Source organism: Sinorhizobium sp. NG07B (assembly GCF_002532005.1).
GTDB lineage: Bacteria > Pseudomonadota > Alphaproteobacteria > Rhizobiales > Rhizobiaceae > Sinorhizobium > Sinorhizobium fredii_C.
Map to the genome: position 1 here is coordinate 1,640,993 of NZ_NWTD01000001.1, position 374,266 is coordinate 2,015,258.

General features: G+C 61.8%; 373 protein-coding genes, 14 tRNA genes and 5 pseudogenes (1 of these 392 only partly in view). 159 read left to right on the forward strand and 233 right to left on the reverse strand.

The window, feature by feature from the left end; genetic code table 11:
• A protein-coding gene (locus CO664_RS07850; RefSeq protein ID WP_097538331.1) for an anhydro-N-acetylmuramic acid kinase crosses the window boundary here: on the reverse strand, positions 1 to 335 show its beginning. The gene continues 829 nt to the left of window position 1, outside the view; the window shows 335 of its 1,164 coding nt (coding positions 1-335); its start codon is at positions 333 to 335; the stop codon falls past the left edge of the window.
• A gap of 128 nt (positions 336 to 463) precedes the next feature.
• Here CO664_RS07850 and tyrS point away from each other — a divergent pair, with 128 nt between their 5' ends.
• The gene (gene tyrS, locus CO664_RS07855) at positions 464 to 1,717 is read left to right on the forward strand and encodes a tyrosine--tRNA ligase (protein WP_097524806.1); all 1,254 of its coding nucleotides are present in this window, start codon (positions 464 to 466) and stop codon (positions 1,715 to 1,717) included.
• Between the two features lie 50 nt (positions 1,718 to 1,767).
• Here tyrS and CO664_RS07860 read toward each other — a convergent pair whose 3' ends face one another.
• A complete protein-coding gene (locus tag CO664_RS07860; protein WP_097538332.1) occupies positions 1,768 to 5,154 on the reverse strand; it encodes an AsmA-like C-terminal region-containing protein in 3,387 nt (1,128 codons plus the stop codon).
• Positions 5,155 to 5,504: 350 nt separating this feature from the next.
• Between CO664_RS07860 and CO664_RS07865 the strand changes: the two genes are divergently transcribed.
• The 5 genes from CO664_RS07865 to CO664_RS07885 all read left to right on the forward strand — a co-directional run bounded on the left by CO664_RS07865 (position 5,505) and on the right by CO664_RS07885 (position 10,359).
• Positions 5,505 to 5,981, forward strand: coding sequence for a peroxiredoxin (locus CO664_RS07865; protein WP_097524804.1), 477 nt, complete (start codon positions 5,505 to 5,507; stop codon positions 5,979 to 5,981).
• A 4-nt stretch (positions 5,982 to 5,985) separates the two neighbouring features.
• A complete protein-coding gene (locus CO664_RS07870) occupies positions 5,986 to 6,813 on the forward strand; it encodes a ferritin-like domain-containing protein (protein WP_097538333.1) in 828 nt (275 codons plus the stop codon).
• Positions 6,814 to 6,992: 179 nt separating this feature from the next.
• Positions 6,993 to 8,240, forward strand: a complete 1,248-nt coding sequence (locus CO664_RS07875; protein ID WP_234820122.1) for a M23 family metallopeptidase — start codon at positions 6,993 to 6,995, stop codon at positions 8,238 to 8,240.
• A 195-nt stretch (positions 8,241 to 8,435) separates the two neighbouring features.
• Positions 8,436 to 9,941 (forward strand): DEAD/DEAH box helicase, encoded by a 1,506-nt coding sequence (locus CO664_RS07880; RefSeq protein WP_037422097.1) that lies wholly within the window; start codon positions 8,436 to 8,438, stop codon positions 9,939 to 9,941.
• 10 nt (positions 9,942 to 9,951) lie between these two features.
• Positions 9,952 to 10,359 carry an NUDIX domain-containing protein gene (locus CO664_RS07885; protein ID WP_037422094.1) on the forward strand — a complete coding sequence of 136 codons (408 nt, stop codon included), beginning with the start codon at positions 9,952 to 9,954 and terminating at the stop codon, positions 10,357 to 10,359.
• Positions 10,360 to 10,375: 16 nt separating this feature from the next.
• Here CO664_RS07885 and CO664_RS07890 read toward each other — a convergent pair whose 3' ends face one another.
• The 7 genes from CO664_RS07890 to CO664_RS07920 form a co-directional block, all read right to left on the reverse strand.
• Positions 10,376 to 10,693 (reverse strand): TfoX/Sxy family protein, encoded by a 318-nt coding sequence (locus tag CO664_RS07890; RefSeq protein ID WP_037422091.1) that lies wholly within the window; start codon positions 10,691 to 10,693, stop codon positions 10,376 to 10,378.
• 3 nt (positions 10,694 to 10,696) lie between these two features.
• Entirely contained in the window at positions 10,697 to 12,313 is a 1,617-nt protein-coding gene (locus CO664_RS07895) for a molybdopterin-binding/glycosyltransferase family 2 protein (RefSeq protein ID WP_097538335.1), read from the reverse strand.
• Positions 12,310 to 13,014, reverse strand: a complete 705-nt coding sequence (locus CO664_RS07900) for an XdhC family protein (RefSeq protein WP_097524800.1) — start codon at positions 13,012 to 13,014, stop codon at positions 12,310 to 12,312. Before CO664_RS07900 ends, CO664_RS07895 begins: the two co-directional genes overlap by 4 nt.
• 4 nt (positions 13,015 to 13,018) lie before the next feature.
• A complete protein-coding gene (locus CO664_RS07905) occupies positions 13,019 to 13,351 on the reverse strand; it encodes an XdhC family protein (protein WP_037422080.1) in 333 nt (110 codons plus the stop codon).
• Positions 13,352 to 13,422: 71 nt separating this feature from the next.
• The gene (locus tag CO664_RS07910) at positions 13,423 to 14,691 is read right to left on the reverse strand and encodes a VWA domain-containing protein (protein WP_097538336.1); all 1,269 of its coding nucleotides are present in this window, start codon (positions 14,689 to 14,691) and stop codon (positions 13,423 to 13,425) included.
• 4 nt (positions 14,692 to 14,695) lie between these two features.
• A complete protein-coding gene (locus CO664_RS07915) occupies positions 14,696 to 15,625 on the reverse strand; it encodes a MoxR family ATPase (RefSeq protein ID WP_097538337.1) in 930 nt (309 codons plus the stop codon).
• Positions 15,626 to 15,648: 23 nt separating this feature from the next.
• A complete protein-coding gene (locus CO664_RS07920) occupies positions 15,649 to 16,176 on the reverse strand; it encodes a flavin reductase family protein (RefSeq protein WP_037422072.1) in 528 nt (175 codons plus the stop codon).
• A gap of 160 nt (positions 16,177 to 16,336) precedes the next feature.
• Here CO664_RS07920 and CO664_RS07925 point away from each other — a divergent pair, with 160 nt between their 5' ends.
• From CO664_RS07925 to CO664_RS07955, 7 genes are all read left to right on the forward strand, one after another.
• A complete protein-coding gene (locus CO664_RS07925; protein WP_097538338.1) occupies positions 16,337 to 17,425 on the forward strand; it encodes a branched-chain amino acid ABC transporter substrate-binding protein in 1,089 nt (362 codons plus the stop codon).
• The gene (locus CO664_RS07930; RefSeq protein WP_176536513.1) at positions 17,422 to 18,432 is read left to right on the forward strand and encodes a P1 family peptidase; all 1,011 of its coding nucleotides are present in this window, start codon (positions 17,422 to 17,424) and stop codon (positions 18,430 to 18,432) included. Before CO664_RS07925 ends, CO664_RS07930 begins: the two co-directional genes overlap by 4 nt.
• A 73-nt stretch (positions 18,433 to 18,505) precedes the next feature.
• Complete coding sequence (gene rpe, locus CO664_RS07935; RefSeq protein ID WP_097538340.1) at positions 18,506 to 19,183, forward strand: ribulose-phosphate 3-epimerase; 678 nt, start codon at positions 18,506 to 18,508, stop codon at positions 19,181 to 19,183.
• 2 nt (positions 19,184 to 19,185) lie between these two features.
• On the forward strand, positions 19,186 to 19,923 hold the full coding sequence (locus tag CO664_RS07940; protein ID WP_234820163.1) for a DUF2259 domain-containing protein: 738 nt from the start codon (positions 19,186 to 19,188) through the stop codon (positions 19,921 to 19,923).
• Positions 19,920 to 20,459 carry a hypothetical protein gene (locus CO664_RS07945; RefSeq protein ID WP_176536514.1) on the forward strand — a complete coding sequence of 180 codons (540 nt, stop codon included), beginning with the start codon at positions 19,920 to 19,922 and terminating at the stop codon, positions 20,457 to 20,459. The genes CO664_RS07940 and CO664_RS07945 overlap by 4 nt, the downstream gene beginning before the upstream one ends.
• Positions 20,460 to 20,528: 69 nt before the next feature.
• Positions 20,529 to 21,836 (forward strand): adenylosuccinate lyase, encoded by a 1,308-nt coding sequence (purB, locus tag CO664_RS07950; RefSeq protein ID WP_037422058.1) that lies wholly within the window; start codon positions 20,529 to 20,531, stop codon positions 21,834 to 21,836.
• Positions 21,837 to 21,969: 133 nt separating this feature from the next.
• Positions 21,970 to 22,275: a PilZ domain-containing protein gene (locus tag CO664_RS07955; RefSeq protein WP_037422275.1), complete on the forward strand. Its 306-nt coding sequence runs from the start codon at positions 21,970 to 21,972 to the stop codon at positions 22,273 to 22,275.
• Positions 22,276 to 22,314: 39 nt separating this feature from the next.
• Here the strand turns inward: CO664_RS07955 and CO664_RS07960 are convergent, their stop codons facing one another.
• Complete coding sequence (locus tag CO664_RS07960; protein WP_037422056.1) at positions 22,315 to 23,124, reverse strand: DUF2189 domain-containing protein; 810 nt, start codon at positions 23,122 to 23,124, stop codon at positions 22,315 to 22,317.
• Positions 23,125 to 23,284: 160 nt separating this feature from the next.
• Between CO664_RS07960 and CO664_RS07965 the strand changes: the two genes are divergently transcribed.
• Complete coding sequence (locus tag CO664_RS07965; RefSeq protein ID WP_097538616.1) at positions 23,285 to 23,839, forward strand: alpha/beta hydrolase; 555 nt, start codon at positions 23,285 to 23,287, stop codon at positions 23,837 to 23,839.
• Between the two features lie 22 nt (positions 23,840 to 23,861).
• Here CO664_RS07965 and CO664_RS07970 read toward each other — a convergent pair whose 3' ends face one another.
• The 5 genes from CO664_RS07970 to CO664_RS07990 are packed head-to-tail and all read right to left on the reverse strand — an operon-like array spanning position 23,862 to position 29,113.
• Positions 23,862 to 24,668 carry an ABC transporter ATP-binding protein gene (locus CO664_RS07970; protein ID WP_097538342.1) on the reverse strand — a complete coding sequence of 269 codons (807 nt, stop codon included), beginning with the start codon at positions 24,666 to 24,668 and terminating at the stop codon, positions 23,862 to 23,864.
• Between the two features lie 8 nt (positions 24,669 to 24,676).
• Positions 24,677 to 25,714, reverse strand: coding sequence for an iron ABC transporter permease (locus CO664_RS07975; protein WP_097538343.1), 1,038 nt, complete (start codon positions 25,712 to 25,714; stop codon positions 24,677 to 24,679).
• A complete protein-coding gene (locus tag CO664_RS07980) occupies positions 25,711 to 26,721 on the reverse strand; it encodes an iron ABC transporter permease (protein ID WP_097538344.1) in 1,011 nt (336 codons plus the stop codon). Before CO664_RS07980 ends, CO664_RS07975 begins: the two co-directional genes overlap by 4 nt.
• Entirely contained in the window at positions 26,718 to 28,076 is a 1,359-nt protein-coding gene (locus CO664_RS07985) for an MATE family efflux transporter (protein ID WP_097538345.1), read from the reverse strand. The genes CO664_RS07980 and CO664_RS07985 overlap by 4 nt, the downstream gene beginning before the upstream one ends.
• Before the next feature lie 38 nt (positions 28,077 to 28,114).
• Entirely contained in the window at positions 28,115 to 29,113 is a 999-nt protein-coding gene (locus CO664_RS07990) for an ABC transporter substrate-binding protein (protein ID WP_097538346.1), read from the reverse strand.
• A 229-nt stretch (positions 29,114 to 29,342) separates the two neighbouring features.
• On the opposite strand from CO664_RS07990, the gene CO664_RS07995 reads away from it, so the two are divergent.
• Positions 29,343 to 30,236, forward strand: a complete 894-nt coding sequence (locus CO664_RS07995) for a LysR substrate-binding domain-containing protein (protein WP_097538347.1) — start codon at positions 29,343 to 29,345, stop codon at positions 30,234 to 30,236.
• A 68-nt stretch (positions 30,237 to 30,304) separates the two neighbouring features.
• Here CO664_RS07995 and CO664_RS08000 read toward each other — a convergent pair whose 3' ends face one another.
• Complete coding sequence (locus CO664_RS08000) at positions 30,305 to 31,591, reverse strand: ABC transporter substrate-binding protein (protein ID WP_037422039.1); 1,287 nt, start codon at positions 31,589 to 31,591, stop codon at positions 30,305 to 30,307.
• Between the two features lie 143 nt (positions 31,592 to 31,734).
• Here CO664_RS08000 and CO664_RS08005 point away from each other — a divergent pair, with 143 nt between their 5' ends.
• From CO664_RS08005 to lexA, 7 genes are all read left to right on the forward strand, one after another.
• Positions 31,735 to 32,763 (forward strand): LacI family DNA-binding transcriptional regulator, encoded by a 1,029-nt coding sequence (locus CO664_RS08005; protein ID WP_097538348.1) that lies wholly within the window; start codon positions 31,735 to 31,737, stop codon positions 32,761 to 32,763.
• Positions 32,760 to 34,613 carry a DUF2264 domain-containing protein gene (locus tag CO664_RS08010; RefSeq protein WP_097538349.1) on the forward strand — a complete coding sequence of 618 codons (1,854 nt, stop codon included), beginning with the start codon at positions 32,760 to 32,762 and terminating at the stop codon, positions 34,611 to 34,613. The genes CO664_RS08005 and CO664_RS08010 overlap by 4 nt, the downstream gene beginning before the upstream one ends.
• Positions 34,610 to 35,620 carry a hydroxyacid dehydrogenase gene (locus tag CO664_RS08015; protein ID WP_097538350.1) on the forward strand — a complete coding sequence of 337 codons (1,011 nt, stop codon included), beginning with the start codon at positions 34,610 to 34,612 and terminating at the stop codon, positions 35,618 to 35,620. Before CO664_RS08010 ends, CO664_RS08015 begins: the two co-directional genes overlap by 4 nt.
• Entirely contained in the window at positions 35,617 to 36,387 is a 771-nt protein-coding gene (locus tag CO664_RS08020) for a sugar phosphate isomerase/epimerase (RefSeq protein WP_037422027.1), read from the forward strand. Before CO664_RS08015 ends, CO664_RS08020 begins: the two co-directional genes overlap by 4 nt.
• Positions 36,388 to 36,474: 87 nt before the next feature.
• A tRNA-Ala gene (locus CO664_RS08025) sits at positions 36,475 to 36,550 on the forward strand.
• A gap of 312 nt (positions 36,551 to 36,862) precedes the next feature.
• Entirely contained in the window at positions 36,863 to 37,030 is a 168-nt protein-coding gene (locus tag CO664_RS30630) for a hypothetical protein (RefSeq protein WP_086022770.1), read from the forward strand.
• 234 nt (positions 37,031 to 37,264) lie between these two features.
• A complete protein-coding gene (gene lexA, locus CO664_RS08035) occupies positions 37,265 to 37,975 on the forward strand; it encodes a transcriptional repressor LexA (RefSeq protein WP_037422267.1) in 711 nt (236 codons plus the stop codon).
• A 438-nt stretch (positions 37,976 to 38,413) separates the two neighbouring features.
• Here the strand turns inward: lexA and ligD (CO664_RS08040) are convergent, their stop codons facing one another.
• Positions 38,414 to 39,388 (reverse strand): non-homologous end-joining DNA ligase, encoded by a 975-nt coding sequence (gene ligD / locus CO664_RS08040; protein WP_097538351.1) that lies wholly within the window; start codon positions 39,386 to 39,388, stop codon positions 38,414 to 38,416.
• Positions 39,389 to 39,420: 32 nt separating this feature from the next.
• Positions 39,421 to 39,780 (reverse strand): hypothetical protein, encoded by a 360-nt coding sequence (locus CO664_RS08045; protein ID WP_337441818.1) that lies wholly within the window; start codon positions 39,778 to 39,780, stop codon positions 39,421 to 39,423.
• Between the two features lie 199 nt (positions 39,781 to 39,979).
• Between CO664_RS08045 and CO664_RS08050 the strand changes: the two genes are divergently transcribed.
• The 5 genes from CO664_RS08050 (at position 39,980) to CO664_RS08075 (ending at position 45,702) form a co-directional block, all read left to right on the forward strand.
• Positions 39,980 to 40,210 (forward strand): hypothetical protein, encoded by a 231-nt coding sequence (locus CO664_RS08050; RefSeq protein WP_097538352.1) that lies wholly within the window; start codon positions 39,980 to 39,982, stop codon positions 40,208 to 40,210.
• Positions 40,207 to 40,419, forward strand: coding sequence for a hypothetical protein (locus CO664_RS08055; protein ID WP_103451137.1), 213 nt, complete (start codon positions 40,207 to 40,209; stop codon positions 40,417 to 40,419). Before CO664_RS08050 ends, CO664_RS08055 begins: the two co-directional genes overlap by 4 nt.
• 497 nt (positions 40,420 to 40,916) lie before the next feature.
• Entirely contained in the window at positions 40,917 to 44,252 is a 3,336-nt protein-coding gene (locus tag CO664_RS08065) for a hypothetical protein (protein ID WP_141471681.1), read from the forward strand.
• An 11-nt stretch (positions 44,253 to 44,263) separates the two neighbouring features.
• Entirely contained in the window at positions 44,264 to 45,082 is an 819-nt protein-coding gene (locus tag CO664_RS08070) for a polysaccharide pyruvyl transferase family protein (RefSeq protein ID WP_097538355.1), read from the forward strand.
• 20 nt (positions 45,083 to 45,102) lie between these two features.
• Positions 45,103 to 45,702 (forward strand): acyltransferase, encoded by a 600-nt coding sequence (locus CO664_RS08075; protein WP_097538356.1) that lies wholly within the window; start codon positions 45,103 to 45,105, stop codon positions 45,700 to 45,702.
• A gap of 9 nt (positions 45,703 to 45,711) precedes the next feature.
• Here CO664_RS08075 and CO664_RS08080 read toward each other — a convergent pair whose 3' ends face one another.
• The 6 genes from CO664_RS08080 to CO664_RS08105 form a co-directional block, all read right to left on the reverse strand.
• Complete coding sequence (locus tag CO664_RS08080; RefSeq protein WP_097538357.1) at positions 45,712 to 45,993, reverse strand: hypothetical protein; 282 nt, start codon at positions 45,991 to 45,993, stop codon at positions 45,712 to 45,714.
• Complete coding sequence (locus CO664_RS08085; protein ID WP_097538358.1) at positions 45,990 to 46,376, reverse strand: hypothetical protein; 387 nt, start codon at positions 46,374 to 46,376, stop codon at positions 45,990 to 45,992. Before CO664_RS08085 ends, CO664_RS08080 begins: the two co-directional genes overlap by 4 nt.
• A complete protein-coding gene (locus CO664_RS08090; RefSeq protein ID WP_097538359.1) occupies positions 46,376 to 47,302 on the reverse strand; it encodes a peptidoglycan-binding protein in 927 nt (308 codons plus the stop codon). Before CO664_RS08090 ends, CO664_RS08085 begins: the two co-directional genes overlap by 1 nt.
• A gap of 71 nt (positions 47,303 to 47,373) precedes the next feature.
• Positions 47,374 to 48,183 carry a 6-hydroxymethylpterin diphosphokinase MptE-like protein gene (locus tag CO664_RS08095; protein WP_158254908.1) on the reverse strand — a complete coding sequence of 270 codons (810 nt, stop codon included), beginning with the start codon at positions 48,181 to 48,183 and terminating at the stop codon, positions 47,374 to 47,376.
• A 108-nt stretch (positions 48,184 to 48,291) separates the two neighbouring features.
• Entirely contained in the window at positions 48,292 to 49,974 is a 1,683-nt protein-coding gene (locus CO664_RS08100) for a calcium-binding protein (protein WP_141471683.1), read from the reverse strand.
• 227 nt (positions 49,975 to 50,201) lie between these two features.
• Entirely contained in the window at positions 50,202 to 50,423 is a 222-nt protein-coding gene (locus CO664_RS08105) for a hypothetical protein (protein ID WP_097538362.1), read from the reverse strand.
• Between the two features lie 92 nt (positions 50,424 to 50,515).
• On the opposite strand from CO664_RS08105, the gene CO664_RS08110 reads away from it, so the two are divergent.
• A complete protein-coding gene (locus tag CO664_RS08110; RefSeq protein WP_097538363.1) occupies positions 50,516 to 51,283 on the forward strand; it encodes an alpha/beta hydrolase in 768 nt (255 codons plus the stop codon).
• Here the strand turns inward: CO664_RS08110 and CO664_RS08115 are convergent.
• The 6 genes from CO664_RS08115 to CO664_RS08140 all read right to left on the reverse strand — a co-directional run bounded on the left by CO664_RS08115 (position 51,270) and on the right by CO664_RS08140 (position 60,523).
• Positions 51,270 to 53,651, reverse strand: a complete 2,382-nt coding sequence (locus CO664_RS08115; protein ID WP_097538364.1) for a hypothetical protein — start codon at positions 53,649 to 53,651, stop codon at positions 51,270 to 51,272. The two genes, CO664_RS08110 and CO664_RS08115, sit on opposite strands and share 14 nt — an antisense overlap.
• A 67-nt stretch (positions 53,652 to 53,718) precedes the next feature.
• Entirely contained in the window at positions 53,719 to 55,887 is a 2,169-nt protein-coding gene (locus CO664_RS08120; RefSeq protein ID WP_234820167.1) for a hypothetical protein, read from the reverse strand.
• A gap of 41 nt (positions 55,888 to 55,928) precedes the next feature.
• Positions 55,929 to 56,342 carry a hypothetical protein gene (locus CO664_RS08125; protein WP_097538365.1) on the reverse strand — a complete coding sequence of 138 codons (414 nt, stop codon included), beginning with the start codon at positions 56,340 to 56,342 and terminating at the stop codon, positions 55,929 to 55,931.
• Between the two features lie 7 nt (positions 56,343 to 56,349).
• Complete coding sequence (locus tag CO664_RS08130) at positions 56,350 to 56,952, reverse strand: hypothetical protein (RefSeq protein WP_097538366.1); 603 nt, start codon at positions 56,950 to 56,952, stop codon at positions 56,350 to 56,352.
• Complete coding sequence (locus CO664_RS08135) at positions 56,952 to 57,716, reverse strand: hypothetical protein (RefSeq protein WP_097538367.1); 765 nt, start codon at positions 57,714 to 57,716, stop codon at positions 56,952 to 56,954. Before CO664_RS08135 ends, CO664_RS08130 begins: the two co-directional genes overlap by 1 nt.
• 2 nt (positions 57,717 to 57,718) lie before the next feature.
• Entirely contained in the window at positions 57,719 to 60,523 is a 2,805-nt protein-coding gene (locus CO664_RS08140) for a phage tail length tape measure family protein (protein WP_097538368.1), read from the reverse strand.
• A gap of 83 nt (positions 60,524 to 60,606) precedes the next feature.
• On the opposite strand from CO664_RS08140, the gene CO664_RS30635 reads away from it, so the two are divergent.
• Positions 60,607 to 60,756, forward strand: coding sequence for a hypothetical protein (locus CO664_RS30635; protein ID WP_158254909.1), 150 nt, complete (start codon positions 60,607 to 60,609; stop codon positions 60,754 to 60,756).
• A gap of 10 nt (positions 60,757 to 60,766) precedes the next feature.
• On the opposite strand, the gene CO664_RS31560 is transcribed toward CO664_RS30635, so the two are convergent.
• The 7 genes from CO664_RS31560 to CO664_RS30640 all read right to left on the reverse strand — a co-directional run bounded on the left by CO664_RS31560 (position 60,767) and on the right by CO664_RS30640 (position 64,632).
• Positions 60,767 to 60,895: a hypothetical protein gene (locus CO664_RS31560; protein ID WP_272939088.1), complete on the reverse strand. Its 129-nt coding sequence runs from the start codon at positions 60,893 to 60,895 to the stop codon at positions 60,767 to 60,769.
• A 197-nt stretch (positions 60,896 to 61,092) separates the two neighbouring features.
• Positions 61,093 to 61,527, reverse strand: coding sequence for a hypothetical protein (locus tag CO664_RS08145; RefSeq protein WP_097538369.1), 435 nt, complete (start codon positions 61,525 to 61,527; stop codon positions 61,093 to 61,095).
• Between the two features lie 8 nt (positions 61,528 to 61,535).
• Entirely contained in the window at positions 61,536 to 62,267 is a 732-nt protein-coding gene (locus CO664_RS08150; protein ID WP_097538370.1) for a hypothetical protein, read from the reverse strand.
• Between the two features lie 57 nt (positions 62,268 to 62,324).
• Positions 62,325 to 62,756, reverse strand: a complete 432-nt coding sequence (locus CO664_RS08155; RefSeq protein WP_097538371.1) for a phage tail terminator-like protein — start codon at positions 62,754 to 62,756, stop codon at positions 62,325 to 62,327.
• A 189-nt stretch (positions 62,757 to 62,945) separates the two neighbouring features.
• Positions 62,946 to 63,410: a hypothetical protein gene (locus CO664_RS08165; protein WP_097538373.1), complete on the reverse strand. Its 465-nt coding sequence runs from the start codon at positions 63,408 to 63,410 to the stop codon at positions 62,946 to 62,948.
• Entirely contained in the window at positions 63,410 to 64,462 is a 1,053-nt protein-coding gene (locus tag CO664_RS08170) for a phage minor head protein (protein ID WP_097538374.1), read from the reverse strand. The genes CO664_RS08165 and CO664_RS08170 overlap by 1 nt, the downstream gene beginning before the upstream one ends.
• On the reverse strand, positions 64,462 to 64,632 hold the full coding sequence (locus CO664_RS30640; protein WP_176536515.1) for a hypothetical protein: 171 nt from the start codon (positions 64,630 to 64,632) through the stop codon (positions 64,462 to 64,464). The genes CO664_RS08170 and CO664_RS30640 overlap by 1 nt, the downstream gene beginning before the upstream one ends.
• 74 nt (positions 64,633 to 64,706) lie before the next feature.
• Here CO664_RS30640 and CO664_RS31665 point away from each other — a divergent pair, with 74 nt between their 5' ends.
• Complete coding sequence (locus CO664_RS31665; protein WP_097538375.1) at positions 64,707 to 64,919, forward strand: hypothetical protein; 213 nt, start codon at positions 64,707 to 64,709, stop codon at positions 64,917 to 64,919.
• Here the strand turns inward: CO664_RS31665 and CO664_RS08180 are convergent.
• Complete coding sequence (locus tag CO664_RS08180) at positions 64,916 to 65,281, reverse strand: hypothetical protein (RefSeq protein WP_097538376.1); 366 nt, start codon at positions 65,279 to 65,281, stop codon at positions 64,916 to 64,918. The genes CO664_RS31665 and CO664_RS08180 overlap by 4 nt on opposite strands.
• A gap of 80 nt (positions 65,282 to 65,361) precedes the next feature.
• On the opposite strand from CO664_RS08180, the gene CO664_RS31670 reads away from it, so the two are divergent.
• A complete protein-coding gene (locus CO664_RS31670; protein ID WP_097538377.1) occupies positions 65,362 to 65,523 on the forward strand; it encodes a Thivi_2564 family membrane protein in 162 nt (53 codons plus the stop codon).
• 28 nt (positions 65,524 to 65,551) lie between these two features.
• Here the strand turns inward: CO664_RS31670 and CO664_RS08190 are convergent, their stop codons facing one another.
• Complete coding sequence (locus tag CO664_RS08190) at positions 65,552 to 66,046, reverse strand: DnaT-like ssDNA-binding protein (RefSeq protein ID WP_097538378.1); 495 nt, start codon at positions 66,044 to 66,046, stop codon at positions 65,552 to 65,554.
• Between the two features lie 76 nt (positions 66,047 to 66,122).
• Here CO664_RS08190 and CO664_RS08195 point away from each other — a divergent pair, with 76 nt between their 5' ends.
• Positions 66,123 to 66,533 (forward strand): hypothetical protein, encoded by a 411-nt coding sequence (locus tag CO664_RS08195; protein ID WP_097538619.1) that lies wholly within the window; start codon positions 66,123 to 66,125, stop codon positions 66,531 to 66,533.
• Between the two features lie 30 nt (positions 66,534 to 66,563).
• On the opposite strand, the gene CO664_RS08200 is transcribed toward CO664_RS08195, so the two are convergent.
• Genes CO664_RS08200 through CO664_RS08215 form a run of 4 tightly spaced genes read right to left on the reverse strand, consistent with a single transcriptional unit; the run spans position 66,564 to position 69,307 of the window.
• On the reverse strand, positions 66,564 to 66,743 hold the full coding sequence (locus CO664_RS08200; RefSeq protein ID WP_097538379.1) for a hypothetical protein: 180 nt from the start codon (positions 66,741 to 66,743) through the stop codon (positions 66,564 to 66,566).
• Between the two features lie 12 nt (positions 66,744 to 66,755).
• Positions 66,756 to 67,709, reverse strand: coding sequence for a major capsid family protein (locus CO664_RS08205; RefSeq protein WP_097538380.1), 954 nt, complete (start codon positions 67,707 to 67,709; stop codon positions 66,756 to 66,758).
• Between the two features lie 15 nt (positions 67,710 to 67,724).
• On the reverse strand, positions 67,725 to 68,162 hold the full coding sequence (locus CO664_RS08210; RefSeq protein ID WP_097538381.1) for a DUF2190 family protein: 438 nt from the start codon (positions 68,160 to 68,162) through the stop codon (positions 67,725 to 67,727).
• Positions 68,162 to 69,307: a DUF2213 domain-containing protein gene (locus tag CO664_RS08215; RefSeq protein ID WP_097538382.1), complete on the reverse strand. Its 1,146-nt coding sequence runs from the start codon at positions 69,305 to 69,307 to the stop codon at positions 68,162 to 68,164. Before CO664_RS08215 ends, CO664_RS08210 begins: the two co-directional genes overlap by 1 nt.
• 29 nt (positions 69,308 to 69,336) lie before the next feature.
• Here CO664_RS08215 and CO664_RS08220 point away from each other — a divergent pair, with 29 nt between their 5' ends.
• Both CO664_RS08220 and CO664_RS30145 read left to right on the forward strand, forming a co-directional pair.
• On the forward strand, positions 69,337 to 69,537 hold the full coding sequence (locus CO664_RS08220) for a hypothetical protein (RefSeq protein ID WP_097538383.1): 201 nt from the start codon (positions 69,337 to 69,339) through the stop codon (positions 69,535 to 69,537).
• Positions 69,538 to 69,694: 157 nt separating this feature from the next.
• A complete protein-coding gene (locus CO664_RS30145; RefSeq protein WP_141471685.1) occupies positions 69,695 to 70,381 on the forward strand; it encodes a hypothetical protein in 687 nt (228 codons plus the stop codon).
• Positions 70,382 to 70,391: 10 nt separating this feature from the next.
• Here the strand turns inward: CO664_RS30145 and CO664_RS08230 are convergent, their stop codons facing one another.
• The 4 genes from CO664_RS08230 to CO664_RS08250 form a co-directional block, all read right to left on the reverse strand.
• Entirely contained in the window at positions 70,392 to 71,738 is a 1,347-nt protein-coding gene (locus tag CO664_RS08230) for a phage portal protein (protein WP_097538385.1), read from the reverse strand.
• A 419-nt stretch (positions 71,739 to 72,157) separates the two neighbouring features.
• On the reverse strand, positions 72,158 to 73,555 hold the full coding sequence (gene terL / locus CO664_RS08240; RefSeq protein ID WP_097538387.1) for a phage terminase large subunit: 1,398 nt from the start codon (positions 73,553 to 73,555) through the stop codon (positions 72,158 to 72,160).
• Positions 73,542 to 74,006, reverse strand: coding sequence for a DUF2280 domain-containing protein (locus tag CO664_RS08245; protein WP_097538388.1), 465 nt, complete (start codon positions 74,004 to 74,006; stop codon positions 73,542 to 73,544). The genes terL and CO664_RS08245 overlap by 14 nt, the downstream gene beginning before the upstream one ends.
• A 251-nt stretch (positions 74,007 to 74,257) precedes the next feature.
• On the reverse strand, positions 74,258 to 74,887 hold the full coding sequence (locus tag CO664_RS08250; RefSeq protein WP_097538389.1) for a putative metallopeptidase: 630 nt from the start codon (positions 74,885 to 74,887) through the stop codon (positions 74,258 to 74,260).
• Between the two features lie 55 nt (positions 74,888 to 74,942).
• On the opposite strand from CO664_RS08250, the gene CO664_RS08255 reads away from it, so the two are divergent.
• Positions 74,943 to 75,629, forward strand: a complete 687-nt coding sequence (locus tag CO664_RS08255; RefSeq protein WP_141471687.1) for a hypothetical protein — start codon at positions 74,943 to 74,945, stop codon at positions 75,627 to 75,629.
• A gap of 373 nt (positions 75,630 to 76,002) precedes the next feature.
• Here the strand turns inward: CO664_RS08255 and CO664_RS08265 are convergent.
• Positions 76,003 to 76,077, reverse strand: a tRNA-Met gene (locus tag CO664_RS08265).
• A gap of 158 nt (positions 76,078 to 76,235) precedes the next feature.
• On the opposite strand from CO664_RS08265, the gene CO664_RS08270 reads away from it, so the two are divergent.
• Complete coding sequence (locus CO664_RS08270) at positions 76,236 to 76,847, forward strand: hypothetical protein (RefSeq protein ID WP_097538391.1); 612 nt, start codon at positions 76,236 to 76,238, stop codon at positions 76,845 to 76,847.
• A gap of 175 nt (positions 76,848 to 77,022) precedes the next feature.
• On the opposite strand, the gene CO664_RS08275 is transcribed toward CO664_RS08270, so the two are convergent.
• Genes CO664_RS08275 through CO664_RS08295 form a run of 5 tightly spaced genes read right to left on the reverse strand, consistent with a single transcriptional unit; the run spans position 77,023 to position 79,797 of the window.
• Positions 77,023 to 77,646: a transcription termination/antitermination NusG family protein gene (locus CO664_RS08275; RefSeq protein WP_097538392.1), complete on the reverse strand. Its 624-nt coding sequence runs from the start codon at positions 77,644 to 77,646 to the stop codon at positions 77,023 to 77,025.
• A 2-nt stretch (positions 77,647 to 77,648) separates the two neighbouring features.
• Entirely contained in the window at positions 77,649 to 78,059 is a 411-nt protein-coding gene (locus CO664_RS08280) for a GcrA family cell cycle regulator (protein ID WP_097538393.1), read from the reverse strand.
• Positions 78,056 to 78,832 carry a hypothetical protein gene (locus CO664_RS08285; protein ID WP_097538394.1) on the reverse strand — a complete coding sequence of 259 codons (777 nt, stop codon included), beginning with the start codon at positions 78,830 to 78,832 and terminating at the stop codon, positions 78,056 to 78,058. The genes CO664_RS08280 and CO664_RS08285 overlap by 4 nt, the downstream gene beginning before the upstream one ends.
• On the reverse strand, positions 78,774 to 79,580 hold the full coding sequence (locus CO664_RS08290; protein WP_097538395.1) for a YdaU family protein: 807 nt from the start codon (positions 79,578 to 79,580) through the stop codon (positions 78,774 to 78,776). The genes CO664_RS08285 and CO664_RS08290 overlap by 59 nt, the downstream gene beginning before the upstream one ends.
• A 1-nt stretch (position 79,581) precedes the next feature.
• Entirely contained in the window at positions 79,582 to 79,797 is a 216-nt protein-coding gene (locus CO664_RS08295) for a hypothetical protein (protein ID WP_097538396.1), read from the reverse strand.
• Between the two features lie 68 nt (positions 79,798 to 79,865).
• Between CO664_RS08295 and CO664_RS31675 the strand changes: the two are divergent.
• Positions 79,866 to 80,047: pseudogene (locus CO664_RS31675) on the forward strand (hypothetical protein).
• 23 nt (positions 80,048 to 80,070) lie between these two features.
• On the opposite strand, the gene CO664_RS08305 reads toward CO664_RS31675, so the two are convergent.
• Both CO664_RS08305 and CO664_RS08310 read right to left on the reverse strand, forming a co-directional pair.
• Positions 80,071 to 80,262 carry a hypothetical protein gene (locus CO664_RS08305; protein WP_097538397.1) on the reverse strand — a complete coding sequence of 64 codons (192 nt, stop codon included), beginning with the start codon at positions 80,260 to 80,262 and terminating at the stop codon, positions 80,071 to 80,073.
• Positions 80,263 to 80,312: 50 nt separating this feature from the next.
• Positions 80,313 to 80,771, reverse strand: a complete 459-nt coding sequence (locus tag CO664_RS08310; RefSeq protein ID WP_234820126.1) for a hypothetical protein — start codon at positions 80,769 to 80,771, stop codon at positions 80,313 to 80,315.
• Here CO664_RS08310 and CO664_RS31145 point away from each other — a divergent pair.
• Positions 80,758 to 81,012: a hypothetical protein gene (locus tag CO664_RS31145; protein ID WP_097538398.1), complete on the forward strand. Its 255-nt coding sequence runs from the start codon at positions 80,758 to 80,760 to the stop codon at positions 81,010 to 81,012. The two genes, CO664_RS08310 and CO664_RS31145, sit on opposite strands and share 14 nt — an antisense overlap.
• A 25-nt stretch (positions 81,013 to 81,037) precedes the next feature.
• Here the strand turns inward: CO664_RS31145 and CO664_RS31565 are convergent, their stop codons facing one another.
• The 4 genes from CO664_RS31565 to CO664_RS08335 form a co-directional block, all read right to left on the reverse strand.
• The gene (locus CO664_RS31565; protein ID WP_272939089.1) at positions 81,038 to 81,169 is read right to left on the reverse strand and encodes a hypothetical protein; all 132 of its coding nucleotides are present in this window, start codon (positions 81,167 to 81,169) and stop codon (positions 81,038 to 81,040) included.
• 143 nt (positions 81,170 to 81,312) lie between these two features.
• Positions 81,313 to 81,678, reverse strand: a complete 366-nt coding sequence (locus CO664_RS08325) for a hypothetical protein (protein WP_097538400.1) — start codon at positions 81,676 to 81,678, stop codon at positions 81,313 to 81,315.
• The gene (locus tag CO664_RS08330) at positions 81,679 to 82,461 is read right to left on the reverse strand and encodes a GapR family DNA-binding domain-containing protein (RefSeq protein WP_097538401.1); all 783 of its coding nucleotides are present in this window, start codon (positions 82,459 to 82,461) and stop codon (positions 81,679 to 81,681) included.
• On the reverse strand, positions 82,458 to 82,664 hold the full coding sequence (locus tag CO664_RS08335) for a Cro/CI family transcriptional regulator (protein WP_097538402.1): 207 nt from the start codon (positions 82,662 to 82,664) through the stop codon (positions 82,458 to 82,460). Before CO664_RS08335 ends, CO664_RS08330 begins: the two co-directional genes overlap by 4 nt.
• A 67-nt stretch (positions 82,665 to 82,731) precedes the next feature.
• Here CO664_RS08335 and CO664_RS08340 point away from each other — a divergent pair, with 67 nt between their 5' ends.
• On the forward strand, positions 82,732 to 83,451 hold the full coding sequence (locus CO664_RS08340) for a helix-turn-helix transcriptional regulator (protein ID WP_245426446.1): 720 nt from the start codon (positions 82,732 to 82,734) through the stop codon (positions 83,449 to 83,451).
• A gap of 52 nt (positions 83,452 to 83,503) precedes the next feature.
• Positions 83,504 to 84,370 (forward strand): three-Cys-motif partner protein TcmP, encoded by an 867-nt coding sequence (locus CO664_RS08345; RefSeq protein WP_097538403.1) that lies wholly within the window; start codon positions 83,504 to 83,506, stop codon positions 84,368 to 84,370.
• On the opposite strand, the gene CO664_RS08350 is transcribed toward CO664_RS08345, so the two are convergent.
• Positions 84,360 to 85,112, reverse strand: a complete 753-nt coding sequence (locus CO664_RS08350; RefSeq protein WP_097538404.1) for a DUF5131 family protein — start codon at positions 85,110 to 85,112, stop codon at positions 84,360 to 84,362. The two genes, CO664_RS08345 and CO664_RS08350, sit on opposite strands and share 11 nt — an antisense overlap.
• Before the next feature lie 188 nt (positions 85,113 to 85,300).
• Here CO664_RS08350 and CO664_RS08355 point away from each other — a divergent pair, with 188 nt between their 5' ends.
• The 14 genes from CO664_RS08355 to CO664_RS08420 all read left to right on the forward strand — a co-directional run bounded on the left by CO664_RS08355 (position 85,301) and on the right by CO664_RS08420 (position 91,523).
• Positions 85,301 to 85,528, forward strand: a complete 228-nt coding sequence (locus tag CO664_RS08355; RefSeq protein ID WP_097538405.1) for a hypothetical protein — start codon at positions 85,301 to 85,303, stop codon at positions 85,526 to 85,528.
• Positions 85,525 to 85,791: a hypothetical protein gene (locus CO664_RS08360; protein WP_097538406.1), complete on the forward strand. Its 267-nt coding sequence runs from the start codon at positions 85,525 to 85,527 to the stop codon at positions 85,789 to 85,791. Before CO664_RS08355 ends, CO664_RS08360 begins: the two co-directional genes overlap by 4 nt.
• Positions 85,791 to 86,003 carry a hypothetical protein gene (locus CO664_RS08365; RefSeq protein ID WP_097538407.1) on the forward strand — a complete coding sequence of 71 codons (213 nt, stop codon included), beginning with the start codon at positions 85,791 to 85,793 and terminating at the stop codon, positions 86,001 to 86,003. Before CO664_RS08360 ends, CO664_RS08365 begins: the two co-directional genes overlap by 1 nt.
• A gap of 4 nt (positions 86,004 to 86,007) precedes the next feature.
• Positions 86,008 to 86,538: a siphovirus Gp157 family protein gene (locus CO664_RS08370; RefSeq protein WP_097538622.1), complete on the forward strand. Its 531-nt coding sequence runs from the start codon at positions 86,008 to 86,010 to the stop codon at positions 86,536 to 86,538.
• A 2-nt stretch (positions 86,539 to 86,540) separates the two neighbouring features.
• Entirely contained in the window at positions 86,541 to 87,500 is a 960-nt protein-coding gene (gene bet / locus CO664_RS08375) for a phage recombination protein Bet (protein WP_097538408.1), read from the forward strand.
• 2 nt (positions 87,501 to 87,502) lie between these two features.
• Positions 87,503 to 88,024 (forward strand): hypothetical protein, encoded by a 522-nt coding sequence (locus CO664_RS08380; RefSeq protein WP_097538409.1) that lies wholly within the window; start codon positions 87,503 to 87,505, stop codon positions 88,022 to 88,024.
• Positions 88,021 to 88,362, forward strand: coding sequence for a hypothetical protein (locus CO664_RS08385; protein ID WP_234820131.1), 342 nt, complete (start codon positions 88,021 to 88,023; stop codon positions 88,360 to 88,362). Before CO664_RS08380 ends, CO664_RS08385 begins: the two co-directional genes overlap by 4 nt.
• Complete coding sequence (locus CO664_RS08390; protein ID WP_097538410.1) at positions 88,359 to 88,724, forward strand: hypothetical protein; 366 nt, start codon at positions 88,359 to 88,361, stop codon at positions 88,722 to 88,724. The genes CO664_RS08385 and CO664_RS08390 overlap by 4 nt, the downstream gene beginning before the upstream one ends.
• On the forward strand, positions 88,724 to 89,143 hold the full coding sequence (locus tag CO664_RS08395; protein WP_097538411.1) for a DUF968 domain-containing protein: 420 nt from the start codon (positions 88,724 to 88,726) through the stop codon (positions 89,141 to 89,143). Before CO664_RS08390 ends, CO664_RS08395 begins: the two co-directional genes overlap by 1 nt.
• Positions 89,140 to 89,652 (forward strand): DUF1643 domain-containing protein, encoded by a 513-nt coding sequence (locus CO664_RS08400; RefSeq protein ID WP_097538412.1) that lies wholly within the window; start codon positions 89,140 to 89,142, stop codon positions 89,650 to 89,652. The genes CO664_RS08395 and CO664_RS08400 overlap by 4 nt, the downstream gene beginning before the upstream one ends.
• Entirely contained in the window at positions 89,649 to 89,882 is a 234-nt protein-coding gene (locus tag CO664_RS08405) for a hypothetical protein (RefSeq protein WP_097538413.1), read from the forward strand. Before CO664_RS08400 ends, CO664_RS08405 begins: the two co-directional genes overlap by 4 nt.
• A 1-nt stretch (position 89,883) precedes the next feature.
• A complete protein-coding gene (locus tag CO664_RS08410) occupies positions 89,884 to 90,129 on the forward strand; it encodes a hypothetical protein (protein WP_097538414.1) in 246 nt (81 codons plus the stop codon).
• Positions 90,129 to 91,415 carry a hypothetical protein gene (locus CO664_RS08415; protein ID WP_097538415.1) on the forward strand — a complete coding sequence of 429 codons (1,287 nt, stop codon included), beginning with the start codon at positions 90,129 to 90,131 and terminating at the stop codon, positions 91,413 to 91,415. Before CO664_RS08410 ends, CO664_RS08415 begins: the two co-directional genes overlap by 1 nt.
• 34 nt (positions 91,416 to 91,449) lie before the next feature.
• Positions 91,450 to 91,523: transfer RNA gene (locus tag CO664_RS08420), tRNA-Cys, on the forward strand.
• Between the two features lie 218 nt (positions 91,524 to 91,741).
• Here the strand turns inward: CO664_RS08420 and CO664_RS08425 are convergent.
• The gene (locus CO664_RS08425) at positions 91,742 to 92,530 is read right to left on the reverse strand and encodes a YrbL family protein (protein WP_037422025.1); all 789 of its coding nucleotides are present in this window, start codon (positions 92,528 to 92,530) and stop codon (positions 91,742 to 91,744) included.
• A gap of 200 nt (positions 92,531 to 92,730) precedes the next feature.
• Positions 92,731 to 93,018: a hypothetical protein gene (locus tag CO664_RS08430; RefSeq protein WP_037422022.1), complete on the reverse strand. Its 288-nt coding sequence runs from the start codon at positions 93,016 to 93,018 to the stop codon at positions 92,731 to 92,733.
• A gap of 141 nt (positions 93,019 to 93,159) precedes the next feature.
• On the opposite strand from CO664_RS08430, the gene CO664_RS08435 reads away from it, so the two are divergent.
• The 3 genes and pseudogenes from CO664_RS08435 to CO664_RS08445 all read left to right on the forward strand — a co-directional run bounded on the left by CO664_RS08435 (position 93,160) and on the right by CO664_RS08445 (position 93,996).
• A tRNA-Asn gene (locus tag CO664_RS08435) sits at positions 93,160 to 93,234 on the forward strand.
• An 83-nt stretch (positions 93,235 to 93,317) separates the two neighbouring features.
• Positions 93,318 to 93,674: an SMR family transporter gene (locus CO664_RS08440; RefSeq protein WP_037421890.1), complete on the forward strand. Its 357-nt coding sequence runs from the start codon at positions 93,318 to 93,320 to the stop codon at positions 93,672 to 93,674.
• A pseudogene (locus tag CO664_RS08445) lies at positions 93,671 to 93,996 on the forward strand (SMR family transporter). The gene CO664_RS08440 and the pseudogene CO664_RS08445 overlap by 4 nt, the downstream one beginning before the upstream one ends.
• Here CO664_RS08445 and CO664_RS08450 read toward each other — a convergent pair.
• Positions 93,984 to 94,829 carry an SDR family NAD(P)-dependent oxidoreductase gene (locus CO664_RS08450; RefSeq protein ID WP_234820140.1) on the reverse strand — a complete coding sequence of 282 codons (846 nt, stop codon included), beginning with the start codon at positions 94,827 to 94,829 and terminating at the stop codon, positions 93,984 to 93,986. The pseudogene CO664_RS08445 and the gene CO664_RS08450 sit on opposite strands and share 13 nt — an antisense overlap.
• 311 nt (positions 94,830 to 95,140) lie before the next feature.
• On the opposite strand from CO664_RS08450, the gene CO664_RS08460 reads away from it, so the two are divergent.
• The 5 genes from CO664_RS08460 to CO664_RS08480 all read left to right on the forward strand — a co-directional run bounded on the left by CO664_RS08460 (position 95,141) and on the right by CO664_RS08480 (position 98,940).
• Positions 95,141 to 96,181, forward strand: a complete 1,041-nt coding sequence (locus tag CO664_RS08460) for a cysteine synthase A (RefSeq protein WP_097524780.1) — start codon at positions 95,141 to 95,143, stop codon at positions 96,179 to 96,181.
• A gap of 7 nt (positions 96,182 to 96,188) precedes the next feature.
• Positions 96,189 to 96,938: an alanyl-tRNA editing protein gene (locus CO664_RS08465; RefSeq protein ID WP_097538416.1), complete on the forward strand. Its 750-nt coding sequence runs from the start codon at positions 96,189 to 96,191 to the stop codon at positions 96,936 to 96,938.
• Between the two features lie 20 nt (positions 96,939 to 96,958).
• The gene (gene sseA / locus CO664_RS08470; RefSeq protein WP_097538417.1) at positions 96,959 to 97,822 is read left to right on the forward strand and encodes a 3-mercaptopyruvate sulfurtransferase; all 864 of its coding nucleotides are present in this window, start codon (positions 96,959 to 96,961) and stop codon (positions 97,820 to 97,822) included.
• A gap of 5 nt (positions 97,823 to 97,827) precedes the next feature.
• Positions 97,828 to 98,391: a GNAT family N-acetyltransferase gene (locus CO664_RS08475; protein WP_097538418.1), complete on the forward strand. Its 564-nt coding sequence runs from the start codon at positions 97,828 to 97,830 to the stop codon at positions 98,389 to 98,391.
• A gap of 81 nt (positions 98,392 to 98,472) precedes the next feature.
• Positions 98,473 to 98,940 carry a DUF1203 domain-containing protein gene (locus CO664_RS08480; RefSeq protein WP_097538419.1) on the forward strand — a complete coding sequence of 156 codons (468 nt, stop codon included), beginning with the start codon at positions 98,473 to 98,475 and terminating at the stop codon, positions 98,938 to 98,940.
• Positions 98,941 to 98,986: 46 nt separating this feature from the next.
• Here the strand turns inward: CO664_RS08480 and ald are convergent, their stop codons facing one another.
• Positions 98,987 to 100,105, reverse strand: a complete 1,119-nt coding sequence (gene ald / locus CO664_RS08485; protein ID WP_037421870.1) for an alanine dehydrogenase — start codon at positions 100,103 to 100,105, stop codon at positions 98,987 to 98,989.
• Between the two features lie 156 nt (positions 100,106 to 100,261).
• Between ald and CO664_RS08490 the strand changes: the two genes are divergently transcribed.
• On the forward strand, positions 100,262 to 100,723 hold the full coding sequence (locus tag CO664_RS08490) for an Lrp/AsnC family transcriptional regulator (RefSeq protein ID WP_037421867.1): 462 nt from the start codon (positions 100,262 to 100,264) through the stop codon (positions 100,721 to 100,723).
• 12 nt (positions 100,724 to 100,735) lie between these two features.
• On the opposite strand, the gene CO664_RS08495 is transcribed toward CO664_RS08490, so the two are convergent.
• On the reverse strand, positions 100,736 to 101,983 hold the full coding sequence (locus CO664_RS08495) for a GGDEF domain-containing protein (protein ID WP_176536516.1): 1,248 nt from the start codon (positions 101,981 to 101,983) through the stop codon (positions 100,736 to 100,738).
• A 223-nt stretch (positions 101,984 to 102,206) separates the two neighbouring features.
• On the opposite strand from CO664_RS08495, the gene CO664_RS08500 reads away from it, so the two are divergent.
• The gene (locus CO664_RS08500; protein ID WP_097538420.1) at positions 102,207 to 104,189 is read left to right on the forward strand and encodes a bifunctional 2',3'-cyclic-nucleotide 2'-phosphodiesterase/3'-nucleotidase; all 1,983 of its coding nucleotides are present in this window, start codon (positions 102,207 to 102,209) and stop codon (positions 104,187 to 104,189) included.
• A gap of 127 nt (positions 104,190 to 104,316) precedes the next feature.
• Here the strand turns inward: CO664_RS08500 and CO664_RS08505 are convergent, their stop codons facing one another.
• On the reverse strand, positions 104,317 to 104,637 hold the full coding sequence (locus CO664_RS08505; RefSeq protein WP_097538421.1) for an HlyU family transcriptional regulator: 321 nt from the start codon (positions 104,635 to 104,637) through the stop codon (positions 104,317 to 104,319).
• 77 nt (positions 104,638 to 104,714) lie between these two features.
• Positions 104,715 to 105,962 carry a threonine ammonia-lyase gene (gene ilvA, locus CO664_RS08510; RefSeq protein WP_097538422.1) on the reverse strand — a complete coding sequence of 416 codons (1,248 nt, stop codon included), beginning with the start codon at positions 105,960 to 105,962 and terminating at the stop codon, positions 104,715 to 104,717.
• Positions 105,963 to 106,176: 214 nt separating this feature from the next.
• On the opposite strand from ilvA, the gene CO664_RS08515 reads away from it, so the two are divergent.
• Entirely contained in the window at positions 106,177 to 106,767 is a 591-nt protein-coding gene (locus CO664_RS08515; RefSeq protein ID WP_037421856.1) for a hypothetical protein, read from the forward strand.
• Positions 106,768 to 106,792: 25 nt separating this feature from the next.
• Here the strand turns inward: CO664_RS08515 and CO664_RS08520 are convergent.
• Positions 106,793 to 106,878: transfer RNA gene (locus tag CO664_RS08520), tRNA-Leu, on the reverse strand.
• Between the two features lie 200 nt (positions 106,879 to 107,078).
• On the opposite strand from CO664_RS08520, the gene CO664_RS08525 reads away from it, so the two are divergent.
• Together CO664_RS08525 and CO664_RS30645 are read left to right on the forward strand one after the other, a co-directional pair.
• Positions 107,079 to 107,336, forward strand: a complete 258-nt coding sequence (locus tag CO664_RS08525; protein WP_162109143.1) for a hypothetical protein — start codon at positions 107,079 to 107,081, stop codon at positions 107,334 to 107,336.
• Positions 107,333 to 107,509, forward strand: coding sequence for a hypothetical protein (locus CO664_RS30645; RefSeq protein WP_176536517.1), 177 nt, complete (start codon positions 107,333 to 107,335; stop codon positions 107,507 to 107,509). Before CO664_RS08525 ends, CO664_RS30645 begins: the two co-directional genes overlap by 4 nt.
• Before the next feature lie 175 nt (positions 107,510 to 107,684).
• Here CO664_RS30645 and CO664_RS08530 read toward each other — a convergent pair whose 3' ends face one another.
• The 3 genes from CO664_RS08530 to CO664_RS30650 form a co-directional block, all read right to left on the reverse strand.
• On the reverse strand, positions 107,685 to 107,903 hold the full coding sequence (locus tag CO664_RS08530) for a hypothetical protein (RefSeq protein WP_037383614.1): 219 nt from the start codon (positions 107,901 to 107,903) through the stop codon (positions 107,685 to 107,687).
• 75 nt (positions 107,904 to 107,978) lie between these two features.
• Entirely contained in the window at positions 107,979 to 108,221 is a 243-nt protein-coding gene (locus CO664_RS08535) for a DUF2188 domain-containing protein (RefSeq protein ID WP_037421853.1), read from the reverse strand.
• Between the two features lie 254 nt (positions 108,222 to 108,475).
• Positions 108,476 to 108,619 (reverse strand): hypothetical protein, encoded by a 144-nt coding sequence (locus CO664_RS30650; protein WP_158254910.1) that lies wholly within the window; start codon positions 108,617 to 108,619, stop codon positions 108,476 to 108,478.
• A 71-nt stretch (positions 108,620 to 108,690) separates the two neighbouring features.
• On the opposite strand from CO664_RS30650, the gene CO664_RS08540 reads away from it, so the two are divergent.
• Both CO664_RS08540 and gpt read left to right on the forward strand, forming a co-directional pair.
• The gene (locus CO664_RS08540) at positions 108,691 to 109,446 is read left to right on the forward strand and encodes a competence/damage-inducible protein A (protein WP_097538423.1); all 756 of its coding nucleotides are present in this window, start codon (positions 108,691 to 108,693) and stop codon (positions 109,444 to 109,446) included.
• Positions 109,447 to 109,584: 138 nt separating this feature from the next.
• Positions 109,585 to 110,082, forward strand: coding sequence for a xanthine phosphoribosyltransferase (gpt, locus tag CO664_RS08545; RefSeq protein ID WP_037421847.1), 498 nt, complete (start codon positions 109,585 to 109,587; stop codon positions 110,080 to 110,082).
• A gap of 13 nt (positions 110,083 to 110,095) precedes the next feature.
• Here the strand turns inward: gpt and CO664_RS08550 are convergent, their stop codons facing one another.
• Positions 110,096 to 111,571 carry an NAD(P)H-hydrate dehydratase gene (locus CO664_RS08550; RefSeq protein ID WP_097538424.1) on the reverse strand — a complete coding sequence of 492 codons (1,476 nt, stop codon included), beginning with the start codon at positions 111,569 to 111,571 and terminating at the stop codon, positions 110,096 to 110,098.
• A 342-nt stretch (positions 111,572 to 111,913) separates the two neighbouring features.
• On the opposite strand from CO664_RS08550, the gene CO664_RS08555 reads away from it, so the two are divergent.
• The 3 genes from CO664_RS08555 to hspQ all read left to right on the forward strand — a co-directional run bounded on the left by CO664_RS08555 (position 111,914) and on the right by hspQ (position 114,268).
• Positions 111,914 to 112,252 (forward strand): P-II family nitrogen regulator, encoded by a 339-nt coding sequence (locus CO664_RS08555; RefSeq protein WP_011975544.1) that lies wholly within the window; start codon positions 111,914 to 111,916, stop codon positions 112,250 to 112,252.
• 92 nt (positions 112,253 to 112,344) lie between these two features.
• On the forward strand, positions 112,345 to 113,754 hold the full coding sequence (gene glnA, locus CO664_RS08560) for a type I glutamate--ammonia ligase (RefSeq protein ID WP_037421841.1): 1,410 nt from the start codon (positions 112,345 to 112,347) through the stop codon (positions 113,752 to 113,754).
• 184 nt (positions 113,755 to 113,938) lie between these two features.
• Positions 113,939 to 114,268 (forward strand): heat shock protein HspQ, encoded by a 330-nt coding sequence (hspQ, locus tag CO664_RS08565; RefSeq protein ID WP_037421838.1) that lies wholly within the window; start codon positions 113,939 to 113,941, stop codon positions 114,266 to 114,268.
• 153 nt (positions 114,269 to 114,421) lie between these two features.
• On the opposite strand, the gene CO664_RS08570 is transcribed toward hspQ, so the two are convergent.
• Positions 114,422 to 115,045, reverse strand: coding sequence for an invasion associated locus B family protein (locus tag CO664_RS08570; RefSeq protein ID WP_097538425.1), 624 nt, complete (start codon positions 115,043 to 115,045; stop codon positions 114,422 to 114,424).
• 322 nt (positions 115,046 to 115,367) lie between these two features.
• Here CO664_RS08570 and CO664_RS08575 point away from each other — a divergent pair, with 322 nt between their 5' ends.
• Positions 115,368 to 117,182 (forward strand): extracellular solute-binding protein, encoded by a 1,815-nt coding sequence (locus CO664_RS08575; protein ID WP_097538426.1) that lies wholly within the window; start codon positions 115,368 to 115,370, stop codon positions 117,180 to 117,182.
• 172 nt (positions 117,183 to 117,354) lie between these two features.
• On the forward strand, positions 117,355 to 118,020 hold the full coding sequence (locus CO664_RS08580; protein ID WP_097538427.1) for a DsbA family protein: 666 nt from the start codon (positions 117,355 to 117,357) through the stop codon (positions 118,018 to 118,020).
• 39 nt (positions 118,021 to 118,059) lie between these two features.
• Here CO664_RS08580 and mfd read toward each other — a convergent pair whose 3' ends face one another.
• Positions 118,060 to 121,584, reverse strand: a complete 3,525-nt coding sequence (gene mfd / locus CO664_RS08585; RefSeq protein WP_234820142.1) for a transcription-repair coupling factor — start codon at positions 121,582 to 121,584, stop codon at positions 118,060 to 118,062.
• Entirely contained in the window at positions 121,581 to 121,886 is a 306-nt protein-coding gene (locus CO664_RS08590; RefSeq protein ID WP_037421826.1) for a succinate dehydrogenase assembly factor 2, read from the reverse strand. The genes mfd and CO664_RS08590 overlap by 4 nt, the downstream gene beginning before the upstream one ends.
• A gap of 117 nt (positions 121,887 to 122,003) precedes the next feature.
• Here CO664_RS08590 and recG point away from each other — a divergent pair, with 117 nt between their 5' ends.
• Positions 122,004 to 124,109, forward strand: coding sequence for an ATP-dependent DNA helicase RecG (recG, locus tag CO664_RS08595; RefSeq protein ID WP_097538625.1), 2,106 nt, complete (start codon positions 122,004 to 122,006; stop codon positions 124,107 to 124,109).
• A gap of 35 nt (positions 124,110 to 124,144) precedes the next feature.
• On the opposite strand, the gene CO664_RS08600 is transcribed toward recG, so the two are convergent.
• From CO664_RS08600 to CO664_RS08620, 5 genes are all read right to left on the reverse strand, one after another.
• The gene (locus tag CO664_RS08600; RefSeq protein ID WP_037421823.1) at positions 124,145 to 124,837 is read right to left on the reverse strand and encodes a DUF502 domain-containing protein; all 693 of its coding nucleotides are present in this window, start codon (positions 124,835 to 124,837) and stop codon (positions 124,145 to 124,147) included.
• Between the two features lie 19 nt (positions 124,838 to 124,856).
• Positions 124,857 to 125,354, reverse strand: a complete 498-nt coding sequence (locus tag CO664_RS08605; RefSeq protein ID WP_097538428.1) for an N-acetyltransferase — start codon at positions 125,352 to 125,354, stop codon at positions 124,857 to 124,859.
• Positions 125,351 to 127,177 (reverse strand): glutamine--fructose-6-phosphate transaminase (isomerizing), encoded by a 1,827-nt coding sequence (gene glmS, locus CO664_RS08610; protein WP_097538429.1) that lies wholly within the window; start codon positions 127,175 to 127,177, stop codon positions 125,351 to 125,353. The genes CO664_RS08605 and glmS overlap by 4 nt, the downstream gene beginning before the upstream one ends.
• A gap of 145 nt (positions 127,178 to 127,322) precedes the next feature.
• Positions 127,323 to 128,693: a bifunctional UDP-N-acetylglucosamine diphosphorylase/glucosamine-1-phosphate N-acetyltransferase GlmU gene (gene glmU, locus CO664_RS08615; protein ID WP_097538430.1), complete on the reverse strand. Its 1,371-nt coding sequence runs from the start codon at positions 128,691 to 128,693 to the stop codon at positions 127,323 to 127,325.
• Between the two features lie 191 nt (positions 128,694 to 128,884).
• The gene (locus tag CO664_RS08620) at positions 128,885 to 130,531 is read right to left on the reverse strand and encodes a Na/Pi cotransporter family protein (protein WP_097538431.1); all 1,647 of its coding nucleotides are present in this window, start codon (positions 130,529 to 130,531) and stop codon (positions 128,885 to 128,887) included.
• A 366-nt stretch (positions 130,532 to 130,897) separates the two neighbouring features.
• Between CO664_RS08620 and CO664_RS08630 the strand changes: the two genes are divergently transcribed.
• From CO664_RS08630 to glp, 5 genes are read left to right on the forward strand one after another with little or no spacing between them, the layout of a single operon-like run.
• Entirely contained in the window at positions 130,898 to 132,790 is a 1,893-nt protein-coding gene (locus tag CO664_RS08630; protein WP_097538432.1) for a peptidylprolyl isomerase, read from the forward strand.
• An 18-nt stretch (positions 132,791 to 132,808) separates the two neighbouring features.
• Positions 132,809 to 133,822, forward strand: coding sequence for an anthranilate phosphoribosyltransferase (gene trpD, locus CO664_RS08635; RefSeq protein WP_097538433.1), 1,014 nt, complete (start codon positions 132,809 to 132,811; stop codon positions 133,820 to 133,822).
• 9 nt (positions 133,823 to 133,831) lie between these two features.
• A complete protein-coding gene (gene trpC, locus CO664_RS08640) occupies positions 133,832 to 134,647 on the forward strand; it encodes an indole-3-glycerol phosphate synthase TrpC (RefSeq protein WP_097538434.1) in 816 nt (271 codons plus the stop codon).
• Complete coding sequence (moaC, locus tag CO664_RS08645) at positions 134,647 to 135,141, forward strand: cyclic pyranopterin monophosphate synthase MoaC (RefSeq protein ID WP_097538435.1); 495 nt, start codon at positions 134,647 to 134,649, stop codon at positions 135,139 to 135,141. Before trpC ends, moaC begins: the two co-directional genes overlap by 1 nt.
• A complete protein-coding gene (gene glp / locus CO664_RS08650; RefSeq protein WP_097538436.1) occupies positions 135,141 to 136,361 on the forward strand; it encodes a gephyrin-like molybdotransferase Glp in 1,221 nt (406 codons plus the stop codon). Before moaC ends, glp begins: the two co-directional genes overlap by 1 nt.
• Positions 136,362 to 136,390: 29 nt before the next feature.
• On the opposite strand, the gene CO664_RS08655 is transcribed toward glp, so the two are convergent.
• The 8 genes from CO664_RS08655 to pcsA all read right to left on the reverse strand — a co-directional run bounded on the left by CO664_RS08655 (position 136,391) and on the right by pcsA (position 145,390).
• On the reverse strand, positions 136,391 to 137,686 hold the full coding sequence (locus tag CO664_RS08655; RefSeq protein WP_097524763.1) for a hemolysin family protein: 1,296 nt from the start codon (positions 137,684 to 137,686) through the stop codon (positions 136,391 to 136,393).
• A gap of 242 nt (positions 137,687 to 137,928) precedes the next feature.
• Positions 137,929 to 138,681, reverse strand: coding sequence for a FadR/GntR family transcriptional regulator (locus tag CO664_RS08660; RefSeq protein ID WP_037421797.1), 753 nt, complete (start codon positions 138,679 to 138,681; stop codon positions 137,929 to 137,931).
• A 256-nt stretch (positions 138,682 to 138,937) separates the two neighbouring features.
• Positions 138,938 to 140,008 carry a BMP family ABC transporter substrate-binding protein gene (locus CO664_RS08665; RefSeq protein WP_037422198.1) on the reverse strand — a complete coding sequence of 357 codons (1,071 nt, stop codon included), beginning with the start codon at positions 140,006 to 140,008 and terminating at the stop codon, positions 138,938 to 138,940.
• A 44-nt stretch (positions 140,009 to 140,052) separates the two neighbouring features.
• Positions 140,053 to 140,973 carry an ABC transporter permease gene (locus CO664_RS08670; RefSeq protein ID WP_037421794.1) on the reverse strand — a complete coding sequence of 307 codons (921 nt, stop codon included), beginning with the start codon at positions 140,971 to 140,973 and terminating at the stop codon, positions 140,053 to 140,055.
• Positions 140,973 to 142,067 (reverse strand): ABC transporter permease, encoded by a 1,095-nt coding sequence (locus CO664_RS08675; RefSeq protein ID WP_097538438.1) that lies wholly within the window; start codon positions 142,065 to 142,067, stop codon positions 140,973 to 140,975. The genes CO664_RS08670 and CO664_RS08675 overlap by 1 nt, the downstream gene beginning before the upstream one ends.
• Entirely contained in the window at positions 142,057 to 143,631 is a 1,575-nt protein-coding gene (locus CO664_RS08680; RefSeq protein ID WP_097538439.1) for an ABC transporter ATP-binding protein, read from the reverse strand. The genes CO664_RS08675 and CO664_RS08680 overlap by 11 nt, the downstream gene beginning before the upstream one ends.
• Before the next feature lie 46 nt (positions 143,632 to 143,677).
• Positions 143,678 to 144,655 carry a quinone oxidoreductase gene (locus CO664_RS08685; protein ID WP_097538440.1) on the reverse strand — a complete coding sequence of 326 codons (978 nt, stop codon included), beginning with the start codon at positions 144,653 to 144,655 and terminating at the stop codon, positions 143,678 to 143,680.
• 9 nt (positions 144,656 to 144,664) lie between these two features.
• Positions 144,665 to 145,390 (reverse strand): phosphatidylcholine synthase, encoded by a 726-nt coding sequence (gene pcsA / locus CO664_RS08690; protein ID WP_097538441.1) that lies wholly within the window; start codon positions 145,388 to 145,390, stop codon positions 144,665 to 144,667.
• A gap of 274 nt (positions 145,391 to 145,664) precedes the next feature.
• Here pcsA and CO664_RS08695 point away from each other — a divergent pair, with 274 nt between their 5' ends.
• Positions 145,665 to 146,876, forward strand: a complete 1,212-nt coding sequence (locus CO664_RS08695) for a UbiH/UbiF family hydroxylase (RefSeq protein WP_097538442.1) — start codon at positions 145,665 to 145,667, stop codon at positions 146,874 to 146,876.
• Here the strand turns inward: CO664_RS08695 and CO664_RS08700 are convergent.
• The gene (locus CO664_RS08700) at positions 146,844 to 147,806 is read right to left on the reverse strand and encodes an AEC family transporter (RefSeq protein ID WP_097538443.1); all 963 of its coding nucleotides are present in this window, start codon (positions 147,804 to 147,806) and stop codon (positions 146,844 to 146,846) included. The genes CO664_RS08695 and CO664_RS08700 overlap by 33 nt on opposite strands.
• A 29-nt stretch (positions 147,807 to 147,835) precedes the next feature.
• A complete protein-coding gene (locus CO664_RS08705; RefSeq protein ID WP_097538444.1) occupies positions 147,836 to 148,582 on the reverse strand; it encodes a cytochrome c biogenesis CcdA family protein in 747 nt (248 codons plus the stop codon).
• A 218-nt stretch (positions 148,583 to 148,800) separates the two neighbouring features.
• Here CO664_RS08705 and CO664_RS08710 point away from each other — a divergent pair.
• Positions 148,801 to 148,876, forward strand: a tRNA-Lys gene (locus CO664_RS08710).
• Between the two features lie 483 nt (positions 148,877 to 149,359).
• On the opposite strand, the gene CO664_RS08715 is transcribed toward CO664_RS08710, so the two are convergent.
• Complete coding sequence (locus CO664_RS08715; RefSeq protein WP_037421717.1) at positions 149,360 to 149,578, reverse strand: hypothetical protein; 219 nt, start codon at positions 149,576 to 149,578, stop codon at positions 149,360 to 149,362.
• Between the two features lie 828 nt (positions 149,579 to 150,406).
• Here CO664_RS08715 and CO664_RS08725 point away from each other — a divergent pair.
• Together CO664_RS08725 and CO664_RS08730 are read left to right on the forward strand one after the other, a co-directional pair.
• Positions 150,407 to 150,814, forward strand: coding sequence for a DUF1236 domain-containing protein (locus tag CO664_RS08725; RefSeq protein ID WP_037421708.1), 408 nt, complete (start codon positions 150,407 to 150,409; stop codon positions 150,812 to 150,814).
• 226 nt (positions 150,815 to 151,040) lie between these two features.
• A complete protein-coding gene (locus CO664_RS08730) occupies positions 151,041 to 151,346 on the forward strand; it encodes a hypothetical protein (protein WP_037421705.1) in 306 nt (101 codons plus the stop codon).
• A 117-nt stretch (positions 151,347 to 151,463) separates the two neighbouring features.
• Here CO664_RS08730 and CO664_RS08735 read toward each other — a convergent pair whose 3' ends face one another.
• Positions 151,464 to 152,480 carry a GlxA family transcriptional regulator gene (locus tag CO664_RS08735; protein ID WP_097538445.1) on the reverse strand — a complete coding sequence of 339 codons (1,017 nt, stop codon included), beginning with the start codon at positions 152,478 to 152,480 and terminating at the stop codon, positions 151,464 to 151,466.
• Positions 152,481 to 152,733: 253 nt separating this feature from the next.
• On the opposite strand from CO664_RS08735, the gene CO664_RS08740 reads away from it, so the two are divergent.
• The 4 genes from CO664_RS08740 to CO664_RS08770 all read left to right on the forward strand — a co-directional run bounded on the left by CO664_RS08740 (position 152,734) and on the right by CO664_RS08770 (position 155,139).
• Entirely contained in the window at positions 152,734 to 153,384 is a 651-nt protein-coding gene (locus CO664_RS08740) for an outer membrane protein (protein WP_097538446.1), read from the forward strand.
• Positions 153,385 to 153,711: 327 nt separating this feature from the next.
• Positions 153,712 to 153,984: a hypothetical protein gene (locus CO664_RS08750; RefSeq protein WP_097538447.1), complete on the forward strand. Its 273-nt coding sequence runs from the start codon at positions 153,712 to 153,714 to the stop codon at positions 153,982 to 153,984.
• 183 nt (positions 153,985 to 154,167) lie between these two features.
• Positions 154,168 to 154,443 carry an antibiotic biosynthesis monooxygenase family protein gene (locus CO664_RS08760; protein WP_097538449.1) on the forward strand — a complete coding sequence of 92 codons (276 nt, stop codon included), beginning with the start codon at positions 154,168 to 154,170 and terminating at the stop codon, positions 154,441 to 154,443.
• A gap of 333 nt (positions 154,444 to 154,776) precedes the next feature.
• A complete protein-coding gene (locus tag CO664_RS08770) occupies positions 154,777 to 155,139 on the forward strand; it encodes an AbrB family transcriptional regulator (RefSeq protein WP_272939092.1) in 363 nt (120 codons plus the stop codon).
• A gap of 44 nt (positions 155,140 to 155,183) precedes the next feature.
• On the opposite strand, the gene CO664_RS08775 is transcribed toward CO664_RS08770, so the two are convergent.
• From CO664_RS08775 to CO664_RS08785, 3 genes are all read right to left on the reverse strand, one after another.
• Positions 155,184 to 155,417, reverse strand: a complete 234-nt coding sequence (locus tag CO664_RS08775; protein WP_097538452.1) for a hypothetical protein — start codon at positions 155,415 to 155,417, stop codon at positions 155,184 to 155,186.
• 884 nt (positions 155,418 to 156,301) lie between these two features.
• Positions 156,302 to 158,602: an AGE family epimerase/isomerase gene (locus CO664_RS08780; protein ID WP_097538453.1), complete on the reverse strand. Its 2,301-nt coding sequence runs from the start codon at positions 158,600 to 158,602 to the stop codon at positions 156,302 to 156,304.
• A 53-nt stretch (positions 158,603 to 158,655) separates the two neighbouring features.
• Positions 158,656 to 160,203: a phosphomannomutase/phosphoglucomutase gene (locus CO664_RS08785; RefSeq protein WP_097538626.1), complete on the reverse strand. Its 1,548-nt coding sequence runs from the start codon at positions 160,201 to 160,203 to the stop codon at positions 158,656 to 158,658.
• A gap of 1,005 nt (positions 160,204 to 161,208) precedes the next feature.
• Between CO664_RS08785 and galE the strand changes: the two genes are divergently transcribed.
• Complete coding sequence (gene galE, locus CO664_RS08790; RefSeq protein WP_050988420.1) at positions 161,209 to 162,222, forward strand: UDP-glucose 4-epimerase GalE; 1,014 nt, start codon at positions 161,209 to 161,211, stop codon at positions 162,220 to 162,222.
• A 51-nt stretch (positions 162,223 to 162,273) separates the two neighbouring features.
• Here the strand turns inward: galE and CO664_RS08795 are convergent, their stop codons facing one another.
• From CO664_RS08795 to CO664_RS08830, 8 genes are all read right to left on the reverse strand, one after another.
• Entirely contained in the window at positions 162,274 to 164,085 is a 1,812-nt protein-coding gene (locus tag CO664_RS08795; protein WP_097538454.1) for a tetratricopeptide repeat protein, read from the reverse strand.
• The gene (locus tag CO664_RS08800; protein WP_097538455.1) at positions 164,085 to 164,915 is read right to left on the reverse strand and encodes a polysaccharide deacetylase family protein; all 831 of its coding nucleotides are present in this window, start codon (positions 164,913 to 164,915) and stop codon (positions 164,085 to 164,087) included. The genes CO664_RS08795 and CO664_RS08800 overlap by 1 nt, the downstream gene beginning before the upstream one ends.
• 2 nt (positions 164,916 to 164,917) lie before the next feature.
• Positions 164,918 to 167,098 carry a glycosyltransferase family 2 protein gene (locus tag CO664_RS08805; protein ID WP_097538456.1) on the reverse strand — a complete coding sequence of 727 codons (2,181 nt, stop codon included), beginning with the start codon at positions 167,096 to 167,098 and terminating at the stop codon, positions 164,918 to 164,920.
• Positions 167,099 to 167,117: 19 nt separating this feature from the next.
• Positions 167,118 to 167,924 carry a glycosyltransferase family 2 protein gene (locus CO664_RS08810; protein ID WP_234820144.1) on the reverse strand — a complete coding sequence of 269 codons (807 nt, stop codon included), beginning with the start codon at positions 167,922 to 167,924 and terminating at the stop codon, positions 167,118 to 167,120.
• Positions 167,925 to 168,150: 226 nt separating this feature from the next.
• Positions 168,151 to 170,121 (reverse strand): hypothetical protein, encoded by a 1,971-nt coding sequence (locus CO664_RS08815; RefSeq protein WP_141471690.1) that lies wholly within the window; start codon positions 170,119 to 170,121, stop codon positions 168,151 to 168,153.
• Between the two features lie 525 nt (positions 170,122 to 170,646).
• Entirely contained in the window at positions 170,647 to 173,145 is a 2,499-nt protein-coding gene (locus CO664_RS08820) for a phosphotransferase (protein ID WP_158254911.1), read from the reverse strand.
• A gap of 2 nt (positions 173,146 to 173,147) precedes the next feature.
• The gene (locus CO664_RS08825) at positions 173,148 to 173,987 is read right to left on the reverse strand and encodes a glycoside hydrolase family 16 protein (RefSeq protein WP_037426837.1); all 840 of its coding nucleotides are present in this window, start codon (positions 173,985 to 173,987) and stop codon (positions 173,148 to 173,150) included.
• Positions 173,977 to 175,026, reverse strand: coding sequence for a GNAT family N-acetyltransferase (locus CO664_RS08830; RefSeq protein WP_158254912.1), 1,050 nt, complete (start codon positions 175,024 to 175,026; stop codon positions 173,977 to 173,979). Before CO664_RS08830 ends, CO664_RS08825 begins: the two co-directional genes overlap by 11 nt.
• A gap of 107 nt (positions 175,027 to 175,133) precedes the next feature.
• On the opposite strand from CO664_RS08830, the gene CO664_RS08835 reads away from it, so the two are divergent.
• On the forward strand, positions 175,134 to 176,234 hold the full coding sequence (locus tag CO664_RS08835; RefSeq protein ID WP_158254913.1) for a POTRA domain-containing protein: 1,101 nt from the start codon (positions 175,134 to 175,136) through the stop codon (positions 176,232 to 176,234).
• A gap of 527 nt (positions 176,235 to 176,761) precedes the next feature.
• Here the strand turns inward: CO664_RS08835 and CO664_RS31150 are convergent.
• Positions 176,762 to 177,048, reverse strand: a pseudogene (locus CO664_RS31150) (hypothetical protein).
• 217 nt (positions 177,049 to 177,265) lie between these two features.
• Between CO664_RS31150 and CO664_RS08845 the strand changes: the two are divergent.
• The 3 genes from CO664_RS08845 (at position 177,266) to CO664_RS08855 (ending at position 178,335) form a co-directional block, all read left to right on the forward strand.
• Positions 177,266 to 177,511 (forward strand): hypothetical protein, encoded by a 246-nt coding sequence (locus tag CO664_RS08845; protein ID WP_037426829.1) that lies wholly within the window; start codon positions 177,266 to 177,268, stop codon positions 177,509 to 177,511.
• 226 nt (positions 177,512 to 177,737) lie between these two features.
• Positions 177,738 to 178,001: a hypothetical protein gene (locus CO664_RS08850; protein WP_097538627.1), complete on the forward strand. Its 264-nt coding sequence runs from the start codon at positions 177,738 to 177,740 to the stop codon at positions 177,999 to 178,001.
• Complete coding sequence (locus CO664_RS08855) at positions 177,955 to 178,335, forward strand: hypothetical protein (protein ID WP_141471693.1); 381 nt, start codon at positions 177,955 to 177,957, stop codon at positions 178,333 to 178,335. The genes CO664_RS08850 and CO664_RS08855 overlap by 47 nt, the downstream gene beginning before the upstream one ends.
• Positions 178,336 to 178,674: 339 nt before the next feature.
• Here CO664_RS08855 and CO664_RS08860 read toward each other — a convergent pair whose 3' ends face one another.
• The 3 genes from CO664_RS08860 to CO664_RS08870 form a co-directional block, all read right to left on the reverse strand.
• On the reverse strand, positions 178,675 to 179,040 hold the full coding sequence (locus CO664_RS08860; protein WP_097538464.1) for a DUF2188 domain-containing protein: 366 nt from the start codon (positions 179,038 to 179,040) through the stop codon (positions 178,675 to 178,677).
• Positions 179,041 to 179,573: 533 nt separating this feature from the next.
• On the reverse strand, positions 179,574 to 181,103 hold the full coding sequence (locus CO664_RS08865) for a SulP family inorganic anion transporter (RefSeq protein ID WP_097538465.1): 1,530 nt from the start codon (positions 181,101 to 181,103) through the stop codon (positions 179,574 to 179,576).
• Positions 181,104 to 181,107: 4 nt separating this feature from the next.
• The gene (locus tag CO664_RS08870; protein WP_097526732.1) at positions 181,108 to 181,812 is read right to left on the reverse strand and encodes a carbonic anhydrase; all 705 of its coding nucleotides are present in this window, start codon (positions 181,810 to 181,812) and stop codon (positions 181,108 to 181,110) included.
• Here CO664_RS08870 and CO664_RS30655 point away from each other — a divergent pair.
• The 3 genes from CO664_RS30655 (at position 181,811) to CO664_RS30660 (ending at position 183,964) form a co-directional block, all read left to right on the forward strand.
• On the forward strand, positions 181,811 to 181,963 hold the full coding sequence (locus CO664_RS30655; RefSeq protein WP_158254914.1) for a hypothetical protein: 153 nt from the start codon (positions 181,811 to 181,813) through the stop codon (positions 181,961 to 181,963). The genes CO664_RS08870 and CO664_RS30655 overlap by 2 nt on opposite strands.
• A gap of 426 nt (positions 181,964 to 182,389) precedes the next feature.
• Positions 182,390 to 183,196 carry an SH3 domain-containing protein gene (locus CO664_RS08880; RefSeq protein WP_097538466.1) on the forward strand — a complete coding sequence of 269 codons (807 nt, stop codon included), beginning with the start codon at positions 182,390 to 182,392 and terminating at the stop codon, positions 183,194 to 183,196.
• 630 nt (positions 183,197 to 183,826) lie between these two features.
• Positions 183,827 to 183,964: a hypothetical protein gene (locus tag CO664_RS30660; protein ID WP_158254915.1), complete on the forward strand. Its 138-nt coding sequence runs from the start codon at positions 183,827 to 183,829 to the stop codon at positions 183,962 to 183,964.
• A 586-nt stretch (positions 183,965 to 184,550) separates the two neighbouring features.
• Here the strand turns inward: CO664_RS30660 and ligD (CO664_RS08895) are convergent.
• Positions 184,551 to 185,528, reverse strand: a complete 978-nt coding sequence (gene ligD, locus CO664_RS08895) for a non-homologous end-joining DNA ligase (RefSeq protein WP_158254916.1) — start codon at positions 185,526 to 185,528, stop codon at positions 184,551 to 184,553.
• 142 nt (positions 185,529 to 185,670) lie between these two features.
• On the opposite strand from ligD (CO664_RS08895), the gene CO664_RS08900 reads away from it, so the two are divergent.
• A complete protein-coding gene (locus CO664_RS08900; protein ID WP_097538468.1) occupies positions 185,671 to 186,087 on the forward strand; it encodes a hypothetical protein in 417 nt (138 codons plus the stop codon).
• 406 nt (positions 186,088 to 186,493) lie between these two features.
• Here CO664_RS08900 and CO664_RS08910 read toward each other — a convergent pair whose 3' ends face one another.
• Complete coding sequence (locus CO664_RS08910) at positions 186,494 to 186,838, reverse strand: hypothetical protein (protein WP_176536519.1); 345 nt, start codon at positions 186,836 to 186,838, stop codon at positions 186,494 to 186,496.
• Between the two features lie 609 nt (positions 186,839 to 187,447).
• Here CO664_RS08910 and CO664_RS08920 point away from each other — a divergent pair.
• Entirely contained in the window at positions 187,448 to 187,771 is a 324-nt protein-coding gene (locus CO664_RS08920; RefSeq protein ID WP_095495118.1) for a hypothetical protein, read from the forward strand.
• Positions 187,772 to 188,031: 260 nt separating this feature from the next.
• Here the strand turns inward: CO664_RS08920 and CO664_RS31155 are convergent.
• Both CO664_RS31155 and CO664_RS08930 read right to left on the reverse strand, forming a co-directional pair.
• Positions 188,032 to 188,233: pseudogene (locus CO664_RS31155) on the reverse strand (DUF3606 domain-containing protein).
• A 613-nt stretch (positions 188,234 to 188,846) separates the two neighbouring features.
• Positions 188,847 to 189,023 (reverse strand): DUF3606 domain-containing protein, encoded by a 177-nt coding sequence (locus tag CO664_RS08930; protein WP_097538470.1) that lies wholly within the window; start codon positions 189,021 to 189,023, stop codon positions 188,847 to 188,849.
• Between the two features lie 446 nt (positions 189,024 to 189,469).
• Here CO664_RS08930 and CO664_RS08935 point away from each other — a divergent pair, with 446 nt between their 5' ends.
• Positions 189,470 to 190,999 carry a M10 family metallopeptidase gene (locus CO664_RS08935; RefSeq protein ID WP_097538471.1) on the forward strand — a complete coding sequence of 510 codons (1,530 nt, stop codon included), beginning with the start codon at positions 189,470 to 189,472 and terminating at the stop codon, positions 190,997 to 190,999.
• Positions 191,000 to 191,052: 53 nt separating this feature from the next.
• On the opposite strand, the gene CO664_RS08940 is transcribed toward CO664_RS08935, so the two are convergent.
• The 7 genes from CO664_RS08940 to CO664_RS08975 all read right to left on the reverse strand — a co-directional run bounded on the left by CO664_RS08940 (position 191,053) and on the right by CO664_RS08975 (position 194,548).
• Entirely contained in the window at positions 191,053 to 191,547 is a 495-nt protein-coding gene (locus CO664_RS08940; RefSeq protein WP_234820146.1) for a hypothetical protein, read from the reverse strand.
• A 135-nt stretch (positions 191,548 to 191,682) separates the two neighbouring features.
• Complete coding sequence (locus CO664_RS30945) at positions 191,683 to 192,114, reverse strand: hypothetical protein (RefSeq protein ID WP_210201046.1); 432 nt, start codon at positions 192,112 to 192,114, stop codon at positions 191,683 to 191,685.
• A 382-nt stretch (positions 192,115 to 192,496) separates the two neighbouring features.
• Positions 192,497 to 192,573, reverse strand: a tRNA-Arg gene (locus tag CO664_RS08955).
• Positions 192,574 to 192,596: 23 nt separating this feature from the next.
• Positions 192,597 to 192,902: an ETC complex I subunit gene (locus tag CO664_RS08960; protein ID WP_037422809.1), complete on the reverse strand. Its 306-nt coding sequence runs from the start codon at positions 192,900 to 192,902 to the stop codon at positions 192,597 to 192,599.
• Between the two features lie 328 nt (positions 192,903 to 193,230).
• Positions 193,231 to 193,307: transfer RNA gene (locus tag CO664_RS08965), tRNA-Pro, on the reverse strand.
• Between the two features lie 177 nt (positions 193,308 to 193,484).
• Positions 193,485 to 193,970 carry a DUF192 domain-containing protein gene (locus CO664_RS08970; protein ID WP_097538474.1) on the reverse strand — a complete coding sequence of 162 codons (486 nt, stop codon included), beginning with the start codon at positions 193,968 to 193,970 and terminating at the stop codon, positions 193,485 to 193,487.
• Positions 193,970 to 194,548: a cold-shock protein gene (locus CO664_RS08975; RefSeq protein ID WP_097538475.1), complete on the reverse strand. Its 579-nt coding sequence runs from the start codon at positions 194,546 to 194,548 to the stop codon at positions 193,970 to 193,972. Before CO664_RS08975 ends, CO664_RS08970 begins: the two co-directional genes overlap by 1 nt.
• 193 nt (positions 194,549 to 194,741) lie before the next feature.
• Between CO664_RS08975 and CO664_RS08980 the strand changes: the two genes are divergently transcribed.
• From CO664_RS08980 to CO664_RS08995, 4 genes are all read left to right on the forward strand, one after another.
• Entirely contained in the window at positions 194,742 to 195,182 is a 441-nt protein-coding gene (locus CO664_RS08980; RefSeq protein ID WP_037384441.1) for a VOC family protein, read from the forward strand.
• Between the two features lie 351 nt (positions 195,183 to 195,533).
• Positions 195,534 to 196,859: a YcbK family protein gene (locus CO664_RS08985; protein ID WP_097538476.1), complete on the forward strand. Its 1,326-nt coding sequence runs from the start codon at positions 195,534 to 195,536 to the stop codon at positions 196,857 to 196,859.
• Positions 196,860 to 196,954: 95 nt separating this feature from the next.
• Positions 196,955 to 197,030 (forward strand) — tRNA-Glu (locus CO664_RS08990).
• Positions 197,031 to 197,204: 174 nt separating this feature from the next.
• Positions 197,205 to 197,280: transfer RNA gene (locus CO664_RS08995), tRNA-Glu, on the forward strand.
• Between the two features lie 143 nt (positions 197,281 to 197,423).
• On the opposite strand, the gene CO664_RS09000 is transcribed toward CO664_RS08995, so the two are convergent.
• The gene (locus CO664_RS09000) at positions 197,424 to 197,783 is read right to left on the reverse strand and encodes a hypothetical protein (RefSeq protein ID WP_037422823.1); all 360 of its coding nucleotides are present in this window, start codon (positions 197,781 to 197,783) and stop codon (positions 197,424 to 197,426) included.
• A gap of 1,115 nt (positions 197,784 to 198,898) precedes the next feature.
• A complete protein-coding gene (locus CO664_RS09010; protein ID WP_234820148.1) occupies positions 198,899 to 200,965 on the reverse strand; it encodes a hypothetical protein in 2,067 nt (688 codons plus the stop codon).
• A 322-nt stretch (positions 200,966 to 201,287) separates the two neighbouring features.
• Between CO664_RS09010 and CO664_RS09015 the strand changes: the two genes are divergently transcribed.
• Together CO664_RS09015 and CO664_RS09020 are read left to right on the forward strand one after the other, a co-directional pair.
• Positions 201,288 to 201,362 (forward strand) — tRNA-Glu (locus CO664_RS09015).
• Positions 201,363 to 201,577: 215 nt separating this feature from the next.
• A tRNA-Glu gene (locus tag CO664_RS09020) sits at positions 201,578 to 201,653 on the forward strand.
• A gap of 80 nt (positions 201,654 to 201,733) precedes the next feature.
• Here the strand turns inward: CO664_RS09020 and recJ are convergent.
• From recJ to CO664_RS09040, 4 genes are all read right to left on the reverse strand, one after another.
• On the reverse strand, positions 201,734 to 203,536 hold the full coding sequence (gene recJ / locus CO664_RS09025) for a single-stranded-DNA-specific exonuclease RecJ (protein WP_097538479.1): 1,803 nt from the start codon (positions 203,534 to 203,536) through the stop codon (positions 201,734 to 201,736).
• Positions 203,537 to 203,667: 131 nt separating this feature from the next.
• Positions 203,668 to 204,990: a homoserine dehydrogenase gene (locus CO664_RS09030; protein WP_097538480.1), complete on the reverse strand. Its 1,323-nt coding sequence runs from the start codon at positions 204,988 to 204,990 to the stop codon at positions 203,668 to 203,670.
• Positions 204,991 to 205,063: 73 nt separating this feature from the next.
• Positions 205,064 to 206,281 carry an LL-diaminopimelate aminotransferase gene (locus CO664_RS09035; RefSeq protein ID WP_012707954.1) on the reverse strand — a complete coding sequence of 406 codons (1,218 nt, stop codon included), beginning with the start codon at positions 206,279 to 206,281 and terminating at the stop codon, positions 205,064 to 205,066.
• Between the two features lie 122 nt (positions 206,282 to 206,403).
• On the reverse strand, positions 206,404 to 206,709 hold the full coding sequence (locus tag CO664_RS09040; protein ID WP_097526741.1) for an SHOCT domain-containing protein: 306 nt from the start codon (positions 206,707 to 206,709) through the stop codon (positions 206,404 to 206,406).
• A 110-nt stretch (positions 206,710 to 206,819) separates the two neighbouring features.
• Here CO664_RS09040 and phaC point away from each other — a divergent pair, with 110 nt between their 5' ends.
• From phaC to radC, 4 genes are read left to right on the forward strand one after another with little or no spacing between them, the layout of a single operon-like run.
• Positions 206,820 to 208,664 (forward strand): poly(3-hydroxyalkanoate) polymerase subunit PhaC, encoded by a 1,845-nt coding sequence (gene phaC / locus CO664_RS09045; RefSeq protein WP_037422837.1) that lies wholly within the window; start codon positions 206,820 to 206,822, stop codon positions 208,662 to 208,664.
• 15 nt (positions 208,665 to 208,679) lie between these two features.
• Entirely contained in the window at positions 208,680 to 209,435 is a 756-nt protein-coding gene (gene sfsA / locus CO664_RS09050; RefSeq protein ID WP_037422841.1) for a DNA/RNA nuclease SfsA, read from the forward strand.
• Positions 209,429 to 210,268, forward strand: coding sequence for a type I methionyl aminopeptidase (gene map / locus CO664_RS09055; RefSeq protein ID WP_037422843.1), 840 nt, complete (start codon positions 209,429 to 209,431; stop codon positions 210,266 to 210,268). Before sfsA ends, map begins: the two co-directional genes overlap by 7 nt.
• Positions 210,265 to 211,056 carry a DNA repair protein RadC gene (gene radC, locus CO664_RS09060; RefSeq protein ID WP_097526742.1) on the forward strand — a complete coding sequence of 264 codons (792 nt, stop codon included), beginning with the start codon at positions 210,265 to 210,267 and terminating at the stop codon, positions 211,054 to 211,056. Before map ends, radC begins: the two co-directional genes overlap by 4 nt.
• 13 nt (positions 211,057 to 211,069) lie before the next feature.
• Here the strand turns inward: radC and CO664_RS09065 are convergent, their stop codons facing one another.
• A complete protein-coding gene (locus CO664_RS09065) occupies positions 211,070 to 212,113 on the reverse strand; it encodes a magnesium and cobalt transport protein CorA (RefSeq protein WP_050988323.1) in 1,044 nt (347 codons plus the stop codon).
• A 198-nt stretch (positions 212,114 to 212,311) separates the two neighbouring features.
• On the opposite strand from CO664_RS09065, the gene sthA reads away from it, so the two are divergent.
• Entirely contained in the window at positions 212,312 to 213,715 is a 1,404-nt protein-coding gene (sthA, locus tag CO664_RS09070; RefSeq protein ID WP_037422849.1) for a Si-specific NAD(P)(+) transhydrogenase, read from the forward strand.
• A gap of 103 nt (positions 213,716 to 213,818) precedes the next feature.
• Here the strand turns inward: sthA and tig are convergent, their stop codons facing one another.
• On the reverse strand, positions 213,819 to 215,294 hold the full coding sequence (gene tig / locus CO664_RS09075) for a trigger factor (RefSeq protein WP_037422852.1): 1,476 nt from the start codon (positions 215,292 to 215,294) through the stop codon (positions 213,819 to 213,821).
• 507 nt (positions 215,295 to 215,801) lie between these two features.
• Here tig and CO664_RS09080 point away from each other — a divergent pair.
• The 4 genes from CO664_RS09080 to trmFO all read left to right on the forward strand — a co-directional run bounded on the left by CO664_RS09080 (position 215,802) and on the right by trmFO (position 218,995).
• A tRNA-Leu gene (locus CO664_RS09080) sits at positions 215,802 to 215,884 on the forward strand.
• Positions 215,885 to 216,783: 899 nt separating this feature from the next.
• Positions 216,784 to 216,927 carry a DUF1127 domain-containing protein gene (locus CO664_RS09090; RefSeq protein WP_064506658.1) on the forward strand — a complete coding sequence of 48 codons (144 nt, stop codon included), beginning with the start codon at positions 216,784 to 216,786 and terminating at the stop codon, positions 216,925 to 216,927.
• 415 nt (positions 216,928 to 217,342) lie between these two features.
• A complete protein-coding gene (locus CO664_RS09095; protein WP_014328242.1) occupies positions 217,343 to 217,486 on the forward strand; it encodes a DUF1127 domain-containing protein in 144 nt (47 codons plus the stop codon).
• An 87-nt stretch (positions 217,487 to 217,573) separates the two neighbouring features.
• Positions 217,574 to 218,995, forward strand: coding sequence for a methylenetetrahydrofolate--tRNA-(uracil(54)-C(5))-methyltransferase (FADH(2)-oxidizing) TrmFO (trmFO, locus tag CO664_RS09100; RefSeq protein ID WP_037422858.1), 1,422 nt, complete (start codon positions 217,574 to 217,576; stop codon positions 218,993 to 218,995).
• Between the two features lie 4 nt (positions 218,996 to 218,999).
• On the opposite strand, the gene CO664_RS09105 is transcribed toward trmFO, so the two are convergent.
• The 5 genes from CO664_RS09105 to yajC all read right to left on the reverse strand — a co-directional run bounded on the left by CO664_RS09105 (position 219,000) and on the right by yajC (position 223,731).
• Positions 219,000 to 219,467, reverse strand: coding sequence for a hypothetical protein (locus tag CO664_RS09105; protein ID WP_037422913.1), 468 nt, complete (start codon positions 219,465 to 219,467; stop codon positions 219,000 to 219,002).
• Positions 219,468 to 219,550: 83 nt separating this feature from the next.
• On the reverse strand, positions 219,551 to 220,390 hold the full coding sequence (locus CO664_RS09110) for a phytoene/squalene synthase family protein (protein ID WP_097538481.1): 840 nt from the start codon (positions 220,388 to 220,390) through the stop codon (positions 219,551 to 219,553).
• A 21-nt stretch (positions 220,391 to 220,411) separates the two neighbouring features.
• Positions 220,412 to 220,798 carry an Mth938-like domain-containing protein gene (locus CO664_RS09115; RefSeq protein ID WP_037422862.1) on the reverse strand — a complete coding sequence of 129 codons (387 nt, stop codon included), beginning with the start codon at positions 220,796 to 220,798 and terminating at the stop codon, positions 220,412 to 220,414.
• Positions 220,798 to 223,350 carry a protein translocase subunit SecDF gene (secDF, locus tag CO664_RS09120; RefSeq protein ID WP_097538482.1) on the reverse strand — a complete coding sequence of 851 codons (2,553 nt, stop codon included), beginning with the start codon at positions 223,348 to 223,350 and terminating at the stop codon, positions 220,798 to 220,800. The genes CO664_RS09115 and secDF overlap by 1 nt, the downstream gene beginning before the upstream one ends.
• A 48-nt stretch (positions 223,351 to 223,398) precedes the next feature.
• Positions 223,399 to 223,731 carry a preprotein translocase subunit YajC gene (yajC, locus tag CO664_RS09125; RefSeq protein WP_037422867.1) on the reverse strand — a complete coding sequence of 111 codons (333 nt, stop codon included), beginning with the start codon at positions 223,729 to 223,731 and terminating at the stop codon, positions 223,399 to 223,401.
• A gap of 313 nt (positions 223,732 to 224,044) precedes the next feature.
• Here yajC and CO664_RS09130 point away from each other — a divergent pair, with 313 nt between their 5' ends.
• Positions 224,045 to 224,920, forward strand: coding sequence for an ATP-binding protein (locus CO664_RS09130; RefSeq protein ID WP_037422916.1), 876 nt, complete (start codon positions 224,045 to 224,047; stop codon positions 224,918 to 224,920).
• 27 nt (positions 224,921 to 224,947) lie between these two features.
• On the opposite strand, the gene CO664_RS09135 is transcribed toward CO664_RS09130, so the two are convergent.
• Positions 224,948 to 226,288: a LysM peptidoglycan-binding domain-containing protein gene (locus CO664_RS09135; RefSeq protein WP_234819526.1), complete on the reverse strand. Its 1,341-nt coding sequence runs from the start codon at positions 226,286 to 226,288 to the stop codon at positions 224,948 to 224,950.
• A 40-nt stretch (positions 226,289 to 226,328) separates the two neighbouring features.
• Between CO664_RS09135 and CO664_RS31160 the strand changes: the two genes are divergently transcribed.
• A complete protein-coding gene (locus tag CO664_RS31160) occupies positions 226,329 to 226,475 on the forward strand; it encodes a hypothetical protein (protein ID WP_234819527.1) in 147 nt (48 codons plus the stop codon).
• 169 nt (positions 226,476 to 226,644) lie between these two features.
• On the opposite strand, the gene CO664_RS09140 is transcribed toward CO664_RS31160, so the two are convergent.
• The 14 genes from CO664_RS09140 to CO664_RS09210 all read right to left on the reverse strand — a co-directional run bounded on the left by CO664_RS09140 (position 226,645) and on the right by CO664_RS09210 (position 242,525).
• Positions 226,645 to 227,295: a biotin biosynthesis protein BioC gene (locus tag CO664_RS09140; protein ID WP_097526809.1), complete on the reverse strand. Its 651-nt coding sequence runs from the start codon at positions 227,293 to 227,295 to the stop codon at positions 226,645 to 226,647.
• 218 nt (positions 227,296 to 227,513) lie between these two features.
• Positions 227,514 to 228,167, reverse strand: a complete 654-nt coding sequence (locus CO664_RS09145) for a protein-L-isoaspartate(D-aspartate) O-methyltransferase (RefSeq protein WP_097538483.1) — start codon at positions 228,165 to 228,167, stop codon at positions 227,514 to 227,516.
• The gene (gene surE / locus CO664_RS09150) at positions 228,164 to 228,934 is read right to left on the reverse strand and encodes a 5'/3'-nucleotidase SurE (RefSeq protein ID WP_097526810.1); all 771 of its coding nucleotides are present in this window, start codon (positions 228,932 to 228,934) and stop codon (positions 228,164 to 228,166) included. Before surE ends, CO664_RS09145 begins: the two co-directional genes overlap by 4 nt.
• A gap of 26 nt (positions 228,935 to 228,960) precedes the next feature.
• Entirely contained in the window at positions 228,961 to 230,244 is a 1,284-nt protein-coding gene (gene serS / locus CO664_RS09155) for a serine--tRNA ligase (protein WP_097526811.1), read from the reverse strand.
• A gap of 139 nt (positions 230,245 to 230,383) precedes the next feature.
• Complete coding sequence (tatC, locus tag CO664_RS09165; protein WP_037422884.1) at positions 230,384 to 231,226, reverse strand: twin-arginine translocase subunit TatC; 843 nt, start codon at positions 231,224 to 231,226, stop codon at positions 230,384 to 230,386.
• A complete protein-coding gene (gene tatB / locus CO664_RS09170; protein ID WP_097538484.1) occupies positions 231,223 to 231,936 on the reverse strand; it encodes a Sec-independent protein translocase protein TatB in 714 nt (237 codons plus the stop codon). Before tatB ends, tatC begins: the two co-directional genes overlap by 4 nt.
• 70 nt (positions 231,937 to 232,006) lie before the next feature.
• Positions 232,007 to 232,213 carry a twin-arginine translocase TatA/TatE family subunit gene (locus CO664_RS09175; RefSeq protein ID WP_018239649.1) on the reverse strand — a complete coding sequence of 69 codons (207 nt, stop codon included), beginning with the start codon at positions 232,211 to 232,213 and terminating at the stop codon, positions 232,007 to 232,009.
• A gap of 91 nt (positions 232,214 to 232,304) precedes the next feature.
• Complete coding sequence (locus CO664_RS09180; protein ID WP_037422892.1) at positions 232,305 to 233,414, reverse strand: ABC transporter ATP-binding protein; 1,110 nt, start codon at positions 233,412 to 233,414, stop codon at positions 232,305 to 232,307.
• A gap of 71 nt (positions 233,415 to 233,485) precedes the next feature.
• Complete coding sequence (gene scpB / locus CO664_RS09185) at positions 233,486 to 234,211, reverse strand: SMC-Scp complex subunit ScpB (RefSeq protein WP_097538485.1); 726 nt, start codon at positions 234,209 to 234,211, stop codon at positions 233,486 to 233,488.
• Entirely contained in the window at positions 234,204 to 235,067 is an 864-nt protein-coding gene (locus CO664_RS09190) for a ScpA family protein (protein WP_176536520.1), read from the reverse strand. The genes scpB and CO664_RS09190 overlap by 8 nt, the downstream gene beginning before the upstream one ends.
• Positions 235,068 to 235,213: 146 nt before the next feature.
• Positions 235,214 to 236,230, reverse strand: coding sequence for a beta-N-acetylhexosaminidase (gene nagZ, locus CO664_RS09195; protein WP_097538629.1), 1,017 nt, complete (start codon positions 236,228 to 236,230; stop codon positions 235,214 to 235,216).
• Between the two features lie 144 nt (positions 236,231 to 236,374).
• Positions 236,375 to 239,383 carry an SPOR domain-containing protein gene (locus tag CO664_RS09200; protein ID WP_097538487.1) on the reverse strand — a complete coding sequence of 1,003 codons (3,009 nt, stop codon included), beginning with the start codon at positions 239,381 to 239,383 and terminating at the stop codon, positions 236,375 to 236,377.
• Positions 239,384 to 239,446: 63 nt separating this feature from the next.
• On the reverse strand, positions 239,447 to 241,207 hold the full coding sequence (gene argS / locus CO664_RS09205; RefSeq protein ID WP_097538630.1) for an arginine--tRNA ligase: 1,761 nt from the start codon (positions 241,205 to 241,207) through the stop codon (positions 239,447 to 239,449).
• Between the two features lie 100 nt (positions 241,208 to 241,307).
• A complete protein-coding gene (locus CO664_RS09210; protein ID WP_097538488.1) occupies positions 241,308 to 242,525 on the reverse strand; it encodes a deoxyguanosinetriphosphate triphosphohydrolase in 1,218 nt (405 codons plus the stop codon).
• 193 nt (positions 242,526 to 242,718) lie between these two features.
• Between CO664_RS09210 and erpA the strand changes: the two genes are divergently transcribed.
• A complete protein-coding gene (gene erpA, locus CO664_RS09215) occupies positions 242,719 to 243,051 on the forward strand; it encodes an iron-sulfur cluster insertion protein ErpA (RefSeq protein WP_176536521.1) in 333 nt (110 codons plus the stop codon).
• Positions 243,052 to 243,067: 16 nt separating this feature from the next.
• Here erpA and CO664_RS09220 read toward each other — a convergent pair whose 3' ends face one another.
• A complete protein-coding gene (locus CO664_RS09220; RefSeq protein WP_097538489.1) occupies positions 243,068 to 244,531 on the reverse strand; it encodes a phosphatidylserine/phosphatidylglycerophosphate/cardiolipin synthase family protein in 1,464 nt (487 codons plus the stop codon).
• 178 nt (positions 244,532 to 244,709) lie between these two features.
• On the opposite strand from CO664_RS09220, the gene xth reads away from it, so the two are divergent.
• Entirely contained in the window at positions 244,710 to 245,492 is a 783-nt protein-coding gene (gene xth / locus CO664_RS09225; protein WP_097538490.1) for an exodeoxyribonuclease III, read from the forward strand.
• 55 nt (positions 245,493 to 245,547) lie between these two features.
• Here xth and exoR read toward each other — a convergent pair whose 3' ends face one another.
• From exoR to CO664_RS09270, 9 genes and pseudogenes are all read right to left on the reverse strand, one after another.
• A complete protein-coding gene (gene exoR, locus CO664_RS09230) occupies positions 245,548 to 246,351 on the reverse strand; it encodes an exopolysaccharide production regulator ExoR (RefSeq protein ID WP_037422955.1) in 804 nt (267 codons plus the stop codon).
• A gap of 447 nt (positions 246,352 to 246,798) precedes the next feature.
• Positions 246,799 to 248,076: an OmpP1/FadL family transporter gene (locus tag CO664_RS09235; RefSeq protein ID WP_097538491.1), complete on the reverse strand. Its 1,278-nt coding sequence runs from the start codon at positions 248,074 to 248,076 to the stop codon at positions 246,799 to 246,801.
• A 439-nt stretch (positions 248,077 to 248,515) separates the two neighbouring features.
• Positions 248,516 to 251,356, reverse strand: a complete 2,841-nt coding sequence (locus CO664_RS09240) for a valine--tRNA ligase (protein ID WP_097538492.1) — start codon at positions 251,354 to 251,356, stop codon at positions 248,516 to 248,518.
• A gap of 204 nt (positions 251,357 to 251,560) precedes the next feature.
• Positions 251,561 to 252,385, reverse strand: coding sequence for a PopZ family protein (locus tag CO664_RS09245; protein WP_097538493.1), 825 nt, complete (start codon positions 252,383 to 252,385; stop codon positions 251,561 to 251,563).
• Positions 252,386 to 252,650: 265 nt separating this feature from the next.
• Entirely contained in the window at positions 252,651 to 254,018 is a 1,368-nt protein-coding gene (gene tolC, locus CO664_RS09250; protein WP_037384553.1) for an outer membrane channel protein TolC, read from the reverse strand.
• A gap of 281 nt (positions 254,019 to 254,299) precedes the next feature.
• Complete coding sequence (locus CO664_RS09255) at positions 254,300 to 254,959, reverse strand: protein-L-isoaspartate O-methyltransferase (RefSeq protein ID WP_097538494.1); 660 nt, start codon at positions 254,957 to 254,959, stop codon at positions 254,300 to 254,302.
• Between the two features lie 215 nt (positions 254,960 to 255,174).
• A complete protein-coding gene (exbD, locus tag CO664_RS09260) occupies positions 255,175 to 255,600 on the reverse strand; it encodes a TonB system transport protein ExbD (RefSeq protein WP_097526823.1) in 426 nt (141 codons plus the stop codon).
• 6 nt (positions 255,601 to 255,606) lie between these two features.
• Entirely contained in the window at positions 255,607 to 256,575 is a 969-nt protein-coding gene (gene exbB, locus CO664_RS09265) for a tonB-system energizer ExbB (RefSeq protein ID WP_097538495.1), read from the reverse strand.
• 207 nt (positions 256,576 to 256,782) lie between these two features.
• Positions 256,783 to 259,033 (reverse strand): annotated as a pseudogene (locus tag CO664_RS09270) (ComEC/Rec2 family competence protein).
• Between CO664_RS09270 and CO664_RS31165 the strand changes: the two are divergent.
• Positions 259,004 to 259,174 (forward strand): hypothetical protein, encoded by a 171-nt coding sequence (locus tag CO664_RS31165; protein WP_234820174.1) that lies wholly within the window; start codon positions 259,004 to 259,006, stop codon positions 259,172 to 259,174. The pseudogene CO664_RS09270 and the gene CO664_RS31165 sit on opposite strands and share 30 nt — an antisense overlap.
• A gap of 377 nt (positions 259,175 to 259,551) precedes the next feature.
• Positions 259,552 to 260,841 (forward strand): citrate synthase, encoded by a 1,290-nt coding sequence (gene gltA / locus CO664_RS09275; RefSeq protein WP_037422981.1) that lies wholly within the window; start codon positions 259,552 to 259,554, stop codon positions 260,839 to 260,841.
• 28 nt (positions 260,842 to 260,869) lie between these two features.
• Here the strand turns inward: gltA and lpxB are convergent, their stop codons facing one another.
• The 14 genes from lpxB to CO664_RS09345 all read right to left on the reverse strand — a co-directional run bounded on the left by lpxB (position 260,870) and on the right by CO664_RS09345 (position 275,280).
• On the reverse strand, positions 260,870 to 262,054 hold the full coding sequence (lpxB, locus tag CO664_RS09280; RefSeq protein ID WP_097538496.1) for a lipid-A-disaccharide synthase: 1,185 nt from the start codon (positions 262,052 to 262,054) through the stop codon (positions 260,870 to 260,872).
• Complete coding sequence (locus CO664_RS09285) at positions 262,051 to 262,932, reverse strand: LpxI family protein (protein ID WP_097538497.1); 882 nt, start codon at positions 262,930 to 262,932, stop codon at positions 262,051 to 262,053. Before CO664_RS09285 ends, lpxB begins: the two co-directional genes overlap by 4 nt.
• Before the next feature lie 5 nt (positions 262,933 to 262,937).
• Positions 262,938 to 263,756 carry an acyl-ACP--UDP-N-acetylglucosamine O-acyltransferase gene (lpxA, locus tag CO664_RS09290; RefSeq protein WP_176536540.1) on the reverse strand — a complete coding sequence of 273 codons (819 nt, stop codon included), beginning with the start codon at positions 263,754 to 263,756 and terminating at the stop codon, positions 262,938 to 262,940.
• A complete protein-coding gene (gene fabZ / locus CO664_RS09295; protein ID WP_012707899.1) occupies positions 263,753 to 264,217 on the reverse strand; it encodes a 3-hydroxyacyl-ACP dehydratase FabZ in 465 nt (154 codons plus the stop codon). Before fabZ ends, lpxA begins: the two co-directional genes overlap by 4 nt.
• A complete protein-coding gene (gene lpxD, locus CO664_RS09300; RefSeq protein ID WP_097538499.1) occupies positions 264,210 to 265,274 on the reverse strand; it encodes a UDP-3-O-(3-hydroxymyristoyl)glucosamine N-acyltransferase in 1,065 nt (354 codons plus the stop codon). The genes fabZ and lpxD overlap by 8 nt, the downstream gene beginning before the upstream one ends.
• A 43-nt stretch (positions 265,275 to 265,317) precedes the next feature.
• Positions 265,318 to 267,651 (reverse strand): outer membrane protein assembly factor BamA, encoded by a 2,334-nt coding sequence (gene bamA / locus CO664_RS09305; protein WP_037422998.1) that lies wholly within the window; start codon positions 267,649 to 267,651, stop codon positions 265,318 to 265,320.
• Positions 267,652 to 267,901: 250 nt separating this feature from the next.
• A complete protein-coding gene (rseP, locus tag CO664_RS09310; protein WP_097538500.1) occupies positions 267,902 to 269,026 on the reverse strand; it encodes an RIP metalloprotease RseP in 1,125 nt (374 codons plus the stop codon).
• Between the two features lie 138 nt (positions 269,027 to 269,164).
• The gene (locus CO664_RS09315; protein ID WP_097538501.1) at positions 269,165 to 269,998 is read right to left on the reverse strand and encodes a phosphatidate cytidylyltransferase; all 834 of its coding nucleotides are present in this window, start codon (positions 269,996 to 269,998) and stop codon (positions 269,165 to 269,167) included.
• Positions 269,998 to 270,741 (reverse strand): isoprenyl transferase, encoded by a 744-nt coding sequence (locus tag CO664_RS09320; RefSeq protein WP_097538502.1) that lies wholly within the window; start codon positions 270,739 to 270,741, stop codon positions 269,998 to 270,000. Before CO664_RS09320 ends, CO664_RS09315 begins: the two co-directional genes overlap by 1 nt.
• 36 nt (positions 270,742 to 270,777) lie before the next feature.
• On the reverse strand, positions 270,778 to 271,338 hold the full coding sequence (gene frr, locus CO664_RS09325) for a ribosome recycling factor (protein WP_037423008.1): 561 nt from the start codon (positions 271,336 to 271,338) through the stop codon (positions 270,778 to 270,780).
• 53 nt (positions 271,339 to 271,391) lie between these two features.
• On the reverse strand, positions 271,392 to 272,114 hold the full coding sequence (gene pyrH / locus CO664_RS09330) for a UMP kinase (protein ID WP_037423036.1): 723 nt from the start codon (positions 272,112 to 272,114) through the stop codon (positions 271,392 to 271,394).
• Positions 272,115 to 272,306: 192 nt separating this feature from the next.
• On the reverse strand, positions 272,307 to 273,230 hold the full coding sequence (gene tsf / locus CO664_RS09335; protein WP_037423011.1) for a translation elongation factor Ts: 924 nt from the start codon (positions 273,228 to 273,230) through the stop codon (positions 272,307 to 272,309).
• Positions 273,231 to 273,485: 255 nt separating this feature from the next.
• A complete protein-coding gene (gene rpsB, locus CO664_RS09340) occupies positions 273,486 to 274,253 on the reverse strand; it encodes a 30S ribosomal protein S2 (RefSeq protein ID WP_014328193.1) in 768 nt (255 codons plus the stop codon).
• 205 nt (positions 274,254 to 274,458) lie between these two features.
• Positions 274,459 to 275,280 carry a cell envelope integrity EipB family protein gene (locus CO664_RS09345; protein ID WP_037423014.1) on the reverse strand — a complete coding sequence of 274 codons (822 nt, stop codon included), beginning with the start codon at positions 275,278 to 275,280 and terminating at the stop codon, positions 274,459 to 274,461.
• A gap of 137 nt (positions 275,281 to 275,417) precedes the next feature.
• Here CO664_RS09345 and CO664_RS09350 point away from each other — a divergent pair, with 137 nt between their 5' ends.
• Genes CO664_RS09350 through CO664_RS09365 form a run of 4 tightly spaced genes read left to right on the forward strand, consistent with a single transcriptional unit; the run spans position 275,418 to position 278,279 of the window.
• Positions 275,418 to 275,885, forward strand: a complete 468-nt coding sequence (locus CO664_RS09350; protein WP_097538503.1) for a RidA family protein — start codon at positions 275,418 to 275,420, stop codon at positions 275,883 to 275,885.
• A 12-nt stretch (positions 275,886 to 275,897) separates the two neighbouring features.
• Complete coding sequence (locus CO664_RS09355; RefSeq protein WP_097526831.1) at positions 275,898 to 276,623, forward strand: glycerophosphodiester phosphodiesterase; 726 nt, start codon at positions 275,898 to 275,900, stop codon at positions 276,621 to 276,623.
• A gap of 4 nt (positions 276,624 to 276,627) precedes the next feature.
• Positions 276,628 to 277,815 carry a GNAT family N-acetyltransferase gene (locus CO664_RS09360; protein ID WP_097538504.1) on the forward strand — a complete coding sequence of 396 codons (1,188 nt, stop codon included), beginning with the start codon at positions 276,628 to 276,630 and terminating at the stop codon, positions 277,813 to 277,815.
• Positions 277,816 to 277,859: 44 nt separating this feature from the next.
• Positions 277,860 to 278,279: an HIT family protein gene (locus tag CO664_RS09365; RefSeq protein ID WP_097538505.1), complete on the forward strand. Its 420-nt coding sequence runs from the start codon at positions 277,860 to 277,862 to the stop codon at positions 278,277 to 278,279.
• Between the two features lie 10 nt (positions 278,280 to 278,289).
• Here CO664_RS09365 and CO664_RS09370 read toward each other — a convergent pair whose 3' ends face one another.
• The 8 genes from CO664_RS09370 to CO664_RS09405 all read right to left on the reverse strand — a co-directional run bounded on the left by CO664_RS09370 (position 278,290) and on the right by CO664_RS09405 (position 285,276).
• Positions 278,290 to 278,634: an AzlD domain-containing protein gene (locus tag CO664_RS09370; protein ID WP_037423028.1), complete on the reverse strand. Its 345-nt coding sequence runs from the start codon at positions 278,632 to 278,634 to the stop codon at positions 278,290 to 278,292.
• Positions 278,631 to 279,368 carry an AzlC family ABC transporter permease gene (locus tag CO664_RS09375; protein WP_037423030.1) on the reverse strand — a complete coding sequence of 246 codons (738 nt, stop codon included), beginning with the start codon at positions 279,366 to 279,368 and terminating at the stop codon, positions 278,631 to 278,633. Before CO664_RS09375 ends, CO664_RS09370 begins: the two co-directional genes overlap by 4 nt.
• 84 nt (positions 279,369 to 279,452) lie before the next feature.
• On the reverse strand, positions 279,453 to 281,942 hold the full coding sequence (gene clpA / locus CO664_RS09380; protein WP_095677937.1) for an ATP-dependent Clp protease ATP-binding subunit ClpA: 2,490 nt from the start codon (positions 281,940 to 281,942) through the stop codon (positions 279,453 to 279,455).
• A gap of 9 nt (positions 281,943 to 281,951) precedes the next feature.
• Positions 281,952 to 282,305 carry an ATP-dependent Clp protease adapter ClpS gene (gene clpS, locus CO664_RS09385; RefSeq protein WP_037423043.1) on the reverse strand — a complete coding sequence of 118 codons (354 nt, stop codon included), beginning with the start codon at positions 282,303 to 282,305 and terminating at the stop codon, positions 281,952 to 281,954.
• A gap of 279 nt (positions 282,306 to 282,584) precedes the next feature.
• On the reverse strand, positions 282,585 to 282,941 hold the full coding sequence (locus CO664_RS09390) for a phasin family protein (protein WP_037423046.1): 357 nt from the start codon (positions 282,939 to 282,941) through the stop codon (positions 282,585 to 282,587).
• Positions 282,942 to 283,171: 230 nt separating this feature from the next.
• Positions 283,172 to 283,375, reverse strand: coding sequence for a DUF3126 family protein (locus CO664_RS09395; protein ID WP_014764223.1), 204 nt, complete (start codon positions 283,373 to 283,375; stop codon positions 283,172 to 283,174).
• A gap of 178 nt (positions 283,376 to 283,553) precedes the next feature.
• Positions 283,554 to 284,381: a serine O-acetyltransferase gene (cysE, locus tag CO664_RS09400; protein ID WP_037423049.1), complete on the reverse strand. Its 828-nt coding sequence runs from the start codon at positions 284,379 to 284,381 to the stop codon at positions 283,554 to 283,556.
• A 109-nt stretch (positions 284,382 to 284,490) separates the two neighbouring features.
• On the reverse strand, positions 284,491 to 285,276 hold the full coding sequence (locus CO664_RS09405; RefSeq protein WP_037423052.1) for an alpha/beta hydrolase: 786 nt from the start codon (positions 285,274 to 285,276) through the stop codon (positions 284,491 to 284,493).
• A gap of 170 nt (positions 285,277 to 285,446) precedes the next feature.
• On the opposite strand from CO664_RS09405, the gene CO664_RS09410 reads away from it, so the two are divergent.
• Both CO664_RS09410 and CO664_RS09415 read left to right on the forward strand, forming a co-directional pair.
• Positions 285,447 to 285,692, forward strand: coding sequence for a zinc-finger domain-containing protein (locus tag CO664_RS09410; RefSeq protein WP_037423054.1), 246 nt, complete (start codon positions 285,447 to 285,449; stop codon positions 285,690 to 285,692).
• Positions 285,693 to 285,720: 28 nt separating this feature from the next.
• Positions 285,721 to 286,902 carry an FAD-dependent monooxygenase gene (locus tag CO664_RS09415; RefSeq protein WP_097538506.1) on the forward strand — a complete coding sequence of 394 codons (1,182 nt, stop codon included), beginning with the start codon at positions 285,721 to 285,723 and terminating at the stop codon, positions 286,900 to 286,902.
• Positions 286,903 to 286,953: 51 nt separating this feature from the next.
• Here CO664_RS09415 and CO664_RS09420 read toward each other — a convergent pair whose 3' ends face one another.
• Positions 286,954 to 288,141, reverse strand: coding sequence for a cystathionine beta-lyase (locus CO664_RS09420; protein ID WP_097526834.1), 1,188 nt, complete (start codon positions 288,139 to 288,141; stop codon positions 286,954 to 286,956).
• 340 nt (positions 288,142 to 288,481) lie between these two features.
• Here CO664_RS09420 and CO664_RS09425 point away from each other — a divergent pair, with 340 nt between their 5' ends.
• The 4 genes from CO664_RS09425 (at position 288,482) to CO664_RS09440 (ending at position 292,751) form a co-directional block, all read left to right on the forward strand.
• Positions 288,482 to 289,507, forward strand: a complete 1,026-nt coding sequence (locus tag CO664_RS09425) for an amino acid ABC transporter substrate-binding protein (RefSeq protein ID WP_037423063.1) — start codon at positions 288,482 to 288,484, stop codon at positions 289,505 to 289,507.
• 100 nt (positions 289,508 to 289,607) lie between these two features.
• Positions 289,608 to 290,801, forward strand: coding sequence for an amino acid ABC transporter permease (locus tag CO664_RS09430; RefSeq protein WP_037423066.1), 1,194 nt, complete (start codon positions 289,608 to 289,610; stop codon positions 290,799 to 290,801).
• Positions 290,802 to 290,805: 4 nt separating this feature from the next.
• Positions 290,806 to 291,960, forward strand: a complete 1,155-nt coding sequence (locus CO664_RS09435; RefSeq protein ID WP_037423069.1) for an amino acid ABC transporter permease — start codon at positions 290,806 to 290,808, stop codon at positions 291,958 to 291,960.
• A gap of 14 nt (positions 291,961 to 291,974) precedes the next feature.
• Positions 291,975 to 292,751, forward strand: a complete 777-nt coding sequence (locus tag CO664_RS09440) for an amino acid ABC transporter ATP-binding protein (protein WP_097538507.1) — start codon at positions 291,975 to 291,977, stop codon at positions 292,749 to 292,751.
• Between the two features lie 117 nt (positions 292,752 to 292,868).
• On the opposite strand, the gene CO664_RS09445 is transcribed toward CO664_RS09440, so the two are convergent.
• Positions 292,869 to 293,762, reverse strand: a complete 894-nt coding sequence (locus tag CO664_RS09445) for a dihydrodipicolinate synthase family protein (RefSeq protein WP_097538508.1) — start codon at positions 293,760 to 293,762, stop codon at positions 292,869 to 292,871.
• A gap of 91 nt (positions 293,763 to 293,853) precedes the next feature.
• Here CO664_RS09445 and CO664_RS09450 point away from each other — a divergent pair, with 91 nt between their 5' ends.
• On the forward strand, positions 293,854 to 294,471 hold the full coding sequence (locus CO664_RS09450) for a GntR family transcriptional regulator (RefSeq protein ID WP_097526838.1): 618 nt from the start codon (positions 293,854 to 293,856) through the stop codon (positions 294,469 to 294,471).
• A gap of 87 nt (positions 294,472 to 294,558) precedes the next feature.
• Here CO664_RS09450 and CO664_RS09455 read toward each other — a convergent pair whose 3' ends face one another.
• The 5 genes from CO664_RS09455 to cysG form a co-directional block, all read right to left on the reverse strand.
• Positions 294,559 to 295,371, reverse strand: a complete 813-nt coding sequence (locus CO664_RS09455; RefSeq protein ID WP_097526839.1) for a ferredoxin--NADP reductase — start codon at positions 295,369 to 295,371, stop codon at positions 294,559 to 294,561.
• A gap of 145 nt (positions 295,372 to 295,516) precedes the next feature.
• Complete coding sequence (locus CO664_RS09460; RefSeq protein WP_037423258.1) at positions 295,517 to 296,014, reverse strand: DUF934 domain-containing protein; 498 nt, start codon at positions 296,012 to 296,014, stop codon at positions 295,517 to 295,519.
• A gap of 26 nt (positions 296,015 to 296,040) precedes the next feature.
• Positions 296,041 to 297,714, reverse strand: a complete 1,674-nt coding sequence (locus tag CO664_RS09465; RefSeq protein WP_097538509.1) for a nitrite/sulfite reductase — start codon at positions 297,712 to 297,714, stop codon at positions 296,041 to 296,043.
• Between the two features lie 14 nt (positions 297,715 to 297,728).
• On the reverse strand, positions 297,729 to 298,046 hold the full coding sequence (locus CO664_RS09470) for a DUF2849 domain-containing protein (protein WP_037423085.1): 318 nt from the start codon (positions 298,044 to 298,046) through the stop codon (positions 297,729 to 297,731).
• Positions 298,047 to 298,056: 10 nt separating this feature from the next.
• Positions 298,057 to 299,514, reverse strand: coding sequence for a siroheme synthase CysG (gene cysG / locus CO664_RS09475; RefSeq protein ID WP_097526841.1), 1,458 nt, complete (start codon positions 299,512 to 299,514; stop codon positions 298,057 to 298,059).
• 230 nt (positions 299,515 to 299,744) lie between these two features.
• Between cysG and CO664_RS09480 the strand changes: the two genes are divergently transcribed.
• Together CO664_RS09480 and mazG are read left to right on the forward strand one after the other, a co-directional pair.
• Entirely contained in the window at positions 299,745 to 300,332 is a 588-nt protein-coding gene (locus tag CO664_RS09480) for a nucleoside deaminase (protein ID WP_097538510.1), read from the forward strand.
• 5 nt (positions 300,333 to 300,337) lie between these two features.
• Positions 300,338 to 301,171 carry a nucleoside triphosphate pyrophosphohydrolase gene (mazG, locus tag CO664_RS09485; RefSeq protein ID WP_097538511.1) on the forward strand — a complete coding sequence of 278 codons (834 nt, stop codon included), beginning with the start codon at positions 300,338 to 300,340 and terminating at the stop codon, positions 301,169 to 301,171.
• A gap of 15 nt (positions 301,172 to 301,186) precedes the next feature.
• Here mazG and hflX read toward each other — a convergent pair whose 3' ends face one another.
• The 8 genes from hflX to dusB all read right to left on the reverse strand — a co-directional run bounded on the left by hflX (position 301,187) and on the right by dusB (position 311,287).
• Positions 301,187 to 302,515: a GTPase HflX gene (gene hflX, locus CO664_RS09490; protein ID WP_037423093.1), complete on the reverse strand. Its 1,329-nt coding sequence runs from the start codon at positions 302,513 to 302,515 to the stop codon at positions 301,187 to 301,189.
• Between the two features lie 81 nt (positions 302,516 to 302,596).
• Entirely contained in the window at positions 302,597 to 302,839 is a 243-nt protein-coding gene (hfq, locus tag CO664_RS09495; RefSeq protein WP_037423095.1) for an RNA chaperone Hfq, read from the reverse strand.
• Between the two features lie 107 nt (positions 302,840 to 302,946).
• A complete protein-coding gene (locus tag CO664_RS09500) occupies positions 302,947 to 303,810 on the reverse strand; it encodes a D-amino-acid transaminase (protein ID WP_097538512.1) in 864 nt (287 codons plus the stop codon).
• A gap of 14 nt (positions 303,811 to 303,824) precedes the next feature.
• Positions 303,825 to 305,189 carry a two-component system response regulator NtrX gene (gene ntrX, locus CO664_RS09505; protein ID WP_037383220.1) on the reverse strand — a complete coding sequence of 455 codons (1,365 nt, stop codon included), beginning with the start codon at positions 305,187 to 305,189 and terminating at the stop codon, positions 303,825 to 303,827.
• Positions 305,179 to 307,452 carry a PAS domain-containing sensor histidine kinase gene (locus CO664_RS09510; RefSeq protein ID WP_037423099.1) on the reverse strand — a complete coding sequence of 758 codons (2,274 nt, stop codon included), beginning with the start codon at positions 307,450 to 307,452 and terminating at the stop codon, positions 305,179 to 305,181. Before CO664_RS09510 ends, ntrX begins: the two co-directional genes overlap by 11 nt.
• 204 nt (positions 307,453 to 307,656) lie before the next feature.
• Entirely contained in the window at positions 307,657 to 309,111 is a 1,455-nt protein-coding gene (gene ntrC, locus CO664_RS09515) for a nitrogen regulation protein NR(I) (protein WP_012707855.1), read from the reverse strand.
• Entirely contained in the window at positions 309,108 to 310,262 is a 1,155-nt protein-coding gene (locus CO664_RS09520) for a nitrogen regulation protein NR(II) (protein WP_097538513.1), read from the reverse strand. The genes ntrC and CO664_RS09520 overlap by 4 nt, the downstream gene beginning before the upstream one ends.
• A complete protein-coding gene (gene dusB, locus CO664_RS09525) occupies positions 310,259 to 311,287 on the reverse strand; it encodes a tRNA dihydrouridine synthase DusB (RefSeq protein WP_097538514.1) in 1,029 nt (342 codons plus the stop codon). The genes CO664_RS09520 and dusB overlap by 4 nt, the downstream gene beginning before the upstream one ends.
• A 232-nt stretch (positions 311,288 to 311,519) precedes the next feature.
• On the opposite strand from dusB, the gene CO664_RS09530 reads away from it, so the two are divergent.
• Complete coding sequence (locus CO664_RS09530; RefSeq protein WP_097538515.1) at positions 311,520 to 312,731, forward strand: bifunctional 2-C-methyl-D-erythritol 4-phosphate cytidylyltransferase/2-C-methyl-D-erythritol 2,4-cyclodiphosphate synthase; 1,212 nt, start codon at positions 311,520 to 311,522, stop codon at positions 312,729 to 312,731.
• Complete coding sequence (locus CO664_RS09535) at positions 312,731 to 313,228, forward strand: CinA family protein (RefSeq protein ID WP_097538516.1); 498 nt, start codon at positions 312,731 to 312,733, stop codon at positions 313,226 to 313,228. Before CO664_RS09530 ends, CO664_RS09535 begins: the two co-directional genes overlap by 1 nt.
• On the opposite strand, the gene CO664_RS09540 is transcribed toward CO664_RS09535, so the two are convergent.
• From CO664_RS09540 to tpiA, 17 genes are all read right to left on the reverse strand, one after another.
• Positions 313,216 to 313,665 (reverse strand): type II toxin-antitoxin system RatA family toxin, encoded by a 450-nt coding sequence (locus tag CO664_RS09540; RefSeq protein WP_037423117.1) that lies wholly within the window; start codon positions 313,663 to 313,665, stop codon positions 313,216 to 313,218. The two genes, CO664_RS09535 and CO664_RS09540, sit on opposite strands and share 13 nt — an antisense overlap.
• Positions 313,666 to 313,674: 9 nt before the next feature.
• Positions 313,675 to 314,238, reverse strand: coding sequence for an AAA family ATPase (locus CO664_RS09545; protein WP_097538517.1), 564 nt, complete (start codon positions 314,236 to 314,238; stop codon positions 313,675 to 313,677).
• A gap of 74 nt (positions 314,239 to 314,312) precedes the next feature.
• On the reverse strand, positions 314,313 to 315,281 hold the full coding sequence (gene lipA, locus CO664_RS09550) for a lipoyl synthase (RefSeq protein ID WP_097538518.1): 969 nt from the start codon (positions 315,279 to 315,281) through the stop codon (positions 314,313 to 314,315).
• Positions 315,282 to 315,414: 133 nt separating this feature from the next.
• On the reverse strand, positions 315,415 to 315,666 hold the full coding sequence (locus CO664_RS09555) for a GlsB/YeaQ/YmgE family stress response membrane protein (protein ID WP_037383196.1): 252 nt from the start codon (positions 315,664 to 315,666) through the stop codon (positions 315,415 to 315,417).
• Positions 315,667 to 315,741: 75 nt separating this feature from the next.
• On the reverse strand, positions 315,742 to 317,187 hold the full coding sequence (gene lpdA, locus CO664_RS09560; protein WP_097538519.1) for a dihydrolipoyl dehydrogenase: 1,446 nt from the start codon (positions 317,185 to 317,187) through the stop codon (positions 315,742 to 315,744).
• Between the two features lie 18 nt (positions 317,188 to 317,205).
• Positions 317,206 to 317,787, reverse strand: coding sequence for a GNAT family N-acetyltransferase (locus CO664_RS09565; protein WP_097538520.1), 582 nt, complete (start codon positions 317,785 to 317,787; stop codon positions 317,206 to 317,208).
• Positions 317,788 to 317,789: 2 nt separating this feature from the next.
• The gene (locus CO664_RS09570; RefSeq protein ID WP_037423135.1) at positions 317,790 to 318,431 is read right to left on the reverse strand and encodes an SGNH/GDSL hydrolase family protein; all 642 of its coding nucleotides are present in this window, start codon (positions 318,429 to 318,431) and stop codon (positions 317,790 to 317,792) included.
• A 112-nt stretch (positions 318,432 to 318,543) separates the two neighbouring features.
• Positions 318,544 to 319,890, reverse strand: coding sequence for a pyruvate dehydrogenase complex dihydrolipoamide acetyltransferase (locus tag CO664_RS09575; RefSeq protein ID WP_097526854.1), 1,347 nt, complete (start codon positions 319,888 to 319,890; stop codon positions 318,544 to 318,546).
• 14 nt (positions 319,891 to 319,904) lie between these two features.
• Entirely contained in the window at positions 319,905 to 321,272 is a 1,368-nt protein-coding gene (locus CO664_RS09580) for a pyruvate dehydrogenase complex E1 component subunit beta (protein WP_097538521.1), read from the reverse strand.
• A 17-nt stretch (positions 321,273 to 321,289) separates the two neighbouring features.
• A complete protein-coding gene (pdhA, locus tag CO664_RS09585) occupies positions 321,290 to 322,336 on the reverse strand; it encodes a pyruvate dehydrogenase (acetyl-transferring) E1 component subunit alpha (RefSeq protein ID WP_037423144.1) in 1,047 nt (348 codons plus the stop codon).
• Positions 322,337 to 322,473: 137 nt separating this feature from the next.
• Entirely contained in the window at positions 322,474 to 322,794 is a 321-nt protein-coding gene (locus CO664_RS09590) for a septum formation initiator family protein (RefSeq protein ID WP_026187443.1), read from the reverse strand.
• Positions 322,795 to 323,084: 290 nt separating this feature from the next.
• Complete coding sequence (gene eno / locus CO664_RS09595) at positions 323,085 to 324,359, reverse strand: phosphopyruvate hydratase (protein WP_037423149.1); 1,275 nt, start codon at positions 324,357 to 324,359, stop codon at positions 323,085 to 323,087.
• Between the two features lie 143 nt (positions 324,360 to 324,502).
• A complete protein-coding gene (gene kdsA / locus CO664_RS09600) occupies positions 324,503 to 325,345 on the reverse strand; it encodes a 3-deoxy-8-phosphooctulonate synthase (protein WP_176536522.1) in 843 nt (280 codons plus the stop codon).
• On the reverse strand, positions 325,345 to 326,232 hold the full coding sequence (locus CO664_RS09605; RefSeq protein ID WP_037423152.1) for a VOC family protein: 888 nt from the start codon (positions 326,230 to 326,232) through the stop codon (positions 325,345 to 325,347). The genes kdsA and CO664_RS09605 overlap by 1 nt, the downstream gene beginning before the upstream one ends.
• A 172-nt stretch (positions 326,233 to 326,404) precedes the next feature.
• Positions 326,405 to 328,042 (reverse strand): CTP synthase, encoded by a 1,638-nt coding sequence (locus tag CO664_RS09610; protein ID WP_162109154.1) that lies wholly within the window; start codon positions 328,040 to 328,042, stop codon positions 326,405 to 326,407.
• A 139-nt stretch (positions 328,043 to 328,181) separates the two neighbouring features.
• On the reverse strand, positions 328,182 to 328,655 hold the full coding sequence (secG, locus tag CO664_RS09615; RefSeq protein WP_097538522.1) for a preprotein translocase subunit SecG: 474 nt from the start codon (positions 328,653 to 328,655) through the stop codon (positions 328,182 to 328,184).
• Between the two features lie 133 nt (positions 328,656 to 328,788).
• Complete coding sequence (gene tpiA, locus CO664_RS09620) at positions 328,789 to 329,559, reverse strand: triose-phosphate isomerase (RefSeq protein WP_097538523.1); 771 nt, start codon at positions 329,557 to 329,559, stop codon at positions 328,789 to 328,791.
• A 214-nt stretch (positions 329,560 to 329,773) separates the two neighbouring features.
• On the opposite strand from tpiA, the gene CO664_RS09625 reads away from it, so the two are divergent.
• Together CO664_RS09625 and CO664_RS09630 are read left to right on the forward strand one after the other, a co-directional pair.
• Positions 329,774 to 330,400 carry a cytochrome b gene (locus CO664_RS09625; protein ID WP_097538524.1) on the forward strand — a complete coding sequence of 209 codons (627 nt, stop codon included), beginning with the start codon at positions 329,774 to 329,776 and terminating at the stop codon, positions 330,398 to 330,400.
• Positions 330,397 to 330,981 (forward strand): YceI family protein, encoded by a 585-nt coding sequence (locus CO664_RS09630; protein WP_097538525.1) that lies wholly within the window; start codon positions 330,397 to 330,399, stop codon positions 330,979 to 330,981. Before CO664_RS09625 ends, CO664_RS09630 begins: the two co-directional genes overlap by 4 nt.
• Positions 330,982 to 330,987: 6 nt before the next feature.
• Here the strand turns inward: CO664_RS09630 and CO664_RS09635 are convergent, their stop codons facing one another.
• Positions 330,988 to 332,304 carry an FAD-binding oxidoreductase gene (locus tag CO664_RS09635; RefSeq protein ID WP_097538526.1) on the reverse strand — a complete coding sequence of 439 codons (1,317 nt, stop codon included), beginning with the start codon at positions 332,302 to 332,304 and terminating at the stop codon, positions 330,988 to 330,990.
• Positions 332,305 to 332,337: 33 nt separating this feature from the next.
• Positions 332,338 to 333,258 (reverse strand): alpha/beta fold hydrolase, encoded by a 921-nt coding sequence (locus CO664_RS09640; protein ID WP_097526859.1) that lies wholly within the window; start codon positions 333,256 to 333,258, stop codon positions 332,338 to 332,340.
• 198 nt (positions 333,259 to 333,456) lie between these two features.
• Here CO664_RS09640 and parE point away from each other — a divergent pair, with 198 nt between their 5' ends.
• Entirely contained in the window at positions 333,457 to 335,520 is a 2,064-nt protein-coding gene (gene parE / locus CO664_RS09645) for a DNA topoisomerase IV subunit B (protein WP_037423167.1), read from the forward strand.
• A 145-nt stretch (positions 335,521 to 335,665) separates the two neighbouring features.
• Here the strand turns inward: parE and CO664_RS09650 are convergent, their stop codons facing one another.
• Positions 335,666 to 336,139: a GNAT family N-acetyltransferase gene (locus tag CO664_RS09650; protein ID WP_037423170.1), complete on the reverse strand. Its 474-nt coding sequence runs from the start codon at positions 336,137 to 336,139 to the stop codon at positions 335,666 to 335,668.
• 223 nt (positions 336,140 to 336,362) lie between these two features.
• On the opposite strand from CO664_RS09650, the gene CO664_RS09655 reads away from it, so the two are divergent.
• Positions 336,363 to 336,791: a hypothetical protein gene (locus tag CO664_RS09655; protein ID WP_037423173.1), complete on the forward strand. Its 429-nt coding sequence runs from the start codon at positions 336,363 to 336,365 to the stop codon at positions 336,789 to 336,791.
• An 8-nt stretch (positions 336,792 to 336,799) separates the two neighbouring features.
• Here CO664_RS09655 and CO664_RS09660 read toward each other — a convergent pair whose 3' ends face one another.
• Entirely contained in the window at positions 336,800 to 337,921 is a 1,122-nt protein-coding gene (locus CO664_RS09660) for a DUF2336 domain-containing protein (protein ID WP_097538527.1), read from the reverse strand.
• A gap of 72 nt (positions 337,922 to 337,993) precedes the next feature.
• Here CO664_RS09660 and CO664_RS09665 point away from each other — a divergent pair, with 72 nt between their 5' ends.
• The gene (locus tag CO664_RS09665) at positions 337,994 to 338,707 is read left to right on the forward strand and encodes an aldolase (protein WP_037423177.1); all 714 of its coding nucleotides are present in this window, start codon (positions 337,994 to 337,996) and stop codon (positions 338,705 to 338,707) included.
• Here the strand turns inward: CO664_RS09665 and CO664_RS09670 are convergent.
• Positions 338,704 to 339,306 (reverse strand): flavin reductase family protein, encoded by a 603-nt coding sequence (locus tag CO664_RS09670; RefSeq protein WP_037423180.1) that lies wholly within the window; start codon positions 339,304 to 339,306, stop codon positions 338,704 to 338,706. The two genes, CO664_RS09665 and CO664_RS09670, sit on opposite strands and share 4 nt — an antisense overlap.
• Entirely contained in the window at positions 339,306 to 339,890 is a 585-nt protein-coding gene (locus CO664_RS09675) for a nitroreductase (RefSeq protein ID WP_097538528.1), read from the reverse strand. The genes CO664_RS09670 and CO664_RS09675 overlap by 1 nt, the downstream gene beginning before the upstream one ends.
• A 100-nt stretch (positions 339,891 to 339,990) precedes the next feature.
• On the opposite strand from CO664_RS09675, the gene CO664_RS09680 reads away from it, so the two are divergent.
• Positions 339,991 to 340,992, forward strand: coding sequence for a hypothetical protein (locus CO664_RS09680; RefSeq protein WP_037423185.1), 1,002 nt, complete (start codon positions 339,991 to 339,993; stop codon positions 340,990 to 340,992).
• Positions 340,993 to 341,042: 50 nt separating this feature from the next.
• Here the strand turns inward: CO664_RS09680 and CO664_RS09685 are convergent, their stop codons facing one another.
• The 6 genes from CO664_RS09685 to CO664_RS09710 form a co-directional block, all read right to left on the reverse strand.
• A complete protein-coding gene (locus tag CO664_RS09685) occupies positions 341,043 to 343,169 on the reverse strand; it encodes a bifunctional diguanylate cyclase/phosphodiesterase (protein ID WP_097538632.1) in 2,127 nt (708 codons plus the stop codon).
• A gap of 212 nt (positions 343,170 to 343,381) precedes the next feature.
• Positions 343,382 to 345,367, reverse strand: a complete 1,986-nt coding sequence (gene thrS / locus CO664_RS09690) for a threonine--tRNA ligase (protein ID WP_097538529.1) — start codon at positions 345,365 to 345,367, stop codon at positions 343,382 to 343,384.
• A gap of 118 nt (positions 345,368 to 345,485) precedes the next feature.
• A complete protein-coding gene (locus tag CO664_RS09695; protein ID WP_097538530.1) occupies positions 345,486 to 346,025 on the reverse strand; it encodes a DUF1697 domain-containing protein in 540 nt (179 codons plus the stop codon).
• Between the two features lie 12 nt (positions 346,026 to 346,037).
• Entirely contained in the window at positions 346,038 to 346,466 is a 429-nt protein-coding gene (locus CO664_RS09700; RefSeq protein WP_176536541.1) for a DUF2267 domain-containing protein, read from the reverse strand.
• Entirely contained in the window at positions 346,463 to 346,840 is a 378-nt protein-coding gene (gene yidD / locus CO664_RS09705) for a membrane protein insertion efficiency factor YidD (RefSeq protein ID WP_097538531.1), read from the reverse strand. The genes CO664_RS09700 and yidD overlap by 4 nt, the downstream gene beginning before the upstream one ends.
• A gap of 3 nt (positions 346,841 to 346,843) precedes the next feature.
• The gene (locus tag CO664_RS09710; RefSeq protein WP_176536542.1) at positions 346,844 to 347,287 is read right to left on the reverse strand and encodes an iron-sulfur cluster assembly scaffold protein; all 444 of its coding nucleotides are present in this window, start codon (positions 347,285 to 347,287) and stop codon (positions 346,844 to 346,846) included.
• Between the two features lie 342 nt (positions 347,288 to 347,629).
• On the opposite strand from CO664_RS09710, the gene folE reads away from it, so the two are divergent.
• The 3 genes from folE (at position 347,630) to CO664_RS09725 (ending at position 350,000) form a co-directional block, all read left to right on the forward strand.
• Entirely contained in the window at positions 347,630 to 348,247 is a 618-nt protein-coding gene (folE, locus tag CO664_RS09715; protein ID WP_037423197.1) for a GTP cyclohydrolase I FolE, read from the forward strand.
• Between the two features lie 22 nt (positions 348,248 to 348,269).
• On the forward strand, positions 348,270 to 348,722 hold the full coding sequence (hisI, locus tag CO664_RS09720; RefSeq protein WP_037383125.1) for a phosphoribosyl-AMP cyclohydrolase: 453 nt from the start codon (positions 348,270 to 348,272) through the stop codon (positions 348,720 to 348,722).
• Positions 348,723 to 349,037: 315 nt separating this feature from the next.
• Entirely contained in the window at positions 349,038 to 350,000 is a 963-nt protein-coding gene (locus CO664_RS09725; protein ID WP_037423199.1) for a patatin-like phospholipase family protein, read from the forward strand.
• A gap of 102 nt (positions 350,001 to 350,102) precedes the next feature.
• On the opposite strand, the gene CO664_RS09730 is transcribed toward CO664_RS09725, so the two are convergent.
• Both CO664_RS09730 and CO664_RS09735 read right to left on the reverse strand, forming a co-directional pair.
• Positions 350,103 to 350,531 carry a CBS domain-containing protein gene (locus CO664_RS09730; protein ID WP_037423202.1) on the reverse strand — a complete coding sequence of 143 codons (429 nt, stop codon included), beginning with the start codon at positions 350,529 to 350,531 and terminating at the stop codon, positions 350,103 to 350,105.
• A 348-nt stretch (positions 350,532 to 350,879) separates the two neighbouring features.
• Positions 350,880 to 351,605: a rhomboid family intramembrane serine protease gene (locus CO664_RS09735; protein WP_097538633.1), complete on the reverse strand. Its 726-nt coding sequence runs from the start codon at positions 351,603 to 351,605 to the stop codon at positions 350,880 to 350,882.
• A gap of 357 nt (positions 351,606 to 351,962) precedes the next feature.
• Here CO664_RS09735 and CO664_RS09745 point away from each other — a divergent pair, with 357 nt between their 5' ends.
• From CO664_RS09745 to CO664_RS09770, 6 genes are all read left to right on the forward strand, one after another.
• Complete coding sequence (locus CO664_RS09745; RefSeq protein WP_097526868.1) at positions 351,963 to 352,583, forward strand: PAS domain-containing protein; 621 nt, start codon at positions 351,963 to 351,965, stop codon at positions 352,581 to 352,583.
• 91 nt (positions 352,584 to 352,674) lie between these two features.
• Positions 352,675 to 353,286: a PilZ domain-containing protein gene (locus CO664_RS09750; RefSeq protein ID WP_097538532.1), complete on the forward strand. Its 612-nt coding sequence runs from the start codon at positions 352,675 to 352,677 to the stop codon at positions 353,284 to 353,286.
• 634 nt (positions 353,287 to 353,920) lie between these two features.
• The gene (locus tag CO664_RS09755) at positions 353,921 to 354,529 is read left to right on the forward strand and encodes a transglutaminase-like cysteine peptidase (RefSeq protein WP_097538533.1); all 609 of its coding nucleotides are present in this window, start codon (positions 353,921 to 353,923) and stop codon (positions 354,527 to 354,529) included.
• Positions 354,530 to 354,760: 231 nt separating this feature from the next.
• Entirely contained in the window at positions 354,761 to 355,489 is a 729-nt protein-coding gene (locus CO664_RS09760; RefSeq protein ID WP_097538635.1) for a hypothetical protein, read from the forward strand.
• Positions 355,490 to 355,669: 180 nt separating this feature from the next.
• Entirely contained in the window at positions 355,670 to 357,184 is a 1,515-nt protein-coding gene (locus CO664_RS09765; protein WP_176536543.1) for a D-alanyl-D-alanine carboxypeptidase, read from the forward strand.
• 65 nt (positions 357,185 to 357,249) lie between these two features.
• The gene (locus CO664_RS09770; RefSeq protein WP_097538534.1) at positions 357,250 to 357,519 is read left to right on the forward strand and encodes a hypothetical protein; all 270 of its coding nucleotides are present in this window, start codon (positions 357,250 to 357,252) and stop codon (positions 357,517 to 357,519) included.
• A 33-nt stretch (positions 357,520 to 357,552) separates the two neighbouring features.
• On the opposite strand, the gene CO664_RS09775 is transcribed toward CO664_RS09770, so the two are convergent.
• Positions 357,553 to 357,990 (reverse strand): DUF1489 family protein, encoded by a 438-nt coding sequence (locus CO664_RS09775; protein ID WP_037423217.1) that lies wholly within the window; start codon positions 357,988 to 357,990, stop codon positions 357,553 to 357,555.
• Positions 357,991 to 358,066: 76 nt separating this feature from the next.
• On the reverse strand, positions 358,067 to 359,467 hold the full coding sequence (locus tag CO664_RS09780) for an L-serine ammonia-lyase (RefSeq protein ID WP_037423220.1): 1,401 nt from the start codon (positions 359,465 to 359,467) through the stop codon (positions 358,067 to 358,069).
• A gap of 257 nt (positions 359,468 to 359,724) precedes the next feature.
• On the opposite strand from CO664_RS09780, the gene CO664_RS09785 reads away from it, so the two are divergent.
• The 3 genes from CO664_RS09785 to CO664_RS09795 all read left to right on the forward strand — a co-directional run bounded on the left by CO664_RS09785 (position 359,725) and on the right by CO664_RS09795 (position 362,039).
• Positions 359,725 to 360,414 carry a DUF599 domain-containing protein gene (locus CO664_RS09785; RefSeq protein ID WP_037423223.1) on the forward strand — a complete coding sequence of 230 codons (690 nt, stop codon included), beginning with the start codon at positions 359,725 to 359,727 and terminating at the stop codon, positions 360,412 to 360,414.
• Between the two features lie 188 nt (positions 360,415 to 360,602).
• Positions 360,603 to 361,562, forward strand: a complete 960-nt coding sequence (locus CO664_RS09790) for a DUF1624 domain-containing protein (RefSeq protein ID WP_234820170.1) — start codon at positions 360,603 to 360,605, stop codon at positions 361,560 to 361,562.
• Between the two features lie 3 nt (positions 361,563 to 361,565).
• Positions 361,566 to 362,039 (forward strand): isoprenylcysteine carboxylmethyltransferase family protein, encoded by a 474-nt coding sequence (locus CO664_RS09795; RefSeq protein WP_097538536.1) that lies wholly within the window; start codon positions 361,566 to 361,568, stop codon positions 362,037 to 362,039.
• Positions 362,040 to 362,106: 67 nt separating this feature from the next.
• Here CO664_RS09795 and CO664_RS09800 read toward each other — a convergent pair whose 3' ends face one another.
• Complete coding sequence (locus tag CO664_RS09800; RefSeq protein WP_037423231.1) at positions 362,107 to 362,502, reverse strand: MerR family DNA-binding transcriptional regulator; 396 nt, start codon at positions 362,500 to 362,502, stop codon at positions 362,107 to 362,109.
• Between the two features lie 54 nt (positions 362,503 to 362,556).
• Positions 362,557 to 363,978 carry a magnesium transporter gene (mgtE, locus tag CO664_RS09805; RefSeq protein WP_037383094.1) on the reverse strand — a complete coding sequence of 474 codons (1,422 nt, stop codon included), beginning with the start codon at positions 363,976 to 363,978 and terminating at the stop codon, positions 362,557 to 362,559.
• 212 nt (positions 363,979 to 364,190) lie between these two features.
• Between mgtE and CO664_RS09810 the strand changes: the two genes are divergently transcribed.
• The 3 genes from CO664_RS09810 to CO664_RS09820 all read left to right on the forward strand — a co-directional run bounded on the left by CO664_RS09810 (position 364,191) and on the right by CO664_RS09820 (position 365,502).
• Complete coding sequence (locus CO664_RS09810) at positions 364,191 to 364,682, forward strand: peptide deformylase (protein WP_097538537.1); 492 nt, start codon at positions 364,191 to 364,193, stop codon at positions 364,680 to 364,682.
• A gap of 132 nt (positions 364,683 to 364,814) precedes the next feature.
• Positions 364,815 to 365,072, forward strand: a complete 258-nt coding sequence (locus CO664_RS09815) for a hypothetical protein (RefSeq protein ID WP_037423239.1) — start codon at positions 364,815 to 364,817, stop codon at positions 365,070 to 365,072.
• A gap of 61 nt (positions 365,073 to 365,133) precedes the next feature.
• Positions 365,134 to 365,502, forward strand: coding sequence for a hypothetical protein (locus CO664_RS09820; RefSeq protein WP_097538538.1), 369 nt, complete (start codon positions 365,134 to 365,136; stop codon positions 365,500 to 365,502).
• 73 nt (positions 365,503 to 365,575) lie between these two features.
• Here the strand turns inward: CO664_RS09820 and CO664_RS09825 are convergent, their stop codons facing one another.
• The 4 genes from CO664_RS09825 to CO664_RS09840 form a co-directional block, all read right to left on the reverse strand.
• The gene (locus CO664_RS09825) at positions 365,576 to 367,129 is read right to left on the reverse strand and encodes a SpoVR family protein (RefSeq protein WP_037423245.1); all 1,554 of its coding nucleotides are present in this window, start codon (positions 367,127 to 367,129) and stop codon (positions 365,576 to 365,578) included.
• A gap of 15 nt (positions 367,130 to 367,144) precedes the next feature.
• Positions 367,145 to 368,458 carry a YeaH/YhbH family protein gene (locus CO664_RS09830; protein WP_097538539.1) on the reverse strand — a complete coding sequence of 438 codons (1,314 nt, stop codon included), beginning with the start codon at positions 368,456 to 368,458 and terminating at the stop codon, positions 367,145 to 367,147.
• Positions 368,459 to 368,482: 24 nt separating this feature from the next.
• Positions 368,483 to 370,432, reverse strand: coding sequence for a PrkA family serine protein kinase (locus tag CO664_RS09835; RefSeq protein ID WP_097538540.1), 1,950 nt, complete (start codon positions 370,430 to 370,432; stop codon positions 368,483 to 368,485).
• Between the two features lie 537 nt (positions 370,433 to 370,969).
• A tRNA-Leu gene (locus CO664_RS09840) sits at positions 370,970 to 371,054 on the reverse strand.
• A 194-nt stretch (positions 371,055 to 371,248) separates the two neighbouring features.
• On the opposite strand from CO664_RS09840, the gene lipB reads away from it, so the two are divergent.
• Positions 371,249 to 371,968, forward strand: coding sequence for a lipoyl(octanoyl) transferase LipB (gene lipB / locus CO664_RS09845; RefSeq protein WP_097538636.1), 720 nt, complete (start codon positions 371,249 to 371,251; stop codon positions 371,966 to 371,968).
• Positions 371,969 to 371,979: 11 nt separating this feature from the next.
• Here lipB and CO664_RS09850 read toward each other — a convergent pair whose 3' ends face one another.
• The gene (locus CO664_RS09850) at positions 371,980 to 372,849 is read right to left on the reverse strand and encodes a DMT family transporter (protein ID WP_097538541.1); all 870 of its coding nucleotides are present in this window, start codon (positions 372,847 to 372,849) and stop codon (positions 371,980 to 371,982) included.
• A gap of 300 nt (positions 372,850 to 373,149) precedes the next feature.
• Here CO664_RS09850 and CO664_RS09860 point away from each other — a divergent pair, with 300 nt between their 5' ends.
• Positions 373,150 to 373,545 (forward strand): helix-turn-helix domain-containing protein, encoded by a 396-nt coding sequence (locus CO664_RS09860; RefSeq protein ID WP_097538542.1) that lies wholly within the window; start codon positions 373,150 to 373,152, stop codon positions 373,543 to 373,545.
• Positions 373,546 to 373,640: 95 nt separating this feature from the next.
• The coding region (locus CO664_RS09865) for an alcohol dehydrogenase catalytic domain-containing protein (RefSeq protein WP_158254917.1) at positions 373,641 to 374,266 on the forward strand (626 nt) is incomplete at its 3' end.

A 374,266-nucleotide genomic window follows, 5' to 3' on the forward strand; every position in this document is an offset into this window, starting at 1 on the left:
CGGTGGAGGACCGTCTGTCCATGGAAACCTATTACATCAACATTGCCGGACAATAGATTGTTTTCCTTGAGGAATGCCTTGACCGCCTGTGCGTGCAGCAACGTCATGTCCCGCTCGAGGTCCGCCAGCGTCCCCGGTCGCTCGTCCCTTTTGCGGATCGACCTGGCATCCTCGAGCCCCTGCTTCAGCCGGTCCCGGAAGCGCGGCTCATAGGCATATCCCGATGACGGTCCCCTTCGAACGATCGTTTCGCCGTCGGTCTCGAGGAGAGCAACGTCGATACCATCCATGCTCGTGCCGCTCATGAGGCCGATCGCCGTCAACACCTTGCCCATGGACGTCCTCCACGCTTTCCGTTGCCACCGGTCATAGCAAAACGCTGCCCCAGCAAAAACGTGCACTTTCGACAAAACAGTGATAAACGCCCGCCGCAGACGTCCAAACAAGCCGAAAGAGACAGCTTATGTCCGAGTTCAAGTCCGATTTCCTACACACGCTTCACGAACGCGGTTTCATCCACACCACATCGGATGATGCCGGCCTCGATGAGCTGTTCCGAAAGGAAACCGTGACCGCGTATATCGGCTTCGACCCGACGGCCCCGAGCCTGCATGCGGGCGGACTTATCCAGATCATGATGCTGCACTGGCTTCAAGCGACGGGTCATCGCCCGATCTCGCTCATGGGCGGCGGCACCGGCATGGTCGGCGACCCGTCCTTCAAGGACGAGGCACGGCAGTTGATGACCCCGGAAACCATCGCTGCCAATATCGCGAGTATCAAGACCGTCTTCTCCAACTATCTTCGCTATGGCGACGGCCCGACTGACGGATTGATGATCAACAACGCCGATTGGCTGCTGGGTATCAACTACCTCGAGTTCTTGCGAGACGTTGGCCGCCACTTCTCGGTTAACCGCATGCTTTCCTTCGACAGTGTCAAAACGCGCCTCGATCGCGAGCAGTCGCTGTCGTTCCTCGAGTTCAACTACATGATCCTGCAGGCCTACGATTTCGTGGAGCTATACAAGCGGACCGGCTGCCGCCTCCAGATGGGCGGCTCGGACCAATGGGGCAATATTATCAACGGCATCGATCTCGGCCATCGCATGGGTACGCCGCAGCTCTATGCGCTGACTTCACCGCTGCTGACGACTGCCTCGGGCGCCAAGATGGGCAAGTCGGTCAATGGCGCCATCTGGCTCAATCCCGACATGCTCGGCTCCTATGATTTCTGGCAATACTGGCGCAATACAGAGGACGCCGACGTCACGCGCTTCCTGAAGCTCTACACGACGTTGCCGATGTCGGAAATCGAGCGACTGTCCAAGCTCGGCGGCTCCGAAATCAATGAGGTGAAAAAGATCCTGGCGACCGAAATCACCGCCATGCTGCATGGTCGGGCAGCCGCGGAGCAGGCAGCCGAAACGGCCCGCAAGACCTTCGAGGAAGGCGCGCTTGCGGAAAACCTGCCGTCGATCGAGGTCCCCGCTCCTGAGCTCGAATCGGGTCTCGGCCTGCTGACGCTGGTGGTGCGCGCCGGCCTTGCGGCATCGAACGGCGAGGCTCGCCGTCACGTGCAGGGTGGAGCCGTCCGCGTCAACGACGAGCAGATCAATGACGAGCGCCGCGTCGTCGGAAGCGGCGACGTCACCGGCGACGGTGTCGTCAAGCTGTCGCTCGGCAAGAAGAAACACATTCTGGTGCGGCCCGTCTGAACGGCCCCCCAGCGTCAATCGATGAAGGCCGGCCGCTGCGCCGGCCTTTTTCATTGAAACTCGAAAATGCTGCGGAACACGCCCGGGGCGATGAGCGACAGCGGATTGATCGTCAGATTCGGCTGGTTGAAGGGTCCGGTCAGTTTGAAGGTGATGCCGAGAAGGCCGCGGTCGCGACCGTTACCGAGCAGGACGCCGATCAGCGGCAACTCGCCGAACAACCGGTTGATGCCATAGGCCGGCATGAAGGTGCCGGTCATGTCCATGCGGCCGTTTCTGTCGCGGACCGTGCCCTGGAAGGTGGCACCGACATCGAGCCCGCGCAGCACGCCGCTGTCGACCCGGATGACGCCGCGATCGAGGAGGAGCTGGGCGAAGCCTCGCTCGAAACGGGCCGTGCTCACGTCGATATCCCTGCGCACCGCCTGGTTGAGGCTGCGGCCATCCTGGCCGGCCGGCGTCGAGACCATCGACTGCAGCTTCTGTTCGCCAACGAGCGAAAATTTCCGCAGATCGACAGTGCCGCGCCAAGACCTGGCGCCGCGGTCCCGGAGCCGCAGGTTCAACAGGCCGCCGCGCATGTTCCGATAGATATCGGTGAAGCGCCCGAGAGCGCCGGCGTCGCTCGTCGTCAGCTCCAACGTGTTGTCCGGCCCCTCTTTCACCAGCCTGGCGACCACGGCCTGCCCGCTTGCGGTTAGCGCCGACAGATCAATATCGTCGATTTCTTGACCGCGGGCAGAATGGGAGAATCTCACATTGGAAAAGACCTCACCATTGAAGCCGACGACGCGGTCGAGCCGGGCGCTGATCCTTACATTGCCATCGTCTCCGGAACCGGATTCGCTCTTCGCCCGCGCCAGGGGCAATCTGATATCCGCGGAAGAACCGGTGAGGGCGACCACATAACCGCCCTTGGCCCGTTCGACCGTCACGGCGAAATCGTCTCCCGCCGCCAGGCGCACGTCATGCAATCGGGCCGATGCGAGGCCGCCGTCGTTGACGCGGAGATTGCCACCCGCACCAAATCCGTCACCCTTTATGCTGAAATCACTTATCTCCGTGAGCGCTTCGCTTTTCCTCACCGTGAATTCCGCATTGGCCGCAATGCCGGCGCCTTTGCTCCAGCCGATCCACGGCAGCGACAGAGCCGCCTTTCCGAGATCGGCTTTCACAGACTGGCTGCCGTCATCCGAAAGCGACACCTCAACGCCGACCGGTCCGCTGACGATGCCCGACAAGGCAGGGGCGATCTTGCGACGCGCCGCGTCGTCGAGCGTTCCGGAGATCTCGCGTGTGCGCGTCACATTCGCCTTGGCATCCACCGGTTCGGTCAGCGCGATGCGCATTTCCGCGCCGTCGATCAGGGCATCGGCATCGAGAACCGCTCGGTTGTTGTCGATCCGCATGGTTCCGGACAGATCGGCGATTTCGCGGCCGGAAACCGGACGGTTTATCGTCACCTTCTGCAACTGCATTTCCGCCTGCCACAAGGGCGGCGGCGGGTTCTGATTTGAAATCAGTCCGAAGCGGGCTCCGACCAATGCCGTCATCGGTCCGGTGAAATCCTCGGGCAGGAAGGGCGTCTTCTGTAACGCCCGGATCGGCTTGTAGCTGACAAGCTCGGCAATGGAGTCGGCCTCGCCGCCCACCTCGATCTTCATTTCCGCCATCAGCGGTTTGCTGTAGACATCCGGAATCACGAAGTCGCCGCCGTTCAGCGCCACGGACCGGCCGGAGGGGAAAAAGGCGGCCCCGCGGCCAACCTGGACCGTCATTCGCTCGCCACGCAATTCGAAGTGCCCGGAGGTGTCGCGCAGCGGCGGAATTTCGCCGGCGATGTTGATTCGCGTGTTGTCGATCGAGAAGTTGATATTGAGCTCGTTTTCATTGAGCTTCAATTCGCCATCGCTGCCGGCAATTCTGCCCTCCGGGATGGAGACCTCTATCTGCGCATCCGACACCGTCCCGCCGAAGAGATTGCCGATCGCCCATCGCCGCGCACCCTTGGCCACCCACCAGGGCCATAATTGCTTGACCGCCGTCGGCTGCATCCGATCGCTCACCGCGGCGAAGTTGATCTGGGGCGAGGTGTCGCCGAAGGCGACCGCGAGCGAACCCGCCATGGACCCCAGCGGACTGGAGATTGCCAGCTCATCGAAGATCAGCCGATGGCTACCGGTCTCGAATCGGCCATTCGCCTTGGCGTCGAAGGAGAGCGGCCGTTCCTGCATGTCTTCCGGGGCGGAGCTCGCGTCTTTCAACAGCAGGTCGACGGCAAAGCCCGGCTGGCTTCCTTCGGAAACCTTGTCGAGGTCGATCAAGGCGCCGGTAAAGGGAAAAACCGAGCGTCCGATCTTGACCGCTGACGGAAGGATCTCGACCGAAGAGCGGTCGAAGTCGTAAGAGGCGTTCAGTTCCGACGGCCTGAGCGCCGAGACTAGTCCTCCGGCATGAAACGCCCCTTCAGACGTTCTGATGCCGACCGTCAAAGCCGGAGTGGCGCCCACCGCTGCACGGGTTGCCTTCAAGCTGACCTCGGCCGAAGCATCAATTCCGAAGGCTTCTTCGCTGCCGGACTTGCCGTGATAGAGAAAGGGCGAGAGCGGCAGGGAGGTGAAAACCGCCTCGATGCCGGCGATGCTGTCGCCCTGGCCGTGGGCCCTCGCCTCGAGCTGCGCCTCCTTGCCGTCTATGGCAACGGAGCCGTCGACGCGGATGGAGCCGTCGTCATCGCGCGCGAAGGCCAGCGTCCTGACATCGATCGGAACGATCCGGCCGCGGGTCCCCGCCATCGACAGGCTCAGATTCGAAAGCTGAACGGTCCTCGTCGAACTTCGCGCGGTCAGCCGCGACATGGCGTCGATATGGGTGAACAGCTTTTCGAGAGCCGTGCCGGTGTCGGCAATGCGAATCGCCGTGAGGTCTATGGGCTCGCCGCGCGGCAAGAGGCCGGTATCGAGCTCGCCGCCCTCCGCCTCCAGCCGCGACACGGCGATGCGGCCGGTCATCAGCGCAAGGGGATCGAGCGCGATCGAGACTGCCGCCAGCTTGGCGACCGGGCGCCCGGAGGCATTGTCGTTCAACGTGACGCCGCGCGCCTTCAGCGCCAGCGCCCCGCGACCGGTGAGACGGACAACCGTGCTTTCGACATCCGCCTTGTAGTTGGCGCCAAGGGCGGTGTTGAGCGCCGTGCGCGCGCGGGCATTCAGAGGACCGTCGACCAGGCCGCTCTCGATCACCGCGACGAGCGAGGCAACTGCGACGAAGACGACAAGCAAACAGCAGAGCAGAAGCTTGGCGAAGAGACGCAGCATGCCACCCGAGACGTGGGTGTGCACGAGGACCGGGTCGTGGGCCTGGGCCGAGGGAAGCGCGTCCAGTGCGACGATGTCTTCCTTGCGAAAGCAAACCCTTTCGCCGCGGATGTCACTCATCGGCGCGGGTTTCCTCCACCTGCTTGCTGCATTGCATTCTTCCTATCCGGACAGACATCGTGTACGCCCGGGGTCGTTCCTATCCTGTAGATCACAAATCGCCGGACCAAGTCACCACGCTTCGCTGTGGTTGCTTGTGGAAAGCGCGCGACGGCCATCCCTGGCATCCGAAGATGCTCGATCCAGGCGCGGCCTTTGTCTTGCGACATGGCATTCATTATGGCTCGTAGCCACAAGAGCCGTCGGACAGCTGTCAAAGCAGCCGCAAACGCACTGGACGGACCCCGACGAACTTGGGTATCCCCTATGTGCGAAATGTCGATAAAACTTGGCGTAAGAAAGGCTTAAACATGGCACCTTTGCGGCCCGGCGATCCTGCTCCGGATTTCGAGCTCGCCCGCGACGGCGGCGGCTCGATTTCATTGTCCGCGCTTCGCGGCAAGCCGGTGGTGTTGTTCTTCTATCCCAAGGACGACACCAAGACCTGCACCGTCGAAGCGATATCGTTTTCCGGTCTCTCTAAGGAATTCACCGCGGCCCGTGTCGCGCTGATCGGCATCTCGCCCGACTCGGTCAAGAGCCATGACCGCTTTGCCAAGAAGCACGACCTCGCTGTCGCGCTCGCGGCGGACGAAGACAAGGCCGTCGTCAACGCCTACGGCGTGTGGGCGGAAAAAAGCATGTATGGCCGGAAGTATATGGGTGTCGAACGGACAACCTATCTGATCGATGCAGCCGGCATCATCAGCCGCGTCTGGGAAAAGGTTAAAGTTGCGGGACACGCCGAGGAAGTTCTCGCCGCGGCGAAAACTCTCCGCACTGCCTGAACTGATGGCTGTGCTGCCGCAATTTACCAGCCTGCGCGGTGCCGCTGTGGAAGCGATCCGTGCAAGCGACCTGACCGTCAAAACGGAACTCGCGCAGGAGGCCGCACGCCGCTGGCAGGCGCGAACGCTCTCCCTGCGCTCGCCGCTCGATCGGCTGGTGCCCGCAAGGCCTGGGCGGCCGGAAAGGCCCATCCTCACGCCGCCGACGCAGGTCAAGCGGCGTTCCCTCGGCTCATTGAAGGGCCGAATCGCCCTCCTTCACGCCATTGCCCATATCGAACTGAATGCCGTCGATCTCGCGCTCGATATCGTCGCGCGCTTCGCCACTGAGCCCGTGCCGCAATCCTTTTTCGATGGATGGATGCAGGTCGCGTTCGAGGAGGCCAAGCATTTTCGCCTGGTGCGGCAGAGGCTCAACGATCTGGACGCGGACTATGGCGACCTGCCCGCCCACGACGGACTGTGGCAGGCGGCCCACGACACGCGCAACGATCTGACCGCCCGGCTGGCCGTCGTGCCGCTCATCCTCGAGGCGCGCGGCTTGGACGTCACTCCGGCGCTGCAGGCGAAGATGCGCGAGACCGGCGATCATCAAAGCGCTGCCGTTCTCGACGTCATCTATGAGGACGAGAAGGGCCACGTCGCGGTCGGCGCGAAATGGTTCCGCTTCCTCTGCGCGAGGCAGAAGAAGGACCCGGCCGCCACGTTCCAGGCACTGGTGCGTGCGAATTTCCGCGGGCCGCTGAAGGCGCCCTTCAACGACGTGGCGCGCGCCGAGGCCGGCCTGACGCCGTCGTTCTACCGATCGATGACGGCCTCCACCAACATCTGACGAAAAACACCAACACTTTATTAACCCTAATAAAGTGTAATCACCCTTGGGGCAAAACGCGAGTTTGGGTCGCATCTGGCGGGGGTGACGGGGTGTCTATTCGTCCGGAAAACGGGGGGTTCGGCAAACGCAGGGAAAGTCACGTTCTGATTCTCGCGAGCGGAGACAGGGTCCGTCACATGACGATCCGGCCCTGGATGGCCGCCGGCGTCACGTCGCTCATCGGCATCTTCGGCATCGGCTATCTCGCCGCGACCACCTATCTCGTGCTGCGCGACGATCTGATCGGCGGCACGATCGCGCGCCAGGCGCGCATGCAGCATGAATACGAGGACCGAATCACGGCGCTTCGCGCGCAGGTCGATCGTGTGACGAGCCGGCAGTTGCTGGACCAGCAGATCGTCGAAGAAAAGGTCGACAAGCTCCTGCAGCAGCAATTGGAGCTTGCCTCTCGCAGCGGCAGGCTCGGCACATTGGCAGAGAACGCCGAACCGCCGACGGGCGGAGACGCGGCAGCACTGCCGGAGGCCGAGCCCCTCGCCTACGGGGATCGCGCCGAGGCGCCAGGCGGGATCAAGGCGATCGAAGAGATCATGGGCATCGCGGCAAAGAAGGCCGTGGTACCAGCACGGGCCTTGGCACTGGGCTATGCGCCGCAAGCGCAGTCGAACGGCCAAGGGGAAACGATCTCGGATCGAACGGATCGCATCTTTTCAAAGGTGACCCTCTCGCTGAAAGACGTCGAACGCGACCAGATGGCCCATGTGCTGCAATTGACGAGCAAGGCACAGACAACCTCCGAAGCGATCCGGACGATCGTCGAGCGTACAGGCGTCGTTCTTCCGGCTCCGAAGGCCGTCGCCAGTTCCACCGCTGCGGCTTCGCCCGATGGAACGGCGGTCGGCGGGCCCTATATCGAGCCGCAGAGCCACGACGACTTCGAGCGGTCGCTCGCCACGCTCGACAGCGCCCTTGTCGGTCTGGAGGAGACCCGCAACGCTGCGCGAAAGCTCCCTCTCGAAAGCCCCGCGCCGGCCAGCGACGTCACCAGCAGTTTCGGAAATCGTCTGGATCCGTTTCTCGGACGATTGGCGCTCCACGCCGGAATCGACTTCCGCGCCGCGACCGGCACACGCATTCGCTCGACCGCAGCGGGAACCGTGACGACCGCCGGGCACGCGGGCGGCTACGGCAACATGATCGAGATCGACCATGGAAACGGCGTCTCGACGCGTTATGCGCACCTCGCCAGTATCCTCGTGCATGTCGGAGATCGGGTCGAAACCGATCAGGTTATCGCCCAATCAGGCAGCACGGGACGGTCGACGGGTCCGCACCTGCACTACGAGGTCCGGCTGAACGGCCTGGCCGTCGATCCGATGCGCTTCCTACGCGCCGGTACAAGGCTCGCCGGCTATCTGAACTAACGCATAAATCGCCGTCGACGCGGTCGGCCGTTGACAAGAAAAGCAAAAGATTCGCATCCATTTACGGTGCGAAGGGTCAACGTGCTGGATTTCTTGACTTTCGGCGCCTTTCGTCTTAAGAGCGCCGCCACAGGATGGTGATTTTCCATCGATCGATCAGTGTTCTATTGAACCGGAACGGAAACAGATTCCCCTTTGACCAATTTTGCTGACCTTGGCCTGAGCCAAAAAGTTCTCTCCGCTGTTACTGACGCGGGCTACACAACGCCGACACCGATCCAAGTAGGCGCCATTCCGCCGGCCCTTCAGCGTCGCGACATCCTCGGCATCGCGCAGACCGGCACGGGCAAGACGGCGTCCTTCGTGCTGCCGATGTTGACGCTCCTGGAAAAGGGCCGCGCGCGTGCACGCATGCCGCGCACCTTGATCCTGGAGCCTACCCGTGAGCTTGCGGCGCAGGTTGCAGAGAACTTCGACAAGTACGGCAAGAATCACAAGCTCAATATTGCGCTCTTGATCGGCGGCGTCTCCTTCGACGAGCAGGACCGCAAGCTCGAGCGCGGCGCCGACGTTCTGATCTGCACGCCCGGCCGCCTGCTCGATCATGTCGAGCGCGGCAAGCTGCTGATGACCGGCGTGGAAATCCTCGTTATCGACGAGGCCGATCGCATGCTCGACATGGGATTCATCCCGGATATCGAGCGGATCGCGAAGCTTATTCCCTTCACCCGGCAGACGCTGTTCTTCTCAGCAACCATGCCGCCGGAAATCCAGAAGCTTGCTGACCGGTTCCTGCAGAACCCTGAGCGGGTGGAAGTCGCCCGCCCTGCCTCGGCGGCAATCACCGTGACGCAGCGCTTCGTCGCCGCGCACGGAAAGGATTACGAAAAGCGCGCCGTGCTGCGGGATCTCATACGCGCTCAGGGCGAACTCAAGAACGCGATCATCTTCTGCAACCGCAAGAAGGACGTCGCCGAGCTCTTCCGCTCGCTCGACCGCCATGGCTTCTCGGTTGGTGCACTGCACGGCGACATGGACCAGCGCTCTCGCATGGCGATGCTGGCCAGCTTCAAGGACGGCAATATCCAGTTGCTCGTTGCTTCGGACGTCGCGGCGCGCGGGCTCGACATTCCGGACGTCAGCCACGTGTTCAATTTCGATGTGCCGATCCACGCGGAAGACTATGTGCACCGCATCGGCCGTACCGGCCGGGCGGGACGCTCCGGCGCCTCCTTCACGATCGTGACGAAACGCGACACGAAGTTCTCCGACGCCATCGAGAAACTGATCGGCCAGAAGGTCGAGTGGATGAACGGAGACCTTTCCGAACTGCCCGAGCCGATGGAAAGCCATGACAGCCGGCGCGAGCGCGGCCGCGACGGCCGCAGGGATCGCAAAAAAGATGTGGAACGCGCTGGCCGGGCGCGCGGCGATCATAAATCCGATACGGCCCGTGTCGATAATGTGACCGAATTCGAACCAGTCGCGGAAAGGGCGGAAGCGGTGAAACCGGAACGTAGTGCCGACAACAGGCAGAGCCATGCGAGCCGCAACGATCGTCCGGGCCGTGCGCAGAACGCCGCCAATGACGACAATCGCGATCGTCGTAACCGCAACCGCCGCGATCATGACGATGGCCCGACGCCTGTCGGCTTCGGCGACGAGATTCCAGCCTTCATGCTGATCGCCGGCAAGGCGTGACAGTCGCTCCATGGCATTCCCCGGCATCGATTTTCCGGGCCTCGGCTGCGGGCTCGCGATTTTGCGGGACGGCAAGATCCTTCTCTGCCGGCGCCTGAAGGCACCGGAGGCCGGCCACTGGAGCATCGTCGGCGGCAAGGTCGACCACATGGAGCGCGCGGAGGATGCCGCACGCCGGGAAGCGGAAGAGGAAAGCGGCCTCTCGATCCGTTCGACGCGGTTTCTCTGCATCAGCGAGCAGATGATCGAGGCCGACCGGCAGCACTGGATCTCGCTGATCTATGCGACGGATGATTTTTCCGGCGAGCCGCGCCTCACCGAACCGGACAAGCTTTCCCACATAGGCTGGTTCGATCTTACCGCCCTGCCCCAGCCACTATCCCGCTTCGCGGCGGATGCCGTGCGCGCGCTTGGGTAAGGCTTGTTCCGCGCACTCACTTCTTCGCCCTGAGCGCGGCTGAATAGGCCAGCTTCACCCAGCGGGCCATCTCGTCCGGATCGTCATAGGCCGAATCAGGAATGCTCCAATAGGGCATTTTCACCGGCTTGCCCTTGCCGTCATAGGCCCATTGCCGGGCGCCGGCCTCCTCCAGCTGCAGAGCCGTTTCGGCGTCACCCTTCAGAAGGATCTCCCCGTCGACCTCGACGGCGAGAATGACGCCATCGCAATAGATGCCCTTGCCGCCGAACATGCGGCGAATGCTGATCGGCCCCAATGTCTGAAACATCTCCTCGATCGCGGGATTGTCCATCGCTCACTCCTTCAATGTGCCGCCGGCGGCCAGGACTGCTTCGGGCGTATCGACATCGAGGCGCGCGGCGGCGCCCAGTTCAACATCGATCACCGGAAGACCACAGCTTTCGATTATATCCCTCGCCCCCACATCGCCTACGAGGTGCCGTACCGCCGCGAAGGTGGATCGCGGCAGGATGACCGGATTTCCGCGCTGTCCCTCGGAAACCGCTCGCACGACGGCACTGCCCGATTCACCGTCGAAAGCCGCAATCATCGTTGCGAGATGCTCCGACGTGACACCCGGCATGTCTGCCAGCATCACCAGCATGCCGCCCGCTTCCGCTCCCGCGGCCGACAGACCTGCAATGAGCGACGACGCCATGCCGCTCTCGTAGTCGGGGTTCGAGGCAAACGTCACCGGCAGGCCGGATAGTGCAGCCCGGATCTCGCCCTCGCGGTAGCCGGTGACCACCACGACCTTGCCTTTGCCGCCAGCCAGTGCCGTCACGACGGAGCGGCGAACGAGCGGCACGCCATCAAACTCGGCAAGAAGCTTGTGCCGCCCCGCTGGTCCCATTCGGCTTGCCCGGCCGGCGGCCAGCACGACGATCGCGACCGGACCTGACTGCGGCCGGATTGCTGTTTCCCGCGGCTGCGGCCGCGCCGGGATCTCCTTCAGCAAACCACCGACGCCGAGTCCGGTAATGTCGGCCGGGCTCGGCCACTCGCCGGCGAGCAGCCGGTCGAGGATCCAGTCGAAGCCATTTTCCTTCGGGCTGCGGGCGCAGCCGGGCGCACCGATGACGGGGATTTCGCCCAGGCGGCCAAGAACGAGCAGATTGCCCGGGTCGACGGGCATGCCGACGTGCTCGACGGTCCCGCCGGCGCGCCGGATCGCGGCCGGCACCACATCTTCAGGGTCGGCGACGGCGGAAGCGCCGAAGACGATCAGCAGGTCGTGTGAAGCCTTAAGTTCGGCGATCGCCCCCGCGACGGCCGTCTCGGTGTGAGGGAGACGACGCTCCGTGTCCAAGCTGCTGCCGGATTGAGCGAGCCGCGCCGCCAGCACAGCACGCGTCTTGTCCATTACCTGGCGCTTCAGCGACGGCAATTCGGTTGCAATCAAGGCGGCGCGTCGCGGCACAAAGGGTTTTACTTCAAAGGCGGGGCCGGCGCGAAGCACGGCAACTGCTTGCTCGACGAAATGTCCCGCCACCGCCAGTGGAATGATCTTGATCGTCGCCACCATGTCACCCGTACTGACGGGGACATGGTCGGCAAGACAGGCAAGCGTGATCGCCGGATCAATGCGGTTCACTTGATCGACAATAGTATCATTTGCGACGAAAAGGCCCGGCGCTGTCGAATACACATTGACGCGGCCGGTCGCGGCTGGCGAGAGACGCAGATGGTCCGGGGCGATGGCGGCGGCGATCCGAGTCGCGGCCTCATCTTCCGTGAGATCGTCGAAATCCAGTCGGGCAACGATGACTTCCCGGATATTGGCGTCGTCAAGCATGGCGAGATCATCCGGGCTCAGGCGATGGCCTTTCGCCAGCTTGCCTGCCTCTGTCTTGACGGAGTGCGCCAGAATTGCGCCTTCCGCTTGCGCAAGCGGCACAGGACCAAACCTCATGTTGCGTGCCCCTGTTCTTCGGGATCGCGATGGCGGAGGGCGCCGATGATTTGCGCAAGGACGGCGACGGCGATTTCGGCGGGGCTCGCCGCGCCGATATCAAGGCCGATCGGCGCCCTGATGCGGCCGATTTCCTCTTGCGAGACGCCCGCCGACCGCAATCTCTCGACGCGCGCCGCATGGGTCTTGCGGCTGCCGAGCGCGCCGACATAGAAGCAGCCCGCCTCGAGGGCGGCCCGGATCGGATAGTCGTCGATCTTCGGGTCGTGGGTGACGGCGGCCAGGGCCGTATAGCGGTCGAGCGGTCGCGTCGGCAGAACATCTTCCGGCCAATCCGCCAGAAGCTCGATGTCCTGGAAGCGCTCCGCCGTCGCGAAGGCGGTGCGCGGGTCTATGATGGTCATGTCGAAGCCGGCGACCGGCGCCAGCCGCGCAAGCGCCTGGGAGATATGAACGGCGCCGATGACAACCAAGCGCGGCGGCGGCAGGTAGACGTTGATGAAGGCGGGTTGGTCGTCGAGCGTCGCAAGTTTGGGACGACCCGACCGAAGCGTTTCAGAGATGGCGGCCTCCCATTCGGCCGGGAATGCTTCGCCCTCGATGAAGGCCTGCGCGCGGCCGCTCGAAATATCATTGACGACCACGGCGGGCCGCCGTGCCGACCGCGCCTCGTTCAGCTTCTCAAGAGTGGACAGTTGCATGGTCTCAGCCGTCTATTCGCTCAACATAGACCCGGATCCGGCCGCCGCAGGATAGGCCGACCCGCCATGCCGTTTCGTCGGCGACGCCGAATTCGAGAACCTTCGAGACGCCTGACGCGATCACGTCGGCCGCTTCGCTGACGACGGCGCCTTCGACGCAACCGCCGGACACAGAGCCTTCGAAATTGCCCTCGCCGTCAATGACCAGATGGCTGCCGACTGCGCGGGGCGCGGAGCCCCAGGTCTCGATGACCGTCGCCAATGCCACGGCCCGGCCTTGCCTGTGCCATGCCTCGGCAATCTCCAATGGGTCGAGCATCTTCGCTTCGTTCGTCATATTGTTGGTACTCCCGCTGGTCCCCTCTTAGATCATGATGATCTAAGCGCAGTTCAACCCATCTCATTGCTTCAAGTCGCAGGCCGGAGCGCGGCTCGCCATGGATCAAGGAAGCGCCGTGGGTCGGCGTCGCGCCTCCGCTCGCCGGACAGGGACTTTACCAGTTCTTCGACGGATTCCAGATTGTGCACGGTCCGAAATTCATCGACATGCGGCAGCATTGCCCTGACACCGCGGGCCCGCGCCTCGAAGCCCTCGAAGCGGAGCAGCGGATTGAGCCAGATCAGTCGGCGGCAGGAGCGATGCAGGCGATCCATCTCGATCTCAAGTTGCACCGTGTCGTCACGCTCGAGGCCGTCGGTCATCAAGAGGACGATAGCGCCCTGCCCCAGGACACGCCGAGACCAACGACGGTTGAACTCGTGCAGCGTTTCGCCGATGCGGGTACCGCCCGACCAGTCCTTGACCGCAGCGACGCATTCGTCGAGCGCCTCGTCGGGATCACGATTGCGCATTTGGCGGGTGACGTTCGTCAGCCGCGTGCCGAAGAGAAAAGTCTCAACGCGGTGGCGCTCTTCTGTCAGTGCATGCAGGAAATGCAGGAACACCCGCGTATACTGCGTCATCGAGCCCGAAATATCCGCAAGCACGACGAGCGGCGGATGCCTGAGACGCGGCTCCCGGAAGCGAGGCTGGATGAACTCGCCGCCGAGCCGCATGGCATCGCGCATGGTCGCGCGCGGATCGATCCGGGCCGGCCGATGGGACGGGCGGAAGCGCCGTGTCTTGACCCGATCGAAGGGCAGGAGCAGCGACGACATCGCCCTACGCGCCTCGGCGATTTCTGCGGCCGTCATCTGCGCAAAATCCGCCTTGCGAAAGAGCTCCCGGCCTGAGGCGGTGAAGCGCGCGTCGATTTCGATCTGCTCCTCCTCACGAGCCTGTCGAGTGTCGTCCCGGCCGCTCAGGAGCGCTTCGCTAAGGCGTGCCTCGCCGGCTCGCCGCCGCCGATCATCTCTTACGCGTGCAGGGGCGACGGGCGACAATAGCGCGATCATCTTGCGGACGAGATCGCGCTTGCGCCAGAACAGGCGGAACGCTTCATCAAAGAGCGGCTGGTCCTCGTGCCTCTTCACCAGCGTGCATTGCAGCGCGGCGTAGAACTCCGGGCGCGATCCGATGCCAATTGCGCCGACCGCTTCGATGGCGTCCGCAATCGCGCCCGGACCGATCCGCATGCCTGCCCGTCGCAGCGCCCGGGCGAAGAAGACAATGTTGTCGGCAAACTGCCCGCGGTCCGGGCGATGGCTAACTCCCGCGGCATCCGGCGCGCCCGTCATGGTGTCAGCCCTCAGCCGAAAGTTCGCGCTTGACCTCTTCGAGCAACCTGCGCCCTTCAGCGCCCTCTATCCGGGAGATGTCATCCTGATACTTGAGCAGCGTTCCAAGCGTATCGGCGAGGGTCTCCGGATCGAGCGCCAGCGCATCGAGCTCGGTCAGCGCCGTCGCCCAGTCGATCGTCTCCGCGACGCCGGGATTCTTGAAGAGATCGACCGTCCGGAGCTTCTGGACATAAGCGACGATCTCCCGGGAGAGCGTCGCATTGCAGCCCGGCACCTTGCGCCGGATGATCTCCAGCTCCTGTGACGCGCGGGGATAGTCGACCCAATGATAGAGGCAGCGGCGCTTCAAGGCGTCGTGGATTTCGCGCGTCCGGTTGGTGGTGATGATGACGATCGGCGGCTCCTCGGCGCGGATCGTTCCAAGCTCGGGAATGGTCACCTGGAAGTCCGAAAGAACCTCGAGGAGGAAAGCCTCGAAGGCCTCGTCGGTGCGGTCGAGCTCGTCGATCAGAAACACCGGTGCGCGGCCAGCATTCGCCGAGATCGCCTGAAGCACCGGACGCCGGATGAGGAAGCGTTCCGAGAAAATGTCGCTTTCCACCCTTTTCCGGTCGACCATGCCTGCGGCCTCCGAAAGGCGGATTTCCAGCATTTGCGCCGGGTAGTTCCATTCATAGACGGCGGATGCGACGTCGAGCCCCTCATAGCATTGCAGCCGGATCAGCGGTCGATCGAGCGAGCGGGAGAGCACCTTGGCGATTTCGGTCTTGCCGACCCCGGCTTCTCCTTCGAGAAAGAGCGGGCGCTTCATCCTGAGTGCCAGGAAAAGAACGGTGGCGAGAGCGGTTCCGGCGAGATAGTTCTCCGATTCCAGCAGCGCCATCGTCTCGTCGATGGACTGGGGCGTTCTGCCTGTCTCGTGTTTCGCCATGTTCGCTCCTCTGCCGAGGAAAATTATAGCGTGCGGTATCCCCGGTCCACATAAATGAGCGGTGGTGTCTTTTCGCCGATCCGTACGTCGACCACCTCGCCGAAGAGTATCGCGTGGGTAGCCATGATCTTCACTTCGATCAGACGGCAATCGAAGGCGGCGATGGCGTCGGCGAGAATTGGCGCCCCGGTCGCAAGCTGCGTCCAGCGGCCGAGGGCAAATCGGCGCTCCATCTCGAGTTGATCGCGTCCGGAAAAAGCATGGGCCAAGGCGAGATGCTGCCTGCCCAGGACGTTCAGTGCAAAACTGTCGTTGCGGAAGAAGATATCGTTGCGGGGATTTGCCGCATTGAGGCAGGCAAGGATCGTCGGAGGTTCGTCCGATACCGAACAGGAGGCAGTGATGGTAACGCCGCGCCGCTCGTCACTATCCGCTGCGGTGATCAACTGCACGTGATGAGACAGGCGGCTCATCGTATCGCGGTAGCTTATCGGGTCCAGCCGGGTCTTCTCCAACACATCACGCTCCGGATCGGTATCTCGCACATACATAGACTGTCGCAGGGAATATGAAACTAGGCCGACCGAGAATCTTGCCGATCAGCGCATACGCATGACGCAGATCGGGCGATCCCCCGTTCCTACCAGCATCTTTTCCTTTGACGAGTTGAGCCACTTCCTTAAAACATAACGTGCGATAGCGGGAAAAAACATGCTGAAATCAATTGGTACGACCCTTTTCGTCGCCGCGCTGACGCTGACCTCTCCCGCGCTTGCCGCCGGCCTGAAGATTGCCGTCGTCGCTCCCGCCGACGGACCGTTTGCGGCGCTCGGCAAGCAGATCACTGATGGCGCCGCCTTCCAGGCAGGCGACCGGGGAAGCGAGATCGTTCCCATCGCAGAAAGCTGCGATCCGGCAGGCGGCGAGGCGTTGACGAAGGCGCTGCTGGCCAGCGGTGCCGAGGCGGCGATCGGCTTTCTCTGCACCGAGAGCCTGGAAGCAGCTCTGCCGGCGCTGGCCGAGGCCGGGATACCCGCCATCACGCTTAGCGTGCGCTCGGACATTCTCATCGAGGACGCCCTCAAGAAGAAATGGCCGCTCTTCCGCCTGGCACCGAGCGGCAAGGCCGAGGCCGCGGCGATCACCGATGCGATCGTGACGAACTGGAGGGAAAAGCCGCTGGCCCTCATCGACGACGGAACGATTCACAGCCGCGAACTTGTCGAAAGCGTCCGTAACGCCCTTGCGGAGATCGGTATCACCCCCGTCTTCACCGACACCTACCGGCCGGCGCAGGAACAGCAGGTGAGTCTCGTTCGGCGCCTGGCGAAAAGCGGCGCGACGCATGTGTTCACCGGCGGCGACCGCAACGACACGGCCGTCATCGCCCGCGACGCGAAGGCGGAGAATGTTTCGATAACCTTGCTTGGCGGCGATACGCTGAACGCCGCGGATCTGGACGTGCCGCTGGAAAATGGCGTGCTGGCCGTTACCATTCCGGATCCCGCCCGGTCGAGCGAAGCAGCACCGGTCGTCACGGCAATGCGCGCCGCCAGGATTGAACCAGATGGTTACGTTCTCCCCGCCTTTGCAGCCGTGTCGCTTCTCGAGCAGGCGAAGGATCAAGCGGAGAAGGATGACAAGGCTGTTCTGGACGCTCTTTCGAAGGGCCCCTACGCGACCGTCCTCGGGCCGATCGGCTTCAACGGCAGCCATGAACGGGCCGAAAGCCCCTACCGGCTGATGCAATGGCGGGACGGCCGCTTCGTGGACGCGCCCGATGCAGGCAAGGCCGAGTGATGCGGAAGGGACCGACCAATCTGATCACCGACGTCGCGGGGATCCTGGTCGGCAACGCCGAGGATCACCGGCTGAAATCCGGCGTCACGGCCGTACTTTGCGACCCGCCGGCCACCGCCGCGGTTCAGGTCCTGGGCGGCGCACCGGGAACGCGTGAGACCGATCTCCTCGCCCCGCACAATACGGTCCAGACGGTCGACGCAATCGTACTTTCCGGCGGCTCAGCCTTCGGGCTGGACGCGGCCTCGGGCGCTCAGGCTGCATTGCGGCAAATGGGACGCGGCTTTCCCGTCGGCCCGCACCGGATCCCGATCGTTCCGGCGGCAATCCTCTTCGACCTGATGAATGGCGGAGATAAGGATTGGGGGCAATTCTCACCCTATCGCGACCTCGGCTATGACGCGGCACGCGCCGCGGCCGAGACCTTCGCGACCGGCAGTGCCGGCGCCGGAACGGGAGCACTCACGGCCACTTTCAAGGGCGGCCTCGGCTCCGCCTCGACCGTCCTCGCAAATGGCATCACCGTCGGTGCCCTTGTCGCCGTCAACGCGCTCGGCTCGGCAACCATCGGCGACACCCGCCATTTCTGGGCTGCCCCATTTGAACTGGATGGCGAATTCGGTGGGCTCGGTATGCCGTCTCCCTGGCCGCAGGATGCGGCGCAGCCGCGGCTCAAGTTCCGGGAGCGAGAGGCAGTAGCCGCCAACACGACGATTGCCGTCATCGCCACGGATGCGGTCCTCTCGAAGGCCGAGGCGAAACGCCTGGCGATTGCCGCCCATGACGGCTTCTCCCGAGCGCTGTGGCCGTCCCATACACCGCTTGACGGCGACCTCGTTTTCGCGCTCTCGACGGGCGCCACCGGCAAGACGCTGCTTCTGGAGGATTTCATCGACCTCGGCGCCGCCGCGGCGGCGACAATGGCCCGGGCGATCGCGCGGGGCGTCCACGATGCCATACCGGCCGCGAGCGATATCAAACCGGCCTGGTCGGCATTGGCCCTATGACGAAGGCCTGCCTTCGCATGTTGTTCGGCCGGTCGCGGAATGCTATGGGCGCGGGAAAGACCGGAGGCTTTTCATGACCCACCCCATTCGCATTGCCCCATCGATCCTGGCGGCCAACTTCTCCAAACTGGGCCAGGAGGTCCGCGACGTCGTCGGTGCCGGCGCCGATTGGATCCACCTCGACGTCATGGACGGGCATTTCGTGCCGAACATCACCTTCGGACCCGACGTCATCAAGTCGCTGCGCCCCTACACGGACGCGACCTTCGATTGCCATCTGATGATCGCGCCGGCCGATCCATTTCTCGAAGCGTTTGCCAAGGCCGGATGCGATATCCTGACTGCCCATGCCGAGGCAGGCCCGCATCTGCATCGTTCCCTCCAGATGGTGAAGGCACTCGGCAAGAAGGCCGGGGTCTCGCTCAACCCCGCGACTCCCGAAAGCGCCCTCGAATACGTCCTCGATACTGTCGATCTCATCCTGGTGATGACGGTCAATCCGGGCTTCGGCGGTCAGAAGTTCATCGCCGCGATGGAAGAGAAGATCCGCCGCATCAAGAAAATGGTCGGCAATCGGCCGATCGAAATCGAGGTGGATGGCGGCATCACGCCCGAGACCGCCGGCATCGTCACAGGGGCCGGCGCCAACGTGCTGGTCGCCGGCTCGGCGATCTTCAAGGGCGACTCCGTCGACGCCTACCGCGCCGCCATCGAGGCGATCCGCACGCCGGCCGAGAAGGGTCGGCGATGAGCTTGCGGGCAGCGATCGCGACCGCAGTTCTGATTGCTGAGGTGATTGCCGCTCCGCCCGCGATCGCCGGCGACTATGCCAGCCTTCAGCCAATCGGCTTCTCTTCGGACGGCAAGGTCTTCGGCTTCGAGGAATATGGCATACAGGACGGCTCCGGCTTTCCCTATTCGTCTGTCTATGTCCTCGACACTCAGACCGACACGTTCCTGCCCGGCGCGCCCATACGCGCCCGTGTGGAGGAGGATAACGGAGCCCTTCCCCGCGCTCGCCGAGACGCGCACCGGCGCGCGGCGCCGCTGATCGACGCCTACCGCCTTCTCGACACGCCCGGGCTACTCGCCGCCTACAATCCAGTGACGGAGCCGGACACGGCGGACCACAGGCTACGCTACGATGCATTCCCAGCCGATCCGCCGTTCCGCAAGACCTACGAGTTGCAGCTTGAAGAAAAGAACTTGGCAGCCGAGGGCATCTGCAAGGACCTCCTGAAAGACGTCAAAGGCTTCCGCCTCGTCATGACGGAGAAAGCCGGAAAGCCCGTATCCGAGGTGCTGCAGGATGATAGCCGCATTCCGGAAAGCCGCCGCTGCCCGACCGGCTACCGGATCGGCGGGGTGGTGACTCACGTCGATGACGACGGCGTGCAGGTGCATGTCGTCATGGTCCTCGTCAAATCCCTTGGCTTCGAAGGCACGACCGATGGGCGCTGGATCGCGGTGCCGTTCTGGCCCGGGCGATGAACGAGCAGCCGGCCGCCGGGGGGAATGTCGCCGGTCCTGGCAGCCGCTCGAAACGTGGGCGCATCCGTCGTGCCATCCCGCCCTGGCGAGAAACCTTCCTCGGTGCTCCCGCCTGGGCTCTGGCGATGGCATTTTCCGCCTGGTACGCGCTTTGGCTGCGCGAGCATGACGCGACGTTCCACCTCGAAAGCATCCTGCTGCTCTACGCTTTCGGCGCCCTCATCGCCTGGCCGCTTTCGCTTTTCGGTGGCCGCTGCATGGCAGAGGGTCGCGGCATCGAAACGCGCTTTGCTGCCTATCTCCTGAGCCTGATCGCCGGAACCGTCGGACTGACGGGGCTGCTCTTCGCCCTGGATTACCGGCTCTTCTATGCGCAGTGGCATGCGACGACTGGATCCCGCATCTGGTTCTATCAGGCGCTGTTCACGTCGGCCTCAGCGTTCTACCAATTTCTGGTGCTGGGGATCAGGCTATACCTGCCCCTCGGGGCGCTCGCCCTCCTGCTGGCGAGCCTCGGACTTGCTCGGCGGCAATAGCGTTGAGCTTCTGTCCCATCTTTGATAGAGGCACAGCCATCCTCCACTGACGATGAAAGCATAGAGCCCATGATCCCCCGTTACTCCCGGCCGGAAATGGTGGCCATCTGGTCGCCGGAAACGAAGTTCCGCATCTGGTTCGAGATCGAGGCGCATGCCTGCGACGCTCTCGCCGAAATCGGCGTGATCCCGAAGGAAGCGGCCAAGACCATCTGGGAAAAGGGCGGCGCGGCCGAGTTCGATGTGGCGCGCATCGATGAAATTGAAGCCGTCACCAAGCACGACGTAATCGCCTTCCTTACGCATCTTGCCGAATTCGTCGGTCCGGACAGCCGCTTCGTCCACCAGGGAATGACTTCGTCGGACGTGCTCGACACCTGCTTCAACGTGCAGCTCGTCCGTGCCACGGACCTCCTGCTCGCCGACCTCGACAGGCTGCTCGAGGCGCTGAAGCGCCGCGCCTTCGAACACAAGGATACGGTGACGATCGGCCGCTCGCATGGCATTCATGCGGAGCCGACGACCTTCGGCGTCAAGCTGGCGCTTGCCTATGCGGAATTCGACCGCTGCAAGGAGCGCCTGCTCGCCGCCCGTGAAGAGATTGCCACCTGCGCCATCTCCGGTGCCGTCGGCACCTTCGCGAATATCGATCCGCGCGTCGAGGAACATGTCGCAGAGGCGCTCGGCCTGAAGCCCGAGCCGGTCTCCACCCAGGTGATCCCGCGCGACCGCCACGCCATGTACTTCGCTACGCTTGGCGTCATCGCCTCGTCGATCGAGCGGCTTGCAACGGAAATCCGCCACTTGCAGCGCACCGAGGTGCTGGAGGCGGAGGAATATTTCTCGCCCGGCCAGAAGGGCTCCTCGGCTATGCCGCACAAGCGCAATCCGGTGCTGACGGAGAATCTGACCGGCCTTGCCCGCATGGTCCGCGCCTTTGTCGTTCCGGCCATGGAAAACGTGGCGCTCTGGCATGAGCGCGATATCTCGCATTCCTCGGTCGAACGGATGATCGGGCCGGACGCGACGGTGACGCTCGATTTCGCGCTGGCGCGGTTGACCGGGGTTATCGACAAGCTGCTCGTCTACCCGGACAACATGTTGAAGAACATGAACAAGTTCCGCGGACTTGTTCATTCGCAGCGGGTACTTCTCGCCCTTACCCAGGCCGGCGTCTCTCGCGAGGACGCCTATCGGCTCGTCCAGCGGAACGCCATGAAGGTCTGGGAGGAAGGCAAAGACTTCCTGGAGGAACTCTTGGCGGACCAGGAAGTCCGTGCGGCGCTCTCAGAAGAGGACATTCGCGAGAAGTTCGATCTCGGCTATCACACCAAGCATGTCGACACGATTTTCCGCCGGGTTTTCGGGACGGTCTGAACCGCGTCCCACTCAAGAATGCCTCGGATCGGCCCGCATTTGAGCGCTTGCTTCAAATGCGGCCGATTTTATTAGCCCGTCCTTTAGCGCTCTCGTGGAATCTGAACCTCAAACAATGAGGTTCGAGGAAGCCATGGCGTTTAGGGAGAGCGTTCAGCGCGCATCCGCGCGCAACGAGACGAAGATTACCGGCACGGTCACCTGCAAGACCGGCTCGAGCAACGGTGTCGTGAAGGATCTTTCCGACGAAGGTATCTGTTTTCAGCTGCTGTTCGATATCGGAGCCCGAATGGGCCAGGAAGTAACAATCCGCAGCGAGGAGCTCGGCTTCCTCACCGGGATCGTGCGCTGGTCGCGCGGCGACAGGATCGGCATCAAGCTCAAACTGTCATCGAATACGGCTGCGCAGATTTCGTCTTATTACAAATTTTTCCGGTAGCAGACGGCCGGCCAAACGGCCGACCGCCCGCTTTGCGGTCTAACGGATCGGCTGGGCCGGCTCCACCAGTTTTCGATAGAGATGCCAAGTGGCGTGCCCAAAGATCGGCATGATCACCGCCAGGCCGACGAAAACCGGGATCGACCCGATCACCAGGCCCGCGGCAATGATCAACCCCCACAGGGCGACCGGCACCGGATTGGCGAGTGTAGCTCGGACTGAGGTCTCGATTGCCGTAAAGGCGCCGACATCCCTGTCGAGCAGCAGCGGGAAGGTGATGACGCTGATCGACAGCACAATCACCGCGAAGACGAAGCCGACCGCGTTGCCGACGAGGATCAGGTTCCAGCCCTGCTCCGTACCGATAACGCCGTTCCAGAATTCGGCGATGGAGTTCGGCGGGGCTGCGCCGAACATTGTTACGTAGAGCCCCTGGGCGACCAGGAGCCAGACGACGAAAATGACGAACAGCAGGGCCGCCACCGCCAGGATCGACGGAATTGCCGGATTGCGGTGCAGCCGCAGCGCATGCGGCCATGACGCGTCCATGCCGAGTTCGCGGCGCCGGCTGATCTCGTAGAGACCGATGGCCGCGACAGGCCCGATGAGGGCAAAGCCGGATGCGAGCGGATAGAGCAACGGCAGCATGTTCGCCCCCGCGCTCCAAGTCATCAGCACGACGCCGGCAACAGGATAAATGAGACACAGAAAAACATAATGCGACGGCTTCTCGCGGAAATCGTCAAACCCGCGACGCAGCGCATCGAACACATCTGCAATGCCAATCTTTCGTATCTCGGGATGAACGGCGCTTTCGTTCGCCCCCGAGAGGACATGGAAGGTTGTCATGGCTCACACTCCTCAACGAACCAGAGCAGCCATGGTTTCGCAGCGGCGGCGAAAAATGGCCGTTGCGAACCGCGACCGCCATCTCGGATTATACAGAAAATGCAACCCTTGTCGCCTCCGCCTTGACTTCGGCTCGTTTCGTCGCCAAATCGCGGCGATCATGAAGGTTTCAGAAGCACATATCCTGATCGTTCCGGGCTATACCAACTCCGGTCCGGACCATTGGCAAAGCCGCTGGGAACGCAAGCTGTCAACGGCGCGCCGCGTCGTGCAGGCGGAGTGGTCGAAACCTGTGCGCGAGGATTGGGTGGCGCGGATGATCGAAGAGGTCAATGCCGCGACCAAGCCGGTGGTGATCGTCGCCCATTCGCTCGGCATCGCCACCGCCGTTCATGCAATTCCGCATTGCAAGAAGAAGATCGCGGGCGGCTTTCTAGTCGCCCCGCCCGACGTCGCAAACCCGAATGTCCGTCCGAAGCATCTGATGACCTTCGGGCCCTATCCGCGCGACCCGCTGCCGTTTCCATCGCTGGTGATCGCCAGCCGCAACGATCCGTTCGGCTCCTACGAGCAGGCGGGCGACATTGCCAATGCCTGGGGATCGCTGCTCATCGATGCCGGCGAGGCCGGCCACATCAACGCCGAGTCCGGCCACGGGCCCTGGCCGGAAGGTACGATGGTCTTCGCCCAATTTTTGACGCGCCTTGAGGCTTGACCGAGCCGGACGACGGAACCTTTCATGCAGCCGCGGCTGACGCATTCCTGACCGCGATCCGCACCTGGAAATGAGGTGGGCTACCGTCAGCGGGCGCAAGCATGAATTCACCTTCGACCTCAAATGCCTTTTCGACCAAACCGCTTCGCGCAAGTGCGACGGCATCGCCGCTGTAGCGAATTTCGCCGCCGGTCATGAGCACGATCCGGTCGGCGATCGCCATCGCGTGGTTGAGATCGTGAATGGAGAGGACGACCGCCACCTTGCGTTCCCGCGCGAGCCGGCAAAGCAGTTCGAGAATCTCGACCTGGTGACCGATGTCGAGGAAGGAAGTGGGCTCATCGAGAAGGAGTATCCGCGCTTCCTGGGCCAGCGCCGCCGCGATCCAGGCACGCTGCCGTTCGCCGCCGGATAGCGCGTCAAGGCGCCGCGCGGCAAGCTCGCCCAGCCCGGTCTGCTTCAGTGCCCACGAAACCGCCTGCTGATCTCGCGAGGAGAAGCCGGCGAAGAGGCCGAGATGGGCAAAGCGCCCCTGCCGCGCGAGCTGTTCCACGGTCATGCTCTCGGGAGACAGCGGCGCCTGCGGCAGGAAGGACAATCTTTTCGCCAGTTCCCGTCTCGTCCACCGGTCCACGGTGCGGCCGTCGATCATCGTGCTTCCCGCCGCCGGCCGGTTGAGACCGGCAAGGGCATGGAGCGCCGTGCTCTTGCCGGAACCGTTCGGGCCGATGAGCGCGATGATCTCGCCGGGAGCGACATCAATGGAAAAGTCGCTAAGCGCGGTCAGTTCGCCATATCGAACCGAGATCTTTCTTGCGGACAGGAGCATCGGAGTCCTCACTGGTGGCGTCGCAACAGGATAAGGAGAATGGGGGCACCGGCGAAGGCGGTGACGACGCCGATCGGAATTTCCTCCGGGCCACCGATCAGGCGCCCGGCAAGATCGGCCGCCGTTACCAGCGACGCACCGATGAGGGCGGCGAGCGGCAGGACGAAGTGGAAATGCCGGCCTGCGACGAAGCGCGCCAGGTGCGGCACCACGAGCCCGACGAAGATCAGCGGGCCAACCGCGCCGACCGCACTTGCCGCCAGCACGCTGGCAATTGCCAACACGAGGCTGAACCACAGGCGGTAGGAGAGGCCGAAGGAGCGGGCGGCGTCCTCCTCGAACCGTAACATTGCCAGGGGTCGGACTACGAATGGGAGAGCCAGGAATCCGGCGATCGTGAATGGCAGGAGAAACAATACATGCTCCCAGCCCCGGGCGTAGAGACTGCCCGCAAGCCATTGCATGACGATCTCGATCCGCGCGCTGCCCCAGCCAACGACGATCCCCATGGCGATCGCATGCAGGAAGGCTCCGATCGCAATGCCGCATAGCGTCAGCCGCAATGCACTCAGGCCCTTGCCGAGCGCCAGGACATAGATCAGCGCGCCGCCGAAGAGCCCGCCTCCGCATCCCACAAGTGGCAGCCAGCCGACAGGCAAAGCATAAAGCGTGTTGGAATCCGAGTTCAGACGGTAAACGGCGAAGAACAGGAAGACCGTCACGGCGAGCGTCGCACCCTGTGAGATTCCCATGATCGTCGGGTCTGCAAGCGGGTTGCGGGTGATCGATTGCAGCAACACGCCGGCAACGGCGAAATGCATGCCCGCGAGTATCCCGGTTGCGATCCTCGGTATGCGGATCGTTGCGATGATGAGGTTGCCCTGGTCAGATCCATGGCCGGTCAGTACCGCCATGATCTCCGCCGCGGGCAGGTCCACGACACCAAAGAAGACCGAAAGAAGGATGAGGCCGATTGCTCCCATGATCAGGCCGGCGACTTGCTGGCGGGTGAAAGGCCTTGCAGCGGAGGCGGTAGCAAGGGTCATGCGAGCGCTCCCCTGCCCACGGAGGTTTCGCGGCGCTGCGCCAGATAGATGAAAATCGGACCGCCGATCAACGCAGTGAATATGCTGACCGGGATCTCACGCGGGGCCGCGACCGAACGTGCCAGCACATCGGCCGTCAGGAGCAAGCCGCCGCCAATCGCAAGGTTGAGCATGAGCGACCAGAAGCTATCCCTTGGACGCAGGAGCCTCACGAGGTGCGGCGCCGCCAGCCCGACAAAGGCGACAGGTCCCGCAACCGGGGTGACCCCGGCCACAAGGCCGATCGCTGCGAGCAACAGGAGTGGCTTCCAGACGGAGAGATTGACGCCCATGCCTGCGGCGACCTCGTCTCCGAGCGCCAACACGCCAATCACCCGGTGACTGGCGACCACCACCGCCAGGCCGGAAACTATCCAGGGCAGCATGTACATGATCTGCGGCCAGGACCTGCCCTGGAAACCTCCCGACAACCAGAACAGCACGGAGGGCGATTGCGGACCGCCCCTGAGGAGCACGTAGGTCGTGATCGCGTTGAGGAACAAGGCGACCGTAATGCCGCCGAGCGCGGTGTGGAGGGCCGAGGCCCGGCCGCCGCGCGCAACCCAGATCGTCATGGAGGCTGCCGCTAGCCCGCCGGCCATGCCGATCCCGGGGTAATAGAACGACGATATGGCCGGGAAGAAGACGAAGGTGCTGACGATCGCCGCTACGGCGCCGGACGAAACACCGGTCAGGTCGGGTGCAGCCAACGGGTTCCTGGTGAGCGACTGCAGAAGAAACCCGGAAACCGCCAGCGCGCCGCCGGCGAGAAAGGCGGCAATGCTGCGCGGCATGCGGAGGGTCCAGACGATGATGCCATCAGTTCCCTGGTTGGGAGAGGCGAGTGCCGTCAAAGCCTCTGCCAGCGTCATCGGCTTTGCGCCGATCACCAGGCCAGCCACCGCGACAGCAAAGGCAGTTGCCGAGATGATCATAGTCAAGAAGGCTGAGCGGGAAGAGAGGCTCATCGCGCCGGCTCCGCAATAGCAGCAGGAGCGGCGCCCCGTTCGAACAGCAGCACCATGCCCGTGGCTGCCGCAGCCAGTCCCGCACCCATGCCGATCCAGACGCCGAGCACGCCCGGGTAGAGGTGGAAGCCCACCAGCCATGCAGTCGGGGCTCCAACGATCCAGTAGCTACCGATCGTGATCCAGAACCCCTGCCCGGCGCGGCCGATGCCCCGCACCGCGCCGATGCCGATGTTCTGCAGGAAATCGAAGATCTGAAAAAGCGCCGCTGCGAAAAGAAGCCCGGTTGCGATTTCATGCAGACCAGCGTCCCCGTCCGGCTTTATGGAAAAAAGAGCCAATACCTCGGATGGGAAAAGCATCAACAGGGCCGAAAAGGCCGAAACTACCGCAAGTCCAAGACAGAGGCCGCTGCGGCCAGTTCCGAGCGCGCCCGCGCCGTCGCGCGCACCGATCGCCTCGCTGACGCCGACGGATGTGGCGTGCGAAAGGCCGATCGACAGCATGAATACGACATAGATGATCTGGTTGACGGCCGCATGCGCCGCGAGCGCGGCCGCCCCGTAGGTTCCTGCCATGAGGGCGATCAGCGTGGTGAATCCCGCCTCGGAGGCATAGGAGCCCGCGGTTGGCACGCCGATCTTCAAAGTGCGCCTCAAGGCCGATCCGATCTCCACTGCGGATTTTTCCCGGATGAAACGCGTCGTACCGTGGGTGACCGACGCGATCGCGACGAACTGCAACAGATAGGAAATCGAGCTCGACGCGGCGACACCAGGAACACCGAGCGCGGGCAAGCCGAATGCTCCGAATAGGAAGCCGTAGTCAAACACGGCGTTCACTACAACCGTGCCGAGGGTGATCAGCAGCAGCAGATTGGCGCGCCGTCCGCCGACGACGACGCCACGGTAAGCGTAGAACCAGAACAAGGGGAACAGCCCCGGCGCAGCGAAGAGAAGATAGCGCGCCGCAAATTCCGAAACGTCCTCGTCCTGCCCGAACCAGGGAAGAAGAAAGCCGCCGAAAGCCAGAACCAACGCACCTATGACGGCGGCACCCGTCGCGATGGCAAGCCCCGCGAGAAGATGTGCTCGGAAGATGCCAGCGCGGCTGTTCTCCGCGACAAGGTTGGACGTGCCGACGACGAGGCCGAAGCCCATCGTTCGCAGCAGATTGAACAGAGTGAAGCCGAGCGCGCCGGCCGCCAGCGCCGTGCCGCCCACCCAGCCCAGCATGATCATGTCCGTGGTGGAAATGGCGACCTGCGCCAGCTGCACGGCGGACAATGGCATGGCGAGCGCGCCGATGCGGCGCGCCTGGGCGAATGTGGGATAAGAAAGCGACACGGCAGGCATATCCGGTTTGGCGGCCGCTTTTAGCGGCCGCCGACTGATCAGTTGACGGTCGCCGGGATCATCTTGCGAGCCTCGGCCTTGACGTCGATGGCCGGGAAGACATCCGGGTAAAGAAGATTCGCTGCCTCGCGCAGGACCATCTCGCGGGCAATCGGCCCATGCGCCTCGACCCAGTGATCGCCGACATAGTGGACCCGCCCGTTCTTGACGGCCGAGAGCTGCTGCCAGATCGGATTGTTTTCATGCGGACGATCCGGACCGTAGTCATAGACGAAAATGACTTCCGGATCCTTTTCCAGCATGGTTTCGAGGCTCATCTCCATGCCCCAATTGTCCGGGACCGACGGGGTCGGGTTCTGCCCGGCAATGTTCTCTGCGCCGAGGGCGACGAGTATCGCGGCCGTCATGTTTTCTGAACGGAAGACCCATGGCGTGTCGCCGCCCCACATCACGACGAAGCGCGGGTGCTTGTCCTTCGGCGCCTTTTCAGCGAAGGCCGTCAGATCTGCCTTGAATTGAGCGTTCAATTCCTGCCCGCGCTTGGTTTCGCCAAGAATGGTCGCGAGCTGGCCGATGGTCCGGTCGCTATCGGCAAAAAGCTCGAGGCTGTAGGCAAGGTAGGGGGCGATCTTCTGATACTGGTCGGCATTGCCTTCCGTATAGCGCCGGATCGCGACCGTGACGTCCGGCTTTGCCTCGGCAAGCAGTTCGAGATTGGGCGTCGCGCGTTGACCGATCTGTTTCACCCCATCGAGAAGGCCGCCGAGGAAATCGGGGCTTCGGCCTTCGACCATGTAGGTGGCGGCGACCGGCTTGAGGCCCAGTGCAAGCGCCACGTCCGCGGCAAAATAAGAGACGGACGCGATCCGCTTCGGCTTCGCCGGAACCGAGACGGCAACGCCGCGGTCGTCAATGACGTTGAAGGTCGCATCTTCGGCACGCGATTGACTTGCGATACATGCCGACAGCGCAAGGCTTGCGGCAAGAAACCGACCGAAAACTGCGCGATTCTTGATTTTGGCGGGGCTCGGGAACATGAACGGTCACTCCGGATGGGAATTCTTGAAATCAGTAGATTGCTCGGTCTGACGGGCCGCGCTTGCGTGACGTGCAATCGCCCCCGCGGCTCGCACGCGGCGGTCGCGGGAACAGGCGATGTCCTGTACGGGCTTCAAAGCAGGCGAGTTCCAGTTATCAGTTGCTGTCTGGCCGGAATCTGGATAGTCATGGTCAACTTATTTGCAAGCGAAAGATTTTCAGGCCGGCATGAGAAATACTCAAACGCAGCGTTTCAAATTGCCTCCGCTTTCGACCCTGCCGGCTTTCGCGAGCGCCGCGCGCACCGGCAGCCTGACGCTCACAGCCCGCGAGATGAACCTCACGCCCGGCGCAATCAGCAGACAGATCAAGTCGCTGGAGGATGCACTTGGCGTCTCGCTCTTTCATCGAAGCCACAATGCGATCTCGCTGACGGACGCGGGGCGGCAATATCTGGCGCATGTCAGCGCCGCTCTCGCGACGATCGAAAACGGTACACGTGCGCTGCAGCCTGACCGGGCAACCCTGGTCATACAGGCGCCGATAACGTTGGCGCGGCGCTGGCTCATTCCGCGTCTCGGTTCGTACCGTCAAGACAACCCGAATGTCGATCTCAGCATCCAGTCGCTGGCGCTCGGGGCGACCGGCGTGCCCGATGTCGTCATCACTTATAGGCGCGGCACGACGGAAGCCGACTTCCCGGTCGCCTTCCTGCTCGACAGGTCGATCGCCGTCTGCTCTCCCTTGCTCTCCGGTGGCTCGGGGCCGCATGTCCAGCCGCAGGATCTCCTCGATCTGCCGCTCCTGCTCGACACAGCGGATGCCTGGTCGTGGCAGCGCTGGTGCGGCGCGGCGCAGATGGCATTCAAACCGCGCGGCGGCAGCATCGCCTTCGACACCGACGAGGCGTCGATCGACGCATGCATCTCGGGGCTCGGCATCGGCCAGGCGAGTCCCTCGCTGATCGAGCGGGAATTGCGGGAAGGTCAGTTGATCGCCTTGTGCCCGGCGATCAATCCTATCGTCGGGGCCTATGAAATTTCCATTTCGACGGGAACGCCGTCTGCACTTGCCTTCAACGACTGGCTGTCCGCCTGGAGGGAGACCGGCGGCGAACAGTGAACGGACGGCGGCCGGAGCGACCTGCCCGTCCGCCGTCAAATCTCGATGAGACGATGTGCTGGCAGGCGTCAGCCGGCGCGAACCGTCGCCTTGCCCTCCTCGACCAGACGCGTCGCCGCATCGGCGACCGAAATGCGTTCGAAGGCCAGTTCGTCGGCGATCGGGCGCAGCACCCGCTGATCGAACTCCGTCGATCCGAGCGGCGCGGGAGCCGGGTAGCTGCCCACCTGGTCCTTGAGCGCATTGATGTATTTCACCGTTTCCGCCTCAGTCGGATTGAGCGACGGCAGGATCGCCTCGCGCACTTTGGGCGACATCGGCACGCCTCGCTCGACACCGAGGATCTTGCCGGCTTCCGCGTCGTTGACGAAGAAATTGATGAACTTCGCGGCCTGTTCGCCATGCTTGGTGGTCGCGCCGATGCTCCAGATCAATGCCGGCCGGTAATAGTGCCCGGAGGGGCCGCCCTTCTCCGCGCGCGGCAGCATGCCGATGCCGAGCTTGCTCTTCATGATCAGCTGATAGCCGACCATCTGGTTCGAATAGGCCATGCCCATGGCCGAATAGCCGAGCGAAAGGCAGTTCGTATCGATCGTGTTCTGATCGAGCGTCTGGATATCGGCGCCGACGGTGCCGCCGCGCTTGCGCAGTTCCTCCCAATAGGCATACCACTCCTTCGCTTCCTCGACGCCGAAACCGAGGCCGCTCTCGGTATAGAGGCTGCTGCCGCGCTGCCTCAGCCACGCATCGAAGACATATGCGTAGCGGGCCCCGTAGGGCCCGCCCCAGACGTTCTTCTTGCCGGCGGCCTTGGTCATCTCGGTCGCGATGTCGGCATATTCCTTCCAGGTGGTGTCGACTCCCGGAGGTGTAATGCCCGCTTTCGCAAAGGCGTCGGCGTCATAGAACAGTGCGAAGGAATTCAGGCCGAGCCCGACGCCCCAGAGTTTCCCATCCACAGTCGTCAGCTTCAGCACATCCTTGCCGAACGAATCCACGTCCAACGTCGATGGAATGAACGGATCAAGAGCAAGGCAGGCGCCGCGCTTGGAGTAATCGGAAATCGTGCTCGGCTCGAGCTGGAAGACGTCCGCGATAGCACGGCCGGCCATCTGGGTCGCAAGCTTCGTCCAGTATCCGTCGCCGCTCAGGCTCTCGCCAACGATCGCTATGTCCGGATTTTTCTCCTGGAAGAGCTTGGCGACGCTCAAGGTCCGCTTCGAGCGATCGTTGGATCCCCACCACATGGCGCGGAGCTGCACGTTTTCGGCAGCGAAAGCCGAGGTCGCGCCGAGTGCAAGACCAGCGGCCGTGCCGGCCGAGCCGAGCAGGAATGTACGTCGATTGAGTAGCATGCCGTTCCTCCTGTCGTTGTCTGCCTCGCGCTCTCCTCCAGCGCCAGGCGAAGCCATTCTGCGAAAGCTTATGCAAGAAAATTGATTTTGCAAGATTTTGTTCTCGACTTGCAAATTTGCACAAATTGCGCGATCTTTGCGCCATGACAGACATTTCTTCCAAACGACTGCGGCAGGCCGACATCGCTACTCGGGCCGGCGTCTCCGTTTCCACCGTCTCGCGTGTCCTTGCGAACGAGCCGGGCATCAGCGACGACGTCCGCCGGCAGATCCTCCAGGTCGCCTCCGAGATCGGCTATCCGATCAAAGCCCCGCCAGCGACAAGCCCCGGCGCCTTGGCCCTGATCGCAAGCCATGGCGTGACGGGCGGCCTCAGTGTCTTTTACGCGGGGATTGTCGAGGGTCTGCGGTCCGAGGCAGCCAAGTTGGGCATGCCTTTCGATATCCGCCTTGCCAGAGAGGCGAAGGCGACACCTGAAGCGGTCCGGGAACACCTGGGATCCGTCGAAGCGGAAGGGCTCTTCCTGGTCGGGATCGACCCCGCTGACGCACTTTGCAAATGGCTCGAGGAAAGTCGCACGCCGGTCATCCTGGTCAATGGCACCGACCCGCAAATGCGTTTCGACGGCATCTCGCCCGCAAACTTCCACGGCGCCTATGCGGCGACCCGGCGATTGCTTGAGGCAGGCCATCGCCGCATCCTTCACCTGACCGGATCGCATCGGCATACGATCCGTGAACGTGTTCGCGGCTTCGAGGCGGCAATCGCTTCGGCGGACGGCGGCGAAGGGCGCGTCATCCGCCTGCCCTTCGAGGGCAATTCCAGCGTCGAGGCGCATGCGGCGACGCTCGCCGCCCTTGCCGAGGACGGCGGCTTCACGGCTGCGTTCTGCATGAACGACTTTCTCGCCGTCGGCCTGCTCGAGGCAGTCACCGAGCTCGGCCGGCGCGTTCCCGAGGATTTCGCCATCGTCGGCTTCGACGATCTGCCCTGCGCACAAATGGCAAATCCACGGCTCGCGACGATGCGTGTCGACCGCGTGGCCCTCGGCCGCGACGCGATCGGTATGATGCACTTCCGTCTCCATCATCGCGACACACCCGCCCGGCACGTGTCGCACGCGGTGTTCCCCGTCGCCGGCGGAAGCTTGGAGGCGAGACGGCACCCATGACCTATGATCCCGCCAGTTCCAACCCGCTCGTCGGCAATCCGCTGGAAACACGCAGCGACATGCAGCACGCCCTGCTGGGCCTCTTCGATCCGCTGTTGCCGTATTTTTCAAAAGGGAACGCGCGCGTCCGCCTCGATGCCGCCGCCGCCCACTTCGACCGGGCCGCAGCCGATCTCGAGGGCTTCGCGCGGCCGCTTTGGGGGCTTGCACCGTTTGCCGCCGCCGGCGGCGATTTCCCCCATTGGCGCCGCTATGTCGAGGGCATCGCAAACGGCACCGACCCGAACCATCCGGAGTTCTGGGGCAATGTCGGCAACCGCGACCAGCGCATGGTCGAACTCGCCGCCCTCGGCTTCACCCTTACCCTGATCCCGGAGAAACTGTGGGACCCGCTAAGCGGCCGGGCAAGAGACAACCTCGTCACCTATCTGCTCCGGGCGCGAGAGTTCGATTATGCCGAAAACAATTGGAAGTTCTTCCGTATCCTCGTCGACATCGCACTCGATCGGCTCGGTATCGACTACGACCGCAGCCTGACCGATGCCTATCTCTCGGAACTCGACGGATTTTACATAGCGGACGGATGGTATCGGGACGGCAATGTGCGGCGTGTCGACCATTACATCCCGTTTGCGATGCACTTCTACGGCCTCATCTATTCGCGCCTCGTCGAGGATGACTATGCCAGGCGCTATCGCGAGCGTGCGCTGGCCTTTGCCCAGGATTTTCGCCACTGGTTCGCCGAGGACGGAGCGACCGTCCCCTTCGGCCGCAGCCTCACCTATCGCTTCGCCTGCGCCAGCTTCTGGTCGGCGCTCGCCTTTGCCGATCTCGAGGCGCTGCCCTGGGGCGAGATCAAGGGCCTTTGCCTTCGCCACCTCAGATGGTGGGCGGACAAACCGATCACCCATCGGGACGGCGTGCTGTCGGTCGGTTACGGCTATCCGAACCTGTTGATGTCGGAAAACTACAATTCAGCGGGCTCTCCCTACTGGGCGTTCAAGGCCTTCCTGCCGCTCGCTGTTTCCAAGAACCATCCGTTCTGGACTTCCCAGGAAACGGCCCCGAGCCCGTCGCCCGACCCGGTGGCGCTCCCCCATCCTGGCATGGTGATGATGCCCGCCAAGGGCGACGTCGTGGCGCTTTCCTCCGGGCAGGAGAACCGGCAAATGCGGTTCGGCTCGGAAAAATACGCGAAATTCGCCTACTCGACGCGTTACGGCTTCAGCGTCGAGAGCGACGAGCGGGCCTTCAGCGGAGGCTCCTTCGATTCGATGCTGGCCTTCAGCGACGACGGCATTCACTACCGTGTGCGCGAGGCGAACGAGGAAGCACGGCTTGCCGGTAACGTGCTCTTTGCGAGGTGGTCGCCCTGGCCGGACGTCTCCGTCGAGACCTGGCTGCTGCCGGCCACGCCCTGGCATGTCCGGGTGCACAGGATCACGACGCCGCGGCCGCTTGAAACTGCCGAGGGCGGCTTTGCCATTGCCAGACGGGACTTCGAAGCCGATACACTTTCCGCACAGGCGGGTTGGGCCTATGCCATCGGCAAAGAGGACTTCAGCGGAATCCACGACCTCGGCTCGACAGTCACGCGCCAAGGTCTGGCACAGAAGGCGGCGCCCAATACCAATCTCATCGCCGCAAAGACCCTGGTGCCGCAATTGCGCGGCACGATCCCCGCCGGTGAGACTATTCTCCGCTGCGCCGTGCTGGCCGTTCGCGACATCTCGGCCGTGTCGGGCGATTGGGAAGGTCCGCCCGCTGTCCCCGAGATCGCCGAACTGCGCACCGTCGCCGAAGAGGGCGTAAGGGTCAGCGCCATGCAAGCGCCGGGACGCATGTCATGACCCCCCCGGCGATTGCCTTCGCGATGCAGCCCGAAAGGACGGAACACGTACTCACACCGGAACTTTTCGCACGCATAGACCGTCTCGCTCGCATACTCGATCGGCAACCCATGACCGTTTTCGGCGACGGCCGGGGAAGCCGCTTGCTCGCCGAAGCGGAGATCCTGGTGACCGGCTGGGGCGCCCCGAGCTTCGATGCGAACGCCCTTCGATCGGCCCCTCGTCTTCGGCTCATCGTCCATGCGGCAGGAACGGTCAAGGACCTGATCGATTTGTCCGTGTTCGATGCAGGAATCACCGTCAGCCATGCGGCCGAAGCCAACGCCGTGCCGGTCGCGGAGTTCACGCTGGCGGCAATCATTTTTTCGGGCAAGCACGTTTTTCGCTTCCGCGACCTTTATGCCGCCGACAGAGGGCGTCAGCGCATCCAGCTGCTGCAGGGGCAGGCTATTGGAAACTACCGCCGCACCATCGGCATCGTTGGCGCCTCGCGGATCGGAAGGCGGGTGATCGACCTGCTTCGCCCCTTCGATTATCGGGTGCTGCTCTACGATCCCTTGGTCGGGGAAGAAAGCGCTTCGGCTATCGGTGTCGAAAAAGCCGATCTCGAGACGCTGATGGCGCATTCGGATATAGTCTCGCTGCATGCGCCTTCTCTGCCCGAGACCCAGCACATGATCGACGGGCGGCGGCTGTCCCTGATGAAGAACGGTGCGACACTGATCAATACGGCGCGGGGTGCGCTCGTGGACGAGGCCGCACTGATAGACCGGCTGAAGACGGGCGCAATCAATGCCGTCATCGACGTGACGGATCCCGAGGTGCCGGAAGGAACGTCGCCTTTCTATGATTTGCCGAACGTCTTCCTAACGCCGCACATTGCCGGCGCCATCGGACTTGAGAGGACGCGACTCGGCGAAATGGCCGTCGACGAAATCGAGCGCTTTCTGGAAGGCCGGCAGCTGCTGTTCGAAGTCCGCAAGCACGACCTGGAGCGCATGGCATGAGCGATTTCGAACCGGGGCTCTGCACCGTCACCTTCAGGAGCTTGCCTCCGGAAAAAATCGTCGGCTTAGCCCGGAGCGCCGGTCTTGCGGCGATCGAATGGGCAGGCGACGCTCATATTGCTCCGGGCGACACGTCCAACGCCCGGATCGTCGGGCTCCTCAGCGCAAGGGCCGAACTGACGACATCCTACGGATCCTATGTCGCGCCACCGACTGACGACCTCATCGAATTCAGGCGTGCGCTCGAGAGCGCGATTGCACTCGGTGCCTCGAATATCCGCATCTGGCCAGGCACCCGCCGGCGCGATTCAAAGGACTACAGCGCAGGCGAAAGACGTGATGCCGCAAAGGCGATCCGCGACATGGGCGCCGAAGCCGCGCGCCACCGCGTGACCGTCTCGCTGGAATATCACCCGCAATCGCTGACTGACACGACCGACTCGGCAAGCCGCCTGATCGACGCGATCGCCCACGACAATGTTTATCTCTATTGGCAGCCGCGGCCCGGGCTGGAGCTCGGCGAGGCGCTCGCAGAGGTCGCCCGCATCGGTCAGCATGTATCTCATGTCCACGTCTTCGCCTGGGATCGAAATCGCAACCGTTTTCCCCTGGCATCGGCATCCGACTATTGGCGAAGCGTCCTCACGGCCCTCCCCGCATCGCGCTGGACCGGGCGACGCTTTGCAATGCTGGAATTCGTCGCCAATGACGATCCCGCCGCCTTCATCGAGGACGCCGCGACGCTCAAGCAAATTCTCCTCGAGTGACATCCACGACGGCCCCGATCCTCCCCACGCGAGACGCCGGGAGGGACTGGCGCGGGCGCTCAAATCCGCCTATATAGGTGAACGGCTGGGGTCGTAGCTCAGTTGGGAGAGCGCCGCAATCGCACTGCGGAGGTCGAGGGTTCGACTCCCTTCGACTCCACCAAACGACCTTTGTCCGACCCGGAGACATAGGTAACAGAACATCGCTAAGACATCAGCGACATCTCTGTAGCGGGCCGATCCGACGTGGCTCGTCACCCTCGGACGACCACCACTTCAGACTGTATTCGCAGCAGACCCATTGCGAACGCGAATTCCGTTAAGAAGCGAGCGACCCGAAGTCAGAGGGAGCGGTGTTTTCCACCCGATGTGCCGTCTTCCCGCCTTGCCCCTCGCTTGCCAAAGAGCCTGATTTGAGAGAGACTTAGCACCTGGCATCATTGCATATCGGCAACTCCCGCAAGTGGGGACTACCATGCCTCTCAAATCTCTGATCGCCGCCGCCTTAATCGCTCTTCTCACACTTTCAGGATGCGCCACGACAGGCGCTACGGGCAACACGACCTACACCCAGTGGTACGGCCCCTACCCTGAACCCGACTTCGACGTTCTTAGCCCCGGCGGGCTGCGCCTCGCCTACTAGGACGGCTTGTCAAGACGATGCACAGCGTCGTCAAAGGTGAGCAAACGCTCGCCTATGTGTGACGCTTGCCGCACGCAAGTCTTCACCACCATCGAAACCCGCAAACCGTCCGTGCCGCCCTGATAGCGGACGCGCCTCGACGCATGAGTTCACGGAATATTAAGTGCTTGCGGAACACATATGGAACGGATAGTTTCTGTTCTTGATTTGTTTCGCGAATCTGGAGTGACGCGCATGCTGACCCGCAAGCAACAGGAATTGCTTCTGTTCATTCATGAACGGATGAAGGAATCCGGGGTCCCGCCCTCCTTCGACGAGATGAAAGATGCGCTCGATCTTGCGTCGAAATCGGGCATCCACCGGCTGATCACTGCGCTGGAAGAACGCGGTTTCATTCGCCGGCTACCCAATCGGGCCCGAGCGCTCGAGGTCATCAAGCTGCCGGAAGCCTATTCGAGCCCAGCCCAGCCGCGGCGCGGCTTCTCGCCGAGCGTCATCGAGGGCAGCCTCGGCAAGCCCCCGGCACCGAAGCCGGCGCCAACGCCACCGGTCGAGAGCGCGTCTATGACAGTGCCGGTCATGGGCCGGATCGCCGCCGGCGTGCCGATTTCGGCCATTCAGAACAATACGCACGAGATTTCCGTGCCGGTCGAGATGATCGGCAGCGGCGAGCACTACGCCCTCGAAATCAAGGGCGATTCGATGATCGAGGCGGGCATTCTCGATGGCGACACGGTGATCATCCGCAACGCCAGCACCGCCAGCCCGGGCGACATCGTCGTCGCCCTGATCGACGACGAGGAGGCAACCTTGAAGCGATTCCGCCGCAAGGGCGCATCGATCGCACTGGAAGCGGCGAATCCGGCTTACGAAACGCGCATCTTCGGACCCGACCGCGTGAAAATTCAGGGCAAACTCGTCGGTCTGATCCGGCGCTATCACTAGGCCGATTTGGGTTCCTGTGCCGATCCTGTGTGCGGTCGTTTCGCGCGGTCGCGACGACAGAACTGTTCTCTTTGCCTTCCGTGATCTCGCTTACTGCGGCCGGCGTTTATTGGTCTCGGCGTCCGCCATGCCACCGGCAAGAAGCGCTCTCGTATTCCGGCCTGTTCAAAGCTGTTTGTGGGCGTCTTTTTTGAACGTCTCCCTCTTGCGCTCCACATGGATTCGTTTTAAACGCCCGCCATCGCTCGATTTTACGAGCACGAGAGGCCTCGTGGCGGAGTGGTGACGCAGAGGACTGCAAATCCCCTCCACTTTCAATAAAATCAATATCGTTTCTGAAAAAGCGGCCGAAAATACCTCGTTTTCCGTCGTTTTTGGCACATTGATTTTTCAGAGGAATTCAGAGTTTTCAGAAACGCCATCGGGCCGATTTTTACGTCAGTTTGTGAGCTCGAACACCGTCGCATCGTCGGCCCTCTCCCTTATGCCTTTGAACGACGGATGCCGGAGCTTGCCATCCTGTGTCCAGGCGCGATACTCGGCCTCAGCGACCAGCACTGGCTCGACGAAGACGGCCCCCTTCCTCTTCAGGTTCACCGCCGGCGAATCCGTCCGGATTGCCTCGAGCAGCTCGCGCAGCTTGGCTGACTCCGCGTACGTCCATCCGGTTCCGCAGCCGCCGACATAGACAAGCTCACCCCTCCTCCTTGCCGCCAGCAGCAGCCGACCGATCGCGCCGGGGACGGTTGACGGCTCGAAGCCGACGATCACGAAGCTGTCGCTGCGCACGCACTTGATCTTCTGCCAGTCGGGCCGACGGCCGGAGTGATATGGCTTGTCACGGCGCTTGGCGACAATCCCCTCGAGGCCGTGCTCGCAGGCGATCCGGAAGAACTCTTCCCCACTCGCCTCGACTTCCTCCGACAGCCGAATGACACCGGCACGGCCGGCGACGATCGGCTCCAGCAGCCGCCGGCGTTCGCTGAGTGGCAGCCGGCGCAGGTCGCGACCGTCGAGATAGAGGAGATCGAACGCGAAGAAGAGGATTTCGCGGGGATCGTGCAGACTGGGCTTCCTGCCGAGGGCACGCTGCAGCATGCCGAAGTCAGAGCGGCCGTGCTCATCGAGCACGACCGCCTCGCCGTCGAGGATTGCGGTCATCAGCCCAAGAAGCCGCGCCTCGGCAGCGATTGAAGGGAAGCGGCTCGTCCAATCGTAGCCGCCGCGAGTGATGATCCGCACGCGACCGGTCTCGATATGGACGGCCAGGCGGTAGCCGTCCCACTTCACCTCGAAGGCCCAGTCCCGCCCTGATGGAGGCCGATCGACGAGCGTTGCGACGCAAGGCTCTACCCGCGCCGGCAGAGGGTCCGGCGGCGCTTCTGGCGGCTTATTCGAGGATGCTCTGGCCATGAGCAATTAACGCGCGGATCAGGGAAAAAGCCTCATCGATGGGCCTTCCTCCATCCAGCTTCGCGCGCGGCCTCCTCAGAGCAGAACCACCATTCGCCGTTCAACAGGCTAATACGCGTCTCGCTGTAATACTCCTGGCCCGGGATGTGATAGATGCGTTCGCCAGTCTGGTAGCTGATATTGCCTTTAATGTCGCAGCCGACGATGGGCGGTATAAACTCAGAAGCGGCGAACAGCGCTATCGCCGCAACGCCAACAATGCCGGTAACTGAACCGCCTTGCTGTTTGCGTGCCCATTTGTCGCGATGGTTCGGCCAGGCTCGTTCGGGCACGTTACCCTTCACAGGACGCTTGCTGCGCTGTTTCGGGTCAAACTCGAAGACTTTTCCCATTACATCCTCCAACGCGAGGATGCCGCCCATCGATGTGGGCGTCTAGCCGCCCAAATGGAGTAGTTTTGGGAGCAAACGCAAACCGCATTGACTCTCGCTGAAACCAGAACATAATAAGAACATTCATCGGCGTTGCGGCCGCCAATCGGAAAACCCGTGGGGTAAAAGACTCCGTTGCGTGCGCGGAGAAGGAGACGTCATGTCTGCTGAGAAGCAAACTTCCGACATCGACGAATTCGATGCGTGGATGGATGAGGTCGCATCGGCACTTGCCTGGCATGGCGGAGACGCGGAAGCGACAATCCGGACGCTCCTCGCCGACTGCAAGCATCTACGAGAGCAACTGGCACTGGCTCAGATTGCGATGGGTCTGGGCTTCACTCGCGGCTGGTCGCCCTGCCCAGAGCGCCAGGATGAGGTGACGACGTGAGCGACGAGCAAGGCGCGGCCAAGCACGATACAACGCTATACGTGCACTATTGCGAACATCCAGGCTGCACGAAATGGGGCGGCTTCGGCTTCGCTGCCGGCAAGGGCGAGCCACGCTGGTTCTGCTTCGAGCACCGGCCCGGCCGGGTTGACGTCGGCGTTGTCGCGGACGATACGTCAGCGCGCGGAATGAAGGGGCTCATACGATAATGACCGAAGAACAGCGCGAAGCCGCGGAGAACCTGCACGAAGCGATGCGGATTTTCAACGATGCCATCCGCGAAGCGGCTTATCGCGGCTTACACGTCGAACAGTGCTGCCGCACATCTCTGAGCCCCCACAATGACGTCTTTTCGTTTCCTTCCTGCCCTCCTCTCCACCGCCGTTGCCACGGCGCCTCTCGACGCCGCTCTCGGATCGGGCCGCCGTCATCTGGCGGGGCGGTTTCGAGTTGCCACGTCCTAACGATAACCGGCAGACGCCCGATGCGACACAGGGCCGCGGATACGCTTGGCCGCATCCAACATCACAATGTTGATCGGGGCTTAGCAGCGACTCGTCGCGCGGATTCAAAGCTTTCCCAGCGCAGATTCAGCCTTTTCATCTGAGAGCTCGTTGGCTAAGAGGAATGTCTCATCTGGGGTTGAAATAGGTGGATAATGCGCGCATTGATATGGAACTGCCCATGGGGTTCCCAGGGGCAGCCTTTGTTTTTTCAGAATTGCTTTAAAGATGTACTGATTCCGCAGGCTAACGCACTCGGTAATGCGGGATGGGAAGTTACAGTCGCATTCGCAGATTATCTTGCGCCTGACACCGGCTCGGTGGGAAGGCATATCAAATTGTGCCCTCTGGACAGCAAGGAACTGGACGCAGCGGCCGGCACATCAGATCCCCTGGCAGACCTGCACACTAACCCACACGGTGACGCGGTCGTACGGATAGCCGAGTACTTGTCCAATCGGCTGCCTCCTACCGTCGACGTAATTCTGACGTGGGAAAACCCGGTCCCCTATCTGGGCGCCTTGTACCCCGGGGCTGTCATACTGAGCCAAATGCCGGGTAGCTTCTCTCGTTCACCATATCCGAGCACTGTGACGATCGATCCTGTGGGCCTCTACGACCGCTCAATTCTGGCATCGAGCGCATATGACATTTTCAATATCGAGTTAAGTGAAGACGAGGAGGTGCTTCAGCGAGACTTTTCTTCGGTGCTGAGGGAGAAAATATCCTTACTTCAGCCGTTCAATCGCTCTGGTTTACTCAATTGCGGCGACAGCGCGAGTAGAGTACTTCTACTTCCCCTACAGGTGTCCGCTCATTACGCGTTCAAAGCAACGTCCGGATTCAATTCGCAAGCAGACTTCCTTGCTTACGTAATGGACCGGCGAGTCGGCGACGAAAGGATTCTTGTTACCCAATACAAATCAAGCTTCACTTCCGAATCCCCCTTAAACGAAAAGAATGTACTTTTCCTTTCCAAACGTTGGCCGAACTTGGTGTGGCGACCTTCTTTTGACAATGTTCCTTCTCCATCGCAGTTCTTACTTCAGTGGGTCGACGGCGTAATCAGCCACAGCTCTTCGCTTATCTTCCAAGCGATGACATGGGGAAAACAGATTGAGACGGTCGGCTCAAGCTACTTCAGAGATTATCAAACGATCGAAACCGCCGACATAGGAAGAAATGCGAAAGTCTCTGGTTTTCTCTTGAACCGGTACAATGTCGACATCAACTTTATTACAAAGAATAGAGAGTTTCTCTCGAGTCTTCTCGAGGAGATGGTATCTAGGAAGCGCTCTGGCGCGACAGGATGCGATCTCCTTCCGAAATTCTCTAGCATAGATCCATCATATAACGATAGACTTCTTACAGGATTTAGACAGGACGCTATTGTAAAAGCACTAGGAAAAGTAAACGGCTCCCTTTCATCTAAACTGAAGATCGTTGAGGACTTTAGGAAAACTATTAGCTCCAACGACGTAAAACTGATCTCCTTTGACATCTTCGACACTTTGGTGACGAGACCGTTTGAGGCCCCTTCAGGCCTTTTCCAGCTGCTCCACGGCGAAGCCGAAGGGGCAGTAGGTCATGCGTTGAGAGAATTCCCTCGCGTCCGCTCCTGGGCAGAAAGCCGCGCGCGGTCCCTAGCGAAGGACGAAGAAGTCACCCTGAGCGAAATCTACGAACACGTGGCTGCATACTACGATTTAAGCAAAACGCAGGGCCAGGTACTGCAGGAGCTTGAAATAGAATGCGAAAGACGGGTTATTGTGCCCCGTACCCTAGGCAAGGAATTGTGGAACGCTGCTCTGGCTAGTAAAAAACCTGTCGTTCTCACGTCCGACATGTATCTGCCTGAAAGCGCTATCCGGGACATCTTACGGAAGTGCGGTTATTCTGGCGAATACCGTATATTTCTGTCCTCCAGTTTTCGAAAAACAAAAAAGAGCGGTCGGCTGTACGACGTGATCACAAGCGAGCTCTCCGTCGCCAGCACGAGCATTGTTCATGTTGGCGACCATCCGACGGCTGATGTTGTTACAGCGCGGTCGAGAGGGATCAAACCGTTCTATCTGCCGAGAGCGCTTCACCGTATTCAGAAGAACGAAATGTACGCACGTTTGTTTCCACCGCGGCCCGCAAACGAACGAGCCAAATCTGTCGTCGCGGGCCTCATTAATTATCGGTTGTTCGAAGGCCCTCCGCCGGAGACAGAGGCAACGACGCTCTTCGGCGGCGAGCCGTGGCGACTGGGGTATGCCGGCCTTGGTCCGCTGTATGCAGGCTTTGCCCAGTGGCTGCATCGAGAGGCGACCAGGGATGGGCGCTCTAAGATCTATTTCTTGGCCAGAGAGGGTTACCTTTTCCAACAAATTTACAATGAGCTATTCCGTGGCGAGGCGATCTCGAATGAGTACCTGTATTGCTCCCGACGGTCAGCGCGGGTTGCGGCGTTGGAGACTAGGAGAGATGTAGCGGACCTTGCCGCCGATGCATTCGTTGACGGCGCACGTCTTGGCGAGCTTCTCAAGAGCCGTTTCGGTCTCGCGTTTGAGCAGCTTAGTGGGCGAGCCCGAGACCGAATAGCAGTGTCTGCAGATACTGAACTCAGCGCATCCCCAGACGGAAGAGCTAGATTCGTCGAGTTAATGAAGGAACTGTCCGAGGAGATCTTATCAGCCGCAGCAGACGAACGCCGATCTTACCTCAAGTATCTTGATGAGCTGGGATTCGCATCCATACCGAACCCCGCGGTCGTAGACCTCGGCTGGAAAGGTAACATGCAGGCCGCCTTATGTCGAATGCGCCGGAAACCACTTGGCGGCTATTACTTCGCCACTCTCGCTGGCGTGGAAACTAATTTAACACCTGGCATGGAGGTTTCTTCGTATCTCGGCGAGCGGATCGGCGCGAATGCCTCAGATCCACTCATCGTACACCGGAAGATTGTTGAACTTCTGACCTGCCACACTGATCCCAGCTTAAGCCACATGATATTGAGAGAAGGCCGACTACAGAGAGCATTTCAGCCAGAACCCGGTCGTCATCGACGCGTGAACCTAATCTCCGAGATCCACCGCGGTGCCATTTTATTCGCTCAGGATTATCAACGCTCCTTTGGGAATTTCGATCCCTTGGGTCTGATCGATTATCGCCTGACTAGCAAGGTGCTCAGTTCGTTCTTATCGAATCCAACAAGAGAGGATGCGCAGCTTCTCACGGGTCTGGAGTTCGAAGACAATTTTGCCGGCGAGATCGGCGCGAAGTTCGACACTAAGGGCGCGCGAGTTTGGATTCCAGGATCAAAGGCATTGACCCAGAAGCCGGGCTCACCACCTTCTGCCGCCCAGCCGGTCGTAGAGATGTACACCGCAAGAATCCCGAAAGCCGTGAGACTGGTCGAGGACCGCATTGTACGGACGTTTTGGACGAGAACGCAGTACGACAAATATCTTAACGACGAGGGCAGGTTCTTCCAAGATACAAAAGTCGACTGGGTGAGGCGCTGGGGCCGTATTAGAGCGTTGCGAACTAAGTAGGGAAACCGGTCTTGAGGAAGATTAAGTTCATCGGTGATCACTCTGAAGTCCACTGTGGATGCAGGGCGGTCACCAGTGTTTTTAAACGTGAGTTGAACAAGATTGGCGAGCTCGTATCCGGGAATGAATACGACCTGTTAGTGGTCAACGGTGAGGGTTCGATGCATCATTCTACTGGTCCCTTTCACCGAAAGATGAAAGAAATCATCGCCGCGACGAAGCAGGGCATTGAGGTGTGGCTACTAAACTCCGTCTGGCAGGAAAACGATCAGAAAATCGGGAGTTTCTTGAAAGACGTTGGAGTTGTTTCTGTGAGAGAGGTCGATAGTCGTGATGACCTCATTCGACGCCACGGTATTCAGCCTTCCGTGTTCCCTGATGTGTCTCTTCTGGCAGATGTCGACGAAACTGCCGAGTACCGCGACTTGCAGGGACGAGTTTGCATGACAGATTTCTATTCCAAGGAGTTCCTGTCATTCGTGCGTATCACGGATGGAGATATGGTTCGGAATACATACATAGATATGAAGCGGCTTGAGTGGTCCAGCCTGGTAAGGACTCTTAGATCTTCGTCTCTACTGATAACTGGAAGGCACCATGCGGTGATGGCCGCGTGCATAGCTCGGGTACCGTTCGTGGCAGTTGAAGGTAATTCCCACAAGGTCACTGGATTTCTTCGGACGGCAAAGGTCAATATTCCCGTTTGCCGCACACCTTCCGAGATTCCTGCCATTCAAGCGTGGGCTCGCGAAAATCAATCTGCCTTCGACGATCTTTTTGCTTGGGTAAGAGAGTTGCCACAATGGTCGCCTAAGGCAAGCTTGGTTTGACATCACAAGGGTTGCTCGGAATGGAAATTAAAGGCGTGCACAGGGACTGTACGATCGAAATTGATCCCGGTGCAGTTGTGGACAATGGCGTAGAAATCACGATGAACGGCTCAGGACACTACCTCAAGGTGTATTGCGGGGCTGTGCTTCGTAGAATGACAATCACCTTCAACGGAAAGGGTAACAGCCTCGTCATAAACGAAGGCTGCAAACTCAGAGGTGCCATGTACCTTAGGCAAGAGAACTCCTCCATTGAAGTGGGAAGAGACACAACATTCGTTTCTGCGCGCCTGTTCGCGATGGAGGGGAGGTCAATCTTTCTCGGAGCGGACTGCATGCTCTCTACTGACGTTACGCTTCGGACATCTGACGAACATTCCATACTGGATGAAAGCTCAAGTCGCCGCCTAAATATCGCGGCAAATATACGGATTGGCTCGCATGTGTGGTTAGGTGACAAAGTGACCGTGGGGAAAGGCTGTTCCATTGCTGATGGTGTTGTGGTGGGCGCACATTCGTTGGTGATTAAGGATCTTGAGCAGCGCAATTCAGTGTATGCGGGAACGCCCGCCAAGCTGATCAGGAAAAATATCAAGTGGCGTCGTGAGCTCGTGTCCTAGCCAGCAATCTCATCGCGCGCGGCCTGACGTTCTCTGTTCGAACACCCTGTCCAGCCGTTCACTGATTGCCTCTATTCGATTCCCTACGCCCTCGATTGCCTTCATGATTTGGTTCGTTTGCTCGGTCAGGCCGGCCTTAGTGACATAATTTTCCGCAGTGTAAAGTTTGTGAGCCGACAACTCATCCCGCAGGCTGCTGTACTTTCCGTCGACGTACTTCCACACACCGAAAATCGCTACGAACACGCTGACGAAAAAGCCGACGGCATACATTATTTCTTGGCCGGTCATCTGCGCCCCCTTATTGCCAAAGCGATCGCTTGCAGGCCAGCAACGCTAGCGCCAGAGCCGAACACCGCAGCAATGATCTGCGTGGCGTACGGCTTCACGCTAGGCGGCAAGTCGGCGATCTGTCCCGAGAATAGGAAGACGCTGTCGAAACAAATCGCGCCAAGCCAAAAGCCGACCGGAGCGGCGAACAGCGCCCACACATACCAGAACACGCGCGACTGCATGGCCGCGGCGCGCGTCTCGGCTTCTGTGGAGATGTATTTGGCGACGACCTCGCCAGCGATTTTCTGGCGTTCCGTCTCGTTGTCGATCGATTTATCCAGCGACGTGAGGATGCGGTCGAGCGGCCCACTAGCCGCCCACTTCAGAAGGAAGGCTAGCACTAGACTTTGGCCTCCCTGCCCCGCCAGGTATTCCAGCGCCGCGCAATAACGTCCCGGTAGCGATAAGCCGCATAGCCAACGGCAAGCGCCGCCACACTCAAGGCAATCCAGCCCCACGGCAAACCCGCCATAAATGCCAAGAAGCCAGATCCGGCCGCAGAGCCAGCGCCCTTCGTCACCGCCTCTCTAGCCGCAGCAGCGTCGCGCCGCAGCTGCGCCAGTGTCGCCGACCCGAGAATGCCGTCGGCGACGAGGTGCGGGTGAGCCTTCTGATAGGCAATGATGGCGTCGCGCGTTTTCTCGCCCATCCAGCCGTCAATGGCGCCAGGATTGAAGCCCTTGCTGGTCAGGATTTCCTGCGCTTCCGTGACGACAGGATCGGGATTCTTCGGCGCTTTCGGCGTTGCCTCTTTCACCGCGCCGCCAACAGGCGCATAGCGGCCGTTCAGGAACAGTTCCGCCTCTTCCTTTCGCCGACGCACAAGCCCCGGCAGTTTCTTGCCGCCCGCCGTGTTGTAGTGGCCGCCGAGGTAGGCCGCAGCGCCTTTTATGTCGCCAGAACGCCAAAGGTCGGCCCACGTCCACTCCATTGCGCCGACGCCGAGGTTGTAGGTTGCCGAAACGGCAGCATCCATTTGGTGCTGCGCGCGATCGGCGGGGCTCTTGGCAATGACTGCCGGCTCGAATTCGTCGGCCAGCACGGCCGCGAAAATCGCGTCGCTCTGCTCTGCGGTAATCTTCGTCTTGCCTGGCACGAGATTCGTGATGCCCAGCTTGCCGAGAGTTCGTCGGCAGGCCGCGCTGCGCATCGTGAAACCAGTGCCGATCGTCGGAACGCCGACCGGATCCAGATAACAGGTCAGCGGGTTTCCTTCGTGGCCGCGTATGAAGGCGCGCCCACGTGGTGACGTGGTCGTGATGGTCATGATTTAGGAGTCCTGTGGTGGAAAAGAAAAACCCCGCTGGTTGGGCGGGGTTGCAAATGCAGTGCTTCTGGCTAACTTGATTTGAAAATCTCGGTAAAGGTCTTCCTCGGAACGCCCGGCAAACCATCAACCGGCGAAGCGTTGATGATCTTTACGTGGAGTCGCTTGCTCACGTTCGCCAAAAAAGCAAATGACGAAATCATCCTTGATTTTTTCGACTGCGATACATCTGTGGCCCAACGTTTTTCGCGCTCAGAGCTTGCATAGAAATGAGGCTTTCCAGGATCAAAAGAGAGATCGATTCCGATCAGCACTATCTCGGAAAATCCCAAGGCAATAGCAATCTGACATGCACAGTGGGCGACGGTATGCCCGTGAAAGAGGGGCTCGGTTATCGAAGTTGATACGAACCCGTCGTATAGGTTCGGCTCTTTGTACAGATCGAACCAATAGACATTTGGACGCTCGACTGCATTGCGCAGTGTTGAAGCGAAAAAAACATACTCGAAACCGTCAGTGTTAATGCCTTTTCCATAATCGCGATAAGCGAGTCTGTCGCTCATCACCAAGGCAGCCGGTGTCACCCCGAAACGCTCAGCGAGCAAATATGTCCTGTTGAGCAGGAATATGAAGTCCGATTGAATTCTTTCCAATGGGAGATCGGTAACTGATGGGGCGGACCCCACAATGACACATTGGCGACCTGCGAAGCGCCCATGAAGCTTTTTATTTTTTGCCCTGTCCACTTCGTGAAACGAAGCCGCTTTCTCCTTCTTACGTAGAAGTAGCGATCTCACGAGCGGCAGTGGACTTTTGCCCTCTAAAATTCTTTCGCGGTTGCGCGCGATCCGTGACTCGCAAAAATCCTGCCACCAAGTCAACAGAGCCTTCCTCTCACGCCCAACCGCGTCGGCTAGTGGACATCGTTTCTGGTCCGCTCACGCCCAGGCGCCCCGGAACGGACTTTCTAGGTCCCTGCGGTGGCTGGACTAAAGCAGGAAATAGTCCTTCGTCAGCGTCACGGCGTCGTCCAGATGGATCTTGAGGTCGGCGACCTTATCGCCATTCACATCCGCATAGATGTAGGTATCCGACGCCAGCTTTTCATAGCGGAGCTCGCCGGCGACTCCCTTGAATGCCGCAGTGCCGACGAAAGAGAACGCCTGGTTGCCCGCGGACGTAGTGCCGGCATCGATCGCGGACAGGTCAATTCGGTCCTGCTCGCTCGGTAGGAAATCGAAAATCGTGTCGAACGTTGCCCCTGCAGACTCAGAAAGCGCTTTGAAGACGAACCTGTCGGCGTGCGCGCCGCCGTAAAGCCGATCAGTGCCCGCACCGCCATAGATCCAGTCATTGCCCCTGTTGCCTGATAGCAGGTCGTTTCCGCCGCCGCCAACAAGGCTGTTCGCCTCGGTGCTGCCATGAAGCTGGTCCGCGTAGCTTGAGCCGATTAGGTTCTCGATTGACGAGTAAATGTCGCCGACGGCTTCACCGACGTTGACGCTGGTGTTGCCGATGTTGACGACCACACCGGCGGTTGCCTTCGCATAGGAGGCGCTATCGATCCCGTTGCCGCCATAGAGTTTGTCGGCTCCGGCACCCCCGAGCAGGTTGTCATTCCCGTCGCCGCCGTTGAGCGTATTGTCGACATGGTTTCCGATGAGAACGTCCACGTATCGAGAACCAAGAAGGTTCTCGATCAGATCGTAGCTGTCTCCCGCCGCATCATTGGTGTTGGAGCTCGGATTCACCAGGCTAGCAACAACGCCAGTCGATGCATTGGCGTAGGATGCAGTGTCGGCACCCCGGCCGCCGTAGATCCAGTCTGCGCCAGCGCCACCGACAAGCGTGTCGTTCCCATAATCGCCGAAGAGGCGATCATCGCCCTTTTCTCCGCTGAGAACGTTATTGCCGGTATCGCCATAGAGCTGGTCCGCAAAGCTCGATCCGGTGAGGTTTTCGATGAACGTGTATCGGTCCATATACGCGTCATCGAATTGGTGAGTGCCGCCGTCGATCAGGCTTGTAAAGACCCCTTCTGTCGCATCGGCGTAGGACGCGGTGTCGGATCCAGCACCGCCATTTAGGTCATCCTGGCCCTCACCGCCGATCAATGTATCGTTGCCGTCTCCGCCGGCAAGGCTGTCGCCGTAGGTACCGCCATAGAGCGTGTCATTGCCGTTGTCGCCCCACAAGTCATCATAGTCAGCTCCGCCATGGAGCGTATCGTTTCCATCGCCGCCGTGGAGTTGATCCCAAGATTCGCCACCGTGTATTTTGTCGTCGCCGGCATACCCCCAAAGGAAATTGGTTAAATCCCCACCTTTGATGACGTCGTTGCCGCGTAGCGCGTTCTGGATGATCGCCTCGTCATCGTAAGTCCAATCAGTCTTGGCGGCCTCGACGATCGTTGTCACAGCAATCGAAATGCCGGAAACCTCGGCCATGCGGCTGCCATTATAAAGGATTGCATAGCTCGACACCGTGCCCGCTGTAGGAACGCCGCCACTGTCGTACCTGAAGCCGCTCCCGCGAAACTGATCGGCCCAGCTGCCATAGTTTGCCGTAAATGTCGTTGATGTGCGAGTGTACGAGTCAGCATAGAAAAGCGAGCTGAAATCAAAGTCGCTCATATCCAGGCCGTAACTGTCGGAAACTGTAAGCGTTGCCACGCTGCCCTCCAAACGTGCAAAAATATGCGCTTAGCGTTAGGAGCTTTTCATTTGCTGTTCAATTGGAATTTAGCTGAGGCCCCTCATTGCACGCATATGAAGATCGGTGTGACAGGCGCGAATCGATTGCTGAAACTTAGAGTTCCGAGGGAACCCAGTCCACATATGCAACCTTTGTAGTGCTTAATTGCACAATAAAAACTAACGCGCCCGAGGTACGGGCAGGCCTATACCTCCATCTCAGGGATATCGCTGGCGCGCAACTCCTCGAGGTACGCCACTGCTTCTGGCGGCAGCGGTGTCTCAGGCGACTTCACGAGTTCGGTCCAGTACTCCCCCCCTTGCGGGCTGTAGGCGAAGTGGAAGCAGTGCCCCAACCATTCACGCTTGTTCTGGACGAGCACGCGATGAATTGCACTCCGGTTGATTTGCTCTAGCGGCGTCGACATTGGCGCACCTTTCTATTGATGGTTGAAGATATTACGATTCCTGCCATAGATTATCCGCGCTCGCGGACCTGGAAGGGGATGAAAGCAAGGCGATGCTCAACAAGCTGGAGACCGCCCGAATCGACTTGGTGGATACCGGTTGCCTTGTCGCACAATACCAGCCAGCGGAACGTTCCGACCTTCTCGTAGTCAGTTTTCATTCGATCACTCGCCACAAGTTGCTTTGGGGCGCTGACTTCTTCCGTAAGCGTGGCATTTCGGTCATCGGGATCACAGACTACAAGAAGGCGTGGTACTGCCGGCGCGAGATGGATAAGGTCCTCTCCCAGATCCTGCCGCTGTTAAAGCGATACGATCGGGTGATCACCTATGGTCACAGCATGGGCGCATACGCGGCGCTTAAGTACGGAAGCGCGCTCGGGGCTGAAATCGGCCTGGCGTTTTCGCCGCAGCATTCTATCGAACTGAAGGACGTATGGCAGTTCGACCGCGCCAGGTCCGAACTCTATTACCGCGAGCCGATACACAAGGGGATGAAAGTCGAGGAGGGCGATCTCCCAATGGAGACCTTCGTCTTCGTCGACTGGTTCACACGAATAGACAGGCGGCATGCCGCTCGCCTTCCGAAGACACCAAACCTCCATATTGTGAGATGCCCCTTTCTGGGTCACAGCACAATCAACACCTTGGCCGAGGCAGGAAATACTGGCCTACTCTTCGATCTCATCCGCGAGAATAACTATGATGCGCGTACCTTCAGGCACCTTGTCCGCGCTTCACGCCGCTTCTCTGACAACTATTGGCAGAACTTCGATGAAGCAGCAGAGCGGCGCAGCCAGCGCCACCCTACCGATCGATGAAGGATACCTTGAGCAGTTTCGTGCCACCCGTTCGGTTGGCAATGTAGAGCCGGCCATCCGAGTGAGCAGAGAAGGTAATGTTACTGGCGACGCCGCCGCCATTTGCAAGCGCCCCGGTGGTGAACGAGATATTCGTCGTCGTGATGAAGCCCATAGGCACCGGGTTCGTAGGAGCTCCAGTAGTGTTGACCCAGAGGTGGCCATTGGGAAAGCCGGCGGCATCAGACTGGCTTTCGATTAGGACAACGCACCGATTACTCGGCATCATCACCGATGTCGCCTGACCATCAGGAAGTGAAATGGGCAAATTATTCTGCCCGCTGTCGCTGTCAGGTTGCGATACGCTTATACCCTTGTTATTCCTTTGCGAATTGCCGCTCGTGTTCGCCTGGTACACGACACGTCGATAAAGGCCGAAGAATGTGTTTTCGTCGGCCACGCAATTGTTGGCGCCCTTGGCATGGCTGCCATCATATCCAAACGTAACACCAACCTGTTCCTTGCCGGCCGTGGTTCCAAGCGTCCAATCCGCCAAGCCGATCCAATTGTCTGAAACGTTGACCCACCATGCACGCACTCGCACTCCGCTTATCTGCTCGACCACAGCAAGCTCGCCACCATCCGAATACCTGCGACCGAAATCCTCAATGATATTATCGGTCACGCGCGATCGATCGGAGCGAGCGGAAATGTCGATCGGCCTCGTCTGTATCTTGCGGAAGATGTTGTTCGAGATAATCCCGATTCCGCCGTTGTTGGTCGTGAGCCCGTCCGCAACGGGTTCATAAATGGCGATGTCGCCGCGCTCGAAAACGCACCCAAGCACGATGTAGTAGCCGCTGAACCGCTTGATGCCGATAGCTGCCTTGAAGCAGTAGAAACGACATGCGACCACGCGCATGTACTTGCCGACGCTGTTGGACGCATAGATGGCCAAGTCCGGCGGCCCAATGAAGTCGCAGCTGACGAAAGATGCAGAGGCGAAGCCGCTCAGAAAGAAGCTTTGGTCTCCTCCTCCGACCCCGACGTTCTCGCCACTTGGGGCATTCACGCCATGGTAGAACGTCGCGTTCTCGCAGATCATGTTGAAATTGCCGACGACGCTAAAAATGCCAATCGTCTGGACAGCCTCTGTGGAGGCTGCGACCTGAGTAGAGTCGTAGAAGCCGCCATCGACATGGAACTTCTGTCCGTTGCCAGTAGCCTCTCCGATGTTGACACTTTCAAATCTGAAGAGCGTCCCGGGTGTGCCGGCCGCTATGGCGGCGGCAGATCTGATGCTATTGGTGATGACGAACCGGGCGCCGCGCATTTGAATGTGAATGTCAACTGCTACGTTCAGAACAGCGATAGCGTATGCCTGATTGACGTCGACCGGGTCGGGCGAACTGAACCGATAGATCGCTCCTGGCGTAGCGGAAAATGTAGCTGCACCAAGGAATATTCCCAAAGCAAACATCTTCCTGAAGGCAGGACCGCAGTCAGCGGAATTGTTGCCCACCGCACCGAACCATTCAGGCCGCAACCACCCGTCATGTTGTCTCACCCAAGCGCCCGCGGATGCGGAAATAGCGTCAGCCTTGATGTAGACGGCCTCCTGAGTATCCGCAGCTATATGGGTGGAGTAATCCCCCGCCCTCCAGGCAAATGTTCCATATCTGCCAGTCTCGCCCAAGAAAGCGAGCGTTGTCACCGCAGTGTTGAGCGCCTTTAATGCGGAACGCGTCGCCACATTTTTGATGTTCACGCTCGCTGCAGCAGCCTGCGCTGCATCGCGCGCGGCCTCCGCTGCCGCAACAATCGCCGCGCTCTGCTGGTCGCTCAACAGCCGGAACGTCAAGCCGGTCACGATGCCCATCACGATCATTCCGGCACTCAGACCGCCAGCAGCGACGTCCGTGCCACTATTCGTCTTGATCGTGAGTGCCGAGTCGCCGTTGAAGGAGACGGTAACCGGGCTTGATGTGTTCGAGTCAGCGATATTCATCCAGACGAGCGCCGATCCCGGGATCGGAATGCTCGTCGTCGCCTGGATGGCGTTGGGACTGCCGGCACCTGTGTCCGATGCGATGATGAACGAAAACGGCAGGTCCGACTTTCTATCCCACACGTCGGTGGCAGGATCGAAACCATAGACGCCGTTATAGCCAACGGTCGGGTCCGCAATGACCCACGCCATGCGGTTCTCAGTGAAGGAGGTGTCAGCAAACAGCTCGGCGCGAGTGTCGTAGATCAGGCCACCATTCGACGTGAACGCGGCGATGATCCCTTCGATCCACGTGCCCCATTCCCTGATCCGAGGCTTCATCGGCTGGTCAGGGTTCGAGCTCGGCCCATCCGAAAAGATCGTGGCTGCAAGTTCAACCATTGAGTTTTCCTCATGCGAAAGCGCCCCGGCGCACTGCCAGAGCGAAGAAAGGTGATGTCTGTTTGCGTTAGGTGACGACGGTGGTTACCGACGCCTGCGAAGCGGATGGCACGCCGGAGATGTTCTCGGCGCCGCACCAGTATTTGTAGGTTCCTGCACCAGGCGTATCATTGAACGAGATCGTCTGGTTGGCGGTAACGGAATAGGTTCCGATCGTTGTTGCGGCGGCGAAGCTTTGCGCTGTCGTGCCACGTTTGAAGATGAGGAACCTTGTATTGTCGTTCGCCGCCTTGGCACTCACTGGAACCGTCGTCACCGAGTTCGGCGCGGTTAGGTTTGTCGGCGTTCCCGGCGCGACTGAATCAACCGTCGACGTGATGTTCGCCGTGACGGACCAATCGGAATAGCGGCCGTTCGAAGCAATAAACGCGGCCTGCACGTCGAGCAGCTTGTCAGCCGGTACGACTGCCGTAGCAAGATCGATGTATCCGCCAGACGGGTCAGCATCCTCGTTCTTCTGCTCCACCCAAGCGCCAGGAGTGCCTAGCCCATCAGCATTCGCCACACGGTACCGCACCGTCGGCGTCAGGCTCTCGTCATCTGGATCGATGATCACCACACGGATATAGACGCTTCCGGAACTGGCTTTCGCCTGCACCAGGTTAATGACCGGTGTCACTAGCCCTGCCGGGTTTGGGGCCGGAGGTACAGGCGGCTGCTGCCCCTCGTCGACTGCCGGCGCCCACGCATCAATATTGTCGGGATGCTCGACGATATCCATCGAGAACCCGCCCCGGGTGACCGAGAGCAGCGCGCGGCGGTTTTCGATGATCTTTCCGTCAAGCCTGGGCAGCCGTTTCGGCGTCTCCAGCCGGTTCCAGCGGTTATAGACCGAGTTGATGCCTGAGAGCCGGACATCGATCGAGCCGCGCGTCTTCTGCTGGATGCGAAGCCACTCTCGCTTTCCCAGCCTGCGGGCCTGCCGCCACTGATGGACCCACGTGTATTCCGCCTCCTGCGCGAGCACGCGACCGGCTTTCAGTTGCGCTTCGCTGTCCTCGAAATAGTCCGTGTCCGCCGTCGCATAGTCGATCGCCGGATAGGAGAACTTCGGGATGAGGCGGTTGATTTCGTCTTCGAACAGCACGTCATACTGGATGTTGTGCCCGACGATGTCCGCGTCCGTCAGGACCCCGCAGCGGCTCTCCCTGAATTTGCCGACGGTGAGGATGCGGGCACCGTCGCCTCGCGCCACCAGATGACCGTCACAGGCGGCCAGGATAGCATTCGTCGCGGCCTTTGGCCCGTTCTCCGTCGTGTCGTAGCCATTGCACTGGTAGCGCTTCTCCGTCCCGCCGCCGGCCAAGAGGACGTCTTCGTCACAGATATCGGCTTCTTCGATCCAGAGATCGAGGACTGGCAAGATGGCCTTCGTGTAATCCAGCCTTTCCCCGAACTCGTTGAAGCAGAGATGCCAAGCGAGGATCTCGGCGCAATTCTGCGACCAGGTCCATGTCGACGGATTTTCAGGGTCCTGGGCGGGATCGCGGAAATTCCAGCAATATGCGAGATCAGCTTCGACGGAAACCGACGGCGCGTTGTACGGGAAACGACTGTTGTAATGCTGTTGTTTTGGGGTCCGGGCGATCATCGCGACTGACGCTTGCCCATCACCACGATGCGCATTCGTCCACGATTCCGGAATGCCGGCTACGACATCCGCGTAGGCCGTTTCTGGATTTGCTCCCAAACGGCTATATAGCCGAACCTTTTGATCGCCGTAACGCCCATCGGCCAAGCCATTCACATAGTTCCCAGCGCCGATCGTCACTTCATCATCGTGCAGATAGTAGCGATTGATCGACTTAATGCGGTGGCCGACCAGCGCCTGAACGGCATACAGATAAGGGCCCTTCGCCTCCCAAAGCATATAGGCGCCGGCGACACGGGTCCGGCCGACGCCCCACCAGCGGTAGGGTATCGCCTGCGTCTTCGGAACCTTGCCGTCTTCAGGCTTCGGCGTCTTGACGCTTGGCGCAAGGAGCAACTGCAGGCCGACTGTTAAAGCAGTCGTCGCAATGGCAGATGCAGCGCCGACGGCGAAAGTCGTCAGCGCGGTACCGGCGCCGAAGATCGGCGTAAACAATGCCGTGAAGATCGGCGTGAAGATCGGATCGAAGAGAACACGGCTGTAGTGTGCGGAACTCGCTCTCAGATCGATCCGCGCGCGATGGATGATTTCTTCAGACGGCGCGCTCTCATAAAGGACCTTGAGGCTCAAGCCTTATCTCCCCGGCTCCAAGCCGCCACGAAGTCGAATCGTTTTGCCCTGACGCCGGCAGGCGCCAACACGGCCCAGAGGGGACCGAAGCGGATGGCCCCGATCTCCTTGACTGTGCCGTCGATGTCGGACGGTGCCAGCACTACGCCGATGTCGCCGGTTACCGGGCTATCTGTCCGCCCGTAGCCGAACGGTTTCACGCCGTTGTCGATCATCGGAATCAGGCCGCCAGAGCGAGCGACGAAAGCAAGAGCGCCTTCCTCATCCCGATAGGTCCCCCTCACCTTCTCAGCGGGATCGACGCCCGTCTGATCGGCAACCCACGAGGCGCAGAACATGATGCAATCATCGCCGCCCAGGCCGCCCCATCGGAACCGATGCGGCAGCTTCAAGAAGTCATGGATGTTCATCGAGGCCTCAGGTGTAGTGCGGCCAGACCGGCTGGACGCCGCGCGACAGGCGAGCGGTGCCATCGCAGAAGAGGTCCGTCGGCGAGATCGCCTTCTGATGCGGCGCAGACCACAGCGATCGAGACGCGCGCGAGCGTGTCGTCTCGCCCGACACGACGGAGAGCGCCATCGTCAGTCTCGGGCTTTCGTTCGCCGTGACCATCGGGTTAGACTCCGAGACGTGCGATGCCGTTCCCGTCCAGATCGGTATGATCTTGCTCATCGGCTGGTAATATTGATCCAAAGTGGTCAGGCCGAGCTGGACCGCGGCGCCGCGCAGCGGCGGCAGACTGTCAAGCATCTTGCCACCAGTGGCAGGGTCGATGCCCGAAACTGAGAACTCGACGCTGTCCGCCGTGCCGTTAACCAGAACCTCGAGCGTCGGCACTCCCTGAAGCACGCCGCCGCCCAGATAGACTGTTCCGTCCGGGTCGATGCTGTCGAAACCAGTTTGGATGTCGTGGACCCCGAACCACATATGCAGCGCGGGGTCCGTGTCCACGCGAAGGAAGATGCCGAGTTGATGGCTGCCGCGCATCTCCTCGATAACGTTGTCAGGTATCCAGCCCATCAGAACGCCTCGACAAACTGCAGGGTCGGCCGGCTTTGATACCAGGCCTCATAATCCCACGGCAGTGTGAAGCCTTGCGGGAACTTCATGACGCATAGCGGCCGCGCCAGCTCGACTCGCGTGTCGAGCACGGACGCTTCGCGCAGTGCCGGACTGGTGGCGAGCTGGTAATCGACGTAGCTGAGATTGACGCCACCGACGCTTTCCACTCCCTCAGCCGCTTTGTGACTTTCCCAATATCGATAGGCTCGCCAGCCTTTCGTCGGGTGGTAGATCGAAAACCAGTCCGACCAGCGCAGTGGCCTTGCAGCCTCGTAGACGCGCATGGAGAGTTGACCGGCCCCGACAGTCGCGGCAGCAGTCAACTTCCCCCAGACGGTCGCCTGTGAGTATCCCGACAGATCCGAAAACAGCGCTCCGTCCGAATGCGGTATCCCGCTGACGATCGGCCGGCGCTTGCCGTTGATGACCGGGAAAGGCCCGATGCCGTCATTGATGATCGGCACGTTAAAGAACCGGAACCCGCCGTTTCCTCGAGCGCCCATCCAGTTGATGACCTCGTGGCGCTCCATGTCGTCGCCCTGCAGGACGCAACGCTCGTACGTTGCGGTGACCCGGCCTCCGCCGCTCATCTCGATCGAGATGGATTCGCCGTTGCCGTTGACCCCGCCATCGATGCCAGAGCCAACATTGTCGAAACTCGCCCGGGTCGGCCGCAGATACTGGATCGGGACGGTGGGCTGATTGATGTATGACCTGGCCATCCTCAGCCCTTCTGAGACGTGTAGCGTGTCTGGATCTGGCCGAAGCCGCCGCGGCGCTGCTGCTCGTTATATTCCCGCAGAGCCTCGCCGACGCCCTGCTGAACGAGCATCCGGACATGCTCATCGCCATTGGCGCCGATCACATTGACGTTCATGGTGCCGGCGCTGTTGGAGCCGCGATTGCTGTTCGCGGCCATCGACATCAGCTTGTGATTGCTGGTGACCTGGGACCCTTGCGGAAGGTTGACGAGCTCCGGACCGCGCTCGCCGACGATCGACAGACCGCCCGGAGCGTAGTTCGTGCCGTTGGCGAAGAGACCGATCCCGCCGCTGAGCATCGCCGAGGCGAACTGGCCAGAGCGCGAGAACACGCTCATGCCGAAGGACGACAGGCTGCTGAGGAGACCGGACCCGCCGCCGCTTGCGCTCGAGGCGAGCACCTGGCCGAACTGGCTGAGACCGCCCCCGAATTGCCCGAGGCTGCCGCTGGCTTTCTCCAGCGCGCTGTTGAACTTTGCGACGTAGGCGTTGCCGGTCGTGCCGAGGATGTCCGCACCCATGCCGCCCTTGCCGACAGAGCCCGGTCCGCCGAACCATGCCTGCGCGGCTCCCGACGCGCCGTACTTATCGACATAGCCTCCGAAACGGTGGTTGAAGATGGCATCCTGCGCCGACCGATCGTTCAGAAACTCAGGAGCCGACAGGCGGCGGCCGAGCGCGGCCTCGGACCACGGGCCGATGTTCGCGCCCATGACCTGATAGGCGCCATAGGCGCGGTCGCCCGATCGGGTGACGGGGCCAAGCGCGCCGTAATTGCCGCCGCTCTCTATCGACTGGATGGCTTTGGCGTAAGCGTTGATGCCACCTACAGAGCGGTTGTCGTTCGCCGCCTTGCCACCGTAGCCGAGCAGTGCGCTGAGTGTGGTTGTCGCCGCGCCGCCGCCAGATACCGTCGACGAAGTTCCGCCGCTGAAGAACATGTTCACGAGCGAGTTGGTGAGCCGCTCGATCGCCTGGTCGCTTGCCTTCGCCAGAGCATTGAGCAGCGCGTTCTTGATCGCGTCGCCCATAGCCTTGCCGATATCGCCGCTGTTTTCCAGCAACCCGTCGCGGAAGTCGGTCAGGAAGCTGCTGACCAGCTCCCGGTTTTGCTCGCGCTGAAGCTGCGACCGGATCGCGTTGGCCTCGGGCGAGTTCAGATCCTCGTTCATGCCGTAACGGCTGAGCGTGCTGGCGACCTGTCGATCGATCGCGCTGCGCTCGGCTTGGCGCTCCTGAAACGAGACGTCGAGCCAGAAGTCCGCCTTCGCCTCGGCCGCCTGACGGTAGGCTTTCGTGACGTCGTCGACTTTCTCCTTCTGCTCCTCGAGCTCGAAGAAGTTCGGTTTCTGGCCCGGGACCGGAACGTTCGTCAGTAGGCCGTCGGGATTGAGGATGGTCGTGGCGTCCGGATCGCCGCTGAGTTCGATGTTCGGGCGCCGCGACGGAACGGCCGGGTTGAGCGGCACGAAGTCCGCCGTGCGCATCGTTCGGCCGTTGTCGGTGAAGAACGAGCCGGAAATGATGTCCTGCACATTGGTGCCGCCGGCGATGGCTGCGATCCATTCCGCCCTCGCCTGCTTTGCAGCCTCGATGCTGTCGCGGATCGATTTCGTGATGAGATCGAAGGCATCGCGGAAGCCGAGTACGGACTTGATGCCGTAACGGTCGACAGCCTCAGACAATAGGCGCTGAGCGTTGTTGATGTCGGCTATGGATGCAGTGCCATCGTCAAGACGTTCGCGAAGATCACCGAAGGCCTGTGAGAAGTCGCGGATGAACGCAGGATCCGCATCAATGCCGCGGAGCCCGCGCACGGCTTCGGAGAACTGCTGTCCGATGCCCTGCAACTGCTCGCCAAGGCCTTCGAGCTCACGGCCGGCCAGGATCTCGGAAGCCTCTCGGCCCTGCGTGATCTTGTCGGCACGGTCGAGCTCGTCGACATAGGCCTTCAACTGCGGAGCAGCGTCGCCCCAGAGCGCGGCCGCGCGGCGGATCAGATCGTTCTGCTCTTCGAACAGCGCGTTCGTCTTTCCGGTCCCGCTTTCGGCCGTCGTGAAATACTGGACGAGAGCGGCAACGCCAGCGGTCAAACCGATCGTCACCAGCGACACCGGGTTGATCAGCGACGTGAAGGCAGCGGCAAGGCCCGCCACCGGCCTTTCCATCGAACCCACGACGGCTGCCAGCTGCGTGCCCTGCTGAAGGCCGATCATCAGCGGGTTCATTCCCATGGCGGCCGTGACGGCGATGTCCTGAAACTGAAATGCTGCGTTGGCCGAGTTGAAGCTCTGCGCGCCTCCCCTGTTGCTGTTGGCAGCTTTCATAGCGGCGCCGGCGGCCGTCGCAGAGGTCTTCAGGCGCTCATAGGCTTGGCGCTCGCGATCGAGTGCAGCGGTCATCTCCTGCGCCGTAATGGCGCCGAGCTTGTGCGCGCGCTGGATCTCGGTAACCGTCGCCTGATATTGCTGCGTTGCCTGGGCGAGCGGCCTATATTTCATCGTGAGCCGCTCGACCTCGAGGCGGAACGCGCGGATATGCTCATCCTGGGAGCCGAAGGAACGCCCGAGGCTCTCAACAGGCGCTCCCGCCTTGCGGGCGCCGTCAGCAGCCTTACCCAGCGCCGCGCCGAGGCCTGCCGCTTCGGTCTCAAGCTTGCCGACGGCCTGCTCGGTCCGGACGGCAGACGCAGTCAGCTTGTCGAGATCAGCCGCGGCCGACGACGCCGGTGAGCTGTCGATTTTGAAACCAAGGGTCGCTTCGGTCATTCGTTCGCAATCTCCCAGCGGGAGCCTTGTCATTTGAGTGGAAACTTGGTTTTGATCGCCCGGCGACAACTACGGGGCGAGTAATGATCGACTTAAGCGACGACGTGGAGCGTGGCATCCAAATCTTCATGGCAGAACAGGGCATCAGCCGAGAGACTGCAATCCTCCTCATCCTCGAGGACTGGCTGAAAGGTCATTCGCTTTTACCCTTGGATGCTGACGAGGACGATTGAGCGCTATCGCTCACTTTCTTTTGCCGGGGAACAGCGCATCGAACAGACGCGCCGTGAGCGGACGCTCGGAAACCGGCGCGTTTTCCGGTTCTGACGCTTCATCTTTCGACGCCATGATTTCTCGACGCTTCAAATCCATCGCCAGAATGGCATCCAGCTGCCACTGCTTGAGGACGAGGCCGCGAAGCCTCGCCCATTCTCCGATCGCCTGGAACCCGAGAGCGTTGGGCCCGTAGCCGTTGCCGGTGCGCTGGCTGTCAAGCTCTCTGAACCACCACCAGACTTGCTCACCGGCCGCCGGGACGACGATCCTCTTGCCGTGGTGCTGATCTTCGATCAGTTGGCAGAGGCGGCCGGTGAGCCTTTGGTAAAAGAGCTCCGGCGGACCGCCCTGACCTCGACTTGCTCACGGATTATGCGGAACTTCGAATAGAGGTTCCGAACGTTCTCCTCCGAGAAGGGCACGACGTTGCCGCCGATCTTCGGATTCGGCGACCAGCTCACCGTCGCCTTGGCGAGGATAGCGATCATGCGGGCGTCGCCGTCGTCGGTCGGCGCCTCGCCGAGGCTTTCGCGCTCCGCGGCCGCCTTGGCGAACTCGGCAGCGACATCGCGCATTGCTTTCTGCATCCGGTCGCTGTCCGGACCGACGATCTTGATCTTGAGGCCGATCGGCTTGGCCTGCTCATTGAGGATGTCGAGCTCGATGCCCTCTTCCTGGGACTGGACGAGGGCTTCGAGGCCGGAAAGGTCGACGAACTCTTCAGACATCAATCACCTCAACCGATCGGAGCGATCGTCAGGATCGGCGAGTTGATCTCGACGTTGCCCTGCAGCAGGCGGGCGGTGTTGGCGCCGCCGCCGTTCTCCTGGGCGGTCATGACGATCCCGTAGAAGTATTTGATCGTTCCGACCGGAACGGTCGTGGCCGTGTGCGTGCCCGACTGGGTGCCGGTGGTGTTGATGGCTGCGCCGCCCGGAGTTGCCGCGACCTGGAAGTCGTTGGCGTTGGGGTTCACGACGTAATAGGTCGTGCCGGCGACAAGGCCGGTGGGCAGTGCGCCGGTCGTGCTGAACTTGACCGGAGTGCCTGCGGCAAGCCCATGAGACGCCCACGTGATGACGCCCGGGTTTGCGATCGTCATCGTCACCGTCGTCGTCTTGGCCGGCGGCGCGTCGTCAAACGCGAGCTTGAAGGGATAGTTGTAGTCGGTCTTCTCCGCGGCAATCAGTGCGATCTGGCCGGCGTCGGTCGGCAGGATGATGAAGTTGTTCTGCATCGAGCCGGCATTGCGCGTGCCCTTGGCCTTGAGATCGCGGCCGGAAGAAATGACGGCTTCGGTGATAAGCGTGGCGGCGTCACCGATCGCTCCCATGGTCTGCCAGCCCTTGACCTCGGTGAAACTGACCGAGGTGAACAGGGATTCGATGACGTCCGCATCGTCCGGAACAGAGTTGACGGCTGGCCCGATATAAATCTTGGCGCCTGCCACAGGATAGAGCTGGGGCATTGAGTTTTCCTCTCATGTCTGATTGCGCTTGCCGAAGGCGCGGAACGGCAGGGCCAATCAGGCCGGAACTTGCGGATAGCAGCGCCACCGGGTGGTGACGGGGATGTTGTGGTGCGTGTCGCCGGTGACGAGGACGCCGATCTCAGGATCCTCGTCGATGCGAACCTGTGTGTCGGTCCGGAAGAGCTTGGTGCCGCGGCGGACGTGCTGGCGCAGCTGGCCGGCGACGTCGTAGCCGTCGACGATGGCGGAACCCTTCGGCCACATGACGTTGGTGCGCATGAAGCCTTGCCGGATCGGGTCCATGACGAGCGACAGGTCGGTTTCGATCGAACGGTTGAAATGCACCTCGACCGAGACGAACTTGCTTTGTGCCGTCGGCGTGAATGTCTGCCCGGGCAGGACGATGGTTACGCCTGCCGGTGGAACGAAGGCCTGCATTTGGATGAGCAGCGCCTGATAGATTTTCTTTTCAACGGTGTCAGCCATCTGCTACCTCTAGGCCCATGGCCGATAATCACCCGCTCAGCGACGAAGAGGTTTACGACCTCATCCATCAAGCGCTCGCGTTGCTGCTCAACCGCACCGTTCGCACGAAGCACGCTCAAGACGTGATCTCCATGGCGATCCGAGATCTGTCGATTATTCAGGCTGCTTTTCTGAGCCTTTCCGAAGGCGTCAGCCTCTCTCGAACCGACCGCGAACCTTCTCCTCCGCCCGCTTGACCGTCTGAGGCCAGTCCTGCGCCTCGGCATCGACGAATCCATATCCCGCCTGGTTATAGAGCCGCCCAAGACTGTCTTCGCCGACGAAGCCGTAATTCATGCGGGGCCCGTAGGCGGCCTGAAACCCGAGATAGAGCGTCCCGCCGACTTCGAGGTTCGAGATGATCAGCTCGATCTCGCCACTGCTGTCCGGATAGGCTTTCTCGTCTTGGTCGACCATCGGCATGGCCGAGGTCGAGGCCATCAGGGAATTCTTTAGGTTACCTGTGTCGACCGGCATCCGGCCGCCGGCAGCCACTGATGTCCGCACATTGTTTGCGACCATCTGAGCGGCCTCGCGCAACACAGCCTCTTGGCGCGCCTTCTCTTGCATCGCCCATTCCGACACCTGGGCCGCAAAGAATTGGTTCTCAGCCATCAGCGGCCCCGCGAGCGCGCGTATTCTTCCGCGAAGTCGAAGTTGTATTCGACGTGGCAGCGGCAGCCGATGATCTCGGCCGCGCCGGCGCCGAGGCTCGTATCACCCGGGAAGCGCAGCAGGGCGCCCGACGGCGACTGAAACGGCAGGTCCATGCCCGCGAGCTCGTCGCCGCTCAGGACCTGGTGCGTGTGTCGAACCCGGCCATCGCCAACAGAGCGCCAGCGCCGGGTAACCAGAGCGGCATCGCGGCCGGCGCGGTCCAGCCCTTGCTGATAAGCCTCGTGCTTGGCCGCATGCACCGATGACTGGGTTTCCGTCCGCGCGATCGTCTGGGCCCGGAGCTGGACATATCGGTCGGCAAGCCTGCCGGTGATCTTCTGCACGGCGTCGGCCGGGAGCGGCTTACCTTCCCGAACGGCCTTGGCGACCTGCCGGTCGAAGCGCTTATCGCGGCGCGTCAGCGTCAGGTAGTGCTTTATGCCCTCAATATCGCCAGAGAGCAGCGCTGTGCGAGCGTTCTCGACGGTCCTGGCCAGTTTCGACGTCATGCCGAGCAAACCGCCCTCGCGGCGTCCGGTGACCTTGTTCACCCGGCCGGCGATGTCGAGAGCGATCGTGTTCGGCCCCTGCCCCTTGGCATAGCCTGCTTCGATCCTCTCCCGTGCCATCTGCTTCGTGTCCTCGGTCACATGCGTGATCATTGTCGACGAGGCTTCGCGGATGATCTGTTCGGCGCGTTGGTTCAGCACGTCCCAGCGGAAGACGACGCGGCCGCCCATGGGATCGGACAGACGCGGCATGTTCTTGGCGACCCGGAGGCCGCCGGCGTTGAAGGCGGTCCGGATCGCTTCGGAGAGCGGCCGAAATGCTGCCAGGTCGATGTGAAGCGCCGCGATGGCGCCTTCCACGTCGCGGCGCTCGAGCCGCTCGACGACCTCACGAAGCACGATCTCCGATTTGATGTCCTCGATCGCCTCGCGGAAGGCCTTCTCCATTGCAGGGGAAAGCTCTTCTATGAGCGCGTCGAGCTGTTGGCGAAGGGATCCCATTACTCGGCGGCGCCAGCCTTCTCGCCCTTCTTGGCGACCTTCTCCTCAGGCATCTTTTCAGCGATGCCGAGATTGATCAGGCCCTGAGCAAGACCTCCCGACAGGTCGACTGCATCGACGACGTCGCCGACGGCGTGGGAGGTATAGGCCTTCACGAAGCGGATTTTCATGGCTGGAATCCTCTCTTTTCAACATTAGCTTTCGATAATAGTCTCGTGCCGCCGGATCGCAGGGGAGCGAACCAATGGAAGAGTTTGAGCCTGTTCTAGTCAGAAACGTCCGCCATTCGGATCTGGAGCGGCTTTGCAAGTCGGTGAAGACATATGCGGGTTGTTACGTTCTCAAGGAGCCAAGCGCCGAAGCTGAATCATCCGGTCTCGACGCTCACTGCTGGTTCCCGTCACGCGATGATAGCGTCTTGTTCCAGCTCCAGTGGTCGGCGCCTGGCCACGACTAAGAAGCGATCCGTCCCTGGACGATGAAGACGACGTTCGTCAGGCCGTCGTAGTTGTTCGGATCAGAGCGGATGACGCGATACGTCTTGCCACTGACGGCTACCAAATTCCCGGGCGAAGGCTCAATGGCCAACCCGACCGACGAGATGTAGATCTTGACGTCACCGGTGAGGATCTCGGTCCCGTCGATCTCCCTCGCCTCGTACTGCATCGGCACGAGCGTGGCCGTGTATGCGGTTTCGACCGGATCGCCGCCGTTGACCGGGTCCGGAGGCGTGATGCGCGTTACGGTGCCAGCCTGGCCGTATTTGGCAATCAGGCGCTGCGCCGTAGCCTGCAGGCGGGCGAAAAGAGGGTTTGCCATCCTGCGCTCTTCCCTTTCCGGTACTCAGTCATATCTACAGCTTCATTGCTGAAAGGCGTTTTGTTCAAAGGGCTTGGGGCATGTCCGTGGTAATTAGCATCCTGGTCACAGTCCTTTTCGCCGTCGTTTTGCTCTACCCAGTGCAGAAACTTCCGATTGACCCCGCGATGAAGCAGCTGGCTCAGGTTGTTATCCTGGTTGTCGGTGCGGTCTCGTTGCTCATGTCTCTGGGCGTAATCTAATTGCTGCCCGTGCAAGGGCTAGCTGCTGTTAAACCACCAGAGCGCCAGGCAATACCGGCACGAGGAACGGCCAGAGCAGCCCCTCGATGATCGTGACAACCGGCGTGGCGAGCGCGACAAGATCGTCGATGTCCGTTGAAGAAGAGGTTGAATATTCGACCTCAAGCTGTCCAATTTTCTCGCGTTTCACCGTCGCGCATCCTGTAACGACCGGCGACAGGCTGCCGGGGTTGGTTAACTCGAGGAGAGCCGCCTCGTATGAGGCGTTGATGATGGCGACCGGGATTTCGCTCGAGGGGATGGCCTCGCCGTAATAGGTCGTGGCGCCGGTGCGCGGCCATGCGCGCTCTTGGGCGTACCCGCCTGTCCGCTTGCCGCTGAACCGCGGCTCATACCGATCGATCACCAGAGAGCCGCGCTGACGCGCAGCGGCCTTCTGTTCATCGGTCGTGCCATCGGGAAAGACATAGCCGGCCGCCGCAGCGTAAGCCGTGAAGCCTGCATTGTCGCCGTATCCAGGCATGATGCGCTCCTAGCCCTATCGAAGCAGTTGGAATTCGCCACCGGCAAAGGTATCCTTATGCGGGAGGTGACGCATGATGAAGAAACTTGCAATTGCACTTGTTGGGGCGGTCATTGCCGCTTCGTCGGCCTATGGACAGGCAACCATTACCCGAGCGCGGTCAGCTGGTTTGATCGATGCCTATCGCGCTTACATCAGCCGAGATGACCTGTTTAGTTCGAGCGGAGCTCGGCTCACGAGACCTTGGCAGGTCATCCGGCAAGACCGAGCGAACTTTCACACTTACGGGATTCGCGACCGAGGCGACCAAAGCGATACCTTCTTCGGAGACGCCGTTAATCGCCAGGCGTTGGAAGTGATGCTCTCAAACGGCTCCATGACCAGCGACGCCGCAGACATGATCATCCGCGGCGACGTCTGGGTGGAAGTTGAGATTTATGGGCGCGGTGATGTTGGCCGATGGGTCGACGTCACCGTCTCGTATTGACCGCCCGGCAGTTGCGCGCCGGGTTCGCCGTTACTTCTTCTCTTCGTCCGTCGAGGTCTTGGCGCCGAACTCGAACCAGCCGGTCTCCTTGGAAACCTTCAGTTCGGCGTCCGACATTTCGACATTGACAACCTGACCCGGCTCCACGAGAACCGGGCCGGCTTTCGAATTGAGGCCACGCGGACCGGGCGAGATGTTCTTCACCTTCATGGTCAGTCCTCCTTAGATGCCGTCGAGGTAGCGGACTGCCTTCGGCCGGCGGATGTCGACGCCGCCGACGCGGAAGATGCCCGGGACGTCGAACTTCATCGGTCCGGTCTGCCAAGCCGGCAGGAACCGGAACGGCATGGGGATGTGCATCTTCAGCACCTCGGGCGAGCGGCGGTAAGCAACCATGCGCTTGGTGCTGCCGGCGCCAGCCGTATCGAGGTAGCCGAACACACCTCGAATGGTGAGCGGCTGCCCCGTGGTCCGGGTGTAGATGTTGTTCCGCTCGATCCATTCGAGGATGGTGGTTTGGTTGACGGCGTCGATCCGGCGCGTCGAGAGATCGAGCAGTACCGAATACGGCAGGAGCAGCGTGTCCGCGATCTCCGCACCAAGCGTGCCGGTGAAAATGCCGGTGAGCTGACCGTTGATGTCGCGGAGGATCTGATCCGGCGTTTTGCTGGCGAAGGTCGTTGCCGAGCCGGTACCGTCTGCCGGCGCCGTGGTTGCCGTCGGCGTGGAAGCGTTGACCAGACCGGTGTAGCCCTTGCCGGTATCGCCGATGAAGGCCACGGTGTCGATCTTCTCTTCCGCTACGCGGCGCGCCGCGGAGGCCTTGTCCGGATTGAGATTCATGCCGAGCAGTTGGGCCGTGCCAAGCTCCTCGAGCGTGTACCCGTAGCCGATCGCCGCCATGCTGACGGTCGTCTCGAACTTCTCGCGGGTCAGTTCGACCTTCGGCACGTCGTGCGCGAGGCCGCTGAACCACTGGGCCTGACCGACCGAGTCCATGGAGAAGTAGGTGACCGACTGAATCCATTCCGGCGCCGAGGTGTCGACGGGGATCAGCTGGGCGTACTGGATCTCCTGGTACTTAATCGCATAGACCGTCGGCTCGATCAGCGAGGCCTGACGGATAAGGAAGCTCATCGCGACCTGCTGAGCGTCCTGAGTAATAATTGCGTCCATCGAGATCGCTCCTGGTTAGCCGAGGCGAAGGGCTGCGAGACCGGCACCAGAAGTGCTGGTATCCCAGGTCGCATTCGGGATGAGGGTGTTCGACGTCGACGTCTTCGACAGAACGCCGGTCGCCGGGGTGTAGTAGACGGGATCGCCGACGGCGACGGCCTCGGAGGCCTGCACGACGATGACGCCCTTCTTCATGACGGCCACGTTCTCGTACTGCTCGTACTTGCCCGTCGGGCGAGTGGTGTCGAGCACGGCGATGCCGGCGAACTTGGCCGTGGCTTCCGAATCCACGACCTGATTGTCGGCGGTGCCCTGAACGCAAACCTTGCCGAAGCCGATGCCTTCCACGTCCTCAGCGAGGCGCGTGACGACGACGGACGGCTCCATGTTGAGGTTCATGCCCTCGACCCAGCGAGCGTGCTGGGCGCTGTAAGTGGTCTGAACTGCAGGCATCACTTAGCTCCCTTCGTCTGCCAGGCCGATTCGAGATCGGAGACCATGGCCTTGTGAGCGGTTGCAGAGGCACTGGCGTCAGAGACCTGGGAAAGGCCCTGCTGCACAGCGATGCGGAAAGGATCAGCGCCGCCGCCCTTGCTGGCATCTTCAACCAGCATGTCGAATCGGGCGTCGATATAGGCCTCCGACTTGTCGGCAATCGCCGCATCGCCGAGCTTGGCGACGACGACAGCCTTGCGGATGGCCGCGTCGGAAAGGCCTTCGGTCTTGACGTCCTTGGCGAGAACGCTCGCCTTAGCGACGAGGTCGGCGCGAGCCTGGACGCGCTTGTCGAGCTCGGCGTCCGAAAGGATCCGGCCTTTCAGCGCATCGATCTCGGCATCCTTCTTCGCCAACTCAGCATCCTTGGCAGCCAGCGCTACCTGATGTGCCTTTTCGGCGTCGGCGAACTTTGCAGCGGACGATTCCAAGTCCTTCTGCAGTTTGGTGATGGCCTGTGCGCCCTGATCGGTCGTCTCGACCGTGAGCCCATCGACCAGAATTTTTCGCAGATCCATCTTGGGTATCCTTTCATCTGCTATCTGGGTGTTGACGGGGCTCACGCCCCACTTCCCCGCACCGTCGCCGATGCGAGCTTCCGATCCGGCACGGCCGCGCTGCACGATGGCGACGTGGTTGATCCGGATATCCTTCTGAATGGCGTCGTATTTTTCGCCCTCTGGCGTGGTGCCGGCCTCCCATGCGAGATCGCAGGTGTAGCCGGCGGAGAGTTCACGCTTGCCGTCATCGATCGCCTTGATCGCGGCTGCATCCATGACGATGAGCGGGATGCGGACGAATTCCCCATCACGGGCGATCTCGTCGCCGATCTGCCCGACCGAAACGGCCTTCCAATTATCCGGGGTCACGGCCTCAGCTGGGTGATCGTTCGTCACCGGCTTGTGCGCGTAGCTGCCGAGGCTGGCCTTGTCGAAGACCTGGTCCTCGGGCCGGTAGACCTTTACTACCTGCATTTCCGGTTTGCCGACCTCATGGCCGGCATAGAGCTGGATGCCGGTGCGAGCGGTGCGCACGTCCGCGACAAGGTAGCCGTCGGCGGTCCGTCGCGTGCCCGCGATCGGTGCATTGTCGGTGAATTTCATGGTATGCGTCCCGTTTAGGAGATGCGCCAATGCCCAGGGTAATTCGCTACCGAGTGCCGAGTGAGCTCAGAAAGACGATCGAAGATCTGTCGGGTGGGTCGAATGCAGTGCTTGGAGAGACTTACGAAACGTGGGACGGCAAGGAGGCCTTCCTGCTGGAGTTTAGCGAGGAAGATGAGCGGCTAGTCTCGACATTTATGTTTCTCAACCACTTAGAGCCGATCGGCTGATTAAGCCGTGATGTGCATGGTGTTGTTGACCGTGCGGTAGTCAGATGTGCTATCGACGTTGCTCAACTCTAAGCTCCTAGGTGTGATTGTGAGAGAAATTTCCGTTTGGGTGGCAGCCGCCTGTGCAGCACTGATAGCGTTTGGTCTCGGATGGGCAGTGTCGATCTACTTGGGGCCACAACCGTCCGAATTGGGTCTGTGGAGTGCAGCCGGTACCGTCGTTACCGCCTTAGCTACGGTTGTATTGGTTATCGTCACAGCGCTTCTGTGGAAGGTCACCGATCGATCCGCCCGTTCGGCCAAAATCGCGGCCGATGCCGCTTCGGAATCAGCTAGACTTGCCGGGGAGGCATCATCTCAAGCTGCCGAGATCGCAAAAAAACAACTGCGGGCTTACGTATTAGTCGAAGGCTCCAGTTTGACGTGCGATGCTGGTGGGCAGCATCTGGACTACGTTTTGCCAAACTCACGCCCCATAGGCAGTATCGGGTTTAAGAATACCGGGCAAACTCCGGCGTTAGATCTGCAAGCTCATGTCAGGATCGGGATCCGGCCACAACCTGCCGCGCCCGAGTCGTTCGCACTCGTAGAGTTGCCTCCCGCGTCTGTTATGTCCCTTGGAGCGGGGCATAGTAGTCGATCAATGGCCGCAGCCCCAGCTCCCATTTCATCGCAGTCCGTCCAGAATCTGGCCTCAGGAACTGAGGCAATCTATGTCTATGGTGAGATTCGTTATCGCGACATCTTCGGAGACAGCCACGTGAGCGAGTTCCGGCTGCGAAACAAGAGCGGCTTCTTTGATGGCTCGATGACGTTTACCGATCAAGGCAACAACGCGACCTGATCCGCGACGCCTATTCCTCCCCAACGGCAGCGCGCCTCTCGTCTTCGTCCGGTTCGCTCAGCTTGCCATGCTCCTCGATCGCCGCATCTAGGCCCGGAAGCGAGCCGTCCTCGACGAACGTGTTGACCAGCGAGTCCGACAGGGCTTCGATCGGTAGCAGCGGCGGCGACGTGCTTGTGCCGGCCAGCGCCCGAGCGGCATCCGCCTTCATCTTGAAGATTTCGGCCTTCTCCTTCTCCGACATGCCCCAGAGCGGCGCCCACTCATAGTAGATGTCCGGGTCGCGAGACCCGAGCGCGCTACGGATCAAGCATTCGTCAAGCCGCATCATGGCTGGCGTCATCTCGACAGTCTGCATGGCCTGCAGGCGGTCGTAGTAGTTCCGCAGGTCGCTTTCGCCCGTGGCGTTCATGCCGGCCGGAGACTGGCCGAGCAGCCGCGTTGCCGGAATGTCGGCCGCGCCCGATACGATCTGCAGGAACGACATCAGGACTTCGGGCAGCGTGGCGAAGCTCGCCTGCTTCTGCTCGTATTCCTCTTCTTTGTCGAGCAGGAGGTCGCCGTTGATCCCCTTCGCCGTGGCCGCGAGCGTGTATCGCTCGAGTATCTTGGCCCGATACCGCTCGTCGCCCAGGTTCTGCATGAAATCCGGGATACGGATCACGTTGACCTTGGCCTCGAACACGAGGCTGGCGATGTTCGCTGCCGTTCCGTCCGCCTGCTTGATCGCATCGACGACGGACAGGAGCACGCTGTCGCCCCAGCCGGCGTACGTCGTCCTTACGATCTCATCATCTGGCGGCGGGTTGCCGTTGAAGACGACCAGGCGCGACGGGTGAATGTCCACCTGCATGCCTTCTGCAGACCTGATCTGGTAGAGCTTCGGCTTGTCGAACCATTCCGAGGCCGGATCCCGATCGATCTCGCCGGCCGTCAGCTGGCGGCGCGTCATGACCGTGAGGTACTTCAGGCCACCTTTGCCGACGCGCTCGACCTCGAGCGGCTGCGTCAGGTCCTGGTCGCCGGTACCGATGACCATGGCAGCGCCGCCCCAGAGTCGCGCCTTAATGCGGGTTTCGAGCAGCTTGCCCTTGAGGTTCAGCCTCTTCTCTTCGGCCTCGATCGCCTCGATCTGCGGCTTCTTCGCCTGCCAATCTCGCCACGCGCGCATGCTGTCGAATGCCGGGATGTCAACAATCTTCCGCGGCAGCCAGGCGCCACGGTAGGCGTTGAGCAGATCCTCATCAGAAAGGATCGGCATCGAGTAGAACGAGGCGGCCGCCTTGTCCCGGCTCGTCCCGAGATTGGCGACCATGTTTGTCAGGCTGTCGCGGACGAACGCGATGATGTTGGCCATTTCCGCTCCTGAGATTGTTCTTGCACGCGCTGCTTGCAGCTGGGCAGGGCTTAACGTATGCATGCGTGCCGGCAATGAGCACAGGGGGTGGTGAATGCGGCGCTATAGAGCAGCCTACATACTGGTAGTTCTCGTCGTCGGTCTCGGGAGTATCATTGCGAATTTCGTTTTCCCCCAAAACGAGCTTCTTTTAATGGCGATAAGTCACTGGACGCTCGCCGCACTGACATTTCCTCTCGGGATCTTTGCATCAGCGATCGGCTTTGTTCTGTTGTACAAGGGTCTTTCGACGCCTGCAGAGACTACGCTCGTAATAACGCCGATCTTTGCTGTGCTGGGGTATACGCAATGGTATCGACTGATCCCCGCGTTCTATCGAAGGCAAGGCGAGCGCGACCTCATGTAATAGCCGATGACGGTCACACGTTCGCCAGCGTGAACGTGCTTGCGCTGAGAAGCGCGTTGAAGGCTCGGCTCGTGCTGTCGGCGTCGTCATCGTGCACCGCTTCTGGAAAGCCCTCGAGCGAAGAAAACCAAGTCTCGTTCCATGGACCGCGAAGCACCAACACGTTGCCGGCTTCGGCCTGCGCCGAGAACGGACTGAACCGCGTGATCTTGTCGCCGGACTCGGGCGTTGCCCGAACGGTGAAGCCTGCCAGCAGCTTCGTCAGGTTGGTGACCTGCGATTTACCCGCCTGCCCCGGATCCTGCGGCAGGGATATCTGCACTTCCTTGCCATCGCCCTCGGCTGTGTTCTTGATCAACCGCTCGACACCGGAGGGCGACAGCCGATCGCGGCAGTGATGGGCGACGATGTACCGGCCATCCGGCAGCTTTCCGATCTTGGTACCGGCCGTCCAGTCCGGATCGTTGCTCTCCGTCTTCGGTGTCGCGCCCAAGTCCCAGCCGCGCATCCAGCGCGCGCCGGCCGGGACAGCATCGACGACCTCACACCAGCCGCGACGGAACAGAAGGCCAGCGGCCGGCCGAATCTTCCAGTTGCCGCCGAGGAGGCGCTCTCGCTCGACCGTGGGCAGCGCCATGAGGTTGGCGAGGTAGCCGGGATCGGCCGCCATCAGTGCCTTGTTGTCGGTCAGCTTCGCAGGAACGAAGGTCACCGACTTCGGCTCGATCGGCTTCGGGTTACCGTTCTCGTCTGGCGCCGTGTAATCGGCGAGCTCCGACGGATGATCAGCCCAGATGATGGCGTCACCGATGCGGACGAAATACCGAAGCACGCCGGCGCGCTCAGGTATCGGTAGGCCGGTATCCTCGTTGATCCACCACGAAATGAACTCTGCAACCCAGCTATCCGCATCCGGGTTGCAGGTCGCCCTGACATACGGCCGAACGCCGCACATCGAGCGGTTACGAGATAGCAGGTACCAGAACTGCTTTGCGCTGAAGTGCGTGAGCTCGTCGAAGCAGATCAGCGGTATCTGCGAGCCCTGCCAGTTCGACACCGTCTTGTCGTGCTCGAGGTGCGCAAAGCTGACAGACGCCCCAGACGGAAACGTCCACGACAGATCCGGCGCCACTCTCGGCTTTGCCATCAGGCTCGGGTAGAGCTTCTCGCTCTCGTCCCACAAGCCGCCCTCATTTCGCACCTGCACCAGCGTGCGCCGGAAGAACACGGCGCCGAACTGCGGGTTCGCCACATGGCGCAGCGGCTCCATGAGCAGCGCCCAGGTCTTGCCGCCGCCAGCCGAGCCGCCATAGATCGCGATATCAGCTGGGGAAGCGAGAAAGGTCGTCTGCGGGCCAGCCTGCGGCCGGATGATTGTCTGGGCGCCCTGCCCTTGCTCAGCTCCTGCCATTGTCGGGCAACTGGAAGATCGTCACCGGCGATACTGGTACCGGCAGGTCCTTTCCATCCTTTCCCGTCAATTCACGCCGATTGGTGTAGGCCCCGCCGACCTCTTCTGCCGCTTGCTTGAGCAAGGACGATGCCAGCACCATGTTGCCCTGGGTCTCTGCCTTCTCGGCCATGCGCTGGAGAGCGCGAAGGCGAACGGCGCGGTGGCTGATGGCGATCGTCGCCGTATCCTCGAGAAACGTCTTGCGGGTTTCTTCGAACAGCAGACGGAACCGCTGCGAGAGCTTCCGCCCTGCCCTCTTTGTCGGGTCATAGGCCTCGACTGCCTGAGGGCTGATGACGACGTCGAACTCCGCCTTGACTGCTTTCGCGACGACGGCCGGGCTATCGAAACAAGCGAGCGCCTGCACGACGTAGGTTTTGACCTCGTCGGAATACTTCGGATTGGCCATTGCTCTGTAAAGGCTCCATCAAGGTGGCTCGTGCCCGCTGTAGCGCCCTGATATGATCTCCCTCCACAGGAGGCGACGGTGGACGATCCAGAAATAGAAAAGCGAGCGAAGAAGCTATGGACCCAAGAGAACCCTGGTCGGCCTTGGCTTCCGGTCGCACAGCGCATGCAGCCGGGCGAGGACCTCTCCACAGGCGCTACCGAAGAGGACCGGGAGCGCTACCGGCAAAGAGTGCGAGACGGCGAATAGCCTCACGCGACTTTAAGCTGGCAGGTGCCGCAGGCATGTGCGATCTGCACTCTGGCGATCTCAGGCTTCTGGTTTGCCGCATCGATCATTGCGCGGACACCTGCAGCATCTGCCCCGTAGCGACGAACGACGCCAACGAACTCTTCGACGTCATGACCACGGATGACGAATACCGGGCGCCCGGTCGCTTTGCTGAACTTCGGCGCGCCGAACGTGTCGACGTCCTGGGCGGCGTGATAGAGCTCGTGCTCGACCAGCGCCATAAACTCCGCGTCTCCGCATTCCCGGCAGTATTCGGCGTCCAGGGTGATGATGAAATCCGGGACGTGACCGAACCACTGCTTGACCTGCATTTCAGCACGGGCGCGAGACCACTTGCCCATCGTGCCTTGCGGAGATCCTGTCTCGCACTGGCCGATGACGCGTCTTCCCTTCTTGCTGTTGCCGACGATGGTCCAAAGGAAGCCGATGCTGGCGAAGCGAAGATGGAGATGGTCCAAGTTGTGGACCCGCGACGCTGGATCGAGGAAGGCTGTCTCTACCCATTCCGGCATATCATCGGCCGGGACGAAGCTGCACCCGTCGATGTCGGTGAACAATGTCGCGGGAGGGCTGGGTCTAACGTGCTTCATGTCTTGCGACTGCCCGCGCGGTTTGCTTATTTCGCACTACTTAAAGGGGAACACGGTGCGGACCCAAAAAGAGATTAAAGCTGACCTGCTTGCGGCGCTAAACGCCGTTGGCGACGAAAGACTGGCGCTCTTGGGCTTCGAACGACGAGAGGGTTCGTTTACCTACACGCGAATCCTGGAGGATGCCGAGCAGGACATCGTCTTCGCAGCGGATTGCTTCCCCACGTATCAGCCGGACGAAGAAATGCACCTTCACCCGGCCATGCGGCTTGGCATGAGATCTGTAACCAAGGCGGCGCTAGAACTGGTGGCGGGCAACAAATCTCTTTTGGCGGATGCGCCAGAAATCATCGTGAACCAGCCAATTGAGTTTACTGCACCAAAGGAGCAACACGTTAGATGGTTTGCAAGCGGCAGTGATCAAATGAAGGCGCGTATTCGTGAGATTGTTGCCTTTATTGAACAATGGCCGGCCCCCTTTCTTGATGAGATCCGAACTCCACATGACTTGATCAAGATTTACGAACGGAGCGATGAGCGAATGCTCAAGCAACGGCATTGGTACCTGTTTGTGGCCGCAGCGCAGATTGTCTCCCATGGGAACCGCGCCGACGCACTCTCTATCTTGGAAGATAATCTCGGCGCACCAGGATTGAGGAAGCGCTACGCCGTCGCATTTGAGACCTTAACCCATCATCCGCTCAGATCTGCTGTCGGCATTTCGGACTCTGAGGCAAGCTAGTCCTTCGCAAATCAAGCCGAAAAGCTTGAAGGTCTCTGGCTGCGGCCTTCGCCGGATGCTTACGATGATGCGGTATCGCATGGGCCGCTCCTGAAGCGCCGTCCTGATCCTGCTCGGGAAGCTGCGCCATAGCGCAGACGGATAGATGTCATCTCTGCCCGATCTCATGAGGCATCGCCTCGAATTTCTCACATTCGAAACTGCTAATAAGGCATGGACAAAGCCGGCGTTACCTTCCTCGTGCTCATCTGCATCCTCGTCGCACTGGTGCTGAGTCTTCTTTCCTTACGCCCAAGCGAAGAGGCGCCACGAATTCCACCGGCGATAGTTCCTGAGCCCGAACTAAGATCAACCGTACATTCTGTTGGCGCCTATGCGGCGACAGGATTCGAACCAGTGACCTCCAGCTTATGAGGCTGGCGAGCTACCGGGCTGGTCTACGCAGACGAAACTTGAGAGATCAATGAACTCTTACCTTGGAATCATTGGGCTTTGCGTAACGACTCCCACCTTTGATCCAATCGGCCAATTGCGGATTGCTTTATTATCAGAAATATCTATCGCCAGATTTCAAAAGGGACTTCTCCGGCTTTTTAAGGCGTGAAAATGATTATCTATGCGACCAAAAATGACGCCGATTTAATCAGAACCTGGATCAACGACGAGCCACATATCGCGTGGATCGTCAAAATTTCAGAACAGGACCGCATCTGCCAGTGGCAGGCAGTGGATGCCATTGACGTGCTGGAAGAGCAGATATACGCGCTTTGGCATGTGAAAAGCGGGGCGCTCAACATTCCGTCTGGTGACCGCAATATTCCTGATGAGATCGTCGCCGATCCATTCGCGGGTTGGTTCCAGACGATGCAGCACAGTGGCCAAACGTCGCCATGGTTTGGTGGCAATTTGCCGGGACCTTATACATTCAGCTTCGCTGAGGCTGGTCAGGAAGCACCAGGAAGTCTCGCCAGATCGGAATTCAACTGGCTTGAAGATCGTTACAAGTCCATTGGAAAGCCTGCACACCCTGATGCCAAGCGTTGGTGGAAAAAATTGCGCCGCTTTCTCGACGAGTCCTCAGTACAAGTGCCATGGACGATTAGCGCAAACCGGAAGCGGGTAATTATGGCCCACGTCTTTCCTGAAGCTAAGCTTCAAATCGAAACCGGGCGGCATCGCGACTTGAATCCCCACTTAGGACGGCGATCAGACAATTAGCGCTCCGTTCGCTGCATATTTGCCGCGTCTTCTACCCCCAGACATTTTTTTCTAGTGAGACCGGCACAACGCTTACATTTCTCCTATGCGCCGAGTGTGAACTTTCGGCAGCGGTCCGGCGAGTGTTCCCTACGTGAGGTCCGCAACTGTACAACCGCAAATCACTGCAGGAAATCTATACGGCTTGCCGCATACTTTCAACATCAACATCGCTGGTGAGCGCGTTCAATTCACTGATTATATTCTGCACACGCTCTCTGATTTGCGGGCTCAGTGAATCTATAGCCCTCTCGGCCTGTTCGACCATCGAGGCGCGCGCTTTCCTGCCCTTCGGAAGTATCTTGCGGAGCTGGCCCCGGAGGTGCTCGACGCGCCCCTGGCGCTCGTTTTCCTTCCGGCAATGCTGCTCATACAGGAAGGTCTGTCGGCGCTCATGCTCGGCGAAGTACAGCGCCTCGATGATGCCGTCTGGAAATTCGAGCGGACCATGGCCGCCAGCGCCGCCGCGAAGGAAGCACACGACACCGTCGACGCGTCGCAACTCCTCGAAGTTCAGCCTGGGCAGGTTGACGAAGGCATATCCGACCAGGAACGGGAAGCGCTTCTGGATGATCTTGTTCGTCCGGTGGTGCTTAAGCTCGGCGTAGAACGACGGCATGAAAATGTCGAAGCCATTCTTGCGGCAGTTCCGCTCGATGATCGACTCCATGCGCCGGTTTTCCGGTAGGCGATCGTCCGCGGCGGCCATCCGCTGATAGCCTGGCGCGACCCTGATTGCGTACCAACGTGATCTCTTCATGCTCATCCCTCGTTTGCTCTAGCCCGATGGTTGCTGCAGTAGCGGCCCGTCGTTTCCGCTGCACAGAACAGGTACGGGCCGCCGTTGTTGATCGGCCAGCAGCATTGGCCGGCTGAGAGTTCGTGGAGAAGCTTGGCTTGCGTGAGCCGCTCAGCGTCGTACGCCGTCGGCGGCACGGGCTCGACCTCGGGCGCTGGCGACGGACTCGGAACCTGCTTGCGCACCGGCTCTCGCCTTACCGGAGCCAGGCTTTGCTTCTGTCGTGCGGGGAACCGATCGCGGTTGCGGTATGCGAGACCGACGATCACGTTGCGGCTGACGCCGAAGCGCTTGGCAATCTGGGAGGCGGACAAGCCGTCATTCCAGAGTTTCGCGGATGCCTCGACGTCGACGGTGCGGTGATGGATGGTCATGCTGCTTGCTCCTCTTCGACCCGCTCTGCGGCTTCGATGTCCTTTTCGACCTTGCGCCGGTAGGCCATCTGCTCGGCGCTGACTTCTTTTGCGTCGGGAAGTGCCAGCATCCGCGCTATCTCGTCGGCGCGCTCCGGTGAGATCGCCGTCTGTTGGACCTTCAGGCGCGTGTGCATGGCGCTCCGGTTGACGCGGACCGCGATCGGGGACCAGACCTCGTCGATGGCCCAAAGGAGGATTGAGCCTGCCGGCAGTTCCCTCGACCTAGCGAGCGTGGCGAACTCCTGATGATCGACGCCCTGGGCGACCAGATAGAACCCTTTGGCCGCCAGCTCGTTGGCGCGCTCGCGGTGCTTGACGCGGAGGTCCATCAGGCCGTGGACGCTCGGCAGCGTCCTGCTCACGCTGTCCTCGATCGCACGAAGCGTCTCCTGCTTGCGGATGCGGTCCTCACGCAGGATGCGGCACTCGGCATTCGCCATGGCCGCCAGTTCCGCTGGCAGGGGGATGAAGGCCAGGTTGATGTTTTCGTATTCGCCGCGCTTGAGCTTCACGTAGGCTCGGCGCAGGCCGAATACCGGCACGTTGCGCAGGGACAGGCGATATTCCTCAATCGGGTTCGCCGCGGTGATGCTCTCGGAGACCCGCATGCCGCCGCTCATGAGGCCTTCGATGCACTGGCCGATCTCGTCGGCGCTGGCCGGTCCGAGCTTCTCAGTGAGAGCGGAAATCTCCTGCTGCAAGGTCGACAGTCGTGACGGCAAATTCGTCATCTGGTTCACCGTAGAGTTCTCGTTTCAGCCTTGAGTGGATTTCGTGGTGGCGCTGCATGGAGGGGCTTTGCGGCCGAGGTGGCCCGTGACCATTCTGGCGAGGCAGTCGCTCGACGGCCTTCCGGCACCAGGTCTTCCAAGTGAGGTCCCAATCCAGCTTGACGCCTTTTTGGCCGGGCTGAGCCGGCCACCACTCGCGGAATTTCTGCTCTTCGGTAAGAGCTTGGGCTTGGGAGAGACCGACCGAAACGGCAAAGGCGATGTCCGGCGTCCAATCATCCGAAAGCCGAGTGCCGCGCTTTTTCGAAGAACCGGTAGGTTCTTCTTTTACTACTCTGGCTTCTGGCTTCTGGTTTGTTGAACGCTCGTTGAGCGTCCGTTGAACGTCCGTTGCCTCGCCGCTTTGATTTTGTTTTCTTTTTTCCGCAGAAATTATTCCTGCGCGTCGGGCTACCTCTGACTTTTCCGAGAGGTAGACTTGCTCTTTTTCGACACGATCATTCCAAAGGCCACCGTCGACACGGGTGATCTTTCCTTCGTCGATCAGCGTCTCGATAGCCTTGGCGAAAGCGGAATTGGAAGAACCACAGAGACGCGCCAGGCGGCCATGGTCCTCCGGTATCGGCTCTCCGCGCTCGTACATCGTCGCGATGAGCGTGATGTAGACGCCCGTTTCGACGGCGCTCATGCCGCGCGTTCCAGCGAGCCAGTCTGAAGGGAAGAACCTTATCCACGGCATCTTGGCCATTTCACCACCACGACTTTTCAGTCTCGTCGAAGCCGGCGAAACGAACGGGTTTACGGGGGGCGTTTAAAGCCGCCATCTGGCATACCGTCGGGCCCAGACGATCACGGTTCATCTTCATGTTGATGAGGCTGTCGGCCTCGTGTTCCTTGATATCCAAGGCCTCGGCGATCGCCATCGTGTCGGGACGTAACTTGGCGTAGGCTTCCAGGAAGGTCATGCCTCACCTCCCGGCCACTGGAACAAACGCTGCCCAGTATCGGTTGCGCCATCAAAGAGGAGGCCTGAATGCCTAAGACCCCGATTCCGAAGCCCAATGACCCTGAATTCCCGCCAGATATGCCGCCGGATGCTCCGCCAGATCTGCCGGAGCCACCGATCGAAGAGCCGGAGCCGACGTGGGCCCGGATGAGGCACCCGACATCAGCCCGGTGCCCGGCGAGGAAATCCCGCAGAGAATGAGCGACTGAGGTCATGCCTGCCCTCCCCGCGCTCATGCCGCCGCCCTCCCCTTGCAAAGAGCAACGACGGCTTCGAGCATGGCGATGTCATGCAGCTTGTTGTCGCTCTCATGCTCTGGACGAGGGCGCTTTGAGCTGGGGCCGTGGCATTCGAGCCACGTGCGCTTTTGCGCCATCTGACGCTCGGCCCATTCAACTAGCTCTGGGGGTGTGATCGTCGTCATTCTGGCCCTCTTCCTCGTCCTTCAGTTCAGGAGCGATGTACTCGACCCAGTCAGCGCGCTCGTTTGCGATGCGCTGCCACCGGCGAGCGAGCTTCAGCCGCACGGATAGCGGCAAGCTTCGCATCCAGGACAGCCAGACGGGCACGGATTTCTCGTTGTTCACGCTTGCTCTCCTCGATTGCTGCGATCCGCAGCGCGTCCATTTCTTCAGCGTCGATGCGGCGGGCCGATCCTTCCCAGATCGAACGCGCACGACGATGGGTGAAGTCTTTCCGTACGTGTTTGGAGATGAAACGCTGAGCTTCAAACAACAGGTTCTTGACACTGCCGTAGCGCTTCTCTGGAAATGCTTCCCTGAAAAGATTTTGCGCATAAGAAACATCGGACATTGCCTTATTCCTTTTCGCCTTGTCACGTTTGGACAAGGTCGTGTTTCTGAATTCCAGCACCTTGTGAGTCTCCTGTGAGATCGTTTCTCTTGTGAAGGAGAAGCGCATGCGCACAGGCATTACTTCCGATGGAGAGGACCGGACCGCGCCAACGGCTGCCGGTCCCTCCCAGGTCTTTCCGTTTCGTAGGGGCTCCGCCGCAACGTCCGCCCCTACTGCCGGCGACGTGACCTCGTCGTCGCCGGCCCCCATTCCCTTGGGTGTCGCTGTTCAAGCCGTCGTGATGAGACTGGCGAACAAGCGGATCCGGTTGAGAGTTGCTGGTCCCGATCGGGAGGAGGAGGACCGGGACCAGCGTTGAGCGCCTCGGGAGGAGGTGAAAGCGCTCAATCCTTTGCGGTGTATCCGCGGCGGCGGAATTCATGGGCGATGAACCGGGACAGAAAAGGCATCAGCAACAGCAGCAGCCAGATAGTCGCGCCGGTAGTGGCAATGGTGATCGAAAGAGAACTAGACATGGGAGACCCCCTTCTTGATCCGCTCGTCGTTGCCGAGATTGAGCGCGTTCATTGCTTCGATCCCCGCATGTCTTCCCAAGCCGCCAGCACGGCGACGAACGGGAACATTGGGAACACCGGGAACAGGAAGAACATCAGTGGCATCAGGCAGCCCTCCTGAGTGGCTCGCGTCCTTCGGAGACGCGCAGCTGGTCGACGAAGTCGAGAACGCAGTCCCAATCCATCGACTTCGCGCGGCCGCCCGTTCCGACCTTCTTCAGTTCGAACTTGTGGACGCGGCGGCGCAGCTCGTAGCCGCGGGACAGCAGGAAACTCTGCACGCCCTCGTAGGAACCGGATTCGCCTTGATCGAACCGGCGCACGCCTGTCTTGGCGGCGAAATCGGCGACCATCTGCGAAAGGTCTGTGCGCGACACCTGGGCGCGATCGAAACCGACGCCGCGTTCAATAGCGCGCTGTGCCATGGCGTCCTCGGATTTGCTGAAACGGTAAAAGGGGTTGAACGGCATTTAGGCTACCTCCTCCGCGCGCTGGCGCACTGCGACGGTGCACGCATGGCAGTGACGATCGCCATAGCCGGCGCATGCTTCAGGGTTCCGGCAGTTCGGCCGGAGTGCGGATCTGGGCTTGGGCGTGAAAGCGGATGCCGGGGTGACGGTGGCATCCGCTTCGTTACGTGCGGCGGTGGCGCGCTCCGCGCTGCGGTCTACATCTTCGCCTCCTGCGTTGGCGCCGGCGCTGCCCGAGACGTCAATGGGACTTACGCGATCGGCACTGGGGGCCGCGGCTTCGCCTTGAGAGGCCGTGGCGATTTCGGTGTGTTTGGTGACGATGTTCAGGCCGCCGTCGGAGCGGCGCTCTTCGGCTTCCTCGCGCTGGATCATGATGTCGACGGCGGCGATCAGAGCCTTGCGGCCGATCTCCGTCTGCACGCCGGCAGCGATCGTCTCAACGAGCTTCGCATCGACCGTATCGCCAAGGATTTCGCCGGTCTCCCGGTCAAATTTCTCAATGTTTTCTCGTGTACGCGCAGGCGCAGGCGCATGAGAGCCGTTGCCCTCGTAGGACGACAGGTACAAATCGAAGATGGCGCCCTGCTCGGCAACGGTGTCGTGGCCCTTCTTGGCGACCTTCCGCAGGTGCGCAACGACATTGCCCATGGCGGTCTTGTCGAAGCCCATTGCCTTTGCTTCCGCGTAGATATCGCGGATGTCTTCGCCGATCGTGTCCTGCTCCTCCTTCAAGCGAAGGATGCGGTCGATGAAAGCTTTGATCTGGGCGTCGGAGGTCATTCAACTGCCTCCCGCGCCTTGCCAAACACATCCGGGCGAAGCTCATGACGGGAGATGCCGGTGATGCGCTCCATTTCGAGCACTCGATCAGCAGGTATCCGCTTCCACTGGGAGACCGCTTGCGGTGTGACATCCCCAAGCGCTTTGGCGATGGCGGCGGGTCCGCCGGCTATCTCTTTGGCTTTGGTGCAAATCTGTTCCATCACAAAGTGAAAGCATAACTTTCATTTATTTGCAAGCATGTCTTTCGATGAAAGAATCGCTTTCGTGATGCATATTCCCGAAATGACGCCTATTAGGAAAATCGACGAGGTACGCGGCGCGCGGATCAAGCAGGTCCGAACGGAATTCCTGAAGCTGCGCTCCCAAGAGCAATTCGCCGAGCTACTCAGCAAGGAAGGCAAGGCCGTGACGCGCGGCGCCGTCGGAAACTGGGAACTGGGGAAAGAGGTTGGACTGGATAGTCTGACTACTATCTGCCGTGTCTCGGGCGTGAGCTTGGAATGGCTGGCATACGGGCATGGGGAGCCCTTCCCGCAGGAGCCAGTTGCATCAGAACCAGCCAACGCCGTAAAAACGGGCCAGATTGTGCAAAAAGGACCCAAGATACCTTTGTACGGCGCGGCGGTCGGCGGCGATTATGGAGAATTTGAACTGAACGGTAATCGCCTCGACGACATTTTTGCCCCGCCCAGTCTCAGTGGAATACCTGAGGCCTACGGCGTCCAGGTATCAGGGGATTCCATGTACCCGCGCTATGAGGACGGCGAGACCGTCTACGTGAATCCGCGTCGCCGGCCCGTCAAGGGCGACTACGTGGTCGCCGAAATTCAAACGGAAGAGCACGGTCCAAAACTGGCCTACATAAAAAAGCTCGTGCGCCATACACAGAGCGAGTTGATCCTCGAGCAGTTTAACCCGTCCAAGCAAATCCGGTTTGATGGCCGGCAGGTCCATACTGTCCATTACGTGTTGAGGAGCGGCGAATAAGCATTGCTCGCCTGGTATTCGTATATTCGTTCGACGGGGAAGGTCAGAGAACTTGAGCGATCACGAATTCGGGAATGTGTCGACAGATTTGAAGTTGTCGCTAGTCGAAGCCTACCTCAAGGCATTTAACACGGCGCTCCGGCCGCAATTCTCCGAGCTCTGGTACATCGATGCATTCGCCGGCACGGGGGAAAGAGTTATCAAACAAAACGCGACGCCAGCAGACCTGCTCCCCGGCGTCCAAGAGAAAATCGAACGTCGGCGGGGGTCAGCTCAAATAGCCCTTGATGTTGTACCGTCATTTGACCGCGTCATCTTCATGGAAAAGAAGAAGAGCTATTGTTTGGCGCTCGAGCGATTGAAAGCTCAGTATCCGGATCGACGAATAGATATCGTACGCGGAGATGCGAACCTCGCGATCGAAGCCGAGATCGAAGCAATGAAGTGGGTCGGCAAACGCGCCGTTATGTTCCTTGATCCGTATGGGATGGCTGTTAACTGGTCCACCTTGGAGAGAATTAGAAAGACAGAGGCAATTGACGTTTGGTACCTCGTTTCTCTAGCTGGATTATTTCGCCAGGCCACTAAGGATCCAGCTCGCATGGATGATAAGAAGCGAGCAGCAATTACCAGGATGCTAGGGACCGACGGCTGGATCGAGGCTTGGTACAATCGCCCTCGGAAGGTCGACCTACTTGGCGAGTACGATGAAGCCTATCAGCGCATAGCCGATGTCGAGGCGATCGAGAAATTCGTTCACGAAAGACTAAAAGTACTCTTTCCCAAGGTTCTGCCGCCAAAGAGGCTCAAGAACGCCAGCGGCGTTCCGATGTTCTCTCTATTCCTCGCGATCTCCAATCCTGCAGGTAAAGCAATTGGTCTCGCGACACGCATTGGAAACAGCATCCTCAAAGCATAGAGGACGCTGGCATGTCATCCCACGTCCTCCCTCGGTAGTTTCGCCCAGTTGCTTTCTTATTCTTCCCGCCCCACTGCTTGAAAAAGAACGCAGCACCGGCATCGGTACACATGTCGAAAATCTCATCGATCCAGCTAGAGTCCATACGCCGCGCTTGAGGACCAGATTCCCCACCGACAATTGCCCAATGGATGCCGGCCAGATTGCCGCCCGCTACGGACCCGATTAGAGGCTCGAAGGAAACAAACCGGATTTGTGCGGGAACCTGTTGGAGATCGTGGAGGCGATGAAGCACGCGGCTGTCCTCGACGCTGGTCCCTAGCCAGACATTCGGCAGAACGTCGAATCCATCTCGTAGCACCTCCGCCATCCGATCGGGCCGCTTTGTAAGAATCTGATACGTGTGCCGGCGCGTGTTCGCCATGACACTCCAGATCTTACGGATGAAAGGCACCGGAACGTCTGGGTGGAACAGGTCGGACATAGAATTTACGAATACGTTTCGCGATCTAGACCAACTCTCCGGAATGACAAGCGCAGCCTCGTCTAGAAAGAGATCACCTGTCCATTTTGCCCTGCCACCGCTTTTGCGCGTGAGACCTCTGTACTTCTCGACGCCCATAGCCTCGAGGCGAGCCGCCATTCGCATCGCATAGCAGTTTGTGCATCCCGCACTCATGATCGTGCACCCGGCGACCGGATTCCACGTAGCGTCGGTCCATTCGATCGATGTCTCGGCCATAGGACGATTCTCCTATTCTCCACCATAATTGATAAACGTGCGCTGATTAAGGATCAATTTCCTGATCAGAGCTCATTTTCGCCGAGCGCTTGATTGAAAGCAATGCTTTCTTTTTGGTTGCGCGTGAATGAAAGATATGCTTTCATCTCCTTACAGCAAACCGACACCGCTCGGAGGAGAAGTAAGCGATGGGCACGATGGTTACCCGCTACCGCATTGAAGACGAGGTCGGCCGCGTCCTGACCGATGAGGGTTTCTTCTCCTACGAGGTCGACGACGCTGTGATCTTCCGCTCGGAAGCTGCAGCGATCGAGGACGCCGCCGCTTTCCCCGGCACGACCGTCGAGCGCTTCGAGCGCTGGTCTGCCTTCCCTGATTTCCCTCTTTCCATTTCCGCCGAAAGGAGCGCCGCATGATCACGGCAACGCAACTCCGCGACCTCGCCTTCTTCCTCTCGAACACCAGCCGATGGGAGCTTGAGAAGGCCGGCATCATTACGCCGGGCCCGAGCGGCGACACCGCCTGGAAGCGCTTCAACAACGACTTCGACGTTTTCGTCATCAAGCTGTCGGGTGAAAAGCTGGCCGCCCTGACGGACATGATCAAGGGGTGTCTGCAGGTGAGCGAGTATTCCCGCGAGCAGGCCGCAAACGCCAATAGGCGGGCGGGAGCCGCGTGATGAAGCCCTGCCCCGCCTCCGAGTTCGGCTGCACCTGCGACCGCTGCGCTGTGAATCGCGATGACGACCTCCACGCGCTCAAGCAGTTCAACCGAGCAACCTACACCACCGCTCTGTTCCTGATCTTCCTAGCCACCGTCCTTGGCGTGCTCGCCGTCGGCGCATGGAAGACAGAGCAGGTCCACAAGGCAATCGTCGCCGAAAGGAACTGAACGTCTGATGACCGCAGATGTCGAACACAGCATTCTTCGCCAGACTGAGGCGGCCAAGTCGCTCCTGTCCAGCCTGCGCAACCAGGGTGTCGATGATGACGCCGAGCTGGTCGCCGATGCGATCGAGGGCGAAACCAACCTTGTCGAGGCCATCTCGGCCGCCATCGCGCAGCTTGACGAATGCGACGTCCTGATCGCCGGCTTGAAGGCGAAGGAAAGCGAGTTTGAAGCCCGCCGCAAGTCGATCGAGCGCCGGTCCGAACGTGTCCGCGCCCTGATCGAGCAGGCGATGCTCGCCACCGATCAGACCTCGTTGAAGCTTCCGACGGCAACGCTGTCGCTCACCAAGCGCGCCGCCGCCCTGATCGTCACCGAAGAGGCCGATATTCCGGCCAAATACTGGATTGAGCAGCCTCGCCCCGCCCCGAAGCTCGACAAGAAAGCCCTCACCGCCGACCTGCGCGAAGCGAACGCCACCATTCCCGGCGCCACGCTCGACAACGGCTCGTTCTCTCTCACAGTCCGGAGGAAGTGACCATGAACGCAATCACCACGTTCGACCTTACATCCAAGCAGATCGCCTTGGTCAAGCAGACCATTGCCAAGGACTGCAACGATGAAGAATTCAATCTCTATATGGAAGTGGCTAAGGCCAAGCGCCTCGACCCGTTCCTGAAACAGATCATCCCGATGGTCTTCTCGAAGAACAACGCCGAGAAGCGCAACATGACCATCATCATCAGCCGCGACGGCCAGCGCGTCATCGCGCAGCGCTGCGGCGATTACCGGCCAGCGAGCAAGCCCGCGACCTACGAGTTCGATCCGTCGCTGAAAGGACCGCTGAACCCGCACGGCATCGTGTCCGCGACCGTCTTCCTGTGGAAGCAGGATCCGAAGTCTGGCGAATGGTACGAGGTCGCCGGTCAGTCGTTCTGGGACGAGTTCGCTCCGATAAAGGAGGAGTGGGCCAAGAACGAGCAGACCGGTAAGAACTACAAGACCGGCAATCAGACGCTCGACGACAGCGGCAACTGGGCGCGCATGCCGCGCCTGATGATCGCCAAGTGCGCTGAGATGCAAGCGCTACGCGCCGGCTGGCCAGAGCAGTTCACCGGGCTTTACGACGAAGCCGAGCTGGACCGTGCCAAGATCCTCGATCTCACCGCCACGGAAATTGTCCTCAAGGAGCGCGAAGACAACCGCATGCGCGCGATCGGCGCCGACAACTCGATCACCGTCACCTGGGGCGACAACTGGGCGCTCGAAAACGTACCGGTCGGGAAGTTCGCCGACGAGGTGATGCGCTTCATCAAGGAGTCGGAACCTGAGACTGTGGCGAAGTGGCAGGACGCGAACCGCGAACCGCTGAAACGCTTCTGGGCTCTGCAGCCCGGTGACGCGCTCGCTCTCAAGAAGGAAATCGAGGCGGCAATCGCGCGTAAGCCGAGCCGGCCGGCGAACGACGAGCTCCGCAACCATCCGCTGATGGCAGGCTGACAATGGGCGGCCCGGTTCTTCTTACCTGGAACGGCGAGGCCTTCGAGCCGGCGAACCGGCATTGGGCCCGCGAGTGCGACAAGCGTTTCGTGGTCGGCGAGTTCTATACGCTCGCCGAGCACAACGACCGGAGCATGAACAGCCACCGGCATTATTTCGCTGCGGTCAATGATGCCTGGCGCAATCTGCCGGAGGACTATTCCGGTCTGCCCTTCGCCGAATCCGCAGAGCACCTGCGCGCCTATGCGCTGATCCGGACCGGCTACAGCGACGCTCACACGATCGTCTGCAGCACGAAGGCCGAGGCCGCTCGCATGGCTGCGTTCATCCGGCCGATCGATCCCTATTCCGTCGTCGACGTGAAGGAGGCGACGGTCACCCGGTACGTGGCGAAAAGCCAGTCCATGAAGGCCATGGGCAAGCAGGAATTTCAGGAAAGCAAAACGGCCGTCCTCGACTTCCTCGACGATCTGATCGGCGTCGAGCGCGGCACAACGCAACGAAATGCGGGAGCCGCAGCATGATCGATTGGCAGAAAACAGCCTCTCACGTCATCGACGAGGTTCATCGCAACCTTCCGGCCGACGCTGATCTGGCCGCCCGCAAGAAGGCTTTGCGCGCCGCACGTCCATGGGAATTCGCCTCGACGAGCTGGGGCAAGAAGGTCTGGGCGAAGCATTCCCGGAAATATCTCGAAAAGTTCGGCCTGCCGCCTCTCAAGCCGAAGGCCGTCGAGGACCACCTTTTACCGCTGGAGAGGCTTATTGCAAAGGCGAAAGGCGACGAGACGAGCCCGGCCGCCTCCACCAACAAGCAGCTCGACGCCTTGCAGCGGACGCGCAAGCTGACCGGGAGGGCGTGATGGCGGCGGTCAGATACTTCCATGGAGGATTTGGCGGGCTCACTGTCGGCCAGTTCGTCCTGCCGCCGGCAAAGACCAAGGCACCGTCTACGGCTCGCTTCGGCGCGGCCGGCGTCTGCAACACCAGCAAGGTCTACGTCTGCACTGACATGGATGGAGCGCTGGTCTACGCCTGCATGCACTATTCCGGGCGCGGCAAAGTCTACGAGGTCGAGCCGATCGGCGAGTTGATGCCCGATCCTGACGCAAGGGTGCCTGGCATTTCCTTCGAGTGCGATAAGGCGCGCGTGCTGCGCGTGTTCCGGGTTCCCGGGAAGACAATCAAGCAGGTGCAGCGTGAAATGCTCCGGGAGGGCGCGTGATGGCCTACCGCATAGCTAATTCCGCCCGCCCCGATCCGACGCCAAAGCGGAAGCCGACGAAGAACAAGGATTATCTGGCGTTCATTCACGAACTGCCGTGCTGCATCTCCGGCCGGTATGGCGTCGAGGCCGCGCACCTGTCCTTTGCCGCGCCCCGGTACGGCCACTATGGCCGGGGCAAAGGCAGCAAGGTTTCCGACCGCTGGGTTCTGCCGCTTCACCCGGACGAGCACCGCCGCCAGCACGGCATGAACGAGGAGCGCTTCTGGCGCGCCGCGCGCATCAATCCACACGTGCTGGCGCTCACCATTCACGGCCTCTGGTCCTATATGGGCGAGGATGCGGCGCCGTTCGCAACTGCTATTATCAATCAGACGCTGGCGGATGCCGGCGCGCTTCGGTCGAGGAACGAGGTATGAGCACCGATACACTCGACATGTTCGCAACCGAGACGAGATCCTCGGCTATCATCTCCGGATGCGGCGCATACCGGTACCGCCTCGAGCGGCAGTGGGACGGCGATAAGCCCAAGGTCGCCTTTCTCATGCTGAACCCGTCCACGGCTGACGCCAGCCAGGATGACCCGACGATTCGCCGGTGTATCGGCTTCGCGAAGGCCTGGGGTTTCGGCGGATTGATTGTCGGCAACCTCTTTGCCCTTCGCTCCACCGATCCGAAGGCTCTATATGGCCATCCCGACCCGATCGGTGCCGACAACGATCAGCATATTCTCGCAATAGCCAAGAGCGCCCATAAGCTCGTTTGCGCGTGGGGGACGCACGGCGCTCTTCATGCCCGCGCGCGCGAAGTTTACGAGATGCTGGAATTCTTCAACCTCGCCGCCCTCAAGGTGACGGTTGAAGGACACCCCGCTCATCCGCTCTACATCGCCGCCAACACCGAACCGAAGGCGTATTTCGCGCCATGACCTACACCGAAGCCACCCGGCAATTCTACGAGCTGCCGGCAGACATCCGCGCCCGCGCAGAAGAACTCGTCGCCCCGACGATGAGCCGCATGGAAACGCTGGCGATAGTCGGGAAGCTGGTCAACGCTCTGACGGTCGCCAAGGAGCATGCCGAGTTTGAAGACGAAGTTCTCGACTTGATCGACGATGCTATTGCCCCGCCAGATGGCGCTATTGGAAATCGGGGATAAGATGACCAAGCACGCTGTCATTCCCTCTGGATGCTGGCCGGCCGTCTTACGCGACGAGCTCGCCGCCGCTTATGCTGGCGAGAAGACAGTCGATGCCTTTATGAGCAGGGTCGGGACCATTTGGCCCCTGCCCTTTATCGACATGGGCACGGGCAAGGGCAAATTCCGGGCATGGCGGAAGACCGACCTAGACAAGGTGATCAATCCCGAGGCCGCGGCCGCCGGCGGAGACCCGGAGGCACTTTAATGGTCCCGGTGTCCATGCCGCGCTATACCTCGTTCAAGCGCAAACAGAACGGTTCGATCTCCTATTTCTGGACCTGCCCGACCGCCTTCCGAAAGGCCGGTGCGCCCTACACCTCCGCCACGCTCGGGCATGACCTATCGCAGAAGGAATTGAATGAGGCGGCGGCCGTCTGGAATGAGCGCCTGGACGAGTGGCGCAAAGAGCGCAATCCCTTCCAAGAGCCTGACCTGACGAGATACGGCACAGTCGAATGGCTGGTGAACGCCTATCTCAAGCACGACAGCTTCCTCGAGCGCGTCGCGGAGTTCAGCCGGCCGGATTACCGCCGTGTCTTGGACCGCGTCTGCGACATGAAGATCAAGGCCGGCGCGACCGGCGCGTTATTCCGTTTCGGCGATGCCAAGATCAATCAGGTCGGCGTCAGCACGGCGGAAAAGCTCTATCACGCGTTCCACGGCGAAGGCGCGGCACGGACATCGGAGAAGGTCATCACCTACTGCAAGGCCATGTGGAAGCGTATGCAGCCGCATCATCCGGACGTGTTCCGCAAGGACACGCCGAACCCTTGGGAAGGCGTCACGGTGAAGAAGCGGGAAAAGGCCGTGAAGGGACATGTCGACCGGGAAACGGTCTACGAGTTTGCCAGGGGAGCGATCAAGGAAGGACGGGGAGAATTGGCGGCCGCCGCGGTGCTTGCCTTCGAGTGGCTGATGCGCCCCTCGTCGATCGGCGCCGGCTATGCCGCCTGGAGCGGCTATCGCGGCCCTTCAGATCCGGACAAGATCCAAATCAAGCATAGGAAGAACGGCGAATCCGCTTCGCACCCGCTGGAATTCACGGAAGAGGACGGGGCCACAGTGCTGCTCTACCAGGACGCGGAAGAGGTTCTATCGCAGACACCGCGCTATGGCACGTCGATCGTCTGCAAGAAGAATGGCCAACTCTTCGGCGACGGGACGTACCTGGCGCACGAGGTTCGGGAGATGGGAGATAAACTCGGGATCGAAGGCTTCAGCCTGGATAAGTGCCGGCATGGCGGCATGACCGAGTTGGAAGAGATGGGCCTGACCGAAGGCCAAGGCCGGGTCCTGTCGAAGCACAAGACGGCGAAGGCCTATCGGGGCTACGCCAAGGAGACGGAAAAGCGCGTTCTGGAAGCCACGAAAAAGCGCATGGGGGCCACTTCCGGCAAGGCTGTGGAAGAACAGTCCGAAAACGCAATTTCAGAAATGGCCAAGGACGTTTTTCAGAAATCCGCTATTGCAAAATCGGATCGGAAGGGCTAAACGCCCGGCATCGCTCGATTTTCCGAGCACGAGAGGCCTCGTGGCGGAGTGGTGACGCAGAGGACTGCAAATCCTTGTACCCCGGTTCAATTCCGGGCGAGGCCTCCATTACACATCTAATTGCCGATTCTACGTCACGAGATCAGGTGCTCGATCCGGTGCCACGCCCTTGGCTGGTAGCAATCTGCTCCAGGGTTTTCCCACAGCTCAGGTCGATGTTTATAGCCCGTCGATCGGCGACCCAAAGTTGAATCGAGGCATTTTTCGCCTGCCGAGCCATATAAGCTTGGCGCGAACCTGCCCCGGAGCTTTAGCTGTTGAGGCGATTAGACCGGTACGCTCGACAAGACCGCCGCCAAGAGCGCCGGATGCGGCGAGGCAGTTGACAAGCGCAGATAGCGGCCGGTCGGCTTTGAATGCCGCATCAGTGCGGCGTGGACAGATTGTTCTCCGTCTATCGCGGCTGGATGCTCCAATATTCTCGCCAGCTTCGTCAGCAGCTTCGAACGCATCCGTCTGAGCTTGATGTCGTTCGCACGGCGACAGAGAGCGAAAATGCGTAAGAAACTTTTCTCTCCCGTCCCGTCGACGCAGATGAGTTCATCGTAACCGCGGCGATCGGTAACGACGAAATTGCCGGGATTTACATCCATCATGACGATGTGCAGGCGGCGAAACCGTTCGAAGATTTCGTCGATCATCGTGAGATGCCTGGCGGTGAGCTGCCCCGAAAACGCCAACTGAGCGAGGGTGGGCGCGAGCTTCCCATCGCGTCTGGTTATTTTTTCCACCACGAGCCCCAGGCCGTACTCGGTCTGGGCGAAGCCGAATATCTTCGGTATCGGCAGTTCGATGGCGTCCGCGAGGGAGAACTTTCTCGCCTGCTCAAGGAATTCGTCGACTTCACGCCGAAACGTTCGATAGGCCCCGAAACGTTTGAATTGGTTGAGGAATGCAAACGCCCTCTTTGACTGGCGTGTGCCGCTTGCTTCTCTGGATCCCAGCTTCAGAACCTTGATGAGAACACTCGGATGGAGACGATTCTCGAAAATGCTGCGCTGATGGCCGGCAGCGCATTCACGCCAGTCGGAAAGTTCGATCCTGTCGTCGAACATTTTCTGAACCCCGGATTGTGACAGTTTTGTAACAAAACTGTGCCTGGGGGAAAAGTTCAAGAGCGGCGTGCTTGGCGGCGCTATCTCTACCGTACATAGTATGCGGTAGTTGCAGTCTTGCCACTGTGACAGGGAGCGACGGGTGAAAGCAACCTTCCGGCCGTCCTCCCCGTGGGAGGAACTGCAGGCCTGTGCCCGGCCTACTTCCCGGAGTTCTCAGTGCCGCGCCGACGCGCCCACCAGACGGCGAGCTTCCGGCGGGCGCGGCGCACTGCAGGGATGTCATGCGACAATACGAGCAGGCCGAGCGGGACCATCCAGAAACCGAGAACCGGCAGAAAACCGAGCAGGCCACAGACGACGAGCAGCGACCCGATCAAGATGCGCAGGGCCGGCGAGTCGGGCAGCCGAATTCGCCAGTTGCCGAGCACGATTTGACGTGTTTGCGGATCGATGCCGAAATATCTCTTCTTGCCGCCGTTCGCCATTATGCCTCTTTAATCCAACTCCCCAACAGTTGGTGCCTTCTCCACAGGGTGACAACCGCGGCCCAAGATTTTTTTTGAAAAATCGCTTGGCAAATCGGAAAAGCATTTGTATTAGCAGCCTCACTTCTGCGGCGCAGATGATCCCTGGTAGCTCAGCGGTAGAGCACTCGACTGTTAATCGATAGGTCGCCGGTTCGAATCCGGCCCGGGGAGCCAGTTTCGAAAGAGCCATTCGCGGCGTGCGCCCGAATGGCTCTTTTCATTTGTCGTCCTTACTCGACCTTACATGAAGGTGCTTCATGCGCTTGGCGTGGCTTTTCCTGGCGCTCGCGATTGCGACCGAAGTGGTCGGTCTCACCGTCATGAAGGCCTCCTCGGCCTCGTGCGCCTATATCGGCCACGCGGTCATGTATGCCTCGATCGCCCTCTCCTACGTGTTTCTCGCAAGGGCCGTGAAGACAGTACCGGTCGGCGTGGCCTATGCCATCTGGGAAGGCTCGGGCGTGGCGCTCATCACCCTCGTCTCTGTCTTCATCTTCGGCCATGTACTGAGCGGCCGCGAAGTGGTCGGGCTTTCCATGGCAGTGCTCGGCATCCTGCTTGTCAATGCGGGCAAGGCTCACGATGACGACATCGGCGAGGAAGCCGCGCCGTGACGGCCTCCGGTCTCTCCTTCGCCTTCGCGTTCATGGCCGGCCTGCTCGATGTCGCGGCAAATCTCGCTTCGTCGAAGTCGGATGGCTTCGTCAAACGCGGATGGGGCGTGCTTTCGATCCTGCTGGTGCTCGCCGCGTTCGCCTTGCTCGCCGAGGCGGTGAAGGCATGGAGCTTGCGATCGCCTATGCCGTGCTGGGCGGCACCGGAATTTTCGGCACGGCGATCTCCGGCCGCCTCTTCTTCGGAGAGAAGCTCAAGCCGATCGGCTGGGTTGGCCTGATCCTCGTCTTCGGCGCAGTGCTCGTGCTTCACACCGCCTGACGCGGCCGCTTGTCGGATGCCGACTGCTTGTGCTTCGGAGCTGTACCATGCGGGCCGGGCCCGGACACGAGCCAGTCGACAAGCGCGAAATAGGCGCCGTAGGGCAGGAGCCGCAGCAACTTGACGGCATAGGTGAAGCGTTTCGGGAAGGTGATCTCGAAATGTCTCGACTTCAGACCCGTGCAAATCCATTCCGCCGCCTCGTCGGCGCTGACAAGGGCCGGGCGCGACAGGTTGTTCTTCACCGAGCCACGCGTCGCGATGAAGCCTGGACAGATCAGTTGCAGCCTGATGCCGATCCGGTCGAGGTCGAATTTCAGGCTCTCGGTCATGTTGATGAGGGCCGCCTTGGTGGCGCCATAGGCGGCGCTCATCGGCAGTCCGCCATAGCCGGCCACCGACGACATGATGGCGATCTGGCCATGGCCGTTCGCCTTCATGTGCTCGACCAGGGGCACGAGACAGTTGACGACGCCGTGCAGATTGACCGCGAAGCTCTTGTCGAATGCCTCGAGATGGAGGTCGTCTCCGCGCACGGGTATGGCTACGCCGGCATTGAGGATCGCCAATGCCACCCGGCCATGCTCATATTCGATCGCCGTCAGCAACCGCTCCATGTCGCGCGGGTCGGTGACGTCGCCGTCGAGAACGACGATCTTGCCCGGTCCGTCGACCTCATGCTGAAGAGCGACGAGCTTCTCGTGACTGCGCGCCGTGACGACGACCGAATAGCCTTCCTCCACCAGTCGAAGCGCAACGGCGCGCCCTATTCCGGAACTTGCCCCGGTTACCCATGCCCATCCATGCTCGGGGCGGGCGGTAAATGCAGTCATCATTTCGTCCTCGCACGTCGTTCGGGAAGCTTTCCTTCCCGGAAGGCTCGGCAGGTCCGAACCCGTTGCCTCTCCGACGGCAGATCCTGTCCCCGTTCTCCGCTTCCCGCCCGTCAAATTGACTGCGGAGACGATTTTTGCCCGCGACAGGAAAGCGGCGAAACGCTTTTTCTTGCCTGTTGAACAGCCTGAGCCGAAAACACGCCAATATTTCGGCGATTCTGCTCCAAATGTTTGCTGCTTGCCGTTCGTCGAGGTTAATGCTTGGCTGAGGCCCGGCCATCGTTCCGTCCAGCGTGAGGTTTTCCAAGATGAGTGTCCATCCGTCCGTGCTCGAAGCCATCGGCAATACGCCGTTGATCCGGCTCAATGCCGTTTCCGAAGCTACCGGCTGCTCCATCCTCGGCAAGGCGGAGTTCCTCAATCCCGGTCAATCGGTGAAGGACCGGGCAGCGCTGTGGATCATCCGCGAGGCCGAGAAGGCGGGCCAGTTGCGCCCCGGCGGCGTGATCGTCGAGGGCACGGCAGGCAATACCGGCATAGGACTGGCGGTCGTCGGCAGCGCGCTCGGATATCGCACCGTCATCGTCATCCCGGAAACCCAGAGCCAGGAGAAGAAGGACGCGTTGCGGCTTCTCGGCGCCGAACTGGTCGAGGTTCCGGCGGTACCCTACAAGAACCCCAACAACTACGTGAAGGTCTCCGGGCGGCTGGCGGCCGAACTCGCCAAGACCGAACCGAACGGTGCCATCTGGGCGAACCAGTTCGACAACGTCGCGAACCGGGAGGCGCATGTCCAGACGACCGCACCGGAGATCTGGCGCGACACCGACGGCAAGGTCGACGGCTTCATCTGCGCCGTCGGCTCCGGCGGGACGCTCGCCGGCGTCGCACAGGGCTTGCGCGCCAAGAGCCCCGCCGTCAAGATCGGCATTGCCGACCCGGAAGGCGCGGCACTTTTCAACTACTATGCCCATGGCGAGCTGAAGGCGAGCGGGAGCTCGATCACCGAGGGCATCGGCCAGGGCCGTGTCACCGCCAATCTCGACGGCTTTACGCCGGATTTCGCCTATCAGATTCCCGATTCCGAAGCGGTGCCCTACGTCTTCGACCTCATTGAGAGGGAAGGCCTCTGCGTCGGCGGCTCCAGCGGCATCAATATTGCCGGTGCGGTTCGACTGGCCCGCGAGCTCGGCCCCGGACATACGATCGTGACGATCCTCTGCGACTATGGTAACCGCTATCAGTCGAAGCTCTTCAATCCGGACTTCCTTGCCTCAAAGGGCCTGCCGGTCCCGGCTTGGCTGAATAGAAGTTCGAACATTACCGTTCCATACGAACCCGTCGGATAGTCTCTCGATGCCCAGGACCGTGACCGCCCTCTTCCGCGAGGATTTCTACCTCTCGACCTGCGAAGCAAGCGTCACGGCGGTCCTGGAAGACGGCGGGATCGAACTCGACCAGACCTGTTTCTATGCCACGTCCGGCGGCCAGCCTGGCGACACGGGCTTTTTCGAGCGCGAGGACGGCAGCCGGATCCCGATCGTCGAGACCCGGCATGGCGCAACCAAGGATGTCATCGTGCATGTTCCCGCCGAGGGACACCCCCGGCCGACAGTCGGCGAAAAGCTCGTACTCCATATCGACTGGCCGCGCCGCTACCGGCTGATGCGCATGCACACGGCATGCCACTTGCTTTCGGTCGTCTGTCCCTTCCCTGTCACCGGCGCCGCCGTCGGCGAGGAGGAGAGCCGTGTCGATTTCGACATGAGCGAATCGATCGACAAGGACGAAGTGACGGCGGCGCTGATGAAGCTCGTCGATGCGAACCATCCGGTCTATGTGCAATGGATCACCGACGACGAACTCGCCGCCAATCCGGACCTCGTCAAATCCAAGAATGTCCGCCCGCCCGTCGGCATGGGACGCGTCAGCCTCGTCTGCATCGGCGAAGAGTCCTGCGTCGACAGCCAGCCCTGCGGCGGCACGCATGTTTCTGAGACGCAGGAAGTCGGCGCCATTTACATCGCCAAGATCGAGAAGAAGGGTAAGGAAAACCGGCGGTTCCGGATCCGCTTCGGAACGCCCGAAGACCGTGCCGCCTCTTAAAGTCCACGGAGGAAACGACAATGAGCAACGAGAACAACAAAAGAAGCGCCTTCATCGTTTCCCCGGACTGGCTGGAGCAGCGGCTTGACGATCCCAGCGTCAAGATCGTCGACGCCGCCTGGTACCTGCCGGCCCAGAAGCGCGACCCCAAGGCTGAATACCAGGCAGCACATATCCCGGGGGCTGTCTTCTTCGACCAGGATGCGATCGCCGACCAGGCGAGCGGCCTGCCGCATACGCTGCCCTCGCCGGAAGCCTTTGCCGAAGCCGTCGGAGCCATGGGCATCGGCGAGACCGACACGATCGTCGTCTATGACGGTCCGGGCATCTTCACGGCGCCGCGGGTCTGGTGGATGTTCCGCATTATGGGCGCGAAGAACGTCTTTGTCCTTGATGGCGGCATGGACGGCTGGAAGGCCGAGGGACGCCCCACGACCGCCGAGATTTCGAGCCCCGCACCGCGTTCATTCCATGCAAGCTTCGACGCCAAGGCCATCACCTCCTTCGAGCGCATGAAGGACATCGTCGAAAACCGTCTCGCCCAGGTCGCCGATGCCCGTAGCGCCGGGCGCTTTAGCGGAGAGGAAGCGGAGCCTCGCGCCGGCATGCGGTCGGGCCACATGCCCGGCGCTCGAAGCCTTCCCTCCGGGACCTTCTCAGAAGCGGGCAAACTCAAGGATCTTGACGAATTGCGCCAGAGCTTCGCGGAGGCCGGCATCGACCTGACGAAACCGGTCGTCACGACCTGCGGATCGGGTGTGACGGCGGCAATCATCACGCTTGCGCTTCAATCATTGGGACATACAGACAATACGCTCTATGATGGTTCCTGGTCGGAATGGGGTAGCCGCCCCGACACCCCGGTTGCCATCGGTAGAGAGTGAAAACCATGCAAGGATCGAAGCCTGCTGCGATCACGGCCCACGTGACTGAGCTCGAGATGACGGCGCCGCCGAAGCAAAGCCTGCCGGTGCCCGTCAACATCCACACCGCGATCCTGCGGGTGTCCGACATTCCGCTTCCCTATTACCGCTTCCTCTATCTGCGTGTCGGCAAGCGCTGGCACTGGGCGGAGCGGCTGCGGATGAGCGATGAAGACCTGGCGGCGGTACTGCACGACAAGAGGACGAACCTGACGGTCCTCTATGTCAACGGTGCGCCCGCCGGCTTCTTCGAACTGCAGCAGCGCGATGGCGACGTCATGGAGCTTACCCATTTCGGGCTCATGGAACACGCGCTTGGCCTCGGCCTCGGGAAATGGTTCCTGCTGCAGACCCTGTTCGCCGCCTGGGCGATGGACCCGCGCAAAGTCAAGGTAACGACAAACAGCTTAGACCACCCTCGGGCATTGCAGCTCTACCAGCAGTTCGGCTTTTCCCCGGTCGCGACGCGGGATGCGATCGTTCGGCCCTTAAGCGACGACGAGCTGCTCAGCTTCGCGAAGAAGCTCTGACCGGACCTCTCCGGCAAGTTTCGGGTGTCGCAACCGGGCGCAATGGACCAATCTCCTCGTCGACAAGAACAGGAGAGATCCATGACACTGCGATATGTCGCGATGCCCGACAAAGATGCGCAACGGCTATGGCAGGGCGGCCGGGATGCCTATGGCAACCTGCCCGAACGGCACATCTCGGACGGCGACGGCGTTCCGTGCCGGCATTGCCTGCGAAACGTCGAAGAGGGTGAGCCTTACCTGATCCTTGCCTATCGGCCGTTTTCGTCAGCCCAGCCTTACGCTGAAACGGGACCGATCTTCATGCATGCCGATGCGTGTCCTGCGCCGGACGGAGCGTTGCGGCCGCCGATCCTGACCTCCAGGAAGGACTACCTGCTTCGCGGATACGGTAGCGACGAGCGCATCGTCTATGGGAGTGGCGGCGTGGTACCCGTGGAGATGCTCGAGCGGCGTGCAGAAGAACTGCTGGCACGGACGGACATCGCCTATGTGCATGTGCGCTCCGCCAAGTACAATTGCTATCAGTGCCGCATAGAGGCGGTCTGAGGACCGATCCGGCAGTACAGCGCCGGACCGGTTTGAGCTTCACCGCTCAGGCGACGTTGAGGACGCTTTCCGGCGCGTAGGAATCATAGCCGAGTGCCTCGGCGACGGGCGCATTGGTCACCCGGCCCCGATGGACGTTGAGGCCCGCCCGCAAATGCCGGTCCTCGGCAATCGCCTTGAGCCCGCGATCGGCAAGCTGAAGGCCGTAATAGAGCGTCGCGTTGTTGAGCGCGTGAGCCGACGTGATCGGCACGGCGCCCGGCATGTTCGCGACGCAGTAATGCACGATGCCGTCCACCTCATAGGTCGGCTCGGAATGGGTCGTCGCATGCGAGGTCTCGAAGCAGCCGCCCTGGTCGATTGCGACGTCGACGATCACCGCGCCCTTCTTCATGCCTGACAGCATTTCGCGCGTGACGAGCCTGGGTGCGGCAGCGCCGGGGATCAGCACGGCGCCGATTACCAGGTCGGCGGAAAACACTTCTTCCTCCAGGGCGTCGATCGTCGAATAGCGCGTATGGACGCGGCCGTTGAAGATGTCGTCGAGCTGGCGCAGGCGCGGAATCGAGCGGTCAAGGATCGAAACGTCGGCGCCGAGGCCGACCGCCATTTTCGCGGCGTGCAGGCCGACGACGCCGCCGCCGATGATCGCCACCTTGGCGGGAAGCACGCCGGGAACGCCGCCGAGCAGGATGCCACGGCCGCCATTGGCCTTTTGAAGCGAGGTGGCGCCAGCCTGGATGGCGAGCCGCCCGGCCACTTCGGACATGGGAGCAAGCAGCGGCAGGCCGCCGCGCTCATCCGTCACCGTCTCATAGGCAACGGCGGTGACGCCCGAATTCAAGAGGCCCCTCGTCTGCTCCGGATCCGGCGCCAGATGAAGATAGGTATAGAGAATCTGGCCCTCGCGCAGTTGCGTCCATTCGGACGGCTGCGGCTCCTTGACCTTGACCACCATGTCCGCCTTTTCGAACACGTCCTTGGCCGTCGGAACGATCCGCGCGCCGGCGGCGCGATAGGCGTCGTCATCCGCCCCGATCCCTGCCCCGGCCTTGGTCTCGACGATCACCTCGTGGCCGTGGGCGACATATTCCCGCACCGATCCCGGCGTCAGGCCGACCCTGTATTCATGATTTTTGATTTCCTTCGGGCAACCGACACGCATCTTCGCGTTCCTCTCCTGTCTGTGCGCTTTCGCGGCATTGGCGATCAGACAAGGAAAACAGATGCTGGCGAGAATGTCCTTGCAAAGGCGCGCCCCTCAGCGCATTGCTTTCGACTTTTGTTGCGTACGAAACGTTTTTATTGAAGGAAAACTCGAATGAGTGAACTGGACGCCATCGATCGTTCGATTCTGAGGATCCTGCAGCAAGAGGGCAGAATCTCCAATGCCGATCTCGCCGCCAAGGTGGGCCTGTCGCCTTCCGCCTGTTCGCGGCGCGTCGATATCCTCGAGAAAACCGGCACGATCGCCGGCTACCACGCCCGTATCGCCCATAAGGCGCTCGACTACAAGATCATGGTGATCGTGCATATTTCGCTCTCCGGCCAGTTCGCCAAGACGCTCGCCGAATTCGAAGCAGCGGTCAAACTCTGCCCGAATGTTCTCGTCTGCTATCTGATGTCCGGGGAATACGACTACATCCTGCGTGTCGCGGCACGGGATCTCGAAGACTACGAGCGCATTCACCGCGACTGGCTGTCGGCGCTTCCGCATGTGGTGAAGATCAATTCGAGCTTCTCGCTTCGCGAAATCATTGACCGCCCGAATGTCGGGATCTGACACTCGCGCGGCTTAACGGCCGACCACCCGGTTGCGGCCTGTATTCTTGGCGGCATAGAGGCGAATATCGGCCTGCGCCAGCAATTCGTTGATCCCGGCGCCATCGGCAAGCGTCGACGACACGCCGATGCTGGTGGTCACCGGGTCCCCATTCGGCGTCTTTACTCCCGAGGAGACCGCCAGCCGTATGTCCTCGGCCCGCGAATGGACACCCGCATAGGGGAGCCCCGGGCAAAGCACGACGAATTCCTCGCCGCCATAGCGGAACAGGCGATCCTCGGGCTGAAGCTTTGCGTTGACCGCTTCTGCCAGTTTCTTCAGCACGCGATCGCCTTCCATGTGGCCGAACTGATCGTTGACGCTCTTGAAGCGGTCGACATCGATGAGCATCAGGCTGAGCGGAGCGCCGTCGGCTGCCGCCTCGCGTATCATCTGCTTCCCGTCCGCTTCGAAACGGCCACGGTCCAGGGCACCGGTCAGGGTATCGTGACCGGAACGCGACAAGAGATCCTCGTAGCGCTCGCGAAAGGTGAGGTCGTTGAACACGTCGCCGAGCGGCCGGTCCGAAATCGCCAGGAAGGCATGACGCGAGGATCTCAGATAGAATCCGATGGCGACGGCATAGAAGGGGGCGGCCAGCATCTTCGCCATCCACCCGCCCCAGAACACGTCCCAGGGCGCACCGTTCACGAAGCGGAGCGCCGCATAAAAGCCGAGCTGGTCGAATGTCAGCACGACGACGCCGCAGATCAGGAAGCGCATCGTGACGAAGCGGCGAAACCACCGGCCAAGCTTCTCGTAAAGCAGGATGATGATCAGCGAATCGAAATATAGCAGCGTCGTGCCCCAGACCATCAGCCAGCCCATTTCGTCGATGAACGCGATGTCGGCGACACGGCCGGCGACGACCGAGACGGTATCATGCCGCCGCAACAGCAGGCTGAGCGCCACAGTCAAAAAATTGCCGGCAAGCAAGCCGTAGATCGGCTGCCGGACTGTCGCGGCGTCCTCCTTCACGTAAAGGAGAAGGATCATCATGAGCTTGCCGGAAAAGAACACGGCAGAGCCCGGAGAGATCACCCCGAACGGCAGCTGAACGTAAAAGACGGCGGCAAGATAGGTCTCGATGAAATGCATGACGCCGAGGGCTGCCACGAAGACGCCGAGCCCCAGGCGGGCACGCAGGTGAAGAAGCCCGATCATCGACGCGACGTAAACCAAGGCCTCGGCAAGCAGGAGCATGAGATTGGCGTTTGGCATGCGCGCAGGAGACTTCCGTTTTCACTCGCCCGTTCCTTAAAGCTAGAAATTGAACAAAGCTTTACCGGCCTACGAGGCGGCGAAAAACAGGCGAGATTCTGCCGCTTGCCGTTCCGCTCCAGTCGGTCATAGTTGCGCGGAAGGGTTGCGCTGCCGACGCGACATTGCCGGCGCCTTGCACGTTCTTGACGTGCCCGAACGGAGCTTGAATACGGAGACCGCCATGACTTCGAAGATCGCACTGCATCCCATTTCCCGCCGCGCCCTGCTCGGCGCGCTGGCCGCCTCCTCCGCCCTCGCCGTGCTGCATCCCTTCTCCGTCGGAGCTGCCGCCAACCAGGCCCACCTCCGAATCATGGAAACGACCGACCTGCACGTGCATGTGTTCCCCTACGACTATTACGCCGACAAGCCGAACGACACGCTCGGCCTGGCGCGCACCGCCTCGATCATCGACGCGATCCGCGCCGAGGCAACCAATGCCATCCTCGTCGACAACGGCGACTTCCTGCAGGGCAACCCGATGGGCGACTACATCGCCTACAAGCGCGGCATGAAGGCGGGCGACATTCACCCGATCATCGCCGCCATGAACGTCCTCGGCTATGACTGCGGCACGCTTGGCAACCACGAGTTCAACTACGGCCTCGACTTCATGTTCAATGTGTTGAACGGCGCGAATTTTCCGATCGTCTGCGCCAACCTGACCAAGGGCGCGCTCGCCGCCGGCCCCCGCCAGGACGAACTTTTCCTCAAGCCCTACGTCATCCTCGATCGGAAGGTGAAGGACGGCGCCGGGGAGGAACACCCGATTCGTATCGGCCTGATCGGATTCGTGCCGCCGCAGATCATGACCTGGGACGCCAAGAACCTCGAAGGCAAGGCGAATGCCCGCGACATCGTCAAGGCCGCGGAAGCCTGGGTACCGCAGATCCGGGAGGAAGGCGCCGATATTGTCATCGCCCTCTCCCACTCCGGCATCGGACAGCAGGCGTATGCCGAAAATCTCGAAAACGCCTCCGTACCCCTGGCGGCGATCGACGGCATCGACGCCATCGTCACCGGCCATAGCCATCTCGATTTCCCGGGGCCGAAGTTCGATGCCGTCGCAGGCGTCGACAACAAGACCGGACTCATCTCCGGCAAACCCGGCGTGATGGGCGGCTTCTGGGGCTCCCATCTCGGCCTGATCGATCTCCTCCTCGAGCGCGACGGCGGAGCCTGGCGGGTGATCGGTTCGACGAGCGAAGCGCGGCCGATCTACCGGCGGGAGGAGAAGAAGGTCATCGCCGAGGTCGGCGACAAGCCGGAAGTTCTGGCGGCGGCACAGAAGGACCACGAGGCGACGCTCGCCTATGTCCGCACCCCGGTCGGCAAGACCTCCGCGCCGCTCTATTCCTACTTCGCCCTCGTTGCCGACGATCCTTCGGTGCAGATCGTCAGCCAGGCGCAGACCTGGTACATCCGCGACATGCTGAAGGATACCGAGCACAAGAACCTGCCGGTGCTCTCGGCAGCGGCCCCCTTCAAGGCCGGCGGACGCGGCGGTGCCGACTATTATACCGACGTTCCGGCCGGCGACATCGCCATCAAGAACGTCGCCGACCTCTACCTCTATCCAAATACGGTCCAGGCTGTCGTCATCACCGGCGAACAGGTCCGAAACTGGCTCGAAATGTCTTCCGGGATCTTCAACCAGATCGCGCCGGGCTCGACCGACGCGAACCTCATCAACGGCGACTTCCCGTCCTATAATTTCGACGTGATCGACGGCGTCACCTACCAGATCGATCTTTCGCAACCGGCCAAATACGACAAGGACGGCAATCTCGTAAACGCCTCGGCAAGCCGCATCCGCGACCTGCAGTTTGACGGCAAGCCGATCGACCCGGACCAAAGATTCGTCGTGGCGACCAACAACTACCGCGCCGGCGGCGGCGGGCACTTCCCGGAAATCGCGGCCGACAAAGCCGTCTTCGTCGCCCCCGATACCAACCGCGACGTGATCGTGCGCTACATCGTGGAGCAAGGGACGATCAATCCGTCGGCCGACGCCAATTGGAAATTTGCACCGCTCAAGGACACCAGCGTCGTCTTCGACAGCGGCCCGAAGGCAAGACAATTTATTGCTCAGGTCAAGGCCGTCGACGTCGAAGACGCCGGCGACGGCGCCGACGGCTTTGCGCGCTTCCGCATCAGGTTATAGCGGGAGCAAGTGGCCTCTGGCGTGCCGTCCCCGTCGGTAGGCCAGAGGGGGCGAGCGCCCCCCAAGAACTTGACTTACATGTTAAGAAAACACTGCAACCGATTGCTGCAGAACAAGATTGTCCTGCTTACACTGAGCGCGACTGTGCCTCGTCGGCAAAGAGCGCCGCGCGCTGCTCGTCGACGATCTGCCGCCCCTTGCGGAGCGCCGAATCGATGGCGTCCTGCTCGGAGGTGAAGAGATCGGCGCGGATGAAATTACGCACTTTCGTGCCGCCTTCGGGGATCGTCTTTTCGATGCTGCCGGCAAGCCGGAACTGCGCGCCCTCGCGCATCGGCGTCGCGCGGATCAGGCAATCCGCATAGGTCTCGGTCTTGCCCGAAGCGGGCTGAGCCGGCTTTTCGGAGCCACCGGAGAGGCCGAACAATTTCGAGAAAAACGATGCCATGGCTCATGGTTAGCCGTGGCTGCGGCCCCTGTCAAAGCCAAAATTGGTTCGCTTGCGCTGCCCGGCGGCAAAGCGCGTCAGATGACCAGATTGGCGAGAATCTCGTTCTCGGTGATGTCCTGGTATCGCAGCCCGGCCGCGTCGAAACGCTGCTTCAGCAGCGGGAAGTTCTCCGCATGCTTGGTCTCGATGCCGATCAGCACGGAGCCGAAATTGCGCGCCGACTTCTTCAGATATTCGAACCGGGCGATGTCATCCTCTTCGCCCAGCAGATTGAGGAAATCGCGCAAGGCGCCCGGTCGCTGCGCCATGCGCAGAATGAAGTATTTCTTCAAGCCCGCATGGCGCATGGCGCGCTCCTTGACGTCCGGCAGGCGCTCGAAGTCGAAATTGCCGCCGGAAACGACCGCGACCACCGTCTTGCCTACCAGCCGCTCGCGACCGAGTACTTCCAGCGCAGTAATCGACAGCGCGCCGGCCGGCTCGAGCACCACGCCTTCGACATTCAGCATCTCGGTGATCGTCAGACAGATGGCGTTTTCGGCGAGAAGCATCACCTGCTCGGGCGCGAAATCGCGGAGCGCCGAGAAATTGAGATCGCCGATGCGCCCCACCGCCGCGCCGTCGACGAAATTGTCCACCTGATCGAGCGTCACGACGCTGCCCGCCTCCAGGCTGCGCCGCAAGCTCGGCGCGCCCTCCGGCTCGCAGAACATGAACCGGTCGGGCATCAAGGCATCACGGAAATAGCCGGTCACGCCGGCCGCCAGTCCGCCGCCGCCGACGGGCAGCACGACGAGATCGGGAAGCAGCCCCTCCGGCAATTGCTCGACGATCTCCGCCGCGACCGTCGCCTGCCCTTCGATGATATCTGCATGATCGAAGGGCGGCACCATGACGCCCGCAATCGCCTCGACATGGTCGCGGGCGGCCTGGTAGCACTGGTCGAAGATATCGCCGACGAGGCGGATGGTGATGTATTCGCCGCCGAAGATGCGGGTCTTGTCAATCTTCTGCTGCGGCGTCGTCACCGGCATGAAGACCACACCCGGAACGCCGAAGTGCCGGCAGACGAAGGCGAAGCCCTGCGCATGGTTTCCGGCCGAGGCGCAGACGAAGGTCTTGCCGGAAGCACCGGCCGCAAGTGCCTTGCGGAAGAAGTTGAAGGCACCGCGGATTTTGTAGGAGCGCACAGGCGAAAGATCCTCGCGCTTCAGATAGACGGTGGCGCCGTAGCGCGCGCTCAGGTGATCGTTGAGCTGCAGCGGCGTCGCCGGAAAGATCTCGCGCATCGCCGCGGCCGCCTGTTCAACATCCTGCTTCATCTCGTGCCATCACCCGTTCCATCTTGATCGCTGTCGCTATCGCACATTGCTGCGACTGAAACCACCGATTTGACTTGCTGGGCGCTTGGCCTGGCAAAGACTCGCGAACCATCACTCTACGCCGATCGGCTGCGGTCACGGCAGTCTCCTTCGGCTTGACTTGCGCATGCCAAATGCCGACAGTTTTCAGCAATCGGGATGCTGGGAAACTGCGATGGCGAACTATCTCTCCATGCTAGCGATGCTGGCTCTGGCCGCCCCTGTCCTGGCCGTTTCCGGAGCCGAAGCGGGGCCGCTTTCCGATGCCGCGGTGAAAGCGGAGAAGCAGGCAAGCGACGGCGACGCGGCAGGAGCACGAGAAACGCTGCGCCAGGCCGTCAGCGCGTTCTCGCAGACCCTTCCCTTCGCGATCGGCAAGGCGCTTTTCGTCACGGCCGAACCGGCAGGCTACGCCATGTACGAGCCGAAGCAGGATTCGGTCTTCAAGCCCGGCGAGACGCTGCTCTCCTATGTCGAGCCGGTCGGCCTCACCTGGAAGGACGCAAGCGCCAAGGGCAAGCTCGAAACGCGCTTCACCGTCGATCTCGACATCGTCAGCCCCAAGGGCGAGGTGCTTGCGACCCGCAAGGCATTCGGCGACTTCACCTTCACCGGCTATCTTCGCAACCAGGAGATCTATGCGACGCTGACCGTCGACGTCAGCGGCGCGCCTGCCGGCGACTACGTCCTGCGCTTCCGCTTCAACGACATCAACAGCGGCAAGAGCGCAACCGTCGACCAGCCGTTCAAGATTGCGGCGGAGTGATTGAGAGGCAGCAGCATTTCGGTGGTGGTGCGGACGACGGGGATCGAACCCGTACAGCCTAAGGCCGAGGGATTTTAAGTCCCTTGCGTCTACCAGTTTCGCCACGTCCGCATACCGCGTTTGGAATACTTTGCGATTCAAGCGATGGGAAGGGCCGCCAGCGCATTTTTTGATGTGCGTCTCCGCGAACATGCTCAAGCCGCATCTTGCACCGAGAGTCGCGCAAAAATTCGCATCAACCCCTGATTCGCCAGGGGTTCAATCCTTGCGTGTTGCTGGCAATATTCGATCCAAAGACTGTCCTGGCATCGATGGCAGAGGGGATCGGCGTGCGTCCGTTGCGAGCGTCTAGCAGCACACCTTTGTGGCCGGAAGACCTTGACGCGCTTCAGCGCGTGTTCGACCGGCTGTGTAACGAGTATCGGTGGCCGCGCAAGAGTGCCCAGGCGCAGCGATATGGGCGGATGCTGATCGAAGAGTATCAGGCCGGCACCAGGGACGAGCGCCTGCTGCTGGCGGCAGGCCGCTCGTTTATCGACCGCTCTCTCGCCCAAAAGAGGCCGGCATGACGCAGCAGGTTTCGATCGACAGCGAGGATCTCGCCGAAAAACGACGCGCCATCGACGCGATGAAGGACGACTTCGCCAGCGCCATTGAGGCGCGGCAGGCGGAACTGCGCGCCCGCGACCTGCCCGGACAGCGGACGGGCTGGATTGGCATGCTTGTGCGAAAACCGCGCTGAGAGGCGTCCTGTGGCGTGAAACCGCGGCGCGTGGCTCGCGCCTGAAATTCCGTGCACGAAAACAACGCCTGCAGCGCCGTGCACCTTTCAGGACGCACGCTGCAAGTCTTTGAAACTAAGCATCGTTTCTTCCGACAATCGCGTCCGATTTTCGGGCCGATGCGCCAGACGCAGCTCAGTGATAAAAGAAACAGTCGCAATCGGCCTTCTGGGCGTCTTCGCCGCGCCAGACCCGGACTGCCAGTTTCGACGACTCGCCATTATCCTCGAGCCGTAACCCGAGCAGCGATACTGCGGCTGCCTTCGGGTTGGGTGCATCGACTTCGATGACCGATCCGACCTGGTGAACGCCCTCCCGAGCGGTCCAGGTGAAGATCTGAACGCTGTAGTGCATAGATATCCTCCGTCGCGCTGTCGCTCGCGCCAGGGGCGGGCAGTATTTTAGGGGTCCGCAGGCAAAGCCCCTATCTCAGCCGTCCTCGACGGTTGCTTCAGGTCGATCTCCTCCATCAGCGTGTTCGAAATGCCAGTTTCCCTGCTCATCCTGGAAGCTGATTTCCTCGTCGTCGCCGCCAACTTGCTGTTCCGCGGCGGCAGCCTTTGCGGCCGCCAGCGCCATCTCGCGACTGGGAAAGGGCTCTGAATACGCTTCGGCGGCCTTGTAGGCCCAGCCTCCGTCGTGTTGAACGATCGAATAGGTGATCCGCGCCATTCTTCACTCCCATGGATGTCCAGGGACATTCCTGCCCACGGTTGGACCGTTGCCGCACGGCCGCACTGCTCCTCCTTGCCTGTGGCAGTCCACCTCGGACGGGGCGATGTTAACACAAATTGGCTAGCGTTGTGCCTTTTTTGAAGGAGGGTGCGCCCACCTCCTACCATTTTAGAATTAAACAGCGATATCAACGACAAGCGCGGCCACTTGATGCGGCAGCGCTCGCTCAGACGTGGCTAATTCTACTTTGATCAGTCCGCGCGCATGGCGAGCATGCTCGCCACATGAGCGCCCTGCTTGCCGACCAATTTACCCTCGTTGCGGGATAACCGAAGAAAAACGCCTTCGATGTCCGGCAATTCCGCTTGATCGCCGCCGCCGGCAAGTTTTATCAACGCGCATGCTGCCATCAGAACGGGCTAGCAGTAAGATCGTGTCGAACGATCCGAACCATTCCGGAGCGCAAATGACCAGTGCCAGTATTGTCACCGCTGCCATGCTCGCCATTGGCGACGAGCTTCTCTCCGGCCGGACCAAGGACAAGAACATCGGCCACCTGGCCGACATGCTGACGATGGTCGGGATCGATCTGCGCGAAGTTCGTATCGTCGCCGACGACGAGGAGGCGATCGTCGAGGCCGTCAATGCGCTGCGCGGACGCTACGACCATGTCTTTACCTCTGGCGGCATCGGCCCCACGCATGACGACATCACCGCCGACGCGATCTCGAAGGCGTTCGGGGTCGAATGCGTCTACGATCCGAAGGCGATGGAACTGCTCGGCGCGTTGTATGAGCGGCGCGGCATGGAATTCACGGAGGCGCGCAAGCGGATGGCGCGCATGCCGCTCGGCGCAGCCCACATCGCCAATCCGGTATCGACCGCTCCCGGCTTCAAGATAGGCAATGTCTACGTCATGGCCGGGGTGCCGCAAGTGTTTCAGGCGATGCTCGATAGCCTGCTTCCCAGCCTTCCGACCGGTACGCCGGTTCTGTCGCGTACGGTCCGGTCGCCCTTCGGTGAAGGAGATATCGGGACTCTTTTGACCGAGGTGCAGAAGCACCATCCCGAAACGAGCATCGGTTCCTATCCGAAATTCGACGGCAAGAGCTTCTCGACCGATATCGTCATCCGCGGCCGTGACGAGTCGGCCATTGCAGCAGCCGAAGCCGATGTGGCGGCGATGATCGAGGCGATCTCGCGCTCGCGCCAGGGCACCTAGGCTCGCCCCGCACCGCGGCCAAATCCTGCCCATACAAGCCCTTGCGCTGCGGGCTTCCTTGCCGGTATTGCATTCGCCAACGGGAAGCGCCGCAGGAGCGACTCCCAACCTATTCGATCAGATATCGGAGCGCCTCATATGTCTCTTCCCGAAAAAGCCTTTCCCGTATCCTGGGATCAGTTTCACCGCGACGCGCGCGCGCTCGCCTGGCGGCTGGCCGATAACGGGCAGGAATGGCGGGCAATGGTCTGCATCACCCGCGGCGGTCTCGTGCCGGCGGCGATCATCTCCCGGGAACTCAACATCCGCATGATCGAAACCGTCTGCATCGCCTCCTATCATGATTACGACATGCAGGGGCAGATGAAGGTGCTCAAGGGCATCTCGCCGGAAATCGCCAAGGGCGGCGGCGAAGGCGTTCTCATCGTCGACGACCTGACCGATACCGGCAAGACCGCCGCCGAAGTGCGCGCCATGCTGCCCAAGGCGCATTTTGCCGCGGTGTATGCCAAACCGAAGGGCCGGCCGCTGGTCGACACCTTCGTCACCGAGGTCAGCCAGGACACCTGGATCTACTTCCCCTGGGACATGGGCTTCACCTATCAGGAGCCGATCGCCAAGGGCAGCCGCGGCTGACCCCCTCGCTCCTTCAGGGGCGCGGCGGAATGTTTTCAACCAGCGTCTCGGCCGTCAAGGCGCGGCCGGCACGGATGCCCGCCTCGCCGTGGCGCCAGACCGCGGCGGCGGCCGCTTCGAAAGCCGGAAAGCCCTGCGCCAGATGTGCGCCGATGATGCCGGCCAGTACATCGCCCGATCCGGCGGTGGCAAGCCAGGGCGGCGCATTCCCGTTCACCACCGCTCGGCCGGACGGCGCCGCCACGACGGTGTCCGACCCCTTGTAGACGATCACCGCATGGCTGAGCCTTGCCGCGGCTTGCGCCTTTTCGATCTTGGAGAGCGTGGTATCGGCCGCGACGTCCGGGAACAGGCGCGCGAACTCACCCTCGTGCGGCGTCATGACCACTTGGCCGCCGCATTCGGCGATCTTATCGAACAGCTTTTCCCTTTCCTGCTGAAAGGAACTCATGCCGTCGGCATCGAGGACCAGACCGCGGTCGCAGAGCATCAGGGCGAAGTCCCTCGCCTTCTTGCCGACGCCAAAACCCGGGCCGAGCACGAAGGTGTTGAGCCGCTTGTCGCGCAGCCATTCGGCCAGATCGGCGGCGCTGCCTATTTCCTTGAGCATGACGGCAGTCAGGTGCGAAGCGTTGGTGGCAAGTGCCTCCGGCGGCGAGCCGAGCGTCACCAGCCCCGCCCCCGCGACGAGGCCCGCTGCGGCGGAGAGCCGCGCCGCACCGGTAGAGATCGGCCCGCCGGAAAGGACGGCAAGGTGGCCGCGCTTGAATTTATGCGTGCCGGCGTCGAGACCGCCGGCATAGTGTCTCCAGACGGCCGGGCCATTGATCCGCAGGGCGCCCGCCCTTGCGGCGACGAGCCGAGCGGGAATGCCGATATCGAAAACCTCGAGCGTACCGCATAATTGACGCCCCGGCATCAGCACATGTCCCGGCTTCGCCGCCATGAAAGTGACCGTGTGGGTGGCGGTGAAGCTTGCGCCGCGCACTTCGCCGCTGCGTCCATCAATTCCGGAAGGCAGATCGACCGCCAGAACCGGTATCCTGTTCGCACTGACACGATTGATGACCGCTTCCGCAGCATCCGGCAGGTTGCGAGCGAGCCCCGCCCCGAACAGCGCGTCGACGACGATATCGCCCGCCTGCGGCTCGTAAGCCTCGAGGGGTAGTCCTGCGAGCCGACAGCCCTTGCGCGCCCTGGCTGCGTCGCCCCGCAATTTATCGGCGTCGCCGAGGATATATAACGCGACGTGCGCACCGCTCTCCGCCAAGGCTTCTGCGGCGACATAGCCATCGCCGCCATTGTTGCCCGGGCCGCAGAGTACGACGAAGCGCAGGGCGGCCGGGAACAGCCGCAGCGCCGCAGCGCACACCGCTAGCCCTGCCGAGCGCATCAGCGAGAAACTGTCGATGCCGGAATCGGCTGCGTCCTTGTCGATCGCCGCCATTTCAACCGGCGTCACCAGCATATCTTCGAGCGCGTCATCCATGACCCGATCTAAGCGCGGCCGCGCGCACTAGACAAGAGCCCGCAGAACAACGCAGCCTGAGCATTTTTTATGCATTTGCCTATAATTGGTGCTCAAATATGAGGCTTATCGCATTAAACGGCAGCGAACGCCTTGCGATCACCCGTGGCTGGGAGTGAATCTTCATAAAAAATAGGCAGGTGCGAATGAGAGAGACAAGCCGGTGGCAGCCGACTCGACCTGAGCGGGTGAAAAGTCCCTCATCTCGCATCATGCCTCTATAAAATTGGCACGCTACATGCATACTGGAAGGCGAGCGGGTGAGACCCAGCTTTACAGGGAGAAGCGGAGAGACATTTTCTCATGAAAAAGATCGAAGCGATCATTAAGCCCTTCAAGCTCGACGAAGTGAAGGAAGCCCTTCAAGAAGTCGGCCTGCAAGGCATAACCGTCACGGAAGCCAAAGGCTTCGGGCGGCAGAAGGGACACACGGAGCTCTACCGGGGGGCCGAATACGTCGTCGATTTCCTGCCGAAGGTAAAGGTGGAAGTCGTGCTGGCGGACGAGAATGCGGAAGCCGTCATTGAGGCCATCCGCAACGCCGCCCAGACAGGCCGCATCGGCGACGGCAAGATTTTCGTGTCCAATGTGGAGGAAGTGATCCGAATCCGCACCGGTGAGACCGGCATCGACGCCATCTGACTGACTGACCGTCCAAATACCCCCATCCGATCCTGGGGGCCGCCCGGCCCCGATTTTCCAACTGCGTCATCTCACACAGGGAATTGCAAACCATGACGACTGCCAGTGAAATTCTGAAGCAGATCAAGGACAACGACATCAAGTTCGTCGACCTGCGCTTTACCGACCCGAAGGGCAAGCTGCAGCATGTGACGATGGACGTTGCCGTGGTCGATGAGGATATGTTCGCCGACGGCGTGATGTTCGACGGCTCCTCGATTGCCGGCTGGAAGGCGATCAACGAGTCCGACATGGTGCTGATGCCCGACACGGAAACGGCCCATATGGACCCGTTCTTCGCCCAGTCCACCATGGTCATCGTCTGCGACATTCTCGACCCGGTTTCCGGTGAAGCCTATAACCGCGATCCGCGCGGCACGGCGAAGAAGGCCGAGGCCTATCTCAAGGCATCCGGCATCGGTGACACGGTGTTCGTCGGTCCCGAAGCCGAGTTCTTCGTCTTCGACGACGTCAAGTACAAGGCCGACCCGTACAATACCGGCTTCAAGCTCGACAGTTCCGAATTGCCCTCCAACGACGACACGGATTATGAGACCGGCAACCTCGGTCACCGTCCGCGCATCAAGGGCGGCTATTTCCCGGTGCCGCCGGTCGACAGCTGCCAGGACATGCGCTCCGAAATGCTGACGGTGCTTGCCGAAATGGGCGTCACTGTCGAAAAGCATCACCACGAAGTGGCCGCCGCCCAGCACGAACTCGGCGTCAAGTTCGACGCGCTCGTGCGCAACGCCGACAAGATGCAGATCTACAAATATGTGGTGCACCAGGTTGCCAACGCCTATGGCAAGACCGCGACCTTCATGCCGAAGCCTGTTTTCGGCGACAACGGCTCGGGCATGCACGTTCATCTTTCCATCTGGAAGGACGGCAAGCCGACCTTCGCCGGCGACGAATATGCCGGACTGTCCGAAACTTGCCTCTACTTCATCGGCGGCATCATCAAGCACGCCAAGGCACTGAACGCGTTCACCAACCCGTCAACGAACTCCTACAAGCGTCTCGTTCCGGGCTATGAGGCACCGGTTCTGCTTGCCTATTCGGCCCGCAACCGCTCGGCCTCCTGCCGCATTCCGTTCGGCAGCAACCCGAAGGCAAAGCGCGTCGAGGTCCGCTTCCCGGATCCGAGCGCCAACCCCTATCTCGCCTTCGCCGCCATGCTGATGGCCGGCCTCGACGGCATCAAGAACAAGCTGCATCCGGGCAAGGCGATGGACAAGGACCTCTACGACCTGCCGCCGAAGGAACTGAAGAAGATCCCGACGGTTTGCGGCAGTCTGCGCGAAGCGCTGGAAAGCCTCGACAAGGACCGCAAGTTCCTCACCGCCGGTGGCGTCTTCGACGACGACCAGATCGACTCGTTCATTGAGCTCAAGATGCAGGAAGTCATGCGCTTCGAAATGACCCCGCATCCGGTCGAATACGACATGTACTATTCCGTCTGATGACGGGATTGTCGGCGCATCAGATGCGGCTGGTCCAATCGACATGAAAGCGAAAGGCGGGTTTCGATCGAAGCCCGCCTTTTCTCAAATGCGACAGAAGCGATGCATTTCCGCGAGGTTCATGGGGCTATTGATGTTCCACATGCGACACCCCAAATAATCGTCTGAAAGGATGTGTTGCGTCATGAAACAAAGAAACGCGAAATTCGAAATCGGCCAGATCGTTCGCCACCGGTTCTTTCCGTTTCGGGGCGTCATCTTCGACGTCGATCCGGAATATGCAAACACCGAGGAATGGTGGAACTCCATTCCCCAGGAAATCCGCCCGAGCAAGGACCAGCCCTTCTATCATCTGTTCGCCGAAAACGACGAAAGCGAATATGTCGCCTATGTCTCCGAACAGAACCTCGTCTCCGACGAGAGTGACCAGCCGATCCGCCATGCTCAGGTAGACGCCTTGTTCGAGAAGGCGGATGTGGGGCATTATAGGCCGAAGTCCAACTATCGCCATTGAGCTTATGGTACGGCTCGTCCACGGCCAAGGTCAGACCGGCTCATGGATACGCAAGGTGCGACGGGAAACCGTTCGCACTTTTTACTGCGGCTTCCAAATAGAAAAGCGCCCGGCGGATAGCCGGGCGCTTTTTCAATTTTAGAAGTGAAGCGATTACTGCTGCTTGGCAGCCTTCTGCGCCTCTTCCAGCTTCTTGCGCGCGTCTTCCGCCTTCTTCTGCATTTCTTCCTGCAGCAGGCGCTGACGCTCTTCGAGCTGCGACTGTTCGATCGGCTCGCCGTCGAAGACGCCGGTGAACCCTTCCAGCGTCATCTTGATCGGGTTGGGCGCGCGCTGGAAATTGACCGACGTGAAGACGACTTCATTGCCCTTCTTCAGGTTGGCGATCAGCGCGTCGGAGAGCGGCGCCTCGGCAACGCACTTGTCGGGCATGCAGATGGCGTAGTCGAGCTTGACGCCCTTGCCACCGTCGATCTGCATCTGAACGCCCGGCGGGATCATGCGCGCGGAGGGGACGGAAACCTGCACGACCTTGCGGTTCACCTTGCCGGAGACCGTGATAAGTCCGACCGCGGTGATAAGCTGACCATTGTTGGCGGTGAGCAGATTCTGAACGATGCAAACGTCGTTGTCCTCCTGCTTCGTGCAAACCTTGAACCAACCCTGCGGCGGCTTGCCCTGCTGTGCAGAGGCGATGCCCGGCGCGCCGGCTGCTGCTACGGAGAGCGCCAGCGCTGCCATACCCGCGCGTTTGGTGAAGTTCGACTTGAAGATCATTGTGATTCCGTCTCCTGAAAACCGGCCACGGAACAATTGTTCCGCTGGTGAGTATCGTCAGCCCGCCGTCCTGTTGGCCAAATGAGGCTTTTGAATGGCCCCGATTCCGGAAACACCTGTTACATTGGCTCGTGCCGTTTATCCAGTGTTTCGTTGCATTTTTTGCAACTCGGCGACAGCGGACACCGTCTGCCAGGCGCACTATGACATCGTCGGTCCATGCGGACGGCGCGCGGACGTCTTGCCGCTGCCGTGTTGGAAATATCCCTGCGCATTGGTAACGTGCCGGGAATCGGACCGTCTGTTCCTACGGGAGGTGAAGTTGCGCGCAGTTCTATCCGGCCTGGTCATGCTTCTGGCGACCAGCCTATCGGCCAATGAAGCCGCCGCCGCACCGGTGCACGCCATCTCCATGCACGGCGAGCCGGCCCTCCCGGCTGATTTCAAGCATTTCCCCTACGTCAAGCCGGACGTCAAGAAGGGCGGAAAGGTCTCCTACGGCGTGGTCGGCACCTTCGACAGCCTCAACCCCTTCATCCTGAAGAGCATGCGCACCACCGCGCGGGGAATGTGGGATCCGGGCTTCGGAAACCTGGTCTACGAATCGCTGATGCAGCGCTCCCAGGACGAGCCTTTCACCATGTATGGGCTGCTTGCGGAATCGGTCGAGTGGGACGACGACCGAACCTTCATCCAGTTCAATCTCAATCCCAAGGCGCGCTGGGCCGACGGCGAGCCGGTGACCGTCGATGACGTGATCTTCACCTTCGAACTGCTGCGCGACAAAGGACGCGCGCCCTTCAGCAACCGGCTGGCGAAAGTCGAGAAGATGGAGAAAGTCGGCGAGCGCAGCGTGCGCTTCGCCCTGAAGGAAGATGCCGACCGCGAGTTCCCGCTGTTGCTGGCGCTTTCGCCGGTGCTGCCGAAACATGCCATCAATGTCGAAGCCTTCGACAGGACGACGCTCGAGCCGCCGCTCGGTTCCGGCCCCTATCGCGTCGCCGAGGTGAGACCGGGCGAACGGATCGTCTATCGCCGCAATCCCGACTATTGGGGCAAGGATCTGCCCTCGAAGATCGGCGTCGACAATTATGATGAGATCTCGGTCGAATATTTCCTCCAGGACAACACGTTGTTCGAAGCCTTCAAGAAGGGCGAGATCGACCTCTATCCGGAAGGCAGCGCCACCAAATGGGCGCGCGCCTATGATTTCCCCGCCGTTCGCTCGGGTGACGTGATCAAGGAGAGCTTCAAGCCGAAAACGCCATCCGGTATGCTCGGCTTCGTCTTCAACACCCGCAGGCCGATGTTCAACAACGTCAAGCTGCGGCAGGGCCTTGCCCTGGTGTTCGACTTCGAATGGGTCAACAAGAACCTGTTCGACGGCGCCTATACGCGGACACAGAGCTACTGGCAGAATTCGTCGCTGTCCTTCCTTGGCGTCGCGGCCGACGATCGTGAGCTCGGGTTGATGGGCGACGTCCGGGAGAAGATCAACCCGGCCATCCTCGACGGGACCTATCGGCTGCCGGTTACCGACGGCTCCGGCCGCGACCGCAACGTCTTGCGCGAAGCGGTGACGCTGCTTCGCGAGGCGGGCTACTCGATCAAGGACGGCAAGATGGTCGATGCCAAGGGCACGCCGCTTGCCTTCGAGATCATGAGCCAGAATGCCGGCCAGGAGAAGATCGCGCTCGCCTACCAGCGCTTCCTTGCGCCGCTCGGGATTGCGGCAACGGTCCGAACGGTCGACGATTCCCAATACCAGCTGCGCAGCCAATCGTTCGACTATGACGTGATCATCAAGTCCTATCCCTCGTCTCTGTCTCCCGGATCTGAGCAGATATCCTACTGGGGCTCGGTCTCGCGGGAACGCCAAGGGAGTTCCAACTTCGCCGGCGTTGCCGACAAGGATGTCGACAAGCTGATCAACAACATCCTGCAGGCGCGTACACCGGAGGATTTCACTGCCGCCGTCCGGGCGCATGACCGGCTGCTGGTCAACAACGCCTATCTCGTGCCGCTCTACCATCTGGATGAACAATGGATTGCCCGCTGGAAGCACATCGGTCGTCCCTCGGCGGTGCCGCTCTACGGCTATCAACTGCCGACCTGGTGGGACGAGCGGGTGCAGTAGGTAGCCTGGTTCCCTTTTGGTAACGCATTGAAAGACGTGGCCGGCCGGCCTATGTCGCTGCTTCGGAGCATTTTGCGGGCATCACTTGACGCCGCACGAATGCGGCAGAAAACAAGCAGAGGGCGGCGCGAACGGAGCGCATCCCGCTCTGTCGAACAGAAAGGCCGCCACCATGGAAACCGTCAATATCGATATCGTCTGGGACGTCGTCTGCCCGTGGTGCTATCTCGGCAAGAACCGCCTCGACCAGGCGATCGCCAATGTCGCAGGCGAAATCGATGTCGTGATCCAGTGGCGCCCTTATCAGCTCAACCCCGACCTGCCGCCGGAAGGCGTCGATCACAAGCGCCATCTTGCGGCAAAGCTCGGCGGTCAGGACGCGGTCGACCGGGCGCATCAGATGCTCGATGGTTTGGGGCGGGAAGCCGGAATCGCCTTTGACTTCGATGCCGTGAAGATCAGCCCCAACACGCTCGATGCCCATCGCCTCATTCGCTGGGCGTCCACCAGCGGCACCGCTGCCCAGGCCGAGACCGTACGGCTGCTTTTCAAGGCGAATTTCGAGGAAGGCAAGAATGTCGGCGATCACGCGGTTCTGCTCGACATCGCCGAACAGGCGGGCCTGGACCGGCCCGTCATTGCCGCGCTTTTCTCCTCCGATGCCGACAAGGATGCCGTCAAGCAGGAGATCGACATGGCCCGGGAGATCGGCGTGACGGGCGTTCCCTGCTTCATCATCGAACAGCAATATGCGGTGATGGGGGCGCAATCCGTCGAAGTGCTGACAAATGCGCTTCGCGAAATCGCCCAGATGAAGGCGGCCCGCCCGGCCAACTGATCGTCAATAGCGGCGCCGGCCTGCGGCGCCATCCTCGTTTCACGCTGGCTTGGCGAGCGTCGCGAGCTGGGTCATCACCATGGCCGCGCCCGAGAGGCGCTTGTCCGGCGTGACGAGTTCGCGCTGGAAGAAGATGCTCTGGTCCGGCCTGATCTTGGCGAGCGTTCCCTGCTTGGCGATATGCCCGACAAGGGCTGCCGGATTGGGAAACTCCTTGTTGCGGAACTGCACCACGACGCCCTTCGGCCCGGCGTCGAGCTTTTCGACATTCGCCGTGCGGCAGAGCGCCTTGATGTAGACGATCTTCAAGAGGTGCTGGACCTCGATGGGCAGCGGGCCAAAGCGGTCGATCAGTTCGGCGCCGAAACCGTCGATCTCCTTGAGGTCGGTCAGTTCACCGAGGCGGCGATAGAGGCCGAGCCGCAGATTGAGATCGGGAACATAGTCCTCCGGGATCATCACCGGCGTGCCGACGGAAATCTGCGGCGACCAGCCGGTGTCGTGGATTTCCTCGTCACCCTTGAGCTCGGCGACCGCCTCCTCCAGCATCTGCTGGTAGAGCTCGAAACCGACCTCCTTTATGTGTCCGGATTGCTCCTCGCCGAGCAGGTTGCCGGCGCCGCGAATGTCGAGGTCGTGGCTGGCAAGCTGGAAACCGGCGCCGAGCGTGTCGAGCGACTGCAGCACCTTGAGACGGCGTTCCGCCGGGCCGGTCAGTGTCTTGTTGACCGGAAGCGTGAAGAGCGCGAAGGCGCGCACCTTGGAGCGCCCGACCCGCCCGCGAAGCTGATAGAGCTGCGCCAGGCCGAACATGTCGGCGCGGTGCACGATCAGCGTGTTGGCCGTCGGCACGTCGAGCCCCGACTCGACGATCGTCGTCGACAGAAGCACGTCAAAGCGGCCTTCGTAGAAGGCATTCATGATGTCTTCGAGCTCGGTTGCCGGCATCTGGCCGTGCGCCACCGCGACCTTCAGTTCCGGCACGTCGGATCTCAGGAAGTCGTGGATCTCGGAAAGGTCGCTCAGCCGCGGGCAGACATAGAAGCTCTGGCCGCCCCGATAGTGCTCGCGCATCAGCGTCTCGCGGATCACCAGCGCGTCGAAAGGCGAGATGAAGGTTCTGACTGCCATGCGGTCGACCGGCGGCGTGGTGATCAGCGACAATTCGCGGACGCCGGTCAGCGCAAGCTGCAGCGTGCGCGGAATGGGCGTCGCCGAGAGCGTCAGCACATGGACGTCGGTCTTCAGCTCCTTCAAGCGTTCCTTGTGCTTAACGCCGAAGTGCTGCTCCTCGTCGATAATCAGCAGGCCGAGATTGGCGAACTTGATCGAGGAGCCGAGCAGCGCGTGGGTGCCGACGACGATATCCGTCTTGCCGTCGGCGACTTCCTTCTTCGTCAGCGCCAGATCCTTCGAGCCGACGAGGCGCGAGGCCTGCTGAATGCGGATCGGCAGCCCGCGGAAGCGATCGGAAAAGGTCTTGAAATGCTGCCGCGCCAGCAAGGTCGTCGGCACGACGACGGCAACCTGCACGCCGTTCATCGCCGCTATGAAGGCGGCACGCAGCGCCACCTCGGTCTTGCCGAAGCCGACGTCGCCGCAGACGAGGCGATCCATCGGCCGGCCGCCGCCGAGATCGTCGCGGACCGCCTCGATCGAGTTCAGCTGATCCTCGGTCTCGTCATAGGGGAAGCGGGCTGCGAACTCGTCATAGACGCCGTCCTGCGCAACGAGGACCGGGGCGTGCCGCGTGTGCCGCTCGGCAGCGATGCGAATGAGCCCGCCGGCCATGTCAAGCAGCCGCTTCTTGAGCTTCGCCTTGCGCGCCTGCCAGGCGACACCGCCAAGCTTGTCGAGGATCGCATCGGTCCCCTCGGAGCCGTAGCGCGACAGAAGCTCGATGTTCTCCACCGGCAGAAACAGCTTCGCATCGTCGGCATAGACGAGCTCCAGGCAATCATGCGGTGCGCCGGCGGCCTCGATCGTGCGCAAGCCGACGAAGCGGCCGATGCCGTGTTCGGCATGCACGACGTAGCTGCCCTCGTCGAGCCCCGTCACTTCGGCGATGAAGTCGGCGCCGCGCTTGCGGCGCTTCGAACGGCGCACCATCCGGTCGCCGAGAATGTCCTGCTCGCCAATGACGACGAGATCGCCGGTCTCGAATCCGGATTCGAGGCTCAAAACCGCTGATGCGGCCTCGCCCGGCTTCAGCGAGCGCAGATCGGCGAGCGCCTTCACCGGACGGATATTGGCGAGACCGTGCTCGGCGAGCACCTGAAGCAGGCGGTCGAGCGAACCTTCCGACCAGCCGGAAATGACGACCTTCGAGCCCTTCGCCCGCTTCTCGGCTATGTGTTTGACGGCCTGATCGAAGACATTGGCGCGAGCGCGGTCACTCTCCTCTGCTTCCCCTGCGGCCTTCGCCCAGCGCACCCCCTGCCGCGCCTCGATGGTGACGACCTGACGGGCTTCGCCCTCATGTTCGGAAAACGGCGACAGGCGCACGGCATTGCGCTCGGCTAGGCCGGCCCCGAAACCTTTCGCGCTGAGATAGAGCAGGTCCGGCGGCACCGGCTTGTAGGGCGTGCCCTGCGATATCTGCGACTTGCCGGGAGATGCGGAGGCCTGGCGCGCCTCGTAATAGTCGAGAATGAGCTTCGACCGCTCCGCCGCCGCTTCGCGCGCCAGGTGGTCCGTGACAATGCGGAAGCCATCGAGATAGTCGAAGATCGTTTCCAGGCGATCGTAGAAGAGCGGCAGCCAATGCTCCATGCCGGCATAGCGGCGTCCTTCGGAGACCGCCTGATAAAGCGCATCGTCGCGCGTCGCGGCGCCGAAAAGCGACAGATACCGCGTGCGGAAATGGCTGATCGTCTCCGGCGTCAGCGACACTTCGCTCATCGGATTGAGAGTGAGCGACCGCACCTGCCCGGTGGTTCGCTGGCTCGCCGGATCGAAGGAGCGGATCGTTTCCAGAGTGTCGCCGAAGAAATCAAGCCTGAGCGGCTCGCCGCTGCCAGGCACATAGACGTCGAGGATACCACCGCGCACGGCAAACTCCCCGACCTCGCGCACGGTCGGCACGCGCTCGAAGCCGTTTCGCTCCAGCCGCGCGGCAAGATCGTCCATCTGTACTTGATTTCCGGGTCGCGCCGAAAAGGCGAGACTCTCGATCACGTCCTGCGGCGAGGTCTTTTGCAGGGCCGCATTGACCGTCACCAGCAGGATTGCCGGGTGCGGCTTGTGCCGATGCGCAATCAGGGCGCTGAGCGCCGCGAGCCTTCTCGCCGAAGTGTCGGCGCTCGGGGAAACGCGGTCATAGGGCAGACAGTCCCAACCCGGCAAAGTGAGAACCGGGATGTCGGGCGCCACGAAACCGAGCACCTGCTCGAGATCCCCGATCCGCTGGCCGTCGGACAGAAAATAGGCGACCGGCGCGCCGGAGCGTGCCAGATCGGCAAGGATCAGCGCTTCGGCGCCGGAGGGTACCGGCCCGATCGTCACTTCCCGCGCGGCAGAAAGAATTCTCTTCGCGTCAAGGCCAGGGATCATCGTCGAATTCATTCCGCCTCTTGCTGAACGGGGTCGAAGTCCGGCCGGTAGGCGGCTATGCGCGCAAACAGCGCCGTTGCGAAGCGCTCGGGCAGCGGCATTTCTCCGGTGATCCAGCGAACGAGATCGTTGTCTTCCTCGCGCATGATCGTTTCGAGCTCATCCAGTTCCTGTTCGGAAAGGGTGGCAAGCTCCACTTCCGCGAATTGCCCGAGTATCAGGTCCATCTCGCGAATGCCGCGATGCCAGGCGCGGAAGAGGATCCTGCGCCGACGCGGATCAAGATCGGCGCTCGTGCGCGAAATGCCGGTCATGGAACGTCCTTCCTGTCACCCGCCGCAGCAGCGGATCCTGTTCACGGGCTCTATAAACGCTGGAAAGCGGCTTGTCAGCCTTGCCAAGGCCGGATTTCTTGTCGCAATTTCATGGTCATGCGCCCTGCCCTGCTTGATCCGCTGTTTTCTCCGCTCGATAGCCTGCCCGGCATCGGCCCCAGGACCGGCGAGCTCTACGCGCGCCTGCTCGGACGCGAGTCGATCGACGACTGCCGCGTCATCGATCTCCTCTTCCACGCGCCCCACTCGCTCATCGACCGGCGCCGGCAGCCCGGCATCGCGTATGCGCCACAGGGATCGATCGTCACCATAACCGGCCGCGTGGACCGGCACCAGCCATCCCCGCGCGGCCGGCCGAACGTCCCCTATCGCGTCTTCCTTCACGACGATACGGGCGAACTGGCTCTCACCTTCTTCCGGGTCAAGGGAAACTGGCTGGAAAAAGCCCTGCCGGTCGACGAGACAGTGATCGTCAGCGGCAAGGTGGACTGGTTCAATGGACGCGCTTCGATGGTGCACCCGGACTACATGGTCCGCGCGGCCGAAGCCGAAAGCCTGCCGCTCGTCGAACCGGTTTACGGATTGACCGCCGGCCTCACGCCGCGGCCGTTGCGAAAATCGATCGAAGCGGCGCTGGCGCGCGTTCCCGATCTTCCGGAATGGCTGGACGACACCTTGCTGCGCCAGCAAGGCTTTGCGAGCGCAAGGGATTGCTTCCATCGCCTGCACGAGCCGCGCGACGAAACCGACATCGCCCCGCAGGCACCGGCCCGCCGCCGGCTTGCCTATGACGAATTTCTCGCCGGACAGCTGTCGCTCTCCTTGGTGCGCCAACGCTTACGCAAGGTTGCCGGAACGCCGGTGCGTGCCACGGGCAAGCTGAGCGGACCGGTCATCGCCGCCCTGCCCTTCTCCTTGACGGCCAGCCAGTCGGCCGCCGTCGGCGACATCCTTGCCGACATGTCCGGAGCCGAGCGCATGCTGCGTCTGCTGCAGGGCGATGTCGGCTCCGGCAAGACCGCCGTCGCGCTGATGGCAATGCTTGCCGCTGTCGAATCCGGCGGCCAGGCGGTGCTGATGGCCCCGACGGAGATCCTCGCCCGCCAGCACCATGCAACGCTCCAGAAGATGGCGGCGCCGGCGGGCATCACGATCGACGTCCTGACCGGCAGGACGAAGGGCAAGGAGCGCGACGCGATCCTCGAGCGCATCGCTTCCGGCAAGACGCAGATGGTCATCGGCACGCATGCGCTGTTCCAGGATGCAGTGAACTATCGGCAGCTGGTGCTCGCCGTCGTAGACGAGCAGCATCGTTTCGGCGTCCACCAGCGGCTGCGGCTCACCGCCAAAGGCATCTCCCCGCATATGCTGGTGATGACGGCGACACCGATCCCGCGCACGCTGGTGCTGGCCGCCTTCGGGGACATGGACGTCTCGAAGCTGACGGAGAAGCCGGCGGGGCGAAAGCCGATCCAGACCGTCACCATTCCGGCCGAACGCACCGACGAAATCGTCGAGCGGCTCGATTCGGCGCTTCGCCAGGGCAAGAAGGCCTACTGGATCTGCCCGCTGGTGGAGGAATCCGAAGAGACCGACACGATGTCCGCCGACGAGCGCTATCAAGGCCTCGTGCAGCGTTTCGGCAAGGACGTTGGCCTCGTCCATGGCCGCATGGCCGGGCCGGACAAGGACGCCGTCATGCTCGCCTTCAAGAACGGCGAGATTCGCGTGCTGGTGGCGACGACGGTGGTCGAGGTCGGCGTCGATGTTCCGGATGCGACGATCATGGTGATCGAGCATGCGGAGCGCTTCGGGCTTGCGCAGCTGCATCAATTGCGCGGCCGCGTCGGGCGCGGCGACGAGGCTTCGACCTGCATCCTGCTCTACAAGGGACCGCTGAGCGAAGCCGGGCACGCCCGCCTGTCTATCCTGCGCGAGACTGAAGACGGTTTCGTGATTGCCGAAGAGGACCTGAAACTGCGCGGCGAAGGTGAACTGCTCGGCACGCGGCAATCCGGCACGCCGGGATTTCGCATCGCCAGCCTCGAGGCGCATGCGGATCTTCTGGAAATTGCCCGGAAGGACGCCGGCTATATGATCGAGCGCGACCCGGAGCTGACGACGGAGCGCGGCGAGGCGTTGCGAACACTGCTCTACCTCCACCGGCGAGACGAAGCGATCCGCTTCCTGCGGGCCGGTTGAGGGCGCCGCTAAAAGCGCTTGACCCGAGGCTGACGTTACGCCCTTTTCTGCTGGGTGATTGTCCGCGGCGGGGCGTTGGCGAGCGGCTTGTGATCCGGCGTGACCAGGCCGCCGGAAATCAACAGCTTGGCCGCATCCTCGGCGCTCATCTGCAGCGGCACGATCTTGTCGCGAGGCACGAACAACAGGAAGCCGGCGGTCGGCAGCGGCGTCGGCGGCAGGAAAACGGCCACCATATCCATGCCGCGCTCGTCAAACTTGGAAGCGATCTCGCCCTTCACGTCGGTCGCGATGAACACCAGCGACCAAAGCCCGGGGCTTGGATATTCGATCAGCCCGGCCTTCTTGAAGGAGGAGGATTGGTCCTGCAGCACCGTCTGGAAAATCTGCTTCAGCGACTTGTAGATCGTCCGGACGAGCGGCGTGCGATTGAGCAGCGACTCGCCGAAATGGATGATCGAACGCCCTATGATGTTCGCCGTCAGGAAACCGACGAGGGTGATGACGACCATCGCGACGAGCAGGCCGAAGCCGGGGATGGCCACCGGAGAATAGGTGTCCGGATTGTAGAAGCTCGGCAAATAGGGTTTCACCCAGCTGTCCGCCCATTCGATGAACGAGCGCACTAGCCAAACGGTGATGGCCACGGGCGCGCAGATGATAAGGCCCGTGAGAAAATAGTTGCGCAGCCGAGCTGCGATGATGCCGCTTTTGGAACCGTCCGTCATGCCGTTGCCATCGATCTCGTCAAACCGACCCGAAGGCCGGATGATAACTGACCGTGCCGGAAACGTGTGTTTCCGCCAAGGGTAGAACCATGAAATATTGCGGCGCACAACCGGGAAAGACAAGAGCCGGATCGTTGCGGAACCCGAACCTGCCATAAAAAGCCGGATTGCCCGCCAAGACACAGCCGGATGCGCCCAAAGTCCGCATTCTATCAAGCGCTTGCCGGACGAGCGCACTGCCCGTGCCGCGACCCTGCCGGTCCGGCCGCACGGACAGGGGACCGAGTCCATACCAATCCGCCGCAAAGGGCATGATCGTCACCGGCGAGAAAGCGATGTGGCCAATCACCTCACGATCGTCCTCGGCGACCAGCGACAGCGTCAGGGCACCCTCGGCGCGGAGACGTTCGATGATCCGCGCCTCGGTCTGATCGCTATAGGGCTGACCGGCAAAGGCAGCCTCCGTCACGCGCCGGATCGACTCGATGTCCCCTTGCGTCTCCGGCCGGATGATCATTCGACGGTGACCGATTTTGCGAGATTACGCGGCTGGTCGACGTCGGTGCCCATGAAGACCGCCGTGTGGTAGGCGAGCAGTTGGACGGGTAGCGAGAAGATCATCGGCGCGATGATCTCGTCGACATTCGGAAGCACGATCGTATGCATCGTGTCGAGCTTCGAAGCGGCAGCACCCCGCTCGTCGGTGATCAGGATGATCCGTCCGCCGCGCGCGGCCACTTCCTGCATGTTGGAGACGGTCTTGTCGAAGAAGCGGTCATGCGGCGCAATCACGATCACCGGCATGTTCTCGTCGATCAGCGCGATCGGTCCGTGTTTCAGTTCGCCGGCGGCATAGCCTTCCGCGTGAATGTAGGAGATCTCCTTGAGCTTCAGGGCGCCTTCCATGGCAAGGGGGAAGCTCGTGCCGCGGCCGAGATAGAGCACGTCGCGACACTTCGACAATTCGCGGGACAGAAATTCGATCTTCGGCTGGATGCTGTTGAGCACCTGGCCCATGAGGCGCGGCATCTCGGCCAGGCTTCGCACCAGCGCTTGCTCCTCCAGTTCGCCGACAGTGCCGCGCGCTCGACCCGCAGCAACCGCGAGCGATGCCAGGACCGCAAGCTGGCAGGTGAAGGCCTTGGTCGACGCCACGCCGATCTCCGGCCCGGCGAGGATCGGGAAGACGGCGTCGGACTCGCGCGCGATCGTCGATTCGCGCGTGTTGACGACCGCGCCGATCTTCAGGCCGTGTTCCTTGCAGTAGCGCAGCGAGGCAAGCGTGTCGGCAGTCTCGCCCGATTGCGAGATGAAGAGAGCGGCAGACTCTGGCGAAAGCGGAATTTCGCGGTAGCGGAATTCCGAAGCGACATCGATTTCGACCGGCAGGCGCGCATAGCGCTCGAACCAATATTTGCCGATCAGCCCGGCCAGATAGGCAGTGCCGCAGGCGGAGATCGCCAGGCTCGGCACCTTGGCGAAGTCGATCGCCTCCGAAACCGGCAGCACCCGATGGTCGATGAAGTTGACATAGTGGCTGAGCGCGTGGGAGATGACCTCCGGCTGCTCGTAGATTTCCTTCTCCATGAAATGGCGATGGTTGCCCTTGTCGACCATATAGGCGGCCGCCGAGGATACCTGGCGCGGGCGGGTGACGGGGTTGCCATCCATGTCGAAGATATGGACGCCGGTCTTGCCGATCACCGCCCAGTCGCCGTCGATCAGATAGGTGATTTCGTTGGTGAAGGGCGCTAGCGCGATGGCATCGGAGCCCAGGAACATCTCGCCGTTGCCATGGCCGATCGCCAGCGGCGGGCCGTTGCGGGCCGCCATGATCGTCGAGGGATCGTCCTGGAAAAGAACGGCAAGGGCATAGGCGCCCTTCACCCGTTTCAGCATCGCATGCATCGCCTCGCGCCGCCCAAGGCCGTCGCGGCAAAATCTTGCCAGCAGCTGCGCGACGACTTCGGTGTCGGTCTCGGTCTGGAACTCGGCACCCGCCTCGGACAGCTCGTCCTTCAGTTCGGCAAAATTCTCGATGATGCCGTTGTGCACGACAGCGACGCCGTCGGTGAAATGCGGATGGGCATTGCGCTCGGTCGGCGCCCCGTGGGTCGCCCAGCGCGTGTGCGCGATCCCGATGCTGCCGGCGAGCGGCTCTTCTTTCAGTCTCGCCTCGAGATTGGCGAGCTTGCCCTCGGCGCGCCGGCGATCCAGCGCTCCACCCTCGATCGTCGCAACGCCGGCTGAATCGTATCCCCGGTATTCAAGGCGTTTCAACGCATCGACCAGCCGCTCCGAGACCGGCTGCTGCCCGACGATACCCACAATCCCGCACATATTGCTCTCCGCGTTTCGTCGCACGCCGGTCAGCGTGTCAGCTCAAATGCGGCGACCCCGTCGCCAATGTCGCAGCCTTGGTAGCGAAATTATCGCGGGAAACAATCCGCTGCGATTTCACTTTCAGTTTCAATGTTTAACGAGACTATTCGGCAGCCTTGACCTTCTTCCGGGCTGCCTTTTCCGCCTCGTAGCGCTCCCGCAACAGGGGAGCCCGATCCGGCTTGTTTTCCTGCCGAGCCCGGCCGAAAGCAACGGCATCGGCCGGGACGTTCTCCGTAATCACGCTGCCGGAGGCGACAAGGGCGCCGTCGCCGATCGCCACCGGAGCGACGAGCGACGAGTTGGAGCCGATGAAGGTATTCTCTCCGATGCGCGTGAGGTGCTTGTTCACGCCATCATAGTTGCACGTGATGGTGCCAGCGCCGATATTCGATCCGGCGCCGACGACGGCATCGCCGATGTAGGTGAGGTGGTTCACCTTGGCGCCGGCGCCGATCTCCGCCTTCTTCACCTCGCAGAAGTTGCCGACTTTGGATTTGGGACCGAGATCGGCGCCAGGACGGAGACGGGCGAAGGGACCGACCGTCGCACCTGCGCGGACATGCGCACCTTCGACATGCGAGAAAGCGTGGATGACAGCGCCGCTATCGACCCGCACCCCGGGGCCGAAAACCACATTTGGCTCCACCAGGACGTCCTGGGCCAGTTCGGTGTCCCAAGCGAGGAACACGGTCTCCGGGGCGATCATTGAAACCCCGGCAAGCATCAGCTCGTGGCGGCGGCGTTGCTGCCAAAGGCGTTCGATATAGGCGAGTTCGGCCCGCGTATTGCACCCGGTGAGCTCCTCCTCCGGCGCCTCGACGGCAATCGCCCGGCCGCCGATGGAACGGACGATCTCGACAAGGTCGGTCAGGTAGTATTCGCCCTTGACATTGGCATTGCCGATGCGTGCAAGCAGGTCGAGCGCCTCACCGCCGCTGATCGCCATCAGGCCGCCATTGCAATAGGTGATGCGCCGTTCCTCTTCGGTGGCGTCCTTGTGCTCCCGGATCGCCAGCAGTTCCCCATTCTCGACGATCAGGCGGCCATAGCCGGTCGGATCGGCGGTTTCGAAGCCGATGACGACCACATCATTGCCTTGCGCCAAGCGTTCGCGCGCTGCCTTGAGCGGTGCGGCGGTGATGAGCGGCGTATCGCCGAAGACGACCAGGACGTCGTCATAGCCCTTCTCGATCGCCTCACGCGCCGCAAGAACGGCGTGCGCCGTACCGAGCCGTTCCTTCTGCAGGAAGGAGGAAACCTGGACCGCACGGGTGCTTGCGGCAGCCGAAACGGCTTCCGCGTCGCGGCCGACGACCAGGGCAACGTCGGAAATGGAAGCGCTTGCCAGAGCGTCGACCACATGGGCGATCATCGGCCGGCCGGCCACCGGATGCAGCACCTTCGACATGGCGGATTTCATCCGCGTGCTTTCCCCCGCCGCCAGGATGATCGCCAGGCAAGTGCGTTCCATTCTCTGATCTCCTTCGTATGCTTCGGGTATTCCGCGGCCTGCCCGTCGCCCGATTCTACGCGTGCTGTCAGCAAAATATTGCGAAATGCATATATCGCACAATCACATCGCGTTAACCCCGGTCAAGGGGCGATGCTTCTCCGTCTCGGGAAAACTCCTCGGCGCAGTCCGCTTTGCGCCGGGCGGCGACATCATGCCTGCGGCCGCAGCCGGCTTTCCGTCAATAGCCCGCTCTCTTCGACGATCGGGTAGGCGACGGAGGCGATGTGCGCATTGACGCGCTTCAGGTCCCGCAGCATGTCGAGATGCAGCGAGCTCGTCTGCAGGCTTTCGAGCAGGCCGTCACGCAGGCGCTCCAGATGCCGTTCGGCCGAGCGTTTTTCCATATGGCGGACATCGACCTTGACCTCGATAAGGTGACGGGCGAGGTCCGCATTGCGCGAGACGAAGATCGTCTGGGCGATCCGCAAGTTGTCGAGCGTCAGGTCGAACAGGTTCTTCAGTTCCTGATAGCCGTCGTCGGAAAATTTCAGACCGTTGATGACCTTCTTGCGGATCTGCTCGCAAAGGCCCTTCTCGATGATGTCGCCCATGTGCTCGAGGTTGATCGCATAGTCGATGATCACGATCGAGCGACGCCCGTCTTCTTCATTGAGCCCGTGGCGGCCCAGCCGCGACAGGAAGATCTTCACCTCCTGCTGCAGCAGATCGACCTGCTTCTCCATCTTTCCGATATCGCCGAGTTCGCCGAGGTCGTTCTTGTTGAACGCGGCCGATGCGCGCAGCAGCATGCCCTCGATCACGTCTCCGACCCTGAGCACCTCCCGCGTCGCGCCTGAGAGGGCCATCACAGGCGTATCGAGCGCCGCGTCGTCAAGATAGCGTGGGCCCGTCTCGCTCACCTCTTCGTCCGGGACCAGACGGCTCATCATCCGCGACAGCAAGCCTGCGAAGGGCCAGGCGATCAGCGCGACGACCAGGTTGAAAAGCAGGTGGACATCGACCGGCAGGTTCTGTCGCGGCAAAGGCAGGCCCTGCAGAATGTCGGCGTTGAGACCAGCCAGCGGGAGTGCGATCAGACAGCCGATTCCGCGGACGATCAGGTTGCCGATCGTGACCCGGCGGGCACCGGGCGCGGAGCCAAGCGTCGCGATCACCGGTGGGATTGCGCCACCCAGATTGGCGCCGAGCACCAGCGCCACGGTCAGCCCCGGTGAAAGCACCCCTGCGGAGGACAGCGACAGGACCAGCATGACCATGGCGAGGCTCGAAGACGAGGCGAAGGCGAGCCCCGCCGAAATGAGCAGGGCGACCGGCCAGGCATTGTCCAGCATACCCAGAAAGGCCGCCAAGGCATGTGACTCCCGCATCGGCTCAGTGGCCGTGCCGAGCAGTTCAAGCGACAGAAGCATCAGGCCGATACTGACCAGCGCAAAGCCTGCACCCTGGCGTGCGCTCGATCGGCTCATCCGGTGCATGATGACACCGGCGAGAATGAACAAGGGGGCCAGCCAGCCGATGCCGATCGCAACGATCCAGGCCGTCATCGCCGTGCCGATATTGGCGCCGAGCAGCACGATCTGCGCCATCCGCGACCGCACGAGGCCCTTCTCCACGAAGGATGCCGTCATCAGGGCCGTGGCCGTGGAGCTTTGCAAGGCGAGCGTGGCGATCAGGCCCGTCATGAATGCGCGTAACGAGCCATTCGTTCCCCGAGCCAGGCCGGCGCGCAGACGTGATCCGAAGGCGCGTGTCACACCCTCCTTCACCAGTGAAAGACCGAACAGGAGCAGTGCGACGGCACCGAAGAGATTGACCATTACGATGGTGGATTGCATGGCATGGAAATTCCGCAACGGCCGTCGGGCTTCAAGTTTCCAACAATATCGAAGACACGATTCCCTCTCGTTGACCATAGAGAGACCAGCCTGAAACCGACAATTTTGCATACTGATTTCAATTGCCGGCTAACGAATCCGACATGGGCTTTTCCGTTCGCGGCAATCCCAAATTTGTCTAGACGGCGATGCCCCTGCGAAGGTGCCAATTAGGGTCCCTGAATCTCCGGAGCAACGGGTCTGTCGGTCCACTCGCCAAAGCATCGCGATTTACGACGGATCGGCCTTCAATTCCCATTTGGATTGTTCTAAGGAACGAAATCATTCGGCGTAACGCCGCTGCACTGAACGAGGTTTCTGCCCCCCATGCTCGACTCCCTGAGAAACGCCGCCCAGACGCGGATCGTCAAAGGCCTCCTGGCCATTCTCATCCTCTCATTCATGGTGTGGGGCGGACAGACCTTGATGGTTACCGGCACGCCCGATGCGGTGGTAACGGTCGGAGACGTGAAGGTCACCGCCAGCGACTATCGGCTTGCCTATGAGCGTCAGTTGAGCCTGCTTTCGCGGCAGCTTGGAACGCCTCTCACACGCCAGCAGGCCCGCGCATTCGGCGTTGAGGCGCAAGTCTACTCGCAGCTCGTCGCGGGCGCCGCTCTCGACCAGCTCGCCGAAGACATGAATCTCGGCCTCTCCGAAGACCGGCTCGCGAGACTCATCGGCGAGGACCCCGCCTTTCATGGGGCGAACGGCCAATTCGACCGACTGACCTTCTCGAGCGTGCTACGCAACGCCGGCCTGACGGAGCAGGACTACATCAAGAATCGCAGCCAGGTGGCGGTCCGCTCGCAGATCGTCGATGCGCTCTCGGACGGGTTCGCGGCCCCCGCGGTCTTGGTCGACGCCGTCGGCAAATACAGGCATGAAACCCGCACGATCGACTATCTGCTGCTCTCGAACGCGAATATCGATCCGGTCAAGGCGCCGGGCGACGATGTGCTCGCTCCCTGGTTCGAGAGCCACAAGGCGAACTATCGCGCGCCAGAATATCGGAAGTTCAGCTACATCAAACTCGAGCCGGAGGATCTGGTCGCCGCCGACGCGGTCACCGAGGAAGAGGTGCGCGCCGACTACGAAAAGCGCAAGGAAAGCTTCCGCACACCGGCGACGCGAACGATCGAGCAGCTCGCCTTCCCGTCCCGCGAAGCCGCCGTGGCCGGTGCCGCCAAGCTCGCCGCCGGCACCTCCTTCGACGATCTCGTCAAGGCCGAAGGCAAGAGTGCGGCGGACGTCCTCCTCGGGGACTTCACCAAGGAGCAGATGCCCGACCAGAAAGTCGCCGAAGCAGCCTTCGCTGTCGCGGCGGACGGCGGCGTGACACCGGTCGTTGAAGGCGCTTTCGGCCCCGTCATCCTGCGGATTACCAATATTCGCCAGGAAGCCGTGCGCAGCTTCGATGAGGTCAAGGAGGAGTTGCGCAAGGAGATCGCTCTTTCGGTGGCACGCGATCAGCTTGTCGGACTGCACGACAAGGTCGAGGACGAAAGGGCCGCCGGTGCGACCGTCAAGGAAGTCGCCGACGGGCTGAAGCTCAAGCTCGCGACCGTCGACGCAATCGATGCCACCGGCAAGGACCAGAATGGCGACGACGTGACGGGGCTGCCGGAGCAACGCACGCTTCTCCAGGACGTGTTCAAGGCCGAAGTCGGCCTCGAGACGCTGGCCGTCCATATCGGCCGCGACGGCTATGCCTGGTTCGACCTCGAAGAGGTGATCCCTGCCCGCGACCGCACCCTCGACGAGGTTCGCGACGAGGTGGCTGCCGACTGGACGGCCGAGCAGCAGCGGGTGGCGCTGGCCGCCAAGGCGACCGAATTGAAGGATCGGGTCAAGAAGGGCGCGAAGCTCGCGGACATTGCGAGCGAACTCGGCCTCGTTGTCGAGACGAAGACCGGTTTGAGCCGCACCACACAGGACGCCGCCCTGAGCCAGGCCGCCATTGCGGCGGCCTTTGCCGGGCCGAACGGACATGTCGCCAATGCAGCCGGCATGGGCGGCGAAGGCCAGATCCTCATGCAAGTGATGGCCGTCGACGACAGTGCTCCCGCCAACGCGCTCGACAATGACAGCCGCCAGATCGAAGCGATGGCCCGTGCCAGCGGCGACGACATACTCGATCAGATGGTCGCAACGCTGCAGTCGGTCTATGGCGTATCGATCAACCAGGCGCTTGCCGAGCAGGCATTGGCCCAGCGCTGACGGACGAGGAATCGAAGCATGACTGATTTGAAGCCGTTCGTCGCAAAAGTCGCAGCGCGCGAGGCCCTCAGCCGCGAAGACGCCCGCGCGGCCTTCGAGATCATCATGTCCGGAGCCGCCACACCGTCGCAGATCGGCGGTTTCCTCATGGCGCTGCGCGTGCGCGGCGAGACCGTCGACGAGATCGTCGGCGCCGTCGGCGCGATGCGGGCGCGCATGCTCCCGGTCGAGGCGCCCGAGGACGCGATCGACATCGTCGGAACGGGAGGCGACGGTGCCGGGACCTACAACATATCGACACTGGCGTCGCTGATCGTCGCCGGTGCCGGCGTGCCGGTCGCCAAGCACGGCAATCGGGCCTTGAGTTCGAAATCCGGAACAGCCGACGCGCTCTCCTGCCTCGGCGTCAAGCTCGACATCGGCCCGGAAGCGATTGCCCGCTGCATTCGCGAAGCGGGCGTCGGCTTCATGTTCGCCCAGCAGCACCATTCGGCGATGCGCCATGTGGGACCGACCCGCGTCGAGCTCGGCACGAGAACGATCTTCAATCTTTTAGGCCCGCTCTCCAACCCGGCCGGCGTCAAACGGCAGCTCGTCGGCGTCTATGCGCCGCAGTGGGTCGATCCGCTCGCGGAAGTCCTGCGCGATCTCGGCTCCGAGAGCATCTGGGTCGTACACGGCGAGGGACTGGACGAGATCACCACGACGGGCGTGACCAAGGTTGCCGAGCTGAAGGACGGAAAGATCCGCAGTTTCGAGTTGACGCCGGCAGACTTCGGTCTGGCGGGCACCACGCTCGATGCCTTGAAGGGAGGCGACGGAGCGCATAACGCGGCCGCATTGCAGGCGGTGCTCGATGGCGAGGAGAATGCCTACCGGGACATTTCCCTTGCGAACGCCGCCGCTTCGTTGATGATAGCCGGACGCGCCAAGGATCTCGCCGAAGGCATGGAGGTGGCGCGCCAAGCGCTTTCGAGCGGCGCTGCCAAGACCGCCCTGCAGCGGCTGATCACCGTCTCCAACGCCGTCTAAGGAGAAGACATGACGGACATTCTGCGCAAGATCGAGGCTTACAAGCGCGAGGAGATCGCTGCCGCGAAATCGCGAGTTCCACTCGACGAGCTGAGGGCGCGGATCGCCGACCAGTCGCCGCCGCGCGGCTTTCACGCCGCGCTTGCGGCGCGCCGGCAGAAGGGCGAGTTCGGATTGATCGCCGAGATCAAGAAGGCCAGTCCATCGAAGGGACTGATTCGCCCGAACTTCGATCCGCCGGCGCTGGCGAAAGCCTATGCGGCGGGCGGTGCTGCCTGCCTCTCGGTCCTGACGGATACGCCGAGCTTTCAGGGCGCCCCGGAATTTCTGGAGGCGGCGCGGGCCGCCTGTTCGCTGCCGGCGCTGCGCAAGGACTTCATGTTCGACACCTACCAGGTCTTCGAGGCGCGCGCCTGGGGGGCGGACTGTATCCTATTGATCATGGCATCGCTCACCGACGAGGATGCGCATCGTCTCGAGGACGCCGCAGCGGCGCTCGGGATGGACGTGCTCGTCGAAGTGCATGATGCGGAGGAAATGGAACGAGCGCTGCGTCTCTCGTCTCCCCTTATCGGGATCAACAATCGCAACTTGAGGACCTTCGAGGTCGATCTCGCCGTTTCGGAACAGCTCGCACCGATGGTGCCGGCCGATAGGCTGCTGGTCGGCGAAAGCGGCATCTTCACCCACGAGGACTGCAGGCGCCTCGAAAAGTGCGGTATCACCACCTTCCTCGTCGGGGAAAGCCTGATGCGGAAGGACGACGTGGGGGCGGCAACGCGCGCGCTGTTGACCGGTTCCCGAAGCGCTCTGGCAGCCGAGTGATGAGCGGCCCGCGCCTCACCCATATCGACAGCGCCGGCGAAGCCCATATGGTCGATGTCGGCGACAAGGCGGAGACCGTGCGTCTTGCCGTCGCCGAAGGCTTCGTCCGGATGCACCCGGAGACGCTAGCGCTGATCCTCGAAGGCAACGCGAAGAAGGGAGACGTCATCGGCACGGCCCGGCTCGCCGGCATCATGGCCGCCAAGCAGACGTCAAACCTCATTCCGCTCTGCCACCCGCTGATGCTGACGAAGGTTTCGGTCGATATCCTCCCCGACGACGCCCTCCCCGGCTTGCGCGTCGAGGCGATGGCGAAGCTCAAGGGGCGGACGGGCGTCGAGATGGAGGCGCTGACCGCGGTCGGCATTGCCTGCCTGACGATCTACGACATGGCAAAGGCTGCGGACCGCGAGATGGAGATCGGCGGCATTCGCCTCGTCAGCAAATCGGGCGGGCGATCCGGCGACTATCGCCGGGATGGAGACCCGGGCTGATGTCGCTGCTCCCGGTCGAAGAGGCGCTCAGAAGGGTCCTCGCCCAGGCCCAACCCCGGCCGGAGACCGAGCGGCTTGCACTGCATGATTGCCTCGGCCGCGTGCTTGCCGAGGACACGAACGCGCTGCTCACCCACCCTCCCTTCGACAATTCCGCCATGGATGGCTACGCCGTCCGCCATGAGGATATCGGCGCTGTCGGCGCCGAACTATCGGTCATAGGGCAATCGGCGGCAGGACGTGGATTTCAGGGCCGGGTTGGACCGGGCGAGGCAGTGCGCATTTTTACCGGCGCGCCGCTCGCGGCCGGTGCCGATACAGTCATCCTGCAGGAAGACACCGAGCGCCTCGAGGGCAATCGCATCCGCACCCTGTTCGCGCCGGCGAAGGGCCGGCATATCCGTCTGGCAGGCCAGGACTTCGAGCAGGGCGAAATCACACTTTCTGCCGGAAGCGTGCTCGACGCCGGCCGGTTGACGCTTGCGGCGAGCATGAATCACCCGAGCCTGCCGGTCTTCCTGCGCCCGAAGGTCGCAATTCTTTCCACTGGCGACGAATTGCTGCCGCCCGGCAGTTCGCCAGGCGCAGACCAGATCATCGCCTCGAACAGCTTTGGCGTCGCGGCGATCGCTCGCGAAAATGGCGCGGATATACTGGATCTCGGCATCGCCCGCGACGACCGGCAGGCGATTGCCGCTGCCGTCGCGCAAGCGCAGGCGGCGCGAGCCGACGTACTCGTCACGCTCGGCGGAGCCTCGGTTGGAGACCATGATCTCGTCCAATCGACGCTCCTAGCCTGTGGCATGACGCTCGATTTCTGGCGCATCGCCATGCGGCCGGGAAAGCCGCTGATGGTCGGAGACCTCGCCGGCATGCCGGTGCTCGGCTTGCCCGGCAATCCGGTCTCGAGCCTCGTCTGCGCCTTGCTCTTCCTGGAACCGTTGACGCGCAAGCTCGCACATCTTCCCGACCGCTCACGACTGGTATCGGCGAAGCTCGGCGCACCGCTGCCCGCCAACGACCGCCGCCAGGACTATGTTCGCGCGCGCCTCTCCAGCGAGCCGGACGGCTCGCTCATGGCGCACCCCTTCCAACGCCAGGACTCGTCGATGACCAAGGTCTTCGCACAGTCGGACGGCCTCATCGTTCGCCCGCCGCAAACACCGGCCGCGGGAGCGGGTTACCCCTGCACCGTTCTTAAGCTCCGGGATCCCGCCTAAGCCCTTGCCGGACGTTTGGGCGTATAATCTCAGGCCGGGTGCTCCTCGGCGCGGCGGCTGACGAGGATCTTGTCGATGCGGCGGCCATCCATGTCGAGCACTTCGAAGCGGTAGCCGTGCGCCTCGGCGCAGTCGCCCTCCTCCGGCGTCTTGCGCAACTGCTGCACCAGAAAACCGGCAATGGTTTCGAAATCGCCGTCGCTGTCTATCCCCTCAATGCCGATCTGCAGGTGGATCTCGTCGATCGGCGTTCGGCCGTCGACAAGGTAGCTGCCGTCCTCGCGGGCTCGGATATGGGCGTGCTCGATATCGTCGTAGTTGGACGGGATGACGCCGACGATCGCCTCCAGGATATCGGCAGTCGTGATGATGCCTTCGGTGCTGCCGTACTCGTCGACGATCATCGCCATGTTGACGCTGGAGGCCTTGAAAGCTTCGAGGGCCTTCAGGCAGGAAGCCGTCTCCGGAAGGGTCAGGATCTCTCGGACATAATTGCGGATATCGAAGGGTGCCGCGACCGTGGCGTTCAGTATCTCCTTGGCCAGCACCGCTCCGATCACGTCGCCCGCCGGACCATCGATGACTGGATAACGGGAATGGCCGAACTGCCGAATCTTGCGGCCGATCGTCTCCATGCTGTCATTGACGTCGATGAAGCTGACCTCGGTGCGGTGCGTCATGATCGATTTGACGTTCCTATCGCCGAGACGGATAATGCGCCGTAGCATTTCGTGTTCGCTTTTCTCGATCGCGCCGCTCTCCACGCCTTCCGCCATGATCGCATGCACTTCCTCTTCGGTGACGTGATCTGGGTCCTCCGCCTTCATGCCCATCAGCCGCATCGCCAGGCGAGCGGCGGTCTCAAAAAGATACACGACCGGCGCGGCTATCCGCGACAGCAGGGTCATCGGCCGCGCGACGAAAATCGCCAGGCCTTCAGAATTCCTGAGCGCGAGCTGCTTCGGAATCAGTTCTCCGATCACCACCGACAGAAAGGTGATGAGCGTGACGACGAGGGCGACGGCAACGGTGTTGCCATAGGGGTGGATCCAGGCGATCTGGTCCAGGGTCGGTGCGAGCTTCGCTGCGATAGTCGCGCCGCCATAGGCGCCGGCCAGGATGCCGACGAGGGTTATGCCGACCTGAACGGTGGACAGGAATTTTCCAGGCTCCTCGGCAAGCCTCAGGGCGGCTTCCGCGCCATGGTTTCCCTGCTTCACCATCTGACGCAGCAAGGGTTTGCTTGCCGAAACGATTGCCATTTCCGAGAGCGCGAAGAAGGCGTTGATCAAAAGCAGAAGAAAAATGACAAAAAGCTCGGACATAGGCTCCGTTCACCGCTCTACTGCATCTCTCCTTAAATCGACCTCGATTTAAGGAGAGATGCAGCAATTCAAAGTGCTACAGCGACCTTTACGCGTCTGATAAGACGCGTGGCGCTGTAGGTAGGTCGCCAGATGAGACGACTGCCGTCTCAGATAGGCCAGGCCGACTGTGCGGGCAAGGCCAGTCCGGCGATCTGTATCGTCTGAGCACATAGCGACGGTTGCAGAGGCGCCGGGCTGTCTCAGATTTTGGCGCTCTGGTCCGGATTGAAGGCCTTCTGGATTCGATTGCGACCATATGTGATGACGTATTCCATCGCCTGCCGCGCCTTGAGCTCGTCCCTTCTGCCGATCTCCTCGACGATGCGGATGTGGTTGCGGGCTACCTCGTCTATGCCGCCCTTCTCGTCCGTCGGGGAACTCAACTTGAAGACGCCGACGAGAGCCGCCTCGATCAGGCCGCCGACCGTTCTGAGGAACGGATTGCCGGACGCTTCGAGGACTGCGAGGTGGAATTTCAGGTCGGCGACAGCGAGGGTTTCTGCCGTGTGACTGGCATCCCCCATGGCGACTGCCAGCCGCATCATCGTGGCGATTTCGGCGTCGCTCGCGTTGCGCGCAGCCAGGGCGGCGGCGTGCGTCTCGAAGGCGAGGCGAACCTCGCTCAGGTGATAGAGGAAATCCTCGTCCACCCCACAGGCAAAATGCCAGGTGAGGATATCCGCATCGAACAGATTCCAGTCTTTCCTGGGTGTCACGCGCGTCCCAATGCGGGCACGCGGAACGACCATCCCCTTCGCCGCAAGCGTCTTCATCGCCTCGCGCAAGACAGTGCGCGACACACGGAAGCGGAGGGCCAGTTCAGGATCGCCGGGCAGAATGCTGCCGACCGGAAACTCCCCCGAAACGATCGCCTTGCCGAGTTGATCCACGACCTGTGCATGGCTCGTTCGTTTCGGCGTCTTGGATATCACCGTATCAAGCAGGCTCTTCAACCCCGTCCCCTCCAGAGTGCCCTCCTGCTGCGGGCAGGCGCCATTCTTTTCATGTCGTCGCCGCTTCTCCTTCCGAGAGGAGAAGCTTTGTATAACAGTAGATCGAATATACGATTCCCGAAAGTGCGACGAAGAAACTGCGGGCGGCCGCCGGCGCGATCCGACGCCCCAATATTGGATATCCCCGCAAGAGCAAACCCCGCGGCCTTGGCGCGCGGGGTTTGCAGATGGTTCGAATGCGGATGTCCTTCCCGCCCTATTGCGGCAGCTTGTCGTCGACGCCTTCGACGTAGAAGTTCATGCCGAGGAGCGTGGCGTCGTCGGAAGATTCGCCTTCCTTGAGCCACGGCGTGCCGTCCTGCTTGTTCAGCGGACCGGTAAACGGCTTCAGCTCGCCGGACTTGATCTTGGCTTCCGTCGCTTCCGCCATCGCCTTCACGTCATCGGGCATGTTCGTGTAGGGCGCCATCGTCAGGATTCCGTCCTTCAGACCGTCCCAGCTGGAAGTCGTTTCCCACTTGCCGTCGAGGAAGGCTTGGGTGCGCTTGACGTAATAGGCGCCCCAGGTGTCGACGATCGCCGTCAGCTGCGTCTGCGGCCCGGCGGCGATCATATCGGAGGCCTGGCCGAAGGCCTTGATGCCGCGTTCGGCCGCAACCTGCATCGGAGCGGTCGTATCGGTGTGCTGGGTCAGGATGTCGACGCCCTGGTCGATAAGCGCCTTGGCGGCGTCCGCCTCCTTACCCGGGTCGAACCAGGTGTTCGCCCAGACGACCTTGATCTTGAACTCCGGATTGACCGAGCGGGCGCCGATGACGAAGGAGTTGATGCCCATCACCACTTCCGGAATCGGGAAGGAGGCGATGTAGCCGGCAACGCCCTTCTGAGACATCTTGGCGGCGATCTGGCCCTGGATGTAGCGGCCTTCGTAGAAGCGGCTGTTATAGGTCGCGACGTTCGGCGCGGTCTTGTAGCCGGTTGCGTGCTCGAACTTCACATCCGGGAACTTCTGGGCGATCTTGATCGTCGCGTCCATGAAGCCGAAGGACGTGGTGAAGATCAGACCGCAGCCGGACCGTGCCAGGCGCTCGATGGCGCGTTCCGCATCCGGCCCTTCCGGAACGTTTTCCAGAAACTGTGTTTCGACCTTGTCTCCCAGTTCCTTTTCGACCTGCTGGCGGCCGATGTCATGCGCCTGCGTCCAGCCGCCATCGGTCTTCGAGCCCACGTAGACGAAGCAGATCTTGGCCTTTTCCTGGGCGCCCGCGGCTGAAGCGAAGCCGAGCACCGCAGTCGTGGTTGCGAGGGCGAGGAGTAGTTTTTTCATTTTTGACCTCTGTCGGTTTGAGAATTCCGTCTGGTTGTTGTTGTTCACCGGTCCGGCACAAACGGTTTGCCGAGCGATGCCGGCGTATTGATCAGGGTCATGCGCCGGTTGTGGGATATGAGAATGAGTACGACAATTGTCGCCACATAGGGAAGCGAGGAAAGGAACTGCGACGGGATACCGATCCCGAAGGCCTGGGCATGTAGCTGGCTGATCGACACGGCCCCGAACAGATAGCCGCCGGCAACCACCCGCCAAGGGCGCCATGACGCGAAGACCACCAGCGCAAGCGCGATCCAGCCACGGCCGGCCGACATGTTCTCGACCCATTGCGGCGTATAGACGAGCGACAGCTGCGCGCCGGCAAGCCCGGCGCAGGCACCGCCGAAAAGCACCGCCAGGTAACGGGTGCGGATGACGTCGACGCCAAGAGCGTGCGCCGAGCCGTGGCTGTCGCCCACCGCGCGCAGCTTCAGTCCCGAACGGGTCCTGAAGAGGAACCAGTGGATGCCCGCGACGATCGCGATCGAGAGATAGAAGATCGCGTCCTGGCGGAAGAGAAGCGGTCCGATAAACGGCACATCGGAAAGCAGCGGAACGGCGATCGGCTGCAGCTTGATGCCCTGCATGCCGAGGAAACTCTCGCCCAGCATGCCGGAGACGCCGAGACCCAGCAGCGTCAGCGCAAGACCGGTCGCCACCTGATTGGCGACGAGCGTCAGCGTCAGGACGCCGAAGAGCAGCGAGAACAACGCGCCGGCCGCTACACCGGCAAGCACCCCGACATAGGGCGAGCCGCTGAGCTGCGTGGCGGCGAAGGCGCAGACCGCGCCCATGACCATCATCCCCTCAACGCCGAGATTGAGCACGCCCGACCGTTCGGCGACCAGTTCGCCGGCAGCGGCAAGGACGAGCGGCGTCGCCGCGGTAATGACGCTCAGGAGGATTGCTTCGACGATACCCATCAGTGCGCCTCATCCGTCTTGAGCGCCGCAAATCTCTCGCGGACGAGCCGGATGCGGTAGTGAATGAGCGTGTCGCAGGACAGCACGAAGAACAAGAGCAACCCCTGGAAGACGCGCGTCACCTTGTCGGAGACGCCGATCGAAAGCTGCGCCGCCTCGCCGCCGAGATAGGTAAGAGCGAGCACAAGACCGGCAGCGATGATGCCGAGCGGGTTGAGCCTTCCGAGGAATGCGACGATGATCGCCGTGAAGCCGTAACCGGGAGAGATGACCGGCCTCAGCTGCTGGATCGCGCCGCTGACCTCCGATATGCCGGCGAGGCCGGCAAGCGCGCCCGAAAAGAGCATCGAGAACCAGATCATCTTGCGTGACGAGAAGCCGGCGAAGCGCCCTGCCCGCTCCGACTGGCCGAGGACGGTGATCTCGAAGCCGCGCAGCGTGTAGCGCATCATGAACCAGACCGCGAGCGCCGCAAGGATCGCAAAGGCAAATCCCCAATGCGTACGGCCGGAAGCGATCATTTCGGGAAGGATGGCCTCTACCCCGAAGCTGCGGGTTTCCGGAAAGTTCATGCCCTGCGGGTTGCGCCAGGGGCCGCGCACGAGCCAGTCGAGGAAGAGCTGGGCGACATAGACCAGCATCAGGCTCGTCAGGATCTCGTTGGTGTTCATATGGGCCTTGAGGAAGGCCGGGATCCCCGCGAAGAGCGCGCCACCGATCATGCCGAGCAGCAGCATCAGCGGAAGGACGAGTGGCGACTGCCAATCATAGAAGACCACCGGAAGAATGGAGCCGGCGATCGCCCCCATGATGAACTGACCTTCGGCACCGATATTCCAGTTGTTGGAGCGGAAGCAGACGGAGAGGCCGACGCCGATCAGGATCAGCGGCGCGGCCTTGATCGCCAGTTCGTGCAGCGACCAGACCTCGCTCAGCGGCTCGACAAAGAAGCTGTAGAGGGCCGCGACCGGGTTCTTGCCGAGCAGCGCGAACATGATGCCGCCGAAGACGATGGTCAGCGCAAAGGCGATGAAGGGCGACAGGATGGAAAACAGCGCCGAGACCTTGGGACGCCTTTCGAGCTCAATGCGCATGTGCCGCTCCCGCACCTTCCGTCTTGCCATGCATGCCGCCCATCAGGAGGCCGATCTTCTCGCGCGAGAGTTCGCGGGCCGGATAGGGCTCGGAGAGCCTTCCCTCGCTGATGACGGCGATCTCGGTAGCCACCTCGAAGATCTCGTCGAGATCCTGGCTGATCACCAGCACGGCGGAGCCCGCCTTGGCGAGGTCGACGAGCGCCTGGCGGATGCGGCTCGCCGCCCCAGCGTCGACGCCCCAGGTGGGCTGGTTGACGATGAGCACCGCCGGCTGCCGGTCGAGTTCGCGGCCGACGATGAACTTTTGCAGGTTGCCGCCCGAAAGCGAGCCCGCCGGCGGATCCTCGCCGCTCTTGCGCACGTCCATCGCCTCGGAAATGCGTTTGGCTGCGGCTTTCACCGCGCCCTGTCGGATGATCTTCAGGAAACCGCCGCCGAGAAAGGCGCGCTTGTCGGACTGGTTGCGCGCCAGCACCAGATTGTCGGAAAGCGAGAGCGAGGAGACCGCCGCATGCCCATGCCGCTCCTCCGGCACGAAGCCGGCGCCCATCAACCGTCGGGCACTGATATTCTTGGTCCCAACCGGCCTCTGGCGAATTTGCACGGCACTGTCGTCGGCCACCGGATACTCACCCGAAAGCGCGTCGAAAAGCTCGCTCTGGCCGTTGCCGGCAACGCCCGCGATCGCCAGCACCTCGCCGGCCCTCACCTTGAGCGAGACGTTCTTGAGCGAGACCGCGAAGGGCGTGCGCGCCGCGACGGAAAGGTCGCGGGCTTCGAGTTGGACGTCGCCCCTGGTGCTCGTGCCCTCCGGCGTCACCACGGCCACATCGTTGCCGACCATCATGCGCGCCAGCGAGGCCGGCGTCTCGGCGCGCGGGTCGCAGGCGCCGGTGACCTTGCCGTGCCGCAAGACGGTGGCGCGGTCGCAGATGCGCTGCACCTCCTCGAGACGGTGGGAGATATAGAGCACCGAGCGGCCTTCCGCCTTCAGCTTCAACAGTGTCTCGAACAGCCGGTCCGCCTCCTGCGGGGTCAGCACCGAGGTCGGCTCGTCGAGGATGATCAGCTGCGGGTTCTGAAGCAGCGCGCGCACGATCTCGATGCGCTGCCGTTCGCCGACCGAAAGATCGGCGACATGCGCGCTCGGATCGAGCGGCAGCCCATAGAGGCGCGACAGCCGCGCCGCCTCTTCGGCAACCCGTGCAAGCGAGATGCTGCGATCCATCGAAAGCGCGATGTTTTCGGCGACCGTCAGCGCCTCGAAGAGTGAGAAATGCTGAAAGACCATGCCGATCCCGAGCTTGCGCGCGTCACCGGGGCTGGAGATCCGGACAGTGTCGCCCATCCACGAGATCTCGCCGGCGGTCGGCGCAAGGACGCCGAACAGCATCTTCACCAGGGTCGATTTCCCCGCCCCGTTCTCGCCGAGAAGCGCGTGAATTTCTCCGGTTTCCATGTGCAGATTGATCGCATTGCAGGCCGCGAAGGAGCCGAACAACTTCGTCAGGTTGCTCACGGCCAGCAGCGGGCCGCTCGCAATTTGTCCCGTAACAGGCACGCTGCCCTCTTTTCCCCTCTTTCGAATCCCCTGCTGCTTAAACAGGTCAGGGAATCAGCAATGTCGTTCCACTCGTTTTTCTTGTTTCAAGATCCGTATGCGCTCGGCCGGCCTCGGCGAGCGGATAGGTCTGATTGATATTGATACGCACTTTGTTGCTTTGCACAACATCAAACAAGGAGTTTGCACATGCCTCCAGCGCCGGCCGGGCCGCGACATAGGTGAAAAGCGTCGGACGGGTCGCGTAGAGCGCCCCTTTCTGCGCCAGAATGCCGATATTGAACGCATCCACCGGTCCGGAGGAATTGCCGAAACTGACCCACAGGCCGCGCGGCTTCAGGCAGTCGAGCGAGGCCGGATAGGTGTCGCGGCCGACCGAGTCGTAGACGACATCGACGCCCTTGCCGCCGGTCAGTTCCCTCACGCGTGAGACGAAATTCTCCCTTCGATAGTTGATGACATGATCGTAGCCATGGGCAAGCGCCAGATCGATCTTGTCCTGCGATCCGGCCGTGCCGATGACGGTCGCGCCAAGCGCCTTCGCCCACTGTCCGGCAATCAGCCCGACGCCGCCGGCAGCCGCGTGAAACAGCAAGGTCGTCTCGGGCCCAACCTTGAAGGTCTGGTTGAGCAGATATTGCGCTGTCATGCCCTTCAGCATCATCGCCGCTGCGGTCTCGAGGCTGATTCCGTCCGGGACCTTGACAAGCTGCGAAGCGTCGACATTGCGTTCGCTTGCATAGGCGCCATCGGCCGAAGCATAGGCGACGCGGTCACCGACGGAAAACATGCCGACACCGTCGCCGACGGCGGTCACGATGCCGGCGCCCTCCTTGCCCGGAATGAAGGGCAGGCCGGTTGCCGACTTGTAGAGACCGGTCCGGAAATAGACGTCGATGAAGTTGAGGCCGATGGCGACCTGCCGGATCTGCACTTCGCCTGGTCCGGGCGCCGCGAGCGTCACGCCCTCCATCTTCAGCACTTCCGGTCCGCCGAGTTCGCGAACGACGATCGCCTGTGGCATGAACAACTCCTATACGCGGCCGAGATTGGGAAAAATCTGCAGAACGAATCCGATGACGTAGAGATAGATCCCCGTCGCCACCACGCCAAGGACCACCCAGGGCGGCGTCTCGAAATGCAGCAGCAAGGCGTACATGCCGAGCACCGACCAGACGAGGAAGACGCCGAGATTGAGCGGTCGCAACCTTTTCACCCGCACCGGATGCAGGAAGTTGATGGGCAAAAAGGTCAGCACGACGGAAAGGAAAACAACAATCGATGCAGTGATTTCGCTCGCCTGGATGACAAACAGCGTGAAGACGACCATGTTCCAGACCACCGGGAACCCGGAGAAGAAATACTCATCCGTCTTCATGCCCATATCGGCATAGTAGATGGCGCTCGACACGACGATGGCGCCGGCTGCCACGAAGGACCAGGGTTCGCCGATCATGCCGCTCTGGTAAAGCGCGAAGGCGGGAAGCAGCACATAGGTAACGTAGTCGATGACGTTGTCGAGGGTATCGCCCGACCAATTCGGCAGCACTTCCTTGACCTGCACCTTGCGCGCGATCGGGCCGTCGATGCCGTCGACGAGCAGCGCCAGCCCCAGCCACCAGAACATGTCGATGAAACGATGCTCCGCAGCCGCCACGACGCCGAGAAAGGCCAGGAAGGAGCCGGACGCCGTGAGGATATGCACGGAAAAGGCGCGGATTTCAGCGTAGGGAACGCGTCTGTAGTTGAAGAATTTCATCTGCGACTGCCGCCCATTCCCTTCGGTTCGTCTTTTCGCGCCGTCGCCAGACCGCCGCTGACCCGCGATCGACGGCACTCGGCGGCTAATATGCACCCTTTGCGAGGCATCGCCAGCAAAATTCACCTTCGTCAACCCTCAAGCGGCATTGTCCTGTGGACACGCGGCAAACGCGTCTGCGCCGTTTCATCCCATTTATTTCAATGAGCTAAGGGGCTACAAGAGATTGCGGTATCGACATCAAGGCGGACAACCGCCCGGGAAAGCGACGGCCATGCAACATTATGACATCGCCATCATCGGCGCAGGACTTGCCGGCTCGCTCGCGGCGATCGCACTCGCCCGCGACGGCCACCGGGTGGCACTTGTTGGGCCGAGACCGGTGATCGCCGACGGACGTACCACGGCCCTCATGGACCAATCGATCGAGTACCTCAAGGGACTTCGCCTGTGGGACGAGGTCGAACCGCTGACGGCGCCGCTCGTCGCCATTCACATCATCGACGGAACCAGGCGGCTCCTGCGCGCACCGCCGGTCAATTTCCGTGCTGCCGAGGTCGGGCTCGACGCCTTCGGCTACAACACTCCAAATGCCCCTTTCCTCGAAATCCTGGAGAGGCACGAAGCGAGCCTGGCGACGCTCGAGCGGATAACCGCCTCAGCCATGACCTTCGACATCGGCGAAGTCGAAGCGCGGATCGGCCTCGAGGACGGGCGAACGATTGCCGCGGATCTTGTCGTCGGCGCCGATGGCCGGCGCTCTGCGGTTCGCGAGGCGGCGGGCATAGAGACCTTCACCTGGTCCTATCAGCAAACTGCGGTGGTGCTGAACTTCGGCCATGAGCTTTCGCACCAGGAGATATCGACGGAGTTCCACACCGAAAGCGGACCGTTCACACAGGTGCCGCTGCCGGGCAACCGCTCGAGCCTCGTCTGGGTCCAAAGGCCGCGCGACGCGGAGGAGACCCTGAAACTTCCGAGGGATGCCCTGTCGCGCACCATCGAGGACCGTATGCAGTCAATTCTCGGGAAAGTGACGGCCGAAGGGGCGCCGCAATCCTTTCCGCTCTCCGGCATGACCGCCCGCCGCTTCGGCAAGGGACGCACCGCACTTGTCGGCGAAGCCGCACATGCCTTCCCGCCGATCGGCGCCCAGGGGCTCAATCTCAGTCTCCGGGACGTGATGACGCTGGTCGAACTCGTCGGCCGCCCAGCCGGCGGGCAACTGACGGCAGATATCGGCGACCGATTCGACGGCCGCCGGCGCATGGACATCGTCAGCCGAACCGCAAGCGTCGACCTGCTCAACCGATCGCTGCTCTCGGATTTCCTGCCCATCCAGGCGCTCAGGGCGGTGGGCCTGCAATTCATCGCCTCGGCCGGTCCGCTCCGCGGCCTCTTGATGCGCGAAGGCATCCATCCGGGCAGCGCGCTGCGCTCGCTCAAGGAAAGCTTATGGGAAAAGGTCGGCCGGCAGCGCGCCTGATCGGATGAGGTATCGCAATCCGGTCACGGTCGCGACGGAAAACAGTGTGGTGATCAGGATGGTCGCGGAGGCCCGCTCCTGCCAGATCCCGTATTGATGGCCGATCACGAAGACGTTGGTGGCGGTCGGCAGGGCGGCGAGCAGCACCGCCGTCTGCATCCACACGGGGTCGTAGCTGCCGGCAAGACTCAACGCCAGATACATGAGCACCGGGTGAAGCACGAGCTTCGCCGGAACGATGTAGCCGATCTCGACGGGAATGCGCTTCAGCGGCCGAAGCGCCAGCGTCACGCCCATCGCGAACAGCGCGCATGGAGCGGCCGCCTGAGCAAGGTAATCGATCAATCGCTGCAGCGGTGCCGGCGGCTCGATCGCCAGGAAGGCGGCCGCCACCCCGGCGAAGGTCGACAGGATGAACGGGTGAAGAACGATCCGGCGCGCGATGCCGAGGACGAGCGATACCGGCTTCTGCCTGCGTCCGCCGGCAAACGCCATCATCGCCGGAGCGACGGTGAAATGCGCCGCATTTTCGAAGCAGAAGATGAGCGCCACCGGCACAGCGGCCGCTTCCCCGAAGGCGAGCAGCGCCAGACCGGGCCCCATGTAGCCGATATTGCCATAGGCCCCGGCAAAGCCCTGGATGGTCGCCCCCGCGATCGTGCTTCGGCGCAGGAACACTCCGATGATAAAGATCAGCACGAAGACGACATAGGTCGTCCCGACGCTGGTGAGGATGAAGTCGGCGCGCGTCAGCTCTTCCACGGGCGTGCGCGACACAAGTTTGAAGAAGAGGGCCGGCAGCGCCAGATAGACGATAAAGGTGTTCAGCCAGCCCATCGCCTCGCCGGGGTGCTCGACGAAACGCGCCGTCACATAGCCGAGGAAGATGAGCCCGAAGAACGGCAGCACCAGGCCCGCAATGTCCGCCATTCTTCCCTCCGATCCGGCACCGGCTTTGCTTAGCCGATTTGCGACAGGATCGGGAAGGTCTGCTGGAACCAGATCGCAACCGAGCTGATGAAGCCGAAGAGGAAGGCAAGGCCGGCGAGGACGAGAAGCGCGCCCATCAGCTTCTCGACGAGGCCGAGGTGCCGGCGGAAACGCATGAGGAAGCGCATGAATGCGCCGGAAAAGCCGGCGGCGATCCAGAACGGTACGGCAAGGCCGAGCGAATAGATGGCGAGCAGCATCGCCCCGTCGCCGACCGTTTCGCGCGCCGCCGCGACGCCGAGGATGGTGCCGAGCACTGGGCCGATGCAGGGCGTCCAGCCGAAGGCGAAGGCGAGCCCCATGATATAGGCTCCCGACAGCGTCGCCGGCTTGCCGCCGCCGTGAAAGCGCGCCTCGCGGGCAAGCAGCCCGATGCGGAAAACACCCAGGAAGTGCAGCCCCATGACGATGATGATGATGCCGCCGATGCGTGAGAGGAGATCGATATATTGCCTGAGCAGGAGGCCGATCGAGGAGGCCCCTGCCCCGAGCGCCACGAAGACCGTCGCGAAGCCGAGCGTGAAGAACAGAGCTGCCGACAGCACGGCGCGCCGCGTGCTGCCGACCGTCGCGGCATCGCCGCCGCGGAACTGATCGACCGATACGCCGGCCATGTAGCAGAGATAGGGCGGGACGAGCGGCAGGACGCAGGGTGAAAGAAAGGACAGAGCGCCGGCAAGAACGGCGGTCCAGATGGAGATATCGGCAATCGACAAATTCGGAACTCCGGCACACGGTTGGTGGCCTTCTTACCCGCATGTGTACTGCGACACCAATCACCTTTCGGCGATCATTTTGCCGCACCGCGTCTTCGGCAGCGCCGTCACCGGGAATGGGCCAGATTCCTGGTCCGGCGCAATTTTTCGGTTGACCGGCGCGAAGCTCGCGTGCATATGTCCGCCCACTTCCGCCGGGCTTGACAAGCCGGGCCTGGGAGCGCGTAGCTCAGCCGGTAGAGCAACTGACTTTTAATCAGTAGGTCCAGGGTTCGAATCCCTGCGCGCTCACCACCTACCCAATAAATTTAATGCTTTACTCTGTCGAGGTCACTGGGGCTCAATCCTACACCGCTATGGCGTGCTCGAACCACCTGCACCAGGCGTTCCGAAGAGATCCGGAATGCTTTGGCCAATGCCGCCGATGTGATCGTGACGTCGAAGTTTGTGCCTGATGGCAAGGCGACATCTGGGCTGAATCCCCCGGGTCGGCCGGTCCGCGCATGGCTGCTTTGCGGGAAATCTCAGCGCCAACAATCTCCGCTCGACGTTTAGGGAAAGCTAAATTTCGAAGCATCCGCGTGAACAAGCGTCAACCTCGCCCACAGCTTTTTTGAAGAGGCGTACCGGAATCACGGAATCAGATCTTCCTCTCTGATCAAACCGTAGATAGCGTCTCTGCGTAGCTCGCATCTGTGGGCTACGTCTCCGCATCCGCTGAAGGCAACGGGGTGCGGACTTGCCCCGCCCTCGTGCGGGGCTTTTTCGTAGTGCTCGTCACTGCGTTCCTGTCAAACGCTGCCGCAGAAACGGCACGGCAAACATCTTCAGCAGCACGGGATCGCGAACGCCGAGGTCGTAGGTGAAGATCAGGCGTGCGAGGATGCCCTCTGCTGCAGCGCTGTCGCGAGACGTTTGATGGTCCTGCAACAACTCTTCGAACACCACGCTGAGCATGTCGACATCGTGAAGGGCGATGGGAGTTTCAATTTGCATGGCGCATCTCCCTGTGTAGGCGCGACAGCGCTATGACATCGTCGGCGCTCCAAATATTCCCGCCGATGACCACGGACTGCGTCCTCGACGAAGCGCTGGCTCGATGCGACTGGTTACGAAGTTCCAGATAGCAGCCGGGGAGAAGACAAAAGTCAGGATGGCGACGATCGCTACGGCTGTCCAAGGACCCCGAATGGACGCCCGCGCATCTTGACCGAATGCCGTTCGTGAAAGCGGAGGATCAGGAGCACTGGATGAAGGGTCTGGAGATGATAGGAATCCCGAAAACCACCAAGTAAACCGTGCCTTCCCGTCAATCGGAGCCAACAGCAAAACGCCGCGCGCCGAGGCTTTCTGCTTCGAGCATCGGCGGCCGTGAGGCTCACCGGTCACCGAGAAGCGAGTCGAGCACGTCAAGCGTGTTCCCAAGGGGACTGACCGATCGGGGCTTATCTGCTTCCATCTTCACCTGTTCTTCGAATGCGGTTCAGCGAAATAAGATGGTGAACGATCGCGAAGGAAGGCGCACGCGGCGCCTGCAAGTGCTCAGGTTCTTCGGTGTGTTGGCTCTGCCGGTCCTCATGCTCGGCTCGGCGATTGCGGTCGCGGAATGGGCGGCAAATGGAGCTCCGACGGTCGAATTCGCGCGAACGCCGGCAACTCCCCGTTAGAGTCCTTTGAGGATCGCCAACCTCCGTTAGTATTCACAAGATTTCATATATGTAACACTGCGTTACTACCAGGACATGCATCGTTTTCAAAGTCACGTTCAGGAACAAATCAAATTACGCGGCGTTGTACCCCACGTATAGCAAGGGAGTACGACAGATGAATGCCAAGATCATCATTGCTACCGCGATCGCGACGGGCATCTTTGCCGCGCCCGCTATTGCAAATGACAGCAACCAAGGGGCAGTAACCGGTGCCGCGGGTGGTGCTGTTACTGGCGCGATTGTTGGCGGCCCGGTGGGTGCAGCCGTGGGTGGCGCCGTCGGCTTGGTTGCCGGTGCGGTCATCGCCCCACCGCCGCGGCAGGTTACGACCTACGTGCAGCAGCAGCCCGTCCCCGCCGACACGGTCATGATCAAGGAACAGATTGCCGTCGGTAGACCGTTGCCGCGCACTGTTGTCCTGACGCCCGTTCCGGAGAACCCGGCTTATGCTTATGCTGTCGTCAACCAGCAGCGCGTCATTGTCGATCCGAAGACTTATACGGTCGTTCAGGTCGTACAATAACGACCCAGAGCCCTTCGCTTCAGCCAGCGAGGGGCTCTTCTTTCAGCGCGCCCGTGGCAGGATTGCTGCCCTCGAGCGCGACTGTGGCTTATACACATCGACCGCTCAACAAAAATCATCGACGCCAAAATACCCCTTTCGTTCGGAGCAGATTCGCCCTCTACCAAGTGAGACCGAGGAAACGACCCGGCAGTTTCCTCGTCGACCCATCGGGAGGCCTGCCGCCATGTTCACAGCCCTGCTGATCGCCTCGCTCGTGGCACCTTCCGGTGGCGCCTCCGCCCCGGCCAGCGTCGATGACCTGCAGGCGGATTTCGAAACTGCGGTCGCCTGCCAGCAGATCGACGGTCGCAAGGTGTGGAAGGGAGAAATCGCCTACTACATCCAGTCCTTCGTCTACGAGGGCGAGGCGGCGGCGGCCGAGGAAGTTGCCGACGCGGTGCTGCCCGAGGACAATACGCCTGAAACGGTCAAGGAATTCGAGAAGGCGTGCGCGCTCACCGGATCCGGCGGCCCGCACGCCCGAAACTAAAGCGCGTCGCGTTCAAACACATTCCCGCGGCGCGCTTTAGGTCTTTGTTTTTGTGCATGTCGTCATCCCAAAACCGCTGCATTTTTGGGCCCGCTGCACATTTTTGGGCGACATGCATTAGCCGCCTTCTGATCGACCGCTCGCCGGACGATTGGCGCTGCGCATCTTCAATGGGCTCGCCCCATATTCCCGCCGGTAGGCGCGCGAGAGGGCCGATAGGCTGTCGAAGCCGCAGCGCAGCGCGATATCGCGCATCGGAATGCCGGAGTCGCGGACGAGCCGATGCGCGACCTGCAATCTCAGGCGCAGATAATAGGCGCCAGGGCTGATCGACAGCCCCCTTGCAAAAAGCAATTCGAGCTTGCGCTGCGAAATGGCGAGCCGCCGCGCCAGGGCCGCGACCGTCATCGGCCGTTCCAGCGTGCGCTCCATCAGCCTTATCGCGCCGGCAAGCTCGGGATCGCGCGCCTCGATGCGGCCGAGCGAGACGAAGGGCTGAATATCGGTCGGGCTGTGCATCTGGTCGTAGACGAAGATGCTCGCGACATCGAGGGCCAGGGCCGGGCCAAGCCGCTCGGTAATCAGGTGCAGCATCATGTCGAAGGTCGGCGATGCGCCGCCCGAGGTCCAGTATTTGCCATCCGTCACGAAACGGTCGCCGATCACCGTCAAGGCGGGAAACGCCTGGCTGAAGTCCTCGAGTTCTTCCCAATGGGCCGTCGCCTTGCGGTCGTTGAGCAGTCCCGATCGGCCAAGCAGCCAGCAGCCTGATTCGATACCGGCGACGATGTCGAAATGACGGGCGCATTCCTGCAGGGCGGCGAGAAATCGCTTGCCAACGTGCCGGTCGAGATTGAAGCCGCCGATGACCAGGAGAAGGTCGCCGGCAAGCGGCAGCGAAAACCGGCCGTCGACGGGGATCGGGATGTCGCAGGTCAGCTTCACAGCCTGTCCGTCGGCCGAGAGAAGGCGCCAGCGAAAGACGGGCCGGCCGGCGACGCGATTTGCTGCCCGCATCGGGTCGAGCACCGAGGCGAGCGACATGATCGAGGATTCGGGGAGAACCACCACGATCACCTCGATCGGAGCGCTCTTTTCGGCTGCCGCAGTCATGCGTATAATGTCAAATTTCATTCGCACGGTGTCAACTCGTAAAAGCCCGTTCAGGCATTATCAGGTGGCAATCGGTCTCTTCCGCGCGGCCTTGTCGCCAAACAAAGAGACGTTCCCCTTTTTCCGCGATCATTTCCGGGCGGGCCGGCTGGAGTTTAGTCCACCGGCCTGTTTTTTCCCCGCCGGCGCACGTGATTCCGAAAAGCGCCATTTTTCGCAGACTTGTTCCCGATTAGTTGCTACTCTCGTTCTCGGACAACAGGAGGCATCTGTGATGATCAGAAACGTGCTTGTTGCAATGTTCGGCGCCGCCCTGGCCGCCGCGCCAGCCTATGCAGCAGACATCACCGAAGCCCCGGAACCGGCCCCGGCCGCCATTGAAACGACCCCCACCTTCGTCTGGACCGGCGGCTATGTCGGTCTGCAGGGCGGAGGCGGCTGGCTGAACAGCGATCTCAGCGTTCCGGGCGCCAGCGCCTCGGAGGATTTCAACGGCGGCATTTTCGGCGCCTTCGCCGGATACAATTACCAGATGGGCGACTGGGTCGTCGGCGTCGAGGGGGACGTCAGCTACAACTGGAACGACAAGAGCTTCACGGTCTTCGGCGCCAGCACGGAGGTCGGAACGGATGTCTCCGGATCTGTGCGCGGCCGGGTCGGCTATACACTTGGTGAGAAGGCACTTCTTTACGGCACCGGCGGCTGGGCGGTTACCCGCGGCTTTGTCGACGTAGCCGGGGCGCCGAAGGAGAAGGAGACGTTCAACGGCTGGACGATCGGCGGCGGTATCGACTACGCCTTCACCAACAGCATGTTCGGCCGCGCCGAGTATCGCTACAATGATTTCAGCGACAAGGATGTCGGCGGCGTCAATGTCGATCTCGACCAACACCAGTTTACGGTTGGCGTCGGCGTAAAATTCTGAGTTTTCTTATTGCCACCCGTCTCACCCTCCCCGGCGCCCGGCCGGGTTTTTTCTGAGAAGCGTGCAACGGGTGGCGCGGCCAAGCCCCCTTAAATGAGTGCAGCGCGTCCAATCGGCGCGGAAACCCGGTGCCCTACAGCGCCGCGCGTTATCAGACGCGCAAAGGTCGCTGTAGCACTTTGAATTGCTGCATGTCTCCGAAATCGGGGTCGCTTTAAGGAGACATGCAGTATCACTTTGAATTGTCGTCCGATTGAGGAATCATGCAGCGGATGCGGCAGAAGGGTGCAGCGAGTCGGACTGGGCAACGAGATAGGGGAGCCACGGATGGGAAAGTTTCTCGAATTCCTCGGCGGCGCGATCGTCATCGGTACGCTTGTCGTGCTCGCCACGATGCTGCTGCCCTCGCCCGATGTCAGAACCCTGCTCGCCGTTCTTCCCTGGGCCTTTGCGACGATTGCCGGCGGGCTGGTGCTGGTGGCCTTTGGCGGGATGCTCGATCACCTGGTTGCGATCCGCGCTGCGACCGAGCGGCAGGCGGAGATCTTTCAGCAACTCATCGAGCGGCGAGCCCCGGCGAGGAAGGAGCAAAACACTTGAAGATCCGGGATGGGTCACGATCGAGACAGGCCCTTCCCCCTAGTCTCGGCCTACGGCATGTGTCCTTAAATCGACCTCGATTTAAGGACAAAGACATGCAGCAAATCAAAGTTCTACAGCGACCTTTGCGCGTCTGATAAGACGCGCGGCGCTGTAGGCAATCTTTGATTTCCTCCCGCGTAAATTGCGGTTGTGGCAGGACAGGAAGGCGCCTTCGAGGCGGGCGTAGCAAAAGCTGCGTCGCTCTTCCTCCGCGCCAAGGGTTGCCATGGCGTGTCCCTCCACCGAGTCGTCGAAACGCCGAATATCTACCGGCTTCTGGTAAAATGGGAGACAGTCGAAAATCACATGATCGATTTCCGCAACTCTGCTGATTTCCGGGAATGGCGGCGGCTGGTTGGGTCTTATTTCGACGGTTCGCCGACGGTGACGCACTCTTCCCCCGTGGCAGTGTTCTGACCCAATGATACGACTGGAGCATAACGCGACTGGGAAGTTTGCTCTGACGATGTTTGTCGGAACTTTCGGCGGCTGGGTCATGTGGCATTTCCACATGCCCCTCGCTTGGCTGCTCGGAGCAATGATCGCTAATGGCTTGGCAGCGCTGATGCGGCTCCCTATCGCCATGCCGCCAGTCGCGCGGCCGCAATGACGGCTGCTATCGGCGCGATGCTTGGCACATTCTTCTCTCCCGCAGTCTTTGCGCACGCACCGTCTTGGTTGATAGCACTGGCGGGCATGGCTGTCTTCATCGGTGCAGCGGGCGGGATTTCCTACCTCTACTTCAGATAGATTGCCGGATTTGACCAGCCGACAGCATTCTTTGCCGGCATGCCCGGTGGCCTCGTGGAGATGGTCACGCTAGGAGCCGAGCGAGGAGGGGACGAGCGGATGATTTCGTTGATCCATGCCGCACGGATATTCCTCGTGGTCCTAGCACTTCCCTTCATGATCGGTGTTCTGACCGGCCAGCCTCTCTCCCGAAGCGGGCGCAGCTACGTGTCGGTCGAGGAAGTGAACTTGCAAGATCTGCTCTGGTTTTCTGCTGCGGTTCTCGGTGGCGCGGCTCTCGGCCGCAGCGACCAGCACAGGCTCGACAAAGACGGCCCCTTCTTCTTCAGGTTCACCGCCGGCGGATCCGTCCTCCGCAGATGACGGATGTGACGAATTCCCGCTGAGCCGGCTTTGCTGGTGAGTCCTTAATGAAGCACCCGCTCATCCCTTAGGCTCTCCAGCTCGCGAAGGGTATCGCGGATGACCGTCTCCTTTGTGCCAGCCCACCCGCGCACAAAGACCTCTTTCAAGATCTCATTCCAATAGTCCGGCAGCGACGGATCCATCGCCTCGTCGCTCGCGCATACGCCAACCGCCAGAACGCAGTATTCGAGCAGTTCCTCGTCCGTAATTGCCTTAATCTGGGAAACCCAGTCCATGACCGATCATCCTCCCCTCGACGCGCGTGGGCTAGGGCGACGATGCCCCAAAAGCCCGAGCTCAAAGCGGAATTGGTCGAAGAATACCATTTTGCCTGCCGCTTCCTCGGAAGCCCCAGAGCTGCCGGAGAAACGCGGAGGTGGGCAGTGCTCCGGGCCCTGTGTCCACATCGGAGTCGGAGACACCGACGTGGATCACAATCTTGATGCTCGGCCGATAACTTCTCGCCTACGGGGTAGACACGGCGCCCGATCGGCACGGCCTCGCCGTGCACCGTCTCGACGAGGTTGCCGATCCTCAGGTGCTCAATTCCGACTTCGCCGTCCGGCGTCATGATTGCGGTCGCCCGCAGACACATGAGCCCGCCAATGCCGCCCAGGCTGCCGCTCGGACCGGAGCCGTGACGAAGGCCATTGGGGTTACCATGACCGGGATAGTTGCCCTTCCACCATGATCGTCCCCATGGAGGCGATATTTTTTGCCGGACGTCCTCGTTCTGTTTTTTGCGTTTCTTAGATTCCTCCATTCTCCTCTTTTGTGGGCGCTAGCGAAACATCACCCTTCGATGGTTATATGCCTCACTCACGCTACCCTCACCGCTGAAAGACGTAGTCACTTCTGGGTTCTCGGCTGCTTATAAATCAATTTGATGAGCGGGTTCAGATCCGAAAGCAGCCCTTTTTTTGAACCCGTTGAAGTCCCGTGCGTTACCTGAATCGCTCCGCGGATGTGCTGCGTGCCGCCCCCAACGGGAGCGAAGAGTCTGGAGGCGAGTCGGCGCCCGCTTGATACGACGGGCGCAATTGGGGCGAACACACCGTTGGTTGGACTTCAATGCGCACACTCAGATTTTTGGCAGCTCTCGCTGGGCCGGTGGCCACGACTATTTTGCGGAATAGCGACCCGCCTCCGTGGGACTGCGATCGGGAGATGCAGGCAATTGGTCGACCGGCTCGGCGCCTTCCGTCTTGTCGAGGTACAGCATGAGCGCGGTGACGAGATGGTAGAAAATTGAGGCCGGCACCTCGGTCGCGAGTGCCCTGCCGTTTTCATCAATGCGATCAATCCACATGCCGAGGGGCGCCGGGTCGATGTGCCAGTGAAACAGGCGGGCCACCCGAGACTCGATTTCGGGCTTAAGACCCGGTCCACCGGTGCCTTCCAGCCCGAGCGCGGCCTTGATTGCCTCGGCCTGCGGCCAGCTGCGAGAGACGAGGTCGAGCGGAAGGCCCGAGCGCGACACCGCGCCATAGGCGAGCCCGGTCGAGCGATTGAGCCCGTTGGCGACCGCGGAGGCGTAGAGCTTGCGGGCAAAGGTAGTCAGATCGGCCTGCCCACTCTCCGCTGCGAAATCAACCAACAGCGAAGCCCACTCGAAGTGATGGCCGGGCTCGGTCCACTCGCCCTTCTCGCCGCGGGCAGGCTTCCAAGCTTCGTCGAAATATTCGCCGACCGTCCAGTTTTCCGCATCGAAAAAATGGCTGCGGAAAAGATCGATGATACCGGCAGCACGCCGCAAATAGCTCCGCTCTCCGGTTGCCGCGTACCAAGCCAGGAAGGCTTCAAGCAAATGCATGTGCGAGTTACTGCGCCGTCGCTGCCCGCTCCCCTGCGAGGTTTCCGAGAAGCCGGTCAGTCGTTCATCCTCCAGATGCGAGTCCAAGAATGCAAATGTCTCCTGGCCGAGCCGTAGCGCATCGGAATTGCCGGCCTGATGAGCGTAGGCGAGCATAAGCATCACGCACGCGTGATCAAAAGCGTCCTCACAAGCGTCGGCGACCGTGCCGTCTACGTGGAGCATCCGCGCCCAACCGCCGCGTTTCGTACGCCCCTTCTCCATGAAAGTGATACCGTGTGCGATCAACCGGTCGGCATCACCTTCCCACCCGCGCAGCTTCGCCACTGAAAAGGCACAGACCTGGCGGGCCATCGTACGCATGCGCTTCGGCTTCATAAGCGGCATAGCCTCGAAGCTCAGCGCTTCGTGGAAACCGCCGTGACGCTCGTCGACGCCTGCGGTCGACCACAGCGGCAGCGTTTCGTCGAACAGCCAGTGGGCGACGCGCTTCCTCCAGGCGCCGGGCAGCAGCACGCGGCCGGCCGCGGGTGTGAACTTCCCCTCCAGGCGCCCGCTCCTCTCCAGTTGTTCGACGATTCGTCTGACGTCCTGGCTCTTGGCAACAGGGGCAACAAAGGTCGCGTCGGCCGTTGCCACGATCGCGATGTCCCTTAGCCCGACCACCGAGAGCAGCCGGCCCTGACTGCGCAGGTAGGAGTGCTTGCAGTCGATCGCGATAACGTCGCCTGCCACGACGTTGCCCTTCGCATCCGTACGACTGATGTCGAGCAGAGACTGCCAGGAACCGAGATCGCTCCACTGGAAGCTCGCCGGTACCATCGCGATGTCGCTAGCATGCTCCATGATGGCATAGTCGATCGAGATAGACGGTATCGTCGAATAGAGCCCAAGCGGCAAATAGGTGCCCGACAGATCCCTGAACGCTGCTGCGAGCGCGCGCTCCGTCTTTACCCACATCTCGACCTGGTGTTTGCGGAAAGCGGAGCGCATGGTGGTGGCGCGGAACAGGAAAATGCCGGCATTCCAGAGAAACTTTCCAGACGCGATATAGGCTTTGGCAGCCTTGAGACCGGGCTTCTCGACGAAGCGGGCGACATCTCGGACATCGCCATCGCCGACTACCTCGATATAGCCGTAGCCGGTCTCCGGGCGGTCCGGCCAGATGCCGAAGACAACGAGCTTTCCCGCTTGAGCGGAAGTCACGCCCCTTTCCACGGTTTCCCAGAACTGCTCGTCGGTGGAAATCTCGTGGTCGGAGGGAACGGTCAGAACCAGCCCGTCACCGTGGACGGCAATCGTCTCGAGTGCGGCCACAGCTACGGCGGCGGCCGTGTTTCGCCCGATAGGCTCAAAGATCAGGTGCCCGCCCGCCAATTCGATGCCAGCAATGTCAGATCTCACCCGGTCGGCATGGCGCTCCGAGGCGATCACGTAGACAGGCGTATCGCCGGCTCCCCTGGCCCCCAACCGCAGGACGGTGCTGGCGAGCATCGACCCGTGGCCGACAAGGTCGTGGAACTGCTTGGGATAGTCCTCGCGCGACAGCGGCCAAAGCCGCGAGCCGACGCCTCCACACATCACGAAGCAGGAGATCCGCTCTGCCATGCACTCGCCCTTCCTTCCGGGGGATGGGATGCCGCGCGATCGTCTTCACCGCGCTAAAGGCTCTGGTTATAGGCGCCGACCTCCGCATGCTCCCGGAGTATCCGGTCGATAGCCTCGAACATCGCATGCCGGCGCGCTCCCGAAACGGGGCTTTCCACTACCACGACCAGTTCCGGCTTGTTGGAAGAGGCCCGAACCAGTCCCCAAGTGCCGTCCTCGACTGTGACCCGCACGCCGTTGACGGTGGTGAGATCGATGATCTTCTGGCCGGCGATCGGCAGTCCCTCCTGCCGCATCGTCCAGAACCGCTCTATAGTGTGCTCGACGACGGCGTACTTGACCTCATCGTCGCAGTATGGAGACATCGTCGGCGAGGCCCAAGTCACCGGCAGTGCCCGGTAGAGATCGGCCAAGTTGCTGCCCGGATTACGGTCAAGCATCTCGCAAACGGCGATCGCGGCGGCAAGCCCATCGTCGTAGCCGCGCCCTAGCGGGGGGGCGAAGAAGAAATGGCCCGACTTCTCGAATCCCGCAATGGCCCCCAATTCGGCGACCCTGCGCTTGATGTAGGAGTGGCCGGTCTTCCAATAATCGGTGTGAGCGCCGTTTGCCTGCAGCACCGGATCGGTCGCAAACAGGCCGGTCGATTTGACGTCGACCACGAAGGTCGAAGCCAGATGCAAGGCGGAAAGATCCCGCGCCAGCATCACTCCAACCTTGTCGGCGAAGATCTTCCTGCCTTCGTTGTCGACGACCCCGAGGCGGTCACCGTCGCCATCGAAGCCCAGTCCGACATCCGCGCCGCTTTCCAGCACCTTGTCGCGAATGGCGCGCAGCATCTTCAGGTCCTCGGGATTGGGATTGTAGCGAGGAAAGGAATGGTCGAGCTCGCAGTCGAGCACGATCACCTCGCAGCCGATCCGCTCCAAAACCTCAGGCGCGAAAGCGCCGGCCGTGCCGTTGCCGCAGGCCGCGACGACCTTTAGTCTCCGACCGATGCGCCTGCAGCGGACCAGATCGTCGATATAGCGCCGGCGGAAGTCTGGAACGAACTCGTAGGCTCCGCCGCCGGTCAGGTCGAAGTCGGCTTCCAGCACGATTCTTCTCAACTGCGCCATCTCGTCCGGCCCAAAGGTCAACGGACGGGCCACGCCCATTTTGAAGCCGGTCCAGCCGTTTTCGTTGTGCGAAGCGGTCACCATCGCCACAGAGCGCGTGTCGAGCGCGAACTGCGCGAAGTACGCCATCGGAGACAGCGCCAGCCCGATGTCCTTGACGCGCGCGCCCGCGGCCATCAGCCCGCAAACCAATGCGAGCTTGATTGCCAGCGAATAGGAGCGGAAGTCGTGTCCCGTCACGATTTCCGGGCCGGCGCCCGAGCGTCGAATGAAGGTGCCGAGCCCCATTCCCAGCGCCTGCGCGCCCATCAAGTTCAGCTCCGGGGTCTTGCCAGCACCGGGTCGGCCGAACCACCGACGGCCATCATATTCCCGAAACCCGGTCGGCCTTATCAACGTCCTTGTCTCGTCGGTAAGCTTGTCGGGTCCGGCATGTTGGAGGGGCTCAGGCGCTTGTGACGAGCCGGCACGGACGATTTTCACCTGCACCGTCCCGCGCACCGCCAAAGTTCGGAGCGACTGCAGGATCGTGGTTGCGCCATTCCCGGCTCGGCCTCGAGGGAAAGCATATCTCTCAACTTGTAAGCAACACTGTTCCCCTTCGTAACCTTCGGCTCTTTCACGACAGTCCGGGTATGCACCTTGGTAGTGCTCTCACGCGGATTGAAATCTGTCTTTGCGCTCGGTGCATGCAGTTCGAGCGCGGTGCTGTCTCTGAGTCGAGCCACTGACATGTTGGAAACTCCGCTCTCGCGGCAGTATGAGACGGAAAGGACCGGCTGAACCGCACCCAACACCGTTCAAAAATGCCTATCAAAAGCACCTGCGAAGCCAAAGCAAATAGATATGAAAAATTGGCCTGGTTGGCGTTATCACTGCTCTCAAAAAGAGCTAGTACGAGGGCTAGAATTTAGCATAAATCCAAACCAGTTGGAAGTATGTATAGGTGATCTGCATTTTGTACTTTTAGTCTAGAGATTTCAGCACATAGCCCGTTTGGGCTACCTTTATTGTCTTTTTAACATCAGCAGCCGCGCCTCCTTGCCCGGTTTGGGGAACCCGAGCGCGTACTGTCGGTTTCAATCAACGCATTAGGCGAGCCATCGAATAAAGTTACAGCGTGCTCGATGTCAACTCAGCAATAGTTCCGGTGTTTTACCCCTAATGGGTTAATTAGATCTACGCATACTGAACCAACCAAATGTACTATATGGAAAACTTGAACTTACGTCTCCTTTGGCTTTATTATGCCTTAGAGCGACAGGCATCCCCCGAACCGGGGGCGGAGTACCTCGCGAGCGAGAGCCGGCTCGAACTTCTGAGTATTTGCAGGCGTTCGAGTCGCAACGCACTGGTTTTCACGAGTGCTTCCTGCTGGCGTCGCGGCAGTGCGGTTTCCGCGATGCCAGGACCGGTGAGCCCTAGTAGGCCGAGACGAATTCCGGCGATCACCGGCGAAGCAACGGATGGCACATAGGAGTGGCAGTGATGTCGGTCCTGGTCACGGGCGGAGCGGGCTACATTGGTAGCCACATGGTCTGCCTGCTCATCGATGCCGGTGAAGAGGTTGTCGTGCTCGATCGGTTGTCGACCGGGTTCCGCTGGGCAGTCGGCCCGGCAGCCCGTTTTTACGAAGGTGACATTGCGGACCGTGGTCTTCTCCGGATGATCTTCTCCGAAAATGCAATCGATACAATCGTCCATTTCGCCGGCTCGATCACCGTTCCGGAATCGATCGCCGATCCGCTGTCCTATTACGAAAACAACACCGTCAGTTCGTGCGCTCTGATCGCCGCCGCTCTTGAAGGCAAGGTGCCGTATTTCGTATTTTCCTCCACGGCCGCGGTGTATGGCACGCCGGAGAATGCCGGACCAGTGGCCGAGACCGCAGCGCTGCACCCCGAGTCACCCTACGGCACATCGAAACTAATGACCGAAATGATGCTGCGCGACATCGCGGCCGCATACGACTTCACCTATACGGCGCTGCGCTATTTCAATGTTGCAGGCGCAGACCCACATGGCCGCACCGGTCAGTCGACAGCTGGTGCCACCCATCTCATCAAGGTCGCGATCGAAGCCGCGCTCGGCAAGCGCAACGGCATCGAAGTGTACGGCACCGACTATCCGACGCCAGACGGCACCTGCGTTCGCGATTACATTCACGTCACGGACCTCGCAAATGCCCACTTGAAAGCCGTGCAGCGCATGCGTGCCGGCGGCAGGTCGATCATTGCGAACTGCGGCTATGGCCGTGGCTTCTCGGTGCTGGAGGTACTGGATCAGGTCAAAGCGGTTTCCGGCGTCGATTTCCCGGTGCGCAAAGGGGCCCGCCGACCAGGGGATCCGGTATCGATCGTCGCCAACCCCACCGTCGCGATGCAGGAACTCGACTGGAAGCCGCAATATGATGATCTTTCTTTCATCATACGAACGGCGCTCATATGGGAAGATCGCCTTCCCAGAGCGCCGTGCGTTTCAGACGCACGAAGAGTGCTGTAGCACTTCAAACGGACGGCTTCTGGAGTGGATAGTAAAGCCGGTTGGCACCTTTCAAAAAGCGTAGGACACGATTTCGACAACCTCGGGATTTCTGGCGCCGCGGTTGCACCGACGGTTGGAAGCGGTGGCGCGACAGTATTTTACAACGGCTCTGATGAACGACCGGTTGAATCGCCCATCAATCCTTCCGATGCGAGCCCCCAGCTCTTGCAAACGGGCCTTCACGACGTAAGCGAACAGACCTGAATTGACTTTGGGCAAATCACGTACGATCTGCCTGCGTTCCGGCTGAGAAAGGGCCGACAGACGCTGGTTGAGATCGGCGAACGCCCTGGTTTTCGCTGTTGCCGCGGCAAAGAGAAATTGCTGAACGTTCCTTGCCGGCACAGGCAGCATCTCGATCGATGCCGTGAGCAGTGCCTTTGCCTTTCTCGGGGCCTTTCGCACAAGCCGCTCCTTGCCGTCCTGCTTGCCGTCTCGGTAAGCTGCTACTAAAGCGAGCAAAGCCTGGCGATCACCCTTGCTTCGCGCCTCTTCGAGAAGACTAAGAGCCCCGGACGGATCCCTTGCGGTGCCATAGCCGTAGAACATCGCGTCGGCGAGGGCGACGGCGGCTCCATCGACACCTTCATTTGCTGCCCGACGCAGGCGAGCGGTTCCGTTTGCGGCGATTCTTTTCCGGCCGGCGGAGGCCTCGAGGACACCCAGAGCGATGGCCGCACCGCGATTCCCCGCCTCCCAGGCCTTGCGGTAGGAGTCTGCGGCCTTCGCGAGGTTACGCGAGCCGAAAAGTCCTTTGCGGTAGCCGTCACCGAGGCGAAGAAGTGCAGTCGTGCTGCCTTTCCCGGCAGCCGATTCATAGTAGTTCCTCGCCAAACTCGCTTCGATCGGCACGACCTCGCCCGTTCCATAGTGATCGCCGAGAGCAAGCAAAGCCCGCGCTTCACCACTTCTGCCAAGGTCGTGAAGTTCTGCCAGCGCGCCGATAACGTCTTTCCGCGTGCCCTGGCCTCGCGCTTGCATCTCCGCAATTTTCACGGTCGCGTCGATGGAGCCTTTCGCCGCTGCCCGCCGGTAGTGTTCGATGGCGAGGAAGTAATCTGCTGGCACATCCTCCCCACGTGAATAGAGATCGCCCAGTCGCAAATAAGCCTCGGCGGAGCCGAATATAGCGGCGGCTCTCTCCAAGGCTGTCAATGCCAGATCCGACCGCACGGCTATACGTCCAGACAGGCATAGGCCAGCGAGCGCCTGTAGCACACGCGCATCATCGGCCCGCGTCAGCTCCTGCAGCGCTGTGAAGCCAGCCACGATGTCGCGTTCGGTTCCTTCGCCGCGAATTTGTAACTCGGCGACCCGGAGCTTGCCTTCCAGATTGCCTTGCGCTGCGGCTCTGGCGTACGCCTCGAATGCTCTTTCCGGTTCAGGAGCTCCCTCGAGGAATTGTCCCCGTAAATACAGATTACCCACTCCGATCAAAGCGCCCGAATCCCCGAGGGTAATAGCGCGCTCGTAAAGATTGAGCGCGAGGCGGCCGTCAGGTAGGTCCGCAACGGTGCCCGCAAGCGGAGAGGGTGCTGAAACCGCTAAGAGCGCATCAGCGCCCGCCTGGCGCAGCATCTGCTGGTACTCGCCAAGATGGCGCTCTACGGTCGTCCGGTCGATGCGCCGTGCAATGTAGAGGTCGGCCAGTTCCGACAGCGTGCGTCCGAGTGCAGGCTGCGCCTCGTCCGCCGGGAAGTTTGCTGTCAACGCACCGGTTCGCAACTCGTCGCCCGATACATCTCCCGACACCCCGGGAAGAATCGGCATGTTCAGTAGGAGGATCGCTCGAGCCAGGCCAATCCGCAGGGAGCGGCGCATCACGGGTCCCTTTCCTGTCCGCCGCTTCGAAAGGTCCGGGCCAGAGAACGGTGCAAAGCCCGGACCCGCCGTGCTGCTCGCCACCCTCGAGCGATCAAACGGTCTGCCGGCGGCGCGACTGGAAGCCTCGATGTGTCCATGAGGTCAATAAGGTCTGCGGGCGCGATGTCGCTTGTAACCGTAACACGCGACAGTTCGAACAGGCCCTCAGTATCAGCGCTTAGGGCATTGCCCACGCGGCACGCCGCAATATAGCCCGCCTCCTCCGCGAGCCTGCGGATCGTTCTGGTGGCATAGCCATGAGGATAGGCGAACGTCGCAACCGTGTCGCCGAGCCCGTCTTCCAGCGCGAATTTGCTGTCTTGGATCTCGCGTGTCGCCTGCTGGTGCGTAAGTATATCGAGCTCTGGATGGCTCACCGTGTGCGCGCCGATCTCTACGCCAAGCCCATGCAACTCGCGCAATTTCTGCCAATCCAGCATTGGACGGTTGCCTTCTCCAAGGCAAGTGAGCCAGCGGCTGGTCCTGCCGACGAATCCGGAGACTACGAAAAGCGTTGACCGGAAGCCATGCGAAGTCAGTACCGGCATTGCCCCTTCGAAAAAATCCAGCAGCCCATCGTCGAACGTTATGAGGCAAGTCCTCCGGGACAATGGCTGGCCACTTCGCCGCAACAAAGCGAGTTCCTGAACTGTCATCGGTCGGTAGCCGCATTCTGCCAGCGCGGCCATCTGAGCTTTGAATTCGGCGGGCGGTATCGACCAGTGGCGATACGCCGGCGCGAAGTCTTCGCTGACGCTGTGGTAGAGCAGGATTGGAATCGCTTGCATCTTCAGGTTTCCTTGCTTGCGATCGCATTGCTGGAACTCGCAATGCTGCGTGCCCGGTCGTCGCGTCGCATCTTCGAAAGACTGCGTAGATAGCCGGGCACGCCTGCAACGATGCCGAGACGCTCGATCCAGACCAGCCGTTTGGGATAATCGGATGGCAGCCGAAGCCTTTTGATTGAAAAGGGGCCGGCCATATGAAGGATGCCGGCTGGCAGGGCAGCTGCGAGCCGAAGTAATCGACGCGGATCATCCAGGAGGATCTTCGTCAGATACGCCCCGAGACCCACGCCATAGCAATAGGCCTGCCGACGCATTCCGTCCTCTCCCCGCCGATGATGATGCCAAACAATCCCCTGTGGCTGATAGACAAGTTGGAATCCGCCGCTGATGATCGAGAAAAAAGCTGCGAGATCGTCGCCGCCACACGCCAACGTTCCCGCTCCCAATGCGGAGTCGAAACCGCCAACTTGCTTCAAGGCACTGGCACGGAAGGCCATATTGGCCCCCGAGCCGAATTGCCCCGCAGTGAAGGGAAACAGAGCTCCCTTCGGCCGGTTCGCCCCAAGGTCGTAGGTCCGGGGTCGGAGACCCTTGCCGAAGCCGCCATGCCGCTCCGCCCAGACCTGTGCCCGCGTTTCGAGTTCGGCCGGCAGGATCAGACCGGTCACGCAGCCTACCGCCGCGTGCTCCTCCATCGGAGCAGACATCGCCGCGACCCAGTAGCGGTCGAGCACCACGTCATCGTCGGTGAAGAGCACGAGGTCGCTGGAAACATGTTGAAGACCCGTATTGTGGGCGCGACCGAGCCCCGGTATCGGTTCTAATACATGGCGAACACGTCCGGAATACTGCCTCGCGAGGAGATCCGCAGTCGCCGTCGACGCTGGCGCGTTGTCTACTACGATCACCTCATCCGGCAGGCGGGTTTGGTCGAAGAGCGAAAGGAGGCAGCGATTGAGGCTGTTAGCCCGGTCTCGCGTTGCGATGACCACGGCGACCCCATGACACGGCCGGTCTAAAGAGATGGAAGATAACGGACGAAGAGATCCGAGGGCGGACAGCACCTCTGCTGTCTCGACGACTGGGCCCGGATGCTCCAATTCAACGATCGACAGTGGTTGCACTCCAGAGCGGACCAGGCAAAAAATCCCCCCATAAGAGCCCTTCCCTTCGCTGACCAGCGAGATCGACGAAGGCGGATTGGCTATGTCAATCGTTACAACCTTTATGGGCTGGAAGGTTCTCACGCTCATGTGGTCCCACGGGCGCCGGGACAGTTTCGCGATTGCATACCCCGCCACGGTGAGCGTAAGACCAGCCAGGATCCCAGCGGCACGTGGCAGGCCCCAGGGGTCTAGCCGCAGCACCGCATCGAGCAACGCCCGCGCCACACCTTTCGGTAGGGTGCGTGTCACGTAAATGTGTTCGGCGGACAGCCCGGCACCCGCGCCGAGCGACTCGACCAGCGCATTTTTCGACCGTCCCTCCGCAAGACAGCGCTTACGGAAATAACCCCAAGTCGATCGTCCTGTCGGCACGCGATGATGAACCACGGCTTCGGGATCATAGAGGATGATGGCCTCGGGCATCCTTTGCCGAGTGCGAATGCACAAGTCAGTCTCCTCGCCACCGGCGGCGTCTTGGTCGGTGCGTCCGAATCCCTCGCGGAAAAACCCGATCGTCTCGAAAACCGTTCGGCGAAACGACATGTTGCAGCCTATTGGGTTGCGTACAGGGTGCAGGCTTTGCGGTAGGCCGCGATAGCTGCACCCCACTACCCACTGGAACTCCTCCGGAAACCACGGAGGCCGGCCACCTTGCCAGAGCGGCAAGACCTTACCACCGGCAGCGACCACTGCGGGATTGTTGTAATGCCTCGCGAGGCGCCCGAGCCAAGCAGGCTCGGCGATCGCGTCGTCGTCGAGAAAGGCGATCACAGTTGTCCAGGTTCGGCGGATGCCGGCATTGCGTGCGCCGGAAAGCCCCCGCATGCCATCGTTCGGGACGACCTCGAAGTGCGGGAAAAACTCGCGCGTATCGTGCAGCAGGCTTTCGTTGTTATCGATGACGACGACCACCTGGTCGGGACGATGTTCTTGTTCTTGGACGGAGCGTATCGCCTCGTGCAACTGCTCGCGTCGCTGGTTGGAATAAGCGCAGATGATAACAGCAATCGATAACACGACCGGAATCTCAACGTGGCTAAATCGGACGTTTCCTTATTACGGCTACAGCTTTGCCGCCGGAGGTGAACCCCAACCGGACGATGGTCTTCAGGACGCGCCAGCCGTCGGGGAAGGTTCGCAAGTTGCTTACGCCATGGATGCGCGCGTGCTCCCGACTTGGCAGCTCGACGATAGCCAGCTTTGTTTGGAGTGCACGAATGCTCATCTGCGTTTCGATCTCAAATCCCGGAGCGATTTCGACGCCGAGATAGGGCAGCACGTCGCGCCAGAAGGCATTGTAGCCGTAACAAAGGTCGCTGTAGCGGCCGCCGAAGCGCAAGCGAACAAGATGGACCAATCCCCAGTTCCCTAGCCGCCGGTACCATTCCATGTCGCTCGTCTCACCACCTTGGAGAAAGCGCGACCCTTTGACGAAATCGGCCCCGGCAAGGAGAGCGCCGACAAAGCTTGCCATCTCTCGGGGATCCGCTGAGCCATCGGCGTCTAGCGTGATCAAGATGTCGCCTCGCGCGGCGGCGAAGCCGGCTGCAAGTGCCGCGCCTTTGCCAAGCCGCGGTTGCTCGACGACGACGATGTCGGGCCTGAGCTGCCGCGCCACGGCAACCGTGTCGTCATCGGAACTTCCGTCTACCAGAATCACCTCTTCCACCCACGCCGGGATGCGGGGTAAGACATGCGGCAAGTTATCGGCTTCGTTGACAGTCGGGATGATCACGCTCACGCTCGGCACAATCATCGTGTGCGCGGTGTCGTGCGATCTTCGTCTGTGTGACGCAGAATTGCCCATCTTTGCACACGCTTGAGTAATAGCAAGGTGCTTCAACTGGCAAACATCTTCTTAGCTGCCTGGAGGGCAAAGCCAACCCCACCAGCGGCAGATCATTTCCCACACTTCTTTTAAAACATCCAGAATACCGTGGCGGCTCACGAGAGTCGAATAGTCACATTGGATTACTACGTCTTAGCATCCTGGCTATTTACTTTCGCTGCATTCGTTACGAACGTGCGCGCCAGGCGCTCGCGGACGGCCACTGAGCTGCCTGCCCGCCTTAATCGCGGGCGCTCGGAGTTTCGGCTAAACCTTGCTTCGGCTTCAGCAGCGTAAACACCTTCACATTCGGAGTAGCGTGGACGACGATGAAGCGCGGTGAGACCAGCAGTGCATTCTCGATGCGTTCGAAGTCCCCCCGGCGCATGTACCCGCCCGCTTCGAGATAGGCCTTCTGGCTGCGGGTCAGGATTACGTAAGCGTCCTTCCAGCGCGGGTCACGCATCCAGCGACCCAGCACCCCCTCAGGGTCACTTGCGATCCTTTCTTTCGTCCCCTCACTCTCTTCTGAGATGGGCAGATAGGAAAAGTTCTCGTAATTCATGAATTGAGAAGGATAGCTGCGGGCGCCTTCGATCAGCAGGGAGCCTGGCGGCGCAGTTGAGTAAAGCCACTCGGAAGCAGCCACTTCATCGGGTGTGAACCGATATTCGCGATCCTTCCCATCATTGGCGAACAGCAACCCGACTGCCGAAAGGATGCAGGCGGCGCCTAGAATCGGAAACACAAAAGCGGACCGGCCGCATTGAGGCGCCGGGAAGAAAGCAGCCGCCGTGAAAAAAGCCAGAAACGGGAGGGAGAACAGATAGACGCGGAATACAGACTCGCCACCATAGGCGGCAGCCAGCAATGGTGCCGGCGAAAGCACGAGGGCGGCAGCGGTGAGGTCCCAGTACCCCCGCTTCAGTCGGCGCAGCCCGCCGTATAGAGCAACAAGCACGATCATCGTCGAAAACACCCGTCCGACCCAGACGACCCAAGCGCGGTCGGGACTGACGAGAGCAAGATTGGCGAACTTAGACGTCGCCTCCGAAAGCTCCCAAAAAGAAGCAATCTGGCTCTGCAATTGCGAGTAAACGAACGGCGCCGCTCCCCACAGCAGCCAAAGCGTTTCAGCGACCAGCGCGAACACAAGGTAGGACGGCGCAATCCATCCGAGCATAACGAGCATGATGGCCGACAGAATGACAACCAATGGCGTCAGTTGATGAGTAACAACAATCGCGAGAATGGTCACCATTGCGAGCGCGGCAAACAGCGCGCAGGGAAGCTGCCGGACCTCTTTCGATTTCAGTCCTACTGAGAAAGCAGCCGGCGCAAGGGTTCTCAACTGGCGCGGATGCCGCCTCGCGACCTTTGACCCGTTCTGACGCAGCGGCCCGAGAAAGAGACCGAGCAGAACCAGATAGAGCAAGAATGTTATGCCCTGGGGCGAGAAATAGTCCTGGCCGATCCAATTGGCGGCGACGAAGAACCAGCCCGCTGTCAGCAGCAGACGCTTGTCCTCGGTGAAGCTTTCCAGCAGCCACAGGAAAACTGCCAAAAGGGCGATATTCAGTGCGACCGGCGTAAACTGGAGGACGGAAGCAAGGTCGATGGGACGTGCATCGAACAGATCGGCGAGCCAGGCAGTGACGACGAACAACCCCGGCCAGTTGTGATAGGCCGAAAGGAAAGAGGCTGCCGGATCGACGGTCCCATGCCTTTGTATGTAGTCAACAATGCCGAGATGTTTCCAGGCCCAGGAATAGCGCAGCGTCTGATATAGAATCGGGGGTGTCGCGTGCAGGATGAAGATCAGCGCGACGAGATAGAGATAGGGAAGAACGCTGTCCACGCGGCGGTAGGCCACCTGCCATGCAAACCCCGTGCAAAGCAGCACCAGCGACAGATAAAAGGCCGGCGGCAGTATCGACACGAGGCCGAGATCCGTCATGCGGTTCGGGTCTATTGTCGGCAGTGAGAGCTTCCAGAGCAGGATCGCCGCGGCAAGCAAGGCCAATGCTACCGCGACGTATGCTTTTTCGACCCCATCGGCAGTGCGCGAGACTGCCTCGAGCGCTCTACGCTCCGTGGCGCCGCCGGCGACGGCTAACTCTACGGCGGGCGGGGTGCGCGCGAGCTCGGTGACTAGCTCATAGACTGACGCGCGAATCTCATCCGTCCGGTCGGCAACGGCCGCGGCTGCCACGGCTCCTTCCGCCTTCCTCTCGCCGGGCCTGTCGGCGCTTGTCTTCTCTGCCACCGCAGCTGGCGTTTCGGTGATGACCGCGCGGGCTTGCCGGTGCGACGCCTCGAGACCTTCGACCGTCGCTCCTCGCCGGCGGCGGCCCCGAGGCGGCGGAGGCGCCTTGTCAGGGCCCTCATCTTGGACACCGGGGACGGTTAAGGCTAGGCCATTATCGATTTCCCGTAGCCGCTGCGCCGCATTGTCGAGCTGCTTCTGGGCTTTCTCTATACGTCTGGCAAGCGGACCCATCCCCTTGCGGGGCCGCTTTGCAGGCTTGGCCGCGGATCGGCCCGCACTCGGTTTCGTTGCCGCCGGCGCTACCCTGCGGTGCTGTTTTGCCTTGCCCGTGGTGGGTTCCGGGGTTAACGCGGGGGCTGGCGGCTCTTCAGGGATTGCTGGTGCTGGCTCGCGGGCAATGCGGTTGCGCTTGTCTGATGTGCCCTTCCGGCGCTCAGTTTTCGCTTTCCTGGGCATCGCTGCGACTCACTATGGCAGTGCCGACTTGGTCCTGGACCCGTGGATCTTCAGGCTTCTGAGACCGGTGGTAACGGCCGACAACAGCCCGCCAGCGGTCTCGGAGTCCTGAATATAGCAGGCAAGGACCAAATCGACGTTGATGGATACCCAGAGAGGCTTGTTGGCGAAGCTTGATGATTTAGACAGGTTCGCCGCAATGTGCCGCCACCATGCCAGCCCGCAGAGCGCTCGAATGACTGCGTGGTGGCGCAGAGAGCCATAGGATACTTCGATAGCTGTCCGCAGCGAAGCCATGCTTAGTTCTTCCTGGCGTGTCAGCTCTGGATTCTGCAGCATTTGCCTCACAACGAAACCCAGTTCTTCGCCGCTACCCAGCGCACGGGCCGTTAGAAGCATGAACATCGCGTCGATCCCGGGGGGAGCGTCGCAAGACGCAGCTTCCCAATCGACGATTGCAACCAGCCGAGCGTCCGTGTCACCCGGCCCTACCGCAAAAAGGAGATTGCCCGGACAAAAGTCGCCATGGCCGAGCCCAAGCGGCAGCCGCCGTCCCGCCCAGAACTGACGCTGCTCCTTGAGGAAATGAGCGAGCCCCTTGGCGCGCGTCGCATCGTCCAACAAACAACACTGCACCTTCCTTGCGGCTTCGACGCCGCCGTCGACCCAACGCTGCAACCATTGTCTGTCGATCGTTCGTGTCATTGCCGTGCGCGCGTGAATCTCGGCAATGCCAGCGATGGCGCATGTAACGGCAGGGAAATGCAGGCGGCCTGATGAAAGTACGGCGCGCCCGTCCTCTCCCGGCCATGCATGCTCCGCCAAGCTAACCTCCGACGTCGACACGTGGCAGGCAACGATCCTTGAAACCTCGAAGCCGAGATCGTCGAGCAAGGGCTCGGTCCTCAGGGCCTGCGCCCGCAATATGTGCCGCACAAGAGCCCCCCGCCCTCCGGCGGATGTAGAGGATTTGAAGATCAAACCCTCCCCATCGGTCTTCAATGCCTTAAACAGCCCCGTGCGCACGTCGCTCTCACGGCGGAATTCGCGAACGGTGCGGGGATCGGCGGCGCCAAGCCGTGTCACCGCGCAAAACTGCGCGATAGAGACTTCGAGCGACACCGAGGATCGCTCACGAGGAGCGATGCTACGCCAATGCCGCGCTAGCGACGACAGGATTCGAAGGCCTAGTTCGAATCGGCCCGTTGGGCCGAGACGAAGCGAGACATAGGCCAGCAGGGCGAGGGCAACACAGCAATGCGCGACCAGCCATGCGGCCGCCATGCCGACGGCACCGGCGGCGATCACGAGCGGCGTACCGAGGCCGAGCACGATTGCGAGCGTCACGACCTGCGCGGTTGCCACGACTTCTGTCCGGCCAGTTGCCCGCGCTACGGCAAGCATGAGGGTAACGAGGCTCCATGGCAGGCAAGACAGGGCGAGAAGCTGCAGCAACAGGGAGCTCGCTCCCGCATATTGCGCGCCTAGCAGCGACAAAAGCAGCGGCGCAGCGAGAAGGAGAAGGGCGACGCCCGCCAGAAGGGGCACGGTCGCGTAGATCAGCGCGTCGACGGCCAGCTGGTGCAGCCTGCTGCGTTCGAAAGCGGCCTCGGCAAGCAGGGATACTCCCATGGACCGGCTGACGAGATAGAGACCGTAGGCGACTTCCCAGGAGATGTAGTAGACGGCCAGCTCACCCGGGCCGCCGTAATGAAGTATGATCAGCGGCGCGACGCCAATGGCCGTCATGGAAGTGAGAGTTCCCGCATAGTCCCAGCCGAAGTAGCGGATCAGCGCGCGCCGGTCGGGCGCGCAGGTTTCCGCATTGTGTTGCGGCAGAAAGCGAAAAAAGATCAGCCAGTTGGTTAGCGCAAGCAACAGGGGAAGTGGCAACACCCACGCGGCATAAAGGCCAGAGCCGAGCAGGGAGGAACCGGACAAGAGCGCGAGCAGCAGCAGCTTGGCGGCAGAAAAGACCGCGTTCTCGACTGGCACTACGGTTGAGCGTCGCAGTCCGGCGAGCACGCTGTCCTGCAGGGCGAAGAGCGTCCAGGCGACCGTTGCTACGACGAAAGCGGCCATTAAAAGCGGTTCGTCGCGGAGAAAACCCAGTTCCGAAACGAGATGCGAGATAAATAAGATGATCAATGTAGAGAAGATTGCCGCGCCGCCGCCGGCGAGGGCATAGGCCGCCAGTATCAGCCCCAGGGCGTTCTGTCCGGCGGGGGGCAGGTAACGATTCAGGAAGTTACCGAGGTTGAGCTGGGAAATGTTACCAAGCGTCAGCATGGTGGAAATGAGCGCCGCCCCAATACCCACCTGCTCAGGCGAGTAGAGGCGGGCCGCCAGCCCCCAGAACGCAAGCCCGAGGGCCGATGTGAGTCCGGCGCTCGCGATCAGTGCATAGCCGTTCCAGATCAGTGGGGAGCGTACGGCCGCTGGTAGGGCATGCCGCACCTGCAACAGAAGTGACGGAAGCCTGGCGCGACTGTGGGGCTGGCTCAGTGACATCATCATCCATCCCGTTGCCAGATGCGCACGTAATCGATGAGATACTCGGCAGGGAAATTCGTATTCTCCGAGGGCGACCCAGCCCATTCTCCGCCGACGGCAAGGTTGAGCAGCAGGTACATGTCCTCGTTGGAGATTGAGCCAGCGTCCGAATATCGCCACACCTCCTTGCCATCGAGATACCAGATGATCCTGTCGGGATCCCAGGTCAGGCTATAGACGTGCCAGTCCTGCGTCAGATTTGGTGTCTTAACCTTCTCGCCGACGCTCTGTTTTTCGCCGGCCTCGTCGCGGTAATGATAATGCACCCGCAGGGTCGTCGGGGAGTCGCCGAGCGCCTCCATGACATCGATCTCCGGTCGCGACTCACGCGTCTCCGGCAACAACCAGATTGCCGCCCATAAGCCTTTGCCATCCGGGATCTTCGCCCGTACCTCGACATGCCCGTAGCGGAAGCGGACTCGTGAGGGCCGGGGCAGTTCCTCGTAGTCGCGGCCGGTGGTGACCATTCCCGACGTATATTCGAAAGTGCGCCCCTCGAAGCCAATGATGTTTTGCGGTCTCGCCTGCAGCCGCAGAAGCCCCTCGTTGAGGGAGACGTTCTCGGGCCGATACCACTGGAGTTCCCCATTCCCGAGATTGGTGCAGCCATCCTTATTCCACCAGTAGCAGGTGGTCCATTTCTCCCGGTCGAGGCTCACCACGTCGAACTCGTCTGCGAAGATCAGCCGCCACGTACCGTCCTTGACGAGCGGAGTTGGCTCAGTAGCGAGCCTCGGCAGCAGTACGAAGACCACTAAACACGCAAGCCCCACGAGGACGGGCAACCACTTAGGGTGCATCGCGAAACCCCAGAATGCGTTTGACGGCCCCTCGAGCAAACCCGTCGAGCCGGGCCAATGGAAACCGCTCGTATCGGTATTCGGCGTAAGAAACGGGAACGGCGCCGAATCTGGATTTGTACTGTGCGAGCGACGTTGAATTTCCCGTTTCGCCCATATGGTATCGCGTGCAGCCCCGACGGCAGGCATCCTCGATCGCGGTCGCCTGCAGCAAGTAGGCGGCGCCGGATTTTCCGGCGAGGGCTTCGCTCATCGCACCCCGCGTGTAATGTGCCTGCCCCCCTAAGAGGACCAGGATCGCCGCCGCTGGCTGCCCGTCGACGCGCGCGACATAAAGACGACACGCGTCGCCCATCCGCGCGGCCATTGCCGCGAATTTCGCACGCGGGTCCCTGCGTACGCCGCGCAACCACGCGAGCGCCGCCGGTTCGTGCTGCTTGCGCGCCCAGCGAACGAACGAGAGTTGGAGCAGCTCATGAAATTCGTCGATCAACCCCTCACTGTTACCCACATCCACTTCAACGCCTAGCCTGCGTGCGCGGCGGATGTTTGTGTGGGCATTGCGGTGGAAGCGTCCGCGCACAGCGTCGAAACCTCCCGAAAGGTCGACCACATGCGCGCAGCGAGGGATTGAAGTCCACGCCGGTCTAGCCCCGGCTGCCCAGAGGTCGGCGGTAAGCGGGTTCGGCCGGATCTTGACGCCGAGACAGGGGAAGGTTTCGAGATGCGCGAAAATAGTCTCGAGATGCGCGGGCGTGACTGCGCCATCAGTCAGGATGCCGCCGAACCCCCAGGCCGGCGGCGGCGACCAGGCGTAGCGTAACGAACCGACGCCCTTGGTAAACAGGGGAAGCACAGCGCGGGCCCCGTCGTCGAACTCATAGAACTGCGGGCTGCTGCGGAAGTTGCCAGCAGCTACGACCGCCTCGGCCCATTCAGGCGACAGGCTGGCGATCGCCTCGTCATTCCGCTGATAGAGTTCGCGCCAGATGGTCTCAGCGGCCGGATTATCGAAACGAGACAGACCGACGTTAGCCACGGACTCACCATCCATTTCGTGCGATAATGCGGTCGCCAAGGAGGTGCTAACCCAGTTATGCGGCAGACTGAAACCCGATGCAGTATTATAGACGCGTGACGCACAAAATGAAAAGTTGGGGCAACCTCGAAACTACCAAACCGCTTGAATATACACCGACACAGAACGCGCGTGAAGGTCGAGTTCTCATAAGAAGCTGTGGCCAATCTTTAAGCGTGATCCTCTGTTTCGGGTTAGTCTTGGCGTCGGTGGTGCCGGCCAAAGCCGCGTCGCCGGTAGAGCTTGACACGCGGAACGTAGCGCAGCCGGCCATCGCATCGGCACTTCGGGAAGCCTATCAGTTGCCACTCTTGATCGAGGGCATGCGAGCTGGAAATACGATCTCGGCCAATGATCTGGAAAGCCCTGTCGAGCATGAACGCACAAGGCTGAAACGGGTCATGGTCGAGCTCGGATATCTGGATGCGCAGGTCGCTCTGGATCGTTCCAGCACCGGATTGGTGCTCCGGCCGTCGCTGGGTAAGCTTTATACTGTGGCGGCTGTACTCCTGAAAGGAGTTAAGCAGCAGGAACTCGATCGACAGGTGATTGACGAACTTGCATCCATTATCGATGACTACATAGGTCAACCCGCCAGCGCACAGGCTGCGGACAACCTAGGCAGCCGCATCCTCTATCGTGTCGGTGAGATCGATTTTGCTCTGGCACAGCTCAGCAAGGTGGAGTGGATCCGCTCGGGGAACGGCGTTGTAACCGCCCTCGTGCACCTCGAAGCTGGTCCTAGATTGCGTTTTGGCACAGTGACGTTCGACGGCTTGCGCCGCCTGCGCGAGAGTGAGATCAAGCGCCTCATCCCCTTCCGGCCCGGAGAGCGCTACGAGCGCGGCAAGGTAGAGGAGATGCGGGAAAGGCTTAAAGCCCTTTCCAACGTCGATGCTGTCAACATCGGCACAGCAAGGGGGAACGATGCGACGCTCGACCTCGCGGTGCGTCTACAGGAAAGGCCGGCCAATCCGTCATTGCCACAGCCACAGGGAACATTCGGTTTGGTAAGCGGGGTGGCCACCCTGACAGGGCTGGCGATCATTCAGATCGCAACGAGTGCGGGTATCTCCCCAAACCGCTTGCGGCCAGTAATGTGGATGACGACCGCATGCGCCCTGACATTTGCGGGCCTCGCAATTCATAGACTGGCCCACTTCCTGTAGAAGGCGTTGGCCTCAGTTTCTCCAGATGACGCTCCGGGACGAAGCGGATCTGCGACGAGAGAATAGCGGCATTCGAAGCGTATGTCCCGCTTTGGGGTCGAATCCCGACCCCGAATCTTTTCCCTTGAATGGATTCGTCGCCCGTGTTTGGTCTTTTTCGAAAAGCCACAGCCTAGACTTGAGATCAGGACAGAGCCGTACATCCTGCGTTGTCACGATCGTGCCCACGCCGACATCCGCATTGTGGCGTTCAGCGGTCATTCAGTGCCATCCCAATAAATTTCGGCTATCCACCCGACTGCGACAATCGAAAGCCGGCAACATGCCCCCAAGCCGGGATGCCCACTCCTATCCCTCGACTTGAAAGGAATTGAATCGTAGACTCCGCTATTCCAGCCACGCCGCATGATCTGCGCCGCGGCCAAAGCGCAGAGACTGTACCCCCTAGAGCGTTGCCTTTTCCGCCGGGACCGTCACATCGGACCCGCCTTATTCGTCGCGGGTTGCGGCGTCAGCTTCGGTCGTCGCTAGAAATTGAAATAGATGGTGACTTCTGGCCGCCGGTGGTAGCGGTGGTAGTCACGATAGCCGTAGTATCCGTAATGGCGAGGATAGCATCGGCCGTAGTAACGGCAGGAAAGCCGAGCGTGCCGCCTATTCCAGTGGCGCTCCGCGCGCCAATGGCGCCGGTGTCTAACCTGTTCGACGGCGCCGGTCTGCACTTGCTCGTGTTTCGGCACGAAAGTCGGCGCGGCGTTTAGCGGTAAAGCGAAGGACGCAGTACGGCTGTGAGGGCGGCTAAGAGCTTTGTCATCGTGGACTCCTCTCGCTGCCTATCAGATTGAGCCATCGAGCCTGAACCGCTGATGAATGGCGACGCTCGGGCTGAGGAAGGTCGGTTTCGAGATGCAGCAGGTCAACGATACAATCGACCTACTGAACCCGCTGTACGCGCGTTCGGGGTCGGTGCACTGATATCCGGAACCTCCTCGCCCGTCGTCGGTTCCTCCTTCCCCAGAAGGAGAAACAACATGGCCAAAGACGAACTGAGCGCCGGCTTCACCGGGACGCCGACCGAACCGCCCACTGGCGTCCGAAAGGTAGCGAAGACAGCCACCGACGCAGTGAGCCGCGAAGCAAACGCTGTGGTGGTCGGCGCCGCGGATCACCCGTACACAGCAACCGGCCTGGCGCTCACGGTCGGCGCCCTCGCCTTCGCAATCGGGTTTGTTGTGGGTCGATCGTCAGTCGACAGCGGGCGGAGGTACTGGCGTTAGATTGGGAGTGACGGACTTGCTGCTCTCGCAAAAGTCGCACCTGCCACTGTCGCGCTACGAGGCTGGCGAGGAACTCAAAGAGCGAACAGTGGATGATACTCGCATGAAGCAGGCGTGATCTTTGTACTAGAGGATGGCGAAGGCGTCGGCGGTCCGACTCCGCAAAAAGGGATAATCAGCACATGAAATCCGCCCTTCTGTGCATCAGCATGCTATAAAGAGGCTGATGACCCAAAACGATCAGCAGTACGAGTTTTCTGAATTCTCCGGCAAGTTCCTCGATGATGATGTGACCGTTATTCTGCGCATTTACCGGCCCGCCGGCACAAATCTCGACTGGATGCTCGAGGTGCTCGACGAGGAAGGAAACACGACCGTCTGGAATGACCCCTTCGATACTGATCGAGAGGCGTTCGAAGAGTTACTGGCCACCGTTCAGCGAGATGGCATCCGCAGCTTCCTGGACGAGCCAGTTCAGAATCTCCATTAGCGGCCTGACCGGCGCATTTCGCGCCAATAGCTTCTATTTGGCGGGCTACCAATTCGCACCCACAGAGCAGACAGCGAAGACCGCTAAAGACATTGACCGCGACCAGCACAGGCCGGCTCAGCGCCAACCAACCAAGGTCCTGTGCTATATGACAGATCATTCGGACTGCACCACGCCCGACGTGATTCAAAATGCTGGCGAGCACACGATGAGACGCGCCGAGCTAGGAGCGCTGATTGGCTTGGATTTCCGTGGTGTGCGCGAATGGGTGGTCACCGATGAAGGGCGCGCTGAGATCATGCGGAAAGACAAATGGCGGAACTGGAGATCCTAATGGCCAAAATGGCCCAAACATGACTGCTCCTATGCTCGGCTCGATCGAGTTCCGGTTGATCCATTATGCGACCTTTCTAGTCAGAACGTGACCTTCCTCGCGCTCGAGCCGCACAGGGCTCGTGAAGTGCGGCTTCCTTCGACCCGTAGGTGCCCCTCGCCGATACGGTGCGAAGTTCGACTTCCGCCATTTCCGCCCACCGCAGCGAGCCGGGTAAGCGGCTTATCCCAAGTATCTATTTGGTGAGCAGCGGGACGCCTGCTCCGCCTCCGTTTCAGCGAGCGTCGGCCGTCGTGCTGGGTGCTCTCCCATGGGCAAGATGAGCAAGCGGCTCTCGAGTTAGCGACGTTGGGTAAGACGAAGAAGGTAGCCTGTCGCGAAGGCAGTAGCAGCGAGCAGCAGAACAGTGCCAAATGCGCTGCGCTGCTCTGGAACCCGGCGCTCTGCCGCGTTCCGGACCTCCGGTGTATCGACGACTTCGGTAAGAGGGCGATCGAAACCGAACGCGACTTGTTCATGCCAGCGACCGGCGGAGTCCTGGAATTCGATATTCTCCGTCGAACCGGGAAGCTCATGTTGACGCGCTGCAATTTCGGCGGCGGCAAGTGCATCGGCGTGGGTAGGAAAGGTTTCAGAGAAGACGTCGTTAACTTTGTACGCCCAAGCCCCGTCGTGCTCCACTATCTCATACTGCACCTTTGGCATAGCGCTGCTCCGTTAGTTGAAGCAAAACATCCGACATTGATCTTAGTTCCGAGCAAGTCGATGCGGCGGAGTGCCACCTCTGCGGTGATTTGAATACGGGCGTTAAGCCTCCATTAGAATCACGGCATGTAAGCTGCATATATCGCAGCGCGCCGCGGGCATGATGCCTCCTGCGTCTTCGGCAAACGCCGAGGAATTCATAGCGTAATCCCCCGCAGGTACCATCCATGCACAGGAAAACAGTCTCCGAGAGTCGACGCACCAGCTATTGGTGCTCTTCGTCGCCGCCGTTTTCATCCTAGTCGGAGCCGCATTCGTCGGATTGGTTGCGGGCTCGGCGCCCGGGGGCACGATTACCGCCTTGTGTCAAAAACGATAAGAAGCTCTGGGCTCGGAGAACAACGCTCGCGAAAAGGGCCGCCGTCGGGCCCCACCCCCAGACGCCCTCGTCAGTGGCGGCCTGTCAGTCGGTGAGATGCGGGTCACCCAACTCCTGACCGAGAAAAAGGGAGGGCGACTGCCCTCCCAATATCCTATGCGACCTCAGTGGAAAATCGCTGAAACAGTGGTTTCAGCCGGGGATGCCGCACTGCCCGCGGCGGATGGACCTCGATGGCCCGGCCGGACCTCGCCTCGCGCCGTAACCATTCGCTGATGGTCTCTGCGCTGGTGTGATCCATGTAATGAAGGTCCTCACCGACGATCCTCACCTTACGGCCTTCGGGCAACTGCTCGAGCGTGTTGAGCAGTATAGGCACGTCCCTGCAGGTGGCGGCGCCGCCGAGTTGGACATGGATTTCCTCGTCTATCTCGGCATGCCTGATCGCAAGCTTTCGGCGAAGGTACGGCACGATCTCGATGATCGACAGCGCCAGGCCAAGCGCGACACCGACCAGCAGGTCCTGCAGGACGACCATTGCGACGGTCACCGCCCAGATGCCGACCGGGACCAATCCATGGTGCTCGAAAAGGTGGCGGACATGGCGCAGGCTGATCAACCGCCATCCGGTGACGAGCAAAACCGCGGCAAGCGCCGACAAGGGGACCAAGGTCAACAAAGCCGGCGCCAGCGCCACCAGACCCAATATCCAGATCCCGTGGAAGATGGCGGAGGCCCGCGTGCGTGCGCCGGCCTGTATGTTCGCCGAGGAACGGACGATGACGCCGGTAATCGGCAATCCGCCAAGCAAGCCGCAGAGCCCATTACCGACGCCCTGCGCGAAAAGTTCCTTGTTGAATTTGGTACGCACCCCGTCATGCATCCGGTCGACGGCCGCAGCCGAGAGAAGGGTTTCGGCACTGGCGATAACGGCAATCATCACAGCCATGAGCATGATGCCGGGCTCAAGCATTCGGGCAAAATTTTCCATCGTTGGCAGCGTGATGCTATCGACGAGTGAGGCTGGCACCTCCACTCGCGCGATCGGCAGCTGCAGCGCGGCGGCGAGGACCGTCCCCGCCGCGACCCCGACCAGCGCTCCCGGAACTAGCGCAAGGGATTTCGGCCGGCACTTCTCCCAGCACACCATTGCAAGGAGAGATATGAGGCCAACCTTCAACGCGGTTGCCTCGCTTGTCAGGCCAGTCCCCCAAAGACGGGCGAGACTGTCCTCGATCGCCGCGACGTTCTCCATCCCGCCGGCCGCGGGCTTGGCATCCATCAGCACATGAATTTGCCCCAAGATGATCAGAATACCGATACCGGCGAGCATGCCATGAACCACGGCCGGCGAGATCGCCCGGAACCAGGAGCCGACCCGCAGGAATCCCGCGGCGATCTGCAGGAATCCGACGACGAGCAGGACGGGAGCGAGCATGGCGACGCCGTAGTCCTCTACGAAGCCGAAGACGATGACGGCAAGTCCGGCGGCAGGTCCGGAGACCTGCAGCGGCGAGCCCGACAGGAAGCCGACGACGATGCCGCCGATGATCCCGGAGATCAGGCCCATCGAAGCCGGCACGCCGGAGGCGATTGCGATCCCGAGGCACAGCGGAATGGCAACGAGAAAAACGACCAGCGACGAGGCGAGGTCGCGCGAAAAGGACGAGCTATTGGCTGTCATGGCGCTACTCCGCGGCAAGTGTTGCTGCGATTTGCGGCATGACATGCGGGCGATCGCGGCCGGTGAACGCGACCGGCAGCGGCTCCCCGTCCTGCGGCACCGTGAAGGTCGCTGTCGCCCCGTCATAGACCTGGACTTCGCCGGTCTCGATGTCGAAGAACCAGCCATGAAGGGTGATCTCGCTGGTGGCGAGTTTTGCGGCCACGGAAGGATGCGTCTTCAGGTGATCGAGCTGAACGACGACGTTTTCCATCGCCACGGCGCGCACGCGGTCAGTTTCGGAAAGGTCGTCAGGATAGGCCCGGCAGACGATCGAATAGGCGGCGTGACTGTGGCGCAGCCAGGCCGCGACATTGGGCATCGGCTGGAGCAACTCCGGATGGCACAGGCCCTTCATCGCCCCGCAGTCCGAATGGCCGCACACGACGATATCACTTACGCCAAGCGCCAGAATGGCATATTCGATTGCCGAGGAGACCCCGCCGTTGAGGGTCGAGAACGGCGGAACGATGTTGCCGGCATTGCGGCAGACGAAGAGATCTCCGGGACCTGCTTGCGTGATCGTCTCGGGCATCACCCGGCTATCGGCGCAGGATATCATCAAAGCTTGCGGTTGCTGGCCTTCCCTCGCCAGCTTGCGGTAAAGCGCCGATTGGTTGGGAAACACCGCGCCGCGAAAATTGGAGATACCTTTCAGGAGATCACCCATGTTCGGATCCTCTTTCTGGCCGGACGTCGGACTGGGAGGAATGTCTCTCGTCCGGCGGGTTGCAGAAGCGATCTGTTCGCAGGTGCGAAAAGAACAGCAAAAAGGGTGCAGTGCAACCAGCCGCTGCGAGATCACGATCAACAACACGTGAGGCGTGCGCATGCGTCCCCGCCGACTGGGGAGTTCCAAGTGCTTGCTTCTGTCCGCAGTCGGAGCTGGGCCGCTGCTCTATGGGGTCTGCTGAGGACCGGTTGGACAATCTTTAGAGGCACAGTCACCTCGTGCTGCTGATCGCATAGCGGCCCAACCCATCCATCGTCCCGGCGAAGGGACCTTGCTCCGGAGGGCGGATGGCTGTGCCCGTCCGAGAGCCTGTCTTGTCGTCTCCGCTCAGGGTCTATAGCGCAGCCTCTTCCGTTCAAGCTGCGTTCATGCAAAACGCGCTATAAACGATTGAAAGACAAGACGATGGAGGTTCTAACAAAAGCTTGCAGGCACTCCAACTATGCCCGCGAGCCGGACAAAAAACCAGATACCGGTTGCGAGGATGATGCCTGCCTCCCTGGGAGTTGAAAAAGTGAAACGCGCCCTTTTGAAGATTGCTGCGACCGGTATGCTCTTGCTGACTCCGGCGATCGCTCAGGCGGCAGAAGGCTTCGCGACGACCAACGTCAACATGCGCGCCGGCCCAAGCACCGCATACCCGGCGATCACTGTGATTCCGGCCGGCGAATCCATCGAAATCTACGGTTGTCTTGCCGACGTGCCATGGTGCGACGTGGAGTTCTACGACGGCCGTGGCTGGGTGCACGGCCGATATATCCAGGCGCTTTATGAACAGCGCCGCGTTTATGTCGGGCCTCAATACTATCGTCGGCTCGGTATTCCCGTCGTGGTCTTCAGCTTCGGCAGCTATTGGGATCGTCATTACCGCGACCGTGACTTTTATCGCGACCGCGATCGCTGGCGCCGCGGACCGGACTTCTATCGCGGCCCGGGTCGCCGCGCGCAACCATCGCCCAGCCGCAGACCTGAATTCGAGCCGAGGCCAGCTCCGCCCGAGGAATTCGACGAGAGATTGCAGCGGAGGCCCGATTTGAGCCCTCCCCCCGAAAGACGGCGGGACCTCGACGATCGCCCGGAGCGCCTTCCGGATTTCGATCGCGCCCCCAACCGCAGGCCTGATGTCGACAGGCGGCCGAACTTTGACCGTGATCTGCGCGGCGGCGATCGCAACCGTCGGAACTTCGAGCGTGGGGGCAATGATGGCGATCGCGTCATCCGCCGCGGCGGCGACGATCGTGACCGCAGGGGTGGTGACAATGACCGCCGCAGACAGCAGCGACGTTTCTGCGAACCCGGCGAACCGGATTGCCCGGACTAACGTGGCCCCGTGCGGCAGAGATGCTGTCGCACCGACGGCCGGGGCTTCGCGAACCCGGAATCGCTTCCGTCGCCTCAAAGCCCAAGCGAATAAAACCCGGCGATCCGGTCAGCCTGAAAGACGCTGGACTCTGGTTGATCGGGCGCGCGTGATGGCGCATTCCACAGCGGCTTCGACGGGGTGATCAGGTCGGAGTGATCGGCCGTTCCAGAAGTTCTACAACAGCGGCTTGGATACTTAGGCACAAACCTTCGTATTCGACAATTAGTTCCTCGCGACGAGGAGTCTCCTTCTGGAGACGTTTGAGCATCTCAGCCGCTACAGCGTATTCCTCGTAGAGGTCGTCCAACTCGCGGGCTCTTAGTGTGACGCAAGCGATCTCGATGATGAGGAGGGCCAGCGCTAGGCGAGCCCTTGCCGTTTCGAACCAGTGACACTCTTTCAATCCGTGACACGGCCCTCGGGGAGGCGCTGCCCTCTGCTTTGCGGGGCCATACTCAAGCCTTTTGTTTTGCTTCGATCGCCAGTTGGATCGACTGGCTGGGGGTACACCGCGGCATCGCGGCCGTCCAAGTAGCGAGCCTGCGATGAGCGGATAGGCGGCAAATCGCCGCCACTGAGAGGAGTAAAATGCGTATCGGAGAGCTGGTGGAGGCACTTGGCTCCGGGAGCACTGAAGTCCAGCCGGTGCTGTCCCCCGCGAAGTTATACCAGATCGGCGCTTGGCTGCCGAAGCCGGCGGGCTCGATCGGCGCCGCCGTTCTCTGAACCCGGCCGGCCGCTAGGGCGGGTCGACGAACATCACCAGCGGAATCTCTTGGGTATTGTGTGCCGGAGTACCGACTGCCGCGATGCCGCAGAAGTGCCCGAAGACCAAACGTGACATTCGCGGAAACAAACGGGTTCTACACGGTGAAGGACGTGTGCCGATTATTGGCCGTATCTCGGACTACGCTGTGGAGAATGCGAAAGGATGGCTCGTTTCCGGAGCCAATTCCGATGTACGGCCGAATGATCCGCTGGCCCAAGCCTCAGGTAGACGAGTGGATCCGGCGGCATTCGGTCTAGAGGGAGGCTTGATCTGCCAAACCGATGCTTGCCGACTACGCTTGGACTTCGCTCCATCTTTGACAAAAGCCTGGATTCAATCAAGCCCAGGCGGCTGCGATTGCGACCTCTATACGACCTCGCCCCCGCGTTCTTCCCGGCGTACATCAGCTAAGTAATTGAATTTTTTTGGCGACCCCTGCAGTTCTGCGAGGATCAGCCAAAATCAATCACTTGGGAGATGGTGGGACCGAAAGGCGCCCCATTGATAACATTGGCGAATTGAAAATCGCAGGTCTTACCAAAATCAGGAATTCAGCTCGAACACCGTCGCATCGTGGGCCCTCTCCCTGATTCCTTTGAACGACGGATGCCGGAGCTTCCCATCCTGCGTCCAGGCGCGATACTCGGCCTCAGCGATCAGCACCGGCTCAACGAAGACAGCGTTCTTTCGTTTCAGGCTCACCGCCGGCGAATCCGTCCGGATTGCCTCGAGCAGCTCGCGCAGCCTGGCCGACTCCGCGTACGTCCAGCCGCTACCGCAGCCGCCGACATAGACAAGCTCACCCCTCCTCCTTGCCGCTAGCAGCAGCCGCGCAATAGCGCCAGGCACGGTCGACGGCTCGAAGCCGACGATCACGAAGCTGTCGCTGCGCACGCACTTGATCTTCTGCCAGTCGGGACGACGGCCGGAGTGATAGGGCTTGTCGCGGCGCTTGGCGACGATCCCCTCGAGTCCGTGCTCGCAGGCGATCCGGAAGAGCTCTTCCCCACTCGCCTCGACTTCCTCCGACAGCCGAATGACACCGGCGCGGCCGGCGACGATCGACTCCAGCAGGCGCCGGCGTTCGCTGAGCGGTAGCCGGCGCAAGTCGCGGCCGTCGAGATAGAGGAGATCGAAAGCGAAGAAGAGGATTTCGCGCGGATCATGCAGGCTGGGCTTTCGGCCGAGGGCACGCTGCAGCATGCCGAAGTCAGAGCGGCCGTGCTCATCGAGCACGACCGCCTCGCCGTCGAGGATTGCGGTCTTAAGCCCAAGAAGCCGCGCCTCTGCAGCGATTGAAGGGAAGCGGCTCGTCCAGTCGTAGCCGCCGCGCGTGACGATCCGCACGCGGCCGGACTCAATATGGACGGCGAGCCGGTAGCCGTCCCACTTCACCTCGAAGGCCCAGTCCCGCCCGGCCGGCGGCCGGTCGACGAGCGTTGCGACGCAAGGCTCTACCCGCGCCGGCATAGGGTCCGGCGGCGGCGCCTCGGGCGATTTCTTCGAAGATGCTCTAGCCATGCGGCCATTAACGCACAGCTTCGGCAAACCGTCGCATTGACTGTTCGGATGACGAGAACATATTAAGAACGCGACCGGGCGAAGCGGCGCGCCATTCACGACATGCGGGATACCGACAAACTCGATTCGAGGAGGAAACCGCATGTCGGCGCCAGAATACGATCTCGAACGCGCAATCTTCATTCGCTTCGCTATGGTCGGTCGCCCTGTCCTGAATGGACTAGCGGCGAAGGGTCAGCGGCGGCGGCGTGATCCACAGTGCTCCACCCTCTTTGCCCGCGACATCGTAACGGCTTTGAGGGCACAGATCGGCTTTAAACGCCACGTCAAAATTGTGGACGATGCGATCGTGCAGGAATTCCTGCGCGCCGCCATTTGGGAAATAGCTGTCGAGGATTGCGCCGTGCTCGTCGGCATTGACGCCACGCCAAGGGACGCGGCGAAGCGGGAGATCTCGAAGCGGTTGGCCGAGCGGCTCAAAGCCGAATTCGAGATTGTTTACGACCCGGCTTTCTATCACGGCCGCAGCGGAACAGGGCCGCTCGGGCCAAGGAGATAATTTCAAGGTCGGCTGCGGGGAATCGGAACAATGACGCCCCCGCTGGATTATCTTGGTGCCGCATAATTGTCTCAGCGGCACAGGTCCCCCCACCTGTTAATGAGTGCCCGTCCTGTCCCCCGGTGCGGGCACTCGCACTATATGGCTTGCCATCGCCGTCACAGCGAGTACTTCGGAAAGCCAAATTGACAGGATGAGGCCTCTCAGGTCGATGATCGCGTGTGATACTCTGGCGGAGGCACCCATGGAAGACGATCGGAACACGACCACCACCGAGTATCAGGGCAACGACATAAGCGTGCACTCGACTGACCCGCTCATTGGAACGCTTGAGCTTATGTCAGACGAGGATGAAATCATCCTGCTCGAGCTCGATCGAGAGAGCGCAGAGAGTCTCGTGTCGGCACTAGTCCAGTTTCTTGATAGGGGCGAAGGCGACGATGCGCCGACTATCATAACGTCGACGCTTCAGTGATTCCCGCGCGTACATCACCACCCGCTTGATCGCATCCGCGCGGATATCGATCGGCGCCACCGCCACCCGCCGCCGAAAGCCTGGCGATCTCACGCTCAAGTCGCTGCTGGTTTTCCTTAAGATCGAGAATGATATCGCGCTGGCTGTAGACACTGCCCTGCGCCTGCTTGACTCGTCGATCTGGCGCTGATGGTCGGCAAAGCGCTGGTCGTAGCTCGTCCAGACACGATCGAGCTCCTGACGCGGAACCTGAGCATCCCGCAGTTCCTTCAGCATGGACTGCTGTTGCCAGAAATTCGGGCTCGGCTGCGATGCCCTAATCTACATGTTCATGCCAGCGCCGGCGACCGATGAATTCGCAAAGAAGCAGAACGAGCGGTTCGAGATGGCGAAACGATCGGATGGAACAAATTCAGAGGTTTAGAATTAGATGACTGTCGCCTCCTCCGGCGATACCTGATGAATGGCCAAGAGACAGAAGCAGCGTTCGCGATCCGGGCGGACGCTGCTTTCTTAGTAGTCCCAGGCAATATGGGTGCTCGCGCCCCGTCACCGTAAGCGTTGTTCTGACTCCACCTTGATCGGCGCGGATAGGGAAGACGAACCAATCTAACCGTCCGGCTTAGGAATGGTTTCGTATTTTGACCCTAGAGCTTGTAGACTGGAACCGAAAGGCGAGGTTCGGCGCTTCCGAAGGCATCGGTTGCGACCTGCTTTGGTCGACCGGTCACAAGATCGAGCGGCTGTATCAGAAGGCCGTTGGCAAGGCCGCGGTCCGCCGTTAATCGGTAACGCTTGGAGCGCTCGCAAACGTGCCCTACTATCATACCGTGGGGATTTTCGAAGTTGAGCGTTAGGCCCTCGGCGCCGAGAAGGTCAAGCGACATGAAGCTTGTCCTCATCGCTCTCGCTGTCGCCCATAACTGGTATTCCGGCCACCATGATCCGGTCACCGGCTACGAATGCTGCGACAACAAGGACTGCCGGGTCATCAGCCCGCGCTATGTCGAGCCGCTGCCGGGCGGCAACTTCAACATCCGCACCGGGTCCAAGACAAGATACTTCATCCCCAAGAACCGGGTTTTAGAGAGCGAAGACAGCCAGTATCACATCTGCACGTCCGCCCCGCATATGACGATCCGCTGCTTCTTCGCGCCACACACTGAGGCAAAAGCGATGGGCAGCGTTGCGGGCTCACTTGAGAGGTAGGCTGAGCCCCCGGCCGGACACGGCGCTCATCGGCCTTGGTGCCATGCGTAAACCCTGTGATCGTCATATGTCGGAGCCCTCTTTGGACCCGAGCATCGACAATCAGGCGGTGATCCGAAAGGTGGGATCAAAACAGCGCTTACCCGTCACCGGCGTGCAACGCTCGTGCAACGCTTGCAATGCAGCTCGGCGACAAAAAAGCGCCCGCTTTGCCCGGCGGGCGCTGAGGAAGGACCATGAAGAAGTGTACAGTCTACGCCTCATTTGCCGCTTGAGCGAGTCACAAGCGGGCCTTTAGAGAGGTATTCCATCACCATCTGGCGGTCGGGGCCAATTTCGCGGATCGCTTTTGAGCACCTCTTCCCTGGTCTTACGAGTAGCCCTCATGAGGTAGGCAATCTCGTGCTCTTGCGTTGAGACAAACTCGCTGTCGCGCCCCTTCTTTCTGAGATCGTCCGGCATTCTTTCCTCCTCTCATCCCAGGAGAAGGGGGGCACGAATTTTCACCCGGCAAGGTAGTATTTACAGGACAGAAAAGGGGGCCTCGCTTTCGCCAGGCCCCGTTTTGCAAATCAGTCTACGCAGCAAGTCATCAAAGCGCGAGCGTACGGGGCTCGCGCTGTCCGGCGCCTGTCAAGAACTCGAAAAAAAGCAGCTTCCACATGGTCGGATCGAAGGTACAATGATCCGCTGGGCGCGAGAATTCGCGCCGCTCTGCCCAGAGAGGAGGACCTTGCCGTGCTCTCATTTTCTCGCGGCGGTCGTCAGTTCCTGACTCCTGATGATCTCGATGTACTGCAGAGGATCTTCGACGAGGAAATAAAGATCCGAGGGTTGCCAAACGATTGCCCCGCAGCACCACCGCGCTCGCGGCGAGGCTGATAGAACTTTATCAAGCTGGCATAACTCAGGTGGATATTATGACCCAAATGGTCGCAGCGCTCTTTTAAAAAAGCAAGTGAGCGCATCGGCACGCATCTGAAGGAAAAAGCCTCCACTGCTGCCAAGACCTCTTGCCCGAGCGTTCGAATTCACAGGCGAGCCGCCGTCCTGTCCCCCGGTGCGGGCACTCGCACTATTTGGTTTTCGCCAGATAGTCCATGACCTTGTCCCGGCTCGGCCCAGCCTCCCGGATCGCCTCCAGCGCCTTCTGCCGCGTGACCTTTGCCGCTTTGACGATGTAGGCGACTTCGTGCTCCTGCGTTGATGCAAGCTTGCGGTCGCGACCCTGCTTCTTCGGATTGTCTGCCATGCTCTCCTCCATTCATGATAGAAGGATAGGAGCCGTTCAAAGCACGGCAAGAGCATTTGTCGTGGCAATTCCAGGTGCTTCGCAAGGCAGGAGCTGAGCGGGCGAAGCGCGAGCGATCTTGCTGAAATGAGCCCCCAAAGTCTTTGCACAGTCTAGTCCACCGGGTCTAATGGACAGTCCGCATGGCTGGCTGTAAAACCCGCGCTCGTTGGCGATGTGTAGTGCAGCCGGAGAACTCTCTTCCGCTCCAACAGGGGCAGATAGACAGAAGATTGATAGCGTAAAGCCGCGCGCTGATCAGCAAATCAGCGCAACGGCACGGTTCGTTCCAATTTGGCTGAACTCGTTATGACAATCGAAGGAACTCGGAGCCTATCGTCGCCGGCACGAGTCCGCCTTTTCTAAGTGCGAGGCAATGGCCCCGCGCTTTCTGATGGGAATTTGGCATGAGCGGTACGGGCAAAACCGGCAAGACCTTGAATACCACCGGCAACAATCTGATCGATGGGGTGCTCTCAGGTTATGCCTGGACCGGCACGATCACCTATGCCTTTCCGACGTCGATTAGCGACTACAGCTATAGCGGCGAAAAGGACAGCGGTTTTGCCGCGGTCTCGCAGGCGCAAATAAACGCCGCGCTCTTCGCGATGGAGCAAAGCTTTGGCTCGGCCGCCAATGACGGCTTCTCCGTCGAGGGCTTCACCAATGCCGACTTCACCTCCGGAAGCGCAGCCAGCGCGACAATCCGGTTTGCGCAGTCGTCCCTGCCCTCGACCGCATGGGCGTATCTGCCGGGCGGCTATGCCGAAGCCGGCGATATCTGGTTTGGCACGACGTATGCGGGCACGGTCGCCGACTATCGAAAGCCCGTCGCCGGAAATTACGCCTGGCACACGCTCATGCACGAACTCGGCCATGCGCTCGGCCTGAAGCACGGCCATGAATCAGAGGGGGGCTTCAGCCCTCTACCTTCTCAATCTGACTCGATCGAATATTCGATCATGACCTACCGCGGCTATGTTGGCGGTTACGGCTACGCCTACGAGCAGTACGGCGCGCCGCAAACCTTCATGATGGCTGACATTGCGGCGCTGCAGGAAATGTACGGCGCCGATTTCAGCACCAACAGCGGCGACACGGTCTATAAATGGACGCCCAATAGCGGCGCGACGCTCGTCAATGGCGTGGTCGGCATAGCACCAGGCGCCAACCGCATCTTCGCCACGATATGGGATGGCGGCGGCAACGACACCTACGATCTCTCGGCCTATTTAACGGGCCTCAAGATCGACCTGCAACCGGGCAACGCCTCGACCTTCAGCATCGACCAGCTCGCCTGGCTCGGTGGCGGTTCCAACAGTGGCTTTGCCGCAGGTAACATCTTCAATGCACTGCTCTATCACGGCGATACGCGCTCACTGATCGAGAACGTCAAGGCTGGCATGGGGAACGACACGATCACCGGCAACCAGGCGGCCAATCAGCTGTGGGGCAACAGCGGCAATGACTCGCTGATTGGCAAATCCGGCAATGACACGCTTTACGGCGGTGCCGGCTCGGACAAGCTCTATGGCAGCAGCGGCAATGATACCTTGTACGGCGAATCGTACAACGATGTGGTCTATGGCGGCAATGGCGCGGACAAACTAGCCGGCGGCAGCGGCTCCGACACGTTCCAGTTCAGGGCCTTGGCGGAAAGCACCGTCGCCACGTCGGGCCGCGACACCATATACGACTTCTCGGCATCCGATCGTATCGATGTTTCCGCGATCGACGCCGACTCGGCCACGAGCGGAGACCAGGCCTTCATCTTCGTCGGAACCGCCGCCTTTAGCGGCAAGAAGGGCGAGTTGCGTTACGGCGCCGCTCCCTCCGACACCTACATCTACGGCGATGTCAACGGCGACAAGACGGCCGACTTCGCCATCCGTCTCGATGACGCTGTCACCCTGCAGAAAGGCTACTTCGTCCTGTAGGCAGCCGTCGGCGAAGCGTCGTGTTGTTCGTTAGTTGTGACGGAGCGCAGCAATCATCGCTCCACCGCACCGCCGCTTGCTGCCATGAGCCTGGCGATCTCCCGCTCCAGCCGCTGCTGGTTTTCCTTCAGGTCGAGAATGATGTCGCGCTGGCTGTAGACGCTGCCCTGCGCCTGCTTCACCTCGTCGATCTGCCGCTGATAATCGGAGAAGCGCTGATCGTAGCTCGTCCAAACGCGGTCAAGCTCCTGGCGAGGCACCTGTGCGTCGCGCAAATCCTTCAGCATGGCCTGCTGCTGCATCCTGTCCTCGGCGCCGCGCGCCGATCGCCACTCCATTTCCTTCTGCGTCACCATCTTTTCGTTTAGGATGGCGACAGAGGCCTTCAGGTCGCTGGTCGCACTGTTGATCGCCCAATAGGCGAGCGCACCGAGAATCGTGCAGAAGCTCAATGCGACGCCAAGGGCCTGCCATTGTGGACGGTTGCGTTCTGCGAGTGTCGATGACAGAGAGGCCACGGAATTGCGCATCTCGGCGGCAAGCGCCAACCGCAGATTCCATTTGCTTGAAGCCGGTTCGCATCTCCGCCTCAAGGTCTGTCTGCCGGCGTCCTAGGTTCGTCACCCTTTCGCCGAGCTGTGCCGTCACTGCATCTGTATAGGTGCGGTGTGGATCATTTCCGTTCATATCATCATCCGCCATCCCCGAAGAATGCCGATGGCGAGTACGGGCGAATCACGAAGGCGCACATCAAGAAGGCGATGGACAAGCGCGCCGCCACGCCGAACGCCGCAAATAATCTCCTGAAGACGTTCAGCCACCTCTTCAAGTGGGCGGTCGAGGCCGAGCACATGGAAGTCAATCCGGTAATCGGCGTCAGCAAGGTTTCCGTAAAGTCGGACGGCTTCCACCCATGGACGGTCGATCAGGTCGAGAAATACCGGGCTCATCATAAGCTCGGGACAAAGCCACGGCTGGCGATCGACATTCTGCTCTTCCTCGGATTGCGCAGATCCGACGCGGTTCTCGTCGGCCGGCAGCACCTCAAGGACGGCGTGATCTCCCTTCGGACCGGAAAAACGGGTGCCTGGGTATACCTGCCCGTCTTCAAACAACTGCTCGAATCAATCGAGGCAACACCGACAGGAGACCTGGCATTCCTCACGACCTCGACGGGAAAGCCGTTCAGTTCTGGAGCATCATTCGGGAATTGATTCGCGAAGCAGTGCAAGGCCGCGGGCCTGCCTGATGAGTGCCGAGCGCATGGGCTCAGGAAGGCGGGCGCTACGATAGCCGCCGACGAGGGCGCGACGGCTCATGAGTTGATGGCAATGTACGGCTGGACCCGGCTCGCGATGGCCGAGGTCTACACGAAGGAAGCGGATAGGAAGCGCCTCGCGAAGGCCGCTTCGGAACGCCTTGCGAACAGAATGTAGGTCGCACCTATAACCCTGCTCGGTCGCACCTTAAATGAAATCATGTACTTAGATGGTGGTATGGCGACCCCTGCAGGACTCGAACCTGCGACAACCTGCTTAGAAGGCAGGTGCTCTATCCAGCTGAGCTAAGGGGCCGTCAGGCCGGTTCGCCCGGGCCTTCAATGGGTCCAGGGCTGCATCCGGTTGAAACGGAAATTGTCCGAATAGGACACATTCTTGCGCGTCGCGTCCTTCGGCGCGATGACGCGGTATTCGATGCCGTTGCGTTCGGCATAGGCGATCGCTTGCTCGGCGGTCTCGAAGGTTAGCCGCAACTGCTGCCGCATGTCACCGGAGCTCGTGTAGCCCATGATCGGGTCGATGGTGCGCGGCTTTTCCTGATCGAACTCCAAGACCCACAGATGCGTCTTGGCCTTGCCGGACTGCATGGCTGTCTTCGCGGGACGATAGATCTTCGCGGACATTGCTTTCAAACGGCTCCCGTCTTTCATCTCGACGCCGGCGCATCATCCGGATGCGCGACGTCGCTGTCGTCTTTCGGCTTTGAGCACGGTTTCTTCCGGATCGCTGGCAAGCCGAAATCCTGCCTGCGAGCAGTTTTGCCCCATGCTCCGTCTTCCCTTAGCGCAGAATGATTTAAAACGGAATGACTTGCGTCAGGAAATTACAGCTTTTTCAAGCGCCTGCCGCCCTTGCCGCGATGGCCGGGCGCCACGATGTCCCGCCCTCACCGGCGGGGGCGTCGTCTACTGCCCGCTGGCCTCTAGCCGATGGAAAAATCAAGGGCTTAAATGGTCGGAGTGGAGAGATTCGAACTCCCGACCCTCTGGTCCCAAACCAGATGCGCTACCAGACTGCGCTACACTCCGAGCCGACGAAGGCGGAGATACACGCTTCGCCTCCCACCTGCAACAGCAAATTTGGAAGCGGCGGCAGTGCAGATCTCGTGCATGGCGCCCAAAAATGTGCAGCGGCTTTGGGAAAACGACATGCACTAAACCAAAGACCTAAGGCGTGTCTAATGAGTACCCGCGAATGCGACGCGCTTAGCGCGCGGCGGCCGGCATGCGTGCGCCCGTAATCCGGTCGCCGGGCCTTATTCCGAGGCGTTTCACCGTTCCGGCGTTGAGCTCCAGCACGAAGGCGACCGGTTCTTTCGAATCGATGATCGCTTCGGACAGCGGGACGGCGTTCTCATGAATGGTTGCGACGGTGCCGTCCGCGACGATGAAGAGCATGTCGAGCGGCAGATAGGTATTCCGCATCCACATCATCACCCGCCGCGTCTCGCCGAAATCGAACAGCATGCCGTGGTCCGCCGCCAGCTGGCGGCGGTGCATCAGGCCCTGTTCGCGCTGCTCCGGGTCGATCGCCAGTTCCACGATCAGGTCATGGGCCCTCCCGCCACTGGTGAGAAGCCGGATTCTGTCCTTCTCGAAGGTGAGATCCGCGGCGTGCGACGCGACGAACAGCGACAACAAAAAAAGCGCCGCAATGGCGCTTCTCGCAAGAAAGTCGCGAAGCATGCGCATCAATGCGACCGATTGCTCGGTGTGGGACCGTCCGGGTGGATCTCCGCAGCCATCAGGCCCTTCTCGCCGTCACCGAAGCGGCACAGCACCACCTGGCCGGGGCGCAGTTCCGTCAATCCGAACCGGCGCAGCGTTTCCATATGCACGAAGATATCCTCGGTGCCCTCGCCGCGCGTCAGGAAGCCGAAACCCTTGGTGCGGTTGAACCACTTCACCAGAACCCGTTCGAGTCCGCTCGTCGGCGTGACCTGGACATGGGTGCGCACCGGCGGGAGCTGCGAAGGGTGAACCGCGGTCGACTGATCCATGGAGAGGATACGGAAGGCCTGGTAACCGCGCTCGCGCTTTTGCACGAGCGCCACGACCCGCGCGCCCTCGAGCACAGTCTGATAGCCGTCGCGCCTTAGGCAGGTAACGTGCAGCAGAACATCCTGCATGCCGTTGTCGGGAACGATGAAGCCGAAACCCTTGGCGACGTCGAACCACTTGATGACGCCGGTGATCTCGATGAGATCGAGAGCGTCATTGCCAAGGCCGTCATTCTCGATGACGCCTTTTGAAGATGTTCTGTCCGCCATTCTCCCAGCCCCTCGTTACGCGCAACTCTCGATACGGTTAACTGATTCTTATGGACCAGAATAACATCGTCCCGCTGCGCATGCGCAAGTCCCTCGACATAAATTGGCCGAGGTCATTTATGGGGCCGCAGGCTTGCCTCTGGCTTGCTGTCCCTTAAGTATACGCCATCTTCTGCAAAACAGGGACAATCCAATGCGCTATCTGCACACGATGGTTCGTGTAAGGGACCTCGACAAGGCTCTCCATTTCTACTGCACATTATTCGGACTCCAGGAAATTCGCCGATACGAGAACGAGAAAGGCCGCTTCACCCTCGTCTTCCTCGCCGCACCCGGCGACCTCGACCGCGCCAAGGCAGAGGTATCGCCCTGCCTGGAACTGACCTACAACTGGGACACCGAGGACTATACCGGCGGACGCAACTTTGGTCACCTCGCCTATGAGGTCGATGACATCTACGCCTTTTGCAAGCACCTGATGGATAATGGCGTGACGATCAATCGACCGCCCCGCGACGGTCACATGGCCTTCGTCCGCTCGCCCGACGGTATTTCGATCGAGATTCTGCAGAAGGGAGAACACCTCTCCGCTGAGGAGCCCTGGGCCTCCATGGCCAACACCGGCACCTGGTAAGCCTCGCACAATCCCGAGCGCCCAAGGTCGGCACAGGACCGAATGCGAAGATCAAAAGAGTCGACTGACGATCAAAGCCCGGCCAACGCGCCGGGCTTTCGCATGTGATCGTGGGCGGAAGGTTAGCGCCAGTTTACAAATTGCGCGGTATCCACTAATTTCCGCGCCATAGTTGAAACGGGGCTATGCTTCGCAATCATTTGCGGCGCCCTTACTTGGCCTGACCTTCCCGTGGCGGGAGAACTTCTCGCCGCGAGAGAAAAGTTGTCTGTTCCGAACAATGTTTCGGAGCCGAGACTTGCGCATGATCCACGATAACCGGGGATATGCACGGAGAGCGGGGATAAGACGTTGCAACAGCTGAATTCAAAACGCGCGCTCCTTTCGATCGGACGCGCCGCGGCGTTCTCCGTATCACTCCTTACGCTCGCCGGTTGCGTCTCGGCGGTTGCGGAGAGCGAGAGCCCCAATTCGGTCGAATCGCCGCAAGCCGCAGCTCCAGCGAGCATGACGACGCCGAACGCGGAAGACGGTCGCCCAGATGACCAGGCCGCCGCATCCGGCGTCGGCGCTCAACAGCAAACAGACGATCCGGCCGCCCAGGCGGATTCAGCCGCCCTGCGCCGGGGGCTGACGATGCAAAGCACCGGCCTCAATGCCACCGCGTCGAGCATTTACGGGCAGTCGCCCGCCGCGGGGACCGCGCCTGCAAGCGCCGCCCAAACCTCGGAAACTTCGGGCGGCGATGCTCAGCCCGGCGTCAATGCAACGAACAACAGTCTTTTCACCGGCGCTCAGCCGGCGGCAGCGCCTGTCTTGCCGGACCAGGAAGGCGCGAGCAACGCAATTCCGGCAAAGGCCCAGCCCGATACGGAAAGCACTGCCCGCGCTGCAGATCTTCCCGCCGCCGTCCCCTTGCCCACGAGCGCGCAGGCGGCGCGCCGCGATCAAACATCCGGTCCTCCACAGGCGGTTGAAGTCGCATCCGCCGGACAGGTGACGCCGCCCGTGGCGGCCGCCACTCAGCCCACCTCCCCCGAGGACGACGGGAAGGACCAGCAGCGCACGGGCAAGAGCTGGACGCTCGCAAGTCTCTTTGCCGCCAAACGCAAGCCGAAGCTGCGGATGGCCGCTGAGGGCAACGCCGGCGGCGCCGAGAAGCGGACGATCACTGCCGCGAACGCGGCTGAACCTCAGGTCGCATCGCTCGCCTATACCGCGCTTCCCGGCGTCAAGCTCAATCCGCTGTTCAACAGGGACCATGCCGACCATGCGGGTGAAGAGGACGACGCGCCGATCGAGGTTGCCAATCTCTCCGGTCTCGCCCGTCTGGCGCCAAGCGGCCTCATCCTGCAGACGGAGAGCGTCGAAACCGGCTGCTTCAAGCCGGCGCTTCTCCAGATGCTGAAGAGCGTCGAGCGGCATTACGGTCAAAAGGTGATGGTCACGTCGGGGCTTCGGCCAATCAAGGTCAACCGGAAACGCCAATCGCTTCACACGCGTTGCGAAGCGGCTGACATCCAGGTCAAAGGCGTCAGCAAGTGGGATCTCGCCGAATATCTCAGAAGCCTGCCCGGCCGCGGCGGCGTCGGCACCTATTGCCACACCGAATCCGTGCATATCGACATCGGCCGGCAGCGCGATTGGAATTGGCGCTGCCGCCGTCGTAACGGCTGAGGAATGGCGCGACCGCGATGTAAATTTTCTGAGAAAAAGTGAGATTTGCCGCTTGCGGGAATCCGAAGTGCTCTCTATAAGCCACTTCGTCTTGGGCGCCCATCGTCTAGCGGTCTAGGACGCCGCCCTTTCACGGCGGAAACACGGGTTCGATTCCCGTTGGGCGTGCCATTCTTCTTCTCCAATACTTGCGGATACTTTGACATTTTCATTCGTCACGCATCTGTGTTTTGTGTGTGACAATCCTCTGCACCGATGCTTTTCAATCTCGGCAGAAAATAAAAAATATTGTTTCAGACGACTTGCAGAATTCCCAAGCGCCTTTTATAAGCCGCCCTGTCTTGGGCGCCCATCGTCTAGCGGTCTAGGACGCCGCCCTTTCACGGCGGAAACACGGGTTCGAGTCCCGTTGGGCGTGCCATTTTCTAAATATTTCAGTTTAGATGCAGAAACTCCCGCAGCCTTTCCTCAAAGAGCGGGGAAGCTATCGGCCACTGCGCCGCCTCTGAACCTACGCCGACGGCAGGCGAGCCGCAGACGCACGTCGCCTCGGCTTTCTTTCGCCTATCCCTGTTTGACGACAGCGACGCTGACCTCTCCGTCCGACGCCACCGTGCAGGCGATGGTCGCCGAGCGCGGCTCGATGGCGCCCTCGCGCTCGTAGTCGATCTTGACGTCGAGCGTGGCTATCCGCTCGCCGGCAGCGCCTGCGCGCACAGGCTCGGTCAGACTTGTGTCGATGGCAGCCGGATTGTACGGCGCGGCCCACTGGGCGATTGCCTCGTTGCAGCGGTCGACGGTCGGCTGATCGGCCGGCGAAACGCCGTGGCTGACCGGCGACACCGGTTCTGGCAGCAAGTCGGCCGCGAAGGCTGGACCGGCGAGAAAAAGCACGGCGGCGCCGAGCATTCTGATCATGTGCATGGCTGTGGTCCTTTTCCTGGTACGTCGACCAGGCATTCTAGCCTGTCTGGCTGTCAAAACCGCAGTACGCCTTTTGATGGTGGAGGGAGGCCCAACGCCATTCACGGCCTCGACTCGCAATGCGCAGCTAAGCACGACGGCGCCCCCCTGGCTCCGCTACGCTTAGGTCACGACAACGACCAAGCCGTTCGAGTCGAGATGGCATCTGACGCGCGCCTGACGGACCTCGACGAGGCCCCCTGCTGCATATTCAATCCGCACAGTAATTGGAGCTATGAGCGCGCCGTCGCGTTGGCGGACGAGAGGGCCGGCGCTGGTCGCGCGTATACGCACGGCGCCAAGCGGCAGCGCAGCCGAGGTGATCGCCTGGAGGCAAGCACGAACCACGCCGCCCGCCCCATCCGAAATCGCTCCCGTTATCATTGGGTCCGTCACGGGATTGCCAAAAATACCTTGCTCGTATTCGCCGCGCTCGCCGAGCCGAATCTTTACGGGCCAAAGGGCAGAAGGCAGTCCGACGGATGGCGACGCGCCCGTCGCGGGAGCAATGCCAGCAATCGCTCGTGCACGGACACTGTTTGGCGTGCTGCTCTTCTTTGGAGTTCCAGCGCCTACGACCGGACCAGCCAAAGCACCGCTCGAAGCAGGAGGCGCTCCCTTGCCTTTCGGCACCGCGGCTCGTCTGCCGGCACCCGTCAGTTTGCCGCCACTCTTATGGCCGACATTGCCGCTGGTCCCACTGTTTTTCCCAGCCTTTACGCCGGCCGAGGCTCCGGCCTTCGTTCCGCCTCCGGCACTCGTCCCTGGCGAGCCGCCACTCCCGCCACTCGCCACACCACTTCCCACCGATGTCCCTTGATTGCTTGCAGCGCCACTGCTTTTTCCCGCTTTTGCGCCGGCCGACGCTCCGGCGTTTGTCCCGCCAGCGGTGCTGGTTTTTGACGAGCCGCCACCTGTGCCACCCGGGGCGGCGATGACCCCGACACTGCGGAATTTTCCAACCTCGCCAAACTCAAGAGCCGGCGCCAGCGCCAGCGCAAAGGCAACAAGGAATGTGGCAGACGTATGAGTGCGCATCGCCAACGTCCTCATCTTCGCATATCAATCCTCGCTCCTTACCATAGGCCGGGCACCAGACGTCTGGGGAGGAGCGCATCGGGCAGCGCCTCCGGCATAGGCTGGATCACCACCTCGCGGCGCGAATTACGGTTCTTGCGGGCGCCATTTTCCATCGGCTCCGCCGCACGCTCGCGGCCGGTGCCCCGATCGCGCGCTTCCTCCGACCCACGCCGTTGTGCCGCCAAGATCCGGTTCAATTGCTTCTTTGTCGCGTCGCGTTCCTCGCGGACGGAGTCGAGCTCGCGAGCGAGCGACCGTGCCTTCTTGCGCTCCAATGCGAGCTGGTTGGCAGCCCGACTTGCCGCGGTCTCCGCCACTTGGCGCGCCAGCACGATGGCCGCCTTCTCCGCCGCTGCCGAGTTGGCGTCCAATTCCGGGGCAGCGGACGATTGGCTGGCTTTGGTGAGTTCGCGCTCATCCTCCTCCGCCCGCTGTTTCGCTGCGAGTATTGCGGCGTCGCGATCCTGGCGAACAGCCTCGAGCTCCCGAGCGAGCGCACGTGCCTTCTCACGTTCCGATGCGAGCTCTTCGCTAATCCGCCTCGTCGCAGCCTCGGCAACCTGGCGGGCCTGCACGGCGGCCGCCCTTTCTGCCGCTGCAAGACTGGCGCCAGCCTCCTCGCTCGCGGCCGACTGACTGGCCTGCGCAAGATCGCGCTCATTCTCCGTCGCCCGCTGTTTCGCTGCGAGTATCGCGACGTCGCGTTCCTGGCGAAGGCTGTCGAGCTGCCGAGCGAGCGCACGTGCCCTCTCATGTTCCGATGCGAGCTCTTCGCTAATCCGCCTCGTCGCAGCCTCGGCAATCTGGCGGGCCTGCACGGCGGCAGCCCTTTCTGCCGCTGCAAGACTGGCGCCAGCCTCCTCGCTCGCGGCTGACTGACGGGCCTGCGCAAGATCGCGCTCATTCTCCGTCGCCCGCTGTTTCGCTGCAAGTATCGCGGCGTCGCGTTCCCGGCGAAGGCTGTCGAGCTGCCGAGCGAGTGACCGTGCCTTCTCACGTTCCAATGCAAGCTCTTCGCCAGTCTGCCTTGCCGCATTTTCGGCAATCTGGCGGGCCCGCACGGCGGCAGCCTTCTCCGCCGCTACCAACCTGACGCCAGCCTCCTGGGTCGCAGCCGACTGGCGGGCCTGCGCAAGATCGCGCTCACCCTCCTCCGCCCGCTGTTTCGCTGCGAGTGTTGCGGCGTCGAGTTCCTGGCGAAGGCCGTCGAGCTCCCGAGCGAGCGACCGTGCCTTCTCGCGTTGCAACGTCAGCTCTTCAACCGCCCGCCTTGCCGCGTCTTCAGCGACCTGGCGGGCCTGCACGGCGGCAGCCTTCTCCGCCGCTGCCAAACTGACGCCAGCTTCCTGGGCCGCGGCGGACTGACGGGCCTGCGCAAGATCGCGCTCATTCTCCTTCGCCCGCTGTTTCGCTGCGAGTATCGCGGCGTCGCGTTCCTGGCGAACAGCGTCGAGCTCCCGAGCGAGCGACCGTGCCTTCTCACGTTCCGATGCGAGCTCTTCACCCGCCCGCCTCGCCGCAGCCTCGGCATTCTGGCGGGCCTGCACGGCGGCAGCCTTCTCTGCGGCTGCCAAACTGCCGCCAGCCTCCGGGACGGCGGCCGACGGACGGGCCTGCGTAAGATCGCGCTCGTAGGCTTCCTGTTTTCGCTGCGCCTCAGCGAGTGCCCGTCTCGCATCAACCAGCAACGCTTCCGCTGCGTCCCGCGCCCTGAGTGCGGCCGCCTTTGACCGCATTGCTCCAGCGGCCTTGGCCTCCAACTCTTCGGCGACTTCAAGCATCATCGTCAGATCACGCTCGAGTGTGTCGGCTCTCTGGCGCTGCTTCTCGGCGACACGGCGCATCGCCTCGAGGTCCCTTTTCGCCGCCGCCAAAGCGCGGCGGAGAATTTCCTCCAGCTTGCCACCAGCCAGTTGCGTGCCGTTTTTGGGCGTATCGACTGCCTCCTCCTCCGCGAGGAGTATTTTCTCCGGTGTGGCGTTCCTTGCGCGTGCACCCGCGGTCAACGGGGGTATCTGGTTGATCGGCGCATCCGCAGGGCCAGACGCACGCAGTTCGACCATGTCCTGGGCAGGTCCATCGGCCGTTGCTGATTGCGCTCCTGTGGGAAATCCAAGGAGTAGAACGAGACAGAAAGGTTTGAAGCTGAGCGTTGCCATAGCTGTGTCCCCGCCGGGCGACTTGCCATGATACTGCCTTGCTTCGCTCCTCGCCAGTGAAGAGTGTCCCATGCCCCCGGGCGAGCCTTCACGAGATGGCGAACAGGGGCAGCCGCTCACCAAGAAAGCTCCTCAAAGCAAGGCGAGCGGCAATATCGTTCGCGCGCTCTTCCTCCTCTTCCCCATTTCGTCCTTTTCATAGTATGTTGCTGACGCTTCGTCTCAGGCGCCCATCGTCTAGCGGTCAGGACGCCGCCCTCTCACGGCGGTAACACGGGTTCGAGTCCCGTTGGGCGTACCAAATATTCTTTTCATTGAAGAGTTTTCCCGACATCCGTGGGGCTTGCGCTATAGGTCGAAAGCTTGAGACGGCCCAGCCCAATTGAATGTTCAATTTTCAGAAGAAAAATCGAACTTTGCGGCTCCTGCTCACTTGCGAGAATCCGGCGCGCTCTCTATAAGCCGCCTTGTCTTACGGCACCGCGCGCTTTCGCAGGCACAAGGTCGCTGCAGCAGGCGCCCATCGTCTAGCGGTCTAGGACGCCGCCCTTTCACGGCGGAAACACGGGTTCGAGTCCCGTTGGGCGTGCCATTACGATCCTCAGAAATCTCCTCAAACAAATTGCACAACCGGTTGATCCGGCTTAGCAACCCTATCGCGGATGAACGTTATCAGCTTGCCTTTGCCGCGTCCGTCACGCGCAGTTGCACGCGGCGCGTTCCCTGCCAGAGATCCGCCGACACCGAGCCCGCGACGTGCACTGTCGAACCGCGATTGCCGAGCAGGAGATCGCCGAGCGGCGTTTCCTTCGCCCGGAAAGCGATGCCGTCGATGCGGCTGCCGTCGTGACCCTCGAGCGTAACCTTGACATGGTTGGCGCCGACTTGGCGGCTGTCGCGCAGACGATGCTGGGGAAAGGCGAAGACCGGTTGCGGATGGGCCGAGCCATAGGGGCCTGCCTGGTCGAGAAGGTCGACGAGATCGAGCGTCGCTCCGGCCGCTGCCAGTGCACCATCGAGCTTGAGGGTCTCGACGGCCACCAGTTCCCGCACCGGGTTCTCGGCGCGCTCCTCGAAAAACTGGCGCAGCCGCCCGAGATTGGCGCGCTCGACCGTCAAGCCGGCGGCCATGGCATGCCCACCCCCTTTGACGAGGAGGCCATTGTCGACGGCCGCGCGAACGAGTCTGCCCATATCGAACCCGGTGATCGATCGGCCGGAACCCGTGCCGCGGCCGCTCGGGTCAAAGGCGATGGCAAAGGCCGGGCGGCGGAACTTCTCCTTGATGCGCGCCGCTATCAGGCCCACGATGCCGGGGTGCCAGCTTTCCCTGGCGGTGACGATGACCGAGGCCCCCTCGCCCGTACCGTACTCTGCAAGCACTTCGGCCTCGGCCTCGGCAAGCATTGCTGCCTCCATCGCCTGCCGCTCGCGATTGAGCTCGTCGAGCTGGCTGGCGATCACCTCGGCCGCCGTGGCGTCGTCGAGGGTCAGGAGGCGGCTACCGAGGGCCGCATCGCCGATCCGCCCGCCCGCATTGATGCGCGGGCCGATCAGGAAGCCCAGATGATAGGGCGTCACCGGGCCACCGATCGCAGCCTTGCGCAGCAGGGCTGCCAGGCCGCTATTGCCCATGTGGCGCGCCGCGATCAATCCCTTGACGACATAGGCTCGGTTCAGCCCCTTGAGTGGCACGACGTCGCAGACCGTGGCGAGCGCAACCAGGTCGAGGAGTGACAGCAGATCAAAGCTGCCGGCACGCGCATTCCCCTCAAGCCGCAGCACCCGCAACGTATTGACAAGCACCAGATAGACCACGCCGGCGGCACAGAGATGCCCCTGCCCGGACAAATCGTCCTCGCGATTCGGATTGACGAGGGCGTGGCACGGCGGAAGCGTTGCGCCAACCTGGTGGTGATCGATGACCACCACGTCGATCCCACGTTCGGCGGCGACGGCCAGCGACTCATGGCTTGTAGAACCGCAGTCGACGGTGACGATCAGACCGGCCCCGTTGCCAATCAGTTGCTCGATCGCCTGCGGGTTCGGCCCGTAGCCCTCGAAAATGCGATCAGGAATATAAATCTCGGCCTGAATGTCGAAATGGCGCAGGAACCGAAGCATCAGTGCCGAGGAGGCCGCACCGTCGACGTCGTAATCGCCGAATATCGCGACCTTCTCGCCCCGGCGAATGGCACCGGAGAGCCGCTCCGCGGCCTTGCGGCAATCGGTAAGCACGTCCGGGTCGGGCATCAACGCGCGGAGCGTCGGATCGAGAAACCGTGCCGCATCATCCAAGCCGATGCCGCGGCCGGCCAGTACCCGTGCAATCAGCTCCGAATAGCCGTGCACCTGGCTGATTGCCAACGCCCGGTTCTGCCCGGCCTGATCCAGGCGCGAGACCCAGCGCTGACCGCTGACCGAGCGTTCGACGCCGAGAAATGCCCGCTCTATCGGATCCGCCAATACGTCCATGCTACCCGTCCGCCCGAACTCCATTCGTTCTTAACGAATATTTTGGGGCGGAAAAACCGGCAGGCCGGGCGCTCCGGCCTGCGACAGGCATGCCGGAGCGGTTTCTCAACAGATTTAATGCAAGAGCGGGGTCACCAGTCCTTGGGCCGCTCGATGCGGATCACCTGCGGCTCTCCGACGAGATAGCCCTCGCTCTTGATCGAGACGATCGCCTTGCGCACCGAAGCTTCGTGCGTCGCATGTGTCACCAGAATGATCGTCTTCGGTTCGGCAGGATCCGCGTAATGCTTTGAATGCTGCATGATCGATTCGAGCGAGATGTCGTTCTCCGCCATATGGCCGGCAATGTTGGCGAAGACGCCGGTGCGATCGACCACTTTCAGGCGGATGAAGTAGCCGCCCTCGTGGCTCTGCATCCGGGCGCGCTTGTAGGGCAGCAGCGCCGTGGTAGGTCTCCCGAAGGCCGGCACGTGTTGGGCGCCCGGGCGGCTCTTGGCGATGTCGGCAATGTCGCCAAGCACGGCCGAGGCCGTCGCGTTGCCGCCGGCGCCTGGGCCGACCATCAGCAGTTCGCCGAGAATGTCGGACTCGACTGCGACCGCGTTCGTCACCCCGTCGACCTGGGCGATGACGGAATCGTAGGGCACCATCGTCGGATGGACGCGCTGCTCGATACCGCTCTCGGTGCGCTGCGCCACGCCCAGCAGCTTGATGCGGTAGCCAAGGTCGGCGGCCGCCTGGATATCCTCGATCGAAATATTGGTGATGCCTTCCAGGTAGATGTCGTCGGCGGCGATTGCGGTGCCGAAGGCGAGGCTGGTCAGGATAGAGAGCTTATGGGCGGTGTCGTTGCCCTCGATGTCGAAGGACGGATCCGTCTCGGCGTAGCCAAGACGCTGCGCTTCCTTCAGGCAGGCGTCGAAAGTCAGCCCCTCCTTCTCCATCTTGGTCAAGATGTAGTTGCAGGTCCCGTTCATGATCCCGTAGACGCGCGAGACGGTATTACCGGTGAGCGATTCACGAAGCGCCTTGATGACCGGAATGCCGCCGGCGACCGCTGCCTCGTAGTTGAGCAGCGCGCCCTTTTCCTCGGCGATGCCGGCGAGTTCGATCCCATGTTTGGCAAGCAGCGCCTTGTTGGCGGTAACCACATGGATACCGCGCTCGAGCGCCGCCTTGACCGAGGAATAGGCCGGATCCCCGGCCCCGCCCATCAACTCGACGAAGACATCGATGTCCGCCTCGGAAGCGAGCGCCACGGCATTCTCGAACCAGGCGGTCTTCGAAAGATCAACGCCGCGGTCCTTCGTGCGATCCCTTGCCGCCACGGCGACAAGCTCGATCGGCCTTCCGCACGTCGTTGCCAGCATCTCGTGACGTTCCTGGAGAATCCGCACGAGCGAGGCACCGACCGTCCCCAAGCCCGCAATGCCGATTTTAAGGGCATCTGCCATAGCAAGTTCCTAACATGTAGAAGGCGCCCCGCCGGGCTGGCGGGGCCGTTTTGCGCGAAAGCCGGCTTCTCCGTTACCGGTGTGCATTCAGCGAGACGACATTGTGCATCGTCTCATCCGCCGTCGACAGGAAGCGCTTGATGTTGCGCGCCGCCTGGCGGATGCGGTGCTCGTTTTCGACGAGCGCCAGCCGCACATAGTCGTCGCCCTGCTCGCCGAAGCCGATGCCCGGAGCGACCGCGACATCCGCCTTTTCGACAAGCAGTTTGGAAAACTCAAGCGAGCCGAGATGACGAAATTTTTCGGGGATCTTCGCCCAGGCAAACATCGTCGCCGGCGGCGGCGGCACTTCGAAGCCGGCCTTGCCGAAGCTGTCGACCATCACGTCACGGCGGCGCTTGTAGATGTTGCGGACCTCGGCGATGTCGCTGCCGTCGCCGTTCAGCGCCTGCGTCGCGGCCACCTGGATCGGCGTGAAGGCGCCGTAGTCGAGATAGGACTTGACCCGCGTCAGCGCCGCGATCAGCCGCTCGTTGCCGACGGCGAAGCCCATGCGCCAGCCGGGCATCGAAAAGGTCTTCGACATCGAGGTGAATTCGACCGTCACGTCGATCGCGCCCGGCACTTCCAGAACTGAGGGCGGCGGCACGTCGTCGAAATAGATTTCCGAATAGGCGAGGTCCGACAGCACGATGATGTCGTGCTTCTTCGCAAATGCGATGACGTCCTTGTAGAAATCGAGCGTCGCGACCTGGGCCGTCGGGTTGGACGGATAATTGAGGATCAGCGCCAGAGGCTTCGGGATCGAGTGCTTCACGGCCCGCTCGAGCGGCGGGAAGAAGCTCTCGTCCGGCTCCACCGAGATCGAGCGGATGACGCCGCCGGCCATCAGGAAGCCGAAAGCGTGGATCGGATAGGTGGGGTTAGGACACAGGACCACGTCGCCCGGCGCGGTGATCGCCTGCGCCATGTTGGCAAAGCCTTCCTTCGAGCCGAGTGTCGCGACGACCTGGGTCTCGGGATTGAGCTTGACACCGAAACGGCGGGCATAATAGGCCGCCTGGGCGCGACGCAGCCCCGGAATACCCTTGGACGAGGAATAGCGATGGGTGCGCGGGTCCTGCACCACCTCGCAAAGCTTGTCGACGATCGACTGCGGGGTTGGAAGGTCGGGATTGCCCATGCCGAGGTCGATGATGTCAGCACCGGCGGCTCGCGCGCTTGCTTTCAAACGGTTGACCTGTTCGAAAACATAGGGCGGCAAACGCCGGACTTTATGAAACTCTTCCATCTCCAGACCTCATTTGGCGCGCGTTTTTGGGCCTCGTCGGCAATCGCTCAACATGCGCGGGGTGAATGGCCGTCATTGCGGCCATTCAACGCTTTGCGGCCAAATCACCAGAAAGGCAAGTGCTAATTCTCGATCTGTTTCAGCGCTTGGGGCCCGTGTTGTTCGGCCAGCAACTGCAATTCCTTCAGACGGCGCTGATACTCCGCTTCGGAGATGGCGCCGGATCTGCGCTGGGCGGCAAGCGCCGTCAGCCGCCCCTGCATGTTGACCGCCTCGTCGTCGGTCATCTGCTGCATGGCCGCAGGCTTCTGCCCATAAACCGAAGGATAGGTGGCGAGATCCGCCGTCGAATTGCATCCGGCAAGCATGCCTGCAAGAATCAACCCGGAAATCCGGGAAAGCGAACGCTGGTTTGCGACGACGAGCATGCTGGCGATGACCTCTGCTTTTTAGGGTGCGACGATGCGCTAGCCCTTGTAATCATTTTCGGGCAGAATGTAAAAATACAAAACAAACAACGTGCTGTGGAGGACGCCGGGTGACATCAGACAAGGCCGAGGACACCACGGGCAAGGGCGGCTATGTGGGCTTCGACCCAAAATCGGTCGAGCCCTATATCGTCAAGGACCCCCAGAACCTGGCCATCAACCTGGCCCGCGCCGTCGAACAGATGGGAAAGGCGGCGTCCGCATGGCTGGCGCCGCGGGAGACCGGCGAGAAAAAAGACACCTATGCCGAGCCCGTCTCCGACATGGTCAAGACGCTCTCCAAAGTCTCCGAATACTGGCTCTCCGATCCGCGACGGACGCTGGAGGCGCAGACGCATCTGATGGGGAGCTTCTTCGACATCTGGTCGCGGACATTGCACCGGATGGCCGGTGAAGATGTCGCCGAATCGGAGAAGCTGCAACGCAACGACAAGCGTTTTGCCGACGAGGACTGGGTGAAGAACCCGTTTTTCGACTTCATTCGCCAGGCCTATTTCGTGACATCCGACTGGGCGGAGAACATGGTCAAGGAGGCCGAGGGGCTCGACGACCACACCCGGCACAAGGCCGCCTTCTATGTCCGCCAGATCTCCAGCGCGCTTTCTCCAAGCAATTTCATCACCACCAATCCGCAACTCTATAGAGAGACGGTGGCGTCCAGCGGGGCGAATCTCGTCAAGGGCATGCAGATGCTCGCCGAGGACATTGCCGCCGGGCGCGGCGAGCTCCGGCTCAGGCAAACGGATACCAGCAAATTCGCCATCGGCGAGAACATTGCGATCACCCCCGGCAAGGTGATTGCGCAATCCGATATCTGCCAGGTCATCCAGTACGAAGCGAGTACCGAAACGGTGCTGAAGCGGCCGCTGCTGATCTGCCCGCCCTGGATCAACAAATACTACGTGCTCGATCTCAACCCTCAGAAGTCCTTCATCAAATGGGCGGTGGATCAGGGTCATACGGTCTTCGTCATCTCCTGGGTCAATCCGGACGAGCGCCACGCCCGCAAGGACTGGGGAGCCTATGCGCGCGAAGGCGTCGGCTTTGCGCTCGATACGATCGAACAGGCAACCGGCGAGCGCGAGGTGAATGCGATCGGCTATTGCGTCGGCGGCACGCTGCTCGCCGCCACGCTGGCGCTCCATGCCGCCGAAGGCGACGACCGGATCCGCTCGGCGACGCTTTTCACCACTCAGGTGGATTTCACCTATGCGGGCGACCTCAAGGTCTTCGTCGACGACGAACAGATAGAGCAGCTCGAAGCCAATATGAGCAAGACCGGCTATCTGGAAGGCTCGAAAATGGCGACCGCATTCAACATGCTTCGCGCTTCCGAGCTGATCTGGCCCTATTTCGTAAACAATTATCTCAAGGGCCAGGATCCCCTGCCCTTCGACCTGCTCTACTGGAACTCCGATTCGACGCGGATGCCCGCCGCCAACCACTCCTTCTATCTGCGCAATTGCTATCTCGAGAATAGGCTCGCCAAGGGCGAGATGGAGCTTGCCGGACGCAAGGTATCGCTCGGCGACGTGAAGATCCCGATCTACAACCTGGCGACCAAGGAGGATCACATCGCGCCGGCGAAGTCGGTCTTCCTCGGCAGCGCGTCCTTCGGCGGCAAGGTCACCTTCGTTCTGTCCGGCTCGGGCCACATCGCCGGCGTCGTCAACCCGCCGGACAAGAGCAAATACCAGTTCTGGACCGGCGGCCCCCCAAAAGGCGATCTCGAAGAGTGGATGGACAAGGCCAAGGAAACGCCAGGCTCCTGGTGGCCGCACTGGCAGGACTGGGTCGAACGGCTCGACAAGCGGCGCGTTCCGGCCCGCAAGCCCGGAGGGCCCCTCAACTCCATCGAAGAGGCGCCGGGATCCTTCGTGCGCGTACGTGCCTGAGACGCGGAAAGCATCGTGAAGTTTTCCCGTCCGCTCGTTCAGGCAACGCTCTTGCAGCGCTACAAGCGCTTTCTCTTCGATGCAGATCTTGCCGACGGCACGCGGATCACAGGCTCTTGCCCGAATACAGGCTCGATGCGCGGGCTGACGGCGCCGGGATCGGCGATCTGGCTGTCTGAGCACGACTCTCCGACGCGCAAATATCGCCACATGCTGGAGATCGTCGAGGCGGACGGCACGCTGGTGGGCATCAATACCGGCCTGCCAAACCGGCTCGCCGAGGAGGCGATCGCCGCCGGATTGGTCAGCGACCTTCACACCTATGAAACGCTCCGCCGCGAGCAGAGATATGGGCGCAATTCAAGAATCGACATTCTGCTCAGCGATCCGGTGAAAGGTCTTGCCTATGTCGAGGTGAAGAATGTCCACTTCAGCCGCGCCGCGGCCCTGGCGGAGTTTCCGGACAGCCCGACCGAGCGCGGCGCCAAGCACCTCGAAGAGCTGGGCGACATGGTCGAGGCGGGACACCGGGCGATCATGCTCTATCTTGTTCAAAGAAACGACTGCGGCGTCTTGCGGATATGCCGCGACCTCGATCCGGTTTATGCTCGCGCATTCGAACGGGCGGCTCAACGCGGCGTCGAAGCCTATGCGATCCGATGCTCCGTGTCGCCCTTCGAGATCGTGCCGGCCGGAGCGATGATAGTGGACGAACCGGTCCATGCTGATTTAAGAAAACCGCCTGAAACATCGAAAGTCTTGGAATGGTAACTTACATCGAGGCCGGCGCTGCCCCCTACAAGAATACGGGCGTCATTCGTCTCTACGGCCCGGACGGATTCGAAGGCATGCGCAAGGCCTGTCAGGTGACGGCACGCTGTCTGGATGAATTAGCGTCAAGGGTGCGGCCGGGCGTGACGACGGAAGAGATCGACCGTTTCGTCTACGAGTTCGGCTTGGACCACGGCGCCCTGCCCGCGACCTTGAACTATCGCGGCTATACCAAGTCGTCCTGTACGTCGATCAACCACGTCGTCTGCCATGGGATACCGAACGACAAGCCGCTGCGCGAAGGCGATATCGTCAACATCGATGTCACCTATGTCGTCGATGGCTGGCACGGCGACTCCAGTCGAATGTACCCGGTCGGAGAGATCAAGCGCGCCGCCGAACGGCTGCTCGAAGTCACGCATGAATGCCTGATGCGCGGCATAGCGGCGGTGCGGCCCGGCGCCCGCACCGGAGCGATCGGCGAGGCCATCCAGACCTATGCGGAATCGGAGCGCTGCTCTGTCGTCAGGGACTTCTGCGGCCACGGCGTCGGCCGGCTGTTCCACGATGCTCCGAACATCCTCCACTACGGCAATGCCAGCGAAGGGCCGGAACTTAGGGAGGGCATGATTTTCACCATCGAGCCGATGATCAATCTCGGCCGGCCGCATGTGAAGGTGCTCTCCGACGGCTGGACCGCCGTGACGCGCGATCGGTCGCTTTCGGCGCAGTACGAGCACACCGTCGGTGTTACGGCGAATGGCTGCGAAGTGTTCACGCTTTCGCCGGCCGGCCTTTTCATGCCAGGCGTCCGCGCACTGGGGACCGCGTGACGAAGCCGCCTCCTTTTCCCGAACCGGACGAAGAAGAGACCGCCGACGAGCGGCAGTTTTTCGCGCCGCAGAAGGCGCGGAAATTGGACAAGATTTCGACGCTTGGCGGCACTGCCGAGGCGCATTATCACGGCCACCGCGATCGTCTGAGGGCACGCTACCGCGAACAGGGCAATTCGGCACTCGCCGACTACGAGATCCTCGAACTCATTCTGTTCCGCCTTATTCCCCGCCGCGACACGAAACCGATCGCCAAGGACCTCCTCGCCCGCTTCGGCACGCTCGCCGGCGTGTTCGGCGCACCTCAGCACCTGTTGCAGGAGGTCAAGGGCGTCGGCGAATCCGTTGCTCTCGACCTCAAGCTCATCGCCACCGCGGCGCAACGGACGCTGAAGAGCGAGTTGCGCAACAAGCAGGTCCTGTCTTCCTGGAGCGGGGTGATCGACTATTGTCATGCCGCGATGGCGCACGAGACGAAGGAACAGTTCCGCATCCTCTTTCTCGACAAGCGCAACACGCTGATTGCCGACGAGGTGCAGCAGCAGGGGACGATCGACCATACCCCCGTCTATCCGCGCGAGGTCGTCAAGCGCGCGCTGGAGCTTTCCGCGACCGCCTTGATTCTGGTGCACAACCACCCGTCCGGCGATCCGACGCCGTCGCGCGCCGATATCGAGATGACGAAGCTGATCGCCGAGGCGGCAAAGCCGCTCGGCATCACCGTCCACGACCACGTGATCATCGGCAAGGACGGACATGTCAGCATGAAAGGGCTGCGGCTGTTTTAGGCCAAGGGGCTGCTTAAAGCCAGCGCGCCCGCCGGAAGAACCGATAGAGCGTCGCGCAGAGTCCGAAGATCACCGCCAGTACGATGAAGTAGCCATAGCGGAACCGGAGTTCAGGCATGTCCTCGAAGTTCATGCCGTAGATCCCAGCGATTGCGGTCGGAACCGCCAGGATCGCCGCCCAGGAGGCAAGCTTGCGGGAGATTTCCGTCTGCTCGGACTGGCCGATCATCAGGCTTGCTTCGAAGGTGAAGGCCAGCACCTCGCGAAGCGCGTCTATGTCCTCCTGGACGCGGCGAACATGATCGGTGACGTCTCGGAAGAGCGGCTGCATCGCCGCGTCCATGCCCGGCAGTTCGAGATGCTCGTGCCGGCGGCAGACGTCGACCAGCGGAACGACGGCATTGCGCAGCTTGAGCAGATTGCGCCGCATCAGATAGAGCCGTTCGATATGTGTCTTGTCCAACCGCGAGCGCAGCAGGCGGTCCTCCAGTTCCTCCACCTCGCCGTGAATCGTCTCGACGACCGGCATGTAGTTGTCGACGATGAAGTCGAGGATCGAATAGAGGATGTAGTTCTCGCCATGGGCCAGCGCTGCCGGGGAAGACTCGCAGCGCTGCCGCACCGCCATATAGGACGTCGAGGCGCCGTGACGAACGGAAACGACGTAGCCCCGCCCGACGAACAGATGCGTCTCCCCGAAGGCGATCTCGTCCTCGACCATATGGGCCGTGCGCGCCACGACGAAGATCGCATCGCCGTAGATTTCCAGCTTCGGCCGCTGGTGCGCCTTGCCGGCGTCCTCGATCGCCAGATCATGCAGATCAAATTGTTTCTGCACCTGCCGCAGCAATTGCTTGTCCGGTTCGTGCAGGCCGATCCAAACGACGACGTTCTCGCGATTTCGCCACTCTCCGGCCTCTTCGATTTCGATGTCTCGAACGCGTCGGCCGTTCTGATAGACGGCGGCGGCCACGACCCCCGGCCGATTGCACGGCGGTGCTTCGAGCGCCGGCGCATCGCCATTGCCTTGCGCTTTCTGTGAAGCTGGACCATTCATCCACTCGAGCGCCATGCCTGTCCGTCCTCCCTCTCCGCCGAATGTGCGAAGCATAGCGATATTTGCGATCGGACGCATCCAGGACAGATCGTTGCGGCATTGCCACTTCATCAAAGCGTGCCATTGACGATATAGATGTTCACGCGCGAGTTTGCCGCGTTGCAAAAACGATTCTCGCTTGGCTCAGGGGAAGCGCTCATGAACCAGTTCGATCTTATCGTCGTCGGCAGCGGTCCGGCCGGACGCAGAGGCGCAATTCAGGCGGCCAAGCTCGGCAGGAAAGTGCTCGTCATCGAGCAGGGCAAGCGGGTCGGGGGCGTCTCGGTGCACACCGGAACAATTCCGTCCAAGACGCTGCGCGAGACGGCGCTCAACCTCTCCGGCTGGCGCGAGCGCGGCTTCTACGGCCGCTCCTATCGGGTGAAGCAGGAGATCAGCGCCGAGGATCTGCGCCAGCGCCTGATCATCACGCTCAACCACGAAGTCGAGGTGCTGGAGCATCAATTCGCGCGCAACCGCGTCCATCACATCCGCGGAAAGGCGAGCTTCGTCGATCCGACGACGCTCGAAATCGTCAAGGACGACGGCGAGAGCATGCATGTTGCCGGTACCAGCATCCTGCTTGCCGTCGGCACGAAGCCCTTTCGGCCGGACTATATTCCCTTTGACGGCAAGACCGTCGTCGACAGCGACGAGTTGCTCGAGATCCAGGACCTGCCGCGTTCTCTCGTCGTCATCGGCGCCGGCGTCGTCGGCATCGAATATGCCACGATCTTCAGTGCGCTCGACACGCAGGTGACGGTGATCGACCCCAAGTCGACCATGCTCGACTTCATCGACAAGGAGATCGTCGAAGATTTCACCTACCAGCTTCGGGACCGCAACATGAAACTCAATCTCGGCCAGAAAGCCGAGAAGGTGGAGCGTCTCGACGATGGTAAGGTCATGCTTACCCTCGACAATGGCCGCAAGATCACAACGGAAATGGTACTGTTTGCCGCCGGCCGCATGGGAGCGACCGATGCGCTCAATCTCCCGGCCGCCGGTCTCGAGGCGGACAGCCGCGGGCGCCTGAAGGTCAATCCGGAAACATTCCAGACCGCGGTTCCGAACATCTATGCGGCAGGCGACGTGGTCGGCTTTCCAAGTCTCGCCTCGACCTCCATGGAACAGGGCCGTGTCGCAGCGCGCGTTGCCGTCGGCGCGATCGCCAAAGAGCCGCAGAAATACTTCCCCTACGGCATCTATGCAGTGCCGGAAATCTCCACCTGCGGCCTTTCCGAAGAGGAAGTGAAGGAACGCGGCATCCCCTACGAATGCGGCATTGCACGGTTCCGTGAGACCTCGCGCGGCCACATCATGGGGCTCGATGCGGGCCTCTTGAAAATGATCTTCTCGCTGAAGACCCGGCGCCTGCTCGGCGTGCATATCATCGGCGAAGGCGCCACCGAACTCGTGCATATCGGCCAGGCGGTTCTGAACCTGAAGGGCACGGTCGAATATTTCGTCGAAAACACCTTCAACTATCCGACCCTTGCGGAGGCCTACAAGATTGCCGGGCTCGACGCCTGGAACCGCATGGGCGAGATCAAAGCAGTGTAGGTCCCCCCGCCTCTGCAATTCATGTCGCCGGTTTCGGCGGCTTTCTCGGCGCAAACGAAAAGGCCGCCCGAAGGCGGCCTTTAACTATTCTGGACGATGCTAATTACTCGGCGCCTTCGTCGGCGGCCTTCTTCTTGGCCGGAGCCTTTTTCTTCGGAGCCGCGGCCTCTTCGCCTTCGGCAGCTTCGGCCTTGGCAGCGGCCTTCTTCTTGGCGGGCGCCTTCTTTGCCGGCTTGTCTTCGGATTCGTCCTCGGCCATCAGGGCTTCCTTGGAAACCGTCTTGTCGGTTACCGAGACTTCCGAAAGCAGGTGATCGACGACCTTCTCTTCGAAGAGCGGCGCGCGCAGCGAAGCGGCGGCACCGGGGGTGTTCTTGAAGTAGTCGAGGATCTGCTTCTCCTGGCCGGGGAACTGACGGAGCTGCTCAAACAGCGAGCGCTGCATTTCGTCGTCGCTCACCTGGACGCCGGCCTTCTCGCCGATTTCGGAAAGAACGAGGCCGAGACGAACGCGGCGCTCGGCGAGCTTGCGGTATTCGGCGCGCGCCTCCTCTTCCGTCGTGTCCTCATCGGCGAAGGTCTTGCCGGCCTGCTCGAGGTCGGTGTTGATCTGGCGCCAGATGTTGTCGAATTCGGCGTTGACGAGGCGTTCGGGGGTCTCGAACTGGTAGAGCTCGTCCAGCTGGTCGAGCAGCTGACGCTTGACCTTCTGGCGGGTAACCGAGCCGTATTGGCCTTCGATCTGGCCGCGCACGATTTCCTTCAGCTTGTCGACCGATTCGAGGCCGAGCTTCGTTGCCAGTTCGTCATTGATCTCGATCGGCGCGGCACCGGCGACATCCTTGACGGTGATGTCGAAGGTTGCTTCCTTGCCCGCAAGATTGGCAGCCGGATAGTCTGCCGGGAAGGTGACGGTGATCGTCTTCTCGTCGCCCGCCTTGACGCCGACGAGCTGTTCTTCGAAGCCGGGGATGAAGCGGTTGGAGCCGAGAACCAGTTCGGCGTCCTCGTCCTTGCCGCCATCAAAGGCGACGCCGTCGACCTTGCCGAGATAATCGATGGTGACGCGGTCGCCGTTGGCGGCCTTGCCCTTCTTCGATTCATAGCTGCGGGCGCTTTCGGCAATGCGCAGGATCTGCTCGTTGACCTCGTCGTCGCCGATCTCGACGACTTCGCGGGTCACCTTGATGCCGCTCGAATCCTTGAGTTCGATCGCCGGGATGATCTCGTAAGCGAGCGTGAATTCAAAATCGGCCTCGGCCTTGAGGATCTTGTCGGCTTCGGCCTCGTCCTCGGTCATGGCGACTTCCGGCTGCGTGGCCGACTTTTCACCGCGGCTCGTCAGGATTTCGGTCGGCTTCTCGCGGACGATCTCGTTGACGAGATCGGCCATGATCGACTTGCCGTAGACCTTCTTCAGATGCGCAACCGGCACCTTGCCGGGGCGGAAGCCGTTGATGCGGACCCGGTCCTTCACCTCGGCCAGACGCTCGTTCATCCGAGTTTCCATTTCATCGGCCGGAATAACGACCTTGAGTTCGCGCTTCAGCCCTTGAGCGAGCGTTTCGATAACCTGCATGTTCAAACCTTCACTTCACGTTGACCGTGCTGTTGCCTAGATAAGTTCCGGCGAGCACGTGAGCCGATCCATTTGCCGGGAGTGGCTTTACGCAATTCCGCAACCGTTTTGCAAGCAAAATGGCACTTTGCCACCTTCGCTACCGTCGAATACCGACATGTGGCCGCGACATTGTCCCTGTGCAGTTGGTAAGACTAGACTCAGTCTTGACCTGCTGCGCCGGATCAAACCACGCCACGGAGATGTCGGTCGACCAGACGCCAGTGAACCATTCAGTTAGCCGCAACGACCCGTCGCTTTCGACAGGCGCGTCACCAAGTCATGGCACATTGCGCTGTGTGTCACGGGCGCCAAATACACCCGATGGCAGACGAATGGCAAGCATTTCCGGTGCCGTGCCGACCGCGCGACATGAGGGGCCAAGTCAGCACCGGCGCCTGCTCGCCTCCACGCAAGGCTTGCCAAAATGCCCGTCATTGTTCTACAGGCTACGCAAGCACCTCCGTTGCCCGGTTGGTGGAATTGGTAGACACACTTGGTTTAGGTCCAAGCGCGAGAGCATGGGGGTTCGAGTCCCTCACCGGGCACCAACGTGACATCCCCACCAGCACAACGACCGTAGCACCCCCGCCACCGGCCCGATCAATTCGACCGCAATGGACGATTTGCGCAGGATGCACATCTTCCATACCGATATTGCACTGCACAAAACGCTCCCAGCTGCGCTATATTGAAGACAATGAAAAAGGCCGGTGGTGACGAACCAAAGCCGCCCGCGGTTGGTCTCCCGCCCGGACTTCCGGAACGACCCGAGCCGAAGCTCGACGGAATTCGAAGCAGCGTACTCCTCCTCCCAACGCTGTTTCGATAGGATTGGCAACACTCCTCCTCCTCCTCCCGGTTGCCAATCGACTTTAGAACGCCTGCCGGACCTCCTCCCCCGGCGGGCGTTTTTTGTTCTTCGCACCTGCGAGAAGATCCATCACGCTTGTGAAGTTAGTCTGAGCGTGTTTGCACGAAATTGAAGCATTTCCGCCAAGCGGCTGTCGCAGCCATGCATCGCGCGCATATGTGCCATTCCGCAGTGTCCCTATACAAATTAGGGGTTCACGCCTATCTTCAGATCATCGATCGGGCAGCGCACTCCTCCTCCCAGCGCTCCCGATACGGATTGGCAACCTCCTCCTCCCAGTTGCCAATCAGAACAGGCAACGCCCGCTGGATCTCCTCCCCCAGCGGGCGTTGTTTTTTGCATGGTTCGAGCAGCCTTTCGAGCTTCGCCTCCCCACCTGAGGCGATTCCAGGCACACTCGACAGCACCATAAATTAAGACCGGATTAACGGCCGACAGAGGATTGCAAAAGCTGCATGGGTGCGATGCAGCATCGTCTCTGTTTTCTGAGCACAAATCGATTATATTCCTGCCCATAAGATGATGGCCAGCAAGAGAGATAGAGCGCTGGCGAACGACCCTGAAAGGAATAGGATCATGAACCTCGCACGTTCTTTCAACAATTGGCGCAAGTACCGTCAGACCTGCAATGAGCTCGGCCGCATGAGCGACCGTGAGCTGAACGACCTCGGCATCGGCCGCGCCGACATCCCCTACGTTGCTCGCAAGGCTGTCAAGTAAGTCACAGACTGCTGCTGTTTTCGTAACGCCCTCCGGCCCTGTCGGAGGGCGTTTTTCGTTGCCTGATCGGTGCATGACACCGGGCTTTCGGTAGAGGCGGTTTAGTCCGTTCGTTCGGTGCACCATTTCGCGTCGCATAATTGCTGCCATGGGAGCCTTGGTGAGCCAGCCCGCGCGTCGACACTGTCCGCGAAAACCGCGGCAAAACAACGCGCTACCACTGCCGCGATGGGAGTAGCCGCGTGCTGCATTTTCGGGCTCCGCCCTTTCCATGCACAGCAAATCATCGACGCAGTGCACAAATGCATAGCAGATGCATTTTCTTTGCACTCCACCTGCCAATTAGACAAGCGTATAAGAACCTCAACGACGCAGACAAATCACTGTCGCGCCCAATCGACCTGAGGAAACGACCATGAACCCCATTCGTCTTGCAAAGAGCTGGATCAACTACCGCCGCACTGTCGCCGAACTCGGCGGCCTGTCGAACCACGCCCTGAGCGATATCGGCATCACCCGCTACGACATCCGCAACATTGCGGCCCGCTCCTTCCGTTAATCGGAATGAAGCCTGAAACTTCAAAGACGGCGCCCGCGGGCGCCGTTTTTGTTGGAAGCGCGGAAGGGCTATGCTAGGAAGCCGCGCATGAACAGGACCACCTCTCCTTATTCGCCCATTCATGTCATCGGCGGCGGGCTCGCGGGCTCGGAAGCCGCCTGGCAGATCGCCGAGGCCGGCGTGCCGGTCATTCTGCACGAGATGCGCGGCGTGCGCGGCACGGAGGCTCACAAGACCGACGGCCTTGCCGAACTCGTCTGCTCCAATTCCTTCCGTTCCGACGATGCGACGAGCAATGCAGTCGGCGTGCTGCATGCGGAGATGCGCCTCGCCGGCTCGCTGATCATGCAGGCTGCCGATCGCAACCAGGTGCCGGCCGGCGGCGCCCTTGCCGTCGACCGGGACGGCTTCTCGCAGGCGGTCGGCGCTCAGATCGAAGGCCACCCGCTGATCTCGGTGGTTCGCGAGGAAATCAGCGACCTGCCGCCGAGGGAATGGGACCTTGCGATCGTCGCCACCGGTCCGCTCACCGCTCCCGGCCTCGCCGAGGCGATCCGCCGCGAAACCGGCGCCGATGCGCTTGCCTTCTTCGATGCCATAGCGCCGATCGTCTACACCGAGACCATCGACATGGATATTTGCTGGCACCAGTCGCGCTACGACAAGGTCGGCCCCGGCGGCACGGGCAAGGACTATATCAATTGCCCGATGACCGAGGCTGAGTACAACGCCTTCGTCGATGCGCTGATCGCCAGCGACAAGACCGGCTTCAAGGAATGGGAAGGCACGCCCTATTTCGACGGCTGCCTGCCGATCGAGGTGATGGCGGAACGCGGCCGTGAGACCCTTCGCCACGGCCCGATGAAGCCTATGGGGCTCACCAATACCCACAATCCCTCGGTCAAGCCCTACGCCGTCGTGCAGCTGCGCCAGGACAATGCGCTGGGCACGCTCTACAACATGGTGGGCTTCCAGACCAAACTGAAATACGGCGCCCAGACGGAGGTGTTCCGGATGATTCCGGGCCTGGAGAACGCCGAATTCGCAAGGCTCGGCGGCTTGCACCGCAACACCTACATCAACTCGCCGGTCCTGCTCGACCGTTCGCTGACGCTGAAATCCCGTCCCGGCCTGCGCTTTGCCGGCCAGATCACCGGCTGTGAGGGCTATGTAGAAAGCGCCAGCATCGGGCTTCTCGCCGGACGGTTCGCCGCTGCCGAGCGCAAGGACGAAGCGCTGTCGCTGCCGCCGGACACGACGGCCTTCGGCGCGCTCCTCAATCACATTACCGGCGGGCACATCGTTTCCGAAGACGAGCCGGGCAAGCGCTCGTTCCAGCCGATGAACATCAATTTCGGCCTGTTTCCGCCGCTGGAGCCGGGTGCGCTTTTGCGGCCCGAAGGTGCCAAACGCTTCCGCGGCAAGGAAAAGGCACTGGCCAAGAAGCACGCGACTGCGGCACGAGCGCTGAAGGACTGCGCCGAGTGGCTTCATCACGAAGCCGCATAAGCGTTCAGTCGATCGTCTGCGCCGCCGCCTTGCTTTCGGCCGGTGGCTCCGCGAATTCGGATTTCGGATTGAAGCTACCGAGCAGCCAGAGGGAGACCTCGGCCGCCTCTGCAGCGGTCCGAAACTCGAAGCTGTTATCCAGATAAGCGAAATCCGGGAAATGGACGATGAGCCCCTGCCCGCTTTCCGAGCTGTTCACCCGCAGCTTACCGGGATGAATCACATGGCATACATAGTGCGTGCCGTGCGACTGGATGAATCCCGCCTTGCCGTCGTGCAGACGAAGAAAAATAGCCTTGCCGTCGATGGTCGCATGCAGCGCGCGGATTGCCTCGTCCGGAAAGGCACGACCAAACTCGACCATGGCCGAGCCGGTATCGGGATTGCTGGCGTCGCGCTCGGCGCGCGCGTTCATCCAGGCATAAAAGGCGGCAACGAACGCAACCACAGCTATGAGTATGAACCAGAGCATCATCCGTCCCCTTCGGACGACAGGAATAGGTAAGGCCCGTTCTTATCGCTCGAGGCTTGCGCCAGCTTGAACGGGGACATTCGTCAAAAACGCCGGCGTCGGCTCGCGCGCCACATCCGCCATTGCCGTTGCCACTGGGGCGGCTGGATCGAATACCGCAGGATCCGGGCTCCGGCGGCCTCGGCGCGCTCGAACACCGGCTCGGCAAGAGCAACGGGAACGAAGGCCGAGAAATTCTGCGGAGAGATCGAACCCGAACTCTTGCGCGCCTTGGCGAGATGATCGCGGCCGAGCCCGCAGAATGCGCGAACGGCCCTGCCGATCGCGACCTCGTCGCGCCCGTCCAGCAGCATCTCCCGGTCGAGACCGGTCGCCCGCAGGAGGTCGGCGGGAAAATAGACCTGGCCGCGCCGGCAATGGACCGGCAGGAGCAACAAAAGGCCGGCGATCGTCTGCGCAACGCCGGCGTGCCCGGCAGCCTCTGCGGACATTCCGGCGTTCGCCGGGTCGAGAGTGAGCGAAGCCAGCTGAATGAGTGCGGACGCCGTTTCGCCCGCATAGCCCTCCAGCGCCGTCGTGTCCTCCATCGGGTCGTCGTAGAGGTCGAAAATGCGCGCATCGATCATGTTCTGCAGAACGGCAACGGGCAGACGATGCTCGGCAATTGAGGCAAGCAGCGCCTCGGCTAGCGGGTGGCCCTCGCCCCCCGAATGGTTCTCCAGCAGGTCACGCCACCATTGCAGCCGAATTTCGCCGGGAAGCGGCTCGTGTACCAGGTCGCGGATGCGGGCGATCTCGGCGTTGAAGGCGTAGAGGCAGGCAAGCGAGTGCCGCTTTTCCGGCGAGGCGAGCAGGCATGCGAGATAGCGGTCGCGATCGGTGTCCCGCAGTGTCGCGAGTATCTGGGGATCTGGCATTTGCACGCTGCGATTCCTTCGGCTCGATCACACCGCAATCAGGGCTGCAGCGACGGCGCGCGATTCTGCCAGCATGACATTGTAGGTGCGAACCGCCGCGCCGGTATTCATCGGATCGGACGAAATATCGGCGGCCTTCAATGTTGCCTTCAGATCCGCCGGCAAGGGTCTGATGTCGCGGCCGGTCCCGACGAGCAGGACTTCGATCGCGTGAGCCTCGCCAAGCACGCGACGGAATTTCTCGATCGCCAGCGGATCCCCCTCGGCGACGTCCCAGGCATAGACGCCGGAGGGCAGCAGCAGCACCGAGCCGCGGTGCGACATGTCGGCGAAGCGGAAGCCGCCATTGCCGTAGGCGTCGATAGGCGCGCGTCCCGGAAAGTGCGCTTCGCGCATTTCGATACCTTTTGCCATCAGGCCGCCCCCGTTGCCGTACCCGGCGTCGTCCCGCGTCCTCCCAACTCGCCGCCGAGACGATTGTTTCGACGGTTGAAGAGAATGAGCACCGGCCCGGCGATATAGATCGACGAAACCGTCCCGATAACCACACCGAAGAGGAGCGTCGCGCTGAAGGATTGCACGAGGCGGCTCCCGCCGAACAGGTAAAGCGCAACGAGGGCAAGCGCCGTCGTCGTCGCCGTGAGGATGGTACGCGACAGGGTCTGGTTGATCGATGCGTCGATCAAGACCGAAAGCGGCATCCGCCGATAGCGCGCCAGGTTCTCCCGGACGCGGTCGTAGATCACCATCGTGTCGTTCAGCGAGTAGCAGACAATGGTCAGAAGCGCTGCGAGGCTCGCGAGATTGAATTCGATGCCGGTCAAGACCAGGAAGCCCACGGTCAACAGCACGTCGTGAAGCGTGGTGATGACGGCACCGGCAGCAAACTTCCAATCGAAGCGCAACCAGACATAGAGGATGATGGCGAGTATCGCCGCCGCGACTGCGAGCGTACCGGCGCGCGTCAGTTCTCCGGACACCGCCGGGCCGACGACCTCGACACGGCGGAAGCTGTAGTCACCTTCGAGCTCGGCGCGGACCAATCCCATTGCGGTCTGATCGGCGTTGTCGCCTGCCTCCTGCGATGGGATGCGCAGCAGGATATCCCGCGCCGAGCCAAGCCCCTGAATCTGGACCTCGCCGAGGTTCAATTCGTCGAGGCGGGCGCGGACGTCGGCGACGTCGGCTGTGCCTTGCTTTGACCGGAGCTCCAGAAGAGAACCACCCTTGAAGTCGGCCCCCATGTTGAGCCCGAGGCTCACCAGCAGGACGAGCGAAGCAAGCGAGAGCGACGCCATCAGGATGAACACCGGATTGCGGAGGGCCATGAAGCGGATATCGGCCTCGGCAAAGAAGCCTGTGCGGATACCCCTTGGCAGATGTTTCGGCCGGCGGCGGCGATACCATCCGCGGATGAGCCGGCGGGTCAGGCTATGCGCCGTTAGGATGGTCGTGACGCTGCCTATGGCGAGCGTCGTCGCAAACCCGCTGATCGCTCCGGTGCCAAGCAGGAAAAGGATGACGCCCGCAATCAGCATCGTCAGGTTCGCATCGATTATGCTCCTCAACACGCGCGAAAAGCCGTTGTCGAGGGCCTTGCGCAACGGCTCACTGCTGTTGCGCACCTCCTCTCGCAGCCGCTCGTAGATAAGAACATTCGAATCGACCGCCACCCCGATCGTGAGAACGATCCCGGCGATCCCCGGCAGGGTCAGCGTAATTCCGAGAAGGGAGATTACCGCGATGATGAGCACGACGTTGACGATCACAGCGACCACGGCGACAAGGCCGAAGAAACCGTAGAACCCGATCATGCAGGCGGCGACCGCGGCTGCCGCGACCAACCCGGCCTTTAAGCCGTTGGCGATCGCGTCCGTGCCAACTTCCGGACCGACCGTGCGCTCTTCGATGACCGTCAGTGAGGCGGGAAGCGGCCCGGCTCGCAGCAGAGCGGCGAAATTCTCCGCGCCCTCCTCCGACAAGTCGCCGGAGAGCCGGACCATATCGCCTTCGATGACGTCGCCAAGCGCCGGTGTCGAGACCACCTGTCCATCTAGCACGATGGCGAATTGCCGGTTCGACGCGGCTTGCGACAGCGTTGCGAGCCGCGGGGACTTGATATCGACCACGGGTTCGCCGGTCTGATGATCAGTCCCGGGCTGCGCATCGTCAAAGTCCTCAGCGGAGGCGAAGGCCTGCCTTTCCACCAGATAAGGCACCGGCGGGTCATCCAGCGAATAGAGCACCTCCGACGCGGCGGGCGGCCGCGTATCGAGGGCTTGTTGCGCCGGCATCGATGGGTCGAGCCACCGGAAAGCAACGCTGCCCCGCTGGCTGAGGAGATCCTTGAGACGTTGCGGGTCCTCCAAGCCGGGTATCTGGATGCTCAAGCGATCGCTGCCGCGGCGCTGGATCACCGGTTCCGCGGCCACCACTTCTCCGACGCGGCGACGCACCGCCTCGATCGACTGGGCGAGCGCCGCGGACAGCCGGAAATCGATGCCCTCGTTGGTCAGGCGAAGCTGAACCGGCTCCTGCGCCGTCGTCTCGTCGACGACCAATTCCCGGATCGGATTGCCAGCCCGGTCCGGTGCCTCAACCGGCGCGGTGAGTGTATTGAGGGCCTCTCGGGCTGCCGCTAACTGCGACGTATCGCGCAGCCGAAACTGAATTTCCTGACCGCTGCCGGAAAGGCCGGTATAGCCGATTTCGGCGCCTCTCAGCGCTTGGGCGATGGCCTGGATCGTGGCTTGCAGGCGGTCCGCGACGATGCTGTCGCGATCAACCTTCAGAACGATATCGGAGCCGCCCTTGAGGTCGAGGCCGAGCGGCACCTGCCGATGCGGCAGCCATGCCGGCCATCCGGCAAGCTGCTCCCTCGGAACGATGTTCGGCAGAGCAAAGGCAAAACCGGCCAGGACGACCAGCCAGATCAAGGTGTTCTTCAGCGGCGAAAAGTTGGGCATGCCTTGAAATGCTCCATCGCCAGACCCGGCCGGCCGTGGCAGGTGAGGTTATTCCTTGACGGGCTCACCCTTCACGCGGACTTCGGACACGCCGCTGCGGGCGACGCGGACCTTGATTCCCTCGGCGATTTCGACCTCGAGTTCCGCGTCGTCGATAACCTTCGTCACCTTGCCGATGATACCGCCGCCGGTAACGATCTGATCGCCGCGGCGGATGTTCTTCAACAGCTCTTCGCGACGCTTCATCTGCGCACGTTGCGGGCGAATGATCAGGAAGTACATGACGACGAAGATCAGGATGAACGGCAGGATGGACATCAAAATGTCGGCCCCGCCGGCGGCGGGCGCGGCAGTCTGCGCAAAAGCTTCGGTAATGAACATCGATCACTCCTTGAGTTCAACCCACGCGGTTACTTTGCCCGCGCGAAATCCGACGGGAATATAGGGAAGCAATCCCACGACACAAATGTCGGCACCCTTCTCCGTTGCTCCTGCCTCTGACATAATTTCCGCAACAGGAGAACCCCTTGAGGGCGGAGAGCCGGGCTTTTCCAGCGCAAACCGCCGTGCTACCGACAAAATCATACCGCCGGCGGAGAAACGGCCGGATAGATCAAGCAACTGCACCGGACCCCGCATCTTTCGCCAGGAGCGTGAGCCAAGCCCGCAGACCAGTATGCCCGGAGATATAATGATGCGCGAAAGCAAGCTCGACATTCTGATCAATGAAGTGCAGAGGCTTTCGGCAGCGCTCGACCGGATCGCCGGGCCGGCGCCGGCGGAGAACGACTGGAACGAAGCAGAATGCTTCGTCTGGGTCCCCGTTACCCGCCATTTGCAACCGGTCACCAAACCGAATCGCATCGATCTCTCGTTGATCACCGGTGTCGATCATGTCCGCGACATCCTCTTCGACAACACGCTTCGCTTCGCAGAGGGTTTTCCCGCGAACAACGTGCTCCTCTGGGGCGCACGCGGCATGGGCAAGTCATCGCTGGTCAAGGCGGTACATGCGAAGGTGGCGCGCGACAGCGGCGGCGGCCTCAAGCTCGTTGAGGTGCATCGCGAGGACATCGCGTCCCTCCCCGCGCTTATGGACATCCTGCGGCAAGCCCCGATGCCGGTGATCGTTTTCTGCGACGACCTTTCCTTCGATCACGACGATACGTCCTACAAGTCGCTGAAGGCCGTTCTTGACGGCGGAGTGGAGGGCCGCCCGGCAAACGTCGTACTCTATGCGACCTCGAACCGCCGACACCTTCTGCCGCGCGACATGATGGAAAACGAACAGTCGACTGCCATCAATCCTTCGGAGGCGGTCGAGGAAAAGGTCTCGCTCTCGGATCGCTTCGGGCTATGGCTCGGCTTCTACAAGTGCAGCCAGGACGACTATCTGGCCATGGTCGACGGCTATGCGCGCTATTTCCATCTGCCCGTCGAACCGGCATCGCTGCATGCCGGCGCCCTCGAATGGGCGACGACGCGGGGATCGAGATCCGGCCGCGTCGCCTGGCAATTCATTCAGGATCTGGCTGGCCGTCTGCGCCGTCAACTGGACGAGACGGCATGATCGGGCGCGCAGGGCGCCCGATGAAGACTATTCGAGGAAAGTCGCCGGGTTAACCGGGGTCGCATTCTTGCGAACCTCGAAGTGCACCTGCGGCTGGCTCGCCTTGCCGGTCATGCCGGAGGCGGCAAGCGTCTGGCCGCGCTGGACCTTCTCGCCGCGCTGAACCTTGAGCTGCGAGGCGTTGCCATAGACCGTGACGGTGCCGTCATCGTGGCGGACCAGGACGGCATTGCCCAGTTCCTTGAGGCTGCTGCCGGAATAGATGACCACGCCGTTCTCTGCCGCCTTGATCGGCGTGCCTTCGGGCACCGAAATATTGATACCGTCATTGCGGTTGCCATCGACATTGGCGCCATAGGCGGCAACCACCGCGCCGCGGACCGGCCAGCGATATTTGCTGATGCCCGTCGACTTCGGAGACTCCTGGTCGATATCGGTCTTGATAGCGACGTCCGAAACGCTCTCCTTGGCGACCGGAGCCTTGTATTCCGCCGGCTTGCCCTGATCGAGCGAAGCCACTTTCGTTTCCGTTTTGGCCGGTACGGAGGCCGTGACGACGGCATCGGTCGCCGCTGCTCCGGCTGCAGGCATCTTCAACTTCTGGCCGACGCGAATAGCTTCCGCCGTCAGACCGTTTGCCTGCTTCAGCGCCGCGACGGACACGCCGTTGGCCTTGGCGATCTTGTTCAGCGAATCCCCCGGCTTGACGGTGTAACCGCCATCCGAGCCGTCGCCTGCACCGGCATTGTTGAGCTTGCCGGCGGCCACATCGTTGCGGCCTTCGCTCTTTTCGCGGGACTGAGACTGGCCGGGAAGGATCGCCATCTCGCGCTGGCCGGTGGGAAGCGGCGAAGGCTGCCTCTTTCCGCCTTCGAAGTCGGCAATGGAACCAGAGGCTGCGGCCTTTGCTGCACTGCTCGAAGCGCCAAAGGTCGGGACGATAAGGCGTTGACCTGGCTCGACCTGGCTTGCCGACTTCAAGCCGTTCGCCTTGAGGATTTCCTTCTCGGGAACTCCGAAGCGGCGGGCCAACACGGCAACCGTATCGCCTGGGCGCACCATGATCGTGGGCGCATTCGCCGTCGTCCAGCCACCTTTGTTCGGAGTCGTCTTGAGATCCGACGGCAGCGGCTCAGCCTTTGCGAGTATGGGCTGCGGTTGGCGGGCGGCGGGAAGCGCCTGCGGCTGACGCGTTGCGACCGGCGCCGGCTCCGCCAAGGCAGTACGCTGAACGCTGACCGGCGTCGAAGCGGCCCGGGCGCTGGAGACCGGCGTACTCGCCGTGCTCATCGGATCGTAGGACGCGGCCTGCGCGGAACTCGGAAAAGCCTGGCCGTAAGAGCCGCCGGAACCTGCGGATGAGGCCAATTGGCCGCCGGAGATATCGCCACGTGGAACATTCCCCGGGATGGAACTGGTGGTGATGTCATCCGAACTCGAAAAGAGCCCGTTGAAACGGCTGACGTCGGAGCTGCAACCGGTCGCGACGCTTGCCAGCAAAACCGCCCCGCACAGGCGGATCAAAGACTTCCCTGCACCGGGAGATGAAAATTGACGCATGACGCTTACCCACTCCGAACGCAACTCGCTGTGGAATGATTAAAGCGCATTAGAGTTACCGCCCGGTTAAGGGCGGGACTCATTTGACAAAATGCTAACCATAGGATGTCCGCGCATCCGTGACGCAGAAGCCTTTCCGCCCGAAATGCCGCAGAGGCAACAGCTCAAAGGAGCTCGGAATAGAGGCGCTCGATTTCCGACAGCGACCGCGATTCAGGCAGCTGCTCCTCATAGCTGATGCTGCCGACGTCCCAACCGACGAAGGGTGTTTCGCGGACCGGCGTATCGGTGGAACCGACTGAAGAGACAGCCTTGTCCTCGTCCAGGAAGACGCTGACGAGTCTTTCGAAATTTCCGCCCGTGTCCAATCCGCTTCCGGCATCGTATTCGAGCGACCGCAAGCCGGCCAGAGCCGCCTCCCTCGTGCCGAAATAACGCAGGCTGTTCTGGTCCTCCGTGCGGAGGCTGTCATAGTAGTCGATGAAGGAACTATAATAAGCCTTGTAGTCGCCGGTCTCGGCATGCTTCCCAAAGGCCTGATATTCGCGCGCAGCCAGCTGTGGGGAAAGCGTGTTGTTCCACTCGTCCCGGGTCAAGGGCGGCAGTTTCTCCGGCGCCTTTCTTGTCCGGCTGAGATAGAGCAACGCATCGACCGACAGCGAAATGCGTGGCGTCGGATCGAAAAAGCTTGTCGGAGTTGCCTGGACGCCGCCATCGTCCTTGCTTCCGGAGACGACCTGCCCGGCGGGACGGCCGGCGAGATTGCCCAAACCGTCGCCCGTCGTCGCTGCCGTCAGCCTGTTCGCAATCTCCATCCACCGTCTCCGTCACTGGCACGAGGGAGCGGGTCGCCGTCGAGGCAGCGCGCCTTCAGCCATCGTGCCCGTCCGGGCTAAGGGCTGAAGCTTGCGCGAAGCTGGATTTGGTTAAGAATGGGTTAACAGGCTGATCCGCAAGGGGTTTGCTGCGTCGAGGGAACGGCGCAGCGGTGCCTCAGCCACCTCCGGCAGCCGAGAATCAGATCACCCGTCCATCAAAGAAACGATGCGAGCTGCGGTACGATCGGAAGATAGGGCGCATCGAACAGGTCTTCACGATCGAAACGGCTGCCCGTCCGGCTGACCCGCACGATGCGGCACTGTGTTTCGCTCATCATGATCGGCACGAGCAGAGTACCGCCGGAGACGAGATGGTCGGAAAACATTCGAGGCAGGCTGCCGAAGGCGGCGGTGATAAGAATTCGGTCGAAGGTCCCCTCGCCCGGCACTCCGGAACTGCCATCCGCCTGCCTGACCACGACATTGCGGATGCCAGCTTTTTCGAGGTTCTTCTGCGCCGAACTCACCAATGTCTGGTAGCGGTCGATCGTCAGGATGCGTTCGGCGATGCGACCCATCACTGCGGCGGTGAAGCCGCTGCCTGTCCCGACCTCGAGAATCCGCTGGCCCGGTTTGATGTTCAGGCAATGCAGCAGGCGGACTGCCAAGTCGCAACCTTCCATGAACGAACCGCAGTCGAGCGGTATCAATCGTTTGGAATAGACCCCGTCCTGGTACTGCGGCGGACAGAAAATGCTGCGCGGCGTCTGCTCGACGGCCTTGAGCAAATCGTGATTGACCACGCCGGCGGAACGAAGGCGCAGCGCCATCGCTGCAAAGCCTTCCTGCTGCGAAACGCGTCCGTTCAAGCGCCTGTCCCTTCCCGCAGTGCGCGCGCAATGCGCTCCTGGACGGTATAGTCGGTCATATCCAGTTTAAGCGGGGTTACCGAAATCCGGTTTTCGCGCACAGCGTGAATGTCGGTGCCGGAGCGGAAGTCGCCGGAGCGCTCGCCGAAGCGGAGCCAGAAATAGGGAAATCCGCGGCCATCGATGCGTTCGTCGATGCTGAGGCCGAATTCGAGCTTGCCTTGTGAGGTCACTTCGACGCCCGCCACCGCATCGGCCGCGCAATCGGGGAAGTTCACATTGAGGAGCGTGCCATCCGGAAGCGCGACATCCATCAAGGTACGGATCAGGGCGGGCGCATGGGTCTCGGCCACGTCCCATGAGACTGCGCCGCCGACGGCATGCCGGTAAGCCTGGCTGACGGCGATCGACCGGATTCCCTGCAGTGTGCCCTCGATTGCGCCGGCGACCGTGCCTGAATAGGTGACGTCGTCGGCGAGATTGGCGCCGATATTGACGCCCGAAAGGACGAGATCCGGCCTACGGTCGAGGATCTTGCGCGCTGCCATGATGACGCAGTCGGTCGGCGTTCCCCTGAGGGCGAAACGCCTCTCCGCCACCTGCCGCAATCGCAGCGGCTCCGACAGCGTCAGCGAATGGGCAAGGCCGCTCTGGTCCACTTCCGGAGCGACGACCCAGACATCGTCCGAGATCGTCAGGGCGATCCGCTCGAGGACAGAAAGCCCTTCGGCATGAATGCCATCGTCATTGGTCAGCAGGATGCGCATGCCGGTCTCTTTCGCTTGCCCGCGCTTCAGGCCGCCTTCTCGATGCGTCTAAGACCGCCCATATAGGGGACGAGAACCTCCGGAACGGAGACCGAGCCGTCGTCATTCAGATAGTTCTCGATGACGGCGATCAGCGCGCGGCCGACAGCGACGCCGGAACCGTTCAGCGTATGGACGAACTTCGTGCCCTTTTCCTCCTTGGTGCGGTAGCGTGCATTCATGCGCCGCGCCTGGAAGTCGCCGCAGACCGAGCAGGACGAGATTTCGCGGTAAGTATCCTGCCCCGGCAGCCAGACCTCGATATCGTAGGTCTTGCGTGCGCCGAAGCCCATGTCGCCGGTGCAGAGCGTCATGACCCGGTAGTGGAGCCCGAGCCCTTTCAGCACCTCCTCGGCGCAGGCCGTCATCCGCTCATGCTCGTCGATCGAGGTCTCGGCGTCGGTGATCGACACCAGTTCGACCTTGTTGAACTGATGCTGGCGTAGCATGCCGCGTGTGTCGCGGCCGGCAGACCCCGCCTCCGAGCGGAAGCATGGCGTCAGGGCCGTGAAGCGCAGCGGCAGCTTTTCGCCCTCGAGGATCTGCTCGCGCACCATGTTCGTCAGCGGAACCTCCGCCGTCGGGATCAGCCAGCGATCGTCCGTCGTGCGGAAGAGATCTTCCGCGAATTTCGGCAGCTGGCCGGTTCCATACATCGCATCGTCGCGGACGAGCAGTGGCGGCTGCACCTCGATATAGCCGTGCTCCTGCGTATGCAGGTCCAGCATGAATTGGCCGAGGGCGCGCTCCAGGCGGGCAAGCTGACCCTTCAGAATGGTGAAGCGCGAGCCGGCAATGCGTGCGGCCCCTTCGAAGTCCATGAACCCCAAGGCTTCGCCGATTTCGAAATGCTCGAGCGGCTTGTGATTCCACGTGGGCTTGGCGCCGACGGTGCGCTTCACGACATTGCCGCTCTCGTCCGGACCGACCGGGACGTCCTCAAGCGGAACGTTCGGGATGCGCGAGAGCGTATCGTTGAGCTCGGCTTCGATCCGGCGGCTTTCCTCTTCGGCAGCCGGCAGGGCGTCCTTGAGTTCGGCGACCTCGGCCTTGAGCTTTTCCGCGAGTTCGCCGTTCTTCTGCGCCATGGCGGCGCCGATTTCCTTCGAGGCGGCGTTGCGGCGCGACTGCATCTCCTGCAGCGATTGCAAGACCGTGCGGCGGCGCTCGTCAAGCGCGATCAGCGATGCCGACAACGGCTCCGCGCCCCGCTTCGCCAGCGCATTGTCGAGCAGGCCAGCATTCTCACGAATCCATTTGATGTCGAGCATAGTCGTCCCACGCGTTGGTCTGCTGCATGTCTCCTCAGATCGACCTCGATTTGAGGAGACATGCAGCAATTCGAAGTGCTACAGCGACCTTTGCGCGTCCAATAAAACGCGCGGCGCTGCAGGTCACGGCGCGATTAGATCAGCCCTGGGCGGGCCCGACCGTACCCGAAGAACCTTCCTGCGAAGACGCAGACTCGCCTGCAAGTGATTCAGCTTCCCGCTGCCTTTCAACGAGTCGCGCCGTATAGATTGAAATCTCGTAGAGAAGGATGGCTGGCAGCGCAAGACCGATCTGGGAAACCGGATCCGGCGGCGTCAGCACGGCCGCGACGATGAAAGCGATGACGATCGCATATTTGCGCTTCTCGGCGAGCCCCTGCGAGGTGACGAAACCGACGCGCGCCAGTAGCGTGGTGACGACCGGCAACTGGAAGACCAGGCCGAAGGCGAACACCAGCGACATGATCAGGCTCAGATATTCCGAGACCTTCGGCAGCAGCTGGATCGCAACCTGCCCCTCTCCACCGCCCTGCTCCATGGCCAGGAAGAACCACATGACCATCGGGGTGAAGAAGAAGTAAACCAGCGCCCCGCCGAGCAGGAAAAGGAGTGGAGACGCAACCAGGAACGGCAGGAAGGCGGCGCGCTCGTTCTTGTAGAGCCCGGGCGCGACGAACTTATAGACCTGCGAGGCGATTACCGGAAAGGCGATCACCAGCGCGCCGAACATCGCCACCTTGATCTGGGTGAAGAAAAACTCCTGCGGCGCGGTGTAGATGAGTTCCACGTTACGATGGCTGAGACCGGCCCAGCTCACCGCCCACTTGAACGGCAGGACGAGGAGATTGAACAGCTGCTTGGCGAAATAGAAGCAGACCAGGAAAGCGACGAAGAACGCGCCGACCGCCCACATCAACCGCGCCCTAAGCTCGATCAGGTGCTCGATCAACGGCTGCGGCTTGTCCTCGATATCGCCGCTCATGCGTCACCTTTTTTCTTGCGCGCAAATGCGCTTGTCTTCTCGGTTCCGACGGGGGCCACGCGGTCGCCGGCTGTGGTCTTCCTAGTCGCCGCTTTCTTCGGCGCGGCCGTAGCGGCGGCTTTCTTGGTGGCTGCCTTGATTGCCGGTCCCTTGGCGCTCGCCGCCTTCTGCGAAGCTGCTCTCGGCTTAGCGGCACGCTTCGGCGTCGCCTCGGGCGCCTTCGATTCCGCCACCTTTACCTCGTCCGCCGCTGCGCGTTGCATCTGCCGGGAGGCAGACCCGACGGCCGCGGCTGCCACCGTCTCGACCGGCTTCGCCGGCATTCCAGCGGGCGCAGTCGCCGGCTCGATTTGTGGTGCAGGCGTGACAGGAGCCTCGGGCGCGACCGGTTGGGCCGGAGCGTCGGGCGTCGTCGCCCTTTGCAGATCGGATTTGATCTCGTTTCCGAGCTGCCGCAGCGGGTTCATGGCATCGCGCAATGCGGTGGTCGGATTGAGGCTTTGCGCATCGCTGATCGTCTTGCGAACCTCGTCGAGATCGGCCTCCCGCAGCGCTTCATCGAACTGGCGGCGGAAGTCGGAGGCCATGCCCCGCATCCGCCCCGTCATTCGTCCGAAGGCCCGCAGCATGGGCGGCAGGTCCTTCGGTCCGACGACGACGATCAAGACGATTGCAATAACAACAAGCTCGGTCCAGCCGATATCAAGCATCCGACGCGCCCTACAAACCCGTAATGCGGCTCACCGGACGCCAGGCGCGCCGGTTGGCCATTTCCGATCGTCAGCGGACTTCGTCGGACTTGTGCTCGACGGTCTTGCCGTCGATCGTCTTGTCGGCCGAGGCAGCGTCCTCGTCGGTCATGCCCTTCTTGAAGTTCTTGATGCCCTTGGCAACGTCGCCCATCAATTCCGGGATCTTGCCACGACCAAACAACAGCAGCACGACCACCAGGACGATCAGCCAATGCCAGATGCTAAACGAACCCATCCACTTACTCCCTCAGGCTTTATCGATTCAAAGCCATCACGTTGTCATTTTTCAGGCGCCGCTTGAAGGCGCGCCGTCATTGTGACCGAACCTAAGATGTCGAGGCGTCTTTTTCAAACACCAATATGTCGCGCTCGTTAACGGAAAGCGTGACGTCACGCAATCCTGTCGGCAACAGATCGGCCCGAATGCGGGCCCGTACCGTCCGCTCCGACTGCGGCACGGCGAGTTCCAGCAACTCGACGACGCCCAGGAAGCGACGAGACAGGATGCGCGCCGGGATGTCGCCGCCCTCCGGCTTCAACTGAACACCGGAGAGCCGCACCGCCACGCTCAAGGGCTGCCCCTCCTTGTATTCCCCGGCAGGCACGTCACCGAGCGGCGTTTCGACGCGGCCGCCGCGCACGCGCGCATCGAACACGTTGATCTCGGAGAAGAACCCGGCGGCAAACAGATTGCAGGGCTTGCGATAGAGCTCGTCGGCGGTGCCGACCTGAACGAGGCAGCCATCCTTCAGGAGCGCTATACGGTCGGCCATGCGCATGGCCTCTTCCGCGTCATGGGTGACGACGATCGCCGTCGCCCGCGTTTCGCGGAGGATCGCCAGCGTATCGGCACGAATGGAATCCTTCAGGCGGGAATCGAGACCGGAGAAAGGCTCGTCCATCAACAGCACCGCCGGCCGCGGGGCGAGCGCCCGCGCGAGCGCCACCCGTTGCTGCTCGCCGCCTGAAAGCACATGCGGGTAACGATCTGCGTAATGAAACAGCCCCACGCGATCGAGCGCCGCATCGGCCTGGATCAAAGCCTCCTTCTTCGGCAGGTCGTTCAAGCCGAAGCAGACATTGTCGCGAATGGTCATGTGCGGGAAGAGTGCGAAATCCTGGAACATCAGCCCGACGCCACGCCTTTCCGGCGGCAGGAAGACGGAGGGACCGGATATTTCCTGCCCGTTCAGCAGAAGCCGGCCGCCGGTCTGCATCTCGATGCCGGCCGCGATCCGCAGCAAGGTTGTCTTGCCGGACCCGGAGGGGCCGAGCAGGCACAGCACTTCGCCGGCCTCGGCAGTCAGCGAGACGTTCTTGATCGTGTCCTTCGAGTGATAGCGGTGGCTGATGTTTTCGAATGCGAGGCTCGCCGCAAAGGACACACCCTGGCGTCTCGTCGTCGCAACGGCGCCGTTGAGCGTGTCTGAACCCATGCCCGCATTCCTTGACCGAAGGCCTTCCGGAGGGATAGCGGCCCTAAAGCCGATAGCCCCACTCAGGATTCCTAATCGTCCCCTTCAGCCTTCGGAGTCAAGAGGCCCAGTTCCTCGAGGTCCATCTGGGTGATGAGATCCTCATTGTCTGAAAGTTCGTCCTCACCGACAGGGACCGGGATATGCAGGTTGGAGGGAACCCGACCGGACAGGAGACCGGCGCCCTTCAATTCCTCGATGCCCGGGAGATCGCGGATTTCTTCCAGCCCGAAGTGATCGAGGAAATCCCGCGTCGTTCCGAATGTGACCGGCCGCCCCGGCGTGCGTCTTCGGCCGCGAAACCGCACCCAGCCCGCCTCCATCAGTACATCGAGCGTGCCTTTGGAGGTCTGAACGCCGCGGATGTCCTCGATCTCCGCACGCGTCACCGGCTGGTGATAGGCGATAATGGCCAGGACTTCGAGCGCGGCGCGCGAGAGCTTCTTGATCTCCTGCTCGTCAGTTTGCACGACGAAGGAGAGATCGGCCGCGGTGCGGAACGCCCAGTGGTCGGCGACCTGAACGAGATTGACGCCGCGGCTCGCATAGGACGCTTTCAGCCGTGCCATGACACGGCCGACATCGACACCACGGGGTATCCGGCTGGCGATATAGCTCTCGGAGATTGGCTGCGCCGATGCGAAGACGAGCGCTTCGGCGATCCGCTCCGCCTCCTCCGCCAGCCCTGGATCGATGAACACCTCGAGCTCATCCTCGTCGTCGGGTAGTCCGGGCAGGAATTTTTGCGCCTCAGCCACGCGCTGCCTCCATTTCCGCAAGGGTCGCGGCATCGATCGGCTTCGGCCCTCGCCTTAGGTAGATCGGTGCGAAAGCGGCCTCCTGCCGGATTTCCAACCGTCCCTCCCGCACCAGCTCGAGCGACGCGGCAAAAGAACTTGCGATCGCCGTTGCACGCTCCTTCGGGCCCGTCATGTAGCGGATGAGGAAATGATCGAGCGCGGTCCAGTCTTCGAGGCTGCCGACCATCCGGGCGATGATGAGGCGCGCATCGGCAAGCGACCAGACATGGCGCTTCTCGATCGTCACCTGGGTTATCGCCTGCCGTTGGCGGAGCGTAGCGTAGGCCGTCAGCAAGTCGTAGAGCGAAGCGTCGTAGCCGGACTTTCGTTCCGATACGAGGTGCTCAGGCGCACCGCGTCCGAAGACGTCTCGGCCCAGCCTGTTGCGGTTGACCAGCCGCGTCGCGGCATCGCGCATCGCCTCGAGACGCTTCAGCCGAAAAGCCAGGGCGGACGCCATTTCCTCGCCCGAGGGGCCCTCGTCCTTCGACTGCTGGGGAATCAGCAGGCGCGACTTCAGATAGGCAAGCCATGCCGCCATCACCAGGTAATCGGCGGCAAGTTCGATGCGGATCGAGCGCGCCCGCTCGATGAAGGCGATATACTGCTCGGCAAGCGCAAGAACGGAGATTCGCGAAAGATCGACGCGCTGGCTGCGGGCAAGATGGAGAAGCAGGTCGAGCGGGCCCTCGAAGCCGCCAATGTCGACGACGAGTTCTTCCTCGTGCAAGCCGTGATCGGCAGACTCGCCCTGCCACAAAGGCTCCATCGGCGCCTTTGCCACAAGTTGCCCCTGCCTTTCGTCAGACCCCATCGATCCCATGCCCTTTCGACGCAGCGTAGCCGCGTTTACCAACTAGAGCGCCCCACCTTCATGCGAACGCACAAAAGAACTCTCTATCGCGTTGAATCCAGGGAGTCTTTTCTGCCTTCGACATATCTCCTCGACAGCAGAATGCCCTAGACGAGCGAGAACATCGCATTGAACTCCGCTCGCAATATGTCTTCGTCCGAACCGTCAGGCTGTCGGAAGGCGGCCTCGGCAGCCTTCGCGCGGCGCAGCCGGTCTCCCGACAGAACCGGGACGACATAGGCGACCGCCTTCATTTCTTCCATAATGCCGTGGCAATGCAAGACGAGATCGAGCCCTGCGTCGACAATCCCCCGGGCGCGGGTGGTCATATCGCCAGCAAGTGCGTTCATGGAAACGTCGTCGGACATCAACAGGCCGTCGAAGCCGATATAGCCGCGGATGATCTCCCGCACGACCTTGGAAGAGGTGGTTGCCGGATTGTCGGGGTCGATCGCCGTGAACACCATATGCGCCGACATCGCCATCACCTCGTCCCTCATGGCGGAGAATGGCTGGAAATCGACACGCTTCAGTTCGTCCAACGAGGCGTCGACCACCGGCAGGTTGTGGTGCGAATCCACGAAGGTGCGGCCATGGCCCGGCATGTGCTTCATCACCGGCAGCATGCCGCCCGCTTTCAGGCCTTCGCCGACGGCACGGCCGATCGCCGTCACAATCGCCGCATCGTGGCCATAGGCGCGGTTGCCGATGACGTCATGGCTGCCGGGCACCGGCACGTCGAGAACCGGCAGGCAGTCGACCGTGATGCCGAGCCGCATGAGATCGAAGGCATGCAGACGGCCGAGCAGCCACGCGGCACGCAGCCCCATTTCAACGTCGCGCCGGTAGATCTCGCCGATGGCTGCACCGCTCGGATATTGCTGCGCGAGCGGCGGGCGAATGCGCTGGACGCGGCCGCCCTCCTGGTCGATGAGGACCGGTGCTTTCGGATTGCCGACGCTGTCGCGCAGGGCCGCGACGAGATCGCAGATCTGATCTTTCTCGCCGATGTTGCGACCGAAGAGAATGAAGCCCCAAGGGCGCTCGCCGGCGAAGAAGCTGCGCTCTTCTGCCGTGAGGGAAAGGCCTTTGCAGCCCGAGATGAATGCCTTTGATTCGCTCATATGCCGATCATAATGGCCCGCGACCGAACCGCGAAGCCGCAAAGCGCCTGCCGGCGCCTCCATGCACAGGCAAGCGCATCGCGCGTAACGAAACGGGCGCGGCATTACTGCCGCGCCCGCCTAATTTCTTTCAAGCCTTCGCGGCTACTTCGTCACGAGGCAGCTTCCGCCGGCGCTCTTGTAGCGCGAGCAAAGGGCATTGGCCTCTTCCCGCGAACCAGCCGGTATCCTGACGCGGTAATAGGTACCCTTGCCGGCAATCTCCGCCTTGCGAATATCCACTCCGCGGCCGCCGATGACGCTCGCGAACTTGGCCGAGAGATTGTTGTAGCTCTTCTGCGCCTCGGCCTCGGAGGGCAGCGAGGCAATCTGGACGACGTAGCTGCCGGCCGGAACGGATGCGGTCGCGAGCGGCGCGGCGGGCTGTGCAGCCGCCGTTTCCGTGGCCGGCTTAGCTTCCGGCGCTGCAGCCGCAGGGGCTTCTGCGGCGGGTTTCGCCGATGGGGTCGGCTCGCTGCCGACGGCCGTCGTCTTGACGCTGCGGACGGGCGCGACCTCGTTCCCGGCCGGCTCACTCGGTGCCGCAAGCGCGACCTTCCCGGCCGGCGCGGCAGGTTCTTCGGCGGCGCGCAGCTCGGCTGCCGCCACCGCGACCGCTGCCTTGCCCTCAGACCCGGAGGCGCCCGCCTCCGCCGAAGCATCGGCGGGAATGGGCTGAGCAGCAGCCGTAGCCGCGCTGGCGCTTTCGGTCGGCTCGTCACGGGGAACGAGCGTGCCGTCCGGCTTGACGATCATGGTCCGCACCTTGCGCGGCGCCACAGCCGGGGCAGCTTCCTCTTCGGCAGCGGCATTGTCCGCAGATGCATCAGGCGCCAGACGCGCGACTTCTTCCTCTTCCGGCGGAGATACGCCAGGCAAGGCGTCCCCGTTTTCACTGCCTTCAAGCGGCAGGGATTCCGGCGTCAGCGTTCTCTGCACCACGTCCATCGGTTCTTCCGTCGAGGAGACCAGAGCCTCCTGGCGCGGAGCGGTGCCCTGGTCGCCGGCCACCCGGTCGTAGACCGCCTTGTCCTGGTTCGGAACGGTCTTGCCGCCCTTCTGCTCCGGGACGATCTTGACCGGGTCCTTGTCGGCTAGGATGATCCTGGGGCCGTCGCCGGACAGGACGGCACTGCTTCCGCCCATCCAGGCGTAGACGGCAGCGCCGCCGAGGATTATGACACCGGCCACGCTTGCAGCCAGCAGCATCGTGCGCTGCGAGCGGCGGCCATAGCCCTGTTCGGCGAAATCGTCGCTCTCGGCCCGCGGCATCGCCGCCAGCCGCTCGGTGTCCTGCGCGGCGCTGCGGCGCTCCGACATGGAACGCTGGAAGTCCTCTTCCATCGCCTTCTCGAATTCCTCGAAGTCGTCGAGCGACGCGAGCGGCGCGCCGCCATTGCCCGCCGATCCGGCGCGCGCTGCGGGCGCGGCGTCGGCCTGGCTCGAGCGTCCGCTCTTTGCAGCCGGCGCCGGCGTATTGAAGAGCTGTGCCATTTCCGCGTCGATATCGAGGTCGAAATCGCCAGGATAGGAAACCGGTTTCTCTTCGGCTTCCAGCGACGGAAGCTGCGGGACATCGAGATCGGCGATCGGCGCGACGCCGCTTTCCATCTCACCGATCATGGCGGGATCGAAAGGCAGCGGACTTTCCGATGACGTTTCTACGGCCTCAGCAACCCCGGGGGCTTGATCCACTGCTGGCACCGGCGCCTGTTCGCGACGCAGTTCCGGCGCGCTCACCGGAGCAAGTGCCTGCAGGAACGGCTGAGCCGCCGGCTCCACCAGCGCAGGATGCCCTGCGACCGGAGGCGCTTCGGCAACTGCCTTCGGCGCGTTCACCGGAGCAAGCGCCTGCAGGAACGGCTGAGCCTCCGACTCCACCAGCGCAGGATGTCCCACGGCCGGAGGCGCTTCCGCAGCTGCCTTCGGCGCATCGTCTTTCAACAGATCCATGTCCAGCGCAATGTCGGCGAGTTCCAGCTCGAAATCATCGAGATCGAAGCTCGGCTCGGACTCGGCCTGCGGCGCTACGTTTTGCGCGAACTCCGCTTCCCGCACGGCGGGCGCCTCAGGGGCGACGGCCGGAGCCGGCGCCTGAACGGCGGCAGGCGCCGGGATCGGAGTGGCGTAGGCGCGCTGCTGAGATGCACCGGCTGCCGACGCGACGGGCGTCGCGCGGCTGAACATCGGCGTAAAGGGGTAAGTGTTCTTCTTTGCGACAGGCGCGGAAACATCGGGCGCCGGCTGCGCGGCAACCGATGCGGCCGCAACGGCTGCAGCCGGGACGATCGGTATTATCGGAAAGCGCTCCACATCGGCGAGCAGCCGATCCACGGGCTCGGGAGCCGCCGGTTCGGGCGGCAGGGCCGGCGACACATGCGCAGCAACCGCCTCGGTGACCGCTGCCTCCTGCGGCTGTTCGGGCTCCGCCATATCCAGGTAAACCGGTTCCGCGATATGGGCGCGTTCGGCAGCCTTGCCGGCCGCAGCGAGCCTGGAGGCAAGCGGCTCCTGCCAGTCTTCGAATACCGGGAGGTCCGGGGTTTCGGGCTGCTGGACCGGCTGCATGCCGTCGCCAACGGGCGCGGCCTCGGCCGACAGATCTTCATAGCCGAGCGACAGTTCGAGTTCGCGTTCCAGATCGACGGCGGAATCGACGTCCTGCGTCACAAAGACATCCGCCTCGCGATCGCTCGGCACCTGATCTTCTTCTGGAGAAAACGCTACCGGCTCGCCGGAGAGTTCTGCAGCGCGTTCTACGGCCGGCGCCGACGGCTCCATGAGCGGCGCTTGGCTTTCCGGCTCTCGGCTTTCCAGCACAGGCTCAGGCGAGCCCGCCGCAGTCGCGGCCGGATGCTCGACAAGCCCGCTATCGGGGTGCACCGGTGCCGCGCGCGGGGCGTCATAGCTGTCGAATGCGCGCAGCAGCTCGTCTTCGAGATCGAAGGCCGGATCGCGCCGGATCGTCTCCTGGTGTCGCTGCAACTCCTGCAGTTGCTGAACTGCTGGCCGAGCATCGTAACCGACAATGCGGGCAAGTTCGCTCAACGGATCATCATCGGCCAATTTGTCGAATTCTGCCGGCCCGCTTCGTGCGAATTGTTTGTCTGCCATAGTTTCCACTCACAACTGCCTGCGTTGAATTGCCAGCGCATTGTGGGGAAATGGTGACACTACTTACCGCATCTCTTCCGGCGCCGAGGTGCCCGTAACGGACAGACCCGACCTCAATACCGAGGCGACAGCATGCACCAGCCCGAGTCTGGCAATGCTTAATTCTCTGTTCTTATCGTTAACAAAACGTAATTCCGGATTTTCTTTACCTTTGTTCCAGAGAGCGTGGAAGGCTGCAGCAAGATCATACAGGTAAAAAGCGATTCGATGAGGCTCCTGCGAGAGTGCTGCGGCCTCGACGACGCGAGGATATTCTGCGAGCTTGGCGACGAGCTGCAATTCGGCAGGATCGACGATCGCTCCGATAACTGCGCCGGCAAGATCGATCGAAGGCAAGTCGAGATCCGGGAAAGCTTCTTTCGCCTGGCGGAACACCGAGCAGCAGCGTGCATGCGCATACTGAACGTAAAAGACCGGGTTGTCCTTCGACTGTTCCGTCACCTTGGCAAAGTCGAAGTCTAGCGGCTCCGAATTCTTCCGGTAGAGCATCATGAACCGGACCGGGTCCCGACCGACTTCATCGACCACGTCCCTTAGCGTCACGAAGTCGCCCGAGCGCTTCGACATCTTCACCGGCTCGCCGTTCCGATAAAGCTTGACCAGCTGGCACAGCAATACAGTCAGCTTCGCCGTCCCCTCGGATATCGCCCGCGCCAAGGCTTCCAGGCGCTTGACGTAGCCGCCGTGGTCGGCCCCGAGGACGTAGATCATCTCGTGGAACCCACGGTCGAACTTGTCCTTGAAATAAGCAACGTCGGCGGCGAAGTAAGTATAGCTGCCGTCCGACTTGATGAGCGGCCTGTCGATGTCGTCGCCCACTTCGGTGGAACGGAACAGCGTCTGCTCGCGGTCCTCCCAATCCTCGGGCAATTGGCCCTTCGGCGGCGGCAGCGTGCCCTTGTAGACATGTCCCTTGAAGGTCAGGTCGTTGATCGCGGTGCGAATCCGCGCTGCGCCATTGTCGTGCAGCATCCGTTCGGAGAAGAAGACGTCGTGGTTGACGTTGAGCGCGGCCAGGTCCTCACGGATCATCGCCATCATCGCGTCGATGACGCGCTCCTTGACGAGCGGCATCCACTTGTCTTCCGGCATGATCCTGAGGCTCGTGCCGAATTCGTCGGCAAGCGCCTCGCCGACCTGTACGAGGTAATCGCCGGGGTAAAGCCCCGGCGGTATTTCGCCGATCTCTTCGCCGAGCGCCTGCCGGTAGCGCAGAAAGGCCGAGCGGGCGAGCACGTCGATCTGCGAGCCGGCGTCGTTGATGTAGTATTCCTTGGTGACGTCGTAGCCGGCGAAGGCGAGAAGGTTCGCCAGGGCATCGCCGACGACGGCGCCGCGGCAATGGCCGACATGCATCGGCCCGGTCGGGTTCGCCGAAACATATTCGACGTTCACCTTCCGCCCGGCACCGATAGTGCTGCGTCCGAAATCCGTGCCCGCCCGCACCATCGCCGAAAGAAGCTTCTGCCAATAGGAGACCGACAACCGGACATTGATGAACCCGGGCCCGGCAACGGACACGTCGGCGACCTCCGGATCCTGGCGCAACTTGTCGACGATGAGATCGGCAAGGGCGCGCGGGTTCGTGCCCAGCGACTTTGCGAGGACCATTGCCGCGTTCGTCGCCACGTCACCGTGGCTGAGGTCACGCGGCGGCTCCACATTGACCCGTCCGAAATCGATCTCTGATCGCTTTTCACGAACGATATCAAGCGATTCCAGAATGTTTTTAACTCTTGATTCGAAGTCTGTGAAAAGGTTCATCTGATCCATCCGCTCTTTCCCAGTCCAACTGGAGAATGGCGCAAAACTCAAAAAGGAGGCCGGGTCCGTAGGGAACCTGCAGCCTCCGCGCGGCGCGTCACTACCGCAAATCCGGCGTGTGGTCAAACAAGCGCCGGTGCACGCTGATCGCGAAGGTATCGGTCATGCCGGCGAGATAGTCTCCCACATGGCGCGCGCGGGCCGGCTCGGCCATCCCGGCGATCTGGTCGATCCAGTAGTGTTCCTTCATCAACAGCGGGTCGGCCATGAACGCCCGATAGAGATCGGTGACGATCGATGCCGCCGCCTGCCGCACGCGCATCACCTCCGGGTGGCGATAGATGCGTGTCATCAGCAGGTTCTTGATCTGCCGGTCGGTCTCGCTCATCTCCTCGGAGAACATGGCGATAACCCTGCCGGCCTTGCGCACGTCGCTCGCGCTCTCGGGTCGAACTTCGCGCAGACGCGCCTGGGCGACGCCGATGACGTCCTCGACCATTGCGGTGATCTGCCGGCGCATGATCTCGTGGGTGAAGCGGCCATCGTCCAGGCCGGGATAGCGGTCGTGCACGTCGCGCATCAGGCGGGCAAGGAACGGCACCTCCTCCAGCATGTCGAGCGTCAAGTACCCTGCTCGCAATCCATCGTCGATGTCATGGGTATTATAGGCGATATCGTCGGCGATCGCTGCGACCTGGGCTTCGAGGCTTGCGAAACTTGCCAATTCGAGATCATGGACGGCGCAATAATCCAGGATCGGCTGCGGCACCGGTCCGCGGATGCCCTCGCCTTCCGGCGTCATCAGCGGTCCATTGTGCTTGACCAGTCCTTCGAGGCTCTCCCAGGTCAGATTCAGGCCGTCAAATTCCGCGTAGCGGCGCTCGAGCTTGGTCACGATGCGCAGCGACTGCGCATTGTGGTCGAAGCCGCCATAGGGTTTCAGCACCTCATGCAGCGCATCCTCGCCGGTATGGCCGAAGGGCGTATGGCCGAAGTCGTGGACCAGCGCCACCCCCTCGGCCAGGTCCTCGTCGAGCTTCAAGGCCCGAGCCAGGGCGCGGGCGATCTGCGCGACTTCGATCGTGTGCGTCAGCCGGGTGCGGTAGTGATCGCCGTCGGCGGCAATGAACACTTGGGTCTTGTGCTTCAGGCGACGGAAGGCGGTCGTGTGGACGATGCGGTCGCGGTCGCGTTGAAAATCGGAACGCGTCGGACTAGAAGCTTCGGGATAGAGCCGGCCGCGTGATGCCCAGGGATTGGAAGCAAAGATCGCGTGCTCACCATAACCGAAGCCGAGCGCCTGTCTGTCGAATGCCATTTCACACCTGTGATGCCGTCCCATTGACGGGACATTCAAGCCTTCATACCTATAGTATGCGTTGCAGGAAAGCGACGAGGGAATAGCTGATCAATCACCGCTGATCCCGGTGGCTTGCCTCTCGAGCCCAGCAATTGTAGCGCCAGGTTGCAAACGAATCTCTCCGGTTCTTGACCCCGGCAGGAGGCCAGACATGATGCAGGATACAGTGACGCTTTCGGATGCGGCCGCCCGGCGCATCGCCGCCATACTCCAGACCGAGCACGACAAGACGGCGATGCGAGTCTCCGTGGAAGGCGGCGGCTGTTCAGGCTTTTCTTACAAGTTCGACCTGGTGGAGAAGGAAAACGACGACGATCTGGTTCTCGAGAAGGGCAATGCGAAAGTGCTGATCGACAGCCTCTCGCTCGTCTATATGGGCGGTTCGGAAATCGACTTCGTCGACAACCTGCTCGGCCAGTCGTTCCAGATCAAGAATCCGAATGCCGTTGCAAGTTGCGGCTGCGGAACAAGCTTCTCCGTCTAGCCTCTTCCCACTGCCTCTACAGATAGGGTGAGCCCAGCCAGAGCAGGCGGTTCGCAAGCCGGTTGAGCATGGGCTCGGCTTCAAGGCTCGCGAGCGTCACCTCGGCGGCCATCTCGCGCACAGCGCAGAATTTCTCGCTGATCGCCTGCGCAAAGGCGTCATCGAGAATCTCGAGGTCGAATTCGAAATTCAGCCGCAGCGAGCGCGGATCGAGATTGCTCGATCCGACATAGGCCCAATGGCCGTCGACGACGATCAATTTCGAATGGTTGAAGCTTCCCTTCGCCCGCCACACGCGACAATGGCCTTCGAGCACCTGGTCGAATTGCGCCGTCATGGCGCGGTCCACGAGCGTCAGATTGTTAACCGCCGGCACGATGATGTCGACTTCGACGCCTCGTCGCGCAGCCGTCACCAGCGCGCTGATGAGCTCCCTATCCGGCAGGAAATAGGGCGACATCACCCGGATGTGCCGACGCGCAATCGAGAAGGCGCCCATCAGCATCTTGTGGTTGGTCTCGTTGGTGCTGTCGGGTCCCGAGGGCACGGCGCGCATCAGCACCGACGGCACATCGCCCCGCTCCTCCAGATCCGCCAGCCGCCAGGCTTCGCCCGACAGCAGCTCTCCGCTCGAGAATTGCCAGTCTTCGGCCGCCACCTGGAAGATGTCGGCGACGATCGGCCCGGCGACGCGGAAATGCGTGTCGTAGGAAGCGGCGATCCCGGCGACCTCGGTAGTGAAGCCGGCGCGAATGTTCATGCCGCCGGTGAAGGCGACCCCGCCGTCGACGACGACGATCTTCCGGTGGGTTCTGAGATTGGCATAGGGCAGCCGCAGGCCGATGATGATGTTGCCGTTGAAGACGGCCGTCGTGACGCCTCCCTCCTGGAGATAGCCGACGATGCTCGGCACCGAATAGCGGGCGCCGACCGCGTCGATCAGGACCCGCACACTGACGCCGCGCTTGACCGCGGCGATCAGCGCATCGGCAAAGCGAAGCCCGATCTGGTCGCGATCGAAGATATAGCTTTCGAAGAGGATGCTGCGGCGAGCGCCGGCGATCGCCTCGAGCATTGCCCCATAGACCTCGTCGCCGCCCTCCAGCGTGGTGATGTGGTTCCCGGTCGACATGGAGAAACGTGATACGCGATCGCCGAGAATTTTCATCGCCGCGAATCGCTGCCCGAATCGGACTGCCACGTTTTCATCCGTGACGTCGGAACCGAGAAACGGGTCCGGGCCGCTCGCGCGCAGGAGCGAGCGCTGCAGGCCGATCGAGGATCGGCGAATGCGGTTGATGCCGGCTACCGCATAGATGGCCGCGCCGATGACCGGAGAGAGGAGAACGACGCCGACCCAGCCGGCCGCGGCGCGGACATCGTCCTTCGTCATCGCCGCATGAATGATCGCCGGCACCCCCAGCGCGAAGGACAGGAGCGCCAGGAAATGCGGCCAATAGTTCTCGATGAACGCGATCATGCGCGGGACTATAGACGGACCGAATGAGGAATCAATTCCGCCACCGACGGCTGGATTTCCTTCAGCGAACGCGCAAGGAAATGGGCCTCTTAGCGGCAATTCCGCCTCTCGCTGGGGATTTGTCAAAAGAAACCGCAGCCGCTAAAACGACTCGACAAAAGAAAGGCAGATGCGGCCCATGAAGATCGCCACCTGGAACATCAACGGCGTCAAGGCGCGGTTCGACGGTCTCGTTTCCTGGCTCAAGGCATCGAACCCGGACATCGCCTGCCTGCAGGAGATCAAGTCGGTCGACGATGCCTTCCCGCGGGAGGAGATCGAGGCGCTCGGCTACCACATCGAAACCCACGGGCAGAAAGGGTTCAACGGCGTGGCGCTGCTTTCCAAGCTGCGGCCGGACGAAGTCAACCGCGGTCTGCCCGGCGACGATTCCGACGAGCAGTCACGCTTCATCGAGGGCGTCTTTTCCGTTGCAGGCGGATCGATTCGCGTCTGCTGCCTCTACCTGCCGAATGGCAATCCGGTCGGCACGGAGAAATATCCCTACAAGCTCGGATGGATGCAGCGGCTCACGTCCTTCGCGAAGGAGAGGCTGCTGCTCGAAGAGCCGCTGATCCTCGCCGGCGACTACAACGTCATTCCCGAGGCCCACGACTGCTGGGACGTGAATGTCTGGCGCAACGACGCGCTGTTCCTGCCCGAGACACGTTCGGCCTTCCGGCGGCTGCGCAATCTCGGCCTCACTGACGCCGTGCGCGCGACGACGGATGAAGTGCCGCTTTATTCGTTCTGGGATTATCAGGCAGGCTGCTGGCAGAAGAATTTCGGTATCCGCATCGACCACCTGATGCTGTCACCCGAGGCCGCCGATAAGCTGGTTTCGACATCGATCGAAAAGCATGTCCGCGCCTGGGAAAAGCCGTCCGACCACGTGCCTGTGGCTGCCGAATTCGCATTATAAGGGGATGAGCGAGAAGCGAAGGCGAGGCTCCGGCCTCGCTTGACGCCGGGTCGATTTATTCGTCGGCCTGGGGATGCATGTTTTGGGCCATGGCGATCGCTACGCGGCGGTCGTCCTCGGTCGCAAGCGAGAAGGCCTGCTCCTGCATGGACTGGAGCCACGGCCTGTCCTTCGGCGAACACTGATCGAGCGCCGCCGTCATATAGGCGAGGCCGCGCACCGTCTGGCCTTCCTGGAAGATGACGTTTCCAAAGACCCCCATGGCGCCGGCATGGCCGTTCTTGCGCGCCCGGTTCAGCCATTTCTTGGCCTGCTGAACATTGACGGTGCCGCCCTCGCCCGAAAGCAGCATCCGCGCCAGCTGGAACTGCGCCTCGGCGATGCCGAAGGTCGATGCCGCCTGGAAATAGAGCTGCCGCGCCTGCGGCAGGTCCGCCTGGACCGGGCTGTCCGGAATACCGCGCCGGTAATAGCCGGCAAGCGCGATCAGGGCGTTGACGAAATAGCCGGTATCCTCGGAACCCGGCTCGACGCCCTGTTGGGCGATCTCGCTGTAGATCTTGAACGCTTCGAGATCGTTTTCCGCGACCCCGTCGCCATAGGCATACATGTTGGCAAGCGCCCAGCGCGACCCCGTATGGCCCTTCTCGGCGGCATAGCGGTAGGCTTCCACCGCCTCGTCCTTGCGACCGCTCTTATAGGCGGAGAAGCCGAACTTGAAGAGCGCGAACGGACCCGATTCCTTTGTCACGCCCGCGGACGGATCGAAGGCTCGCGCCGGCCCTGCAGCGGTAGCGCCAACCGCCAGGGACATGCCCAGCACGGCCATTTTCAGCGACTTTAGTTCACCCGCGCGCATCACAATCAGCTTCTTCCGTCCCAGCCGGCTACGCCGACCCAATCACCAGGCACATCGACCATTTCCCGGCCCCGTGCCGCTTGAGCGTTCTGCCGTGTCAACGCCCGACGGCTCGTTCGGTTGCCGCGCGCGTCAGCGCCGTCGCGATCGATATCGGCCCGACCACGCGCCAAGCGCCAATTGCTAAGGGATGTCATGGCGGCACACAAACTCAGTTCACCTCAAACGCAAACACAGCACTCGCACGTTTGTCGCTATTATCGCTGCTCCCATTTTGTGGCGGGAAATGGACATACTCGACACGGGGCGGATACTAGCAAAGCATAGTAATAAATGTGTTGCTGAATCGTCACATTCGCGATTGCTTATAAGCAGTGGCCGAAGTGATCGCTTCTCACAAAAGAAAGGCCCGGCAGAACCGGGCCTTGAGACGCTGATCGATGGAGATCAGAACCTGACTTTTAGCGATGTGGAGATCGCGCCGACGAAGTCGTTGTCGAAATCGTAGGAAACGTCGTCGCCAATCGTTTCACCTTGATAGGTTACCTCCCCCGAGCTACCGCTCGTCATTATTCCCACGCTACCCGCCAAACGAAATTCGACGTTCTGAGTAGGCGCGTAGGTAACGCCTGTTCCAAGCAACCAGGTATCGGTCTGTGCACCATAACCATGGCTCGTGCCGCGATCCCAGGTTAGGCTTACGGCCCCGCTCCACTGGTCATTGAACTTGTGGCCAATGCCGCCGGTAACCGTCCAGCCGTCCCGGTAGAGCAAATCAAGGCTAGTGCACGGCGTGACGGCCGTCACAGTTGCAGGGCAGAATCTGACCACCTGCAATTGGCTCCAATCGGTCCACTTGACCGAGCCGAAAGCAAGCCAACCTGGAGCAATGCCGGTTTGTACCTTCAATTCCAACGAATCGGGCATCGAGGCCGTGCCGCTGACGTCATACTTGGTGCCAGTCACTAGGCCGACGCCGGGTACGATGAAGCCGAGCTGACGCAAGTCAATGAAACCTGAGAGGTTGTCGAGATCAACGGCACTGTTGTAAACGAGGCTTGCGCGCATCGCATATTCGGGAATCTCGTACGCTGCGCCGGTCCGCCAACCCCAACCGTGGCCTTCAAGTTCAAGCCGCCCGACACCCGAGAAGAGACCGTCAAGTGCAGTGCCCGTGTAATCCTGCACCAGGCGCTCTTTGAAGCCTCCCACCTCCTGATAGAAGACACCACCAATGATGCGCATGAACCCCGGTCCCATGTCCCATTTGTAGGAGCATGTCACCGCGTAGTTATCACTCTCCACTTTCGTTTCTATGTTGTTGTTCGCTCCAGCCCAATTCTGGCCTGGATTGGTGTGGGCGCCCCAAGGCTGCGAGTAGTCCGCCATACAGTCAACACTGTCACCCAAAGCAGCCTTAAAACCGACACGGGGCGCCCAATAGCCTTCTGTGTCATCCGCTCTATTGGGGCGACCACTGAGATCGCCGCCGCCGAACTCTCCCGTCAACGGGTTTGTATCCGCGGTATTCGTATCAACAACATTCTTCAGTTCACGTTGCGGAGTAACAAAAGTCGCCGTCGCTTCCGCCGCGTAATCCGATGGATCGAACAAGAGATCGATATTGTAACCGCTGCGCTCGAGCCCCCCAGCCTGCGCAGCCGACGCGACGAGCACTCCGGCGACCGCTGCGAGAATGCTCTTCTTCAGTTTATTTCGAGCCATTCAGCTCCTCCCCTGCATTTCAATCAATGCGGCGTTTGACCTCGCGCCGCCGCACTTGGGCTGACTATTCGTCACGATGCCGTGATTGGCAATTCGCGGTCGGAGGGCTAAAGCCGACGAATTCAGTCATCAAATTTACGTAAGAATTTCATGATTCGGCCATATTCCGAGGAACAAAAAAATTATTACTCACCACCAGTATGGTCTTCGCTCATATTAGAAATTTTTTCCAACAATCCAGCAATGTGTGACGTCACGACAACAACATTGCTTTTTGCAAAACAACCCGCCGGCTGTCCGCGGGAAAACGCCGCTACAAAACCCGCGCGTGTAATTCGGAGCTTGATCGACCAACGGGGAAACTGATTCGAAGTTGCCTCGATACGAAAAAGTCCGCTGCATTTCTGCCGCGGACTCTCATATCCAAGCTGGGACTGGATTAACCCGCTTCCGACACGCGGCTTAGTGCAACGCCGAGCGAGTCCTTCTGCAGGTTGAGTTCGGCCAAGCGTTCCCGCTCCGCTTCGACCAATTCCGGCTTCGCATTGGCGACGAATTTTTCGTTGGCCAACTTGCCGAGGATCCTCTCGCGCTCGGACTCGACCTTGGCAATTGCCTTCTCGAGGCGCAATTTTTCTGCCGCCAGATCGACGAGGCTGCCGAGCGGCAGGCAGGCCGTCGCCTCGCCGATCACGATCTGTGCGCTGCCACGCGGCGCCACCGCCGCGTGCTCGATGCTCTCCACCCGCGCCAACCGCTTGATCGCCGGGCCGTGCCGGTCGAGCCGCTCGCTCGTCAAACCCTTGGCGCCGACGACGACCAGCGGTGCCATCGCGGCCGGCGGGACGTTCATTTCCGCCCGGACCGAACGAATGCCGGAGACGAGATCGATCAGCCAATTGATTTCGTCCGCGGCGAGATCGTCCGCGTAGAAGGCCGCCGGCCATTCGGCGTGGCAGAGCAGCGTCGCGCGCTCGCGCCCCGGACCGCCGGTCTTTTCCCAGAGCTCCTCCGTCATGAAGGGCATGAACGGATGCAAGAGCTTGTAGGTCTCGTCCAGAACGTAGGCGACGCAGGCCTGCGATTCGCGCTTGGCTGTCTCGTCCTCGCCGCCGAAGACCGGCTTCAAAAGTTCGAGATACCAGTCGCAGAACTGGTTCCATATGAAGCGGTAGAGACTTCCCGCCGCGTCATTGAAGCGATATCCCTCGATCGCCTCGGTGACATCGCGAATCGTGCGCGAAAGTTCGGTCAGAATCCAGCGGTTAACCGTCAGCGAGGCGGCTTCCGGGATGAAGCCCTCGCTGCTCGTCGCGCCATTCATCTCGGCAAACCGCGTGGCGTTCCAGAGCTTGGTGCCGAAGTTGCGATAGCCGGCGATGCGGGCCGGATCGAGCTTCACGTCGCGCCCCTGGGCCGCCATGATCGCCAGCGTGAAGCGCAGCGCATCGGCGCCGTACTCGTCGATCAGTTCGAGCGGGTCGATGACGTTGCCCTTCGACTTCGACATCTTCTGCCCGTTCTTGTCGCGAACCAGCGCGTGGACATAGACGGTGTGGAACGGCTCGACCGGCGTGCCGTCGGCGTCCTTCATGAAATGCAGGCCCATCATCATCATCCGAGCGACCCAGAAGAAGATGATGTCGAAGCCGGTGACCAGGACGTCGGTCTGATAGTATTTTTCGAGCTCCGGCGTCTCACTCGGCCAGCCGAGCGTCGAGAAGGGCCAGAGGGCGGACGAGAACCAGGTGTCGAGCACATCCTCGTCGCGCGTCAGGATTTCGCCCGGTTTGAAGTTTTCAAGCAGGTCCTCGACATAGGCCTTCATAGGTCCTTCATGCGCGATGTAATGCTGAATCGCCGCGTGCAGCGCCTCTTCCTCGGTCTTCTCGACGAAAACCTGGCCGTCCGGACCGTACCAGGCGGGGATCTGGTGGCCCCACCAGAGCTGACGCGAGATGCACCAGGGCTGGATGTTCTCCATCCACTCGAAATAGGTCTTCTCCCAGTTCTTCGGGACGAAGCTCGTGCGGCCTTCCCTGACCGAGGCTATGGCGGGCTTCGCCAGCGTCTTTGCGTCGACATACCATTGTTCGGTAAGGCGCGGCTCGATCGGCACGCCGCCGCGGTCGCCGTGGGGAACCATGTGCTTGTGCGGCTCGATCTTGTCGAGCAGCCCAGCCTCCTCGAAGATCCGAACTATGATGCCTCGAGCCTCGAACCGGTCCTTACCCTCGAGTTGATCCCAGGCGCCATGCAGGGCCGCCGGTTCATCGAGGCCCTCGAGAAAGTCCTCGTTGTTCTTGATGGTGATCCGACCTTCTACGGTCATGATGTTGATCGCTCGAAGTCCCGCGCGCCTGCCGACATCGAAATCGTTGAAATCATGCGCAGGCGTGATCTTAACGGCACCCGTGCCGGCCGTCGGATCGGCATAGCTGTCGGCGACGATCGGGATGCGGCGTCCGACGATGGGCAGGATCACGTGCTTGCCGATCAGCGATTTGTAGCGGGCGTCGTCGGGATTGACCGCGACACCGCTATCGCCGAGCATCGTCTCCGGCCGCGTGGTCGCCACGACCAGGTAGTCCCTCGTTTCCCACTCGGTGGCCCTTCCGTCATCGTCAAACGCGACCGGGTACTCATAGTTCACGCCAGGTTCCAGCGGGTAACGCAGATACCAGAGATGGCCGTTGACCTCATGCTGCTCGACTTCGAGATCCGAAATCGCCGTCAACAACTTCGGGTCCCAATTCACCAACCGCTTATCTCGATATATGAGGCCCTCCTTATAGAGCGTCACGAAGACTTCGAGGACAGCTTCGGAGAGTCCCTCGTCCATGGTGAAACGCTCGCGCGACCAGTCGCAGGAGGCGCCGAGCCGCTTCAGCTGATTGAAAATCAATCCGCCAGATTCGGCTTTCCATTCCCAGACCTTGTCGATGAAGGCCTCACGTCCCATCTGCCGACGATGCTGTTGGCTCTCCATCAGCTTCCGCTCGACGACCATCTGCGTGGCAATGCCGGCATGGTCCATGCCCGGCTGCCAGAGGACATCCTTGCCGCGCATGCGCTCGAAGCGGACCATGATGTCCTGGAGCGTGTTGTTGAGCGCATGGCCCATGTGCAGGGAGCCGGTGACGTTCGGCGGCGGAATCACGATGCAGAAGGTTTCGGAGTCCGGCTTTGCGCCGGCGCCGGCACGAAACGCGTTTTCATCGTCCCACGTCTTGGCGATACGCGGATCGACGGATGCAGAATCGTAGGTCTTGTCGAGCATTCTTTGACCGATTTTCGAGAGTGATGTCAGGGTTTGTAAACCGGAACGGCCCGTCCAAGTCAACACAAACGGGGAAAAAGCCGCGACGATCACGGCTTTGACCTGTCAACTCAAGGATGTCCGCCAGCAGCTTTTCTGAAACGGCTCGATGCACCGGAAGGCGCAGAAGCGGTTCCGTCGCCTCCTAGGCGCTCCGCAACGGTTTTAGCGCCGGGGACCGCGCGCGACCCGTTCGATCTCCTCGCGCACCAATCGCTCGACCAGCGTCGGCAAATTGTCGTCGAGCCATCCCTGCAGCATTGGCCGGAGCATCGCCTCGGCGATCTCGTCGAAAGACCGCCGCGGTCCGTGGTCCACCGCGTGGGCCAGATCTTCAAAAGCACGCGCCACCTGTCGGCCGACGGAGGGCGATACGATCGCCCCGGCCTCCTTGTCGCCTCTCTGGGCCACCTCCGGAGCGGAGGAGTGGGCCGGCGCCGGCGGGACGGCCGCCATCGCCACGGGCTCTTCGGCAAGGCTGTGCGGCGACGCGCTTTCGGGCAGCTGCTCGGTAGCGGCCGAGGGCGCTTTCGAAAACGACACACCCGCCATCCGTGATGTGATCAGCGGGCTGTCCACTGCCGATTTTTCCGGCGGACTTCTTTCTGCCAGACTGGGCTGCTCGGGGATCGGGGCCTCCTTGGCAGCGTAATGCGACGCATGCCGTTCGGAGGCCGCACGCACGCGCGCGGCGACGTCGGCAAGCGAAAGGGGCGACGAAGCGGATGCCGTTGCCGTCCCCGCGCCGCCATTGGCCGGCTCGGCGTCCGACAGGGAGATGCGCGACGGGAGGTGGTGTTCGGACGAAGCGAATGCCGCAGCATCGATTTCGGAGTCGATCGTCAGCTCGATCTCGTCGTCCGGGCCGTCCTCGAAGGTTTGCGGTACAGAGGCGCCGGCCAGACCAGGCTCGTTGTTCTCGATGATCTTGCGAATGGATGCCAGGATCTCATCCATCGAAGGTTCTCGTGCGACATTGAGCTGTGCCATTTCAATCCTCGTTTGCTGCGGACAGGCGCGTCTCAGAAGCGGTCCGCGTGCCGATTTCGAACGAACCTTATGTGAGTTCGCGAACGAAACAAATGTCGCGAATCAGCTGAGGAAATTCTTGCACAGATTTGTTTTTTGAAGGAGGTGTAAAGGTTGCGAAAGAAAATGGCGCGCGATGGTCGCCCACGGCACGCCATACTACTTTGCGACATCAGCCCTCTCCTTGACCCGAAGGCGGTTCAAGGAGAACGATGCGGCGGAAACTTTAGCGTCCGTCTACGGTACGCAGGCCGAACCACTTGTCCTTGACGGCTTCGTAGTGCTGTTCTGGGCGATACTCGGCGACTTGCAGGCCTTGAACCGCGACCGTCAGCTTGCCCATGGCGGCAAGCAGGGCGTAGCTCGCCACGACGGCATCGCGCTGAGCGGCGGCAAGCGATTCCTGCGCATCCAGAACGTCCTGCTGCGCATCGAGCACATCGAGCGTGGTGCGCTGGCCGACCTTGCGTTCTTCGATGACGCCTTCGAGAGCAAGATTCGCGGCCGAGATCTGCGACCTGCTGGCGGTGATCCGGGCAAGCGCGGACTCGAGCTGCGCATGGGCGGAGACAACCGTCTGCTGCACCGAGGCGCGGGCGGAGTCGACGAGGATGCGCTGCTGGCCAAGAACTTCCTTGGCCTGGCGAATCTGGCCGTATTCGGCCCCCCCCTGGTAGATCGGCACTTCAAGACGGGCGGTGACGCTCGCAGTGGTGTCGTCAATGCCCGTGCCGGAATTGCCGGTATTGCGTGTGACCGATCCCTGGAGGACGACGCCCGGCAGCATCGTGCCCTCGGCCGATTTTACCTGGAAGCCCGCCGAATCGACATTGTACTGCGCTGCGAGGATCTGCGGGTTCTCCCGCAGGCCGGTGGCAACTGCCTGATCAAGAGATCTCGGCATGCCCTTCGTTGCCGGACGGGGCTGACGGATACCCGTCGGGGCGGCGCCTACGATCTGAACATAGACCGCTTCGCTCTGCTTCAATTGGGCAACCGCAGCGACGAGCAGCGACTGCGCGTTGGCGAGTTCCGCTTCCGCCTGGCTCACGTCGGTCCGAGTGCCTTCGCCCACATCGAGGCGCGCCTGGGCGGCGTTCAACTGTTCGCGGAGGAAGGCGAGGTTCTGACGGCGGATGGAGACAATCTGCTGGTCGCGGGCGATATTCGCATAGGACTGGGCAGCCGACAGAAGAATCTGGATCTCGTTGGCCTTCAGTGTCTCCCGTCCGGAGAAGACGTCCGACTGCGCCGCCCTGACGTTGTTCAAGGTCTGAAATCCGTCGAAGATCGTCTGGGTGATCGAAATGCCGACCTGCCCGTCATGCGTATCCCGCCTACCGGTTTCGGCATCGATGCGCGTCAGCGTCCCCGTCGCAGAGGCAGAAACCTGCGGGCGGTAACCGGACTTGGCGATCGGAACGCCCTCATCGGTGGCGCGCAGGCCGGCGCGCGCCGCATTGAGATCCGGATTGTTCGCATAGGCCTTGGCCATTGCCCCGAAGATCGTCTCAGCGAGCACGGCGTGCGGCGCAAGCAATACACTGGTCGAGACAGCCGCCCACAAGGCTGCTTTGCGGACAATCGACACCATCTTCCCTCCGTTCAGCCGGGCGGCACGCACCCGGCAATTTCCAGCAGACCAAATCCCCATGGGCGGCCTGTTCAATCCCCATGCGGCAATCCGCCCTGCCGCCCCTCGGCGGGCAAATCACCACATCGTTCCACTTTGAACCCCGGATTCGACCTTACGACAACCGTACACTGCATGCGAGGGGGGCATTTCAAAAAGAAACACATGACACGTTGCCGATTGGCAACATTGCAGATTTCAGCAAAAGATGTGCGTGCTGAGATGCCTCAATAAGTGGCACCTCAGAAAATAAAGGACCGCTCGCGATTGAACCCAGGCAGCGGCTTTACGGACGTATTGAAATCGGATCGCTCGGAAGTCCTGCCCGATTCTCGCACATAGAGTTTCGCACGCGATGCGTTACCAAACCCTTCCACGGCGACCAGTCGGCCGCCGTCGCGAAGCTGCTCAAAAAGGGAAGCGGGAATCGTTTCGACCGCACCATTGATGAAGATCACGTCATAGGGCGCTTCGGCAGCATACCCCTTGCTAAGATCGCCGCCCACGACCTTGACACTGCCATAGCCGAGCCGCGCCAGCGTCTCAGTCGCTGCGGCCGCCAACGCCTCGTCGCTCTCCAGCGCCACGACCGAGCCGGCGATCAGCGACAGCAGCGAGGAAGCATAGCCCGTCCCGGAACCGATCTCGAGCACCTTGTCGGCTTTGGTGATCTGGGCGAGCTGCAGCAGCTTTGCCAGCGGAGACGGCTCCATGAGGTAGCGCGGGGTGGCGCCGCCGACGAGCTCGATATCCGTGTCGATATAGGCGAGTTCCTTCATCTTCGCCGGCACGAATTCCTCGCGCGGCACGGAGAGGAAGGCAGTCAGAACCGAATGGGAGGTCACATCCGTCGTCCGGATCTGATTGTCCACCATCTTAATGCGCGCTGCTTCGAAGTTCATGATACTGCCTCGTGTGCGAATGGGCGCGGCGCCGCCATCCCGGAACCCCGCGCGATCTAGCCAGGCTGCGTGAGAGCCTCTTGCCTAAGCTCATAATTCGCCGCACCGCCGGTTTCAAGCGACCGCGGCATTCGGCCCGCAAAAAGGAAAGCCGCCGGCGCGACGGCCGGCGGCTCGAATGCGATTGGTTGGCGCGTTCAGTGCGACGGGGATCGTCAACGTCCGGGAGCGGCCTCGAGCCCGACAAGGGCGATCTTCCCGTAGCCTGCACCCTGTATAAGGTTCATGACGCTCATGAGCTCGCCATAGTCGACGAGCCGGTCGGCGCGAAGCAGAACGCGGGTTTCCCTGTTTCCCTTGGCGATTCGATCGAGCTCCGCCACGAAGGCGTCACGTGCCGTCTCCTCATTGCCGATCGCCAGCGAGAGATCCGCCTTCAAGGTCACGAACACCGGCTTGTCGTCACGCGGCGTCGGCGTGGCGACCGATTGCGGCAAGTCTACCTTCATGTCGACCGTCGCCAGCGGCGCAGCCACCATGAAAATGATCAGGAGAACCAGCATCACGTCGATGAACGGTGTGACGTTGATCTCGCTGTTCTCGTCGAGGTCGCCGCTGCCTTCGGATATCCGTCCCGCCATGTCCGCTCACCCGATCCTGGCAATCGACGCATCGGCACCATGGCCGTAGCCTTCCTGCCGGCGCGGCTGCGGCTGCGGCTTGCGGATGTGGCGGTGATCGAGATCGCGGCTCACCAGCCGTTCCACCGCGGCGGCGGCATCCGCCAGGATGAGCTTGTATCCGCCGACCGAGCGGGCGAAGTAGTTGTAGATCACCACTGCCGGAATGGCAGCGACAAGCCCGATGGCGGTCGCCAGCAGAGCTTCGGCGATGCCTGGCGCGACAATTGCCAGATTGGTCGTCTGCGCCTTGCTGATGCCGATGAAGGAATTCATGATCCCCCAGACCGTGCCGAACAGACCCACGAAGGGACCGACAGAGCCGATCGAAGCCAGAACGCCGGTGCCTGCGCTCATCCTCTTGCCGGCGCGGATTTCGATGCGGGAGAGCAGCGAGGCGACGCGCTCCTTGACGCCTGCCGCCGGCGCTTGATCCAGGACCGCTTCGGAACGGGACATCTCATCGACGGCGGCGGCGATCATTTCGCCCGCCGCACCTGCCTTGCGGTCAAGCTTCAGCTCTGCCAGACCGTTTGCGGCCATCAACGCCCGAACCGCGCGGTTCATCCGCGCCTTCGCAAAGGCCAGTTCCAGGGTCTTCACGAAGAAAATCGCCCAAGTCGCCACCGAGGCCAGGGCAAGCGCGATCATCACGCTTTTGACGACCACGTCAGCGGCGAGGAACATACCGACCGGCGACAGGTCGTGCGGAAGATTTGGCGCGCCTCCGGCGGCGACCGCGTCACCTTCGGCCGGCGCTGGCGTAGTTACGGGGACCGGGCTGCTTCCAGCCTCTTCCGGCAGCGGGGCAACGGTCTGCTCCCCGACCGGCGCCGATGGTGCTGTCTGGGCTACGCCCATGCATGGGCCGGACAGGAAAATGGCAAGTGTCGCCGCCAGCAACATGGTCTGGGTCGGCCGGCTCCGATTCGACATCTCGTTCCTCACTATTTCGTGCGCTTCCGATCGACGTCGGCGCTTCGGGCAATCGAGGTCGCTGGCCGAAGGCGCCAGGATTCCTCGCCGGCACGGTCTTTACGCAATGCCGGTCCGGATGACAAGAATACTGGAGTAGAATAATCAGGAATAATCGAGAGGCAACGCCAAACGGCGCTGCAGACCCTCGTCTCTTGGGCTCAGGATCTAGAATGCAGGCGCTTCGGAGGAAAAACTGTCGCTGCGCCAATCATAGCGGCGGTGCTGCTCCCACGGTCTCTGCGTCGATGGAAACGACCTCACGACGCGCATGCGCTGAGGCTGCGCCGCGTCGGCATAAACCTCGATCGCGCCGGTCTGCCGCAAGGTTCTGCCTGTCACGAGCAGCGTCTTGCCCGACGAACAGGCCGGCAACGCCCGCCTCGTTGCGGCCACCACTAGGTCGACGCGGCCGCACAGGTCTGCAAAGGCGTCCGGCGCTTCAACCACGGCAATTGTCCAGCCTTCCCTGCTTACACCGACGCACCACTCGCCCTTGCGACAAGTAAATGCGCCCCGCTTGGCCGCAACCAGATAAGACACCGCGTCCCCACTCGCCATTCTGCCGGCAGGCTGAGGGCCTGGCACGGTCCGCGCTCGGCGGTCGACGCCCTCCTTGGAGAAGCGGCCTGCGGCGGACGCGTTGACCGGGGCAATATGGCTTTCGAGGGCAAGTGCCCGTTGCCATTGCGAGAAGATGAACTCGGGTGGCCGCGCCTTGTTGGTGGCGATCGCCTCGCCGGTGATCAGGCCGACGAGTTGTCCGTCTTCGGAGATCGCAATCGAGGGCAGTTCTGCCTGGCGTTCCAGTGCCATGGACAACCCGCCCATGACGATCAGCGCCGCGCCGGCGAAAGCGAGCCGGGTTCTGAGCACGCAGAGCAATACGCCGCCGAATGCGAGCAGGAAGAACCCTGTGAGGCCGATGCGGCCAGTGACCCACTCACCGTCGAGTGTCGCCACATAGCGCGCGACCGCAAGCATCCAATCCAGCCCCTGCCCCATGACCACCAAGGGGTAATATTCGAGCCCGAAGGGCATGAGAAGCATAGCGAAGAGTCCGAAGGGCATGATGAGAATGCCGATCAGCGGTGTCGTCAGGACATTGGCGAGCAGTCCGTAGGCGGGCAACCGCTGGAAATGCGCTGCTGCATAGACGGCAGTGGCCAACCCGCCGATGAGCGACGTCGCGACCGTGGCCACGACGGGACCGGAAACCTGGCCGAGGCTCCGCCGAGAGCTCCTTTCCTCTGCATTCCGCAGCCGATGGTCGCGCCAGCGAGCGTAGCCGGCCACGAGCGCCAGCGTCGCGGCAAAGGACATCTGAAAACCGGGACCGGCAACGGCCGAGGGCGACCACGCAATGATGATCAGAGCGGCAAGCGCGACATTGCGCAGGCTGATCGAGACTCGGTCGAAAAGAACGGCGACAAGCATGATCGAGATCATGATCCAGGATCTGAGCGCCGACACTGCACCGCCGGAAATTAGAATATAAAGGAAGACCATGGTGAGCGCGCCTGTGGCCGCGTATTTCTTGATCGGGCGTTTCGCCGCCAGGCCGGGAACCAGGCTCAGCAGGGTTCGTGCACCGATGAGAAAGGTGCCCGCCGCCAGCACCATATTGAGCCCGGAAATCGCCAGGACGTGGGAAAGGCCGGCGGCCCGCAGCGTCTCGACCGTTTCCCGGCTGATGGCACGCTCCTCGCCGGTCACCAATGCGGCAGCGATGGCGCCGGTGTCGCCGCCGATTGCCGCCCGAATCCGATTGCCCACCCCTTCGCGCAAAGCCGCAAGGCGGGCGTCCATCTGCAACAAGAGCGACAGATCGCCGTTGCCGTCCGCCGGCCTGCGCGGCGCACCGTAGAAAAAGCCGACGGCGCCCACGCCCTTGAAATAGGCACCGAAGGCGAAATCGTTGAGGCCCGGCAGCGCCGGTCCTGACGGCGGCGAGAGACGAACCTTGCCTTCGATGGCCGCGCCGATGGCGAAGGGCTCGTGGCGACTGCGGGCCACCAGCGTCGCCTGCCCGGGCGGCCTGCGGAGCTTCGGCTCGGAGGTGCCGACGATCTCGACCAGGTAGCGCCACCGCCCCTTGTCGTCCGGCTCGCGCGAGAGCACGGTGCCGCGCAGGTTCGTCGTTACCGGGCCATCAAGGACGATCGTGTCGACACGGCGCGTTTCGATCACCGCAAGCAGCATGCCAGCGACAAGGATTGCTGGCGCGAGCAGGAGCGGCCGCCACGCACGCAGTTTCCCCCGGCATAGCAATGTAGATATGCCGAAAACGCAAAGCAGCGGTGCGAGTTTGGCAAGTCCGACGTTCTCCGGCAGCGAAAACCAGATAAGCGCCCCCGAGCGCCAGAAGCACCGGAACCAACGCAAAGCCATGGCCGAAATCGTCTTCCTCGCGCAGCATCGCGCGCAGAGAACCAGCAACGGCGGCTGCTGGAAAACGAAAGGGGCTGACAGAAGAGCGGCGATCGAGCCTTGCGAGGGGAGCTGTGTGCGCCTTGATCTGCGGGTGTTCGCAAGTATCGACGACCAAGTCGGCGGCTGACAGGCTCCATGCGCCGAGCTCCGCGTCGCGCATCACTGCCGGTCCCTCCCCCTCCCGCATTTCGCCCTGCTCTGCCCCCTCTGGCCGCCCGCACCGATCCTGCAACCAAAGGAACCTTATTGCAATCGCAAGACTATCTGCCGAAAAAATAGGCAGATCTGAACTGACCTGCCTGAACCGTGAGGTTAGCGATCATTGATCTTTGCGGATATATTGCCATACCATGCGATTGTTGCGCCGCCATATGCACATTTTCGCATCGCACAATTTGCCTTTCGTACAGCTTGGCAGTCGAAAGTAAATCATATAGCAAATTCGCAACGCTCAATTTGGTGGCATAGGACGACGTGCCACAGCGCCAAAAGACGGAGGGTCCCATGTCAGGAACAAGCGCGACAATCTCAATCGATGGTAAAGCAGCGGACCTGCCAGTGAGATCGGGATCGATCGGCCCGGACGTGGTGGATATCGGCTCGCTTTACAAGCAGACCAAGATGTTCACCTACGACCCTGGCTTCACGTCGACGGCATCGTGTGAATCCAAGATCACCTATATCGACGGCGACGAGGGGGTGCTGCTGCATCGCGGCTACCCGATCGAACAGTTGGCCGATCACGGCGACTTCCTGGAAGTCTGCTATCTTCTTCTTTACGGCGAACTGCCGACGAAGGCGCAGAAGGACGACTTCGACTATCGCGTGACGCATCACACGATGATTCACGAACAGATGTCGCGGTTCTTCACCGGCTTCCGCCGCGACGCTCACCCGATGGCCGTCATGTGCGGCTGCGTCGGCGCTTTGTCGGCCTTCTATCACGACTCCACCGACATCACCGACCCGCATCAGCGCATGGTCGCGTCGCTGCGCATGATCGCCAAGATGCCGACGATTGCGGCAATGGCCTACAAGTACCACATCGGCCAGCCCTTCGTTTACCCGAAGAACGACCTCGACTACGCCTCGAACTTCCTGCGCATGTGCTTTGCCGTGCCCTGCGAGGAATATGTGGTGAACCCTGTCCTGTCGCGGGCGATGGATCGCATCTTCATCCTGCACGCTGACCACGAGCAGAACGCCTCGACCTCGACCGTGCGTCTCGCCGGCTCGTCGGGCGCAAACCCGTTCGCCTGCATCGCTGCCGGCATTGCCTGCCTCTGGGGTCCCGCGCACGGCGGCGCCAACGAAGCGGCCCTCAACATGCTCGCCGAGATCGGCTCGGTCGACCGTATCCCGGAATATATCGCCAAGGCGAAGGACAAGAACGATCCGTTCCGCCTGATGGGCTTCGGCCACCGCGTCTACAAGAACTATGATCCGCGCGCCAAGATCATGCAGAAGACGACCCATGAGGTGCTCGCCGAGCTCGGCCACAAGGACGATCCGCTCCTGGAAGTCGCGATGGAACTCGAGCGCATCGCGCTGACGGACGAGTACTTCATTGAAAAGAAGCTCTATCCGAACATCGACTTCTATTCCGGCATCACGCTGAAGGCGCTGGGTTTCCCCACCACGATGTTCACGGTGCTCTTCGCGCTTGCCCGCACCGTTGGGTGGATCGCCCAGTGGAACGAGATGATCGAGGATCCGGAACAGCGCATCGGGCGTCCGCGTCAGCTCTATATCGGCGCGCCGCTGCGCGACTACGTGCCGATCTCCAAGCGTTGAAGCGCCCACCTCGAAGCGAAAAGCCCGGTCAGGACTGGCCGGGCTTTTTCTTTTGGAGAAAGTTCATGACGATTTCCGCCGCTTTCTCGCCCGGAGGGCTGTCGGTCGCCATACGCTGCTGCACGAGAGCGAAGCCATCGAGCATCGCAGCGCGCTGCGGCGTGTCGCTCGATAGCCTCTCGAACCAGCGCGTCAGTGTCCCTGGCCGAATGGCCTTGTTGAAATATTCGGGAACAATCGGAAAGTCTGCGATGAGGTTCGGCAGTGCCGCCGTCCATATCCGGATCTTTTCATGGAGGAGCGTGACGAGCCAGTCCGCACGATAGGTCGAAACGACCGGGACACCCGCGAGCGCCAATTCGAGGATGACCGTGCCTGACGCCGCGATTGCCGCGTCCGCCTCGCCGAATGCCCGCCACTTCATTTCCGGATCAATGGTTATTTCCGGCTGGATTTTCCAGGATGCGGTCAATTCCCGCACGCGAAGTTCCTGGCGCGGGACGGTCGGCAGCAGGAAACGCGTGCCCGGGTTGCGTGCAGCAATCTCCGCAACGGCCTCCGCGAAAACCGGCAGCAGGCGGCTGATTTCGCTCGCGCGCGATCCCGGAAGCAGCAGGCAGGTCTTGCCCCCTTGCCCCCGCCCCGTTTGCAGCCTCTGACGCCGGTGTTCCCGAACCGCGAGCAGGTTGGCGTCCGACGCCAGCCGGTGGCCGACATAGCTGGTCGGCGGGCCGCCGAGCGTCGCCATCACCGCCGGCTCGAAGGGAAGCACGGCAAGCACAAGGTCGACATAGCCGAGCATCCGGGGCGCCCGCTCGGGCTTCCAGGCCCAGACGCTCGGACAGACATAGTCGATGATCGGCATGTCCGGCATTGCGTCGCGCACCTGCCGCGCGACGCGATGGGTAAAATCGGGGCTGTCGATGATGACGAGCGCATCCGGGCGCGCCGCCACGATGGCGCGGGCCGTTTGTCTGATGCGCAAAAGAAGCTTCGGCAGACGCGCCAGGACCTGCGAGAAGCCCATGATCGACAGTTCGCTGTAGTCGAACAGCGAGACAAGTCCCTCGGCCTCCAGCGCATCGCCGCCGACGCCGACGAGTTCGATCGGCGCGCCCATCCGCCCCTTGAGCGTCCGCACCAGATCGGCGCCGAGCAGATCTCCGGAAACCTCCCCGGCTATCACCGCCAGCCGATATTTCCGGCCGTTCATCGCGCCCGCTCCCGGGCGTCGCGCTCGATTCCAAGAACGAAGAGGCCGCGGCGGTTCGCCGTCTCGATAACGGTCGACCGTTCGAGGACCAGTGCACGCCCGGCCTCGACCGCTATGCCGGCGAGCCCCGCGGCGGCGGCGCCTGCCACGGTCGAGGGCCCGATCGACGGGAGATCGGCCCGTTCGTCCTGCTGCGGTTTGCAGAGCTTGACGAGAACGCCGCGACGGCGGCTCGATAGGCGGCCATCGGCCTTGAGTTCGGCGACCCGCGCCAGCATTGCGTCCGTTCCTTCGGCGCCCTCCAGGGCTACCACCCTGCCCCCGACAGCGACGGCGCCCTGCCCGACGTCAAGCGCTCCGAGCGCGTTGGCGGCGGCAATCCCCGCCTCGATGTCGCGCCGATCCTCGTCCGCCGGCGCGTGTTCTCCGATGGAGCCGGCATTGGCAAGCAGATCGGGAACCACCTCGTGCGCGCCGATCACTCGGGCGCCGCTTGCCTCGATAAGATCCATCGCCATGCGCAGCACGGCATCATCGCCGCCGGATACCAGCGTCCTCAGGACACTCGGCACTTTTGCGAGCGTTTTCAACGTCGGCCGGATGTCGCGCCAATCTGGCCGCCTTTGGACCGATCCGGATAGCACGACCCGATCGATCCCCTCCGCCGCAAAGGCTTTGCTGATCGCGGCGAAGTCGCCGATGGCCAGCATCGCGTGGTCGAAGCCGCTCCAGTCGCCATCCGCCTCTCGCGAAAGCGCTATGATGAACGGATCTTCGCCCTGCCTGCGGGCCGCCTCTGCAACATGGTGGGGAAGCGCACCGGCGCCGGCAATGATGGCAAGCCTGCCGCTGCTGCGCGGCAGGTGCGACGCGGCCATGGCTCTCAACCCTTACCGCCGCGATTGGGCGATGACAGTGCGCGGTCGCTTTCCGCGGCGATGAAATCGAGAATCTCCAAAGCCGGCGGGCAGTCGAGATATTCGTCGCGAACCGCAGCCGCGTTGGCGCGGATCGATTCCGGTCCCTCGAAGATCTGCTTGTAGCAGCGGCGCACCGCATGGATGACCGGGCGATCGATGCCGGCGCGCGTCATGCCGACAACGTTGAGGCCGCTCAGCACACCCGGGTTGCCGTTGAGCATGCCATAGGGAATGACGTCGTAGCTGACGGCCGACAGCCCACCGATAAAGGCCTGCTTGCCGACCCGGGTGAACTGATGAACGGCCGAGCCGCCGCCGAGAATGGCGCGATCCTCGACGGTCACATGACCGGCAAGCATCACGTTGTTCGACAGGATGATGTTGTTCCCGAGCCGGCAATCATGCGCCACATGCGAATAGGCGAGGAACAGGTTGTTGTTGCCGACGACGGTCGTCCCGCCATGTTCGACGGTGCCGGTATTCATCGTCACGCCTTCGCGGATCGTGCAGTTCTCGCCGATTACGAGAGTCGTATCCACGGCGCTGTGATGCACGCTCTGGGAATCACCGCCGATGACCGCCCCGGGGAAGATCTTCGTGCCCTTGCCGATCGTCGTGCGCCCGCTCACGACCACATGGCTCAGGAGCTCGATATCGTCGCCTAGAACGGCGTTCGGTCCTATATGGCAAAACGGGCCGACCTTGACGTTCTCGCCGATCACCGCGCCGTCTTCGACAACGGACGCCGGGTGGATCTTGGCACTTGATGCAATCATGTTCAGGCGTCTTCCTTGCTGACAATCATCGCGCCGATATCAGCTTCCGCGACAAGTTGCCCGTCAACTTTTGCGTCACAGTGAAACTTCCAGATATTGCCCCGCTGCTTCTGCTTGGTGACATGGAACTCGACACGGTCGCCCGGCACCACGGGCTTGCGGAAGCGCGCGTTGTCGATCGTCATGAAGTAGACGAGATTGCTGCCGATGCCCGTTTTGCGTGCGCAGATGGCACCCGCCGTCTGGGCCATGCCCTCGATTAGCAGCACGCCCGGCATGATCGGCTTTTCCGGGAAATGGCCGGTGAAATGCGGCTCGTTGGCCGTCACGTTCTTGATGCCTATCGCCGAATTGTCGTCATCGATTTCGATGATGCGATCGACGAGCAGGAAAGGATAGCGGTGGGGAAGAAGTCTGAGGATCTCCTGAAGGTCTGCCGTGCCGAGAACTGTCGCAGCGTCATTCATCCTTGCCACCCTTTTTCTTATGCCTTTCGCTTGAGCGCATGGCGATTTCCGCGATCTCCCGCAGGAAGTCACGCATCGGCCGCGCCGGAATTCCGCCGTATCGCTCGCCCGCCGGAACGTCGCTCGCCACGCCGCTCATTGCGGCGATCTGTGCTCCATCTCCGATTGTGATATGTCCGTTGACGCCGGCATTGCCGCCGATCATTACGCCGTCGCCGATGCGCGTGCTGCCGGCGATGCCGACCTGACTGACGATGCCGCAGTAGCGGCCAATGCGGACGTTGTGACCGATCTGCACGAGATTATCGATCTTCGTGCCCTCGCCGATCACCGTGTCGTCCATAGTGCCGCGATCGACCGTCGTATTGGCACCGATCTCCACATGGTCCTGGATGATCACGCGGCCGACCTGAACGATCTTGATCATCCCCCCCTTCGGACCAGGCGCATAGCCGAAACCGTCCTGGCCGATGCGCGCGCCGGGATGAATGATGACATTGTTGCCGATCAGCGCGCAGAGGATGCTGGCGCCTGCCGAGATCGTGCAATCCCTGCCGATCCGGACATGAGGGCCGATGACCGCACCGGCGGCGATCCGGGTGCCGCTGCCGATCTCCGCGCCGGCACCGACCACCGCCATCGGTTCTACCTCGACTCCGGGCTCGAGGCGCGCCGTCGGGTCGACGAAGGCGCCGGGCGCAATGCCCTGCCCGCTGGTGTTGTACGAGGGACGCAGCGCCTCGCCATGCAGCAATGCGCCGGCGAGCGCGAAGGCCGTATGCGGCTTCTGGGTCAGGAGAATGGGAATATGGTTCGGAACGATCGCGGCGACGGCCTTGTCGCAGATGATCGCGGAAGCCTGGCAGCTCTCCAATTCATCCCGGCTCTTGCGCGACAGCATGTAGCAAATCTCGCCGGACTTGGCGCGATAGACCGGCGCCACCGTATGGATCGTACGATCGGCCGCGTCGGCATCAGAGAGTTCCGCCCCAAGCCGATCCGCGAGGTCACCCAGACGAATCCCTTCATGGGGCGGAAAAAACCAGTTCTGTTCCATGGACACTCCAGAACGTTTTCGTGGCAGTTCTGGACTGCACTTATCAGAACGACGAGTTGATACCAAACTTGAAGTTCTGGATCTCGTCGAAGTCTTCCTTAGCAACCGGCACTGCGTAGTCGACACGCAGCGGTCCGAACGGCGAAGCCCAGATCAGGCTGACGCCGACGGAAGCGCGCAGCGAGGCGTCCGTACCGCGGGCGAACTCGCCCGCACCCGTCAGTTCCACATCGTTGCCATAGAGCGTGCCGGCATCGACGAAGAAGGCACCACGGAAGCCGCTGTCACGCGGAATGCCCGGCAGCGGGAACGAGGCCTCGGCCGAGGCGGTGAAATAGGTGGTGCCGCCAAGCGCGTCGCCATTGTTGACGCGCGGACCGATGCCATTGCGTTCGAAGCCGCGGATGTCGTTGCTGCCCAGCTGGAACTGGTCGAAGACTTCCATCGAGCCGGAGGTCTTGAAGAGGTGCCCGGCGCTGCCGGCGAGCGAGGCGATGATGTCCGCCTCGTCGTTCACCGTGTAGTACCACTTGGCCTTACCCGTGAGCTTGTAGAAGTCGGACGTGCCGCCGAGGCCGGCGAACTCCTGCGTCACCGAGGCGAGGATACCCTCGTGCGGCAACTGCGCGTCGTCCAGCGTGTTGTAGGTGACCGACTGCGATACCGACGAACGTGTCCACGGGCTGTCCTCGACCACGCGGTCATAGGGCGACGACAGCTCGTCCTGATCGCCGAAATATTCGAGCTCCGTGTAGTTGTAACGCAGCGTCGTCGACAGGTTCTCGGTGATCGGCGCGGTGACGCGCAGGCTGAAGCCCTGATCGTTGTAGCTGTAGTTGTCGTCGTCGTAGTCGTGCTCGTTCTTGAAGAGGTCAAAACCTGCGGCCAGGCGATAGCCGAGGAAGTAAGGCTCGGTGAACGAGACATTGTAGGTCTGGCTGTCTTCGCCCTTGCCGGCGGCCAGACGGATATATTGACCGCGTCCGAGGAAGTTCTTCTCTTCGATCGAGGCTTCGACGAGGAAGCCGCCGCCGCTGCCGGCGGCATAGCCGGCGCCGATGCCGAACGAACCGGTCGACTGGTCCTGCACGTCGACGACGACGATGACGCGGTCAGCCGCACTGCCCGGCTGGGTGGTGATGTTGACCGACGAGAAGTAGCCGAGGGCCTCGAGCCGGCGCTTGGCGCGGGCGATCATTTCCTGGTTGAAGGCGTCGCCTTCGCCGACATCGAATTCGCGGCGGATGACGTAGTCGCGCGTACGCGTATTGCCGCGGATCTCGATGCGCTCGACATAGGCGCGCTCGCCCTGGTCGACGAGATAGTCGACGGCAATCGTGTGATTGGCGAGATCGCGATTGCCGCGCGGCGTCACGCGGGCGAACGGATAGCCCGCCGAGGCGACACGCTTGGAGATCGCGCTCATCGTGTCCTGGATGTCCTTGGCCTTGTAGACGGAGCCTTCATGGCTCTGCACGAGGCCTTTCAGCTCCTCGGCATTGATGCCCTCAACCGTCGACTCGACGTTGATGGCACCGAAGTCGTAGCGCGGACCTTCTTCGACAGTGATCGTCACCGTATATTCGTTGGTCGCCTCGTTGAGCGTTGCTTCGGACGAGATGATGTTGAAGTCGGCATAACCGCGATTGTAGTAGAATTGCCGCAGCAGCTCTTCGTCGGCACGCAGCTTGTCGGGGTTGTAGACGTCCTTGCGCGTCAGGAACGAGAAGATCCCGGATTCCTTGGTGGCAATCACCGACTGCAGGCGGCCGTCGCTGTAGGCCTCGTTGCCGACGAAATTGATCTGCGTGATCTTGGTGCGCTCGCCCTCGTTGATGACGAAGGCAAGGTTGACGCGGCCTTCGGCGATCGGCACGACCTGCGTCGTCACCGTCACGTCGCTGCGGCCGATGGCGGCATAGGCATCCTTGATGGCCTGGATATCAGTTTCGACGGTCGCCTCGCTGTAGGGACCGAGCGGCTGCGTGCGAACCACGCCCTGCAGCTTGTCGTCCTTGATCTTGCGGTTGCCGTTGAAGACGACCTGGTTGACGAGCTGATTCTCGCTGACATTCACGACGAGCGTGCCGCCGGAGATGCTGATGCTAACGTCGGAGAAATAGCCGGTTGCGTAGAGCCGCTTCACCGAAGCGTCGATATCCGCATTGCTGAAGCTCTTGCCGGGGACGATCGTGATGTTCGCGCGAACGGTTTCCGGGCTGACGCGCGTGGCGCCACGGACTTCAACACGATTGATGACCGCGGCCTGGGCGACCGACGCGCTCGCAACCAGTGCCGCACCGGTTCCTGTCGCAACCATGCTTGCCGACAGCGCAAACGCCGACACCGCGTTCAAAAACCTTGAACCAGCTTTCATTGCAATTCTTACCTTTTTCCAACGTCCCGCGGCAATTTCGTACCGACTCCGGTCACGGTTGCCGTTTTACCCGCTTTTCCCATACAAGCAAGCCAGCTCGTTAATTTCTGTTTACTTCAATTCGAACCGTGGCTTAACAGCCACTACGGCGTTGCGTTATCGTAAACAAATCGTTGCAAAGCAAGCGTGTGAAACTCGCTCGTCACAGCTTTCCCAAAAGTTCAGATCCCCTCGTCGGCGCCCGTCAGTGCTAACCGAACAGCCAGTTGAGGTCGTTCCAGGCGGCAAAGACCGTGAGCATCAGCACCATGGCGAAACCGATCCGGAATGCGAGTTCCTGGGCCGCCGGGCCGACCGGCTTGCCGCGCAACGCCTCGACCGCATAGAACATGAGATGGCCGCCATCAAGCACCGGAACCGGCATGAGGTTAAGCAATCCTATCGAGACCGAGAGGACGGCGGCAAAATTGAGCACTTCGGCGATGCCGAGCTTTGCCATCTGGCCGGACATCTGCGCGATGCGGATCGGCCCACCCACCTGATCGGCATTCATGCGGCCGACGAAGAGATTCGACAGATAGTCAAACGTACCGGTGACGATCCGCCAGCTCTGCAAGGCGCCCTGCCCGACCGCTTCGAGCGGGCCGTAGGTCTCGACACGGAAGTTGCCGGCCTCCTGATTCGTGCCGATGCCGATCTTTCCCTCCTCGACCTTGTTGCCGAGCGGATCGACGGATTCGGTGCGTTGCGGCACCATGTCGAGGTCGACGGTGGCGCCTGCGCGCTCTATGCGGACCTTGATCGGGAGTTCCGGACGAACACTGACGTAACGGCGCACGTCGTCGAAGGTGGCGATAGGCTTGCCGTCGATCGAAATCAACTTGTCGCCCGGCAGGACCCCGGCCTTTTCGGCCGCACTGCCGGGTGCGACGAAGGCCACCACCGGATCGGCCACGGCGCGGCCATAGATCGAGAAGAGAACGGCAAAGATGGCGATCGCCAAGAGGAAGTTGGCGATCGGGCCGGCCGCGACGGTTGCAGCCCGTTTCCACAGCTTGGCGCCGAGAAAGGTGCGGGCGCGCTCTTCCGGCCTGATCGTTTCCAGCCGCCGATAGTCGGGCGTGCTTGCCGCATCCTCGTCGCCAAAGAATTTCACATAGCCGCCAAGCGGGATCGCGCAGAACTTCCACCTCGTTCCGTGCCGATCCGTCCAGCCGAAGAGCTCCGGGCCGAAGCCGACGGAGAAGGCAACGATGCGAATTCCGGACCAGCGGCCCACGAGGTAGTGCCCCATCTCATGGACGAAGACCAGCAAGGTCAGGAGGAACAGGAAGGTGGGGATGGTGTATTGAAGATTGTCTAGCAGAAGGCTCATATCGATTCCTATCGCATCCGCGTTGTCGCCGCCGTCAGACTTTGGATGCCGCGCGATCTTACCCTTATTTCTACCGGGATTTAAGGAAGTATGCAGCAGCGCCGGATGCGATGACGGAAGTGTGAGGTGATTTCCGGGCTAGAGGCCCAACAGGACGGAGGCGAAGTTCTCGTTCCTTCCGCCGCCGAGCAGGAGTTGAACAAGGACCAGAAGCAGCGCCGCGACACTGGCGAAGATCAACCCGTCGACGCGGTCCATAACGCCGCCGTGACCAGGGATCAGATGGCTCGAATCTTTCACGCCGAAGCGCCGCTTCACGAAGGATTCGAACAGGTCCCCGATCTGGCTTGCAATGGAGAGCAACAGCGCCGAGACCGGCATGCGCGCGTCGTCGAGCGAGAAATGGGCCATGAAGACGGCGACCCCGGCAAGAACGCCGCAGATCGCGCCGCCGACCGCGCCCGACCAGGTCTTGCCGGGCGAGATCGCTGGAGCCAGCTTCGGACCTCCGACCGCCCGCCCGACGAAATAGGCGAAGATGTCCGTTCCCCAGACCACGGCAAACACGAAGAGCATCGCAATGAGGCCCAGATAGTCCGCGCCACGGATCGCCGCCAGCGATATGCTTGTCAATCCGGCATAGGCGACGCCGGCCGGCAGCCACCAGCTCGTCCTCTTGATCAGCACCCAGAGAGTGGAAAGGACGATGCTGCCGGCAAGCACCGGCAGGCTGTAGGGCATATAGTCCATCAGCACCAAGGCGGCGATGACGGCCTGCGACAGCCAGCCGAGGGCATTGCCCTGGAAATCCCGCTCGGCAAGCTTGGTGATCGTCGACCATTCGTAATAGACGAGCAGGCCGATTGCGATAGACAGAAGCTGGAAGGCAAAGCCTCCGGCCCAGGTGGCACCGAGGGTTATCGCAGCAAGCACAATGCCCGATGCGATGCGGAGTTTGAGCTCTCTCTGCATCAGGACCCGACCGCCAAAGTCGGTTGCGGCAGCCCGCCGAACCGGCGTTCGCGGGAGGCATATTTCTCGATGGCGGCGACGAATGTCTCGCGCGTGAAGTCCGGCCAGAGTTCGGGAACGAACAGCAATTCGGAATAGGCCCCCTGCCAGAGCAGAAAGTTTGAAAGACGCTCCTCGCCGCTCGTCCGCAGGATGAGATCAGGGTCCGGAATGCCGGCGGTGTCGAGCGCCGCCGCTACGCGGTCGACGGTAATCTCGTCCGGGTGAAGGCGGCCGGCCGCCACCTCTTCTCCAAGACGCCGCATCGCTCTCGCCAATTCGTCGCGGGCGCCGTAGTTGAACGCGATCACAAGCGTGATCCCGGTGTTGGCGATCGTCGTCTCCTCGGCCTCGAGCAGGAGCGGCAGGATGTCGCCGCTCAAGTTGGCCCGGTCGCCGATGACGCGGATACGGACGTTTTCGCGGTGAAGGTCCGCAAGATCTCGGCGGATGAAGGCCTTGAGCAGGCCCATGAGATCGCTGACCTCGTCTTCCGGCCTGCTCCAGTTCTCGGAAGAGAATGCGAACAGCGTCAGATAGCGGATGCCGAGCTCGGCGGCAGTCTTGACGGCACCGCGCACCGCCTCGACGCCCTTGCGGTGTCCCATGGTACGGGGCAGTCCACGCGCGTTCGCCCAACGACCGTTGCCGTCCATGATGATGGCGACGTGAGCCGGCACGTTTGTGGGAACGAAATCTTGCATGGGCCGTCCGAAACTAGAGACTCGATTTTTCCGCGGTCAGACCTGCATGATTTCCTTTTCCTTCTCCGCGAGCAAGCGGTCGATTTCGGAAATCACTTCGTCGGTCATCTTTTGCACCCGCTCGGACTGAGCACGGCTCTCGTCCTGGCCGATGTCACCATCCTTTTCGGCTTTTTTCAGGCCGTCCATGCCGTCTCGGCGGACGTGGCGCACGGCCACTTTGCTCTTCTCGGCATAGTCGTGGGCGACCTTGACGAGGGACTTGCGGCGTTCCTCGTTCAGCTCCGGCAACGGAATGCGCAGATTCTGCCCATCGATGATCGGGTTGAGACCAAGATTGGACTCCCGGATCGCCCGATCCACGGCGCCGACCATCGACTTGTCCCAAACGGAAACCGAGAGCATCCGCGCCTCCGGGACGGTGATGTTGGCGACTTGGTTCAGCGGCATGCGCGAACCGTAGGCTTCGACGGTCACCGGATCGAGAACGTTCGCGGATGCACGACCGGTCCGCAGCGATGCGATGTCGTGCTTGAAAGCGGCGATCGCTCCGTCCATGCGGCGCTTCAATTCCTTCAGATCCACACCTTCACTCATGGTTCAGACTCCCATTTCTTCATCTCGGCGGCCGTCCCGGCCTCTGCAGATTATCAATTATCAGACACGATGGTGGCACGACCGCCACCGGTCAATATGTCCGCGAAGCCGCCCTTCTCATGGATCGAGAACACGACGATTGGAATGGCATTTTCCCGCGCCAGTGCCACGGCAGCAACGTCCATGACGGCGAGCCCCTTCTCGAGAACTTCGCTGTGGGTCAGGCGGTCGAAGCGCGTCGCGGACGGGTCCTTCTTCGGATCGGCGGAATAGATGCCGTCGACCTGAGTGCCCTTGAAGATCGCCTCGGCGCCCATCTCGGCGGCGCGGAGCGCCGCTGCGGAATCCGTCGTGAAGAAGGGATTGCCCGTGCCACCGGCGAAGATCACGACGCGGCCGAGCGAAAGGTGATAGAGCGTGGCGCGCTGCGAGAAGCTCTCGCAGATCTCCGGCATGGCGATCGCCGACAGCACCACCGTATCGATATCGAGCTTGCGCAGCGACGTCGCCAGCGCAAGCGCATTGATGACGGTCGCCAACATGCCCATGTGGTCGCCTGTCACCCGGTCGCCGCCCTTCGAGGCGACGGCGACGCCGCGGAAGATGTTGCCGCCACCGACGACGACACCGACTTCGACACCCATGGCCCGCGCCTCGGCAATGTCCGAGGCGATACGGTCGGCGACGGCGACGTCGATGCCGAAACCCTGGCTTCCCATCAAGGCTTCACCGGAGGCTTTGAGAAGAACGCGCTTGTAGATTGGCTTGGCCGACATCATCACTCCTGAGCAGATCGGCACGCATAGGCGACAGGCGCACACAGCGGCATGAGGACAATTCGTCTTGCGTGGTATCGACCGCCCCTGGCACAGCCCCGGCGGGTCCGCCGCAATAACGCATGCCGGATACACGAAGGGCACCGCGTTGTCACGCGATGCCCCCAGCTTTTCCCAATTGGAAAGAAGAAATCAACCCTTTGCGGCTGCTGCGACTTCCGCCGCGAAATCGGACTCTTCCTTCTGAACGCCTTCGCCGAGCAGCAGACGTGCGATACCGGCAACTTCGATCGGCGCACCGACGGTCTTCTCGGCTTCCTTGATCGCCGCCTCGACCGTCTGGTCGGGGTTCATGACAAAAGCCTGCGACAGGAGCGCAACTTCCTCGAAGAACTTGCGCATGCGGCCGTCGACCATCTTCTCGATGATGTTGTCCGGCTTGCCGGAAGCGCGCGACTGTTCGATGAAGACGTTGCGCTCACGCTCGGCGACGGCCGGGTCGATCTCGCTCGGGCGAACGGCAAGCGGGTTGGTCGCGGCGACGTGCATCGCAACCTGACGGCCGATCGCATTCAGCGCTTCCTTGTCGCCGGTCGACTTCAGAGCAACCAGCACGCCGAGCTTGCCGATGCCGTCGCCGGCGGCGTTGTGGATGTAGGTCGCAACTACGCCGTCCTCAACCTTGAGGAGGGCGGCACGGCGCAGCGTCATGTTTTCGCCGATCGTCGCGATGGCGTCCTTGATCGTATCCTCGACGGACTTGCCGGTTGCCGGATAGGCCGCCCTGGCGACAGCCTCAACAGTGCCTTCGGTACCCAGCGCGACATTGGCGACGCCGCGGACGAGGTCCTGGAAAGCGTCGTTGCGGGCCACGAAGTCGGTCTCGGAGTTGATTTCGACGACAACGGCCGTGTTGCCGGCACTGGCGATGCCGATGAGGCCTTCGGCAGCCGTGCGGCCGGACTTCTTGTCGGCCTTGGCAATGCCCTTGGCGCGCAGCCAGTCGATGGCGGCTTCCATGTCGCCGTTGGTCTCGGCCAGCGCCTTCTTGCAATCCATCATGCCTGCGCCGGTCTTTTCGCGCAGATCCTTCACCATTGCGGCAGTAACAGTCATCTTCTTGCCTCTTTGTCTGTTTCGCTGGCGCGCCAATCGCGGGTGGCGCCGTGCCAGTGGGTTTGGCAGGGAATGGCCCTTCAGTGTGACATCGTTATGACGCTGCCGTCGCGATGCTTGCGCGGGCAAAAACGTCTGCCCGACCGCACCATTCCTCGCTGAAAAAGAACAAGGCCGTTCAGATTTTCATCACAAACGGCCTCGTCCCGATATTTCATGGGTACGGCAGCCACGTATCGGCTGCCGTGGGCCAGATCAGGCTTCGGACGATTCGTCGAGAGCCGGCTCGACCGGTGCCTCTTCGGCTGCGCCGAGGTCACGGCCGGCAGCGCCCTGCTGACGGGCAATGCCGTCGATGGCAGCACGGGCGATGAGATCGCAATAGAGAGCGACCGCGCGCGATGCGTCATCGTTGCCCGGGATCGGGTAGTCGATCTGGTCCGGATCGCAGTTGGAGTCGATGACGGCGACGACCGGAATACCAAGGCGCTTGGCTTCTTCGATCGCAATCGATTCCTTGTTGGTGTCGATGATGAACATCAGGTCCGGCGTGCCGCCCATGTCGCGGATACCGCCAAGCGCCCGGTTCAGCTTCTCGCGCTCACGCTCGAGGTTCAGACGCTCCTTCTTGGTGAAGCCGGAAGCTTCGGAAGCGAGGATTTCGTCGAGCTTGCGCAGGCGCTGGATCGAGTTCGAGATCGTCTTCCAGTTGGTCATCATGCCGCCGAGCCAGCGAGCATTGACGTAATACTGGGCGGAGCGCTTGGCAGCGTCGGCGATGATCTCGGAGGCCTGGCGCTTGGTGCCGACGAAGAGCACGCGTCCGCCATTGGCAACGGTGTCGCTGACGACCTGCAGGGCGCGCGACAGCATCGGAACGGTCTGGGCGAGGTCGATGATGTGAACGTTGTTACGATCGCCGAAGATGTACGGCTTCATCTTCGGGTTCCAGCGGTGCGTCTGGTGGCCGAAGTGCACGCCTGCTTCGAGAAGCTGGCGCATGGTAAAGTCAGGCAATGCCATGCCTTTTTCTCCTTTTCCGGTTGAACCTCCGCAAGGCGTCGAACGCATCTAGATGCGCCCACCGGCGGAACAATCCGGATTTCTCCCGGAAAATCCCATGCCTCACGTGTGGAATGGGCAGCCCCTTAGCTGCAACTGCCCGATAAATCAAGTCAGCAAGTCAGTTTTTTGCCGCGACTGCTCTGCACAGCTCCGGCGATGGCCGCTACTTGCACTCTTCCGCGTTGAAGACTTCGAGATCGGCAAGCTTGCCGCTGAGCACGAAGTCACCATAGTCCATCGTCAGGTCGCGGGTGACGCCATTCTCGTAGAGCTTGAAGGACATGCGGTAGATTGGCAAAGCGTCGCCGCTCGCCTCGTCGTTGAAATAGGAGATCGTCACCGGCCAATAGCTTTCACCGGCGAGCTTGCCCGCCTTGCCGGCGTCCGCATCGTCGGGGGCGGGCTTGCGCGGCTTGCCGACGAAGGTCGAGGTGATCAGCGTCTTGTCACCCGAATCGGACCCGTCGAAGATGCGGGATTCGAAAAGGCCCTCGCCGCGCTTGGCCCGCTCGATCACCTCCAGCATATGCTCGGTCGGGAAGCGGCTTTGGGCGAGCGCTACCTCGCGTTTGTCAGGCGCCGTCAGTTCCACCTTGACGCCGGACTTGTCGTCGTGAGCGTTGCCGCGCACTTCCTTGTCCAGCTTCTCGTCGGTGAAGGAGCGGGTGAGAAAGCGAAAGCTCCTGTTCTTCAAGTCCTCGTAGGTGGTGGTCTGCTGATCGGTCAGGCGAACTTCCTCGCCGGTATCGACCTGGGTGACGAAGCGGAAGCTCACTGTATATCCCTCGCAAGCCGACCCATTGAACTCATAGACCATGCGTCCATACATGCCGGTGATGCCGGAGCGATCGGAGGCATTCTTCAGTTCGAGATCGTAGACGGCGCGGTGCGGCGTCAATGCGGCCGCATAGGCACCGCCAGCGACGGTCACGGCGGCGAGGCAGACGCTCCCCAGAGCGAGAAGACCAAAGCCTTTACGAAACATCCGTTTCCTCCTGTTGGACTCGCCGGCAATGGGATAAACAAACATTCGGCAGAAGCGAGGCAGATCCGGTCCGTGCCTGTCGCGATCCCTGCTTCGCATGCAGGATTTTAACACAAAAGACAACAAGGGAGCCCTCCATGTCCGCAGAGATTGAAACGCGTCTCAACGAACTTGGTATCGTCATTCCGGAGGCGGTTGCGCCGGTCGCCAACTACGTGCCTTACGTCATCACCGGCTCGACGCTCTACATCTCCGGCCAACTGCCGATGGAAAGCGGAAAGGTCGCGATCACCGGCCGTGTCGGCAAGGATGTCGACGTCGCCGCGGCGCAGCGCGCCGCCGAACTCTGCGCGATCAACATTCTGGCCCAGGCCAAAGCGGCGCTCGGCGGCGACCTCGGACGCATCCGCCGCCTCTTGAAGATCAATGGCTTCGTCGCCTCGGTTCCCGAATTCACCGAACAACATCTCGTCATTAATGGCGCGTCGGACCTCCTTGCCAACGTGCTCGGCGAAGCCGGCAAGCATGCGCGCGCCGCCGTCGGCATGGCGTCCCTGCCCTTCAACGCGGCCGTCGAAATCGACGCCATCCTCGAAATCGCCTGACCGGGTCGCTTCATGAAGGATATTTCCTGGCTTAAAGCCCAGCCGATCGCCCACCGCGGCTATCACGACATGAATCGAGAGGTCTGGGAAAACACGCTTTCGGCCTTTTCCCGCGCTGCGGAGGCGGGCTTTGCGATCGAATGCGATCTGCAGTTTACCGCCGATAGCGTTCCGGTCGTCTTCCACGACCACGATCTGCAGCGCCTCTGCGGCATCAGGGGAGACGTTCGGGCGAAGACCGCCGGCGAACTCGGCCTATTGTCGATCGGCGGCACGAAGGACAGGATTCCGACGCTCAAGCAGATGCTTCGTCTCGTCGACGGGCGGGTTCCTCTCGTGCTTGAACTCAAGGGCCGCAAGGACGACGACGAGGGGTTCGCGGCGGCCGTGCTCGACACGCTCGAGGACTACGCAGGGCCAGTCGCTCTGATGAGCTTCGACCATTGGCTGCTCAAGGACCTGAAGGCGCTAGACGCCCCCTATCCGCTCGGTCTCACCGCCGATGGCGCCAATCCCGAGAAATTCTTCGTGCACGAGGAAGCCATGCAGCTCGGGCTGGACTTCATTTCCTATTTCTACGGGGACCTGCCGAATCCCTTCATAACCAAGGAGCGCGCCATGGGCCGCACCGTCATCACCTGGACGGTGCGCGATGGCCGGGCGCAGGAGCACAGCTTCGCCCATGCCGATCAGATGACGTTCGAGGGTTTCGATCCAAGGGAGACCATGATTTCCTAGGCGCATGTCAGACGCGATCAACATCCGCATAGAGCATTCGTTCACTTCGATACCACCGGCGAGCTGGGACAGGCTTACCGGCGCTTCGAAGACCTCTCCCGGCATGCCCTATAACCCCTTCTTATCGCATGCCTATCTCTCGGCGCTCGAGGAGTCCGGTTCGGCGACGACGGAGACGGGCTGGCTCGGTCAGCACCTGCTGCTCGAGGATGCGGACGGCTCGTTGCGCGGCGCGCTCGTCTGCTACCTGAAGAACCACAGCCAGGGAGAATACGTCTTCGATCATGGATGGGCGAACGCCTTCGAGCGCGCCGGCGGCCGCTATTATCCGAAGCTGCAATGTTCCATACCGTTCACGCCGGTGACCGGGCCGCGCCTGCTCAGTGCCGCGGGCGGCGATCTAAGACCGGTGCGGGAAGCGCTTGCCGCCGGCCTCAAGGAGCTTTCGCGCCGACACGGCGTCTCCTCCGCCCACGTCACCTTCGTGCTGCCCGAGGAGATGCCGATCTTCGAGCGCTCCGGATTTCTGCACCGAACCGACCAGCAGTTCCACTTCATCAATGAAGGCTACGGCTCGCACAACGATTTCCTTGCAACGCTCGCGTCGCGAAAACGCAAGGCGCTGAAACGGGAGCGTCGCGCCGCAGTCGAGAACGGGATCACCATCGAGTGGCTGACCGGCAGCGACCTCACCGAAGCGATATGGGACCAGTTCTTCGCCTTTTATATGGATACCGGCGGGCGCAAGTGGGGCCGGCCATACCTCACTCGCGCCTTCTATTCGCTGATCGGCGAGCGGATGGCCGACGACATTCTGCTGGTCATGGCCAAGCGCGGCGGCCGGTATATCGCCGGGGCGATCAATTTCATCGGCGGAGATGCGCTCTACGGCCGGCATTGGGGCTGCATCGAGGACCATCCCTTCCTGCATTTCGAGGTCTGCTACCACCAGGCGATCGACTTCGCGATTGAAAAGGGATTGCGGCGTGTCGAAGCGGGCGCGCAAGGCGAGCACAAGCTGGCGCGCGGCTACATGCCGGTGACGACCCATTCAGCCCATTTCATCACCCATCCGGGCCTGGCAAGAGCCGTCGCCGACTACCTGGAGCAGGAGCGCCGCGATGTGGAGGAGACTGGCGAATTCCTTGCGGAGCACGGGCCCTTCCGCAAGGGTGAGCGCCAACAGGATTGATAGGCAGCGGGACTTGCCGCTGCGAACCAGCAAGAGGAAACGACATGAGCGGCTATGACACCAACAACATCTTCGCCAAGATATTGCGCGGCGAAATTCCCTCACACCGGGTCTATGAGGACGAGGCGACGGTGGCGTTCATGGATGTCATGCCGCAGGCGGAGGGGCACGTGCTCGTTCTGCCTAAGGTGCCGTCGCGCAACATCCTCGACGCCGACGTTGCCACCCTGCCGGCGCTGATCGCCACGGTCCAGAAGGTCGCGATCGCCGTCAAGGAAGCTTTCGGCGCCGACGGCGTGACGATCATGCAGTTCAACGAGGCGCCGGCCGGCCAGTCCGTCTTCCACCTGCATTTCCACGTTATCCCGCGCCGCGAGGGCACTCCGCTGAAGCCGCATTCCGGTAAGATGGAGGATGGCGACGTGCTGGCGGCGAATGCGGAGAAGATTCGCCGGGCGCTGTAGGCCCCCCCTGTCAGAAACCCAGCCACCATAAGCCGCCGGCGAGCGTCAGAATCGCGGTCGCGATGCCAACTGCCGGCTTTTGCCTGGCAACAAAGAAGGCGACGGTGCCGACCAAGACGGCGCCGACCCGCAGCCAAAGCGGCGACTGCGCCAGCACTCCAGTCGGGTAAAGGATAAGCTTGGCGATCACTGCGGCAACCAGGGCGGTCGCGACCGCCCTCACCCAGTTCAAAGCCTCCGAATCATCGCGAAGTCGCTTGCCTGCAAGCACGCCCAGCCAGCGCCACAGGTCGGTCGCCAGCCACCCGGCTATCGCTATGAAGGCATAAGCCCACCATCCGTCCGTCCAGGTCACGGGCGCGCCTCCCGCCTGGAACGCCAGAGACGCTCCGCGCCCCAGGCGAGCGTGCCGCCGCCGACGCCCGCCAACAGAACGTCGAACTCCGGTGCGATCCAGTAGAACAGCGGACCTGCAACGAGACCCACCGCAAGCGCCACGTAGATAACCGGGTGGCGGGCCGAATGCCAGATCGAGGCAAGGAAATAGACCGGCGTCAGAAAGAAAAGGCAGCCTGCCACCACCGGCGGAAACTCGGCGACAAGGTGATAGACGACGCCAACCAGCACCATGTTTGCCGCGACGAGCGTCATCCCGAAGCCGGCGAAGAAGGCGACGCGATGCTCGCGCGGAACCTTTGGCACACGCTCCATCGCAAAGACCCACGCGGTAATGGCGATAAAGTGCGACAGAATGAGAAGCAGCCAAGTCGGCGTTCTGGAGCCACGTAGTTCGGGGACTAGCGCCGCAACCATCGGCATCAGGCGGACCGACGAGAGTGTGACCGCCAGGAACGCCGTCGCGAGGCTCGCGCCGCTCATGATCGAGCTGACGAGAATGACCTTCGCCGGCAGAGCCCAGACGATGCCGGTCATGAAGACGACCTGCTCCGGCGGGATGCCTGCCTGAGCGGTCAGGGAGCAGAAGCCGACGAAGGAGAGCATAAGTATGATCGCCGGTAGACTGAAAATCCCCCGAGCCCCGGTCAGAAACCAGGCCAGCGCCGACCGTTCGTCTTCGATATCATCCATTGAATCACGCGGAATGAGATCGCCCCTCAACAAGACGGTGCCGGGTGAACCACCCGGCACCGTCAGGCGAAAATGGCGATGGCGCTATTTCTTACGCGGAACCTTGGGAACCGTTCTCCCCTTCAGCGGAGCCGCATCCGAAGCGGCTTTGGCGGCCTTCTTCGGCTTCGACTTCGGAGCTGCCTCGGCGGCGACGGTTTCCTTCTCTTCCGACTTCTTCGGCTTGGCGTTCTTACCGGGCCGCGACACTTCCGCCTTCGGCTTGATCGGTGCCGTCTCCGGCACGGCATCGAGGATCAGCCCCTTGGTGCCGTCTTCCTTCATGCCGATCGTCACCTTGACGACGCCGCCCTTCTTGAGCTTGCCGAAGAGGATTTCGTCGGCCAGCGGCTTCTTGATGTTTTCCTGAATGACGCGTGCCAGCGGCCGCGCGCCCATCTTTTCGTCGTAGCCCTTGTCCGCGAGCCAGGCTATCGCCTCCGGCGCGAGGTCGAAGGTGACGTTGCGCTCGGCCAACTGCGTCTCGAGTTGCATGACGAATTTCTGCACGACCTGGTGAATGACAGGCGTCGGCAGAGAGTTGAACGGAATGACCGCATCCAGGCGGTTGCGGAACTCCGGTGTGAACAGGCGGTTCAGCGCCTCGATGTCCTCGCCCTCGCGCTTCGATGAGCCGAAGCCGATCGCCGGGCGCGCCATGTCGGAGGCGCCCGCGTTGGTCGTCATGATCAGGATGACGTTGCGGAAGTCGATCTTCTTGCCGTTATGGTCCGTCAGCGAGCCGTGATCCATCACCTGCAGCAGGATGTTGAAGAGGTCCGGATGCGCCTTTTCGATCTCGTCGAGCAGCAGCACGCAGTGCGGATGCTGGTCGACGCCGTCGGTCAGCAGGCCGCCCTGGTCGAAACCGACATAGCCGGGAGGTGCGCCGAGCAGACGCGAAACCGTGTGCCGCTCCATGTATTCCGACATATCGAAGCGCAGCAGCTCGACGCCGAGCGACGTCGCCAACTGTTTCGCCACTTCCGTCTTGCCGACGCCGGTCGGACCGGAGAACACATAGCAGCCGATCGGCTTGTTCGGTTCGCGCAGGCCGGCACGGGCGAGCTTGATCGACGAGGCGAGCGCCTCGATCGCCAGATCCTGGCCGTAGACGACGGAACGAAGTTCCTTCTCAAGATTGGCGAGAACGGCTTCGTCGTCCTTCGAGACCGACTTCGGCGGGATGCGCGCCATAGTGGCCACTGTCGCCTCGATTTCCCTTTCGGTGATCAGCTTGCGGCGTTTGCTGACTGGCAGCAGCATTTGGGCCGCACCCGATTCGTCGATCACGTCGATCGCCTTGTCGGGCAGCTTGCGGTCATTGATGTAGCGGGCCGAAAGCTCGACCGCCGCCCTGATCGCCTCGTTCGAATATTTGAGGTGGTGATACTCCTCGAAATAGGGCTTCAGCCCCCGCATGATCTCGATCGCGTCGGCAACCGTCGGCTCGTTGACATCGATCTTCTGGAAACGGCGGACGAGCGCCCGATCCTTTTCGAAGAACTGGCGGTACTCCTTGTAGGTGGTCGAGCCGATGCAGCGGATCGAGCCGGAAGAGAGCGCCGGCTTCAAAAGGTTCGATGCGTCCATCGCACCGCCCGATGTCGCGCCCGCGCCGATCACCGTATGGATCTCGTCGATGAACAGGACCGCGCCGTGATACTCCTCGAGCTCCTTGACGACCTGCTTCAGGCGCTCTTCGAAATCGCCGCGATAGCGCGTGCCGGCGAGCAGCGTTCCCATGTCGAGCGCAAAGATCGTCGCGTCCTGAAGCGCCTCCGGCACCTGCTTCTCGACGATGCGCTTGGCAAGCCCCTCGGCGATCGCCGTCTTGCCGACGCCGGGATCGCCGACATAGAGCGGGTTGTTCTTGGACCTGCGGCAGAGCACTTGGATGGTTCGGTTCACCTCGGCGTGCCGGCCGATCAGCGGATCGATCTTTCCGGACTTGGCCTTTTCGTTCAGGTTGACGCAGTAGGCCGTCAGCGCATCCTGCTGCTTCTTCGGACCGGTCTCCTCGCTTTCGCGCGATGATTTCTGTTCCGAATCCTGATCCTCGGCGCCGCGCACCGGCCGCGATTCCGAGCTCCCGGGACGCTTGCCGATGCCATGAGAGATGAAGTTCACCGCATCGTAGCGGGTCATCTCCTGCTCCTGCAGGAAATAGGCCGCATGGCTCTCGCGCTCGGCAAAGATCGCGACGAGCACATTGGCTCCCGTCACCTCTTCGCGGCCGGAGGATTGAACATGAATGACGGCCCGCTGGATGACGCGCTGGAAGCCGGCGGTGGGCTTGGAATCTTCATCGTAGCCGGTGATCAGATTGGACAATTCGTTGTCGACATAGTCCGTCACGGTCTTGCGAAGTGTTTCTAGATTTACATTGCACGCGCCCATCACGGCCGCCGCATCGGCATCATCGATCAATGCCAGCAGCAGGTGCTCGAGCGTCGCATATTCATGATGGCGCTCGTTGGCAAAAGTCAGTGCCTGATGCAGCGCCTTTTCGAGGCTGGGCGAAAAAGTTGGCACGTTAGGTCCTCATTTCTTTTCCATGACGCATTGCAAGGGATGCTGATGCTGCCTGGCGAAATCCATCACCTGCGTCACTTTGGTTTCGGCGACTTCGTAGGTAAAGACGCCGCATTCTCCAACGCCGTGGTTGTGGACATGAAGCATGATGATCGTCGCTTGTTCCCTGTCCTTCTGAAAAAAACGCTCCAGAATGTGGACGACGAACTCCATCGGCGTGTAATCGTCATTCAAAAGCAGAACGCGGTACAAACTCGGCTTCTTGGTCTTCGGCTTGGTGCGTGTGATAACGGACGTGCCACGACTGGGGCCGCCTCCGTCTCCATCGCTTCCCTGCTGCATCCGGACCGGCATGGCGATCATTCTGTTTCATTCCCTTGACGGCCGCAATCCACCAACGTGGCTGCGGCCTGCTTGCCTTTATCTAATGGTTCGTTCTTGGATTTTAAGACCGAACCAACGCACTGCAATCATATTCGCACGGCCAAGCACAAGATTGATCAATTTTCTTCGGCCGCTACAGTCGACGTTGAATCTCTGGCCAAGCTACCGAAGCAAGCCCGGAAACCCGATACCCCAAGAACGACAAGGCCGGCCGCGGCAACCGCGACCGGCCTTTTGGCAATGGCGATATTCTAATCGTCAGGCGGCGGCAGCTGCGGACTTCACGGATGCCGTTGCCTTGGCGACCGGTGCCTCATAGGGCTTGTAGGCGTCCTTGGCGAGATCGGCATACATCTCGCCGATCTTCGATGCTTCGGCGACGAAAGATTCATAGCTCGACTTCAGATAGTTCGTCTGCAGTTCGAAGGCAGCCTCGAGGCTCTTGGCGCCCGACAGCTTTTCAAGATGGGCAATGCCATCTTCGAAGGACTTCTTCGAGTAGTCTGCTGCTTCGGTTGCAATGGCCTGGAAGCCCTTGGTCATCGCAGAGTAGCTCTTTACAGCCACGTCGAGTGCTTCCTTGCTCTTCTTGTTTGCATCGTCGAAGTTGAACATCAAGTTTCTCCTTGTGGGCGGTGGGCAAGCGTCAGTCTAGGTGCACTGCACAAAAAGTCAAGTTCAGTGTGCGATGCAGTAAAACACAATTCTTGCAACGACTTGATGAAGATCCGGCGACATGCGGATAAATTATCTAAAAGTAAGACTTATAAGAAAAAACCGGCCCGATTGCTCAGGCCGGCACACTTTGAGACACGCGGCCGTCGACCGGCCATGCGACGTCCAGCTCAGAGATCGACGTCGAGGATCGCCATCGAGAAATTATAGGAGAGTTCGCCGTCTTCGTCGTCGCGGAATATGACTCCGAGAAATTCGTCGCCAAGATAAACCTCGGCGGATTCGTCCTTCCTGGGACGGGCCTTGACGACCATAGCCGGATTCAAGGTGCGCTTGAAATAGGCCTCAAGCTTGCGGATTTCTTCGGGCTTCAAATCTATTCTCCGTAGCCGATTGATTTGCCGCGCTTCTCGCATGCGGCGTTGCCAGATGTAAACCCATCACGGCGCCGAGCCCCCGTGAAGATGATCGACGACAGCCGTAACGCGTTGAATTGCCGCTCAGATTTTTCATTTCCGCGAACAAGGCGACGAACGCGGCCCTTCCTCCGCGTCAGATATCGAAGCTCGCCAGGATCTGGTCCATCTGCCGCGAGGGTTCGGAGCATCCGGCCTCGCCGACGACCCTGGCCGGAACGCCCGCTACCGTCGTCTTCGGCGGAACCGCCTTCAGCACGACCGATCCGGCCGCCACCCGCGAGCAATGGCCGATATGGATATTGCCGAGGATCTTCGCGCCGGCGCCGATCAGCACGCCGTCGCCGATCTTCGGGTGACGGTCGCTGCCCTCCTTGCCGGTGCCGCCAAGGGTGACGCCATGCAGGATCGACACATTGTCGCCGATCACCGCCGTTTCGCCGACGACAAGCCCCGTCGCGTGGTCGAGGAAGATGCCGCGCCCGACGCGTGCGGCCGGATTGATATCGGTCTGGAACACACTCGAGGAGCGGCTCTGGAGATAGAGCGCAAAATCCTTCCGCCCGCGGTCCCACAGCCAGTGGGCCAGTCGGTGCGTCTGGATGGCATGGAAGCCCTTGAAATAGAGCACGGGCTCGAGGAACCGCGTGCAGGCCGGATCGCGGTCGTAGACCGCCTGGATGTCGACCCGCAGGATCGCGCTCCATTCAGGCCAGTCCTCGAGCATCTCCAGAAAGGTCTGGTGAAGAAGGTTTGCCTGCAGGTCGGGGTGATCAAGCCGTTCGCAGATCCGGTAGATCACGCTCTCTTCCAGCGAATGCTGGTTGACCACAGTCGAATAGAGAAAGGCCGCAAGCATCGGATCCCGCTCGGCGGCGAGGCGCGCTTCTTCGCGCAGACTATCCCAGATGGGGTCGACTGCCTTCAGCGGTTCCGTATGGCGAAGTTCGCTCTTGGCGACCATGGTCGCGCTCCTTCCTGGGTCAATCTGCCGGCTTGCACTGCGACATATATAGGGCAATTCCCGACCAACATAAATGGCCCCGCACCGTTCGATCGGCGGTCATCTTTGACTAGGCGCGGCCGACCTCGGCTAGAAACTCCAGGACCGCCTTCTTGAAGGCGCGGTCGCCAACGGCCAGCATATGGTCGCGGCCCGGAATGTCCAAGGCCATGGCATGCGGCATCAGGGCGGCAAGCTCCTGGGCGGAGCCCGCCACGTCGTCCTTCGTGCCGACCCCGATCAGAACGGGCACGTCGATGCGCCCGACATCCTCGGCGGAAAGCAGATCGCGCGAGGTCGATATGCAGGCGGCAAGCGCCTGGCGGTCGCTCTTCGTCTGGTCGGCAAAGGCGCGGAACATTCGGCCGCGTGTATGCGTCACATCTTCGAGCGATGGCGCAAGCAGCGCGTCGGCGATCGGGTCCCAGTCTCCCACTCCGGTCACCATGCCTATTCCCAAGCCGCCGAACACCAGCGAGCGGACGCGATGCGGGTGATGCAACGCCAGGAATGCGGAGATGCGCGCGCCCATCGAATAGCCCATGATATGCGCCTCTGGGATGCCGAGATGGGCCAAAAGCGCGGCCGCGTCGCCGGCCATCTGGTGCGGGTGGTACACGGAAGCGTCATAAGGCTTGCTGCTCGCCCCGTGACCGCGGTTGTCGAGTGCGACAACCCGGTAGCCAGCGTCGCCGAGCGTCTTCAGCCAGCCTGGGTATACCCAGTTGACATTGGCGCTCGAGGCGAACCCGTGAATGAGCAGCACAGGATCCCCCGACGGGTCGCCCTCGTCGAAATAGGCAATTTCCAAGCCGTCGTGGGTGAAGCGCGAGAAAGGCGGTGGGTTCAAATCCATGGTTTTCCCAGACATCATCTGTTTTCGCCGAAACTAGGCGGTAACCGAAGAGGCGAAAACCCCCGCCCGTCAAAAACCACAGGCGCGTCGTGATTGCTGCTACACATTTGCGCCAAAGCTCACTATGGTGCCGGCAAAAATATACAGACTTGCATTCAGCGGAGTACGACATGGCCGGCCACAGCATCCCCCATTTCCAGAATGACGGCGGGCACCGGGTTATCGAGATCGGCGTCAAGGAATTCATGTGCACCGGCGCATCCGTTCCCTTCGATCACCCCCATATCTTCATCGACATGGGCGACGACAACGAGAAGGTCTGCTCCTACTGCTCGACGCTCTATCGCTACAACGCGAGCCTGAAGGCGACCGAGACGATTCCGCCGGGCTGTCTCTTCGAGACCAAGGCGGCCTGACCTGCCCGCAGCCACCGGCGCGACATCGATGCAAAAGGCTGGTCCCGTCGCAATCGTCGGCGCTGGCATCGCCGGCCTGACAATGGCGCTGTGCCTTGCGCGGCAGGGCGTTGCTTCAGATATCTTCGAGCAGGCAGACGCACTGAACGAGGTGGGCGCCGGGCTGCAATTGTCACCGAACGCCTCGCGCATCTTAGTGAAACTCGGCTTGCTCCCTGCGCTCGAGGCGGTGTGGGGCGAACCGAAATCGATAGGGCTCGTCGACGGACACTCGCTGCGTCCGCTAGCAGACGTCCCAGCCGGTGCGGCAGCGCGCATCCGCTGGGCAGCACCCTACGGGGTCCTGCACCGCGCCAGCCTGCAGAAAATCCTCCTGGACGCAGTACAGTCGGAGCCGGCCTGCCGCCTGCATTTTGGCAAGCGCATCAAGGGCGATCCGGTGGCGGCGGCTGCCGCGGCAACGGGACGCCGCCCATCAATCGTCATCGGCGCCGACGGCATCTGGTCGGAGGCGAGAGCCGCTATTCCGGCCGCCGGCGCCGCCCGGTTCTCCGGCAATGTCGCTTGGCGGCTGTTGCTGCCGAACACAGAAGAGACGGGCTGCCTTTCGGCGGATCGCGTCACGGCCTTCCTTGGGCCGGAGGCTCATCTGGTCGCCTACCCGCTTCGCGAAATCGACGGCTTCAATCTGGTTGCGGTCGTCGGCGGCACGCCGGCCGAGGGGGCCTGGACGGGTCAGGAATCACCGGAGCGACGACGCGAATTCACGGCCGCTTTCGAAGCATGGCACCCCGATCTGCGATCGTTGATCGAAGGTTCCGGCTCGGCCACCTATTGGCCCTTGTGCACCGTCGAGGAAGGCGCCTGGCACAACAGGCGGGACATCGTGCTGATCGGCGACGCCGCCCATGCGATGACGCCCTTTGCGGCCCAGGGTGCTGCGATGGCGATAGAGGACGCCAGTGAACTGGCGCTTTGTCTTGCCGAGTGCCCCGACGCTCCGGCCGCCTTCGCGCGTTACGAGCAGGCGCGCCGGGCACGGATCGCCCGGGTCCGCAAGCGTGCCGCCTTCAACCGCTTTGCCTATCACGCCCGCGGGCCGGTCAGGGTCGCGCGAAACCTGGTCCTCGCGCTGAAGGGCCCGGAAGCGCTCGCAGCCGATCTCGACTGGCTCTATGGATATGGCGCCTCGGAACGCGAGAAGGCCTGACCGGCAGGCAGCAAATCCCTGCCGCCTGCCCCGGTCACTCGGATGGCCCGATCAGGCGGCATTGGCCGCCGCGAGACCTGCCTCGATGTCGCGGCGCAGGTCGGCAACATCTTCCAGACCGATCTGCAGCCGGATGACGGGCCCTCCTGATGGGCCCTTCGCGATCTTGCGATCGGAAAGGTTCGCATGCAATGCGAGGCTCTCGAAGCCGCCCCAGGAATAGCCGAGGCCGAAGAACGACAGCGCATCGAGGAAGGCATGCGCCTTCGCCTTGCTTGTTTCGGGTTCGGCCTTCAGGACAAATGAGAAGATGCCGCTCGCCCCGCCAAAGTCGCGCTTCCAGAGCTCGTGCCCGGGAAAGCTCGGCAGCGCCGGATGCAGCACCCTCTCCACCTCGTCCCGACCCTCGAGCCAGGTGGCAATCGTCAGAGCGCTTTCCTGGTGGCGCTCCAGGCGAATGCCCATGGTGCGAAGGCCGCGCAGAATCTGATAGCTGTCGTCCGGTGAGACGCAGACGCCGAGCGTCACCATCGCCTCGGTCAGGGCCGGCCAATGGGCAGCATTGGCCGAAACGGTTCCGAGCAGCACGTCGGAGTGCCCGGAGGGATATTTCGTCGCCGCGTGGATGGAAACGTCGACGCCATGGTCGAGGGGGCGGAAGTAGATCGGCGTTGCCCAGGTGTTGTCCATGGTGACGACGCAGCCGTGGCGGTGGGCGGCATCGGCAATCGCCCGGATATCCTGCATCTCGAACGTGTTCGAGCCCGGCGCCTCCGTGTGCACCAGCCGCGTGTTCGGCCGGATCAGGCCCTCGATGTCAGTACCGATCATCGGATCGTAATATTCGACCGTGATCCCGAGCCGGGTCAGCATCGTGTCGCAGAAGTGCCGGGTCGGGAAATAGACCGAATCGACGATCAGAGCGTGGTCGCCCGACGAAAGATAGGCGAGGAAGGGCACCGTGACAGCGGCCAGCCCCGAGGGTACGAGAATCGTTCCGGCGGCGCCTTCGAGTTCATTGATCGCCTCGCAGAGCGCGTCGGTCGTCGGCGTGCCGCGCGTGCCGTAGGTGTATTTCTGCGCCCGCGTTTCCATGGTCTTCGCATTGGGGAAAAGTACGGTGGACGCGTGGACCACCGGCGGATTCACAAATCCGTGGAAGTCGGAGGGGTTGTTGCCTGCATGCGCGAGGCGGGTGTTGATGCCGACCTCTCCACGCGCGCTCATCTTGTCTGCCATTTTAACGAATCCGCCGTTGAAAACTGGATGGAGACTCATCGAACGCGGCACGGGTGAGGGTCAAGGGAAAATTCGATACGGCGGCGTCGACCCGGTCCCCGCGTATCTGACGGTTTTTTATCCAGAAGCGGACGATTTCCCGCAAAATCTGCTTAAAATTCTGACGAATTTTCAGTTTTTCACATCGAAAATCAGAAAATCGGCAACATCTCTTGACCCCCATGGATTTTGAGCATGAGATAGATTGCACTCATGCCAGGAGGGTGGCTGAGGCTGCACGCGCCGACAGAGCGCACCAGTGCAGACGGGAACTTACGAACAACCGAAAAGGTTCAAAAAAATGGCAAGAAGAATTCTGACAGCTCTTGTTGGCGCTGCTGTCTTGGGGATTGGCGCAAATGCGGCATCGGCCGCGACCCTTGACGACGTGAAGGCCAAGGGCTTCGTCCAGTGCGGCGTGAACACCGGGCTCGCCGGTTTCGCGGCCCCTGACGCGTCCGGCAACTGGAGCGGTTTCGACGTCGACTACTGCAAGGCGATCGCTGCTGCAGTGTTCGGCGATGCCACCAAGGTCAAGTACACGCCGACCTCCGCCAAGGAGCGTTTCCCGGCGCTGCAGTCCGGCGAAGTCGACGTTTTGGCCCGCAACACGACCTGGACCATCAACCGCGACACGGCGCTCGGCTTCAACTTCCGCCCGGTCAACTATTATGACGGCCAGGGCTTCATGGTTCGCAAGAGCCTCAACGTGAAGTCCGCACTCGAACTTTCCGGCGCTGCCGTCTGCGTCCAGACCGGCACGACCACCGAGCTGAACCTCGCCGACTACTTCAAGACCAACAACCTGCAGTACAACCCGGTGGTCTTCGAAAAGCTCGAGGAAGTGAACGCCGCCTATGATGCCGGCCGTTGCGACGTCTACACCACCGACCAGTCCGGCCTCTATTCGCTGCGCCTCACCCTTTCGAAGCCGGATGATCACATGATCCTGCCGGAGATCATCTCGAAGGAGCCGCTCGGTCCGGCCGTCCGCCAGGGCGACGACCAGTGGTACGACATCGTCAGCTGGGTTCATTATGCCCTGGTCCAGGCCGAGGAATTCGGCGTCACCCAGGCAAATGTCGAAGAGATGAAGAAATCGGCCAACCCGGACGTTCAGCGCTTCCTCGGCGTCGAAGCCGACAGCAAGATCGGTACAGACTTGGGCCTCACCAATGAATGGGCCGTCAACATCATCAAAGCCGTCGGCAACTACGGCGAAGTCTTCGATCGCAACATCGGCGCTGGCAGCCCGCTGAAGATCGAGCGCGGCCTGAACGCGCTTTGGAACAAGGGCGGCATCCAGTACGCACCGCCGGTCCGCTAAAAGCTGGTCGGCTTGAGAGTCTCGGAGGAGCGGCACGCCGCTCCTCCGTTCTACAATAAGAACGCCCGAAAACAGGGCGGATCGGGGAAAGAGGCATTGTATGGCCATTGGCGTTACAAACGCGCCTGAGAAGAGCAAGTCCTCGGGATCTATCATCAACGATCCTCAGGTACGCGGCATATTCTACCAGGCAATCACCATCATCATCCTCGCAGTTCTCGTCTACTGGACCATCCAAAACACGGTCGAGAACTTGCAGCGCGCGAACATCGCATCCGGCTATGGCTTTTTGAACGGCCGGGCGGGGTTCGATCTCGGACAATCACTGATCGCCTTCACGAGCGATTCCACCTACGGCCGCGCTCTGGTCGTCGGTTTCGTCAACACCCTGCTGGTGGCGATCACCGGTATCATCACGGCAACGATCATCGGCTTCATCGTCGGCGTTGGACGTCTCTCGCACAACTGGATCATCGCCAAGCTCTCGCTCGCCTATGTCGAGGTGTTCCGCAACATTCCACCGCTGCTGGTCATCTTCTTCTGGTATAGCGGCGTTCTGGCGATCTTACCCCAGGCGCGTGAGGCGCTCGCCCTACCTTTCGATATCTATGTGAGCAATCGCGGCGTTGCGTTCCCGAGAGCCATCTTCGGAGAGGGTTCGCAATATACACTGTTCGCCTTGATCATCGCCGTCGTCGCGAGCTTCGTTTTCGCCCGCTATGCCCGGCAACGGCAGGAGGCAACCGGTCAGCGACTGCCCGTTTTGTCGATCGTGCTCGGCTTGCTCATCGGTCTGCCGCTGATAACGTTCCTGGCGACCGGCGCTCCGCTGACTTTCGACATTCCGATCGCCGGCAAATTCAATCTTACGGGCGGTTCGGTCGTCGGACCGGAATTCATGTCGCTCTTCCTCGCGCTGTCCTTCTACACTGCCGCCTTCATCGCGGAAATCGTCCGGGCGGGCATCCGGGGAGTTTCAAAGGGGCAGACGGAAGCCGCTCACGCACTTGGCATACGCCCAAGGCTGACGACTCGTCTGGTCGTCGTTCCGCAGGCAATGCGCATCATCATTCCGCCACTGACCAGCCAATATCTCAACCTCACCAAGAACTCGTCGCTTGCGGTCGCCGTCGGCTATGCGGATCTCGTCGCCGTCGGCGGCACGATCCTCAACCAGACCGGACAGGCGATCGAAGTGGTCAGCATCTGGCTCATCGTCTATCTGAGCCTGAGCCTCGCAACCTCGCTGTTCATGAACTGGTACAACGCCCGCATGGCGCTGGTGGAGAGGTGAGAACATGAGCACGCAACAAGCATCCTTCGTTCGTGCTTCGATGATCGAAGCCTCACCCGCCCCCGCCCTGGAAGCTGGCATCGTCCGATGGCTGCGCAAGAACCTCTTCGCCACGCCGAAGGACAGCGTCCTGACGATCATCAGCCTGCTCATCCTGGCATGGCTGGTGCCGCCGGCGATCCAGTGGCTTTTCGTAGACGCGGCATGGACGGGCGGCGGTCGCGGCGTCTGCGCCACGGTCGCCCAAGGCGGCTCGCAACCGGAAGGCTGGAGCGGCGCCTGCTGGGCTTTCGTCAATGCAAAGCTCGGGCAGTTCGTCTTCGGCCGCTATCCGCTCGAGGAGCAGTGGCGCCCCGCTCTCGTCGGCATCCTCTTCGTGCTGTTCCTCGTTCCGATGCTCATCCCAAAGATTCCTTACAAGGGGTTGAACGCGGTTCTGTTGCTGGCGGTCCTGCCGATCCTCGCCACGATCCTGCTTCCCGGCGGCTGGCTCGGCCTCACCTATGTCGAGACGGCGCTTTGGGGCGGTCTCATGGTCACTCTGGTCCTCTCGTTCGTCGGGATCGCGGTTTCGCTGCCGCTCGGCATTCTGCTGGCGCTCGGACGGCGATCGAACATGCCGGTGATCAAGATGCTCTGCACGGTCTTCATCGAGATGGTGCGCGGCGTTCCGCTGATTACGGTGCTGTTCATGGCTAGTGTCATGCTGCCGCTGTTCCTGCCGCAGGGCGTCACCTTCGACAAGTTCCTTCGTGCCTTGATCGGCGTGTCGCTCTTCGCCTCCGCCTACATGGCGGAGGTTGTCCGCGGCGGCCTGCAGGCCATTCCGAAGGGCCAATATGAAGGCGCCGATTCGCTCGGTCTCAGCTACTGGCAGAAGATGAACCTCATCATCCTGCCGCAGGCGCTGAAGCTGGTGATCCCCGGTATCGTCAACACCTTCATCGGCCTGTTCAAGGACACGTCGCTCGTTTCGATCATCGGCATGTTCGACCTGCTCGGCATTGTCCGGCTGAACTTTAGCGACGCGAACTGGGCGTCCGCGGTAACGCCGCTGACGGGCCTGATCTTCGCAGGCTTTGTATTCTGGCTTTTCTGCTTCGGCATGTCGCGCTATTCAGGCTTCATGGAACGCCTGCTCGACAAGAGCCACCGATAAAAAGGGGAAATATAATGGCAAATACGGCCACCGCTTCAAGAATGACCGTCTCGAAGACGGATGTCGCAATCGAAATCACCAACATGAACAAGTGGTATGGTGACTTCCACGTACTGCGCGACATCAATCTTAAAGTGATGCGCGGCGAGCGCATCGTCATCGCCGGCCCGTCGGGCTCGGGCAAATCGACGATGATCCGCTGCATCAACCGCCTCGAGGAGCACCAGAAGGGCAAGATCGTCGTCGACGGCATCGAACTCACCAACGACCTGAAGAAGATCGACGAAGTGCGCCGCGAAGTCGGCATGGTGTTCCAGCACTTCAATCTCTTCCCGCACCTGACCATTCTGGAAAACTGCACGCTGGCGCCGATCTGGGTGCGCAAAATGCCGAAGAAGCAGGCCGAGGAAATCGCAATGCATTTCCTCAAGCGCGTCAAGATTCCCGAGCAGGCACTCAAATATCCGGGCCAGCTCTCCGGCGGCCAGCAGCAGCGCGTCGCGATTGCCCGTTCGCTTTGCATGAACCCGAAGATCATGCTTTTCGACGAGCCAACGTCGGCGCTCGATCCGGAAATGATTAAGGAAGTGCTCGATACGATGGTGGGCCTTGCAGAAGAAGGCATGACGATGCTGTGCGTCACTCACGAAATGGGCTTCGCCCGCCAGGTCGCCAACCGCGTCATCTTCATGGACCAGGGCCAGATCGTCGAACAGAATTCGCCGGCCGAATTCTTCGACAACCCGCAGCATGAGCGCACCAAGCTGTTCCTGAGCCAGATCTTGCACTGAAATCGCGGTACGAGTTCGCACGAAAAGCGGCCCGTCATTACTGACGGGCCGTTTTCATTTATGCCCCGGGCCAGGAAGCTCAGTGAAGAGAATGGGCGGTCGTCGACCGGCCGGTCCTCAAAGAACCGGCAGCGTCGGACGCTTTGCCAGCGCGGCCTCGATAATTCCTTCAACCCGCCGACGCTCTGCACCGGCGAGCGGCAGCCGCGGGGCGCGGACGCGATCGTTGGAATCGATCGCAAAAACTTCCGCGAGCTTGATGTTCTGGACGAGATTGGTGGAGACGTCGAGGTCGAGCAGCGGGCGGAACCAGCGATAGATCGCCCTCGCCTCTTCGAGACGCCCGGCCTGGACCAGCTTCCAGATCGCCACCGTCTCCTTCGGGAAGGCGACGACAAGGCCGGCGACCCAGCCATGGGCACCCATCAGCAGGCTTTCGAGTGCCAGGTTATCTACGCCGGTGAAGCAGTCGAAGCGTTCGCCGAAGCGGGTCAGAACGTCGGTCACGCGGCGGATGTCGTCGGTCGATTCCTTCATCGCGACGACGAGTTCGTTTCTGGCCAGTTCATCGAACATCGAAAGCGTCACGTCGACGCCGTAGGCGACCGGATTGTTGTAGACCATGATCGGCAGGCCTCCAGCGGCAGCGACCGCCTGGATATGGGCGAGCGTCTCCGCCGGCGCGGATTTATAAGGCACGCCCGGCAGAACCATGAAGCCGTCGGCCCCGGCCTTGGCTGCTGCCCTCGCCGCCGCTTCGCCGCGGCGCGTGGCGCTTTCGCAGATCGTCATCAGCACCGGCTTGCCGCCGGCGACCGACTTGGCGATCTTCAATATCTCGATTTTTTCCTCCGGTTCCAACGTCATGTTCTCGCCGAGCGAGCCGCAGACGATCATGCCGTCGACGCCTGCCGAGAACTGCAGCGCGAAGCAGCGCTCCATCTCGGCCTTGTCGAGACCACCTTCAGTCGTGAATTTCGTCGTTACTGCCGGAAATACGCCGCGCCACATGAGAAGCCTCCTTCGATCTGATATATCAGCCAACTTGCCATGATTTCGGAACTGTGTCAATCTCTGATATATCACAAGCGCAAGGACATTCATGCCGTCGCAGTCGCAGGCCCATCTCGCCTATCTGGCGCTCGAGCGCCTCATCGTCACCTTGAAGCTGAAGCCGGGAACGCTCGTCACCGAACGGCAGTTGCTCGAACTCGCCAATCACGGCCGCACACCGGTCCGGGAGGCGATCCAGAAACTCGCTTGGCAGGGCCTGATCGAGGTCCGCCCGAGGGTCGGTCTTGAGATCAGCCGCATCCGACCGGACGATCGGATCCATGTGATGCAGACGCGTCAACAGCTCGAACCGGTGGCGGCCGCGCTTGTTGCCGAACATGCAAGCGCCGATGCCCGCCGAGAGATGAGCGACTGCAGGCGGCAGATGCTGGACTGCGCCGCTCACGGCGATCTCGAGGGCTTTCTGGTGGCAGACAAGATGTTCGACGAGGTGATGGAAGAGGCCTGCCCGAACCGCTTCCTGACGGCGGCCCTGTCGCCGCTCCAGACCCATGCGCGCCGCATCTGGTTCGCATCGGCATCGCCGGAAAAGATGAAAGGCTCGGTGGAGCGCCACGTGAAAGTCATGCACGCGATCGAAGCGGCGGATGCTGCCGGTGCTTCCGCGTCCATGTCGCAGCTGATGGATTATTTGGCTGAGGGTTAGGCAGCATCAACTTTGCCGAGCCGTCAAAGAAAAGGAGGTGCACCGCTGGATGCACCTCCTTTTAGATCAGATCGATTGCTCGGCGTGTCAGCCGACGAAGGCGCGCTCGATGACGAATTCGGCCGGCTTGTTGTTGGCGCCTTCCGTCAGACCGGCCGCTTCGAGGATTTCCTTGGTATCCTTCAGCATGGCGGTCGAGCCGCAGATCATGCCGCGGTCGATCGCCGGGTCGAGCGGCGGCAGGCCGAGATCGGCGAAGAACTTGCCGTTCGTCATCAGGTCGGTGATCCGGCCCCTGAAGGGATAATCCTCGCGCGTCACGGTCGCATAGTGGCGCAGCTTGTCACCGACGATCTCGTTCAAGAACTCGTGGTTGCGGATTTCCTCGACGAGATCGAAGCCGTATTTCAGCTCGGCCACGTCGCGGCAGGTATGGGTGAGGATGACTTCCTCGAATTTCTCGTAGGTTTCCGGGTCGCGGATCAGGCTCGCGAAGGGCGCAATGCCCGTACCGGTCGAGAACATGTAGAGCCTCCGGCCGGGCACGAGCGCGTCGAGCACCAGCGTGCCCGTAGGCTTCTTGCGCATCAGCACCTGGTCACCCGGCTTGATCGTCTGCAGATGCGAGGTCAGCGGACCGTCCGGCACCTTGATCGAGAAGAACTCCAGTTCCTCGTCCCAGGCGGGGCTCGCGATCGAATAGGCACGATAGACGGGCTTGTCGCCGACCATCAGGCCGATCATCGCGAACTCGCCGGAGCGGAAGCGAAACTCCTGCGGACGCGTCATGCGGAAGCGGAAGAGCCGGTCCGTGTAATGCTCGACGCTGGTCACCGTCTCGGCGAATACACCCGCCGGTACCTGTACAGCGAAATCTTCCTTTTTTGCCGGCGCATTCATTGTTGCTTCAGTCCTGTAATGGTGAGGCTTTTATCAACTACGAGCGGATATTCCAAGCCTTGGCAAATTGAAAGGAATTCCCTTCCAAATATAGGCTCTTTCTGGGATTTCGGCTTGCTTCACACTGTCGCGGGCCGCGTTTTTTTTAAGAGACGCGACGCCAGCTGTAGGATTTGGCGTCTGCCGACGGTTTTGCCGTCGGCTGGTAGTGATTGGCGATACCCGGCAGGCGCCCTTCCGAGAGCCTCTTGATCGCCGTTGCATTGGTGACCGCGAAACTGTCGATGCCACAACGCAGCATTAGCGGGATCTGGTCGATCAGCACGTCGCCGACGGCGCGGACTTCGCCTTCGAAGCCCAGCCGGCTGCGCAGCAGCGAAGCGTGGCTGAAAGCGCGGCCGTCATTGAAGGCCGGGAAGGCCAGCGCCACCAGGGCGATCTGGCTGAGATGGGGCGCCAGACGCGTCACGTCGTCCGCAGGAGCGACCAGGACACCCAGGCCCGACGCGCCGGCCGCCGCCTGTTCCAGGAAGGCGTCGAGGCCGAGGACTGCCTTCTCGTTCGAGCCGGCCTTCGTCTCTTCGGTTTCGACGACCCAGGGATCATCGTTCAAGAAGCCGCTCTCATTCCAGATTTTCGTCATCTTCTCAAATCCTTGTGCGGCTTCGTTCACGCGGCTTCCTGGGCGCCGCCGCCGTAAAGGGCATCCTTGAAAGGCTGCGGCCCGACGCGGCGATAGGCTTCAAGGAAGGTTTCCGACTTGTCGCGGCGGAGGCCGAGATAGGTGTCGACGATCGTCTCCACCGCATCCGTCACCTTCTCCGGCTCGAAGCCGCGGCCGATGATCTCGCCGATCGAGGTGTTCTCGTCGCCGGAGCCGCCAAGCGTGATCTGATAGAGTTCCGCGCCCTTCTTCTCTACGCCGAGCAGGCCGATATGGCCGACATGATGGTGGCCGCAGGCATTGATGCAGCCGGAAATCTTGATCTTCAGCTCGCCGATTTCGGCCTGCCGCTCGGTCGAACCGAAGCGGCTGGAAATCTCCTGCGCGACCGGGATCGAGCGCGCATTGGCGAGCGCGCAGTAGTCGAGGCCGGGACAGGCAATGATATCGGTGATCAGCCCCGCATTGGCGGTGGCGAGACCGGCGGCGATCAGCGCCCGATAGACCGGCTCCAGATCGGCGAGCGCCACATGCGGTAGGATCAGGTTCTGCTCATGGCTGACGCGGATTTCATCGAAGGCGTATTCCTCGGCGATGTCGGCCACCACTTCCATCTGGCTGTCGGTCGCATCGCCCGGAATGCCACCGATCGGCTTCAGCGAAATCGTCACCATGCCGTAGTCCGGATGCTTGTGCGGCTGGACGTTCTGATGGACCCACTGAGCGAAAGCCCCATCGGCCTTCTTCCAGCGAGCGAGGTTTTCCCAGCCTTCGGCCCGGTTCGGCAGTGCAGGCGGCGCAAAATAGGAGGCGATCGCCTGGATGTCGGCGTCGGGCAGCTTCAGTTCGGTGTCCTTGAGGCTGGCGAACTCGACCTCAACCTGACGCGCCAGTTCCTCCGCGCCGGTCTCGTGCACGAGGATCTTGATGCGCGCCTTGTACTTGTTGTCGCGGCGGCCATAGAGGTTGTAAACGCGCATGATCGCCGTCGTATAGGAAAGCAGATCCTCTTCCGGCAGGAAGTCGCGGATCTTCTTGGCGATCATCGGGGTGCGGCCCTGGCCGCCGCCGACATAGACGGCAAAGCCGAGCTTGCCGTTCTCATCCTTCTTCAGGTGCAGGCCGATGTCATGAACCTGGATCGCGGCGCGATCGCGCTCGGCGCCGGTAACGGCGATCTTGAACTTGCGCGGCAGGAACGAGAATTCCGGATGGACGCTCGACCATTGGCGAAGAATCTCCGCATAGGGGCGCGGGTCGGCAACTTCGTCGGCCGCTGCACCGGCGAAATGATCCGCCGTGACGTTGCGAATGCAGTTGCCGGAAGTCTGCAGCGCGTGCATTTCGACGCTCGCCAAGTCCTTGAGGATGTCCGGCGTGTCGGAAAGGCGCGGCCAGTTGTACTGGATGTTCTGGCGCGTGGTGAAATGCCCGTAGCCGCGGTCGTATTTGCGCGCGATATGGGCGAGCATGCGCATCTGACGGCTCGACAGCGTCCCATAGGGGATGGCGACGCGAAGCATATAGGCGTGAAGCTGCAGATAGACGCCGTTCATCAGGCGCAGCGGCTTGAAGGCATCCTCGGCCAATTCACCGGACAGCCGCCGCTGGACCTGATCGCGGAACTGCTCGACGCGTGCGGAAACGAAGGCGTGGTCGAATTCGTCGTAACGGTACATGAAAGCTCAGGTCCTCAGGCAGCAAAATTCTTGGGGCCGGAAAGCCCGTGATAACCGGCGGCATAGGAAATTGACGGGCCCTCGGCCCGGATCCGCTCGCGCATGCGCAGCGGCCGGAGTATGCCGTCGACCTCTTCCACGTCAACGACATTGACGTCGACGACCTTGTTGTCGGCGAAGGCGGTCTTGCCGGTCGCCTCGAGGGCGGCGACAGCCTCGGCGTGGCGGGCGACAAAAGCATCCTGCAGCGACTCCCCCCAGTTGCCGGAGGCGTCGAGCCAGACGGAGATCCCGTCCGCCAAGCGATTTGCCGTCAAAACCTTGCTCACCATCACGTCGTCCTCAATTCAAAATGTGTTCGGCGCGATGCGCGCCAGAAGCGCTCGGCCCGGCGCCCTTGCGCCGGCCGGCAGCGAGCGGCTCCGACCGGTCGAAATTCGCGCCGGCGACCGCGTCGCCGATGATCACCATGACCGGGCCGTCGAGTTCCGTGCGGTTCTCGAGATCCGGCAGCTCCCGGAGGATGCCGTGCAGCAGGCGCCGCTCGGGGCGGCTAGCATTCTCGATGACGGCGACGGTCGTTTCCGCCGGCAGCCCCGCCTGCATCAGCCGGCCCGCCACCGAAGCGGCGACCGAGCGGCCCATATAGACCGCAATCGTCGCGCCGGAAACGGCAAGCCGCGCCCAGTCGGGAAGCACGTCACCAGCTAGATCATGGCCGGTGGTGAAGACCAGCGACGATGCAACGCCGCGAAGCGTCAGCGGCAGCTCGAAATCCGCTGCGGCGGCAAAGGCCGACGTGATGCCGGGGACGATCTCATAGCTGACGCCAGCCTCGCGCATTGCGGCCATCTCTTCGCCGGCCCGGCCGAAGATTAGCGGATCGCCGGATTTCAGCCGCACGACGCGCTTGCCCTCCTTGGCGAGCTTCACGAGCAGATGATTGATCTCGTCCTGCGACTTGGTGTGGCAGCCCTTGCGCTTGCCGACCGAAAGCCGCTCGGCATCGCGGCGGCCCATGTCGACGATCGCCTGCGGCACCAGGGCATCATAGACGATGGCGTCCGCTTCCATCATCACCCGCTGCGCCCTCAGCGTCAGCAGATCCTCGGCACCCGGACCGGCGCCGACCAGCCAGACATGGCCGGAAACACGCTCGGCCGCGTCGAGCAGCCGGGAGGCCTCGCGGCGGGCGGAAGCGAGATCGCCGAGCGCGACATGATCCGCCACCGGACCTGAGAAGAATCGCCGCCAGAAGACGCGCCGCGCCACGCCGCGCGGGATGAGGCGATCGACCGCCTCGCGGTAGCTCGCGGCTAGCGTCGCCACGATCCCAAGCGAGGGCGACAGCAACTGGTCGATCTGGGCGCGAATCATCTGCGCCAGAACGGGCCCCGCCCCTTCCGTGCCGATGGCGACGGCGACGGGGGCACGGTTGACCAGCGCCGGCGTCAGGAAATCGCAATAGTCGGGCTGGTCGACGGCATTGGCCGGGACCTTGCGCTCGCGTGCCGCGGTCACGATCACCCGGTCGGCAGCCGCATCGCCGGTCGCCGCAAAGACCAGTGCGGCGCCTTCGACCTGATGATCGGCAAAGGCTTCGCGAACCGTCTCGATCCCCTTGTCCTCCAGGAAAGCCGCAAAAGCCGGCTCCGGATGATCCGCATAGGCGAGGATACGCGCCTCGGTGTTCAAAAGCAGCCGAACCTTGGCGAAGGCCTCGTCCCCATTGCCGAATACCGCCACGCTCTTCTGAGCGACGCGGAAAAATGCCGGGAAAACGGATAATTGCTGCGACATATCGAGGGGACGGCTCCTTCTACAGGCTGCGGCGAATATCCCTCATAGCCGCAGACAATTGAAGAAACAGAAATTTCTATGGCTTTCCGGCCACGTATTGTTTTGCTCGGTAGCCAATCTTTTTGAGCAAATATCTCCGGAGGATGATTGCGAACCACAGCGGCGCCGCCATTGCGCCGACCGCCGAACCTCCGTTAAATGCCCGCAGACATTTTCCGGGGAGTGCCAGGATGAAGACATCCGAACTGGCCGAGCGGCTGCTGGCGGTCATCGAAAACGACATACTCCCGCTGACGGAGAAGGGGGTGGCGGCCGGCAACAAGGTGTTCGGTGCGGCGATCCTGCGCAAGGCCGATTTCTCGCTCGTGCTGGCCGAGACCAACAACGAGACCGAAAATCCGCTGTGGCATGGCGAGGTCCATACGCTGAAGCGCTTCTACGAGATGGCGGAGAAGCCCGACACGCGCGAGCTCATCTTCCTGTCAACGCACGAGCCCTGCTCCATGTGCCTCTCCGCAATCACCTGGGCCGGCTTCGACAATTTCTACTACTTCTTCAGCCACGAGGATTCGCGCGACAGCTTCTCGATTCCGCACGACCTGAAGATCCTCAAGGAAGTCTTCCGGCTTGAACCGGGCGGCTACGCCCGGGAAAATGCCTTCTGGAAGTCGGCCTCGATCGCGGCCCTCATGCGGGATGTCGATCCGGAGACGACAAAGAGGCTCGCGGCACAGGATGCTCGGATCCGCGAGCGCTGCAATCGCCTGTCGGCCGCCTATCAGGCGGACAAAGACAACAACGCCATACCGCTGAACTGAGTCCAATGGAACCTTCTCGCGATATTCAACGCCTCATCGACATCATGGCAGCACTTCGCGACCCGAAGACCGGCTGCCCGTGGGACATCGTCCAGACCTTCGAGACGATCAAGCCCTACACGATCGAGGAAGCCTACGAGGTCGCCGACGCGATCGAGCGCCGCGACATGGACGATCTTTGCGACGAGCTCGGAGACCTGCTGCTGCAGGTGGTCTATCACGCGCAAATGGCGGAAGAGGTCGGCGACTTCTCCTTCGGCGACGTGGTGGAAGCCGTCACCCGCAAGATGATCCGCCGCCATCCGCATGTCTTTGCACGGTCGGATGCCGATACGCCAGAGGCGGTCAAGCTGCAATGGGACGAGATCAAACAGGCCGAGAAGGCGGATCGGCGCGCGCGCCGGATGCGGCGCGGCCTGCCGCTGGAAGAGAAGTCCGGCCATCTCGGTTCAGTGCAGCGCAGCTTTCCGGCACTCGTTGAGGCGCTCAAGCTTCAGGAGCGCGCAGCCAAGGTGGGTTTCGACTGGTCGGAGCCGGCACCGATTCTCGACAAGGTCGAGGAGGAAATCGGCGAGCTGCGCCAGGCGCTGAAGGATGGCGACCGACGAAAGATTGCGGACGAACTCGGCGACCTGATCTTCGCACTGGTCAACATCGGCCGCCATATTGGTACCGATCCGGAAATGGCGCTGCGCGGCACGAACACGAAATTCCGGCGCCGGTTCAGCCATATCGAGCAGGAACTGCATGCCGGCGGCGAGACGCTGGATGCCGCATCGCTGGAGCGGATGGAGGAACTCTGGCAGGCGGCAAAGGCGATTGAGAGGCAATTGACGTAGCGGCGTGCCGTCACGTCAAGCTTCCCAATCTTCCGCAACTGGCTTGGGCCCGTTTCCCAGCCGTCTTTCAAGCTCGGCCGCCTCGGACTCTGTCAAGCGCAGGTCAAGGCTGATCCTTCCGTCTTCGAGATCGTCGCGGCCATCGACGATCGCGTGCTCATAGATCCAGGGCAAGAGCTGCAACTGGTCCAATCCCAAGGCGACAGTGCACTCGGTCAGCACGCCTGAAAGACGACGGCCGATTTCAGCGAGCAGATCGTCGACACCTTCGCCGGTGATCGCCGAAACGGCGACGGTGTTGTCGGTGCCCGCCGCTTTGTTCACCAGTGCCTCGCGCACCTCCGGCTCGAGCCTGTCGATCTTGTTCCAGACCTCGACGATGCGCTCGGAGCCTTCCTTCTCGTCGATGCCGAGATCGGCCAGGATACGCAGCACATCGCCTGCCTGCGCTTGATTGTCCGGGTCCGAGAGATCGCGGACATGCAGAATGAGGTCTGCCTCGAGTACTTCTTCCAACGTCGCGCGAAAGGCGGCGACGAGGTGCGTCGGCAGGTCCGAGATGAAACCGACGGTATCGGACAGAATGACCATTCGGCCATGCGGCAGCTTCAGCCGCCGCAGCGTCGGATCTAGCGTCGCAAAGAGCATGTCTTCGGCCAGCACGCCCGCGCCGGTCATCCGGTTGAAGAGCGTCGACTTGCCTGCATTGGTGTAGCCGACCAGCGCCACGATCGGGTGCGGTACCTTCTTGCGCTTCGAACGATGCAACTGACGCGTCCGGCGCACCTGCTCCAGCTCGCGCTCCAGCCGCACGATCCTTTCCTGCAGCAGCCGACGGTCGGCTTCGATCTGCGTTTCGCCCGGACCGCCCATGAAGCCCGCGCCCCCGCGCTGGCGCTCAAGGTGGGTCCAGCTTCGAACCAGCCTTCCCTTCTGGTAGTTCAGATGGGCGAGATCGACCTGAAGCGTGCCCTCCTTAGTGGAGGCGCGCCGGCCAAAAATTTCGAGAATGAGCCCGGTCCGGTCGATGACCTTGGCGTTCCATTCCTTCTCGAGATTGCGCTGCTGTACCGGCGTCAGCGGGTGATCGACGATAACGAGGCCCGCATCCTTCTCGTTGAGGATATGGCCGATCTCCTCGATCTTGCCGCTGCCGAGCAGGGTGCCGGGCTTCGGTTGCGCCACGGGAACGATCGTGCCGTGCACGACATCGAGATCGATGGCGAGCGCAAGCCCCGTGGCCTCTTCAAGCCGGCTCTCGTCCGAGCGCGTGCTGACCGCTGCCACATCAGCGGCCGGCTTGCCCGTCTTCTTCAAGACCGGCACGACGACGACGGCGCGCATGTCGTCGCGGCGCTTCTCAAGCTCCGGTATGATCGACGACGGCGATTTCGAATTGCGTTTGGTAATGGTCCTCAGGTCCCGTCAGGATGCCACTTCCTCATTCTCGAACATCTGCAGAGGCTGGCCCGGCATGATGGTCGAGATGGCGTGCTTGTAGACGAGTTGAGAATGGCCGTCACGGCGCAACAGGACGCAGAAATTGTCAAAAGATGTCACAACACCCGTCAGTTTCACGCCATTGATAAGGAAAATGGTCAAGGAAATTTTTTGCTTGCGAACCGTATTAAGAAAAAGATCCTGCAAGTTTTGAGAACGTTCCGCCATCGCGCCGCTTCTTTCTTATTTGCCGGCTTTGGCGCCGGTGCATTTTGTCAAATTTGCGATCAGACGTGTCACAGAAGCCTTCCCCCGACACCTCTTGAAGTTTGGTATCAAATCGCCGTCTTTTCCGCAACGTCGAAAAAGGCTTCACGAATATTCTGTGCTATGCTTCCCGGATGGCCGTTGCGGATCGGCTTTCCATCGATCGATACGACCGGAAAGCAGATGCTCGTGGCAGCGGTGACGAACACTTCCCGTGCGGCAAGCATTTCCTCGACAGAGAAGGCCTTCTCCTCGATCTTCAGGCCGAGCGCCTTTGCCACGTCCATCAGTGTCGTACGCGTGATGCCGCGCAGGATGCCGTGCTCGGCCGGGCGCGTGCGCAGCGTCCCCTCGCCGTCGACGATCCAGACATTCGTCGCCGCCCCTTCCTTGACCGTGCCGTCCGCGTCGACGAAAATCGCCTCTTGCGCGCCGACTTCCTTCGCCCTTTGGCGAGCGAGGACGTTCGGAAGCAGGCCGACCGTCTTGATGTCCACCCGGTCCCAGCGGTTTTCCGGCACCGTAATCGCGGCAATGCCTTCGGCATTCTTCCTGGCGATCGCGGCGGCATCGGTGCGCTTAGCCGTGACGACGACAGAGGGTGGCGTGCCCTTGGCCGGGAACACATGATCGCGCCGGGCGACGCCCCGCGTCACCTGAAGATAGAAGAGCCCGTTGAGGACGCGGTTGCGCCGCAGCACCTCGCGAATGACCTGGATCAGCGCAGCCCGGCTCATCGGCCAGTCCATCCTGAGTTCACTCAGCGACCGGTCGAGGCGGTCGAGGTGACGGCTGAGATCGACAATGAAGCCGTGCCGCACCTCGCAGACCTCGTAGACGCCATCGGCAAACTGGAAGCCGCGGTCCTCCACATGGATCGCGGCTTCGGAATGCGGGACATAGGCGCCGTTCACATAGGCGGTTCTTGGCATGGAGCTTCGCGGCCTCAGACGCCCAGCGACTTCAGCTTGCGATGCAGCGCCGAGCGCTCCATGCCGACGAATTCCGCCGTGCGGGAGATGTTTCCGCCGAAGCGGTTGATCTGGGCGATCAGATAATCCCGTTCGAACATTTCGCGCGCCTCGCGCAGCGGCAGGGTCATGATGTGCTGGTCGCCCTTGGCGGAAATCTTCGGCAGCGTGTCGCCCACCTCGTTCGGCAGCATGTCGGCACTGATCGGCGTATCCGGGCCGTCGCTGCGGGCGAGGATCATCAGGCGTTCGATGTTGTTGCGCAACTGGCGGATATTGCCCGGCCAGTCATGCGCCTGGAGCACGGCAAGCGCATCCTCGCCGATCTTGCGCGGCCGGATGCCGGCATGTTCGCTCACCTGGCGCATGAACATGTCGACAAGGAAAGGAATATCCTCGCGCCGCTCGGCGAGCGCCGGAACGCGGACGGGAATAACGGCAAGCCGGTGATAAAGGTCCTCCCGGAAGAGGCCCTCGGCGATCATGTTCTCAAGATTGTATGCGGTCGAGGAAATGATACGCACGTCCACCTTGACGCGTTTCGAGCCGCCGACGCGCTCGAACTGCTGATCGACGAGCACGCGCAGGATCTTGTTCTGCGTCTCGCGCGGCATTTCGCCGACCTCGTCGAGATAGAGGATGCCGCCATGGGCCTCCTCGAGCGCGCCGGTGCGACGCGGCTGACCCGCGGTGCCCTCGGTGCCGAAAAGCGCGATTTCCATGCGGTCCGGCGTGATCGCGGCCGCATTCAAGGCGACGAAAGGACCGGTGGAACGCGTCGACTTGCGATGGATCATGCGCGCCACCAGTTCCTTGCCGGAACCGGAGGGTCCTTGGATCATGATGCGGCTGTTGGTCGGGGCGACCTTCTCGATCGTCTGGCGCAGCTGCGACACCGCGACCGAAGTGCCGATGAGCTCCACCGGATCGCCCGACCGCTTCTTGAGTTCCGACACTTCGCGCTTGAGCTTGGAATTCTCGAGCGCCCGCTCGGCAATCAGGATCAGCCGATCGGCCTTGAACGGCTTCTCGATGAAGTCGTAAGCGCCGCGCTTGATCGCGGAAACAGCCGTCTCGATGTTGCCGTGGCCGGAAATCATGACCACCGGCAGGTCCGGATGACGGCTCTTGATCTCGTCCAGCAGCGCCAGCCCGTCCAGCCGGCTGCCTTGCATCCAGATGTCCAGGAAGATGAGCCGCGGCACGCGGTCGTTGATCGCCGCAAGCGCGCTGTCGCTGTCGAAGGCTGTCCGCGTCTCGTGGCCTTCGTCCGACAGGATGCCCGAGACGATCTCGCGGATATCTTCCTCATCATCCACAACCAGAATATCAGCCGCCATTGGTATTACCCTTATCCTTCACAGTCTCATCGCCCCCGGTTTCGCCGGCGGGCGGCAGGATCACGCGGATCATCGCCCCGACACCGCCGTCGAAATCCGCCGGTGCATCGTGCAATTCCAATTGTCCGCCGTGGTCCTCGATGATTTTCTTGACGATAGCGAGACCCAGCCCCGTGCCTTTCTCTCGCATCGTCATGTATGGCTCCAAAATCCGGTGCCGGTTTTCGGTGGGGAGCCCCTTGCCGTTGTCGACAACGTCGACGACGAAGCGCCCGGTCGCGTCGTCGCGACGGGAGCGAACCAAGATCGTCGGCGCACCGCGCGCCGCCTCGGCCGGGACCGCCTCGATCGCCTCAACCGCATTCTTGACGACATTGCCAAAGGCCTGGCCGAGCATGCGCCCGTCGAACTGGCCCTCGAGCGCCTCGTCGCCGAAGTCGCGGATGAAGGTGATGTGGTTGTTGCCCATTTCGCGCAGGAAGACGGCGTCCTTGAGGATCGAGCGCAGGTCCGACTTTTCCTTCGTCGGTTTCGGCATGCGCGCGAAGGCTGAGAACTCGTCGACCATCCGGCCGATGTCTTCCACCTGGCGCACGATCGTATCGGTGCACTGGTCGAATACGGCCTTGTCCTGCTGGTCGATCTGCCTGCCGTAGCGCCGTTTGAGGCGTTCGGCGGAAAGCTGGATGGGCGTCAGCGGATTCTTGATCTCATGGGCGATACGCCGTGCCACGTCCGCCCAGGCGGTCGAGCGCTGGGCAATGACCAGATCGGTGATGTCGTCGATCGTGATGACGTAGGAGCCTTGCGAGCCCTCGCCCTCTTCCCGGGTCACCTGAACGTTCAGCGTGCGCTCGGTTCCGCCGCGCATGATGTTGATCTGTTTACGGTAGTCGTTGCGATAGCGGCTTTCCGCCTCGACCAGCACCTCCTCGATCTCCGGCGCCACCTCGCGAAGGCTGGCGCCGAGCAGTCCTGGAGCCGATTTCCGCAGGAATTCCTCCGACGAGGGATTGGCGATCGTGATGCGCCGGTCCCGGCCGACGCCGATCACGGCCGCGGTGACGCCGGAAAGCACGGCCTCGATGAAGCGGCGGCGCTGATCGACCTCGTCCTTGGCGACCAGGATCTGGTCCTGCTGCGTCCGGATCTCGCTGACCATCTTGTTGAAGGTGCGCGACAGATTGCCGACGTCGCCGTCGACGGCACGCACCGGCACGACCACGTCGAGATTGCCGGAGGCGACGCTGTCGGCCGCGCCGATCAGTTGCCGAATCGGCCGGACGATGCGGTCGGCAACGGCTATTGCCGTCCAGATCGCCGCCAGAAGCACGATCAGCGCGAAGCCGATGTAAAGGACGCCGAAGGCAATCTGCAACGAGGTGCGTCCCGCCTCAAGCGCCTTGTACTCGGCGGTGTTCTCCTCCATCAGCCGCATGGAGCGCATGACTTCGGGATCGACGTTGCGAAGCGTATAGAGGTAGATGCCGGGGAAATTCTCCAGCGGAACGACCGCTCCGACGAGATTGGTGACGCCGGGGGGGATAAGCGTCGGCTGGCCCGCGACGGTGCTCTTCAACGCGTCCTGCGGGATGGCAGGCAAGGGCCGTTCGGTCGAGATATTGGCCTGGAGGATGGCGCTGCCGTCGGCGCGAACGAGGAAGGCGCCGAGCATGCCGCGCCCCCTCGCCTGACGCGTCATCAGTTCGGTGAAGCCGGTGCGGTCGAGGGCGTAAAGCTGCCGGTTGCGCTCGAGGTCGTTGGCCATCGAGACCGTCTGGCCTTGAAGGTAGCTGGCATTCTCCAGGACATAGGCCTGGGCGACGTTCAGCGAGGAGCGCACGATCGCCTGGGTGCGCAGCGAGAACCAGCGGTCGAGGCCGACATCGAGGGTGATGCTGGCGAAAATCGCGACGAGGATGGCCGGCGTGATCGCGACGATCGAAAACAGAGCAACGATGCGCACATGCAGCCGCGCCGCCGCCCTGCCCTTGCTGCGGGCGCGAAGCAGCCTGATGATCTCGCGGGCGATCAGATAGATCAGGCCGACGACGAAGACGCCGTTGACGCCGGCGCAGGCAATGACGATGTTCCGTTCCGGCCTGACGGGGGTGAGGCCGAGAAGGACGAGCAGGGACAGGGTGGCGCAGACCAGAGCCCCGGTGGCCAGCATCAGGCCCGGGAACGCGAAGGAGGCCCGCCGATCCTGGGCAGCCGCAACACCCTCCTCCGTGCCCAATGGCAAGGCCATGCCATCCACCATAAAAAACTTCCCCCAAAACCGGCGCCCCGAAGACACCGGCACCCGCCTGCAATCCGGACCAGGATATTGAATGCCCTAGCCCGGACGGACGACGGCACATGCCGCGTCACGCGAGCCGCCATTGCCCGAGTCAGATCGAATCGGCCGCCCCGTGAGCCTTCAAGCAACGCAATGTGGCGAAAATGCAACGGTGTTGCAAAGCAGTCAAGCGGTGCGTGAGCTCCGATAGACGGAGACGCCCAGTTCGCGGATCTTCTTGCGCAGCGTGTTTCGGTTGAGCCCGAGGAGATCGGCTGCCTTGATCTGGTTGCCGCGTGTCGCCGTCAGGGCCGCGAGGATCAAGGGATACTCCATTTCCGCAAGCACCCGGTCGTAAAGGCCCGTCGGCGGCAACGCCTCGCCGAAGCTTGCGAAATACTGCCGCATGTTCTCCTCGACCGCCTGCGAGATCGACATCGAGCCGGGACGCGCGGCGGCCTTGTCGATCGGGCTGTCCGGCACCTCCGATCGCAGCTCGTTTTCGATGATCTCGCGGGTGATCACATCCTGTGGATAAAGTGCGGTGAGGCGCCGCACGAGGTTCTCGAGCTCGCGAACGTTGCCGGGCCAGGGATGCGCCTTCATCAGTTCCAGCGCTTCCTGGTCGAAGCGCTTGACGTCGAGCCCCTCCTTTTCGGCCTGCTGGACGAAATGCCGAACGAGATCGGGAATATCCTCGGCACGATCGCGAAGCGGCGGCAGACGCAGCGGCACGACGTTCAGGCGATAGTAGAGGTCCTCGCGGAAAAGACCCTGGTTGATCGACTGCTTCAGGTCCTTGTTCGTCGCCGCGACGATGCGCACGTCGGAGCGGATCGGCGTGCGCCCGCCGACGGTCGTGTATTCGCCCTGCTGCAGCACGCGCAGCAGCCGCGTCTGCGCATCCATCGGCATGTCGCCGATTTCGTCGAGGAAAAGCGTACCGCCCTCGGCCTGTTCGAAGCGGCCGGTGGAGCGCGTCTGGGCGCCGGTGAACGCCCCTTTTTCATGACCGAACAGTTCCGATTCGATGAGGTCGCGGGGGATCGCGGCCATATTGATGGCGACGAAGGGCCCGTTCCTGCGCTTGCCGTAATCGTGCAGGGCGCGCGCGACCAGCTCCTTTCCGGTTCCCGATTCGCCAGTAATCATCAGCGTCAGATCGGTCTGCATCAGCCGGGCAAGGACGCGGTAGATTTCCTGCATGGCGGCGGAGCGGCCGACGAGCGGCATGCCGTCCTGCGAATCGTCGTCCAGCTTGGAGGGGCGGCGTTTCGGCTCGGCCAGCGCCCGGCCGATGATGCCGATCAGCTCGGTCAGGTCGAAGGGTTTCGGCAGATAATCATAGGCGCCCTTCTCCGACGCCTTGATGGCGGTCATGAACGTGTTCTGCGCACTCATCACCAGAACCGGCAGGTCGGGTCGCGCCTTCTTGATCCGCGGCAGGAGATCGAAGGCATTCTCGTCCGGCATCACCACGTCGGTAACCACCAGGTCGCCGTCGCCGGCGGCGATCCAGCGCCAGAGCGTCGCGGCGTTGGAGGTGATGCGCACGTCGTATCCGGCACGGCTGAGCGCCTGGTTGAGCACGGTGCGAATGGCTGCGTCGTCATCCGCGACGAGGATCGTGGCGCCGGTCATGCAATGCTTCCTTTTGTAATCGGAGTTACGTCATCCGCCGCCCGTCCCTTGGAGGCCGGCATCAGGACGCGAAAGGTCGTGCGGCTGTGCTGGCTGTCGCATTCGACGATGCCGCCATGGCCGCCGATGATCTTGGCCACCAGCGCCAGCCCGAGACCGGAGCCGTTCGTCTTCGTCGTGATGAACGGATCGAAGAGATGCGGCAGCAGGTCCGAGGGCACGCCCGGTCCGTTGTCGTGGACACAGAACTCCAGCGGCAGCGAGATCTTTTCCCGCGTTCCCGCCACCGAGAGCCGGATGCCGGGCCGATAGGCCGTCGTGAGCATGATTTCGCCTTCCGGCCGGTCGCCGATCGCCTCCGCGGCGTTCTTGACCAGGTTGAGGAACACCTGGACGAGCTGGTCGCGGTTGGCATAGACGGGCGGGAGCGATGGGTCGTAGTTTTCGGAGATCTTGATGGCGCGGGCAAAGCCCGCCTTGGCGATCGCCTTCACGTGGTCGAGCACCGAGTGGATGTTGAGCGGCACGCGATCGACCGGGCGCTCGTCAGAAAACACCTCCATGCGGTCGACAAGCGAGACGATGCGGTCGGTCTCGTCGCAGATCAGCCGCGTCAGCGCCCGGTCTTCGTCGTTCACAGAGGTTTCAAGGAGCTGCGCCGCGCCCCTGATGCCGGACAGCGGGTTCTTGATCTCATGGGCGAGCATCGAGGCAAGCCCCGTGACGGAGCGCGCGGCTGCCCGATGGGTCAGCTGCCGATCGATCTTGTCGGCCATCGAGCGCTCCTGGAAGACGATGACCACGGATCCCGGCTGCGACAGCACCGGCGCCACGTAAAGATCGACGAGCTTGTCGGCGCCAAGCCGCGGCGAGCTCAGGTCCACCCGGTACTCGTTAACCGGAGCGCGCCTTTCGCGCACCTGGTCGATCAGCGTCAGAAGCGGGCTGCCGAAGGGAATGAAGGCGCTGATATCGTGGCGGGCGAGATGGTTGGCGCTCGCCCCGAAGAAGGACTCCGCCTCCCAATTGGCGAAGGCGACATGGCCGTTTTCGTCGACGAGAATGACCGGGTTCTGTATGGCGTTCAGCACCGCCATCGAGAGGTCGTTCGCGACCTCTGCCGGTTCCGGGACCATTGCCTTTTCGGTCATGCCGCAATCTCTCCCCTCGCCGGCTCCAAGCCGGAGCAAGCAATCGCGGCCGCGACCCGATCGCTCACAAGTTTCACATCCTTCGCCGTCAGGATTTCGGCCTTTTGCGCTGCCGGAAGCTCCGGCGCGAAACGCTCGAGATACCAGCCGACATGCTTGCGAGCATGACGAAGACCGATCTCCGCCCCGTAGAAGTCGAGCATCATCGCGTAGTGCTCGACAAACGTTTCCGCTATTCGCGTGGCATGCGGTTCATCTGCGGCACCGGCCAGCACGCCCGCATGCCACGGCCGGCCCTGGCAGGAGCGGCCGACCATGACGGCGTCGGCACCGGAGCGGCGCAGGATTTCCGTGGCATCGGCGATCGTATCGACATCGCCATTGGCGATCAGCGGCACGGAAATCACCTCGCGAACCGCCCGGATTGCGTCCCAATCCGCCCTGCCGGTATAGAATTGCATGCGGGTGCGGCCATGAATGGTGATCGCCTGGACGCCCGCCGCCTCGGCCCCGCGGGCAATCAGCGGCGCGTTGATCGAATTCTCGTCCCAGCCGAGCCGCATCTTCAGCGTTACCGGGACGCGGACGGCCTTCACCGTCGCCTCGATCAGCGACAGGGCATAGTCGGGGTCGCGCATCAGTGCCGAACCGGAATAGCCGCCGGTGACCTTCTTGGCCGGGCAGCCCATATTGATGTCGACGATGTCGGCACCGTTGGCCTCGACAATCTTGGCGGCCTCCGCCATCCAGTGGGCCTCGCGCCCGGCAAGCTGGACAATGTGGGGATCAATCCCGGAATTCTTCAGTCGCGCCCAGGATTCGGCCGCGTTGCAAACCAGCTCGCGGCTTGCCACCATTTCCGTCACGACGAAACCGGCGCCGAAGCGCCAGGCGAGCATGCGAAAGGGCAAATCCGTCACACCTGACATCGGAGCGAGCGCCACCCGATTGCGGATTTCAATTTTCCCGATCCGGAGTGACGATGACAGGGTCGCCAGTGGCAAATGCATATCTTTCGGGCACATGAATATCTTGCACTATTTTTAGACACTGTTGTTCGACTTGCCAAGCGATTTCCACACGCCCGACAAAATTCCTCGAAGCGCGTCGGCGCACTTCAAATCCGCATTTTCAGGCATGCCGATCACCTGAAAACCGCCGCACAGTCGGACTGTAGGGGACAGATGGCTGGCAATCACAGGACCTTCGCGGTACATGACGGCGTAGATTGGCGAATTGCGGGACCCCATACAGAAGATGCAGCCGGAAGAACAGTTCTCCTGTGGTGTTGTTGTCGTCGCGGCCGGCCGCGGCGAGCGCGCCGGTCAATCGGCGGACGGACCGAAGCAGTATCGCAGGATCGGCAATCGCCCCGTTATCGCCCATACACTTGACGTTTTCGCGACATGGCCGAGCACCGGGCCGATGGTCGTCGTTATCCACCCCGACGATGAGGCGCTTCTCGCCGCGGCGCTCGGGCGCATGGGCGACTCGCTGGCCGTGTCGGTGGTTCACGGCGGCGCGACGCGTCAGCTCTCGGTTCTCGCCGGCCTCGAGGCGCTCGCCAAGGCCGGAGTCAAGCACGCAATGATCCAGGACGCCGTGCGCCCATTCATCGACCATGCCCTGCTCGACCGTTGCCGGGCGGCGCTCGAAGGCGGCGCCGAGGCAGTTCTTCCGGCAGTTGCCGTCGCCGATACACTGAAGCGGGCGACCGGCGGCCGCGTCGAGGAGACGGTGCCGCGGAGCGGCCTCTACGCAGCGCAGACGCCGCAATGCTTCCGTCTCGAGGCGATCCTCGCCGCCCACCGCGCCGCGAGCGCCAGCGGCCGCAGCGACTTTACCGACGACGCATCTATTGCCGAATGGGCGGGCATCCCGGTGGTCCTCGTCGAAGGCGCGCCGGACAATGTCAAGCTCACGCTTCAAAGGGATATATCGATGGCCGATGAACGGCTGAACCGGCCTGCAATTCCCGACGTCCGCACCGGCAACGGCTACGACGTGCACCAGCTCGTCGAGGGCGACGGCGTCACGCTTTGCGGCGTGTTCATTCCGCATGACCGCAAGCTCTCCGGTCATTCCGACGCGGATGTCGCCTTGCACGCCTTGACCGACGCGCTGCTCGCCACCTGCGGCGCCGGCGACATCGGCGACCACTTCCCGCCTTCGGATCCGCAGTGGAAGGGTGCCCCCTCGCGTATCTTCCTGGAGCACGCCGCCCGGATCGTGCGCGAGCACGGCGGAGTGATCACAAACGCGGACGTTTCGCTGATCGCGGAAGCCCCGAAGGTCGGCCCCCACCGCCAGCAGATGCGCGAAAACCTTGCCGCCATGCTCGGCATCGCGCTCGACCGCTGCTCGGTGAAGGCGACGACCAACGAGAAGCTCGGCTTCGTCGGACGCCGGGAGGGTATCGCCGCAATCGCCACCGTAACGGTCGTCTACGTGCCGGAGAACAAAGCCTGATGTGGCCGGCCGACATCGAACAGGCGGCGCGCGCCATTATTGCCGATTTCACCGCGCGCGGGCTGAAGATCGCCACCGCCGAATCCTGCACAGGCGGATTAATCGCCGCGGCGCTGACCGAAATTGCCGGCTCGTCCGCCGTGGTCGACCGCGGCTTCGTCACCTATTCCAACGAGGCAAAAATCGACATGCTCGGCGTCGACGCTGCGACGCTCGCGGCCAACGGGGCGGTCTCTCACGAAACGGCTGCGGAAATGGTCCGCGGCGCCATCGCCCACTCCCGCGCCGATCTCGCGGTGGCGGTGACGGGCATTGCAGGCCCAAGCGGCGGCTCGGCGGAGAAGCCTGTCGGGCTCGTTCACCTCGCGGCTGCAACGCGGTCGGGCAATATCCTCCACCGAGAGATGCGCTACGGTGCGATCGGCCGCAATGCGGTGCGGCTCGCAACGGTGAAGACGGCGCTCGATCTTCTCAGGGAGATCGCTCAGGTGCCGTAGACCGCGTCGGCGCGTTTCTCGAAGGCTTCCGAGAACATGCGGAAGGCGCGATCGAACATCGAGCCCATCAGGGCGCCGAGGATGCGGCTCTTGAACTCGTAGTCGATATAGAAGTGGACGATCGACTCTCTCTCGTTCACCGGTTCGAAGCGCCAGACATTGTCGAGATACTTGAACGGCCCCTCGATGTAGTTGACGTCGATCAGCCGCTCGGCCGGCTTCAGCAGAACCTGCGTCGTAAAGGTCTCGCGGATGGCCTTGTAGCCAACCGTCATGTCGGCCAGCAGCAACGCCTTGCCGTCGCGCTCCTTACGCGATCGCACGCTCAGCGCCTCGCAGAGCGGCAGGAATTCCGGATAGCGCTCGACATCGGCGACGAGGTTGAACATCTGTTCCGCCGAGTGCTTTACGACATGGTTGGTTTCGAAATGCGGCATAGTTTGGAGTTAAGGCCGAGCCGAGAGAAGATCAAGGAGTTGGCGCATTTGTGCCCGGCTTCTTATCTGGAGAACGGGCACTGCGTGCTCATGGAGCCCGGCTTCGACGATGGGGGCGAATTTGCGTTCGAAGGTCCAGATGTAGCGAACGAATTCCAAACTCAATCGCTCGGGGCAGCCGTCGGCCATTTCCGGCCGCGCCTGGCCTCGCCATTTCAACCAGCGGCGCACCGCCCCCCACAGACAAAGCAGGCGCGGCATACGCACCCAAAGAACGACCTCCGTGCGCGGCATCCTTAGATCGAAGCTCGAAGGGTTTGTTCCGTCCATAATCCATCGCGGCTGATCGACCTTGGCGGCGATCATTGCCCGCTGTTCCGCGCGTGGGCGCGAGTCCCAGCCGGGCAGCCAGAAGAATTCGCGGTCCATGGAGATGAAGGGTAGATCGAAGCGGGTGGAAAGCCACCGCGCGAGAGTGGTTTTGCCGCCACCGGAGCAGCCGATCACGAGAATCCGCCTCGCCTGCGCGAGATGGGCGGCTGCCTCGGCAATATCCGTCAGATCCTGTGCCATGCCGTCTCCACACAAGGAAAGCCGCGACGTCGGAACGCCGCGGCTATTGATCCTGTATCGGCGGCCGGCGAGGACTACTCTGCCACGGCCAGCTTCTTCTCCCGCGCCGCCTTCAGCCGTGCGAAGTCGTCGCCGGCATGGTGCGACGAGCGGGTCAGCGGGCTCGACGCAACCATCAGGAAGCCCTTGGTGTAGGCAACCGTCTCGTAGGACTTGAATTCCTCGGGGGTGACGAATTTCTCGACCTTGTGATGCTTGCGGGTCGGCTGCAGGTATTGCCCGATCGTCAGGAAGTCGACGTCGGCGGTGCGCAGGTCGTCCATCAGCTGCAGCACCTCGTTCCGATCTTCGCCGAGGCCGACCATGATGCCGGACTTGGTGAACATCGTCGGATCGAGTTCCTTCACCCGCTGCAGCAGGCGGATCGAATGGAAATAACGCGCCCCCGGACGCACCGTCAGATAGTTGGACGGAACGGTCTCGAGATTATGGTTGAAGACGTCCGGCTTGGCGGCAACGACCCGCTCCAGCGCGCCGGGCTTCCTCAGGAAGTCGGGCGTCAGGATTTCGATCGTCGTCGTGGGCGAGGCCTCGCGGATCGCAAAAATCACCTTCTCGAAATGCTCGGCGCCGCCGTCGTCGAGGTCGTCACGATCGACCGAGGTGATGACGACGTGACTGAGGCCCATCTGCTTGACGGCCTTGGCGACGTTGGCCGGCTCTTCGAGATCGAGGGCGTTCGGCTTGCCGGTCGACACGTTGCAGAAGGCGCAGGCACGCGTGCAGATCTCGCCCATGATCATGAAGGTGGCGTGCTTCTTGTCCCAACATTCGCCGATGTTGGGGCAGCCGGCCTCCTCGCAGACGGTGACGAGCTTGTTGCTCTTCACGATCGAGCGGGTCTCCTGGTAACCCTTCGAGGTCGGCGCCTTCACGCGGATCCAGTCCGGCTTGCGCAGCACTTCCGTGTCGGGCCGGTGCGCCTTTTCCGGATGGCGAATGCGCTGAGCCCGATCCGAGACCGCGTCGAAAACCGTTACCATGTTTCTTCCTTCGTCCTATCGAGCATGCGGCCAGAAGCCGTTGGCGATTTCGATCTATATAAACAGCCGGACATGAAAAGTCAGGCCACCATTTGCATGGCAGCCCGACCGCGATTGAATGGCGAATGGACTTCTATCCTCGAACGGCGCGGCCCGCGGCGATCAGCAGGCAGGCGCCGATGAAGCCGACGACCAGATAGGCGATCCAGCCGGTATAGGCCATGCCGAATGCCGCCAGGATGAAGTTCAAGACGACCGCGCCGATGATGCCGAGGATGATGTTCATGAACAGGCCCATCTGGCTGTTCATGAATTTCTCCGCCAGCCAGCCGGCCAGCCCACCGATGATGATCGCTGCCAAAATGCCCACGCCATTGACGCTCATGACGACCTCCGCGCACTGAAGATGCTACGCAATCAATGCGTGAGCATACCGCAAGTTCCGAACGGTCGCACGTCATCAGGCGTTCAGGACTTTTCCGTAGGCGTCGAGCACGCTTTCCTTCATCATTTCGGAGAGCGTCGGATGCGGGAAGATCGTGTGCATCAGCTCTTCCTCGGTCGTCTCCAGATTCATGGCAACGACGAAGCCCTGGATGAGCTCGGTGACTTCCGCGCCCACCATGTGCGCGCCGAGGAGCTCGCCGGTCTTCTTGTCGAAGATCGTCTTGATCAGGCCCTGGTCTTCGCCAAGCGCTATCGCCTTGCCGTTGGCGCCGAAGCTGTAGCGGCCGACGCGAATGTCGCGGCCAAGCTCCTTCGCCCTCGCCTCGGTGAGGCCGACGGAAGCGACCTGCGGGTCGCAATAGGTGCAGCCCGGGACCTTGCCCTTGTCGAGCGCATGGACGCCCGGGACGCCGGCGATCTTCTCGACGCAGATGACGCCCTCATGCTCGGCCTTATGCGCCAGCATCGGCGGACCGGCAACATCGCCGATCGCATAAATGCCGGGGACATTCGTCTTGCCATAACCGTCGGTGACGATGCAGCCGCGGCTGGTCTCGATGCGCAGCGCCTCGAGGCCGAGGTTCTCGATGTTGCCCTGAACGCCGACGGCCGAGATCAGACGGTCCGCCTTGATCGGCGTGACCTTGCCGTCCTTCGTCTCGACATGGGCCGTGACATCGTTGGCGCCCTTTTCGACCTTCGTCACCTTGGCGTCGGTGAAGATCTTCATGCCGCGCTTTTCGAGCTGCTTGCGGGCAAAGGCGGAAATCTCGGCATCCTCGACCGGCATGACCTGCGGCAGAAGCTCGACGACCGTGACGTCGACGCCCATGGAAAGATAGAAGCTCGCAAATTCGATGCCGATCGCGCCGGAGCCCATGACCACCATGGTCTTCGGCAGCTCCTCGGGCTTCATCGCCTCGAAATAGGTCCAGATCAGCTTGCCGTCCGGCTCGATTCCGGGCAACGCCCGCGGCCGGGCGCCGGTGGCGATGATGATGTGCTTGGCCGTGTAGGTGCCCTCGCCCTTTACCCCCTTCGGCACCGGGTTCTGCGGCTGGACGGCCGGCTTGGACGGCGCGCCGACGGCGATCTCGCCGGGCTTCGTCAGCTTCGCCTCGCCCCAGATCACATCGATCTTGTTCTTCTTCATGAGGAAGGCGACGCCGCCGTTCAGCCGCGCCGATACGCCGCGCGATCGGGCCACGACATCCTTGACGTTGGCGGTGATCTTGCCTTCGAGCGTCAGGCCGTAGTTCTTGGCGTGGTTGGCATGGTCGAGGATCTCGGCGGAGCGCAGCAGCGCCTTGGTGGGGATGCAGCCCCAGTTGAGGCAGATGCCGCCCAGGTGCTCGCGTTCGACGATCGCCGTCTTCAAGCCCAGCTGCGCCGAGCGGATGGCGGTGACATAGCCGCCCGGGCCCGAACCGATAACGATGACGTCGTAATTCTCAGCCATGTGTTTCCTACCTTTGTTTCAAGCGACCTTGCGGGTGAAGAGCACCCAATCATGTTTCCTGCTGTCTTCGAAAAGCGGTACGGCTTCGGCGCGCGCCACCTCTTCGAAGCCGTTCATGCTGTAGAGCGACTGCGCCTGGTCGTTGTGGCTCTCGGTGATCAGGCTTACCGGCGCCTTGCCGGCGCGGACAAATTCGTTTTCGAGCAGCGCCCGGCCAATCCCTTTGCCGCGATGCGGCCTGTAGACGCCGAGGCTATCGACGAACCAGTGACCGACCACCTGCTTCTGCAGCGCAAGCAAGGGCGCGAGCACCGGATGCTTCGGCTCGATCTCACGGATCGATGCGTCGATTGCGTAAGAGATCGAGACGCCGACGATCTCTTCTTCGACGAGGGCGACCACCGCGTGGCGCCACGTCCCTAAACCCTCGTCCTGGCGCAGCCGGTTGCGGCCGTGCTCAAAAGCTGTTTCCGCCGATTTGGCCAAAACGCCGCCGTACCACAGCCAGGAGGCAAAGCCGTGCGAGGCGATATCGACGAGGATCGCCAGTTCCGCCGCCTCGCTTCGCATCGCGGGTCTGAGGGTTGCGCCAGCCGCCATCGTCAAAGCCCGAGCAACATCCGTACGACCGGCTCCACGCCCCGACCGATTGCACGGGTATTCTCGGCGTCAAGATGAACCCCATCGAGCGGCGTCGTCCGAGCGACCGAGCCGGCGTCGAAGAAGCCGCAATCGAGTTCGTCGGCAAGATCGCGATAGAGCGAGGCCAGCATCGCCGACTGCTCGACGCCGCCGGCAAACATCGCCGCGAAGTCGCTGTCGGCGGTTTCGCAAAGCGGTGGCGGCGAGACGATCAGGATATCCGGCCCCTCCTCCGTCTCCGTCGGCCAGTCGTGCTTGCGAACCAGGTTGACCAGGCGCTCGACACCCTTGACGGCGCCGAAGGCCGTGCCGTGAATGATTGGCTTCATGTCGTTCGAACCGAGCATGAAGACAACAAGATCGAGCGGTGCGTGGCTGTGCAGTACGGTCGGAAGGACACGCGCGCCGTTACGGTCGCAATCGGCGAGATGATCGTCATAGGCTGTGGTGCGGCCGTTCAGCCCCTCGGCGATGACGTTGACGCCGGAACCCAGCGCCTTCTGCAGCACGCTCGGCCAACGATCCTCCAGCGCATGCCGACCCGGACCCTCCGCATCATAGCCCCAGGTCAGACTGTCACCATAGCAAAGGACTGTCTTCATCTGCCTACTCGCATGTGATGCATGTCGCCCAAAAGTGTGCAGCGGTTGAGGCAATGACACGCACAAGACGTCAGGAAAGGAAGGACCGGCGGAAGCGCCGGTCCGGATCGCATCAGACGAGCATGCCCATCGGGTTTTCGATGTAGCGCTTGAAGGCGCCGAGCAGTTCGGCACCAAGAGCGCCATCGACGCAGCGATGGTCGGTCGAGAGCGTGACGGTCATCATGTTGGCGACGACCATCTCCTTGTTCTTGACGATAACCCGCTCCTCGCCGGCGCCGACCGCGAGGATCGTCGCATGCGGCGGGTTGACGACGGCTGCGAAGTCCTTGACGCCCATCATGCCCATGTTGGAGACGGCGGTCGTGCCGCCCTGATATTCTTCCGGCTTCAGCTTGCGCTCTTTCGCGCGCTTGCCGAGATCCTTCATCTCGTTGGAGATGGCCGAAAGGCTCTTCAACTCTGCCTGGCGGACGATCGGCGTAATCAGGCCGCCCGGAATGGACACGGCAACGCCCACATCGGCGTGCTTGTGCTTGACCATGTTCGTATCGGTCCAGGAAACGTTCGCATCCGGAACGTCGCGCAGCGCCAGCGCCAGCGCCTTGATCACCATATCGTTGACCGAGAGCTTGTAGACTGGCTTGCCATCCTTCTCCGGTGCTGCCGCGTTAAGCTGGGCACGCAGTGCCAAGAGAGCATCGAGCTGGCAATCGAGGGAAACGTAGAAGTGCGGGATCGTCTGCTTCGATTCCTGCAGGCGCTTGGCAATCGTCTTGCGCATGCCGTCATGCGGGACGAGCTCGTAGGAGCCCGGCTCGAAGAGCTTGAGAACGGCGTCTTCCGACATGCCCTTGGCAAGCGGTGCCGCGGCCGGCGCTTGCCCGGCTGCCGGCGCCGCGGCCGGCTTGGCGGTGCCGCCGGAAACCGCGGTTTCGACATCCTTCTTGACGACGCGGCCATAGGGACCGGAACCGGCAATGGCCGAGAGATCGATGCCCGCTTCCTTGGCGAGGCGGCGGGCGAGCGGCGACGAGAAGACGCGCTTTGCATCACCGGCCGCCGGTGCCGGCGCAGTCGATGCGGCCGGAGCCGCAGGCGCTGCGGCCGGTGCCGGTGCAGCGGCAGGTGCCGCCGGAGCCGGTGCTTCCGCCTTGGCGGCGGAGGCCGGCGCGGCCGCGCCATTACCGCCCTTGGCCGCCGTTGCGACATCCTCGCCGTCCGCGGCCAGAACTGCGATCAACGCATTGACCTTGACGCCTTCGGTGCCGGCCGGAACGACGATCTTGGCGACGGTGCCTTCATCGACGGCTTCGACTTCCATGGTCGCCTTGTCGGTCTCGATCTCGGCAATGACGTCGCCGGACTTGACCTTGTCGCCTTCCTTGACGAGCCACTTGGCGAGATTGCCTTCTTCCATCGTCGGAGAGAGGGCAGGCATTGTGATGTTGATTGGCATCGAACGTCCCTCTCTTATTTGTAGCAGACGGCTTTCACCGCATCGACGACCTCGGCGACGTTTGGCAGAGCAAGCTTCTCCAGGTTGGCCGCGTAAGGCATCGGCACGTCCTTGCCGGCGATCGTCAGGATTGGCGCATCGAGATAGTCGAACGCCTGCTGCATGACGCGGGTGGCGATCTCGGTGCCGACGGAGGACTGCGGGTAGCCTTCCTCGACGGTGACGAGGCGACCGGTCTTCTTGACCGATTCGATGACCGTCGGCAGGTCCATCGGGCGGATGGTCCGAAGGTCGATGACTTCGACATCGATGCCCTGCGCCTCGAGCTCGGCGGCGGCCTTGACCGCATAGGTCATGCCGATGCCGAAGGAGACGATCGTCGCGTCCTTGCCGACGCGGTGAATGCGAGCCTTGCCGATCGGCAGAACGAAATCTTCGAGCTTCGGTACTTCGAAGGACTGGCCGTAGAGGATTTCGTTTTCGAGTAAGATCACCGGGTTCGGGTCGCGGATCGCGGCCTTGAGCAGGCCCTTCGCATCCGCCGCCGTATAGGGCATGACGACCTTCAGGCCCGGAATATGGCTGTACCAGGCGGCATAGCACTGCGAGTGCTGCGCGGCCACGCGGGCTGCCGCACCGCTCGGGCCGCGGAAGACGATCGGCGCGCCCATCTGGCCGCCGGACATGTAGAGCGTCTTGGCGGCCGAGTTGATGATGTGGTCGATCGCCTGCATGGCGAAGTTGAAGGTCATAAACTCGACGATCGGACGCAGGCCGGTCATCGCCGCACCGACGCCGATGCCGGCAAAACCATGTTCGGTGATCGGCGTATCGACGACCCGGCGGGGGCCGAATTCCTGCAGCAACCCTTGCGTGATCTTGTAGGCGCCCTGGTATTCGGCAACCTCCTCGCCCATGACGAAGACGTCGTCATTGGCGCGCATTTCCTCCGCCATTGCATCGCGCAGCGCTTCGCGGACGGTGATCGTCACCATCTCGGTGCCGGCCGGAATGGCGGGATCGGACGGGACTTCCGCCTTCGGCTGGGCCGCTACGGGCGCCGCGGCCGGCGCCGGAGCTTCTGCCGCTGCCGGCTTCGGCGCCTCCGTCTTGCCGCTGGCAATATCGCCGGCGCCCTCGCCGTCCTGAAGCAGCACGGCGATCGGCGTATTGACCTTTACGCCTTCGGTGCCGGCGGCGATCAAGAGCTTGCCGATCGTGCCTTCGTCGACGGCTTCGACTTCCATCGTCGCCTTGTCGGTTTCGATCTCGGCGATGACGTCACCGGACGCAACCTTGTCGCCCTCGTTCTTCAGCCACTTGGAGAGCGTGCCTTCCTCCATCGTCGGGGAAAGGGCAGGCATAAGAATTTCTACTGGCATATTCGTCCCTCCCCGGATCAAAGCAGGATGTCGGTATAGAGCTCGGACACATCCGGCTCCGGATCAGACTGGGCAAAATCCGCGCTGTCCGCAACGATGTCGCGAACCTCCTTGTCGATCTGCTTCAGTTCGTCCTCGCTCGCCCAGCCCTTTTCGACAAGGCGGGCCTTCACCTGCTCGATCGGATCATGCTCCGAGCGCATCTTCTGCACTTCGTCCTTCGAGCGGTATTTCGCCGGGTCGGACATGGAGTGGCCGCGGTAGCGGTAGGTCAGCATTTCGAGGATGATCGGCCCCTTGCCGGAGCGGCAATGTTCGACAGCGTCGTCGGCTGCCGCCTTGACCGCGCGCACGTCCATGCCGTCGACCTGATAGCCCGGGATGCCGAAGGAAGCGCCGCGCTGCGAGAAATCGGTCTGTGCCGAGGCGCGCGACACGGAGGTGCCCATCGCATAGCGATTGTTCTCGACGATGTAGATCACCGGCAGCTTCCAGAGCGCTGCCATGTTGAAGCTTTCGTAGACCTGGCCCTGGTTGGCGGCGCCGTCACCGAAATAGGCGAGGCTGACATTGTCGTTGCCGCGATACCGATTGGCGAAGGCAAGGCCGGTGCCGAGCGATACCTGCGCGCCGACGATGCCGTGGCCGCCGTAGAAGTGCTTCTCCTTGGAGAACATGTGCATCGAGCCGCCCTTCCCCTTGGAAAGACCGCCGCGGCGACCGGTAAGCTCGGCCATCACGCCGCGGGCGCTCATGCCGCAGGCGAGCATATGGCCGTGATCGCGGTAACCGGTAATGACCTGGTCGCCCTCTTTCAGCGCCAGCTGCATGCCGACGACGACGGCTTCCTGGCCGATATAAAGGTGACAGAAGCCGCCGATGAAGCCCATGCCGTAAAGCTGGCCGGCCTTCTCCTCGAAACGCCGGATCAGCAGCATTTCGCGATAGGCCTTCAGTTCATCTTCCTTGGAGAATTCGGCGATCGTGCCGCTGGTGAAGTCCTTCTTGGCCGGCTTGGCGGCGGCCTTGCGGCTGGAGACGGACGCGGTTTTTCGCGGAGCCATTCATTCCTCCCAATGGTTAGCCTTTGGTGGGCTACCATAGGCAAAGAAGCGCGCCGCAGCAATGCCATATTTGCATGGCTATCATTCAAGTCAAATAGCTGAATTTAAACGTTTATTTGTGATTAACCGAATTTCAGTTAATTCGCAGAGCGATGAAAAATGACGATCTCGTCGCTACGCGACATATTTAGCGCGAGGCGAGCCTTCTCATCCAGCATGTCTCTTTCCAACGAACCGTCACTCATCAGCTCGACCTCCTTTTCCAGGATTTGCCGCCTTTGAGTGAGCTCGTCGAGCCGTGCCTGCCGCTCGGCGATCTGGCGGTCGAACTCCTCCGTCGCCCTTAAGCCGTAACCGCCATGGATCGAATGATAGCCGAAGTAGGAAAGAAAGGCGACTGCGATCACCGGCACTACCAGCCGCCCCAGTCTCCGCTTCTTGTGATGCCGTGTCCACATCGTCGATGCCCTGCTACGCAATACCAAGGCAGACTAGCGCCGATTGATTAACCGACCGTTGACCATGAATGGCAGGGAAAAGGAAACCCGCCGGCCGTGAGGCAGGCGGGTTTGGAATATTGCGGGTTGTCGGCAGGCATTTTGGCTTAATTTGCCCCTCACCTCAGTCCCCTCTCCCCGCACGCGGGGAGAGGGGACTGAGTGGCACCCGCGAGTCCCTTCTCCCCGCGAGCGGGGAGAAGGTGCCGCTAGGCGGATGAGGGGCAGCCGCTGCGCCGCTTAGCCAATAATCACCCCCGCAGGATCGACCGACCCGCGTAGGCCGCCTGCAGACCGAGTTGTTCCTCGATGCGGATCAGCTGATTGTACTTGGCAAGCCGGTCGGAACGGGCGAGCGAACCGGTCTTGATCTGACCGCAATTGGTGGCAACCGCCAGATCGGCGATCGTCGAATCCTCGGTTTCGCCGGAACGGTGCGACATGACGGCGGTGTAGCGGGCCTTGTGGGCCGTCTCGACGGCATCGAGCGTCTCGGAAAGCGAGCCGATCTGGTTGACCTTGACGAGGATCGAGTTGGCGACGCCCATCTTGATGCCGTCGCGCAGCCGCGCGGAGTTGGTGACGAAGAGGTCGTCGCCGACGAGCTGGCACTTGTTGCCGATAAGGTCGGTCAGCGCCTTCCAGCCGTCCCAGTCGTCTTCGGCCATGCCGTCCTCGATCGAGATGATCGGATACTTGGCGGCAAGCTCTGCGAGGTATTCGGCCATGGCACCCGGCTCCAGCGTCCGGCCCTCGCCTTCGAGCACGTATTTGCCGTCCTTGAAGAACTCCGTCGAGGCGCAGTCGAGCGCGACATACATGTCCTCACCCGGCTTGTAGCCGGCTTTCTCAATCGACTTCATGATGAAGTCGAGGGCCGCAGGCGCGGAAGCCAAGCCCGGCGCGAAGCCGCCTTCGTCGCCGACATTGGTGTTATGGCCTTCGGCGGCGAGCTGCTTCTTCAGCGTGTGGAAGACTTCCGAACCCATGCGGACGGCATCCTTCAGCGTTTCGGCGCCCACCGGCATGATCATGAATTCCTGGAAGTCGATCGGGTTGTCGGCATGCGCGCCGCCGTTGATGATGTTCATCATCGGCACCGGCAGGAGATGTGCGTTCGGGCCGCCGACGTAACGGTAGAGCGGCAGGCCGGCCGCTTCCGCCGCAGCCTTGGCGACGGCGAGCGACACGCCGAGAATGGCGTTGGCGCCGAGGCGCGACTTGTTCGACGTGCCGTCGAGCTCGATCATCGTCTTGTCGATCTGGATCTGGTTCTCGGCATCGAGACCGCCGATCGCCTCGAAGATCTCGCCGTTGACGGCGTCGACGGCTCGCTCTACGCCCTTGCCGAGATAGCGGGTGCCGCCGTCGCGCAGCTCGACCGCTTCATGCGCGCCGGTCGAAGCGCCCGAGGGAACGGCGGCGCGGCCGAAGCTGCCGTCCTCGAGATGAACATCGACCTCGACGGTCGGGTTGCCGCGGCTGTCGAGGATCTCTCGGCCGATGATGTCGATGATCGCAGTCATGATCTCTTCCCTGCTTGTGGACGTTGGTGATGGTCGGCCTGTCTTAATGGATGGCCCTGAAATTACAATGGCGCTGGGCGCCGGGAGCACGGGGTGCCGTCGTGCGTCATGAAAATTTCACGCGCGGCGCGGCACCTGCTCATTCAAGTCTTGGCGATGGCATCGAAGGCGAGCAGTTTCTCGAGGAGCCGCGGCATGTCCTTGAGCGGCACCATGTTCGGGCCATCGGAGGGAGCGTTATCCGGATCCTCATGCGTCTCGATGAAGACGCCGGCAACGCCGACGGCAACGGCGGCGCGTGCCAGGGTCTCGACGAACTCCCGCTGGCCGCCTGAGGAGCCGCCCTGCCCACCGGGCTGCTGCACCGAATGGGTGGCGTCGAACACGACCGGGGCCCCGAGCGCCGCCATGATCGGCAGCGAGCGCATGTCGGAAACGAGCGTGTTGTAGCCGAAGGATGCGCCGCGCTCGCAGAGAAGGACGTTCGGGTTGCCGCTCATCGTGAATTTGGCGAGCACGTTCTTCATGTCCCAGGGCGCCAGGAACTGGCCCTTCTTGACGTTGATGGCGCGCCCGGTCTTGGCGGCCGCTACGAGAAGATCGGTCTGGCGCGACAAGAAGGCCGGGATCTGCAGAATGTCGACGGTCTCGGCGACCGCGGCGCACTGCTCTTCCGTGTGGATGTCGGTCAGCACCGGGAAGCCGAATTCACGCTTGAGGTCGGCAAAGATTTCCATCGCCTTTTCAATGCCGATGCCGCGCTTGCCGGAGAGCGAGGTGCGGTTCGCCTTGTCGAAGGACGACTTGTAGACGAGGCCGAGACCGAGCGACTTGCAGAGTTCGACCAGCCTGCCGGCGATCATGAAGGCATGCTCGCGGCTTTCCATCTGACAGGGGCCGGCGATCAGCGTCAGCCGCTCCTGTTGGGAGAACACCACCTGGCCGGCACCCTCGCCGACGACGACCCTTGCATTCGTTTCCATCATCATACTCCAAATGCGAAAATCACCCCCTGCCCCGGCGCTTCCGGGACAACGAGGCGTCCGCCCATTTCTGAAAATTCAATGTCGTTCTGCGCAAACAGCGCGCGCGTCGCTTCGAGATCGGCGACGCGGAACACCACGGCACGGCCGCGCAAGCCGCGGTCGGTCGCACTGACGGAGCGGCCATAGAAGGCCTCCATCCCTGCAGGGTTCAAGACCGACAGTTTGACGCTGCCGGCCTGGATGTCCATGCCGAAGGAATGGGCCGAGACCTCGCGCTCGTCGACCGCTTCCTGCAGCAGATATTGGAAATCCGTCGGATTGGGTTCGGAAAGAACAACCTCGCCGATGCCGGTCACGCCGTTCTCGTGATTGGTGAGCGCGCCGTCGACAGGCAGGGCGCGGATCCGCTGGCAACTGAACAGGAAGAAGTCGGGCGCGCGCAGGTCGGCGGCAAATGCCAGGCGGAAGGAGCCGAGCGCCTCGCGTCCGTCCGGCAGGCGCATGGGCCGCGAGAATTCCAGCATCTCGCCGCCGGAGATGCCGCAGGACCTATAGCGGATGTGGTCGGTGGCGGCATCGGGCGTCCCGAGCACGACCGCCGAGAGACCCTCGGGCCCTTGCCGGAAACGGAACGCCTGATCGCGCGCCACAAAGGCGTTGCCTCCAAGCGCGGCGGCCTCGCACTCTTCACGCGAGGCGATGGCGAGCGGCTCGATGTATGTATCGCCGGGGAAGAAGACACAGGCGTTCTCGGTGCCGAAGGGATGGCGCGCATCTCCTGCCACGGTGAAGCCGAGATCGCCGAGGCGCCGCCTCGCCTGCCCGAGTTCCGCCACCGGCAGCACGAGATGATCGAGCGGGCGGGCGGTGCGGGTAGGCAGGTTCATGGCGATTTCCCTGGTGACCGGTTTGCCGCTGTTTGCAACTTTTGACCGATGATTGCAAGCGGCAGCGGGACAGGCGTCGAATGCAGCCACCTCACGCAAGCATGCGAGGCGCCAATAGGCGCACGGCCGGCCTTGGGGACCGGCCGCGAAATCGGGACATGCGGGGTGGAGGCTACACTAGCCGCGACTGTTCGAGCGCTGCCTCGATGAAGCTCGCAAACAGAGGATGCGGATCAAGTGGCCGGGACTTCAGCTCCGGATGGTACTGAACGCCGATGAACCAGGGATGATCCGGATATTCTACCGTCTCCGGCAGCACGCCGTCCGGTGACATGCCGGAGAACACGAGGCCGCAGGATTCCAGTCGCTCCTTGTAGTCGACATTGACCTCGTAGCGATGGCGATGGCGCTCGGAGATATCCGGAGATCCATAGATCCCGGCGATCTTCGTATCGGGCTTGAGGGCTGCACGGTAGGCACCGAGGCGCATGGTGCCGCCGAGATCGCCGGAGGCCGAGCGCTTCTCGAGCGCGTTGCCCTTCACCCATTCGGTCATCAGACCGACGACTGGCTCCTTGGTGGGGCCGAATTCGGTCGAGGATGCCTTGTCGATGCCGGCGAGATTGCGGGCGGCCTCGACCACGGCCATCTGCATGCCGAAGCAGATGCCGAAATAGGGCACCTTACGTTCGCGGGCAAAGCGCGCCGCGTTGATCTTGCCCTCCGAACCGCGCTCGCCGAAGCCGCCGGGAACCAGAATGCCGTGGACCTTCTCGAGATAGGGCGCCGGATCCTCCTTCTCGAAGACCTCGGACTCGATCCATTCGAGCTTGACCTTGACGCGATTGGCGATGCCGCCGTGATAGAGCGCCTCGATCAGCGACTTATAGGCATCCTTAAGGCCGGTATATTTGCCGACGATCGCGATCGTCACTTCGCCTTCCGGCGTGCGGATCCGGTGCGCCACATTCTCCCAGGCTTCCATGCGCGGCTTCGGCGCCGGCTCGATGCCGAAGGCGGCGAGCACTTCGTTGTCGAGGCCTTCCTTATGATAGGCGATCGGCACGTCGTAGATCGACGCCACGTCGAGCGCCTGGATGACTGCCGATTGCCGCACATTGCAGAAGAGCGACAGCTTGCGGCGCTCCGCTTCCGGGATCTCCCGATCGGCGCGAACGAGCAGAATGTCGGGGTGGATACCGAGCGCCTGCAACTCCTTGACCGAGTGCTGGGTCGGCTTGGTCTTGAGCTCGCCCGCCGCCGGAATATAGGGCATCAGCGTCAGGTGGACATAGACGGCGGTGCCGCGCGGCAGGTCGTTGCCGAGCTGGCGGATCGCCTCCATGAAGGGCATTGCCTCGATGTCGCCGACGGTGCCGCCGATTTCGCAGATGACAAAGTCGTAGTCTTCGTTGCCTTCGGTGACGAAGTTCTTGATCTCGTTGGTGACGTGCGGGATCACCTGAACCGTCGCCCCGAGATAGTCGCCGCGCCGTTCCTTGTCGATGATGTTCTTATAGATCCGGCCCGTGGTGATGTTGTCGGTCTTAGTCGCCGAGCGGCCGGTGAAACGCTCGTAGTGGCCGAGATCGAGGTCGGTTTCGGCCCCATCGTCGGTGACGAACACCTCGCCATGCTGCGTCGGGCTCATCGTGCCGGGATCGACATTGAGATACGGGTCGAGCTTGCGCAGCCTCACGCGGTAGCCACGCGCCTGCAGCAGCGCTCCGAGAGCGGCCGCAGCGATGCCCTTTCCGAGGGAGGAGACCACGCCGCCAGTGATGAATACATATCGCGCCATGGGAGTCACCGGATACCTTTTCACAAACGATTCCGCCACCGAAAAAATTCGTCTTCCCGAATTTTTCCGTTTCTCGGTGCGGCAGATTTCACACAAAACAAAACCGGCGGATGAAACATCCGCCGGCGGGTTCTTCTGAACTTCGGCCTTACTGGCCGCTCGGAACTTGCGATCCGGTATTGCCGTTGGCGCCGGGGGCCGGAGCCGGGGTGGCCGGCTGAGCAGCCGGAGTGGCGGGCTGGGCCGCGCCTTCTGCCGGAACCGCGTTGTTGGCGCCATTGCCGTTCGCCGGAGCCCCAGTGTTGCCGCCGGCTGGCGCCGTCTGGCCGCCGCCGAGCGAATCCAGCACGCCGCCGCTCGAGCTCGTGCCCGGAATACGCTCGAGAATATCGGTCGCCTGCGGCTCGTAGCGCGCGAGGATGCCCATCGCCAGCGCCAGAGCGAAGAACAGGAAGGCGAGGACCGCAGTCGTGCGGGTCAGCGCATTGGCCGTGCCGCGGGCGGACATGAAGCCCGAACCGCCGCCTATGCCGAGACCGCCACCTTCGGAGCGCTGAATGAGGACGACGCCGATCAGGGCGACGACGACCATGAGATAAACGACGAGGAGTACGGTCTGCATCAGCTTCCAGTCCTGCCCTCTTCGGGGCATTCGAATCGAACGATCGCGGCCACATCAGGGGCCGCGCCAAATTTCGCGCCTCTTTATACCAAGCCGCCGGCTATTCCAAGCCCCTGCCCGCCGTACGCGGCGGTCAGGCAGTCAATTCTTCATAGGCCCCGTAGATGGCGAGGAAGTCTTCCGCTTTCAAGCTGGCGCCGCCGATCAGCGCACCGTCGACATTGGCGACGCCCATCAATTCCTTGGCATTGGAAGGCTTGACGGAGCCGCCATAGAGGATGCGCATTTTGCCGCCCTCGGAACCGAAGCGGGTGACAAGCTCGGCACGCATGAAGGCATGCGCCTCTTCCACGTCTCCGACGGTCGGCGTCAAACCGGTGCCGATCGCCCAGACCGGCTCATAGGCGATCACCGTGCTCTCCGCCGTCGCGCCATCCGGCAGGCTGCCGGCGAGCTGGCGCTTCAGGACGTCGAGCGTCTTGCCGCCTTTGCGTTCCTCTCCCGTCTCGCCAATGCAGACGATGGCGACGAGGCCCGCCGCATGCGCGGCTTCGGTCTTCGCCCTTACCAGTGCGTCGGTTTCGGCGTGATCGGTGCGGCGTTCGGAATGACCGACGATCACATGGGTGCCGAAGCAGTCGGCGATCATCTCGGCAGAAACATCGCCGGTGTGGGCGCCCGATTGCTTCTGGTGGCAGTTCTGCGCGCCGATCATCAGCGGGCTGTCGTCGCAAAGCGCAGTCGCAACGTAAAGCAGCGTCGCCGGCGGGCAGATCAACGTCTCGACCCTGGCGGAAAGCTCGCCCTTGACGCCCTCGGCCATAGCCTTGATCTGGTCCAGCGATGCACGCGTACCATTCATCTTCCAGTTGCCGGCAACGAGCGGGCGAATGTCAGGCGTCATCAGTTCTTCCTCCGGGATCAAAGCCTCTCGGGCAAGCGGCCTAGCAAATCGGTTAGGCAAATGAAAGCACCTCGCCGCAGATTCCGGCGCCATCCGGCCAATAGGTGCTGCGCGTATGAACGATCCCGGAGCGAACTTTGGACTGGAGCATTTCGAATAAAACGAAGCCTTGGGGCGTCTCACGTCAACGGCAGACAGCTGGTCAAGTCACCCAATGCTGCGCAACCGCGAGAACGGCTTCGGAACGGTAACGATCGTGCTGCACTGGACGATCGTGCTGCTCATCCTCGGCCTGATGCTGGTCGGCTTCGCCATGCGGCGAATCGAGCTCGATCCGGCGCTGCAGTTCTCGCTTTACCAATGGCACAAGTCGCTCGGCTTCACTGCCTTGGGGCTCGCGCTCTTGAGAGCCCTCTGGTGGCTGGCAGAGCGGACCCCGCAGCCCGTTCCGGGCCTCCATCCGTTTGAATATGCCGCGGCGCGCCAAACGCACGGGATACTGATCCTCCTTGGGGTCATCGTGCCGCTGGCCGGCTGGGCCGTCGCCTCCGCCTCGACACTGAACATGCCGAGCTTCTACTTCAACATCATCATCATACCGCATCTACCGCTGCCGCAATCGGAAAGCGCCGAGGCGTTCTGGGCCCGCACTCACGCATTGCTCGCCTATGTCATGCTCGTTTTGGTGGCCATCCACGCTGTGGCGGCGCTCTATCATCAGTTCGTCCGAGGCGACGAGGTGTTGATCCGCATGCTGCGCTCCGCCTCCAGCAGGAGCGATGCGGGGCCAGTCCCGGGTGGAGAAACCAACAGGCCCCTTGCCGGGAGGAATGATCCATGAGCGCTCATCGCCATCTCGCCCTGACTGCAGCCTTCGCGTTGATCGCTGCTGCTCTACCGGCCAACGCACAGGCGCCGTCGCTCGCGGATGCGGCCGGAAGCTACAGCATCTCCAACTCCTCGCGCATCCATTTCAGCATCGGGCAGACGGGCGGCGGCGGAATCGCCGGCAACTTCGCAAAGTTCTCCGGCAAGTTTCGGATAGATGGCAGCAACGTCTCGCGTTCGTCGGTCGAGTTCACGCTCTTTCCGGAGAGCGTCAGGGCCAGGGAGCGCCGCATCGAGAATTTCCTGCGGTCGAGCGCGGTCTTCGACACGGCCAATTTTCAGACCGTGACCTTCCGCTCCACAAACGTCACCCAGACCGGCCCCGGTAGCGCGACGGTAGAGGGTGCACTGACGGCGCGTGGCAAGACGCGCAAGGAACGCTTCGCCGTCACCCTGATCGACTGGGACAAGCGCTCGATTTCCTTCACCATCCGCGGCAGCATCCGCCGCTCACCCTACGGCATGGACGTCGGCACCCCCATTTATTCCAACGTGGTCGAGTTCGACATGAACATTAAGGGAGTGAGGCGTTGACCGTCGTCAGCCCTTGAAAGCAAGCGCCGTGCGCCTCCAGAAATCCGAAACGATAGCCGGATCTCGCAGCGCTTCGAGTTTTTGCCAGGACGGGAAGGAGGCCTCGAAAACCGCGGGGCTCATGCGGAAATCCGCGCTCGGATTCACCGCCCCGCCGACTTCGACGGCAATGCGGTCCAAAGCGTCGAACAGTTTTACGGTCACTTCGCCTTGATAGGCGAAGTCCAAGGTCAGTGCGAAACCCGGCCGAGGAAAGGAAAGCAAGCCTCGCCCTTCGGCGTCCCCGAAACGGTGCACCGCAGTCAGGAAGGAGGCGTGGCCGTGTTCGCGCGCGGTCTTCAAGAGGCGAAGCGTCGTCTCCTCGGCATTCTCGGCCGGATAGACGCTTTGGTGCCGACAAGGACCCAGCGGCCCGTAGAGCCGGTGCCACGCACCGAGCCGGTCAAGCGGATGGAAATAGGACGTCCATTTTACCGTCGAGACCATTTCACCGGGCGCTTCGCTGCGAAAGCGATATTCGTTAAGGGCCTTCACCGTCAGGGAATTTAGCGGATTGAACGGCGGGGACAGGGGCAGCGAAGGCTTTGGTCCCTTGGGGATGTCCGGATATTCGCAGGATGCGTCGGCGTGATCGGCAGCCCAGAGCACGCCCCTGCCCGTCCGCCGGCCGCCGGCCATTTGATCGATCCAGGCGACGGAATATTCATGCTCTTCGCCGACACGGTCCACCAGTGCGAAATAGTCCTCGAGACATTCGAAGCGAATGGTGTGCTGTTGGATATGCGGCGAAGGCACTTTCATCAGCCGCAGTTCGGCATCGAGGATCAGTCCCGTCAGGCCCATGCCGCCGATCGTGGCGGCAAAGAGCTCGGCGTTCTCCTCGGCGGAACAGACCAGACGTTCGCCGTCCGAGCGCAGCAGCGTCAGGCGCCGGACATGATTGCCGAAGGCGCCGCGGGCATGATGGTTTTTGCCATGAACGTCATTGGCGATGGCGCCGCCGACCGTGACGAGACCCGACCCCGGTGTCACCGGCAGGAAGAAGCGATGCGGTATGACCTTGACGAGAATGTCGCGCAGCGTGGCGCCGGCCTCGCAGGTCATCACCCCGGTCCCCGGATCGAAGGCGAGGATGCGGCCGTGCCTGGCGCCGTCGATCAACGTTCCTCGATCATTACGGCAGACATCGCCATAGCTCAGGCCGTTGCCGAAGGGCAGATAGGCCAGGGGCGCGCCCGTACCGAGCCGATCCTCGTAGTCGTCCGGCGAGATGGCGCCTTGGGGATGCTCCTGCAGCCAACGCCAGCTTTCAACCTTGTTCATGCGGAATTTCCATTAACGACCGCGAGCATTCGGCTAACGCTCAAGAATCCAGTTCAGCGCATCCCGCCAGTCGGTCATGCGCACCGGTGTCCCATGCGAACCGGTCTCAAACAGCACGAAGCGAGCGGGATAGTCCTTGCTCTTCAGCGAGCGATATAGCGCAACCTGCGCCTCGGCGGCATAGACGCTGTCATTGCTGCCATGGCTGAAGAACATCGGCAGCCTTGCCTTGTAGGCGGCACTCTCCTGAAACGCTGGGTCCGCGACCCCGCCCATCACCATCATGCCGCTCAATACCGCGGTCGCCTGCTGATCGCGCGATATGCCCCAGCAGATGAAACTGCCCATGGAAGCGCAGGCCAAGACGACCGGCCGGTTGCCGGATCGCTCGGCGGCAAAGTGGATCAGCGCCGCAATATCAGCCACGCCTGCCGCATCGAAGGAGCGCACGCTTGGCGCATAATAAGTACCGCCATTGTTGACCGCCAGATTTTTCAGCCGGTTGAAATTGCCGCCGAAGGAGAAGTCGTTGGCGCCGAGGCGGCGGTCGCCGCCGCGCCCGTGAATGAAGATTACCGTGAAGGCTGCCCCACGATTCCCGCCGACGCGCGTGACGTCGAGAGAACGGCTGTCGAGGTCGAGCGTCTCGTTGGCCTGGGAACTCTTGACGCCGAGCGATAAATAGGCCCGCTTGACGCGCCGCTCCGGAATCTGATCGCGACCGTTGATGTCCCTGATCTCCTGGTAGTCGATAACGCGGAAATCGCCGCCATCCTCCTCCCGCAGGATTCCGGGATAGCCGAACAATGCATCCTTGTAGGGCTGCAACGGTTTCGCCTCGGCGGCGAGGACAACGCTTGAAAGGAGCAGCGCGGCAATCAGGCACCGGACGGAGAAAACAATTGTGGACATAGACACCCGACGGGCTCCCTGGTTCGGCTCATGCCTTGCCATCGGCACCTTCGCGACGCAACACTCAAGCCGCAATTCACCGCATTGTCGGGCCTTCACATCCGCAAATTCGCCTTTTGTTCGCGCTTTCAGCAAGACTCTGGCAGAATTCCGGTGATTCGGACGCCAGGGGATGGCGACGGCGACGCGGTCTTGCTATTGCCTTGCCGATAGAGACGACAGGAACGATCTAACCACTCCATGGACGACAGCAGCGACCTCTTTTCCGCCATGCCCTTGCAGCCGAAGCCGGCCGATGCCGGCGCGCCGCGCAAGCCGACGGCGCCTGCCGCCGGCAACGATGTAGCGCGGCCCGCACCGAAGAGCAGCGATGGCAGCGATTACGATGCCTCGGCAATCGAGGTCCTCGAGGGGCTGGAACCGGTACGCCGGCGGCCGGGCATGTATATCGGCGGAACGGACGAAAAGGCACTGCACCACCTCTTCGCCGAGGTGATCGACAACTCGATGGACGAGGCGGTCGCCGGCCACGCCAACTTCATCGAAGTCAACCTCGATGCAGAAGGCTTCCTGACGGTGACCGACAACGGCCGCGGCATTCCGGTCGAAAACCACCCGAAATTCCCCAACAAGTCGACCCTCGAAGTGGTCATGACGGTGCTGCATGCCGGCGGCAAGTTCGACGGCAAGGCTTACGAGACTTCGGGCGGCCTGCATGGCGTCGGTGTTTCGGTGGTCAATGCGCTGTCGGACTCGCTCGAGGTCGAGGTGGCGCGCAACCGCAAACTCTACCGGCAGCGCTTCTCCCGCGGCATTCCGCAGGGCGGACTCGAAGAGCTCGGCGAAGTGCACAATCGCCGGGGCACCAAGGTCCGCTTCCATCCGGACCCGCAGATTTTCGGCCCGCATGCCCGCTTCGAGCCGGCGCGGCTCTTCCGCATGGCCCGCTCCAAGGCCTATCTCTTCGGCGGCGTCGAGATCCGCTGGTCCTGCGACCCATCGCTGTTGCCGGAAGGCTCGGAGACCCCGGACAGGGCAGTGTTCCACTTCCCCGGCGGTCTCAAGGACTATCTCGCGGCGACGCTCGGCAAGGAATTCACCGTCACCCGCGAGATCTTTGCCGGCAAGTCTGAAAAGGCGGGCGGCCACGGCTCGCTCGAATGGGCGGTTACCTGGTATGGCGGCGACCAGCAAATCCACTCCTACTGCAACACGATCCCGACGCCCGAAGGCGGCACGCACGAGGCGGGGCTGCGCATCGCGCTGACCAAGGGCCTGAAGAACTACGCCGAACTCACCCAGAACAAGCGGGCCGCGATCGTCACGACCGACGACGTGATGATCTCGGCAGCAGGGATGCTCTCGGTCTTCATCCGGGAGCCGGAATTCGTTGGGCAGACGAAGGACAAGCTGGCGACCGTCGAAGCCCAGCGCATCGTCGAAAATGCGCTCCGCGACCCCTTCGACCACTACCTCGCCGACAATCCGGCGGAAGCCGCAAAGCTTCTCGACTGGGTCATCGAGCGGGCCGAAGAACGCGTCCGCCGGCGCAAGGAAAAGGAAGTCAACCGCAAGACCGCGGTGCGCAAGCTGCGCCTTCCCGGCAAGCTCGCCGACTGCGCGCAGAACACGGCGGAAGGCGCAGAGCTCTTCATCGTCGAGGGTGACTCGGCCGGCGGCTCGGCCAAGCAGGCGCGCAATCGCGCCAACCAGGCGATCCTGCCCTTGCGCGGCAAGATCCTCAACGTCGCCAGCGCCGGCCGCGAGAAGCTCGGCGCCAACCAGCAGATCACCGATCTCGTCCAGGCGCTCGGCTGCGGCACGCGGTCGAAGTACCGCGAAGAGGACCTCCGCTACGAGCGCGTCATCATCATGACCGACGCGGACGTCGACGGCGCCCACATCGCTTCGCTGCTGATCACCTTCTTCTATCAGGAGATGCCGGAGCTTATCCGCAGCGGCCACCTCTATCTCGCGGTGCCGCCGCTCTACCGCTTGAGCCAGGGTTCGAAGACGCTCTATGCCCGCGACGACGCGCATCGCGAAGAACTGATGCGCACCGAATTCAACGGCCGCGGCAAGGTCGAGATCGGCCGGTTCAAGGGTTTGGGCGAGATGCTGCCGGCGCAGCTCAAGGAAACGACCATGGATCCGGCCAACCGGACCCTGCTCAAGGTCGAGATCGACGACGTCGATTTCGAGGGCACGCGCGAGGCCGTCGACAACCTGATGGGCACAAAGGCCGACGCCCGCTTCCGCTTCATCCAGGAGCGCGCCGTGTTCGCGGAGAATCTGGATATTTGAGGCGCTTGCCGGTCATTGGCGCAATGCATAGATGCCCCTCACCCTAGCCCTCTCCCCGCGCGAGGAGACTGCGCGGCATCGCCCCTTCTCCCCGCCAGCGGGGAGAGGTCGCGGCAGCGGGATGAGGCGCAACAGCCGCTCCCGCTCAAGTCGTCGTCTGCCCCACGCTTTTCTCCATGAACAGGCTAAGCGGATCGGGCAGATAGCTGCCGAAGGGCGGCCGCTCGACGTAACCGAACGATCTGTAGAGGCCGATCGCCTCCGGCTGGTAGATGCCAGTCTCCAGTCGAATCGTGGAGAGGCCCAGTTTTTCCGCCTTCGCTTCCAGCGCAGCGAGAAGCCGTTTGCCGACTTTCAGCCCCCTCGCCTCCGGATCGACGAACATCCGCTTGATCTCGGCCGTCCCGTCGCCGGCGTCCACGAGCGCGCAGCAGCCGACGATCGTGCCGTTGGATCGTGCGACAAGGAAGGACACCGTCGGCTTTTCCAGGATCGAGACGTCGACCAGATGGTTGCTTTCAGCCGGATAAAGCGATGCCGCGTAGGCATCGGAGAGTTCGAGCAGGCGGACGATGGCCGGCTGGCGCGGTGGTTCCTCGGCGATGGTGATGGGGGTCATTTCAAGCCTCAACGCGGATCCTATCGATCCGTATGATCGATGCGACGAAACTAACGGCAATGGCGAACGGCGCCAATACGTCAAACGGCGCAGGAAGAGCTGCAATCAATCCGGGTGACGGGACGAAACAATTTGTTTTGTGGGGCGGCGATTTTGCCCTACTTCGGAAACAATCGAAGCTCCATAAGATAGGGGGCAACAGGCATCTGAACGGACCCAAGACATGAAAGCCGCCCTGATCGTCATGACCATTCTCGGTTGCGATGACAATGTCACGCAGTGCCACTACATCTCGACGGTGAACGGCAGCTGGCCGTCGATCGCTCAATGCGACACGGAATCGCAAAAGGAACTGCCGAAGTTTTCCAACAGGAGCTATCCTGTCGTCGTTGCCGTTTGCGAAACCTCGGGATCGGACATGACGGCGTCCACCGAACCTGCTCCCAAGATCGCCCCGCAGACCGATGCAGCGACACAGCAGGCGGCAATGCCCCCGGCGACGCCAGAGGAAAAGCCGGGCCTGCCGAAGCGCGCCCTGACATGGCTGAGCGGCGCAGTGCCGGATCGCCAAAAGCTGCAGGCGATCGTCAGCGCCCCGGTGCATTACATGGAAGACGGCTATTCCTGGGTGGCGCGCCGGTTCGGCAACTGAGACGCCGATCAGGCCGCCTGCCGCGCGGCAAGCAAGGCATAGTCCCGGGCGACTTGCCGTTGCTCGGCAAAGCCCAGTCGCTCCACGAGTTCGGCGACGGAGGCCGATGTGGAGCACGGGTTCCGGCGAAGACGTTCAAGGAGAGCGGCAAGCGATGCCGGCGCGCCCTCGCTTGTCTCGGCCTGCCAGTGGAGGACGGCTTGCGCGAAGGCTTCGCTGACGTCGCGCCCCAGCCCCGCGCTCTCGAAGAGAGCGCGGATCGAATGGACGCGCCCCCCAGAAAGGATCGAGCGCACGCGCTTTTCGGCAAGGCCGGAAAGATCCGCCATGGCCAGGACGAAGAAGTCCATGGCGCCGCTGCAGAGGGCGCTCATCAGAAAGGCTGGGGTCAAGCGCCCAGTCTCGCGCAAATGGGCAACCATTTGCGACAGGTCGCCCGGCGACGCGATTGCCGTCATCGCGAGCGCCGTAGCGTCGCATGCCTCTCTCGTGACCCGCGCCACGCGCGCCGGGCCGATGACCGCCTGGACGAACCCGGACGCCGCGAGTGCCGCACCGATCTTCTCGGCGAGCGCATGCCGCGCGTCGCTCGGCAGGTCGGCACGGGCCAGCAACCGGTCGCGTACCGCTGCAACATGCCCGAGCCGGCAGGCGATCCTTCTGAGAGAACCCTGCAGGAGCATGGCGCCGCTATTCTCGAGGAGAATGGTAACCTCCTCCTCGTCGCCGATCTCCGCAATCGCCGCAGCAACGGAACAAGACACCGCCCCACGCGCCGCGATCAGCGCCCGCGTCTCCGCCGTGCCGCGCGCGGCAAGATCGACGAGATCCGCATCGGTAAGCACCGGCGAACGCGCGATTGCCGCGAAGGCGATTTCGGGCTGATCCTCCGCGAGCGCCCTGACGATGGCTCGCGGCGCCGATGGGCAATCGGCGAGCGCCTCGACCAGCGCCAATCGCACCTTCGGCGAAGGATCGTCCAACAGGAAGGTCATCGCCATTTCCGCGGCATGCCGATCGAGGCCGTTCATCTCGGCTTGAGCATAGGATCGCCCGAGCGCATTGGCAGCGCGTGCGCGGTCGCTGGTTCTCGCCGTTTCCACCCAGCGAAGAAATGCTTGTATGATCACCTATGCCCCACTAGACACCCGACAGCCCCAATGTCCGAATATTAGCGGTCAAAGGTTTAAGATTGGTTCACCATGTCCGTTAACCGCGCGCAAACCATGAAACCTCTTCTGTACCTCGCAGCCGGCGAACAGTTCCCCGCGGAAAAGCTGCTGCAGGCCGTTGAAGCGATCGTCGTCGATGCGTGGGCACTGCAAGGCGCGGCAAGCCTGCGGCGACCAGACAGGGGGCAAGCGCCCTGCCTCCTTCTGGCGCGGACCGGGCCGGCGGAAACGATCGACGAAGAGGGTCTTGCGAGCCTCCTTCCCGATGTCGACGGCATCGTGGTGATGGCATGCCGAGGACCGGCCGATATCCAGAAGCTCGACGTGATGCTGAAGGTCGCCGAGGCGATCGCAGGCGTACCCCAGGGTCGAACGGCGCTGCTTGCGGAATATGCCACGGTTGCCGAAAGCGTGCTCTCGCCCCACTCGATGGCGGGCGTTTCTCCGCGCCTCTCCGCATTGGTCTTCGACGCCTCGGCGCTCGCGGCAGCATGCCGCTGCCAGCGCGTCACCGGGACAGGCGATGCGCCGGCCGTTATCCGGGCCGGGCGCGCCGCAGCTGTGCTGCGGGCCAGCGAGGCCGGCATCGCTGCCTATGAGATGCTGCCCGCCGATGCCCTGGACAAGGCGGCGGTGCGGCGGCTTTGGACAAACAGTCTCGATAACGGCTTCTCGGCCGTCGCCGCCGGCTCGCTGGAGCAACTCGAGCTTCTCGCCGACGCAGGCGCTTCGGACGAAATCTAGCGAAACGGCCGCGTCATCTCGAAGACGTCGCCGCCATCGCAATAATCCATGTAGCCGAGGCGTGCGAGCGGCTTGACCGTGGTCACATCGAAGCGTCCGTCGCGAATGGCCTCGTCGCGGATATGAATGCCGACGACCGCGCCGATGACGACATAGCTGTCGGATTCCACGCCATCGAGACCCTTCGGCTGGAACATCTCCGTCATCCGGCACTCGAGGGCCGCAAAGGCCTCACCGACGAAGGGCGCCCTGACGAGCGTTCCCTCGACCGGCGTCAATCCGGCGATCTCGAACTCGCTCTCGCCGTGCGGCGCTGCCAACGAGGTCCTGTTGACGGCCTCGCTCAGGTTGCGGCTGGCAAAGCTTGCCGTGAACTCGCCGGTCGCTTCGATATTGCGCACGGAATCCTTATAGCCGCTCGAGGAAAACATCACGAGCTTCGGCCGGTCGCTGATCGCATTGAAGAAGGAATAGGGCGCGAGGTTCAGCGAACCGTCCATGGCGCACGTACCGATCCAGCCGATCGGCCTCGGCGACACGATCGCCTTGAAGGGGTCGTGCGGCAAGCCATGCCGGTTGGTGGCCGTTTCGTAGAACATCAGGCCTCTTCCCCGACCCAGGTGACGATCTCGGCGAGCTCCGGCCGCGGCCGCTCGGTCGGCGGTACCAAGGCCGTGCCGATGTGAATGAACCCGGCGATCCTTTCGCCGGGTGCGACACCGAGCAGAGGATAGGCTTTCTCGTCGAAGGCGTACCATTCGGTCAGCCAGTTGGATGCATAGCCGAGCGCGTTCGCCGCCATCAAGAGATTGAGGCACACGGCGCCGGCCGACATCATCTGCTCCCATTCGGGGATCTTGAAATGCGGCGCGGCCTTGCTGACCACAGCAATCACCACCGGGGCGCGGGTCAGCCGCGTCTCCTCCACCTTGATCAGCTCTTCAGAGAGATCCGGCTTGGCGGCTAGCGCCATCCTCTTCAACTCGCCGCTGATCCGCGCCCTCTCCTCGCCGCGATAGACGATGAAGCGCCAAGGCGCCAGCTTGCCGTGGTCCGGTACGCGGGTGGCGAGCCTCAGCATTTCCTCCACCTCGGCCTTGCCGGGCCCCGGCGGCCCCATCTGAAAGGCCGGAATGGACCTGCGCGAGGCGAGATAGTCGACGAGCTTAATTTCGGTTTTCATATCGAGCGAATTCCACTAACTTGCCGCCGGATCGACAGCCACGAAAATGCCATACCGGCGTCTCAAGTGGAGTCACCCAGTCAGGAAGTCAACTGCCCTCATGCGCATCCGCACTCGTATTTTGCTGAGAACCGCCTTGGCGACCATGCTCGCCGGTTCTGCTGCGGAGCGGACGGTTGCGCAGGACGCCACCGATGCCTTCAAGAGCTTTCCGTCGATCTCCGGCAGCCGGAAGATGCCGAAGCTCACGAGTTTCAATCCGCTCGTCAGCGACCCCACCCAGAACGGCGAACTGAAGGACGTGAAACTCGAGGCCCTGCTGACGAGCGACGGCCAGCCGGTGGAGTCAGGCCTGAGTTGGCGGGTCTTCAGCCCGATCCCCGGAGGCGACGGCAAGCTCCCGCTGCTGGCCACTTCCGAAGGCGGCTCCACGGCCTTCAATCTCGTGCCCGGCGAATATTTCGTCAATGTCGCCTTCGGTCGCGCGGCAGCCACCCGCAAGATTCGCGTGCCCGAGCAAGGCGAATTGGACAAGCAGGTGCTGGTGCTGGATGCCGGCGGCGTCATGCTGAACGCCGTCTCCGGCAGCGATGTGCGTATTCCACCGAACGAGCTCAGCTTTTCGATCTTCTCATCCGACGTGAAGGAGGATGGCGAACGCGCCCTTATCGTCGCCGACGTGAAGCCGAACACGGTGGTCCGGCTTGGCGCCGGCACGTATCACGTGGTCTCCGACTATGGCGCGGTCAATGCGGTGATCCGCGCCGACATCCAGGTGGAAGCCGGCAAACTGACCGAAGCAACGATCCAGCACCGCGCCGCGAAGCTGACATTGAAGCTCGTCTCGGAACCCGGCGGCGAGGCGATCGCCGACACCGCCTGGTCGATCCTGACGTCCTCGGGCGACGTCGTCAGCGAAAGCGTCGGCGCGTTTCCGACGCTCGTGCTTGCCGAGGGCAGCTATACGGCCGTGGCGCGCAACAAGGACAAGATCTACCAACGCGACTTTGCCGTGAAGGCCGGCGTGAATACCGATGTGGAAGTGCTGCTGGACGGCAGCAGCGCTCCCGGCGAGACCGCCAATGCCGACGCGCTCGACTGATGTCATCGCGTTGGCCTGACGCAGCGTCAGGCAATCACGATAGGGAAGGCTCAGGCCGCCGAGGTCTCACCCAGCAGTTTGTCGGAAATGTCGCGGGCCGACATGGGCTTGCCGACGAGATATCCCTGCAGCTGATCACAGCCAGTTTCTCGAAGTATCGCCGCTTGGCGGGCGTTCTCAATCCCTTCTGCCGTGACGGGGATGTCCAGCGCCGTCGCCAGAGAGATCGTTGCGCGAAGGACTTCGACGCCGTTGGCCGCATTCTCCACGCCAGACACGAGCGAGCGGTCGATCTTCATGCGATCGAAGCCAAACTGCCGCAAGGCACCGATGCTCGCGTAACCGCAGCCGAAATCGTCGAGGGCGAATTTTATGCCGAAGCCCTTCAGCTGATCGATCGAGCGGCGCGCCTGGTCGGGGTTCATCATCAACACACCTTCGGTTATTTCCAGGGTAAGGCGGCCCGGATCGAAATCGAACTCCTTGAGCACGGCAATCACCTGTGCGGCGAAGTCGGGGTTGCATAGCTGGATTGGCGAGACATTGACCGACAGCGCCAGGTCGGGCCAGCTTTTCGCATGCCGAAGCGATGTCCGCAGCATGTGAACGCCGAGAGCGTCGATGAGACCGGACCGCTCGGCGAGAGGAATGAATATTTCGGGACTGATGTTTCCCGCCGCGCTCGGCCAGCGGGCCAGTGCTTCCACGCCGATGATCTCTCCCGTCGCCGCGGACACAAGCGGCTGAAAGGCCGGCTCGATGGCGCCATTGCTTATGGCGCTCCTCAATTTCCCTTCGAGTTCCGCAACCCGCTGGCGTTCTCGGTCCAGTTCCTCGACGTATTGGACGGCCTGGCCTTTGCCGTTTTCCTTGGCGCGGTAGAGCGCCACATCGGCGCGGCGCAGCAGTTCCAGCGGTGCCAGTCCTTCGGTTCGGGCCGCTGCCCCGATACTCGCGCCCACTTCGATGGTGCGGTCGTCTATCTTGAAAGGCTCGACGAGAAGCGAAAGGATCGCACGCTCGATTTCGGCATGCGGCGCCGTTCCGACCTGCACCAGGGCGAATTCGTCGCCGCCCAGTCTCGCCGCGGCGGCGATTTCCGGATGACAGGCCGGCAGCGACTTCGCGACCAGGCGGATCAGCGCATCGCCGGTCGCATGGCCCCAGGCGTCGTTGACGGCCTTGAAACCATCGAGATCGACCAGGTAAAGCGAAGTCGTCGAAGCCGGGCTCTCCGATCGTTCCAGCACATCCAGCAGTCCGTGCCTGTTGAGCAGACCGCTCAGGCTGTCGTGGTTCGCGTCGAAGCGCGCGGCTTCCGCCAAGCGGTGCAGGCGCCGGGCCTCGGATGCACCGGCGAGAAGAACGCCTCCCAGAAATATGATCAGGATGGCGGCTGCCGAGGCCACGTAAGGGTAAACTTCGTTGAAGGCAACGCTTCCCGGATTCGTGCTCGGCCAGGCGAGATCGGCTATTGCGATACCGTCCATATCTTTGACCGGAATGTTGAGGCGGCCCGGCTGGAGCGCATCTTCGAGGCTCAGCCCGTCGAGCCCGTGTTCGCTCGCCATCGCGGCGATAACATCGGGCGTCAACAGCTTATAAAAGGTCAGGATACTCAGCCTCGGGAGCTTGGCGGCCGCCTGATACGGTTGAATCGCCTGCGACACGACCAGCGCGATGCCATCCTCGGTCTCGAAGAAGTTGGGCAAAGGGGGCTGACCGGGATGTCCGGCGGCTTGGACCTGGCGGTCGAATGCTTCGCCGAAATAGGCGCGCGGCTCGAACGGCTCGCCCTTTTTGTAGGCAGAAACCGCGCTTCCGTCGGGCCCGACGACAATGGCGCCATCGTAAAGCGGGTAGTCCGCCGACGTGGATCCCCAATTGTCATAGGCCCAGTCTTTGGCGTCCGCGGAAACAAGTGCCTCGTAGGCTTGATCCCAGACTGCATTGTCCGTGACAGTCGCGCTCAGGCGGGCAGAAAAAGCAGCAAGTGCAGTCTGTGCGGCGCCATTGGCCCTGGCATCATCGATCTCGTTTGCCGAGCGCGTCATCTCCGCCACGACATAGCTCATGAGGCCTGTCAGCAACAGGGCGATCACAAGAAAGCAGATTGTTGCTGCGACGATGGCGGATGTCTGGGCGCGCATGCGCCGGTCGGCGGAATTGAGCGACATGAAGCAGTCTGCGGATGAGAATTGAAGGGCCATCCCTTTCGGACTGCAGGAGACTTCATGTCCGCGCAATGCGCTGCACTTCCTTCTTTAGCGTCCGATCATGTAAGCGAGATTAAGAGCCATGGTTAACAGCTGCTCGCGCGAAACCTGCATTCGGATGGTGGCACGCGCCCCTTCAGGCGCGCGCCGCCACTCTCTACAGCTAACCGCGCTCAGGCAGCCCTGGCGCTCCGTTCGGCCTTGCGCTTGAGGTCGGGCGCCATGGCTTCGCTCGAGAGCGCAGCGACCGCCTCGTCCAGAGACATTGCCGTCTGCGCCTGGGAGCCGAGCCGACGGATGTTGACCGAACGTTCCTCCGCCTCGCGCTTGCCGCAGACGACGATCACCGGAACCTTCGTCACCGAGTGCTCGCGTACCTTGTAATTGATCTTCTCGTTGCGGAAGTCGGTTTCGACGGTAAGCCCGGCCTCGCGCAGCCGCGCCGCGACTTCCCGGCCGTAATCGTCGGCGTCCGAGGTGATGGTGGCGACCACCACCTGCAGCGGCGAGATCCACAGCGGCATATGGCCGGCATAGTTTTCGAGCAGGATGCCGAGGAACCGCTCCATCGAACCGCAGATGGCGCGATGGATCATCACCGGCTGGCGCTTCTCCGAATCCTTATCGATGTAGAAGGCACCGAAACGCTCCGGCAGGTTGAAGTCGACCTGAGTCGTTCCGCACTGCCATTCGCGGCCGATCGCGTCCCGCAGCGTGTATTCGAATTTCGGCCCATAAAAGGCGCCCTCGCCCGGCAGGATGCCGGTCTTGATGCGGCCCCCGGATTGCGCCTCGATCGTCTTCAGCACCTCAGTCATCACCGCCTCGGCACGGTCCCAGAGCGCGTCGGAGCCGACGCGCTTGTCCGGCCGCGTCGAAAGCTTGACGACGATCTCCTCGAAGCCGAAGTCTTCATAGACCGAGAGGATCAGATCGTTGATCTTCAGGCATTCGGCCGCCATCTGCTCGTCGGTGCAGAAGATGTGCGCGTCGTCCTGCGTGAAGCCGCGCACACGCATCAGTCCGTGCAGCGCGCCGGACGGCTCGTAGCGATGCACGGCGCCGAATTCGGCCATGCGGACAGGCAGTTCGCGGTAAGACTTCAGACCATGCTTGAAGATCTGGATATGGCCGGGGCAGTTCATCGGCTTCAACGCGAAGACCCGATCGTCGTCCGTCTCGTCGCCGGCGACCGTCACCTTGAACATGTTGTCGCGATACCAGCCCCAGTGGCCGGAGGTCTCCCAGAGTGACTTGTCGAGAACCTGGGGCGCGTTGACTTCCTGGTAGTCGATCTCGAGCCTGCGGCGCATATAGGCGACGAGGCTCTGGAATATGCGCCAGCCCTTGCCATGCCAGAAGACGACGCCCGGTCCTTCTTCCTGGAAATGGAACAGGTCCATCTCGCGGCCGAGGCGGCGATGGTCGCGCTTCTCGGCTTCGGCGAGCACGTGCAGGTACTGATCCAGTTCCTCCTGCGTGTGCCAGGCCGTGCCGTAAATGCGGGTCAGCATCGGATTGTTGCTGTCGCCACGCCAATAGGCGCCGGCCACCTTCATCAGCTTGAAGGCCGTGCCGATCTGGCCCGTCGAGGCCATGTGCGGGCCACGGCAGAGGTCGAACCAGTCGCCCTGGTAGTAGATCTTCAGATCCTGGCCTTCCGGGATCGCGTCGACGAGCTCGACCTTGTAGCTCTCGCCCTTGGCGGCGAAGACCTCCTTTGCCTTCTCACGCGACCAGACCTCCTTGGTGAAGGGATTGTTGCGTGCGATGATCTCCTTCATCTTCTTCTCGATGACCGGCAGGTCATCGGGCGTGAAGGGCTCGTTCTTGGCGAAGTCGTAGTAGAAGCCGTTGTCGATGACGGGACCGATCGTCACCTGCGTTCCCGGCCACAATTCCTGCACGGCCTCGGCCATCACATGGGCCGCGTCGTGGCGGATCAGTTCCAGCGCCCGCTTGTCTTCACGCGTGACGATCTCGATCTTGCCGTCGGCGACCGGATCGGAAAGGTCGCGCAGGTCGCCGTCGAGAGCGATGGCGACAGCCTTCTTGGCGAGCGACTTCGAGATCGACTCGGCCACGTCACGGCCGGTCGTGCCCGCGGCAAACTCACGGACGGAACCATCAGGGAATGTAAGGGAAACGGAATGCGACATCGTGATCTCCTATCCAGTCCCGCCAACGAATGCGGGTGGTATGGTTGCCGGCGGGGCCGGTGAATTGACGCGGGCCTGATAAAGGTTTTTGGCGGACGAGTAAAGGCGCGCCGGCCGCTCAACCGGCAAGCATGACGCGCAAACCCTTGACCGTGTTCCAGTTGCGCCACGTGCCGATGCCGAGCCGTTTCGTCGTCGAGGCGCCGAGCAGTCTCGACCCGCTCGCCTTGCCGCTGAAATCCGCCCAGAGATCGCCACCGACGACGGCGACACGTTCGCCTCTCGTACAATAGCTCCGAAGTCCGTCGAGCACCTCCGGGCGAAGCGCAGAACGCATGACGCGAATATGGACGCGCGCCGCATCCTCCTCGCCCGCCGAGAGGAACGGATTGGCGGCGGCAAGGCTTAGCCAGTCATCGGCCGAACGCGCGATGATGTCCACATGTCGGCCGAACGTCTCCAGGAACGCCTTTTCGAGCGCCGATTCGATTTCTGCGAGCGGCTGCTCGGGCGCCTCGAAGATGAGATTGCCGGTGGCGACAAGGGTGCGCGGCAAGCGATAGCCGAGCCGCTCGGCCATCTGCCTCAGATCGCTCATGACGACACGCCGGCCCTCGCCCAGTACGATGCTGTGGAGCAGCGCGACGTAACGCGTCATTTCCCCTCCGAATCACGCCCGCCAGAAATCGACGGCACCCTGGGGCAACCGCGCGAGCACGCGATCGAGCTTTGCTTCGTCAACGTTTCGCCGAAGGGCCGCGGCGACGTCCGCGATGGCCGAAGCCGGCGAGACATTGTGGTCGCCGCGGAAAGCCTGCACCTCACGGGTCATGGCGAGCCGACCGGAGAAAGGCACGGTCGGCTCCTCGAGATCCCAATCCGTAACGAAGATCGCCCGCAGCACCGGGGGCAGGACGCTGGCGAAGAGCAGCGCCTCGGAAATGTCGAGCCGGCGTCGAAAGGCCTGAAGCACCGCCTGCACCATCGTATAGGCCTGATTGGTCGTCTGCAGGCCGGCCGTGTCGCGCGCATCGAGGATGAAGTGGTCAAAATCGGCGGACGCCTGCCGGTATTCCATCGGGATCGTCATGATGATCACGCATCCTTTTGCCGGCGCTGCCAAAAGCGCCATGGCGCATACCAGCGCTGGCGCGGCGCCAGCCGCTCCGGCACCGGATCGAAGCCGTGCGTTCCGCCGGGACCGCAGCGCAGAACGCGGAACAGCGCCAGCCATCCGCCGGCCCAGAGGCCGTGCCGAGCGATCGCCTCATAGCCATATTCCGAACAGGTGGGCAGATGCCGGCAGGAATTGCCGATGAAGCTCGACAGCGTCAGCTGATAGGTGCGGATGGCCGCCATGCCGAAGAGACGGCCAGGAGTCTTGCGAAACGGCCCCGACCAGTTGCGGCCGCGGCCGGCGATGACTCTTCGGCTACCTCGAAGAAGGCGGTCTGACTGCGGCTTTCCGCACATCGTTCATACTGCAGTTGCGAGGCGCTTGGCCTCGATCTGGCCGATCGCATCGACGACCGCGTCGAAGGTCAGCATCGTCGAGGCATGGCGCGCCTTGTAGTCGCGAACGGGCAGCAGAAAGCGCATGTCCTCGAAGCGGCCGCAAGGCCCCTCTCCGTCCGCTTTCAGCATGCTCAGCATGTCCTGGCGCGCCTGGCGGATTTCCGCCGCATGCGCGCCAACGACATGGCGGGCCATGATCGAGGACGAGGCCTGGCCGAGGGCGCAGGCCTTCACATCATGGGCGAAGTCCGTGACGACATCCCCATCCATCTTCAGCCAAATTCTGACTTTCGACCCGCAGAGCTTCGAATGCGCCGCAGCTTCCGCATCGGCATCGGCGAGCATGCCGACCCTCGGAATGTTGCCGGCAAATTCAAGAATCCTGCTGTTGTAAATGTCATCCATCATTTGACGCGATCCGGCTGTTTTTTCGCGGTTTTGAGTGATCGGCGCATGATTTTCTCCGGTACAGGGGAAAAAAGCACGGCGCGCTCGCCTGGGCCTCTTTCATCCATGTGGCGCCATACTATATGCTATGTCGTGTTGGGGCGACAGTTCCGCAAGAGGATAAGTGTCGCCTGTTGTTTGGGAAACCGTGCCGGACGGTCCAGTGCACTGCTAAGCCAGGACCCGAAAGCCCCGGAGCCCGCCAACGGAACCCAAGCCTGCAGGGTTAGGCGAATGGCCAATGGCGAGTTGTCCGAAAGATAAAACGTCAGCGATTCCGCTCGCGCATCAAGAGGCCATATGGACGCCATAGTAAAGAATTTCCCCGTGCTCGATGACACCAGTGGTCGTCCGACGCAGAAAGAAGCCGAGGAAGCCGTTCGCGTACTGCTGCGCTGGGCCGGCGAAGACCCGACCCGGGAGGGCCTGAAGGACACGCCCGCGCGTGTCGTCAAATCCTATCGGGAAATCTTTGGCGGCTACGACCTGGTTGCCGAAGACGTGCTTGGACGCACCTTCGAGGAGGTTTCGGGCTACGACGATATCGTGCTTGAGAAGGACATTCCGTTCTATTCGCATTGCGAACACCACATGGTGCCGATCATCGGCAAGGCACATGTCGCCTATCTGCCAAGCGGCCGCGTCCTCGGCTTGTCGAAGATCGCCCGTGTCGTCGACATCTATGCGCGCCGCCTGCAGACGCAGGAGTCGATGACGGCGCAAATCGCCAAAGCGATCGACGAGACGCTCGCTCCGCGCGGCGTCGCCGTGCTGATCGAGGCGGAGCATCTGTGCATGGCGATGCGCGGCATCAAGAAGCAGGGCGCGACGACGCTGACGACCACCTTTACCGGTGCCTTCAAGACGGAGCCGGCCGAGCAGGCCCGCTTCATGACCATGTTGAGGGGCTTCAAGTAAGCTCCAGCAAGGCGCTTTCGCGATGACGCTGACTTTTGCTGCTCCCTCGAACGACAAGGCCGAGCTTGAGATTGGCTCGGCCTTCACGCCCCGCTTCGACGAGAAGGGCCTGGTCACCGCTGTAGTGACCGACGCCCGCGACGGCGAATTGCTGATGGTCGCGCATATGAATGCCGAGGCACTGGCACTGACGATCGAAACCGGTATTGCCCACTATTTCAGCCGCTCGCGCAACAGCCTGTGGAAGAAGGGCGAGAGTTCCGGCAACGTGCAGGCCGTCCAGGAAATCAGGACCGATTGCGATCAGGACGCCGTCTGGCTGAAGGTTACCGTTGCAGGCCATGATGCCACCTGTCACACGGGACGCCGCTCCTGCTTCTACCGCACGGTTGGGGTCGAGGGCGGTGAGCCGAAAGTAACCATTTCGGATGAACGCAGATACTTTGATCCGAAGCTTGTCTACGCCGAAAAATAGCGCCTGGCTGAAATCATCTGGATTTTCCTGGGGCACCCCCATGTTATATTCATACTTTAGAAACTAAACGGGCGCTTAATCATTTATCATACAATCGGTTCCTGCGGTAACTGCGGCGTTCCGAGCTGTGTTGCAGATTGTATCCAATGTTTACTGGGCCAGCCGCATTGGCGACAGGTTCGGTGCTAAATTTCAATTCTGGTGCCAGTCTTTCAGCCATGAATGTGACAAGGCCGACACCACGCCGGCTTGGCAGGGGTCTCCTACAAGACGCGCGCTTCAGATTAATCGGTTCGGCGGTGTTGGAGGTGCCGGATGTTGAACTGGACGTTCACGCGCAATACTCAAATAGCCGACCTGTCCGGCCCCAATGGCACATCGCTGACGACCACACCTTCTGAACCCGTCCCACTCCCGGCGAAGCCGAAGATCGCCATAGCACTTGGCGGCGGCGCGGCGCGCGGCTGGGCCCATATCGGCGTCTTGAGAGCGCTCGACGAAGAGGGAGTCGAGGTCGGCATGATCGCGGGCACGTCGATCGGCGCGCTTGTCGGTGGCTGCTATCTCTCCGGCAAGCTTGACGAGCTCGAAGACTTCGCCCGTTCCCTCACCGTCCGCCGCATCGCCAGCCTGCTCGATTTCGCCATCGGCGGCGGTGGCCTGTTCGGTGGCCTGCGGCTCACCAAACGCATGCAGGAGCACCTCGAGAACATCAGCATCGAGGATCTCGACCGTCCCTTCATCGCAGTCGCCACGGAAGTCCACAGCGGTCACGAGGTGTGGCTGGAAAAGGGATCGCTGATCACCTCGATACGCGCTTCATATGCGCTGCCGGGGATTTTTGAACCGATCCATGCGAATGGACGCACCCTCATCGACGGCGCCCTCGTCAATCCCGTTCCCGTCTCCGTTTGCCGCGCCTACGAGCAGCAACTCGTCGTCGCCGTCAACCTCAACTACGATCTCTACGGCCGTTCCGCCGTCGTCAAGCACAACGCCGGCATGGAAGCCCCCGACGCTCCCGCCAAGCCGGGCAGTGCCTATTCGGCGCGTCTCGGCATGACGAGCGTCATGGTTCAGGCCTTCAACATCATCCAGGACCGCATATCGCGCGCACGCCTGGCCGGTGACCCGCCGGATCTGGCGCTCCATCCCAAGCTCAACGATATCGGACTGTCGGAGTTTCACCGCGCCGGCGAAGCGATCGAACGCGGCTACCTGGAGGCGAAAGCCAAGCTTGCCGAGATCAAGCGAATGCAGGAAGCGCTTACCCGATAGCTGATAACCAGGCGCATCCAAAACCCGTCAGTGCTTTGAGACGCTCCCGCAGCCTGTTTCGCGCGCCCTTAAGGACGCGCGAAGGAGGTGACCCTCTCGCCTCTAGCCGGCGATGTATGCCTTGATTTCTTCGGTCTCCCGCTCGATGGCGCGAATATGGTATTTCACCACGTCGCCGATCGATATGATACCCGCCAGGCGGCCCTCGCTTTCGACCGGGAGATGGCGCGCGCGGAATTTGCTCATCATCTCCATCAGGCTCTGCACCGTCATTTCCTCGCCGCAGCAATAGACGTTCTGCCACATGACCGAGGAGACCGGTTTGTCGAGACAGCCGGCACCATATTTGGCAATGGAGGCGACGACGTCGCGTTCGGTGAGAATGCCGACGATATGATCATCGACATCGACGATGACCACGGCACCGATATGATTGTCATGGAGCAATGTCGCCGCCTGCTGCACCGTCACCTGAGGCGTCACGGTTACGACGCTGCGGCCCTTTTCATTGAGAATTGCTTTGACTGACATGCACACATCTCCCGTTGCGACAAATACCGGGCTCGCGGGAAGAGGTTCTCGCCGTATCAGCTGCTACGCACGCATCCCGAGTGGGGATGCTTTACGGACAGTCGGCCGCAGGAACCCGACCCGGTAAGGCGCTCGTGCCACCACACGAACCGCACCCACCCGGTCATTTCAGCGGCCGCCTAACGTTAGGTGATCGGCGACCGTGGTGAATGGTGCGTCAGGGCTCCAATGAAATCAAGCCTTCGCGCGACGTCCTTCACTCTCTTCCGGGCGAAGAGCATAACGATGGTCCTGAATATGAAACAATCCTTCATCGTGCTGCGATGGAGGATGCGGCACTCCATCGACTCAATTGCGCGGATCGAACAGGCCGAACAGAAGGAAGCCGAAGAGAAAGCCGCCGATATGCGCCTCCCAGGCGACGCTTCCCGCGCCTCCCATGGAGAAGAGGCCGAGCCCGATCAGGAAGTTGGTCAGGAACCATATCCCGGTGAACACCAATACTGACCGGTTTCCCAGCGTTTCCGTGAGCGAAAGCCGGCGGTTGAGATGGGCGAATTGGCGGCTGATGCGGCCGCTCGGCGAAAAGACGAAGCGCGCCGCCGCTCCCATGAAACCGGAGACAACGCCTGAGGCACCGACAACCACCGCCATCTCGCCCCAATGGAAGACGACGTGCAGGGCGACGGCCGCTGCAGCCGAGAGACACCAGAAGAGGGCGAGCCGCGCGACGCCGATGCGCCGCACCACCGGCGCGCCGAACGCAACCATCCAGAAGACATTGAAAATCAGATGCTCCCAACTGCCGTGGAGAAAGGAATAGGTAACGGGAGACCACAGCCAGACGAGACCCTGCTCGCCGAGCGGGATCGTGTAGCGCGCCGGCAGAAAAGCAAAGTTGAGAATGACTTCCTGGTCCAGCGTCTCCGGCAGAACATAGGTTCGGATCGCGTGGATCGCCACGAGGAACAGGAGAACGAAGTTCAGGCCCTGCGGAAGATTGAAGGCGGGTTCCCGGCTGCGGCTTACCGTGCTTTCGCCATCGACCGGTGTCGCCGGCTGATCCTGTTCCATCACTCTCTTCCTGCTCACGCGCCTATGACGGCCGTGTCTCCGTCGTCCGGCAGTACCGACGACACGCGAAGGGATAAGCAAACAAAAAAAGGCCGTCCAGTAAAAACTGAACGGCCGTCGAGCCCAAATTCCGGTGCTCCAGTCGATGTGCCGAAGGCAACCCTTCGTGAAGTGATGGGGAGGAAATGCCAGCCGGCAGCCTCGCCAGCAAGGGAAACCGACCGTTAACCTTAATTTCGGCGTGGCACGGAAATCGCTCCGTCCATTTCAGAACCGAGCGAGAGGCGGCCACCTGTATCACTCCGGTACAGCCGCCCACCCATTCAGGGCCATCTAGTCAGGGAGTGTATCGCCCCTATGCACAGCAGAACGACAATGGAGCTGTTCCAGTATTGGAATGCAGTCCGCGGCAATCGCGACCTTCCGCGCCGGGACGAAATCGATCCGGCGCATATCCGTTCGCTGCTGCCCGATCTTTTCATTCTTCAAAGGCAGGCAAGCCGTGACGTTCGCTTTCGTCTTGCGGGGACTGGAGTCTGCGCCCTGTTCGGCCGAGAATTGCGCGACGGGCAATTCGGCGACCTCTGGCTCGACTCGGAAGCGGACGGAACCGCCCGTATTGCCGAAGAGGTGATGACGCAAATGACGCCCATGCTGCTCTATGCCCGCGGCGCCACGGGGGCCGGTGACGAACTCGACGTTGAACTGCTGCTTGCGCCCCTCGCATCGTCCGACGGCACGAACGACCGTCTGCTCGGCGCGCTCTCTCCCCTCGCCCGCCCGGTCTGGCTGCACATGACGCCGCTCACGCATCTTGTCTCAACCGGCCTCAGCCTTCCCGATGCTTCCCCAAACCTGCCGCTCGATCACGCCTATCGGCAACCGGCGACGACAAAATCAAACGTTGCAGGATGGATCGGACGCAACAATCGCAAGGTGTCGCATTTGCGCATCCTTGACGGCGGCAGGCGTGACTGACGAGGCATGAAACCAACCCTGCGGCGAACCTTCTATTAACCGGCCACGCCTATACTTCCGCGTGCAAGCATATGTCGATCGCAGAGTGACCATGTTCTCGTTTCAGCACGCCCAAAATAGCGGCCCGAGGCCACACCAGGAGAACGCCTTTCAGCGTGTTTCGGTAAATCTTGCGGGGCGGCTGATGCTTGCCAATCGTGACGAATATGAATGCACCGCGGTCGACATGTCGCCGGGGGACGTGCTTTTCACGACCGCGGCGCGGCCGCGCACCGGCGAGCGCATCATCGCCTATATCGATCACGTCGGCCGCCTCGAAGGCACCGTATCGAGACTCGGCGAGGATGCCTTCGTCATCCAGTTGAACGCCACCGAGCGCAAGCGCGAGAAGCTCGCCGCGCAGCTCACCTGGATTGCCAACAAGCACGAACTGGGACTGCCGGAGGATCGGCGCCACGACCGGCTTGCGCCGCGCAAGACGGTCACCGAGCTCACCGTCGACACTGGTGAGAAATATGCCTGCCGCATCATCGACCTTTCGCTCTCGGGTGCGGCGGTCGACATCGACGTCCGCCCCGCCATAGGAACGGCGGTCAAGCTCGGCCACGGCATGAAGGGCAGGATCGTGCGCCATTTCCAGGAGGGCGTGGCGATCGAGTTTTCCGGGATCCAGGCGCGCGAGGCGCTGACCGAATTCCTCTAGCGTATCGGCCCGAAAATCGGACCCGATTTTCGGAAAGCACGATGCGTAGCTTCAAAGATTTCCAGCTTCCTTTGCGCGTCCTGAAGGGACGCACGGCGCCGTAAGGCCAAGACACAGCGCGCCAAAGCGCTAGACTTCGCCGACATCCCGAAGCTGCTCAGCGCCGAGCCAAGGTCTCGCCTTGCCTGCGTACTCCGCCACCGGTTGCTGCCATGGGCGCTCGCCCGTGGACCTCCGCTTCGATCCTTTAGAAATTGCCACTGACGCACCTAAGCTGAGGCGGAAATATTCTTTGGTTAATTGTCAGTTACGACAAGTCTGCCGCTGATTAACTCTATAGCTATCATCTCGCCTATCCCCTCGCGCGGATGGCTGAATGGTGCGCACCGGCCGCACCTCTCCGCCAAGCCGCCTCAAGGATCAAAAGCCCCGGTTTTTCAACCACATGCCAAGTGCCCAGGGTTTACTCGGGGAAAAACTCGATAAAAATTTAGCAGTATTTTATTCTTATTCAACTCGAATTCTATTCTAGTTTTATTCTTATACTATTCTTATTTGTACTTGTTTTTACCTCGGATATTCGCCGGCGATAAAAAGCCTTGTGCCATTGTCGAACCACAACGGGGAGACAAACATGCACAAGATAATCGCCAAGACGTTCGCCGCTGCGGCGCTGATAACAGGCTTTCTGGCAGGCCCTGCCCTTGCCCTTCCGGCAAACATGAGCGTGGGTGGCTCGACCAACCCGCCCGTGGGCCACTACGAGTTCTGCAAGAGCCATTCCTCCGAATGTTCGCCGACAGGTCCCGACCGCGGCCCGGCCGTGTTGACGCGCGAAGGGTGGAAGAAAATCCTCGAGGTCAATTACGAAGTGAACCAAGCGATCACCCCGCTGACCGACATGGAGATCAATGGCGTGGAAGAGAAGTGGTCCTATCCGGATGTCGTCGGCGATTGCGAGGACTACGTGCTCCTGAAGCGCCGCAAGCTGATCGAAAGCGGCTTTTCTCCCGCCGATCTCTTGATCACGGTCGTGCTGCAGCCGAACGGCGACGGCCATGCTGTGCTCACGGTGCGTACCGATCGAGGCGATTTCATCCTCGACAACATGCGCAGCAAGGTCCTGCTGTGGTCCGAGACCGAATACACCTTCCTGAAGCGCCAATCCTTGGAGAATGCCGGACGGTGGGTGAAACTGCAGGATGGCCGCGCGGTTGCCGTGGGCACGATCCGTACCGAGTAGTCCGGCCGCAATCGGCCGCCATCATGAATGCGACACGGGCTTGGGTCAGCGTCCCCGTCTAGACCAAGCCCCCCGGCCCTCTTTCATTGCGCGAGACGCAGCACGCGCTTCATCGAAAATTAACCATGCTGCGCGAGCGTCAGGAAGCGACCACCGCCGGAGTCGGCAAGACGAAGGATGGAGGGCGTGCATCTCCAAACGGCCACGCCATCGCCACGGACGGCGCCTCTCGTGAACAAGCCCTTGAGTCCCCAACCGGAACTTGCCCCGCTTCTTTCGCCACGCCTCGCCTACAAGGTCACCGCGGCCGTCGGGCTTCTGGCGGCGCTCGTGCTGGCCATTTCCGTGTCGACGCCGTGGCTCGGCGAGAAGCTGGCGCGCGCCGGACATACCTCCAGCCGCGAAAGCTTCGATATCTTCATCGGACAGGATCATCTGCGTCTGCCGGCAAATGTCATCCGCTTCGACAGCCAACGGGCAACAGGAATCGTCGAGCGGGTCGACCTCTATCTCACCTGGCCGGCGCTCGAGGGCTACAGCGACGAGACCCGTCAGGTGTTCAACGATGTCGACCGGCCGGAAAGGCTGATCTTCCTGCAGATCGCACAAAGCACCATGTCACGCGATATGTCGGGGCGGTTCGAGCCGATCTATAGGCACGTCCTGGAGGAGACCGCTCAGCCCGCCCCGGCGGGCCTCACCAGATACGACGCCAAGCCGAGTTCCAGCTATGCCGGCGAGGCCTTTTTCACCGCCACTCGAACTGGACGCCCGCCCTTTGTCCTGCGCTGCCTCCTGCCGCAAAACCCCGCGACCTCGACGAGCGCCGATTGCCAGCGCGACTTTCATGCGGGCAAGGATCTCAGCATTCTCTACCGTTTCTCCGCAAAGTTGCTGCCGGAATGGCAGGCAATCGATGCTTCGATGGAAAGTTTCATCCGAGACCGACTCGTGCCGTGAATTTGTCAAAGAGTCGTGGTCGAGGCAGCCTGCTCGCCAATGCGGCCAGCGGTGCCATAGCCGAACAAGACAACCTGCCCCGGAAACCAATCATTCATCATAAACCGATTGGTAACGCTATCCCGATACTGTCTCGGGAACGGTCGTATCCGGAGACGTCGTCCGGACGACACCCATGACATAAGAATGAAGAGCAACGCAGTGTCTCGATCCGTTTTTTTTGATCTCGCCAAACGTCCGCTCGGCGGCTTCGCAAAAGTGGTAGGACGGCTCGTCCTCGCTGGCGTCGTCGCCAGTTTGGCCCTCTCGGCGCCGGCATTCGCCAATCCGAAATATGCCGGCATCGTCGTCGACGCGAAGACCGGCAAGGTGCTCTATGGCGAGGATGCGGATCAGCTGCGCTATCCGGCCTCGCTCACCAAGATGATGACGCTGTACCTGACCTTCGAGGCGCTCGAGGCCGGCCGGATCAGCAAATCCACTCCGGTGCCCTTCTCCAAGAAGGCCTCGGCGGAGCCGCCCTCGAAACTCGGCGTCCGCGCCGGCAAATCGATCACTGTCGAACAGGCGATCCTTTCGCTGGTCACCCGATCGGCCAACGACGCGGCGACGGCTCTTGGCGAGCTCCTCGGCGGATCGGAACAGCGCTTCGCCCGCATGATGACGAACAAGGCGCGCGCCCTCGGCATGACGCGTACGACCTATCGCAACGCCAACGGTCTGCCGAACGCGGAACAGAAGACCACGGCGCGCGATCAGGCCCGGCTCGGTCTCGCCCTGCGCCAGCATTTCCCGCAATATTACGATTACTTTTCGACCCGCAGCTTCCGCTTTGGCAAGCAGACCATCGGCAACCACAACCGCCTCCTCGGCAATGTGCGGGGCGTCGACGGCATCAAGACCGGCTATACGCGCGCTTCCGGTTTCAACCTGGTAACTTCCGCCCAAGTCGATGGCCGCAGTATCGTCGCCGTGGTCATGGGCGGAACCTCCGGCGGCTCTCGCGACGCGCAGATGCGCAAGCTGGTCGCCAAGTACATGCCGGCCGCCTCCCGCCGCGGCAACGGCAACCTGATCGCCGAAGCGCCGGCCGCACCGGTCGAGAGCGTTACGGAAACGGCCGTCGCCGAGGCCGAAGTGCAAGCCGTCGCGGCAGCTGCATCGGTCGCCGCCGCTTCGGACCTGCCGAACACCGGTCCGGTACCGGATTTCCGTTACGACGGCGAAAGCGCCGGCAGCGTCGAAATGGCCTATGCAGCCGAGAAGCCCGCTTCCGACAATCCGGTCTTCGCGGCCAAGGTTGCGCCGAACACGCTCGACGGCCAAAGCGCGAAGCTCACCCGCCAGGCAGCCGTCTCCGCCGACGTCGATACGCAGATCACCAATTCGGTCGCCAAGGCAGAGGCTTCGGCCGGCGCAGAGGCAAGGATGCAAGCCGACATCCAGCCGCAGGGCTGGGTCATTCAGATCGGTGCCACGGCCGACAAGGCACAAGCCATGACCCTCCTTGGCAATGCCAAGGAAAAAGGCGGCAAGGTGCTGCGGGATGCAACACCGTTCACCGTCGCATTCGGCGACGGTTCGGCACAGGTCTACCGGGCACGCTTCGGTGGTTTCGATGACCAGAACAAGGCAATCAACGCCTGCAAGATCTTGAAGAAGAAGGGCTTCGCCTGCTGGGCCAGCCAGCAGTGACAGACACGGCCGGATGTTTTTCCGGCCGATCTCCTCGGAAATTGTTTAGCGTAACGAGGTTTGTCATGGCAGTGAACGAGAATGTCCCCGGCATCACTGCGATACCGGGAAGTAAGGGAAAGCCCTCGCGCACCGGTCTGCATCCGCTGCACGAGGCGGCCATGCGCATAGCCGATGCCGGTCTCAACCGCTCCAAAGGGAAAACGCGTGATCTGGTGGCCATGCTGCTGACGCATGGCGCCCGCGCCTGGCGCTCGACCCAGCCGCGTGCGGGAATACACCTGCACGTCACCGCAGCCGGTCGCCGGCATCCCTTGCGAATCCGGATCGGCTGACACTTAGACAGCGCTTTGATTGCGGGCCGCCTGTTACAAGAGGCCGAGTTCCGCCAGTTCACGGCGCAATTCGAGCGGCATTTCGCCGCCGTCCGAGGAAAGCGACGCCAGATCGCGCGGGGCCTCCTTCTGCTCCAGATAACGCCAGCCTTGGAAAGCGCGGCGCGGCTGAAGCTCGGTTTCGATCACTTGCGCCCCGAGGAGAAGATTGCAGCGGCCAACGCCCTCGCCGTCGGTGAAGGTCTCGATGCCGATCAGCGGCTGGCGTGCCTGTACATATCCCTTGATCACCCAGTAGAGCGAACCTCCGGCGAGAAGGTCCTCTGTGCGCTTCGGCACCATCCGGGTCGTATGGAAGGAGTGCGGCTCCTGCCCCGCGGCGACGGCCGCGAGAGCCTTGCGGGCGACCCACTCGCGCAAGTCTTCGACGGATTCTGCGCCGACGCAGAGCTTTATGAGATGCAAAGCCATGGCAATGCTTGAACACCCGTCCGCGGCTCGTGGTCAAGCGGATTGAGCCGTTTCGTCCACAAAAGACGCTTCGGCCTCAGCACTCGACGACGTTGACCGCAAGACCGCCGGTTGAGGTTTCCTTGTACTTGTCGTTCATATCGACGCCGGTCTGCCGCATCGTCTCTATGCAGGCGTCGAGCGGCACGAAATGCTTGCCGTCGCCCTTGAGCGCCAGCGACGCGGCGGTCACCGCCTTCACCGCGCCGAGCGCATTGCGCTCGATACACGGCACTTGAACGAGGCCGGCAACCGGGTCGCAGGTCATGCCGAGATGGTGCTCCAGGGCAATCTCGGCCGCATTCTCGACCTGCTCCGGCGTGCCGCCCATCACGGCCGCCAGTCCCGCCGCCGCCATGGCAGAAGCCGACCCGACCTCGCCCTGACAGCCGACCTCGGCACCGGAGATCGAGGCGTTGTGCTTGATGATGCCGCCGACCGCGGCCGCCGTGAGCAGGTAGTCGCGAATGCCCGCCTGGTCCGCATCCTCATGGAAATGCAGGTAATAGCGGATGGTCGCCGGCACGACGCCGGCCGCACCATTCGTCGGCGAGGTGACCACCCGACCGCCGGCGGCATTCTCCTCGTTGACGGCCATCGCATAGACGCTCAGCCAATCATTGGCGAGCAGCGGGTTGGTCTTGTTGGAGCGCCATTCCTCCTGCAACTTGTCGTGAATTGCCCGGGCCCGCCGGCGGACCTTCAGGCCACCCGGCATGATCCCTTCCTGGCTGAGGCCGCGATCGATGCAGGCGCTCATCGCCGACCAGACGCGGTCGAGGCCGGCATCGAGTTCGTCCCGCGACATCGAACATTCCTCGTTCGCCCGTTTCATCTGGGCAATCGTCAGTCCGGAGCGCGCCGCCATATCGAGCATCTGCTGGGCAGTCGCGAAGGGATAGGGGATTTTGGTGCCGGTTGGCTTGTTCTTGGTCGCCCGCATCGCTTCGAGCTCCGTGTCGGTGACCACGAAACCGCCGCCGATCGAATAATAGATCCGCTTCAGCAGCAGCCGGCCGTCACGGTCGAAGGCGGTGAATGCCATGCCGTTGGCGTGGCCCGGCAGCGGCACTTTCTTATCGAAAACCAAGTCGGTCTTCGGCTGAAACAGATAGGCAGGATGGCCGGGCGGAGTGATGCGGCCCGTCCGATCCACCTCGTCGATAATGGCATCCATCCGGTCGGGGTCGACCAGATCGGGCCGCTCGCCCATCAGCCCCAGGATCACCGCCCTCCCCGTCCCGTGCCCGATGCCCGTATGGGCTAGCGAACCATGCAGGCTGACCTTGATGGCGGCGACGGCAGCATGCGACGGCCGCGGCCATTCGTCCGACAGGATAAGATCGAGGAAGCGGTTCGCGGCCGACATGGGTCCCATCGTATGCGAACTCGAGGGACCGATACCGATCTTGAAAACGTCGAAGACGGAAAGAAACATGAAATTGCCTGCCCCAGCGCCTGACAGAGCACCCCGCCTGTGCGGGCCAAAACCCTGTAATGATTGGATCGATACCGTCTCGAATCTTTCCGAAAGCGGCCCGATCGTCCTTATATATAGGGCGAAAGCCTAAGCGATCCTATGCCAATCGGTCAGGCGACCGACCGACATCGGATTTTGCCCGTGCGACATCGCCGAGCCCGCTGAGTGCGCCGCAGCGATCTTGCATTTTCGAACGGTCATGCCAAAAGACCTGCATGACAATCGAAGATTACATCGCGCTTTCAATCTTCATCCTGCTATGGGGCAGCTTCAATTGGGCGACCGATGGAAGACGCAATTTCAAGCGCGTCAGCCTGACCCGCCTGATGAACGAAAACAGGGCGCGGTGGATCCGCAATTCTCTCAATCGCGACCTGAAGATGATCGACACGCAGATCATCGCAGGCCTGCAGGCCGGCACCGCCTTCTTTGCCTCGACGACCATTTTCGCGCTCGGCGGCTGCTTTGCGCTGCTCGGGGCGACCGAGCAGGTGCAGATGATCTTCAACGACCTGCCGCAGATTTTTCGCGGCGGCCGGGCCGGGTTCGAACTGAAGGTCGGCGGCCTGACGTGCCTCTTCGGTTACTCCTTCTTCAAGTTCGGCTGGTCCTACCGGCTGTTCAACTACTGCTCCATCCTGATGGGCGGTATCCCGATGACGGCCGATATGTCGCGCGACCGTCGAATAGCAGAACAGGCGGCCGAGCGCGCCATAAGAATGAACATCCTCGCCGGCAAGCATTTCAATGCCGGGTTGAGGGCGATCTTCCTATCGATCGGCTATCTCGGCTGGTTCATCAGTCCCTATGTCTTCATCGTACTGACGTGCCTCGTGATTTTCGTGCTGACGCGCAGGCAGTTCTTCTCCGAAGCACGCGATGCCTTGCTCGCCGACACGCAATAGATCGCCCTCACTCGCGCCTGCGAAGCGACGATCGACGCTGGACAAAGACGAGAATCGGTCTTCTTCTCAGCATAATCGCGACGCGTCTGCGATCTGCCGAACGCCTCCTTTCTCAACGGAACGGCAACGCCATGCCTGAGACTTCTGCGACGACCATCGACGAAACACCCGCCGAACAGCCGGAGGTGATGCGGAGGGGCCGAATTGATCTCCTCGATGCGCTGCGCGGGCTGGCGCTCGTCGCCATGGCGATCTACCACTTCACTTGGGATCTGGAATTCTTCGGCTATGTGGCGGCGGGCACGGCGGGCACGGGCGGCTGGAGGCTGTTTGCCAGGCTGATCGCCAGCAGCTTCCTGTTTCTCGCCGGCTACAGCCTGGTGCTCGGCCACAGTCCGAAATTCCGCGCGCGCCCGTTTCTTAAGCGTTTCGCCAAAATCGCCGGGGCGGCGGCGCTGATCAGCATTGCCACCCTTTTCGCCATTCCCCAGTCCTTCATCTTTTTCGGCATTCTCCATGCGATCGCGGCGGCAAGCCTCGTAGGCATTCTCTTCCTGCGGCTCCCGGCGCCGGCCTCGTTCCTCGCCGCCGCTGCCGCCTTCGCCGCGCCGCTCTATCTGCGCTCGGCCTTCTTCGACGCTCCGGCGCTCTGGTGGGTCGGGCTGTCCGAAACGATCCCGCGCTCCAATGATTACGTTCCGCTTCTGCCGTGGCTGGCCCCCTTTCTCATCGGGCTCGGCACGGCGAAGCTGTTCCACGCAATGCTCATCGCCCGATGGCGGACCGCGAAAAGCGACGAGGGCAACGGCAAGCTGTGGATCAAGCCGCTCGCCATTGCCGGGCGCCACAGTCTGGCCATATACCTCATCCACCAGCCGCTGCTCATCGGGCTCGTCTACGCCTATTCTCTCGTCGCCCCTGCCCCCGTCCCGGATCCGGCACAGGCCTATCGGCTGAGCTGCGAGCAGGCCTGCAGCCGTGACGGATCGGGCATCTCGTGCAGCGTCTTTTGCGGCTGCACGCTCGACCAGCTGAGGGAGCAGAACCTGTTCGAGGGTCTAAACCAGGGGAAGATCGACTTGAGAACGGATGAACGCATTGCGCGAATCGCCACTCAGTGCACAATGGAAGCGCAGTCGGGGGACTAGGACATGAACGCCTATCGTGCCAAGCCGCTGAATTTTCCATGGCCACCGCTGATTTACGGCGCGGCAGCCCTGGCCGCGGTGGCGGTCGGCCGCGTTTTCCCCATTCCGGTCGCCCACGCGCATGGCTGGCTTCCTTGGCTGGCGGGCTGCGCCCTGATCCTGCTTGCGGCCTTGCTCGATCTCTGGGCCGTCAAGGCCCTCCTCGAACGCCGCACTGCCGTGCTTCCCCACCGCTGTGCAACCTGCCTCGTCACCGGCGGACCTTTCCGCTTCACCCGCAATCCGATCTATCTCGGCTATACCTTTGCGATGGTCGGCCTCGGCCTGATCACCCTCAATCCCTGGTTCTTCGTGCTGGGAATCGTGGCCGTCGCCCTGACGACGCTGGTCGCCGTACGCAACGAGGAGCGGCACCTGCTCTCGCGTTTCGGCTTCGAATTCGAACGCTATTGCCGCCACACGACACGGTGGATCTGAACGGCGGAACGAAAAAAGGCGGCTCGCGGCCACCTTTCGAAAGATTGCAAAACCGTCTGCGCGTTTCCTACGTCCCGACCCCGATTTCGGCGAGACGCGTCAGGCAGGATTCCTCCACATTGTCGAGTTCGGCAAGCGTATCGTCGATATCCTTGCGCTTCTGCCGTAGCTCCTCGCGCTTCTCCTCGACGCGCTTCATCAGGAGCTGCAATTGGCCCATCTCGCCGGGCGGATCCTTGTAGATCTGAATGATCTCGCGGATCTCGGCGATCGTGAAGCCGATGCGCCGGCCGCGCAGAATTTCCTTGATCAGATGCCGATCGGCTGGGCGAAACAGGCGCGTGCGTCCGCGGCGTTCCGGATGGATGAGGCCCTCATCCTCGTAGAAACGCAGCGTCCGGGTGGAGATACCGAATTCCCGCGTCAATTCCGTAATGCTATAGTACTTGTTCACGCCCGCCATTCCATAAACTACAGAACCCACTATCATTGACTTTGACGTAAAAGTCAAACGGGCTCACGTGACGTGGAACCACCAGGTGGCGATCCCGAGGAAGCTGAAGAAGCCGGTGATGTCCGTGACGGCCGTGACGAAGACGGCGGAGGAGACCGCCGGATCGGCACCGGATTTGTCGAGGAGCAGCGGGATCAGGATTCCGGCCAGCGCCGCGGCCATCATATTGATCAACATGGCCGTTGCAATGATGCCGCCGATATGGACGTCCTGAAACCAGAATCCCGCGACAAGGCCGATGAAGCTGCCGAAGATCATGCCGTTCAACAGGCCGACGCCCGCCTCGCGGCGGATGATCCTGGGCGCGTTGTGGATGTCGAGGCCGCGCGTGGCGAGCGCCCGCACTGTGACCGTCATCGTCTGCGAGCCGGCATTGCCGCCCATGCCGGCGACGATCGGCATGAGAATCGCGAGTGCGACGATCTGCTGGATCGTGGCATCGAAGAGGCCGATCACGGACGCGGAGATGCAGGCGGTCATGGAATTGACAAACAGCCAGGGGACGCGCGAGCGGGACGCCTCCGCGACCGAGTCCGACAGTTCCTCGTCACCGACGCCGGAAAGGCGCAGCAGGTCCTCCTCGGCTTCCTCCTGGATGACGTCCACGACGTCGTCGATCGTCAGAACCCCGACCAGCCGTCCGTTGTCGTCGACGACGGCCGCCGACAGGAGGTCGTACTGCTCGAAAAGCTGGGCCGCCTCCTCCTGGTCCATTTCGGCCGGGACCGAGTGACTGGTGTCGCGCATGATGGCATCGATCTTCACCGATCGCTTGGTGCGCAACACCCGGTCCAGATCGACGGTGCCGAGCAGCTTGAAGGTCGGGTCGATCACGAAGATCTGCGTAAAACTCTCGGGCAGATCGTCGTCCTCGCGCATGTAGTCGATGGTCTGGCCAACCGTCCAAAAGGGCGGCACGGCCACGAATTCGGTCTGCATGCGGCGGCCGGCGGTGCTTTCCGGATAGTCGAGCGAACGCCGCAAACGGACGCGCTCGGTGAAGGGCAGCTTGGCAAGGATCTCCTCCTGATCCTCCTGATCGAGATCCTCGAGGATGTAGACTGCGTCGTCGGAATCCATCTCGCCGATCGCTTCAGCGATCTGCTCGTTCGGCAGGTGCTCGACGATATCTAGGCGGATCGCCTCATCGACCTCGGTCAGCGCGGCAAGGTCGAACTCCTTTCCGAGCAAGGAAACAAGCGCCAGGCGCTGTTCCGGCTGGATCGCCTCGAGCAGATCGCCCAATTCGGACGCGTGAAGGCCGGCGACGTGCTTGCGGAGATAGATCGTGTCGCGATCAGCGATCGCGGCACCGACATGCATCAGGAAATCCGAACGGACCGAACCGTCGTCGGCATAGATGTCCGAACCCTCAAAGGCAGCGAGTTCTTCAGAACCGCGGTCGTCGTCGCCTGTATCGCTCATGGACCCGCCTCCAGAAGTACACGCCGCCTAAACCTGCGCTATAAGCAGCCCATTGCCCTGCTAGCGCAAAGCTCCGCCAAGGTCCACCTGTCGACGCGGGGCCGCGGACCTTTTCTCCAAGCTGTTGCAAATGCACATGAAAAAAGTGAAACGAGTAAGGCTGCCGGCTCCGACGCAGAACGAGGCAGTCATTCACGCAAGAGAGCATCCGCATGGCACTTCGACCTATCATCCGGTTTCCACATCCGACGCTCGGGATCAGCGCCGAAATCGTCACCCGTTTCGACGATGACCTTCGCGCCCTCGTCGACGATCTCACCGAGACGATGCGCGCGGCTCCCGGAATCGGCATCACCGCCCCGCATATCGGCGTCCTCAAACGGGTGACGGTGATCGAGCTGGACCGCCAGACGGGTCCGCGTTGCTTCGTCAATCCTGAGATCGTCTGGCACTCGGAAGCCACGGCGCGCCACAGCGAGGGCAGCGTTTCGATGCCCGGCATTTCCGAGGACGTGGAGCGGCCGATGGGCGTTCGCGTCCGTTACCAGACGATGGCGGGCGAGACGCGCGAGGAGGAGGCCAGCGGATTGATGGCCGTCTGCCTGCAGCACGAGATCGACCAGCTCGACGGCATCTTCTGGCTCCGTCGGCTGTCGAGGCTGAAGCGGGATCGCGCGGTGAAGCGGTTCGAGAAACTGCGCTGAGATCTGGCCGCGCCCTGCGGTTGCGCGAAAGCCTACGCTTCAATAGGGTCGCTCACGCCCGAAACCTGCCCTATCCCGCAAATCGGAAACAAGAGCCGAAACGACAGCGAAATTGAAACCGAAGGACATGCGATGAAATATCTGCGTCTCACCCTCCTCTGCGCCGCGGCGCTTGCAGGCTGCACCGCCACGCCCGATCTCGAGCCGCTCCCCGGAAGCCTCACCTATGGGGAGTCGGCCTCGTCGCGGAAGACCCAGGCGGCACCGGGCACGAAGATCCAGAACCGGTTCCTGCACGAGGGCAGAACGGTTTACGAGACCTACGAGGTCCAGCCCGACCACACCTACAAGCTCATCCGCCGCAGCGTGGTCGATTCCCTCGGCGACTGATCCTCTCGGAACATTGCGATGCCAAGCCCGTTCTCCAGGGACAAAACCAAGGAGAGATGCCATGGCTAAATATCTCGATGAACGCGGCGATCCGACAAGTGCTACGCACGACCCCGAGAGAAAGAGATTTTCGGCTGCGGAGGCAAAGCAGGGCCGCAGCGGCACGGCGATATTGGCAGTACTCCTCGGCGGGCTCCTGCTAGCCTTCGTCGCCTGGGGTGCGGTCGCAATCTGGGGCGAAGCCATCGACAGCGATCAGGCGGCGGAAACGGAACAGATGCAGCCCGGACCTTCCACCGAGCAAACGGGCAGCGTCAATCAGGATCAGTCCACGCCGGCGATACCGGCGCCGACCGACCGGGACCCGACCGCGCAAACCGGGACCGGCGGAGAAGTGCAGCAAGTCGCGCCCGACGGCACCGAGAAGTGACCGCAGATCGGCCGGCATTCGCGACGATCTCATCCAAGATCGTCGCGAATGCGCTTTGCGGGCAACGCGTCGGCTAATCTTCCTCTATATCCGCTGTCGAGCACTCGTAGAGCGTCTCGCCGGTTTCGGCCTCGACGCCGGCGAGGCTAACCTCATAACCCCACAGATGGCGAACATGCCGCAGGGTCGCATCGCGGCTGGACTCCTCGAGAAGGATGCCGTTCTTGACATTGTGCTGCAGCCGGAGGTGGCGATCACCCAAAAGGTCGACGTCCATGACCTGAATGTCCGGCTGGTTGGCGCCAATGTCGTAGCTTCGCGCAAGCGCCGCCCGGATTGCCTCGTAACCGCGCTCGTTGTGGATCGAGGCGACCTCGCAATACTTCTCGTCCGCCTCGTCCGACAGCAGGAACAGCCTGAATTTGCGGATCAGCGCCGGGCTCAGATATTGCAGGATGAAGGACTCGTCGCGGTGGTTTGCCCAGGCATCCAGCAGCGTCTCGCGCCAGTTGCCGCTGCCTGCGATGTCGGGAAACCAGTCGCGGTCTTCGGACGTCGGATCGACGCAGATCCGCTCGATGTCCTGCATCATGGCGAAGCCGAGCGCATAGGGGTTGATCCCGGGAAAGCGCGGATCGTCGAAGGAGGGCTGGAAGACGACATTGGTGTGGCTCTGGAGGATCTCCAGCATCGCGCCTTCGGTTATTCTCCCCTGGTCGAAGAGAGTGTTCATGATCGTGTAGTGAACAAAGGTCGCGCATCCCTCGTTCATCACCTTGGTCTGCCGCTGCGGATAGAAATACTGGGCGATGACGCGGACGATCCGCAGGATTTCGCGCTGCCACGGTTCGAGAATCAGGCTGGTCTTCTCGAGAAAGTAGAGCAGATTCTCATCCGGCAGGTTGAGCGCCTTCTTGCGCTCCGAAACGTCCCGCTCGACGGCGTCCGGATCACTGCTCTCGCTTGTCGTCGGCAGCGTCCGCCACAGGTCGCTATAGGTCTGCTCCTCGTATTCCAGCCTTTCGCGCATCCGCTCCCGCTCCTTTTCGGAAGACAGCCTCGGCGGCCGGCGGTAGCGGAAGACGCCCTGATCCATGAGCGCATGGGCGGAGTCGAGGATGGCCTCCACGGCGGTGGTTCCGTAGCGCTCCTCGCATTTGGTGATGTATTTCTTGGCGAACTCCATGTAGCTCAGTATGGCGCTGGCATCGGTCCATTGCCGGAACAGGTAATTGTTCTTGAAGAAATGGTTGTGGCCGAAGGCCGCGTGCGCCGTCACCAGGGCCTGCATGGCCATGGTGTTTTCTTCCATCAGGTAGGTGATGCAGGGATTGGAGTTGATGACCAGCTCATAGGCAAGGCCACGCCTGCCCCTGCGATAAAGGTGGTCCTCGAAGACGAAGCGCTTTCCGAAGGACCAGTGCTGGTACATCAGCGGCATGCCGACGGAAGAATAGGCGTCGAGCATCTGTTCGGAAGAGATGATCTCGAGCTGGTTAGGATAAACGTCGAGCCCGAGATCATCGAGCGCGACGGTCTCGATCGCATCGTAGGTGCGCGAAAGCGTCTCGAAATTCCAGTCGGAGCCCTGAAACAGCAGGTTTGAAGCCGCACCCTTTTTTGGCATCCCGGTCGCCCCTCCCTAACGCGCTTGCACAGCCGGCTGTTTGCCGAAGAGTTTCCGGAAGACGGGATAAATGTCCGCTGGCTTGGCGATGCGGGTCATCTGGAAATTCGGCCATTCGCCATCGACCGTGCGATAGGCGCGCCAGAGCGAGGTGCCGTTGTCGGTGGTGCCGAAAATCTCCGTCTCGCGCTCGTCGATGATCTCGACATAGGCGTAATACTGGCAGAGCCGCATTAATTCATCGTGCAGCAGCGACGCGCACCGCTCCGAGTCGCCCGAGATGTTCTCGCCGTCCGAAGCCTGCGCGGCATAGATGTTCCATTCGCGGGCCGGATAGCGCTCTCGAATCACCCGGAGCATCTCCTCGAGCGCCGTCGAGACAATCGTGCCGCCGCTCTGCTTGCTGTAGAAGAAGGTGTTCTCATCCACCTCGCCCGCCTCGTCCGTGTGGCGAATGAAGACGATGTCGATCCTGTCGTAGCGCCGCTTCAGGAAAAGGTGCAGCAGCACGAAGAAGCGCTTCGCAAGGTCCTTCTCGCGTTCGCCCATGGAAGCGGAAACATCCATAAGGCAGAACATCACGGCGCTGGCATTCGGCAGCGGCTGCGGCTCGAAGCGGTTGAAGCGGATGTCGACCGGATCGACATAGGGAATGCGCCGGCGCCGGCGCTCCAGCTTTTCCAGCGCCTCACGCAGTTCCCCGAGGCGCTGCTGGTCTTTCGTACTTGCCTTCGGCTCCGCCTCCAACCTGGCGATCTCCGCCGCGATCGCCTCCATTTCCTTTCGCCCCGGCCGGTGCAGGGCGATGCGGCGGCCGAAGCTGTTGCGCATCGTACGGCCGACGTTGATATTCGTGGGGGAACCGGTCGCGGCAAAACCGGCGCGGCGCCGTTTGAAGGCGACGGACTCCTTGAGGTTGAGCTTCACCATGTCGGGAAGTTCCAGGTCCTCGAAGAAGAGATCGAGCACCTCCTCGCGCGACAGGACGAATTGAAATTCGTCCTCGCTCCGCCCGGTTCCGGCGCCGGCGCCGGTGGCACCGCCGCCGGAAGCCCGCTTCGGCAGACGATCGCCCGCCGCGAACTCTCGATTGCCGGGCAGGACATATTTCCTTTCGCCGGTATCGCCGGCCGGCTGGAAGGTCGGCTCGCTGACGCCGCGGGCGGGCATCGAAACGTTGTGATCAGCATCGACGTCGGCGATCTTGCCCGACTTGACCTGTTCCTTGATGGCCCGCTTCAGTTCCTCGCGCGCGCGCTTCAGGAAGCGCTGCCTGTTACCGAGACTCTTGTCCTTCGGGTTAAGGCGGCGGTCGATAAAGTTCGGCATATGCTGCCCCCTGCTAACCGCACCTCAGCCCGCCTTGTTGACGCGCATGTACCAGTCGACCAATCGACGCACCTGCCGTTCGGTGTAGCCGCGCTCCTTCATGCGCTGGACGAATTCGGCATGCTGCTTCTCGGTCGCACTGTCCTTCTTGGAACCGAAGCTGATCACCGGCAGCAGGTCCTCGACCTGACCGAACATGCGCTTCTCGATGACTTCCCTGAGCTTCTCGTAGCTCGTCCAGGAGGGGTTGCGCCCATGATTCTTGGCGCGAGCCCGTAGGGTGAACTTGACGACCTCGTTGCGGAAGTCCTTCGGGTTGGCAATGCCCGCCGGCTTTTCGATCTGCGACAGCTCGCTGTCGAGGATTTTGCGGTTAAGGATCTGCCCCGTGTCGGGGTCCTTGAAGTCCTGGTCCTCGAGCCACGCGTCGGCATAGGCGATGTAGCGGTCGAAGAGGTTCTGGCCGTACTCGCTGTAGGATTCCAGATAGGCTTTCTGGATTTCATGGCCGATGAACTCGGCATAGCGGCTGGCGAGTTCCGACTTGATGAAGTCGAGATAGGCCGCTTCCGTCTCCTTCGCGAACTGCTCGCGCTTGATGGCCTGTTCCATGATGTACATCAGGTGGACGGGATCGGCCGAGACTTCCTTCGTATCGTAGTTGAAGGTTTCCGACAGGACCTTGAAGGCGAAGCGCGTGCTGACACCGGTCATTGCTTCGTCGACGCCGGCGGCATCGCGATATTCCTGGACCGAGCGCGCCTTCGGATCGACATCCTTGAGGTTCTCGCCGTCATAGACACGCATCTTCGTGTAGAGCGACGAGTTCTCATGGGGGACGAGCCGGGTGGAAACCGTGAAGCGGCTCAGGATCTCCAGCACCTCGGGCGCGCACGGATTGTTGAAGAGTTCGCTCTCGCGGAGAAGCTTCTCATAGATCATCTTCTCTTCGGTGACGCGCAGGCAATAGGGAACCTTGACCACCAGAATGCGGTCGAGGAACGCCTCGTTGTTGCGATTGTTCTTGAACTGCAGCCACTCCGATTCGTTGGAGTGCGCCAGGATCGTGCCCTGATAGGGGAAGGCACCGAAGTTTTCCGTGCCGTTGTAGCTGCCCTCCTGGGTCGCCGTCAGCAGCGGGTGCAGGACCTTGATCGGGGCCTTGAACATCTCCACGAATTCCAGCAGGCCCTGCGTGGTGCGGTTGAGGCCGCCGCTATAGGAATAGGCATCCGGGTCCGCCTGGCTGTAATTTTCCAGCTGGCGGATGTCGACCTTGCCGACCAGCGAGGACACGTCCTGGTTGTTTTCGTCTCCGGGCTCCGTCTTGGCGATGCCGATCTGACGCAGGCGCGAAGGGGTCAGCTTGACGACGCTGAATTTCGATATGTCGCCCCCGACCTCGTCGAGGCGCTTTGCCGCCCAGGGCGAAATCAGGCCGGTCAGCCGTCGCCTTGCGATACCGTATTTGTCCTCGAGCAGGTCGGCCATGCGCTCGGGGTGAAACAGGCCCAGGGGAGACTCAAAGACCGGGCTGATCTTGCCGTCAACCATGAGCGTATAGATCGGCCGCTGCTCCATGAGCTTCTTCAGCCGCTCCGCAAGCGACGACTTACCGCCGCCGACCGGACCGAGCAGATAGAGAATCTGCTTGCGCTCCTCGAGACCCTGGGCAGCGTAGCGGAAGTAACCGACGATCCGCTCGATCGTGTCTTCCATGCCGAAGAAATCGGAGAAGGCCGGATAAATTTTGATGGTTCGGTTGGCGAAGATTCGGCCGAGACGCTCGTCAGCACTGGTATCGACGAGAACCGGCTCTCCAATGGCATCCACCATCCGCTCCTGCGCGGTGGCATACATGCTCTTGTCGTCGCGACATGCGAGGAGATATTCCTGTAGACTTATCTCTTCTTGCGCTGCACTCGAATAGATCTCCGAAAAGAGGTCGAAGACGTCAGATTCACTCCTTTGCATCGTGCTCTCCCGCGGCAAGCCGCTTGGTTGAACCGGGATCGCTGCCAATCGGCTATTGCTTCAAGTGAACGGTTTCCTGACTTCAAAGTTCCTTCTTAACCGGCACTACAAGCGGATGCCGAAGCAGCAGCTCACGACGACATCCGCACATCAGTTCGGGACCGATCGATCGGCGCCTTAATCCAAGGATCGAGGACGCCATTCCGCAAGACTCGTCGCTCTGTCACCCCATCATGCCGGCGCTTCTCGCGAATCCGTCCATGACAATAGGAGCATAACCAAAACCCGGCCTTTCGCCGACTTTTTTTTTAGGATTTCACGAATTTAGCGGTAAACAATGTTGTGTAGGGACGGTGACATCGTGAGTAGCCTGGCCGGGCGCTGTCTAACGATTCCGGGAGAGAACCGACGCCCGTAGGGAGGAAGACGCGCTGCGGCGATTTGGCCGCCGAGCCTGTCGATTGCGTCCGGGCGGCGGGTGACTGAAAAATAAAAACCCCGTTCAACCATTAGGTTACGGGGCCTTCTTAATCTAAATGGTGCGGTCGAGAAGACTCGAACTTCCACGGGTTGCCCCACAGCGACCTCAACGCTGCGCGTCTACCAATTCCGCCACGACCGCATCGTGGTAGGTGCCGATTGCGTCGGCGGGGCTGCATGTAGCAAAAGGATTCGGGGTGCACAAGGGTATGACGACAGAAATTTGACTGGAAACGGAACTATTTACGCGCCCCCTCCGCGAAGCACTGGAAACGCTGGACTCTTGCCGTGCGCGGCCCCATGTACAGGCCGGAAAATCACCAAACGGGCTTTGCCATGCAGCGCGAAAATCTCAGCCATACCATGTTTGCGGCACCGGAATCGCCGCCGGTGCGCTGGCGCATCGCGTCTTCCCTCGTCGACTATCCACAGGCGGTCGCGACGATGGAGCGGGAGGCGGCCGCGATAGCGGACGGGGCGGCCGACGAGCTGGTCTGGCTGGTCGAGCACCCGCCCCTCTACACTGCCGGGACAAGTGCGAACGACATCGACTTGGTAACGCCGGGACGCTTTCCCGTGTTTGCAACCGGTCGCGGCGGCGAATACACCTATCACGGCCCGGGTCAGCGGGTCGTCTATGTGATGCTCGACCTGAAGCGCCGCCGCCAGGACGTGCGCGGTTTCGTCGCCGCCCTTGAAAGCGTCGTCATCGGGACGCTCGATTCGATGAACGTCAAGGGTGAGCGCCGGGAGGATCGTGTCGGCGTCTGGGTTCGCCGGCCGGAAAAGCCGCCGCTTCCCGACGGGTCGATGGCCGAGGACAAGATCGCCGCCATCGGCATCCGGCTGCGCAGGTGGGTAAGCTTCCACGGCTTCTCGCTGAACGTCGATCCCGATCTCGACCATTTCGACGGCATCGTACCCTGCGGCATTCGCGACTATGGCGTGACCAGCCTCGTCGATCTGGGTCTTCCGGTTATGATGCCCGACGTGGACATACGGATCAGGAAGGCCTTCGAGGCGGTTTTCGGACCGACCCGCAGCGATAACCAATAACCGAACTCCTGTTAATCGGGCTTCCGTCCTTCTCTCTCGCGCCAGATGATGAAAAGCCCGGAGCCGACGATGACGGCAATGCCGAGCCATCTGGACGGCGTCGGAAAATCACCGAACACAAGATATCCGAGCGCCGTCGCCGAAACGATCTCGAAATAGTGGAACGGCGCCAGCAGCGACAGCGGCGCCAGGCGGAAGGCCTTCACGACGAGCAGATGGCCGTAGCCCGAAATCGTGCCGAGAGCGATCCCGAGTATCCAGCCGAGACCCGATCGCGGCAGCGCCGGCTCGAAATCGACTGCACCCATGCCATTGCCGACCGCGATGACCGCCACCATGAAGAGCGTCCCGCCGATTCCGGCGGTCGTCTGCATGGCGAGCGGCGAATCGGCGCTGCCGACCGCCCGGTTGAGGAAGAGGTAACAGGCGAACAGGAAGGCGCAGACCATCGGCAGCAGCGCGGTCGGGCCGAAGACGGCGAAACTCGGCTGGATGACGATCATCGCACCGCCGAAGCCGACGGCGATCGCGGTCCATCGCCGCCAGCCGACCCTCTCGCGCAGGATCAGTGCTGACAGACAGGTGAGGATGAAGGGCTCGACGAAATAGATCGCGAAGGCATCGGCAAGCGGCATGTATTTCACGGATACGAAGAACAGCAGGGCGGCCGCGGCAAGCAGCACGCCGCGCAAAAGGTTCGGCCAAAGCCGCTTCGGATAGATCGCCCGCAGCCCGCCCGCCGTCAGCAGCAGCGGCACGACCGAGACGAGCTGAAAGAAGAAGCGGTAGAAGGTCACCTGCCCCGGCGACATGCCCTCGTAAACCGCCATGTACTTCGCGATGGCATCCATGCAGGGCAGGACGAGCATGGCGAACAGCATGATCGTCACGCCTTGCGTCACCGCGCTGCGCGGAGCGGCGGCCGTTTGTGCGAATCCGTTCAAGGGCGATTCCAGTGCGATGCTGAAGGTCGGACCTGAGCCTAACCTGTTTCATCGCGGTTTCAACGCCCGGCAGCGGAGAATCGCCAGGCCCGGAACGAGCCGCATTTGGCTGTGTTTATGCCGCTCCGAGGTGCTCCGCACGGGAAGGAATACCGATAAGCTCGGCCCAGCTTCGCCCCGCAGGCATTCCGTCACCGTGCGGGCGGTAGAGATGTCAGGTGAAGAGGAGAGCGAACCATGCGCTTATCCACCGAAACCGTGATCGCGCGCCTGCGCCAAACAGGAGACTGCGACACGCTGGGCGGCCGTATCTGGAGAGCGCGCGACGCGGCAAGGCTTTCGATCAAGGAACTGGCAAGCAGGCTCGGCGTGCGCAGCGAAACGATATCCGCCTGGGAGCGCGATCGTGCCGAGCCCCGCACAAACCGGCTCTTCATGCTCGCCTCCATCCTCGGCGTCACGCCAGCCTGGCTGATTGCCGGGATCGGCCGTGCCCCTGACGACGGGCCGTCTCATTCGCATGCCGCGCTTCGCGAGCAACTCGAGCTCGTCAAAAGGCTCCACGAGCAAACGGGCGAAGCGATCGCGGCGCTCGAGAGCGAACTGGAACGGATCGAGGAAAATTTCCGATAGGTCATGTATTTTCAGCTTACGCGCATCGCCTGCCGTTGTATTGACGATTGCAGGACGATCGCCGAACAGTTGCGGAAATTCGAGGGAGAAGAAAAATGGACGTACGCGCCGCTGTAGCCGTTCAGGCCGGCAAGCCTCTGGAAATCATGACGGTTCAGCTCGAGGGCCCGAAGGCCGGCGAGGTGCTGATCGAGGTCAAGGCCACCGGCATCTGCCACACCGACGATTTCACCCTCTCGGGTGCCGACCCGGAAGGGCTGTTCCCGGCGATCCTCGGCCATGAGGGTGCCGGCATCGTCGTCGATGTCGGCCCCGGCGTCACGAGCGTGAAGAAGGGCGACCATGTCATTCCGCTCTATACGCCAGAATGCCGGTCCTGCCCCTCCTGCCTCAGCCGCAAGACCAATCTCTGCACCGCCATCCGCGCCACCCAGGGGCAAGGCGTCATGCCGGACGGCACCTCGCGGTTCTCGATCGGCAAGGACAAGATCCACCACTATATGGGCTGCTCGACCTTCGCCAACTTCACCGTGCTGCCAGAGATCGCGCTCGCCAAGGTCAATCCGGACGCTCCGTTCGACAAGATCTGCTATATCGGCTGCGGCGTCACCACCGGCATCGGTGCGGTGATCAACACCGCCAAGGTGGAGATGGGCTCGACCGCGATCGTCTTCGGTCTCGGCGGCATCGGTTTGAACGTCATCCAGGGACTTCGGCTTGC

What these genes read in the sequence shown, in the direction of transcription:
- CO664_RS07890 (WP_037422091.1), bottom strand. Translation starts at nt 10,693, where the DNA reads ATGGACAATCCCGCGATCGAGGAGATGTTTCAGACATTGGGGCCGATC.
- CO664_RS08535 (WP_037421853.1), bottom strand. Translation starts at nt 108,221, where the DNA reads ATGGCGCGGATCACCTATTCGATCGTTCAACACGACGGAGGCTGGGCC.
- CO664_RS09795 (WP_097538536.1), top strand. Translation starts at nt 361,566, where the DNA reads ATGAACGCCTATCGTGCCAAGCCGCTGAATTTTCCATGGCCACCGCTG.
- CO664_RS08775 (WP_097538452.1), bottom strand. Translation starts at nt 155,417, where the DNA reads ATGGACTGGGTTTCCCAGATTAAGGCAATTACGGACGAGGAACTGCTC.
- CO664_RS07995 (WP_097538347.1), top strand. Translation starts at nt 29,343, where the DNA reads ATGAGAAATACTCAAACGCAGCGTTTCAAATTGCCTCCGCTTTCGACC.
- CO664_RS08140 (WP_097538368.1), bottom strand. Translation starts at nt 60,523, where the DNA reads ATGACCGAAGCGACCCTTGGTTTCAAAATCGACAGCTCACCGGCGTCG.
- bamA (WP_037422998.1), bottom strand. Translation starts at nt 267,651, where the DNA reads ATGAAAGCTGGTTCAAGGTTTTTGAACGCGGTGTCGGCGTTTGCGCTG.
- lipA (WP_097538518.1), bottom strand. Translation starts at nt 315,281, where the DNA reads ATGGTAACGGTTTTCGACGCGGTCTCGGATCGGGCTCAGCGCATTCGC.
- CO664_RS09580 (WP_097538521.1), bottom strand. Translation starts at nt 321,272, where the DNA reads ATGCCAGTAGAAATTCTTATGCCTGCCCTTTCCCCGACGATGGAGGAA.
- hfq (WP_037423095.1), bottom strand. Translation starts at nt 302,839, where the DNA reads ATGGCGGAACGTTCTCAAAACTTGCAGGATCTTTTTCTTAATACGGTT.
- CO664_RS07925 (WP_097538338.1), top strand. Translation starts at nt 16,337, where the DNA reads ATGCTGAAATCAATTGGTACGACCCTTTTCGTCGCCGCGCTGACGCTG.
- CO664_RS09365 (WP_097538505.1), top strand. Translation starts at nt 277,860, where the DNA reads ATGAGCGGCTATGACACCAACAACATCTTCGCCAAGATATTGCGCGGC.
- CO664_RS08665 (WP_037422198.1), bottom strand. Translation starts at nt 140,008, where the DNA reads ATGAAAAAACTACTCCTCGCCCTCGCAACCACGACTGCGGTGCTCGGC.
- CO664_RS08700 (WP_097538443.1), bottom strand. Translation starts at nt 147,806, where the DNA reads ATGGCGGACATTGCGGGCCTGGTGCTGCCGTTCTTCGGGCTCATCTTC.
- CO664_RS07985 (WP_097538345.1), bottom strand. Translation starts at nt 28,076, where the DNA reads ATGCCTGCCGTGTCGCTTTCTTATCCCACATTCGCCCAGGCGCGCCGC.
- tyrS (WP_097524806.1), top strand. Translation starts at nt 464, where the DNA reads ATGTCCGAGTTCAAGTCCGATTTCCTACACACGCTTCACGAACGCGGT.
- recG (WP_097538625.1), top strand. Translation starts at nt 122,004, where the DNA reads ATGCGCCCTGCCCTGCTTGATCCGCTGTTTTCTCCGCTCGATAGCCTG.
- pcsA (WP_097538441.1), bottom strand. Translation starts at nt 145,390, where the DNA reads ATGAAATTCTTCAACTACAGACGCGTTCCCTACGCTGAAATCCGCGCC.
- CO664_RS09530 (WP_097538515.1), top strand. Translation starts at nt 311,520, where the DNA reads ATGCAGCCGGAAGAACAGTTCTCCTGTGGTGTTGTTGTCGTCGCGGCC.
- trmFO (WP_037422858.1), top strand. Translation starts at nt 217,574, where the DNA reads ATGAACAGGACCACCTCTCCTTATTCGCCCATTCATGTCATCGGCGGC.
- CO664_RS08450 (WP_234820140.1), bottom strand. Translation starts at nt 94,829, where the DNA reads ATGACTGCATTTACCGCCCGCCCCGAGCATGGATGGGCATGGGTAACC.
- CO664_RS08110 (WP_097538363.1), top strand. Translation starts at nt 50,516, where the DNA reads ATGCTCAACAAGCTGGAGACCGCCCGAATCGACTTGGTGGATACCGGT.
- CO664_RS09535 (WP_097538516.1), top strand. Translation starts at nt 312,731, where the DNA reads ATGTGGCCGGCCGACATCGAACAGGCGGCGCGCGCCATTATTGCCGAT.
- CO664_RS09745 (WP_097526868.1), top strand. Translation starts at nt 351,963, where the DNA reads ATGCACAGCAGAACGACAATGGAGCTGTTCCAGTATTGGAATGCAGTC.
- CO664_RS09190 (WP_176536520.1), bottom strand. Translation starts at nt 235,067, where the DNA reads ATGGGGTCTGACGAAAGGCAGGGGCAACTTGTGGCAAAGGCGCCGATG.
- CO664_RS08715 (WP_037421717.1), bottom strand. Translation starts at nt 149,578, where the DNA reads ATGCAAATTGAAACTCCCATCGCCCTTCACGATGTCGACATGCTCAGC.
- pdhA (WP_037423144.1), bottom strand. Translation starts at nt 322,336, where the DNA reads ATGGCTCCGCGAAAAACCGCGTCCGTCTCCAGCCGCAAGGCCGCCGCC.
- CO664_RS09410 (WP_037423054.1), top strand. Translation starts at nt 285,447, where the DNA reads ATGGCCGGCCACAGCATCCCCCATTTCCAGAATGACGGCGGGCACCGG.
- CO664_RS08970 (WP_097538474.1), bottom strand. Translation starts at nt 193,970, where the DNA reads ATGCGCATGCTTCGCGACTTTCTTGCGAGAAGCGCCATTGCGGCGCTT.
- secDF (WP_097538482.1), bottom strand. Translation starts at nt 223,350, where the DNA reads ATGCCCAACTTTTCGCCGCTGAAGAACACCTTGATCTGGCTGGTCGTC.
- CO664_RS09640 (WP_097526859.1), bottom strand. Translation starts at nt 333,258, where the DNA reads ATGGCAAGGCATGAGCCGAACCAGGGAGCCCGTCGGGTGTCTATGTCC.
- CO664_RS08630 (WP_097538432.1), top strand. Translation starts at nt 130,898, where the DNA reads ATGCTCGACTCCCTGAGAAACGCCGCCCAGACGCGGATCGTCAAAGGC.
- CO664_RS08460 (WP_097524780.1), top strand. Translation starts at nt 95,141, where the DNA reads ATGAGTGTCCATCCGTCCGTGCTCGAAGCCATCGGCAATACGCCGTTG.
- galE (WP_050988420.1), top strand. Translation starts at nt 161,209, where the DNA reads ATGTCGGTCCTGGTCACGGGCGGAGCGGGCTACATTGGTAGCCACATG.
- ald (WP_037421870.1), bottom strand. Translation starts at nt 100,105, where the DNA reads ATGCGTGTCGGTTGCCCGAAGGAAATCAAAAATCATGAATACAGGGTC.
- CO664_RS07990 (WP_097538346.1), bottom strand. Translation starts at nt 29,113, where the DNA reads ATGTTCCCGAGCCCCGCCAAAATCAAGAATCGCGCAGTTTTCGGTCGG.
- CO664_RS08475 (WP_097538418.1), top strand. Translation starts at nt 97,828, where the DNA reads ATGCAAGGATCGAAGCCTGCTGCGATCACGGCCCACGTGACTGAGCTC.
- CO664_RS09825 (WP_037423245.1), bottom strand. Translation starts at nt 367,129, where the DNA reads ATGCCAAAAAAGGGTGCGGCTTCAAACCTGCTGTTTCAGGGCTCCGAC.
- CO664_RS09815 (WP_037423239.1), top strand. Translation starts at nt 364,815, where the DNA reads ATGAAATATCTGCGTCTCACCCTCCTCTGCGCCGCGGCGCTTGCAGGC.
- purB (WP_037422058.1), top strand. Translation starts at nt 20,529, where the DNA reads ATGATCCCCCGTTACTCCCGGCCGGAAATGGTGGCCATCTGGTCGCCG.
- CO664_RS09345 (WP_037423014.1), bottom strand. Translation starts at nt 275,280, where the DNA reads ATGTTTCGTAAAGGCTTTGGTCTTCTCGCTCTGGGGAGCGTCTGCCTC.
- moaC (WP_097538435.1), top strand. Translation starts at nt 134,647, where the DNA reads ATGAGCGGCCCGCGCCTCACCCATATCGACAGCGCCGGCGAAGCCCAT.
- frr (WP_037423008.1), bottom strand. Translation starts at nt 271,338, where the DNA reads ATGAGTGAAGGTGTGGATCTGAAGGAATTGAAGCGCCGCATGGACGGA.
- CO664_RS30660 (WP_158254915.1), top strand. Translation starts at nt 183,827, where the DNA reads ATGCGTATCGGAGAGCTGGTGGAGGCACTTGGCTCCGGGAGCACTGAA.
- CO664_RS08215 (WP_097538382.1), bottom strand. Translation starts at nt 69,307, where the DNA reads ATGAAATTCACCGACAATGCACCGATCGCGGGCACGCGACGGACCGCC.
- CO664_RS09405 (WP_037423052.1), bottom strand. Translation starts at nt 285,276, where the DNA reads ATGGATTTGAACCCACCGCCTTTCTCGCGCTTCACCCACGACGGCTTG.
- CO664_RS09750 (WP_097538532.1), top strand. Translation starts at nt 352,675, where the DNA reads ATGTTCTCGTTTCAGCACGCCCAAAATAGCGGCCCGAGGCCACACCAG.
- CO664_RS09820 (WP_097538538.1), top strand. Translation starts at nt 365,134, where the DNA reads ATGGCTAAATATCTCGATGAACGCGGCGATCCGACAAGTGCTACGCAC.
- clpS (WP_037423043.1), bottom strand. Translation starts at nt 282,305, where the DNA reads ATGATCGCCATGCCGGTCCGGATGCAGCAGGGAAGCGATGGAGACGGA.
- CO664_RS09200 (WP_097538487.1), bottom strand. Translation starts at nt 239,383, where the DNA reads ATGGCAGACAAACAATTCGCACGAAGCGGGCCGGCAGAATTCGACAAA.
- CO664_RS09220 (WP_097538489.1), bottom strand. Translation starts at nt 244,531, where the DNA reads ATGATCGCGTTCATCGAGAACTATTGGCCGCATTTCCTGGCGCTCCTG.
- CO664_RS09800 (WP_037423231.1), bottom strand. Translation starts at nt 362,502, where the DNA reads ATGGCGGGCGTGAACAAGTACTATAGCATTACGGAATTGACGCGGGAA.
- glnA (WP_037421841.1), top strand. Translation starts at nt 112,345, where the DNA reads ATGACGACTGCCAGTGAAATTCTGAAGCAGATCAAGGACAACGACATC.
- CO664_RS08900 (WP_097538468.1), top strand. Translation starts at nt 185,671, where the DNA reads ATGTCGGCGCCAGAATACGATCTCGAACGCGCAATCTTCATTCGCTTC.
- CO664_RS08845 (WP_037426829.1), top strand. Translation starts at nt 177,266, where the DNA reads ATGGCCAAAGACGAACTGAGCGCCGGCTTCACCGGGACGCCGACCGAA.
- exbB (WP_097538495.1), bottom strand. Translation starts at nt 256,575, where the DNA reads ATGTCGAATCGGAGCCGGCCGACCCAGACCATGTTGCTGGCGGCGACA.
- CO664_RS31145 (WP_097538398.1), top strand. Translation starts at nt 80,758, where the DNA reads ATGCGCACAGGCATTACTTCCGATGGAGAGGACCGGACCGCGCCAACG.
- thrS (WP_097538529.1), bottom strand. Translation starts at nt 345,367, where the DNA reads ATGTCGCATTCCGTTTCCCTTACATTCCCTGATGGTTCCGTCCGTGAG.
- ntrC (WP_012707855.1), bottom strand. Translation starts at nt 309,111, where the DNA reads ATGACCGGCGCCACGATCCTCGTCGCGGATGACGACGCAGCCATTCGC.
- CO664_RS09665 (WP_037423177.1), top strand. Translation starts at nt 337,994, where the DNA reads ATGTCCGTTAACCGCGCGCAAACCATGAAACCTCTTCTGTACCTCGCA.
- CO664_RS08670 (WP_037421794.1), bottom strand. Translation starts at nt 140,973, where the DNA reads ATGGGTATCGTCGAAGCAATCCTCCTGAGCGTCATTACCGCGGCGACG.
- CO664_RS08675 (WP_097538438.1), bottom strand. Translation starts at nt 142,067, where the DNA reads ATGCGCATTGAGCTCGAAAGGCGTCCCAAGGTCTCGGCGCTGTTTTCC.
- CO664_RS08170 (WP_097538374.1), bottom strand. Translation starts at nt 64,462, where the DNA reads ATGGGATCCCTTCGCCAACAGCTCGACGCGCTCATAGAAGAGCTTTCC.
- CO664_RS09360 (WP_097538504.1), top strand. Translation starts at nt 276,628, where the DNA reads ATGTCAGACGCGATCAACATCCGCATAGAGCATTCGTTCACTTCGATA.
- CO664_RS09830 (WP_097538539.1), bottom strand. Translation starts at nt 368,458, where the DNA reads ATGCCGAACTTTATCGACCGCCGCCTTAACCCGAAGGACAAGAGTCTC.
- CO664_RS08795 (WP_097538454.1), bottom strand. Translation starts at nt 164,085, where the DNA reads ATGCGCCGCTCCCTGCGGATTGGCCTGGCTCGAGCGATCCTCCTACTG.
- CO664_RS08540 (WP_097538423.1), top strand. Translation starts at nt 108,691, where the DNA reads ATGACCAGTGCCAGTATTGTCACCGCTGCCATGCTCGCCATTGGCGAC.
- CO664_RS09460 (WP_037423258.1), bottom strand. Translation starts at nt 296,014, where the DNA reads ATGACGAAAATCTGGAATGAGAGCGGCTTCTTGAACGATGATCCCTGG.
- CO664_RS09115 (WP_037422862.1), bottom strand. Translation starts at nt 220,798, where the DNA reads ATGGCAAAAGGTATCGAAATGCGCGAAGCGCACTTTCCGGGACGCGCG.
- CO664_RS08305 (WP_097538397.1), bottom strand. Translation starts at nt 80,262, where the DNA reads ATGACGACGATCACACCCCCAGAGCTAGTTGAATGGGCCGAGCGTCAG.
- CO664_RS07875 (WP_234820122.1), top strand. Translation starts at nt 6,993, where the DNA reads ATGACGATCCGGCCCTGGATGGCCGCCGGCGTCACGTCGCTCATCGGC.
- exoR (WP_037422955.1), bottom strand. Translation starts at nt 246,351, where the DNA reads ATGCGCGCGGGTGAACTAAAGTCGCTGAAAATGGCCGTGCTGGGCATG.
- CO664_RS09685 (WP_097538632.1), bottom strand. Translation starts at nt 343,169, where the DNA reads ATGTCGCTCAATTCCGCCGACCGGCGCATGCGCGCCCAGACATCCGCC.
- CO664_RS08425 (WP_037422025.1), bottom strand. Translation starts at nt 92,530, where the DNA reads ATGTTCGACGACAGGATCGAACTTTCCGACTGGCGTGAATGCGCTGCC.
- CO664_RS09555 (WP_037383196.1), bottom strand. Translation starts at nt 315,666, where the DNA reads ATGAGCGTCAATGGCGTGGGCATTTTGGCAGCGATCATCATCGGTGGG.
- CO664_RS09030 (WP_097538480.1), bottom strand. Translation starts at nt 204,990, where the DNA reads ATGGCAGATGCCCTTAAAATCGGCATTGCGGGCTTGGGGACGGTCGGT.
- CO664_RS09470 (WP_037423085.1), bottom strand. Translation starts at nt 298,046, where the DNA reads ATGGTGAGCAAGGTTTTGACGGCAAATCGCTTGGCGGACGGGATCTCC.
- CO664_RS08500 (WP_097538420.1), top strand. Translation starts at nt 102,207, where the DNA reads ATGACTTCGAAGATCGCACTGCATCCCATTTCCCGCCGCGCCCTGCTC.
- sseA (WP_097538417.1), top strand. Translation starts at nt 96,959, where the DNA reads ATGAGCAACGAGAACAACAAAAGAAGCGCCTTCATCGTTTCCCCGGAC.
- CO664_RS09730 (WP_037423202.1), bottom strand. Translation starts at nt 350,531, where the DNA reads ATGTCAGTCAAAGCAATTCTCAATGAAAAGGGCCGCAGCGTCGTAACC.
- glmU (WP_097538430.1), bottom strand. Translation starts at nt 128,693, where the DNA reads ATGGAACGCACTTGCCTGGCGATCATCCTGGCGGCGGGGGAAAGCACG.
- CO664_RS31670 (WP_097538377.1), top strand. Translation starts at nt 65,362, where the DNA reads ATGTCCGTGGTAATTAGCATCCTGGTCACAGTCCTTTTCGCCGTCGTT.
- mfd (WP_234820142.1), bottom strand. Translation starts at nt 121,584, where the DNA reads ATGAATTCGACGATGATCCCTGGCCTTGACGCGAAGAGAATTCTTTCT.
- erpA (WP_176536521.1), top strand. Translation starts at nt 242,719, where the DNA reads ATGATGCAGGATACAGTGACGCTTTCGGATGCGGCCGCCCGGCGCATC.
- CO664_RS08480 (WP_097538419.1), top strand. Translation starts at nt 98,473, where the DNA reads ATGACACTGCGATATGTCGCGATGCCCGACAAAGATGCGCAACGGCTA.
- tig (WP_037422852.1), bottom strand. Translation starts at nt 215,294, where the DNA reads ATGCAGGTTATCGAAACGCTCGCTCAAGGGCTGAAGCGCGAACTCAAG.
- CO664_RS08340 (WP_245426446.1), top strand. Translation starts at nt 82,732, where the DNA reads ATGCATATTCCCGAAATGACGCCTATTAGGAAAATCGACGAGGTACGC.
- CO664_RS08380 (WP_097538409.1), top strand. Translation starts at nt 87,503, where the DNA reads ATGGGCGGCCCGGTTCTTCTTACCTGGAACGGCGAGGCCTTCGAGCCG.
- CO664_RS08465 (WP_097538416.1), top strand. Translation starts at nt 96,189, where the DNA reads ATGCCCAGGACCGTGACCGCCCTCTTCCGCGAGGATTTCTACCTCTCG.
- hflX (WP_037423093.1), bottom strand. Translation starts at nt 302,515, where the DNA reads ATGCGCGCCGTCGTCGTCGTGCCGGTCTTGAAGAAGACGGGCAAGCCG.
- CO664_RS08350 (WP_097538404.1), bottom strand. Translation starts at nt 85,112, where the DNA reads ATGGCCGAGACATCGATCGAATGGACCGACGCTACGTGGAATCCGGTC.
- CO664_RS08130 (WP_097538366.1), bottom strand. Translation starts at nt 56,952, where the DNA reads ATGGGCTGGATACCTGACAACGTTATCGAGGAGATGCGCGGCAGCCAT.
- CO664_RS08600 (WP_037421823.1), bottom strand. Translation starts at nt 124,837, where the DNA reads ATGACGGACGGTTCCAAAAGCGGCATCATCGCAGCTCGGCTGCGCAAC.
- CO664_RS09130 (WP_037422916.1), top strand. Translation starts at nt 224,045, where the DNA reads ATGCGCGAAAGCAAGCTCGACATTCTGATCAATGAAGTGCAGAGGCTT.
- CO664_RS09480 (WP_097538510.1), top strand. Translation starts at nt 299,745, where the DNA reads ATGAAGACATCCGAACTGGCCGAGCGGCTGCTGGCGGTCATCGAAAAC.
- CO664_RS31565 (WP_272939089.1), bottom strand. Translation starts at nt 81,169, where the DNA reads ATGTCTAGTTCTCTTTCGATCACCATTGCCACTACCGGCGCGACTATC.
- CO664_RS09440 (WP_097538507.1), top strand. Translation starts at nt 291,975, where the DNA reads ATGGCAAATACGGCCACCGCTTCAAGAATGACCGTCTCGAAGACGGAT.
- CO664_RS09095 (WP_014328242.1), top strand. Translation starts at nt 217,343, where the DNA reads ATGAACCCCATTCGTCTTGCAAAGAGCTGGATCAACTACCGCCGCACT.
- CO664_RS08750 (WP_097538447.1), top strand. Translation starts at nt 153,712, where the DNA reads ATGGGAAAGTTTCTCGAATTCCTCGGCGGCGCGATCGTCATCGGTACG.
- bet (WP_097538408.1), top strand. Translation starts at nt 86,541, where the DNA reads ATGAACGCAATCACCACGTTCGACCTTACATCCAAGCAGATCGCCTTG.
- CO664_RS08820 (WP_158254911.1), bottom strand. Translation starts at nt 173,145, where the DNA reads ATGTCACTGAGCCAGCCCCACAGTCGCGCCAGGCTTCCGTCACTTCTG.
- CO664_RS08270 (WP_097538391.1), top strand. Translation starts at nt 76,236, where the DNA reads ATGATTATCTATGCGACCAAAAATGACGCCGATTTAATCAGAACCTGG.
- CO664_RS08310 (WP_234820126.1), bottom strand. Translation starts at nt 80,771, where the DNA reads ATGCCTGTGCGCATGCGCTTCTCCTTCACAAGAGAAACGATCTCACAG.
- CO664_RS09415 (WP_097538506.1), top strand. Translation starts at nt 285,721, where the DNA reads ATGCAAAAGGCTGGTCCCGTCGCAATCGTCGGCGCTGGCATCGCCGGC.
- CO664_RS08835 (WP_158254913.1), top strand. Translation starts at nt 175,134, where the DNA reads ATGAAAAGTTGGGGCAACCTCGAAACTACCAAACCGCTTGAATATACA.
- trpC (WP_097538434.1), top strand. Translation starts at nt 133,832, where the DNA reads ATGACGGACATTCTGCGCAAGATCGAGGCTTACAAGCGCGAGGAGATC.
- CO664_RS09350 (WP_097538503.1), top strand. Translation starts at nt 275,418, where the DNA reads ATGTCCGCAGAGATTGAAACGCGTCTCAACGAACTTGGTATCGTCATT.
- CO664_RS07885 (WP_037422094.1), top strand. Translation starts at nt 9,952, where the DNA reads ATGGCATTCCCCGGCATCGATTTTCCGGGCCTCGGCTGCGGGCTCGCG.
- ntrX (WP_037383220.1), bottom strand. Translation starts at nt 305,189, where the DNA reads ATGGCGGCTGATATTCTGGTTGTGGATGATGAGGAAGATATCCGCGAG.
- CO664_RS08930 (WP_097538470.1), bottom strand. Translation starts at nt 189,023, where the DNA reads ATGGCAGACAATCCGAAGAAGCAGGGTCGCGACCGCAAGCTTGCATCA.
- mgtE (WP_037383094.1), bottom strand. Translation starts at nt 363,978, where the DNA reads ATGAGCGATACAGGCGACGACGACCGCGGTTCTGAAGAACTCGCTGCC.
- CO664_RS09770 (WP_097538534.1), top strand. Translation starts at nt 357,250, where the DNA reads ATGGCAGTGAACGAGAATGTCCCCGGCATCACTGCGATACCGGGAAGT.
- CO664_RS08045 (WP_337441818.1), bottom strand. Translation starts at nt 39,780, where the DNA reads ATGGGAAAAGTCTTCGAGTTTGACCCGAAACAGCGCAGCAAGCGTCCT.
- CO664_RS08405 (WP_097538413.1), top strand. Translation starts at nt 89,649, where the DNA reads ATGACCTACACCGAAGCCACCCGGCAATTCTACGAGCTGCCGGCAGAC.
- CO664_RS08335 (WP_097538402.1), bottom strand. Translation starts at nt 82,664, where the DNA reads ATGGAACAGATTTGCACCAAAGCCAAAGAGATAGCCGGCGGACCCGCC.
- CO664_RS09175 (WP_018239649.1), bottom strand. Translation starts at nt 232,213, where the DNA reads ATGGGTTCGTTTAGCATCTGGCATTGGCTGATCGTCCTGGTGGTCGTG.
- CO664_RS09655 (WP_037423173.1), top strand. Translation starts at nt 336,363, where the DNA reads ATGAAAGCCGCCCTGATCGTCATGACCATTCTCGGTTGCGATGACAAT.
- CO664_RS09000 (WP_037422823.1), bottom strand. Translation starts at nt 197,783, where the DNA reads ATGCACATGATCAGAATGCTCGGCGCCGCCGTGCTTTTTCTCGCCGGT.
- mazG (WP_097538511.1), top strand. Translation starts at nt 300,338, where the DNA reads ATGGAACCTTCTCGCGATATTCAACGCCTCATCGACATCATGGCAGCA.
- CO664_RS09390 (WP_037423046.1), bottom strand. Translation starts at nt 282,941, where the DNA reads ATGTTCAACTTCGACGATGCAAACAAGAAGAGCAAGGAAGCACTCGAC.
- CO664_RS09315 (WP_097538501.1), bottom strand. Translation starts at nt 269,998, where the DNA reads ATGCAGAGAGAGCTCAAACTCCGCATCGCATCGGGCATTGTGCTTGCT.
- CO664_RS08860 (WP_097538464.1), bottom strand. Translation starts at nt 179,040, where the DNA reads ATGCCAAAGGTGCAGTATGAGATAGTGGAGCACGACGGGGCTTGGGCG.
- CO664_RS08005 (WP_097538348.1), top strand. Translation starts at nt 31,735, where the DNA reads ATGACAGACATTTCTTCCAAACGACTGCGGCAGGCCGACATCGCTACT.
- CO664_RS08960 (WP_037422809.1), bottom strand. Translation starts at nt 192,902, where the DNA reads ATGTCCGCGAAGATCTATCGTCCCGCGAAGACAGCCATGCAGTCCGGC.
- CO664_RS09710 (WP_176536542.1), bottom strand. Translation starts at nt 347,287, where the DNA reads ATGGATGACATTTACAACAGCAGGATTCTTGAATTTGCCGGCAACATT.
- CO664_RS07960 (WP_037422056.1), bottom strand. Translation starts at nt 23,124, where the DNA reads ATGACAACCTTCCATGTCCTCTCGGGGGCGAACGAAAGCGCCGTTCAT.
- CO664_RS08090 (WP_097538359.1), bottom strand. Translation starts at nt 47,302, where the DNA reads ATGACCATCACGACCACGTCACCACGTGGGCGCGCCTTCATACGCGGC.
- CO664_RS08570 (WP_097538425.1), bottom strand. Translation starts at nt 115,045, where the DNA reads ATGATCTTCAAGTCGAACTTCACCAAACGCGCGGGTATGGCAGCGCTG.
- CO664_RS08290 (WP_097538395.1), bottom strand. Translation starts at nt 79,580, where the DNA reads ATGGCCAAGATGCCGTGGATAAGGTTCTTCCCTTCAGACTGGCTCGCT.
- CO664_RS08180 (WP_097538376.1), bottom strand. Translation starts at nt 65,281, where the DNA reads ATGGCAAACCCTCTTTTCGCCCGCCTGCAGGCTACGGCGCAGCGCCTG.
- CO664_RS09625 (WP_097538524.1), top strand. Translation starts at nt 329,774, where the DNA reads ATGCTGCGCAACCGCGAGAACGGCTTCGGAACGGTAACGATCGTGCTG.
- CO664_RS08430 (WP_037422022.1), bottom strand. Translation starts at nt 93,018, where the DNA reads ATGGCGAACGGCGGCAAGAAGAGATATTTCGGCATCGATCCGCAAACA.
- secG (WP_097538522.1), bottom strand. Translation starts at nt 328,655, where the DNA reads ATGCAGACCGTACTCCTCGTCGTTTATCTCATGGTCGTCGTCGCCCTG.
- CO664_RS08395 (WP_097538411.1), top strand. Translation starts at nt 88,724, where the DNA reads ATGGCCTACCGCATAGCTAATTCCGCCCGCCCCGATCCGACGCCAAAG.
- CO664_RS07975 (WP_097538343.1), bottom strand. Translation starts at nt 25,714, where the DNA reads ATGACCCTTGCTACCGCCTCCGCTGCAAGGCCTTTCACCCGCCAGCAA.
- CO664_RS07900 (WP_097524800.1), bottom strand. Translation starts at nt 13,014, where the DNA reads ATGCAACTGTCCACTCTTGAGAAGCTGAACGAGGCGCGGTCGGCACGG.
- CO664_RS08530 (WP_037383614.1), bottom strand. Translation starts at nt 107,903, where the DNA reads ATGCACTACAGCGTTCAGATCTTCACCTGGACCGCTCGGGAGGGCGTT.
- CO664_RS08360 (WP_097538406.1), top strand. Translation starts at nt 85,525, where the DNA reads ATGATCACGGCAACGCAACTCCGCGACCTCGCCTTCTTCCTCTCGAAC.
- ligD (WP_158254916.1), bottom strand. Translation starts at nt 185,528, where the DNA reads ATGGCTAGAGCATCTTCGAAGAAATCGCCCGAGGCGCCGCCGCCGGAC.
- CO664_RS08210 (WP_097538381.1), bottom strand. Translation starts at nt 68,162, where the DNA reads ATGCCTGCAGTTCAGACCACTTACAGCGCCCAGCACGCTCGCTGGGTC.
- cysG (WP_097526841.1), bottom strand. Translation starts at nt 299,514, where the DNA reads ATGTCGCAGCAATTATCCGTTTTCCCGGCATTTTTCCGCGTCGCTCAG.
- CO664_RS08825 (WP_037426837.1), bottom strand. Translation starts at nt 173,987, where the DNA reads ATGCACCCTAAGTGGTTGCCCGTCCTCGTGGGGCTTGCGTGTTTAGTG.
- CO664_RS09680 (WP_037423185.1), top strand. Translation starts at nt 339,991, where the DNA reads ATGCGCATCCGCACTCGTATTTTGCTGAGAACCGCCTTGGCGACCATG.
- lexA (WP_037422267.1), top strand. Translation starts at nt 37,265, where the DNA reads ATGCTGACCCGCAAGCAACAGGAATTGCTTCTGTTCATTCATGAACGG.
- CO664_RS08920 (WP_095495118.1), top strand. Translation starts at nt 187,448, where the DNA reads ATGAAGCTTGTCCTCATCGCTCTCGCTGTCGCCCATAACTGGTATTCC.
- CO664_RS09670 (WP_037423180.1), bottom strand. Translation starts at nt 339,306, where the DNA reads ATGTTCTACGAAACGGCCACCAACCGGCATGGCTTGCCGCACGACCCC.
- CO664_RS09105 (WP_037422913.1), bottom strand. Translation starts at nt 219,467, where the DNA reads ATGCTCTGGTTCATACTCATAGCTGTGGTTGCGTTCGTTGCCGCCTTT.
- CO664_RS08850 (WP_097538627.1), top strand. Translation starts at nt 177,738, where the DNA reads ATGACCCAAAACGATCAGCAGTACGAGTTTTCTGAATTCTCCGGCAAG.
- CO664_RS08605 (WP_097538428.1), bottom strand. Translation starts at nt 125,354, where the DNA reads ATGATCATCCGGCCGGAGACGCAAGGGGACATCGAGTCGATCCGGCGC.
- CO664_RS09435 (WP_037423069.1), top strand. Translation starts at nt 290,806, where the DNA reads ATGAGCACGCAACAAGCATCCTTCGTTCGTGCTTCGATGATCGAAGCC.
- CO664_RS08145 (WP_097538369.1), bottom strand. Translation starts at nt 61,527, where the DNA reads ATGTCTGAAGAGTTCGTCGACCTTTCCGGCCTCGAAGCCCTCGTCCAG.
- CO664_RS09235 (WP_097538491.1), bottom strand. Translation starts at nt 248,076, where the DNA reads ATGGCTCGAAATAAACTGAAGAAGAGCATTCTCGCAGCGGTCGCCGGA.
- CO664_RS09725 (WP_037423199.1), top strand. Translation starts at nt 349,038, where the DNA reads ATGTTGAACTGGACGTTCACGCGCAATACTCAAATAGCCGACCTGTCC.
- CO664_RS30640 (WP_176536515.1), bottom strand. Translation starts at nt 64,632, where the DNA reads ATGAAAATCCGCTTCGTGAAGGCCTATACCTCCCACGCCGTCGGCGAC.
- CO664_RS09430 (WP_037423066.1), top strand. Translation starts at nt 289,608, where the DNA reads ATGGCCATTGGCGTTACAAACGCGCCTGAGAAGAGCAAGTCCTCGGGA.
- exbD (WP_097526823.1), bottom strand. Translation starts at nt 255,600, where the DNA reads ATGGCGGGACGGATATCCGAAGGCAGCGGCGACCTCGACGAGAACAGC.
- CO664_RS08620 (WP_097538431.1), bottom strand. Translation starts at nt 130,531, where the DNA reads ATGCAATCCACCATCGTAATGGTCAATCTCTTCGGTGCCGTCGCACTG.
- CO664_RS09425 (WP_037423063.1), top strand. Translation starts at nt 288,482, where the DNA reads ATGGCAAGAAGAATTCTGACAGCTCTTGTTGGCGCTGCTGTCTTGGGG.
- hisI (WP_037383125.1), top strand. Translation starts at nt 348,270, where the DNA reads ATGACGCTGACTTTTGCTGCTCCCTCGAACGACAAGGCCGAGCTTGAG.
- CO664_RS08800 (WP_097538455.1), bottom strand. Translation starts at nt 164,915, where the DNA reads ATGCAAGCGATTCCAATCCTGCTCTACCACAGCGTCAGCGAAGACTTC.
- CO664_RS08020 (WP_037422027.1), top strand. Translation starts at nt 35,617, where the DNA reads ATGAGCGATTTCGAACCGGGGCTCTGCACCGTCACCTTCAGGAGCTTG.
- CO664_RS08695 (WP_097538442.1), top strand. Translation starts at nt 145,665, where the DNA reads ATGCAACATTATGACATCGCCATCATCGGCGCAGGACTTGCCGGCTCG.
- map (WP_037422843.1), top strand. Translation starts at nt 209,429, where the DNA reads ATGGTAACTTACATCGAGGCCGGCGCTGCCCCCTACAAGAATACGGGC.
- CO664_RS09090 (WP_064506658.1), top strand. Translation starts at nt 216,784, where the DNA reads ATGAACCTCGCACGTTCTTTCAACAATTGGCGCAAGTACCGTCAGACC.
- CO664_RS09545 (WP_097538517.1), bottom strand. Translation starts at nt 314,238, where the DNA reads ATGGCACAGGATCTGACGGATATTGCCGAGGCAGCCGCCCATCTCGCG.
- CO664_RS09245 (WP_097538493.1), bottom strand. Translation starts at nt 252,385, where the DNA reads ATGGCACAGCTCAATGTCGCACGAGAACCTTCGATGGATGAGATCCTG.
- CO664_RS09735 (WP_097538633.1), bottom strand. Translation starts at nt 351,605, where the DNA reads ATGGAACAGGATCAGCCGGCGACACCGGTCGATGGCGAAAGCACGGTA.
- CO664_RS08125 (WP_097538365.1), bottom strand. Translation starts at nt 56,342, where the DNA reads ATGAACATCCATGACTTCTTGAAGCTGCCGCATCGGTTCCGATGGGGC.
- CO664_RS08515 (WP_037421856.1), top strand. Translation starts at nt 106,177, where the DNA reads ATGGCGAACTATCTCTCCATGCTAGCGATGCTGGCTCTGGCCGCCCCT.
- CO664_RS08165 (WP_097538373.1), bottom strand. Translation starts at nt 63,410, where the DNA reads ATGGCTGAGAACCAATTCTTTGCGGCCCAGGTGTCGGAATGGGCGATG.
- lipB (WP_097538636.1), top strand. Translation starts at nt 371,249, where the DNA reads ATGCAGCGCGAAAATCTCAGCCATACCATGTTTGCGGCACCGGAATCG.
- rpe (WP_097538340.1), top strand. Translation starts at nt 18,506, where the DNA reads ATGACCCACCCCATTCGCATTGCCCCATCGATCCTGGCGGCCAACTTC.
- CO664_RS08150 (WP_097538370.1), bottom strand. Translation starts at nt 62,267, where the DNA reads ATGCCCCAGCTCTATCCTGTGGCAGGCGCCAAGATTTATATCGGGCCA.
- CO664_RS09650 (WP_037423170.1), bottom strand. Translation starts at nt 336,139, where the DNA reads ATGACCCCCATCACCATCGCCGAGGAACCACCGCGCCAGCCGGCCATC.
- CO664_RS07915 (WP_097538337.1), bottom strand. Translation starts at nt 15,625, where the DNA reads ATGGCGAAACACGAGACAGGCAGAACGCCCCAGTCCATCGACGAGACG.
- CO664_RS09375 (WP_037423030.1), bottom strand. Translation starts at nt 279,368, where the DNA reads ATGGATGATATCGAAGACGAACGGTCGGCGCTGGCCTGGTTTCTGACC.
- recJ (WP_097538479.1), bottom strand. Translation starts at nt 203,536, where the DNA reads ATGGACGTATTGGCGGATCCGATAGAGCGGGCATTTCTCGGCGTCGAA.
- CO664_RS09850 (WP_097538541.1), bottom strand. Translation starts at nt 372,849, where the DNA reads ATGCTGTTCGCCATGCTCGTCCTGCCCTGCATGGATGCCATCGCGAAG.
- CO664_RS08735 (WP_097538445.1), bottom strand. Translation starts at nt 152,480, where the DNA reads ATGAAATTTGACATTATACGCATGACTGCGGCAGCCGAAAAGAGCGCT.
- CO664_RS08725 (WP_037421708.1), top strand. Translation starts at nt 150,407, where the DNA reads ATGAATGCCAAGATCATCATTGCTACCGCGATCGCGACGGGCATCTTT.
- gpt (WP_037421847.1), top strand. Translation starts at nt 109,585, where the DNA reads ATGTCTCTTCCCGAAAAAGCCTTTCCCGTATCCTGGGATCAGTTTCAC.
- CO664_RS09590 (WP_026187443.1), bottom strand. Translation starts at nt 322,794, where the DNA reads ATGTGGACACGGCATCACAAGAAGCGGAGACTGGGGCGGCTGGTAGTG.
- rseP (WP_097538500.1), bottom strand. Translation starts at nt 269,026, where the DNA reads ATGAGCCTTCTGCTAGACAATCTTCAATACACCATCCCCACCTTCCTG.
- CO664_RS09630 (WP_097538525.1), top strand. Translation starts at nt 330,397, where the DNA reads ATGAGCGCTCATCGCCATCTCGCCCTGACTGCAGCCTTCGCGTTGATC.
- CO664_RS08050 (WP_097538352.1), top strand. Translation starts at nt 39,980, where the DNA reads ATGTCTGCTGAGAAGCAAACTTCCGACATCGACGAATTCGATGCGTGG.
- CO664_RS30635 (WP_158254909.1), top strand. Translation starts at nt 60,607, where the DNA reads ATGATCGACTTAAGCGACGACGTGGAGCGTGGCATCCAAATCTTCATG.
- kdsA (WP_176536522.1), bottom strand. Translation starts at nt 325,345, where the DNA reads ATGATGGAAACGAATGCAAGGGTCGTCGTCGGCGAGGGTGCCGGCCAG.
- glp (WP_097538436.1), top strand. Translation starts at nt 135,141, where the DNA reads ATGTCGCTGCTCCCGGTCGAAGAGGCGCTCAGAAGGGTCCTCGCCCAG.
- sthA (WP_037422849.1), top strand. Translation starts at nt 212,312, where the DNA reads ATGAACCAGTTCGATCTTATCGTCGTCGGCAGCGGTCCGGCCGGACGC.
- ligD (WP_097538351.1), bottom strand. Translation starts at nt 39,388, where the DNA reads ATGGCCAGAGCATCCTCGAATAAGCCGCCAGAAGCGCCGCCGGACCCT.
- trpD (WP_097538433.1), top strand. Translation starts at nt 132,809, where the DNA reads ATGACTGATTTGAAGCCGTTCGTCGCAAAAGTCGCAGCGCGCGAGGCC.
- terL (WP_097538387.1), bottom strand. Translation starts at nt 73,555, where the DNA reads ATGGCAGGAGCTGAGCAAGGGCAGGGCGCCCAGACAATCATCCGGCCG.
- CO664_RS09180 (WP_037422892.1), bottom strand. Translation starts at nt 233,414, where the DNA reads ATGGGTTCAGACACGCTCAACGGCGCCGTTGCGACGACGAGACGCCAG.
- CO664_RS07905 (WP_037422080.1), bottom strand. Translation starts at nt 13,351, where the DNA reads ATGACGAACGAAGCGAAGATGCTCGACCCATTGGAGATTGCCGAGGCA.
- serS (WP_097526811.1), bottom strand. Translation starts at nt 230,244, where the DNA reads ATGCTCGACATCAAATGGATTCGTGAGAATGCTGGCCTGCTCGACAAT.
- CO664_RS08250 (WP_097538389.1), bottom strand. Translation starts at nt 74,887, where the DNA reads ATGAAGCACGTTAGACCCAGCCCTCCCGCGACATTGTTCACCGACATC.
- CO664_RS09285 (WP_097538497.1), bottom strand. Translation starts at nt 262,932, where the DNA reads ATGGCCGCGTCGCACCTGCCGCGCAGCAGCGGCAGGCTTGCCATCATT.
- CO664_RS08385 (WP_234820131.1), top strand. Translation starts at nt 88,021, where the DNA reads ATGATCGATTGGCAGAAAACAGCCTCTCACGTCATCGACGAGGTTCAT.
- CO664_RS08865 (WP_097538465.1), bottom strand. Translation starts at nt 181,103, where the DNA reads ATGACAGCCAATAGCTCGTCCTTTTCGCGCGACCTCGCCTCGTCGCTG.
- CO664_RS09065 (WP_050988323.1), bottom strand. Translation starts at nt 212,113, where the DNA reads ATGAATGGTCCAGCTTCACAGAAAGCGCAAGGCAATGGCGATGCGCCG.
- CO664_RS09785 (WP_037423223.1), top strand. Translation starts at nt 359,725, where the DNA reads ATGACAATCGAAGATTACATCGCGCTTTCAATCTTCATCCTGCTATGG.
- CO664_RS08330 (WP_097538401.1), bottom strand. Translation starts at nt 82,461, where the DNA reads ATGACCTCCGACGCCCAGATCAAAGCTTTCATCGACCGCATCCTTCGC.
- eno (WP_037423149.1), bottom strand. Translation starts at nt 324,359, where the DNA reads ATGACTGCGATCATCGACATCATCGGCCGAGAGATCCTCGACAGCCGC.
- CO664_RS08870 (WP_097526732.1), bottom strand. Translation starts at nt 181,812, where the DNA reads ATGGGTGATCTCCTGAAAGGTATCTCCAATTTTCGCGGCGCGGTGTTT.
- CO664_RS08230 (WP_097538385.1), bottom strand. Translation starts at nt 71,738, where the DNA reads ATGGCCAACATCATCGCGTTCGTCCGCGACAGCCTGACAAACATGGTC.
- CO664_RS07920 (WP_037422072.1), bottom strand. Translation starts at nt 16,176, where the DNA reads ATGTATGTGCGAGATACCGATCCGGAGCGTGATGTGTTGGAGAAGACC.
- CO664_RS09450 (WP_097526838.1), top strand. Translation starts at nt 293,854, where the DNA reads ATGCCGTCGCAGTCGCAGGCCCATCTCGCCTATCTGGCGCTCGAGCGC.
- CO664_RS08490 (WP_037421867.1), top strand. Translation starts at nt 100,262, where the DNA reads ATGAGTGAACTGGACGCCATCGATCGTTCGATTCTGAGGATCCTGCAG.
- CO664_RS09520 (WP_097538513.1), bottom strand. Translation starts at nt 310,262, where the DNA reads ATGACCGAAAAGGCAATGGTCCCGGAACCGGCAGAGGTCGCGAACGAC.
- CO664_RS08980 (WP_037384441.1), top strand. Translation starts at nt 194,742, where the DNA reads ATGCGCTATCTGCACACGATGGTTCGTGTAAGGGACCTCGACAAGGCT.
- CO664_RS09775 (WP_037423217.1), bottom strand. Translation starts at nt 357,990, where the DNA reads ATGGCTTTGCATCTCATAAAGCTCTGCGTCGGCGCAGAATCCGTCGAA.
- CO664_RS09320 (WP_097538502.1), bottom strand. Translation starts at nt 270,741, where the DNA reads ATGCAAGATTTCGTTCCCACAAACGTGCCGGCTCACGTCGCCATCATC.
- CO664_RS09420 (WP_097526834.1), bottom strand. Translation starts at nt 288,141, where the DNA reads ATGGCAGACAAGATGAGCGCGCGTGGAGAGGTCGGCATCAACACCCGC.
- CO664_RS09565 (WP_097538520.1), bottom strand. Translation starts at nt 317,787, where the DNA reads ATGGCGGCTGGCGCAACCCTCAGACCCGCGATGCGAAGCGAGGCGGCG.
- CO664_RS07870 (WP_097538333.1), top strand. Translation starts at nt 5,986, where the DNA reads ATGGCTGTGCTGCCGCAATTTACCAGCCTGCGCGGTGCCGCTGTGGAA.
- rpsB (WP_014328193.1), bottom strand. Translation starts at nt 274,253, where the DNA reads ATGGCATTGCCTGACTTTACCATGCGCCAGCTTCTCGAAGCAGGCGTG.
- dusB (WP_097538514.1), bottom strand. Translation starts at nt 311,287, where the DNA reads ATGTGCCCGAAAGATATGCATTTGCCACTGGCGACCCTGTCATCGTCA.
- pyrH (WP_037423036.1), bottom strand. Translation starts at nt 272,114, where the DNA reads ATGTCGGCCAAGCCAATCTACAAGCGCGTTCTTCTCAAAGCCTCCGGT.
- CO664_RS08415 (WP_097538415.1), top strand. Translation starts at nt 90,129, where the DNA reads ATGGTCCCGGTGTCCATGCCGCGCTATACCTCGTTCAAGCGCAAACAG.
- CO664_RS09755 (WP_097538533.1), top strand. Translation starts at nt 353,921, where the DNA reads ATGCACAAGATAATCGCCAAGACGTTCGCCGCTGCGGCGCTGATAACA.
- yidD (WP_097538531.1), bottom strand. Translation starts at nt 346,840, where the DNA reads ATGTGCGGAAAGCCGCAGTCAGACCGCCTTCTTCGAGGTAGCCGAAGA.
- yajC (WP_037422867.1), bottom strand. Translation starts at nt 223,731, where the DNA reads ATGTTCATTACCGAAGCTTTTGCGCAGACTGCCGCGCCCGCCGCCGGC.
- tpiA (WP_097538523.1), bottom strand. Translation starts at nt 329,559, where the DNA reads ATGACGCCTGACATTCGCCCGCTCGTTGCCGGCAACTGGAAGATGAAT.
- CO664_RS08655 (WP_097524763.1), bottom strand. Translation starts at nt 137,686, where the DNA reads ATGTCCGAGCTTTTTGTCATTTTTCTTCTGCTTTTGATCAACGCCTTC.
- CO664_RS08355 (WP_097538405.1), top strand. Translation starts at nt 85,301, where the DNA reads ATGGGCACGATGGTTACCCGCTACCGCATTGAAGACGAGGTCGGCCGC.
- CO664_RS09010 (WP_234820148.1), bottom strand. Translation starts at nt 200,965, where the DNA reads ATGGTCGAACTGCGTGCGTCTGGCCCTGCGGATGCGCCGATCAACCAG.
- hspQ (WP_037421838.1), top strand. Translation starts at nt 113,939, where the DNA reads ATGAAACAAAGAAACGCGAAATTCGAAATCGGCCAGATCGTTCGCCAC.
- CO664_RS08495 (WP_176536516.1), bottom strand. Translation starts at nt 101,983, where the DNA reads ATGCCAAACGCCAATCTCATGCTCCTGCTTGCCGAGGCCTTGGTTTAC.
- tatB (WP_097538484.1), bottom strand. Translation starts at nt 231,936, where the DNA reads ATGCTTGATATCGGCTGGACCGAGCTTGTTGTTATTGCAATCGTCTTG.
- CO664_RS08200 (WP_097538379.1), bottom strand. Translation starts at nt 66,743, where the DNA reads ATGAAGGTGAAGAACATCTCGCCCGGTCCGCGTGGCCTCAATTCGAAA.
- CO664_RS08220 (WP_097538383.1), top strand. Translation starts at nt 69,337, where the DNA reads ATGCCCAGGGTAATTCGCTACCGAGTGCCGAGTGAGCTCAGAAAGACG.
- CO664_RS08295 (WP_097538396.1), bottom strand. Translation starts at nt 79,797, where the DNA reads ATGACCTTCCTGGAAGCCTACGCCAAGTTACGTCCCGACACGATGGCG.
- ilvA (WP_097538422.1), bottom strand. Translation starts at nt 105,962, where the DNA reads ATGAAGCAGGATGTTGAACAGGCGGCCGCGGCGATGCGCGAGATCTTT.
- CO664_RS09790 (WP_234820170.1), top strand. Translation starts at nt 360,603, where the DNA reads ATGCGGAGGGGCCGAATTGATCTCCTCGATGCGCTGCGCGGGCTGGCG.
- CO664_RS08910 (WP_176536519.1), bottom strand. Translation starts at nt 186,838, where the DNA reads ATGCTGAAGGAACTGCGGGATGCTCAGGTTCCGCGTCAGGAGCTCGAT.
- CO664_RS07980 (WP_097538344.1), bottom strand. Translation starts at nt 26,721, where the DNA reads ATGAGCCTCTCTTCCCGCTCAGCCTTCTTGACTATGATCATCTCGGCA.
- CO664_RS07895 (WP_097538335.1), bottom strand. Translation starts at nt 12,313, where the DNA reads ATGAGGTTTGGTCCTGTGCCGCTTGCGCAAGCGGAAGGCGCAATTCTG.
- lpxB (WP_097538496.1), bottom strand. Translation starts at nt 262,054, where the DNA reads ATGAACGGCCGGAAATATCGGCTGGCGGTGATAGCCGGGGAGGTTTCC.
- CO664_RS09575 (WP_097526854.1), bottom strand. Translation starts at nt 319,890, where the DNA reads ATGCCAATCAACATCACAATGCCTGCCCTCTCTCCGACGATGGAAGAA.
- gltA (WP_037422981.1), top strand. Translation starts at nt 259,552, where the DNA reads ATGTCAGGAACAAGCGCGACAATCTCAATCGATGGTAAAGCAGCGGAC.
- CO664_RS09675 (WP_097538528.1), bottom strand. Translation starts at nt 339,890, where the DNA reads ATGAAAACCGAAATTAAGCTCGTCGACTATCTCGCCTCGCGCAGGTCC.
- CO664_RS09835 (WP_097538540.1), bottom strand. Translation starts at nt 370,432, where the DNA reads ATGCAAAGGAGTGAATCTGACGTCTTCGACCTCTTTTCGGAGATCTAT.
- CO664_RS08525 (WP_162109143.1), top strand. Translation starts at nt 107,079, where the DNA reads ATGGCAGAGGGGATCGGCGTGCGTCCGTTGCGAGCGTCTAGCAGCACA.
- CO664_RS08780 (WP_097538453.1), bottom strand. Translation starts at nt 158,602, where the DNA reads ATGGCAGAGCGGATCTCCTGCTTCGTGATGTGTGGAGGCGTCGGCTCG.
- CO664_RS09445 (WP_097538508.1), bottom strand. Translation starts at nt 293,762, where the DNA reads ATGTGGCGCGGCGTATTTCCGGCAGTAACGACGAAATTCACGACTGAA.
- tatC (WP_037422884.1), bottom strand. Translation starts at nt 231,226, where the DNA reads ATGAGCGGCGATATCGAGGACAAGCCGCAGCCGTTGATCGAGCACCTG.
- CO664_RS31560 (WP_272939088.1), bottom strand. Translation starts at nt 60,895, where the DNA reads ATGGATTTGAAGCGTCGAGAAATCATGGCGTCGAAAGATGAAGCGTCA.
- CO664_RS09780 (WP_037423220.1), bottom strand. Translation starts at nt 359,467, where the DNA reads ATGTTTCTTTCCGTCTTCGACGTTTTCAAGATCGGTATCGGTCCCTCG.
- tolC (WP_037384553.1), bottom strand. Translation starts at nt 254,018, where the DNA reads ATGGTGTCGATTGTCCGCAAAGCAGCCTTGTGGGCGGCTGTCTCGACC.
- CO664_RS08555 (WP_011975544.1), top strand. Translation starts at nt 111,914, where the DNA reads ATGAAAAAGATCGAAGCGATCATTAAGCCCTTCAAGCTCGACGAAGTG.
- CO664_RS08195 (WP_097538619.1), top strand. Translation starts at nt 66,123, where the DNA reads ATGAAGAAACTTGCAATTGCACTTGTTGGGGCGGTCATTGCCGCTTCG.
- CO664_RS09540 (WP_037423117.1), bottom strand. Translation starts at nt 313,665, where the DNA reads ATGCCGCATTTCGAAACCAACCATGTCGTAAAGCACTCGGCGGAACAG.
- CO664_RS09455 (WP_097526839.1), bottom strand. Translation starts at nt 295,371, where the DNA reads ATGAATGCGCCGGCAAAAAAGGAAGATTTCGCTGTACAGGTACCGGCG.
- lpdA (WP_097538519.1), bottom strand. Translation starts at nt 317,187, where the DNA reads ATGGCTGAGAATTACGACGTCATCGTTATCGGTTCGGGCCCGGGCGGC.
- CO664_RS08550 (WP_097538424.1), bottom strand. Translation starts at nt 111,571, where the DNA reads ATGGATGACGCGCTCGAAGATATGCTGGTGACGCCGGTTGAAATGGCG.
- CO664_RS08080 (WP_097538357.1), bottom strand. Translation starts at nt 45,993, where the DNA reads ATGACCGGCCAAGAAATAATGTATGCCGTCGGCTTTTTCGTCAGCGTG.
- argS (WP_097538630.1), bottom strand. Translation starts at nt 241,207, where the DNA reads ATGAACCTTTTCACAGACTTCGAATCAAGAGTTAAAAACATTCTGGAA.
- CO664_RS08205 (WP_097538380.1), bottom strand. Translation starts at nt 67,709, where the DNA reads ATGGACGCAATTATTACTCAGGACGCTCAGCAGGTCGCGATGAGCTTC.
- CO664_RS08935 (WP_097538471.1), top strand. Translation starts at nt 189,470, where the DNA reads ATGAGCGGTACGGGCAAAACCGGCAAGACCTTGAATACCACCGGCAAC.
- CO664_RS08015 (WP_097538350.1), top strand. Translation starts at nt 34,610, where the DNA reads ATGACCCCCCCGGCGATTGCCTTCGCGATGCAGCCCGAAAGGACGGAA.
- CO664_RS09240 (WP_097538492.1), bottom strand. Translation starts at nt 251,356, where the DNA reads ATGCTCGACAAGACCTACGATTCTGCATCCGTCGATCCGCGTATCGCC.
- CO664_RS31665 (WP_097538375.1), top strand. Translation starts at nt 64,707, where the DNA reads ATGGAAGAGTTTGAGCCTGTTCTAGTCAGAAACGTCCGCCATTCGGAT.
- nagZ (WP_097538629.1), bottom strand. Translation starts at nt 236,230, where the DNA reads ATGAGCGAATCAAAGGCATTCATCTCGGGCTGCAAAGGCCTTTCCCTC.
- CO664_RS09355 (WP_097526831.1), top strand. Translation starts at nt 275,898, where the DNA reads ATGAAGGATATTTCCTGGCTTAAAGCCCAGCCGATCGCCCACCGCGGC.
- CO664_RS08580 (WP_097538427.1), top strand. Translation starts at nt 117,355, where the DNA reads ATGGAAACCGTCAATATCGATATCGTCTGGGACGTCGTCTGCCCGTGG.
- CO664_RS08325 (WP_097538400.1), bottom strand. Translation starts at nt 81,678, where the DNA reads ATGCCGTTCAACCCCTTTTACCGTTTCAGCAAATCCGAGGACGCCATG.
- CO664_RS08400 (WP_097538412.1), top strand. Translation starts at nt 89,140, where the DNA reads ATGAGCACCGATACACTCGACATGTTCGCAACCGAGACGAGATCCTCG.
- CO664_RS31165 (WP_234820174.1), top strand. Translation starts at nt 259,004, where the DNA reads ATGGCCGAAATCGTCTTCCTCGCGCAGCATCGCGCGCAGAGAACCAGC.
- CO664_RS09465 (WP_097538509.1), bottom strand. Translation starts at nt 297,714, where the DNA reads ATGTACCGTTACGACGAATTCGACCACGCCTTCGTTTCCGCACGCGTC.
- CO664_RS08245 (WP_097538388.1), bottom strand. Translation starts at nt 74,006, where the DNA reads ATGGCCAATCCGAAGTATTCCGACGAGGTCAAAACCTACGTCGTGCAG.
- CO664_RS08740 (WP_097538446.1), top strand. Translation starts at nt 152,734, where the DNA reads ATGATCAGAAACGTGCTTGTTGCAATGTTCGGCGCCGCCCTGGCCGCC.
- CO664_RS07860 (WP_097538332.1), bottom strand. Translation starts at nt 5,154, where the DNA reads ATGAGTGACATCCGCGGCGAAAGGGTTTGCTTTCGCAAGGAAGACATC.
- CO664_RS08975 (WP_097538475.1), bottom strand. Translation starts at nt 194,548, where the DNA reads ATGGCGGACAGAACATCTTCAAAAGGCGTCATCGAGAATGACGGCCTT.
- CO664_RS09255 (WP_097538494.1), bottom strand. Translation starts at nt 254,959, where the DNA reads ATGAACTTCGAAGCAGCGCGCATTAAGATGGTGGACAATCAGATCCGG.
- CO664_RS09635 (WP_097538526.1), bottom strand. Translation starts at nt 332,304, where the DNA reads ATGAACAAGGTTGAAAGCTGGCGTTGGCTGCAGGAGCATCCCCAAGGC.
- CO664_RS08275 (WP_097538392.1), bottom strand. Translation starts at nt 77,646, where the DNA reads ATGAAGAGATCACGTTGGTACGCAATCAGGGTCGCGCCAGGCTATCAG.
- CO664_RS08105 (WP_097538362.1), bottom strand. Translation starts at nt 50,423, where the DNA reads ATGTCGACGCCGCTAGAGCAAATCAACCGGAGTGCAATTCATCGCGTG.
- glmS (WP_097538429.1), bottom strand. Translation starts at nt 127,177, where the DNA reads ATGTGCGGGATTGTGGGTATCGTCGGGCAGCAGCCGGTCTCGGAGCGG.
- CO664_RS09140 (WP_097526809.1), bottom strand. Translation starts at nt 227,295, where the DNA reads ATGGAGATTGCGAACAGGCTGACGGCAGCGACGACGGGCGACGGTTTG.
- CO664_RS07945 (WP_176536514.1), top strand. Translation starts at nt 19,920, where the DNA reads ATGAACGAGCAGCCGGCCGCCGGGGGGAATGTCGCCGGTCCTGGCAGC.
- CO664_RS08685 (WP_097538440.1), bottom strand. Translation starts at nt 144,655, where the DNA reads ATGCCACAGGCGATCGTCGTTCGCGAACTCGGCGGACCGGAAGTGCTG.
- folE (WP_037423197.1), top strand. Translation starts at nt 347,630, where the DNA reads ATGGACGCCATAGTAAAGAATTTCCCCGTGCTCGATGACACCAGTGGT.
- CO664_RS08155 (WP_097538371.1), bottom strand. Translation starts at nt 62,756, where the DNA reads ATGGCTGACACCGTTGAAAAGAAAATCTATCAGGCGCTGCTCATCCAA.
- parE (WP_037423167.1), top strand. Translation starts at nt 333,457, where the DNA reads ATGGACGACAGCAGCGACCTCTTTTCCGCCATGCCCTTGCAGCCGAAG.
- CO664_RS08135 (WP_097538367.1), bottom strand. Translation starts at nt 57,716, where the DNA reads ATGGCCAGGTCATACATCAATCAGCCCACCGTCCCGATCCAGTATCTG.
- CO664_RS09810 (WP_097538537.1), top strand. Translation starts at nt 364,191, where the DNA reads ATGGCACTTCGACCTATCATCCGGTTTCCACATCCGACGCTCGGGATC.
- CO664_RS31160 (WP_234819527.1), top strand. Translation starts at nt 226,329, where the DNA reads ATGGAACTGGTGGTGATGTCATCCGAACTCGAAAAGAGCCCGTTGAAA.
- CO664_RS08000 (WP_037422039.1), bottom strand. Translation starts at nt 31,591, where the DNA reads ATGCTACTCAATCGACGTACATTCCTGCTCGGCTCGGCCGGCACGGCC.
- CO664_RS08505 (WP_097538421.1), bottom strand. Translation starts at nt 104,637, where the DNA reads ATGGCATCGTTTTTCTCGAAATTGTTCGGCCTCTCCGGTGGCTCCGAA.
- CO664_RS09210 (WP_097538488.1), bottom strand. Translation starts at nt 242,525, where the DNA reads ATGGCATTCGACAGACAGGCGCTCGGCTTCGGTTATGGTGAGCACGCG.
- CO664_RS09040 (WP_097526741.1), bottom strand. Translation starts at nt 206,709, where the DNA reads ATGCTCGTCGTCGCAAACCAGCGTTCGCTTTCCCGGATTTCCGGGTTG.
- tsf (WP_037423011.1), bottom strand. Translation starts at nt 273,230, where the DNA reads ATGACTGTTACTGCCGCAATGGTGAAGGATCTGCGCGAAAAGACCGGC.
- CO664_RS09570 (WP_037423135.1), bottom strand. Translation starts at nt 318,431, where the DNA reads ATGAAGACAGTCCTTTGCTATGGTGACAGTCTGACCTGGGGCTATGAT.
- fabZ (WP_012707899.1), bottom strand. Translation starts at nt 264,217, where the DNA reads ATGAATGACGCTGCGACAGTTCTCGGCACGGCAGACCTTCAGGAGATC.
- CO664_RS08075 (WP_097538356.1), top strand. Translation starts at nt 45,103, where the DNA reads ATGGAAATTAAAGGCGTGCACAGGGACTGTACGATCGAAATTGATCCC.
- CO664_RS08440 (WP_037421890.1), top strand. Translation starts at nt 93,318, where the DNA reads ATGCGCTTGGCGTGGCTTTTCCTGGCGCTCGCGATTGCGACCGAAGTG.
- CO664_RS07965 (WP_097538616.1), top strand. Translation starts at nt 23,285, where the DNA reads ATGAAGGTTTCAGAAGCACATATCCTGATCGTTCCGGGCTATACCAAC.
- CO664_RS08190 (WP_097538378.1), bottom strand. Translation starts at nt 66,046, where the DNA reads ATGCCTGGATACGGCGACAATGCAGGCTTCACGGCTTACGCTGCGGCG.
- CO664_RS08730 (WP_037421705.1), top strand. Translation starts at nt 151,041, where the DNA reads ATGTTCACAGCCCTGCTGATCGCCTCGCTCGTGGCACCTTCCGGTGGC.
- CO664_RS09695 (WP_097538530.1), bottom strand. Translation starts at nt 346,025, where the DNA reads ATGACGCGTTACGTCGCGCTGCTCCACAGCATCGTACTGGGCGAGGGC.
- CO664_RS30630 (WP_086022770.1), top strand. Translation starts at nt 36,863, where the DNA reads ATGCCTCTCAAATCTCTGATCGCCGCCGCCTTAATCGCTCTTCTCACA.
- CO664_RS08280 (WP_097538393.1), bottom strand. Translation starts at nt 78,059, where the DNA reads ATGACCATCCATCACCGCACCGTCGACGTCGAGGCATCCGCGAAACTC.
- xth (WP_097538490.1), top strand. Translation starts at nt 244,710, where the DNA reads ATGAAGATCGCCACCTGGAACATCAACGGCGTCAAGGCGCGGTTCGAC.
- CO664_RS08410 (WP_097538414.1), top strand. Translation starts at nt 89,884, where the DNA reads ATGACCAAGCACGCTGTCATTCCCTCTGGATGCTGGCCGGCCGTCTTA.
- CO664_RS09860 (WP_097538542.1), top strand. Translation starts at nt 373,150, where the DNA reads ATGCGCTTATCCACCGAAACCGTGATCGCGCGCCTGCGCCAAACAGGA.
- CO664_RS30645 (WP_176536517.1), top strand. Translation starts at nt 107,333, where the DNA reads ATGACGCAGCAGGTTTCGATCGACAGCGAGGATCTCGCCGAAAAACGA.
- CO664_RS08590 (WP_037421826.1), bottom strand. Translation starts at nt 121,886, where the DNA reads ATGACCGGCATTTCGCGCACGAGCGCCGATCTTGATCCGCGTCGGCGC.
- cysE (WP_037423049.1), bottom strand. Translation starts at nt 284,381, where the DNA reads ATGGTCGCCAAGAGCGAACTTCGCCATACGGAACCGCTGAAGGCAGTC.
- CO664_RS09500 (WP_097538512.1), bottom strand. Translation starts at nt 303,810, where the DNA reads ATGCCAAGAACCGCCTATGTGAACGGCGCCTATGTCCCGCATTCCGAA.
- CO664_RS07910 (WP_097538336.1), bottom strand. Translation starts at nt 14,691, where the DNA reads ATGACGGGCGCGCCGGATGCCGCGGGAGTTAGCCATCGCCCGGACCGC.
- CO664_RS07865 (WP_097524804.1), top strand. Translation starts at nt 5,505, where the DNA reads ATGGCACCTTTGCGGCCCGGCGATCCTGCTCCGGATTTCGAGCTCGCC.
- CO664_RS08115 (WP_097538364.1), bottom strand. Translation starts at nt 53,651, where the DNA reads ATGGTTGAACTTGCAGCCACGATCTTTTCGGATGGGCCGAGCTCGAAC.
- CO664_RS30655 (WP_158254914.1), top strand. Translation starts at nt 181,811, where the DNA reads ATGTTCGGATCCTCTTTCTGGCCGGACGTCGGACTGGGAGGAATGTCT.
- CO664_RS08365 (WP_097538407.1), top strand. Translation starts at nt 85,791, where the DNA reads ATGAAGCCCTGCCCCGCCTCCGAGTTCGGCTGCACCTGCGACCGCTGC.
- CO664_RS09035 (WP_012707954.1), bottom strand. Translation starts at nt 206,281, where the DNA reads ATGGAAGAGTTTCATAAAGTCCGGCGTTTGCCGCCCTATGTTTTCGAA.
- lpxD (WP_097538499.1), bottom strand. Translation starts at nt 265,274, where the DNA reads ATGGAACAGAACTGGTTTTTTCCGCCCCATGAAGGGATTCGTCTGGGT.
- CO664_RS07955 (WP_037422275.1), top strand. Translation starts at nt 21,970, where the DNA reads ATGGCGTTTAGGGAGAGCGTTCAGCGCGCATCCGCGCGCAACGAGACG.
- CO664_RS09510 (WP_037423099.1), bottom strand. Translation starts at nt 307,452, where the DNA reads ATGGTGGATGGCATGGCCTTGCCATTGGGCACGGAGGAGGGTGTTGCG.
- CO664_RS08285 (WP_097538394.1), bottom strand. Translation starts at nt 78,832, where the DNA reads ATGACGAATTTGCCGTCACGACTGTCGACCTTGCAGCAGGAGATTTCC.
- CO664_RS07970 (WP_097538342.1), bottom strand. Translation starts at nt 24,668, where the DNA reads ATGCTCCTGTCCGCAAGAAAGATCTCGGTTCGATATGGCGAACTGACC.
- CO664_RS09605 (WP_037423152.1), bottom strand. Translation starts at nt 326,232, where the DNA reads ATGAACCTGCCTACCCGCACCGCCCGCCCGCTCGATCATCTCGTGCTG.
- surE (WP_097526810.1), bottom strand. Translation starts at nt 228,934, where the DNA reads ATGCGCATCCTGCTGACCAATGACGATGGCATTCATGCCGAAGGGCTT.
- CO664_RS08010 (WP_097538349.1), top strand. Translation starts at nt 32,760, where the DNA reads ATGACCTATGATCCCGCCAGTTCCAACCCGCTCGTCGGCAATCCGCTG.
- CO664_RS08855 (WP_141471693.1), top strand. Translation starts at nt 177,955, where the DNA reads ATGGCATCCGCAGCTTCCTGGACGAGCCAGTTCAGAATCTCCATTAGC.